This is a genomic window from Clavibacter nebraskensis NCPPB 2581 (genome assembly GCF_000355695.1).
Taxonomy (GTDB): Bacteria; Actinomycetota; Actinomycetes; order Actinomycetales; family Microbacteriaceae; genus Clavibacter; species Clavibacter nebraskensis.
The window spans coordinates 723,014-1,183,069 of the sequence record NC_020891.1; the positions used below are offsets into that span (position 1 = coordinate 723,014).

A 460,056-nucleotide genomic window follows, 5' to 3' on the forward strand; every position below is an offset into this window, starting at 1 on the left:
CGCGGTCGAGCTCGGCTTCGACGGGATCATCCTCACCGAGCAGTACGGCGGCGACAGCCTCGGCGTCTGCGCGGAGAACCGCGACTACATCCGCACGCTGCTGCCGCAGACGCGCGACGCAGAGGGAGAGGCATCATGACCGACCAGCACAGCACCGCACGCAGCATCGCCATCGTCGGATCCGGCTACATGGGCGGCGGCATCGCGCAGGTGCTCGCGCTCGCGGGCGCGCGGGTGCGCATCGCCGACATCTCGGAGGAGATCGCCGTCGCCAACCACGCGCGCCTGCTGGAGGAGGCGGCGAGGTTCGTCGCCGACGGGCTGTTCCCCGCCGATGCCGTGGAGCGGATCCGCGCCGCCGTGACGCCCTCCGCGTCCATCGAGGAGGGCGTCGCCGACGCCGACTTCATCGAGGAGGCCGTGCCCGAGAAGCTCGAGATCAAGCACGCGACGCTGCGGCGGATCTCGGCGGCGGCGCGGCCCGACGCGGTCATCGGATCCAACACCTCGACCATCCTCATCGGCTCGCTCGCGGAGGCCGTCACGAACCCCGAGCGGTTCCTCGGCGTGCACTTCTCGAACCCGGCGCCGTTCATCCCGGGTGTCGAGCTGATCCCGCACGCCGGCACCGACGAGCGGGCGATCGCGATGGCCGAGGGGATCGTCGCGGCCACCGGCAAGGAGACCGCGCGCGTCACCGACTCCACCGGCTTCGTGCTCAACCGCCTGCAGTACGCGCTCTTCCACGAGGCGACGCAGATCGTCGAGGAGGGCATCGCGACCCCCGAGGACATCGACACGATCGTCCGCACGACCTTCGGCTTCCGCCTGCCGGTCTTCGGCCCGTTCGCGATCGCCGACATGGCCGGCCTCGACGTGTACGCGTTCTGCTACGCGTCGCTGCAGACGCGCTGGCCCGAGCGCTTCGCGACGCCGGCGTCGCTCCAGGCGCACGTGGACGCGGGCGAGTACGGCACGAAGACCGGATCCGGCTACCTCGACGTGCCCGCCGAGCGCACCGAGGCGCTCGTGGCGTACCGGAACAGGGCGTACGTGGCGATCAAGAAGCTGATGGACGAGCTGGGTCCGGCGCCTATCGGGTAGCGGGCGTCCGTCGGGTCCGCGAGCGCCGCCCCGGCACCCGGGCCCGTGGTCTACTGGCTCGATGGACGAGTCGCCGCGCCCGGAGATCCGCTTCGCGCCCGCCCGGCCCGACGACGCCGGCGCCATGCGGGCGCTCGCCCGCCGGGCGTACCGGCGCTACGTGGACGTCATCGGCCGGGAGCCCGCGCCCATGATCGCGGACTACGCCCGCATCGCGTCCGCCGGCGAGACCGTGCTGGCGTGGCGGGGCGGGAGGGGCCGCCGAGCCGGACGGGGGAGGAACCGGACTCGGCGGCCTGGCCGACCGGGGGAACCTCGGGGGCGGACGGCCGGTGTCGCGTCGACGGGCGGCATTCGGGTCCCGCCGTCGACCAGGGCGACTACGGGCGACACTACGGGCGGCGTCGAGCGGTGATACGGGACGTTGGTCCCGGTCGCCGGAGCTCGCCGCCCCGCCGCTCTCCCCGGGGCTCTCCCTGGCCGGGTCTCACCGCCGTCGACGGCGCTCCAGCCCGTAGATCGCCGCCTGCGTGCGCCGCTCCACGCCGAGCTTGCGCAGGAGGCCGGAGACGTGGTTCTTCACCGTCTTCTCCGTCACGTCCAGGACCTCGCCGATCTGCCGGTTCGACATCCCCTCCGCGAGGAGGTCGAGCACGGCGCGCTCCCGCGGCGTGAGCGAGGCCAGGTGCGCGTCGGCGGCGCGGCCGTGCGTCGCGTGCGCGCGGGGATCCGCCGTGCGCGGCGCGGCGAGCTGCTCGCCGGCGGCGACGCGGCGGATGCCATCGAGGAGACCGTCACCGCGGATGTCCTTGAGCACGAACCCCGCCGCCCCGGCGAGGACGGCGGCGGCGCTGATCGCGTCGTCGTCGAAGGCGGTCAGCATCAGGCAGCGCACGTCCGGCATGGCCGCGCGGATCTCCCGGCACAGGGCGACGCCGTCCCCGTCGGGGAGCCGCACGTCGAGGACCGCGACGTCGGGGCGGGTCGCGGCGATGCGCACCAGGGCACTCGTCGCCGTGCCCGCCTGGCCCACGACGCGCAGGTCGGGCTCGCCGTCGACGAGCGCCGCGACGCCCCGGCGGACGATCTCGTGGTCGTCCACGATGAACACGGTGATCACGCGCCCGCCCCGCGTCGGGCCGCCGGGGCCGGTCTCATGCCGCGGCACGGGATCCTCTCCGCCGACCGGGACCTTCGTACCTGGCGGCCGGGGCGGGAGGGTCCGATGCTGGTCGCCAGGACCCCCGACGACACGTCGGGTCCCCGGGAGGTGTTCCGACATGTCGACTCCGCACGACGCGCGCGGCGGCCCGGCCGTGCCGCTCGGGGCACGGCCGTGACCGTCCACGTCCGACTCGCGGCCGCGGTGGCGACCCTGGTCGACCGCATGGACGACGACACGTCGGAGGCCTGGGACTCGCTGACCGGGCTGCAGGTCCTCCTGGTCCGCATCATCGCCGGCGGCGACCACGTGGACCGGGCCTCGCTCGCCATGGTGGCGCGGACGGCGCGCGCGGCGACCATCCCCAGCCTCCAGTCGCTCATCCGCAAGGGCATGGTCGCGGAGGTCGAGGACGGCGGCGGCACGCGGCTCGTGCTCGCCGAGGTCGGCCGCGCGATGCTCGACGACGTCGACCGCGCCCGGGCCGCGTGGCTGAGGCGGGCGGCGGAGGAGGCGGAGCCGCCGGTGCGCGAGGCGGACCTGGCGCGCGCGGCGAGCCTGCTGGAGCACGTCGGGGCGGGCCCTGCGGAGGGGGCGACCGCCGCGTCCTGACCGGGCGTCGTGGGTCCGTCGGTCACGCGACCGATCGGGTGGCGTCGACGGCGCTGCGCCGCACCGGCGAGAGGGGGTCGGGGATCACGGTGTCCTCCATCGGACGTCCTGGCCGCGCGGGTTCGCGGATCCGGTGCCGTCAGTCGGAGGCTAGGCCGCGGATCCGCCCTCGCACAGGGCCGAAAGACCCGGGTCACGCGGCCGGCGATGCGCTATGTCGCGGGCGTGCGCGCGAGGGGTCAGGACCCGGCACGCGCGGGGGTGGGGGATGTCGCGTGCCGTGTCCCTCTCCCTCCTCCGTCTCGGGTCCGGAGGAGGGAGGTCGAGAGGCGCCGGGGTGGGGCGCCGAGTCGGTGGGTCGGAGGGCGCGGGGATGGGCGCAGGTTGGGGCTGGGCTGGGCGGGGACGCCGGGCGGCTGCGCGGTCGTCGTGGCCGGGTGGGGGACCGCCTTCCGAGATCGACTCCCGGCGGGCGGGTGGTTCCGCCGCGGGATGCGGGTGGTCCCCGAGCCGTGTCATGACCCGGGGCAGGACGGGCCTCGATGCGGGATCGAGGCCGGGTCGTGCGCTGCGGGGACTGGGCAGGTGCGCGATGCGTTCGCGTGGGAGCAATGTATTGCGGAGAGCTGGGCGAGCGCTAGTCCCGATCTCGGCCGGAGGGGGAGCGCGGCTAGGCGGAGGGCGCGTCCGCGTCCCGGCGCGACCGCTCGCGCACGCGCTCGATGTGGGCGCGCATCGCGGCGGCCGCGGCATCCGGACCCTCGGCGACCGCGTCGATGATCGCCCGGTGCTCGTGCACGGCGTCGTCGGCGTCGTGGACGCCCGTGCGCATCGTCTGGCGCATGCGGTGCACTCGGGTCGAGATCGCCTCCGACATGTCGAGGAGGAACGGGTTGCCGGTCGCCTCGAAGATCCGGTGGTGGAAGTCCCAGTCGACGACGAAGTACTCCCGGATGAGGCCGACCGGCATCTCGCCGTCGCCCGTCGCCGCGCGCACCCGCTCCGTCGTCGCGCGGTGGGCCGCGAGGGCGTCCTCGAGCGTGGGCACGAGCCGGCTCGGATCCGCCGCCGCCAGGGCGGTCGCCCCGCCCTCGAGCACGATCCGCGCGTCGAACAGCGCCTCCAGCTGCTCGCCGGCGATGGGCGGCGCGACGCGGTAGCCCTTGTGCGCCTCGCGGGCGACGAGCCCGGTGCGCTCCAGCTGCACGAGCGCCTCGCGCACCGGCGTGGGCGAGACGTGGAGGTCGCGCGCGATCTGGTCGATGGCGAGGCGGGAGCCGGGCTCCATCGCGGATCCCATGAGCATGTCGAGCACGAGGTCGTAGACGCGGTCGCGCAGGCCCTGCCGGGCGGGCATCGCGGTCGCGTCGAGCGGGAGGCCGGTGGTCACCAGGACAGTCTGCCGTCAGCGGGAGGCGTCGGACGCCGGCCGGGCCGCGCGGGCGTGCACCTCGTCGAGGATGGCGGCGACGGCCCGCGGGTCGTGCGCGAACCGGCCGAGGAACAGGCCGTCGACGTGGTCGCCGATGCGGGTGAGGAGCCCGGGGCCGGCGCTGCCGCCGTAGACGACCGCGGATCCCGGGTGCGCGTCGAGCGCCCGCGCGTGCGCCCGCAGCTCCCGGCACACGCCCCGGATGTGCGCGTCCGGGGCGGGCTCGGCCGCGCCGATCGCCCACTGCGGCTCGTACGCGACCACGATCCGCCCGCCGTGGCCGCGCTCCGCCGCGAGGGCGAGCGCGTCGTCGAGCTGCCGGGCGCACTCCCGCGCCGCGTCGGCCGGATCCCCCCGCGTCTCCTCGCCGAGGCAGATCAGCGGCACGAGCCCCGCCCGCAGCGCGGCGTCGGCCTTCCGCCGCACGACCTCGTCGGTCTCGCCGAACAGCCGCCGCCGCTCCGCGTGCCCGACCTCGACGAACGCGCCGCCCAGCTCCCGGATCTGCCCGCCGGAGACCTCGCCCGTGAAGGCGCCGGCGTCCTCGGCCGCGAGGTCCTGCGCGCCGACGGCGGCGAGCCCGTCGAGGATCCCGACGGCGGCCGGCACCGACAGGTACGACGGCAGCACCACGAGCTCCGCCTCGCCGGCCCGGGTCGCCGGGTGCGCCCGTGCGACGTCCGCGACGGCCCGGCACCACGCGACCGTCTCGGCGTGCCCGAGGTGCATCTTCAGGCTCACGCCGACGAAGGCCGGCCATGTGGGCGGATGGGCGGGCACGGCCCTACTTCGCCTCGTACGCGCGGATCTCGTTGACCTTGTCGTTCGACGGGCTCGACGTGTCGAACTCGTACGTCAGCCACTCGCGCACGTTCCGCCGCGCCAGCTCCAGGCCGACCACGCGCTGCCCCATGCAGAGCACCTGCGCGTCGTTCGACAGCACGCTGCGCTCCACCGAGAAGCCGTCGTGCGCGGTGACGGCGCGGACGCCGGGCACCTTGTTCGCCGCGATGGACATGCCGAGGCCCGTGCCGCAGATCAGCACGGCCCGGTCGGCCTCGCCGCGCGCGACCATCTCGGCCGCCGTGGTCGCGACGGTCGGGTACGCGGTGTGGCCGTCGGCGTCGACGCCCACGTCCACCACGGACACGACGAGGCCGCTCGCCTCGAGGTCGGCCTTGATCGCCTCCTTGTGGTCGTATCCCGCGTCGTCCGCGCCGACGACGATGCGCCATGTCCTGGTCATGCTGTCCTCCTCTTGGCCGTGCTGCTGGTGGTGCTGCTGGTGCCGGTGGGTGTCATCGGTCGGCGAGGGCGCGGCCCACGGCCGCCGTGATGAGCGCGAGCGACACGGCACCGGGGTCGGCCGTGCCGACAGAGCGCTCGCCGTGCGACCGCGCGCGCCCGATGCCGGGCTTCAGCGCGGCCGTCGCGTCCGCGGCCTCCTGCGCCGCGTCGCTCGCGGCGGTCCACGCGTCGGCGAGCGACGCCCCGGATCCGACCCGCTCGGCGAGCACGTCGGCGAACGGCACGAGCGCGTCGACCATGGTCTTGTCGCCGAGCGCCGCCTTGCCGTGGCCCATCACGGCGTCGCGCGCGTCGCCCACGCCGCGGGCCACCGCCTCGGCCGTCGCGGGATCCGCGTCCTCGTCGTCGAGCGCGTCGCCGACCGCCTGCAGGATGAGCCCCCACAGCGCGCCGGACGTGCCGCCGCCCTTGTCTGACCACGCGTCGCCGGCCAGCCGGAGGGCGGTGCGGGCACCGGCGCCCTGCTCCACGGCCCGGGCCGCGCGCTCGGAGGCGGCCCGGGATCCGCGCAGCATGCCGATGCCGTGGTCGCCGTCGCCCGCGACGGAGTCGAGGCGCCCGAGCTCGTCGGCGTTCTCCGCGACGACCGCGTGCACGGCCTCGAGGGCGGTGGCCACGCGTGCGGCGGTGCGACGGGAGGCGTCGGTCGCGTCGGGGATCGCGGCGTCCACCTCGTCGTCCTCGCGCGCGTCCACGGGCTGGAGGGCGGATCCGTCGAACGCGCCGCTGCGGAAGGCGGGGGTGTCGGCGGGCGCGGTCCACAGCCGCTCGAGCTCCTCGTCGAGCCAGAACAGCGTGAGGGAGGCGCCGGCCATGTCGAAGCTCGTGCAGAACTCGCCGACCTGCGGATCCACGAGCGTGAGCCCCGCCTCCTCGAGCAGGTCCGCGACGCGCGTGAACACGACGAACAGCTCCTCGTTCTTCACGGATCCGAGGCCGTTGAGCACGGGTACGACCCGGGCGCCGCGCACCTCGACGCCGTCCGGGATCTCCGCCGTCGCGAGGAGGTGCTCGACGAACAGCTCGGCCAGGCCGTCCGCGGACGGGATGTCGGTCTCGTCGATGCCGGGCTCGCCGTGGATCCCGAGCCCGATCGCCATGCGCCCCTCCGGGACCGAGAACAGCGGCTCGTCCGCGCCCGGCAGCGTGCAGCCCGTGAAGGCGACGCCCATCGAGCGCGTGCGCGCGTTGGCGAGCCGGGCCACACGCTCGGTGTCGTCGAGGTCGTAGCCCGCGGCGGACGCGGCGCCCGCCGCCTTGAACACCGTGAGGTCGCCCGCGATGCCGCGGCGCTTGGCCTGCTCGTCGGGTGAGGCGCTGAAGATGTCGTCCGTCACGACGACCGTGCGGCAGTCGATGCCGTCGCGGCGCACGCGCTCCTGCGCGTCGTCGAAGTGCAGCACGTCGCCCGCGTAGTTGCCGTAGAGGAGGAGCGCGCCGCGGCCCTGCTCGCTCGAGCGGATCACCGACTCGACCTGGTGCGCCGACGGCGACGCGAAGAGGTTGCCCATCGCGGCGCCGTGCGCGAGGCCGGGGCCGACCAGCCCGCCGAACGCGGGGTAGTGGCCGGAGCCGCCGCCGATGACGACCGCCACCTCGGGATCCGCCGAGCGGGTGGAGCGGGAGACGCCGCCGTGCACCCGACGCACCCAGCGTCCGTTGGCGCGGACGAAGCCCGCCGTCATGTCGTCGGCGAAGTCGGCGGGGTCGTTCCAGAGCCGGGTCATCCGTGGGTCCTCCTCATCGAGCACGTGAGGAGATCCTATAGGATATTGGATCCCGTGGAGCGGCTCGCGCCGACCCGCGACTCAGCCGCGCGCGGTCCGCTCCTCGGCGAGCATCGCGTAGCCGACCCCGTCGATCCAGCCGAGGTCGCGGTGCAGCGAGTCGGCGGCCGCGTACGACTCCCGCCGCATGCCCACGCGCTCGGCGAGCCGGAGCGACGGTGCGTTGTCGGCGAACGCGCTCGCGACCACGCGGCGGACGCCGAGCCCCTCGAACGCGATCCTCACCGCCGCCCGCACCGCCTCGGTCGCGAGGCCGCGGCCGCCGACGGCCGGATCCAGGGTCCAGCCGAGCTCCGCCTGCGTGCCGACGGCGAGGTGCGCGACCTCGCGCTGCGCCCACGCGTCCTCGACCCGCACCATGACGTCGCCCACGACCCGGCCGTCGAGCTCGAGCACGAGCTGGTCGCGCAGCATGGCGCCGCTCCCTCCGATCCACGCGGCCTCGTCGACGGGCCGGGAGGTGACCCAGCGCGTGACCTCGTCGAGGCGCCGGTACGCCCACATGGCGGGCGCGTCGGCCGGGGACATGCGGCGGAGGAGGAGCCGCTCGGTGCGCACCGGCCAGGCGATGCGGTCGAGCGGGGCGGCGGCGGTCGGGGCGTCGTCGGGGGTCATCCGCCCATCGTGGCAGCGCCCGTGCGCCCTGCGCCGCCCGCTACCGGTCGACGAGCGTGATCTCGAACGAGTACAGGTCCGGTCGGTAGCAGTGCTGGCCGTACTCGACGGCGCGGCCCGAGCTGTCGAACGCGGTGCGCGACATGGTGAGCACCGCGCCGCCGCGCGGCAGGTCGAGCAGGCGCGCCTCCGAGGCGGTGGCCGCGCGGGCGCCGATGCGCTGCTTGGCGACGCGCATGATCACGCCGCGGCCGCGCAGCAGCTGGTACAGCCCGTGGGTCGCGAGGGCGTCCGGATCCAGGTCGACGAACGGCTCGGGCAGCACGTTGTCGAGGATCGCGAGCGGCACGCCGTCGGCCGTGCGCAGCCGGGTGAGGTGCAGCACCGGGCTGCCGACCGCGACGCCGAGCGCCTCGGCGACCTTCTCGTCGGCCTCGCCGCGCGACGACGACAGCATCTGCGTGGCCGGGGCCTGGCCCTGCCGCTCGAGGTCCTCGTAGAGGCTCGTGAGCTCGACGTTGCGCGTCACCCGACCGTGCACGACCTGCGTGCCGATGCCGCGGCGGCGCACGAGCAGGCCCTTGTCGACGAGATCCTGGATCGCCCGGCGGATGGTCGGCCGGGACAGCCCGAGACGGGTGCCGAGCGCGATCTCGTTCTCGAGCCGCGCGCCGGCCGGCAGCGTGCCGTCGTGGATCGCCGTCTCCAGCAGGGTGGCCACCTGGTAGTAGAGGGGCACCGGGCCCGAGCGGTCGAGCGCGAGGAACAGGTCGGGGGGCAGGATCTGCTCCGGTTGCGTCACGTCGATCGCTCCCTCGTAGGTCAGGTCAACGCCTCATCCTGGCATGCGGCTCGTCAGCGGCCCGCCGCGGGCGCGGCTCCCTCTTGGCCCGCGTCCGGGGCCGAGCCCGGGTCGCGCGCGAGCTCGTGCGCCAGCGAGTCGAGCTCGGCGCCGCCGGCCATGAGGCTCGTCAGCTCGCCCAGCGTGATCTCGTCCTTCTCGAACGTGCCGAGGCTGGATCCGCGGTTGAGCAGCAGGAACCGGTCGCCCACCGGGAAGGCGTGGTGCGGGTTGTGCGTGATGAAGACCACGCCGAGCCCCCGGTCGCGCGAGCGCGCGATGTACCGCAGCACGACGCCGGACTGCTTGACGCCGAGGGCCGCGGTGGGCTCGTCCAGGATCAGCACGCGGGCGCCGAAGTGCACGGCCCGGGCGATGGCGACGCACTGGCGCTCGCCGCCGGACAGCGTGCCGATGGGCTGGTCGACGTCGCGGAGGTCGATGCCCATCTGCGCGAGCTGCTCGTGCGTGATCGCCTTCATGGCCGCCACGTCGAGCCGGCGGAACGGCCCCTTCCCCTTCGTGATCTCGGAGCCGAGGAAGAAGTTCCGCCACACGGGCATGAGGGGCACGACCGCGAGGTCCTGGTAGACGGTCGCGATGCCGGCCTGGAGCGCCGCGCGCGGGGATCCGAGGGTGACGGGCTCGCCGTCGAGGAGCATCGTGCCCTCGCTCGGCGCGTGCACGCCCGCGAGCATCTTGATGAAGGTCGACTTGCCGGCGCCGTTGTCGCCGAGCACGCACGTGACCTGGCCCGCGGCGACCACGGTCGAGACGCCCGTGAGCGCGTTGACGGCGCCGTAGCTCTTGCCGATGTCGCGGACCTCGAGGATGGTCGTGCCGACGGGCGGCAGCGGGGGAGTCGGGCGTCCGCCTGCTTCCTCGGCGGCTCCCGGGACGGCGCCGGCCAGGGGCTCGGACGCGGCGCTCGCGCTCGTCTCGGCGCTCATCGTCCGCCTCCCGCCCGCGTGCGCACCAGGTTGTTCAGCAGCACCGCCGCGAGGAGCATCACACCGAGGATCGTGCGCAGCCAGTTCGTGTCCCACTGGGCGAAGGTGATGCCCTGGAAGACCATGCCGTAGATCAGCGCCCCGAGCGCCGCGCCGATGGCCGAGCCGAAGCCGCCCGTGAGCAGGCACCCGCCGACGACCGCGCAGATGATGTAGATGAACTCCTGGCCGACGCCCGTGTTCGCCTGCACCGTGGAGGTGCGGAACAGCGAGATCATCCCGACGAGCCAGGCGGCGCCCGCCGTGCCCATGAAGAGGCCGATCTTCGTCTTGAGCACCGGGACGCCCACCTGGCGGGCGGACTCCTTGGCGCCGCCGACCGCGAAGATCCAGTTGCCGGCGCGCGTGCGCAGCAGGATCCAGGTGGCGACGGCAGCGACCGCGAACCACCACAGCACCGAGACGTAGAAGCCACCGCCGCCGATCTCGAGCGAGGAGCCGAAGATCGGCTGGATCTGGTCGTACGACGGCACCTTCGTCATGCCCTGGATCGCGACCTGGCCGGTGATGAGCTTGGTGACGGCGAGGTCGACGCCCGCGAGCGCGAAGAACGTGCCGAGCGTCACGATGAAGCTCGGCAGGCCCGTCTTCATCACGAGGAATCCGTTGAGCGCGCCGATCGCCAGGGCCGCCGCGAGCGAGACGAGCACCGCGACCCAGATGCTGAGGCCGTAGTGCGACGTGAGGATGCCGACCACGAGCGCCGAGAAGCCCGTCATGACGCCGGCGGAGAGGTCGAACTCGCCGCCGATCATGAGCATCGCCACGGCGACCGCCATGATCCCGAAGGTCGACGCCGACTCGAGCCACACGCCCGCGCCGGCGAGGGTGAGGAACTGCGGCGTGTAGAGGGAGAAGAACACCAGCACGGCGAGGGCCGCCACGAGGGCGCCGATCTCCGGGCGGGCGAGGATCTTGCGGATCGGCCTGTTCTCGAGGCGCGGCCTCGTGGCGATCGTCACGATGTCCGTCGTGGTCAACGCGGGGCTCCTTCGGTGAGCGTCGGGGGAGTGCGGTGCGGTGGGGGACGAGGGGAGGGCGGGCCGGACGCGTCGGGCGCGCCCGGCGGGCCGGCTACCGGGTGCCGTTCTTCGCGAACTCGGCGACCTGCGCCGCGTTGTCCTTCGTCACGAACGCGGGTCCGGAGTAGACGGGCTGGCCGCCGCCGATGACGTTGCCGTTGGTGGCGTAGAGGTCGAGCGCGGTGATCCCGAGGAAGCCCTGCACGTACGGCTGCTGGTCGACCGCGAACAGGATCTTGTCGGCCTCGACCGCGCTGACGACGTCCTCCGAGAGGTCGAACGTGCCGATCTGCGCCTTGCTGCCCGACTCCTCGACCGCGCCGACCGCGTCGATGGCGTACTGGCCGCCGAGCGTGAGCACGCCGTCGATCGAGGGATCCGCCTGCAGCTTCGACTTGATGGTCGCCTTCACGTCGGCGTCGTTCGTGCCGTCCACCTGGAGGTTCGCCATCTGGCCCGAGAAGGCGCTCGCCGCGGAGGAGCAGCGCTCCTCGAGGCCGACGTTGCCGGCCTCCTGGATCACGCAGAGCGCGTTCTTCAGTCCCGCGTCGCCGAGGCGCTTGCCGACGGCCTCGCCCGCGACCGTCTCGCTCTGGCCGATGTGGGTGAGGGCGCCGAACTCGGCCGAGCGCTCGATCCCGGAGTTGATGGTGACCACGGGGATGCCCGCCGCCACGGCCTTCTCGACGCTGTCCTTCACGCCGTCGGGGTTCGCCATCGAGACGACGATCCCGTCGACCTTCTGCGCGACCGCGTTGTCGATGAGCTGGGACTGCTTGGCGGGATCCGGGTCCGCGTTGTACGTGACGGTGGCGCCGTACTGGCCGCCCGCGGTCTCGGCGCCCGCCTTCACGCGGTCCCAGAAGGCGTCGCCCGGGCCGGAGTGGGTGACCACCGCGAAGGTGAGGTCGCCGCCGCCGCTCGCGCCGCCCGCGGTGGGCGCGGCCTCCTGGCCGGTGCCCGCGCACGAGGTGAGGAGGAACCCGGCTGCGACCGCGAGGCCGAGGGGGGCGAGGAATCTGTTCTTCATCGAATGCTCCTTGTCGGGCGGACGCCCGCGCGCGGGGTCCTGGACGTCGTCGTCGGGGCGATCTTCGTCCCGCCCGACGTGGTTTGTCAACACATGCTGACAAGACGGATCCCTGTCGTGACCCATCGTCGTCCGGCGGTCTCCCCGACGGATCCGAGCCTCCAGTCTGCCGCCTCCTCGGGACCCGCCGCGCGCGACGACACCCGACCGCGGTGCGCGCGGTCGGGCGGATCCTCCGTCGGTCCCCTCCCGGGTCAGAGCGAGACGGCCACCGCCACGCGCTCCTCGGCCGAGCGCTGCGCCGCGTCGGCGAGCAGGAGCGCCGCGCGGCCGTCGGCGAACGTCGGGCTGTCGGAGGCCTCGCCCCGGGCCAGGCGGATGAAGGCGCGCAGCTCGGCGACGTACGCGGCGGCGTAGCGCTCCAGGAAGAAGTCCTGGTAGGGCGGCTTGCCCTCGACGCTCGTGGCGTTCGAGACGCTCACGAGGCTCGTGAGCGCGTTCGCCACCTGCAGGGATCCGCGCGACCCGAACGCCTCGATCCGCTGGTCGTAGCCCACGGCGCTGTGCCGCGAGTTCGTGATGACCACGAGCGCGCCGGTGGACGCGCGGAGCGTCACGACCGCCGTGTCGAAGTCGCCGTGCTCGCGGGCGCCCGGGTCGAACGTGGTGGATCCGGTCGCCTGCACCTCGACGATGTCGGGCAGGAAGTACCGGGCCATGTCGAGGTCGTGGATGGTCATGTCGCGGAAGATGCCGCCGGAGACCCCCACGTACGCGGCGGGCGGCGCGGCCGGGTCGCGGCTCGTGATCGACAGCTGCTCGAGCGCGCCGATCTCGCCCGCGGCCACGCGGGCGCGCGCCTCCGCGAACGCCGGGTCGAAGCGGCGGTTAAAGCCGAGCGCCACCGGCACGCCGGAGGAGAGCACGCGGGGGAGGAGGGCGTCGACCCGCGCGATGTCGAGGTCGATGGGCTTCTCGCACAGCACGGGCAGGCCGTGGTCGATCGCGGCGGCGATGAGGTCGACGTGCGTGGGCGTGGGCGAGGCGATGAGGACCGCGTCGATGCCGCCCGACGCCATCATCTCCGCCGCGTCCTCCGTGACCGTGCCGCCGAGGCGGGCGGAGAGCGCGCGGGCGCCGTCGACGAACGGGTCGCAGATCCACGCGAGCTCGGCGTCGGGATCCGCGGCGATGTTGGCGGCGTGGACCTGGCCGATGCGGCCGGTGCCGATCAGGCCGAAGCGCAGGGGGGTGGTGGTCATGTCGCCGTCCTCGTGTGTGGTGGTGGATGCGGGTGCGCCGGGGTGGGCGCCAGGTCAGGCCCAGGCGCGGAGCGCCTCGCGGTTGACGCGCTGGTCCTCCGTGCGCTCGGCCCGGAAGCGGCGGATGTCGGCGTCGGGCGCGTTGAGCACGTCCTGCTCGACCACCACCCAGCCGTCGTAGCCCTGCGCCTCGATCGCGGTCATCACGCTCGCGAGGTCGACGTCGCCCCGGCCGAATGCCACGAACGCGCCGGAGGACCACACCTCGCGCATGCCGCCGCCCGCGGCGAGCACGCGGCGGAGCTCGGCGGCGTCGACGTCCTTGAGGTGCAGGTGGGTGATCCGCGACCCCCAGCGGGAGATCGCCGCGAGTGGGTCGCCGCCCGCGATGACGAGGTGGCCGGTGTCGAGCGTGAGACCGACGTCGACCTGGTCGAGGAACCGGTCGATCTCCTCGGGCGACTCCACGAACGTGCCCGCGTGGTGGTGGAACGTGGGCTCGAAGCCCGCGGCGCGCGTGATCTCCGCCGCACGCGCGGTGTTGCGGACGAGGCGCGACCACGCGGCGTCGTCGAGCGGGTCGGCCTCGGCGCCGCGGCCCGGGGCGGCGGCGCGGGGCGCGGATCCGGAATCAGCGAGCGTCGGCAGCGGCAGCCGCCCGGGTCCGGCCTCGGCCGCCTCCTGGAACACGCGCAGCGACGCGTGCAGCTCGGGCAGGGACGCCTCGAACGCGTCGTCGTCGGAGAGGGGGAGCTGGATCCAGCCGCCGGCGAGCTCGAGGCCCGCGCCCGTGAGCCGGTCGCGCAGCTCCCGCCCGCGCCCGAGGTAGCCGACGGGCCCCAGGTCGATCCCCGCGTACCCGGTCTCGGCCAGCGCCTCCACCATGTCGTCGGGGGGCACGACCTCGGTGCCCTCGGGCGTCAGCTCGAACACCCCGAAGCTCACGGGGGCGCCGGCGACAGTGGCCCTCACGCGGCGGATCCCGTCGGGTGGGCAGTCACGGCGGCGCGGGGCGCGGGGGTGGTGCGGGTCTGGACCATGCGGCGTCGCACTGCTCCTCGTGGCCGGCGGGCGGATGTTTGTCCTGACGATAGTACGTGGGAGAGGTCCTCCGCCATGGTCCCGACCGGCCCGCGTCGTCGCGCCGCGTCGAGCGCATGACGAGCCGGTGACGATCCGGTTGCGACCCGCCGCCCGCGGTCGCGCCCGGCCTACGCTCGACGGGAGATCCCCCGTGCGGGGGAACCCGCGACGCCGAGGGGGACGACGCCATGCACGACACCGAGACCGCACCCGCATCCGCCGCCACGGGCAGGGGGAGCGGCCCCGTGGGGGCCCGCCGCGTCGCCCGCCCGCTCGCCGTCGCGACCGCCCTGGCCCTCGGCCTCTCCGCGCTCGTCGCGTCGCCCGCCGAGGCCGCGACCGTCGCCATCGCCGACGTGCAGGGCAGCGGCAGCACGACCCCGTTCGCCGGCCGCGTCGTCACGGTCGAGGGCGTCGTCACCGCCGACTACCGAGGGGCGAGCGGCTACGCGGGCGTCGTGATCCAGACCCCCGGCTCGGGCGGCGGGACCGACGCGACGCCCGGCGCCTCCGACGGCGTCTTCGTCTACCTCGGCGGCCAGGACCCGGCCGTCGCGATCGGCGACCTGGTCCGCGTCACGGGCACCGCGTCGGAGCGCCAGGGCCAGACCCAGGTCGCCGCGACCGCGACCGACCTCGTGCGGGCCGGCGTCGGGGTGCCCGCCGCCACCCCGCTCCCCGACACGCTCCGCGGCGCCGACCGCGAGTCGCTCGAGAGCATGCTCGTGACGCCCACGGGCGACTACCGCGTCGGATCCGCGCACCAGCTCGACACGTACGGCACGCTCTGGCTGAGCGCCGGCGCCGACCTGCCCGTGAAGGCCACCGACGTCGTGCGCCCGGGTGCCGAGGCCGACCGGATCACCGCCGACAACCGGGCGCGCCGGCTCCTCCTCGACGACGGCTACAACATCCAGCTCACCAACGCCGCGTACCCCGCGGGCGCGACGCAGCCGTACTACTCGGCCGACCGCGTGGTGCGCAACGGCGACGTCCCCGTCTTCCCGACCACGCCCTACGTGCTCGCCTACGGCTTCGACGACTGGCGCCTCCAGCCCACGACGCCCGTCACCTCGCTCGACGCGGCCGGCCGGGTGCCGACCTTCACGAGCGGGAACCCGCGCCCCGCGTCCTCGCCCGAGGTGGGCGGCGACGTGCGCATCGCCGGGTTCAACGTCCTCAACTACTTCACGACGCTCGGGGAGCGCGGCGCGGCCACCGCGGAGGAGTTCCGGAAGCAGCGCGCCAAGATCGTCACGGCGATCACCGGCCTCGACGCGCAGGTCGTGACGCTGATGGAGATCGAGAACTCGACCCGCTTCGGGGAGCCCGCGGACACCGCGACGGCCGACCTCGTGCGCGGCCTGAACGACGCCGCCGGGAAGAAGGTCTGGGACTACGTGCGCACGCCCGCCGCGCTCGCGTCGACGCCGACCGACGAGATCCAGAACGCGATCATCTACCGCACCGACGCCGTCACGCCGGTCGGGGCGGCCGCCACGCAGATCGACGAGACGGTGTGGGGCAACGCCCGCGAGCCGATCGCCCAGGCGTTCCGCGGCGGCGACCAGACGTTCACGGTGGTCGCGAACCACCTCAAGTCGAAGTCGGGATCCGGCACGCAGCCGGCGGACGGCCAGGGCTTCTTCAACGCCGACCGCGTCGCGCAGGCGGAGGCCGTCGCGCGCTTCGCGTCCGAGCTGCAGGCGTCGAGCGGATCCGACCTCCTCTACCTGCTCGGCGACTTCAACGCCTACTCCGAGGAGGACCCGATCCAGGCACTCCGCGACGCCGGCTTCGTCGACCTCGTGGCCGCCAAGGCGCCGGGCGAGCGCACGTACTCCTTCGACGGCGAGGTGGGATCCCTCGACCACGTGCTCGTGACCCGCGCCGGCGCCGAGCGCGTCACGGGCGTCGGGGTGTGGGACATCAACGCGCCCGAGTGGGCGGCGCGCGAGTACGGCGGGGCCGCGACCGACGGATCCAGCGCCTTCCGCTCCAGCGACCACGACCCCGTCAAGGTCGGCCTCGACACGATCCGCGACGCGTCGACCCTCGTCGGGTACGCCGACCGCCTGCTCGTCCGCAGCGGACAGGCCGTGGCGTACTCCCTGCGGCTGCAGGCGGGCGGCGCTCCCGTGGCCGGCCGCGTGCAGGTCCTCGACCGGGGCCGGGCGATCACCTCCGTCGACGTCACCGACGCCGACGCCGGCCGCGCGACCGTCACGCTGCCGAGGCTCTCCCGCGGGATCCACCTCATCACCGCGAGCTACGCGGGCGACTCCGGGGCCAAGGGGTCGAGCACCGTCTGGCCGTCGATCGTCCTCGTCCGGTAGCCGCCCGCCGCACGCGGAATGCGCGGACCGCGCGCCCGGTTGCACCCCGAGACCGCACGAACCGAGCACGAGAAGAGGACGCACCATGGCCACCACCGAGCTGACCGCCGAGAACTTCGAGAGCATCGTCGACTCCAACGGCATCGTCGTCGTCGACTTCTGGGCCGACTGGTGCGGCCCCTGCAAGCAGTTCGCGCCCGTCTTCGACAAGTCGAGCGAGAAGCACGCCGACATCGTCCACGGCAAGGTCGACACCGAGGCGCAGCAGTTCCTCGCGCAGCAGGCGAACATCTCCGCCATCCCGACGCTCATGATCTTCAAGGACCAGACGCTGATCTTCAGCCAGGCCGGCGCGCTGCCCGCCCCGGCGCTCGAGTCGCTCATCGAGGAGGTGCGCGCCGTCGACGTGGCCGCCCTCAAGGAGCAGGCCGCCGCCGAGGCCGCGCAGGCCACGCCCGGCGCCAGCGCCGACCCGACCGCGATCTGACCCGCGGCTGATCCGCATCCGCGGCTGATCGGCGCCGACGGCCCCTCCCCATCCGGGAGGGGCCGTCCGTGTCCCCACCGCCCCTCTCCCCGCCGTCCGCGGAGCACGCCCCGGATACGATTGCCCCGATGACCTCCACCCCTCCCGCTCCCGCCGGATCCGTCGCGTCCGGCGCCGCCCTGGCCCCCGCCCTCGAGTGCCTCGGCACGGTCTTCGGGTACGACGCCTTCCGCGGCGACCAGCAGGAGATCGTCGAGCACGTCATCGGCGGCGGCGACGCGCTCGTGCTCATGCCCACGGGCGGCGGCAAGTCGCTCTGCTACCAGATCCCGAGCCTGGTCCGCGAGGGCACGGGCGTCGTCATCTCGCCGCTCATCGCCCTCATGCAGGACCAGGTCGACGCGCTGCGCGCCGTCGGCGTCCGGGCCGCGTTCCTCAACTCCACGCAGGACCTCGAGACGAGCCGCGCGGTCGAGCGCGCCCTGCTCGACGGCGACCTCGACCTGCTCTACCTCGCTCCCGAGCGCCTCATCCTCGACCGGATGGGCCGCCTCCTCGACGAGGCCCGCATCGCCCTCTTCGCCATCGACGAGGCGCACTGCGTCTCCCAGTGGGGCCACGACTTCCGCAAGGACTACCTGGCGCTGTCGATGCTGCAGGAGCGCTGGCCGGAGGTCCCGCGCATCGCGCTCACCGCCACGGCCAACGAGGCCACGCACGCCGACATCACCGCGCGCCTGGGCCTCCAGGACGCGCGCCACTTCGTCTCCTCGTTCGACCGCCCGAACATCCGCTACCGCATCGTCCCCAAGGCCGAGCCGCGCAAGCAGCTGGTCGACCTCATCCGGAACGAGCACGCGGGCGACCCCGGCATCGTCTACTGCCTGAGCCGCAAGACCGTCGAGCAGACGGCCGAGGCGCTGAACAAGCAGGGGATCACCGCGCTGCCGTACCACGCGGGCCTCGACGCGGCCGTCCGCCAGCGCAACCAGGCGCGCTTCCTCCGCGAGGACGGCATCGTCATGTGCGCCACCATCGCGTTCGGCATGGGCATCGACAAGCCCGACGTGCGCTTCGTCGCCCACATCGACCTGCCGAAGTCCATCGAGGGCTACTACCAGGAGACCGGGCGCGCGGGCCGCGACGGCCTACCGTCCACCGCCTGGCTCGCCTACGGCCTGCAGGACGTCGTGCAGCAGCGCCGCATGATCGACCAGTCCGAGGGCGACGCGCAGCACCGCCGCCGGCTCTCCCAGCACCTCGATGCGATGCTCGCGCTGTGCGAGACGGTCGGCTGCCGCCGCGTGCAGCTCCTGCGCTACTTCGGCGAGGAGACGGGTCCGTGCGGCAACTGCGACACGTGCCTCGAGCCCGTCGAGACGTGGGACGCCACGGTGCCCTCGCAGAAGCTACTGTCCACGATCGTGCGGCTGCAGCGCGAGCGGAACCAGCGCTTCGGGGCGGCGCACCTCATCGACATCCTGCTCGGCAACGAGACCGACCGCGTCCGCCAGCAGGGGCACGACCAGCTCGCCACCTTCGGCATCGGCGGCGAGCTCACCGACGTCCAGTGGCGCGGCGTCGTCCGCCAGCTCCTCGCGCAGGGCCTGCTCGGCGTGAGCGACGACGGTTACGGCACGCTCGTCATCACCGCGGGCAGCGGCGACGTCCTCAGCGGATCCCGCCAGGTGCCCATGCGGCAGGAGCCCGAGCGCATCGTGCGCGGCCGCGGCACCCGCACCACGCGCGCGAAGGGCGGCCAGGTGGTCGACCTCCCCGAGGAGGCGCAGGGGCTCTTCGAGGCGCTCCGGGCCTGGCGCTCGGAGCAGGCCAAGGAGCAGGGCGTCCCCGCGTACGTGGTGTTCGCCGACGTGACCCTGCGCGAGGTCGCGACGGTGCGCCCGCAGGACCTCGGTCAGCTCGCCGGGATCACGGGCATCGGCCAGAAGAAGCTCGACACGTACGGCGCGGGGCTGCTCGCGGTCGTCGCCGCCGGGTCCGCCGCGGCCGAGTAGGGCACCGGCCGACCTGCGCTCGGCGGGGGAGAGGGACCCGGTCCCGAGCCTCGAGGGCTGCGGGACCGAGCCGCGCACACGGCCGACTTTTACCCGAAGACCGGCCCGGCGCTGGCGGGACAGCTCACCCGAAGAGCTGTCGCCGTTGCCCACGATCGTACTGGTCCGGCCGCGGGCTCCACGCGGGCTGTGGGGAGCGGGCGAGGCGTGGTAAGGCGTGCGGGCCGCACGCGAGCGGCCGTGAGGACCCCGCATGTAAACACCGTGTAACGGGAGGCCGCAGACGCTTCATCGGGATTGCCAACACCGTATGGCGTATTTGTAATATGTCACCTACCACCGGCTGCCCAAGGCCGGACGAGGGAGCGCCATGGCAGTGACAGGAGCGGATGCGGACGCTGTCCGCACGGGGCGCGGCCGCGCTGCCGTCCTCCCCAGCACCGGATCACGCCGACCGCTGGGCGCCGACGCCGTCACCCTCGAGGGCGGTCTGCTCGGGGCGTGGCAGGAGCGCAACCGGGCCCGGACCATCCCCCACGCCATCGCGTCCATGACCGCCGCCGGCAACCTCGACGACCTCCGCGCGGCCGTCGACGGGCCGGGCGAGCGGCCCCTGCCCCGCTACCCGTTCCTCGACACCGACGTCTACAAGACCCTCGAGGGCATCGCCTACGAGGTCGGACGCGGTGCCGCGAGCCCGGAGATGCGCGCCTTCCTCGACGAGGCCGCGGACGTGCTCGAGCGCGTGCAGGCGGACGACGGCTACATCGGCTCGTACGTGCAGCGGCCGGGATCCGACCGCGAGCCCTGGTCCGACCTCGCCTGGGGCCACGAGCTCTACAACCTCGGGCACCTGATCCAGGCCGCCGTCGCCGAATCCCGGCAGGGCGGCGACGGCCGGCTCCTCGCCGTGGCCCGCCGCTTCGCCGACGCCGCGGTGCGGGAGTTCGGCCCCGGCGGACGCGTCGCGGTCTGCGGCCACCCCGAGGTCGAGATGGCGCTCGTCGAGCTCTCCCGCGAGACGGGGGAGCGCGCGTACCTCGACCTCGCCGCCGCGTTCATCGACCGGCGCGGGCGCGGCACGGTCGCCACGCGGATCTTCCCCGCCGAGTACTTCCAGGACGCGCACCCCTTCCGCGAGATGCCCGCCGTCACGGGTCACGCCGTCCGCATGGCCTACCTCGCCGCGGGTGCGACGGACGTGGCGACGGAGACGGGCGACGCCGAGCTGCTCGCCGCATCCGTCCGCCTGTTCGACGACGCGGTGCGCACCCGCCTCTACGTCACCGGCGGGCTCGGCAGCCGTCACTCGGACGAGGCGATCGGCGACGCCTACGAGCTGCCGAGCGAGCGGTCCTACAGCGAGACCTGCGCGGCCATCGCGGTGATGCAGTGGGCGTGGCGCCTCTTCCTCGCCACGGGCGAGCCGCGCTTCCTTGACACCCACGAGACCGTGCTGCTCAATGCCTACGCGGTCGGTCTCTCCGCCGACGGCACGGGCTTCTTCTACGACAACCCGCTCCAGCGCCGCCCGGACCACCACGCGCAGTCGGGCGCCGAGACCGAGGGCGAGCTGATGCGCCGCCCGTGGTTCACCTGCCCGTGCTGCCCGCCGAACATCGTGCGCTGGATGAGCGAGCTGCAGGACCACGTCGCGGTCGCGGAAGGCGACGACCTCGTGATCGCGCACCCGGCCGCGTGCGCGATCCGCACCGACGAGATCGACGTCCGCGTGACGACCGCGTACCCGTGGGACGGCGCCGTGCGCGTCGAGGTGCTGCGCGCATCCGGCGCGGAGACCGGCATCGTGATCCGCCGCCCGGGCTGGTGCCGCTCCGCGACCGCGGTCGTGTCGGGCGCCGACGGGTCCGAGGTGCAGGTCGACGCGGAGGCCGGCGACCGGTGGATCCGCGCCACCCGCGCCTGGGCCGCCGGGGACGCGCTCGTGGTCGAGCTGGACATGCCCGTGCGCGCCCTCGGATCCCACCCGCACCTCGACGCCACCCGGGGGACCCTCGCGGTGGCGCGCGGACCGGTCGTCTACGCGGTCGAGCAGGAGGACGCCGGCGCACCCGTCGACGACCTGCTCCTCGACCCGCGCGACCTGGCGGCGGCGCGACCCGTGCCGCTCCCCGTCGCCGACCCGTGGGGTCCCGCGTCGGACGCGCGCGCGGAGACCGGACCGGGCCTCGCGCTCGCCGTCCGCCTCCGCCGCGCGCTCCCCGCACCGGACGAGCTCTACCCCGAGGTCGTCCCCGGCGCCACCGTCCCCGCCGCGTCGGCCGACCCCGTCGACGCCGTGCTCGTGCCGTACGCCCTCTGGGGCAACCGGTCGCCCGCCGCCATGCGGGTCTGGATCCGCGCCGCCGACACCGGCTGAGCCGCCCTCCCCGCGCACGCCCACGGATCCACCCGATGCGGGGCGATCGCGCGCACCTCCGCTTCCCCATCCCTCCATCGCACGACCCCGTCCGTCACTCCCCACCCGGTGCGCCTCGGCCGCCCTCCACGAAACGAGAGTCCGATGAACAGACGAATCACCGCAGTCGGGCTGGCCCTCGCCGCCAGCCTCGCCCTCACGTCCTGCGCCGGCGCCGGCGGCAAGGCCGCCGCCGACATCACCGGCCCCGCCGACACCGGCGGCACCATGCACGTGCTGCAGGTGTCGGACTTCCCGCACCTGGACCCCGCGATGGGCTACGAGACCGACCTCGCGGACGTCTACCGGCTCATCTACCGCACGCTCACCACGACCACCGGCAAGGACGGCGCTACGATCGCGCCCGACCTCGCCACCGACACCGGCACGCCGAACGCCGACGCGACCGAGTGGACCTTCACGCTCAAGGACGGGCTGAAGTTCGAGGACGGCTCCCCGATCACGAGCCAGTCGATGAAGTTCGGCGTGGAGCGGTCCTTCGACCCCGCGCTCGCCATCGGCTCGCCCTACGCACGCATGTACCTCGAGGGCGGCGACGCCTACAAGGGCCCGTACCAGTCGGGCGACCTGGCCTCCATCGAGACCCCCGACGAGAAGACCATCGTCTTCCACCTCAACCGCTCCGTGCCGGAGTTCGCGAGCGTCACGGCGCAGAGCACGTTCGTCCCGTTCCCCGTGGACAAGGACCGCGTCACGGTGACGAGCGTGGACCAGCAGCCCATCTCCTCCGGCCCGTACAAGGTGAGCGCCCGGACGCCCGGCCAGTCCCTCACGCTCGTGCGCAACCCCGAGTGGGACGCGTCCACCGACGAGGTCAGGACCGCCAAGCCGGACGAGTGGCAGTTCACGATGGGGCTCGACCAGGCCACCATCGACGAGCGCATGATCGCCGGACAGGGCGACGACGCGAACGCCATCGCCTACGGGATCACCGCCGCGTCCGTCTCCCGCATCCAGACGCCGCAGATCAAGGCGCGCACCGTCTCGGGCGACAGCGGCTGCACCACGTACCTCGCGCTCAACACGACGAAGCCGCACCTGGGCGACGTGCGCGTGCGGCAGGCCATCGCCTACGCCGTGGACAAGAAGTCGCTCGCCGACGTGGCCGGCGGCCCCATGATCGCGGAGCCCGCGTCGACGATCCTCACCCGCAGCGTCCCCGGCCACAAGGACTTCGACCTCTACCCCAGCACCGACAGCGCGGGCGACGTCGACAAGGCCAAGGCGCTCCTCGCCGAGGCGGGCCTGCAGGACGGCTTCACGATCACGCTCGACGTGGCCAGCGTGCCGACGTCGCAGAAGGCGGCGGAGGCGCTCCAGCAGTCCCTCGCCCGCGTCGGGATCACCGTCGCGATCAACCTCCTCGACACGGCGACCTACAACGAGACCATCGCCACCACCTCGCAGCAGCACGACGCGGCCGAGGCCGGCTGGTGCCCCGACTGGAACTCCGCCAGCACGGTGCTCCCCATCCTGTTCGACGGACGCCAGATCCCCGAGAAGGGCAACAGCAACCTGTCGCAGATCGACGACCCCGCGATCAACGCGAAGATCGACGAGGTCTCGGCCATGACCGACCTGAAGGCCGCGGACGCCGCATGGGGAGACCTCGACGAGCAGGTGCAGCAGCTGGCCCCCGTGGTGCCGCTCCTCTACGGCCAGGCCGTGCTCGTGCTGGGGCAGAACGTGCGGAACGCGTACTCGAGCCCGCTCTACAACGGGGCCCCGGACTTCGCCACCATCGGCCTCCACACGGGGAAGTAGGCGGTGACCGCCACCCTGCAGGGCGCCTCGGCGCCCGACTCGGCCCCCGCCTACCCAACGGGACGGCCGCCCGCCGTCACGCCGGCCAAGCGCGTGGTCGCCGCCCTCCGGTCGAAGCCGTCCGTCATCGCCAGCGTCGTGTTCATGGTGTTCGTGCTGATCCTCGCGGTGTTCGCGCCGCTCCTGTCCGGGATCACCGGCTGGGGCCCCACGGCCTTCGACGCGACGGCCGTGGACCCCGTCCTCGGCGGCCTGCCCATCGGCCCGTTCGGCGGCGTGAGCGCCTCGCACTGGTTCGGCGTGGAGCCGCAGAACGGGCGCGACATCTTCGCCCGCATCGCGTACGGCGCCCGGGTGTCGATGCTCATCGCGGTCTCCGCGACGGTCGTCACCACGGCCGTCGGCGTGGTCGCGGGCATGGTCGCCGGCTACTTCGGCGGGATCGTTGACCAGATCGTGTCGCGGGTCATGGACTTCCTCATGGCCTTCCCGGCGCTGATCTTCATGATCGCGATCCTCTCGGCCCTGCCCGCGGGCAACCGCCCGGCGCTGCTCGTCCTGGTGCTCAGCGTCTTCGGCTGGCCGTACACGGCGCGCATCGTGCGCGGCCAGACCATGACCATCCGCACCCGCGACTTCGTGGAGGCGGCCCGGGCATCCGGCGCCTCGTCGATGGGCGTGATCTTCCGGGAGGTGCTGCCGAACCTGCGCGGCACCGTCATCGTGCTGGCCACGCTCGCGGTGCCGGGCTACATCGGCACCGAGGCGGCCCTGTCCTTCCTCGGCGTGGGCGTGCTGCCGCCGACGCCGTCCTGGGGCCAGATGATCGCCGACTCGGTGAACTGGTACACGGTCGACTCCGCGTACTTCATCGTGCCGGGCTCGTTCCTCTTCCTCACGGTGCTGTCGTTCACGGTCTTCGGCGACCACCTCCGCAGCGCGCTCGAGCAGGGGGAGGCGGCATGATCGGCTACCTCCTCCGCCGCGCCGGATCCGCGCTGATCGTGCTCGCGCTCATCAGCCTGTTCACCTACATGATCTTCTTCCTGCTCCAGCCGGACCCCGCCGTCACCATCTGCGGCAAGACCTGCACGCCGGACAAGATCGACTCCATCCGCCAGCTCCTCGGCCTCGACCGGCCGTTCTGGGCGCAGTACGGCGACTTCGTCACCGGGATCTTCACGGGTCGCACCTACGGCGACGGCCCGACGGCGATCCAGTGCTCCGCGCCCTGCCTGGGCTTCAGCTTCCAGACGCAGCAGCCCGTGCTCGACCTGCTGCTGTCCCGCCTGCCCGTGAGCATCACGATCGCGGTCGGCGCGGCGGTCCTCTGGGTCGTCTTCGGCGTGGCCGGCGGCCTGGTCAGCGCGATCAAGCAGGGCAGCGTGTGGGATCGGACCGCGATGGCGGCGGCGCTCGCCGGGATCAGCGTGCCGACGACCTTCGCCGCGCTGCTCCTGCAGTACGTGCTCGTCGTGCAGCTGCAGATCCTGCCGTTCCCGCAGTCCGTGGCGTTCTCCGACGACCCCGTCATGTGGTTCGACTCGTACCTCATGCCGTGGATCGTGGTCGCGCTCGGCTACGCATCCGTGTACGCGCGGATCGTGCGGGCCAACGTGCTCGACACGCTCCAGGAGGACTACCTGCGCACCGCGCGGGCCAAGGGCCTGTCGGCGTCGCTCGTGATCCGCCGCCACGCGCTCCGGCCGTCTCTCACGCCCGTCGTCACGCTGTTCGGCATGGACTTCGCCGGCCTGCTCGGCGGCGCCCTGATCGCCGAGAGCATCTTCGGCCTCAACGGCGCCGGCAAGCTCGCCGCCGACTCCATCGCCAAGAACGACCAGCCCGTGATCATGGGCGTCACGCTCCTCGCCGCGGCCTTCGTAGTCGTCGGGAACGTGGTCGTCGACGTGCTGTACACCGTGCTCGACCCCCGAGTGAGGATCACCTCGTGACCGCCACCGCACCGCATCAGCCGCCCGCCCGCGCCGTCCCCGGGACCCCGCTGCTCGAGGTCGACCACCTCACCATCGCGTTCCCCACCTCGCGGGGGCCGGTCGAGGTGGTGAACAACCTCTCCTTCCGCGTGGAGCCGGACAGCACGCTCGGCATCGTGGGGGAGTCGGGGTCGGGCAAGTCGATGACCTCGCTCGCCGTGATGGGGCTCGTGCCCCGCGGAGGGAAGGTCACCGGCAGCATCAAGCTCGCCGGCGAGGAGCTCGTCGGCCGGACGGACAAGGAGCTGCGCGCGATGCGGGGCGACCGCATGGCGATGGTGTTCCAGGATCCGCTCTCCTCGCTCAACCCCTACTACACGGTGGGGCTGCAGATCGAGGAGGCCTACCGGTCGCATCGCTCCGGCTCCCGGAAGTCCGTGCGGTCGACCGTCGTCGCGGCCCTCGACCGGGTCGGGATCAAGGAGGCCTCGACGCGCGTCGACCACTACCCGCACCAGTTCTCGGGCGGCATGCGCCAGCGCATCATGATCGCGATGGCGCTGTGCCTCGAGCCCGAGCTGCTCATCGCCGACGAGCCGACCACCGCGCTCGACGTGACGGTGCAGGCGCAGATCCTCGACCTGATGCGCTCCATCCGCGCGGAGACGGGGATGGGCATGCTCGTCATCACCCACGACCTCGCCGTCGTGTCCTCCCTCGCCGACGAGGTGCTCGTCATGCAGGGCGGGCACCGCGTCGAGAGCGGCACCACCGAGCGCGTGTTCACCGCGCCGGAGGATCCGTACACGCACGCCCTGCTCGAGGCGATCCCCCGCATCGACGCCGCCTACGACCGACCGACGACGGGACCCGCCTCATGAGCCGCCACGACGCCGCCGCGCCCTCGCCCGCCTCGACCGCACCCGCCGCGGCGACGCCGGAGCCCTTCCTCTCCGCGCGCGACCTCACCAAGGAGTACGTGACGCGCGGCGGCCGGGGGCTCCGGCCGCCCGTGCGCCGCTTCCTCGCGGTCGACGGCGTGAGCCTCGACGTGCCGACCGGGCAGACGCTCTCGATCGTGGGGGAGTCCGGATCCGGCAAGTCGACGACCGCGCGCATCATCGCGCACCTGCTCGACCCGACCTCCGGCACGTTCGCGCTGAAGGGCGAGGACGTGACACACGCGAAGGGCGCGGCCCTCCGCGAGTTCCGGCGGCAGGTGCAGGTGGTGTTCCAGGATCCGGCGTCGTCGCTCAACCCGCGGCACACGGTGGAGCAGATCATCAGCGCGCCCTTGCGCTACCAGGGCATCACGACGCCGGGCGGGCACGGGCAGCTCGTGCGCGACCTGCTCGACCGCGTCGGCCTCAACCCCGACCACGCGCAGCGCTACCCGGCGCAGTTCTCGGGCGGGCAGTGCCAGCGCATCGGGATCGCGCGGGCGCTCGCCGTGAGCCCGGGCCTCATCGTGTGCGACGAGGCGGTCTCCGCGCTCGACGTGACGGTGCAGGCGCGCGTCATCGCGCTGCTGCGCGACCTCCAGCGCGAGCGCGGCCTCAGCTACGTGTTCATCGCCCACGACCTCGCCGTCGTGCGGCAGCTCTCCGACCGCGTCGCCGTGATGAGCTCGGGCAAGGTGGTGGAGGAGGGCACGCGCGACGACGTGTTCGAGCGGCCCCAGCACCCGTACACGCGCGCGCTGCTCGACGCCGTGCCGCGCATCGACCCCGAGTGGGATCGCAAGCGGCAGGCCGCGCGCGCCGCGGCCGGGCTCGACACCACCGCCATCGAGACGGCGGGCGGGTCGGCCGCGTGATCGTCGGATCCGCGACCGTCCCCGGCGTCCACGTCACCGACCACGAGATCGAGGTCCCGCTCGACTGGGCCGCGGCGCGCGCCGGCGAGCCCACCACGACGATCACGGTGTTCGCCCGCGAGCTCGTCGCGCCCGACCGCCGCGGCGACGACCTGCCGGCGCTCCTCTACCTCCAGGGCGGCCCGGGCGGGAAGTCGCCGCGCGTGCTCGACGACGGCGGCTGGATCGGCCACGCGCTCCGGACGCACCGCGTCGTGCTCCTCGACCAGCGCGGGACGGGCAGGAGCACGCCCGTCACGGCGCGCACCATGATCCGGTTCGGCGACGACCACGAGTCCGCCGCCCTGTACCTCGCGCTGTTCCGCGCCGACTCGATCGTGCAGGACGCCGAGGCGCTCCGGCAGCACCTCGAGGGCGGGCGCCGCTGGTCGACGCTCGGCCAGAGCTACGGCGGGTTCCTCACGCTCACGTACCTGTCGCTCGCGCCCGAGGCGCTGTCGGCCTGCTACGTGACGGGCGGCCTCGCCTCGCTCGACCCCGACGCCGAGGAGGTGTACCGCCGGACCTACCCGCGCACGGTCCGGAAGAACGCCGGCTACCACGCGCGCTACCCGGCCGACGTGGGGATCCTGTCGCGCCTCGCCGACCGGCTCCAGGTGGGCGACGTGACCCTGCCCGACGGCGACGTGCTCACCGTCAAGCGCTTCCAGACCATCGGCATCGACCTCGGCATGGCGCCCGGGCGGGAGCGGATCCACGCCCTCCTCGACGAGGCGCTCGACGAGCGCGGCGACCCCACGGACGTCCTGCTCGCCGAGGCGCTGCGCCTCACCTCCTACGCCGCGAACCCGCTGTTCGCGGCGATGCAGGAGAGCATCTACGCGTCCGGCACCCGACCCGCGACCGCGTGGGCCGCCGAGCGGGAGCGGAGCCGGCACCCGGTGTTCGCGCCCACCGCCCGGCCGCTGCTGCTCACCGGCGAGATGATGTACCCCTGGATGTTCGAGGAGATCCGGCTGCTGCGCCCGTTCCGCGGCGCCGTCGAGGCCATGGCCCGCCGCGACGACTGGCCGGAGCTCTACGACCCGGCCCGCCTCGCCGCCAACGACGTGCCCGTGGCCGCCGCGATCTACCACGACGACATGTACGTGGACGCGGGCCTGCAGCAGGACACGGTCGCGCGCGTGGGCAACGTCCGCGCGTGGATCACGAACGAGCACGAGCACGACGGCCTCGGAGCACCCGGCGTGCTCGGGCGGCTGATGGACACGATCGCCCGCGATGGAGGAGGCCTGCCCCGATGACCGACACGACCCACGACACGACGCCCGCCACGGACCCCGGCGCGCCGCGCGCCCCCTTCACCCCCGAGGGGCGCCGCCCGCCGCGCCTCGCGGAGGTGCCCGCCTTCCAGGACCTCATGGCGCGCGGCTGGATCACGCCCGACCGCACGCCGACCACCGTGCCCGGCGCGGTCGAGGCGGCGGCCGCGCACCGGGCCCGCCTGAGCGCCGCGATGCCCGGCGCCACCCTCGCCGTCGTGAGCGGCTACGCGCCCACGCGCAACGACGACTGCCGCTATGCGTTCCGCGCCGACAGCGATTTCGTGTGGCTGACGGGCGTGCAGATCGAGGGCGCCGTGCTGGTGATGCACGCGGTGCCGGGCGGCCACGACGCCGTCCTGCACGTGCCCGCGCCGGCCCACCCGGGGGATCCGCGCTTCTACTCCGACGCCGACCACGGCGAGCTCTGGGTCGGCCCCGCACCCGCGCCCGCCGACTGGCAGGGCGTGCTCGGGATCCCCGTGCGCGACCCAGGTCGCTTGGCGCCCGACCTCGCCGGCCTCCGCGACGTGCGCCGCGCGGGGGCCGTCACCGGTGTGCCGTCCGCGCTCGCCGACGTGCCGCGCGACCCCGTGCTCGTGGCGACGCTCGGCGAGCTGCGCGTGATCAAGGACGCGTGGGAGATCGAGGAGCTGCGCCGCGCGGTCGACGACACCGTCGAGGGCTTCGCGGAGGTCGTGCGGGAGATCCCGCGGGCCCGGGCCCAGGGCGGCGAGCGCTGGCTGCAGGGCACGTTCGACCGGCACGCGCGCACGGTCGGCACCGGCCCGGGCTACGCCACCATCGTGGGCGGCGGCGGGCACGCGACGACGCTGCACTGGGTGCGCTGCGACGGCCCGATCCGCGACGGCGAGCTCGTGCTGCTCGACATGGGCGTGGAGGCGCGCAGCCTCTACACGGCCGACGTCACCCGCACGATCCCCGTCGACGGCACCTTCACGCCCGAGCAGCGGCTCGTGCACGACGTCGTGGAGCGCGCCCACCGCGCGGGCCTCGACGCCGTCGCGCCCGGACGCCCGCTGTTCGACTTCCACCACGCGTCTATGGAGGTCATCGCCCAGGGCCTGCACGACATGGGGCTCCTGCCGGTCTCCGTCGACGAGGCGCTCTCGCCCGCCGGGCAGCACCACCGGCGCTGGCTCGTCTGCGGGATCGGGCACCACCTCGGGCTCGACGTGCACGACTGCTCGGGCGCCGGCCTCGCCGGCTACGACCGCGCGGTCGAGGCGGGCATGGTGCTGACGGTCGAGCCCGGTCTGTACTTCCCGCCGGACGACGGGATGGTGCCGCCCGAGCTCCGCGGCATCGGCGTGCGGATCGAAGACGATATCGTGGTGACGCAGACGGGGTCCGACGTCATCTCGGACGCGCTGCCGATCGACGCCCGGGGCCTGGAGTCCTGGATGCGGGCGCAGCGATCCCCGTCCTGACCCGAGGAGGAGGATCCGCATGAGCCTCTCCGCACTGCGACCCGCACCCCCGCGCGAGAGCCTGCGCGAGCACGTGCACCAGGCCCTGTCGGCCGCGATCGTCTCCGGCGAGCTGGAGCCGGGCACGCTCATCACCGTCCCCACGCTCGCCGTGCGCTTCGACGTCTCGGCCACGCCCGTCCGCGAGGCCGTGCTCGAGCTCGAGAAGCGCGGCTTCGTGGAGACCGTCCGCAACAAGGGCTTCCGCGTCACCGCCGTGAGCGACGAGGAGCTGGGGCACCTGGTGCAGGTGCGCCAGCTCCTCGAGGCGCCGGCCATGGAACGGCTCGCCGGGCGGCTGCCCGACGGCGCGCTCCCGGGCCTCGAGGCTCTCGCCGACCGCATCGAGCAGGGCGCGCGCGACGGGGACCTCCGCGCGTACCTCGAGGCCGACCAGGAGCTGCACCTCTCCCTCACGCGCATGCTCGGCAACCCCGTGCTCACGGCCGCCATCGCCGACCTCCGCTCGCGCACGCGCCTCGTCGGCCTCGCGTCGATGAAGGAGAGCAGCCTCCTCGACGCCTCGGCGGCCGAGCACCACGAGCTGCTGCGGGCGCTGGTCGCCGGCGACGGTCCCGGGGCGCACGCGCTGATGGTGCGCCACATCCGGCACGCCACCGGGTGGTGGGCCGGGCGCGGCGAGGACGAGGCCACGGGCATGGCGGATCCCGAGCACGCGGAACCCGACGCCTGATCCGCCCGTCGAGGGCCGGACTTCCACTCGCGAACGATGTGTGACATATTACTGTCACCGCCGACCGCCACCCCGCCTCCCCGAGGCGCATCCACCCGTGAGAGCAGGGACACCATGACGCGTCACGTGGTCGTCGTCGGCGGGGGCATCGTCGGCGCGGCGTGCGCCCGCTCGCTCGCCCGGGCCGGGATCCGCGTCACGGTCGTCGAGCGCGCCGCCGTCGCGTCCGGCACGAGCGCGCAGGGCGAGGGCAACATCCTCGTCTCCGACAAGGGGCCGGGCGCCGAGCTCGAGCTCGCGCAGCTGGCCGCCCGCCGCTGGCCCGAGGTGGCCGCCGAGCTCGCGGACGAGCTGGGCGACGCGCTCCCCTCCATCGAGTACGAGCCCAAGGGCGGGCTCGTCGTCACGACCACCGACGAGGGTGCGGATCCGCTCCTCGCCTTCGCCGCCACCCAGCGCTCCGCGGGCGTCGCCGCGATCCCGGTCGACCGGCGCGGCGCGCTCGAGCTCGAGCCGTGGCTGAACCCGGCGATCACCGCGGCCGTGCACTACCCCGAGGACGCGCAGGTGCAGCCCGCCATCGCGACCGAGGCGCTCGCCGCGTCGGCCCGGCGCGCGGGCGCGGTCGTGCGCACGGGCGTCGAGGTGACCGGCCCGTTGCTCGACGCGGACGGCGCCCTCCGCGGCGTGCGGACGAGCGCGGGCGACATCGCCGCCGACGACGTGCTCGTCGCGGCCGGCCCCTGGTCGGGCGAGGTGGCGCGCGCCCTCGGCGTCGAGCTGCCCGTGCTGCCGCGGCGCGGGGTCGTGCTCGTGACCACGCGCATGCCGCACCGCATCCGGCACAAGGTCTACGACGGCGACTACGTGGGCGCGGTCGGATCCGGCGACGGCGCCCTGCAGACCTCGGGCGTCGTGGAGTCGACGCCGTCGGGGACCGTGCTCATCGGATCCAGCCGCGAGCGCGTGGGATTCGACGCGTCGCTGCGCGTGGCCGTGCTCGAGGAGCTCGCCGCGAAGGCCGTGCGGCTCTTCCCCTTCCTCGTGGAGGCGAACGCGATGCGCTCCTACGGCGGCTTCCGGCCGTACCTGCCCGACCACCTGCCCGTCGTCGGGCCGGATCCGCGGCTGCCCCGCCTCTGGCACGCGAGCGGGCACGAGGGCGCCGGGATCGGGCTGTCGATCGCGACGGCCGACCTGATCGTCGCGCAGATGACGGGCGAGGCGACCCCGCTCGACGTGCGGCCCTTCTCCGTCGCGCGCGCGTCGCTCGGGCTCGCGATGCCGACCGACGCCGCCGGGGTGCGCGCGTGACGCCGCGGCGCGTGGATCCGGCGCGCGACCCCATCCGCCCGGAGCCGGCCGCGGCCGTGCGCTTCACCGTGGACGGGGATCCCGTCGAGGGCGTCCGCGGCCAGACCATCGCGGGCGCGCTGCTCGCCTCCGGCACGCTCGCCTGGCGCACGACCGCGAGCGCGGGACGGCCGCGCGGCGTCTTCTGCGGGATCGGCGTGTGCTTCGACTGCACCGTCACGGTGAACGGGCTGCCGGACGTGCGCGCCTGCCAGCGCCGCGCGGTGGAGGGCGACGTGGTCGAGACCGGGCCGGGTGCGACCGTGCCCGACGGCGGATCCGCGGGATCCGACGAGCGCGCGGGGGAGGCCTCGTGAGCGCCGCGGGCGACCGGCGGCACGTGGTCGTCATCGGCGCGGGCCCGGCCGGGCTCGCCGCCGCGGCGGCCGCGCGCGGTCGCGGGGCCCGGGTCACGCTGCTCGACGCCTCCGACGAGCTGGGAGGCCAGTACTGGCGGCACCTGCCGGGGTCGCGGCCGGCGGCGCGCGAGCGGATCCTGCACCACGGCTGGGACGCGTTCACCGCGCTCCGCGAGCGGCTGGTCGCCGACGACGGCTGCGCGATCGTGACGGGCGCGCAGGTGTGGGCCATCGAGCGGCCGACGCCGGACGCCGACGCGGTCGACGCGCCCGATGCGGCGGACGCGCCCGCGCCCGGGCAGCCCGCGGCGGTCGTCCACGTCCTCGTCGGCCAGGTCGACGGATCCCGCCGCGAGCCGCTGACCCTCCGCCCCGACGCGCTCGTGCTCGCGACCGGCGCGCACGACCGCACGCTGCCCTTCCCCGGCTGGGACCTGCCGGGCGTCTTCACCGCGGGCGCCGCGCAGGCCCTCGCGAAGGGCGAGCGCGTGGCGATCGGCGACCGCGTGGTCGTCGCGGGCGCCGGCCCGTTCCTCCTGCCCGTCGCCGTGTCGCTCGTTCAGGCGGGCGCGCGCGTGGTCGGGATCCACGAGGCCGCGCGAGTGCCAGGGCTCGCCCGCGGCTGGCTGCGGCGTCCGGCGGGCCTCGCCCGCGTGCCGCACAAGGCCGCCGAGCTCGCGGGCTACGTGTCCGTGCTGGCGCGCGAGCGGATCGGGTACGCCACCGGCAGCGCGGTCGTCGCCGCGCACGGGACCGACCGCGTCGAGGCCGTGACCGTGCAGCGCCTCGACGCGTCGTGGGCGCCCATCCCGGGCACCGAGCGGCGGATCGCGGTGGACGCCGTGTGCGTCGGCCACGGGTTCACGCCGCGGCTCGAGCTGCCGATCGCGGCGGGCTGCCGCATCGGGTCCGACCGGTTCGTCGAGGTCGACGCGTCGCAGGGCGCCGGGCCCGCCGGGGTCTACGCGGCGGGCGAGATCACGGGCATCGGGGGAGTGGACCAGGCGCTCGCGGAGGGCGAGGTGGCCGGGCACTGCGCCGCGGGCGGATCCCCGACCGACGCCGCCGTCGCCCCCGCCGTCCGCCGCAGGGCCGTCGCGCACGACGTGGCCGGGCGGATCGAGGCCGCGCACGGGATCCGCCGCGGCTGGACCGGCTGGCTCCGCGACGACACGCTCGCCTGCCGCTGCGAGGAGGTGCCCGTCGGCCGGCTGCGCGCCACCGCGCGCGCGGCCTCCTCCACCGACCTCCGCTCCATGAAGCTCGCGACGCGCGCCGGCCTCGGCATCTGCCAGGGCCGCGTCTGCGGGCGCACCATCGAGCAGCTGCTCGCGGCGGAGGCGCCGGCGTGCGGGGGATCAGCGGACGCGCCCGCCGCGCGCGCCGCGCCCGGCCCCGGATCCGACCGCCGCCCCATCGCCTCGCCCGTGCGCCTCGGCGAGCTCGCCGCCTACGACCGCCGCGACGCCGGACCCCCGTCCCTCGCCGCGGCCGCGCCCGGCGTCGACGACCCCTCGCCCGCCGGCACCGCCGCCTCCCCGACCACCCCCGCACCCCCCAGCACCACCGACCGGAAGGACACGCCATGACCGCACCCGCCCTGGACCTCGGAGGCGTCGTCGTCGCCACCACGCTGCCGTTCCGCGAGGACGCGTCCGCGCCCGCCGGCCTCGCCGTCGACTACGACGCGTACGCCGCGCACTGCGACTGGCTCATGGCGAACGGCTGCCGCGGCGTGGGCCCGAACGGATCCCTCGGCGAGTACTCGTCGCTCACCGACGAGGAGCGGCGGAAGGTCGTGCAGGTCGCGGTCGAGACCGTGGGCGACCGCGGGATCGTCGTGGCCGGCGTGCACGGCGTCGGCTGGCACCAGGCGAGGAAGTGGGCCGAGATCGCGGCCGAGGACGGCGCCGACGGCGTGCTCCTCCTGCCGCCCACCCTCTACCGGGCGAGCGACGACGAGGTCGTCGAGCACTACGCGCGCGTCGACGAGGTGGGCCTGCCGATCATGGCCTACAACAACCCGTTCGACACCAAGGTCGACCTGACGCCCCAGCTCCTCCAGCGCCTCGACGCGCTCGAGAACGTCGTGGCGATCAAGGAGTTCTCGGGCGACATCCGACGCGTGACGGAGATCCAGGACCTCACGGGCCTCGACGTCATCGCGGGCGCCGACGACCTGCTGCTCGAGTCGCTCATCATGGGCGCCGTCGGCTGGTTCGCGGGCTACCCGAACGCGTTCCCGCGCGAGGCCGTCGAGCTGTACGGGCTCGCGACGGCCGGCCGCATCGACGAGGCGAAGGAGCTGTACCAGCACCTCGTGCCCGTGTTCCGCTGGGACTCGCGCACCGAGTTCGTGCAGGCCATCAAGCTGTCGATCGACGTGGCCGGCGAGAGCACGGGCGGCCCCACGCGCCCGCCGCGCGCGCCGCTGCCCGCCGCCGTCGCCGAGCAGGTCACGCGCGACACGCGCCGCGCGCTCGACCACCTCGCCGGGCGATGATCGACGGATGAGGTCCTCCCGCGTCTTCCACGCCGTCGACTCGCACACCGAGGGCATGCCGACCCGCGTCGTCACGAGCGGCTTCGGCGTGATCCCCGGCGCGACCATGAACGAGCGCCGCCTGCACCTCATCGAGAACCTGGATCACCTGCGGCTCCTCCTCATGACCGAGCCGCGGGGGCACGCGGCGATGAGCGGCGCGATCCTGCAGCCGCCCACGCGCGACGACTGCGACTGGGGCGTCCTCTACATCGAGGTCTCCGGCTGCCTGCCCATGTGCGGGCACGGCACCATCGGCGTCGCGACCGTGCTGGTGGAGACCGGGCTCGTCGAGGTGCAGGAGCCGGTCACCACGATCCGGCTCGACACCCCGGCCGGGCTCGTGATCGCGCGGGTCGACGTGGCGGACGGCCGGGCCGCCTCGGTCACGATCGAGAACGTGCCGTCCTACGTGGAGCGGCTCGACGCGGTCGTCGACGTGCCGGGCCACGGCACCGTCCCGTACAGCCTCGCGTTCGGCGGCAACTTCTACGCGGTCGTCGAGCTCGACGCGCTGGGGCTGCCGTTCGACCGGGAGCGGCAGCAGGAGATCCTCCAGGCCGGGCTCGCGATCATGGGCGCGATCAACGAGCAGGACGCGCCGTCGCACCCGGAGATCTCCGGGGTCGACCACTGCCACCACGTGGAGTTCCTCGCGCCCGGATCTGACGCGCGGCTCTCGCGGCACGCCATGGCGATCCACCCCGGCTGGTTCGACCGCTCGCCGTGCGGTACCGGCACGTCCGCGCGCATGGCCGAGCTGTGGGCGCGCGGCGAGCTGGCGGTGGGCGACGAGTTCGTCAACGAGTCGTTCATCGGCAGCCGCTTCACCGGCCGGATCCTGCGGGAGACGACCGTCGCCGGCCGGCCCGCCATCGTCCCCGCCATCACCGGGCGCGCGTGGATCACCGGGATGGGGCAGTACCTGCTGGATCCCACCGACCCGTTCCCGAGCGGCTTCCGGTTCTGAACCGTGAGCCCCCACCGAGGAGAGACATGACCCCGCACGAGACCGACCCGACCCCCGACCAGGCCGTGGACCCCGCCGTCGCCCGGACCGTCGACGCGGTCGCGGCGCGCGCCGCCGATGCCGCCGCACCCCTCGCGGCCCTCGCCCCGGCGGGCCGCGCCCGCGCGCTCGACGCCGTCGCCGACGCGCTCGAGGCGATCCGCCCCGAGCTGTTGCCCGTCGCCGAGCGGGAGACCGCGCTCGCGCCCGGCCGCCTCGCCGGCGAGCTGACGCGCACGACCGCGCAGCTGCGGATCCTCGCGGCAGCCACCCGCGACGGCCGCTACCTCGACGCCCGCATCGACCACGCGGACCCCGACGCGGCGCCCGCCCCGCGCCCCGACATCCGCCGGTACCTCGTGCCCGTCGGCCCGGTCCTCAACTTCGCGGCGTCGAACTTCCCGTTCGCGTTCTCGGTCGCGGGCGGCGACACCGCGTCGGCGCTCGCGGTCGGCTGCCCGGTGGTCGTGAAGGCGCACCCGGGGCACCCCGAGCTGTCGCGCCTCGTCGCCGCGGCCGCGTCCGCCGCGCTCGTCGACGCGGGCCTGCCCGAGGGCACGCTCCAGCTGATCGAGGGCGAGGAGGCGGGGCTCGCCATGCTGCGCGACCCGCGGATCCGCGCCGCCACCTTCACGGGGTCGCTCCGCGCCGGCCGCTTCCTCGCCGACGTCGCCGCCGCCCGCCCCGACCCGATCCCGTTCTTCGGCGAGCTCGGCAGCGTCAATCCCGTCGTCATCACCGAACGCGCCGCCGCCGAGCGCGGGGAGGACATCGCGTCGGCCCTCGTGGCGAGCGCCGCCGGATCCGCCGGGCAGCTCTGCACCGCGCCCGGCATCGTGCTCATCCCCGCGGGCCACGGCCTCGACGCCGTCCTCGCGGAGGAGGCCGGAGCCGTCGCGCCGCACGGCATGCTCAACGCGCGCATCGCAGAGGGCTACGCGGGCGGCCGTGCCGCGGCCATCGCGGTCGACGGCGTCCGGCTCGTCGCGGAGGGCCGCGCGCCCGCGGGCGACGACGGATCCGTGACCCCCACCATCGCGGCCGTCGCGCTCGCCGACTTCGAGGCCGCGGAGGACGTGCTGCGTCACGAGGTGTTCGGCCCGTTCGCGCTCCTCGTCGAGTACCCCGCGGGCACCGATCTCGCGGCCCTCGCGGCGCGCACCTTCACGGGCGAGCTGACCGCGAGCGTCCACCTCGGCACCGACGAGGTCGACGGGGCCGCGGCCGAGCTGATCCGCGTGCTCGCCGCCCGCGCCGGTCGCGTGCTCGTCGACGCCTGGCCCACGGGCGTCTCCGTCACCGACGCGCAGCAGCACGGCGGCCCCTGGCCCGCCACCACGCTCGACCGCGGCACGAGCGTCGGCACCGCGTCGCTCGACCGGCTGCTCCGCGGCGTCGCGTTCCAGGGCGTGCCCGACGCGCTGCTTCCCGAGCCGCTGCGCACCGCGAACCCGTGGGGCGTGCCGCAGCGGGTGAGCGCGCGCGGCGCCCGCGCCTGACGCGCGGCCCCGCTGGCGGGTCGCCCGGGCGGCACGCCGCCGGCCCCGCCGCTGAGGGTTCCCACAACCCGCGGCGGCTCACCGCGGGAGCACGTTGGAGGCCCGCGACGTGATTTTCGGCAGATGGAGGTTCCGTGAATAGCGTGGCCGATGCCGGCAGGGACGCCGGTGCAGGCGACGGCACGGAGGATCCATGGTCGACACGGCGGCACGAGGACGCACCACCCGCGGCACGAGGGGACGAGGCCCCGCCGCGGGTGCGCAGAGCGGAGGCGCGACCGCCGAGGGCTCCGTCCCCGAGGGCGCGCTCCGCGAGGCGGGCGTCCCGGTCGCGGGGGATGTCGACGCCGAGGTCGCGCGCGACCTCGGTCGCACCGACGGCACGGCGGACACGGGGGCCGGTCCGCGGGTCGACGTGGAGGCGCTCGGGAGCCTCCTCCTCGGACGCTGGGCCGACGTCCGCCGCTCGTCGCGCGCGCTGACGAGCCGCCCGGAGCTGCACCGCGTCGAGGGGCTCGACATGCACCAGCACCGGGCGCGCGTGCGCGAGCAGCTGGAGATCCTCGTCGAGCACGGCGGCGTGCACCGCGCGTTCCCGCGGATCGTCGGCGGGCTCGAGGACCACGGCGGCAACATCGCGGGCTTCGAGGAGCTCGTGGCCGCGGATCCGTCGCTCCAGATCAAGGCCGGCGTGCAGTGGGGCCTGTTCGGCTCCGCGGTGATGCACCTCGGCACCGAGCGCCACCACCGCGAGCTGCTGCCGGGCATCATGACGCTCGAGACGCCCGGCGCGTTCGCGATGACCGAGACCGGCCACGGTTCCGACGTCGCGAGCATCGGCACGACCGCGACCTACGACCCCGAGACGGGCGATTTCGACCTGCACACCCCGTTCCGCGCGGCGTGGAAGGACTACCTCGGCAACGCGGCGGTCGACGGCCGTGCGGCCACGGTGTTCGCGCAGCTCGTGACCCAGGGCGTCAACCACGGCGTGCACTGCTTCTTCGTGCCGCTCCGCGACGAGACCGGCGCGTTCCTGCCCGGCGTCGGCGGCGAGGACGACGGCCTCAAGGGCGGCCTCAACGGGATCGACAACGGCCGCCTCCACTTCGACCACGTGCGCGTGCCCCGCGCGAACCTCCTCAACCGCTACGGCGACGTGGCCGAGGACGGCACGTACACGTCGGAGATCGCGAGCCCCGGCCGCCGCTTCTTCACCATGCTCGGCACGCTCGTGCAGGGCCGCGTCTCGCTCGACGGCGCCGCCACGAGCGCCGCCAAGATCGCGCTGCAGATCGCGATCACCTACGGCAACCAGCGCCGCCAGTTCGTCGCGGGCGGCACCGACGAGGAGGTGCTGCTCGACTACCAGCGGCACCAGCGCCGGCTGATCCCGCGCATCGCCACCACCTACGCCGCGTCCTTCGCGCACGAGAAGCTGCTCGGCCAGTTCGACGCCGTGTTCTCCGGGGCGTCGGACACCGATGCCGACCGGCAGGACCTCGAGACGCTGGCGGCCGCGTTCAAGCCGCTCAGCACGTGGCACGCGCTCGACACCATCCAGGAGGCGCGCGAGGCGTGCGGCGGCCAGGGCTTCCTCGCCGAGAACCGCCTCGTCGGGCTCCGCGCCGACCTCGACGTCTACGCGACCTTCGAGGGCGACAACACCGTCCTCCTCCAGCTCGTCGCCAAGCGCCTGCTCACCGACGTGAACAAGCGCTTCGCGAAGGCCGACTTCGGGGTGCTCGCGCGCTACGCCGTGGAGCAGGCCGCGGATCGGACGCTGCGCTCGACCGGCCTGCGGACGCTCGGGCAGGCGCTGGCGGACCGCGGATCCACCGCCCGCTCCGTCGGCCAGCTCCGCGAGCCGGACACCCAGCGCGCGCTGCTGACGGGCCGCGTCGAGACGATGGTCGGGCAGATCGCGACCGCGCTCCGCGCCACCCGGAAGATGCCGCCGGCCGAGGCCGCCGCGCTCTTCAACCGACACCAGCACGCGCTCATCGAGGCGGCCCGCGCGCACGCGCAGCTGCTGCAGTGGGAGGCGTTCACCGAGGCGCTCGATCCCGCGTCGGAGACGGGCCGGGCGATGGACGACGGCACGCGCCGCATCCTCACCTGGACCCGCGACCTGTTCGGCCTCCGCCTCATCGAGGAGGACCTGGCCTGGTTCCTGATCCACGGCCGCCTCAGCGCGCCGCGCGCCCGCGCCGTGACGGCCTACATCGACCGGCTCGTCGCGCGCCTGCGCCCGCACGCGCAGGACCTCGTGGACGCGTTCGGCTACACGGCGGCGCACGTCCGCGCGCCCGTCGCCTCCGGCGAGGAGCGCGACCGCCAGGATGAGGCGCGCGCGTACCGCGACGCCCGGATCGCCGACGGCACGGCGCCGCGCATGGAGAAGAGCGAGAAGAAGAAGGGGTAGCGCGCGGCGCACCTAGCCGTGCAGCGCCTGATCCGCAGGCCCCGTGCGCCACGACGCGAAGCGGGCCGTGAAGCCCGCGCGGGTGGGCGCGCAGCAGAAGGGGCCGGCGGCGACGGCGGCGTCGGGATCCAGCGGGGCGACCCGCACGAGCCGCCACGGCTCGTCGTCGACCCGGGCCCGCACCGTGAGGGCGTCGCCGGAGCGGCTCGCGCGGATCGTGACGAGGCGGCCCGACCAACCCGGCACCGGCGCGAGCGACCAGTCGGAGACGCCGCGCGTGACGACCGCGCCGAGGCCGTCCTCGCCGTCGCTGCGCTCCACGCCCGCCTTGATCCACGTCTCCGCGTCGACCCGCACGAAGACGCCGGCCTGGTCGAACTGCTCGCGGAGGTCGAGCGTGAACGCCACCTCCACGGCCGACCCCTGCGGCAGCGGCGCGACCAGGGCGTGCTCCGTGTCGTGCACGAAGCCGTAGGAGGTGGTCCGCCAGGCGTCGCTGCCCTCGCGGGCGGTCACGTCCATGCCGTCGTCGTGGATCCGCACGGCCGCAGGCGCGGTGGTCCAGGTGCCGTCGGCCCAGGGGACGTCGGCGAGGTCGGCGGGAGATGCGGCGGAGGAGGTCATCCGACGAGGCTACGGGGGCGTCCGGGTCGTCACACCGCCAGGAGGAGCCGCACCGCGGCCGACACCTCTGCCATGAGGTAGCCCGGGAGGTGACCCACGGGGTAGGGCTCGATGAACTCACGACTGACGGGCCCGATCTGAGGCACCACCGCCACGGAGTCCTTGCCGAGCCCCGACGCCGCTGCCGGGATGAACACGTTCCCCGGGAAGACCTGGAGGCGCACCTGCGAGGTGAACGGGATGATCACGATCGTGGCGACGCCGCTCTCGTTGATCCAGTCGTCCTGGATGACGAGGGCCGGCCGGATCTTTGCCGGCTCCGACCCTCGGGGGGCTCCGACGTCGACCCAGACGACGTCCCCTCGGGAGATCACCACTCCGATCCGGTCCGCGCGATGCGCTCCGACTCGCGCAGGAAGTCCTCGCCCGCGGTGGGCTGTCCGACCTCGGCGATGGCGGCGTCCGCGAGGCGCGTCAGCTCCGCCTTGCCGGCTCCCTCCAGCTCGTCGGCGAGCTTCTGCCCTGCGACGCGGTAGAACTCGGAGCGCGTCATCCCGAAGCGCTTCGCCACGCGATCGAATCTCTCGAAGTCGGTGTCGGGGACGGAGATGGCGGTCTTCATGGACGCGAGTATAACCGGTCATACTGGCGTCACCCGGTTCTCCGCCGGACATGCCCAGCCCGCGCCCCTCCCCGTCAGTCCGCGACGGGCTGCGGGTCGCCCAGGAACGGCATGATCGCCTCCGCCCAGTGCGCGTGCATCACGCGGTAGGAGAAGCGGTCGCGGACGTGCAGGCGCGTGCCGGAGATGTCGGGGTAGGGCGCGTGGATCACGCCGTGCTCCGGGTCGTCGAGCAGGGTCGTCGCCCGGTTCAGCCGGGAGACCTGGGCCTGCAGCAGCTTGCGGGCGACCATCGGGATCGGCTGGAACCGGTCCATCGGCGGGATGCCGGTGACGACGATGCGGCACGCGTCGCCCGCCTGCGCGCGGAGGGCGGCGACGATGCCGGTCAGGCGCTCGGTCCACTCCTCGACCGACGTCGCGACGAGCACGTCGGGGATGCCGAGCGCGACCACCGCGAGGTCGAGGGGCTTCGGCGTGCGCTCGGCGATGGCGGCCACGGCCTTGCGCGCCGTCATGTCGTACGCCGCGATCCTCTCCCACTCCATGCCGCGGCCCGTCGCCGCCGTGCGCCGGGCGGCGACCTGCGCGGGCATCGCCATCCCGGCGAGGAGCACGCCGTACCCGGCCACGCCGATGTCGCCGACGAACAGGACGCGCTCGGGATCCGGGCCTGGGACGGCCGAGGCGTCGTCGTGCTGCGGGAAGATCCCCGTCTCCATCTCGCGCATGTAGAGGTGGAGGTGCAGGCGCAGCGTGGGCCGCGCCACGGCGGCCACGGCGCCCTGGGCCAGGGGCACCAGCGGCCGCAGGACCGCGCGGGGGACGGTCCCCGGCGACGGTCGCCTCAGGGGCAGGGAGGGCAATGGGTCCTCGTCTCCGGGTGGGATGCGGTCGGCTCCCTGGAAGGCTACGCGGCGGCGGCCGGTGCGCCGACCCCCGTCCGGGGGTGGACGCCATCCAGGCGCCCGTAGGCTCGTCGCATGCAGAGCCTCTTCCCCGAGATCGACCCGCACGACACCGGCATGCTCGACGTGGGGGACGGCCAGCTCCTCTACTGGGAGGTCTCGGGGAACCCCGTTGGGATCCCCGTCGTCTTCCTGCACGGCGGGCCCGGCGGCGGCACGAGCCCGACCCACCGGCGCCTGTTCGACCCGGCCCGCTACCGCATCGTGCTCGTCGACCAGCGCGGCTGCGGCCGGAGCACGCCGCACGTCTCCGACCCCGCGGCGGATCTGTCCGTCAACACGACCTGGCACCTCGTGGCCGACCTCGAGCGGCTGCGCGAGCACCTGCGCGTCGAGCGCTGGCTGGTGTTCGGCGGATCCTGGGGCTCGACCCTCGCGCTCGCCTACGCGGAGACGCACCCGAGCCGCGTCACGGGCCTCATCCTCCGCGGCATCTTCACCCTGCGCGCGACCGAGCTCGACTGGTTCTACGAGGGGCCCGCCGGCATGGTCTACCCGGACGGCTGGGAGGCGTTCACGGCCCCCGTCCCCGGGGTGGAGCGCGGCGGCATCATCGCGGCGTACGCGCGGCTCCTCGCGGATCCCGACCCCGCGGTGCACGGGCCGGCCGCGGTCGCGTGGAGCACGTGGGAGGCCTCGGGCATCACGCTGCTCCCGAAGCCCGAGGTGGTCGCCCGGTTCGCGGAGCCGACCTACGCGCTCGCGTTCGCCCGCATCGAGAACCACTACTTCATGCACGGCGGGTGGATGGAGGACGGCCAGCTGATCCGCGACGCGCACCTGCTGCGCGGCATCCCCACCGAGATCGTGCAGGGCCGCTACGACATGTGCACGCCGGCCGTCACCGCGTGGGACCTGCACCGGGCGCTGCCCGAGGCGCGCTTCACGATGGTGCCGGACGCCGGGCACGCGTTCGACGAGCCGGGGATCCTCGACGCGCTGATCCAGGCGACCGAGCGCGCGGCGGACCGGCTGACGGCGTAGCGGCCCAGCGGTCGACCGGCGGTCTAGCGGCCGACCAGCGCGGGGGATCCGTGGACGGCCGGCTGCGCGAGCGTCGCCGCGGGGGCCGCGGCGGGCGCGCCGACGCCGCTCAGGATGTCGAGCGCGCGCCGCAGCCGCGTGCTGGAGGTGTGCATCGTGTACGGGAAGTACACGACCTCCACGCCGACGGCCGCGAACTCGGCCTCCAGACGCTCGCCCTTCGGGGTGCCGCGCCAGTCGTCGCCCTTGAAGAAGACGTCGAAGCCGACGTCGCGCCAGGTGTCGAGCTTGTCGGGCAGCGTCTCCGCGCGGGCCTGGTCGACGTAGCTGATGTGGCTCACGATCTCGAGGCGCTCGGCGAGCGGCACCACGGGCGTGATGCCCTTGTTGCGCTCGAGCATCTCGTCGGAGACGACGCCCGCGATGAGGAAGTCGCACCGGCTCTTGGCGTGCTTGAGGATGTTGAGGTGTCCGACGTGGAAGAGGTCGAAGGCACCGGCGGCGTAGCCGATTCGGGTCATGGCACACGTGTCTCGGGTCGTCCGCGTTCCGGGCGCGGGGACGCGCGGATGCGGGATCGGGTGCAGCCCGGTGCGGGTACGCCGGGCGGGGGCCTGCTGCTCCGGCGACGCGGGTACGTCGGCCGCCCGGGGTGGGGGCGACGGGGGAGCGGTGGACCTGCCGCGATCTTACGGGCGACCCGGCTCACCGCGGAAGCGGGATACCCGAACGGGGGGCATCCCGCTGGATACGGGGGCGCACGACCGCCCCGGGGGCCATGACCTCCTTTCGGGGGACACAACAGGCTGTTGCTGGGTTACGGTCAACGAACCCCACCTGTCTGGTGGGTGTTCATCAGCCCGTCTGACGGACCGATCCGAGCGAGGACCCGCCCGCATGCGCCACCGCACCCCACCCACCCGATCCATCCCCACCCGAACCGCGGAGCACGCCGCACCCGCATCCGCATCCCGCCCGCGCCCCGCCCGCCACCTGGTCGCCCTCGCGGTCGTCGTCGGCCTCGCCGTCCCGGCCGTGCTGGTCGTCCCCGAGTCCGCGCAGGCGGCGACGGGGCAGGACCTCACCGCGGGCACCCCCGTCTTCTCCGACTCCTTCACCCGCAGCGCGACCGGGGGATGGGGCACCGCCGGCACCGCGGCCTACTCCTACGACGGCGTCTCGGCGTTCCGCGCCAACGGCGCGCAGGGCGTCATCGACCTCACCCGGGCGGGCACCGCCGCGTCCGCCGCCGTGCCCGTGGCGGCCCCCGTCGACAGCGAGACCACCGTGCGCGTGCTGATCCCCCGCGTCCCCGCGCAGGGCAACGGCGTCTACGCGGGAGTCCAGCAGCGCGTGGCGGGCTCCTCCTACTACCAGTCGAGCGTGCGGGTGGACAGCGCGGGCGACGCGCGGCTGTCGGTCGTGCGCGTGAACGGATCCACCGCGGCGCAGGCCACCGTGGTCGGCGACACCGTCGTGGCCCGGGGCGTCACGCCCGGCCGCGTGGTGACCATCCAGTCGCGCGTCTCGGGCTCCACCGCGGTCGCGATCGACGCCCGCGCGTGGATGGACGGCCAGGCCGTCCCCGGTTGGCAGGCCGCCGCCGTCGACGCGAGCGCGTCCCGCCTCGCCTCGGGCACGGGCACGCGCCTGTGGTCGTACCTCTCGAAGTCGTCCGCGCCGCAGCCGATCGCGTTCGACGACGTGGCGGTGCGGCCGCTGACGGCGCCGGCCGCGGCGCCCGCGCCGACCCCGACGCCCGCTCCGACGACGCCCGCCCCGGCGCCCGGGACCGGATCCGGCTCGGGCACCGGCTCCTCCGACGCCGAGCAGGGCGTCTCCCTCGGCGATGCGCGCACAGGCTCCGGCTCCGCGCCCGTCGGATCCACCTCCTACGGCGTGCCCTCCGACGCGGTCTTCGTCGCGCCGACCGGCTCGAACGGCGGGTCCGGCTCGAAGTCGTCGCCGTACGCCACCATCCAGAAGGCCGTCGACGCCGCCCCCGCCGGGCGCACGGTCGTCGTCCGCGCCGGCACGTACCACGAGTCGGTGGTGATGCCGCAGGGCAAGGCCCTCACGCTGCAGTCGTACCCGGGCGAGAAGGTGTGGCTCGACGGCAGCCGCCAGGTCTCCTCCTGGACGGCCTCCGGATCCACCCGCTACGCGAGCGGCTGGACCGTCACGCTCGACGCGAGCCCGACCTACACGCGCGGCAAGCCCGACGGCACCGCGACCGGCTGGCAGTTCGTCAACCCCGCGTACCCGATGGCCGCGCACCCCGACCAGGTGTGGATCGGGCAGCAGGCGCAGAAGCAGGTGGCGTCGCGCGACAAGCTCGTCGCCGGCACGTTCTTCGTCGACACCGCGGCCGACCGCCTCTACCTCGGATCCGACCCGGGCAGCCAGACCGTGCGCTCGAGCGACCTCGTGCAGGCGCTCAGCGTCCGCGGCGACGGCAGCACGGTGCGCGGCATCGGCATCCGCCGGTACGCGCCCTCGGTGCCGGACCTCGGCGCCGTCGTCGTGCAGGCCCGGAACGTCACGGTCGAGAACCTCGTGATCACCGACAACGCGACCACGGGCATCTCGATCACGGCGACGGGCGCGAAGGCGACCGCGCTCACCGTGGCCCGCAACGGCATGCTCGGGATGCACGCGAACTACGCCGACGGCCTGCGCGCCTCGCGCCTCCTGGTGGCCGACAACAACACCGAGCGCTTCAACCGGGCGCCCGTGTCCGGCGGGTTCAAGATCACCCGCAGCCGCGACGTGGACGTGAAGGACAGCGCGATCCTCCGCAACGCCGGCAACGGCCTGTGGTTCGACGAGTCGGTCTACGACGCGAACGTCTCGGGCACCGACGTGATGGACAACTCGGGATCAGGCGTCGCCTTCGAGCTGTCGGCCCAGATTGCGATCGTGGACAACGTGGTGGCCCGCAACGGCGAGGAGGGCGTCTGGATCGACGACACCGGCCACGTCGACATCTGGAACAACACCTTCGTGGCCAACGACCGCAACATCGACATCTCGCAGGGCACGCGCCGCGCGTCGAACCTCGCGACGCCCGGCCACGACCCCCGACAGAAGCTGCCGGACCCCACCGTGACGTGGGTGGTGACCGACATCGACATCGCGAACAACGTGATGCAGGGCTCCACCGGCAACGCCCTGCTGGCCGTCGAGGACCACTCGCACCAGCGCTCCGCCGGCCAGATGGGCATCACGACCTCCGGCAACGTGTACCAGCGCGACGCCGCGAACCGCCCCGGCTGGGCCGTGATCTGGTCCCGCGGCGCCGGCGATCCGGCGGTCTACGGATCCGTGCAGGCGTTCAGCGCCGCGACCGGGAACGACCGCACGTCGCTCGCGATCGACGGGCGCCCGGTCGTGGGATCCGGCTTCCGGCTCACCGACGAGGTGCGCCGCGTCGAGACGCAGGTGGCCGTGCCGCTCATCGAAGCGGTGGCGGGCCTGCTCGGCTGGCCGACCGGCGCGCGCGAGCTCGGGGCCGACGTGGGCTGATCCCCGGGAGCACGACAGGACGGGCCGATCCCTTCGGGGGTCGGCCCGTCCTGTCGTCCCCGGGCGTCGGCGGGCGCTCGCCGCAGCGCCGCCGGCAGGGGCGCCGGTAGGCCGGCGGGCGGCGTCAGTGCGGGGACCAGTGCGGGATCCGGCGGGATGAGTACGACTACTGGCCCCTGCGCCGCGACCGGCGGGCGGCCGCGACGGAACCTGGGACGAGCACCCATGAGCCCGTCCCCGGACGGGCGATCCACCCCCCCCATCCGCCGTCTCGCCCACGCAAGGACCGTCCCATGAACGGCACGCCCCGCTCCACCGTCCCTCCCCGCCACGCGATCGCGCTCGCGGTCGCCGCCGGGCTCGTCCTGCCCGCCGCGCTCGTCGCCGCCGGTCCCGCCGCGGCAGCAGGCGGCCAGGACCTGGTCGCGGGCACCGCCGTCTTCTCCGACGCGTTCACGCGCAGCGCGACCGGCGGCTGGGGCACGGCCCCCGGATCCGCGGCGTACGCGTACGACCTGCCGTCGGCGTTCCGCGTCAACGGGACGCAGGGCGTCGTCGACCTGCCGCGGTCGGGCGCCTCCGTCTCCGCGACGCTGCCGGCCGCGGTCTCCGCGGACGCCGAGGCGACGATGAAGGTGATGCTGCCGCGGATCCCGGCCGCCGGCGGTGGCGTCTACGCCGGGCTGCAGCAGCGCGTGACCGGCTCGTCATACTACCAGACGAGCGTCCGCGTCGACCCGGCGGGGGACGCGCGGCTCTCCGTCCTGCGGGTGAACGGATCCACGGCCGCCCAGACGACCGTGGCGGCCGAGGTCGTCGTGGCGCGCGGGCTGGTGCCGGGCAATGTGCTCAACGTGCAGACCCGCGTCTCGGGATCCGCGCCGGTGGCCGTGGACGCCCGGGTCTGGCCGCAGGGCGCCGTCGTGCCCGCGTGGCAGGCGGCCGCGGTCGACGCGAGCGCCGACCGTCTCGTCTCGGGATCCGCGACCCGCGTCTGGTCGTACCTCTCCTCAACGTCGCCCACGCAGGCCCTCGCCTTCGACGACGTGACGGTCCGGCCGCTGACGAAGGCGGCATCACCGACGCCCACGCCGACCCCGTCCCCGACCGCCCCCGCGCCGACCTCGTCGGACCCGGAGCAGGCCGTGCCCCGCGGCGACGCGCGGCCCGGAACGGGATCCGGCGCCGCGGCGGTGGGCACCACGACCTACCCCGCGCCCGCGGACGGCATCTACGTGTCGCCCACCGGCTCGAACACCGGCGCCGGCACGAAGGCGTCCCCGTACGCGAGCATCCAGAAGGCCGTCGACGCGGCGCCGTCGGGACGCACGATCGTCGTCCGCGCCGGCACCTACCGCGAGACCGTGGTGATGCCCGCGGGCACGGCGCTCACGCTGCAGTCGTACCCGGGCGAGGCGGTCTGGCTCGACGGCAGCCGCACGCTGACCTCGTGGACCGCATCCGGATCCACCCGCTACGCCGCCGGCTGGGACGTGACCTTCGACGCGAGCCCCACCTACACGCGCGGCGCGCCCGACGGCTTGCAGGAGGGCTGGGCGTTCGTGAATCCGGCCTTCCCGATGGCCGCCCACCCCGACCAGGTCTGGATCGGCCAGGCGGCGCAGCGCCAGGTCGCGTCGCTCGCGCAGGTGACCGCCGGCACGTTCTTCGTCGACACCGCCGCCGACCGCCTCTACCTCGGCTCGGATCCCGCCGGCCAGACCGTGCGCGCCAGCGACCGCGTCAGCGCCCTCGCCGTCCGCGGCGACGGCAGCACGGTGCGCGGCATCGGCGTCCGCCGGTACGCGCCGTCCGTGCCCGACATGGGCGCGGTCGTCGTCAGCGGCCGGAACGTGACCATCGCGGACGTCGCGATCACCGACACCGCGACCACGGGCCTCTCGGTCTAGTCCACGGACGTGACCCTGCGGGCGGTGACCTCGGCGCGCAACGGCATGCTCGGGATCCACGCGAACTACGCCGACCGGCTCCGCGCCTCGCAGCTCCTGGTCGCGGACGACGACACCGAGGGCTTCAACCGGGCGCCGGTCTCGGGCGGGTTCAAGATCACCCGCAGCCGCGACGTGGACGTGACCGACAGCGCGTTCCTCCGCAGCAGCGGCAACGGCCTCTGGTTCGACGAGTCGGTGCACGACGCGACGGTGGCCGGGAACGACGTGCTCGCGAACACGGGCAACGGCGTCGTCTTCGAGCTCTCCGCCCAGCTCGCGTTCGTCGACAACGTCGTGGCGGGCAACGGCGCCGCCGGCCTCTGGATCGACGACTCCGGGCACGCGCAGGTCGGGGCCAACACGTTCTCCGCGAACAAGCGCGACGTGGACATCGCGCAGGGCACCCGGCGCGCGGCGAACCTGGGGGAGGCCGGGCACGATCCGCGGCAGGCGCTGCCGGACCCCACGGTCACGTGGATCGTCACCGACATCCAGGTGTCGGACAACGTGATGCAGGGCAGCACCGGCAACGCGCTGCTCGCGGTGGAGGACCACTCGCACGAGCGCTCCGCCACGCGGATGGGGATCACGACCGCCGGCAACGTCTACCAGCGCGACGTCGCCTCCAGCCCGCGGTGGGCGATCGTGTGGGCCCGCGGCCCCGGCGACCCGGCCGTCCACGACACGGTCGGGGCGTTCAGCGGGGCCACGGGCAACGACCGCACGAGCCTCGACGTCGTGGGGCGGAAGGTGCTCGAATCCGGCTGGCGGCTCACGACCGAGATCGAGGCGCAGCAGGCGACGGTCGCCGTCGCGGTGCCCGCCGCCGTCGCGGCCCTGCGCGGTGTCGCGACGGGCGCCCGCGTGATCGGCGCGTCGGCCGGCTGAGGTCGGCCGGAGGGGACGGGGGCCACCCGTCCCCCGAAGGGGGAGGGGCCACGGGGCACAGGTTGCGTTTAGCATTGCCACCGTCACCACCCGATGTTCACCCGTCGTACCCGCGATGGACGCTCCCGGACGAGGCCTACCCAGCCCGTCCATCCCGGAGCCGTGGACATGACGAGGTCCCCCCGGACCTCGACGCACCCCGCACCACCCACCTGTCACCCGAAACGCAGGCACACACCCGATGAACCCGTCATCGGCGCTGGACCGTACCCGCCGTCCGCGCCCGAACGCGCCCACCCGCCCCTCCGACACCCCTCGACCGCTCGACGCACTGCCCGGCACGCGATGAGCACCACGAGGAACCGTCCCGCGACCCGGGACGAGCGCACCCGCCTGCGCACCGAGCGCCGCTCGGCGCACCGCCCGATCATCGGATCCGGCGTCGCGCCCGCTGTCCCCGTCGTCCCCTCGGGCCGCCGCTGGGCCCGCGACTACCGCACCCGCCTCATCGCGAGCGACTGGGCGATCATCATCGCCACCGTCCTCGCCGCCCAGCTCACGCGCTTCGGCACGGGGGACGCGGCCGTCGACGCCGGCTCGATGCAGCTCGACTACGGCATCGTCTCGGTGATCGTCGTGGCCGCCTGGATCGCCGTGCTCGGCGCGTTCCGCACCCGCGACGCCCGCATCGTCGGGGTCGGCGTCTCCGAGTACAAGCGCGTCGTCAACGCGTCGGCCATCACGTTCGGCGCGCTCGCGATCGGCTTCCTGCTCCTCAAGGTCGACATCGCCCGCGGCTACGTCGTGCTCGCCTTCCCGCTCGGCGTCGTCGCGCTCCTGGTCGCCCGGTGGAGCTGGCGCCAGTGGCTCATCCGCCGCCGGATCCAGGGTGCGCACCTCTCCCGCGTCGTGGTCGTGGGCGCCCGGGCCGACGTCGAGGACGTGGCCGCGCAGATCCTGCTGCGTCCCGCCTCCGGCTACACGGTCGTGGGCGTCGCCATCGACGAGCACCTCGACGGCCTGGAGGTCGCCGGGCGCACGATCCCCGTCGTCTCCGACCTCGGATCCGTCGCCGCGGCCGCCGCCCGCACCGCCGCCGACGTCGTCATCGTCGCCAGCCAGCCGCGCGCCGGCAGCAACGCCGTCCGCACGCTCGGCTGGGAGCTTGAGGGCTCGTCGATCGAGCTGGTGCTCGCGTCGCGGCTCACGGACGTCGCCGGCCCGCGGATCCACTTCCGCCCGGTCGAGGGCCTCCCGCTCATCCACGTGGAGATCCCGCAGTTCGAGGGCGGGAAGCACGTGATGAAGCGGGCCCTCGACATCGTGGTGGCCGGTCTCGCGCTCGTGGTGCTCGCGCCCGTGATGCTCGTCATCGCGTGCATCGTCCGCATCGACAGCCCCGGCGGCGCCCTCTTCCGCCAGGAGCGCGTCGGCAAGAGCGGCCTCGAGTTCCGCATGCTCAAGTTCCGGTCGATGCGGGTGACCGCCGAGGCCGAGCTCGCGGCGCTGGCGGAGGCGAACGAGGGATCCGGCCCGCTGTTCAAGATGCGGAGCGACCCCCGCGTGACCCGCGTGGGCGCCGTGCTCCGCCGCTACTCGCTGGACGAGCTGCCGCAGCTCTGGAACATCCTCGTCGGCGACATGAGCCTGGTGGGCCCCCGCCCGCCGCTGCGCACCGAGGTGCAGGGCTACGAGAGCCACGTGCACCGCCGTCTGTTCATCAAGCCCGGCCTCACGGGCATGTGGCAGGTGAACGGCCGGAGCGACCTGAGCTGGGACGAGAGCGTCCGGCTCGACCTGTACTACGTCGAGAACTGGTCCCTGACCGGCGACGTGATGATCATGTGGCGCACCTTCCGGGTGCTCACCCGACCCGTAGGGGCTTACTGATGTCTGCAATCGAACCGCGTCGACTCCGCATCGCCATGGTCGGGACCCGCGGGGTCCCCGCCGCGTACGGCGGCTTCGAGACCGCCATCGAGGAGATCGGGCAGCGCCTCGCCGCGCGCGGCCACGACGTCACCGTCTACTGCCGCTCCGCGAACCGCGCGCGCCCGCGCACCCACCTCGGCATGACGCTCGTGCACCTGCCCGCGCTCAAGACCAAGTCGATCGAGACGCTCAGCCACACCGCGCTGTCCGCGATCCACCTGGCGTTCGGGAAGCGCCAGGACGCGGCCTTCGTGTTCAACGCCGCCAACGCGCCGTTCGTGCCCCTCATCCGCTCGCGCGGCGTGGCCACGGCCGTGCACGTGGACGGCCTCGAGTGGAAGCGCGGCAAGTGGGGCCGCATGGGGAAGAAGTACTACCGCGTGGCCGAGCAGATGGCCGTGAAGGACGCCGACGCGCTCATCTCGGACGCGCAGGGCATCGCCGACTACTACGACCACGAGTTCGGGATCCCCACGGAGCTGCTCACGTACGGCGCCAACATCCTGCGCGACCCCGCGAGCGACCGCCTCGCCGAGCTCGGCCTCGAGCCCGGCCAGTACCACCTCGTCGTCGCGCGCTTCGAGCCGGAGAACCACGTCGACGTCATCGTCGACGGGTACACCGCGTCGAGCGCGACCCTGCCGCTCGTCGTCGTCGGATCCGCGCCGTACTCCGCCGCGTACACCGACCGCATCGAGCAGGTCGCCTCCGCCGACCCGCGCATCCAGCGCCTCGGCGGCGTGTGGGACCAGGAGCAGCTCGACCAGCTCTACGCCCACGCGCTCACCTACGTCCACGGCCACTCGGTCGGCGGCACGAACCCGTCGCTGCTGCGCGCCATGGGCGCCGCGACCGCGACGCTCGCGAACGACAACGTCTTCAACCGCGACGTGCTCGGCGAGGACGGCCGCTTCTGGGCCGACGCCGCCGGCGTCGCCGCGCTCGTCGAGGGTGCCGAGGCGAACGCCGACGAGGCCGTCGAGATCGGCCGCCGCCTGCAGGAGCGCGCCGAGGAGACCTACGACTGGGACGCCATCGCCGACGGCTACGAGGAGCTCGCCGCCCGCATGACGCGCGGCTACTCGACGCACGGCATGAGCCGCGGGATCCGCTCGGCCACCCGCTGGGAGCCGGAGCTGCGCGCGAGCGACGCCGGCCGCACCTCCTTCCTCCTCGAGGAGAGCCGATGACCGCCGCGACCGGCACCGCCGCGCCCGCGCGCGACGAGTCGTACGCCGACGTCGTCCGCCGCCTGGCGTCCGCCCAGAAGAAGGCGGCGCGCGGCGCGCCGGCGTACTCGATCCGCGTCAACCGCCCGGCCGGCCGCCTGCTCGCCGCGTGGGCGTTCCGCCAGGGGCTGACCCCGAACCAGGTGACCGCGATCAGCGCCGCCTTCACGTTCACGGGCATCGCCCTGATCGCGCTCGTGCAGCCCGCCGTCTGGCTCGGCATCGCCGTGTGGCTGCTGCTCGCCGTGGGCTACGCGTTCGACTCGGCCGACGGCCAGGTCGCGCGCCTCCGCGGCGGCGGCTCGCTCTCGGGCGAGTGGCTTGACCACGTCGTCGACTGCATCAAGATCTCGTCGCTGCACCTCGCGGTGCTCGTGTCGATGTTCCGCTGGCCCGCCACGGACTCCGACGCGTGGCTCCTCGTGCCCGTCGTCTACGCGATCGTGGCCGCCGCGAGCTTCTTCGCGATGATCCTCAACGACCAGCTCAAGCGCGTGCACCAGGTCTCGGGCGCCACGGCCCCCGACGCCGGCCGCTCGACGCTGCTGCGCTCGCTGCTCGTGATCCCCACCGACTACGGCTTCCTCTGCATCGTGTTCGCGCTGCTCGGCGCCCCCGTCGTGTTCCTCGCGGTCTACGCGCTGATGATGCTCGCCAACGCCGGGCACCTCGCCCTCGCGTCGGTGAAGTGGTTCCGCGACATGGGCGCGCTCGACGCGCGTCGTGCCGGGGCCGCCGCCGGATCCGCGCGGGTCACCGCGTGACCGCCTTCGCCGGCACGGAGCGGGCGCGCGCGCAGGCGGACGACGGGGGCGCCGGCCTCCGCGGCCGCACGATCCTCGTCGCCCACCCGAGCGCCGAGCTCTACGGATCCGACCGCGTGCTGCTCGAGAGCGTCGCGGGCCTCGTCGCCGCGGGTGCCCGCACGGTCGTCACCCTCCCGTCCGACGGCCCGCTCGTCGCCGCGCTCACGGGCGTCGGCGCGACCGTGCACCACGCGCCCACGCCCGTGCTGCGGAAGTCGATGCTGCGCCCGCGCGGCTTCGCGACCCTCGTCGGCCAGTCCGTCCGCGGCCTGTCCGCGGGCCTCGGCCTCGTGCGCCGCGAGCGCCCGGACGCCGTGTACGTCAACACCGTCACGATCCCGCTGTGGATCCTCGTCGGCCGCCTCGCCGGCCGCCCGGTGCTCGCCCACGTGCACGAGGCGGAGGGATCCGCGTCGCGCGCCGTCGGCACCGCGCTCGCCCTGCCGCTCGCGCTCGCCACGAGCGTGGTCGCGAACAGCCGCTACAGCGTCGACGTGCTCGGCCGCGCCCTCCCGCGGGTCGCGCGCCGCGCCGAGTTCGTCTACAACGGCGTGCCCGGACCCGCCGACGTCGTGCCCGCGCGCCAGGCGCTCGATGGTGGCCTCCGGCTGCTCTACGTCGGCCGGCTCTCCGACCGCAAGGGCGTGGACGTCGCCGTCGATGCGATCGTCGAGCTCCGCGACCGCGGCGTGCCCGCGCGCCTCGACATCGTAGGCGCCGTCTTCCCCGGCTACGAGGCCTACGAGGAGCAGCTGCGCACCACGATCCGCGTGCTCGACCTCGAGGAGAGGATCACGCTGCACGGCTTCCACGCCGACGTGACCCCCTTCGTGGCGGCCGCCGACGCGTGCGTCGTCCCCTCCCGGGTGGACGAGCCGTTCGGCAACACGGCCGTCGAGGCGCTGCTCGCCGCGCGGCCCGTGGTGGTCAGCGACACGTCCGGCCTCCGCGAGGCCGCCGGCGGGTACGAGTCGGCGCAGCTGGTGCCGCCCGCGGATCCGGCCGCCCTCGCGGACGCCCTCCAGTCCATCGCGACGGACTGGGACGCGTACCGCGCCCGGGCCGCCCGCGACCGCTTCCGCGCCGAGCACCGGCACGGACCCGAGCTCTACCGGCAGCGCATCGCGCGGTCGGTGGGCGCGATGCTCACGCCCACAAGGCGCGTCGGCAGCCCCCGACCGGCCAGCGACCGCTGACCACCGGCACCCTCCCACCCCCGCTCCACCCACCCGAAGCAAGGACACCATGAGCATCATCTCCACCGCGGGACGCCGCCTGGCCGCGATGACCGCGGCCGCCGCGGTCATCCTCTCCGCGGTCGTGATCGCGCAGCCCGCCATGGCGGACTCCGCGCCGGTCGACCCGACCGACCCGAAGACGCCCGTCACGGTCACCGCCGACCCGCTGCCCACGACCCAGATCGACGGCGTCGCCTGGTCGCAGGTCGTCGTCGGCAACACGGTCTACGTGGCCGGCAAGTTCCAGAACGCGCGCCCCGCGGGCGCCGCGGCAGGCACGAACCTCACGCCCCGCAGCAACCTGCTCGCGTACGACATCCGCACGGGCGCGCTCATCACGTCCTTCGCGCCGAAGCTCAACGCGCAGGCGCTCTCGGTCACCGCGTCGCCCGACGGATCCCGGATCTACGTGGTCGGCGACTTCACCGACATCGACGGCCAGGGCTACTACCGCGCGGCGGCGTTCAGCACCGCGACGGGCAAGATCATCCCGACATTCCGCCCCATCATGGGCAGCCAGACCCGCACGGTGAGCGCCTCGAACGACACCGTGTACCTCGGCGGCACCTTCCAGAGCGTCAACGGCGCCGCTCGGAAGTACCTCGCCGCGGTGTCCGCGACGAACGGCCAGAACACGGCCTTCGTCGCGGATGCGGACACCGTCGTGGACGCGCTCACCCTCACGAAGGACACGTCCAAGCTCATCGTCGGCGGCCGCTTCACGCAGCTGTCCGGCACGCCGACCTACGGGCTCGGCGCGGTGGATCCCGCCACGGGCGCATCCCTCCCGTGGGCCGCGAACCAGCAGGTCAAGAACGCCGGCGCCGAGTCGTCGATCACGAGCCTGTACGCGACCGACGACCGGGTCTACGGATCCGGCTACACGTTCGGCGCCGGCGGCAACCTCGAGGGCGCCTTCTCCGCCGACCCGAACACGGGCGTCGTCAGCTGGGTCGAGGACTGCCACGGCGACACCTACTCGGTCTTCGCCACCAGCACGGTCGCGTACGTCGCCGGGCACCCGCACTACTGCGGCAACATCGGCGGCTTCCCGCAGACCGAGCCGTGGACCTTCCAGCACAGCCTCGCGTTCTCGAAGACCGCGACGGGCACGGCCACGGCCGACCCGTACGGCTACGCGAACTGGGCCGGCACGCCGTCCCCGTCGCTGCTCAACTGGTTCCCGAAGTACGTCACGGGATCCTTCACGGGCCAGGGCCAGGCGGCCTGGAGCGTCAACGGCAACGAGGACTACATCGTCGTCGGCGGCGAGTTCCCGTTCGTGAACACCACCGCGCAGCAGGGCCTCGTCCGCTACGCGATGGCGAAGGACGCCACGAACAAGGTCGGCCCGAACGGCAACGACCAGCTCGTCCCGAAGTCGATCTCGTACACGAAGGGCGAGGCCCGCGTCTCCTGGCAGGCCACCTTCGACCGCGACAACACGCGCCTCACCTACAAGGTGATCCGCGACGGCAAGACCGCGACGCCCGTCTACCAGGTCACGCAGGACTCGACCTTCTGGAACCGGCCGTCGATGGGCTTCATCGACAAGGGCCTCGTGCCCGGCAGCTCGCACACCTACAAGGTGGTCGTGACCGACTCGGCCGGGAACTCCACCGACCGCAACGGCGCCGCGCCCGTCACCATCACCGACCGGTCGGGCAGCGACGCGTACGCGCAGAGCGTGAAGGACGACGGCGCGACCGCGTACTACCCGCTCGACGAGAAGGGCGGCACCGCCGGCCTCGACCACGTCGCGTTCGAGGACCTCCGGGTCGACGCCGCCACGCGCGGCGCGGCGGGCCCGATCGACGGATCCACCGCCACCACCTTCTCCGGCCAGGACGGGTCCTTCGCGGTCACGCCCCAGGCGGCGGTCTCGCCGAACACCTTCAGCGTGGAGTCGTGGGTCAGGACGACCTCGACCTCGGGCGGCAAGGTCGTCGGCTACGGCAACACCAGCACCGGCACGTCGGGCAACTACGACCGCATGGTCTACCTCGACAACGACGGCCGGGTCTTCTTCGGCGTCTACACGGGTGCCACCCAGACGCTCAACTCCGCACCCGGGTTCAACGACGGGAAGTGGCACCAGATCGTCGCGACCATGGGCTCCGCGGGCATGACGCTGTTCGTCGACGGCAAGCTCGTCGGCCAGCGCGCGGACACCACGCGCGGGCAGGACTACACGGGCTACTGGCGCGTCGGCGGCGACAACCTCGGCGGCTGGCCCAACCAGCCCCGGAGCTACTACCTCGCCGGCGACATCGGCCAGGTGTCGATCTACCCGACGGCCCTCACGCGCGCCGACGTCGTCGACCACCTCGTCGCGTCCGGCCGCACCTCGCCCATCCCGCAGGCGCCCGCGGACGCCTACGGCAAGGCGGTGTACGCGGCCGACCCGTCGTCCTACTGGCGCCTCGACGACGCCGAGGGCGCATCCACGCTGAAGGACGCGGGCCAGAACGACGTCGGCGCGAACGTCGGACGCAACGTGCGCTTCGGCCAGGCGGGCGCCCTCCAGGGCCCCGTCGGCCAGGCCGCGGCGTTCTCCGACAGCATCGCGGTGAGCCAGCAGCGGGTCTCGAACCCGACCAGCTACTCGCTCGAGATGTGGTTCCAGACGACCACCACGCGCGGCGGCAAGCTGATCGGGTTCGGCGACAACGCGGATCCGTTCAACTTCTCCGGCAGCTACGACCGCCACGTCTACATGCAGGACGACGGACGCCTGCAGTTCGGCACGTGGACCGGCCAGACCAACCTGGCGGGATCCGAGCGCGCCTACAACGACGGCCAGTGGCACCACATGGTCGCGTCGCAGGGATCCGACGGCCTGAAGCTCTACGTGGACGGCGACCTCGTCGGCCATAACGGCCAGACGCAGGCGCAGGCCTACGACGGCTACTGGCGCATCGGCGGCGACAACACGTGGAGCTCCTCCAGCGGTACCTTCGAGGGTCGGCTGGACGAGGTCGCGGTGTACCCGACCGTGCTCACCCCGAGCACGGTGGCGACGCACTTCTCCCTCGGGACGACCGGCCGCGTGCCGAACCAGGCCCCGAAGGCCGCGTTCACGCAGCAGACGGACTTCCTGGCGGCGTCCTTCGACGCGACCGGGTCCACCGACGCCGACGGCACGATCACGGGCTACGCCTGGGACTTCGGCGACGGCTTCCAGGCGTCCGGCGCGCAGCAGGCGCACACGTACGCCGCGGCCGGCACCTACCCGGTGACGCTCACGGTGACGGACGACCGCGGCGCGACGAACCGCACGCAGCAGGACGTCAGCGTGAAGGCGGCCCCCGCGAACATCGCGCCGACCGCCGTCGTGACGGCCACCGCGACGGACCTCACCGCGAAGCTCGACGGATCCGCCTCGACGGATCCGCCTCGACGGATGCCGACGGCCAGGTCGCCTCCTACGCGTGGGACTTCGGCGACGGCAGCACGGGCACCGGCCCGACGCCGACGCACGCCTACGCCGCGGGCGGCACCTACACGGTGGCGCTCACGGTCACGGACGACAAGGGCCTCCCGGGCACCGCGTCCACGCAGGTGACGGTGGTGGCGCCCCCGGTCAACCGGGAGCCCACGGCGGTCATCGCGTCGACGACCGCCGACCTCGTCGCGAACCTCGACGGCCGCGCCTCCAGCGACCCGGACGGCACCATCGCGTCCTGGGCGTGGGAGTTCGGCGACGGCACGACCGGCACCGGCCCCTCCATCGCCCACCCGTACGCGAAGGCCGGCACGTACCAGGTCGCGCTGACGGTGACGGACGAGAAGGGAGCCACCGGTCGCACGACCGCGAGCGTCACGGTCACCGCCCCGCCCGTGAACCAGGCGCCCGTCGCCGCGTTCACGAGCACCGCGGTGAACCTCGTCGCCTCGCTCGACGCCTCCCCGTCGAGCGACCCCGACGGCACCGTGGCGTCCTGGTCCTGGGCCTTCGGCGACGGGACCACCGGCACGGGTCGCACCACGACCCACGCCTACGCCGCGGCCGGCACCTTCGCGGTGTCGCTCACGGTCACAGACGACAAGGGCCTCGCCACGACGACCACCTCGCCGGTGACCGTCCAGGCGCCCGCGTCGAACGTGCTCGCGCAGGACTCGTTCGGCCGCGCGGTCGCCACGGGCTGGGGCACGGCCGACCTCGGCGGCGCCTGGCGCGTCACCGGCGGCACCAACATCGTGAAGGTGCAGGACGGCACGGGCCAGGTCGTCTCGCCCAAGGGCGAGACCCGCACGATGACCCTCGACGCGGTCTCCACCACGTCGTCGGACGTCAGCGCGACCTTCTCGCTCGACGCGGTCCCCACGGGCGGCGGCTCCTACACCCGGGTCAACTCCCGCCAGGTGGGCTCGGCCTTCTGCCAGACGCAGGTCTGGATCAAGGCGACCGGCCAGATCCAGCTGGTGCAGTCGGAGGGGTCGACGACCCTCGGGTCGTACATCCTCCCCGGCACGACGTACCAGGCCGGCCAGCAGCTCCGCGTCCGCGTCCTGACGACCGGCACCTCGCCGACCACCGTCAAGGCCAAGGTGTGGGTCGCCGGCCAGGCCGAGCCCGCCGCCTGGCAGACGAGCGTCACCAGCTCGACCGCCGCGCTGCAGGCCGCGGGCTCCGTCGGGATCCAGACCTACCTCTCGGGGTCGGCGACGGCTCCCGTCACGACGCGGATCGACGACCTGGTCGTCGGCCGCGACGGCCAGGCGCCCGCGCCGGCGCCGGCCAACCAGGCCCCGACGGCGGCGTTCACGTCGACCGCCAAGGACCTGACCGCCTCGTTCGACGGATCCACGTCGACCGACGCCGACGGCACCGTGGCCTCGTACGCGTGGGCGTTCGGCGACGGGACCACGGGCACCGGGAAGACGGCGACCCACGCCTACGCCGCGGCCGGCACCTACGCGGTGTCGCTCACGGTCACGGACGACAAGGGCCTCGCCTCGGCGAAGAAGGACGGCACCGTCACGGTGACCGCCCCGGTCGTCACGCCGCCCGCCGCCGGGATCCTCGCGCAGGACACCTTCACCCGCACCGCCGCCAACGGCTGGGGGACGGCGGAGACCGGAGGCGCCTGGCGCATCACGGGCAACGCGTCGATCCTCAAGGTGGCGGACGGGAAGGCGCAGGTCGCCAGCCCCGCCGGCGAGACCCGCACCGCGAGCCTCGACGCCGTGAGCACCACCGCATCGGACGCCCAAGTGAGCTTCACGCTCGACAAGGTGCCCACGGGCGGCGGTGCGTACGTGCGGATCAACTCGCGCCAGGTCGGCACGTCGTTCTACCAGACGCAGGTCTGGGTGCGGTCGACCGGCCAGGTCATGATCGTGCAGTCCGAGAACGGCACCAACCTGAAGTCGGTGGTCGTCCCGAACCTCACGTACACGGCCGGGCAGCAGCTGCGGGTCCGCGTGCAGGTCACGGGCACGTCGCCCACCACGATGAACGCGAAGCTCTGGCCCGTCGGCCAGGCCGAGCCGACCGCGTGGCAGTCTACGACGACCGGGACCCTGGCGGCGCTGCAGACCGCGGGCACGTTCGGGATCCAGACGTACCTGTCGAGCTCGGCCGCCGGACCGGTCGCGTTCACGCTCGACGACCTCGTGGTCACGGACGGCACCGCCCGGTGACCTGAGGCGCGACGACGACGCCCCGGTGGGCGGGTCCCGAGGACCCGCCCACCGGGGCGTCGCACTGAGATGATCGACAGGGCCGTTCCGCGGCCGGGGGAATGAGAGGGGGAGACATGGCGGCATCACGCCTGCGCGCGCTCCCCGGAGGAGGTGAGCGATGAGCGCCCTGCTCGCCGGATCCGGCCTCCAGACCCTGCTCCTCCTCGGCATCGCCCTCGCGGGCGGCGCCCTCCTGCTGCTCGTCCTGCGGCGCCTGCCGCGCACGGCCGTCGGCCTCTGGCTCGTCGTGCTCTCCTTCGTGCCCGTCTGGTCGGGGGTGCCGCTCGGCGGCTACTACCTGCCGCCGTCGACGGTCGCGGCCGTCCTCGTGATCCTTGCGATCGTGCCCGTGCCCGGCTTCCGGGTCTCGCCGCTCGACGCGCTCGTGGTGCTGATGACCGCGGCCGGGTTCGCCGGGGTGGTCGTGGGCGGAGGCGCGGGGATCGGCATGTCCACGCTCGTGACGTTCCTCACCTACGCGCTGCCGGGGTACCTCCTCGGGCGCATGGCGGCGCACCGGATCGGCATGGCGTCGCTGGAGCGGATCGTCGCCGTCGTCTTCACGGTCGTCGCCGCGCTCGCGATCGTCGAGTTCGTCACGGGCTGGAACCCGTTCGTGCTGCTGCCCGGCGACTCCGGGCTCCGCGAGACGTGGGCGACGCTGCAGGGGCGCGGCGGCATCGTCCGCGCGGAGGGCGCGTACGGGCACTCGATCGCGCTCGGCTCCGCGCTCGCCATCGCGATCCCGCTCACGCTCGCGTCCCGCTTCGGCCTGGTGACGCGCCTCGGCATGACCGCCGTGATGATGCTCGCCGCGGTCCTCACCTTCAGCCGCGTCGGCATGCTCGGCGCCGTGCTCGGCCTCGCGCTGTCCATCGTGTTCCTCCGCGACGCCATCTCGCTGCGCGTCCGCGCGACCGTCACCGCGGGCGTCGTCGTGGTCGCGGCCGCGGTGGCGCCCTTCGTGCAGAGCGTGTTCGACGACGCCGGCACGGAGGCGAGCGCCAGCTCCGACTACCGCGGCGACCTCTACAGCCTCGTGCCCGGCATGGGAATACTCGGCACGACCCCCGAAGCGCACCGCGGCAGCGACGGCCGCGTCTTCTACGGCCCGTTCCGCTCCATCGACAGCCAGCTCGTGCTCACGGGCCTCACCTTCGGCCTGCTCGTCGCGGGCGCCGTGCTCCTCGCCCTCGCGGTCGGCGTCGGGCTCGTGCTGCGCGGGCACGCGACCGCGGCGACCATCGCGCTCGTCGCGCAGATCCCCGCGCTCGCCTCGGTCGCGCTCATCACGCAGTACGCGACGCTCGTGTGGTTCCTCGCCGGGGTCGCGGCGACCAGCCAGATCCTCCGCCGCGACGCCGCGCCCCTGCCGGAGCCACCGCCCGACCCCGTCGAGCAACCGGCCGTCGTCGCCGCCGACCACCCCGAGCCCGCCCGCATCACCGCCCCACCGCTCCTACCCGGAAGAACCCCCTCACGATGACGCTCCACGAGTTCACCGCCCTGCTCCGCCGTCTCTGGTACGTCGTGGTCGCCGCGACGCTGGCGGGCGGCGCGGTCGCGTTCGGCCTGTCCCAGCTCGCGACGCCCGTGTACACCGCGCAGTCGCGCCTCTACTTCTCGCTGAGCAGCGGATCCAGCGCGAGCGACCTCAACCAGGGCGCCACCTACACGCAGAGCCAGATGCTGTCGTTCGGCGAGCTCGCGGAGTCGCCCGCGGTGCTGGAGCCCGTGATCACGCGCCTCGGCCTCGACGTGACGCCGCAGGAGCTCGCGCGCGCGGTCACCGTCACGACCCCGCAGAACACCGTGGTCATGGAGATCAGCGTCACCGAGCCGTCGCCGTCGGAGGCCGCGGAGATCGCCAACGCGGTCGCCACGAGCCTCCGCGACACCGCCGAGGCGTACGCGCCGACGGGCGCCGAGGGGTCGCCCACCGTCTCCGTCCGGGTGATCCAGGAGGCGCCCGAGCCCGAGTTCCAGTCCGCCCCGAACGGCCGCACCAACACGCTCGCCGGCCTCCTCCTGGGGCTCCTCGCGGGCCTCCTCGGCCTCGCGCTGGTGCGCCTGCTCGACACGCGCGTCCGCTCCGCCGAGACCGTGGCGCACCTCACGACCGCGCCGCTGCTCGGGGCGCTCGAGCGCGAGCGCGGCGTGACCGGTGTCGCCATGGCGGTCCGGCCGCTGTCCACCGCGGCCGAGGGCTTCCGCCAGCTGAAGGCGAACCTGCGCTTCGTGCTCCTCGGCGACCGGTCGTCGAGCATCGTCGTCACGTCGTCGATCCCCGGCGAGGGCAAGTCCACGGTCGCCGCGAACCTCGCCATGTCGCTCAGCGAGGGCGGGCGCCGCGTGCTGCTCGTCGACGCCGACCTCCGCCGACCCGTGGTCGCGCAGTACCTCGGGCTCGAGGGCGACGCGGGCCTCACCACCGTGCTCGTCGGCCAGGCGCTCCTCGAGGACGTCGTGCAGCCCTGGGGCGACGGCACGCTCCACGTGCTCACCTCCGGCGAGATCCCGCCGAACCCGAGCGAGCTGCTCGCGTCGAACCGCATGGAGGACCTGGTCGCCCGCGCGAAGGCGGACTACGACGTGATCGTGATCGACACGGCTCCGCTCATCGCCGTGGCCGACGCCGCGTTCGTCGCGCGCATGACGGACGGCGCGATCGTCGTCGCCGACCAGACGCGCGTGCATCGCGCCCAGCTGTCCGAGGCGCTCGACGCGGTCGAGAAGTCCGGCGGATCCGTGCTGGGCGTCGTGCTCAACAAGGTGCGCCCCACGAAGGACAAGCGCGCGTACTACCGCGCGGAGACGGAGCAGGTGGGGCGCGCGCCGCGTGGGGCAGGGAAGGCGCACGCGGCGGGAAAGGCGCGCGCCGCGGGGTGAGCCCGGGCCGCGGCCGACCACCCGCCGTCAGCGTCGCGTCGCTCTCCGCCTCATGCGCTGATGCCGGCCTCCTCCGCGGACGTGGCGAGGACGCAGAACTCGTTGCCCTCCGGGTCGGCGAGGACCGCCCAGCCGTCGGTCCCGCGGCGGTCGTCCACCATGCCGGCGCCGAGACCCAGGATCCGCTCCACCTCGGCGTCGCGCGTCGCGCCGGCGGGGCGGAGGCACATGTGCATGCGGTTCTTGACGGATTTGGGCTCCGGAACCCGGATGAACTCCAGCCATCGGCCTCCCGGACCGCGGAGCTCGGCCTCGTCGTCGTCCATGGCCCCCTCGGGCACGATGTGGAAGTCGTCGAGGACCTGTTCCCACCAGAGCGCCTGGGCGCGCGGGTCGAGGGCGTCGATGCAGAAGTTGGCGGTGCGGGAGGCCATGTCGGGATGCTACCGACGAGCCGCTCCCGGGCGAAGGGCCGTCGCTGACGTCGACGCGACGACGTCCCGCGCGTGCGCCCCGCGCTACTGGAACACGACCACCGGCGACCCGGCATCGCGCGCCACGACCACGCTGATCGCGCCGGCGGAGGCCGCCGGCACGCTGAACACGTAGTCGCCGGTCGCGGACGCGCCGGGCTCCAGCGAGCCGCGGATCACGGTGTCGGAGTCGGCGGGCGTCGCGGGCGTGCGGTCCGCGCCGTAGAAGACGTTGACGGCCACGGAGTCGACCGCGACGGCGGCGTCCGTGACGTTCACGAGCTCGAGCCGCACGTCGACCGCATCGCCGCTCAGCTCGCCCACGCGGCCGCCGTCGGTGCTGGTCGGCGTGACGGAGACGATGCGGGCCTGGATCGAGCCGGGAAACGCCGCGGTCTCGTCGAGGCCGACGGTGGTCGCGACCTCCTGGCCGAGCGCGCGGGTGTCGCCGTCGGGGAGCGGGGCGGGGGCCTCGGTGGCGCCGGCGGTGGGGGCGACCTCCGACCAGTCCTCCGTGTCCGCGGCGGACGCGGGGGCGTCGGAGCCGGATCCGTTCACCACGACCGTGCCGACCACGGCGGCGACCGCGAGGACGGAGGCGGCGCCGACCACGGCGACGGTGGTGCGGCGCCTGCGGCGACGACGGTCGCGACGCGGACGCAGGTCGGACGGGGTGCTCTCGGGTGCGGGCATGGCCTTCTTCGCTCGTCGGGTACGGCGGAAGACGGGCCCGACGACCAGGGTGGGTCGGCGGCGCGGGGCGGGCGGGCGATGGGTGGTCGACCGACGCCGGATTCCGGGTCTTCTGCCCTCGCATCGTACGTCCGGCTGCGCGCGCCGACGAGACCCCCGTCCAGGGGAGGGCGACGCCGGACGGGCCAGGCGGATCCGCTCAGTCGCGCCGGGCGTACTCCTGGTACGACCAGCCGAACGCGCCCGCGACCATGCCGGCACCGCGCGCGAGCGTGCGGGTGCCCTTGGCGCGGTGCGCGACGCTGCCCGTGACGGCGCCCACGGCGATCCGCCCGGTGCCGCCGAGCGCGCGCACGAGCCCGCGCGCGGTCGCCTCGGCGCGGATCCGCGTGCGCGCGGCCGGGGAGTCGGGGGCGAGCGCGACGGAGGTGAGGCTCCACGAGTTCCCGCTGCTGAAGGCGCGGAGCACCACCCAGCGGCGCGTGGTGCGGGCGCGCGGCACGACGTCGACGACGCCCGCCTCGGCGCACCACGTGAGCAGGCCGCCGGACGCGACGAGCTGGCGGGTGAAGAGCGTGTCCTCGCCGCCCTGCGTGCCGAGGTCCACGTCGAAGCGCAGGTCCGCGGCGCGCACGGCGCGCAGGTCGAGCAGGAGGTTGTTGGTCGCGGCGACCTCGAGGCGCGTGCCCGTGGCAGGGCGGCGGCGCACGAAGAAGCCGCCGGCCCGCACCCACGCGTCGGGCTCGACCTCGTACTCGCTGCGCACCGGGCCGGCGACGCCCGCGCTACCCGTGGCCTGGCGGGCGCGGGCGAGGGCGGCGAGCCAGCCGGGATCCGGCCGCTCGTCGTCGTCGAGGAACACGAGCAGGTCGTCGTCGCCCGCGGCGTCGAGCGCGCGGTTGCGGGCGGCGGAGATGCCGGGCGTCGGCTCGTGCACGTAGGCGATCGGCACGGGGGAGTCCGCGGCGGCGTCCTCGACGGACATGCCGGCGCCGCCCGCCGGGTCGTTGTCGACCACGACGATCCGCACGGCGCGGGGGAGCGCGGGGTCGGCCTCGGCGACCTCCCGGAGCTCGGCGGCCTGCGCGGCGACGAGCGGGAGCACGGCGCGGATGTCCTCGGGGCGCCGGTAGGTGAGGATCGCGACGACGAGCGAGGACGCGGGCGCGACCGGGCGGGCGGTCGCCCCGGCCGCGGCGGTCGTCGGCGCGGGCGACGGCACCGTGCGCCAGCCGCCGGAGACCCGGTACCCGTCGACGATCCCGCGCACGGCGGCCGTCACGGGCGCCACCGGGTGTGCGAACTGCCGCCGCCCGCCCTGCAGCAGCACCTCGTACGCGATCACGGGCGTGAGCAGCCGCCACCGCCGGAGCGTCGCCGCGTCGAGGTGCCGGGCCCCGTAGAGGAGCCGGTTCCGGATGTTGTGGTAGTAGTACGTGCCCGACTTGGCCTGGCCCGCGGCCTCGTGCCCGGCGCTCTGCGTGCCGCCCTCCGCGTGCACGGCGACGGCCCCCTCGACGACGCGCAAGGATCCGCCGGCCTCCACGACCTTGCGCGACAGGTCCACGTCCTCCCAGTACAGGAAGTAGTCGTCCGAGAAGCCGCCGACACGGGCCCACAGCTCGTCGGTCACGAGCAGGCAGGCGCCCGTGAGCCACGGCTCGGTCGCCTGGTCCGGGTGCTGCGCGCGGCGGGCGGCACCGCGGATCCGGCCGTCGGCGAGGTAGAGGTCGGACCCGCGGAACCACGTGCTGCCGTCCGGCCGGAGGATGGTCGGGGCCGCGAGCGTGAGCGGATCAGCCGCCACGACGCCCCGCAGCACGGCGAGCTGGTCGGGCTCGATGGTCGCGTCCGGGTTGAGCAGCAGGAACTCGCGCGCGCCCGCCGCGCGGGCCGCGGCGACGCCGATGTTCATGCCCGTGCCGAAGCCCGTGTTGCCGTCCGGGTAGACGCCGTGCACGCGCGTCGACGGGTGCGCGGCGAGCTCCCGCACGCGCTCCCGCTCCGCGTCGGTCGTGCGGTTGTCGACGACCACGAGCAGCGCGTCGTCGAGGCGCTCGACGAGCGGCATCACGTTCTCGCGCACGAGGTCGGCGGATCCGTAGTTGACGACCACGACGGCGAGGAGGGCGGGGCGGGGCATGGGCATCCGATCGATCGGGCGGGTGCGGCGGGTGCGGCGGGTGTCGCCGGGCAGGGGTCGCGCCGACGGGGCCGCCCTCGGGTGCGGGCGGGTGGTGGCATAGTCTATTTCCTCGACCGATGACCCCGTGGTCGTGCCCGACGACCCAACGCCGGTCATCCCGCTCAGGAGCGCCATGACCGTCCCCGCCCGCCCGCCCGGCCGCGACCTCGTGGTCCTCCAGTCGTCGCAGGCGCCGCGCCCCACGACGAACCCGTACATCGTGATGCTCGGCCGCGCGCTCGCGGCGACCCCCGGCGTCCGCCCGCTGCACTTCAGCTGGCGCACCGCGCTCACCGGCCGCTACGACGTGTTCCACGTGCACTGGCCCGAGATCCTCGTCGACGGGCACAGCCCGCTGAAGAAGGCGGTCCGCCAGGCGCTCACCGTCGTCCTCCTCGCGAAGCTGACGCTCCGCCGGATCCCGATCGTCCGCACCGTGCACAACCTCGAGCGGCCGCAGGGCATCAGCCGCCGCGAGTCGCTGCTGCTCGCGCTCATGGAGCGGATGACGACGCTGCGCGTGCGCGTGAACCCGATCACCGAGATCCCGGCCGACCAGCCGCACGCCACGATCCTGCACGGCCACTACCGCGACTGGTTCCGCGACGAGCCGCGCGCCGACTCCGTGCCCGGCCGCCTCGGGTACGTCGGCCTCGTCCGTCGGTACAAGGGCGTCGAGCAGCTCGTCGCGGCGTTCCGCGGCGCGGGGGACGCGGGCGCCGACCTGTCGCTGCGCATCGGCGGCAACCCGTCGAGCGAGGAGCTCGCCGGCACGATCCGCGCGCTCGCCGCGGGCGACGACCGGATCCGCCTCGACCTGCGCTTCCAGTCCGACGCGGAGCTCGTCGACATCGTCACGTCCTCCGAGCTCGTCGTGCTGCCGTACCGCTTCATGCACAACTCCGGCGGCGCGCTCGCGGCCCTCTCGCTCGACCGGCCGGTGCTGGTGCCCGACAACGCCGTGAACCGCGCGCTCTCCGAGGAGGTCGGCCCGGGCTGGATCCACCTCTTCGACGGCGACCTGACCCCGGATGAGCTGCTCCGCGCGACCGAGGCCGTGCGCACGGACGCGCGCGCGTCGTCGCCCGACCTCGCCGGCCGCGACTGGGACCGGGCCGGCACCGCGCACGCGTCCGCGTACCGGCGCGCGCTCCGGATCCGCCGCGGGGTCGAGCGGGGCTGAGCCGCCGCCCACCCCCGCGTTCTGGGGCTGGCCCCGCGCACGTCGACGGATACGATCGGGACGGGAGCGCGTACCCGGTCTCCCGCCCGACACCCGAGCTCGCGGTGATCCGGCTGTCACCCGCAGCCGACCCGATCGCCACCCCTCCTCGACCCGACGACGGAGCCCCATGCATCCCGCCCTGCCCGGCGACCCGCGGGATCCCCGCGACCCTGCCGCCGAACCCGCAGCGGACGCCGCCGCCTCCCGCGCCGCCGCCCCGGCCGGCGTGCCCGCGTCGCCCGCGTCCGCTCCCGGCCCGGAGACGCCGCCCGCCGCCACGCAGGGCCTCGGCGCCCGCGCCGCCCGCGGCGCGATCGTCACGATCGGCGCGCAGCTCGTCCGCATCCTCATCCAGGTCGCGTCGGTCGTCGTCCTCGCCCGGCTCCTCACGCCCACCGACTACGGCCTGCTCGCGATGGTGCTCGCGATCATCGGCGTCGGCGAGATCTTCCGCGACTTCGGCCTCTCCAACGCGGCCATCCAGGCGCGCGACCTCAGCCGCACCCAGCGCGACAACCTCTGGTGGATCAACGCCGGCATCGGCCTCGTGCTCGCCGCCCTCGTCTTCTGCGCCGCCTGGCCGCTCGCGGCGGTCTTCGGCCACGACGAGCTGATCCCCATCGCGCACGCCCTCAGCCTCACCTTCGTCGTCAACGGCCTCGCGACCCAGTACCGCGCGAGCCTCACCCGCGGCCTCCGCTTCCGCGCGCTCGCGACGGCCGACGTCACGGCCCCCGCGGTCGCGCTCCTCGTCGCGATCGGCGGCGCGCTCCTCGGCTGGGGCTACTGGGCGCTCGTCGCGCAGCAGCTCACGCAGACGCTCGTGCTGCTCGGCCTCGCGGTCGGCTTCGCCCGGTGGATCCCGCGCCTGCCGCGCCGCGGCGAGCCCATGGGACCGCTGCTGCGCTTCGGCTGGAACATGGTCTCGAGCCAGATGGTCGGCTACGTCAGCAACAACATCGACACGTTCCTCGTGGGCCTCCGCTTCGGCGCCGGGTCGCTCGGCATCTACAACCGCGCGTTCCAGCTGCTGATGACGCCGCTCGCGCAGATCCGCAGCCCCCTCACCACGGTCGCGATCCCCGTGCTCTCGCGCCTCGCCGACGAGCAGCGCCGTTTCGCCGACTACGTCGCCCGCGGCCAGCTCGCCCTCGGCTACACGCTGGGCGCGGGCCTCGGCCTCGTCGCGGCCACGGCCATTCCCATCACCGCGGTGTTCCTCGGGCCGCAGTGGGACAGCGTCGCGCCGATCCTCCGCCTCCTCGCCATCGCCGGGATCTTCGACACCCTCGCCTTCGTCGGCTACTGGGTCTACGTGTCGCGTGGCCTCACGGGCGACCTCTTCCGATTCTCGCTGCTGAGCGCCGTGATCAAGGTCAGCTGCATCCTCGTCGGATCCTCGTTCGGCATCGTCGGCATCGCCGCCGGGTACGCCGCCGCGCCCGCCATCTGCTGGCCGATCTCGCTGTGGTGGCTCTCGCGCAAGGCGCCGATCCCGACGCGCCGGCTCTACATGGGCGCCCTCCGGATCATCGGCGTCGTGGGGACGGTGAGCGTCGCGACGGGTGCGCTCCTCGCCCTGGTCGACACGGGGTCCGCAGCGCTGCAGCTCCTCGCGGGCGTCGGCACGACCGTGGTGCTGTACGCGCTCGCCGTCGCGCTCGTCCCGGCCGTGTGCCGCGACGTGCGCGGGGTGCTCGACCTCGCTCGCGTGCTGCCGAAGGCCCGCCGGGGGAGCGCGGCGGCGACGGCGCCGGCCGCGGAAGCCGTCGACGTCGATCCCGTCCGCGACGCCGCCGACCGGTCCGTGGGCGCCCGCGTCCCGTCCTAGCCCAGCGCCGCCTCAACCTCCGACGCGCCCGCCGCCACGGCGACCACGGCCTCGCACCCGGCGTGCGCCACCCGCACGCCGCCCGCGAACGCCGTGACGCGCACGCGGCCCTCCGCGTCCGTGCGCAGCGTGGTCGGGGCGAGCCGCCACTCCTCGCGGATCAGCCGGCGGAGCGCGTCGTACGACGGCTTCGTCGTGCCGTCCGCCCGCACCAGGCCGCCGGGCGCGCCCAGCCACATGCCGTCGTCGGTGAGGCCCCAGTAGGTGATGGCCGCGACGGCCGGGTGCCCGACGAGCGAGCGGTAGTGCCGCTCGACCTCCTCCGCCTGCCGCTCCTCGCCCGCGGGCGTGGAGGGCCAGCTCGTCACCCGGAAGTCGTTGAGGTCGGTGATCTCGGGCGGCATCGGGTCGCCGGAGAGGAGCGTGGTCTCCGTCATGTGGATCGGCAGGCCGAAGCGCGCGAACCGATCGACGATCCCGAGCACCTCCTCCTCGCCGCGGTAGCCCTGGTGCATGTGGGTCTGCAGTCCGATCGCATCCACCGGGATCCCCGCGCCCAGCACCTCCTCGATGAGCTCCTCGTACGCGGGCGACAGGTCGAAGTCGTTGAGGATCAGCGTCGCGGCCGGGTTCGCGCCGCGCGCCTCCTCGAAGGCCAGGCGCACCATCGCGAGCCGACCGCGCGCCGCCGCGAGCCGCGTGATCCCGTTGTCCTCGCGGTCGAACACCGGCATGATCACGGCCTCGTTGATGGCGTCCCACGTGTCGACGAGCCCGGCGAAGTCGCCGACGTCGCGCCGGATCCGCTCCCGCTGCACGCGCTCCACCTCGTCGAGCGGCAGGTCGAGCAGCCACGACGCGGTGACGGTGTGCCAGACGAGCGGGTGCCCCTTCACGGCGACACCGCGCTCGCGCAGCCACCGCGCGGTCGTGAGGAGCCGCGCGGTGTCGGGCCGCCCGCGCACGGGCTCGAACCGGCCCCAGTAGAAGGGGAGCGTGGCCGTGTCGAACACGTCGAGCCACTGCTCCGCGAGCCGTTCCAGCCCCTCGAGGCGCGCGCCGCCGAAGGCCGCGACGCCGGCCGCCTCCGGATCCGTCACGCCGTTCGCGAGCGGGATGAGGTCGAAGCCGATGTTGCCGAACGCGATGTCCTGGCTCGCCTGCTCCACCACCACGTCCGCGTGCGCGAGCGGCTGCCCGTCCGCGCCGCGCACCGTGATCACCGCGTCCGCGCGGCGGACGTCGGGGATCGCGGTCGGGCGGCGGCCGGTGGTCGGCGGGTCGGATGGCGTGGCGGGCATGGGTCCCCCTCGAGGGGTCGGCGCCACGCGCCCGGCACCCGCGCGCCGCGAGGCGGGAGGGAGGCGGGCCGCGGGCGGATGCGTCGGTGCGGTCATCGCGGAACCTACGCGGGCCTCACGACGGGCGTCCACCGCGCCCCGGATGTCCGCAACTTTTCCCCCTCCGCCGCGGGTGGGGAGGGGCGGCCGCGGGCGTAGCGTGCACGCAGGGCGCGGATCCGACCGGCGCCCCCGCTTCGATGACGAGGACCCCCGTGACCGCACACGCCGCCCGCCTGTCCGTGCTCTACCTCGGCGGGACGGGCACCATCAGCGCCGCCTGCGTCCGGGCCTCCGTCGCCGCCGGGATGGACGTCACGGTCGTCAACCGCGGCGCCGACGCCAAGGGGCGCGGCACGCCCGCGGGCATCGCGACCCGCGTCGCGGACGTCCAGGACCCGGCCGCCCTCCTCGCCGCGATCGGCGACCGCACCTACGACGCCGTCGTCGACTTCCTCTCCTTCGACGCCGCGGGCGCCGACCGCCGCGTGGAGCTGTTCGCCGGCCGCACCCGCCAGTTCGTCGCCATCAGCTCCGCCTCGATCTACCGCAAGCCCGCGCTCCAGACGCCCATCACCGAGTCGACGCTCCGCGCCAACCCGTTCCTCTCCTACGCGCGCGACAAGATCGCCATGGAGGACACCTTCCTCCGCCACCACGCCGACAGCGGCTTCCCGGTCGTCATCGTGCGCCCGTCGCACACCTACGACGAGGCGAGCCCGCCGCTCGCGGGCGACTGGACGGTCGTCGACCGCATCGCGCGCGGCGACGAGGTCGTCGTCCCCGGCGACGGCACGTCCCTCTGGACGCTCACGCACGCGGACGACTTCGCCGTCGGCCTCGTCGGGATCCTCGGCGACGAGCGCGCGGTCGGCGAGGCCCTGCACATCACGAGCGACGACGTCTCCACGTGGGACCGGATCCACCACCTCGTCGCCGACGCGCTCGGCGTCGAGGCGCGGCTGGTGCACGTGCCCGCCGAGCAGTTCCCGATCGTGGAGCCCGACTGGGGCTGGTCGGAGCTCGTGCTGGGCGACCTCTCGCACAGCGCCGTGTTCGACACGACCCGGATCCGCCGGCTCGTCCCCGCGTTCCGGCCGCGGATCCCGTTCCACCTGGCCGTCCGCGGCATCGTCGCGTGGCGGGCCGCGCACCCCGAGCGCACCCGCCCGGACGCGGACACCGACCGCCGGATCCAGCGCCTCGTCGACGCGAAGCACGCCGCCGACGCCGCCTACCGGGCGGCCGCGGCGGGCTGATCGGCGGAGGGCTGACGCGCGGCGCTAGCGGGCGGCGACCGCTGGACGGGCCGCGACCCGCCCGGTCCACCCGGCCCGGACGCGGGCGACGAGCGTCACGACGACGACCGCCGCGGCCGCCACGAGCGCCACCACGGCGGCCGGCGTCGAGAGCAGATCGCCCGTGAGGCGCCCGACGGCGACCCAGGCGAGGCCCCACGCGATCGCCGCGGAGGGTGCCAGCCGTCCGCCGTCGCGGAGCGCGAGCACGATGCCGACGAGGCCCGCGACCGCGAGCAGCGCGACCGCCCACGCGTCGCGCCCGGTCGTGCCCGGCTGGAGGCCCGACGCCGTGAGGATCGAGGCGAAGTTCGCGATGGTCGCGACGCTCACCCACCCCAGGTAGAGGCCCATGGTGCCGTCGAGCACGACGCCCTCGACGGAGTTCCGGGGCCGCGTCGTCATCAGCGCGCGGAAGAGCCACATCAGCGTCACGAGCAGCGCGACGATGACGACGCCGCTCAGCACGAGGAACCCGGCCTGCGCGGTGAGGATCCACACGGCGTTGAGCACGAGGGTCACGGCCACGGGGTAGCCGACGTGCCGCTGGCGCTCGTCGGCGCGCTGGGCGGGGAGCGCCTGCCAGACCGTGTACGCGACGAGACCGAGGTAGATCAGGCTCCAGATCGAGAACGCGGGGCCGGCCGGGGCGACGGGCGTGTAGCTCGCGCTGAGGGCGCCGCTCGACGCGGTCTGGATGCTCTCGTCGCTGAACGCGCCCGAGCCGAACGCGGATCCGATGATCGCGAACGCCATGCTCGAGATGACGACGATCTGCCGGACGATGTCCTTCACGGTGCCCATGCGGTCCGCTCCTCTACGATGGGAATGTCAGCAGGCGGATAGTAAGCGTGCTGACGATCACTGTAGCAGGAGGAGTGCCGTGCAGGACGACGAGCTCGCCAGCTGGCCCACCGGGCGGCTGCTGTCCGCGGCCGCGCGCGCGGTCGAGCACGCGTGGTCGGAGGCGCTCGCGGGCCTCGGGGTGACGCACGCGGGCCTCATCGCGCTGCACCTCCTGCGCGACGGGCCGCTCAGCCAGATCCAGCTCGCCCGCTCCGCGCACGTCGAGACGCAGACCATGTCGCGCACGCTCGAGCGGCTGGAGCGGGAGGGGCTCGTGTCGCGCGCCCCGGATCCCGCCGACCGCCGCCGCCACGTCGTCGCCCGCACCGAGGCCGGCGCCCGGGCGTGGGAGCGCGCGCAGGCGCTCGAGCAGGACGTCGTCCCCGGGCCCGCCCGCTCCGCCGAGATGCGCCGCGGCCTCATCGACGTGATCCGCGCGGCCGGTCGCCCCGCGCCCGCCGCCGAGACGACCGATGCGCCCGCACCCGCCGCGACCCCCGGGCGCGCCCGATGACCCGCCCCGCGGATCCGGTCGCCGCCGCCGCCCCCGGCCTCCCCGGCCGCGCCGTCATCCGCCAGGTCTGGAGCGACCTCGCCTTCGTGCACTGGCGCGTGGATCCCGCGCTCGTCGCCCCGCTCCTCCCGCCGGGGACGCGCCCCGACGTGCACGACGGATCCAGCTGGGTCGGCCTCATCCCGTTCGTCCTGTCCCGCAGCGCCTTCCCGCCCCTGCCCGCCGTCCCGTGGGCCGGCACGTTCGCCGAGCTCAACGTGCGCCTCTACAGCGTCGGCGACGACGGCCGCCGCGGCGTGGTCTTCCGCTCGCTCGAGGCCGCGAAGCTCCTGCCCGTGATCGGCGCGCGCGTGGGCCTCGGCCTGCCGTACATGTGGGCGTCGATGACCCACGAGGAGCGCGACGGCGTCGTCACCTACACGTCCCGCAGGCACACGGGCTCCCGCCCGTCGTCGCGCCTCTCCGTGCGCCCGCTCGACGAGGAGGTGGAGGGGGATCCGCTCGCCGACTTCCTCACCGCCCGCTGGGGCATGCACGTGGCCCGCGGCGGCGTCACGCGCTACTGGCCGAACACGCACGACGCGTGGACCCTGGAGCGCGCCGAGCTGGTGGACCTCGACGACGAGCTGGTCGCGGCCGCCGGCCTCCCGGGGATCGTCGACCGCGCGCCCGACTCGGTGCTCTTCTCCCGCGGCGTCCGCACGGAGTTCGCCGGCCCGCTCCGGCCGCGCGCCTAGCGCTCCGTCCGGCGACCGCCGTCCTCCGCCTGCGCGCCTACCGCTTCGCGCGCGGCGTCCGCGTCGAGCGCTTCGGCCCGCCCGACAGCTCGTCGATCGTCAGCGCCGCGCTCACGAGCGCGAGGTGGCTGAGCCCCTGCGGCAGGTTGCCGAGGAACGCGTGGTCGTCGGCGTCGATCATCTCGGAGTACAGCCCGACGTCGTTGCCGAGGTCGACCAGCTGGTCCATGAGCTCCCGCGCCTCGTCCATCCGGCCGACGCACGCGTAGGCGCCCGCGAGCCAGAACGCGCAGGCCGTGAACGTTCCCTCCTCCTCGGGCATGCCGGAGTAGCGGTACAGCAGCGGTCCGCGGCCGAGCTCGGAGCGCAGCGCGTCGAGCGTCCGGGACATGCGCTCGCCGCGGTCGAAGCCGGAGACGGCGTGCAGCAGGATGCTCGCGTCGAGCCGCTGGCTGCCCGGGTGCATGACGTAGGCGCCGCGTCCCTCGTCCCAGCACTCCTCCTCGACCCAGGTGCGGATGCGGTCGCGCTCGGCCCGCCAGCGATCCGGCACGCCGGGGATCTGGCCGAGCTCCGCGAGCTCGACGGCGCAGTCGAGCGCCTGCCAGCAGCCGAGCTTCGAGGTCGTGTAGTGCTGCTCGTCCTCGAGCTCCCACATCCCGGCGTCGCGCTTCTGCCACATGTCGCACGTGCGGTCGGCGAAGGTCGCGAGGAGGCGGCCGGTGTCCGCGTCGAGCACGTTGCCGTCGCGGACATACGTGCGCACCACGTCGAACAGGTCGCCGAACACCCCGAGCTGCAGCTGCGACTGCGCGTCGTTGCCGTCCACGACGGGCCCGACGCCGCGCCAGCCCGGCACCTCCGGGGTCGAGCTGCCCTCGGGCACGGCGCCCTCGAGCGAGTAGAAGACGTGGAGGTCGGGCCCGTTGTCGCGGATGGTGCGGAGCATCCACGACACCGCCGCGTGCGTCTCCTCCCGGAGGCCGAACTTCACGAGCGCGTTCACCGTGTACGCGAGGTCGCGCACCCAGGCGAAGCGGTAGTCCCAGTTCTTGCCGCCGCCCATGCGCTCGGGCAGCGAGGTCGTCGCGGCCGCGGCGATGGATCCGGTCGGCGCGTGCACGAGCAGCTTGAGCGCGAGGGCGCTGCGCTGCACGGCCTCGGCCCACTCGCCCTCGTAGCGGAACTCGGCGCGCCAGCCCTCCCAGTTGCGGATGGTGCGGTCGATGCCCTCGTCCACGATCTCGGGGTTCGGGATCCGCACGGGCTCCCGCTCGGTCCCCACCATCGTGAGGACGTGGCGCGACCCCTCCTTCGTGGTGAACGCGCCGCCGAGCGACTGCGTGCCGGGCTCGGCGGGCCCGTGGTCGAGGCCGACGACCGCGAGCGTCACGCCGTCCACGCGGATGACCGGGCCGTTGTGCGTCGACTGCACCCACGGCGACGACGTGCCGAGCGCCGTGCCGGGCGCGACGAGCCAGCTCATCGTGACCTCGCCCGCGAGCCCCTCGATCCGGCGCCCGAGCTCGGACCACGGCAGCCGCCCGGCGACGCCCGTGACGAGCGCGTCGGTCACGCGCACGCTCCCGGACGCCGTGGTGAAGGTGGTGGTGAGCACGTTGGTGCCGGGCACGTAGGCGCGCGTCACCTCGAAGTCCTCGTCGGGCCGCAGCATGATCCGGCCGCCGTGCGGGGCGTCGAGGATCGCGGCGAACGCGGGCGCCGTATGGAGGTTCGGCAGCGGCAGCCAGTCGATGTCGCCGTCCTCCGCGATGAGCGCGACGGTGCGCCCGTCCCCGATGGCGGCGTAGCTGCGGAGCGCGACGTAGCCGTCGGTGCGCTCGGGTGCGGGGCGGGATGCGGGCGTGGCCATGGGACTCCTGTCGACGCCGGCAGGAGGGCACCGACCCCTCCAGTATCCCCGGGTGGCCGCTCCGCGTCCCGGTCGCGCCCCGCCGCGGACATGGGGCGGCCAATCCGTCCTCCCCCGCGTTCCGAATACCGCCGATGTGCCCGGAGCCCACCCGAACGGTTCCGGTCGCGGCCCGTCGGACAGCGTCGTCCGTCCGGGTCTCCACCCGGTCGCGATCCGGGCCAGGCTGGATCCATGACGCTCCTCGAGGCCGTGCGCGGCGACATCACCCGGCAGGACGTCGACGCGATCGTGAACGCGGCGAACTCGTCGCTGCTCGGCGGTGGGGGAGTGGACGGCGCGATCCACCGCGCGGCCGGTCCCGAGCTGCTCGCCGCCTGCCGCCGCGTCCGCGCCGAGGAGCTCCCGGACGGCCTGCCCGCGGGCGACGCGATCGCGACGCCCGGCTTCCGCCTGCCCGCACGCCACGTGATCCACACGGTCGGCCCCGTCTGGTCGGCATCGGATGACCGCACCGCGGTGCTCGCGAGCGCGTACCGCCGGTCGATCGAGGTGGCGGCGTCGCTCGGGCTCCGCAGCGTCGCCTTCCCCGCGGTCTCGGCCGGCGTCTACGGCTGGCCGGTCGACGACGCGGCGCGGGTGGCGGCGGCCGCGGTGCGCGGGGCGCTCGCCGACGGCGCGGGCGACGGGATCGAGCTGCTGCGCTTCGTGCTCTTCTCGGACCAGGTGCTCGCGGCCTTCGCGGCGGCGCTCGGATCTGACGCCTGAGGCGCGATGCACGTCAGGGGCGGGAAAGACGAACGCCGGCCCTGACGTCTGTGACGGGGACCGGCGGATGGTGCCTGGACGCGGCGTCGATCCGCGGACCTTTCGATTTTCAGTCGAACGCTCTACCAACTGAGCTACCCAGGCGAGCGGGCGGCTTGCGAGAAGACGCCCACATCGGACAGAAGCCCTCTCGTGAGAGAGGGCTCATATCCGTGGCGACCCTGACGGGACTTGAACCCGCGACCTCCGCCGTGACAGGGCGGCACGCTAACCAGCTGCGCTACAGGGCCTTGCATGTCAATCACATTGCCTGGTGACCCCAACGGGATTCGAACCCGTGTTAACGCCGTGAAAGGGCGCCGTCCTAGGCCACTAAACGATGGGGCCGCTCGCCCTGGCGGACCAGGTCTCGCAGCAACCGACACGTCAGCATAACCGCACTCCGGGCGAGGACTCAAATCGGCCCTCCCGTCGCGGTCGTGCGCCCCGCGGCCATGCGGATCGGGCGGCGTGTCGGCTCCTCCCGCGGGGCACCCGGGACCGCCTCGTCCGGGCCGTCCTCGGCCTCCTGCCAGGTTCGCGACACGGTCAGCGCGCTGCCCCGGCGCCACCCTCCCGCGGGGTTAGCCTTCGGTCGACCCTCCCGGGGAGGGGATCCCCGCACGGATCCCCGCATCGGCGCGCTGTGCGCCGCGCACCCCCGTTGCTACTGTGAGAGCCGGTGAAGGCGTGACGGATGTGATCCGCGCTCCCCGCCGGCCCTGCAGGGAGGCACAGCCGGCCAGCCGGGCGACACGATGATCGGGATCACCATGCACCATGACCTCCTCCGGAGAGCGCGCACCTCGGGCGCCCGACGACCGCGCCCGCGCGGACGCCGCAGCCTCCAGGCCATCGTCGCCATCGCCGCCGTGCTCCTCACCGGGTCGATCGCGGCTCCCGCCCACGCCGACACCTTCGCCTCGTGGGACGACGTGCAGAAGGCGCGCGGCGACGAGCAGGCGCAACAGGCGCTCGTGCAGCGGATCAACGACGAGATCGCCTCGCTCCAGCAGAAGGTCAGCGACGCGCAGGACCTCGTGACCAAGCGGGGCGAGGAGCACGACAAGGCGCAGCAGGACGCCGACGACAAATACGAGGACACCGTCCAGCTGCAGGCGAAGGTCGACGCGGCCGACGCGAAGGCCACGAAGTCGCAGGAGCAGGCCGCGGGCCTCGCCAAGCAGCTCATGCGCTCCGGCGGCCAGAACCTCTCCGGAACCCTCCTCCTCAGCGAGGGCGACGGCACGGACGACCTCCTCGACAAGCTCGGCACCATGAGCAAGGTCGCCGAGAAGTCCGACCAGATCTACACGATGGCCCTGCAGGACCGCAACGCCGCGAAGTCCCTCAGCGACCAGGCGCAGGTCGCCCTCACCGAGCTCGACGCGCTGAAGGCGAAGGCCGAGCAGCTCCTCGCCGACGCGGCGCAGGCGCAGGCCGACCTCGAGCAGGCGCTCGAGGACCAGAACGTCCAGAAGGCCGACGCCGACGCGAAGCTCGCGGTCATGGCGGAGAACCGCGAGGCCACCGAGGACGACTACCAGGCCGGCGTCCGCAAGCGGCAGGCCGACGCCGATGCGCTGGCCGCCAGCCAGGGTCGCGCCGGAGGCGACGTCTCGCCCGGCGCCATCAGCGCCTCCGGCTGGACCGCGCCGCTGCCCGGCGCGAACACGAGCGGCTTCTACGGCCCCCGCTTCCACCCCATCCAGCACCGCATGCTCTTCCACGCCGGCGAGGACCTCGTGCGCGGATACAGCTGCGGCGAGACGCAGTACGCCGTGCACTCCGGCACCGTCGTGTTCGCGGGCTGGAACGGCGGCTACGGCAACTACATCCGGATCGACCACGGCGGCGGCATCTCCTCCGCCTACGGGCACATCGTCGACGGCGGCACGCTCGTGCGTAACGGGCAGCAGGTCGTCGCGGGCCAGCCCATCGCGATCACCGGCACCACCGGCGGCTCGACCGGCTGCCACTCCCACTTCGAGATCCGCATCGACGGGAACCCCACCGACCCGGTGGCGTTCATGCACGGCCAGGGCGTCTCCATCACCAGCACGCATTGACATGAGGAACGACATGAACCACCTCCGCCCGACCACGGTCGTCATCTCCACGATCGCCGTGGGGGTGATCGCCGTGTCCAGCGGCGTCGCCGCCCAGACCGCGTTCGCCGCGACCGACTACCCCTCGTGGGCCGACGTGCAGGCGGCGAAGGCGAACCAGGCCGACACGCAGGCGGCCATCGACCGCGTGACCGAGCTCGTGACGGGCCTCCAGGAGTCGGCGGACCAGTCGAACAAGGCCGCGCTGATCGCCGGCGAGAAGTACGCCGAGGCGCAGGCCGCGCGCGACGCGAAGGCCGACGAGCTCGCGCGCCTGCAGAAGAAGGCCGACGAGGCGCAGGCCACGGCCCTCACCAGCCGGATGCGCGCCGGGCTCCTCGCGAGCCACCTCGCGCGGGCGGGCGGCCAGGACATCACGGCGAGCCTCTTCGCCTCCGACGGCGACGACGCCGAGGAGCTGCTCCGCTCGCTCGGCACCATGACGAAGCTCTCCGAGAGCACGCAGTCCGTCTACCAGCAGGCGCTCGCGGACCGCAACAGCGCCGCGTCGCTGAGCGACCAGGCGCAGGTCGCGAAGGACGAGCTCGCCCGGCTCGCGGACGAGGCCCAGAAGGCGCTCGACGACGCGAACTCCGCCGCCGCGACCGCCCAGGCCGCGGTCACCGAGCAGACGCGCAACAGTGACCAGCTCATCGCGCAGCTGGCGCTCCTCAAGGACTCCACCTCGGAGATCGAGGCGCAGTACATCCAGGGCATCACCCAGCCGCCGATCCCCGCGGCCGTGGCCGCGCCGGCGCCCTCCTCGGGCGGCTCGGGCGGCGGCGGATCCTCGTCCGGTGGCGGTGGGTCGTCGTCCGGTGGCGGCTCGAGCGCGCCCGCGCCCGGAGCGCAGCAGCCGTCGCGTCCGGCGCCCGGTCCGGCTCCGGCTCCGGCTCCCGCACCGGCACCGGCCCCCACCCCGTCCGGCAACGCCGCGCAGGTCGCGATCTCGTTCGCGAAGGCGCAGCTCGGCGAGTCGTACGTCCTCGGCGGCGCGGGCCCGAACGTGTGGGACTGCTCGGGCCTCGTGATGATGGCGTACCGCGCGGCCGGCATCGACGTCGGCAGCCACTCGGTGAGCAGCCAGTACGACACCATGCAGGCCCAGGGCCGCCTGGTGCCGTTCTCGCAGCGCCAGGCCGGCGACATCATCTTCTGGAACGACGGCAGCGGCTTCTACCACGACGCCATCTCGCTCGGCGGGAACACCATCATCGCGGCACCGAAGCCCGGCGACGTGGTGAAGATCCAGGGCCTCTGGGGCGGCAGCGACATCATGCCGTACGTCGGCCGACCCGGCTGATCCGCTCCCGCCGGCCCATCCCGGCCCGGACGCGACGACGCCCGCCTCACCGCATCGGATGCGGGGGCGGGCGTCGTCGTGTCCGGCGCGCGGACTCAGCGGGTGACGCGGATCAGGCGTCCTCCTCCGGCTCGCCGCCGTGGCCGTCGTCCTCGGCCTGGAGCTTCTCGAAGCCGGCCTGCACGATGCGCTCGGCCTCGGTCGCGTCGCCCCAGCCCTCCGTCTTGACCCACTTGCCAGGCTCGAGGTCCTTGTAGTGCTCGAAGAAGTGCTCGATCTCGTTGCGCGTCTGCTGCGGCACGTCGTCGATGTCCTGGATGTGCGCCCAGCGCGGGTCCTTCGCGGGGACGGCGATGACCTTGGAGTCGATGCCGGCCTCGTCGCTCATGTTGAACACGCCCACGGGGCGGACGGCGACGCCGACGCCGGGGAACACCGGGTACTCGAGGAGCACGAGCACGTCGACGGGGTCGCCGTCGAGGCCGAGCGTGTTCTCGAAGTAGCCGTAGTCGGTGGGGTAGACGAACGACGTGAAGAGCACCCGGTCGAGGTACACGCGCCCCGTCTCGTGGTCGACCTCGTATTTGTTGCGGGACCCCTTGGGGATTTCGACGACGACGTCGTAGCTGGCCATGCGCGTGCTCCTCGTGGTTCTGACGTGGGCGGGATGCTGCCATAACGTTAGTGGATGCCCTCCGAGCGCCCCCGTCTCACGCCCGCCGTCGCGGACCTCCGACGGGCGGTCCGCGAGGCGCTCGCGGGGCTCGAGCCGTCCTCGTCCGGTCCCGTCCTCGTCGCGCTCTCCGGCGGCGCCGACTCGCTCGCGCTAGCCGCCGCGGCCGCCTTCGAGGGCCCCCGCGCGGGCGTCGCCGTGGGGGCCGTCGTCGTCGACCACGGCCTGCAGGACGGATCCGGCGCGGTCGCCGCCCGCGCTGCCGACGCCGCGCGCGCCCGCGGCCTCGCGCCGGTCGTCGTGACGCGCGTGCAGGTGGATCCGGGCGCCTCCGGCCCCGAGGCCGCCGCCCGCGCCGCCCGGTACGCCGCGTTCGACGACGCGCTCCGGGAGACCGGATCCCGCGCGCTGCTCCTCGCCCACACCCTCGACGACCAGGCCGAGACCGTCCTGCTCGGGCTCGCGCGGGGATCCGGCGCGGCGAGCCTGCACGGCATGGCCGGGTCGACGCCCGCGCGCGCGGCCGACGCCGTCTACCTGCGGCCGCTGCTCGGGATCCGCGCGGCCGTCACCCGCGCCGCGTGCGCCGACCAAGGCCTCGACCCGTGGCGGGACCCGCACAACGCCGACCCCGCCTACGCCCGCGTGCGCGTCCGCCACGACGTGCTGCCCGTGCTCGAGCGCGAGCTCGGCCCCGGCATCGCGGAGGCCCTCGCCCGCACGGCCGACCAGCTGCGCGAGGACGACGACGCGCTCGAGCACTTCGCCGCCGAGATGATCGAGGAGATCGCCGACCACGCCGAGGCCGGCATCTCCCTCGAGGTCGCGTCCCTGCGTGCCGCGCCGCCCGCGCTCCGGCACCGCCTGATCCGGTTCGCCGCCCGCGAGGAGTTCGCGGCGCACCTCTCCCGGACGCACGTCCTGGAGGTCGCCCGCCTCGTGACCGACTGGCACGGGCAGGGACCGGTCGACCTGCCGGGCGTTAGGGTCGTACGCAAGGACGAGCTCATCGTCCTCAGCGCCAGGACGACGGAAGAGTGACATGAGATCCACCGACATCGCCGACGACCTGACCGAAGTCCTCCACACCGAGGAGGAGATCCACGGCCGCATCGCCGAGATGTGCCGCGAGATCGAGCGCGACAACCCGGGGGAGGAGCTGCTCCTCGTCGGCGTGCTCAAGGGCGCGGTCATGGTCATGGCCGACCTCGCGCGTGAGCTCGAGCTGCCGATCCACATGGACTGGATGGCGGTCAGCTCCTACGGCTCCGGCACCAAGTCGAGCGGCGTCGTCCGCATCCTCAAGGACCTCGACGCCGACCTCACCGGCCGGCGCGTGCTCATCGTCGAGGACATCATCGACTCCGGCCTCACGCTCTCCTGGCTGCTCGCGAACCTGCGCTCGCGCGGGGCCGCGAGCGTCGAGGTGTGCGCCCTGCTGCGCAAGCCCGAGGCCGCCAAGATCGCGGTCGACGTCAAGTACGTGGGCTTCGAGATCCCGAACGACTTCGTGGTCGGCTACGGCCTCGACTACGCGGAGCGGTACCGCAACCTCCGCGACGTGGCGGTCCTCGCGCCGCACGTCTACAGCTGAGGCGTCCCGCCCCTCGTACCCGCCTCCATGCCGGCGCACGTTCGGCTGGCGGCGAACACCCCGGCCACGCCCAGACGGCCGCTTGTATCCTCGAGACATCTCGTCGCCGTACGGCGCGGCACGGGCAGAAAGGTGTCGGGCCCGCGCCCCTACGCTCATGAACTTCAAGAAACTCCTCCGCAGCCCGATCCTGATCGTCGTCCTCGCCATCGTCGTGGTGTCGGTGGGCTTCAGCCTCATCACGGGATCCGGCTACAAGACCATCACCACGCAGCACGGCCTCGAGCTGATCCAGGACGGCAAGGTCGCCTCCGCCAAGATCATCGACGGCGAGCAGCGGGTCGACCTCACGCTCGCGAGCGCGGACGGCGACAACGGCACCATGGTGCAGTTCAACTACGTCGCGCAGCGCGGCGGCGAGATCGTCTCCGCCATCACGGCCGCCAACCCCGCCGAGGGCTTCGACGACCAGGTGCCGCAGCCGAGCTGGCTGCTGTCGGCGTTCAGCATCCTGCTGCCGCTGCTGCTCATCGGCTTCTTCATCTGGATCATGTTCTCCGGCATGCAGGGCGGCGGGAACCGCGTCATGCAGTTCGGCAAGTCGAAGGCGAAGCTCGCGTCGAAGGACTCCCCGAAGGTGACGTTCGCCGACGTCGCCGGGTCGGACGAGGCCATCGAGGAGCTCGAGGAGATCAAGGACTTCCTCAAGGAGCCCGCGAAGTTCCAGGCCGTCGGCGCCCGCATCCCCAAGGGCGTCCTGCTCTACGGCCCTCCCGGCACCGGCAAGACCCTGCTCGCGCGCGCCGTCGCGGGCGAGGCGGGCGTGCCCTTCTACTCGATCTCCGGATCCGACTTCGTCGAGATGTTCGTGGGCGTCGGCGCGAGCCGCGTGCGCGACCTGTTCGAGCAGGCTAAGCAGAACGCGCCGGCCATCATCTTCGTCGACGAGATCGACGCGGTCGGCCGCCACCGCGGCGCCGGCGTCGGCGGCGGCAACGACGAGCGCGAGCAGACCCTCAACCAGCTCCTGGTGGAGATGGACGGCTTCGACGTCAAGACCAACGTCATCCTCATCGCGGCCACCAACCGGCCGGACGTGCTCGACCCGGCGCTGCTGCGTCCCGGCCGCTTCGACCGCCAGATCGGCGTCGACGCCCCCGACCTGCAGGGCCGCAAGCAGATCCTCGAGGTGCACGGGCGCGGCAAGCCGCTCGCCGCGGGCGTCGACCTCGAGGTCCTCGCGCGGAAGACCCCCGGATTCACGGGAGCCGACCTCGCGAACGTCCTCAACGAGGCCGCGCTCCTCACGGCGCGCTCCAACGCGCAGCTCATCGACGAGCGCGCGCTCGACGAGGCCGTCGACCGCGTCATGGCCGGCCCCCAGCGCCGCAGCCGCATCATGCGCGACCACGAGAAGCTCATCACCGCGTACCACGAGGGCGGCCACGCGCTCGCGGCGGCGGCGATGAACAACACGGATCCCGTCACCAAGGTCACGATCCTGCCGCGCGGCCGCGCCCTCGGCTACACGATGGTGCTGCCGCTCGAGGACAAGTACTCCGTCACCCGCAACGAGCTGCTCGACCAGCTCACGTACGCCATGGGCGGCCGCGTCGCGGAGGAGATCGTGTTCCACGACCCCACCACGGGCGCGTCCAACGACATCGAGAAGGCCACGTCGACCGCGCGTCGCATGGTCACCGAGTACGGCATGAGCGCCAAGGTCGGATCCGTGAAGCTCGGCTCCAGCTCGGGCGAGCCCTTCCTCGGGCGCGAGCTCGGCGGCGGACGCGACTACTCGGAGGACATGGCCCTCACGGTCGACGCCGAGGTGCGCGCGCTCCTCGACGGCGCCCACGACGAGGCGTGGCAGGTCATCAACGACAACCGCGACGTGCTCGACCGCCTGGCCGCCGAGCTCCTCGAGAAGGAGACGCTCGACCACGACCAGCTCGCGGCCATCTTCGCGGACGTGAAGAAGCTGCCGCCGCGCCCGCAGTGGCTCTCCAGCGACAAGCGCCCCCTGTCCGACCTGCCCCCCGTGCCCATGCCGCAGAAGGCGCCCATCGACCAGGGCGTCGTCGATGGCGCGGTCGACTCGGAGCCGCCGGCTGGCAAGCCGAAGCGCTCGCCCTTCCCGCGTCCCGCGACGGCCTGACCCGGTGGGCGTCGACCGGGCGCGCATCGAGGCGGCCGTGGCCGAGTTGATCCTCGCCATCGGCGAGGACCCGCGCCGGGAGGGCCTCGCGACCACCCCGGCTCGGGTGGCCGAGGCGTACGGCGAGTTCTTCGCGGGGGTCGGCACGGATCCGCTCCGGCACCTGCGTGAGACCTTCCCGCTCCCGGAGACGGACGCGGCGCCGCAGCCCGTGATCGTGACGGGCATCGCGTTCCGCTCCATCTGCGAGCACCACCTGCTGCCGTTCACCGGCGTCGCGCACCTGGCCTACGTGCCGGGGGAGCGGATCGTCGGCCTTGGCCGGCTGCCGCGCGTGGTCGACGACCTCGCCTCCCGCCCGCAGATGCAGGAGCGGCTGGGCGAGCAGATCGCCGAGGCCCTCGAGCACGGTCTCGGGGCGCGCGGCGTGGCCGTGATCCTCGACGCGACGCACGGCTGCGTGACCGCGCGCGGCACCCGCCAAGCCGGCAGCACGACCATCACCATCGCGGCGCGCGGATCCCTCGCCGAGCCCGCGGCGCGCGCCGAGGTGCTCGCGCTGCTGCCCGCCGCGGGCGGCCGGGCGTGACCGTGGGCGCCCCGCGCACGCTCGTGATGGGGATCCTCAACGCGACGCCCGACTCCTTCAGCGACGGCGGCCGGCACCTCGCGCTCGACGACGCGCTCGCGCACGCCCGGCGGATGGTCGCCGCGGGCGCCGACCTCGTGGACGTGGGTGGCGAGTCCACCCGCCCGGGCGCGCTCCGCGTCGACGCGGACGAGGAGCTCGCGCGCGTGCTGCCCGTGGTCCGGGAGCTCGCCGCCGAGGGTATCGCCGTCAGCGTCGACACCATGCGCGCCGCGACCGCGGAGGCGTGCGTCGCGGCGGGGGCGCGCATCGTCAACGACGTGTCCGGGGGTCTCGCGGATCCGCGGATGGCCGCGGTCGTCGCGGACGCCGACGTCGACTACGTGGCCATGCACTGGCGCGGGCACAGCGACACCATGGCGGCGCGCGCGACCTACGTCGACACGGTCGGCGAGGTGCGCGACGAGCTCGTCGCCCGCATCGACGCGCTCGTGGCCGCCGGAGTGGATCCCGCGCGCATCGCCGTCGACCCCGGCCTCGGCTTCGCGAAGGACGCCGCGCACGACTGGCAGCTCCTCGGATCCCTCGACGCGTTCACGGGCCTCGGCCACCGCGTGCTCGTGGGCGCCTCCCGCAAGCGCTTCTTGGGGCGGCTGCTGCCGGAGGGCGCGGCCGTCGCGGAGCGCGACGTGCCGACCGCGGTCGTCAGCGCCCTGTCCGCGCGCGCCGGGGCGTGGGCCGTGCGCGTGCACGACGTCGCCTCCACCCGCGCCGCGCTCGCGGTCGAGGAGGCCTGGGCGCGCGGGCGCGCCGAGGCCGCCGCCGCATCCGCCGGGGCGTCGGCCGCCGCCGGTCTGTCAGAGTAGGAGCATGAGCGCCGTGAGCCAGGACCGTGTCGTCGTCTCCCCGCAGGCGGTGCTCGTGCGCATCGCGGTCGCCGCGCTCATCGCGTCCGTGATCCTCGGGATCGGCCTGACGTTCCCGGCCGACGTCGCCGCCGGCGCGGGAGCGGCCGTCGTGGTCGCGAAGGTCGTCGCGGCCCTGCTCGGGCTCCTCGGATCCCTGGGCGCCGCCTACGCGTCCGTCGTGCTGCTGTCGCCCGTCCTTACCACCGTCGGCGCCGCGCTGTGGCCGGCCGCCGTCGTGCTGCTCGGCACGGCGCTCGGCATCGTCGGCGCGCTGCCGTTCTCCTCCGCCGCGGTCGAGGGCGACGCGTCGCACGGCGCCCTCGGGCTCGTGGCCGCGGTGCTCGCCGTGCTGGGGATCGCCACCGCCGTCGCGTGGGCCGTCGTGCAGCGCCGCGTCGCGCGCCTCGCGGCCACCGCCCGCCGCGTCACCGAGACCGGCCGCCGCACCTCCGCGATCGTCACCGCGGTGCAGCGCCTCGACGGATCCGGCGAGGCCGTGCGCGCGCGTCTCACGGTGGCCTTCACCGACGGCGACGGGCGCGACCACCACGTCACGCGCACCGTGACGACCGCCGACCGGCTGCTCCCCTCCGTCGGCGGCAAGCTGCCGCTCTGGTACGACCCGGCCGACCCGGGCGACCTGCCGTCCATCGTCGTGGGCCGCTCATGGTGACGCCCGCCCCCGCCGACCGCATCCTGCTCACCGGGCTCCGCGTGCACGCCCACCACGGCGTGTTCGCCGAGGAGCGCCGCGACGGCCAGCCGTTCGTGATCGACCTGGAGGTCGCGCTCGACCTCGCGCCCGCCGGCGGCAGCGACGAGCTGGGCCGCACGCTGCACTACGGGGAGCTCGCCGAGGAGGTCGCCGCGGCGGTCGGGCGGGATCCCGTCGACCTCATCGAGACCGTCGCCGAGCGCGTCGCGGGCGTCGTGCTCGCGCATCCCGTCGCCCGGTCCGTGCGCGTCACCGTGCACAAGCCGGACGCGCCCATCGCCGTGCCCTTCGACGACGTGGCCGTCGTCATCGAGCGGGCGTCCGCGCTGCCGGCGCCGGGGGAGACCGTGCGCGCGGTCGTGGCCGTGGGATCCAACCTCGGCGGCCGGCGGGCGACCATCGAGCGCGCGCTGGCGAGCATCGACGAGGTGCCCGGCCTCCGCGTCGTGCGCACGTCGGATCTCGTGGAGTCCGTCGCCGTGACCGCAGCCGGGGAGGACCCGACGAAGCCCGGCTACCTCAACGGCGTCGCGCTGGTGGACTCCGGGCTCGGCCCGCACGCGCTGCTGGACGTGCTGGCCGCGATCGAGCGCGACCTCGGCCGCGTGCGCGCCGAGCGCTGGGGCGACCGCACGATCGACCTCGACGTGATCGCGTACGGCGACGCGCGGATCCACGACGAACGCCTCACGGTGCCGCACCCGCGCGCCGCCGAGCGCGCCTTCGTGCTGGGCCCCTGGCTGCAGGCGGATCCCGACGCAGAGCTGCCGGGCCGCGGCCGCGTCGACGCGCTGCTCGCCGCCCTCGCGCCGCCACCCGCACCCGCAGCCGCGCCCGCTGCCGCTGCCGCGGAGGCCCGCGCATGACCCGCACGCGCTCCACCACCCTCATCGCCCTGCTCATCGCGGGCGCGGCCGTCGGCTGGTTCGCCGAGAACGCGCTCGTCATGAGCGGTCGCGCGCTGCTCATCCCGCCGCTCACGCTCGGCGCCACGCTCCTCATCGTCGGGATCGTGCTGCTCGCGCTCGCCCGCCCCATCCGCCGCTCGACGCTCGGCCGCACGCCCGGCCGCGTCGACCCGTTCCGCGCCACCCGGGTCGTGCTGCTCGCGAAGGCGTCGGCGCTCGCGGGCGCGCTGCTCACCGGGATCACCGGGGGAGTGCTGGCGTTCGTGGTGGCCCGCCCGGTGCTGCCGGGCGCGTCCTCGGTCGGGCTGGCGGTGGCCGGTACGGTGGGAGCCGTCGTCCTCCTCGTCGCCGGGCTGGTCGCCGAGCACTGGTGCACGGTCCCGCCCGACGACCGGGACGACTCGCGCCCCGGGGACCCGGCGCGCGAGCTCTCGTAGGACCCCGCAGCGCCACCGCTCGCGGGCACCACCGCACCCCGCTCAGGGGCTCCGCAGCACCAACGCTCGCGGGCCCGAACGCACCACCGAGGAGCACCGTGACCCCGAACGTCGACCCGCACGGCGTCTCGTGGCGCCGCGTCTCCCCGCGCCTCGTCGGCGTCGAGCTGGTGGGCGGCGTGATCACCGCATTCGTCCTCGGCGGCATCGCGGTGTTCCTCCACGCCGTCGAGGCGCCGGGCTGGCTCCCCGTCGTGCTGGGGGCCGCGGCGGCGATCGAGCTGGTCGTGACGCTCGTGATCGTCCCCCGCCGCGTCCGCGCGATGGGCTACCAGCTGCGCGAGGACGACCTCGTCTTCCGTCGCGGCATCATGTGGACGCGCGTCGTCGCCGTGCCGTACGGCCGGATGCAGCTCGTCGACATCACGCGCGGCCCCGTCGGCCGCGTGCTGGGCCTCGCCGACCTCAAGCTCGTCACCGCGGCGGCCGCGGCGGCCATCCAGATCCCCGGGCTCACGAACGCCGACGCCGAGGAGCTGCGCGACCGGCTGGTCGCCCTCGCCGAGACGCGCCGGGCGGGGCTGTGACCGACGAGGCGCCCGCGGGTCCGGCGTCCCCCGCCGAGCCCGAGCCCGCTATCCCCGCCGCGGAGGCCCGCATCGCCGAGGAGCTCACCGACGGCGGCTGGCACCGCCTGCACCCCGCGACCCCCGTGCTGCGCGGCGGGTTCGTGTTCCTCCTCGCGATCGGCTTCCTGCTCTCGTCGCTGCGCGAGCAGATCGTGGAGCGATTCGTCCCCGGCCAGGACCGCGGCGGCGAGGGCGACCTCATCCCGATGCTCGTCGAGACCGGCGCCCTCATCTGGGTGATCCTCGCCCTCCTCGCCTTCACCCTGCTCGCGGTCGGCGTCTCCTACCTGTCGTGGCGCATGCACACGTTCCGCGTCACGGAGGAGACCGTCGAGGTGCGCAGCGGGATCCTGTCGCGCACGAACCGGCGGGCCCGGCTCGACCGCATCCAGGGCGTCAACATCGTGCGCCCGCTCGTCGCGCGGCTGATCGGGGCGGCCAAGCTCGAGATCCAGGTCGCGGGAAACGACGCCAACTTGCCCCTGCAGTACCTCCGGTCGCGCGACGCCGACGCGTTCCGGCTCCGCGTGCTGCGGCTCGCGTCCGGCGCGCGGGCCGAGGCGGCGGGATCCGCGCCCGCCGCGTCGGCCGCTCCCGGCGCTCCCGCCCGCGGCTTCGTCGGCTCCCGGGTCGACGACTTCCTCGCCCCCGAGCTCGACCCCGATGCCGCGCCGCCGCAATCCGTCGTGCGCATCCCCCTCCCGCGCCTGGTCGGCGCGGTCCTGCTCTCGGCGCCCACGGTGGTGCTCGTGCTGTTCGTCGCGGTCGGGATCCCGCTCATCGTGCGCTTCGAGGCCTGGTACCTGCTCGTGCCCCTCCTGCCGACGCTGCTGGGATCCGCCGGCTTCTTCGTGCGCCGCATCACGCGCTCGCTCCGCTACAGCGTCGCCGGCACGCCCGACGGCGTGCGCGTCGGGTTCGGCCTGCTGTCCACGAGCAACGACACCATCCCGCCCGGCCGGATCCACGCGGTCGAGGTCGTGCAGCCGCTGCTGTGGCGCGCGGCCGGCTGGTGGGAGATCCGCATCACGCGCGCCTCGCACTCCTCGTCGCCGGGCGCGGCCGGCCAGCAGAACACGTCGATCCTCCCCGTGGGCGACCGCCGTGACGTGGACCGCGTGCTCGGCCTCGTGCTGCCCGACCTCGTGGGCGACCAGGCGCTCGCACTCGTCGCCGTGGGCATGACCGGCCGCGGGGGAGACGACGACGGGTTCACCACGTCGCCGCGTCGGGCGTGGATCCTCAAGCCCTTCTCCTGGCGCCGCACCGGGTTCGCGGTCGACGCGTCGGCGTTCCTCGTGCGCCGCGGCATGATCTGGCGCCGGCTCGTCATCGTGCCGCACGCGCGCACGCAGGGCGTCGACCTCACCCAGGGCCCCGTCGACCGCCGGCTCGACCTCGTCGCGGTGCGCGCCGTGACCGTCGCGGGCCCCGTGGACACGCGCCTCGGCGCCATCGACCGCGCGACCGGCGTGGACCTCGCGACCCAGCTCGTCCGGGCGGCCGTGGCGTCCGCCCGGTCGGACACGTCCGCGCGCTGGGGCGCCGAGGCCGCGAGCTGGCCGGCGCCGGGATCCGCCGCTGCCGCCGTCCCGGCGCCTGCGCCCGCGCCCGTCCCGGCGCCCGCGCCCGTCCCGGCGCCCGCGCCCGACCCGGCGCCCGCCGCGGATCCACCGCCCGCCGTGCCGCCCTCCGCCCCCGACCACGCCGCCGCCCCGCGACACCGATCCACCCCCGAGGACCCCGCATGACCGCCCCGTCCCAGCGCTCCGGCCGACTCGGCGTCGGCATCGTCGGCGCGGGCCGCGTCGGCCCCGTCCTCGGCATGGCGCTCGCGGGCGCCGGCCACGCGATCACGGGCATCTCCGCGGTGTCCGAGGCGAGCCGGGAGCGCGCCGAGACGATGCTCCCGGGCGTGCCCGTGCTCGACATCCCGGAGATCGTCGAGCGCAGCGAGCTCGTGATCCTCGCCGTCCCCGACGCCGAGCTCCCCGGCCTCGTCTCCGGGCTCGCCGCCACGGGCGCCTGGCAGCCGGGCCAGCTGGTCGTGCACACGTCGGCGGCGCACGGGATCCAGGTGCTCGCCCCGGCGTTCGCGTCCGGCATCATCCCGCTCGCCATCCACCCGGCGATGTCGTTCACCGGCACGAGCATGGACCTCGGCCGCATGGTCGACAGCTGGTTCGCCGTCACCGCGCCCGCCCCCGTGCTCCCGATCGCGCAGGTGCTCGTCGTGGAGATGGGCGGCGAGCCCGTCGTCGTGGAGGAGGGGGACCGCGCCGCCTACGCGGAGGCCATCTCCACCGCGACCACGTTCTCCACGGCCATCGTCGACCAGGCCGCCGGCCTCCTCGCGGGCATCGGCGTGGAGGAGCCCGGCCGCGTCCTCGGCCCGCTGATCCGCTCGGCCGTCGACGACGCGCTGCGCCGCTCCTCCCCGGCGGGCGGCGCGCGCCTCACCTCCGGCGACGTGCCGCTGCCGACGGACGAGGGCCACGAGCCGCACTAACCTGGTGCGTCCGCGTCCCGCAGCACCGAGGAGCCCCCTGCCATGACGATCCCCGCGCCCACCGTCGTCACCGGCATCGCCGAGCTGCGCGCCCGTGTCCGCGACCACCGGGCCGCGCGCACCGCGGCGGGGGAGGCGCCCGTCGTCGTCCTCGTCCCCACCATGGGCGCGCTGCACGAGGGCCACCTGGCGCACGCGCGCCGGGCCCGCGAGCTCGGCTCCCTCGTGGTCGTGTCGATCTTCGTCAACCCGCTGCAGTTCGGCGCGGGCGAGGACCTCGACGCGTACCCGCGCACGCTCGACGCCGACGTCGCCGCGCTCGCGGAGACCGGCGTCGACCTCGTGTTCGCGCCGCCAGCGGCCGAGATGTACCCGGACGGCCCCGCGCGCGTCCGCGTCACCGGCGGATCCGTCGCCCTCACGCTCGAGGGCCGCTCCCGCCCCGGCCACTTCGACGGCATGCTCACCGTCGTGGCGAAGCTCCTGCACATCGTGGCGCCCGACGTCGCCACCTTCGGCCAGAAGGACGCCCAGCAGCTGCACCTCGTGCGCCGCATGGTGCGCGACCTCGACCTTCCCGTCCGCATCGAGGAGCTGCCCACGGTGCGCGAGCCCGACGGCCTCGCCCTCTCGAGCCGCAACCGCTACCTCGACGAGCGCGAGCGCCGCGCCGCCCGCGTCATCCCGGCCGCGCTCGAGGCCGCCCAGAGCGCCGGGGACCGCGGCGTCGACGCCGTCATCGCCGCCGCCCAGTCCGTGGTGATGGGGGAGCCCGCCGTGGCCCTCGACCACTTCCAGGTCGTGGACCCGACCACCTTCGAGTCCGTGGACGACGGCTTCACGGGCGTCGCTCTCGCCGTCATCGCGGCGCACGTCGGCAGCACCCGCCTCATCGACAACGCGACCGTCGTCATAGCCTGACCCGACCGTGCCCGGGCCCCGCCCGCACCTGCGAGAATCGACGGGAGGCCGCTCGGCCGCCCCGAACCCCCGACCCGCGAGGATCCGCCCGCCCATGACCGACAGCCCCGGAACGCCCGCGACGCCCGAGACCGCCCCCGCTCCCGCCGCGGAGGGATCCGCCGAGGACGTCGCCGAGCAGAAGGCCGTGCGCCTCGCCAAGCGCGCGCGTCTCAACGCCCAGGGCGGCCCGGGCGAGGGCGCGTACCCGGTGCAGGTGCCCGTCACGACCACCATCCCGGCGGTCCGCGCGGAGTTCGGCCACCTCGAGCCCGGCGAGGAGACCGACCACGTGGTCGGCATCGCGGGCCGCGTCGTCCACTTCCGCAACACCGGCAGGCTCTGCTTCGCCACGCTCCAGGCGGGCGACGGCACGCGCATCCAGGCCATGATCTCGCTGGCCGAGGTCGGCGAGGAGGCCCTCGCCGCGTGGAAGGAGCTCGTCGACCTGGGCGACCACGTCTTCGTCGCCGGCCGCGTCATCGCGAGCCGCAAGGGCGAGCTGTCGATCATGGCCACCGAGTGGCGCATCGCCTCGAAGGCCCTGCTGCCCCTGCCGAACCTGCACTCCGAGCTCTCCGACGAGACCCGGGTCCGCAGCCGCTACCTCGACCTGATCGTCCGCGACCAGGCCCGCAAGAACGTCCTCGACCGCGCGAAGGTCAACGCCTCGATGCGCGAGACGTTCCGCCAGCGCGGCTACGTCGAGGTCGAGACGCCCATGCTGCAGGTCATGCACGGCGGCGCGTCCGCCCGCCCGTTCGTCACGCACTCCAACGCCTTCGACACCGAGATGTACCTCCGCATCGCGCCCGAGCTGTACCTCAAGCGTGCGGTCGTCGGCGGCATCGACCGCGTCTTCGAGATCAACCGCAACTTCCGCAACGAGGGCGCCGACAGCACCCACAGCCCCGAGTTCGCGATGCTCGAGGCGTACGAGGCCTACGGCGACTACACCTCCATCGCCGAGCTCACCCAGACGCTCGTGCAGGACGCGGCCGAGGCCGTCGCCGGCAGCCACGTCGTCACGTGGGCCGACGGCACCGAGTACGACCTCGGCGGCGAGTGGGACCGCATCTCGATGTACGGCTCGCTGAGCGCGGCCGCCGGCGTCGAGATCACGCCCGCCACCACCGTCGACGAGCTCCAGGCCATCGCGGACCGCGAGGGCGTCGTCGTGCCGCTGAGCACGCACGGCAAGCTCGTCGAGGAGCTCTGGGAGCACTTCGTCAAGGGCGGCCTCGAGCGCCCCACCTTCGTGCTCGACTTCCCCGTGGAGACCTCCCCGCTCACGCGCGCGCACCGCTCGATCGAGGGCGTCGTCGAGAAGTGGGACCTCTACATCCGCGGCTTCGAGCTGGCCACCGGCTACTCCGAGCTCGTGGATCCCGTCGTGCAGCGCGAGCGCTTCGTCGACCAGGCGCGCCAGTCGGCGCGCGGCGACGACGAGGCCATGCCGCTCGACGAGGAGTTCCTCCGTGCCCTCGAGCACGGCATGCCGCCCTCGGGCGGCATGGGCATGGGGGTCGACCGGCTCCTCATGGCCATCACCGGTCTCGGCATCCGCGAGACCATCCTGTTCCCCCTAGTGAAGTAGGCGACCATGCCATTAGGCCCCGACGGCTCGAACCCGAAGAAGCCCACCACCGCGCGCTACGCCCTCTGGATCATCGTGGGCGGCATCGCCGTGGTCATGATCGGCCAGGGCGTCTACGGCATCCTCACCTAGAGCGCGGCGTATCCTTTCCGCATGGATGATTTCTGGGCGAGCGCGATCTGGTCGATCCTCCCCACCCTCGGCGTGGGCCTGATCTTCTGGTTCATCATGCGAGCGGTCATCCAGGCGGACAAGCAGGAGCGCAAGGCGTACGCCGCCATCGAGGCGAAGGAGCGCGCCCGCATGGGCGTGCCCGCGCCCGACGCCGACCGCTAGCGCGGACCGCGCCCGCCGGCCGTCTGCCGGCCCGGATCCGCCGCCCACCGCATCGCGTCACGCCCACGGCGAACAGGGGCATGCACTCCTCGGACCCGTCGTTACTCTCTACATATCGGCGCCGGCCCCCTGCCCCGGTGCCCAGGGAGATACAGATGTTCGAGAGATTCACCGACCGCGCTCGTCGCGTCGTCGTCCTGGCCCAAGAAGAGGCCAAGATGCTCAACCACAACTACATCGGGACCGAGCACATCCTGCTCGGCCTCATCCACGAGGGCGAAGGCGTGGCCGCCAAGGCCCTGGAGTCGCTCGGCATCTCCCTCGATGCCGTCCGCGAACAGGTCCAGGACATCATCGGCCAGGGCCAGCAGCAGCCCACGGGGCACATCCCGTTCACGCCGCGCGCCAAGAAGGTCCTGGAGCTGTCGCTCCGCGAGGCCCTCCAGCTCGGCCACAACTACATCGGCACCGAGCACATCCTCCTCGGCTTGATCCGCGAGGGCGAGGGCGTCGCCGCGCAGGTGCTCGTCAAGCTCGGCGCCGACCTCAACCGCGTGCGCCAGCAGGTCATCCAGCTCCTGTCCGGCTACCAGGGCAAGGAGGCGGTCGCCGTCGGCGGCGAGGCGCAGCAGAGCCAGCAGGCGGGCTCCACGGTCCTCGACCAGTTCGGGCGCAACCTCACGCAGGCCGCGCGCGACGGCAAGCTCGACCCCGTCATCGGGCGCGAGAAGGAGATCGAGCGCGTGATGCAAATCCTGTCGCGCCGCTCCAAGAACAACCCCGTCCTCATCGGCGAGCCCGGCGTCGGCAAGACCGCCGTCGTCGAGGGCCTGGCGCAGGCCATCGTCAAGGGCGACGTCCCGGAGACGCTGAAGGACAAGCAGCTCTACACGCTCGACCTCGGCTCGCTCATCGCCGGGTCCCGCTACCGCGGCGACTTCGAGGAGCGCCTCAAGAAGGTCACCAAGGAGATCCGCACGCGCGGCGACATCATCACCTTCATCGACGAGATCCACACGCTCGTCGGCGCGGGTGCCGCCGAGGGCGCGATCGACGCGGCCAGCATCCTCAAGCCGCTCCTCGCGCGCGGCGAGCTGCAGACCATCGGCGCCACCACGCTCGACGAGTACCGCAAGCACTTCGAGAAGGACGCGGCCCTCGAGCGCCGCTTCCAGCCCATCCAGGTGCAGGAGCCCTCGCTGCCCCACACCATCAACATCCTCAAGGGCCTGCGCGACCGGTACGAGGCGTTCCACAAGGTGTCCATCACCGACGGCGCCATCGTGTCCGCGGCGAACCTCGCGGACCGCTACATCGCCGACCGGTTCCTCCCGGACAAGGCCATCGACCTGATCGACGAGGCCGGCGCCCGCCTGCGCCTCTCGATCCTGTCGGCGCCGCCGGAGCTCCGCGAGTTCGACGAGCGCATCTCCACGGTCCGCGTGGCCAAGGAGACCGCCATCGAGGACCAGGACTTCGAGAAGGCCGCGAGCCTGCGTGACGAGGAGAAGAACCTCCTCGGCGAGCGTCTCCGCCTCGAGAAGCAGTGGCGCTCGGGCGACGTCCGCACCACCGCCGAGGTCGACGAGGGCCTGATCGCCGAGGTGCTGGCGCAGGCCACGGGCATCCCGGTGTTCAAGCTCACGGAGGAGGAGTCCTCGCGCCTCGTCTTCATGGAGAAGGCCCTGCACCAGCGGGTCATCGGCCAGGAGGAGGCCATCTCGGCCCTGTCCAAGACCATCCGCCGCACGCGCGCCGGGCTCAAGGACCCGCGTCGTCCCTCGGGATCGTTCATCTTCGCCGGCCCCACGGGCGTCGGCAAGACGGAGCTCGCGAAGGCCCTGGCGGAGTTCCTGTTCGACGACGAGGACGCCCTCATCTCGCTCGACATGAGCGAGTACGGCGAGAAGCACACCGTGAGCCGCCTCTTCGGCGCCCCTCCCGGATTCGTCGGCTTCGAGGAGGGCGGCCAGCTCACCGAGAAGGTGCGCCGCAAGCCGTTCTCCGTGGTGCTCTTCGACGAGATCGAGAAGGCCCACCCGGACATCTTCAACTCGCTGCTCCAGATCCTGGAGGAGGGACGCCTGACGGATGGCCAGGGCCGCGTCGTCGACTTCAAGAACACGGTCATCATCATGACCACCAACCTCGGCACCAAGGACATCACGGGTGCCCCGGTCGGGTTCCAGGTCGAGAACAACGCCGCGAACTCCTACGAGCGCATGAAGGGCAAGGTCAGCGAGGAGCTGAAGAAGAACTTCAAGCCCGAGTTCCTCAACCGCGTGGACGACACGATCGTCTTCCCGCAGCTGTCGAAGCCCGAGCTGCTCCGGATCGTCGACCTGTTCGTGAAGCGCCTGTCGGACCGGATGATGGACCGCGACCTCACGATCACGCTCGAGACCGCCGCGAAGGAGCGCCTCATCGAGGTCGGCTTCGACCCGTCGCTCGGCGCCCGGCCCCTCCGCCGCGCGGTGCAGCACGAGATCGAGGACCGCCTGTCGGAGCGCATCCTGCAGGGCGACCTCAACGCGGGCGACCACGTGCACGTGGACTACGTGGACGGCCAGTTCACGTTCGTCACGACGCAGCGCGAGGGCATCTCGGTCGCGGCCGGCATCGGCACCGGGACCGGCACGCCGGACCTCGCCATCACGAGCGAGTAGCGCAGCCGGCACCACCACGACGGCCCGTCGTCCCCGAGAGGGGGCGGCGGGCCGTCGCCGCGTCCGCGGGCTGCGGGTGTCCTCCATCCCGCCTTCGCCTCCTCGGGCGGCGGGCCAGGATGGACGGGGGCGGAACCGCCCCACGAAGGAGATGCCAGCTGATGAGAATCGCCGTCACCGGAGGCTCGGGGAAGCTCGGCCGCCACGTCGTGGCCGACCTGCGCGCCCACGGACACGAGGTCACCAACATCGACCAGGTGGGGGAGCGCGGATCCGGCTACGTCCGCGTCGACACCACCGACTACGGGCAGGTGGTCGACGCCCTGTTCGGCGTCCAGGACCTGCATGAGGGATTCGACGCGATCGTGCACCTCGCCGCGATCCCGGCCCCCGCGATCCTCAGCGACGTGGCCACGTTCCACAACAACATGCTCACGAGCTTCAACGTCTTCCAGGCCGCGCGCCGGGCGGGCATCACGAAGGTCGTCTACGCGTCGAGCGAGACCGTCCTCGGCCTGCCGTTCGACGTCCCGCCGCCCTACATCCCCGTCGACGAGGAGTACCCGGCGCAGCCGAACAGCACCTACTCGCTCGTGAAGCACCTCGAGGAGCAGATGGCGATCGAGCTGTGCCGCTGGGATCCCGAGCTGCAGGTGACGGCGCTCCGCTTCTCCAACGTCATGGACGTGGACGACTACGAGGGGTTCCCGGGCTTCGACGACGACGCGCTCGCGCGCAAGTGGAACCTGTGGGGCTACATCGACGGCCGCGACGGCGCGCAGGCGGTGCGCAAGGCGCTCGAGCACGACGCGCCGGGCTTCGACCGCTTCATCGTCGCGAACGCCGACACGGTCATGAGCCGCTCCTCGGCCGAGCTCGCCGCGGAGGTCTTCCCCGGCGTCGAGGTGACGAAGGAGCTGGGCGAGCACGAGACGCTGCTCTCCATCGACAAGGCGCGTCGGATCCTCGGCTACGAGCCCGAGCACACCTGGCGCGACCACGCGCCCGCCACCACGGGCGACGACCCGGTCGCGGGGCACCCGTCATGAGGTACGTCCGCCTGGGCAGCACGGGCACCGAGGTCTCGGCCATCGCGCTGGGCTGCATGAGCTACGGCGAGCCGACGCGCGGCAACCACGCGTGGACGCTCACGGAGGAGGACTCGATCCCGCTCATCCGCCGCGCGGTCGAGCTCGGGATCACGTTCTTCGACACCGCGAACGTGTACTCCGACGGGTCGAGCGAGGAGATCACGGGCCGCGCGCTGAAGGCGATGACCACGCGCGAGGAGGTGGTCATCGCCACCAAGGTGCACGGCGCCATGGGGGAGGGGCCGAACTCGCGCGGGCTGTCGCGGAAGCACATCATGTGGCAGATCGACGAGAGCCTCCGCCGGCTCGGGACCGACTACGTGGACCTGTACCAGATCCACCGCTTCGACCCCGCGACGCCGCTCGAGGAGACGCTCGAGGCGCTCCACGACCTGGTGAAGGCCGGCAAGGTGCGCTACCTCGGCGCCTCGTCGATGGACGCCTGGCGGTTCTCGAAGGCGCTGCACCTGCAGCGGGCGAACGGCTGGGCGCCGTTCGTCACGATGCAGGACCACTACAACCTCGTGAACCGCGAGGAGGAGCGCGAGATGCTGCCCCTCTGCGCCGACGCGGGCGTGGGATCCCTGCCGTGGAGCCCGCTCGCCCGCGGCCGCCTCACGCGCGACTGGGATGCGGCGACCGCCCGCAGCGCGACCGACGACTTCGGGAAGACGCTCTACGCCGCGCAGGAGGACTCCGACCGCCGGGTCGCGGCCGCCGTCGCGAAGGTGGCCGAGGCGCGCGGGGTGCCGCGGGCGCAGGTCGCGCTCGCCTGGGTGTCGCGGAACCCCGTCGTCACGGCGCCCATCGTGGGCGGCACGAAGGCGTCGCACATCGAGGACGCCGTCGCGTCGCTGGACCTCGAGCTCACGGACGACGAGGTGTCGCGGCTCGAGGAGCACTACGTGCCGCACGCGGTCGTCGGCTACTGACCGCCCCGGGGATCGCCCGCGCCGCCCGACTTGCGCGGGCGATCCCCGTCACCTACTCTTAGCGGAGCCACAGACCGCTGGTCGTCGGCGTGCCTCCGCGAGGGGATGCGCCGGACGAAGGTTCACTCAGGTGAAGGCCCGCGCAGGTGATCGAAGCACGATGCAGCGCATGCCCCGAGGGCCTGCGCGACACTCCCGCTCCGGCCTCCTGTGCCGGAGCGTTTCTCATGTGTGCAGCCGGGGGCTGCCAGCACCTCGCACCGCTTCCGCGGTGTCGGGGAACCACGTGATAAGGAGTGCCATGGCGAACAAGGAAGCCTCGGTCGCCGAGCTCGCGGAGAAGTTCCGCAGCTCGAACGCCGTACTGCTCACCGAGTACCGCGGTCTCACCGTTGCCCAGCTCAAGCAGCTGCGGAAGAGCATCAGTGCAGACGCGACCTACGCCGTGGTGAAGAACACGCTGACCAAGATCGCGGCGAACCAGGCGGGGATCTCGTCGTTCGACGACGAGCTCGTCGGCCCGTCCGCGATCGCGTTCGTGCACGGCGACACCGTCGCCGTCGCGAAGGCGCTGCGTGCCTTCACCAAGGCCAACCCTCTTCTCGTCGTGAAGGGCGGTTACTTCGACGGCAACCCCCTGACGGCGGACGAGGTGAACAAGCTCGCCGACCTCGAGTCGCGGGAGGTGCTGCTGGGCAAGCTCGCCGGCGCCTTCAAGGCCTCGCTCTTCGGCGCGGCGTACCTGTTCAACGCACCGCTCTCGCAGGCCGTACGCACCGTCGAGGCGCTGCGCGAGAAGCAGGAATCGGCTCAGTAGCACCCCTCGGGTCCCACCCGGGGCGCGATGCACTGATCCACGAGACACCACACCAACCCAAGGAGATACACCATGGCAAAGCTGTCTAACGACGAGCTCATCGAGGCCTTCAAGGAGCTCACGCTCATCGAGCTCAGCGACTTCGTCAAGAAGTTCGAGGAGGTCTTCGAGGTCACCGCCGCGGCGCCCGTCGCCGCCGCCGCAGCCCCCGGCTCGGCCGCCCCCGCGGAGGAGGTCGAGGAGAAGTCGTCCTTCGACGTCATCCTCGAGGCCGCCGGCGACAAGAAGATCCAGGTCATCAAGGAGGTGCGCGCCCTCACGAGCCTCGGTCTCGGCGAGGCGAAGGCGCTCGTCGACGGAGCCCCCAAGGCCGTCCTGGAGGGCGCCAACAAGGAGGCCGCCGACAAGGCGAAGGCCCAGCTCGAGGCCGCGGGCGCGACGGTCACCGTCAAGTAGCTCGCACCACCGCACAGCGCGCAGGGCGCCGATCCTCTCGGGGGTCGGCGCCCTGCGTCGTCCCCGGGGTCCCCGATCGCCCGGAGCGCCGGGCGGCGGATCTCAGGCGGACGGTCCCGGCCGGAGGTCGTGGCCGCGCGCGCGGGCTCGGTCCACGGCCTCGGCGCGGGTCGAGGCGTCGAGCTTCCGGTAGACGCTGCGCACGTGCGACTTCACGGTGTTCGGCGAGATGAACAGGCGGCCGGCCATCTGCGACACGGTCAGCCCCTCCGCGAGGCACGCGACGATGACGCGCTCCCGCTCGGTCAGCGGATCCACGCGGACGGCCTCGGCGGCTCCGCGGTCGGCGCGCATGGCCTCGAGCATGCGCCGCACGTCCGGCGGCTGCTCGCGCTCCAGGGCCCGGTCGAGCAGCGCCGACGAGGCGGCCGCCGGGAAGACCGCGAACGGACGCAGGATCCCGGTCGAGGTCGCGTAGCGCGCGGCCCGGTCGTAGGCGTGGTCGCTGCGCACGCGGTCGCCCAGCCCGCCGTGCGCCGCCGCGACGACGAGGAGCACGTCCATGAGGGTCCGACCCGAGTGCGCATCGCCGAGCGCGAGGCAGTCCGCCATCTCGCCGAGGGCGCCCTGGTGGTCGTCGGCGAGCACCCGCAGGCGGCCGGCGACCGTGGCGGGGCACGTGGAGTGGTGCTCGACCGGCCGGAGCGTGCGGACCAGGTCCCACGCCGCGGCCGTCTGGCCGAGGTGCGTGAGGAGCGACGCCCGCAGCGTGTCCCGCATGACCGGCACCGGCCCGTGCTCCTCCCAGGCCGACCCGAGGTTGTGCAGGCCGCGCAGGTGCTCCAGCGCGTCGAGCCGCAGGCCCTGGATCGCCGCGACCGTCGCCTCCGCGAAGCGCCCGAGCAGCTCCCAGTCGGTCCCGGCGCAGGCGGGGCGGAGGTCGTCGAGGACGGCGCGGGCGCCCTCGCGCCGCGTCTCGTCGACGGCGATGAGCGCGGCCGCGATCTCCGCCGGCGCCCGGAAGCCGCTCCGCGCGAGCTCCGGCCCGGATCCCGCGCCCGACAGGAGCTCACGCGCGCGTCCCACGAGCTCCCGGGCCTCCTCGATCTCGCCCAGGCAGTAGGCCACGTACGCCAGGGCGCCGCGGCACTCGAGCCGGTCGGTGCGCACGAGGTGCCGCTCCGCGAGCGCCTCGGCCGTGCGCAGCTCGTCCCGCGCGGCCGTGAACGCGCCGAGGTGCGCGAGCACCAGCCCGTCCTGGAGCGCGAGGGCGGCCTGGAGGCTGATGCGCACGCTGAGCGGCGCGCCGCGCTCGGTGTCGAGGATCCGCCGCGCCTCCGCGAGGGACGCGCGGGCCTCCGCGAGGCGCCCGACGCGGCGGTCGCCCGCGGCGCGGTGCACGAGGACGGCGGCGCGTACGATCGGGGCGGGTGGGGGATCCGCGGTGAGCAGCAGGTCGACGGCGGAGCGGTAGGGGAGCGACGCCCGCCGGTCGGTCTCCGAGGTGCCGCGGTAGGTGGCGGCCAGCCCGGAGACGAGCCACGCGTCGTCCTCCCAGGCGGCGGGGGGCACGCGGTCGTAGAGGTCGCGGATCCGGCGCGGGTGCAGGTCGACGTGATGCGGCCACGCCATGGCGATGGCGTGCGCGGCGGCCGTCGCGTCGCCGCGTGCGAGGGCCTCGTCCACGGCGCGCTCCAGGTCGTCGACGGTCGGGACGTCGGACATGGCACCTCCTGCGCGCGCCACCGGCCCGTGTCCGGCCGGATGGGTCCACGTTAGGGCGTGCCCGGGTGCGGTGCGCGACCGGATCGGCCCGGGTGTCCGCTGACGACCTCGCGCGCCGTCCGCCGCGCTCGACATATCCATAGCCCAGCTATATGATCGGTACATGACCTCGACCGCCCCGGACCTCCGCGCCGTCCTCGGCGACCTGGTGACCGCCGGCCACCGGCTCACCCGCCTCGCCGCGCACGAGGTCGGCGGCACCAGCTCGCCGGCCATCTGGCGGACGCTGTCGGTGCTCGTGACCTGGCCCGGCGGGATGCGCCTCGGCGCGCTCGCCGAGCGCAGCCGCGTCTCGCAGCCGACGACCACCAAGATCGTGCGCTCGCTCGTCGGCCAGGGCTGGATCGCGCAGGTGACGGACCCGTCCGACGCCCGCGCGACCCTCCTCGAGATCACGCCGGCCGGCCGCGCCGCGCTCGACGACTGGCGCGACCGCCTGGCCACCGCGCTCGTGCCCCGCTTCGCCGACCTCCCGGTCGACGACGTGGCCGTGCTCGCGCGGGCCGTCGAGGTCGTCATGTCGCGGATCGACGACGCGCCCGACCTCGCGCCCGCCGGCGACTGACCGCAGGCACCGCGGCACCCATCCGCACCGACCCATCCGCACCGATCCCAGGAGGCGACACCGCACCCGTGTCCACCCAGCAGCACGCGTCGTTCCGCGACATCTTCCGCCAGCCCCGCTCCGTCTTCGCCGTCGCCTTCGCGTGCGTCATCGCGTTCATGGGCATCGGGCTCGTCGACCCGATCCTCCCCGCCATCGCCTCGAGCCTCGACGCGACCGCCACCGAGACCGAGCTCCTGTTCACGAGCTACCTGCTCGTCACCGGGCTCGCCATGCTCATCACCAGCTGGATCTCCAGCCGCATCGGCGCCAAGCGCACCCTCCTCATCGGCCTCGCGATCATCGTCGTCTTCGCCGCGGCGGCCGGCCTCTCCCAGGACGTGGAGCAGGTCATCGGCTTCCGCGCCGGCTGGGGACTCGGCAACGCGCTCTTCATCTCCACCGCGCTCGCCACCATCGTCGGATCCGCGTCCGGCGGCACCGCGTCCGCGATCATGCTCTACGAGGCGGCGCTCGGCCTCGGCATCGCGATCGGCCCGCTGCTCGGCGGCCTCCTCGGCAGCTGGAGCTGGCGCGGCCCGTTCTTCGGCACGGCGACGCTCATGGCGGTCGGCTTCGTCGCGATCCTCGCCCTGCTCGGCAAGGACGACGCTCCCCGCGCGCCCATGCGCCTCTCCGCCCCGCTGCGCGCGCTGCGCACCCCCGCGCTCGCGGTGCTCGCCGCCGCCGCACTGTGCTACAACATCGGCTTCTTCGTGCTGCTCGCCTACACGCCGTTCCCGCTGGGCTTCGACGCCATCGGCCTCGGCCTCACCTTCTTCGGCTGGGGCGTGGGCCTCGCGATCACGTCGGTCCTCGTGGCGCCGCTCCTCACGAGGCGGATGGCGCGCACATCGGTCCTCCGGCTCGTGCTCCCGCTCCTCGCCGTCGACCTCGCCGCCGCGGGGCTCGTGGTCCGCTCCTCGATCGGGCTCGTGGTGTGCGTGATCGTCGGCGGGCTCCTGCTCGGCGTCCTCAACACCGTCCTCACCGAGTGCGTGATGGAGGCCACGGACCACCCGCGCAGCGTCGCGTCCTCCGCGTACTCCTCGGTCCGGTTCCTCGGCGGCGCCATCGCCCCTCCCGCGGCGACCGAGCTCGCGGACCTGTTCTCGGACGCGACGCCCTACTACGCGGCGGCCGGATCCGTGATCGTCGCCCTCGTGATCGTCGTGGCCGGTCACCGCTGGCTGCGTCGCGTGGACGCGGACCCCGTCGACGCCCTCGAGGAGGCGCAGGCGGTCACCGCCGGCGACGCCTGACGCGAGACCGGCGCGCCCCTCCGCCCCCGATGCCACCCGCCCTCACGGCGCGGGCGGCATCGGGGGCGCGGTCGTGCTCGTGCGCGCCTGGAAGTCGACGGGCACCATCACCGTGCGCTCGGCCGGGCCCTCCGGCGCGAGCCCCTCGAACACCATGCCCACGGCGGTCCGCCCCTGGGTCCGCGGATGCTGCTCCACGGTCGTCAGCCCGAACAGCGGCGCGAGCGCGTGCCCGTCGATCCCGGCGACCGAGAGGTCGGCGGGCACGGCGATGCCCAGCTGCCGGGCCGCGAGGATCGTCCCGATGGCGATCTCGTCGGAGGCCGCGAAGATCGCCGTCGGCCTCGTCCGCGGGTCGGCGAGCAGCGCCATGGCCGAGCGGAAGCCGCCGTCGATCGTGAACTCGGCCGTGGCGAACCGGGCTTCGAGCCCGCGCGGATCCGCCTCCATCGCCGCCCGGTAGCCCGCGAGCCGCTTGGCGTGCACGAAGAACGCCATCTGCGCGTGCAGGTCGCCGCCGAGGTGCACGACGCGCGCGTGCCCGAGGCTCAGCAGGTGCTCGGTGGCCAGGCGCGCCGCGGCCTCGTCGTCGATGCTCAGGGTGCTCATGCCCTCGACCGGCCCGCCGATCCCGACGAGCGGCTTGTCGAGCGCGCGCAGCCGCACGACCTCCGCGGGCGTGAGCGCGACGCTCACCGCGATGACCGCGTCCACGCGCTTGCGCACGAGGAAGTACTCGAAGACCTTCCGGCGCTGCTCGGGTTCCGCGGTGAGCCGATACAGCGTGAGGTCGTGGTCGGCCTCGATGAGCGCCTCCTCGATCCCCTCGAGCAGCTCCGCGAAGAACCAGCGGTTGATGAAGGGCATCACGACGCCCACGTTCATCGAGCGGCCGGTCACGAGGCTCGACGCGTTCGAGGAGACGACGTACCCGATCTCGGCGGCGGCCTCGGCGACGCGGGTGCGCGTGGCGGGGGAGACGTAGCCGCGGCCGCTGAGCGCGCGCGACGCGGTGGCCTTGGAGACCCCGGCCAGCCGGGCGACGTCGGCGATGGCGCTCATCGCGCTCCCTCCATCGGGACCCGCGGCGCCTCGTCGCGCCGGACGCGCACGCTGGAAGCGGTTCCAGGATGCGCGGGGGGCCGGTTCCGATGATGGACCATCCGTGGCGGGCGCGCCTACCGCGTCGCCATGAGCTAGACCGTTTCGTTACCCCAGCCACCTTGCCGTGGGCTGCGAGCTCCCCTACGTTGACCTGTGGAACCGGTTCCCCATCTCGGGAGAGGTTCTCAGGCGACGGCGCCTCACCCGCCGACGCACGCACGACAGGACGGCGGGGCGGACCCGCATCCACTCGATGAAGAGGAGACGCACATGGGCCACGCCCTATTCCGACGTCGCTTCGCGGCACCCCTCGCAGCGGTCGGCATCGCCGGCCTCGCGCTCACGGGCTGCACGGGCGACATCGCGGCCGAGGACGCCGCGGACACCGACTGCTCGCCGTACTCGTCGTACGGCACGTTCGAGGGGAGCCCCGAGGTCAGCATCGGCGGCACGATCCAGGACGACGAGGCCGACCGGCTCGTCGAGTCCTGGAAGGACTTCGAGTCCTGCACGGGCATCACCGTGAACTACCAGGGCACCAAGGAGTTCGAGGCGCAGATCGCGGTCCTCGCCGAGGGGCAGTCGGCCCCCGACATCGGCATCATCCCGCAGCCGGGCCTCTTCAACGTGCTCGCCACGAAGGGCTACCTGCAGCCGGCGCCCGCCGCCGTCGAGGAGAACGTCGACAAGAACTGGTCCACGGACTGGAAGGGCTACGGCACGGTCGACGGCACCTTCTACGGGGCGCCGCTCATGGCGAGCGTCAAGGGCTACGTCTGGTACTCGCCGAGCGAGTTCAAGGAGAAGGGCTACGAGATCCCGAAGTCCACCGCCCAGCTCATGGACCTCACGAAGAAGATCGCGGACGAGGGCGACCACAAGCCCTGGTGCGTCGGCATCGGATCCGGCGACGCCACCGGCTGGCCGGGCACCGACTGGGTCGAGAGCTTCGTCATCCGCCAGTCGGGCGCCGAGACCTACGACAAGTGGGTCACGCACCAGATCCCGTTCAACGACCCGGCCATCGTGCAGGCGTTCGACGCGGTCGGCGACATCATCAAGAACCCCGACTACGTCAACGGCGGCCTCGGCGACGTCTCGTCGATCATCTCCACGGAGTTCGGCGACGCCGGCCTCCCGATCCTCGACGGCGAGTGCTCCCTGCACCACCAGGCCTCGTTCTACGAGGGCTTCTGGAAGAAGGCCGACGGCACCGACGCGAAGGTCTCGCCCGACGGCGACGTCTACGCGTTCCTCCTGCCGCCCACGAACGAGGGCGACGCGACGACCGTCACCGGCGGCGGCGAGCTCGTCGGCGCCTTCAAGTCGAGCGACGAGATCACCGCGGTGCTCTCCTACCTCTCGAGCGACACCTGGGCGAACAACCGCGTGAAGCTGGGCGGCGTCATCAGCGCGAACAAGGGGCTCGACCCCGCGAACGCGTCGAGCGACATCCTCAAGCAGAGCATCGAGATCCTGCAGGACCCGGACGCCACGTTCCGGTTCGACGGCTCGGACCTCATGCCCGGCGCGGTCGGCACCGACTCCTTCTGGAAGGGGATCGTCGGCTGGCTGAGCGGCGACTCGACCCAGAAGACGGTCGACGCCATCGAGTCGAGCTGGCCCGCGTCCTGATCGACGCAGGCTGATCCACCGCCGGCCCTGATCGGGTCGGCATCCGGGCGGGCATCCGTGCCGCCCCTGCGGGGCCGCCGCGAACGCGCGGCGGCCCCGTTCCCACATCCCTCCGACCCGAAGGGCGAGACGTCCATGACGACCGCTGATCTGATCGGCAAGATCCTCCAGGTGGTGGTGGCGCTCGCCGTCTTCGCCGTGGTGATCGGGCTGATCCTCTTCCTCATCGACAAGGCGCCTAAGCGCGGCAAGGACTGGGTGCAGCTGGGCGCCTTCGTGCTCCCCGCGCTGATCCTGCTCGCCGTCGGCCTCATCTACCCCGCGTTCCGCACGACCCTGCTCGCGTTCCGCGACAACTCGGGGGAGTGGGCCGGGTTCGACAACTTCGTCTGGATGTTCACCCAGCCGTCCGCGCTCCGCACGCTGCTCAACACCGTCATCTGGGTGGTCTTCGTGCCGCTGCTGTCGACGGCCGTCGGCCTCGCCTACGCCGTGTTCATCGACAAGTCGCGCGGCGAGAAGTACTTCAAGGCCCTCGTCTTCATGCCGATGGCGATCTCGTTCGTCGGCGCCGGCATCATCTGGCGCTTCGTGTACGACTACAAGTCGGGCGACAACGCGCAGATCGGCCTGCTCAACCAGATCCTCGTCTGGATGGGACAGGAGCCCGTGCAGTGGCTGCAGACCTCGCCCATCAACACGGCGCTGCTCATCATCGTGATGATCTGGATCCAGACGGGCTTCGCCATGGTCGTGCTCTCCGCGAGCATCAAGGGCGTGCCGACCGAGCAGATCGAGGCCGCGCAGCTCGACGGCACCAACGCCTGGGAGCGGTTCCTCAACGTGACCCTGCCCGGGATCCGCGGCTCGCTCGTGGTGGTGGTCACGACCATCTCCATCGCGACGCTCAAGGTGTTCGACATCGTCCGCACCATGACGGCGGGCAACTTCGACACGAGCGTCATCGCCAACGAGATGTATACGCAGGCGTTCCGCGCCGGCGAGCAGGGTCGCGGCTCGGCGCTCGCGATCGTGTTGTTCCTCATGGTGCTGCCGATCGTCATCTACAACGTCCGCGTCATGAGCAAGCAGAGGGAGATCCGATGAGCGTCGCACCCGCCGACCTGCCCGTCGCGGACCGCGGGACGCGTCGCGGCGCCATCGAGCAGGCCGCCTCCGTCGGCGCGAAGAGCCGCCGTGTCAAGAACCGGCTCACGTCGCGCCGCGCCACGGTCGCCGCGCTCGTCATCGCGGTGCTCTGGACGCTGCCGACCTTCGGCCTGTTCGTCTCGTCGTTCCGCCCGGCCGGCCTCATCCAGACCACGGGCTGGTGGACGATCTTCCAGAACCCGGGCTTCACGCTCGACAACTACCAGGACGTGCTGCTCTCCACGTCGCAGTCGTCGCCGCAGCTGGGCTCGTACTTCGTGAACTCGCTCGCCATCGCGATCCCGGCGACGCTGTTCCCGCTGGTCATCGCCTCGATGGCCGCGTACGCGTTCGCCTGGATCAAGTTCAAGGGCTCGAACTTCCTGTTCGTGCTGATCTTCGCGCTGCAGATCGTGCCGCTGCAGATGGCGCTCATCCCGCTGCTGCAGATGTTCACGCGCACGCTCCGCCCGCTGCAGGAGGCCGTGCACGGCGTGATCCCGCTCATCCCCGAGCAGGGCTACCTGCCGGTGTGGGTGGCGCACACGATCTTCGCGCTGCCGCTCGCGATCTTCCTGCTGCACAACTTCATCTCGGAGATCCCGGGCGAGGTCATCGAGGCGGCGCGGGTCGACGGCGCGAGCCACGGCCAGGTGTTCTTCCGGATCGTGCTGCCGCTCGCGCTCCCCGCGATCGCGTCGTTCGCGATCTTCCAGTTCCTCTGGGTCTGGAACGACCTGCTGGTGGCGCTGATCTTCTCGGGCGGCACGCCGGACGTGGCACCTCTCACGCAGCGGCTCGCGGAGCTCACGGGCACGCGCGGACAGGACTGGCAGCGGCTCACGGCCGCCGCGTTCGTCTCGCTCATCGTCCCGCTGATCGTGTTCTTCAGCCTCCAGCGGTACTTCGTGCGGGGTCTGCTGGCGGGATCCACCAAGGGCTGATCGGCCACCGTCCGACCCGGCCCGGTCGTCCGCTCGCGCGGGTGGCCGGGCCGTCGCCATGCCCCGCGCTGCCGTGGTCGGGAGCGATCCCCCACGGGCGTAAAATCGCCGGAATGACGAGGATGGGCGACATCGCCGCGGGCGGCGGGATGCGCGGAGGCGGCGGACGCCGCGGGCGGGTGAGCGCGGCCGACGCCGAGGCCCAGCGCAAGGCCAACGCCGAGGCGCCGCGCGTCGAGAACCTGCTGGGCCGGATCGCGGAGCTGTTCCGTCCGCACCGCCGGGCGCTGGTCCTCACGATCGCGCTCGTGCTGGTCGGCGCGGGCCTCACGGTGGTGCCGCCGCTGCTCACGCAGCAGGCCTTCGACCGCGGGCTCTTCCCGCCGACGGGCGGACCCGACATCCCCGTGCTGGTCGAGCTCGTCGGGATCATGATCGCCATCTGGGTCGCGGGCGCCGGACTCGGCGTCTGGCAGACGTACCTCACCGCCACGGTCGGCAACCGGGTCATGGGATCCATGCGCGTCGACCTGTTCCGCCACCTGCAGGGCATGGAGCTTGGCTTCTTCACGCGCACGAAGACGGGCGTGATCCAGTCCCGCCTGCAGAACGACGTGGGCGGCGTGGCGGCCGTCCTCACCAACACGGTCTCGAGCGTGCTCGGCAACACCGTGACCGTGATCGCGGCGCTCGTGGCGATGCTCGTGCTCAACTGGCAGCTCACGCTCGTGGCGGTAGTGCTCATGCCCGTGCTCGTGATCGCGCAGCGGCGCGTGGGCCAGGTCCGGGCGCGGATCGCGTCGAAGACGCAGGAGTCGCTGTCCGACATGACGGCGATCACGCAGGAGACGCTGTCGGTGTCCGGCATCCTGCTCTCGAAGAGCTTCAACCGGCAGGCCGCGGAGACCGCGCGCTACGAGGCCGAGAACCGCACGCAGATCCGGCTGCAGGTGAGCCAGCAGATGAGCGGCCAGTGGTTCTTCGCGCTCGTGCAGATCTTCCTGTCGATCATCCCGGCCATCGTCTACGTGGTCGCGGGCTTCCTCATCACGGGCGGCGTCAGCGTCACGGCGGGCACCATCGTCGCGTTCACGACCGTGCAGGCGCGCCTCATGTGGCCGCTCATCGGGCTGATGCGCGTGGCGCTCGACCTGCAGACCTCGGGCGCGCTGTTCGCCCGGATCTTCGAGTACCTCGACCTCGAGCCCGCCATCCGCGACCGGCACGACGCGCGCCAGGTGGTCCGGGGTCCGGCGCTCGGCCGGGTGGCCTTCGACGACGTGCGCTTCTCCTACCCCGACACGCGCGCAGGCGACAGGCCGACGCTCGACGGCATGTCGTTCGCGATCGAGCCGGGCCAGTTCGCCGCGTTCGTCGGCCCGTCGGGCGCGGGCAAGACGACGGTGTCGTACCTGATCCCGCGCTTCCACGACGTGACCGGCGGCCGCGTGCTCTTCTCGGGCGAGGACGTGCGCGACCTCGAGCAGGAGTCGCTGCTGGAGAACATCGGCATCGTCAGCCAGGAGACGTACCTCTTCCACGCGACCATCGGCGAGAACCTCCGCTACGCGTGTCCCGACGCCACGCAGGAGCAGATCGAGCAGGCGGCGCGGGCGGCGAACATCCACCCGACCATCGAGTCGTTCCCCGACGGCTACGACACGCTCGTGGGGGAGCGCGGCTACCGGCTGTCCGGCGGCGAGAAGCAGCGCATCGCCATCGCGCGCGTGCTGCTCAAGGACCCGGCCGTGCTGATCCTCGACGAGGCCACGAGCGCGCTCGACGCGATCTCGGAGCGCGTCGTGCAGCAGGCCCTCGACACCGCGTCGCGCGGCCGCACGACCATCGCCATCGCGCACCGGCTGTCGACCGTGGTCGACGCCGACGTGATCTTCGTGGTCGTCGCCGGCCGCATCGTCGAGCAGGGCACGCACGTGGAGCTGCTGGCCCGCCGCGGCGAGTACGCGCGGCTGTACAGCGACCAGCGCACCGAGGCCGCCTGACCCGCGGACTCGAACGGCACCCGGGCGACGCAGCACCGCCCGCCCGCGAGGCGGACGGGCGGTGCGGCGGGACGGCTCAGGAACGGGCGTCGAGGAGCTGTTGCATGTAGAGGATCTCCTTGTCCTGGATCATCACCATGCCGTTGGCGAGGTCCGTGACGAGGGGGTTCCGCGACCGGTCGAGGAGCGCCTGCGCCATCTCGACGCCGCCGCGGTGGTGGGCGATCATCAGCGTGAGGAACTTCCGCTCCGCCGCCACGCCCGTGAGCCCCTGCAGCTCGTCGAGGTCGGCCTGCGACGCGAGGCCCGGCATCGTCGCGCCGGGGGTCATGTCCATCGATGAGTGGTCGGTCTTCCCGTCGAGGGTCGGCAGCGTCATCCAGGTCATGCGCGGCTGCGACGGCGCCTGGTCGAGGCCCCACGACGTGAGGAACGCGTACATCTGGCCCGCCTGCTGGGCCTGCGCCTGCGCGATGTCCTGCGCGATGAGCTTGACCTCGGGGTCGTCCGTGCGGTCGATGATCATGAGCGACATCTGCACGGCCTGCTCGTGGTGCACCTGCATGTCGCGGGAGAAGCCGGCCTCCGCGCTGTTCGTGCTGGGCGTGAGCGCCGACACGGGAGCGGTGACGCGGCCGACGAGCAGCCCGGCGACCACGAGGGCCACCGCGACGATGCCCGCGGCGAGGCCGATGCGGATCCGGCGCCCGCGGGCGCGCGACTCCTCGCCATGCGCGACGAGGCCCTCGAGCTCGTCCTCGCGGATGTCGTCGTCCACGACGACGTCGCCCTCGTCGGGGCGGTCGGATGCGCCTGTGCCGCGATCGGTCACGGTCAGTCGACCCGGCCCTCGCCCTCGAGGGCGCCGGTGCACGCGGCGCCGGCCTCGGGGGCGTTCGGGCTCTTCCAGTACTTGGCCATGAAGTCCTTGATGCGCTGGTCGTCGATCGAGTCGACCTTCACCTGCGCGCCCCACGCGGACAGCGCGATGGGGGTGTCGAGGCCCTCGTAGGGCGACATCGTGACGTAGCCGCCGAACGACTCCGCGTACTTCTGCAGCTTCGACAGATCGTCGCCCGTGATCTTCGCGGCGTCGTACGTGATCCACACGGCCCCGTGCTCGAGGTCGTGCACCGCGTTCTCGTTGGGCTGCGGCTGGTCGTAGACGCCGCAGTTCAGCCACATGGGGTTGTGCTCGCCGCCGGCGGGCGGGCTCATGCCGTCGTACAGACCGGCGTAGTCGACCGGGGTCTGCACGTGCGTGCTGGGCAGGGAGTCCCAGGTGCGGAGGCCCTCGATCGAGATGTCGGCCGGATCCTGCTTCGGGGTGCCGCTCGAGACGACCACGCCGATCACGACGGCGACGACCGCGACGGCGGCCACGGATCCCGTGATGATGCCGATGAGGCGGTTGCGGCGCGCGCGGTCCTGCTGCTTCTTCAGCGCCGCCACCTTCTCGGCACGGCGGGCCTCGCGCTGCTGCTTGACCGTGAGGTCCTTCTGGGCCTGCTTGGCGGTCGGCGGGACAGGCCGTCCGCTCTCGTCGCCGGAGGGCGTGGTGTCGTCGCGTCGCGCCACGGAGGGTCCTTCTCTGCTGGGGGATCGTTCGTCCAGGGTATCGGCCCGGCCTGGGCGGACCCTGCTCGCGTCCGCGCCCGATGCCCCGTAACACGGCGGAGGCACGCGCCTACACTGGACGGGCGGGGCCCACCGGACCGCACACCTCGTAGCCGGGAGCGCCACCTCACGTGAAGTACGCCGACACGATCCTCGACCTGATCGGGAACACCCCGCTCGTGAAGCTCAACAAGGTGGTCGAGGGGATCTCGGCGACCGTGCTCGTGAAGGTCGAGTACCTGAACCCGGGCGGCAGCGCCAAGGACCGCATCGCGACGCGCATCATCGACGCCGCCGAGCGCGACGGGAAGCTGAAGCCGGGCGGCACCATCGTCGAGCCCACCTCCGGCAACACCGGCGTCGGCCTCGCCCTCGTCGCGCAGCAGCGCGGCTACCGCTGCGTGTTCGTGCTGCCGGACAAGGTCGGCGAGGACAAGCGCAACGTACTGACGGCCTACGGCGCCGAGATCGTGGTCACGCCCACCTCGGTCGCGCCCGACCACCCCGACTCCTACTACTCGGTGAGCGACCGGCTCGCGCGCGAGATCCCCGGCGCCTTCAAGCCCGACCAGTACTCCAACCCCAACGGGCCGCTCAGCCACTACGAGACCACGGGTCCCGAGATCTGGCGCGACACCGAGGGCGAGATCACCCACTTCGTCGCGGGCGTCGGCACCGGCGGCACCATCAGCGGCGTCGGTCGCTACCTCAAGGAGGTGTCGGAGGGGCGCGTCCGCATCGTCGGCGCCGACCCCGAGGGATCCGTCTACTCCGGCGGCACCGGTCGCCCGTACCTCGTCGAGGGCGTGGGCGAGGACTTCTGGCCAGCCGCCTACGACCCCGACGTGGTCGACGAGGTCATCGCCTCGAGCGACCAGGAGTCGTTCGACATGACCCTGCGGCTCGCGCGCGAGGAGGGCCTTCTGGTCGGCGGATCCAGCGGCATGGCCGTCGTCTCCGCGCTCAAGGCCGCGAAGCACCTGGGCCCCGACGACGTGATGGTGATCCTGCTGCCCGACGGCGGCCGCGGCTACCTCGGCAAGATCTTCAACGAGAAGTGGATGCAGTCGTACGGCTTCGCGCGCGTCAACGGCCAGCGCACGGTCGCCGACGTGATGAGCGCCAAGACCGGCAGCCTGCCCGACCTCGTGCACGCGCACCCGAACGACACCATCCGCGACGCGATCCGCATCATGACCGAGTACGACGTCTCGCAGCTGCCCGTCCTCTCGGCCGAGCCGCCCGTGGTCATGGGCGAGGTCGCGGGCGCGGTCGACGAGCGCAGCCTGCTCGAGCTCGTGTTCAGCGGCCGCGCGCAGCTGTCCGACCAGGTCGGCCCGTTCACGGGCGACGCGTTCGGCCTCATCGGCGTGAACGAGACCGTGCCCGACGCGTGGAGCGCGCTCGGATCCGCCGACGCCCTGATGGTGAGCGACGGCGGCAAGCCCGTGGGCGTGCTCACGCGGCACGACCTCCTCACCTACCTCAGCGACTGATCCGCCCGCCCTCCGGCCCGCGCATCCCCCCACCACAGAGACGAGTCCCCGTGAGCGACAAGCACGACTTCGACACCCGCGCCATCCACGCCGGCCAGGACCCCGACCCCACCACGGGCGCGGTCATCCCGCCCCTGTACCTCACGAGCACCTTCGTGCAGGACGGCATCGGCGGGCTCCGCGGCGGCTACGAGTACGCGCGGAGCGCCAACCCCACGCGCACCGGCCTGCAGGAGCTGCTCGCGTCGCTCGAGAAGGGGACGCACGCGTTCTCGTTCGCCTCGGGGCTCGCCGCCGAGGACACGCTGCTGCGCGCGATCACCCGCCCCGGCGACCGCATCGTGCTGAGCGACGACGTGTACGGCGGCACCTACCGCCTCCTCACGCGCGTGCTCGGTGACTGGGGGATCGTCGTCGAGACCGTCGACATGAGCGACCTCGCCGCGGTCGAGCGGGTCCTCGGATCCGGCCCCGCGAAGGTCCTCTGGGTCGAGACGCCGAGCAACCCGCTGATGAAGATCAGCGACATCCGCGCGCTCGCCGACCTCGGCCACGCGGCCGGCGCCACGGTCGTCGTCGACAACACGTTCGCCTCGCCGTACCTCCAGCAGCCGCTGACGCTCGGCGCCGACGTGGTCGTGCACTCGACCACCAAGTACCTGGGCGGCCACTCCGACGTGCTCGGGGGCGCCGTGATCCTCGACGACGACGCGCTGGCCGAGAAGGTCGGCTTCCTCCAGTTCGCGATCGGCGCGGTCTCCGGCCCCATGGACGCCTGGCTCACCACGCGCGGGATCAAGACCCTCGCCGTCCGCATGGAGCGCCACTCCGCGAACGCCGAGGAGATCGCCGCGTTCCTGCAGCAGCACCCCGACGTCACGGCCGTGCACTACCCGGGCCTCCCGGAGCACCCGGGCCACGACATCGCCACGGCCCAGATGACGGGCTTCGGCGGCATGATCTCGTTCCAGGTCCGCGGGGGAGCGAAGGCCGCGCGCCGCGTGGTCGAGGGCACGCGCGTCTTCCAGCTGGCGGAGTCGCTCGGCGGCGTGGAGTCGCTCATCAGCTACCCGTCCGAGATGACGCACGCGTCCGTCAAGGGCACGCCGCTCGAGGTGCCGGATGACCTGGTGCGCCTCTCGGTGGGCATCGAGGCCGTCGAGGACCTGGTGGTCGACCTCGAGCGCGCGCTCGGCAAGGCGCTCAAGCAGGGCAAGCACTAGGCGCGGGCGACCCCACCGCGCCGGCGGGGTCGCGCGGGCCTCAGGGCAGCAGCCCGCGCACGGCCTCGTCGACGCTCACGCCGCGCTCGCGCGCGTGGGCGCTGAGCCGCGCCATCGTGTCCCGGTCGAGCGCGATGGTGAGGGTCGTGTCGCCGGGCTCGGGCGCGATCTCCTCGTCGAACGCGTCGAAGTCGAACAGGCCCGGCTGCGCGGGCGCCTCGGCCTCCAGCTCCTCGGCCGCGGCGGTCACGGGATCCGCCGCCAGCTCCGCGTCGGCCTCGACGGCGGCCGTCTCCGTCGCGTCGACGGGGGAGCCGGTGGCCTCGTCGGCGCCATGGCCCGCCCAGCCGGGGCCGGCGGGGATCGCGCTGCGTCCCTGGAACGCGGTGGCGACCGCGCGCGCCCGCACGTCCGCGGCCTCGTTGAGCGGGTGGTTCGCGTGCCCCTTGACCCACTCGAAGCGGTAGCGGCGGCCCTGGATCTCGGCGTCGATCTCCTTGAGCAGCTCGACGTTGAGCACCGGCTTGCCGTCGCCCTTCCGCCAGCCCTTGCGCTTCCAGCCGGGCATCCACTTGGTCACCGAGTTGATGACGTACTGGCTGTCGCACAGCACGAGCAGGTCGTCGTCGAGGTGCGCGGTGGCCCGGAACAGCTCGAGCACGGCCTTCAGCTCGCCCTGGTTGTTGGTCGCGTGCGCCCAGCCGCCCGCCGCCCAGTGCTCGTCGTCGACGTACCAGGCCCAGCCGGCGGGTCCGGGGTTGCCGAGCGCGGATCCGTCTGCCGCGGCGGTGATCGTCACAGGTGGTGCCTCTCGTCGGGTGGACGACCAGTCTGCCGCAGCCGTCCGACCCCGGGTGCCCGCCCTCCCGCTCGCGATCGATCCCGCGCACATGCGGCATGTGACAGTCACATGTGACAATGTGACACCTGCGCCAGGAGGCGCGGCCGGGCGGACGCCCGGACGGAGACGGGGTCGATGATGACGACGGAGACGCCGCGCGGCAGGGCGCCCAGCATCCGCGACGTCGCGCGCCTCGCCGGGGTCTCGCACCAGACGGTCTCGCGCGTGCTCAACGACTCGCCCTCGCTCCGCGCCGAGACGCGGCAGCGCGTGCTCGACGTGATGGAGCAGATCCAGTACCGCCCGAACCGCGCGGCCCGCGCCCTCGTCACCAGCCGCTCCCGCACCATCGGCGTGCTCACCGCCCAGAGCTCCCAGTACGGTCCCGCGTCCTCCATCGCGGCGATCGAGTCGGCCGCCCGCGAGGCCGGCTACCTGGTCACGACCACGAACCTGCCCTCGTCCGACGAGGCCGCGATCCAGGTCGCGCTCGGCCACCTCGTCGACCAGGCCGTGGAGGGCCTCGTGGTCGTGGCGCCGCAGGTGCGCGTGCGCGAGGTCATCGCGAGCATGTCGCTCGACGTCCCCTACGTGACCATGCAGAGCGACGGGCGCGGGGACGCGCACGACCTCTCGGTCGACCAGATCGCGGGCGCGCGGCTCGCCACGCGGCACCTGCTCGACCTCGGCCACCGCGACATCTACCACCTCGCCGGTCCCCAGGACTGGATCGAGGCCGAGGCCCGGATGCGCGGCTTCCTCGACGCCATGTCGGCCGCCGACGCCCCCACCACCGCGCCCATCCTCGGCGACTGGACGGCGGAGTTCGGCTTCTACGCGGGCCGCGAGATGCTGCGCCTCCGCGACTTCACGGCGATCTTCTCCAGCAACGACCAGATGGCCCTCGGCCTCATCCACGCCGTGCGCGACGCCGGCCTCGACGTCCCCCGTGACGTCAGCATCGTCGGCTTCGACGACATCCCCGAGGCCGCGCACTTCTGGCCCCCGCTCACCACCGTGCGGCAGGACTTCGCCGAGGTCGGCCGCCGCTGCGTCGCCCTGCTGCTCGATGGCATGGACGGCACGGGGGACCGGTACCGCGGCACGATCACGCCCGAGCTGGTCGTGCGCGCGTCCACCGGACTGCCCTCGTCCTGAGCCCCTCGGGCGGGCCCCCGCCCGTCCTCCCGAGCCGCCGCCACCCCACTTCGAGGGGGTGGGCGCTCCTGGGTTGACACGTCGATCCCGCGCGTGTGTAGAGTGACATCCGCTGATGTGACCGTTCACATCGCACGCGATCTTCCCGGGTCGTGATGCATCAGACGAAGGAGTCGATCCCGTGCCCAGCGCCCCCGTGAGCACCGCCGCCGAGGCCCTGTCCGGCTCGGAGGCCGAGAGCTACGTCATCGGGGTCGACTACGGCACCCTCTCCGGCCGTGCGGTCGTGGTGCGCGTCTCGGACGGCGTCGAGCTCGGCTCCGGCGTCCTCGACTACCCGCACGCGGTCATGGACGACACGCTCGCCGCGACCGGCGCGCAGCTGCCGCCCGAGTGGGCCCTGCAGGTCCCGAGCGACTACGTCGACGTGCTCAAGCAGGCCGTCCCGGCCGCCATCCGCGAGGCCGGCATCGACCCGGCGCGGGTCATCGGCATCGGCACCGACTTCACCGCCTGCACCATGGTCCCCACCCTCGCCGACGGCACGCCGCTCAACGAGGTCGAGGGATACGCCGACCGCCCGCACGCCTACGTCAAGCTCTGGAAGCACCACGCCGCGCAGTCGCACGCCGACCGCATCAACGCGCTGGCCGAGGAGCGCGGCGAGAAGTGGCTGGCCCGCTACGGCGGCCTCATCTCCAGCGAGTGGGAGTTCGCCAAGGGCCTCCAGCTGCTCGAGGAGGACCCGGAGCTGTACGGCCTCATGGAGCACTGGGTCGAGGCGGCCGACTGGATCGTCTGGCAGCTCACCGGCAGCTACGTCCGCAATGCCTGCACCGCCGGCTACAAGGGCATCCTCCAGGACGGCGAGTACCCGACCCGGGAGTTCCTCGGCGCCCTGAACCCCGACTTCGCGTCGTTCGCGGAGGACAAGGTCGCGCACGAGATCGGCCAGCTCGGATCCGCCGCTGGCACGCTCTCCGCCGAGGCCGCCTCCTGGACGGGCCTGCCCGAGGGCATCGCGGTCGCGGTCGGCAACGTCGACGCGCACGTCACCGCCCCCGTCGCCCGCGCCGTCGAGCCCGGCCAGATGGTCGCGATCATGGGCACGAGCACCTGCCACGTCATGAACAGCGACGTGCTCACCGAGGTCCCCGGCATGTGCGGCGTCGTCGACGGCGGCATCGTCGCGGGGCTCTACGGCTACGAGGCCGGCCAGTCCGGCGTCGGCGACATCTTCGCCTGGTACGTCAAGAACCAGGTGCCCGCCCGCTACGCCGAGGAGGCCCAGGCCGCCGGCAAGAGCGTCCACCAGCACCTCACGGACCTCGCGGCCGATCAGCCCGTCGGCGGCCACGGCCTCGTCGCGCTCGACTGGCACTCCGGCAACCGCTCGGTGCTCGTCGACCACGAGCTGTCGGGCCTCGTCATCGGCACCACGCTCACCACGCGCACCGAGGAGGTCTACCGGGCGCTGCTCGAGGCGACCGCGTTCGGCACGCGCAAGATCGTCGAGACGTTCGCCGCGTCGGGCGTCCCCGTCACCGAGTTCATCGTCGCGGGCGGCCTGCTGAAGAACGCGTTCCTCATGCAGGCGTACAGCGACATCCTCCGCCTCCCCATCTCGGTCATCACGAGCGAGCAGGGCCCGGCGCTCGGATCCGCCATCCACGCCGCCGTCGCCGCGGGCGCCTACCCCGACGTGCGCGTCGCGGGCGACGCCATGGGCAAGGTCGAGCGCGCCAAGTACCAGCCCAGCGAGGAGCGCGCGCTCGCCTACGACCGCCTGTACGAGGAGTACTCGACGCTGCACGACCACTTCGGCCGCGGCGCCAACGACGTCATGAAGCGGCTCAAGTCGCTGAAGAGGGAGGCCCGCGCGTGAGCACCTACGCACCCGAGATCGAGGTCGCGGTCGCCCGCGTCCGCTCCGAGGTCTCCCGCCTGCACGGCGAGCTCGTGCGCTACGGCCTCGTGGTCTGGACCGGCGGCAACGTCTCCGGCCGCGTGCCCGGTGCCGAACTGTTCGTCATCAAGCCCTCGGGCGTCGCCTACGACGACCTGAGCCCCGAGAACATGATCCTCTGCGACCTCGACGGCAACGTGATCCCGGACACCCCCGGCTCCCGCAACGCCCCGTCGAGCGACACGGCGGCGCACGCGTACGTCTACCGCAACATGCCCGAGGTGGGCGGCGTGGTCCACACGCACTCCACCTACGCGGTGGCGTGGGCGGCGCGGCGCGAGCCCATCCCGTGCGTCATCACGGCGATGGCGGACGAGTTCGGCGGCGAGATCCCGGTCGGCCCGTTCGCGATCATCGGCGACGACTCGATCGGCCGCGGCATCGTCGAGACGCTCACCGGGCATCGCTCGCGCGCCGTCCTGATGGCGGGCCACGGGCCCTTCACCATCGGCAAGGACGCGAAGGACGCCGTGAAGGCGGCCGTGATGGTCGAGGATGTGGCGCGCACCGTGCACATCTCCCGCCAGCTCGGCGAGCCCGCCCCGCTCCCTGCCGAGGCCGTCGACTCCCTGTTCGACCGCTACCAGAACGTCTACGGACAAGCACCCCAAGGAGCCCTGAAGTGAGCCGCATCACCGCCTCCCTCGACCACTACGAGGTCTGGTTCCTCACCGGCAGCCAGAACCTCTACGGCGAGGAGACGCTCCAGCAGGTCGCCGAGCAGTCGCAGGAGATCGCCCGGCAGCTCGAGGAGGCGTCGAACATCCCCGTCCGCGTCGTGTGGAAGCCCGTTCTGAAGGACAGCGACAGCATCCGCCGCATGGCCCTGGAGGCCAACGCGAGCGACCGGACCATCGGCCTCATCGCGTGGATGCACACGTTCAGCCCCGCGAAGATGTGGATCCAGGGCCTCGACGCCCTGCAGAAGCCCTTCCTGCACCTGCACACGCAGGCCAACGTCGCGCTGCCGTGGAGCAGCATCGACATGGACTTCATGAACCTCAACCAGGCCGCGCACGGCGACCGGGAGTTCGGCTACATCCAGTCGCGCCTCGGCGTCGTCCGCAAGACGGTCGTCGGCCACGTGAGCACCGCGTCGGTGCGCGAGAGCATCGGCACGTGGATGCGCGCGGCCGCAGGCTGGGACGCCGTGCACGAGCTGAAGGTCGCCCGCTTCGGCGACAACATGCGCAACGTCGCGGTCACCGAGGGCGACAAGACGGAGGCCGAGCTCAAGTTCGGCGTCTCCGTGAACACGTGGGGCGTCAACGACCTCGTCGAGCGCGTGGACGCGGCGACCGACGCCGAGATCGACGCGCTGGTCGACGAGTACGAGCGTCTCTACGACATCCAGCCCGAGCTGCGGCGCGGCGGCGAGCGCCACGAGTCGCTCCGCTACGGCGCGGCCATCGAGGTCGGGCTCCGTTCGTTCCTCGAGGAGGGCGGCTTCGGCGCCTTCACCACGAGCTTCGAGGACCTCGGCGGCCTCCGCCAGCTCCCCGGCCTGGCCGTCCAGCGGCTCATGGCCGAGGGCTACGGCTTCGGCGCCGAGGGCGACTGGAAGACGGCGGTGCTGATCCGCGCGGCGAAGGTCATGGGCTCCGGGCTCCCCGGGGGCGCGAGCCTCATGGAGGACTACACGTACCACCTCGTCCCCGGCGAGGAGAAGATCCTGGGCGCGCACATGCTCGAGATCTGCCCCACGCTCACGACCGGCCGACCGAGCCTCGAGATCCACCCGCTCGGCATCGGCGGCCGCGAGGACCCCGTGCGCCTCGTCTTCGACACCGACCCCGGCCCCGCGGTCGTCGTCGCCATGTCGGACATGCGCGACCGGTTCCGCATCGTCGCGAACGTCGTGGAGGTCGTCCCGCTCGACGAGCCGCTCCCGAACCTGCCCGTCGCCCGCGCCGTGTGGAAGCCCGCACCGGACCTCGCGACGAGCGCCGCGGCCTGGCTCACCGCCGGGGCCGCCCACCACACGGTCATGAGCACGCAGGTCGGCGTCGAGGTCTTCGAGGACTTCGCCGAGATCGCGCGAACCGAGCTCCTCGTCATCGACGAGGACACGACCCTCAAGGGTTTCACCAAGGAAGTCCGCTGGAACCAGGCGTACCACCGCCTGGCCCAGGGCTTGTAACACCCACACCAGGGGCGCGGATCCGGCGCAGATGCCGGGACCGCGTCTCACAGCAGCAGTACGAAAGGACACGACCGTGAAGATGAAGAAGGTCCTCGTCGGCATCGCCGCCACGAGCATCGCCCTCTCCCTCGCCGCCTGCTCCAGCGGCGGCGGCGGAGGCCGCGGCGGCAGCGCCGGGGGCACCGAGGACAACAAGGGCGCCCTCGTCGGCGTCGCCATGCCCACCAAGACGAGCGAGCGCTGGGTCGACGACGGCAACAACGTCAACGACCAGCTCACCAAGCTCGGCTACAAGGTCGACCTGCAGTACGCGAACGACAAGGTGCAGGACCAGATCTCGCAGATCGAGACCATGCTCAACAAGGGCGCCAAGGCGCTCATCGTCGCGTCGATCGACGGCACCGCGCTGACCCAGGTCCTCAAGACCGCGGCCGACGACGGCGTCAAGGTCATCGCGTACGACCGCCTGATCAACGGCACCGAGGACGTCGACTACTACACGACGTTCGACAACCAGCAGGTCGGCGTGCTCCAGGGCAACTCCCTCTTGCAGGGCCTCGGCCTCGTGGACGCCGACGGCAAGGCCACCGGCAGCACCGAGAAGAAGACCATCGAGGTCTTCGCCGGCAGCCCGGACGACAACAACGCGCAGTTCTTCTACGACGGCGCGATGAGCGTCCTCAAGCCGTTCCTCGACTCCGGCCAGGTCACGATCGGCTCCGGCCAGTCGGACTTCAGCCAGGTCGCGATCCAGCAGTGGAAGCAGGAGGGCGCCCAGGCCCGCATGGAGAACCTGCTCTCGGGCTCGTACCCAGGCGGCGCCAAGCCGGACGGCGTCCTCTCGCCGTACGACGGCCTGTCGCGCGGCATCATCCAGGCCCTGACCTCGGCCGGCGTCGCCAACGACGCCATGCCGATCATCACCGGCCAGGACGGCGAGAAGGCGTCCGACAAGCTCATCCTCGACGGCGTCCAGTACTCGACGATCTTCAAGGACACGCGCCTGCTCGGCAAGGAGGCCGTCACGATGGTCGACGACCTGCTCACCGGCGGCACGCCCGACGCTCCCGACTCCTACAACAACAAGGTGAAGGACGTCCCGACCAAGCAGTTCGCCCCCGTGACCGTGACGAAGGACAACCTCGTCGAGGTCATCGTGGACAGCGGCTACTACACGCAGGACGAGATCGACAAGGGCGAGTAGCACCCACCCGCACCGCCCAGGCGGCGCACCCGGCCGGTCGACGCTCGCGTCGACCGGCCTCCACCGGGTCGGGCCGGCCGCGCACCGCGGCCGGCCCGCCTCCGGGCGGCGGTCACCCGTCGCCCGCAGCACCACCGCCGGGAACCCGGCACCACCATCCACACAAGTGAGGCAGGCCATGGCCAACCACATTCTCGAGATGCGCGGCATCACCAAGACGTTCCCCGGCGTCAAGGCGCTGCAGGACGTCACTCTCGAGGTCACGCGCGGCACGTGCCACGCGATCTGCGGCGAGAACGGCGCGGGCAAGTCGACCCTGATGAAGGTCCTGTCCGGCGTCTACCCCGCCGGCTCCTACGACGGCGACATCGTCCTCGAGAACGAGGTCGTGAAGTTCTCCAGCATCCGCGACAGCGAGAAGTCGGGCGTGGTGATCATCCACCAGGAGCTCGCGCTGAGCCCCTTCCTCTCCATCGCGGAGAACATCTTCCTCGGCAACGAGATCTCCAAGGGCGGCTTCATCGACTGGAACGCCACCAACGTGGAGGCCGCGAAGCTCCTCGCCCGCGTCGGGCTGAGCGACAACCCGGCCACCAAGATCGCCGACATCGGAGTGGGCAAGCAGCAGCTCGTGGAGATCGCGAAGGCCCTCTCCAAGGAGGTGAAGCTCCTCATCCTCGACGAGCCCACCGCGGCGCTGAACGACGAGGACTCCGCCCACCTGCTCGACCTGATCAAGCACCTCAAGGGCCAGGGCATCACGAGCATCATCATCAGCCACAAGCTGAACGAGATCAAGGCGATCGCCGACGCGGTGACGATCATCCGCGACGGCAAGACGATCGAGACCCTCGACCTCGGGCGCGACTCCATCAGCGAGGAACGCATCATCAAGGGCATGGTGGGCCGCGACCTGCAGAGCCGCTACCCCGACCGCACGCCGGACATCGGCGAGGAGATCCTGCGCATCGAGGACTGGACCGTCCACCACCCGCAGGAGCACTCCCGCGTCATCGTCGACCACGCCAACCTCAACGTCCGCGCGGGCGAGGTCGTCGGCATCGCCGGCCTCATGGGCGCGGGCCGCACCGAGCTCGCGATGAGCGTCTTCGGCCGCTCCTACGGCGCGAACATCTCCGGCAAGCTCTACAAGCGCGGCAAGGAGATCCAGGCCAAGACGGTCGGCGAGGCCATCAAGAACGGCCTCGCGTACGCCACCGAGGACCGCAAGCACTACGGCCTCAACCTCATCGACGACATCAAGCGCAACGTCTCCGGCGCCGCGCTCGAGAAGCTCGCGAAGGCCGGCTGGGTCGACGCCAACCAGGAGTACGTGGTGGCCGACGGCTACCGCAAGTCGATGAACATCAAGGCCCCGAGCGTGGGCGCCATCACCGGGAAGCTCTCCGGCGGCAACCAGCAGAAGGTCGTCCTCTCCAAGTGGATGTTCTCCGACCCGGACGTGCTGATCCTCGACGAGCCCACCCGCGGCATCGACGTCGGCGCCAAGTACGAGATCTACACGATCATCAACGCGCTCGCCGCGCAGGGGAAGGCCGTCATCGTCATCTCCAGCGAGCTGCCCGAGCTGCTCGGCATCTGCGACCGGATCTACGCCCTCTCCGCCGGGCGCATCACGGGTCAGCTGCCGATCGCCGAGGCGACCCCCGAGAGCCTCATGACCTACATGACCAAGGAAAAGGAATAGTCACCATGTCCAGTCTCAGCAGTGTGGCGGGTTTCCTCGTCAGTCGCCTCAGGCAGATCGGCATCTTCATCGCGCTGATCGCGATCGTGGTGCTGTTCCAGATCCTCACCGACGGGACGCTCCTCGAGCCCCGCAACGTCACGAGCATCGTCGTCCAGAACGCCTACATCCTGATCCTCGCGATCGGCATGGTGATGATCATCATCGCCGGCCACATCGACCTGTCGGTCGGTTCCGTGGTGGCCCTCATCGGCGCTGTCTCGGGCGTGTTCGCGGTCAACTGGGGCTGGCCCTGGTACGTCTCGATCATCGCGAGCCTCGTGATCGGCGGCCTCATCGGCGCCTGGCAGGGCTTCTGGGTGGCGTACGTCGGCATCCCCGCGTTCATCGTGACCCTCGCCGGCATGCTCACCTTCCGCGGTCTCGCGCAGATTGTCCTGGAGAACCGCCCCATCACGCCGTTCCCGGACGAGTACGTCTCGGTCGGCGCGGGCTTCCTGCCCGACCCCTCGGGCGGCACGTCCTACCTCGAGTGGGTCACCGTCACGCTGGGCGTACTGGCCGCGATCTTCCTGGTCGCGCAGCAGCTCCGCGAGCGTCGCGCCCGCGTCAAGCTCAACCTCGAGGACGAGCCCTTCTCCTGGTTCATCACGAAGCTCGCGACCATCGCGATCCTCGTGCTCGGCATCACGTACCTGCTCGCCAGCTACCAGGGCACGCCGATCGTGCTGGTCATCCTCGCGGTCCTCGTGCTCGTGTACACGGCGGTCATGGGGCGCAGCATCTTCGGTCGCCACATCTACGCCCGAGGTGGCAACCTCAACGCGGCGCAGCTGTCCGGCATCAACACGAAGCGCGTCGACTTCCTGCTCTTCGTGAACATGGGCTTCCTGGCCGCGCTCGCGGGCATCGCCTTCACCGCCCGCAGCAACTCGGCGCTCCCCGGCGCCGGCAACGGCTTCGAGCTCGACGCGATCGCCGCGGTGTTCATCGGCGGCGCGGCCGTCACCGGCGGCATCGGCACCGTGACGGGCGCCATGATCGGTGGTCTGATCATGGGCGTGCTGAACAACGGCATGTCGCTGCTCGGCCTCGGCACGGAGTACCAGCAGCTCATCAAGGGCCTCGTGCTCCTGCTGGCCGTCGCGTTCGACGTGTTCAACAAGAGCCGCGGATCCAAGTCCGCGACCTGATCCACCCGCGCTCCGGCGCACGCAGAAGGGCCCGGCATCCGAGTGGATGCCGGGCCTTTCTCGTGCGCCACGCCACAAATCCGCATGGCCTACTTCGAGAGCGCAAGGAGCGAGACCCGTGTGTGGAGAACTTTCGAGCGGAAAGGTTCGCGTCTCTAAGATCCGGTCATGAGAAAATGTAGGGGCAACGCTTCCTCACGACGCCTCTCGTTCGGCAACGATGTCGAAACACCTTTCCGGCGACCGCTCGCCAGATTCGGGCCGATCGTCGTCACGGTGATTGCCGCATCCCTCCTCTACGCAGCTCCAGCGCACGCCTCTGAACATGCTGCGGCAGGAGGAGCGTCGCAGTCGATGGAGGCTCTCGTCACTTCTGTAAAGCCAGAGTCGGTCAGCGAATTGGTTCACGAGTTGGATGCGTCACGCCTGCCCGCATCATTCACCGTGGAGTCCGGTGTCGCCGTTCGGGAGTACCGGGTAGGAAGCGGTGTGACCGTAATCGTTCCGGAGGTCCTCGGGGACAGCCAGCACGGACCCCTATCGTCGTCGTTGATCGCTGCCGGGTACGACAAGAGGAGGGGCGTTTACATCTCGTTCAACAAGACCGATCAAACTGCTTTGGCTTCTGGAGCGGGCGCGGCACTCGGTGCTGCCATCTGTTTCGCGGGCCCCGTGGCGTGCGGTATCGCGGCGACTGTCATAGCGGTCGCCTTGGTCTACATCAACGATCGGGGCCTCTGCGCGGGCAATAGGGAACTCCGCATCGACACCGCGACCCTGCGAGGCCGTTGTGTCTGACGCGGCTCGCGAATTTCTTGCTGATGCGGGAAGATCCATCCGACCGGGTGATGGGGTCAATAGATATGCGTGGGGGTGTGCCGCATGAGAACACGCTTGGTGTTGTGGGCCATCGGAATCGCTGCGGTATCGATCGCGGGTTGGGTGCTATCCGGTGAGGACGGCGGCCGATTTCTCGCCCTCGTGACCGTACCGCTCTTGGTTCTCTTCATGCTCTTCGCTGTGTCACTCTCCAGGCGCCGACGGCCGCCTGAGTGAGAGCAGGCATCAGGGTCTCTCGCACACGCGAAATAGGACGAGTCGGGGCGGTCGCCACGAGCCATCAAGTGGAGACGACGAGAGCCGCGCCCGTGATCCGGGAGCGGCTCTCGCGTCCTGCGGGGTGCGGGCTCTAGGAGCGCGCGCCCATCAGGTGCTCGAGCGCCAGCTGGTTGAGGCGGACGAAGCCGAAGCCCTTGGCGTCGAAGTACTCGTCGGCGGCGAAGTCCTCGTAGGAGGAGCGGTCGGCCAGGATGTCGTCGTAGGACTCGCCCTCGTCGAGGGTCGGCGTGTAGATGTCCTGGACCTTGGCGGCGGCGAGCGCCTCCTGCACCTCGGGGTCGGCGCGGAACGCCTGCGCGCGCTCCTTGAGGAGCAGGTACATGCGCATGTTTGCGGCCGCGGAGTCCCACACGCCCGTGATGTCCTCGGTGCGGCTGGGCTTGTAGTCGAAGTGACGGGGGCCGTCGTACGAGCGGCCGCCGCCCACGCCGCCGTTCTCCAGCAGGTCGACGAGCGAGAACGCGTTCTGCAGGTCGCCGTGGCCGAAGACGAGGTCCTGGTCGTACTTGATGCCGCGCTGGCCGTTGAGGTCGATGTGGAAGAGCTTGCCCTGGTACAGCGCCTGCATGATGCCGGCGGTGAAGTTGAGGCCCGCCATCTGCTCGTGGCCGACCTCGGGGTTCACGCCGACGAGCTCAGGCCGCTCGAGGGTCTCGATGAAGGCGAGCGCGTGGCCGAGGGTCGGCAGCAGGATGTCGCCGCGGGGCTCGTTGGGCTTCGGCTCGATCGCGAAGCGGATGTCGTAGCCCTTGTCGGTGACGTAGTCGCCGAGGAGGTTGACGGCCTCGCGGTAGCGCTCGAGCGCGCCGCGGACGTCCTTGGCGGAGTCGTACTCGGCGCCCTCGCGGCCGCCCCACATCACGAACGTCTGCGCGCCGAGCTCGGCGGCGAGGTCGATGTTGCGCAGCACCTTGTGGATCGCGAACCGGCGGACGGCGCGGTCGTTGCTGGTGAAGCCGCCGTCCTTGAAGACGGGAGCCGAGAAGAGGTTGGTGGTGACCATCGGCACGACGATGCCGGTGTCGCTGAGCGCGCCCTTGAGGCGGTCGATCTGCGTCTGGCGCTCGGCGTCGGTGGATCCGAACGCGAAGAGGTCGTCGTCGTGGAAGGTGAGGCCGTAGGCGCCCAGCTCCGAGATGCGCTCGACGCCCTCGACCACGTCGAGGTCGGAGCGGGTGGGGCCGCCGAAGGGATCGGCCCCCGTGTATCCGATGGTCCAGAGTCCGAACGAGAACTTGTCCTCGCGGGTGGGGGTGAGCGCCATGGTGTCTCCTGTCAGCGTCGTCGGTGATTTGTTGCTGACTACAACCTAACCGGAGCGGGCCTGCTGCACAACGTCGACACGGCGCCGGGGCGGGTCGGCTGGACTCACCGCGGGGGCCCGGGCAGGATGGCAGGAGGTCGTCGTCGACCGCGCGCACGCGCATCCGCCGGCCCGCCATCGCCCCGACGGAGAGGTCCTCGAACGCCATGACCGACGCATCGCCCGCCGCAGCCGGGACGCCCCGAGAGCCCGCCGACGATCGGGGTGAGGGGCTCGCGTTCCCGCCCGGGTTCCTGTTCGGATCCGCCACCGCCGCTTACCAGATCGAGGGCGCGGTCGACGAGGGCGGGCGCGGCCCCTCCATCTGGGACACCTTCAGCCGTACGCCCGGCAAGGTCCTCGGCGGCGACACGGGCGACGTCGCCGACGACCACTACCACCGGCTCGAGTCCGACCTCGACCTGATGCAGGCGCTCGGCCTCGAGGCGTACCGCTTCTCGATCGCGTGGCCGCGCATCCAGCCGACCGGGCGAGGACCCGCGAACGCGGAGGGGCTCGCCTTCTACGGGCGGCTGGTCGACGGGCTCGTCGCGCGAGGGATCACGCCCATCGCGACGCTCTACCACTGGGACCTCCCGCAGGCGCTCGAGGACGAGGGCGGCTGGACGAACCGGGAGACGGCATACGCGTTCGCCGACTACGCCCGGATCATGGGCGAGGCGCTCGGCGACCGCGTCGGCACCTGGACCACGCTCAACGAGCCGTGGTGCTCGGCGTACCTCGGCTACGCGGCCGGCGTGCACGCGCCCGGCCGCACGGACGCGGAGGACTCGTTCCGCGCCGTGCACCACCTGAACCTCGCTCACGGCCTCGCGGTCGCCGCGCTCCGGGAGGTCGTGCCGGCGGACGCGCGGTTCTCCATCACGCTCAACCTGCACGTGATCCGCGGCGAGGGCGACACGGGTCCGGAGGCCGTGCGGCGCGTCGACGGCGTGGGCAACCGCGTCTTCCTCGACCCGCTGCTGCACGGCGAGTACCCCGCGGACGTGCTCGCGGACACCGCCTCGATCACCGACTGGTCGTTCGTGCTCCCCGGCGACGTCGAGCTCATCCGGCAGCCGCTGCACCTGCTCGGGGTCAACTACTACAACACCAGCCGGGTGCGGATGCGCGACGGCTCGTCGACGGGCGGCGGCACCTCCATCCACGGCGACGTCGCCGCGACGCCGTTCCCCGGCACCGACGACGTCGAGTTCCTGGAGCAGCCCGGCCCGTACACGGCGATGGGCTGGAACATCGAGCCCCAGGGCCTCGAGGACCTGCTCGTGTCGCTGCACGAGGGGTTCCCCGGGCTGCCGCTCATGGTGACGGAGAACGGCGCCGCGTTCGACGACGAGGTGACCGTGGGCGACGACGGCGCGCGCGCCGTGCACGACCCCGCGCGGATCGACTACCTCTCGCGGCACTTCGCCGCGGCCCACCGGGCGATCGAGCGCGGCGTCGACCTCCGCGGCTACCAGGTGTGGTCGCTCCTCGACAACTTCGAGTGGGCCTTCGGGTACTCGCGGCGCTTCGGCATCGTGCACGTGGACTACGACACGCAGGAGCGGACGCCGAAGGACAGCGCGCTCTGGTACGCGCGGCTCATCGCCGACCGCGCCATCCCCGCGGCCGACGCCCGGCCCGAGCGCCACGTGCGCCCCGGGGCGTGAGCGGGCCCCTGCCCGGCACCGACGAGCGCGCGCTGCTCGCCGACGGCGTCGTGATGCGGCCTGCGCGGATCACCGACGCCGCCGCGCTCGCCGCCGCGTACCGCGCCAACCGGGAGCACCTCCGGCCGTTCGAGCCCGCGCGCACGGACGCCTTCTTCACGGCGGCGGGGCAGCGGGCGCAGCTCGCGGGACGCATCGCCGAGCGGGCGGCCGGATCCGGCCTGCCGTACCTCATCGTCGAGGGCGACCGGATCATCGGCCGCTGCGACCTGTTCGCGGTGAAGCGCGGCGCGGCCCAGAGCGCGAGCCTCGGCTACTGGATCGACCGGGAGCGGCAGGGCGCCGGCCTCGCGACCGCCGCCGCGCGCGAGGCCGTCCGCGTCGCGCGCGCCGCCGGGCTGCACCGGCTGGAGGCGTCGACTCTCGTGGGGAACGGCGGATCCGAGGAGGTGCTCACGCGAACCGGGTTCGACCGCATCGGGATCGCGCCGGCGTACCTGCGGATCGACGGCGCATGGAGCGACCACACGCTCTGGCAGCGCGTGGTCGACGGCGCGCGCTGACCCGGATCGCGTGCCTGGGCGGCGGGGCTCAGGCGTCGAGCAGCAGCTCGGTCATGCTCCGCAGGCGCGCCTGGGCACTGGAGTCGGCGCCGCTGCGGTGGACGACGTCGTCGTGCACCTTCTCGGCGACCCGCAGGAGGTCGGGCAGGATGCCGCGTCCGCGCTCCGTGAGGGCGATGAGGAGGCGCCGCTCGTCGGCCTGGTCGCGCTGGCGCGTGATGTAGCCGAGGAGCTCGAGGCGCTTGAACAGCGGGGACAGCGTGCCCGGCGTCAGCTGCACGGCATCGCTCAGATCGCCCGCGCGACGGGGGTCCTGCTCCTGGAGGGCGAGCATCACGAGGTACTGCGGGTGCGTGAGGTGGTAGGGCTTGAGCAACGGCCGGTAGAGCGAGATCACCGCTCGGGACGCGGCGGCGAGCAGCAGTCCCATGTCGCGGTCGAGCAGAGCTCCTGCGTGGTCCGTCATGTGTCCTCCTGGCCGTCTGCGAGACGCGTCCCCCGACGGCCTGATCCCTTCGGACGCTACTCCCGAGATCGAGCAGCGGCGCGACCGGGGGCCCACGCACAGCCCGCGAGGAGCCGCGCGTCATCACTCCGTGGTCGAAGGCATCCACCCCTGCTCCATCTGGTGGCGGCGCACCTCCGCGACGGCGCGGTCCGCGTCGACCGGCACGGCCTCCCAGAGGATGCCGGAGCCGTCGAGCCAGCCCAGCGCGAGCATGGTGTCGGCCAGGTCCTCCACGAACATGGACACCGTCGTGCCGTGGGAGCGGATGAGGTCGCCGTGCAGGCTCCAGCCGAAGTAGGCGGACAGGTACCTGGCCTGCTCGGAGTGGCTGCGCTGCAGGTGGCGGTTCTGCCGCTCGGTGGATCCGCCCGAGGCCTGCACCTCGTCCTGCAGCTCGTCGCCGTGCTCGTCCGACATGCGTCCTCGTCCCTCGCGCGTCACGGGCCCACGGCGGACACCGGAGGCAGACCCCTTAGACACTACGGAGTACGCCCGACAATCCGCCAGGAGCGGCGCTCCGACGGCGCGCGGGACGCGGGCGCTCAGGCCCGGCGGAGCTCCCAGTCGTCCACGCGCAGCCGGGTGAGCGCCTGGACGGCGGCGTGCACGGCCGGGGAGGCGGATCCGCCCGGCGCCGTGACGACGTGCACCACGCGCTCGCCGACGCCGGAGATGCGCCGCCGGACGACGCCGCGGGGGAGGGGCGCGGTCGCGAGGGCGAGCGACGGCAGGAGCGCGACCCCGAGCCCCGCCTGCACCATGCCCACGGCGGCGGCCGCGTTGTCGGTCTCGAAGGACGTCGCCGGCGCGAAGCCGCTGCGCGCGCACGCGCTCACGAGGTGGCGGCGGCACCGGACGCAGCCCGCGATCCACCGGTCGTCGGCGAGGTCGCGGAGCGCGAGCGCGCCGCGGTGCCGCAGCGCCCGCGCCTCCGGCAGCACGGCCCACAGCGTCTCCCGCCAGAGCGGCCGGACCTCGAGGCCGTCGAGGGCGCGCGCGTCGGGATCGTCCGGGTCGTCCGGGTAGGCGAAGGTCACGGCGACGTCGGCCTCGCGGGCGCGGATGGCCGCGACGGCCTCGGGCGGCTCGGCTTCGAGGTAGCCGAAGCGCAGGCCCGGATGCGCCTGCGCGAGGCCGCCGAGGAGCCGCGGCACGACCGTCGAGGACGCGGACGGGAACGCCGCGACGCGGACGGTGCCCGCTCGGAGGCCCCGCAGGTCGTCGAGCTCGTCGGCCGCCCGGTCGATGGCGTGCACCACCGTCTCCGCGTGCCGGGCGAGGACACGGCCGGCCTCCGTGAGGACGACGCCCCGGCCGGCGCGCGCGGTGACGGGCACGCCGATGCGCGCCTCGAGGCGCCGGAGGGTCTGCGACAGTGCGGGCTGGCTGACGCCGAGGGACGCGGCGGCCGCGGTGATCGAGCCGCGGACGGCCAGGGCGTGCACCGCCGCGAGCGCGGCCGAGTCGAGGTCGCGGGCGGTCGGGGGAGCGTCGGTCATGCGCAGAGCATAAAGCGCGCTTATGGGACGCATGCCGGGCGGGGTCTTGCTCGATGGATCCGCGCTCGTCACGCTGGACGCATGACGACCGCGCCCCTGCCCGCCGACCTCCGCGACCTGTTCGAGGCCGGGCCCGGCTACCTCTCCGCGTGCACCATGGGCCTGCCCACGCGCGAGACGGTCGAGCGCCTGCGGGCCGACCTGACGACCTGGTCGGCCGGGGGATCCACCGCGCACGGCTACGGCAGCGTCGTCGAGGGCGTGCGCGCGTCGTACGCGTCGCTCGTGGGCGTCAGCGTGGGATCCGTCGCCGTGGGCTCGCAGACCGCCTCCTTCGTGAGCGTGCTCGCCGCCGCCGTGCCCGCGGGCGCCGAGGTGCTGTGCGTGACGGGCGACTTCAGCTCGCTCACCTACCCGTTCGTCGTGGCGGAGGCGCGCGGCGTCGTCGTGCGGCACGTGCCGCTCGAGGAGCTCGCCGGCGAGATCGGCCCGCGCACGCACCTCGTCGCGTTCTCCCTCGTGCAGTCCGCCGACGGACGGGTCGCCGACGTGGCGGCGATCCGGGAGGCCGCGCGGATCCACGACGCCTTAACGCTGTGCGACACCACGCAGGCGGCCGGCGCCATGCCGATCGACGCGAGCCTCTTCGACGCCACCGCCTGCCACGCCTACAAGTGGCTCTGCGCCCCGCGCGGCGCGGCGTTCCTCACGCTGTCCGACCGCTACCGCCGGACCCTCGTGCCCGTGCAGGCGAACTGGTACGCGGGCGCCGACGTGTGGGCGTCCTGCTACGGACCCGCGATGGCGCTCGCCGAGGACGCGCGCGCGTTCGACGTGTCGCCCGCGTTCGGCGCATGGGTGGGGGCGGCCCCGGCGATCGCGCTCTTCGCGCGCCTCGACCTCGACGCCGTGCACCGCAGGAACGTCGAGCTCGGCGACCTCGTGAGCGCGGGCCTCGGCATCGAGCCGCGCGGGCAGGCGATCGTCACGTGGCCGGACGCGGACGGCGCCGACCTCGCGTCGCTCGGGGCGGCGGGGATCGTCGCCTCGGGGCGCGCGGGCCGGGCGCGCATCGCCTTCCATCTCTGGAACGACGAGGACGACGTGGAGCGGGTCGTGCGCGCGCTCCGGCGCTGAGGGGCGGCCGCGCGGCGATTCCATAGGCTGGGAATAAGCCGGGCGCGCGCCCGTTGGACATCGAGGCGATGCACGCGCACGCCCTCCCTCCTCCGGCGCCCCGCGCCCCCTCATCGCGAAGGAACGCTCCGTGTCGTCTGCCGTCATCCATCCCGGCGACGCGCTCTCCCGCCGGGAGCGCATCGTCTACATCATCGTGCTGGGGGCCCTCGTCGGCCTCGGCCCCTTCACGATCGACCTCTACCTGCCCGCCTTCCCGGTGATCAAGGAGCAGTTCGGCGTCTCGGACGCGGCCGTCCAGCTGACCCTCACGGGCACGACCGTCGGGTTCGCGCTCGGCCAGCTCGTGGTCGGGCCGTGGAGCGACCGGGTCGGACGCCGGCTGCCGCTCATCGTCGCCACGAGCCTGCACATCCTCGCGTCGCTCGGGGCCGCGCTCGCGCCCGACGTCACGGTGCTGCTCGTCTTCCGCATCCTCCAGGGCGCCGGTGCCGCGGGCGGCGCGGTCGTCGCGATGGCCATGGTGCGCGACCTGTTCGGCGGCCGCCCGCTCGTGCGCATGCTCTCGCGTCTCGCCCTCGTGACCGGGCTCGCGCCGATCCTCGCGCCCGTCATCGGCTCGCAGCTGCTGCGCTTCGTCGACTGGCGCGGCGTGTTCTACGCGCTGACCGCCTACGCGATCCTCGTGGTGATCGCCGTGACCTTCTTCATCGTCGAGACGCTGCCCAAGGACCGGGTGCGCATCGAGGAGAAGGGCACGCTGCTGCGCCGCTACCGCTCGGTGCTCGGCGACCGCGTGTTCGTCGGCGTCGCCCTCATCGGCGGGATGCAGTTCGCCGGCCTCTTCTCGTACCTCTCCAGCTCGTCGTTCCTGTTCCAGGACGTGTACGGGTTCGACGCGCAGCAGTTCGGGATCCTGTTCGGGATCAACTCGCTGGGGGTCGTGATCGGCAACCAGATCGCGGCCCGGCTCACGAAGGTCATCGGGCCGCAGTGGATCCTCGCGGGCGTCGTCACGGTGCAGTTCCTGGCGTCGGCGACGATCGTGGTGCTCGGCACGTTCACCGACGCGGGGCTGCTCGGCACCCTGATCCCGCTGTTCTTCTTCATCCTCGCGTGCGGCTTCGGCTTCCCCTGCGTGCAGGTGCTCGGGCTCGTGAACCACGGGCACGAGGCGGGCACGGCGGCGTCGCTGCTCGGCGCCGTGAACTTCGGGCTCGCGGGCGCGATCTCGCCCATCGTCGGCGTGATCGGCATCACCTCGGGCGTGCCGATGGCGGCCGTCATGGGCGCGTGCGCGGTCGTCTCGATCCTCTCGATGTGGCTCATCGTGCAGCCGCGGACGGTGCCGGCGCTCACGAACTGACGGCCGTCGACCGCGGGGGAGCGCTGGGTAGGGTGAGGCCATGAGCCCCGCCCGCGACCCGGCCCGCCTCCGGGGGATCGACGCGGCGCGCGGGCTCGCTGTCCTCGGGATGATGGCGGCGCACGTCGCGGTGCCGCGGACCCTCCGGCTCGACGAGCCGGCCACGTGGCTCGCGATCGCCGACGGCCGGTCCTCCATCCTCTTCGCGACGCTCGCGGGGCTGTCCATCGCGCTCATGTCGGGGCGCGACCGGCCGGTCGACGGGAGCGACCTCGCGCGCGTGCGGCTGCGGATCCTCGTGCGCGCCGCGTGCCTGTTCCTCCTCGGCGGGCTGCTGGCCTCGCTCCAGACGTACGTCGCCGTGATCCTCGAGGTCTACGCCGTGCTGTTCGTGGCCGTGCTGCCGCTGCTCCGCTGGCGCGCGTCGCGGCTGCTCGCGCTCGCCGCGGTCGCCGCCGTCGCGCTGCCGGTGGCCACGACGGCGCTCGCCATCCACTTCGACGGCGCGCTCATGCGGCCCGACCCGTTCGTCGTGCTCGTCGTCACCGGCCACTACCCGGCGCTCACCTGGGTGGTGTTCGCGATCGCGGGCCTCGGGATCGGCCGGCTCGCGCTCCGCTCCGCGCGCGTGCAGCTGCTGCTCGTGACGGTGGGCGCCGGGCTCGCCGTGCTCGCCTACGGCGGGTCGGCGCTCGTGGAGGCGGCCGTGCCCGCGCCGCCGCCGGGCTGGGAGTTCATCCTCTCGACGACGCCGCACGAGGGGTCGCCGTTCGAAGTCGGGGGATCCGGCGGGTTCGCCATCGCCGTGATCGGCCTGTGCCTGCGCATCGCCGCCCTGCTGCCGGCGGTGCTCGTGCCGCTCGAGACGGTGGGGCAGCTCGCGCTCACCGTGTACGCGGTGCACATCGTGGTGATCGACCTCGTCGCGCCCGAGGGCGACCTCATCGCGGACGACGGCGCGTACGTGGCGTTCGTCGTCGTGACGGTCGTGCTCTGCGTGCTCTGGACGAGGACCCTCGGGCGCGGGCCGCTCGAGCGCGCGCTGGGGGCGGTCGCGGGGCGGGCGTCGGACCTCGCGCCGCGCGGATCCCGGGGGCGCGTGCCGGAGGACGCCCGCTAGAGGAGGCGTCCGAGGCCGGGGCGGACGTCGCGGGCGGACGCGCCGAGCCGGCCGAGGGCCTCCACCCGGGGCAGGCTCGCGGCGTCGCCGGCGTCCCACGCCGCCGACAGCGCGCACCACGCCTCGGTCCAGGCGAGCACGGCGTCGAGGTCGGCGCCCGTCTCCTCGGCGACCACGCGCGCCCGGCGGGCCAGGCGTCCCGGGCGCAGCGCGATCGCGGGCGTCGGGTTCGCGAGCACGTTCGCCGTGTCGAAGCCGGGGTCGCCCACGAGGGCCTTCGGGTCGATGGCGCGCCAGCCATCGTCGCGGTCGTCGTCCCCGTCGCTGTCGCTGCTGTCGTCGCCGCCGAAGCGCAGGACGTTGCCGTGGTGGACGTCGCCGTGCAGCACCGCGGTCGGCCCTGGCCCGGCGAGCAGCTCGCGCGCGACTGCCGCGCCGCGGTCGAGGGACCGGGGGAGCGGCCGCTCGGGCGCGACCAGCTCGCGGAACCCGACCTCGAGGGGGACGGCCTCGGCGACGACCCGCGGCTCCAGCGGGACGCGATGCAGTCGCGCGGCGGCGCGGGCGAGGATCCGCGTGGCCCGGTCGTCGCGCGCGTCCGCGCCGGGCCCGTCGGACGAGGCCTCCCGCACGAGGATCCCCGGGTCGCCCGCGCGCGCCATGAGCACGGTCCCGTCGGCGTCCGAGGCGAGCACGGGCGCGGCGCCGCGGCCGGCCCACGCGGCCATCAGGCGTCCGCCGCGGCGCTCCTCCTCCACGAGCGGCACCTTGAGCATCAGGCGCGCGCCGTCGCGGCGGACCGGGGCGATCACGCTGCTGGCGGTGCGGACGGACGGGCCGTCCGGATCCAGCCGCCAGCGCTCGAGCAGCGGCGCGAGCACCGCGTCCGTCACAGCCGGATCGACACGGGCACGCCCGTGAGTGCCATGATCCCGACGACGCCGCCGATCACGGCCACGCCCAGGAGGACGAGCGCCCCGGCCAGCGCGAGCCGCGACCGCTCGTACCAGGGCAGGATCCCGCGGCGGGCCCCGCGCAGCTCCGCCATCGTGAGCACCCGCGCCTGCTCCGTGAGCGGCAGGTCCAGGTCGGCCGCCATCGAGCGCATGGTCCAGAGGTCGTACACGTGGCCGCTGAGGCGGAGGAGGAGCCGGCCGTCGACGTCCATGACGAACAGGCGCGGCTGCGTGTCGAGCGTGAGGCCCTGGTAGACGTGCACCACCAGGAGGTCGTGGACGGTGCTCCCGCGGATGCGCGTGCGACGCCCGAGGAACCGGCACTCGACGTCGCCCGTCGCATGCGTGATCCGCACGTAGGAGGTGAGGTACAGGCCGGCGAGCAGGGCGCCGAGCACCACGACCACGGCCACTCCGAGGAGCACGGCCGCCGCGTTCCCGGTGGGGACGGCGAGGACGAGGAGGGCCGCGCCCAGGGGGACGACGAGCGCGAGCGCGGCGAGGCCGAGCTGCCGGAGGAGCGTCGCCCGGGGGCGGATGAGCGTGCTCGTGCCGTCGTCGGGCGTGTCGTCGTCGTGCTGCACGTCGCCTCCGGTCGTCCGACGCCGTCCTCGCGTCTGCCGTCGTCAGGTGCGCCGCGCGCGTCTCGGGACGGGCGGCACCCGCGGGTGCGGGCGGGACGACCGGTCCAGCCTAGGCGCGTGTCGACCGGGCGGGCAGGGGCGCTATGGGGGACATGGGGAGACAGCCGGGGTACAGGAGAGCCCCGAGGGACCTGGGTCCGTCGGGGCTCTCCTGCGGTCTGGCGGAGGATAGGGGATTCGAACCCCTGAGGGCTTTCACCCAACACGCTTTCCAAGCGTGCGCCATAGGCCACTAGGCGAATCCTCCATGACGCGTGCCGCGGCGTCAGGAACGCGGCGGCACCCGTCGATACTACCTGCCCGCGACGAGGCTCGATGCACCCGGGGTGTCGAGCAGCCCCGCGAGGGCTCGACGGGAGGGCGCGCCGAGCTTCGCGCGCGCCTGGTAGAGGTGCGATTCGACCGTGCGGACGGAGAGGAACAGGCGCCCGGCGATCTCCCGGTTGCTCAGGCCCTGGGCCGCGAGCACGCCGATCTCCAGCTCCCGGCGGGTCAGCATGCTCACGTCGAGGACGGGCGTGACCGTGGACGTCTCCACCGCGGGCGCACCGCAGTCGATGCGGGCCTGGATCCGCCCGAGCGTCGCCCGCGCGTCGGCGAGGGCGGGCCCGGGCTCGCCGCCCGCCAGCATGCGGAGCAGGTCCTCGCAGGCGGTGAGGGCCTGCTGGTGCAGGCCAGACTCCTCGAGCGTGCGCACGCCCTGCGCGACGAGCGCCGCGTCCGCCGTGCGGGATCCCACCACGACCTCGGCCATGCCGTGCAGCGCCGGCACGTCGGTGCGCTCGCGGACCAGGCGGGCGCCCGGGACGAGTCGGGCGTCCGTGGACCCGAGCATCCACGCGCGGAACAGCATGCCGGCCCGGAGCGCGTACGCGTCGCCGCTGAGGTCACCGGTGTCGAGCAGGAGCGTCGCCGCCTCGTCCGGCCGGCCGCGGGACGCGAGGATCTCCACCCGCACGCCCTCGGCGAGCATGCGCTGGTACGGGTAGCGCGGGTCGGCGCGGTGCGCGATCTCCGTCGCGATGCGCTCGGCCTCCTCGGTGCGGCCGCGGAGCGCGAGCACACGGGCGCGCTGCATGCCGATCCAGAGCCGCCACGTGCCGATGTCCGGGCCGATGAGGCGGTCGTCGGCGAGGGCCAGCTCGGCCTCCGCGCGGTCGAGCCGGCCGAGGTCGAGGGCGACGCCGCCCGTGATCGCGCCGAGGACGGGGATGAACCACTGCGCGTCCTGCGCGATCGCCGACTCCACCCACGCGTCCAGCTCGCGCTCGAGGTCGGGGAGGTCGAGCCGGCAGAGGCGGCGGGCGAAGGCGCTCGCCGAGAGCAGCTCGAGGCGCCCCTCCTCGAGCAGGATGTCGTCGTAGGTGCCGCGGCGGTCGGCGTGGCGGGACACGAGCCCGAGCCCGTCATCGATGGCGTCGCCGAGCTCGGTACCGCGGCCCAGGTGGCCGAGCGCGAGGACGACCGAGCGCTGGGCCCGGAGGCGCACGAGCGGGCTCGACGTGAGCGTCGCCGCGCCGCGCGCGGCGGTGAGCGCCGCCTCCCACTCCATCAGCCCGAGCGACATCGCCGAGCCGATGACGGCGGCCTGCGCGCGCTCGTCGGGGGTCGCGTCCTCGCCGTGCGCGATCCCCTCGAGCAGCCGGTGGACGCGGTCGGTGCCCGGCATCGCGGCGTGCGTCGACAGGACGCGCCAGTGGAGCGCCTCGACGCGCTCCGCCGGCGTGAGGGCCGCGGTGTCCAGCGCTTCCAGCACCTCCATGGCGCGTGCCGGGTTGCCGAGGACGGTGAGGGCGCGCGCCCGCTCGCAGGCCGCGTACGCGTCGGAGCCGCCGCCTCCGGCGATCTCCGCGAAGGCGAGCGCGTCGTGCGTCATGCCGACGTCGTTCGCGAGCCGCGCGGCGACGAGGTGCACGGCCGCGAGGGTGCCCGCGCCGAAGCGCTCGACGGCGTCGCGGCGCCCGTCGTCGGTGAGCGTGCGCGCGATCAGCAGGCTCTCCTTGGGGTTGAGGGGCACGCCGTGCGCGGCCTCCTGGAGCAGCGACCCGACGACGCGGCGCGTGAGGGCGTCGACGGCGTCCGGGGCGGTGCGCGCGAGGGCGGCCTCGGCCTCGAGCAGGTCGGCGCGCAGGATCCGGTCGCCCTGGCCCTGCACACGCGCAAGGCCGCGGGCGCCGAGCACCCGCAGGATCGTCTCGCCGAAGAGGCGGGCGGCGCGCTGGTAGGGGACGCCGTCGAGGCGGGCGAGGAGCACGAGCGTGCTCCGCTCGTCGTCGTCGAGCATCGACACGCGCGAGGAGACCAGCTCGAGGATCCGGGCGCGTGGCGCGTGCGGGCTCGGGAAGGCGTACCCCGTGACGGTCCGCTCCGTGCCGTCCGACTCGAGCGCCTCGAAGGTCAGCTCGCGGACGAGGAACGGGCGGCCGCCGCTGCGCCGCTGGATCTGCACGCGCGTCGCCTGGTCGAGCGCCACCTGGCCCGCGATCGAGTCGATCATCGCGTCGACCTCGGCCGCGTCGAGCGGGGAGAGGTCGAGCCGCTCGGCGTAGCCGTTCCGCCAGAGGCCGAGGATCTCGTGGGCCGCCTGCGCCGTGCGCGCGGCCTGGTCGCCGCCGGACTCGAGGTCCCGGGCGCGGAGGTGGCGGGCGTCGCCGCCCGTGTCGTCGACCGTCACGAGCAGCGTGCAGTGCTCGCTCGCGCGCGCGTCGGCCAGGGCGGCGCGCAGGTCGGGTGCCATGAGGTGCCCGTCGTCGATGACCACGACGGGCCGCGCGGCGGGGAGCGGGCGCGCGACGCGGATCCCGGGGACCTGGTCGATGACGCGGCGGAGGACGTCCGCGAGGTCGGAGGTGGAGGCGTGGGCGCGGATCACGGTGAGGCCGTTGCGCGTGAGCGCGTCGGCCACGCGACCCGCCACGTGGCTGCGACCCGAGCCGACGCTGCCCGTGACCACGGCGCTCGTGCCGGCCGCGAGCCAGCGCTCGAGCGTCTCGAGGTCGCGGGCGCGACCGCCGCGCCCGGGAGCCGGGCTCTCCACGCGTCCGCTCGACCGGATGTAGGTGTGCGTCATCTGCTTCATGTGACCCCCGTCGCGTCAAAGCGGTGGTCCGCGCCGATTCCCCCGAGGCTGCGCGGTCCTTGTGCGTCCATCTTGCGCGGAATGCGGGGATCCGAGAAGGCGCACCGACGTCTACTGATCGGATGCGCCGCGGAAATAAGTAGTCGGCACTGTGGGGGACACATCCGGGCGCTCCTAGCGTTTCCTTCATGTCCGGGCATGGGGATGCTCCGGACGGTGCGCTCCGGCGCACGATGCGAGCGACGCGCGGGAGGACGACGGCTTCGGGTGCCGTCGACCCGACGCGTCGCCCGCGGCACGACCCGGGTGTCTCACCAGGCCCGGAAGCGGATGACGGCCCCCTCCGGGGAGGAGGGGACCGTCATCCGGATCCGCGCGGGTCGCGCGCCCGGCGGCTGGCGCTAGTAGCGCAGCCCCGCGATGGCCTCGGCGACGGGCTCCTCGCCGGAGATCGCCTCGAACTGGACGCGGACGCCCGTGCCGTCGATGAGCGCGGTCGCGACGATCTCGGCGACGTCGGCGCGCGGGATGGTGCCGCGGCCCGTGGACGTGCCCACCTGGATCCGGCCGGTGCCGGCGTCGTCGGTGAGGCCGCCGGGGCGGACGATGGTCCACTCGATGTCGCGGGCCCGCAGGTCGGCGTCCGCCTCGGACTTGGCGCGCTGGTAGATCTTGTAGGTGTCGTCGCTGTCGGGGTCGAAGCCGTCGACGGCCATCGCCGAGATCATGACGTAGCGCGTGACGCCCGCCTTCTCGGCGGCGTCGGCGAGGAGGATCGCGCCGTCGCGGTCGATGGTGATCTTGCGCTCGGGGCCGGAGTCGGGCCCGCCGCCGGCCGCGAAGACCACGGCGTCGGCGCCCTGGAGCGCCGCGGCGACCTGGTCGACGTCGCTCTCCTCCAGGTCGAGCACGAGCGCCTCGGCGCCCGCGTCCGCGAGGTCGGACGCGTGGTCCGGGTTGCGGACGATGCCGACGGGCTGGTGGCCCTGGTCGGCGAGGCGTCGTTCGAGCAGTCGGGCGATCTGGCCGTGTCCTCCGGCGATGACTATGCGCATGGTCCCCACGGTACGCGCGGTTCGTGACCGGCTCCTGGGCGGGCCGGCGCCGACCGTCGGGCGCCCGGCGTCGGGTACACTCGGTGTCGGCTCCTCGCGTGGTGCCATCCAGGTGAACTCCCCCAGGGCGGAGACGCAGCAAGGGCAGCCGGGCTCTGGCAGGTGCGCGAGGGGTCTTCTCCTTTTAACACGTGCAGGTCTCCGTGCAGGCGACGCCCATAGGCTTGCGGGCATGGCTCGGAGCATCTACATCACGTCCGCCGAAGGGCACTCGGGCAAGTCGACGGTCGCGCTGGGCGTGCTCGACACCCTCACCCACCAGATCCAGCGCGTGGGCGTGTTCCGGCCCATCGCGCGCTCCATCGTCGAGCGCGACTACGTGCTCGAGGCGCTGCTCTCCCACGACGGCGTCGAGCTCGACTACGACGAGTGCGTGGGCGTCACCTACGACGACGTGCACGCGGATCCCGAGGCCGCGCTCTCGCGCATCGTCGAGCGGTACAAGGCCGTCGAGGCCAAGTGCGACGCGGTCGTCATCGTCGGCAGCGACTACACCGACGTCGGCAGCCCCACCGAGCTGTCCTTCAACGCGCGCATCGCGGCGAACCTCGGCGCCCCCGTGCTCCTCGTGCTCACGGGCCGCCGCACCGACGAGACCGGCGGCCGCAGCCCCGACGAGATGCGCCAGATCGCCGACCTCGCCATCCCCGAGCTCGTCACCGCGCACGCGGGCCTCCTCGGAGTGGTGGTGAACCGCGCCGATCCCGAGCAGCTCGACGCCATCACGGCCGCGATCCCCGCCGCCGTCCCCGCCTCGTTCCAGGCGAAGGCGCCGCACGTGCCCGTCTGGGCGATCCCGGAGGACGCGTTCCTCGTGGCGCCGACCGTCGCCGAGCTGCTGGACGCGGTCGACGGCACGCTCGTCAAGGGCGACGCGGCGCTCCTCAGCCGCGAGGCGCTCGGGGTCGTCGTCTCCGCCATGTCGATGGAGAACGTGCTCGCGCGCCTCACCGAGGGCGCCATCGTCGTGATCCCCGGCGACCGCAGCGAGGTCCTCCTCGGCGTGCTCACGGCCCACGCCTCCGAGACGTTCCCCACCGTCGCGGGCATCGTGCTCAACGGCGGCTTCGCGCTGTCGCCCACCATCGAGCGGCTCGTCTCCGGGCTCGACGAGACCCTGCCGATCATCTCCACCGAGCTCGGCACCTACGAGACCGCGAAGCGCATCACGCAGACGCGCGGCCGGCTCTCGCCCGAGTCCAGCCGCAAGATGGACACGGCGCTCGCCGCCTTCGAGCAGCACGTCGACACGTCCCGGCTGCTCGAGCTGCTGGACGTCAGCCGGTCCGACGTGGTCACGCCGCTCATGTTCGAGTACGGGCTCATCGAGCGGGCGCGGAGGGCCGGCAAGCGGATCGTGCTGCCCGAGGGCACCGACGACCGCGTGCTGCGCGCCGCGGGCACGATCCTCCGACGCGGCATCGCCGACGTCACGATCCTCGGCGAGGAGATCGAGGTCCGCTCGCGCGCCATCGGCCTCGGCATCGACATCGGCCGCGCGACCGTGCTCAGCCCCTTCGACGCCGTGCTCCGCGAGCGCTTCGCGGAGGAGTACGTCCGCTTGCGCGCCCACAAGGGCATGGTGCTCGACATCGCGCGCGAGACCGTCACCGACGTCTCCTACTTCGGCACGATGATGGTGCAGCTCGGGCTCGCCGATGGCATGGTCTCCGGCGCCGCGCACACGACGGCGCACACCATCCGGCCGGGCTTCGAGATCATCAAGACCACCGAGGGCGTCTCCGTCGTCTCGTCGGTGTTCCTCATGGCGCTCGCCGACCGCGTGCTCGTGTACGGCGACTGCGCCGTGAACCCCGATCCCACGGCCGACCAGCTCGCGGACATCGCCATCTCGTCGGCGGAGACCGCGGCGCAGTTCGGCATCGAGCCGCGCATCGCGATGCTGTCGTACTCGACGGGGGAGTCGGGCGCCGGTGCCGACGTGGAGAAGGTGCGCCAGGCCACCGCACGCGTGCGGGAGCTGCGGCCGGACCTCGCGGTCGAGGGCCCCATCCAGTACGACGCGGCGGCGGACGCGGCCGTCGCGGCCACGAAGATGCCCGACTCGCAGGTCGCCGGCCGCGCGACGGTGTTCATCTTCCCGGACCTCAACACGGGCAACAACACCTACAAGGCCGTGCAGCGCTCGGCCGGCGCGGTCGCCATCGGGCCCGTGCTGCAGGGGCTGCGCAAGCCCATCAACGACCTGTCGCGCGGCGCGCTCGTGCAGGACATCGTCAACACCGTCGCCATCACCGCCATCCAGGCCGAGGGGCTCCAGGCGGGCTGAGGCCCGCCCGTCCCGTCGTCCGCCCCACCCGCCGCACCCGTCAGGAGCCCGCCCGTGCCCGTCGTCCTCGTCGTCAACTCCGGATCGTCGTCGTTCAAGTACCAGCTCATCGAGATGGGCTCGGAGTCCGTGCTCGCGTCCGGCCTCGTGGAGCGCATCGGCGAGCCGACCGGATCCACCCGTCACAAGGCCGGCGGCGACTCGTGGGAGCGCGAGCTGCCCATCGCCGACCACACCGCGGGCTTCCAGGCGATGCTCGACGCGTTCGCGGAGCACGGCCCGTCGCTCGAGGAGGGGCCGCCCGTCGCGGTCGGCCACCGCGTCGTGCACGGCGGGGACGTGTTCGTCGAGCCGACCGTCGTCACCGACCAGGTCAAGGCCGACATCGACGACCTCTCCGCGCTCGCGCCGCTGCACAACCCCGGCGCGCTGCAGGGGATCGAGGCGGCCCAGCAGGCGTTCCCCGACGTCCCGCACGTGGCCGTGTTCGACACCGCGTTCCACCAGACGCTGCCCGCCGAGGCGTACACGTACGCGATCGACCGGGAGCTCGCGGCCGCGCACCGCATCCGCCGCTACGGCTTCCACGGCACGAGCCACAAGTACGTCTCCGAGGCGGCCGCGCGCCTGCTCGGGAAGCCGCTCGAGGAGACGCGGATCATCGTGCTGCACCTCGGCAACGGGGCGTCCGCCGCGGCGGTGCAGGGCGGCCGCTCCATCGACACCTCCATGGGCCTCACGCCGCTCGAGGGCCTCGTGATGGGGACGCGCTCCGGCGACATCGACCCCGCGATCCTCTTCCACCTCGCCCGCCACACCGACCTCGGGCTCGACGGACTCGAGACGCTGCTGAATCGCAAGAGCGGCCTGCTCGGCCTCACTGGCCTCGGCGACATGCGCGACGTGCAGCGCGCCGCGGCCGACGGCGACGAGGCCGCGCAGACCGCGCTCGGGGTGTACCGGCATCGGATCCGCCACTACGTGGGCGCGTACGCGGCGCAGCTCGGCGGGGTGGACGCGGTCGTCTTCACCGCGGGCGTCGGCGAGAACAACCCGCTCGTGCGGCGCCGCTCGCTCGTCGGGCTCGAGTTCATGGGGCTCGCCATCGACGACGACCGCAACGAGCTCATCAGCTCCGAGGCGCGCTTCGTGAGCCCCGAGGGCTCGCCCGTCGCGGTGCTCGTGATCCCCACCGACGAGGAGCTCGAGATCGCCCGGCAGTCGCTTGCGGCGACCGCGGACTGACCCCGCCCTCTCCGCGCCGTCCCCGAGGCCCGTGATCCGATCGCATCGCGGGCCTCGTCTCGTGCTGCCGGCCGCGCGGATCAGTAGCGCCACTGGGACGCCTACTGAACCGACTGCGTGCCCGCGAGCGTGCACACCAGTGCCCTGCAGTGTTGTCGGCCCCGCGAGCGGATGCGAGCCTTCGATGACCGTGGGTGTGGTGGGGGCCGCCCCGCGGGATGCACGGCTGCGCCCCACGAGCGTGGCCGGCCACGCAATCGAGGGGAACGCAGATGGCACTACACATGCCCAGCCGCAGAAGCAGGCTGGCGACCGCGACGGCCTTCGGGCTCGCCGCGGCGATCGTCGCGTTCGGGGGCACCGCGCCCGCGAACGCCGCACCGGGGGACACGGCGGAGGCCGAGGGACGCTTCCTGACCCTGACGAACGTCCCGCAGGTGATCGCCCTCGACGGCGCATACGCCTCGTACGGCCCGGGTGACACCGCCGCGCAGGTGGAGGACGCGCCGCTGGACGCGACCGTCCTCGGGGGGCTCGCGAACGCGCAGCTCGCCGCCGGTGTCACGCTCGGCTCGCTCCTCGACCTGGACCAGGCGGCAGCGGCCGGCGTGCTGCAGCAGTACGCGGCCGCGGGACCGGCCGGCGCCACGGGCGCGGCGGGAGCCGTGTCGGACAGCGGCGCCATCACGGTCGGCCAGGGCGGCGGGCAGCAGACGGTCATCGGCCTCGGCTCGACCATCGCCTCGATCGGCGCGGACGACGCCCTCTCCGACCTCTCGCTGCGCTTCGGCGCGATCTCCTCCACCGTCACGTCGACGGGCACGGGGACGCCGACCTCGGACTACGACATCGCCTCGGCCGAGGCCGTGCTCACGAGCCCGCTGGTCGCCCAGATCAGCTCGCGGCTCACGACGGCCGTCGACGGCATCGCCCCCGGCATCGCCGCTGACATCGACGTCTCGGCCGCCACGGGCCCGCTCCTCGAGGAGATCCTCGGGGAGAACGTGCTGACCTCGGCCCTCCGGGTCGGGACCCCGACCGTCACGACCACGGCGAACGTGGACACGGCCGCCGTCGTGCAGGCCGCGCTCGCCGAGCCCCTCACGAACGAGGACGGCACGGTCTCGATCGACGTGTCCGCCGGCACCATCACGGTGGACCTCGACCGGATCCAGGCGCTGAACGACCGCGCCGCCGGCACCTCGGTCCTGACCTCGGCGCTCCTCTCGAGCGTCGTCGACTCGGCGATCACGGACGTCTTCACGGACGTGCTGCCGAACCGCCTCGTGGACGCGCTCCGCGCCTCCACCACGGTGAACGTCGCGGTCACCGCGCCGCTCACGACGGGCCTGCTCAACGCGAACGCCGGCCCGCTCGGCGTGGACGTCAACCTGTCGCTCGACCGCCTGCTCGGCGGCACGACCGGCACGGCGCCCACTGTCAGCCTCACCCGCACCGCGCTGCTGCCGCCGCTGAACGCGACGGTGGACCTCGCGCTGCTCACGCCGCTGTTCGACGACCTCGTCACCGCGTTGATCGGCGCGAACGCGGACACCAACCTGCTGCCGGCCGTCGGCACCGCCCTCACCGGCGTCAGCACGGGCGTGATCACCGCCCTCGCCCCGGCCTTCCCGGTCGTCGACCGGGTGGTGCGCCTCACGGTCAACGAGCAGACGCCGGACGCGTTCGTCGACGGGGACGGCGTCGACGCCGGTTCCTCCTCGGTGACCGCCCTCCGCGTGCGGCTGCTCGGGAACGGCGGGCCGACCATCGACCTGGCCCGCTCGACCGTCCGCGCCGTCCCGGCCCCCGCGGCCGACGACGTGACCATCGCGTCGCCGACGCCCGCCCAGGTGATCGAGCTGCCGGCCGGGGAGACGACCGTCGTCGTGCCCGTCACCGGCACCGCCGACCCCGACGCCGAGGTCACGCTGACCGTCGGCGGCCAGACGGTCGGACCGCAGCCGGTCGGACCCGGGAACGCCTACACGCTCACCCCTCCCGCCCTCCCGGCGGGCACCTACACCGCGACCGTCACCCAGACGATCGACGGGCAGGCCGCGGGCTCCGAGACGGTGACCTTCACCATCGCCGCGGCCGCCGCGGACATCACGATCACGACGCCCACCGCGGACCAGGTCTTCCTGACCACCGCGGCGGACCCGACGGTCGACGTGCCCGTGGAGGGCGCGGCGGACGCGCGCGCCTCCGTCACCGTGACGATCCCCGGCCAGACCGCGCAGACCGAGCTGGTCGGCGCGGACGGCGTCTACGACGTGACGTTCGCCGACCTGCCGGTCGGCACCTACACGGCGACCGCCACCCAGTCGATCGACGGCGTGGTCCGCGGGACGGAGACGGTGACCTTCACGGTCGGCGCCCCCGCCGCCGGGGTCACCATCACCGCGCCGGAGAACGGCGACCTGATCCTCAGCGCCGGCGCCGTGCCGACGGCCGACGTCCCCGTGACCGGCGCCGCCGACCCGCGCGCCAGCGTCACGGTGACGATCCCGGGCCAGGACCCGCAGACCGAGCACGTCGGTGACGACGGGATCTACGACGTGCTGTTCGCCGACCTCCCGGTCGGCGACTACACGGCGACCGCGACCCAGTCCATCGGCGGCGTCGCCTCCGGGACGGCGACCGTGACCTTCTCGGTCGTCGCACCCGCCGTCGCCGTGGTCATCGACACCCCGACCGACGGGCAGGACATCACGGTCCCGGCCGGCGGCACCGCGGTGGACGTGACCGTCACCGGCAGCGCGGACCCGCGCGGCTCCGTGCTCATCGCGGTGACGGGCCAGACCCCCGTCACGCAGGTGGTCGGGGACGACGGCCGCTTCGAGGCGACGTTCCCGGGCCTCACGGCCGCCGGGTACACCGTCACGGTGACGCAGACCGTCTTCGACGCCCCCGCGGGCTCGGACACGGCCGACTTCACCGTCTCCATCGCCGGCGTCGACCAGGTCGTCATCGAGACCCCCGGTGACGGCGACTTCCTCCCGCTGCCGGACGGGGACACCACCGTCTCCGTCCCGGTGACGGGCACGGCCGACCCGGACGCCGCCGTGACCCTCACGGTCGGCGGCACGACGACGGCTCCCGTCGACGTGGACGACGATGGCGACTTCACGTTGGCGACGCCCGCCCTGCCCGCGGGCACCTACACGGGCACCGTCACCCAGACGATCGGCGGCGTCGCCGTCGGCACCGACACCGTGACCTTCACGGTCGGCGTGCCGGTGGACATCGGCTCGCCGTTCGACTTCCAGGTCTTCCCGCTCGACGGCGGGGCGACGACCCGGGACGTGCCCATCTCCGGCACGGCCGACCCGCTGGGGACGGTGACGGTCTCGATCCTCGGGCTCGACCCGATCACCACGGAGGTCGACGCAGAGGGCAACTACTCGGTGACGTTCTTCGGCCTGGAGCGCGGATCCTACGAGGCGATCGCGACGCAGACCATCGGCGGCGCTCCCGCCGGTGACGCGACGGTCGAGTTCGACGTCGGCGTGACCGGCGAGGAGGGCATCGACTCCGACGCCGTGGCCGCGGTGGACGTGGACGGCGACGGCACGGACGTCACCGACGGCGGCGTGGACGCGGACGCGGTCGACGCCGACGGCGCCGCGGATGCCGCTGGTGCGGACGCGTCCGACGCCGCTGGCGCAGACGCGACCGACGCCGCTGGTGCGGATGCGACGGACGCGACCGATGCTGCTGGCGCTGACGCGACGGATGCTGCTGGTACGGACGCGACGGATGCTGCCGGTACGGACGCGACGGATGCTGCCGGTACGGACGCGACGGACGCTGCTGGCACGGACGCGACCGACGCTGCTGGCACGGACGCGACGGACGCTGCTGGCGCCGATGCGACGGATGCTGCTGGCACGGATGCGACGGATGCCGCTGGCGCTGACGCGACGGACCCTGCTGGTACGGACGCGACGGATGCTGCTGGCACCGACGTGACGGATGCCGCTGGCACTGACGCGACGGACGCCGCCGGTACCGACGCGGCTGACGCGACGGACGCCGCCGGCACGGACGCGGCCGACGCCACGGACGCCGCCGACGCGACCGACGGATCCACCGACGGGGGCGACGCCCCCACCCGGGCCGTCGTCCGCTTCACGGAGCTCGTCCGCGGGAGCGGGTCGGTGCAGGTGGTCGACGCCTTCGGGTTCATCCCCGGTGAGACGCTCAACGCGACGGTGTTCTCCACGCCGAGGCCGCTGACGCCGATGGTCGCGGATGCCGATGGACGCGCGACCTTCATGTTCGAGATCGGCCCGGACTTCGAGCTCGGGGACCACCGGGTCGAGGTGGTCGGTGTCGACTCGGGCATGGCCGACGAGATGATCACGCGGTTCCGGGTCGTCGGATCCACCGTCCCGGCTGGCCAGCCCGGCACGCCGATCAGCGGCGGCTACGGCGGCGGGATCCTCCCGGTCACAGGCGGCGACGGCGACGGGATGCTGCTGCTCGGCGGCATCGCGCTCCTGATGATGCTGACCGGTGCCGGTGCCGGTGCCGGTGCCGGTGCCGGTGCCCTGCACCGCGGCCGCAGCCGACGGGCGTGATCCGCTCGAGCTGAGCACGAAGACGGCGGGCGGTCCGGCGAGAGTCGGGCCGCCCGCCGGATCCGCTCCACGGGCACGACCCGCACGACGAAGACCCACCCGACGCACGAGGGGGACGGCGCACGATGACCGACACGACCCACGACCACGACGTCGACCACCAGGTCGACGACGCCACGTCGTCGTCGACCCCACCGCCCACCGAACCCGCATCACCCGCGGACCCCGCGACGCCGCGCCTCACGCTCGGCGCCCGCATCGGCACCGCCCTCGCGGCCGTCGTCGTCGCGATCTACGTGGCCACCTCGATCCTCACGGTCGTCCCGCAGGGCGACGCCACCCGCGCCCTCACCGCCGCCGCGCGCCCGTACTTCAGCCAGCAGTGGAACGTGTTCGCCCCGTCGATCCAGAAGACGAACCGCCACCTCCAGATGCAGGCCCAGTGGCGCGACGACTCGGGTGCCCTCGTCAAGAGCGAGTGGCTGGACATCACCCGCGCCGAGTACGCGGCGGGGGAGGGCGAGATCCAGCCCGCGCGCACCGTGAAGCAGAGCGCGAACCTGCTCAAGACCTACACGGAGCGGTTCCGGGGCCTCACCCCCGAGCAGCAGGCGATCGTGCAGGACACCTTCATCCGCCGCGCCGATACCGACTCGGGGTTCGCGGCCAAGACCGCCGTCTCCCTCATCGACCAGCTCTCCGCCCTCGACGAGGGCGGCCGCGGCCGCGTGATCACGATGCTCCGCGCGGACTACGTGCTCAAGGAGTTCACGACCTACTGGGCCACGGCGTGGTTCGGCCGCGACATCGAGCGCGTGCGCTGGCGCGTCGCGACCGAGCGTCCCAACGACTTCGCCCACCGGTCCGACGACCAGCAGCAGTTCACCCCCTCGACGCGCACCTTCGGGTGGCGCGAGGCGGACGACGTGATCGACCCGCAGGCGCTCAGCGTCTACCAGGGGATCGTGGAGAGGTACGCCCGATGAGCGCGAGGACGCACGAGACCGCGTCGACCCCGAAGGCGGTGGCCGCCGGATCGTGGGCGGGACGCAGCCGGACCGTCCGCGCCGTCCCCTCCGCGCGCGCCGCCCGCGTCCGCCGGCTGCTGCAGGACCGCGAGCTGCTCACGGCGCTCCGCGACCCGCGCGGCTGGCCCCGCGGCGTCGCCACCTGGATGACCGAGCGGGAGCACGCCACCTTCAGCTTCGCCGCGCTCCGCATCACCCTCGGCGCCGTGATCCTCCTGGTGCTGGTCACGTGCTTCGCCGACCGCCACTACCTGTGGGGCGTCGGATCCCGGTTCATCGACCCCGAGGCGACCCGCCGCGGTTGGCTCCCGATCTTCACGGGCCTCTTCTCGAAGACCGACGCCACGCTCTTCGACTTGGCGTACCTCGTGCTCGTCGTGCTCGCCGCGCTGTTCACGCTCGGGTGGCGCACGCGCATCGTGACCCCGTTCCTCCTCCTCTTCTGGATCGGCCTGTCGACGAACAGCACGCTCCTCACCAACGGCGGCGACACGGTCCTCCGCCTCACCCTCTTCTTCGTCCTCTTCGCCGACCTGTCCCGGCACCTGTCGCTGGACGCGGTCCGGCGGCGCCGCGAACGCGAGGCGACCGAAGCGGGGACCGTGCGGCGGGCGCCGGCGCTCCACGTCGAGGCGGCGCGGACGGCGGTCGACCGGATCCCGCGGCTCGTGCGCGTGCTCCTGCACAACACCGCGCTGGTGCTCTGCGCGTACCAGATCATGCTCGTGTACGTGAACTCGGCGATCCTCAAGCTGCAGGGGCCGGAGTGGCGCGACGGATCCGCCACCTACTACTCGCTGCTCATCGAGGGGTACCGGCCGTGGCCGTGGCTGAGCGACCTGGTGGCGCAGGCGAGCGTCGGCGTGGTGCTGGCGAGCTTCGTGGCGGTCGCGTTCCAGGGCCTGTTCCCGCTGCTCGTCCTGTGGCGGCCGACCCGAGTCGTCGCGCTCGTGGTCATCACGGGCATGCACGTCATGATCGGGATCCTGCTGGGCCTCTGGCCGTTCTCCCTCGCGATGATCGCGCTCGACTTCCTCTTCATCCGCGACGCGACGTGGCGCGAGGGGCTGGCGCTCGCCCGCCGCGTCCGCGCGGAGGCGCCCGGCCGGATCCGCGAGCTGCGCGCGCGCCGCTCCTCCCCAGCCGCGCCCGCCGAGGTCCCGGCCGAGACCTGACGCCCCGGCGGCCGGGCGGTCGGGGGTGCCCGGTATCCTGAGGCTCGTGGTCACCGCCCTGTATCGCCGTTATCGGCCAGAGAACTTCGCCGAGCTCATCGGCCAGACGCAGGTGACGGATCCGCTGCGCACCGCGCTCCGCACCAACCGCGTCAACCACGCGTACCTGTTCAGCGGCCCGCGCGGCTGCGGCAAGACCACGTCGGCCCGCATCCTCGCGCGCTGCCTCAACTGCGCCGAGGGTCCCACCGACACCCCGTGCGGCGTCTGCCCCAGCTGCGTCGAGCTCAGCCGCGACGGCAGCGGATCCCTCGACGTGGTCGAGATCGACGCCGCGAGCCACAACGGCGTCGACGACGCGCGCGACATCCGCGAGCGCGCGGTCTTCGCGCCGGCGCGCGACCGCTACAAGATCTTCATCCTCGACGAGGCGCACATGGTCACGCCGCAGGGCTTTAACGCGCTGCTGAAGATCGTGGAGGAGCCGCCGGAGCACGTGAAGTTCATCTTCGCCACCACGGAGCCCGACAAGGTCATCGGCACCATCCGCTCCCGCACGCACCACTACCCGTTCCGCCTCGTGCCGCCCGCGCAGATGCTCGACTACGTGGAGCACCTCGCGCGCGAGGAGAGCGTCGAGGTGGCGCCCGGCGTCCTGCCGCTCGTCGTGCGCGCCGGCGGGGGATCGGTGCGCGACACCCTCTCCCTGCTCGACCAGCTCATCGCGGGCTCGGAGGACGAGAGCGTGGAGTACGAGCGCGCCGTCGCCCTGCTCGGCTACACGCACGCGGCGCTGCTCGACGAGGTCATCGACGCGGTCGCGCGGCACGACGCGGCCGCCGCGTTCGCGGGGGTCGACCGGGTCATCCAGACCGGCCAGGATCCGCGCCGCTTCGTGGAGGACCTCCTCGAGCGCCTCCGCGACCTCATCATCGTCGGCGCCACCTCCGCCGAGGGCGCCGCGGCCGTGCTGCGCGGCACCCCGGAGGACGAGCTCGAGCGCATGCGCGCGCAGGCCGTCGCGTTCGGCGCCGTCGAGCTGTCCCGCGCCGCCGACGTGGTCAACGCCGCCCTCACCGAGATGACCGGCGCCACGTCGCCGCGCCTCCACCTCGAGCTGCTGGTCGCGCGGGTGCTGGTGCCCGCCAGTGACGACACGCACCGCGGCGCCCTCGCCCGGGTCGAGCGCCTCGAGCGCAGGGTCGGCGTCGCCGACGCGGCGGCGGCTCCGGCGCCCGCCGCCGTCGCGACGGCTCCGTCGAAGGCTCCGGCCCCCGCGCCCGCGGCGGCTCCCGCTCCCGTCGCACCGCCGGCTCCCGTGGCCGCGCCGGCTCCGGCCGCGGCTCCCGATCCGGCCCCCGTCGCGACGCCGACGGAGACCGGCTCCGCCGCGTCGCCCGCGGCACCGCCGTCGTCCGCTCCCGTCGAGCCGTCCCCGGTCGTGTCGTCGTCGGGGCCGAGCGCTCCCACCGAAGAGGCGTCGGCAGCTCCCGCCGCGGCCGCGCCCGTCGGGCCGGTCACGTTCGAGCAGCTCCGCGACTCCTGGCCGTCGGTCGTCGAGGCGGTCGAGAAGGCCAAGCGCAGCGCCTGGCTCGTCGCCGTCACGGCCACGCCGCGCGCCCTCGCCGACGACGTGCTCACCCTATCCTTCATCAGCGCGAACGACGCGGAGAGGTTCAAGGAGCGCGGCGCTCCCGGCCAGGGCGTCAGCGACATCCTGCGCACCGCCATCCTCGACGTGCTCGGCATCCGCGTGAAGTTCATCGCGCGCGTCGAGCCCCACGGGGGCACCTCCGCTCCCGTGGGCACCGCGGCTCCGAGCGGCGGCGGATCCGGGTCGCCCGCGCCCGACACCTCCGCCCCGACGACGACCCGCACGGCGACGACCGGCACGCGCCCGGAAGCGGGGAGCCCCACCGCGTCGTTCGTCCCCGCCGCCCCGTCGGCGTCGGCGGCCCCGTCCGCGAGCCCGACGACCCCGGCGAAGACCACCCCGCCCGCGAAGACGACGCCGGCCGGCGGCGGATGGGCGACGGTGGCCATCCCCACGTCCGACCCCGGCGCGTCCGAGGCACCCGCCGTCCGGGCACCCGCCTCCCGTCCCGAGCGTTCCGCCCCCGCGGCCCCCGCGGTCCCGCCGGCTGCACCGACCGCCGCCCCGCGCACCACGGCCTCCGGCTCGCCCGCGCGCGGGTCGTCGGTCGTGCCCGACGCCCACGTCCCCGACTTCGAGGAGCCGGAGCCCGACGAGTTCGGCCCCGCCGAGCCCGGCTGGGCCACCGGCGGCGCATCGCCGGACGCGGCACCGCCCGTCGCCCGATCCGACCCCGCGCAGCAGCCGCCGGCCGCCGCCCCCGGATCCGCTCCTCGGCCGGACGCGGCGCCCGCCGACGTGAGGTCCGCGCCCCCCACCGCCCCGGCGTCCGCGGCGCCCCAGCGCTACGGCGAGTCCGTCGTCCGCGAGATCCTGCAGGCGAGCTTCATCGAGGAGAAGCCCGTCGAGCGCAAGGCCCGCCCCACCATCCACCCCACAGGTCAGGACTAGCGCCGCATGTACGAGGGAATCGTCCAGGAGCTGATCGACGAGCTCGGCCGCCTGCCGGGCATCGGCCCGAAGTCCGCCCAGCGCATCGCGTTCCACATCCTCCAGACCGAGACGTTCGACGTCTCGCGCCTGGCCGAGGTGCTCACGGTGGTCCGCGACAAGGTGCGCTTCTGCGCCATCTGCGGCAACGTCAGCGAGGAGGAGACCTGCGGCATCTGCCGGGATCCCCGCCGCAGCCCCGCCACCATCTGCGTGGTCGAGGAGGCGAAGGACGTCGTCGCCATCGAGCGCACCCGCGAGTTCCGCGGGCTCTACCATGTCCTCGGCGGGGCCATCAGCCCCATCGACGGCATCGGACCGGACGACCTCCGCATCCGCCAGCTCATGCAGCGCCTCGCCGACGCCACGGTCACCGAGGTCATCATCGCCACGGATCCGAACCTCGAGGGCGAGGCGACCGCCACCTACCTCTCGCGGCTGCTCTCCACCTTCGACATCCGCGTCACGCGCCTCGCCTCCGGCCTCCCCGTCGGCGGCGACCTCGAGTACGCCGACGAGGTCACCCTCGGCCGGGCCTTCGAGGGCCGACGCCTCGTGGGGGAGTGACCCGACGGCGCACCAGCCGGCGCATGCCGTCACACGGCGGGACCGCCGATCGCCCCCGCCCTACAATCGTGAACCGGGCCTCCCGCGCCCACCCGAACCCCAGGAGTCGCCCGTGAGCCTCATCGTGCAGAAGTTCGGCGGATCGTCGGTGGCCGATGCCGAGAGCATCAAGCGCGTCGCGAAGCGCATCGTCGCCACCCGCAAGGCCGGCAACGACGTCGTCGTCGCCGTCTCCGCCATGGGCGACTCGACGGACGAGCTGCTCGACCTGGCCCACGAGGTCACGCCCATCCCCGCGCCGCGCGAGCTCGACATGCTCCTCACCGCGGGCGAGCGCATCTCCATGGCGCTGCTCGCCATGGCCATCAAGAGCATGGGCTACGACGCGCGCTCGTTCACGGGCAGCCAGGCCGGCATGATCACCGACGCCCAGCACGGCGCCGCCCGCATCGTCGACGTCACCCCGGGCCGCGTCCGCGACGCCCTCGGCGAGGGCGCCATCGCCATCGTCGCCGGCTTCCAGGGCTTCAACCGCGGCACGGGCGACATCACCACGCTCGGCCGCGGCGGATCCGACACCACGGCGGTCGCGCTCGCGGCGGCCCTCGGCGCCGACGTCTGCGAGATCTACACCGACGTCGACGGAATCTTCACGGCCGACCCGCGCGTCGTGCCGCTCGCCCGCAAGATCGACCGCATCACGAGCGAGGAGATGCTCGAGCTCGCGGCGTCCGGCGCGAAGGTCCTCTACATCCGCGCCGTCGAGTACGCCCGCCGGCACGGCGTCCTGCTGCACGTCCGCTCCTCGTTCACGCACAACGAGGGCACCATCGTCTACAACCCCACGGATGGAGAGAATGTGGAAGAGCCCGTCATCGTCGGCGTCGCCGCCGACCTCAGCGAGGCCAAGGTCACGGTGGTCGGCGTCCCCGACGTGCCGGGCAAGGCCGCGCAGATCTTCACCATCGTCGCCAAGACCGGCGCGAACATCGACATGATCGTGCAGAACGTGTCGGCCGCCGCCACGAGCCTCACCGACATCTCGTTCACGCTCCCGAAGTCCGACGCGCAGCGCGTCCTCACGGTCCTCGCCGCCGAGAAGGACGAGGTCGGCTTCACCGGCCTGCAGCACGACGACCAGATCGGCAAGCTCGCGCTCGTCGGCGCCGGCATGCGCACCAACGCGGGCGTCTCGGCGCAGCTGTTCACCGCGCTGTCGGAGGCCGGCATCAACATCGAGATGATCTCCACCAGCGAGATCCGCATCTCGGTCGTCACGCGCGCCGACACCATCGACGAGGCCGTGCGCGTCGTCCACCACGCGTTCGGGCTCGACGCGGACGACGTCGCCGTCGTCCACGCCGGCACCGGCCGCTGACCCGCACCCGCCCGACCCGCGCGTCCGCGCACCGCAGGAGGAGACACCCGTGACCGACACCGCACCCGCCGGATCCGCCGCCCCCGCATCGGAGACCCCCGGCCTCCGCGTCGGCGTCGTCGGCGCCACCGGCCAGGTCGGCGCCGTCATGCGCCGCCTCCTCGAGGAGCGCGCGTTCCCCGTCGCCGAGATCCGCTTCTTCGCCTCGGCGCGCTCCGCCGGCACGACGCTCCCCTTCGCCGGCCGCGACATCACCGTGGAGGACGCGGCGACGGCCGATCCCACGGGCCTCGACATCGCGCTCTTCTCCGCGGGCGGCACCACGTCGCGCGCGCAGGCGCCCCGCTTCGCCGAGGCGGGCGTGCTCGTCATCGACAACTCCAGCGCCTGGCGCATGGACCCCGAGGTCCCGCTGGTCGTCTCCGAGGTCAACCCGGAGGCCATCGACGACGCGCGTCGCGGCATCATCGCCAACCCGAACTGCACCACCATGGCCGCGATGCCCGTCCTCAAGGTGCTGCACGAGGAGGCCGGGCTCACCCGCCTCGTCGTGAGCACGTACCAGGCCGTCTCCGGATCCGGCCTCGTCGGTGCCGAGGAGCTCGCGGGCCAGGCCGAGGCCGCCGTCGCCGCGGGCCCGGGAGCCCTCCGCCGCCTCGTCCACGACGGCCGCGCCGTCGAGCTCCCCGCGCCCGCCGTGTACCAGCGCCCCATCGCCTTCGACGTGATCCCGCTCGCCGGCAGCATCGTCGACGACGGCCTCTTCGAGACCGACGAGGAGAAGAAGCTCCGCAACGAGAGTCGCAAGATCCTCGGGCTCCCCGACCTCCTCGTCAGCGGCACGTGCGTGCGCGTCCCCGTCTTCACGGGCCACTCGCTCTCCGTCAACGCCGAGTTCGCGTCGCCGCTGAGCGTCGCCCGCGCGATCGAGCTCCTCGCCACGGCGCCCGGCGTCGAGCTGTCCGACATCCCCACGCCGCTCCAGGCGGCCGGCACCGACCCCAGCTACGTCGGACGCATCCGCGCCGACGAGGGCGCACCCGAGGGCCGCGGACTCGCCCTGTTCATCAGCAACGACAACCTCCGCAAGGGCGCCGCGCTCAACGCCGTGCAGATCGCCGAGGTCGTCGCGGCCCGCCGCTGATCCCTCCCCACCAGCGCTCGTGAGGTAGCCCGTACCTTCTCCCGCGGCCCCCGAGGGGGCCCGAGAGGGCGGGCGTACACTGATCCGGTGAGTGATACAGCGGAACCGGTAGACGTCGTCCTCGTCGGCGGGGGCATCATGAGCGCGACGCTCGGCACCCTCATCAAGCAGCTCGAACCGGACTGGACCATCCAGATCTTCGAGCGCCTCGGTGAGGTGGCCATGGAGTCGAGCAACCCGTGGAACAACGCGGGCACGGGCCACGCTGCCCTCTGCGAGCTGAACTACACGCCGGAGAAGGACGGGAAGATCGAGATCGGGTCCGCGACCCGCATCAACGAGCAGTTCCAGCTCTCCCGCCAGTTCTGGGCGCACCTCGTCACGGCGGGTGCCGTGCCGGAGCCCAAGGAGTTCATCAACCCCACCCCGCACATGACGTTCGTGCGCGGCGAGGAGAACGCGAAGTACCTGCGCCGCCGCTTCGACGCCATGCGCGCGCACCCCCTCTTCGAGGCCATGGAGTACACGGAGGACCCCGCGGTCATCCACTCCTGGGCCCCGCTCCTCGTGCTCCAGCGCGACAAGTCCGAGGTCATCGCCGCCACGCGCTTCGAGGGCGGCACCGACGTCGACTTCGGCGCGCTCACGAACAAGCTCATCGACTACCTCACGGAGCACGGCGCGGCCCTGCACCTCAACCACGAGGTCCGCGGCCTGTCGAAGAACCCCGACGGCAGCTGGCATCTCCGCGTCCGCAACGACGTCGGCCGCTCCACCGTGGAGGTGGACGCGAGGTTCGTCTTCATCGGCGCGGGCGGCGGCGCGCTGCACCTGCTGCAGAAGTCGGGCATCCCCGAGATCAAGGGCTTCGGCGGGTTCCCCATCAGCGGCGAGTGGTTCCGCACGGACGACCCCGAGATCGTCGCCAAGCACCGGGCGAAGGTCTACGGCAAGGCCGCCATCGGATCGCCGCCCATGTCCGTGCCGCACCTCGACACGCGCGTGGTGGGCGGCGAGACCTCCCTGCTCTTCGGGCCCTACGCCGGCTTCAGCCCGCGCTTCCTCAAGAAGGGCTCGCTGCTCGACCTGTTCACGTCGATCCGGCCGCACAACATCATCCCGATGCTCGCCGTCGCAAAGGACAACCTGAGCCTCATCAAGTACCTCGTCAGCCAGCTCATCGCCTCCAAGGAGACGAAGTTCGACGCGCTCCGCGAGTTCATGCCCACGGCCGACCCGAAGGACTGGTACCAGGTCACCGCCGGCCAGCGCGTGCAGGTCATGAAGAAGGACGCGGAGAAGGGCGGCGTGCTGCAGTTCGGCACCGAGGTCATCGCGGCGGCCGACGGCAGCATCGCGGGCCTCCTCGGCGCGTCGCCGGGGGCGTCGACGGCCGTCCCGATCATGCTCGACGTCCTCGAGCGCTGCTTCCCCGACCGCATCGCCGGCTGGAAGAAGCCGCTCACGCGCATGATCCCGAACTACGGCACCCTCGTCGCGTCGGACCCCAAGAAGACGCCGAAGATCATCCAGGAGACCGCGGAGGTCCTCGAGCTCCAGCACTGACGGGCGCGGACGGTCGCGATCACGCGGCCGCCCGCTCGCGCGAGGTTCGAAAGTGTGTTCGAATGAGCGCATGAGATGGAGCGCGCAGAGACTGTCCGACGCGAGCGTGGACGCGCTGCCCGGGCTGGCCCGCCTGAGCAACCTCGTGCAGAGCGTCTGCACCCCGGAGTTCCAGGGCGTGACGTTCCACGAGGTGCTCGCGAAGTCGGCCCTCAACCGCGTGCCGGGGGAGTCGAAGGTCATGCCGTACGGCTGGACCATCAACCCCTACCGCGGCTGCACGCACGCCTGCGTCTACTGCTTCGCGCGCCCGACGCACGAGTACCTCGACCTCGACGGGGGCCGCGACTTCGACGACCAGATCGTCGTCAAGGTCAACGTCGCCGAGGTGCTCGCCCGGGAGCTCGCGAAGCCCACGTGGACGCACGACGCGGTCGCGCTGGGCACCAACACGGATCCGTACCAGCGTGCCGAGGGCCGCTACGCGCTCATGCCCGGCATCATCGCGGCGCTCGCGTCGTCGGGCACGCCGCTGTCCATCCTCACCAAGGGCACGCTGCTCCGCCGCGACCTCCCGCTGCTGCGGGAGGCGTCGGCGTCGGTGCCGGTGGACCTCGCGATGAGCATCGCCGTGCTCGACGACGACCTGCAGCAGTCGGTGGAGCCGGGCACGCCCACGACCGCGGCGCGCCTCGCGACGGTCACGGCGATCCGCGAGGCGGGCCTCGACTGCACCGTGTTCATGATGCCGATCCTGCCCATGCTCACGGACTCCGTCGAGCACCTCGACCACGCGCTCACGCGCATCCGCGAGGCCGGCGGCACGCGCGTCCTCTACTCCGCGCTCTACCTCAAGCCGGGGGTGAAGGAGTGGTACCTCCAGTGGCTCGAGCGCGAGCGTCCGGATCTCGTGGGCCGCTACCTCGACCTCTACGCGCGCGGTGCGTACGCCCCGCAGGCGTACCGGTCCTGGCTGAAGGCGCGCCTGTATCCGCTGGTCCGGCGGCACGGGCTCGGCGGCGGGCGGGTGGATCCGCGCACCGGCGGCGTCCTGTCCCGCGCCGACCTGCCGGGCGTCGAGGCGGCCCGCGCGCCGATGGGCGGCCGGCCGCGTCCCGGCTGGAGCCAGGAGGGCGCGGACAGCCGCGCCACGACGGCACGCGGTCGCGGCAGCTGGACGCAGGCGCCCGCCCCGGGCCCGCTCGTCGCCGCGTCGCTCCCGGCCGCATCCGCGACGCAGGCCACGCTGTTCTGACGACGGGGGAGCGGGGCGCCGAGGTGTCCACCCACGCCCCCGCATGCCGTCCCGACGCGCTCCCTGGCTAAGGTTTTGGCATGAACACCCTGCGCGACCCCGGGGTTGGCACGCGCGATGCCTCCGGGCGGTCGTCGCCGCAGCCCGTGCGGGTCGGCGTGCTCATGGGACACGAGCGCGCGCTGGACGAGGTCTGCGCGATCCTCCGCCGCCGGGCTCCCGAGATCGACGTCGTGGTGAGCACGACGGGCTGGCTCCAGCTGGTGCGCTCGCCGCGCTTCCCGACGGACGTCGTGGTCGTCGACTACGACCTCGCCGACGCCGTCAGCCTCGAGGGCCGCATCCGCTCCTGCCGCGCGGCGGGTGCCGCCGTCGTGGTGCTGTCGCGGTCGGGCGCCGATGAGGTCCGTCGCCGCGTGGTCGACGCGGGGGCGGCGGCGCTGTTGACGGGGCCGGTACCCGCCGCGGACATCGTGGCCGCGGTGCGTGCCGTCGCGGCCGGCGCAGGGACGCGATCCGCGCAGCGACGGGACGACGGCACGACGCACGGGGACGAGGGGCGCGCGGCGCGCGCCTTCGCGAGCCCCCGCCTCAGCCAGGGCGAGGAGCAGGCCCTCCGCCTCTACGTGACCGGCCGCTCGACGCAGGCCGTCGCCGCGGCCATGAACGTGCAGTACGAGACCGCGAAGACCTACCTCCGTCGCGTCCGCGCGAAGTACCGCCTCGTCGGGAGGATCGCGGGTCGGCGGTCCGACCTGATCGAACGCGCCACCGAGGACGGCTACCTTCGGTAGATGGCCAAGCTCTACTTCCGTTTCGGCGCGATGAACAGCGGCAAGAGCACCTCGATGCTCCAGGCCGCCTACAACTACGAGGAGCGCGGGCAGCACGTGCTGCTCACGAAGCCCGTTATCGACACCAAGGGCGACCGCGACATCGTGTCGCGCCTCGGCGTCCGTCGTCCGGTGGACTTCCTGCTCGAGCCGGACGCGGACGTATGGCAGGAGTTCGGGATCCACCGCGAGCGCGTGCTGCAGGAGAAGGGCGGCCCGACGGCGTGCCTCCTCGTCGACGAGGCGCAGTTCCTGCGCGAGTCGCAGGTGGACGACCTGCTGCGGATCGCGATCCTGCAGGACGTGCCGGTCATCGCCTACGGGATCCGCACCGACTTCCAGACGGTGGCGTTCCCCGGAAGCCGGCGGCTGCTCGAGATCGCGCACAGCCTCGAGGAGATGAAGACCATCTGCCGCTGCGGGCGCAAGGCCGTCTTCAACGCGCGCCAGGTCGGCGAGCGGTTCATCTTCGCCGGCGACCAGGTCGCGATCGACGGCGAGGACGTCACGTACATGTCGCTCTGCGGCGCCTGCTACCTGGCGGAGAGCGGGGGAGCGCTCACGAGCGGCCGCCCCGTCGAGGTGGGCGCGTCGACGTTCGGCTACCCCGCCGGCCCGGACGCCGACTTCGCCTGATCCGGCCGCGGGAAAGGCCGCGACGCGCGTCAGTCCCGCAGGTAGCGGAGGCCGTGCGCGGTGAGAGCGCCCGTGAGCACGAGGGTGGCGAGCGGCACGAGGGCGACGCAGACGTCGAGCACGGTGCTGGCCTCCTCCTCGGGTGAGCGGGCCGACCGTGCGCATCCGGGGAGGTGGGTGGCCTGAGCGCGGATCCACGCTAGCCCGATCGTCCCGCCGATCGACCGCCCCAGAAGCTGGGGCGTCATTCACGTGACGTCATTCACCGCCCCGGGGAACCAATGCTGGTCCTCGGCTGTGGGAGCATGGGACGGGGGCGCCGCTGGGGGGCGCTCGATCGACGAGGGGGATCGCCTGTGGAACTGCGTGAGTACATCCGGATCCTGCGACGGTCATGGATCCTGATCCTGTTGGTACTTCTGCTCGGAGTGGGGGCGGCCGCCGGCTACTCGCTCGTGCAGACGCCCGAGTACCGGGCGTCGTCCAAGGTGTTCGTCTCGACGCAGTCGGCCGGCACCGTGCAGGACCTGAGCCAGGGCAGCACGTTCACGCAGCAGGCGGTCAAGAGCTACGCCGACGTGGTGGCGACGCCCGTCGTGCTGGAGCCGGTCATCGCCCAGCTGGGCCTCGACGCGACGGCGGAGTCGCTCGCGCCGAAGATCACCGCCACCGCGGCGGCAGACACCGTCATCATCCAGATCTCCGTCGAGGATGAGAAGGCCGAGGCGGCCGCCACCATCGCCAACGCGGTGGCGAGGAGCTTCACCGACGTCGTCGCCGAGCTCACGCCGCTCGACGCCAACGGGCAGGCGCAGGTGAAGATAACGACCCTGCAGGAGGCCCGGATCCCGGCATCGCCCGTCTCCCCGCAGGTCCCGCTGAACCTCGCGCTGGGCGGGCTCATCGGGCTCGCGCTCGGTGTGGCCGCCGCCGTGCTGCGCGCCACGCTCGACACCCGGATCCGCGGGGAGCACGACCTGCGCCTCGTCACGCACGCGCCCATCCTCGGCGGCATCGCCTACGACCCGAAGGCCAAGGAGCGCCCGCTCATCGTGCAGTCGGATCCGCGCAGCCCGCGCGCCGAGTCCTTCCGCAGCCTGCGCACCAACCTGCAGTTCCTCGACTTCGGCGGTCGCGCGCGCAGCTTCGTCATCACGAGCGCGGTCGAGTCGGAGGGCAAGTCCACGACGAGCGCCAACCTCGCCATCGCCCTGAGCGACGCGGGTGCGCGCGTCGCCGTCGTCGACGCGGACCTGCGCCGTCCCAAGCTCGCGTCGTACCTCGGGCTCGAGGGCGCGGTCGGTCTCACCGACGTGCTCATCGGCCGCGCCGAGCTCAAGGACGTCCTGCAGCCGTGGGGCAACCGCAACATGTTCGTGCTGCCGGCGGGCCAGATCCCGCCGAACCCGAGCGAGCTGCTGGGCTCGCGCACCATGGTCACGCTCCTGAAGGAGCTCGAGGCCGAGTTCGACACCGTGCTCATCGACGCGCCGCCGCTGCTGCCCGTCACCGACAGCGCGGTCCTGTCGAAGAGCGCGGGCGGGGCGATCCTCGTCGTGTCGTCCGGTCGCGCACACCGGGGCCAGGTCCACGCGGCCATCGAGTCGCTGAACAGCGTCGGCGCCGAGGTCCTGGGCGTCGTGCTGACGATGCTCCCGACCAAGGGCCCGGACGCGTACGGCTACGGCCAGTACGGCTATTCCTACGTGCGGCCCGAGAGCTCCGACAGCACGAGCCCGGCCGCTCCCTGACCGGCCGCCGGACCCGCCGCCGACACGTGTCGTCCCGGCGGGCTCCGTGGGGGCCTGTACGATCCGGGTGACACCACCGCTCGACCCGCATCTCCCGATGCGCCGACCGGGCCCTGCTCCACCGGAGGAGCGCGTCCCGGCTCGTCGTCGGGGCGCGGACCGGATCCGGCCGCCCGAGAGGGTGGGCGGTCCGCGTGCCGCACGATGCCCGCCACACCGGGAGACACCATGTCGGCTCACGCCGAGGCGCCGCCGCGCCACCTGCCAGGACGCACGTCCGACCACCGCGCCCCTCGACCCGCGGGAGCCGCTCGTGGCTAGGACCGCGCCCGACGGCCGGAAGCCCATGGCGGTCACGGGTCGTGCCCGGCGCCGTCGTCCCTCGCTCGGCCGCATCATCCCCGGAGTCGGCGTGACCGCGGTGGTCGCCTTCCTCGCCATCGACCTGATCCTCGTCTCGGCCGCGGTGACCCGCACGGGCGGCGGGCCGACCGACGGGGGCACGGCCGCCCCCGCGCCCTCCGCCGCCAGCACCGACGCCGCCGCGACCCCGACGCCCGCGCCCAGCGCCGCACCGACCACGACGGTGGCCGCCCCGACGGTCTTCCTCGCGGCGGGGAACGCCGAGGTCGCGTGGCGCACCACGGGCGGCTCCTGCACGGGCGAGCCCGCCCGCATCCAGACCACCATCGACGCGGGCCGCACCTGGGACACCCGTTCGACGGGCTCCTTCGACGCGCGCCGGATCCTCGCGCTGCAGGTGGACAGCCCGGACGTCGGCAGCGTCGTCGCGGACGTGACGGCGGCATGCACCCGCACAACGCTCCAGAGCTTCACGGGCGGCGAGTTCTGGCGCGACGCGTCGGCGCTCACGGCGACGACGGCGTACGTCGACCCCGCGCAGCCCGGCACGGTGCAGCTCGTCCAGGGCCCCCGGGACGCTCCGTGTGACGACGCCGTCCAGGTCGTCGACAGCGGCCAGGCGGCCGCGATGCTCTGCGGCTCCGGCGCGCTGCACGTCCGCTCGGGCAGCGGCGACTTCCGGCTGATCGACGCCCCGGGGGTCCTCGCGCTCGCGCTGGGCACGGACGGCATCCTCACGGCCGGCACCGCCGGATCCTGCGCGGGCACGAGCGTCGGCCGCATCGTCCCGGCCTCGGGTGCCGTGAGCGTGCTCGGTTGCGCGGCGGCCGCCCCCACCAGCGGCTCCGTGGCCATCTCGGCCGCCGGTCGCGACGTCTGGCTGCTCACCGGCGACGCCGTCAGCATCTCCGCCGACGGCGGGATCACCTGGTGACCTCCGCGGACGCCGTCGCGCCGTCACGGCGCCGCCGCCGGTCCCGACGCCCCCGGACGCGTCGACGCGTCATGACGGTCGCCGTCGCCGTGATCGCCGCCATCCTCGTGCTCTGGATCGTGTGGGTCGCCGCCCGCGCCCTCCTCGCCCGCGCCGAGCTCGAGCAGGCGGTGCCGCTCGCGTCCTCCGTGCAGCGCGACCTCCTGGCCGGCGACTCCGCGGGAGCGTCGGCGAACGTCGCGCAGCTGCGCGAGCACTCCGCGCGCGCGGTGTCGCTCACGGGGGATCCGGTCTGGGCCGTCACCGAGCACGTGCCCTTCGTGGGCCCGAACCTCCGGGCCTTCCGCGAGATCTCCGGCGTCGTCGACCGCATCGGCGGGGACGCGCTGCAGCCCGTCGTCGGCATCGCCGGCACGCTCGACATCGCGAGCCTCACGCCGAAGGACGGGAAGCTCGATCTCGACCCGATCGTGGCCGCGCAGGAGCCCGTCCGCCAGGCCGACGACGCGCTCGACGCCGCGCTGACCGACGTGACGGCCATCGACACCGGCAGCACCATCCGGCCCGTCGCCGACGCGGTCGCGCGCCTGGAGGAGACGGTCGGGAAGGCCGCCGAGACGCTGGCCGTCGTGCGCCACGTCACCGACCTCGCGCCCGCCATGCTCGGCGCCGACGGCGACCGGAGCTACCTGCTCATGTTCCAGAACAACGCCGAGGTGCGCTCCACGGGCGGCATCCCCGGCGCGCTCGCGCTCGTCCGCACGGGAGGCGGCGCGTTCTCGCTCGCCGGCCAGGACTCGGCGCGCGCGTTCCCGCGCCTCAAGGAACCGGCTCTGCCCCTGGATCCCCAGACCGCCGGCCTCTACGGCACCATCACCGGCCGCTACATGCAGGACGTGACGTTGACGCCCGAGTTCCCCCAGGCCGCGCCCCTCGCCGCCGAGATGTGGCGGCTCAAGCACGGCGACGCGGTCGACGGCGTGATCAGCATCGACCCGGTCGCCCTCTCGTACCTGCTCGAGGCCACCGGCCCGATCACCCTCGCGACCGGCGACGTGCTCCGCTCCGACGACGCCGTCGGCCTGCTCCTGCACGACGTGTACCTCCGGTACCCGAACCCGGACGTCCAGGACGCGGTCTTCGCGAGCGTCGCCGACTCGGTGTTCGCGAAGGTCTCCTCGGGCGATGTGGACCCTGCCGCGCTGGTGGAGGCGCTCGGGCACGCGGCCGAGGAGCGTCGCATCCTGATCTGGAACTCGCGCGCCGACGAGCAGGCGACCCTCGCGGGCACCACGTTCCAGGGGTCGCTCCCCACCACCAACGACGAGTCCACGGTCTTCGGCGTGTTCCTCAACGACTCGACCGGCGCCAAGATGGACTACTTCCTCTCGCTGCGGACCACGCTGGCGATGGCCATGTGCCGGGACGACGGCAGGCCGGACTACCGCACGGAGGTGATCCTCGGATCCACGGCACCGGCCGACGCGGCCTCCCTGCCCTTCGTGGTCACGGGCGGGGGTGTCTACGGCGTGGCCCCCGGCGACATCAAGACGCGGGTCGCGGTCTACGGACCACCCGGCACGGTGCCGCTGCGCGTGCACATCGACGGCCAGGAGGCGGCGTTCCAGCCCGAGGTCGTGGGCGGGCGGGCCGTCGCCCAGGTCGAGGTGACGCTGACGCCCGGTCAGGAGGTCCGCATATCGGTGGACACGCTGGGGGACAAAAAGACCGACACGCCGCTCTCGATCGTGACCACGCCGGTAATTGACACGATCGCGACAGAATTCCGTTCCCTGTCCTGCGACGCTTCCCAGTAGTCTCCTCACTGGGGGAATGATCGACGGCGGACCCGAGTCCGCTCGTGGCCCCTATGCACCAAGAGAAGCTCACACTGGGGGAACCACATGTTCAAGAAGATCCTCGCCGGGGCGGCCATCGCCCTCGCCGCGACGTTCACCGTCGCCACCGCCGCCAACGCGGACCCGTACACGCCCGAGGGCGGCGTCACCGTCAGCGACCCCACCGTCGCGCCCGGCCAGAGCACGGTCCTGTCCTTCGCGGACGGCTCGTTCGCGCCGAACAGCGCGGTCACCATCACCATCACGGGCGAGGACGCGGCGAACGCCACGCTCGCCTCCTTCCGCACGGCCCCCATGGCCGTCACCAGCAACTCCATCACCAAGAACGCGACCAACGCCGGCGGCCTCCGCGTCACCGTCACGCTGCCCGCCGGATCCGCGTCGGGCTCCTACGCCCTCACCGGCGCCGACGCCCAGGGCAACACCGTCTCCACGACCATCTCGGTCGTCGCGGCCGCCGGCAACGGCACCGCGACCGGCGGCTCCAGCTCCGACAACGCGGCGGGCCTCCCCGTCACGGGTGGCCAGCTGCCCGTCGTCCTCATCTGGACCGGCGGCGGCCTGCTGCTGCTCGGTGCCGCTCTCGTCGTCGTGCTCGCCACGGTCCGTCGCCAGCGCACCACGGTCTGATCCGCATCACGCACAGCGTCGCCTGACTCCCCTCCGGAGCCCGGCGACGGAAGGCCCTGAGGCAACCGCCTCGGGGCCTTCCGTCGTCTCCGGGACCCGTGCGGGCACCGGTTGGCCCCAGTCCGGGGCCGATCGCGCCCATTCCCCTCCGCGCGGACCGCCGACGCGGATAGCATCTCGAACGTGGGTTTACCCGACCCGCTGTCTGCCTGAAGGCGCCGACCCGAAATCGCGCGCCGCGGACACCACCGCTCCGAGGCGATACCCGTCGTGCCCCCGCACGTCCGTCCCGGGCGCATCACAGAAGGCACACCCGAGATGCTCGCCACGACCCTGGCGGGCGCGTTCGTCGCGCTCGCGATCACCGTCTCCGCTCCCTTGGCCGCCCAGGCGGAGAACTACGTCCCCAAGGACTCCACCGTCGCCTGCAGCGGCATGTCCGTCACCCCGGCCGCCGTCGCGCCCGGCGAGTCCGTCCGGATCGCCGGCGTCGCCGGGTCCTTCACCGCGGGCGAGACCGTCGCCGTGCGCCTCTCCGCAACGGCCGGCGCACCCGCCGCCGCCGGCGACCCCGCCGCATCCGTCACCGCAGCGGCCGACGGCTCCGTCTCCGGCTCGCTCGTCGTCCCCACGACGGCGTCCGGCACCTGGCGTGCCAACCAGACCGCCGCGTCGGGCGACCACTGGTGCGGCATCGTGTCCGTCGTCCCGGCGAGCGCGCGCATCGCGGCGGACGGCGGCTCGCTCCCCGTCACCGGCGGCACGTTGCCCACCGGCCTCGCCATCACCGGCGGAGGGCTGCTCTTCGCCGGTGCCGTGGCCGCGGGCATCGCGACGGCCCGCCGGCGCCGCGCGTCCTGACGCCCGACGCCGCCGACGACCCGACGCGGGCGGATCCGATCACGACCGGATCCGTCCGCGTCGTCGCGTCCGGGCCGCGACGATCCCCGCGGTCGTCACGCCGAGGAGGGCACCGGCGCCGTTGGCCGCCACGTCGGTGACGGACGCCACGCGCGCCGGCAGGAACGCCCCCTGCGCGAGCTCGACCGACGCCGACATGGCGGTCCCGGCGAGCACGACGAGCCACCAGCGCGGAGCCCCGAGGGCCAGCACGCCGAGCATGCCCAGCGGCGCGAACAGGGCGACGTTGGCGACCTCCTCGATCATCGAGTAGCGGAACCCGGGGATGCCGTGGTGCTGCACGAACACCACGCCGCGCATCAGGTACGGGTACACGCCGCGGTCGACGCTGTCGGGGGTGAGCGTGACCAGCCCGATCAGGGCGACGTACACCGCGAGGAGCGCGGCGGCCTGTCGCCGTCGGATGCGTCGGCGCGCGCGGTCCCGCTGCGCGCCCCACGGCGACCGCGCGGGCCCCGCACCTTCCGCCGTCGCGCCCGGCGGGGGAGTGGAGGCGGCGGGATCCATGACGGCCGCAGCCTAGCAACGCGGCCCGCACGGGGAATGCGCCGCCGATCCCGCCCGTTCTCCCCGGGGTGACCCACCTCGAACGCGTCCCGCTGAACGTCCTCGACCTCGCCCCGCGCCCCTTCGGCGGCACGAACGCCGACGCCGTCGCCGGCAGCATCCGCCTCGCCCAGGCCGCCGAGGCCGCGGGCTACTCGAGGTTCTGGGTCGCCGAGCACCACGGGATGCCCGGCATCGCGAGCTCCGCCCCGGCCGTGCTCCTCGCGGGCATCGCCGCGCGCACGTCCACCATCCGCGTCGGCAGCGGCGGCGTCATGCTGCCGAACCACACGCCGCTCGTCGTTGCCGAGCAGTTCGGGACCCTCCGCGCGCTCTACGGCGACCGCATCGACCTCGGCATCGGCCGGGCCCCCGGCACGGACGGTGCGACCGCGATGGCGCTCCGGCGCAGCGAGGCGGGCCTCGGCGTCGACGACTTCCCGCAGCAGCTCGTCGACCTGGTCGGCTTCTTCACCGGCGGCATGGCGGACGACAACCCGCTGCGCGGGATCACGGCCGTCCCGGGGCTCGGCGACGTCCCGCAGATGTGGCTCCTCGGATCCAGCGGCTACTCCGCGCAGGTCGCCGCGGCCCTCGGGATCCGCTTCGCGTTCGCGCACCACTTCGCCGGCGACCGCACCGAGCAGGCGCTCGCGTTGTACCGCGAGCGCTTCCAGCCGAGCGACGACCTCGCAGCGCCCCACAGCGCCATCGCGGTGAGCGTCATCGCCGACGAGGACCCGGACGTCGTGGAGCGCGAGGCGCGCGCCGGCCGCATCACGTGGCTCCGCATGCGCCAGGGCGGGAAGCCGCAGCCCGTGGATCCGGCCGAGGCCGCCGCCTACGAGTTCAGCGACCTCGAGCGCGAGATCATCGGGGCGCGCGACCACCGCCAGGCCATCGGCTCGCCCGACGCCGTGCGCATCGGCCTCGAGCGCCTGCTGACGACCACGGGCGCGGACGAGCTCATCGTCGCGCCGTCGTCCACGACGCTCGACCACCGCATCCGGACGCTCCGCACGGTGCGCGATCTGGCCACCGCGGAGCCCGCCGCGGCCTGATCGCGAGTGCACTCATCACATTTCGGCCACGGGGAGCTGAGACCCTCCTTGAGGCGGATGTGGCGCCTCCGGGCGCGGGTTAGATTAGTAGAATGAGGAAAACTGACCTGACCATCTCGACCCGGTTGGGCGCGTTCCTCGGACTCGTCGGCATGAGCACGATCGCTGGCGTGCTCGTCGCCGCCATGGTGACCCCGGCCATCGCCGTCTCCGGCATCGCGGCCAACAGCACCATCGGCGTGTTCGAGGACATCCCGGACAACCTGCAGATCGACAACCTCGCGCAGAAGACGGTGCTCTACGCCAAGCAGGGCGACAGCCAAGTGCCCTTCGCCGAGTTCTTCTCGCAGGACCGCGAGGAGGTCCCGTGGGACGCGGTCTCGTCGTACGCGAAGGACGCCGCGATCGCGACCGAGGACCCCCGCTACTACGAGCACGGCGGCGTCGACGTGCTGTCGGCCGCCCGCGCTCTCGCGCAGAACGTGCTGAACAAGGAGGTCCAGTCGGGCGCCTCCACGATCACGATGCAGTACGTCCGCAACGTCCTGGTGCAGAAGGCCCAGAACATGGTCGACTCCTCCGACGAGGCCACGCAGGCCGCGGGCCGGAAGGCCTTCACCGAGGCCACCCAGCCCGACATGCCCCGCAAGCTCAAGGAGATGCGGATGGCGATAGGGGTGGAGAAGAAGTACTCCAAGAACGAGATCCTCCTCGCGTACCTCAACATCGCGAACTTCGGCAGCCGCGTCTACGGCATCGAGTCCGCGGCGCGCTACTACTTCAACGTCTCCGCCGCCGACCTCACGCTCGAGCAGGCCGCGAGCCTCATCGCCACGGTCAACGCGCCCGAGGTCTTCAAGATCGACAACCCGGACAACCTCGAGCGCAACAAGGAGCGCCGCGACCTGCTGCTGCGGAACATGCTCAAGGAGCAGAAGATCACGCAGGAGCAGTACGACACGGCCTCCGCCGCCGCGATCACGCCGACGATCACGCCCTCCACGAGCGGCTGCATCCAGGCGAACCCGATCTCGGCGGCGTACTTCTGCGACTACGTGAAGAACGAGATCCTCACCAACCCGGAGTTCGGCGCGACGCCGGCCGAGCGCGATGCCGTGCTCAAGCGCGGCGGCATGCAGGTCTACACGACGCTCGACCTCGACATCCAGGCGAACGCGGCGGAGCAGATGCGCAAGCAGGTGCCGACGACCGCGCGCTTCACGAAGATCGGCGGATCCGTGGTCTCCCGCGAGGTGAAGACGGGGCGCGTCATCGCGATGGCCCAGAACACCGACTACGGGGTCGGCGACCAGCCCGGCATCACCGAGGTCAACTACTCCGCGGACTTCGCGCACGGTGGATCGCGGGGCTTCCAGGTCGGATCGACGTACAAGATCTTCACCCTCGTCGACTGGCTGAAGAGCGGGAAGTCGATCTACCAGACCGTCAACGCCTCCAAGACGAACTGGCAGAAGAGCGAGTTCACCTCGTGCGGTAACCGCTTGAGCGGCCCCGCGTACCCCGTGACGAACGACACGAACACCGGGGCGACGTCGAACCAGACCGTGCTCCAGGCGACCGTGGCGTCGGTGAACTCGGCGTTCATCGCCATGGCGAGCCAGCTCGACATCTGCGACATCACCAATACGGCGAAGGACATGGGCGTCTACAACGCCGACCCGGATCAGCCCGTCTCGAGCCAGCCTTCGGACGTCGTGGGCTCCGGCGGCAACAACGTCGCCCCGCTCCAGATGGCGACCGCCTTCTCCTCCGTCGCGAACCAGGGCACCATGTGCCCGCCCATCGTGATCGACAAGGTCGTCCTCCCGGACGAGTCGGAGCTCGTGACCCCGAAGAGCGACTGCACGCAGGCCATGAGCCCGGATGTCGCCAACACGGCCGCCTTCACGCTCAAGGCCGTCATGGGCGGCACCGGCGCTGCGTCGAACCCGCGCGACGGCACCGAGATCATGGGCAAGACGGGCACGACCGACCGCTCGAAGGACACCTGGTTCGTCGGGTCCTCCACCGAGGTCACCACGGCCGTCTGGGTCGGCAACGTCGAGGGCTTCGCGTCCATGCGCCGCAACGTCCTCAACGGTTCGGCCGCGGACAGCGCACGTCACCGGATCTTCAAGCCGCTGCAGACGTTCATCGACGACCGCTACCCGGCCGAGGGCTTCCCCGCGCCGAGCAGCGCGTTGACGAAGAAGCCCTACGTGCCGCCGGCACCGAAGCCCACGCAGTCGGCGGCGCCCACGGCACCGGAGGCACCCGCTGCTCCGGCGGCTCCGGCCCAGCCCGCCCCTCCCGCGGAGGGATGAGCCCGCGCTCGATGGGGAGCGCGCGCCGTCGGCCGTCGCCTCCGGGCGGCGGCCGTCGTGCTGTGCGCGACCCGGCCGCGGATCCCTCGGATCGGGCGCCTCGTAGACTGGGCGACCGCCGCTCCACCGACCCGGGAAGGCCATCATGACCGGGACCCCGACGTCCGCACCCGCGCGCGTGCGCACGCTGCTGCCCGGCATCGAGGGGCTCCGCGGGGTCGCCGCCGTCGCCGTGCTGCTGTACCACGTGCAGCGCCAGCTGGCCCGGCCGACCACCGACATCCCGCTCGTCGGCGAGGTCGCCTTCTTCAGCCACGGCGTCACGCTGTTCTTCGTGCTGAGCGGCTTCCTGCTGTTCCTGCAGTTCGCGCGCGGCCTCGTCGACGGCGGCGCCATGCCGCGCCTGTCGCGCTACGCCGTCAACCGCGTGCTCCGCGTCTTCCCGGGCTACATCGTGGTGCTGCTGCTCGTGAGCCTCGTGCTGCGCGTCGCGATCCTGCCGCGGGAGACCCGCGACGCCGGCATCTCGGTGGGCGCGCTCGGGCCGGTCGACACGATCGTGAACGCCCTGCTGCTGCAGGGCTACACGCCGCGCACGCTCCGCAGCGGCATCGAGGTCGCCTGGACGCTCGCCGTCGAGGTGTCCTTCTACGTGGTGCTGCCGATCGTGGCGCTGCTCGCGGCGCGGCTGCTGCGGGGGAGGGCGACGTGGATCCGCGCCCTCGCGCCGGCAGCGGTGCTCCTGCTGATCGGCGTGGCCGGCAAGGTCTGGTCCGTGGTCGCGCAGGCCCCGCTCGGCCACCGCGGCCGCCTCGCGAGCGAGTGGGGCGTCACATGGGAGGCGGTCGTGAACCGCAGCATCCTCGTGCACGCGGACCTCTTCGCGTACGGCATGGCGGCGGCCGTCGTCTTGCTCACGCTGTCCGCGGACGAGGGCCTGCGCGACCGCGTCGCGGCCTGGCGCGTGCCCGCCGGGATCGTCGCCGCCGCGCTCATCGTCGTCGCCTCCGAGGCGCCCGTGGGCGCGTTCGAGGAGAGCATCGTGGCCGCCTCGTGCGCGACGCTGCTGCTCCTCGTGGCGCTTCCGCGGCGCGGGGGATCCCTCGGCCCGATGACGCGGTTCCTCGAACTCCGGTGGATCGCCTGGCTCGGCACGATCTCGTTCAGCGTCTACCTCTGGCACCTGCCCGTGATCCGCTTCCTCCGCCGAGCGGGCCTCGTGCTGCCGGACACGCTCGCGGGCTTCGCCCTCAACACGCTCGTGGTCGGGGCGGTGACGCTCGCGCTGTCGTCGGCGACGTATTACGCGATCGAGCGGCCGGCGCTCCGGCTGAAGCCCGGATCCCGCTAGGCCCGGCACGACGAAGGGCCGCTCCCGGAGGAGCGGCCCTTCTCGTTCGTGCCCGTCGTGCCGTGCCTCCCGCAGGAGGCGGTGTGTCGGGGTAACAGGATTTGAACCTGCGACCTCTTCGTCCCGAACGAAGCGCGCTACCAAACTGCGCCACACCCCGATGGCCCGAGGGCCGGGCTCTACGATACCCGATGTTCCGGGCTCCCGAGTACGCGGAGGCGGTCAGACCGCGGTGAGCGTGAGCAGGGTCGCCTCCGGGTAGCAGGCGAAGCGGACCGGCGCGTAGATCGACGTGCCGAGGCCGGCACTCACGTGAAGGAACGCCGCGCGGTCGGCGTGCGGCCAGACGCTGAGGCCCTTCACCTGGCGCCGGGGGATGTCGCAGTTGGTGACGAGCGCGCCGTATCCCGGCACGCAGACCTGCCCCCCGTGGGTGTGCCCGGCGAAGATCATGCGGGCGCCGTTGGTGACGAACGAGTCGAGCACCCGGCGATAGGGGGCGTGCGCCACGCCCATCGACACGACCGGCGCATCCGAGGCGCCCTGGTAGGCCTCCCCGTCCTCGCGCAGCGCGTCGAGCGCGCCGGGGAGAGCCTCGAGGTGGTCGAAGTCACGGTGCGGGTCGTCGACCCCGAAGAACTCGAGCAGGGTGCCGTTGACCTCGATCGCGCCCGCGGCGTTGTTGAGGTCGACCCAGCCGAGGGAGGCGTACAGCCGCTCGAGCCGGGGGAGGTCGAGGTCGGCGGGCCGCTGGGTGGCGTGCGTGTTCGCGGTGAAGTACTTGAACGGGTTCTTGAGCATCGGCCCGTAGTAGTCGTTCGAGCCGTGCACGAAGACGCCGGGGATCCCGCGGAAGGCCTCGAGCGTCTCCTCGACGGCGACGATGCCCTGCTCATGCCCGGTGTTGTCGCCCGTGTCGACGACGAGGTCGGGCTTGAGCTCCGCCAGCTCGCGCACCCAGCGCTGCTTCTTGTGCTGCCACGGGGCCATGTGCATGTCCGAGAGGTGGAGCACGCGGATGGGGTCGGCGCCTACGGGGAGAACCGGCACCGTCACCTCGCGGAGGGTGAAGCGGCGCCGCTCGAAGAACGACGCGTACGCGAAGACCGCCGCGCCGGCGGCCGCGACGCCGCCGACGGTGCGCGCGATCGTGCCCACGACGCCCATCAGCTGCGTCCGATGTAGAGCGTGACGGGGCCGTCGCTCTGTTCACCGGCGGCGGGATCCGTGCGGGTCGCCTTCCCGATCTGCGAGTTGTCCTGCACCTGCTCCTGCGCCATGGTCACGTCGAAGCCGGCCGCGCGCAGGGTCTGCCGGGCGGTCGTCATGTCCTGCCCGCGCACGTCCGGGACGGTGCCCGGGGCGCCCTGCTGCTGGCTCTGATCGGGCCCGCTGCTGATGAACACCGTGACGGTGGACCCGCGCGCGGCGTTGGCGCCGGCGCCCGGGTCGGATCCGGCGACCTGCCCGGCGGGAACGGAGGAGGAGCGCGCGCCGCCCTGGGCGAAGGACAGGCCCACGCCCTCGATGGCCGATTGGGCGTCGGCCGGGGACATGCCCGACACGTCCGGCACCTGGACCGTCGGCGTGCGGGTCAGGTCCGCTGCCGGGCCGGGGAACGCCGATCCCTTGTAGACCGCGTTGACGGCCTGCATGAACGGCTTCCACACGGCGAACCGCGCGGTGGACATGAGCTGCCCGTTGGGGAGCTTGGTGTTGCGCTGCTGGATCTGCTGGCCCGAGGCGCTGCCGACCCAGATGGCCGTCGTGACCTCGGTGCTGGAGCCGACGAACCAGGTGTCCTTCGCCCTGTCGGTGGTACCGGTCTTGCCGATGAGCGGCGTGCCGTCGTTGGTGTTGGCGGCGGCACCCGTGGCGCTCATGACACCCGCGAGCGCGTAGGCGGCGGTGTGCGCGACGTCCTGGCTGACCGTCTCGCGGCAGTTCGCCGACGGGGGAGCGACTTCGGTGTCGTCCGGAAGGACCACCTTGTCGATCATGATCGAGTCGCACGTGGTGCCGTTGTTGGCCACGGTCGCGTAGGCCTGCGCCATCGTGAGGGGCGCGATGTTGTTGCCGCCCGAGCCGATGATGTCGGACACGTAGTTGGAGAGCGGCTTGCCCGGCACCGCCTGGTGGATGCCGATGTCCTTCGCGGTCTGGCCGATGCCGCACATGTCGAGCTCGGAGGCCATGGCCATGAACGCCGTGTTGGTGGAGTTCGCCGTACCCGACATCACGGTGCGGTTGGCACCCGGCGCGGCGCCGTCGTTGGTGACCTTGAGCACGTCGGAGCCGAGGTTGCCGCCCGTGCAGGAGTCCTGGAAGTCGCGCCCGCTCCAGGTGCCCTTCGAGGAGTTGACGACCTCGTTCACCGAGTGCCCCTCCTTCAGCCATTCCAGCAGGGTGACGAGCTTGTAGGTCGATCCCACCTGGAATCCGCCCGAGCCGCCGTAGTTCTGGTCGGTGTTGTAGTTGACGCTCGTGACGCCGCGCTGGTCGCTGTTGCCGTAGTCGGTGTTCTGCACCATTGCGATCACGCGGCCGGTCTTGGCCTCGACGCTCGTCATGGCGGATCCGACGTTGATGCTGTTCATCGTGGTCGGGATCTGCTTGCGCATGTCGTCCGTGGCCTTGGCCTGGAGGTCGAGGTTCAGCGTCGTGTAGATCTTGTAGCCGTTGCGGTTGAGGTTCCGACGGGCCTCGTCCGGGTTCGCGCCGAACTCCTTCGAGTTCTCGACGGTGTACTTGACCGCGTCGCAGAAGTACGCGGCGCTCGCGGGCTGGGCGGCGTTGCAGCCGCTCACCGAGGGCGTGATCGCGGGGGTGACGGGGGTGGCGATCGCCTCGTCGTGCTGCTCCTGCGTGATGCTGTGATGCTTGAGCATGTTGTCGATGAGGACGTCGCGGCGCTCCTTGTTGGCCTTGATGTTCCCGGGCTCGTCGATCCGCAGGGCCGTGGGGTAGTTCACGGTCGCGACGAGGCTCGCTGCCTGCGCGATGCTCAGGTCCTTCGCGTCCACGCCGTAGTAGTACTTCGCGGCCGACTGGATGCCGTAGACGCTGCCGCCGTAGTTCGCGATGTTGAGGTAGCCGAGCAGGATGTCGTTCTTCGAGAACTTCTTCTCGAGCCCGATCGCGAGGCGCATCTCCTTGAGCTTGCGGGCGGTCGACTCCTGCGTCGCCTCCGCATACGCCTTCTTGCCCGCGTCCGGATCCGTCTCGGCGAGCGTCTCCGCCTTCTGCACGAGCACGTTCTTCACGTACTGCATGGTGATCGTGCTCGCTCCCGACTCGACGCCGCCGCCGATGACGTTCTGCGCGAGCGCGCGGAACGTGGACTGCACGTCGACGCCGCCGTGCTCATAGAAGCGGGGGTCCTCCGTGTCGACGGCCGCGGCCTTCGCGTTGTCGGAGACCTCGTCCCAGCCCACCTCCTGGCGGTTCTGCGCGTAGAACTCCGCGAACTTCACCGGGTGTCCGCCCTGCGTGGCGTAGAGCTCGGTCTTCTGGGCCAGGTTGTCGATCTGCAGGTAGTCCGGCAGGTCCTCGAAGAGGCCGATCGTGTTGTTGGCCGCGAGGCTCGTGACGGCGATGGCTGGGGTGACCATCGCCGCCACCAGCACGCCGGCCACGGCGCTCATGCCGAGGACGCCCGTGAGCGCGGCGGCGACGCGGCCGGGCGTGTTCTTGGATGCAGACATAGACTCCAGAGTACGGGAAGGGTGTATGGGAACCCGTGAGACCTGTGCGCCGGCCGCCCGCGCCCGTCCCGTCATGCACCCCGACCCGACCGGCAAGGAGCCGAGATGACCGCAACGCCCGCGCAGTGGGAGTACCTCACCACGCCGCTGATGATCCACAACACCGCCGCCATCCTGAACACCTGGGGGTCCCAGGGCTGGGAGCTCGTGCAGGTCGTCACCGGCCCCGAGGGCGGGCTCGTCGCCTACATGAAGCGCCCGGTCGCCGGCGCGGAGCACGGCGCCTGATGGGCGTGATGTCCGACCGGCTGGCCGAGCTCGGCATCGAGCTGCCCGCGGTCGCGGCGCCCGTCGCCGCATACGTCCCCGCGGTCGTGCACGGCGGCCTCGTCTACACGAGCGGCCAGCTGCCCTTCGTCGACGGCGCGCTCGCCGCGACCGGCAAGGTCGGCGCCGAGGTGTCCGCCGAGGACGCGAAGGCGCACGCCCGCACCTGCGCCCTCAACGGGCTCGCGGCGGCGGCGGACGCGGCCGGCGGCGTCGACCGCATCGCGCGCGTCATCAAGGTCACGGGCTTCGTCGCGTCGGCCGAGGGGTTCACCGGGCAGCCGGGCGTGATCAACGGCGCGAGCGAGGTGCTGGGGGAGATCCTCGGCGACGCCGGGATCCACGCGCGTTCCGCCGTGGGCGTCGCGGAGCTGCCGCTCGGGTCTCCCGTCGAGGTCGAGCTCGTGATGGCGCTCGTCGAGTAGCCGCGGCGGGCACGTGAGGAGGGCCGGGCGCGCATCGCACCCGGCCCTCCTCATGCGCGGCTGTCCTCGGCCGTCAGCCCGCGGTCATCCGGTCGCTGATGACCTGCATCACCTGGGTGTCGGCCAGCGTGGTGGTGTCGCCGATCGCCCGGCCCTCCGCCACGTCGCGCAGCAGCCGCCGCATGATCTTCCCCGAGCGCGTCTTCGGCAGCTCCTGCACCACGAACACGCGGCGCGGCTTGGCGATGGCGCCGATCTGGTCGGAGACGTGCTTCCGCAAGACCTCGTTCGGGTCCGCGTCGCCGAGCGCGCTCGCCTCGGCCGTCCGGAGGATCACGAAGGCCACGACGGCCTGGCCCGTCGCCTCGTCGGACGCGCCCACGACCGCCGCCTCGGCCACGTACGGGTGCGCGACGAGCGAGGACTCGATCTCCGCGGTCGAGAGGCGGTGGCCGGAGACGTTCATCACATCGTCGACCCGGCCGAGCAGCCAGATGTCGCCGTCCTCGTCGAGCCGCGCGCCGTCGCCGGCGAAGTAGCGGTCGCCGAAGCGGTCCCAGTAGGTCTCGCGGTAGCGCTCCGGATCGCCCCAGATGCCGCGGAGCATGCCGGGCCACGGCTCGGTGACCACGAGGAGGCCGCTCTCGCCGCGGGCGACGGGCTCGCCGGCGTCGTCGACGACCGCGACGGAGATGCCGGGGATGGGTGACTGGGCGGATCCCGGCTTCGTCGCGGTGACGCCGGGGAGCGCGGAGATCATGATGCCGCCGGTCTCCGTCTGCCACCACGTGTCGACCACGGGCACGTCACCGCCGCCGATGACGTCGCGGTACCAGCGCCACGCCTCCGGGTTGATGGGCTCGCCGACCGAGCCGAGCAGCCGGATGGAGGAGAGGTCGCGCGCGTCCGGGATCTCCCGGCCGGTCTTCATGAAGGAGCGGATGGCCGTGGGAGCCGCGTACAGGATCGTCACGCCGTGCTTCTCCACGATGTCCCACCAGCGGCCGGGCTCCGGGGTGTCGGGCGTGCCCTCGTAGATCACCTGCGTGGCGCCGTTGGCGAGCGGGCCGTAGACGACGTAGCTGTGGCCGGTGATCCAGCCGACGTCCGCGGTGCACCAGTAGACGTCGGTCTCGGGGTGCAGGTCGAAGACGTTCCGGTGCGTGTACGCGGCCTGCGTGAGGTAGCCGCCCGACGTGTGCAGGATGCCCTTCGGCTTCCCGGTCGTGCCGCTCGTGTAGAGGATGAAGAGGGGGTGCTCGGCCTCGAACGCCTCCGCCTCGTGCTCCGGATCCGCGGCGGCCACGCGCTCGTGCCACCACAGGTCGCGGCTGTCGTCCCAGTCGACCTCGTTCTCGCCGCGCCTGACGACGAGGACGTGCTCGACGGATCCGGCCGATCCGACGAGCGCCGCGTCCACGGCGGGCTTCAGCGGGAACACCTTGCCCTTGCGCCAGCCGCCGTCGGCGGTGATCACCACGCGGGCCGCCGCGTCGTCGATGCGCGCGCGCAGGCTCTCGGCGCTGAAGCCGCCGAACACGACGGAGTGCACGGCGCCGATGCGCGCGACGGCGAGCATCGCGATGACGGCCTCCGGGATCATCGGGAGGTAGATCGCGACCCGGTCGCCCGCGACGACGCCCAGGTCCCGCAGGGCGTTCGCAGCGCGCTTGACCTCCGCGGTGAGCTCGGCGTAGGTGAGGTCGCGGGTGTCACCCGGCTCGCCCTCCCAGTGCAGCGCGACGCGGTCGCCGTGGCCCGCGAGCACGTGCCGGTCGAGGCAGTTGTAGGCCACGTTGAGCCGGCCGTCGGGAAACCAGCGGGCGACGGGCGCGTCCGACCAGTCGAGGACCGTCTCGAACGGGGTCTCCCAGGTCACGAGCTCGCGGGCCTGGTCGGCCCAGAAGCCGAGGCGGTCGGCGGCGGCGGCCGCGGCGAGCGACTCGTCGGCCACGCGCATCGCGCGGAACGCGTCCGACGGCGGGTGGACGGCGCTCGGCTCGGGCGTCGCGGCGGACGGGGAGGGGATGGTCGTCCCCGCCTCGTCCGGGTCGTGGTCGGCGGGCCTCGCGGCTCCGGTCTGGGTCGATCGGGGGTTCGTGGACATCGTCATCGTCATCCTCTCCGCGACCCACGTTAGCGGGTGGGCGGCCGGGCGCCGCGGGCGGATCCGCGCTGCCCGGGAGTCCGGTGGGGGAACGGCCAGAACACGCGTGACCCTCCCATGGGGGGAGGCCTGCGGCGTATGATCTTGCCGTCGGGTCAAGCCCGACGTGTGGCGGATCCAGGATTCCCCCGATCCTTCGTCACGTGGCGGCGCCCGTTCCCCCGATGGGCGCCGCCCCTCTCCTCCCCAGCAGGTCGCGGTGACGCCTCCTCCCCGCGTCGTGTCCGCCCGGCCACCACGGCGGACGGCCGCGCCTAGTGTCCGCGCATGATCGAGTGGCAGGCATCCGTCGTCGGTCGGGGCGTCCTCCCGAAGGAGGCGTCACGGCATCGGTCCGCGGGAGGTGCGGGCCCGGGCGCGGACGCGCGTCCACCCGTCGTCGCCCTCGCGGCGTTCGTCCCTCGGGCGCGGGCGCCCGTCGGGGCGCGTCGGGCTGCCGAGTCAGCCGACGACGGGGGATCGGACACCGGCGTCGCCCTGCACCTGCCGGCGGGCGGCCCCGCCGCCGTTCCCGCTCCGCTCCCGTCCCCGCGCCGGGTGCCGCGGGCGCTCGGTCCCCTCGCCCACCTGGCGCAGGATCCCCGGGCGACCGACGTGTTCGTCAACGGCGACGGCGAGGTGTGGGTGGACCGCGGATCCGGTCCCGAGCGCCGACCCGACGTCGACCTCGGTGGTGAGCCGTCCGTGCGGGCGCTCGCCGTGCGGCTGGCCGCGGAGGGCGGGCGGCACCTGGACGAGGCGGCGCCGTGCGTGGACGTGCGGCTGGGCGACGGAATGCGCATCCACGCGGTGCTGCCGCCCGTGTCGACGCGCGGCACGCTGCTCTCCATCCGGCTCCCCTCGCGGGTGCGGCCGACTCTCGACGCGCTCGACGCGGCGGGAGCGTTCCCGCCCGGCTGTCGCGCGCTGCTCGAGGAGGCGGTGCGCCGACGCACGAACCTCCTGATCACGGGGGCCGGCGGCAGCGGCAAGACGACCCTGCTCGGCGCGCTGCTCGCAAGGGCGGATCCGCGGGAGCGCATCGTGCTCGTCGAGGACGTCGCCGAGCTGCGGGTGCGGCACGCGCACGTCGTGTCCCTGGAGGCCAGGCAGGCGAACATAGAGGCGGCCGGGGAGCTGTCCCTGCCCCGCCTGGTGCGGGAGGCGCTGAGGATGCGGCCGGACCGGCTGGTCGTGGGGGAGTGCCGCGGCAGCGAGATCCGGGAGCTGCTCGGCGCGCTCAACACCGGGCACGACGGAGGCGCGGGCACCCTGCACGCCAACGGCGTGGCGGACGTGCCGGCCCGGCTCGAGGCCCTCGGCGCGCTCGCCGGCATGGACGCGGTCACGACGGCACGCCAGGCGGTGAGCGCGATCGGACTCGTCATCCACCTGGCGAGGACGCCGCAGGGCCGCCGGGTGACGGCGGCAGGGCGCCTCGCGACCGGCGACGGCGGACGCCTGCGTGTCATGCCCGTGCGCTGGGATCCCGGCGCGGGTCCGATGGCGCAGCCCGCGGTGGCAGCGTCGGCGTCGGACGCACGCAGGACCGGCTCATGATCGGGCGCTCCCGCGCCGTTCCGCTGCGGCGGCGTCTGCGCGGCGGGAGCGACGAGGCGGTCGTCGAGGAGGCGGAGGAGATCGCCGCGTTCGTCCGACGCCTCGCGGTGCTGCTCGGTGCGGGCTTGCACCTCGAGCGCGCGTGGTCGCAGCTGGCGCCGCCGGACGCGCGGGTCCGCCGGGGGGAGCGCGCGGTGGCCGCCCTGGCCCGACGCGTGGCCGCGGGCGACGGATCGGCTCCCCTCGCCGAACGCATCGTGGCAACGGCCACCGCGGTCGAGGGGGCGGGCGGCTCGACCGCGCGATCGTGGTGCGCGCTCGCCGCCGGGCTCGAGGTCGCGGACCGCACGGGAGCGCCGCTCGCGCGGTCCCTCCACCGGCTCGCCGACTCCCTCGTCGACGTCGCCCGGGTGCGCCGCGATGCCGGGACGGCGCTCGCGGGGCCGGTGGCGACCAGCCGCACGGTGCTCCTCATGCCCGGTGCCGGCCTGCTCCTGGCCGCCGGGCTCGGGTTCGATCCGCTGCGCGTCCTCGTCACCACCGTGCCGGGGCTGGCGTGCCTCGTCGCCGGTTCCTCGCTCGTGGCGATCGGGTGGCGATGGAACCGCGGCCTGGTGCGACGGGCCGTCTCGCGCGAGCCGGCGCCGGGGCTCGTGCTCGACCTGGTGGCGATGGCCATGTCCGGCGGCGCGTCCGTGCCCCGCGCGGTGGCGGTCGTCCGCCGCGCGTGCGAGCGCGCCGGGCTGCGCACCGGCGACGACCTCGATGCCGTCGGGTCGGTGGTGGACGCGGCCGCTCGCACGGGTGCACCCGTCGCCGTGCTCCTCGGGAGCGAGGCGGAGCGGATCCGCAGGGACGCCGCCACCCGGGCCGAGCGGGCGGCGGCGCGTCTGGCGGCGCAGCTCATGCTGCCGCTGGGCGTGTGCATCCTCCCGGCGTTCCTGGCGGTGGGCGTCGTGCCGATGCTCCTGGCTGTCGTGTCCTCAACACTCGGCCGCGGGTGACGGCGTCCACCGTCGCGGATCCCGCCGGGGGCAGAGCCCTGCTGGCGGGGCATGGTGACGTCCCGGCCGATGGTCGGCGGGGACAGGACGGCGGGCAGCGCCCGCCAGAGGGAGAGGACGAGGACATGGGACGAATCGAGGAGCGGGTGCACCCGCTCGACGTGCGTGGCGCGGGGGCCGCGGCGGCTCGGGGATCCGCATCCGGGACGAGCGGGACCGCGGTGGCACCGGAGGGTCGCGCCGTCTGGCCGCTGGCCGCGGCTCCGGTGACGGCGGGTCCGTCACGATCGTCGGGATCCGCGGTGAGCTGCGCGAGGAGCTGCGGCGGGGAGGTGGCGACGGCGCCCCCGAGGCTCGTCCTGTCGCGGTCCGCGCGTGTCGCCAGGGCCGCGCGTCGTGCGCTCCTCTGCCGCGCAGCGGACGACGGGGGCGCGGCAACCGCCGAGTACGCCATCGCGACCATGGCGGCGGTGGCGTTCGCCGGACTGCTCGTGGTCATCCTGCAGAGCGACGAGGTCCGCGGCATGCTCCTCGACCTCGTGCGGCGTGCCCTGACCTACGACCGGTGATCCCGCTCGCCGGGGCGGCCGGGAGCCCGCACCACGATCCGCGGGCCGTCCCCGTCGCGGACCGCGGGGCGGCGGCCGCGGAGCTCGCGGTCGTGCTGCCCGCGGTCGTGCTGGTCCTCGGGTTGTGCCTGGGCGCGGTGCAGACGGTCGGCCAGCAGGTCGTGCTGACCTCCGCAGCGGAGGAGGCGGCACGGAGCATCGGACGCGGGGAGGACGCGGGCACGGCATCGGCGCGCATCGAGGGCGCGGCCGCGGGAGCGTCCATGGCGGTCGATCGGTCGGGTCACGCCGTCTGCGTCCGGCTCACGGCGCCCAGCCGATTCGGGCCCGCGGGCGCTGCCGGGCTCCGCGTCTCGGCGCGGGGGTGTGCATGGCAGGAGGATGCGGGTGCCCCGTGACGGCGACGGCGGCTCGGGCACCGTGGTCGCGGTCGGCGTGCTCGGAGCGGTCACCGCTCTCGCGCTGGCCACGGTCGCCGTCTCCTCGGTGCTCGTGGAGAGGGCGGCCGCCGCGGGGGCCGCGGACTCCGGAGCGCTCGCCGCGGCGGATGTCGCAGCGGGGTTCGCGACCGGCTCCCCCTGCTCGGCGGCCGAGGAGGTCGTGGTCGCCGCCGGGGCGTCGCTCATGGGATGCGAGGTCACGGGCACGACGGCGGTCGTGCAGGTGGAGCGCCACGGCGGTCCGATGGGCATCCCGGTGACGGCGCGTGCACGAGCCGGTCAGCCTCCGTCCGGGGCGTCGGGGTGACCCGCACCAGTGCCGTGTCCCGGGCGTCGTCCCTGTCGTGCCTGAGCCGAGGCGTGCCGGTCCCGAGCGTCTCGCCGCCGGCTCGCGAGAGCGGGGGAGCCGCCATCGGGCGCCCCCGTCCACGTCCGAGCGGGGCGCTCCGGCCCGGCCGCGGCGCCGCCGGGACGCGTCGCGTCCGGGCGGCGCCGCGATTAGGTGGCCGGTCGGTACGCGTGTGTATGGTGTGCCTTGTCGGGGACCCCGCCGCACGTCGCCCCGGATCGGATCCGATCCGAGCGGGCACGAATCCCGGACACCGGGCCGGACACCGGCCCCCATGAACGCATATATAAGGAGTCACGTGCCCGGCACGAAGAAGTTGGTCATCGTCGAGTCGCCGGCCAAGGCCAAGACGATCGCCCAGTACCTGGGCAGCGGCTACGAGGTGCAGGCGTCCGTGGGCCACATCCGCGACCTCATCGAGCCCAAGAACCTGCCGCCCGAGCTCAAGAAGGGCACGCTCGGCAAGTTCTCCGTGGACGTCGAGAACGGCTTCGAGCCGTACTACGTCGTCAGCGACCAGAAGAAGAAGACGGTCGCCGACCTCAAGAGGGCGCTCAAGGACGCCGACGAGCTCTTCCTCGCGACGGATGAGGACCGCGAGGGTGAGGCCATCGCCTGGCACCTCCTGCAGGTGCTCAAGCCGAAGGTGCCGGTCAGGCGGATGGTCTTCCACGAGATCACCAAGGAGGCCATCGAGCGCGCCCGCGACAGCACGCGCGACATCGACACGGCCCTCGTGGACGCGCAAGAGACACGACGCATCCTCGACCGCCTCTACGGCTACGAGGTGTCGCCCGTGCTGTGGCGCAAGGTCGGACCCGGCCTGTCGGCCGGCCGCGTGCAGTCCGCCGCCACCCGGCTGGTCGTCGACCGCGAGCGCGAGCGCCTGGCGTTCGTCACCGCCGCCTACTGGGACCTCACGGCATCGCTCTCGCCGCTCGAACAGGAGCTGCCGTTCGACGCCCGGCTCGTCCGCATCGACGGCGCCCGCATCGCCACGGGCCGCGACTTCGACGACAAGGGCGCGCTCAAGAACGACTCGCGCCCGCTCGACGCGAGCAGCGCCGAGGGCCTCGCCGTGGCCCTCCGCGACCCGTCCGTCCCGCTGAAGGTGCAGAGCGTCGAGTCGAAGCCGTACACGCGTCGCCCCGCCGCGCCGTTCACCACGTCGACGCTCCAGCAGGAGGCGGCGCGCAAGCTGCGCTTCTCCGCCCGGCAGACCATGAGCGTCGCGCAGTCGCTCTACGAGAACGGGTACATCACCTACATGCGCACCGACTCGCCCTCGCTGTCGCAGCAGGCGATCAACGCGGCGCGCAAGCAGGCCGCGGAGCTCTACGGGCCCGAGACCGTGCCGGACAAGCCGCGCCTCTACGCGGGCAAGAGCAAGAACGCGCAGGAGGCCCACGAGGCCGTCCGCCCCGCCGGCGAGACGTTCCGCACGCCGCAGCAGCTCGCCTCCACGCTGCGCGGCAACGACCACAAGCTCTACGACCTCATCTGGAAGCGCACCATCGCGTCGCAGATGGCGGACGCGAAGGGATCCACGGCGTCGGTCGTCATCGCCGCCGGGCCCACGTCCGCGGGCGAGGTGGCCGAGTTCGCCGCATCGGGCACGGTCATCACGTTCCGCGGCTTCCTGGCCGCGTACGAGGAGAGCCGCGACGAGGAGCGCCACGGCGCCGCCGAGCCGCGCGAGGCGAAGCTGCCCGACCTCAAGAAGGGCCAGGACCTGCGCCTCGTCGACGTCGACGCCAAGGGGCACGAGACCAGCCCGCCGCCGCGCTACACGGAGGCGAGCCTCGTCAAGACGCTCGAGGAGCTGGGTATCGGTCGCCCGTCGACCTACGCCGCCATCATCTCGACCATCGTCGACCGCGGCTACGTCACCCCGCGCGGCACGGCTCTCGTCCCGAACTGGATCGCCTTCTCGGTGGTGCGGCTGCTGGAGGAGTTCTTCACGGAGCTGGTGCAGTACGACTTCACGGCCGGGATGGAGGACGACCTCGACCGCATCGCCGAGGGTTCGGCCGAGCGCGTCGACTGGCTGAAGGGCTTCTACTACGGCAACGACGCGCACAAGGGGCTCCGCCCCACGATCGACAACCTCGGCGAGATCGACGCCAAAGAGATCAACTCTCTGCGCATCGCCGACGACATCACGCTCCGCATCGGCAAGTACGGGCCGTACCTCGAGGTGCACGAGGCGGGTGCCGCCGCGGACGCGACGCCCCGCCGCGTCAACCTGCCGGAGGACCTCGCGCCGGACGAGCTGACGGCCGCGAAGGCGCGCGAGCTCATCGACGCCCCCGTCGTCACCGACCGCGTCATCGGCATCAACCCCGCGAACGGCAAGCAGGTCGTGGCGAAGGACGGTCGCTACGGCCCCTACGTCACCGAGCTCGATCCTGAGCCCGAGGCGGCGCCGGCCGCCCCCGCTGGCGGCGTCGACCCGGCCACGGGCGAGGTGCTCGAGAGCGCGACGACGGCGACGACCGCGGCGACCGCGAAGAAGGCGCCCGCCAAGAAGCCCGCCGCGAAGAAGGCGGCGGCCGTCAAGCCGCGCACCGCCTCCATCTTCAAGTCCATGGACCTCGCGACGGTCGACCTCGAGACGGCCCTGCGCCTCCTCGACCTCCCGCGCGTCGTCGGCGAGGACCCGGAGACGGCCACGCCCATCACGGCGCAGAACGGCAAGTACGGCCCGTACCTGAAGAAGGGCACGGACTCGCGGTCGCTCACGAGCGAGGAGCAGATCTTCGAGATCGACCTGCCCGGCGCCCTCGAGGTGTTCGCGCAGCCCAAGTACGGCGCCCGTCGCCCCTCCAGTGCGCTCAAGGAGTTCGACGCGGATCCGGTCAGCGGGAAGGGCATCAAGGTGAAGGACGGCCGCTTCGGTCCGTACGTCACGGACGGCGAGACCAACGCCACGATCCCGAAGAGCGAGTCCGTCGAGGACATCGACTTCGACCGGGCCGTCGAGCTGCTCGCCGACAAGCGCGCCAAGGGGCCGGCGAAGCCGAAGGCCAAGGCGAAGGCCCCGGCGAAGGCGAAGACCACAACGGCGAAGACCACCGCGGCGAAGACGACCACGGCGAGGACGACCGCGACGAAGGCGACCACCGCCAAGGCGACCACCGCGAGGTCGGCAGCCGCCACGAAGGCCGCGGCGACACGGGCCGCCAACAAGGCGGCCGCTGCTGCGGCGACGGCGGCCGACGCGACGTGACCGGCGTCTTCATCACCCTGGAGGGCGGCGACGGCGTGGGGAAGTCCACGCAGTCGGCGCTCCTCCGGGGATGGCTCGAGGACGAGGGCCACGAGGTCGTCGTCACCCGCGAGCCGGGCGGCAGCGACCTCGGGGTGGAGATCCGCGAGATCGTGCTGCATCGTCGCGGGCACATCGCGCCGCGCGCCGAGGCGCTGCTGTACGCGGCCGACCGCGCGCACCATGTCGAGACCGTCGTCCGGCCGGCCCTCGAGCGGGGCGCGGTCGTCCTGCAGGACCGCTACCTCGACTCGTCCGTCGCCTACCAGGGGGCCGGTCGCGTGCTGGACGCCGCCGAGATCCGCGACCTGTCGCTGTGGGCCGCGCAGGGCCTCCTTCCCGACCTGACCGTGCTGCTCGACCTCGACCAGGCCGCCGCGCGGGTCCGCCTCGACGCCGCGCGCACCCGCTTCGACCGGCTCGAAGCCGAGCGCGCCGACTTCCACGAGCGCGTGCGCCAGGCGTTCCTCGGGCTCGCCGGCGCGGAGCCGGGGCGCTTCCTGGTCGTCGACGCCGGGCGCCCCCGTGAGGAGATCGCCGCGGAGATCCGCACCCGGGCGCAGGCGCTGATCACGGCGGGAGCCTCCGCGTGAGCGACGCGGCGACCGACCGCGCGTCCGCGCCGACGGCGTCCGCGACGCCCGCGACCGGTGCGCAGCCGTCCACGACGCCCGGGAGCCCCGACGGATGGGCCATCTGGGACGAGCTCACGGGCCAGTCGGAGGCCGTCGCCCTGCTCGCCGCCGCCAGCAGCCCCCGGGCCACCGCGCGCGACGCCGCCGGCACCGCGCTCGCGCACTCCTGGCTCATCACCGGGCCTCCCGGATCCGGCCGCTCGAACCTCGCCTACGCCTTCGCGACTGCGCTGCTCAGCGACGGCACGCCGGACGGCGACGCGGCGACCGCCCGTCAGGTCGCCGCCCGCAGCCACCCCGACCTCGGCGTGCTCGCGACCGAGCGGGTCATCATCGCCATCGACGAGGTGCGCGCGCTCGTCACGTCGTCGCAGTACTCGCCGTCGGTCGGCCGGTACCGCGTCATGGTCGTCGAGGACGCCGACCGCATGACGGAGCGCACGTCGAACCTCCTGCTGAAGGCGCTCGAGGAGCCGCCGGAGCGCACCATCTGGATCCTCTGCGCGCCCAGCGAGGCCGACCTGATCCCGACCATCCGCTCCCGCGTGCGCAGCGTGCGCTTGCGCATCCCGTCGGTCGAGGACGTGGCCGCCCTGATCCAACGTCGCGACGGCGTCGACGCCGCCACGGCGACGCGCGCGGCCCGCGAGGCGCAGAGCCACATCGGCATGGCGCACCGGCTCGCCACCGACGCGGAGGCCCGCGAGCGCCGCAGCCGCACCCTGGAGCTCGCGCTCGGGATCCGCTCGGTCGGCGACGCCGTGCGCGCGGCCGCCGCGATGCTCGAGCTCGCGGGCCAGGACGCCAAGGCCTTCGCGGTGCAGCGCGACGCCGACGAGCGCGAGCGCGCGCTCCGCTCGCTCGGCGTGCAGGAGGGCGGGTCGATCCCGCCGCAGCTGCGCGCGCAGATCCGGCAGCTCGAGGAGGACCAGAAGCGGCGCGCCACGCGGAGCCTCCGCGACGGCATCGACCGGATCCTCGTCGACCTCATGTCCCTGCACCGCGACGTGCTCCTGCACCAGCTGGGCGCGGACCTGCCCCAGGTGAACGAGGCGATCGCCCCGCGGATCGCGGAGGCCGCCGGGGCCGGGTCCGCGGCGGCGTCGCTCGCGGTCCTCGACGCGGTCGGCGTGGCTCGGCGCCGGATCAACGGCAACGTCGCGCCGGCGCTCGCCCTGGAGGCCATGCTCGTCTCCATCACCCGCACGCGCCCGGCGGGTGGAGCGTGATGCGCCGCAGGACGCGGATGATGTCCGTCCGCCGTGCTGGATCCCTGGGCGCGGTCCTCCTCGCCGCGGCCGTCGCGCTCAGCGGCTGCGGCCTCATCCCCGTGCCCGAGCCGCGCAGCTCCACGTCGAGCCCGACGACGGAGGACGTCGCGCCCGACCTCGCGCGGTACTACGAGCAGACCCTCGCGTGGTCCCCGTGCGAGGACGGCGCGCAGTGCGCGACCGCGACGGCGCCGCTCGACTGGTCCGCGCCGGATCCGGCCACCGACATCCAGCTCGCCCTCGTGCGGCACACCGCCCGCGGCGCCGACGGGCCGCGCGGATCGCTCTTCGTCAACCCGGGCGGACCGGGCGCGTCCGGCGTCGACTTCGTGAAGGCCAGCGTCGACTACGCGGTCTCGCGCGACCTGCAGGACGCGTACGACGTCATCGGCTGGGATCCCCGCGGCGTGGGGGCGTCGACCGCCGTCGACTGCCTCGACGACGCCCAGCTCGACTCCTTCCTCTACGGCGAGACCGAGGCGCCTCCCGGCACCCCGGCGCACGACGAGGAGCTGGTGCAGGCGTCGAAGTCGTTCGCGGAGTCCTGCGCCGCCCGATCCGGCCCGCTGCTGCAGTTCATCGACACGCAGAGCACCGTGCACGACCTCGACATGCTGCGAGCCCTGGTGGGCGACGAGAGGCTGAACTACCTCGGCTACTCCTACGGCACGAGCATCGGCGCGCAGTACGCGCAGGACTTCCCCGGGCACGTGGGGCGCATGGTGCTCGACGGCGCGACGGACCCGGCCGCGAGCTCGTTCGATGTGCTGCTCGCGCAGACGAAGGGATTCCGCACCTCGTTCGAGTCGTACATGGCGGCGTGCCTCGCGGGTCAGGGGTGCCCGTTCCGCGGATCCGTCGACGAGGGCGAGGAGACCGTCGCGACCCTCCTCGACCGCCTCGACCAGAGTCCGCTGCGCGCCGCCGACGGGCGCGAGCTCGACGGGCAGGTCATGCGCAGCGCCATCGACTCCGCGCTCTACAGCGAGCAGCAGTGGCCGGCGCTCACGACCGCGTTCGCCGAGGCCCTCCGCGGCGAGTCCGGTACGGCCTTCGCGCTCGCCGACTCCTACTTCGGTCGCAAGCCCGACGGCACGTACAGCGGCAACTTCTCCGAGGCGTTCCTCGCCATCCAGTGCATCAACTACCCGGTGGAGCGCGATCCGGCGGTGCTCGTGACGGAGGCGGCCGAGATCCGGGCCGCCGCCGGCGAGCTGGCCGACGACGACACCTCCCGCGACGGCGAGCCGGACCCGCTCTGCGGCAACTGGCCGTACCCGGCCCGGGATGCCCCGGCGCCCGTGTCGGCGGAGGGCGCGGCGCCCATCGTCGTCGTCGGGACCACGGGCGATCCGGCCACGCCCTACTCGTGGGCCGAGGCGCTCGCGGGCCAGCTCTCCTCGGGCGTGCTCCTCACCTACCGCGGCGAGGGGCACATCGCCTATGACGAGCGGGATCCGTGCATCGTGTCCGCGGTGGACGGCTACCTGCTGGGCGGGGATCCGCCGGCTTCCGGCACGACCTGCGGGTGACCCGGGTGCGCCGGGCCCCGGGCGGGGCGGCCCTGCGCCGTCCGTGTGCGGGAGCAGCCTCCGGCATCCGGTATGCTCTCTATTCGTGCCCGGTACTCGCTGAGTCCGGGCCGGGCCGCCTTAGCTCAGTCGGTAGAGCATCTCACTCGTAATGAGAAGGTCGTCAGTTCGATTCTGACAGGCGGCTCCACCATCCCTCCTCCCCGTCCCCTCCCGTCGTCCGTCGACGAGGCGCGACGCGGCATCCCCGTCCCCCACAGGGCGACCTCGTCGGCCACGTCCCCGGGGTGCCGGCGGCCGGACGGACCCTCGGGCCCGGCGTCTAACATGGCCCCATGCGATCCCCAGCCGACGGCCCCGACCGCGCGCGCGCCGACCGCACCGATCGGGTCGCCCGCGCGTCCCGCGCCCGTGACCGCCGTCGCACCCGCTCCCTGCCGGCTGCCGTCGCCGTGGTCGCCCTGCTCGCCGCCGGTGCCGTCGGCGCCGGCGCTCTCACGGGCCGTGCCGGCAGCGACTCCACGAGCGTCGCCGCCACCGCGGATCCGACGCCCACCCCGAGCCCGACGCCCACCGAGGCGCCGCCGCGGCCCGCGCCTGCCGACCAGGCCGCCGCGCGCGACCTCCGCATGTGCTCCATCGCGTCCCTGGCGCAGGATCCGCGCCTCGCCACCTTCGAGGGCCAGGTCCGCGACGCCGCGACCGGCCGCGTGCTGTTCGACCGGAACGGCAGCACGCCGGAGCGCACGGCGAGCGTCATGAAGGTCATCACCTCGGCCGCCGCCCTCGCGGCGCTCGGCCCCGATCGCCGCATCGCCACCACGGTGGTGCGCGGGTCCGAGCCGGGCACGGTGGTTCTGGTCGGCGGCGGGGACCCGACCCTGTCGCGCCTCACCTCCGGCAGCTCGGTCTACCCGGGTGCGCCCCGCCTCAGCGACCTCGCCCAGCAGGTGCGCGCGGCCTGGGCCGCGGATCCGGCGACGGCCGGCACGCCCATCACCCGCATCGTGCTCGACACCTCCCTGTTCTCCGGCGAGACCTGGGCACCGTCCTGGGCCGCGACCGAGCGGAAGGCGGGGTACTCGAGCTTCATGACGCCGCTGCAGCTCGACGCCGACCGGGCGGATCCCGCCGCCGTCGTCTCCGCCCGCAGCGAGGATCCGCTGGCGCGCGTCGGCAGCACCTTCCGCTCCATGCTCGGCGGGTCCGCCGACGTCACGCAGGGCACGGCTCCCGCCGGCGCCGCGGTGCTCGGCAAGGTCGAGTCGCAGCCGGTGTCGTCGCTCATCCAGACCGCGCTCATCAACTCCGACAACGTGCTCGCGGAGTCGCTCGCGCGGCTCGTGAGCATCCAGGTCGGCGCGGGGAACACGCAGCAGTCGCTGGCAGCAGGGATCCCGAAGGCCCTGCAGGCGTACGGGCTCGACACCTCCACGCTCACCATCGTCGACGGCCAGGGCCTCAGCCCCGACAACCGGGTGCCGCCGTCGCTCCTGGCCCAGCTGATGATCCAGGTCGACCAGCGCCAGCAGGCGCTCGGCTACCTGCACGACGGCCTGCCGGTCGCGGGCCGCACCGGCACGCTCTCCAGCCGCTTCACCGGCGACAGCGCGGTCGCCCGCGGGCACGTCGTGGCCAAGACCGGCTGGATCGACACCGGCTACACCCTCGCCGGCATCGTCGACGCGGCGGACGGCACGAAGCTGACCTTCGCCTTCTACGCCATCGGGAACGTGACGGGGGACGCGAAGATCGCCCTGGACGCGCTGGCAGCGGGCACGTACCGCTGCGGGGCGGATCTGGTGGACGAGTGACGCGCGGCCCGGTCCCGGGCGGCGGACACACGGCACCGGGCCCGGCCCGGGGAAGGAGCGGCGCATGAGCAGGGCCTTGTTCATCATCGACGTGCAGAACGACTTCACGGAGGGCGGCGCGCTCGGCGTCGACGGCGGCGGCGACGTCGCGCGGGGGATCACCCGCCTCCTCGCCGCGGAGCCGTACCGCTACGACCACGTGCTCGCGTCCCGCGACTGGCACGAGGCCACGGGCGGCAACGGCGGGCACTTCGCCGCGGCCGGCACCGTCCCCGACTACTCCACCACCTGGCCCGAGCACTGCGTGCAGGGCACCCACGGCGCCGAGTACCACCCCGACCTCGACGTCACCGCCGTCGACTTCCACGTCCAGAAGGGCCAGGGCGCGCCCGCCTACTCGATCTTCGAGGGCACGACGGAGGACGGCGTGCCGCTGGCGGACCTGCTGGCACTGCACGGGATCACCGACATCGACGTGGTCGGCCTCGCGACCGACTACTGCGTGCTCGCCTCGGCGCTCGACGCGGTGCACCAGGGCAAGCGCGTGCGGATCCTCGCCGACCTCGTCGCGGGCGTCGCGCCGGCCACCAGCGCCGCCGCCCTCGACCGCCTGCGCGACGCCGGGGCCGAGATCGTCGAGGGTCCGGCCGACTGACGGTCGGCGCGGCCGGCGCGGCCGCGAGCCCGGGCGCGCACCAGCGCGAGGACGAACACGAGCACGACACCTCACGGAAGAAGCGAGGACACCATGAGCGCATCCACCGAGACCGACCTCCTGTCGGGCACGCCCACCACCCTGCTCATCGCGGGCGAGCGGGTGGACGCGGAGGGCGGGTCGACGTTCGAGGTCCGGGATCCCGCGACCGACGCCGTCATCGCGCACGTCGCCGACGCGAGCCCCGCGGACGGCGCGCGCGCCCTCGACGCGGCGGTCGACGCGCAGGCGGCGTGGGCGGCGACGGCGCCGCGCGCCCGGGGCGAGATCCTCCGCCGCGCGTTCGACCTGCTCCAGGAGCGCAAGGACGAGTTCGCGCTCCTCATGACGCTCGAGATGGGCAAGCCGCTGGCCGAGTCGCTCGGCGAGGTGACCTACGGAGGCGAGTTCCTCCGCTGGTTCTCCGAGGAGGCCGTGCGCATCACGGGCCGCTACGGCACGAACCCCGAGGGGACCGGCCGCATGATCGTGTCGCAGCATCCGGTCGGGCCGGTGCTGCTCATCACCCCCTGGAACTTCCCGCTCGCGATGGCGACCCGCAAGATCGCGCCGGCGCTCGCCGCGGGCTGCACCGTGGTCATCAAGCCTGCCGACCTCACGCCGCTCACCACGCTCCGGTTCGCCGAGCTGCTGGCCGAGGCGGGGCTGCCCGCGGGCGTCCTCAACGTGATCCCCACCACGGAGGCCGCCGACGTCACCGGCCCGCTCATCGCCGACCCGCGGCTCCGCAAGCTGAGCTTCACCGGATCCACGCCCGTCGGCCGCCAGCTCGGCGCGCAGGCCGCGCAGAACGTGCTGCGCGTCTCGCTCGAGCTCGGCGGCAACGCGCCGTTCATGGTCTTCGCCGACGCCGACCTCGACGAGGCCGTGGAGGGCGCCATGGCGGCGAAGTTCCGCAACGTCGGGCAGGCGTGCACGGCGGCGAACCGCTTCATCGTCGAGGCGTCGATCGCGGACGCGTTCGCCGACCGGCTGCAGGAGCGCATCGACCGGATGCGGATCGGCCGCGGCACCGAGGAGGGCGTCACGGTCGGACCGCTCATCGACGGCCGCGCCGTCGACAAGGCCGACCGGCTGGTGCGCGACGCCGTCGAGCGCGGCGCCACCGTGCGCGCGGGCGGCGCGCCCGGCGAGGGCGTGGGCCACTTCTACCCGCCGACGCTCGTCACGGGCGTCGCCGAGGGCAGCGACATCCTGCGGGAGGAGATCTTCGGGCCGGTCGTCGCGATCGTGCCGTTCAACGACGAGGACGACGCAGTGCGGCTCGCCAACGACACCGAGTTCGGGCTCGTCTCCTACGTCTTCACCCGGGACCTCGCCCGCGGACAGCGGATGATCGAGCGGCTCGAGACGGGCATGACCGGCCTCAACATGGGCGTCATCTCCAACGCCGCCGCGCCGTTCGGCGGCGTGAAGCAGTCGGGGCTCGGCCGGGAGGGCGGGCTCGAGGGGATCCACGAGTACCTGAACACGAAGTACACGCTCACGCCCGACCCCTTCGCGTCGTAGTGGCGCACGTCGTCCCGGTCGAGGACCTGGCGGATCCGCGGCTCGCCGACTACAGCCACCGCACCGACGTCGCGCTCCGCAAGGCCGAGGGCGCGGGGCACGGGATCTACCTGGCCGAATCCGCGCTGGTGCTGGAGCGGGCGCTGAGGGCCGGGCACGTGCCGCGGTCGGTGCTGGCGCTCGGCGGCACCGTCGACGAGGCGCTCGCGCTCGTGGGCGACCGGGACGTGCCGGTGTTCACCGGGCCAGGCGAGCTCCTCGCGGAGCTCACCGGCTACGTGCTGCACCGCGGCGTCGTCGCGTCGCTCGACCGGCCGGCGCTGCCGTCGGTCGCGTCGCTGCTCGTGGATGCCCGGCGCGTCGTGGTGCTCGAGGACGTCGTGGATCCCACCAACGTCGGCGCGATCTTCCGCTCGGTCGGCGCGATCGGGGCGGACGCGGTGCTCGTCACGCCCCGCTGCACGGATCCGTTCTACCGCCGGGCCATCCGCGTCAGCATGGGCACGGTGCTGCAGGTGCCGTGGACGCGCACGGGGGAGTGGCCGGAGACGCGCGCCGCCCTGGCGGACACCGGGTTCCATGTGGCGGCGCTCGCGCTGACGCCGGACGCCGTGTCGATCCGCGACTTCCCGGCCGAGGAGCACGAGCGGCTCGCCATCGTGCTCGGGTCGGAGGGGCCGGGGCTGTCGGCGGAGGCGATCCGGTCGGCGGACACGGTGGTGCGGATCCCGATGGCGCACGGCATCGACTCGCTCAACGTGGCGGCGGCCAGCGCGGTCGCGCTCTACGCGCTGACGGCGCCGGCCCGCTGATCGCGCGGGCCGCTCCGTCCGCAGGCGGGCAGCGGGCAGGTCCATGACCGATCCCGGGCCGACGGCGCAGCTCGCGACGTGAGCGCCTAGCCTGGCCACATCCACGAGAAGGGGTCCCCATGAGCACGCGTCCCGCACGCCGGCGCCCCACGCGCCTCGCCGTCGTCTACCTGGTGCTCGCGGCGGCCGGCCTCGTGCTGACGTGGTCGGCGAACATCCGCGTCGTCATGGAGGGCCGCGACTTCCTCGCCGACCTGTCCGCGGGCGGTCCGGCGGTCTCGTCGCTCTCGTGGGACCTGCTCATCGCGGCGGTCGCGAGCGTGGTCTTCATCATCGTCGAGGGGCGGCGGCTGCGGATGCGGCGCGTCTGGATCTACGTGCTGCTGGCCCCGCTCGTGGCGTTCGCGGTCGCCCTGCCGGTGTTCCTGGCGGCACGGGAGATGCACCTGAGCGCGCCGGATCGGACGGAGCCGACGCCGGGAGGGTGATCGCGCCGGAGCGCCGCTACACGAGCAGCTGGTGCTTCGCGAGGTCGCGGTAGAGCGGCGTCGAGACGACGAGCTCCGCGTGCGTGCCGGTGCCGACGACGCGGCCCTTCTCGACGACCACGATGAGGTCGCTGTCGACGACGGTCGAGAGCCGGTGCGCGATCACGATGAGGGTGCGGTGCTCGGCGACCGCGTCGATGGCCTTGCGGAGCAGCTGCTCGTTGAGGCCGTCGAGGCTGGAGGTCGACTCGTCGAGCAGCAGGATCGGCGGGGCCGACAGCAGCGTGCGCGCGATCGCGAGGCGTTGGCGCTCGCCGCCGGAGAGCATGATGCCGTCCTCGCCCACGGGCGCGTCGAGGCCGAGCTCGTTGCGGGCGAGCACCTCGGTGAGGTTCACGGCGTGCAGGACCTGGATGCAGTCCTCGTCGGTCGCGTCGAACGCGGTGAGCGTGAGGTTCTCGCGGAGCGTGCCGGCGAGCACGGGGGCGTCCTGCTCGACGTAGCCGATCTGGCGGCGCAGATCCTCGCGGTCGAGCGTGCGGATGTCGCGGCCGCCGACGCGCACGACGCCGGACGTCGGGTCGTAGAAGCGCTCGATGAGAGCGAGGATCGTGCTCTTGCCCGCGCCCGAGGGGCCGACGAGCGCGATCCGCGTTCCCCGCTCGGCGCGGAAGCTGATGCCCTGGAGGACGCCGCCGCCCGTGCGGTCGGCGCCGGGAGCGGAGTCCGCGGCGTCCGCCGGGGCCGCGGGTGCCTCGTCCGTCGCGTCGTCTCCCGTGCCCGCCTCCGCCGCCACCGGGTACGCGAACCGCACGTCCTCGAGCTCGACGGCGGGCGCGTCCGTGCGGTCCGCCGCCGCAGGCACGCCGTCGCGGAGACGCCCGGCGAGCTCGGCGTCGCCGTCGGTCTCCACCGGCAGCTTCACGATCTCCTGGATCCGGCCGAGCGCGCCGAGCGCCTGGTTGACCGCGGTCACGGCACCGAACGCCTGGCCGAGCGGCATGATCATGAGGAAGAGGAACAGGATGAAGGCCACGAGGTCGCCGACCGTGATGGCGCCCGACGCGACGCGGAATCCGCCCACGCCGACCACCACGAGGAACGACGCCTGCAGCGCGATGCCCGCGATCGGCACGACCACGGCGGACGCCTTCGCGACCTTGATGCCCATCTCCCAGGCGCCCTCGGCGTCGGCCTCGATGGTGCGGATCTCGCGGTCGGTGGCGTTGCTCGCGCGGACCGTGCGGATCGCGCCGATGGCCCGCTCGACGCTCGCTGCCAGGTCGCCCACCTTGCGCTGCGCGCGCTGGCTGGCGACGCGGATCCGCCCGGACAGGCCCACGACCGCGACAACCGAGACGGCGACGACCAGCACGGTGAGGCTGAGGAGCACGGGGTCGATGATGAGCATCGCGATGATGGCGCCGAGGAACGTGACCGCGCCGCCGATCGCCTCGACGAGGCCCTGCGTGAGGACGGCGCGCAGGAGCGTGGTGTCGGAGCCGACGCGCGAGACGAGGTCGCCCGTGCGGCGCGTGTCGAACTCGGAGATGGGGAGGCGGAGGATCCGGCGCACGAGCGTGCGCCGCGACGAGAGGACGATGCCCTCGCCCATGCGCTGCAGCAGGTAGTGCTGGTAGCCGGAGAGCACGCCGGACACGACGACCAGGCCGACGAGCGCCCAGACGAGCACGCCCAGCTGGCCGCCCTCCTGCACGACGCCGACGACCCGCTGCACGAGGAGCGGCTGGCCGAGGCTCGCGGCCGCGCCGAGCACGCTCAGCAGCACGACGAAGGCCATGAGACCGCGCTGCTCGAGGATGTAGGGGAGGAGCTCCGAGAAGCGGGCGCGGGGCCCGTCGTCGGCGGCGTCGCGGCGGGCGAACGGGTTGCGGGAGCGGGCGCGCGGCGCGGCGGCGGTCTCGGGGCGGGCGGTGCTCATGCGTGGTCTCCCGGGTGGTGGGTGCGATCGTGATGCGCGGCAGCAGGTCGGACGGCTGCGAGGTCCGGAGCTCTGGGCGCCTGCGCCCGGTGGAGCGGACGCGTCGCATCGCCATCAGGACTCTACGCGCCGTCCGCCGCGCGTCCGCCGTGGCGGCGAGCCCCCCGGCATTCCCGCCCATGGTGGAAACCCGCCCCGCTCCCTAGGCTGGCTTCTCGTGTCCACCCCCGTCATCACCGCCGACCGCCTCGTCAAGAAGTACGGCGACCACGTCGCCGTCGACGGCCTCTCCTTCGAGGTCGCGCCCGGCGAGTCCTTCGGGCTGCTCGGCCCGAACGGCGCCGGCAAGTCCACGACCATGCGCATGATCGGCGCGGTCTCCTCGCGCACGGGAGGGTCGCTCGACATCCTCGGGCTCGACCCCGAAACGCACGGCCCCGAGATCCGGTCGCAGCTGGGCGTCGTGCCGCAGGCCGACAACCTCGACCTGGAGCTCAAGGCGCGGGACAACCTCATCGTCTACGGCCGCTACTTCGGCCTGCCGCGCAAGCAGGTCGCGGCGCGCGCCGACGAGCTGCTCGAGTTCGCGCAGCTCAGCGACCGCGCGGGCGCCAAGGTCGACGACCTCTCCGGCGGCATGAAGCGGCGCCTCACGATCGCGCGCGCCCTCATCAGCGACCCGCGGATCCTGCTGCTCGACGAGCCGACCACGGGCCTCGACCCGCAGGCCCGCCACATCCTCTGGGACCGCCTGTTCCGCCTCAAGGAGCAGGGCACGACGCTCGTGCTCACCACGCACTACATGGACGAGGCCGAGCAGCTCTGCGACCGGATCGTCGTGGTCGACGAGGGTCGGATCATGGCGGAGGGCTCGCCCGCGTCCCTCATCCGCGACCACTCGAGCCGCGAGGTGCTCGAGGTGCGCTTCGGCTCCGACCGCAACGAGTCCGCGTCGCGCGAGATCGCCGGGTACGGCGACCGCGTGGAGGTGCTGCCCGACCGCGTGCTCGTGTACGCGTCCGACGGCGAGGCCGTGCTCAGCCGGATCCTCGAGCAGGGCCTGAAGCCCATCACGACGCTCGTGCGCCGCTCCAGCCTCGAGGACGTCTTCCTCCGCCTCACGGGACGGAGCCTGGTCGAGTGAGCGCCGTCGACACCCGCGCGGCCGCCGTCGCCGGCGGCGTCCGCCCGCGCCGCTTCGGCGGCTGGTACGCCGCGGAGCACCGTCTGCTCGGGATCCGCGCCTACCTCGGCACCGCGCTCGCGACCGGCATCGCGAGCCCCTACGTCTACCTCTACGCGCTCGGCGTGGGCCTTGCCACGGTCGTCGACCGCGGCACGGACGCGAACCAGGCCCTGGGCGTCAGCTTCCTCGTCTTCGTGGCGCCGGCGCTCCTCGCGACGAGTGCCATGACGGTCGCGAGCGAGGAGTTCAGCTACCCGATCTTCGGCGGCTTCAAGTGGAACCCCGTCTTCCAGGCGATGAACGCGTCGCCGCTGACGCCCGCCCAGATCATCGACGGGCAGGTCGTCGGCGTCGCGATCCGCATGGCGCCCACGTGCATCGCCTACTTCGCGTTCATGCTCCTGTTCGGCGCGGTGCCGCTCGGCACGGGGTTCCTCGCGATCGGCGCCGCCGTGCTCACGGGCATGGCGATCGGCGTGATGCTCATGGCCTACGTCGCGACCCTCACGCAGGACACCGGCCAGATCGCGATGGTGATGCGCTTCGTGATCACCCCGCTGTCGCTGTTCTCGGGCACGTTCTTCCCGCTCACGCAGTTCCCGGTCTGGCTGCAGTGGATCGGCTGGATCTCGCCGCTCTGGCACGGCAGCGAGCTCGGCCGCGTCGCGACCTACGGCATGGAGGAGCCGCTCTGGCTGACCGTCGCGCACGTCGCGTACCTGCTGCTCTGGCTCGCGGTGGGCTGGACCCTCTCGCGCCGCGTCGCGACGAGGAGGCTGCGCGCATGACCGGATCCACGATGCCCGCGAACGCCCCCGCGCCCGCCGCCCGTCGCAGCCGCGGCGGCCCCCGCTCCCTCTACGTCGGCAACGCCCGCTCGGTGCTCTCCCGCGGCCTGCTCGCCACCCGCAGCACCAACTGGACCGTCGTGCTCTCCGGCTTCTTCGAGCCCGTCTTCTACCTGCTCGCGATGGGGATCGGCCTCGGCTCGATCGTCGGCGACGTGACCACGAGCACCGGCCAGCCCGTGCCGTACGCCGCCTACATCGCGCCCGCCCTCCTCGCGGTCTCCGCCATGAACGGCGCCGTCTACGACTCCACCTGGAACGTCTTCTTCAAGATGAACCACTCGAAGCTCTACCAGGGCATGCTCGCGACCTCGCTCGGCCCGCTCGACGTGGCGTTCGGCGAGATCGGCCTGGCGCTGCTGCGCGGCGTCGTCTACTCGTCGGGCTTCCTCGTCGTGATGCAGGTGCTCGGCCTCAACCTGTCGTGGTGGGCGATCCTCGCGCTGCCGTCCGTGGTGCTGATCGCGCTCGCGTTCGCGAGCTTCGGCATGGCAGTGACGAGCTACATGAAGACCTTCCAGCAGATGGACTGGATCAACTTCGTCCTACTGCCCATGTTCCTGTTCTCCGCGACCTTCTACCCGCTCTCGGTGTACCCGCCGTGGATCCAGACGGTCATCCAGGCGCTCCCGCTCTGGCACGCCGTGGAGCTCGTGCGCGGCTTCACGACGGGCGCGCTCTCGATCGCGGTCCTCGGCCACGTCCTCTACTTCGCCGTGATGACGGCGATCGGCCTGGTCTTCACGACGCGGCGGCTGCGGGTCCTCTTCCTCGACTGAGGCCGCTGGCCACGAGCCCGAGCCCGGCGCCGCCCATGACGACGGCCGCCGCGGCGATCGCGACCGGGTAGCCGACGGGCTGCGCGTCCGCGGGGATGAGGGCGAGCGCCTGCGCCGTCACGACCGTGGCGAGGAGCGACGACGCGGCCAGCACCGTCGACGTGAGCGATGACACCCGGCCCATCGCGCCGACGGGCGCCTCCGCCTGGAGGATCGGGCCCTGCGAGACGAGGAAGACCGCGAACACGAGGCCGGCCACGAGGACCCGCAGGCGCGGCGACGCGCGCACGATGCGGATCCCGGCGGCGAGCTCCCCGCGGAAGCGGGCGCGGGCGGAGGCGACCGACGGATCCATGCCCGCCGCGACGGCCCCGCGCTCGCGCACCGCGAGCACCAGACCCGCCGACGCGAGGAACGACACGGCGTCCATCACGAGCGCGGGCTCCGGCCCGAGGGTCGCGTAGACGGCCGGGCCGGTCATCGCCGAGAGGATCCCGACGCCCGTGCTCGCGAGCAGCGAGCGTCCCGCGGCGGCCGCGCGCCGGTCGGCGGGCACGACCACCTGCACGAGGGCGGCGCGCACGAGGTCGGCCGCGACCATCACCCGGTGGGCGGGCCACCGGTCCACGAGCACGCCCGCGATCGGCGCGCGCACGAGGCGCGGCAGGCTCGTCGCGCCGATGACGGCGCCGATGTAGAGCGGCAGGGCCGGGTCGCCGGGCGCGAGGCCCGTCGCGAGCCACACGGTCACGGTCGCCGCGAGCACGTACTCGCCGAAGGCCGAGAGCGTCTGCGCGACCCAGATGAGCGCGAACGAGCGGGAGATCAAGAGGGGAGGGCGCGGCTCGCGCGCGCCGGTCGGGGTCGGGCACGGGCGGCCTCCGATCGGTCGGCTCCTCCCCACGGTAGCGGCAGGCCCGGCGATGCCCGGGCGGTGCCGGGCGGGGGATCCGCTCGGTACCCTGGCCGAGAGCGCCACCCGGGCGCGGCCGGCCACGGGTCGGGGGAGGCAGGTGCCCATGGGCCGCGTCGTCGTGCTCGGATCGCTCAACGTCGACCAGGTGGTGCGCGTGCCGCGGCACCCGCAGCCGGGGGAGACCCTGATGGGATCCGACCCCGAGCGGCTCTGGGGCGGCAAGGGCGCGAACCAGGCGGTCGCCGCGGCCGACGCCGGCGGCGAGGTCGCGATGGTCGGGGCCGTGGGCGACGACGCCGACGGATCCGCCTACCGCGCCCGCCTCGCCGACCGCGGCATCGACGTGTCCGGCCTCGCGACGATCGCGGGCGCCACGACGGGCCTCGCGATCATCGCGGTCGACGACGACGGCGAGAACACGATCATCGTCGCGCCCGGCGCGAACGCCCGCGTGACCGACGCCCACCTGGATCCGCTCGACGCGCTCGCGGCGGGCGATGTCCTGCTCGCCTCGCTCGAGCTGCCCCTCGACACGGTCGCCGCGGGCGTCCGCCGCGCGCACGCCGCCGGCGCCCGCGTCGTGCTCAACCTGGCGCCCTTCGCCGCGCTGCCCGACGACGTGCTGGCGCTCGCGGATCCCGTCGTCGTCAACGAGCACGAGGCGGGCCTCCTCCGCGGGTCGGGCACGCCCGCGCCCGCGTCGCTGCTCGTGACCCTCGGCGCCGAGGGCGCGATGTGGGGCGGCGTCGAGGTGCCCGCGTCGCGGGTCTCCCGCGTCGTCGACACCACGGGCGCGGGCGACGCCTTCTGCGGCGCGCTGGCCTCCGCGCTCGCCGCGGGCGCCGACCGCGAGGGCGCCCTCGTCGTCGCGGCCGACGCCGCGGCGGTCGTCGTCCAGCGGCAGGGCGCGCAGCCGGCGGACGACTGATCCCCGTTGGCGACGCCGGCCGCCCCCGGCATCAGACCGGGCGCCGCCGACCGCGCCTGACCGCCCGCTCATCGAGCGACCGGTCGCGCGACAGCGGGTACGCGCGGTCGAGCCGGGGACCCACGACCACCCGCAGGAGGAACCGCGAGAGCAGCGCGCCGCCCGCCCAGTACGCCCCGATGAGCAGCGCCGCGACGCCGGGCAGCACGTGCGTGGCGATGCCGGCCACCACGAGCAGGGTCCAGACGATCCCGACGCCCGAGTACAGGGACCGGTAGCCGTCCGTCAGCGTGTCGCGCCTCTCCTGCTGCCGCTCCGCGCGGTCGTCGAGCGCGGACACCGTCCGGCCGAAGTCGTCCGCGCCGACGGCGGCGAAGAGATCCCGCACGGGCACCTCCAGCGCCTTCGCGACGAGCGACAGCGTCTCGAGGCTCGCGTCGTTCCCCGCCTCCAGCCGCTGCACCGTGCGCACCGTGATCGCGCTGGCCTCGGCCAGCCTGTCCTGCGTCCAACCCCGCTCGCGGCGGAGGTCCGCCACCCGTGTCTCGTTCATGGGCCCAGCCTGGCGGTCCGTCCGGATCCGCACCACGACGCGCACCCGACAGCTCCCCGACATCCGCCCGATAGCACCCCGACAGCCGTCCGAGAGCGCGGGATGGCCGCCGTCGGATCCCGCGCTTGCCCCTTGGTCGGGGTCCATGAGATGCTCGACACGCTGCGCTTCTTATGCGCATAAGTAACTCACCGGCTCGCGACGCGGGCGCTTCGTTCAAGGAGGAACACGTGAAGACATCCATGCGTCTCGGCGCGGTCGCGACCGTGCTGGCGGCCACCGTCGCGCTGACCGGCTGCGGCCGGTCCACCGACGAGGGATCCGGCGCCGCGGCCGCGACCACGCTCGGCTCCGCGCCCGCGACCGGCAAGGTCACCATGTGGGCGATGGGCGCGGAGGGCGAGGCCCTGCCCGCGTTCCTGAAGACCTTCGAGGACGCCAACCCCGGCGTCGAGGTCGACGTCACGGCGATCCCGTGGGACGCCGCGCACAACAAGTTCCAGACCGCCATCGCGGGCGGCACCACCCCGGACATCGCGATGATGGGCACCACGTGGATGGCCGACTTCGCCGACGCCCTCACCACCGTGCCGACCGACGTCGACGCGAGCGACTCCTTCCCCGGCTCCCTCGCGACCAACTCCGTGAAGGACCGCGCCGCCGGCATCCCCTGGTACGTCGACACCCGCGTGCTCTACTACCGCACCGACCTCGCGGCGAAGGCCGGCTGGACGACGGCCCCCACCACGTGGGACGAGCTCAAGCAGATGGCGTCCGACATGCAGACGAAGGCCGGCGCCGCGCACGGCATCCGCCTCCCCGCCGGCAACGACGCGTTCCAGGGCACGCTCTGGATGCCGTGGTCGAACGGCGCCGAGATCGCCGACGGCGCGAAGTGGACCCTCGACACCCCCGAGATGCGGGAGGCCTACGAGTACTACGGCAGCTTCTTCGCCGACGGCATCGCCGACCCCGACGTCGACGTCTCGTCCGGCGCGCAGGAGGCGTCGTTCGTCGACGGATCCACGCCCATGCTCATCGAGGGCCCCTTCGAGATCGGCCAGCTGAAGGCCGTCGGCGGCGAGGGCTTCGCGTCCAAGTTCGCCACCGCGGTGCTCCCGGCGAAGGAGACCTCCGCGTCGTTCAGCGGCGGCGCGAACCTCGTCGTCTTCGACCAGGCGAAGAACCAGGACGCCGCGTGGAAGCTCGCCCGCTGGCTCGGCCAGCCGGACACGCAGGCGGCCTGGTACGCCGCCACGGGCGACCTGCCCGCGTCGCAGTCCGCGTGGCAGGACCCCGCCCTGCAGTCCGACCCCACCCTCGCCGCGTTCGGCGAGCAGCTGAAGACCGCGAAGTCCGTGCCCGTGAGCACGAACTGGGTGAAGGTCGGATCCGCCGCGGACTCGGCGCTCGAGCAGATCCGGCGCGGCACCTCCTCGGTGCCCGACGCGCTCGCGAAGCTGCAGTCGGACGCCGACTCCATCGGCTCGGCGGAGTAGCCGTTGGCCATCACCGCAGGACGTGCGGCCGGGACCCGTCCCGGCCGCACGCGGTCCCCGCTCATCGCCCGGCAGCGCCGCCGCCAGGCGCTCATCGCCTGGGGGTTCTGCCTCCCGTTCGTCGCCGTCTTCGCGGTCTTCATGCTCGTGCCGCTGGTGAGCTCGTTCGCCATGTCGTTCACGGACTTCCGCGCGACCGACATCCGCTCCCCGTTCGCGGTCGACTTCACGGGCCTCGACCAATACGCGAAGCTCTTCACCGACGCCACGTTCCTCCGCTCCATCGGCGTGACCGCGTTCTTCGTGGTCGTCGGGATCCCGGTGACGATGGTCACGGCGCTCGCGCTGGCCCTCGCGCTCAACTCGGGCCGGGGCCGCATCGTGTCGTTCTTCCGCGTCGGGTTCTACGCGCCCGTCGTGACGAGCATCGTCGCGGTCTCCGTCGTGTGGCGCTACATCCTGCTGCCCGACGGCCTGCTCAACTCGGCGCTCGCGGTGGTCGGGATCACCGGCCCCAACTGGCTGAGCGACACCACGTGGGCGCTGCCCTCGCTCGTCGCGATGGCGGTGTGGCGCAACGTCGGCACCCTCATGATCATCTTCCTCGCGGGCCTGCAGGCCGTGCCCGAGGAGGTGCAGGAGGCGGCCGTGATGGACGGCGCGAGCCCCTGGCGCCGGCTGATCTCGGTCACGCTGCCGCTGCTGCGCCCGACGCTGCTGCTCGGATCCGTGCTCATCTCGGTCGGCTTCCTGCAGTTCTTCGAGGAGGCGTTCGTGATGACGCGCGGCGGCCCCCTCGACTCCACGCTGTCCGTCGCGTACTACACGTACCGGCAGTTCGGCTTCGGCGAGTACGGCCTCGCCTCCGCGTCGAGCTACGTCCTCTTCCTCGCCATCGCCCTGCTCAGCCTGCTGCAGTTCCGGCTGCTGCGGTCGAAGGACTGAAAGGCACGCGCATGACCACCACCGCATCCGCCCCCGCCGCCACCGTCGTCGCCGAGGCCCGGGCCGGCACCCCGCCGCGCCGCAGGCGCCGCACCGACCGCGGTCGCCGCACCCGCGCGATCGTCTACCTCGTCCTCGCCGGCGTGCTCTGCGTCTGGCTCCTGCCGTTCGTCTGGATGGCGCTCGGCTCCGTGAAGACGCAGGGCGAGATCCTGCAGCGGCCGCCGACGTGGTGGCCCCAGGACCCCGTCGCGGACAACTTCGCGAAGTGGTTCGGGCCGCTCGACTTCGGCACGTTCTTCTCGAACAGCCTGGTCGTCGCGCTCGTCACCGTGCTCGGCAACCTCGTCTTCTGCTCGATGGTGGGCTACGCGCTCGCGAAGATGGAGTTCCCGGGCAAGCGGATCCTGTTCCTCACCGTGATGGTGACGCTCATGGTGCCGGGCGTCGTCACCTTCGTGCCGCTGTTCGTCATGGTCTCGGGGCTCGGCCTCGTGAACACGTACGCGGCGCTGATCCTCCCGTTCATCACGGCGCCCATCGGGGTGTTCCTCATGCGGCAGTTCATGCTCGGGATCCCCGAGGCGCTCATCGAGGCCGCGCGCCTCGACGGCGCGGGGGAGTTCCGCATCTTCTCCCGCATCGTGATGCCGCTGTGCGGGCCGCCGCTCGCGACGTTGGGCATCCTCACGTTCCTCGCCTCGTGGAACAACTTCCTCTGGCCGCTCGTCGCGGCGCAGACCGAGGGCATGTACACGCTGCCGATCGCGCTGTCGCTGTACTCGACCGGGCAGAACGCGACCGACTACGGCCTGCTGCTCGCGGGATCCGTGCTGGTGATCGCGCCGATCCTCGCTCTGTTCGTGTTCCTGCAGCGCTACTTCATCCAGGGCGTCGCGACCGCCGGCCTCAAGTGACCACCTCCCGCCTCCGACCCTTGGAGACCCCCATGCCCCGCTCCCCGCGCACGCTCCTCACCGCCCCCGACGGCACCCGGTTCCGCGACCTCGACGGCGACGGGGTGATGGCGCCGTACGAGGATCCGCGGCTGAGCCCCGAGGAGCGCACCGCCGACCTCGTCGGGCGCCTCAGCCTCGCCGAGAAGGCGGGCCTCATGTTCCAGACCGTGATCGAGGTCGGCGCCGACGGCGAGCTGAAGGAGGAGCCGGGCGCGATCTCGAAGTCCGGGACAACGGAGGTCGTGGTCGGCAAGGCGATGAACCACTTCAACGTGCACGAGATCCGGACAGCCCGGCAGGCCGCGCGCTGGAGCAACCGGCTGCAGGAGCTCGCGGAGTCGACGCCGCATGGGATCCCCGTGACCGTGAGCACGGATCCGCGCCACGCCTTCGTCGAGAACGCGGGCGTCGCCTTCTCCGCCGGGCCGTTCTCGCAGTGGCCGGAGGCGCTCGGCCTCGCGGCGCTCGACGACGTGGACGCCATCCGCGCGTTCGCCGACGCCGCGCGGCAGGAGTACGTGGCCGTCGGGATCCGCGCGGCGCTGCACCCGCAGATCGACCTCGCCACCGAGCCGCGCTGGGGCCGCCAGGCGCAGACGCTCGGCCATGACGCCGACCGCGTGGCCGAGTTCACGGCCGCGTACCTCCAGGGGTTCCAGGGTGACGAGCTCGGATCCGCGAGCGTCGCCTGCACCACCAAGCACTTCCCGGGCGGCGGCCCGCAGAAGGACGGCGAGGACGCGCACTTCCCGTACGGCCGCGAGCAGGTCTACCCGGGCGGCATGTTCGAGTACCACCTGCGGCCGTTCCGCGAGGCGATCGAGCGCGGGACAGCCGCGATGATGCCGTACTACGGGATGCCCGAGGGCCTCGTGCGCGACGGCGAGGCGATCGAGCCGGTGGGCTTCGGCTTCAACCGGCAGGTGATCACGGGGCTCCTGCGCGAGGAGCTCGGCTACGACGGCGTCGTGGTCACCGACTGGGAGCTCGTGAACGACAACCACGTCGGCGACCAGGTGCTGCCCGCGCGCGCGTGGGGCGTCGAGGAGCTGACGCCGCACGAGCGCATGGAGCGGATCATCGAGGCCGGCTGCGACCAGTTCGGCGGCGAGGAGTGCGTCGACGTGCTGCTCGACCTCGTGGCCTCCGGCCGCGTCAGCGAGGCGCGCATCGACGAGTCGGTGCGGCGCCTGCTGCTCGTGAAGTTCCGGCTCGGGCTCTTCGACGACCCGTACGTCGACGAGGACGCCGCCGAGCGCATCGTCGGCCGCGCGGATCTCCGCGAGCTCGGCTTCCGCGCGCAGGCCGCGTCGGTCACCGTGCTCGAGAACCGCGAGCGCGACGGCCGGCCCACGCTGCCGCTGCCCGTCGACGGACCCCGGCTCCGCGTGCACGTCGAGGGCATGCGGCCCGAGGCGCTCGACGGCTGGGCGGATCCCGCGGCAGGACCCGACGACGCCGACCTCGCGATCGTGCGGCTCGGTGCGCCCTTCGAGCCGCGGTCGGACCTGTTCCTGGAGGCATGGTTCCACCAGGGGTCGCTCGAGTTCCCGCCCGGGCTCGTGCACCGGCTGCGGCGGATCGCCGACCGCTGCCCGCTCGTCGTGGTCGTGAACCTCGACCGTCCCGCGATCATGACGCCGCTCGTGCCGTTCGCCGCCGCGCTCGCCGTCGACTACGGCAGCTCCGACGCCGCCGTGCTCGCCGCGCTCACGGGACGCATCGCGCCCGAGGGGCGGCTGCCCGTGGAGATCCCGCGCTCGATGGACGCCGTGCGGGCGTCGCGGACGGACGTGCCGTCGGACACCGAGGACCCGGTGTACCCGCTGCACCACGGCCTCCGGATCCGCTGACCGCGCGCGAGATCCCGCGCTCGTGACCGACCCGCGGGGCGCCGGGGCTCGGTCGTGCGCGCCCGCCTCGCCTACGCTTCCAGGAGAGAGGACGGTCGCATGAGCCCCCGGCGCCCCACGGTCTACGACGTCGCCGAACGCGCGAAGGTCTCCATCGCGACGGTGTCGTTCGCGTTCAGCCGCCCCGACCAGATCAGCGCCGCCACGCGCGAGCGGGTGCTCGAGACCGCGCGCGAGATCGGCTACATGCCGAGCGCGTCCGCCCGCGGCCTCGCCCGCGGCCGCACGGGCGCGCTCGGGCTGCACTCGTTCGACCTCCTCATCGACCGGCCGCTGCAGCGCGAGCCCGTCACGCCCGCCGAGAGCCCCGCCGAGCCCGCGGTCGCGACGCCGTTCGCTCCCGGCCGCACCTTTATCCCGTGGGACGACGCGGGCGAGATCGCGGCGGATCCGCGCGCGTTCCCGCTCTACGTCGACGAGGTGCAACGCGGCTTCGAGCTCGAGTGCCGCGCCCACGACCGGCCGGTGATGCTCAGCCGCGGCAGCGACACCGCCACGGCGGTCGCCGAGTCGGCCGGCCGCGTCGACGGCCTCGCGATCTTCCCGGGGCCGTCGGCCGCGGCGTCGCTGAAGCGCGTCTCGCTCGCCATGCCGATCGTGCTGTTCAGCTACCCGCCGGCCGAGGACGGGCACCACCGCGTCACGTCCGACAACGCCGGGGGAGCGCGCGAGCTGGTGCGGCACCTCGTGCTCGAGCACGGGATCACCGACCTCGGCTTCGTGGGCGCGACGAGCGTCGGCGACTACCGGGAGCGCTTCGAGGGGTACCGCGACGCGCTCGCGGAGCTCGGGGTCGCGGCGTCCGACGAGGTGCTCGACGACACGGTGCTCGGCGAGGGATCCGGCTTCGGCGGGGTGATCCAGGCCCTCCGCGCCGGGCGGCTGCCGCGCGCGCTCGTGTGCGCGAGCGACCAGCTGGCGCTCGCCCTCGTCGACCTGCTGCGCGCGGAGGGCGTCGAGGTGCCGGGCGACGTCGTGGTCACGGGCTTCGACGGGATCCTCGCGGGCCTCCTCGCGACGCCGCGCCTCACCACCGTGCGGCAGCCCATGGAGGCGATGGGGCGCGCGGCGGCCCGCATCCTCATCGACACCACGACCGGCACGCAGACCGCCGAGCCCGTGACGCTGCGGCTCGGCACGAAGCTCGTGGTGCGCGCGAGCTGCGGCTGCCGGGGCTGACGCCGACGCGGATCAGCCCTCCCGCGGTGCCGTGCCAGGCTGGGCGCATGCCCCCGCATTCCCGCCTGGGCTTGACGCGGCATCGGCGGACGCGCCGCAGGTCGACGGCCCCGCCGACGGGTCGCGCTCCTAGCGGCGGAGACCCCGGCGGCGTGCGATCTCCACGCCGAGCGCCACGAGCAGGATCACGGCGCCGGCCGCGGCGAACGCCCCCGCGACCTGGATGCCGGCCGGCTCCTCGCCCGCGATGCCGCCCATCACGGCGCCGAGCGCGACCGCGAGGACGAGCGCGCCGCACCCGGCCAGCGCCGCCGCGAGGATCCGCACGTCCGCGACCATCAGACCGGCTGCAGCGCGAGCTGCTCGCCCGCGGGCAGCTCCACGCGCACGGCGTCGTCGGGGCGGACCTCGCCGCCGGTGATCACGACGCCCATCACGCCGGACTTCCGCACGACGTTCCCGTCGGCGTCGCGGTCGAGCACGGCCTTCATGGCGCCCGATCCCAGCTTGTCGATCTGGATGCACGGGTTCCGGAGACCCGTCAGCTCGACCACGGCGTCCTCGCCGAGGTGGAGGCGAGTACCGGTGGGCAGGTCGAGGAGCGGGACGCCCGCGGTCGTGACGTTCTCGCCGAGGTCGCCGGGGCCGACCCGGTAGCCCTTCTCCGCGAGCTCGTCGTGCAGCTCGGCGTGGACGAGGTGCACCTGGCGGAGGTTGGGCGCGTCCGGGTCGCGGCGCTTCCGCGAGAGGTGCTGGACGGTGGTCCCGAGGTGCGCGTCGCCCTCCACGCCGAGGCCGGCGAGGAGCGTGATCGACGGGCGGACGGGCTTGGAGAAGCGGTGGGCGTCGTCGCGCGCGACCGCGAGGACCCGGGGCGAAGCAGACGGCTGCATGCCAGCGACGATAGCGGCGCGGCCCCCGCCGGGCGAGCCCCCGGGCAGGACGGGGGCGCGGATCCTCGCCGGGGCGCGGTCGTCGGGCTAGGTTCGCAGCATCGACGGCGATGGGGGATGCGATGCGCGCGACGGCCATGAGCGGATCATCGAGGACGACGCTCGTGGCAGGTTTCGCCTCCGCGGGTGGCGGGCGTGGCGGCGCTCGTGGTCGCGGGCGCGCAGGGCGCGCTGGCGCTGACGAGCGCGCTGACCGGCCTGACCGTCTCGGACCCGACGGAGCCGGTGCCGCCGTCGGCCCCGGCGATCCTGTCCCCGGCGGCGGTCGCGGTCCACGCGATCGCGGTCCTGGTGCTCGCCGTCGTGGTCGTCCGCGGGCGGCTGCTCGAGCCGGTGGCCCGCGTGTCCCTCCTGGTGCTCGCGTCGGCGACGGCGGTGTCCTGGCTGTCCCAGACGGGCATCGCGGCGTTCCTGACGGGAGACGGGTGGGTGCCGCTGCTGCTGCTGCTCGTCGCGCTGCGGACCGTGATCCTCGTGGCGTCCATCGGCCTCGTGGTCGGCCTGCTGGTGCACGGCAGGTCGGCGGCGATGCGGGCGCGGGCCGAGGCGATCCACCGGGCCTGGTGAACGACGGAGGGCCGGGCCGACGCGTCGACCCGGCCCTCCGCGCTCACCGCCCGCGGGCGGCGGCAGTGCGCTTCGCCTCGCCGTGCTCGCGCAGCACGAGGAGCGCCACGAGCGAGATCACGGACGCGACGCTGAGGTAGACGCCGACCAGCATCACGCCGCCGCCGCCGATTTCCCACAGCCAGGTCGCGATGAACGGCGCGACGGCCCCGCCGATGATGCCCGCGAGGCTGAACGCCAGGGAGGCGCCCGTGTAGCGGACGTCGGCGGCGAACAGGCCGGGCAGCAGGGATCCGACGGCGCCGTACCCGATGCCGATGAGCGCGAAGCCGAGGACCACGAACATGAGGGTGCCGGGCAGGCCGGCGGCGAGCAGGGGGTCCATCAGCAGCCCGAACACGACCATGCCGGCGGCGCTCATGGCCACGATCGGCCGGGCGCCGCGCCGCTCCGCGAGCACGCCCGAGACGACGATGGCGATCGCGAAGAACACGACGCCGACGAGGAGCATGAGCAGGAAGTCGGTGCGGGCGTAGCCGAGGCCGGCGTGGAACGACGCCGCCTCGAACGGCTTGCCCGCGGCGGTGGCGGCGGCCTGCGCGGCCTCCGCGGTGCGCGGCGACGTGCCGTAGGTGACCGTGAACGTGGTCATGAGGTAGAAGAGCGTGAAGATGGCGAGGAGGGCGAGCGCTCCGAGGATCAGCCCGCGCCAGCCCGTGCGGATCGTGCGGCCGAGCGGCAGCCGGGAGGTCGCGCCGCGGTCGAGCACCACCTGGAACTCCGGCGCCTCGACGAGCTTCACGCGCACGTAGAGGCCCACGAGCACGAGCACGGCGCTGGCGAGGAACGGCACGCGCCAGCCCCACGACTGCAGGTCGGCGGGGGAGAGGGTGAGGGAGAGGACCAGGAACAGGCCGGTGCTGAGGAAGAAGCCGATGGGCGCGCCGAGCTGCGGGAACGTGCCGTAGATCGCCCGCTTGCCCGCGGGCGCGTTCTCCGTCGCGAGCAGCGCCGCGCCGCCCCACTCGCCGCCGAGCCCGAGGCCCTGGACGAAGCGGAGCACGGCGAGGGCGGCGGGGGCCGCGATCTCCCAGCCCGGCGTGAGGCCGCTCGGCAGCGATCCGATGAGCACCGTGGCGATGCCCATGGTGAGCAGCGACGCGACGAGCGTGCGGGTGCGGCCGAACCGGTCGCCGAAGTGGCCGAAGAGCACGGATCCGATGGGCCGGGCGAAGAACGCGACGCCGAACACGGCGAGCGACTGCAGCAGCGCGACCGCGGGGTCGTCGTTCGCGAAGAAGAGGGCCGGGAACACCAACACCGCGGCGGTGGCGTAGACGTAGAAGTCGAAGAACTCGATGGACGTCCCGACGAGGCTCGCCACCAGCACGCGCGAGCGCGGGTTGGCCGGGGCGGCGGCGACGGGTGCGAGGGGCGAGGCAGCGGACATGGAGGCGGCTTCCGACGGAGGGACGGGGGCTGCCACGGATCGTGGCGCGCCGACGGTACCGGCGCTCCCCGCCCCTCCGGGCGGACCGCTCACATGACCGGCGTCAGCTGACGTTCCCCGCGTAGTCCGCGTCGCGCGTCTCGCGGCTGATGACCAGCGCCACGAGCGTGATCGCCGCCATGGCGCTCAGGTACACGCCGACGAGCAGCACGTTCCCGTCGAGCAGCTGCCACAGCGCCACCGCGATGAACGGCGCGACCGCGGCGCCGAGGATGCTCGCGACGTTGTAGCTGATCGCGGATCCCGTGTAGCGCACGTTCGTCGGGAAGAGCTCCGGCAGCACCGCGCCCATCGGCCCGAAGGTGAGGCCCATGAGCGTGAAGCCGATGATGAGGAGCGCCATGGTGCCGACGAAGCCGCCGGAGAACAGGGGCACGAAGAGCAGGCCGAAGACGAGGATCCCGACGGTGGTCGCGATGAGCATCTTCCGGCGGCCGTACCGCTCCGCGAGGGGACCCGAGACCATGGTGAAGATCCCGAAGAACACGACTCCCACGATGAGCATGAGCAGGAAGTCGTTGCGCGCGTAGCCGAGGCCCGCGGCGAACGTGTCCGGGTTGAACGGCTTGCCGGCGGCGGTCGCGGCGGCCTCGGCGGTGGCGGCGTCGCGCGCGGTGGTGCCGTAGGTGAGCGTGAACGTGGTCATCAGGTAGAAGAGCGTGTAGGTCGCCAGCATGATGAATGTGCCGAGGATCAGCGGGCGCCAGCTCGTGACGAACACGCGCGCGACGGGCAGCTTCGCGACCTCGCCGGAGTCCACGACCTTCTGGAACGCGGGCGTCTCGATGAGCTTGAGGCGCACGTAGAGGCCAACGATCACGAGCACGGCGCTCGCGAGGAACGGCACGCGCCAGCCCCAGGCCTGGAACTGCTCGGGGGAGAGGCCGAGGCTCAGCGCGAGGAAGACGCCGTTGGCGACGATGAAGCCGATGGGCGCGCCGAGCTGCGGGAACGTGCCGTAGATGGCGCGCTTGCCGACGGGCGCGTTCTCGGTCGCGAGGAGGGCGGCGCCGCTCCACTCGCCGCCGAGGCCGAGGCCCTGGCCGAAGCGCATGATCACGAGGAGCGCGGGGGCCGCGACCTCCCAGCCGGGCGTGAGCGCGGTGGGCAGGCAGCCGATCAGCACGGTCGCGATGCCCATGGTGAGCAGTGACGCGACGAGCGTGCCCTTGCGGCCGACGCGGTCGCCGAAGTGCCCGAACAGGATGGATCCGATGGGCCGCGCGATGAACGCGACGCCGAACACGGCGAACGACGCGAGCTGCGCGACGGTCGGGTCGTCGTTCGCGAAGAAGAGGGCGGGGAAGACGAGCACCGCCGCGGTCGCGTAGACGTAGAAGTCGTAGAACTCGATGGACGTGCCGATGAGGCTCGCGATGATCACGCGCGAGCGCGAGTTGACGGCGGGCGGGGTGGCGGGGGACGAGGCGGCGGTGCGGGCCGCGGGGGTCGTGGACATGCGTGGAGACGGCTTTCGGCTGGTGCGGCGTGAGCGGCGGGGGCGCGCGGACGGGGCGGGCGCGCCGGTCGGGCGCGGGCGCCGGGTGCGGCGGAGTCGAGGGGCCACTCGTGATGGCCTCGCTGAGTTTATGCCCCTGGGGGGAAGCTGTGCGCGGTCCGTAGGCCGGGGTGGACGGCGGATCCCCGCGATGCCGCCCGACCACGAGGAGCCCCATGGAGCACGAGACCGGCCGCCAGGTCCTCCCCGAGCTCGCGAAGCTCTGCGGCGTCGGCGCGCTCGCCGCGGTCGCGACCGGGTTCTGGTACCTCGCGATCCCGTGCGTCGGCGTCGTCGTGGTCTGCGTGATGCAGCTGCGTCGGTGGACCCACCAGGAGCTCGAGGAGCGCGCGCGACTCGCCGAGGAGCCGACCGAGGAGGACCGGGCGGAAGCGCTCAGGTGGGACGCGGACGGCGGCGTCTCCGTCGACCCGCTGCCGGCGGAGGAGCCGGGGCCGGACGACCGGCGCTAGCCCCGCGCGGCGAGCGCGGCCGCCGCGGCCGGTCGCGCGTCCGCGGCCGGTCGGCGCCGCCGCCGCCGCACGAGCCCCGACAGGTCGTGCGCCGACAGCGACACCGCGAGCACCGCGGCCAGCACGAGGGCCAGGGCGGGGGCGGCGACCGCCCACGGCGCGCGTTCCGCGTAGGCGCTGCCCTCGCTGAGGATCAGGCCCCACTCGGGCGTCGGCCGGGCGCTGCCGAGGCCGAGGAAGCCGAGCGCCGCGAGCGTGAGGGCGACTCCGGGGAGGCGGAGCAGCGCGTTCCGCACGACCGGGCCGACGACGGCGGGCAGGAGGTGGCCGAGGAGGATCCGCGCCCGTCCGACGCCGAGCACCGGCAGGATCCGCACGTGCGGCTGCGCGCGCGCCTCCTGCATGAGCGCCCCGGCGTGCGCGGCGAGCGGCGCCCAGCCGACGGCCGCCACGGCGACGGCGGCGCCCGCGGTGGACGGGCCCTGGACCGCAGCCACCACGATGCCCGCCAGGATCGGCGGCGCCGCGTTCGCGACCTCGATGGGCCCGATCGCCGCGCGCGGCAGGAGCCCGAGCGCGAGCCCGACGACGCAGCAGGCGATCACCACGAGGAGCGCGGTGCCGAGCGTGGTGACGGCGCCGTGGCCGACGCGGCCGAGGAGGTCGCGTCCGCTCGCGTCGGCGCCGAAGGGGAGCGCCCACGAGGGCGGGGCGAGGCGGCCCGCGGTGGCGGAGAGCGGATCCCGCACGAGGCCCGCGACGACGATGAGCGCCAGGAGGCCCGCGGCGACGCCCGGGACGACGGCGTCGCGGCGGCGGGCGGGGACGCGCGCGTCGGGCACGGGCAGCGATCCGAGGCGGAGGGCGGGCCCGAGGAGCGCGCGGCGGGCGAGGTCCGCGAGGACGCCCGCCGCGACGGCGACCGCGAGGAGCGCGAGCACGCCCGCCTGGAGCGCCGGCACGTCCTGGCTGCCGGCCGCGCCGAGGGTCGCGCGGCCGATCCCGGGGATCGCGAACACCTGCTCGACCGCGACCGCGCCGCCCGTGAGGCCCACGAGCACGAGCCCGACCTGCCCGAGCGCCGACGGGAGCGCGCGGCGCAGCACCGCGACGGCCGTGCGCGCGGGGTGCAGGCCCGCCATCGCCCAGGTCGCCACCCAGCGCTCGGCGGACGCCGCCCGGATCGCGTCGGCGAGGAGGCGCCCGATGAGCCCGCCGCCGGGGATCCCGAGGGCGAGCGCGGGGAGCACCGCGTTCGCGGGCCCGTCCCAGCCGGAGGGCGGGGCCCAGCGCAGCCCGACGGCGACCACCACGAGGAGCGCAGTCGCGAGCAGGAACTCGGGGAGCGCGGTGAGGGCGGCGGCCAGGGCGCCGGATCCGGAGGCGCGGCGCCCGCGCGTCGCGTCGCGGAGGGCGGGCGTGCAGAGGAGCGCCGCGATCCCCGCGGCGACCGCGAACGCGAACGCCATCAGCGTGAGGGAGACGCCGAGCGCGGCGAGGGTGCCGGGGAGCACGGGGCGGCCCGAGATCCACGATGTGCCGAGGTCGCCGCGGACGACGCCGGCGACCCAGTCCGCCGAGACGGCGAGCGGCCCGCGGTCGAGGCCGAGCTGGGCGCGCACCGACGCGAGCGCCTCCGGGGTCGCCTCGAGGTCGGCGTAGCGCGCGCGGAGGATCGTGTACTCGGGCGAGCGTCCCGAGAGCCAGGGGAGCGCGCCGACGAGCGCCACGAGGCCGCCGACGGCGACGACGCGGGACGCCCCGACGACGAGCCCGTCGCGCGCGCGGCCCATCAGCGCGTGACGCGCGTGTCGGCCGTGATGAGCGCGCGCTCGCGGGGATCGCGCACGGCGCCCGTCACCCCGGCGGCCTCGCCCTGGATCACGCGCTCGTGCAGGAGCGGCACCGCGGCGTCGTCGGCGAGCACGAGCGCCTCGACCCGCATGATCGCCGCGCGCCGCTCGGGCCCGGCCGGCAGCGCGGATGCCTCTGCGAGCGCCTGGTCGACCGCGGGGTCGCACACCTGCGAGATGTTGAACGACCCCTGGCACGCGAAGTCGCTGTAGAGGTACGCGGCCGGATCCCCCGAGTCGAGCACGGTGGCGCGCGACAGGATGAACGCGTCGAACTTCCCCGCCAGCGCGTCGGCCTCGATGTACTGGTACTCGCGCACGTCCTGGGTCACCTGGAACCCGGCCGCCTCCAGCTGCTGCTCGAGCTGCACGGCGACCTCGGGGAGCTCGGCGCGGTCGGTGAAGGTCCCGAGGGTGATGGGCACGCCGTCCACCTCAGCGGGCGCCGCGCGGCCGGCGAGCGCGTCCCGGTAGGAGGCGCCGTCGCGGAGGTCGGCGGCCCAGGGGAGCGCGGGTCCGAGGAGGCCGGCGGCCTCGTCGGCCCGGCCCTCGTAGACGCCCGAGACGAGGGAGGCCCGGTCGACGGCGGCCTGGGCGGCGGCGCGCACGGCCGGATCCGCGAAGGGTCCGGTCCGCGTGTTGAGGTAGAGCGTGTTGGTGCGCGGCATCGCGACCTCGTGCAGGAGCTGCGGATCCACCTGCGCGGCTTGGCCCACGGGGATCGCCTCGACCACGTCGGCCGTGCCCGTGCGGAGGGCGGCGGCGCGGGCGGTGCCGTCGGGGACGAAGCGCACGTCGATCCCGGCGGACGCGGCGCGGCCGCCCCAGTAGTCGTCGAACCGGTCGAGCGTGGCGGAGGACGTGCCGTCGACCGCGGTGAGGCGGAACGGGCCCGTGCCGGTGCCGACGGGGGAGACGGTGCCGTCGGCGCCGTACGCGGAGGCGGCGAGGATCGCGAGCTGCGGGCTCGACATGCGCTGCGGCACGAGCGGGTCGGGCGTCGCGGTGCGGACGACCAGCCGGTCGCCATCAGCGGTCGCGGTGAGGTCGACGCCGTCGAGGATCCGCGGCTTCGGGCTCGCGGTCGCGGCGGCGGTGAGCGAGGCGGCGGCCTGCGCCGCCGTGAGGGTCGTGCCGTCGTGGAAGAGCACGTCGGGCCGGATGTCGAAGGCCCACGTCAGGTCGTCGACGTGGGTCCAGCCGGTGGCGAGCTGCGGCTGCGCGTCGCCGAGGTCGTCGAGGGTCACGAGCGTCTCCGCGGTGCTCCAGCGGGCGAGCTTGAAGGCGTCGTCGCTGAGCGGCGTGAGACCGGAGCGCGGCGGCTGCAGCATGGCGAGGCGGATGCGGCCGTCGCCGTCCTGCCCGCCTCCCGGGGTGGATCCGGGGCTCGCGGCGAAGCAGCCGCTGAGGGCGAGCATCGACGCGGCGGCGAGGGCGATGAGGGCGACGGAGCGGGCGGGGCGGGGGCGTCTAGCGGGCATGGGGTCCTGTCTCGGGGATGCGCGGGGCATCGACGGCGATGCGCGGGGCATCGGGGGGGGGCGGGGGAGCGATCGCGGTGCGCCGGCACGCGGCGGTGCCGGTCGTGGGCGCGGGCGCGGTGCGCGCGGGCGCGGCGGTCCCGATCGCGGGGACGGCAGCGGGCAGGAGCCGGGGCAGGCCGACGGCGGCCGCCACGGGCAGCGCGGCGAGGATCCCCCAGGCGACCGCGGGCGCGTAGTCGAGGAGGGATCCGACCACGCCGCCGGCGACGAGCACGGCGATGCCGCCGCAGCTGGCGAGCAGCCCGTAGGACGACGCGGTCGGGCGGCCGGCGGCGAAGGACGGGACGAGCTCCATGGTCACGGGGCCCGCGGTCATGTGGCCGAGCGTGAGGCAGACGACGAGGACCGCGGCGGGCACCAGCTCGGCGCCCGCGGGCGGCGGCACGACGGACCCCAGCGCGAGCGCCGCGAAGCCCGTCGCGGTGATGCCGAAGCCGCAGGTGAGCGCGCGGCCGGGGCCGAGCCGCTTGGCGAGGAGCGCGACCGGCCACTGCAGCGTGATGGTGAGGAGCGAGACGGCGAGGAACGCGGATCCGACCGCCGCCGTGCCGGCGCCCGCCCGCGCGAGCTCGAGCGGCAGCCCGAGGTAGAGCTGGTTGTAGGCCACGAGGTCGACCGCGAAGAGGGCGGAGAAGGCGAGGAACCGGCGGTCGCGCACGGCTGCCCAGCGGTCGGCGCGCTGGGCGGGCACGGCGTCCGCGGCGGGCACGGCGGGGGCGGATCCCGCGGACGGCGACGCGTCGGCGCGCCCCGCGTCCTGCGGGATCACACACCACAGCGCCACCCCCACGGCCGCGAACAGCGCCGCGCCCACGAGCACCGTCGCGGAGAACCCCAGCCCGAGAAGGGCCGCGCCCGCGAGCGGACCCACCGCCGCGCCGACCTCGCCCACCAGCACGAGCGCCGCGAACAGCGACGGACGCCCCGGCCGCCGGGTGGCGCGCGCCCGCACATCGGCGGCCGCGACGAGGCTCTGCAGCGCCGGGCTGAACAGCGCGCCGCCGAGGCCCGTGAGGATCGCGCCGACGAGGAAGCCCGGCAGGCCGGCGGCCAGCGCGAGCCCCAGGTAGCCGCTCACGCGCACGACGCAGCCCGCCGCGATGAGGGTGCGGGGGCCGAACCGGTCGGCGAGCATCCCGCCGAGGAGGAAGAGGCCCTGCTGGCTGAAGGTGCGGGCGCCGAGCACGAGGCCGATCGCGAGGGCGCCGAGGCCGAGGTCGTCGCGCATGACGACGGCGAGGAACGGGACGACCGCGTAGAAGCCGAGGTTGAACACGAGCTGGCTGGAGAGGAGGACGGCGGCGTGGGGCGCGGCGGAGACCGGGCCCGCGGGTCCGTCAGGGTGGGGCGCGGTCATGCGGTGAGCGCTCCCGGCAGCCGCGGCACGGCGTCGGCGAGCTCGCGCGTGGCCCGATGCACGGGATCGGCGAGCAGACGCGCGGTGGGCTCCTCTTCGACGATGCGCCCGCCCGCGAGCACGACGCTCCGCCCGCAGAGCCGCGCGACGGCGTCGAGGTCGTGCGACACGAGCACCAGCCCGAGGCCCCGCTCGCGCACCAGGCCGCCGAGCAGCTCGATGATCCGGTCCCGCAGCGGAAGGTCGACCCCGCTCACGGGCTCGTCGGCGAGCAGGATCCCGGGGGACGTCGCGATGGCCCGCGCGAGCGCCACGCGCTGCGCCTGCCCGCCGGACAGCTCGCGGGGCCGCCGGTCGGCGAGCGACGCGGCGAGGCCCACGTCGTCGAGGGCGCGGGCGACGATCGCGGCGTGGTCGCCCGGCACGTCGAGGCGGCGCAGCGGCTCGCGGATCAGCTGCCGCACGGTCATGCGCGGCTCGAGGCTCGCGCCCGGATCCTGCGGCACCGCCTGCACGCGCCGCCGGTACCAGCGGAGCGCGGATGCGCGGCCGGGCGAGACGGCCCGGTCGCCGAGCGCCACGGTCCCCGCGGTCGGCGCCTCGAGCGCCAGCAGCACGCGCAGGAGGGTCGACTTGCCGGATCCGGAGCGGCCCACGATCCCGACCGTCTCGCCGGGCGCGACGCGGAACGTCACGTCGTCGAGCGCGGGCGCGGGTCCCGGAGCGCCGGACGCCCGGGCGGTGCGGGCGATGCGCCGCGCGGCGGGGTCGCGGCGCGGCGGGTACCGGTGGGTGATCCCGGTGGCGGTGAGCGCGTCGCGCGACGCGTCGGGCAGTCGGAGCGCGTCCGTCATCGGGCCGCCACCGCGCCGAGCGGAGCCGCGGCGGCTCCCGTCGCCGACGTCGCGACCGCATCCGCGGATCCACCGGGCGCCCGCCGGGACGCCGCCGCCAGGAGCGCACGGCTGTACGCGTGCCGCGGTCGCCGCACGAGCTCGCGCATCGACCCGGCCTCGACCACGCGGCCGGCCTCGAGCACGACCACCCGGTCGCACAGGGCCGCGGCCACCGCGAGGTCGTGCGTGATGAGGAGGAGCGCCTGGCCGGTCGCGTCGAGGCGGCGGCGGATCACGTCGGCCACGCGCGCCTGCGTCACGACGTCGAGCGCGGTCGTCGGCTCGTCGGCCAGCAGGAGGTCGGCGCGGCAGAGGAGCGCGAGCGCGAGGCAGACGCGCTGGCGCTGGCCGCCCGAGAGCTCGGCGGCGAAGGCGGGGAGCGCGCCGTCGGGATCGTCGATGCCCACCTCGGCGAGCAGATCCCGCACCTCGCGCCGCGCGTCCGACCGGGTGAGGAGCCCGCCGTCGGCGGCGGATCCGCGGGCCCGGCTCGCGCGCAGCGCCGCGACGAGCTGCGCGCCCACCGTGACGAGGGGGTTCAGCGCCGCGAGCGAGTCCTGCTGCACGGCGGCGACGCGGCCGAGGCGCTGGCGCGGCGCGGACGCGCCGACCGCGCGGCCGCCGAGCTCGACGACGCCGCGCACCCGGGATCCGGGCGGCAGCGTCCCCAGCACGGCCTGCGCCGTGAGCGACTTGCCGGATCCGGATGCCCCCACGAGCGCCACGCGCTCGCCCGCGCCGACGCGGAGGTCGACGCCGTGGACGAGGGGTGCGCCGTCGATCGCGATCGACAGCGAGCGGACGTCGAGGGCGGGATGCATCGGGCCCCCGTCCGTCCGCGCGCGGTGCCGGGCGGTCCGGCGGCGCTCCCGACGACCTTACTGATACCCGTTCTCGATATCAAAGCCGAGCGGGCGGCAGGTCAGGCCCTGCAGATGCCCTTCAGCAGCAGCGCCGTCGTGACCGCGGCCTCGGCCGCCTCGGCGCCCTTGTCTTCCTTCGACCCCGGCAGCCCCGCGCGGTCGATGCCCTGCTGCTCGTCGTCGAGCGTCAGCAGCCCGAAGCCGATGGGCTTGCCCGTGAGGAGCGACGCCTGCGTGAGGCCGGAGGTCGCCGCGTCGGACACGTACTCGAAGTGCGGGGTGCCGCCGCGGATGATGACGCCGAGCGCGACGACCGCGTCGGCCCCCGCGTCGAGCGCCGCGCGCGCGACCACGGGCAGCTCGAAGCTGCCGGGCACGCGGATCACCGTGGTGGTGACGCCGGCCGCGTCGAGCACGCGCTGCGCGCCCGCGAGCAGGCCCGCGCTGATCTCGTCGTGCCAGAGTCCGGCGACGACGGTGACCCGCAGGCCCGTCCCGTCGAGCGCGGTGGGGTCGATCTCGGGTGCTCCGTGTCCGCTCATGCGGTCTCCTCCTGGGGTGATGCGGTCGTGGTGGTCAGGCCGTCGGGCGCCTCGGCGTCCGGGTAGGTGTCAGGTCCGATGTGCATGTCGGTGTCGAGCACCATGCGGTGCCCCATGCGGTCGCGCTTCGTCTCGAGGTAGCCGGCGTTCACGTCGTTGACGCCGACCACGAGCGGCACGCGCTCGGTCACCTCCACGCCGTGCGCCTCGAGCTGCCGCACCTTCTCGGGGTTGTTCGTGAGCAGGCGCACGTCCTCGATGCCCATCTCCTGCAGGATCGCCGACGCCGCGCCGTAGTCGCGCGCGTCCGCCGGGAGGCCCAGGGCGACGTTGGCGTCGAGCGTGTCGAAGCCGTCCTCCTGCAGCCGGTAGGCGCGCAGCTTGTTGACGAGGCCGATCCCGCGTCCCTCGTGCCCGCGCAGGTACACGACCACGCCGCCGTCCCGCTGGATCTCGTCGAGCGCCGCGTCGAGCTGCGGACCGCACTCGCACTTGAGGGATCCGAGCGCCTCGCCCGTCAGGCACTCCGAGTGCACGCGCACCAGGGTGCCGTGCGCGCGCGGCTCGCCCGCGACGATCGCCACGTGGTCGGCGCCCGTCGTGCGGTCGCGGTAGGCGCGCAGCTTCACGGAGCCGTGGGTCGTGGGCACGGTCGTCTCGACCTCGAAGATCACGCGCGACGCCTCGGGGATCGCGACGGCGGGCTCCAGCGGACGATCGCAGTGGAACTCCTCCAGGTGCGCCTTGAGCGCCTCGATCGTGACGACCAGCACGCCCTCGCGCTCGCCGAGGGCGAGGAGGCCCGGGAGGCGCATCATCTCGCCGTCGTCCTGCACGATCTCGCTGATCGCGCCGACGGGCGTGAGGCCCGCGAGCGTGAGCAGGTCGACCGCCGCCTCGGTGTGGCCGTCGCGCTCGCGCACGCCGCCGTCGACCGCGCGCAGCGGCAGGATGTGGCCGGGTCGGTGCAGGCTCGTCGGCACGCTGTCGAGGTCGGCGAGCACGCGCAGGGTGTGCGCGCGGTCGGAGGCGCTGATGCCGGTCGAGAGCCGGTCGGCGGCGTCGACGGACACCGTGTACGCGGTGCCGCGCGGATCCCGGTTGTCGGCCACCATGAGCGGCAGCTCCAGCCGGTCGGCGATCTCGTCGGTCATGGGCGCGCAGATGAAGCCCGAGGAGTGCTTCACGAGCCAGGCCACCCACTCGGGCGAGGCGGACTCGGCGGCGAGCAGCACGTCGCCCTCGTTCTCGCGGCCCTCGTCGTCGACGACGATCACGGGACGGCCGGCGCGCAGCTCCTGCAGCGCGGCGGGGATGGCGGCGAGGCTCACGAGCGCGCCTCCGTCCGGCCGTCGCGCGCGTCGAGCGCGAGCATCCGCTGCACGTGCCGCGCGAGCACGTCGGTCTCCAGGTTGACCTCGTCGCCGGGCTCGAGCGCGCCGAGCGTGGTCGCGGTGAGCGTCTCGGGGATGAGCGAGACCTCGAACCAGGCGTCGGCGTCCGGGGTGTCGGTGGGGCTGACCGCGCTCACCGTGAGGCTGACGCCCTGCACGGTGATGGATCCGCGGTCCACCACGAGCGGCGCGAGGTCGGCGGGCAGCGAGAAGCGGAGGATCCGCCACGCCTCGCCCGGCGTGGTCGCGAGCAGGCGCCCGGTGCCGTCGACGTGGCCCTGCACGATGTGGCCGCCGAGCCGGTCGCCCACGCGCGCGGCGCGCTCGAGGTTCACGCGGTCGCCCACGCCGAGCCGGCCGAGCGAGCTCATCACGAGCGTCTGCCGCATGACGTCGGCGGTGAAGCCCTCGGGCGTCTGCGCGACGACCGTGAGGCACACGCCGTCGACGCTGATGGAGTCGCCGTGCCGGGCGTCGGACACCGCGAGCGGCGCCTCCACCGTGATCCGGGCGGAGTCGCCCTCGGCGTCGAGCGCGAGGACGCGTCCGCGCTCCTCGATGATCCCTGTGAACATCACTGGCCTTCCGTGGTGGGTCGCGCGATCACGAGGAGGTCGTCCCCGAGCCGTGTCGTGCTGATGAGGGTGAGTCGGTGGGCGGCCGGCATGCTCTCGACGCCGAGGTCGCCGGTCGCGGTGCGGGGGCCGCCGAGAAGCACGGGCGCGAGGTAGGCGACCACCTCGTCCACGAGCCCGGCGGCGACGAGCGCGGAGACGATCGTGGGACCGCCCTCCACGAACACGTGCCGGATGCCGCGGCGGCCGAGCTCCGCGACCGCTTCCGCAGGATCGTGCCCGGCGATGCGGATCAGCCGGCGCGGGTGCCGGTGCACGGCCGCGTCGTCCGGGATCGCGCGGTCGCCGAGCACGACGGGCGCGGGCTGGTGCGGGTACGGGATCCCGTCGGGCCGCCGGGCGGTGAGGGCGGGGTCGTCGGCGAGCACGGTGCCGGTGCCCACGAGGATCGCGTCGGCCTCCGCGCGACGGCGGTGCACGTCGTGGCGCGCGGCGGGCCCGGTGATCCAGCGGCTCGTGCCGTCGGCGGCGGCGATGCGGCCGTCGAGGCTGGAGGCCCACTTCGCCGTGACGAACGGGCGGCCGAGGCGGGCGGATCCGAGCCACACCCGGAGGAACCTCTCCGCCTCGTCGCCGAGCACACCCGGCACGACCTCGACGCCCGCGGAGCGCAGGCGGGCCGCGCCACCCGAGGACTCGACGCCTGGGTCGGCCACGGCGTAGGCGACGCGCGCGACGCCGGCCTCGATGAGCGCGGCGGCGCACGGCCCGGTGCGGCCCGTGTGGTTGCAGGGCTCGAGCGTGACGACCGCGGTGGCCCCGCGTGCGCCGCCCGCGGGCAGCTGCCGCAGCGCGTCGACCTCGGCGTGGGCGGATCCGGCGCCGCGGTGCCGGCCCTCGGCGATGACGCGGCCGGAGGCGTCGAGGATCACGCAGCCGACGCGGGGGTTCGGGCCCCACGCGGGGCCCTCGGCGGCGAGCTCGAGGCCGCGGCGCATGGCGCGCTCGAGCGCGGGGTCGCCGGGCGCGAGCGCCTGCGCCGCGGCTGCCGTCGGGTCGTCGTGCATGGTGTCCTCGTCCGTGGACGGACTCCGGGCGCGGTCGACGGACCTCGGCGTCGGCAGGGTCGCTGGCGCCGCGTGCTGCCTCCCATCCGGACTTTAACCGTCGGTCCCGGAATCCCACCGGATCGGCGGACGAGGCTTCCGGGGACCCGGTCGCGCATCGTCCGTTCGCGGACTGTCACCGCCGGCTCGGATTTCCACCGACCCCGGAGCACGTGTATGGGTCGAGGTTAGCCCACCCGGCTGGAGGCCCGGGGTCCGTGACGCTCCGCGACCTACGCCGTCAGCGGACGCCGACGCGCTCCACGGCGTCGGCGAGGCCCGCGAGCGCGGTGATGCGCACGACGCCGGCGGGCAGGGGAGCGTCCCCGTCGCCCAGGGCGTCGAACCAGACGCCGCCCGCCAGGCCCGCGTCGACCGCGCCGAGCGCGTCGGTGCGGAGCCGGTCGCCCACCATCACGGCGTCGGCCGGATCCACGCCCGCCTCCCGGCACGCGAGCAGGAAGATGCGCGGGTCGGGCTTGGTGAAGCCCAGGTCGCCGGAGCAGACCACGGGGGAGAGGCGCGCGGTGAGCCCGGCCGCGGCGATCTTCGGCTCCTGCTGGCCGCGCTCGCCGTTGGTCACGACGCCGAGCCGCACGCCCGGGTGCCGCCGCGCGATCTCGTCGAGCGCGGCCACCGCTCCCGGCAGCGCGCGCCACGACGCCTCGTAGCCGGCCAGGTAGCCGCCGAACCAGTCGTCCGTCGCGGCGTCGTCGTCCGCGAGCGCGGCGGCGAGGTCCGTGGCGTCGGCGGATCCCCAGGCCGCGAGGAACCCGCGCGCCCGCGCCCGCCGCTGGCCCTGGTAGTTGAGCTCGCCCGAGAGGTACCGGTGGTAGTGCTCCTCCTCGAGCGCGACCCACAGGGCGACCGCCCTCCCGACCTCCGCGGCGTCGGCCGCGTCGAGCAGCCGGCGCGCGGTGAGGTGCGCGGTGATCCCGTCGGCCACGGCGCCGCGGTGGTCCACCAGCGTGTCGTCGAGGTCGAGCAGGACCAGCCGCAGGGTCATCGGCCCGCGCGCCGCACCAGGCCGACGGCGTCGTACACGCGGGCGAGCATCGCGTCCGCCCGCTCCTCGGCGCGCGCGGCGTTGCCGGCGAGCACGCGGTCGAGCTCGGCCGGGTCGTCGAGGAGTTCGAGCGTGCGCGCGCGGATCGGCTCGAACACGCCCGTGACGGTCTCGGCCACGTCCTTCTTCAGGTCGCCGTAGCCGCGGCCCGCGTACCGCTCCTCGAGCGCCGGCACGGCCGTGCCCTCGAAGGCCGAGAGGATCGTCAGCAGGTTGGAGACGCCCGGCTTCTCTCCCCGGTCGAAGCGGATCTCGCGCTCCGTGTCCGTGACGGCCGAGCGGATCTTCTTCGCCGTCTTCGCGGGCTCGTCCAGCAGCCACACCACGCCCGCGTCGCTGGCGGCGGACTTGCTCATCTTCGACGTCGGGTCCTGCAGGTCGTAGATGCGGGCCGTGTCCTTCTGGATCATGGGCTCCGGGATCCGGAACACGTCGCCGAACCGGCCGTTGAAGCGCTTCGCGAGGTCGCGCGTGAGCTCCACGTGCTGCTTCTGGTCGTCCCCCACGGGCACGACCTCGGTACCGTAGAGCAGGATGTCCGCCGCCATGAGCGTCGGGTACGCGAAGAGCCCCAGCGTCGTCGCGTCGGCGCCCTGCTTCTGCGACTTGTCCTTGAACTGGGTCATGCGGCTCGCCTCGCCGAACCCGGTGAGCGTGTTGAGGATCCACGCGAGCTCCGTGTGCGCCGGCACGTGCGACTGCACGAACAGCGTCGAGACGGCCGGGTCGATGCCCGCCGCGATGTACTGCGCGGCGGTGCGCCGGGTGGAGTCGCGGAGGGCCGTCGGGTCCTGCGGGACGGTGATGGCGTGCAGGTCGACGACGCAGAACACGGCGTCGTGCGTGGTCTGCAGCTCCTTCCACTGCAGGAGCGCGCCGATGTAGTTGCCGATCTGGAGCGAGTCGGCGGACGGCTGCATGCCGGAGAAGAGGACGGGACGTGCGGTCATGGCGATGCCTTTGTGAGGGGGAGCGCGGGGCGCTCGCGGGGCGCCGGTGCAGCGCGGAGGGGAGGGGGTGCGGGGGTGCGGGCGACGGGTCAGATCGCGTAGTCGACGACCACGGGCGTGTGGTCCGACCATCGCTGGTCGTACGCCTCGGCGCGGTCGACCGCGTAGCCCGTGACCTTCTCGGCGAGGGCCGGGGTCGCGAGCTGGTAGTCGATGCGCCAGCCGGTGTCGTTGTCGAACGCCTTGCCGCGCCAGCTCCACCACGTGTACGGGCCGTCGACCTCGCCGGCCTGCTGGCGGCCCACGTCGACCCAGCCGAGGCCGGGACCGGTGGATCCGTCGACGCCCTCGATCTCCTCGCCGCGCGCGCCGAGGATCCGGTCGAGGTAGGCGCGCTCGCGCGGCAGGAACCCGGCGCGCTTCACGTTGCCCTTCCAGTTGCGGATGTCGAGCTCGCGGTGGCCGACGTTGAGGTCGCCTGTGACGACGGCGAGCTCGGAGTGCGCGGCGATCTCGGGCAGGCGCCGCTCCATCCCGTCGAGGAAGCGCCACTTCTCGTCCTGCTTGGCGGTGCCGACCTCGCCGGAGTGCACGTAGGCGCTCACGACCGTGACGATGGTGCCGTCCACGTCGTAGTCCGCCTCGAGCCAGCGGCCCGCGCTGTCGAAGTCCTCCTCGCCGATGGCGACGCGGTGGATCTCCGCGCGGCGGCGGCTCGCGATGGCCACGCCCGCGCGGCCCTTGGTGGTCGCGGCGTCGTGCAGCACGTTCCACTCCGGGCCGAGGAGGCCCTCGATGTCGCTCGTCTCGGCGCGGACCTCCTGGATGGCGAGGATGTCGACGTCGCGGGTTTCGAGCCAGTCGCCCATGCCCTTGCGGAACGCGGCCCGGATGCCGTTCGTGTTGATGGACGCGACGCGGAGGTTCGAGGGCATGGTCTCGATCCTAACGGCGGCGCCTCCGCCGCAGCCCGAGCAGCACCCGCGTGATGCCGCGCGACTGGTCGTACCGCTCCCGCTCCCGCGCGCGCTCCTCCTCCTCGAGGATCCGGCGGGCCTCGTCGAGCTTCTCGAGCCGCTCCCTCTCGAGCTGCTCCGGCGTGAGGTCGCGGGCGTCGATGCCCCGGTCGGACATGCCCACGGCGATCCACGACGCGCAGATGAGGATGACCTGGCAGATGAGGTTGAACCAGATCAGGAGGCCGATGATCACCGCGAACGACGCGAGCAGCGGGTTCCGGCTCGCGCCGCCGAGGAGCGCCGTGCCGAGCACCTTGAGCACGCCCATGGCGACGCCGCCGAGGAGCGCGCCCTGCAGGAGCTGCGGCCACGGGATCCTCACGCCCGACAGGATCCGGTACGCCCCCGCAAGCACGGCCGTGTCGAGCGCGAGCACGAGGGCGAGGCCCACGGTGCGGCCGACGATGATCGCGAGCAGCGAGTCCTCGCCGACCCGCAGCAGCCCGAAGACGAAGCCGAGGAGCCCGGTGCTCACGACGGAGAGCGCCGCCGAGAGCAGCATCGCGAGCGCGAAGCAGAGGGCGAGCCCCAGGTCCTTGACCTTGAGCCACAGGAAGAACGTGGTGGGCGGCGGCAGCTCGAAGATGCGGCGCACCGAGTCGCGCGTGGAGGCGAGCCAGCCGAGCGCCGTCACGAGGAGGCCGATGGAGCCGATGATCCCGGTCGCGCGGACGGCGTCGGAGGTGAGCAGCGCCTGCGGGTCTTCGATCGCCCCACCTTCGCCGAACAGCCCGGGCACCGCGCCCTGGATCAGCGTGAGCAGCGAGTCGAGGAGCGCGGGATTGCCCGCCAGCACGGATCCCGCCACCGAGAACCCGACCGCGAGCGCCGCGAACACCGCGAAGACGGCCTGGTACGACATGCCGGCCGCGAGGATCGGTCCGCCCGCGGCCCCGTAGGCGAGGAACACGCGCACGGGCTTGAGCTGCATCGCGCGCGCGAGGAGGGCGGGGATGCCGGTGGCGGCGGGCGGCTCGGCGGGCGTCGCGCCGGTGGAGGGGGATGCGGGGCGTCCGCGGCCGTCGGGGGCGGTCATCCCCCGAGGATACGGGCCGCCGGGCCCCTGGTAGCGTGGACGGGCCGTTCCGGCAGCCCGACCGGACGGCCACCCGCGCGGACGCCGCCCGCCCGCGCGTCACGCACCCGAGCGAGGGAGTCCATGTGCGCATCACCGGCATCGGAGTAGGACACGGAGTGGCCACCGGCCCCGTCATGCGGATGCCCGACCCGCTGCCCGAGCCCGGCACCGGGACGTTCACAGGCGACGCCGACGCCGAGGTCGCCCGCGTCGCCGACGCCCTCGCCGCGACCGCAGACGACCTGGCCGCGCGCGGCGCCCGCGCCGGCGGCGACGCCAAGGACGTGCTCGACGCGCAGTCGCTCATGGCCCGCGACCCCGCGCTCCTCGACTCGGTCGGCCGCCTCGTCGGCCAGGGCCGCTCGGGCGAGCGCGCCGTCTTCGAGGCGTTCGCCACGTTCCAGGAGCTGCTCACGGGCATGGGCGGCTACATGGCCGAGCGCGCGGCGGACCTCGCCGACGTCGCGCAGCGCGTCATCGCCCGGCTCCGCGGCGTGCCCGCGCCCGGCATCCCCACCGCGGACGCGCCCTTCGTCCTCGTCGCGCGCGACCTCGCGCCGGCCGACACCGCGCTCCTCGAGCTCGACCGCGTGCTCGCCCTCGTCACCACCGACGGCGGCCCCACCAGCCACACCGCGATCCTCGCCCGCAGCCGCTCCATCCCCGCCATCGTCGGCGCCACGGGTGCCGCCGACCTCGCGGAGGGCACCGAGGTCGTCGTCGACGCCGCGGCCGGCCTCGTCATCGCGGACCCGTCCGACGCCGAGCGCGAGGATGCCCTCCGCCGGATCCGCGCCCGCGAGGAGGCGCTCGCCGCCCCCATCACCGACAGCGCGCTGGCCGACGGCACGCCCGTGCCGCTCCTCGCCAACCTCGGATCCCCGGCGGAGGCCGTGCGCGCGGTCGAGCTCGGCGCCGAGGGCGTGGGCCTCTTCCGCACCGAGTTCCTCTTCCTCGACGCCGCCGAGGCGCCGTCCGTCGCCGCGCAGACCGCGCAGTACACCGCGCTCCTCGAGGCCTTCCCGGGCCGCAAGGTCGTCGTCCGCGCGCTCGACGCCGGCGCCGACAAGCCGCTCGCCTTCCTCACCGACGCCGACGAGGAGAATCCCGCGCTGGGCCTCCGCGGGCTCCGGGCGCTGCGGGCGAACGAGCGGATCCTGCGTGATCAGCTCACGGCCCTCGCGGCGGCCGACGCGGCCACCGACGCCGACCTGTGGGTCATGGCGCCCATGGTCGCCGACGCGGAGGAGACCGCGTGGTTCGTGGAGCTCGGCCGCACGCTCGGCCTCCGCACGGTCGGCGTCATGGCCGAGGTGCCGTCGCTCGCGCTCCTCGCCGACCAGGTCGTCGAGGTCGCCGACTTCGTGAGCGTCGGCACCAACGACCTCACGCAGTACACGATGGCGGCGGATCGCCTGCTCGGCTCGGTCGCCTCCTACCAGGACCCGTGGCACCCGGCGGTCCTCCGCCTCGTCCGCACGCTCGGCGACGCGGGCCGCGCGTCGGGCACGCCCGTCGGCATCTGCGGCGAGGCGGCGGCGGACCCGCTCCTCGCGGTGGTCCTCGTCGGCCTCGGCGCCACGAGCCTCTCGATGACCCCCGCCGCGCTGGCCGACGTCCGCCTGGAGCTGTCGCACCGCACCCTCGACGACGCGCGCGCGGCCGCCGCTGCCGTGGTCGGCGCTCGCACCGCGGCCGAGGCACGCGCGGCCGCCGAGCGCATCCTCGCCGCGCGCTAGACGCGCACGGACGACGACGGCCCCGCCGCTCCGAGGAGCTGCGGGGCCGCCGCACGTGAAGGGGAGCGGAGGCGCTACGCCTTGCCGCGCATGATCGCCTGCTTGACCTCGGCGATCGCCTGCGTCACCTGGATGCCGCGCGGGCACGCCTCGGAGCAGTTGAAGGTCGTGCGGCAGCGCCACACGCCCTCCTTGTCGTTGAGGATGTCGAGGCGCACGTTCGACTCGTCGCGCGAGTCGAAGATGAAACGGTGCGCGTTGACGATGGCGGCGGGACCGAAGTACTGGCCGTCCGTCCAGAACACGGGGCAGGACGACGTGCACGCGGCGCAGAGGATGCACTTGGTGGTGTCGTCGAAGCGGGCGCGCTCGGCGGCGGACTGGATCCGCTCCTTGCCCTTCTCCGGCTTCGTGTTCGAGATGAGGAAGGGCTGCACGTCGCGGAACGACTCGAAGAACGGCTCCATGTCGACGACCAGGTCCTTCTCCAGCGGCAGGCCCTTGATGGCCTCCACGTAGATGGGCTGGGTGATGTCGAGGTCCTTGATGAGCGTCTTGCAGGCCAGGCGGTTGCGGCCGTTGATGCGCATCGCGTCGGATCCGCACACGCCGTGCGCGCACGAGCGGCGGAAGGTCAGCGACCCGTCCTGCTCCCACTTGATCTTGTGCAGCGCGTCGAGGATGCGGTCCGTCGGGTACACCTCGACGTCGAAGTCCTCCCACCTCGGCTCGGCGTCCTGGCCGGGCAGGTACCGGCGGATGATGAGGGTCACCGTGAAGGTGGGGATGGCCGAGGCCTCTCCCGCGGGGGGTGCGTCCAGGGTTGCGGTGCTCACGTGTGCGGTCCTATTCCGATCGGTGATGCGGTGATGTGCGGCGGCGCTGACCCTGAGGGTCAGTACTTCCGCTCCATCGGCTGGTAGTTCGTGATGACCACGGGCTTGGTGCTCAGCTTGATGTGGTCGCCGGCGTCCGTGCTGTGGGCGTCGCCGGTGAGGTACGCCATGGTGTGGACCATGTAGTTCTCGTCGTCGCGCTTCGGGAAGTCCTCGCGGAAGTGGCCACCGCGGCTCTCCTTGCGGTACATCGCCGAGTACACGACGACCTCCGCCAGGTCGAGCAGGAACCCGAGCTCGATGGCCTCGAGCAGGTCCGTGTTGAAGCGCTGGCCCTTGTCCTGCACCTGGATGTTCGTGTACCGCTCGCGCAGGTCGGCGATCACCTTGGTGACCTCGATCAGCGTGTCCTCGGTGCGGAACACCTGGGCGTTGCGGTCCATCGACTCCTGCAGCTCGCGACGCAGCGTCGAGACCCGCTCGGTGCCGTTGGAGTTGCGCGCGCCCTCGACGAGGCCCTTCACGAAGTCGGCCGCATCGGCGGGCAGCGGCGTGAAGTCGACCGTCTTCACATACTCGGCCGCGTAGTTGCCCGCGCGCTTGCCGAACACGTTGATGTCGAGGAGCGAGTTCGTGCCGAGGCGGTTGGATCCGTGCACCGAGACGCACGCGCACTCGCCGGCCGCGTAGAGGCCCGGCACGACCGTGGTGTTGTCGGAGAGCACCTCGGCCTTGATGTTCGTCGGGATGCCGCCCATCGCGTAGTGCGCGGTCGGCAGCACGGGCACGGGCTCCGTGTACGGCTCGACGCCGAGGTAGGTGCGCGCGAACTCGGTGATGTCCGGGAGCTTCGCGTCGATGACCGCGGGCTCGAGGTGCGTGATGTCGAGGTAGACGTAGTCCTTGTTCGGGCCGGCTCCTCGGCCCTCGCGGATCTCCGTGGCCATGCAGCGCGCGACGATGTCGCGCGGCGCGAGGTCCTTGATGGTGGGGGCGTAGCGCTCCATGAAGCGCTCGCCCTCGCTGTTGCGGAGGATCGCGCCCTCGCCGCGGGCCGCCTCCGACAGGAGGATGCCGAGGCCGGCCAGGCCGGTCGGGTGGAACTGGAAGAACTCCATGTCCTCGAGCGGCAGGCCCTTGCGCCAGATGATCCCGACGCCGTCGCCCGTGAGCGTGTGCGCGTTCGAGGTCGTCTTGTAGATCTTGCCGAAGCCGCCGGTCGCGAAGATGACCGCCTTCGCCTGGAAGACGTGGATGTCGCCGGTCGAGAGCTCGAGGGCCACGACGCCCGCGGGCTGCTGCTTCCCGTCGACCTCGGCCATGACGAGGTCGAGCACGTAGAACTCGTTGTAGAAGTTGATGCCGAACTTGACGCAGTTCTGGTACAGCGTCTGCAGGATCATGTGGCCCGTGCGGTCGGCCGCGTAGCAGGAGCGGCGGACGGGGCTCTTGCCGTGGTCGGCCGTGTGGCCGCCGAAGCGACGCTGGTCGATCTTGCCGTCGGGCGTGCGGTTGAAGGGGAGGCCCATGTTCTCGAGGTCGATGACCGCGTCGATGGCCTCCTTCGCGAGGATCTCCGCCGCGTCCTGGTCGACGAGGTAGTCGCCGCCCTTGACGGTGTCGAAGGTGTGCCACTCCCAGCTGTCCTCCTCGACGTTCGCGAGGGCGGCGGCCATGCCGCCCTGCGCGGCGCCCGTGTGGGAGCGGGTGGGGTAGAGCTTCGAGATGACGGCCGTGTTCACCTGCGGTCCCGCCTCGATCGCCGCGCGCATGCCGGCGCCGCCCGCACCCACGATCACGATGTCGAACTGGTGGTAGTGGACGCCGTCCACGATGGTGCTCGCGGAGGGCTCGGAACCGGGGGTCGCGGTGTCAGTGGTCACGGGCTTCTTTCTCGAGGCGGATGGGGAAGCGGGCTACAGGTCGCCGCAGAAGGAGGGGAGCAGGTCCGCGGGCTGGCCGGCGGGGCACGGGTCGAAGGTGAAGACGACGAGCGTGCCGAGCACCAGCAGGACGACCGTGGACGTGACGAGCGCGCCCTTGAGGATCGTGCGGGTGCGGGACGACGCCGCGTAGTCGTTCACGAGGGTGCGCATGCCGTTGGCGCCGTGGATGACCGCGAGCCAGAGCAGCGCGATGTCCCACACCTTCCAGAACGGGTCGGAGAGCTTGCCGCCCACGAAGGCGAAGTCGATCGCCTTGATGCCCTCGCCGTTGATGAGGTTGACGTAGAGGTGGCCGAAGATGAGCACGACGAGCACGACGCCCGACGCGCGCATGTACATCCAGCCCCACTTCTCCCAGTTCACGCCGCCCTGCTTGCGGGGCTGGCGCGGCTGGCGGGGGCGCTCGATGCTCACCTGCTGTGCGATGTCGCTCATGATCAGATCCATCCCGCTTCGCTGAACACGTTCATGAGGTGGCGCGGCACGAAGCCGGCCATGAGCACGACCCAGAGGCCGATGACCACGTAGAACATGAGGCGCTGGTGCTTGGCGCCGAAGCGCCAGAAGTCGATGAGGATGATCCGCAGCCCGTTGAGCGCGTGGAACCCGATGGCGCCGACGAGGGCGACCTCGCCGATGCCCATGACGGGGTTCTTGTAGGTGCCGATGACCGCGTTGTACGCCTCGGGGCTCACACGGATGAGGCTCGTGTCGAGCACGTGCACGAGGAGGAAGAAGAAGATGGACACGCCGGTGATGCGGTGCAGCACCCACGACCACATGCCCTCGCGGCCCCGGTACAGCGTCCCCGCGGGGACCTTCGGTGCGCGCGACGTGTGCGGTTCGCGGGTTCCTGCCGTCTTGATGGACACGGAACGACCCTCCCTGATGCTGGTGCCCCGTGGGCGGAGCGCCTTCGCGCCGACATTGCGCGTCAGGGACGAGTCTACGGCCCGGGTCCGCGCGGTCACCCGTTAGGGCACCCTAAGGGGCGAGGGCCGCCGGGGACCGGGTCAGGCGACGACGGGAACGGGGCCGACGCCTGCGGGATCGGTCGCCTGCAGGGCCGACCGGCGGGCGGACACGGCGCGGCCGTAGTGCCCGATGAGCTCGTCGCCGATCGTGGCCCAGGAGCGGCCGAGGACCGCGCGGCGACCCGCCTCTCCCATGCGCAGCCGCATGGGCTCGCTCGCGACGAGCTCGTCCACGAGCCGCCGCAGGTGCGCGTCCCGGGGGGAGGCGGGGTCGAAGAGGAACCCGTCCGTCCCGTGGTCGACCAGGTCGATCGGGCCGCCGGCGTGCGGCGCGACCACGGGGAGGCCGGACGCGTGCGCCTCCTGCACGGTCTGGCCGAACGTCTCCTCCGTGCCGGTGTGCACGAACACGTCCATCGCCGCGTACGCGGCCGCGAGCTCGCGACCGCCCACGCGGCCGAGCCACGTGACGGGCATGCCCGCGAGAGCGCGTCGGGCGGAGGCCTGGCTCGGGCCGTCTCCCGCGATGAGGAAGCGCACGCCGCGGATCCCGCGGAGGGCCTGGAGGCGCTCGAGCTGCTTCTCGGGGGCGATGCGGCCCACGTAGCCGACGACCGTCTCGCCGCCCGGTGATACGCGGTGCCGCAGCGCGACCGCGTCCTCCATGGCGCGGTTGCGCGGGTGGTAGCGGTCGAGGTCGACGCCGCGGCCCCAGCGCGCGACGCGCTCGACGCCCGCCGCGGCGAGGTCGGCAGCCGCTGCGCTCGAGGGCGCGAGGGTCAGGTCGGCGCCCTGGTGGATCCAGCGCACGAGCCGCCACACGTAGGGCGCGGTGGCGGCCAGCCGGTTGCGGCGCGCGTAGCCCGCGACGTCCGTCTGGAAGATGGCGACGGAGGGCGTGTCGATGCGCGTCGCGGCCGCAATGGCCTGCGCGCCCAGGAAGAGGGGGGACGCGGCGTGCAGCACGTCGGGCGCGAAGTCGGTGAGGAGGCGCAGCACCTGGGGGCTGGGGATCCCGACCGGGAACTGCCGGTAGGCGAAGGCGGGCACGCCGTGGACGGGGAAGCCGGCGAACTGGGACGGGGCGCCGGCGTCCGGGGCGATCACGATGGCCTGGTGCCCGCGGTCCCGCAGGTGCTCGAGCACCCGGCAGACGCTCGTGGTGACGCCGTTGACGGTGGGGAGGAAGCTCTCGCTGACGACGGCTACGCGCATGACACCGACGCTAGGGACGGTCGCCGACGCCGTCGCCGCGGCCCCGTGAACGCCCCGTTGCCGTCGCGTGAACTCGACGCATCCGGCTGTTTCCCAGGGTGCCGATAGTGTGGGCCCATGACCGAGCAGACGAGCGCGATCTCCCGTTTCTACAGCGTGATCCCCGCGGGGGGCGTGGGCTCGCGCCTCTGGCCGCTGTCCCGCGCGGACGCCCCGAAGTTCCTCCACGACCTCACCGGTTCCGGCCGCACGCTCCTCCGCGACACGTGGGAGCGCCTGGCGCCCCTGTCCGGCGAGGACCGGATCATGGTCGTCACCGGCCGCGCGCACCGCGCCGCCGTCGAGGCCCAGCTCCCCGAGCTCACCGACCCCAACGTGGTCCTCGAGAGCGAGGGGCGGGACAGCACCGCCGCCATCGCGCTCGCGGCGGCCATCCTCCAGCGCCGCGAGCCCGGCGTCATCATCGGGTCGTTCGCGGCCGACCACGTCATCGCCGACCCGGACCGCTTCCGCGACACCGTGCGCGAGGCCGTCATCGCCGCCGACGCCGGCTACATCACCACCATCGGCATCACGCCCACGGAGCCCGCGACCGGCTTCGGCTACATCCACACCGGCAAGGCGCTCAGCATCCCGGACGCCCCGCACGCCCTCGAGGTCGCGTCGTTCGTGGAGAAGCCGAGCATCGGCGTCGCCCGCGGCTACGTGAAGGGCGGCACGCACCTCTGGAACGCGGGCATGTTCATCGCCCGCGCCGACCGCCTCCTCGAGGAGCTCGGCCGCACCGAGCCCGAGCTGCTGAAGGGCGTGCTCGAGCTCGCCGAGGCGTGGGACACCGCCGACCGCGGCGTCGTCGTCGACCGCGTGTGGCCGAACCTCAAGAAGATCGCCATCGACTACGCCGTCGCCGAGCCCGCCGCCGCCCGGGGCGCGCTCGCCGTGATCCCCGGCCGCTTCACCTGGGACGACGTGGGCGACTTCGCCTCCGTCGCCAAGATGCACTCGAGCGGCCGGAAGTCCGACCTCGTGATCCTCGGCGAGGACGCGCGCGTCCTCTCGGACGCGTCGAGCGGCATCGTCGTGGCCAACAGCAAGCGCGTGATCAGCCTCATCGGCGTGCGCGACATCGTCGTCGTGGACACCCCCGATGCCCTGCTCGTGACGACGAAGGAGAACGCGCAGCGCGTCAAGAGCGTGGTGGACGCGCTCAAGCTCAGCGGCGGGACGGACGTCCTGTAACGAAGGGGTAACGAACCCCCCGGGCGTTCTCCGCGGCCGGAAGGGGCCGTGAACGCCCCGGCTAGATTCCGGGGATGCCCCGCACCCGCCGCGCCATCCGCGCCGCCATCCTGCCCCTCGCCCTCCTCTCCGCTGCGGCCCTCGCCGGGTGCGGCGCGGCCCCCGAGCCCGGCGCCACCTCCGCTGCCGCGAGCGACTACTGCGCCCGCATGGTCACCAACTCGGGCGGCCTGCAGGATCGCTCCTTCAACCAGTCGAGCTGGGAGGGGCTGCAGCGCGCGGAGCAGGAGCTGGGGATCCAGGCCGACGTGCTCGTCTCGACCTCGGAGACGGACCTCGCCCCGAACGTCGAGCAGGCGGTGGGCACGGGCTGCGGGTTCATCCTCACCGTCGGCTACGAGTTGGCGGAGGCCACGTCGGCGGCCGCGGCGGAGAACCCGGACGTGCACTTCTCCATCGTCGACGAGGTCGTCGACGCCCCGAACGTCAAGCCGCTCGTGTTCGACACCGCGCAGGCGTCCTACCTCGCGGGCTACCTCGCGGCGGGCGTGAGCGAGACGGGCAAGGTCGGCACGTTCGGCGGCGGCAACCAGCCGCCCGTCACCCTCTTCATGGACGGCTTCGTCGACGGCGTGGCCGCGTACAACCAGGCGCACGGCACGAGCGTCGTCGCGCTCGGCTGGGACGCCGCCGCGCAGGACGGCACCTTCACCGGTGACTTCGAGGACGTGTCGAAGGGCCAGACCACGACGCAGAACCTGCTCGACCAGGGTGCCGACGTGATCATGCCGGTGGCCGGTCAGGTGGGGGAGGGCGCGGCGTCGGCGATCCTCGCGCACGGCAGCGGCAAGCTCATCTGGGTCGACAACGACGGCTACGACACCCTGCCCGCCGAGTACCGGCCGCTCCTGCTCACGAGCGTGCTCAAGGACACGGGCCAGGCCGTGGTCGACATCGTGGCCGACGACCAGAAGGGGTCCTTCTCCTCGGAGCCCTACGTGGGCACGCTCGCGAACGGCGGCGTGGGCCTCGCGGAGTACCACGACCTCGCCGCGTCGGTGTCGCCCGAGCTGCAGTCCGAGCTCGACGCGCTGAAGGCCCGCATCGTCTCCGGCGACGTGCAGGTGAAGTCGGTCTCGACGCCGTAGCAGAGCCCGTGTTGCCGCGGTGTTTCGGGGCCGTCGCGGATCGATAACGCTTGCGCCGGGAGGCCCGATCCGGGCACGGGATGCATTCCCGTGCATGGGTAACATGAACGCACATCGCCCGGCTTACCCGGGCTGCACCTGGAGGCCACAGTGACCATCACCACCCGAAAGGCCGCCCTCGGCGGTCTCGCCGCCGTCGGCATCACCGCGATCCTCGCGGGCTGCGGCGCCGCCCCCGAGTCGACCGCCGGAGGCACCGGCGGGGCCGCGAAGAGCGACCTCGTCTCCTGCATGGTCTCCGACTCCGGCGGCTTCGACGACAAGTCGTTCAACCAGCTGGGCTACGAGGGGCTCAACAAGGCGGCGGAGGATCTCGGCCTCGTCAAGCCGAACGCCGTCCAGTCGGCTGCTGAGACCGACTTCGCGCCGAACCTCACCAACCTCGCCGACCAGGGCTGCGGCCTCATCGTCACCGTCGGGTTCCTGCTCGCGGACGCCACCAAGGAGGCGGCAGCCGCCAACCCGGAGATCGAGTACTCGATCATCGACGACGCCTCGATCGACGCCCCGAACGTCAAGCCCATCACCTTCAACACCAGCGAGGCCGCGTTCCTCGCGGGCTACGCGGCGGCGGCCTACTCGAAGACCGGCACGGTCGGCACCTTCGGCGGCCTGCAGATCCCGACCGTGACGATCTTCATGGACGGCTTCGTCGACGGCGTGGACTACTACAACGAGCAGAAGGGCAAGGACGTCAAGGCCATCGGCTGGGACGTCGCGAGCCAGAGCGGGTCGTTCACCGGCGAGTTCGTCGCCAACCAGACGGCCAAGACCGCCGCGCAGACCCTCATCGACCAGGGCGCGGACGTCATCATGCCCGTCGGCGGCCCGATCTTCCTCAGCGCCGGCGAGGCCATCCGCGACTCGAGCGACAAGAAGGTCGTCATGGTGGGCGTCGACTCCGACGCGTACGAGACGGCTCCCGACCTGAAGGACCTGTTCCTCACCTCGGTGCTCAAGGGCATCGACACGGGCGTCGAGGACGTCGTGAAGACCGCGGCGGACGGCGAGTTCGACGCGACGCCCTACGTGGGCACGCTCAAGAACGGCGGCGTGGACATCGCCTCGTTCCACGACTACGAGTCCGAGGTCCCGTCGGACCTCTCGGGCGAGCTCGACACCATCAAGGCGGGCATCATCGACGGCTCGATCGCGGTCGAGTCGCCGTCGTCGCTGACGAAGTAGCATCGAACGCACCGCGGGGGGATCGGCTGGCGCCGGTCCCCCCGCCGCGTGTTCACCCGACCCACCGAACGGATTGATCCGATGAAGCTCGAACTGCGGGGCATCACCAAGCGCTTCGGCGCCCTGGTCGCCAACGACCACATCGACCTCGTCGTCCAGCCGGGGGAGATCCACTGCCTCCTGGGCGAGAACGGCGCCGGCAAGTCCACGCTGATGAACGTGCTCTACGGCCTGTACCAGGCGGAGGAGGGCGAGATCCTCCTCGACGACGTCGTGGCCCGCTTCGCCGGACCCGGCGACGCCATGGCCGCCGGCATCGGCATGGTGCACCAGCACTTCATGCTCATCCCCGTCTTCACGGTCGCGGAGAACGTCATGCTCGGCCACGAGGAGACGAAGCTCGGCGGCCGGCTCGACCTGGCCGGCGCCCGCGCGAAGGTGCGCGAGATCTCGGCCCGGTTCGGCTTCGACGTCGACCCGGACGCGCTCGTGGCCGACCTGCCCGTCGGCGTGCAGCAGCGCGTCGAGATCATCAAGGCCCTGTCGCGCGACGCCGAGGTGCTTGTGTTCGACGAGCCGACGGCCGTGCTCACGCCGCAGGAGACCGACGAGCTCATGGTCATCATGAAGCAGCTCCGGGACGCCGGCACGGGCATCGTCTTCATCACCCACAAGCTGCGCGAGGTGCGCGAGGTCGCGGACCGCATCACGGTGATCCGGCTCGGCAAGGTGGTCGGCGAGGCCGAGCCCACGGCCAGCAACGCCGAGCTCGCGTCCCTCATGGTCGGGCGCAGCGTGTCGCTCACCGTCGCGAAGGAGCCGGCGACGCCCGGCGACGCCGCGCTCGTCGTGCGCGACCTCACGGTCATCGACGCGGCCGGCCAGGTCGTCGTCGACGGCGTCAGCTTCGAGGTGCACGCGGGGGAGATCCTCGCCATCGCGGGCGTGCAGGGCAACGGCCAGACCGAGCTCACCGAGGCGATCCTCGGGCTCCAGCCGCGCGTGTCCGGCACCATCGACCTCGACGGCACGCGCCTCACCGGCCGCTCCGTCCGCCGGGTGCTCGACGCGGGCGTCGGCTTCGTGCCCGAGGACCGCAACGAGGACGGGCTCGTGCCGGAGTTCACGATCGCCGAGAACCTCATGCTCGACCGGTCCGACAGCCCGCCGTTCGTCGTCGCCGGATCCCTCAAGCTCGGCTACCTCGACGAGTTCGCGCGCGACCGCGTGCGCGAGTTCGACATCCGCACGCAGGGCATCGACACGCACGTCGGCCGGCTCTCCGGCGGCAACGCGCAGAAGGTCGTGCTCGCGCGCGAGCTCAGCCGGGACCTCCGCCTCTTCGTCGCGGCGCAGCCCACGCGCGGCCTCGACGTCGGATCCATCGAGTTCGTGCACACGCGCGTCGTCGAGACGCGCGACCGGGGCCTCCCCGTCATCGTCGTCTCCACCGAGCTCGACGAGGTCGCGGCGCTGGCCGACCGCATCGCCGTGATGTACCGCGGCGGCATCGTCGGCATCGTCCCGGGCGACACCCCGCGCGACGTGCTCGGCCTGATGATGGCCGGCGAGGTCCCCGCATCCGTCCCCACCCCCACGACCGCCGGAGGGCGCACCGCATGACCGACGACACCACTCGTCCCGAGGGCCAGGTGCCCGAGGACCCGTCCGCGGGCCAGCTGCCCGCCTCCGGCCGCGAGGCCGGATCCGTGGGCGACCCCACGCGCTCCGAGGCGCCCGCGGGCGTCCCCGCCGTGGCGACCGCCGACGGCGACGGCGATGGCGGCTCCCGCGCCGGGCAGGTGCTCCGCGAGATCGCGAGCGGCAGCGCGCTGCTGTCGGTGCTCGCGGTCGTGCTGTCGCTCGTGGTCGGCGCGCTGCTCATCGCCGTCACCGACGAGGAGACGCAGAAGGCGGCGGGGTACTTCTTCAGCCGCCCGCTCGACACCCTCCGGGCCGGGTGGGACGCCGCATCCGGCGCCTACTCCGCGCTCTTCCAGGGGTCGATCTACAACTTCCGCCGGCCGGGCTTCGCGAACGGCATCAAGCCGCTCACCGAGACGCTGACCTTCGCGACCCCGCTCATCGCGGCCGGCCTCGGCGTCGCGCTCGCGTTCCGCGTGGGCCTGTTCAACATCGGCGCCCGCGGCCAGATGCTCATCGCCGCCGCGTGCGCCGGCTGGGTCGGCTTCAGCTTCGACCTGCCGCCCGTGATCCACCTGGTGCTCGCCGTCGGCGCGGGCATCGTGGGCGGCGCGGTCTGGGGCGGGATCGTCGGCCTCCTCAAGGCGCGCACCGGCGCGCACGAGGTGATCGTCACGATCATGCTCAACTACGTCGCGTTCTACCTGATCTCCTACCTGCTGCGGACGCCGGGCCTCCTGCAGGCGCCCGGGTCGAACAACCCGAAGACGCCGGCGATGCAGGACACCGCGATCTTCCCGGCGCTCCTCGGCGACGGGTACTCGCTGCACGCGGGCTTCCTCGTGGTCGTCCTCGCGACGGTCGTCGTCTGGTACCTCCTCAACCGCTCCGGCCTCGGCTTCCGCTTCCGCGCGGTCGGCGAGAACCCGAGCGCGGCGCGCGTCGCCGGCATCGACGTGAAGAACTCCTACCTCTACGCCATGCTCATCTCCGGCGGGCTCGCGGGCCTCGCCGGGGCGAGCCAGGTGCTCGGCACGGTCACCACGGGCTTCAGCTCGGGGATCGACGCGGGCATCGGCTTCGACGCCATCACGGTGGCGCTGCTCGGCCGCAGCCGACCGTGGGGCGTCTTCGTCGCGGGGATCCTGTTCGGCGCGTTCAAGGCCGGCGGCTTCTCCATGCAGGCGGCCGAGGGCGTGCCCATCGACATCGTCGTGGTCGTCCAGTCGCTCATCGTCCTGTTCATCGCGGCGCCGCCGCTCGTGCGGGCGGTCTTCCGCCTGCCTGCGCCGGGCCAGGCGCGTCGCACCACCCGGACCCGGAAGGCGGCGATCGCCTCATGACCGCGACGACCCCCACGCAGTCGGCGTCACCCGCGCCGCACGATCCCGCGGCCGCCGCCCTCGAGCGCGCCGTCGCGACCAGCTGGAAGGCACCCGTCGCCTTCGGCGTCTTCACCGTGATCTCGCTCGTCCTGTTCGTGCTCCTCGGCCGCGAGGGCTCGAGCACGTTCGGCCTCTCGACGGGGACCGACCTCATCCAGCTCGCGCCGCTCGTCCTGCCGACCGCCGCAACCGGCGTCGCCGTCACCGTGGTCCTCGCCGCCCTCACGGTGGTGTCCGCCGTGCTGGTGAGCCGGACGGCGACGGTGCCGCTGTGGTTCACCGCCGTGTTCGCGATCCTGTTCCTCGTCGCCTTCCTCACCTGGGCGTCCGCGGGCCAGACGATCCCGGTGCCGGGCCTCCTCGTCGGCACGGTCGCCCTGTCGGTGCCGCTCATCTTCGGCGCGCTCGGCGGCGTGCTCTCGGAGCGCGTGGGCGTGGTCAACGTCGCGATCGAGGGCCAGCTGCTGGCGGGCGCGTTCGTGTCCGCGGTCGTGGCCTCCGTCACCGGGCAGCCGCTCATCGGCCTGGCCTCCGCCATGGTCGCGGGCATGCTCGTGTCGTTCGTGCTCGCGGCCTTCGCCATCAAGTACCTGGTCGACCAGGTCATCGTCGGCGTCGTCCTCAACGTGTTGGTCACCGGCCTCACGAGCTTCCTGTTCTCGCAGGTGCTGTCGGCCGACCCGGGCACGCTCAACTCGCCGCCGCGCTTCGACCGCGTCGACATCCCGATCCTCGGCCAGATCCCGATCATCGGACCCGTGCTCTTCCGGCAGACGATCATCGTCTACGTCATGTACGTGGCCGTGTTCCTCGTCTGGTACTGCCTCTTCCACACGCGCTGGGGCCTCCGCCTCCGCGCGGTGGGCGAGCACCCGCAGGCCGCCGACACCGTGGGCATCAAGGTCTCCGCGACCCGGTTCTGGAACGTGTCCCTCGCGGGCGCGATCGCGGGCCTCGGCGGCGCGTTCTTCACCCTCGGCTCGGTCGGCGCGTTCAACAAGGAGATGACGGCGGGCGCCGGCTTCATCGCCCTGGCCGCCGTGATCTTCGGCCGGTGGGATCCGCTGCGCGCCACGCTCGCGGCCCTCCTGTTCGGCTTCGCGAGCAATCTGCAGAACGTCCTTGGCGTCATCGGGTCGCCGGTGCCGAGCGAGTTCATGCTGATGCTGCCGTACGTCGTGACCATCGCCGCGGTCGCCGGACTGGTGGGGCAGGTGCGCGGCCCGGCCGCCGCCGGCAAGCCCTACGTGAAGTCGTGAGCGCGGTGGAGCCCGGCGGGTCGGGCGGCATCGACTGGGGATCCCTCCGCGAGGCGGCGCACGAGGCCATGGGCCGCGCGTACGTCCCCTATTCGAAGTTCCCCGTCGGCGTCGCGGCGATCGCCACCGACGGCCGCGTCATCACCGGCTGCAACGTGGAGAACGCCAGCTACGGCCTGACGCTCTGCGCCGAGTGCGCGCTCGTCTCCGTGCTGCACCTCACCGGCGGGGGCCAGCTCGTGGCCTTCACGTGCGTGGACGGGGACGGCAACATCCTCATGCCGTGCGGGCGGTGCCGGCAGCTGCTGTTCGAGCACGCGGTGCCGGGCATGCTGCTGGAGACCGTGTCGGGGATCCGCACGATCGACGAGGTCCTGCCCGACGCCTTCGGGCCGAGCACGCTGGACGCCTACGGGGACCGCTCGTGAGCGCCGCGTTCGACGTCGTCGACCTGATCCGCACCAAGCGCGACGGCGGCCGGCTCTCCACCGCGGAGATCGACTGGCTCGTCGCCGCGTACACCGACCGCTACGTGGCGGACGAGCAGATGGCCGCGCTCGCGATGGCGATCCTGCTGCGCGGCATGGACCGCACCGAGATCCGCGACCTCACGCTCGCCATGATCGCGAGCGGCGAGACGCTCGACTTCTCCGGGTTGGGCAAGCCCACGGTCGACAAGCACTCCACGGGCGGGGTGGGCGACAAGATCACCCTCCCGCTCATGCCGCTGGTCGCCTCCTACGGCGTCGCGGTGCCGCAGCTCTCGGGCCGCGGCCTCGGCCACACGGGCGGCACGCTCGACAAGCTCGAGTCGATCCCCGGCTGGCGCGCCGACCTCTCCACGGAGGAGATGGTGCGGCAGATGCGGGACCACGGCGGCGTGATCTGCGCGGCCGGCAGCGGCCTCGCCCCCGCCGACAAGCGCCTCTACGCGCTGCGCGACACAACGGGCACGGTCGAGGCGATCCCGCTCATCGCCTCGAGCATCATGAGCAAGAAGATCGCGGAGGGCACGGGCGCGCTCGTCCTCGACGTGAAGTTCGGGTCCGGCGCCTTCATGACCGACATCGACCGGTCGCGGGAGCTCGCGCGCACCATGGTCGAGCTCGGCACCGACGCGGGGGTGCGGACGACCGCGCTCCTCACCGACATGGACGTGCCGCTCGGCCTCGCCATCGGCAACGCCAACGAGGTGCGCGAGTCCGTCGAGGTGCTCGCGGGCGGCGGGCCCGCCGACGTCGTGGAGCTCACGCTCGCGCTCGCGCGGGAGATGCTCGCCGCGGTCGGGATCCCGGACGCCGACGTCGAGGACGCCCTCCGCGACGGCCGGGCCATGGACTCGTGGCGCGCCACCGTGCGGGCGCAGGGCGGGGACCCGGACGCCGCGATGCCCGTCGCGCGCGAGACCCACGTGGTCGCCGCCGAGCGCGACGGCGTGCTGGTGCAGCAGGACGCCCTCCCGTTCGGCATCGCGGCGTGGCGCCTCGGCGCCGGACGCGCGCGCCAGGGCGACGCCGTGCAGCACGCCGCGGGCGTGGACCTGCACGCGAAGCCGGGGGACCGCGTCCGCCGCGGCGATCCGCTGTTCACACTCTCCACCGACGAGCCGGAGCGGTTCGCCCGCGCGCTGGAGTCGCTCGAGGGCGCGTACCGCGTCGGCGACCCGGAGGAGCACGTCGCGCGCGGCCCGCTCGTGCGCGAGCGCATCACCGCAGAGGGCTGATCCGCGTCGGCCGCCGTCGCGTGATGGCGGCCGGGCCCCGCGTGCGCGTCAGCCGATGCGCTCGAGCGCGTCGACCACCACGTCCCAGAACCCGGCGTGGTCCAGGTCGACCGCGACCTGCGTCGTGCAGTCCGCGGGCGCAGGGCGGCGGAGGTCCGTCACCGTCATGCCCGTGGTGTGCGTGCCCGTCAGCTCGACGGACACCGGCGCGCGCCGCACGCTGACGAGGCGCGGGTCGATCACGCGCGCGACCGTGCACGGGTCGTGCACGGGCGGGCTCGGGAAGTCCTGCCGGTCGTGGTACGCCCGGCCGTAGGACTCCATCGAGTCGACGACGAAGCGCGCGGCCGGCGTGCCGAGGGCCGCGATGCGCGCCATGACGTCCGGGGTCGCCGTCGCCTGGTACGTGAGGTCGAGGCCCACCATGGTCACGGGCCACGCCTCGCCGAACACGATGTGCGCGGCCTCCGGGTCCACCGCGATGTTGAACTCCGCGACGGCCGTGCGGTTGCCGTGGTGGTAGCCGCCTCCCATGAGCACGACCTCCTTCACACGCTCGACGATGCGCGGCTCGCGCCGGACAGCCAGCGCGACGTTGGTGAGCGCGCCGAGCGGCACCAGCGTGATCTCGCCGGGCGCGTGGGCCATGACCGTCTCGATGATGAGGTCCACCGCGTGCCGCGGATCCAGCTCGACGACTGGCGTGGGCAGCTCGGGCCCGTCGAGCCCCGTCTCGCCGTGGATCTCGGGCGCCGTCATGACGGGCCGCACGAGCGGGCGCGCGCAGCCCGCGGCGACGGGCACGCCGTGGATCCCCGCGACGGTCGCGACCGCGAGCGCGTTCCGCGTCACCTTTTCCAGCGTCTGGTTGCCGGCGACGGTGGTGATGCCGACGAGCTCCACCTCGGGGCTGCCGTGCGCGAGCATCAGGGCGAGGGCGTCGTCGTGCCCCGGGTCGCAGTCGATCAGGATCTTCGTGGGCATGGGTCCTCCGACCGGGTCGCGGCCCACCGATGTCTCGCGCACCGATCGTTCGTGTGCTGACTAGCTCGGCGTGGGCCGCGTCGAGGCTAGTAGATTCGTCCCATGACGATCGCTCCCGAGGACCCCACGCTGCCCGGCGGAGGGTCGTACCGCGACCTCCCCAAGGTCTCCCTGCACGACCACCTCGACGGCGGCCTGCGCCCCGGGACGATCGTCGAGATCGCCGATGAGATCGGGCTCGCGCTGCCCGCCGAGGGCACCGAGGCGCTCGGCGAGTGGTTCCGCACCAGCGCCGACTCCGGATCGCTCGTCGAGTACCTGAAGACCTTCGACGTCACCATCGCCGTCATGCAGACCGAGGAGCACCTGGCGCGCGTCGCCCGCGAGTTCGTCGAGGACCTCGCGGAGGACGGCGTCGTCTACGGCGAGATCCGCTGGGCGCCGGAGCAGCACCTCACGAAGGGCCTGACGCTCGACCAGGCGGTCGAGGCCGTGCAGTCCGGCATCGAGGAGGCCGTGCGCGGCGTCGAGGAGGCGGGCGGATCCATCCGCGTCGGCCAGCTCGTCAGCGCCATGCGCCACCTCGACCGCGGCACCGAGATCGCCGAGCTCGCCATCCGCCACCGCGACCGCGGCGTCGTCGGCTTCGACATCGCCGGTCCCGAGGCCGGCTTCCCGCCTTCCCGCATGCAGGGCGCGTTCGACCTGCTGGCGCGCGAGTGGATGCCCCGCACGGTCCACGCGGGCGAGGCCGACGGCCTCGAGTCCATCCGCGGCGCCCTCCTCGACGGGCGGGCCCTCCGCCTCGGCCACGGCGTGCGCATCGCCGAGGACATCGAGATCGACAGCGAGGAGGGCGAGGACGTCTTCGTGACCCTCGGCACGCTCGCGCAGTGGATCAAGGACCGCGGGATCCCGCTGGAGCTCAGCCCGTCGTCGAACCTGCAGACCGGCGCCATCGCGGCGTGGGGTGACGCGATGGTCGACCACCCCTTCGACCTGCTCTACCAGCTCGGATTCGCCGTCACGGTGAACACCGACAACCGCCTCATGAGCGGCACGAGCATCAGCTGGGAGCTGGCCCTCCTCACGGACGCGTTCGCCTACGACCTCGACGACCACGAGGCGTTCCAGCTCAACGCGGCCGCCGCGGCGTTCCTGCCGCTGGAGGAGCGCGAGGCGCTCGCCGACATCATCTCCGACGGGTTCGCCCGCCTGTAGCGCGAGGCCCACGGCTTCCGTCCCGCTCGTCCCGCCCGCCCGCCCCGACAGAGAGGCCGCACCCCGTGCTCCCACCGCTCCCGGACGACGCTGTGAACCTCGGTGCCGAGGCCGCCGACTGGCGCGCCGCCGTGCGCCTCGTGGGCGACGCGCTCGTCCGCTCGGGCGCGGCCACCCCGGAGTACGGGGACGCCATGATCCGCGTGGTCGAGGAGTTCGGCGCCTACGTCGTCATCGCCCCGGGGCTCGCGCTCGCGCACGCCCGGCCCGGGCCCGAGACGCTCGCGGACGGCCTCGCGGTCGTCACCCTCACGGAGCCGGTCGCGTTCGGGCACGCGCACAACGACCCCGTCGACGTCATCGTCGGCCTCGCGGTCACGACGGTCGACCGGCACGTGTCCTCGGTCGCCGACATGGCCAACATCTTCAACGACGCGACCGCGATCCCGCGGCTGCGCGCCGCCACCACCGTCGACGAGGTCCGGCGCATCATGGCCGGCGAGGAGAGCGCATGAAGGTCGTCGCGATCTGCGGCGTGGGGATCGGCACGTCCGGCATCCTCAAGGTCAACGCGGAGCGCGCGCTCGCGCGCCTGGGCATCGAGGCGGACGTGACCGCGGCCGACCTCGCGAGCGTCGCCTCCCTCGGCGAGGACGCGCAGGTGATCCTCACGTCGCCGGAGCTCGTGGACCGCATCGGTCCCACGTACGCCGACGTCGTCGTGATCGAGAACTACTTCGACCTCGAGGAGATCTCGGCCAAGCTCGACGCCGCGCTCGGCTGAGGATCCGGCGCGCTCGTCCGCCCGGCCGGCGCCCCGTGGGAGCGACCCGCGTCACCGGCAGCCGTCGGGCGCGGGCAGCCGCGCAGCACCACCCCGACGGCCGCCGTCGCGATCGCGGGAGAGGTTGCCGTGACGGGCTCGCCGCGGAGCGCCTGCACCGTGACGATCGCGATGACCGCCAGGTACGCGACCGCCGCGATCGCCGTCAGCCGCACGCGCACCCGGTCCGGCGCGAGCGCGGGGATCCGGCGCCCGGCCGCGCCGAGGAGGAGGGCGACGACCGGCAGCACCTGCAGCGCGTGCATGCCGACGAAGTGCGGGATCCGCAGGTCGCCCGCCGTCGTGCTCCAGCCGAGCACGGGCAGCCCGGGACCGTCGTCGTCCGCGCCCACCGTGTGCGCGCCGGCCACGCCGTGGAAGTCGGCGAGCTGGGCCGCGGTCGGCGACGTCATGAGGTACGCGAGCCCGATGCCGACGAGCGCGGTGAGCGCGCCCGCGCGGATCCCGAGCGTGAGCGCCGGTTCGGGCAGCCGGAGCCGCCACGACGAGCGCGACCGCGAGCACGGTGCCGAGGGCGTGCGCCGGCCGCCGGAAGCGGGGGAGATGCGCGATGAGCCAGGCCCAGGAGACGGCGTAGTCGAGGATCGACAGCGAGAACCTGGCCGGCTTGTCCCAGACCGGGGCGCCCGTCACGACGCGGTGGTCGACCAGGCCGCCCAGGAGGCACGCCGCCGCGACCACCGCCATGAGCGCGGCGACCGCCATGAGCGGCCGGTGCCAGTCGTACGCGCGACGGATCACGGGGCGCCGCCCGTCGTCGCCCACGTGGACGAGGACACCGTCGCCTGCGCGATGCGACGCAGCCCCGCCGCGAGCTGGTCGCCCAACACCGTGCCGACCACCATGAGCTCCGCCATGGCCGTGCGGTCGGGGCGCCCGCGCACCGCGGCGAGGTCGGCGTCGGCGTCGACGCGGGCGAGCGCGTCGGCGGGCGGCGGATCCGCGTCCGACGGCCCCGGCGTCAGCGCGTCCTGCGCCACCGCGAAGACCTCCTGCACGCGGCGGGCGTCGGCGTCGAGCACCGCGAGCACCTCCCGGGCGCGCGCGACGGGCAGCTGCCCCACGTCGATGAGGGCGCGCACCAGGCGGACGCGGCGCGCGTGCTCGTCGTCGTAGTCGGTGCGGTTGTCGCTCACGCGCGTGCCCGCGGGGAGCAGGCCCTCGCGGACGTAGTACTTGACCGTGGCGGGGGCCACGCCCGTGGCCTCGGCCAGCTCGGTGATGCGCATGGCGCGAAGCCAGCGAGCTGATAGCGCCACTACCAGTGAGCGCGCGAGGAGAGCCGCGGGCCCGTGACGGCCCGCGGCTCCTGTGGTGACTAGACCTCGAGCAGCAGCGGCACGGCCTGCGCCAGGTCGGCGACGATCGCGCGCGCGGCGTCGCGGCGCTCGGCCACGGTGCCCTCCGTGCTCTGCGCGTCGAGGTAGACCTTGATCTTCGGCTCGGTGCCGCTCGGCCGCACGATGAGCCGGGCTCCGTCGCCCAGGTGGAACCGGAGCACGTCGCTCGGCGGCAGGTCGGCCGTCCCCTCGGCGAGGTCGTCCATGCGCTCGACGTGGCGGGATCCGATCGAGGCGGGAGGGGACTGCCGGAGCTTCGCCATGATGCGCGGGATGACGGCGAGGTCGGTGACGCGCACCGAGATCTGGTCGCTCGCGAAGGAGCCGAAGCGCTCGGCGAACTCGCGGTCGTAGTCGTCGATGGTCTGCCCGCGCGACTTGAGCAGCATGACGCCGTGCAGCACGGCGACGGCCGCGGAGATGCCGTCCTTGTCGCTCGTGATCCAGGGCGCGACCAGGTATCCGAGCGCCTCCTCGTAGCCGTAGATCAGGTCGGGCACGCGGCTGATCCACTTGAAGCCCGTGAGCGTCTCGCGGTAGCCGAAGCCGAGCTCCCGCGCGACGACCTCGAGTGCGGGGGAGGAGACGAGGGACGAGGCGAAGGTGCCCGTGTTGCCGTCCGCGGCATAGCGCTCGGCGATGCCGAGGCCGAGCAGCATGCCGACCTCGTTGCCGGAGAGGCGCCGCCAGGCGCCGTGCTCGTCCGCGATGGCGACCGCGAGGCGGTCGGCGTCCGGGTCGTTGGCGATGATCAGCTCGGCGTCCGACCGTACGGCCGCCTCGAACGCGAGGTCGAGCGCGCCCGGCTCCTCGGGGTTCGGGAACTCGACCGTGGGGAAGTCGGGGTCGGGATCCGCCTGCGCGGCGACGATCACGGGCGCGTCGACGCCGACCGCGTCGAACACGCGCGCCGCGGTCTCCCACCCGACGCCGTGCAGCGGCGTGTACACCCACTTCAGCGGCGCGAGCGGGGCGGCGAACAGGTCCGCCGTCTCCCGCACGTAGGAGTCGATCAGCGTCTCGGGCGCGATCTCGAAGTCGTCCGCCATCGGCAGCTGCTGAACGGTGCGCTCGCCCGCCGCCTTGTGGATGAAGGCCGCGATGTCGCGGTCGGCCGGGCTGACGATCTGCGCGCCGTGGTCCTCGTCGCCCAGGTAGACCTTGTAGCCGTTGTCGCGCGCCGGGTTGTGCGACGCCGTGACCATGACGCCCGCGCTCACGGCGAGGTGCTTCACCGCGTACGCGAGGACGGGCGTCGGGAGCGCCCGGGGGAGCAGCACCGTGCGGACGCCGGCGCCCGCCATGATGCGCGCGGTGTCCTCGGCGAAGGCGCGCGAGTTGTGGCGCCCGTCGTACCCGATGACGATGCTCGGGCGGGGGCTGCGACTGCGGAGGTAGTCCGAGAATCCGGCGGCGGCCTGCGACACGAGCACGCGGTTCATGCGGTTGGGGCCGGCGCCCAGCTCGCCGCGGAGCCCGGCCGTGCCGAACTGGAGTCGCGTCTGGAAGCGGTCGCGGATCCCCGCGGCCGCCTGCTCCCGGTCGGCCGCGGACGCGCCCGCTGCGGTGCCGTCGACGAGGGCGAGCAGCTCGTCGACCTCGGCGCGCGTGATCGGATCCGGGTCCTGCGCCTGCCACGCGCGCGCGGCGGCGACCAGAGCGGCCGTCTCCTCGCGGCTCACAGGGCGCCCACGATGCGGGCGAGCATCCCGCCGATGCGGCCCTCGGCGGCGCGGCCGGCCTCGATGACCTCCTCGTGGCTGAGCGGGGTCTCCTGGATCCCGGCGGCGAGGTTCGTGATGAGCGACATGCCGAGCACCTCCATGCCGGCCTCGCGCGCGGCGATGGCCTCGAGCGCGGTCGACATGCCGACGATGTGGCCGCCGATCGCCTTCGCCATCCGCACCTCGGCCGGCGTCTCGTAGTGCGGGCCGCGGAACTGGCAGTAGACGCCCTCGTCGAGGTCGGGCTCGACCTCGTGGGCGATTGCCCGGAGCCGGGCGGAGTAGAGGTCCGTGAGGTCGACGAAGGTCGCGCCCTCGAGCGGCGAGTCCGCGGTGAGGTTGATGTGGTCGCTGATGAGGACGGGGGTGCCCGGGGTCCAGTGCTCCTTGATGCCGCCCGCGCCGTTGGTGAGGATCATCGTGGTGGCGCCCGTCGCGGCCGCGGTGCGCACGCTGTGCACGACCCGGCGGACCCCGTGGCCCTCGTAGTAGTGGGTGCGGGCGCCGATGACGAGGGCGCGGCGGCCGGACGGCAGCAGGACGCTGCGGAGCGAGCCGACGTGGCCCTCCAGCGCGGGCTTCGAGAAGCCGACGACCTCGGTGGCCGGGACGGTCGCGGTGGTCTCGCCGATGAGATCCGCCGCGCGCCCCCATCCGCTGCCGAGCGTGAGGGCGATGTCGTGGCGCTCGACGCCCGTGAGCTCGGCGATCTGCCGGGCCGCCTGCCGCGCGATCTCCTGGGGGTCCGCGTCGGGCGACTCGAGGGGGTTGCTGTAGGTCATGCCCCGATCCTAAATGCGCGCGTACACGCGGCCCGGGTCGCCGCGGCGGGCGGGTTCGCGCGTGCCCCGGGCCTGCGGGATGATGTGCGCATGGGATACGAGTTCGAGGCCAACCAGCGGATCGCCGTCCTCGGCGGCGGCCCCGGCGGCTACGAGGCCGCCATCGCCGGAGCGCAGCTCGGCGCCGAGGTGACGCTGGTGGAGCGCGTGGGCGTCGGCGGCTCGGCCGTGATGACCGACGTCGTCCCCTCGAAGACCCTCATCGCCACCGCCGAGGCCACGAACGCGCTCGGCGAGGCCGCCGACCTCGGCGTCCAGTTCTTCTCCCGCGGCGAGCAGAGCCGCCGTCCCGTGCGCCCCGAGGTCGCCGTCAACATGCAGGCCGTCAACGACCGGCTGCTCCGCCTCGCGCGCCAGCAGTCCGAGGACATGAAGTCGAGCCTCATCCGCGCGGGCGTCCGCATCGTGCAGGGCGAGGGCCGGCTCGACGGGCCGAACCGCCTCATCGTCTCCACCGGACGCGGCGGCGGCGGCACCGACTTCGACGAGATCGACGCGGACACCATGGTCGTCTCCACGGGCGCGAGCCCGCGCATCCTCGAGACCGCGAAGCCCGACGGCGAGCGGATCCTCACCTGGACCCAGCTCTACACGATGGACTCCGTGCCCGAGCACCTCATCGTCGTGGGATCCGGTGTCACGGGCGCCGAGTTCGCCTCCGCCTACACGGCGCTCGGTGCCAAGGTCACGCTCATCTCCTCCCGCGACCAGGTGCTCCCGGGCGAGGACGCCGACGCCGCCCGCGTCATCGAGGACGTCTTCACGCGCAACGGCATGACCGTGCTGTCGAAGTCCCGTGCCGAGTCCGTCGTCCGGGAGGGCGACGGCGTGGTCGCGACGCTGAGCGACGGCCGCGTGGTCGAGGGCAGCCACTGCCTCATGGCGGTCGGATCCGTGCCGAACACCGCCGGCATCGGCCTCGAGGAGGCCGGCGTCCAGATGAGCGACTCCGGCCACATCCGCGTCAACCGCGTCGCGCGCACCTCGGTGCCGAGCGTGTATGCGGCGGGCGACTGCACCACGTTCCTGCCGCTCGCCTCCGTCGCGTCCATGCAGGGCCGCACCGCGGTCTACCACGCGATGGGCGACGCGGTGAGCCCCACCGAGCTCCGCAACGTGACCTCCAACATCTTCACGCAGCCGGAGATCGCGACGGTCGGCTGGTCGCAGAAGCAGATCGAGGAGGGGCTCGCGCAGGGCGACATCTACAAGCTGCCGCTCGCGTCCAACCCCCGCGCCAAGATGCAGAACGTCAAGGACGGCTTCGTCAAGCTGTTCGCGCGAACGGGCTCGGGCACGGTCATCGGCGGCGTGATCGTCGCGCCCAAGGCGAGCGAGCTGATCTTCCCGCTCGCGCTCGCGGTCGAGCACCGGCTCACGGTGGATGACGTCGCGCGCGCGTTCACGGTGTACCCGTCGCTGTCGGGCAGCATCTCCGACGCGGCGCGCGCCATGCACATCGTGCTCTGACGCACCCGCCCCGCACGCGACGACGGCCGGCCCCCTCGGGGACCGGCCGTCGTCGCGTGGTGCGCGGGATCAGACGATGTCGAGCAGGCGGTGCCCCGACGGGACGGTCTGCCCGACCTCGGCGGAGATCGCGGAGACCGTGCCCGAGGCGTGGGCCGTGAGCGGCTGCTCCATCTTCATCGCCTCGAGGACGACGAGGAGGTCGCCCTTGACGACCTGCTGGCCCTCCTCGACCGCGAGCTTGACGACGGTGGCCTGCATGGGCGACGTGACGGATCCGCCGCCCGAGGTGTCGACGGAGCCGGACTGCTTCCGGCGGGCCGGAGCAGCCGCCGCGCGCTTCGACGAGGACGTGCCCGCGGCGGGCGCGAGGTCCTCGGGGAGGCTCACCTCGATCCGCTTGCCGCCGACCTCGACCACGACGGTGTGCCGGGCGGGCGCCTCGGCGGCGCCATCGAGGGCGCCGGACCAGGGCTCGATGGTGTTGTCGAACTCGGTCTCGATCCACCGCGTGTAGACGGAGAAGGGAGCGCCCTCCGCCGGGGCGAAGGCGGCGTCGCGCACGATGGCGCGGTGGAAGGGGAGCACGGTGGGCAGGCCCTGCACCTCGAACTCGTCGAGCGCGCGACGCGCGCGCTCGAGGGCGTCCTCGCGGCTGGATCCCGTGACGATGAGCTTGGCGAGCAGCGAGTCGAACGCGCCGGAGACCACGTCGCCCGCGCGGACGCCGGAGTCGACGCGGACGCCGGGGCCGCCGGGCGCCTGGAACACGTGCACGGGGCCGGGCGCGGGGAAGAAGCCGCGGCCCGGGTCCTCGCCGTTGATGCGGAACTCGAACGAGTGGCCGCGCGGCTGCGGGTCGTCGTAGTCGATGAGGCCGCCCGCGGCGATGCGGAACTGCTCGCGGACGAGGTCGATGCCCGTGACCTCCTCGGAGACCGGGTGCTCGACCTGGAGGCGCGTGTTGACCTCGAGGAAGGAGATGGTGCCGTCCTGCGCGACGAGGAACTCGCACGTGCCGGCGCCGACGTAGCCGACCTCGCGGAGGATCGCCTTCGACGCGGCGTAGAGCTGCGCGTTCTGCTCCTCGGTGAGGAACGGCGCGGGCGCCTCCTCGACGAGCTTCTGGTGGCGGCGCTGCAGCGAGCAGTCGCGGGTGGAGATCACGACCACGGTGCCGGCCGAGTCGGCGAGGCACTGGGTCTCGACGTGGCGCGGGCGGTCGAGGTATTTCTCGACGAAGCACTCGCCGCGGCCGAACGCCGCGACGGCCTCGCGCGTGGCGGACTCGAAGAGCTCGGGCACCTCCTCGCGGGTGCGCGCGACCTTGAGGCCGCGGCCGCCGCCGCCGAACGCCGCCTTGATGGCGACGGGCAGGCCGTGCATGTCGACGAAGTCGAGCACCTCGTGGGCGCCGGAGACCGGGTTGAGCGTGCCGGGGGCGAGCGGGGCGCCCACGCGTTCGGCCACGTGGCGGGCCGTGGTCTTGTCGCCGAGCTGCTGGATCGCGCTCGGGGACGGGCCGATCCAGACGAGCCCCGCGTCGATGACCTGCTGCGCGAAGTCCGCGTTCTCGGCGAGGAACCCGTAGCCCGGGTGCACGGCGTCGGCGCCGGAGCGGCGGGCGATGGAGAGGAGCTTCGCGATGACGAGGTAGGTCTCCGTGCTCGACTGCCCCTCGAGGGCGTACGCCTCGTCGGCGAGCGTCACGTGCAGCGCGTCGCGGTCCTGGTCGGCGTAGACGGCGACCGATCCGATCCCCGCATCCCTCGCCGCGCGGATGATGCGGACGGCGATCTCGCCCCGGTTGGCGATGAGGACCTTGTTCACTCGCGTCATGAGACCCCAGCCTAGGGTGCGGGATGCGCCCGGCTTCGGAGGGTCCGCACAAACATGCGGGGCCGACGGGTACGCGCGCCCACAACCGGCGCATCCCGGCACGCCCCTGGCATGATCGACCCATGACCGCACCCGGCACCGGCGACGACGACGCGCGAGCCGCCGCGGCCGACCTCCAGGAGCTGCTGCGGGCGACGGTCGCCGAGCTGCGGTCCCGTCGCGCGCCCGACGAGGCGCTCGCCGAGGTGCGCGCCAAGCGCTCGTTCGGCCCCATCAAGCGGCAGCCGGCCATGGTGCCGGTCGGCCGGGCCTGGCGGCTCGGCGTGCTGCTCCTCTCGGATGACGGATCCCTCCGCCGCACCGGCAGCATCACGCGCGCCGTGGAGCCCACGCGCTCCCAGGGCCTCGACTCGGGCGTCGAGGCGCGCAAGGAGGCCAGGCGCCAGGCCGTCCGCGCCTTCGAGGAGGGCGACGCGGTCGACTACGACTGGGAGCCGATCGCGCTCGACGCGGAGTCGCTCGCGCGCGGATCCGGGCCGCTCAGCCTGCGCGGCCGCGAGCTCCGCGTGCAGTGGGGGCCCAACGCGCACGAGACCCGGCCCCTCGCCGCCTACCTGGCGGACCGCATCGAGGTCCTCGGGATGGGCTGACGCCCGTCGGCGCCCGCGCCGCTCAGACGAGCCGCGCCTCGACCGCGCCCTGCCGGTTCCAGAGGTCCGTCCACTCCGTGCCGAGCTCGCGGACGAGCGCTCGCAGGGTGGGCAGGGACAGGCCGACGACCGTGCTCGGGTCGCCCTGGATCCGCTCGATGAACGCGGCGCCCAGGCTGTCGATGGTGAACGACCCGGCGACCAGCAGCGGCTCGCCCGTCGCGACGTAGGCGTCGATCTCGGCGTCGGTGATGTCGGCGCGGAAGCGGACGTCCGCGCCGGCGGCGCGCCCGACACCGCGGACGATGCGGCCGTCGGCCACCTCGATCAGCCAGTGGCCGGAGTGCAGGCGCCCCTCGCGGCCGCGCTGGGCGCGCCAGCGCTCCGTGGCGCGCGCGACCGTGTGGGGCTTGCCGTGCACGACGCCGTCGATCTCGAAGGCCGAGTCGCCGCCGAGCACGAGGCCCGTGATCGGCGCGCCGGCGACGAGCTGTCCGACGACCGCCTCGGCCTTGGCCCGCGCGAGCAGCTGCACCATGTCCTCGGGGCCGAGCGGGCCCTGCAGCTCCTCGGCGGCCGCGACGGCGGCGGGCTCGTCGACGTCGGAGGGCAGCACGACGGGCTCGATGCCGGCGGAGCGCAGCAGGGCGAGACGGGCGGGGGAGGTGGAGGCGAGGTGGAGGCGCGTGGTCACGCCGACATGGTGGCATGCGCATCGGGGCGTCCGCGCGTCCGCGCGTCCGAGGGACGCCTCCGCGTGTGTCAGGGTTGCCGCATGGGTGAGCAGGTGGGCCGCGAGGTCGAGATGGACGTGACCAACATGGCGCACGGAGGGGTCTCCGTCGCCCGGCACGACGGCCGGGTGATCTTCGTCTCGGACGCGATCCCCGGCGAGCGGGTGCGCGCGCGCATCACGGAGGACTCCAAGAAGTCGTTCTGGCGGGCCGACACGGTCGAGGTGCTCGACGCCTCGCCGCACCGCCGGCCGCACGTCTGGGCCGAGGCCTCCGTCGACCGCGCCCCCGAGGACCGCGTGGGTGGCGCCGAGCTCGGCCACATCCGCCTCGCCCACCAGCGCGAGCTCAAGCGGCAGGTCGTCGTCGACTCGCTGTCCCGCATGGCGCACGTCGACCACGACGTGCAGGTCCAGGCGCTCCCCGGCGACGACGAGTCCGACGGCCTCGGCTGGCGCACGCGCGTCAGCCTGCACGTGGGCGACGACGGCGTCGTCGGCCCGTACGCCTCGCGCTCGCACCGCGTGATCCCCGTCGCGTCGCTGCCCCTCGCCACGGCGGGCGTCAACGGCGCCGCGCCGTTCGGCCAGCGCTTCCCCGGCGTCGAGGGGATCGACCTCGTCGCCCCCGCCGACGGCCACGTCCGCATGCTCCTCATCGACGGCAAGGCGCAGCGCCGAGACACCATCACCGAGCGGGTCCGCGACCGCGAGTTCAAGCTGGAAGCCGGCGGCTTCTGGCAGGTGCACCGCCGTGCCGCCGAGACGCTGTACGACGCGGTGCAGTCGTCCATCGACGAGGCCCTCTTCGACCCGCGCGCCGCCAACCTCGACCTCTACGGGGGAGTGGGGCTGCTGGCCGCCGCCGTGGGCGACCGCTTCGGCGACACCACGCGGATCACGAGCGTCGAGAGCGACGAGGTCGCCACCGAGTTCGCCGGCGACAACCTGGCGGAGTGGGTGGGCGCCGCGTCCCTCACGTCGCGCGTCGACCGCTACCTGCAGAAGCTGGCGCGCGAGGCGAGCCCCGCCGAGCGGCGTCGCCTCCAGGGCGCGACCGTCGTGCTCGACCCGCCGCGGGCGGGCGCGAAGAAGCCCGTCGTCGACGCGCTCGCGGAGCTGCACCCGGCGCAGGTCGTCTACGTGGCGTGCGATCCCGTCGCCCTGGCCCGCGACGTGGCGCTCTTCGCCGAGCGCGGCTACGAGCTCCGCTCGGTGCGCTCGTTCGACCTCTTCCCGCACACCCACCACGTCGAGAGCGTGGCCGTGCTGGTGCCCGCCGCCTCCTGACCCGGGGCATCCGCCGCCGGGGGGACGCGCCAGCCGGGCGATACAGTGGGCGAGGCGGTCGTCGGAGAGCGACGGCGCCACGCGACGAGGGGGATCCGGATGACCGAGACAACGCAGGGATCCGATCCGGTGGCGGAGAGCCGTCTGCCCGTCCGCGTCGCCGTCGTCGACGACCACGAGTCGGTGCGGCTAGGCCTCAAGGCCGCGTGCCTCGACGCCGGGTACGAGTTCATCCTCGCCGCCGCGAACGCCCGCGAGCTCGTCGAGGGCCTGGTGGGCCGGGAGTGCGACGTGGTCGTGCTCGACCTCTCCCTGGGGGACGGCTCCTCCGTCACCGACAACGTCAAGGCCGCGCAGGGCACGGGCGCCGCGGTCCTCGTCCACAGCATCGCCGACCGCGTCGCGAGCGTCCGCGAGGCGCTCGCCGCAGGGGCGGCGGGCGTGATCCCCAAGTCGTCGGCCACGCAGACCGTGATGGCGGCCGTCGCCACCGTCGCCCGCGGCGACGTGCTCAACAACCTCGAGTGGGCCACCGCGATCGACGCCGACCGCGACTTCGCGAAGGCCCAGCTCGGCCGGCGCGAGCGCGACGTGCTGCACCTGTACGCCTCCGGCCTGCCGCTGAAGCTCGTCGCGCAGCAGCTGGGCATCGCGAACAGCACGGCGCGCGAGTACCTCGACCGGATCCGCGTGAAGTACGTCGAGGTCGGCCGCCCCGCTCCCACCAAGGTCGACCTGCTGCGCCGCGCCGTGGAGGACGGCATCCTCCCGGGACTGGACCAGGACGGCGGCGATGGCCGCTAGGCCTCCGGCCAGCGCGCCGCCCTCCGCGGCTCCCGTGACGCGCGCCCTCGCCGGCGCCCCGCCGCGGACCCCCGACAACCCCATCAGCCTCGCCCGCATCGAGACGATCCTCGGTCGCGGCGCCGGTGCCTTCGGCCTCCTCTTCGCCCTGCAGTCGCTGCAGGTCATCAGCGGGCAGCTGGACGCGATGCGCCCGGCCTGGAGCATCGCCTTCCTCATCGTCTTCTTCGGCAGCCTCGTCTGGACGTGCGTCGCCGGCGTCATCCGCCGTGGTGTCGTGCCCGCGCACGCGACCGTCGCCCTGGTCTTCGTCCTCGCGCTCGCGACCTGGCCATTCGCGATCATCCCCGAGACCCTCGCGACCGTCCCGCAGCCGTTCCTGTACCAGGAGCTCACGGTCGCCACGACGTGCGCGGCGATGGCCTTCCGCCTCTGGATCGCCGTGATCTACACCGTCGCGGTGCCGCTCGGGCTCGGCTTCCTCGAGGTGGTGGTCCGCCACGGCGTCATCACGCCGCTCGACTCGTTCCTGCAGGTCCTCTACTCGATCATCCTCGGCGGCTCCGTCCTCATGATCGTCACGGTGCTCCGCCAGGCGGCCCTCGGCGTCGACTGGGCGCAGGGCACGGCGCTGACGCGCTACTCGCACGCGGTGCGGCAGCACGCCACGGAAGTGGAGCGCGTCCAGGTCGACGCGATCGTGCACGACAGCGTCCTCACGACCCTGCTCTCGGCGGCGCGCACCGTGGATCCGGCTGCCCGCGCGCTCGCCGCCACGATGGCAGCCAATGCGATGGGGCACCTGGCGGCGGCCGAGCAGGGCACCGACGACGACGCCTCGGTGCCCCTGCGCGCCGTCGCGAAGCGCATCGTCGACGCCGCCTCCGCGCTCTCGGCGCCGTTCGTCCTCGAGACGCGCGACCTCGGCGCGCGCACGGTCCCGGTGGCCACCGCGGAGGCCATCTACTCCGCGGCGGTGCAGGCGATGATGAACAGCCTCCAGCACGCCGGCACCTCGGCCGAGACCATCACGCGCATGCTCGTCATCTCGGGCCACGGCGACGAGGGGGTCGCGATCGACGTGGTCGACGACGGCGCCGGCTTCGACCAGCGCCGCATCCCCACCGAGCGCCTCGGGCTCCGCGTCTCCATCAAGGAGCGCGTGGCGCAGGCCGGCGGGCTCGTCACCATCGAGTCGGCACCGGGGGAGGGCACGGCCGTGCGGATCCGCTGGCCCGCCCCGGGCGACGCCGCCGCGCCCGAGGCCGCCTTCCTTCCCGGGGACCTCGACGCGCCCCCGCCGGACCGGCAGGAAAGTGAGAGGGGCGACCGGTGATCGTCGTCCCGCGCTCCATCGTGCTCGGCCTCGCCGCCCTCTTCTCGGCGTACCACGTGGTGCTCGCGCTCGTCGCGATCTCCGCCCCCGCGGATCCGGCCGTCACGCTCGTCGCGGTCGCGCTCTACCTCGTCGCCACGCTCATGAGCCTGTGGCCCACGAGCCCGACGGTGATGCCCGTCTGGCTCGCGTCGTTCAACCTGGCCGTCGCGACGGTCGTGCCGGTCCTGGTGACCAGCCAGCTCGCGCCCGGCCCGCTCGTGCCCTTCAGCACGTGGCACGTCGCCGCCGTCGGCACGCTGATGACCATCACGTCGGCCCGGCGCCGTCAGGGCTTCGCGTGGGCGGGCATCGTCATCCTGGCGGTGCAGACCGTGCTCTGGGGCGGGCCGGCCGGGCTCGTCGACTACGGCGTCACCGGCAGCGCGCTCTGGGTCGCCGTCTCGCACGTCCTCGCGCACGCGCTCGCCAAGGCCGCGCGCGACGCCCGGCAGTTCCACCGCGCCGAGCGCGAGGCGGCGGACTGGCAGGCCGCGCAGGAGGCGCACCTCTACGAGCGGCAGTTCCGGCTCCGCCAGACGAGCCGCATGGCGGTCCCCATGCTCCGGCGCATCGTGGAGACGGGCGGCGACCTCTCCCCGGAGGAGCGGCAGGAGTGCCTCTACCTCGAGGGCGCGATCCGCGACGAGATCCGCGGGCGCACGCTCCTCAACGACGCCGTCCGCGAGCAGGTCATGCTCGCCCGCCGGCGCGGGACGGTCGTCACGCTCCTCGACGAGGGCGGCATCGACGACCTCGACGACGCCACGCGCGACGTCGTGCTCGACCGGTTGGCCGCGGCTGTGCGGGACACGCGGGCGGACAAGATCATCGCCCGGACGGTGCCCGAGGGATCCGACACGGCGATCACCGTCGTCGGCCTCAGCGTGGCGGGCGACGGCAGCGCGAGCCTCCTGGGCAGCGACGACCTGGACGACGAGGTCGACCTGTGGCTGGAGATCCCGCGCCCGCGCGCGTGAGGCGCCGCCGGCGGTGATGCTGAGAGGCGCGGGGGCCGGTGCCTGCACCGACCGCCCCCGCGCCTCTCCGGTCATCCCGACGACCCGAGCATCGGGATGATCCGCCCCCTGGCGTCGTCTGCTCACCACAGATCGACGACGCCGTGTTGACTGACCCGCGATGCGGGTCCCCCAGCACGACGAGTCTCACGGAACGAGAGGGACGCGCCAAGTCGTCATTTGCGAGGACACGGCCGGGGACGGGCGCGCCCGCGGATGCCGCCGAGCGGGTCAGCCGGAGAAGCCGCGCCACCGACCGGGACCTGGCACGAGCGTGCCGCGGACGCCGCGCTGCGAGCGCTGCCACGCGTCCGGGGCGCGGCGTGCGGGCTGCTCGGCGGCGGGCTGCGCCGCCAGCGCCGCGATGACCGCCGTGGCGGCGGCGAGCTCCTCCTCGGTGGGGGAGCCGCCGACGACGCGGAAGCCGCCGAGCGCGGCGTCCGCCGATCCGCGGGCGTCGCTCACAGCGGGATGTTCCCGTGCTTCTTCGGCGGCAGGCTCGCGCGCTTGGTGCGCAGCGCCCGCAGGGCCTTGACGACCGACGCGCGCGTGGCGGCCGGCTGGATGACGTTGTCGAGCTCGCCGCGCTCCGCCGCGAGGAACGGGCTCGCGACGTTGTACGTGTACTCGTTCGCGAGCCGCGTGCGCACCGCCGCGACGTCCTCGCCGGCCTGCTCCGCGCCCTTGATCTCGCCCCGGTAGAGGATGTTGACGGCGCCCTGGCCGCCCATCACCGCGATCTCGGCCGTCGGCCACGCGAGGTTGATGTCGGCGCCCAGCTGCTTGGATCCCATGACGATGTAGGCGCCGCCGTACGCCTTGCGCGTGATGACCGTGACCAGCGGCACGGTCGCCTCGGCGTACGCGTAGAGCAGCTTCGCGCCGCGGCGGATGACGCCCGTCCACTCCTGCTCGGTGCCGGGCAGGTACCCGGGCACGTCCACGAGCGTGAGGATCGGGATGGAGAACGCGTCGCAGAACCGCACGAAGCGGCTGGCCTTCTCGCCCGCCTCGATGTTGAGCGTGCCGGCCATCGCGTTCGGCTGGTTGGCGACGATGCCGACCGAGCGGCCCTCGACGCGGGCGAACCCGACGATGATGTTCGGCGCGAACAGCGGCTGCGTCTCCAGGAACTCGCCGTCGTCGACGATGCGCTCGATGATCGTCCTCATGTCGTAGGGCTGGTTCGGGCTGTCCGGGATGACCGTGTCGAGCTCGTGGTCGCGCGCCGTCATCTCGAGGTCCACCGTCCGGGGGAACTCCGGCAGCTCGGCCAGGTTGTTGTCCGGCAGGAAGCCGAGCAGCGTGCGCGCGTAGTCCAGCGCGTCGTCCTCGTCGCTCGCGAGGTAGTGCGCGACGCCCGAGACCTTGTTGTGGGTGAGGGCGCCGCCGAGCTCCTCGAAGCCGACCTCCTCGCCCGTGACGGTCTTGATGACGTCGGGGCCGGTGACGAACATGTGGCTGGTCTTGTCGACCATGATCACGAAGTCGGTGAGCGCGGGGGAGTAGACGGCGCCGCCCGCGGCCGGGCCCATGATGAGGGAGATCTGCGGGATGACGCCCGACGCCCGGGTGTTGAGGCGGAAGATCTCGCCGTACTTCCCGAGCGCGACCACGCCCTCCTGGATACGCGCTCCGCCGGAGTCGAGGATGCCGATGATGGGGACGCCCGTCTTGATGGCGAGCTCCATGACCTTGATGATCTTCTCGCCCGCGACCTCGCCGAGGGATCCGCCGAAGATCGTGAAGTCCTGCGAGTACACCGCGACCTGGCGGCCGTTGATCGTGCCCGTGCCCGTGACGACGGAGTCGCCGTAGGGCCGCTTCGCGTCCATGCCGAACGCGTGGGTGCGGTGGCGGACGAACTCGTCGAGCTCGACGAACGACCCGTGGTCGAGCAGCTGGTGGATGCGCTCGCGGGCGGTCATCTTGCCGCGCGCGTGCTGCTTCTCGATGGCGGCCTCGCCGCTCGCGGTGACGGCCTCGTGGTAGCGCCTCTTCAGGTCGGCGAGCTTGCCTGCGGTCGTGTACATGTCCGGGGCGCCGGCGTCCGGGTCTGGCTCGTGTGCAGTCACCCGCCTCACTGTACCGGCGGGTACGTGCCCCGCTCTTGTGGACCACACACAGAAGACGGCGCGTCCGGGGTGCGGTGTCCTCCTGATCCGCTCGGTACGGTGACGGCATGGACCTCCCGCTCAGCCGCCTCGCCGCCCCGCGCCTCCTCGCCCTCGACCGGGTCGGATCCACCAACGACGAGCTCTCCCGGCGGGCGTCCGCGGATCCCGCCGGGTGGCCCGACGGGTCCGTCGTGCTCACCCTCGACCAAACGGCGGGACGCGGCCGTCGCGGCCGCGTCTGGGTGGCGCCGCCCGGCCGCACCCTCGCGGTGAGCGTGCTCTGCGTCCCCGGGCGCGCGGACCTCGACCCCGGGTGGCTGCCGCTCGTGGCCGGGCTCGCGCTCGTCGCGACCCTGCGCGACGTCGTGCCGGCGCCCGCCGAGGTGACGCTCAAGTGGCCGAACGACGTGCACGTGGACGGACGGAAGGTATCGGGGATCCTCGGCGAGCTGGTCGCGCCCGGCCGCATGCTGGTGGGCACGGGCCTCAACCTCACGCTCGAGGAGGCCGAGCTGCCGACGCCCACCTCGACGTCCCTGCGGCTGGCCGGCGTGCCGGATCCGGACGTGGATGCCGTCCTGGCCGCCTACCTCCGGGAGTTCCGCGCCCGCTACCTGGCCTGGGCGGAGGCCGACGGCGACGCGCGCGCCGCGGGGCTCGTCGACGATCTGACGCGCACGTGCGCCACCATCGGCCGCGACGTCCGCGTCGAGCTGCCGGGCGGCGGCGAGCTCCTCGGGCGGGCCACCGGGGTCGACGACGACGGGCGGCTCACGGTGGAGTCCGCCGGGGATCCGGCCGTGAGGTCTGTCGCCGCCGGGGACGTGACGCATCTGCGGTATCAATGAGGCATGGCGCACACGGGTGACACAGAGCGGTACGCACCCGGAGAGGGCGGGCGGGCGCTCCCCGTCCGTGGTAGCCGCCGGGCCCGCCGCAAGGCCGAGAAGGAGGAGCGCCGTCGCGTCGCCGAGGACGACGCCGGTCGCCTGACCTCGTCGCGCGACGTGGATCCGCGCCTCGGCCGACCCGTAGCGCCGCCCGCAGCGCCGACCACGCAGGTCGCGGCCGCGGATCCCGAGCGCGTCCTCGTCCGCCTCCGGCCGCACGGCCGCGCGCTGACCCTGCCGGTGCTGCTGCTCCTCGCGATCTGCCTCACGGGCGGGTACTTCGGCGGCTGGTTCCCGGAGCCGTGGGAGAACGCGCTGCTCCTCCTGTCACTCGCCGGCGTCGCGGTCTTCGTCACGCTGCTGCCCGTGCTGGTCTGGCTGAACCGCCGCTACACGGTCACGACCCGGCGCCTCATCGTCTCGCACGGGTTCTTCGTGCGCACTCGGCAGGAGCTGCTGCACTCGCGCGGGTACGACGTCACCCTCCGCCGCGGCCCCCTGCAGCACCTGCACCGCAGCGGCCACGTCACCATCAACGCCGGCCTCGAGTCGCCCGTCGTGCTCCGGGACGTGCCCTCCGCGGTGCTCGTCGTCCAGGCGCTGCAGGACCTCATGGAGGAGAACGCGAACGTGGTGGCCGCGCGGCGCCGCCAGGAGGAGTCGCGCCGTGGCCGGCCGGGCGACCCGTCCTGGCGGCCGCAGGACGAGGCCCGCTCCGTGTGGCCGGACGACACGCAGCCCTGTCAGCGCGGCTGACCGGTCCCGCGTCGGGGCACGGCCCCGCGTCGGCGGGAGCTAGGGGACCGCCACCCGGTCGGCGTCGTCGGTGCGCGCGGCCGCCTGCGGTGCGGCGTGGCGACGGGCGGGGGAGTAGACCCACTGGCGGTAGAGCACGAAGCGCACCGCGGATCCGAGCCCGAGGCCGATGACGTTGGCCGAGACGTTGTCCGCGAGCGGCGACGTGTACCCGAGCGCGTAGTGCGAGACGTACAGGCACGCGAGCCCGATGACCATGCCGAGGAGGCTCACCGCCAGGAACTCGAGCGCCTCGCGGCCGCGGCGGGTGGTGCGCTGCTTGCCGAAGGTCCAGCAGCGGTTGCCCACCCAGTTGACGGCGATGGCGACGACCGTCGAGGCGACCTTGGCGAGCAGCGGGCCGGCCTCGACGGCGTCGGGGTGGAGGACCGTGGCGCGCAGCAGGTTGAAGACCGCGAGGTCCACCAGGAAGCCCGCGCCGCCGACGACGCCGAACTGCGCGATCTGGACGCCGAGCGACGCGAGGGAGCGACGGGGGGACATGGGCGGGGTCCGTCCTGGATGGGGGAGGATGGCGGGTGGCGTGACGGACGATGATACCGGCTGGTCCCGCCCACCGACCGTCCCCAGGCCGCCCCGAGGCGCCTGCGGGCCCACGCACCTGCTCAGAGGAGGACACCATGACGCCCACCGTCGGAGTCGTCGGAGGCGGCCAGCTCGCCCGGATGATGATCGCGCCCGCCGTGGAGCTCGGCATCGAGATCCGCGTGCTCGCCGAGGCGGACGGCATGTCCGCCGGGCTCGCCGCCACGGCCGTCGGGGACTACCGCGACCTCGACGTCGTCCGCGCCTTCGCCCGCGACGTCGACGTGGTCACGTTCGACCACGAGCACGTGCCGCAGCACGTCCTCCGCGCGCTGGTCGCCGAGGGCGTCGCGGTGCACCCGGGACCGGACGCCCTGCTCGTCGCCCAGGACAAGCTGCTCATGCGCGAGCGCCTCGAGCAGCTGGGCGTCCCGGTGCCGATCTGGGCGCGCGTCGCCGACCGGCAGGCGCTCGCCGCGTTCCTCGCCGACAACGGCGGCGTCGCGGTCGTGAAGACGCCGCGCGGCGGCTACGACGGCAAGGGCGTGCGGGTGGTGCGCTCGGCCGACGAGGCCGACGACTGGTTCGCCGCGCTCGGCGCGGGCGACGCGCTGCTGGCCGAGGAGCTCGTCGACTACGCGCGCGAGCTCGCGCAGTCCGTCGCGCGCCGGCCCTCGGGCGACATCGCCGTGTGGCCCGTCGTCGAGTCGATCCAGCGCGACGGCGTGTGCGCGGAGGTCATCGCGCCGGCGCACGGCGCGAGCTCCCGCCTGCGTGAGGCGGCGGAGGAGATGGCGCGCGGGATCGCCGACGGGCTCGGGGTCACGGGCGTCCTCGCGGTCGAGCTGTTCGAGACCGTCGACGGGCGCCTCCTCGTCAACGAGCTGGCGATGCGCCCGCACAACACCGGCCACTGGTCGATGGACGGCGCGGTCACGGGCCAGTTCGAGCAGCACCTGCGTGCGGTGCTCGACCTGCCGCTCGGATCCACGCGCCCGCTCGCGCCGTGGTCGGTCATGATCAACGTGCTGGGCGGCCCGGAGTCCGGCACCGTCGCGGATCGCTACCCGCGTGCGCTCGCCGACCAGCCGGACGCGCGCTTCCACTTCTACGGCAAGGACCCGCGACCCGGCCGCAAGGTCGGGCACGTCACGGTGGTGGGCGACGACCTGGACGAGACGGCGTACCGGGCGCGCGCGGCCGCGGCGTTCTTCCGGGGCTGACCGCGCGCGGCCGGGCTGCGTGGCGCGGCGGTCCCGCAGGATCCGGCACCTAGCATGGAGCCCGTGAATCCCGACACCCCTGCACTCGTCGGCCTGGTCATGGGCTCCGACTCCGACTGGAACGTGATGGAGAAGGCGTCCCTCGCGCTCGACGCCCTCGGCATCGCCCACGAGGTCGAGGTGCTCTCCGCGCACCGCACGCCCGAGCGCATGATCGCCTACGGGAAGTCCGCGCGCGAGCGGGGGATCCGCGTCATCGTCGCGGGTGCAGGCGGCGCCGCCCACCTGCCGGGCATGATCGCATCCGTCACCACGCTGCCCGTCATCGGCGTGCCGGTGCCCCTCGCGACCCTGGACGGCATGGACTCCCTGCTGTCGATCGTGCAGATGCCCGCGGGCGTGCCCGTGGCCACCGTCTCCATCGGCGGCGCGGAGAACGCGGGGCTGCTCGCCGCGCGCATCCTCTCCACCTCGGACGACCGCATCGCGGACGCCCTCGCCCGCCACCGCGCCGAGCTCGCCGAGCTGGTGGAGCGGAAGAACGCCGCGCTGCAGCAGAAGGTCTCGTCGCGGACGTGAGCCTCACCCAGCCCATCCGGCACCCGGACACCCGGTCCCCGCGCATCATGACCACCCGGGCCTGGTGGCTCGTGATGCTGAACGTCCTCATCCCCGGGAGCGCCCAGGTCCTCGCCGGGAACCGCCGCCTCGGCCGCATCGGCCTCGCATCCACGCTCGCCGTGTGGGCGCTGGCCGTGGTCGTCGGCGGGCTCGCGCTGTTCGCCCGCGGCCCGCTCATCCAGATCGTGTCGCAGGAGTGGGTGCTCCTCGCCGCGCAGGTGCTGCTGGCGGCCTACGCCGTGGTGTGGGTCGTGCTCGCGCTCGACACGCTGCGGCTCGCGCGGATCATCCGGGCCGCACCCGGCGCGCGTCCGATCATCGCGGCGCTGTCGGTGCTGCTCATGGTCGGCACGGCCGGATCCGCGGGGTACGCCGCGTACCTCGTCGGCGTCGGACGCGGGGCCCTCGGCGGGATCTTCGGCGACTACGCCACCGAGGCCCCGGTCGACGGCCGGTACAACATCATGCTGCTGGGCGGCGACGCGGGCAGCGACCGGGCCGGACTGCGCCCGGACAGCATCACCGTGGTCAGCATCGACGCCGACACCGGGCGCGCGACCATGGTGGGCCTCCCGCGCGACATGGAGAAGGTCCCGTTCTCCGACGGCTCGCCCCTGAAGGAGCGCTACCCGAACGGCTACCAGCGCTGCGACGTCGACGCCTGCATGCTCAACTCGATCTACACGGAGGTCGAGGTCTACAAGCAGGACCTCTACCCCGATGCGAAGGGGAAGGGGAGCCTCCCCGGCATCGAGGCGATGCGCGAGGCCGTGCAGGGCGTCACGGGGCTCACGATCCAGTACTACGCGCTCATCGACATGCAGGGCTTCTCCGAGATGGTGGACGCGCTCGGCGGCATCGACATCGACGTGAAGCGCCGCATCGGCATGGGATCCGGCCACGACGACAAGTTCCGGCCGGTGCCCATCCCCGAGTGGATCGAGCCGGGTCAGCAGAAGCTCGACGGCTACCACGCGCTCTGGTACGCGCGGTCCCGCTACCAGACCACCGACTACGACCGCATGTCGCGCCAGCGCGAGGTGCAGCAGGCGGTGCTCAAGCAGTTCGACCCGGCCAACGTGCTCACCAAGTTCGACGCGATCGCCGAGGCCGGCCAGCAGGTCGTGAAGACCGACATGCCGCGCGGCATGCTCGGCTACTTCACGCAGCTCGCGCTGAAGACGAAGGACCAGCCCATCGACGACCTGGAGATCGTGCCGCCCCGGTTCGACTCGCAGAAGCCCGACTTCCCGGCCATCCGACAGGCGATCCAGCAGCAGTTCGCGAACGGCTCCGCGGGCTGATCCCGGGGGCGGAGCGGCGCCTACAGGTCGGCGTGCAGCTGCCAGACCTTCTCGGCGGAGTCGCGCCAGCTGAAGGCCCGGGCGCGGTCCTGGCCGACCACGGCGAGGCGCTCGCGCGCGGCGGTGTCGGACAGCAGGCCGCCGATGGCCTCGGCGAGGCGCAGCGGGTAGCCGGCGGCGTCCTCGCGGGGCACCACGACGCCCGCATCCGCCGCGACCTCGAGGAGGGCCGGCGCGTCCGAGTGCACGACGGGCGTGCCGAAGGACAGCGCCTCCACGACCGGCAGGCCGAAGCCCTCCGAGAGGCTCGGGTGCACGAAGACCGTGGCGCGGTCGAGGGCGACGGCGAGGTCGGCGTCCGTGAGGGATCCGAGGCTCCGCACGCGCGACGGGTCGATGCCCGCCTCGTCGGCCACCTGCGCGAGCTCGACGTCACCCCACGTGGCGGGGCCCACGATGAGGAGCGGCAGGTCGCCGGTCTCGGGCCGGGCCAGCGCCTCCACGAGCGCCTGGACGCCCTTGCGCGGCTCGAGGCTCCCGACGGTGAGCAGGTAGTCGGCCGGCAGGTCGAGCTCGGCGGCACGGGTGGCGGGATCCTCGGGCAGGGCGAGGCGCGGGCTCACGGCCCCGCCGATCACCCGCACCCGGTCGCCCAGGTCGACGTAGCGCGCCAGCTCCTCGGCCAGCGCGTGCGAGGGCACCACGACGGCGTCGGCGTGCTTGCGCGCGCGCTTGGCCATGGCCTTCGTCCAGGAGACGGAGGCGCTCGTCATGCTCTCGGGGTGCGTCCACGCGTTGACGTCGTGGATGGTGGCGACGATCTGGTCGTTCGTGTTCACGCGGTCGTGGCGGCGCAGCGGCGCGAGGAGGCCGGGCGCGTGGACCATGCCGGTCGTGCCGGGCGTCGGGAGGCCCAGCTGCCAGGCGCGGGAGAGCTCGCGACGGGGGAGCGGGACGCGCGTGATGCGCGCGAGGCCCGGCAGGCGCGCCTCGAGGTCGGCCGTCTGCTCGGGCGTGATCGCGGAGACGACCCCCTCGACCTCGCACCCGCTGGGCGTCGCGGCGACGATCGCGCTCGTCAGGTCCTCGGCGTAGCGGCCGATGCCGCCGGGCGTCGGTCCGGTCAGCTGGTCGATAATCACGCGCAGCGTGGTGGTCACGGTCCTCCATCGCGCGGGTGTCGGGTCGGCCCGCGGGAGGACCATCGTACCGGCGCGGCGCCCGGGAAACCGGGAGGGCGCGGCGCCGTCGGGCTCAGCTCCGGCGCATCCGCTCGACCGCGTCCCTGGACGGGCCGTCGAACGCGACCTTCCCGGACTGGATGAGGATCCCGCGCTCGCAGAGGTCCGACACCATGTCGAGGTCGTGGCTCACGACGACCAGGGTCTTCCCCTGGTCGTGCAGCTCGCGGATCTTCGCGAGGCACTTGCGCTGGAACGGCTCGTCGCCCACCGAGAGGATCTCGTCCACCAGCAGGATGTCGACCTCGGTGTGGATCGCGACCGAGAACGCGAGCCGCAGGAACATGCCCGAGGAGTAGTGCTTGACCTCGGTGTCGATGAACTTCTCGATCTCGCTGAACTCGACGATCTGGTCGAAGCGCGCGTCGATCTCGTGCTGCTCCATGCCGAGGATCGCGGCGTTGAGGTAGATGTTCTCGCGGCCCGAGAGGTCGGGGTGGAAGCCCGCGCCCACCTCGATGAGGCCGGCGATGCGTCCGCGGGCTAGCACCTCGCCGCTGTCGGGCTGGTAGACGCCGGAGATGAGCTTGAGCAGCGTCGACTTTCCGGATCCGTTGAAGCCCATGAGGGCCACGGACTCGCCGGGCCGGACGGAGAAACTGACGTCGTCGAGCGCGTCGAAGGTGGAGGCCAGCGGCTTCCGGCGGACGGCCGCGATGACCGTCTCCTTGATGGAGTGGGTGTGGCGGAGGAGGAACGACTTCCGCACGTTCTCGACGATGATGCGCGGGAGCGCGTCCGACTCAGAGGTCCTGGGCAAAGCGCCCCTCCAGCTTCTTGAAGACGAGCTGCCCGAGCAGGAGGCTCAGGAGCGAGACGCCGAGGGCGATGAACCCGTACACCCAGAGGTTCGGCGGCAGCTCGCCGGTGCCGCCCGTGGTCGGGTACCAGAACGCGGCGTGGAACAGCTCGACCGCCGCGGTGACGGGGTTGAGCTGGTAGATCACGAGCAGCCAGTCCGGCAGCACCTTCGCGACCTGCGCGTAGGGGTAGAGCACGGGCGAGGCCCACACGACCACCATGACGATGAGCTCGACGAAGTTCTGCGAGTCGCGGAAGGAGACGTTCGCGGCGCCGAACAGCATGCCGAGGCCGATGGCCAGCGTGCCGATGATGGCGACCGCGAGGAAGATCCCGAGCACCTGCACCGGCGTGGGCGCCCAGCCCACGAGGAGACAGACGACGAGCAGGATCACGAGCTGCGGCAGGAAGTTGACGAGCGCCACGAACGTGCTCGACACCGGGAACAGCTCCCGGGGCAGGTAGATCTTCTTGATCAGCGCCCCGTTGTCCACCAGCGACTTCGTGGAGTTGGAGAAGGCCTCCGTGTAGAAGTTGATGAGGATGATCCCGGAGAACAGGTAGACGGGGTAGTTCACCTGGTTGCGGTTCAGCTGCAGGAAGACGCCCATCGCCACGAAGAACACGGCGAACTGCGCCGCCGGCTTGACGTACGACCAGAGCCAGCCGAGGACGGATCCGCGGTACCTGACCTGGACCTCCTTCTTCACGAGGAGGGAGAGGAGGTAGCGGCGGCGGTACACGTCCAGGAGCCCCGCGCCCGTGCCGGGCCTCGAGAACTCCCGGGACTGGGAACTCGTCATGCTCGACACGTGATGGTGCCCTTCGGACTGCGTGGGGCTCGCGCGGGGCGCGGAGCGGGATCGGCTCGGGTGTCCGGGATCGGACCGGACACGAGTGTAACCGTCAGCGCGCCCGGAGGACGCCGTGCGCGGCGGCGTCGGACAGCGCCTCGCGCCAGTCGCGGAGCGGCGCGAGGCCCACGCGGGCCCAGGCGTCGTGCCCGAGCACCGAGTAGGCGGGCCGCGGGGCCGGCCGCACGAAGGACGCGCTGTCGGTGGGGCGCACGCGCTCGGGATCCAGGCCCGCCTCCGCGAAGACGGCCCGCGCGAGCTCGTACCAGGTCGCCTCGCCGGTGGCCGTGCCGTGGAAGACACCCGCGGGCGCCCCGGCGTCGACCAGCTCGACGATGCGCGCCGCGAGGTCGACCGTCCAGGTGGGCTGGCCGCGCTGGTCGTCGACCACGGAGACCGTGTCGTGCGACGCGGCTAGCCGCAGCATCGTGGCGGGGAAGGACGGGCCGCCGGCGCCGTAGAGCCACGCGGTGCGCACGACGCTCGCGCCCTCCGGGTGGCCCTCGAGCACGAGCCGCTCGCCCTCGGCCTTGGTGCGGCCGTAGGCGGAGACGGGCGCGTGGGGCGCGTCCTCCGGGTAGGGCGAGGTGGCGGATCCGTCGAAGACGTAGTCGGTGGACACGTGCACGATCCGCGCGCCCGCGTCGGCGGCCGCGCGCGCGAGCACGCCGGCGCCGGTCGCGTTGATCGCCCGGGCGGCGTCCTCGTGCTCCTCGGCCGCGTCGACCGCGGTGTACGCGGCGAGGTTGACGACCACGTCGTGACCGGCGACGGCGGCGCGGACGGCGGCCTCGTCGGTGATGTCGAGCTCGGCGCGCGCGGGCGCCGTCACGTCGTGCGCGGCGAGGGCCGGGAGGAGGTCCTGCCCGAGCATGCCGCGGCCGCCCGCGACGAGGATCCGGCTCACGCGGGCAGCTCGGCGCGCGCCTTCAGCGGCTCCCACCACGCGCGGTTGTCGCGGTACCACTGCACGACGTCGGCGAGGCCCTGCTCGAATGGCACCTGCGGCGCGTAGCCGAGCTCGCGCTGGATCTTGGAGATGTCGACGGAGTAGCGGAGGTCGTGGCCCTTGCGGTCCTCGACGCGGTCGACGTACGACCAGTCGCGGCCGGTGGCGTCGAGCAGCAGCTGCGTGAGCTCGCGGTTGGTGAGCTCGGTGCCGCCGCCGATGTTGTAGATCTCGCCGGGCGCGCCCTGCACGAGCACGAGGGCGATGCCGCGGCAGTGGTCGTCCACGTGCAGCCAGTCGCGGATGTTGAGGCCCTCGCCGTAGAGCGGCACGTGCTTGTCGTCGATGAGGTTCGTGACGAAGAGCGGGATGACCTTCTCGGGGAAGTGGTACGGCCCGTAGTTGTTCGAGCAGCGCGTGATCGACACGTTGAGCCCGTGCGTGCGGTGGTACGAGCGGGCGAGCAGGTCGCTGCCGGCCTTCGACGCGGAGTAGGGGGAGTTGGGCTCGAGCGGCCGCTCCTCGTCCCACGACCCCTCGGCGATGGATCCGTAGACCTCGTCGGTGGAGACGTGCACGAAGCGCTTCAGGTCGTGGCGGAGGGCCGCGTCGAGGAGCTTCTGCGTGCCGAGCACGTTGGTCTCGACGAAGATGCTCGCGTCGCGGACGGAACGGTCGACGTGGCTCTCGGCCGCGAAGTGCACGACCGCGTCGACCTGCGGGATCCACTCGTCGAGCACGGCGTCGTCGCGGATGTCGCCCCGGACGAACGTGTACCGCGGGGAGTCGCTGACGGGCGCGAGGTTCTCGAGGTTGCCCGAGTAGGTGAGGGCGTCGAGCACGACGACGTCGGCGCCCTCGAGCCCGGCGTAGTCGTCTTGGAGCGCGTGGCGCACGAAGTTGGAGCCGATGAAGCCGGCGCCGCCGGTCACGAGGATCCTCATGGAGATGTGTCCTGTCGTCGAGACGCCGGGCGGGTGGGCCGACGTCGGGGGAGAGTCCGCTGCTGTTCGGGGGCGGACCGCCTGCGAGTGTACCGGCGACTGCCCCCGCGGCCACGTCCCCGTGCGGGGGAGGCGCGGGCCGCACGGCGGATCCCGGGGGTGAGCGGGCAGGATGCGGGGATGGCCGCCTCCCGCATCCGCGCGCTCCTCCGCGACGAGCGCGTGGCGTTCCTCCTGGTCGGCGGCTTCAACACCGCCTTCGCGTTCCTCCTCTTCGCGGGGCTCGCCGCCACCGCGGGCCGGGCGCTCGACGCGGCGGGGCTCCCGGTGCTCGGGTCGCTCGTGCCGCTCGCCGGGAGCTACGCCGTGGCCGTGCTCGTGGCGTTCGCCCTGTACCGGCGGCTCGTGTTCCGCGTCCGCGGCCACGTGCTGCGCGACCTCGCGCGCTTCGTGTCGGTGTACGCCGTGTCCATCACGCTCAACGCCGTCTCGCTGCCGCTGCTCGTCGCGACGGGCGTCCCGCGTCTCATGGCCCAGGCGCTCATCGTGGTGGTGATCACGCTCATCAGCTACGTCGGGCACCGCTGGTTCTCGTTCCGCCGGCCCCCCGACGAGGGCCGGGCCGGCCGCTGACCGGCCCGTTGCTAGACTGCGACCCGTGCAGATCCGAGAGCTCGCCGTGCCCGACGGCTACGAGATCACCCCCGTCCAGCGCGCCGACGACCGGGGCGTGTTCCTCGAGTGGTACCGGTTCGACGAGCTCGAGCGCGTCGTGGGCCACCGGCTCGACCTGCGCCAGGCCAACATGAGCGTCTCGAAGCGCGGCGTCGTCCGCGGCGTGCACTTCGCCGACGTGCCGCGCGGCCAGGCCAAGTACGTGAAGGCCGTCTCCGGCGCCGTGCTCGACTTCGTCATCGACATCCGCGTCGGATCCCCGACCTTCGGGCAGTGGGACAGCGTGCGGCTGGACACCGAGACCCACAAGGCCGTCTACATCTCCGAGGGGCTCGGCCACTGCTTCGTCGCGCTGACCGACGACGCGGCCGTCACCTACCTCGTGAGCGACGTCTACAACCCGGGCGCCGAGCACGGGATCGACCCGCTCGACCCCGAGGTCGGACTCGTCTTCCCCGAGGAGGCGGGCGAGCCGCTCCTCTCCCCGAAGGACCTCGAGGCCCCGACGCTCGCCGAGGCGGCGGCCGCCGGGCTCCTCCCCACCTGGTCGGACATGCGCGCCTTCCACGACTCCCAGAAAGCGAGCTGACCCATGAAGGGCATCATCCTGGCCGGCGGCTCCGGCACCCGGCTCTGGCCGATCACGAAGGGCATCAGCAAGCAGCTAATGCCGATCTACGACAAGCCGATGATCTACTACCCCCTGTCGACCCTGATGATGGCGGACATCCGCGAGGTGCTCATCATCACGACGCCCGAGTACAACGACCAGTTCCGGGCCCTGCTCGGCGACGGCTCGCACCTCGGCATGCGCATCGAGTACGCGGTGCAGCCCTCGCCCGACGGCCTCGCGCAGGCCTTCGTCATCGGCGAGGAGTTCATCGGCGACGACTCGGTCGCGCTCGTCCTCGGCGACAACATCTTCCACGGGGCCGGCCTCGGCACGAGCCTCCGGAGGAACACCGAGGTCGACGGCGCGCTGATCTTCGCGTACCACGTGGCCGATCCCACGGCCTACGGCGTGGTCGAGTTCGACGAGGACTTCACGGCCGTGTCCATCGAGGAGAAGCCCGCGGCGCCCAAGAGCGCGTACGCGGTGCCCGGCCTCTACTTCTTCGACAACGACGTGGTCGAGATCGCGAAGGGCATCGAGCCCAGCGAACGCGGCGAGCTCGAGATCACCGCCGTCAACGACCACTACCTCCAGGCCGGGCGCCTCCACGTGCAGGTGCTGGACCGCGGCACCGCGTGGCTCGACACCGGCACGTTCGAGAGCATGATGCAGGCCTCCGAGTACGTGAAGGTCATCGAGGACCGTCAGGGCTTCAAGATCGGCTGCATCGAGGAGATCGCGTACCGCGCCGGCTGGATCGACCGCGACGCGCTCGAGGAGCTCGCGCGTCCGCTCATCAAGAGCGGCTACGGGCGCTACCTCGTCGCGCTGCTCGAGGCGTAGCGCCGCGGCCCGGCTGACCTGGCCGGCGTCAGCGGGCGGTGAGCTCGCCGGACTGCAGGCCGGAGACGAGGGCCTGCGCCGTGATGTGGATCCCGGCGGGCAGCGGCATCGTGTCGCGCTCGTCGAGGTCCGGCCACACGACGCTCTCGAGGCGCAGGTCGACCGCCTGGTAGCCCGCGAGGGGCGACAGGCCGAGCATCACGTGCGGCCGCGCCTTGCCGAGGGCCGTGAAGTGCCCGAGCAGCGCGCTGATGGTGACGGGCTGGCCGGACGCCAGGATCTTGACGACGTGGGCGTCCGCCGGCCGCTGCAGGAGGCGCGCGGTCGCGTCGCGCACGAGGCCGGCGCAGTCGTCGGCGTAGAGGTAGTCGCGCACCGTCTCGAGCGGCACGTAGATCGACGCCGGCGTGGGGGAGAGGTTGGCGCGGGCCAGCTGCGTGATGAGGCCCTGCGGCTTGCCTACGGCCTGGCGCGGACCGTACAGGTTCGCGATGCGCCCGATCAGCGTGCGCACGCCGGCGCGCTCGCCGAACGCGCGCACGAGGCCCTCCGCGCGGAGCTTCGCCTCCCCGTAGGGCGCGAGCGGCCGGGGCTCCGTGTCCTCCGTGAAGGGCGGCTGGGCGGCTCCCGCGTACACGCCGCCCGCGGACGACGAGTAGAACAGCGCGCCGCCCGGGGCCGGGGCGGTCGCGGCGGCCCGGGCGATCTCGTCGAGCACCGCCTCGAGCTGCCCGAGCTCGTGGTCCAGCTGCGCGCGCGTGCTGCCGGTGACCGCGGCGCCCGCGCACCACATGACGGCCCAGCTTCCGGCGGCGCGGCCCGCCTCGAGGAGCCGCTCCGCCTCGGTGCGCGCGGCCGCCCGCATCACGGACTCGTCCGTGGTCGACCAGGGCAGCGGCCGGGCGGCGACGGGAGCCCACCGGGGATCCGCCGTCATGGCGTCGAGCAGCGACGCGCCGAGGAGGCCGCGCGCGCCGATGATCCAGACGGGGACGGCGGACGTCATACGTGCCCGCGCGGCGGACGCCCGTGCGGGCCGTCCAGGGGGTCGCGCACGATCAGGTACGCGGGCCGGCCCTGCGCCATGCCGACCGAGACGCCGATGTACTCGGCGATGATCCCGAGGGAGAACAGGATGATGCCGCTCGACGCGAGGATCGTGACGATGGTCGACGCCCAGCCGGCGGGCACCGAGTTGTCGGTGAGGCGGCTGACGACGATGACGATCACGAAGATCAGCGCGACGACGAGGAATAGGGCCCCGAGCACGCTCACGGCCCGGAGGCCCCGCGTGCCGCTGGAGAGCACCATGCGCCAGAAGTGCGAGAACAGGCGGCGGGGCGAGTAGCCGGACTGGCGCTCGCCCTCGTCGCGGAGGGTGATGTCGCACGTCGAGATGCGGTTCGCGACCCAGCCGAGCGCGATGTCGAGGTACACGCCCGACCCCGCGTACGCCGCGACGCTCCGGCCGACGGAGCCGAGCACGAGCCGGTAGCTCTGGAACTGCTCGGCGTCCTGGTCGGAGGACATCGCGTTGAGGGCGACCTTCGCGCCGCGCGACGCGATGTTCCGCAGGAACCCGTGCGACGGCGTGTTCGTCGGCTTCGCGTAGACGACCGAGGCGAGGTCGCGCATGGCCACGTCGAGCATGTCGGGGATGAAGCCCGGGTCGTGCTGGCCGTCCTCGTCGAGGGTGACGATCCAGTCGCCGCCTGACGACGCCATGCCCGCGAGCGTCGCGGCGTGCTGCCCGAAGTTGCGGCTCAGCCAGATGGGCCGGACGAAGGGGTGCAGGCGCTTGAGCTCGCGGAGGACGCGGGGGGATCCGTCGCGTCCGTTGTCGAAGACGAGGAGCACCTCGGTCACGGCGTAGCTGTGGCCGTCGCGCGTGATCTGCGGGACGGTGAAGGGCTGGATCTCGGCGATCAGCGCCTCGAGCGTCAGCTCCCCCTGGTACACGGGGATGACGACGGAGACGGAGTGGTCGGGGGGCAGCACGTCGGCCCCGGCGTCCCGCGACTCGACGGCGCTCACGCGGCGCTCCCGGCCGAGCGCGACATGCGCCGTCCGAGGTAGAGGTAAACGAGCCGGCGGGAGAGCGCCTTGGCCCGGGCCATCATGTCGCCGAGCCGGACGTCCGCGCGGGAGACGACGCCGGGGTGCGCCTCGAGCACCCAGCGGTGGAACCCGGCGGCGGCGCTGGCCTGCTCGCCCGCGAGGCGCACGCTCCACTGCGAGTCGGAGATGCGGAAGCCCGCGAGGGCCTTCGGTCCGACGGACGCGAAGTCGCCGCGGAGCAGCACCTTCGCGTACGTGGTCTCGTCGATGAGGTAGGGCCAGCGGGAGTCCCACCAGCCCACGGCCTCGAGGTCGGCCCGGCGCATGAGCACGCAGCCCGGCTCGCCGAAGATGTTGGTGCCCGAGCGGATGGTGCGGCGGACGGCCGCGGCGCCCGTGATGGCGATGCGGGATCCGGAGACGCCGTGGTCGCGCACCACCGGACGGCTGTCGGCGTCGACGATGTCGCGCGGGCTGGCGACGAGGACGACCGACGGCGACGCGTCGAGCTCGGCCACCTGGCGCTCGAGGATGGTGGGGTAGAGGAGGTCGTCGCCGCAGACCAGCTTGATCAGATCGCCCCGTGCCTCCTGGCTCACGCGGTTCCAGTTGCGGAGGGCGCCGCCGCCCGCGTCGGTGCGGAGCAGGCGGACGCGCGGCTCGTCGGCGTAGCGCTGCATCACGTCCCATGTGCCGTCGGTGGAGGAGTGGTCCGCGATCACGACCTCGAAGTCGGTGAACGTCTGCGCCAGCACGGAGTCCACCGTCTCCTGGAGGTAGTCGGCGTTGTTGTAGGCGGGGATGACGATCGAGACGCGTGGGGCCACGTGGCTCTCCTTCGGCGAGGCAGGAGGGGACGCGCCCGGGTCGAGGCCCACCCGCTGCACGTCATCGTGCGACGTGCGACGGAGACCGTAGGCGACCGCGGTGCGCGTGCGGACGGGGGCCATCCTCTCACGGCTCCCGCCCGCGACCCGGGAGGCGGCGGTGCGCACCGGGTGGTGCTCACGGGGCCGGGAGGACCCAGGCGTTAGGGTGAGTCCCGCCCGCGCCGAGCCAGCCGGTCCGGGCGGTACACGACGAACGGATTCCTCTCCCCATGCGCAGCAAGCTCTTGTGGCCGACCGCCGCCGTCGCCGCCACGGTGGTCGGCGCGACCATCCCGATGCTCTTCTTCACGGGCTACTACTTCGTGAACGACACCGAGGCCGGGGCGTACGGCCAGTGGTTCGAGATCGGCCGACGCATCCTCGACGGCAACTGGTCCCTGCTCAACCCGACCGTGTGGCAGTCCGGCAACTACCAGGCCGAGGGCGCGTGGGGCATCTACAGCCCCTTCCTCTGGGCCGTCGGCCTCGGCTCGCAGCTCATGTCGAACGCCGCCCTGTACTCGACCATCGTCAAGCTGGTCTGCCTCGCCATCGCCTCCGCCGGCCTCTACGTGCTGGCCCGCGCCTACGGCGTGACCCGGCCCTGGTCCGCGGTCGTCGCCACCGCCGTGCCCCTGGCCGGCTTCACCCTCTACTTCGACGCCCCCTCGTGGGTCAACGGCCTCATGGCCTGGGCGTTCTGGCCGCTCGCCGTCGGCCTGTCCCGACGCGTCGTGCGCACCGGCGCGAACCCCGTCGGCGCGGTGCTCGCGGCCGTCACCGTGGTGGGGATCGGCTACGCCGCCGCCACGCTCATGCTGGCCGCGGCGCTCGGCGCGCTGCTCGTGGAGGCACTCATCCGCCGCCGCCGTCCCGAGGTGCTCCGGGCCCTCGGGCTCTCGGTCATCGCCGGGCTCTTCGCGGTCCTGGTCCACCTGCCCGGGGTGCTCACCTCGTCCGTGTCGGGGCGCTCCAACTCCATCGGCAACGACGGCTTCCTCACGGTCGACCTCAGCGACCTCGCCATCTCGGGGATGCCCATGGGCAGCCCGTTCATGGAGTACTACGTGGGGAACATCCCGGGCGCCCCCATCACCTACATCTCCTGGCTGCTCCCGCTGCTCGTCCTCATCGACTGGCGCCGGCTCTGGGCCCTGCTGCGCGGGCGGCCGTCCATCCTCATCATCGGCGTCGCCGCGATCGCGGGCGTGCTCGCCCCGTCGGAGATCGGGCCGCTCCGCTACCCGGTGCGCGTCGTCCCGTACCTCACGGCCGTCATCCTCGTCGTCCTGGCGCTCGGCTTCTCGCGCAGCCTGCGCCGCGTCCTCACCCGCCGCCACCTCTACGCCGCCTGGGCGATCGTCGCCGTCAACGGCGCGCTGCTCCTGACGCAGGATCCGCGGGCGCTCAAGCCGGCGATCGTGGCCGTCGCGCTCGTCGGCGTCCTCGTGCTCCTGGTCTACGGGCTCGCCGTCGGCTGGCGCCCGCGTCGCGGTCCCGCCGTCATCGGCCGCGTCGCCGACCGCGCCCGCGCGACGCGGCGGTCCCGGTCCGCGGCCATGGCCGTCGTCGCGATCGTGGGCACGGTCGCCCTCCTCGTGCCGCAGCACTACCGCTCGCCGAAGTCCCCGCTGGAGACGTACGACCTCCCCGCGGACGTCAGCGCCTACAGCACGCAGCTCCCGCGCGCGGAGGGCGACATCCTCGTCGTCGGCTTCCCGCAGACCACCGACTACGCGGAGACCCTCCTCGGCAACTCCTGGTACGTCACGGGCAAGCCGGTCCAGAACGCGTACTCCTCCGTCTACTACCCGGGCTACGGCAACAAGGTCTGCATGCAGTTCAACGGCCTCACCTGCGGCGCGCTGTACGAGCGCCTGTTCCAGCCCGTGAAGGGATCCGACACCGGGGTTGACCTGGTCGACCTCATCGGCGCGAGCACCGTTCAGGTCATCAAGGCCCAGCGGGGGAGCGACCCCGCGAAGACCGTGGCGCGCAGCGACTGGGAGGACGTCCCGGCTGGGTGGAGCGTCGTCGAGGACACCCCCACCACGCGCACGATCGTCCGCGACACCCCGCTGAAGGGCGCGGGCGGCGTCGTGTGGACGTCGGACGGCACGCGGGTGACGCTGCTGCACGACGACCCGATGGGATCCACCTTCCGCGTGGACGCCGCCCCGGCCGACGGCGGCACGGTCGCCATGGCCCTCATCCCCTGGCCGGGGTACCAGGTGTCGGGCGCCGAGCTGCGCGCGAAGCCGGTCGACGGCTTCCTGCTCGGCGTGGACGTCTCCGCGGCGGACGTGGGGAAGACCGTCACGGTGTCGTTCTGGAGCCCGGGCTGGCAGATGCAGGTCGCGTCCGCCGCCCTCGTGATCCTCCTCACGGCGGCATGGGCGATCGGCCGCCTCGTCGTGCGCCGCCGCCGCCGGGTGGCCGCACGATGAGCGGGCTGCGGCCGCGCGTCGTCGCGGTCGTCGTCGCCTGGAACCGCCGGGAGCTCGTCGTCGAGACCCTCGCGGCGCTGGCCGCGCAGACGGTGCCGCTGCACGAGGTGGTCGTCATCGACAACGCCTCGACGGACGGGTCGGCCGACGTCATCCGCGCGCGCTTCCCGGAGGTAGCGCTCACGACGCTGCCGACGAACACCGGGGGCGCCGGCGGGTTCACCGCGGGCATCGAGCGCGCGATCTCGGTCCACGACGCCGAGCTCGTGTGGCTGATGGACGACGACACCGTCCCGGATCCCCCGGCGCTCGAGGAGCTGCTGCGCGCGCGCGCCGCCGCCCCGCGCGGCACGGTCGTCCTCGCATCCGCCGTGCGCTGGACGGACGGACGCCCGCATCCCATGAACACGCCGCGCACGAGGCCGTCGGCGTCCCGGGCGAGCGTCGCGCGCGCCGCCCGGCGCGGCTGCACGCCCGTCCGCACGGCGTCCTTCGTGTCGATGATGGTCGAGGCCGACGCCATCCGCGCCCACGGCCTGCCGATGGCCGACTACTTCCTCTGGAACGACGACTTCGAGTACTCGGCGCGCCTCCTGCGCCGCGGACGCGGCTACCTCGTGCACGGGAGCACGGTGGAGCACCGCACCCGCACGTTCGGGTCGACGGACGTGGATCCCGGGGCCCGCTTCGTCTTCGAGGTGCGCAACAAGATCTGGATGCTGCGGCTCTCCCGCGCCCTCTCGCCCGCTGAGCGCGTGCTCTACGCGGGCGCGGCGCTCGTCGGCTGGGCGCGGACGATCGCGCGCTCCGCGGACCGGCCGCTGCTGATCCGCGGCCTGGTGGACGGGATCCGCCAGGGACTGGGGAGCCGGCCCCGTCCGGCCGCGGAGGTCCTCGCCGGCCTCGGCGGCATCACCGAGGGCGTCCGCCGCATCGAGGCGGGTGCCGGTCGCGCCTGAGCGCTCCCGCGCCGGACGGCGCGGCCGCCGGGCCGCACAGCCGCCGGGATCCGCAGCCGGGCTCCCGGTAGACTCTGGTGCTCGACGCGCCCCGGCCCGCCCGGCCGCCCGTCCGGCACCGACGGCCCCGCTGCGCACGCAGCACGGAACATGATGGAGGACCCGTGCCCACCGAGGCCTTCTCGCTCCTCCTCCCCGTGTACCGCGGCGACCGCCCCGAGTTCCTCCGTCGGGCGTTCCGCAGCAGCGTCGAAGACCAGGCCCTCCGGCCGGACGAGGTCGTCGTCGTCCGCGACGGCCCGGTGTCGGCCGAGCTCGCGCGCACCATGGCCGAGCTCGCGGAGGCGTCGCCCGTCCCCGTCGTCACGGTCGAGCTCGCGCGCAACATGGGACTCGCCTACGCCCTCGAGCGCGGGCTCGAGGCCTGCGCGCACGACGTCGTGGCCCGGATGGACGCCGACGACATCAGCCTCCCCGAGCGCTTCGCCCGCCAGCTGGCCCTCATCTCCGGCGGCCTCGACCTGGTCGGCACCGGCATGTACGAGTTCGCGGACGACGTCGGCACCATCGCCGGACGCCGCACCCCGCCGGTCGGCGCCGACGCCATCTCCCGCTACGCGCGCTTCCACGACCCGTTCAACCACCCCACCGTCGTCTACCGGCGCGCCGCGGTGAAGCGTGCCGGCGGCTACATGCCGCTCGGGCTGATGGAGGACTACTACCTCTTCGCGCGCATGATCCAGTCGGGCGCGCGGGTGGAGAACCTCCCGGACCCGCTCGTCATGTACCGCGTGAGCGCGGGCGCCTACGCCCGCCGCGGCGGCGTCGCGCAGCTCGTCGCCGAGCTGCGGCTCCAGCGCGAGTTCCGCCGCCGCCGCTTCACGTCGCCCTCGCAGGCCCTGCGCAACGTGCTGGTCCGCGGCGGCTACCGCCTCATCCCCGAGGCCGTCCGCCGCGGGCTGTACCGTCGCCTGATCACGCGCGACCGGACGGTCCCGCGGGCCGGCGCCTGATCCCCCGGTACCCTTGACCAGTCCCGTCGAGCGCCCGTCGGGCGCCACCCCAGCAAAGGAATGTGCCATGAGCCCTGATCTCGTAGTGGTCGGGTCCGGTTTCTTCGGACTCACGATCGCGGAGCGCGTCGCCGAGGAGCTGGGCCTCAAGGTCCTCGTCATCGACCGTCGCGACCACATCGGCGGCAACGCGTACAGCGAGAAGGACCCGGAGACCGGCATCGAGGTGCACCGCTACGGCGCGCACCTGTTCCACACGTCGAACGAGACGGTGTGGGAGTACGTCAACCGCTTCACGGACTTCACGCCCTACGTGCACCGCGTCTACACGGAGCACCAGGGGGAGGTCTTCCCGCTGCCGATCAACCTCGGCACCATCAACCAGTTCTTCCGCTCCGCCCACGGGCCGCAGGCCGCGCGCGACCTCATCGCCGAGCAGGCGTCCGAGCTCGACGCCGGCGAGGCGAAGAACCTCGAGGAGAAGGGCATCTCCCTCATCGGGCGCCCGCTCTACGAGGCGTTCATCCGCGACTACACCGCGAAGCAGTGGCAGACGGATCCCACGGACCTGCCGGCCGAGGTCATCAGCCGCCTGCCCGTGCGCTACACGTACGACAACCGCTACTTCAATGACACGCACGAGGGCCTGCCCGTGGAGGGCTACACCGCGTGGCTCGAGCGCATGGCCGACCACCCGAACATCGAGGTCCGCCTCGAGACCGACTTCTTCGACGAGACCCAGGAGGTCAACCGGGCCTCGGTCGTGGGGAAGGTGCCCGTCGTCTACACGGGCGCCATCGACCGCTACTTCGACTACTCGGAGGGCGCGCTGTCGTGGCGCACGCTCGACTTCGAGCGCGAGGTGCTCCCAGTCGGCGACTTCCAGGGCACGCCCGTCATGAACTACGCCGACTCCGACGTGCCGTTCACGCGCATCCACGAGTTCCGCCACTTCCACCCGGAGCGCGACGCCCCGGCCGACAAGACGGTCATCATGCGCGAGTACTCGCGCTTCGCCGAGGGCGACGACGAGCCGTACTACCCGGTCAACACCGCGGCCGACCGCGAGGGCCTGCTGAAGTACCGCGAGCTCGCCAAGCAGGAGGCGGGCGTCTTCTTCGGCGGCCGCCTCGGCACGTACCAGTACCTCGACATGCACATGGCGATCGGCGCCGCGCTCTCGATGTACGAGAACAAGCTCAAGCCCGTCCTCGTGAAGGATGCCTCCTGATGGCGGCCGCCGGCGAGGGGGCTCCCGTGGAGCTCGACCTCATCCAGCGCGTCATCCTGCCGTCCGAGCACGACCCGGACATCGTCCCGCTGTACGTCGACGCGGACTACTGGACGAGCATCCCGGTGGCGCCCGAGAAGCGCCGGCGCTCGCCGCTGCGCGTGGTCGACTCGGACACGCACAACGCCGTCGTCCGCCTCAGCGACATGGGCATCATCAGCGCCATCCGCGGCGACCGCGGCTTCCAGGTGCCCCACCGCAGGAAGGTGTCGTTCGGCACCTACTTCAACGCGTTCCCCGCCTCCTACTGGCGCGCGAGCACCACGCTCGACGGCGTCGTGCTCGATGTGGAGACCCGCGGCGAGGGACAGGTCATCGTCTACCGCTCGAACGCGCGCGGCGTGATCCAGAAGGTCGACGGCGCCGCGGTGTCCGGCTCCGCCACCTCCCGCTTCGAGCTCCCGTTCACGTACTTCGCCGACGGCGGCTGGTACTGGTTCGACCTGATGGGCGAGGAGGCCGACTTCGCGCTCGTCGAGGCCGGCTGGTACGCGCCGGAGGGATCCGCCCCCACGGCGGGTGCCGCGGGATCCGTCAGCATCGCCATCACCACGCTCAACCGCGCCGAGTACTGCGTGAAGCTCCTCACCGACATCGGCGAGAAGCCGGACGTGGCCGCGCTCCTCGACCACGTCTACGTCACCGACCAGGGCACCCAGAAGGTCGCGGACCAGCCGGCGTTCCCGCGCGCGCAGGAGCTGCTCGGCGAAAAGCTCCGCGTCATCGACCAGGCCAACCTCGGCGGATCGGGCGGCTTCTCGCGCGGCATGTACGAGACGCTCAAGGAGGGCGCGAGCGACTACGTCCTCGTCATGGACGACGACATCACGCTCGAGCCCGAGAGCATCCGCCGTGCCGTGAAGTTCGCGGACTACGCGCGGACACCCACGATCGTCGGCGGCCACATGTTCGACATGTACGACAAGAGCAAGCTCCACGCGTACGCCGAGGGCTTCGACATGTGGAACTTCATGTGGGGTCCCGTCACGCCCACACGCCACGACTTCAGCGCGTCGAACCTCCGCCAGACCCGGTGGATGCACCGCCGCGTCGACGCCGAGTACAACGGCTGGTGGATGTGCCTCATCCCCGTCTCCACGATCGAGCAGGTCGGCTTGTCGCTGCCCGTGTTCATCAAGTGGGACGACGCCGAGTACGCGCTGCGGGCGAAGGAGATCGGCGTGCCGACCGTCACGCTCCCGGGGGCCGCCGTCTGGCACGTGTCCTGGGTCGACAAGGACGACTCGCAGGACTGGCAGGCGTTCTTCCACGCGCGCAACCGCCTCGTCGCGGCGCTGCTGCACTCGCCCTACGAGCGCGGCGGCCGGTTCCTCACGGCCAACCTCGCCACGGACGTCCGCCACCTGGTGTCGATGCAGTACTTCGCGCTCGCCGCCCGTCACGAGGCGTACCGGAACATCCTCCGCGGGCCGCGCGGCCTGCACGAGGACATGGTGACGCGCCTCGCCCGCACGCGCGAGCTGGCGCAGGGCTTCACGGACGGCGTCCCCATCAAGGACCGCGCCGCGCTGCCCGAGATCGTCGCGCCGGACAAGCCGCAGCGTCGACGCGGGGGAGGCGCCCCCTCGGGCATCTCCCGCCTCGTCTGGCTCGCCCGGACGGTGGCGCGCCACGCGTTCGCCCCGCTCAGCCAGGCGGCGACGCGTGGGCCGGAGGCGCACCTCGCGTTCGAGGACGCCCGCTGGTGGGTCGTCCCCTCGTTCGACAGCGTCCTCGTCTCCAACGCGGAGGGGTCGGCGGCGCTCCTGCACCGTCGCGATCCCGTGCTCTTCCGCCGCATGCTGTGGACGAGCATGGTGCTCCGCTGGCGCATCCTCGCCCGCTGGCCGCAGCTCAAGGCCGCCTACCGCGCGGCCCTGCCCACGGTCACGAGCCCGGAGACCTGGGCCCGCACGTTCGGCGTCGACCAGCCGCCGGCCGGCCGCCGGAAGAGGTAGCCCGCCGCGGATCCATCGTCCGCTGAGCGCCGAGGGGCGTCCGATCCGCACCACGGTGCGGCGGACGCCCTTTTGTGTGTGAGAATCGCATCTCACGGCACGGGGACGCAGGGGGACGCATTTGTTCAACAACGGGGTTGACACGATGCGGCGCGCGCGCCGACGCTCACGGTTGATCGCCTGCATGGCCGTCTGGGCCGTCGCGCTCGGGGTCGGGCTCGTCGGCACGGGCACCGTCGGCGGCTCGGCCGATCCCGCGCAGGCGGCGTCCGGCGCGGACTTCGACCCCGGCATGATCATCAGCGACGCCAAATTCTACGACGGCGACGCGATGTCGCAGGGGGACATCCAATCCTTCCTGCAGGCGCGCGTCCCGAGCTGCGCCTCCGGCTACGTGTGCCTCAAGGGCTACGTGCAGAGCACGCCCGCGCGGGCGGCCGACAGCCGCTGCTCGGACCTGCAGGCGTCGCGCCTCAGCGGTGCCGACATCGTCTACTGGGTCGGCCGCGCGTGCGGCGTCAGCCAGGCCGCCCTGCTCGTGCTCCTGGAGAAGGAGCAGGGGCTCGTCACCGACAGCACGCCCACCGACCGCCAGTTCCGCAGCGCCACGGGCTACGGCTGCCCGGACACCGCTGCGTGCGACTCCCTCTACTACGGCTTCTTCAACCAGGTCTACAACGCGGCGCACCAGTTCAAGGTGTACCAGTCCACGCCGACGCGCTGGAACTACCAGGCCGGGCGCAGCAACCGCATCCTCTGGCACCCGAACGCCGACTGCGGATCCTCGCAGGTCACCATCCGGAACCAGGCCACCGCCGGCCTCTACATCTACACGCCGTACCAGCCCAACCCGGCCGCGCTCCAGAACCTCTACGGCACGGGCGACTCGTGCTCCTCGTACGGCAACCGCAACTTCTGGCGCCTCTACACCGACTGGTTCGGCAGCACGAGCGACGGACCCGTGTCCGCCTTCGTGAAGGTCGCGACCGACGACAGCGTCTACCTGGTCAGCGGCGGGCAGAAGCACCCGGTCACCGACTTCGCCGTCTACCAGACGCTCTCCGCGCTCGGCGGGATCAGCACGGTCGGCCGCTCCTACCTCGACGCTCTGGCCACGGGCGTCCCCGCGTCCGAGCTCGTGCGCGACCCGTCCGACGGCACGATCAGCCTCGTGCAGGGCGACAGGCAGCACGCGTTCTCCTCCTGCGACCTGGTCGCGTCGTACGGCTATAGCTGCTCGGCCGCCGTGCCCCTGGATCCGGGGCAGCTCCGCGCAGTGCCGCAGGCCGGCGCCATGAGCGCGTTCTTCACGCTGCCCGGCGACGGCACGGCGTACCTCCTCGACAGCGGCGTCAAGTACCCGGTGTCCAGCTGGTCGGCGCTCGTCGCGCTCAACGGCGGCGCGTCCGCCTTCGTCGCGCAGATGCGGTCCCAGGTCGGCGACCGGTACTCCACGGGCCACGTGGCGCTGGAGCCCGGGACGCTCGTGAAGTCGGCGAGCAGCGCCGACGTCTACGTCGTCGACGGGCTGAACCGGAAGGTCGGCGTGCCCGACTTCGCCGTCACCCGGGAGCTCGGCCTCGGCCAGGCGTACAGCACCGTGACCCAGGGCACCCTCGACGGGTACGCCCGGTCCGCGGCGAACCTGTCGCTGCTGGTGCGCTGCGGCGGCACCTCGTACCTCGCCACCCAGGGCGGCATCGTCGCCCTGGCGAACCCCGGGTCGACGGGCCTCCCCGTGACGGACCTCCTGCCCACCACGTGCCGCGCCCTCGACGCGACAGGGGGCACGGTGACCGGTCCGGTGCTCGTGAAGAGCGCGACCGACCCCAGCGTGTACGTGCTCCAGGGTGGCCAGGCCCGGCCGGTCTCGAGCTGGGCCAGGCTCGTCGCCCTCGCGGGCACGTCGTCGCCGACCATCACCACGATGGGCGCCGCGGCACTCGCCCGGATCCCGGTCGGCGCGGCCTACTGATCCGCGCCCGGCCTCTCCGGCCCGCGGCGCGCCCCGGCGACGCAGCGGAGGGCGGGAGCGGCCGGGAGCGCAGGGTCCACCGGATACAGTGGGGCCGCACCGGACGACCACGGCGCGGCCCGCCGGCCGGCGCCTCGAGCGCCCGGCGCGGCGAGGAGAGCCCATGGACCAGCACGCGCCCGACGTCGACGATCCCCGTCAGCCGACCCCGCTCCCGGGGATCCTGCTCCGGCTGATCAAGGACGAGCGCGTCGCGTTCCTGCTGGTCGGCGGCTTCAACACGGTGCTCGGCACGGCGTGGTTCGCGCTGCTCTACCTGCTGTGGGGCCACGCGATCCCGTACCCCGTCGTGCTCGTCATCGCCTGGGCGGTGCAGCTGCCGATCGCGTTCACGTTGCACCGCAAGCTCGTGTTCAAGGTGAGCGGCAACCTCCTGCCCGACTTCTCGCGCTACACGCTCGTGAACCTGGTGCCGCTGCTCGCCAACATGCTGCTGCTGCCGCTCGTGGTCGAGACCACGCCCCTGGAGCCGATCGTCGCGCAGATCCTCGTGACCATCGTGATCACCGTGGCGACCTACACGGGCCACAAGTTCTTCTCGTTCCGCCGGCCGCGCGACGAGGCGGTCCGCTGATCCGGATTCCCGGCCGCGGCCCGTCCGTCATCCGGGCCGGTGCTGCTCCGGGAGCCCGTGCCGCCAGCTGCGGCCCTGCGCGGCCTTGACGGCGCAGATCACGAGCAGCACCCAGCCCCACTCGACGATCGTGACGCTCTCCGCGAGCGACGCGACCACGAGGACGACGAGGACGAGGGCCGTCCAGACGTAGCCGACGCCGCGCTTGGTGGTCGCCAGCACCCAGGAGCGCCCGAGCGCCAGGGCGCAGAAGGCGGCGAACAGCACGAGCCCGACCAGCCCCGCCTGCAGGTAGAGGTCGAGGTAGGCGTTGCGGCCGGTCTCCTGCGCACCCCGGCTGACCAGGTCGAGCGCCGTGTACGGGTACGCGTCGCGGCGCCAGAACCCGACGAAGCCCCAGCCCTCGATGGTGTTGAGGTCGATGAGGCGCAGCATCTCCCGCCAGAGCGCCACGCGCTGCAGGTAGTCGGGCCGCGCCTGCAGCACCTGCAGCACGGGGGACCGGAACGCCACGACCAGCACCGCCGCCACCGCCGCGAGCACGAGGACCGCGCTGTTCGCGAGCGGACGCGCCTGCCGTGCGAGGTGGCGGAGGCCGAGCAGCGCGAGGGCGGCGACGGCGAGCACGAGGAACGTGCCGAGGATCACCGACGACCGCGTGAGCGATGCCACGAGGAGCGCGACGACCAGGGAGAAGACGCCGCGGCCGCGCGAGACGGACCGGGTCATGAGCTCGACCGCGAACGTCACCGCGGCGACGAGGGCCACGATCCCGAGGGCGTTGCGCTCGCCGAGGAGCCCCTGGATCGGGCCGAGGCGCTCGAGGGCGCCGCGGATGCCGAGGAACGGGATGGGGCCGTCGATGAGGAGCCCCGCGAGCACCTCGAGGGCCAGGGACGACACGAGCACCAGCCGCAGCACGTCCCCGGCCGCGCGCACGATCTGGATCAGGTCGCGGACGACGCCCACGTACACCGCGAGGAACGCGGACGCCGCGAGGTGGAGCACGCCGCCGACCGCGTCCGGCTGGTACGCCGCCCAGAGGAGCGTCGCGGCGCACCAGCCCACCAGGACGAGCAGGGAGATCGGGAGGAGGCCCCGCCACTCCCAGTCGCCCCGCTTCGCCGCGAGGGATCCCGCGGCCATGGCCACCAGGGCCGTGACGATCGCGACGAGCCCGGCCCAGCCCACGGTGGACCGGAGCGCGTGGGACAGGACGGCCGTGCCGAGGATGCAGTGGGTGAGCGCGGCCGAGAAGCGCGCCGACCCGAGGAGGTCGGGCAGGCGCTCCGGAAGCGGGATCCGGGCGGGACGGGTCATGCGTCGGCCTTCACGGGCGATCGGCGGGGCACCGGGCGGCCGCGCGGATCAGACGACGCGGGGGTCGGGGGCGCCGGACGCCGCCGACGCCGACGGGACGGCCGCGGGGGTCGGGGCGTCGACCGGGGGAGGCGACACGACCGCGGCGGCCCGCGGTGCCTCGGCCCGCACCGGACGGCGACGCGCCTCGTCGGGACCCGGGACGTCCTCGCGCGCGACCATGCTGGACCTCGTGGCGATCGCGATGACGACGAGCAGCAGCCAGTTGCCCTCGTACAGCAGGCGGCTCTCCGCGAGGCTCTGCACGACCAGCGCGGTCATGAGCAGCAGCGGCGCGAGCGCGAGGGTGGAGTACGGCTCGACGCGGTCCCTGCGGTGCTGCGGTCGGTCGATGGCGGCCCACCAGGAGCGCACGTAGGTGGTCACGATGACGCAGGCGAAGGCGAGCAGCCCGATGGCCCCCACCTGCAGGAGGACGTCGAGGTACGCGTCGTGGGCCTGCAGGTACGTGACGCCGCTGCGGACGGCGAGCCCCTGGAACGGGTGCACCCAGGGCGCCCAGTAGCCGATCCAGCCCCAGCCGACGACGGGGTGCTGCTGCGCGAGGCCGAGCACGGACTCCCAGATCTGGAACCGGCCCGTCAGGTCGGGGGAGCGGCCGAGGAGCTCGAACACCTCGGCGGTGCGCGTGGCGACGACGCCCGCGCCGACCACGGCCGCCACGGCGACGCCGCCCGCCAGCACGAGCCGCCCGCGGATGCCGACGCGTCGGGCGACGAGCGCGAGCGCGGCGACGACGCCGGTCATGAGGAGCGCGACGAGGACCGTTGAGCTGCCGGTGAGGGTCAGGGTGAGGAGGGCGACGAGGATCCAGAGCCCCGCGTCACGGCGGCGGACGGTGCGCGCGGCGTACTGCAGCGAGAAGACGATGAGGCCGAGCAGCGCCACCATGGCGAGCAGGTTCGCGTTGCCGACGACGCCCTGGATCCGTCCGCCGCTGAGGAGCTCGCCGCGGGTCCACGCGAAGGCGGCCGGAGCGCGGGGCCCGTAGTCGGTGAAGAACGGCATGACCGGCCCGCGCACCACGACCGCGACGAACAGCTCGAAGGCGAGCGACAGCCCGAGGATGATCCGGAAGGCCCGGCCGAGCGCCTGCACGATCTCCGACCACGACAGCAGCACGACCAACGTCAGCGCCGCGATGGACGTCGACAGCTGGATGAGGACGCCGAGCGCCGACTCCGGCCGGTACTGCGACCACGCGATGGAGAGCACGGCGATCCCCGTGAACGCGAGCAGCGGGATCGGCAGCACGCGCACGCGCGGCAGGGGCCGCGAGCGGACGAGCAGGGTGACGCAGGTGACCAGCACGGCGAGCGCGATGGCGCCGAAGCCCCACCAGCTGAGGCTGTCGCGCCACATGTCACCGGCGAACGTGGTGACGAGGACGAAGGTCGCGAAGCTCCGGAGGGCTCGGCGGCTGGCGGTGGGCATGCCCATCAGGGTATCCGGCCTCGAGGCCGCGTCCCGCCGCCCGGGCGGAGCGGGGGCGGCGGCGGCGCGATCGCCTGCGCGCCGCGCGCCCGCGCTGTCCATCAGACGAACGCCGCGTGCCCCGTGATCGCGCGGCCGACGATCAGCGTGTTCATCTCCCGGGTGCCCTCGTAGGAGTAGATGGCCTCGGCGTCGGCGAAGAAGCGCGCCACGTCGTAGTCGAGCACGATGCCGTTGCCGCCGAACGCCTCGCGGCACCAGGCGACGGTCTCGCGCATCCGGCTCGTGGCGTACGCCTTGGCCAGGGCCGAGTGCTCGTCGGACTGCGTGCCCTCGTCGACCATCTCGGACGCGCGCGTGGCCAGCCCGATGGACGCCGTGATGTTGCCGAGGCTGCGGACGAGGAGGTCCTGGATGAGCTGGTGGGCACCGAGCGGCTTGCCGAACTGCTGGCGCTCGCCCGTGTAGGCGACGGCGGCCTCGTACGCGCCGACGGAGATGCCGATGGCGGCCCACGCCACCTCGGCGCGCGTGAGGCGCAGCACCGCGGCGGTGTCCGCGAACGACGTGCCGTTCTGGAGGCGTTTCGCGTCCGGCACGATGACGCCGTCGAGCTCGATGTCCGCGTTCTGCACGATGCGCAGGGCCTGCTTGTCCTCGATCCGCGTCGCGCGGAAGCCGGGGGAGTCGTTCGGGACGAGGAAGCCCTTCACCTGGCCGTCGTCGGCGTCCTTGGCCCAGATGACGGTGACGTCGCTCACCGTGCCGTTGCCGATCCAGCGCTTGGATCCCGTGATGCTCCACTCGTCGCCGCGACGCGTGGCCACGGTGCGCAGGCCCCGGGCGGAGTCGGATCCGCTCAGCGGCTCGGTGAGCCCGAACGAGCCGAGGATCTCCCCCGACGCGAAGCGCGGCAGCCACTCGGCGCGCTGCTCGGGGGATCCGGCGACGGCGACGCTGCCCATCACGAGCCCGCTCTGCATGCCGACGAGGGTCGCGATGCTCGCGTCGATGCGGCCGAGCTCCAGCGCCGCCCAGCCGCGGTGCACGGCCGAGTTTTCGAAGGGGCGCGTCTCGGGGTAGGGCATGCCGAAGATCCCGCGCTCGGCGAGGCCGGCGACCACGTGGCGGGGGAACTCGGCGCGGGCCCAGAGCCCGTTGACGTGGGGCCGGACCTCGGCCTCGAGGTAGGCGCGGAGGTCGGCGAGGGACTCCTTCTCCCGGTCGCCGAGGCGGGACTCGTAGCCGTAGAAGTCGCCGATGAGGGGGGTGAGGGACACGATGCTCCGTTGCGGTTCGTCGGCGTCCTCGGGGACGGGCGCCTGCGGCCGAGCCTAGGTCGGAGTCCCGGCGGCGCCCGCATCGGTTGGTACTTTGGTCGCGTCCGCACCGGACGCGCCCGCTGGGGCGTTGTAGGTAGCCGCCAAGCCCGACAGGATCCCGACGTGTTCACTGCCATCGCCAACACCCCTCGCGACTACGCCTGGGGATCGACGACCGCCATCGCCGGGCTCCTCGGCCGCGAGCCGTCCGGCGGCCCGGAGGCGGAGCTGTGGCTCGGGGCGCACGACGGCTCGCCCACGCGCGTGGTCGACCCGTCGACGGTCGGCGGCGCCCGGACGCTGGCCGAGTGGATCCGCGCGGACCCCGCGACCACCCTCGGCCCGCTCGCCTCCGGCCTCCGTCCGGGCGACGGCCCCGGCCTCCCGTTCCTCCTCAAGGTGCTCGCCGCCGACGGCCCGCTCTCGCTGCAGGCCCACCCGGACCTGCACCGCGCGCGCCGCGGCTTCCGCGACGAGGAGGAGCGCGGCATCCCGATCGACGCCCCGCACCGCAACTACAAGGACCCGCTGCACAAGCCCGAGCTGATCTTCGCGCTGAGCGACGAGTTCCACGCGCTCTGCGGCTTCCGCCCGCTCGCGGAGGTGCGGGACGTCTTCACGCTGCTGCTCACCCTCGACGCGTCCGGGCCCGACTCCGACCCGGCCGTGATCCGCACCGTGCTGTCGCGCCTTACCGGCTCCGAGGCCGACGTGCTGCGCGACGTGTTCGCCCTCCTCATGGGCGGCGGATCCGAGGTGCGCCGCCTCATCGACCGTGTCACGCTGCTCGCGAGCCTCGCCTCCGACCGGCAGTGCCGCGAGTTCTCGACGGAGATGCGCACCGTGCGCGAGCTCGCCGCGGCGTACCCGGGGGATCCCGGCATCGTCACGTCGCTCCTCCTCAACCGCGTGACCCTCCGTCGCGGTGAGGCGCTCTACCTGCCCGCGGGCAACATCCACGCGTACCTGCAGGGGCTCGGGATCGAGCTGATGGCGGCGTCCGACAACGTGCTGCGCGGCGGCCTCACGCCCAAGCACGTGGACGTGCCCGAGCTCCTCGACGTGCTCGAGTTCCAGGCGCTGCCGGTCCCGTACCTCGCGCCCGAGCACGCCGCGCCGGGCGTCGACCTGTACCGGCCGGACGTGCCCGACTTCCTCCTCGCGCACCTCGTGCCGGCCACGCGCGACGCGGCCGACGGCGACGCGGGCGCGAGCGTCGTCGACGTCGACGGGCCCGCGATCGTGCTCGGCGCCGCGGGCGAGATGACGCTCCGAGGCGAAGTCTCGTCCGTCGTGATCCGCCGCGGCGACGCCGTCTTCGTCACGCCCGACGAGGGCCGCCTCGTCGTCACGGGGGAGGGCGAGGCCTTCCTCGCGACGACCCCGGCACCCGCCGCCGACGCGGACGACGCGGACGACGCGGACGGCGCCGACGCGTGACCGGCGGCCGGACGCCCGTCGCTAGGGTTGCCGCATGACATGGTTGGTCACCGGCGGCGCCGGCTACATCGGTTCGCACATCGTCTCCGCGTTCGCGCGGGCGGGCATCGACACGGTCGTCCTCGACGACCTCTCGAGCGGGCACGCGTCGTTCGTGCCGGATGGCGTGCCGTTCCACCGCGGATCCGTGCTCGACCGCGAGCTGCTCGCCCGCGTCCTCGGCTCCGGCGACATCCGCGGCGTCGTGCACGTCGCCGGCTACAAGTACGCCGGCGTCTCCGTGCAGCGCCCGCTGCACACCTACGAGCAGAACGTGACCGCCACGGCCGTCCTGCTGGAGGAGATGCAGCGCGCGGGCGTCGACAGCATCGTGTTCTCCTCCTCCGCGGCCGTCTACGGGACCCCCGACGTCGACCTGGTCGACGAGCGGACCCCGAAGGCCCCCGAGTCCCCGTACGGCGAGTCCAAGCTCATCGGCGAGTGGCTGCTGCGCGATCAGGGCATCGCGGCGGGCCTGCGCCACGCGTCGCTCCGCTACTTCAACGTCGTGGGATCCGGCGAGGAGGGCTACTTCGACACCAGCCCGCACAACCTCTTCCCGCTCGTCTTCGACGCGCTCCTCGACGGCCGCACGCCGCGGATCAACGGCGGGGACTACCCGACGCCCGACGGCACGTGCGTGCGCGACTACATCCACGTCGTCGACCTCGCCGCCTCGCACGTCGCGGCAGCCCGCCGCCTGGAGGCGCGCGAGCCGGTCGAGCCCGTGTACTGCCTCGGCAGCGGGGCGGGCGTGAGCGTCCGCGAGATCATGACGGCCATCGCCGAGGCCACGGGCATCGCCTTCGAGCCGGAGGTGCGCGATCGCCGCCCCGGCGACCCGGCCCGGATCGTGGCCTCCGGCGAGCTCGCGGCGCGGGACATCGACTGGGCCATGCGGCACTCCCTGGACGACATGGTCCGGAGCGCCTGGGACGCCCGCCAGGCCGGCGCCGCGGCGTAGCGCCGACGGCGAGCGGTGGCGCGTCGCAACCCTCGAGGGTCGGCTGAGGGTTTAGCCTCTGCGGCTTGACGCGAGCGAGTTACACCGGTGTAATTATGGCGATGAGCTGGGGTCGGCCGGGCGCCGCGGCCGCGTGGGGAGATCGTGACATGGCACTACCTGATTACCACGCCGGAGTCCCCGACGACTGGTTCGTCGACCCCGTGCGACTCGGGGTCCCAGGCGTCCGCACCGTCGACGACGGCAACCCGCTCGCCTGGCAGGCCGACTCGCTCTGCGCGCAGACCGACCCCGAGGCGTTCTTCCCTGAGAAGGGCGGCTCCACCCGCGATGCCAAGAAGATCTGCGGATCGTGCGAGGTGCGCAGCGAGTGCCTCGAGTACGCGCTCGAGAACGACGAGCGCTTCGGCATCTGGGGCGGCCTCTCCGAGCGCGAGCGCCGCAAGCTCCGCAAGCGCGCCGTCTGACCCGGCCGCTCGCCACCCGGCCCCGGGCTTCCGGCGCGCCGTCCCGCTGCGGCGGATCCCCACCGCGCACCACGTAGGGTCTCCCCTGTCATGCAGCCACGAGTAACCGCGATCCTCGTCGCCCACGAGGGCGCGCCGTTCCTCGACCGGACCCTCCAGGCGCTCGCCGCGCAGACCCGGCGGCCGGACCAGGTGGTCGCCGTCGACCTCGGCTCGCGCGACGGATCCGCCGCCCTGCTCGCGGCGTCCGACCCCGCCCGCATGGTCCAGGCCCCCGCCCGCATGACCTTCGGGCAGGCCGTCGACCAGGCCGTCCGCGTGATCCCCGCGCCCGAGGGCGACCACGAGCTGCTCTGGCTGCTCTCCGCCGACAACGCGCCCGCGCCCGACGCGCTCGAGCGCCTGCTCGCCGCCGTCGAGGCCTCGCCGAGCGTCGCGGTCGCCGGCCCGAAGGCGATGGAGTGGGACCACCCCGGCTACATCCACGAGATGGGGACCACGCTCACCACGCTCGGCGCGGCCGTGCCCGTCGTGGACGTCGAGCTCGACCAGGCGCAGTACGACGAGATGAGCGACGTCCTCGGCGTCGCCGCAGGCGGCATGCTCGTGCGCCACCGCCTCTGGGACGAACTCGGCGGCTTCGACGACGCGCTGCCCGTCATCGACGACGCGCTCGACCTCTGCGTCCGGGCCCGCCTCGCCGGCCACCGCGTCGTGGTCGTCCCCGCCGCGTGCGTCGCCTCCGCGGGCGACGCCGCCCCCGGCACGGCCTTCCTCGGCAAGCGCACGCCGCGCCGTCGCCGCCGTCGCCTGCGCCGCCAGGCCCAGCTGCACCGCCGCCTCGCCTACGCGCCGCCCGCCGCCGTCCCGTTCCACTGGCTCTCGCTGGTGCCGCTGGCGCTCCTGCGCGCGCTCCTGCAGATGCTCCGCAAGCGGCCGACCGCCGCACCCGGCGAGATCGGCGCGGCCGTGCGCGTCGCCGTGGCGCCCGGACGGATCCGCGCCAGCCGCCGCCGGCTCGCCGCGACCCGGACGGCGCCGTGGTCGAGCATCGCGTCGCTGCGGCAGCCGCTCGCGGTCGGCCGTCGACGGCGGTCGCTGGCCCGCGAGCAGTACCGCGTCGAGCACATGGGCGTCTCCGACGGCGTGGAATTCCTCGCGACGGGCGGCGGCTGGACCGTGCTCGCGGCGCTCGTCCTCTCCGCCGTGATGTGGCTGCCGCGGCTCACCGGCACCGCCCTCGTCGGCGGCCAGCTCCTGCCGCTCGGCCCGAGCGCCGGCGCGCTGTGGGCGCAGGTCGGCATCGGCGTGCGGGGATCGGGCGCGGGACCCGTCGCCCCCTCCGACCCGTTCGCCTACGTGCTGGCCGTGCTCGGCAGCGTCACGGCGTGGGAGCCGTCGCTCGCCGTCCTCGGGCTCTTCGTGGCCGCCCTGCCGCTCGCGGCCCTCGCCGCCTGGCTGTGCGCCGCGCAGCTCACCCGCAACGCCTGGCTGCGCGCGCTGGCCGCCCTCGTCTGGACCCTCGCGCCCACCCTGCTCATCGCGCTCGGCGAGGGCCGCCTGCCCGCCGTCCTCGCGCACCTGCTGCTCCCGTGGCTCGCGCTCGCGGTGCTGCGCGCGCCGCGCTCGTGGTCCGCGTCGGCCGTGGCCGGGATCCTGATGGCCGCCGTCGGCGCGTCCGCCCCCTCGCTCGTGCCCGCGGTGCTCGTGCTGTGGTTCGTCGCCGCGGTGCGCGCCGGGCGCCGCGCCGGCCGGCTCGTCACGATCCCCGTTCCGCTGGTCGCCCTCGTCGCGCCGCTCGTCGACTACCGCGTGATGCAGGGGCAGCCGCTCGCCCTGGCCGCCGACCCCGCGGTCCCCGCCGCGTTTACGCCCGCCGACGTGCCCGGCCTCGCGCTGGGCTTCCCGACCTCCGGCCTCGGCGGCTGGTCCGCGTTCGTCGACGGCCTGGGCGCGGGGCTGCCCGCCGCCGTCCCGATCATCGTCGTCGCGGTGCTGGTGGCGCCTCTCGTGCTGGGCGCGATCGCGGCGCTCTTCCTCCGCGGATCGCACCGCGCCGCCCTCGCGCTCGGCGTGACGGTGCTCGGGTTCGCGACCGCCGTGCTCGCCGCGCGCACCGTGGTGCAGTCGACCGGATCCGGCGTCGTCGCGGTCTGGCCGGGATCCGGCCTCAGCCTCCTCTGGCTCGGCCTCGCCGGGGCCCTCGTGCTGGCGTTCGCGACGCTCGGCCGCCGCTCGGTCGCCCCGGGCGTGGTGGCCGCCGTGACCCTGGTCGTGCTCGCGCTGCCGCTCGTCTCCGCCGCCGTCGCCGGATCCACGGCGGTGCGCGCCACCACGGACACCTCGCTGCCCGGCCTCGTGGTCGCGGAGGCCGCGACGGATCCCGCGGTCGGCACGCTCGTCCTCCGCGCCGCGGACGACGGCTCGCTCTCCGCCGACGTCGAGCGCGGCGCCGGCCGCACGCTCGAGCAGGTCTCCACGGTCGACTCCACCATCGGGTCGCTGACCGACACGCAGACCCGCGTCGCCGAGCTCGCGGGCAACGTCTCCTCCCGCTCCGGGCTCGACGCCACGGAGGACCTGCGGCGGCTCGGCATCAGCTACGTGCTCCTCGAGACGCCCGCGCGCGACGCGGAGGCCGCCGTGCACGACCGCGCCCGCGCGGCCCTCGACGACGACCCCGTGTTCACGGCCGTCGGGCAGACCGAGGCCGGGCTGCTCTGGCGCTTCGTGGGCAGCGACGACCTCGTCGCCCAGGTCGCCGGTCCCGGCAACCTCGACGACCCGGGGCGGGCGGGCGTGCTCGCCGCGCAGGCGCTCGTGTTCGCGCTCACCCTGCTCCTGGCGATCCCCACCGGCGGCCTCGCCGCGCGGAGCCGCCCGCTGCCGGCCTATCGCGAGCCCGTCGTCGCGCCCGACGCGCGCCCGGCGGATGCCGAGGAGCCGCGGCCCGCGCACGACGACCGCGGCACGCCCGCGTACATCGACGAGCCGACGGGGGATGCCGGGGAGGCCGCCTCGTTCGGCGACATCCGCCAGGCGGGGGAGCGCCGCGCCGGCGACGACGGGGTGGCCGACGACGTCGCTCCCGCCACCGCCGCCATCGACGATGATGACCGCGACCGCGACCGCGACCGCGCCGCCGCCGACGACGACGACCGCAGGAGGACAGATGGCCAGGCGTGACGCCGTGCGCATCGCGACGCGCGTGACCACCGGGATCGTCGGCGTCGCCGTGCTCGGGGTCGTCGTGACGGGCGCGCTCCTCCTCCCGCCGGCCTCCGGCGACGCGAGCGCCCCCTCGGTGCTCGTGACCCCCGTCGCGACCGACCAGCTGCGCGTCTGCCCCGGCGCTCTCCTCCGCCCGCCCGCGGCGGCCGCCGCGTCCTCGACCACCGCGGTCGCCGCCGGCAGCGCCGCCGTGACGAGCGGATCCGCGACGACCGGGGCGACCGGCGCCGCCCCCGGCGTCCGCACCTCGCGCCTGCAGGCCCCCGAGGTGCAGGGGGCGGCGTCGAGCGCGCCGTCCGTCCTCGCGGTCGTGGGAGCCGTCGACGACGCGCCCACCGACCTCGCGGGCGCGGCGTCCGAGATCGTGACCGAGGCCGACCTCGCGGGGCTCGCCGCCACGTCGTGCTCCGAGGCGACCGCCGACGCGTGGCTCGTGGGCGGCGCGACGACCACCGGCCGCACCACCTTCGTCGTGCTCGACAATCCGTCCGGCGTCTCCTCCACCGTCGACCTCGCCATCACGGGCGAGGACGGGGCCGTCAGCGCACCCGGTGCGAGCGGGATCTCCGTCCCGGCCGGCGGCCGCCGCGTGCTCAGCCTCGCGGGGCTCGCCCCCGACCTCTCCTCCCCGGCCGTGCACGTCCAGAGCCGCGGCGGCCAGGTCGTCGCCCGGCTCGAGCAGAGCACGGTCCGCGGGCTCCTCGCGGGCGGCGTCGACTGGATCGGCCCGGCCGCCGCCCCGGCCACCGCGCTCACCATGACCGGCCTCCGCATCGACTCCCAGGCGGCGCTCGTCGCGCCGGTCGATGGCGCGGACGCGCCCGCCGCCGCCGAGGGCGGATCCGCGCTCGGAGCCGGCTCCGACCCCGGGACCGACCCCGACCGCGGGACGGGCGTGCGCATCGTGGTCCCCGGGTCTGACGACGCCGACGTCAGCGTGAGCGTCGCCCCCGAGGAGGGCACCGACGGCACGGGCACGACCTTCACGGTGCAGGCCGACGCGGGCCGCACGATCGACGTGCCGGTCGCCGACCTCCCCGACGGCCGCTACTCCGTGACCGTGCAGAGCTCGGTCCCGGTCACGGCGGCCGTGCGCAGCGTGTCCGGCGCGGCCGAGAGCGGCGCGACCGACTTCGCCTGGCTGCCGTCGGCCGAGGCGCTCACGCGCGACGCGCTCGTCTCCGTGCCCGCGGGTCCGGCGCCGCTCCTGCACCTGCGCAACGCCGGCGACCAGGCGGTCGCCGTCACGGCGCGGCCGACCGACGGCTCCGCGGCCGTGTCGCTCGACGTGCCCGCGGGGTCCGAGGTGTCGGCCGCCGTTGAGGCCGGGCGCACCTACCTGCTCGAGGGGGTGGCCGGCCTCACGGCCACCGTGACGCTCGCCGAGCCCGGGCGATCCGCCGCTCTGCCCGTGGTGCCGGTGCTGCCGGCCGCCGACCCCCTGCGCGTCCACCCCTGAGGCCGGGCGTCCGGTCCGCCGCGCGCGGCGCGGCGGACGCCTGACGCCCGTTCGGGATCCGCCCCTAGTGCGGGTCGTACCTGTCGGGGGCGAGCTCCCACGGGTCCTTGCCGATCAGCTCGGCGACCGCGCGGTAGACGCAGCCCTCCACGAGCGCGCGCTGGTGGTACTCGTCGTCCTCGTGCAGGTGCGCGAGGCGCTCGATGGGAAGCCGGTAGAAGATGACGCGGCGCTCGTCGGCGAGGACGCTCCAGCGGTCGATGCCGTCCCGCTCGCTGTTCTCGGCGGGCAGCGCGGCCACCTCGAACGAGACGCGGTCGAGCTCGTCGGGCCAGAGGCCGCGGAGGTACTCGGCGGCGGACGCGATGGTCTCGTCGAAGACGTCGGCGCGCGTGCGCAGCACCGGCAGCTCCGGCCCGGTGACGGGGGAGCGGAGGCCGCGGCCGTGCCGATCCCGCCAGGAGCCCCGGATGGAGACGTGACCTCCCCGGCGGCGCGATCGTGGCATGCCCCCATCGTACGGCCACGGGGTCGGCGGTAGTGTGGGGCCGACATGACGAACAGGCCCTGCTCCCGCGTCGGCTGCACCGGCGGCGCCACGACCACCCTCACCTACGTCTACGCGGACTCCATGGCCGTCCTCGGCCCCCTCAGCCACGACTCCGAGCCGCACAGCTACGACCTCTGCGACCGTCACGCGGCCCGGCTCTCGGCCCCGCAGGGCTGGCAGATCGTGCGGCACGGCGTGCTCGGTGAGGTAGGTTTCGGAGCATGACGACGACTGCCGCCGAGACGCTGACCGCCATCGTGAAGACCTACGACGTGCGAGGTCTCGTCGGGAGCCAGCTCACCGAGGAGCTGGTCACCGCCCTGGGCGCCGGCTTCGTCGACGAGCTCGGCGCCGCCGGGAGCGAGATCGTCGTGGGCCACGACATGCGCGACTCCTCGCCGTCCTTCGCCCGGGCGTTCGCCCGTGGGGCCACGGCACGCGGCGGGAACGTGCTCCTCATCGGCCTCTGCTCCACGGACGAGACCTACTTCGCCTCCGGATCCCTCGACGCCCCGGCGGTCATGTTCACCGCGAGCCACAACCCGGCCACGTACAACGGCCTCAAGTTCTCCCGCGCGGGCGCCCAGGGCATCAGCCTCGACACGGGCCTCGCCGCCATCCGCGACCGCGCCATCGGGTTCCTGTCGGACGGCGTCGCACCCGTCGAGCCCGCGGGCGAGGTGCGCGAGCGCGACGTGCTCGCCGACTACGCGGGCTACCTGCGCCGGCTGGTCGACCTCTCCGCGATCCGCCCGCTGCGCGTCGTCGTCGACGCGGGCAACGGCATGGGCGGCATGACCGTCCCCGCCGTGCTCGGCACCGCGGCGGGGCTCCCCGAGCTGCCCATCGAGATCATCCCGCTGTACTTCGAGCTCGACGGCACCTTCCCGAACCACGAGGCGAACCCGCTCGAGCCCGGCAACCTGGTCGACCTGCAGAAGGCCGTCGTCGAGCACGGCGCCGACCTCGGCCTCGCCTTCGACGGCGACGCGGACCGCTGCTTCGTGGTCGACGAGAAGGGCCAGGCGGTCACGCCCAGCGCCGTCGCCGCCATCGTCGCGCTCCGCGAGATCTCGCGCGTGAAGGCGCAGTCGCCGGATGAGGACGTCACGGTCCTGCACAACCTCATCACCTCGCGCATCGTGCCCGAGACCATCGAGGCGGCGGGGGCCACGGCCGTCCGCACGCGCGTCGGCCACTCGCTCATCAAGGACCAGATGGCCGCCACGGGCGCCGTCTTCGGCGGCGAGCACTCCGCGCACTACTACTTCCGCGACTTCTGGGGCGCCGACAACGGCATGCTCGCCGCCATGCACCTGCTCGCCGAGTTCGGCCAGACCGACGGCCTCATGTCCGACCTCTCGGCGCGCTACACGCCGTACGCGCTCTCGGGCGAGATCAACAGCACGGTCGACGACGTGCCCGCCGCCTACGAGCGCATCGTCGAGGCCTTCCGCGGCCGCGGCGAGTTCGACGAGCTCGACGGCCTCACGGTCGACGGCCCGGTCGGCGACGACGGATCCTTCTGGTGGTTCAGCGTGCGGCCCTCGAACACCGAGCCGCTGCTGCGCCTCAACGTCGAGGCGTCGACCGAGGCGGAGATGGCCGCCCTCCGCGACGAGCTCCTGGGGTTGATCCGCGGGGCCTGATCCCGCGACCCGCACCGCATCCGACGCCGCGTCCCTCCTCGAGGGCGCGGCGTCGTCGTGTGCGGGCCTCCGCGTCATACCCTCGGGGGTTTTGCTAGGTACCCCCAGGGGGTACCATGGGCGGGAACGGGAGGTGGCCGTCATGGTCGGGTACAGCGAGGGCAAGGACGACATCCTCAAGCGGCTGCGGCGCGCGGAGGGCCAGGTGCGCGGGATCGAGCGCATGGTCGAGTCCGACACCTACTGCATCGACGTGCTCACGCAGGTCTCGGCCGTCACGCGCGCCATGGAGACCGTCGCGCTGAAGCTGCTCGACGACCACCTCGCCCACTGCCTCGCGGAGGCCGCGCGCGAGGGCGGCCAGGTCGCGGACGACAAGGTGCGCGAGGCCTCCGCGGCCATCGCGCGGCTCGTCCGGTCCTGATCCGCCCGCGCCCCGCCCGCGCCCCATCGACATCGCACGACACGAAGGAGACCCCATGACCACCACGACCTTCCCCGTCACCGGCATGACCTGCGCGCACTGCGTCGCGAGCGTCACCGAGGAGGTCGGCGAGCTGCCCGGCGTCTCCTCCGTCGCCGTCGACCTCGTCGTGGGCGGCGACTCCACCGTCACCGTGGAGAGCGACGGGCCGCTCGACCCGGAGGCCGTGCGCGCCGCGGTCGACGAGGCCGGGTACGTCGCGGGGCTCTGAGGTGACCGACACCGCATCCGGATCCGCGCCCGTCGCGGGCCCCGTCGCCGCCCTGCCCGAGGAGGGCGTCGTGCTCACGCGCGTCGACCTCGACGTGCAGGGCATGACGTGCGCGTCGTGCGCGATGCGGATCGAGCGGAAGCTCGGCCGGATGCCCGGGGTCGAGGCGTCCGTCAACTACGCCACCCATCGGGCGCGCGTGCAGCTGCCCGCGGGCACGAGCGTCGAGGACGCGATCCGCACCATCGAGCGGACGGGCTACCGCGCGTCCGAGCGCGCCGGGTGGGGGAGCGGGGCGGGAGATGACGCGTCCGCGCCCGTCGCGTCCCGACCGGGGGAGCCCGCGCCCGTAGCGGTCGCGGCTCCCCGCGTCCGACCCGACGCGCCCGACGCCGGCGGTTCGTATCCCGCATCCGCGCCGTCGCCCACGCCCGGCCCGGCAGCGCCCGCCGCCCGCCGCCCCGACGCGGACGAGCTCGCGCTCCGGCAGCGGCTCCTGGTCTCCGCGGTCCTCACCGTCCCCGTCTTCCTCATGGCGATGATCCCCGCGCTCCAGTTCGACGACTGGCAGTGGCTGTCCCTCGCGCTCGCCGCGCCCGTCGCCGTCTGGGGCGCGTGGCCGTTCCACCGGTCCGCCGCCGTCAGCGCGCGCCACGGCGGCGTCGGCATGGACACGCTCGTCAGCATCGGCGTCGCGGCCGCCTTCCTCTGGTCCCTCTACGCGCTCTTCCTCGGCGACGCGGGCGAGCCCGGCATGCGCATGACCATGAGCCTCGTCGGCGAGCCCGGCGGCGGATCCGGCGACGTGTACCTCGAGGTCGCCTCGGCCGTCACGGTGTTCCTCCTCGGCGGCCGCTACCTGGAGGCCCGGGCCGCGCGCGCGTCCGGCGCCGCCCTCGCCGCGCTCCTCGACCTCGCCGCCAAGGACGTGGCCGTGGTCCGCGACGGCGTGGAGACGCGGATCCCCATCCGCGACCTGCGCGTCGGCGCGGAGTTCGTCGTGCGGCCGGGCGAGCGCATCGCCACCGACGGCGTGGTCGTCGACGGGTCCAGCGCCGTCGACCGCTCCCTGCTCACCGGCGAGTCCCTTCCCGTGGAGGTCGGCCCCGGCGACGACGTCACGGGCGCGACCCTCAGCGCCGGCGGACGCCTCGTCGTGCGCGCCACGCGCGTGGGCGAGGAGACCCGGCTCGCCCGCATGGCCGCGCTCGTGGAGGAGGCGCAGACCGGGAAGGCCCGGATCCAGCGCCTCGCCGACCGCGTCTCCGCCGTCTTCGTGCCCGTCGTGCTCGTGCTCGCCGTCGGTACGCTCGTCGGCTGGCTGCTGCTCGGCTTCCCCGCGGAGGCCGCCTTCACCGCCGCCGTGGCGACGCTCATCATCGCCTGCCCGTGCGCCCTCGGGCTCGCGACGCCGACCGCGCTCCTCGTGGGCACGGGCCGCGGCGCGCAGCTCGGGATCCTCATCACCGGCCCCGAGGTGCTCGAGTCCACCCGCCGGATCGACACCGTGCTGCTCGACAAGACCGGCACGGTCACGACGGGCGTCATGTCGCTCGTGTCCGCCGTCCCCGCGGCGGGCGTCGACTCCGACGAGCTCGTGCGCGTCGCCGCCGCCCTCGAGGCGCGGTCGGAGCACCCGGTCGCGCGCGCCGTCGTCGAGGCCGCGGGCGGCGGATCCCTCCCTCCCGTGGAGGGCTTCGTCGCCACCGCGGGCCTCGGCGTCCACGGTGTCGTCGACGGACGCGCGGTCGCGGTCGGGCGCCCCTCGTGGCTCGCGGAGCAGTGGGCCGCCGAGCCCGACGCGGCGCTCGCCCAGGCGTCGCGGGACGCCGAGGCGGATGGATCCACCGTCGTCGCGGTCGCGTGGGACGGCGCCGTCCGCGGGACCCTCGCCGTCGCCGACACCGTCAAGCCCACGAGCGCCGAGGCCGTCCGCCGCATGCGTGCGCTGGGCCTCCGTCCCGTCCTCCTCACGGGCGACGCGGCGGGCGCCGCGCACCGCGTCGCCGCGGAGGTCGGCATCGACGAGGTCATCGCGGGCGTGCTCCCCGAGGGCAAGCTCGACGCCGTGCGTCGCCTGCAGGCCGAGGGCCGCGTGGTCGCGATGGTCGGCGACGGCGTGAACGACGCCGCCGCCCTCGCGCAGGCCGACCTCGGGATCGCGATGGGCACGGGCACCGACGCGGCCATCGAGGCGGGCGACATCACGATCGTCCGCGGCGACCTCGTGCTCGTGGCCGACGCCGTGCGCCTCGCGCGGCGCACGCTCGGCACGATCCGCGGCAACCTGTTCTGGGCCTTCGCCTACAACGCGGCCGCGATCCCCGTGGCGATGCTCGGCCTCCTCAACCCGCTCGTCGCGGGCCTGGCCATGGCGCTCTCGTCGGTGTTCGTCGTCACGAACAGCCTGCGCCTGCGCTCCTTCCGCTAGCAGGCGGGCGCCCGGCCGTCATCCACGGCCGGGCGTCACGCGCCGGATGCGAGACTGGACGCATGACCATGCTCCCGGACGCCACCAGCACCGCCCTGCCCTTCCGCGTCGCCGACCTCTCCCTCGCGGAGTCCGGCCGCCACCAGATCCGCCTCGCCGAGAACGAGATGCCGGGCCTCATGGCCCTCCGCGAGGAGTTCGGCGCGTCGCAGCCGCTCGCGGGCGCGCGCATCGCCGGATCCATCCACATGACCGTGCAGACGGCCGTGCTCATCGAGACCCTCACGGCCCTCGGCGCGCAGGTGCGGTGGGCGAGCTGCAACATCTTCTCCACGCAGGACGAGGCCGCGGCGGCCGTCGCGGTCGGCGCCGGCACCCCGGACGCGCCCGCGGGCGTCCCCGTCTTCGCCTGGAAGGGCGAGACGCTCGAGGAGTACTGGTGGTGCACCGAGCAGATCTTCGACTGGTCGGGCGAGGCGCAGGCCGCCGACGCCGACTGGACGGGCCCGAACATGATCCTCGACGACGGCGGCGACGCCTCGCTCCTGGTGCACAAGGGCCGCGAATACGAGCTCGCCGGCGTCGTGCCCGAGACGCCGGAGGACGCGAGTCACGAGTACCGCGTCATCCTCGACACGCTCCGCCGCAGCCTCGCCGCGTCCTCCGACCGCTGGACCCGTCGCGCCGCCGACATCCAGGGCGTCACCGAGGAGACCACCACGGGTGTCCACCGCCTGTACGAGCTGGCGCGCGACGGCGAGCTGCTGTTCCCTGCCATCAACGTCAACGACTCGGTCACCAAGAGCAAGTTCGACAACAAGTACGGCATCCGCCACTCCCTGCCCGACGGCCTCAACCGCGCCACCGACGTGCTCATCGGCGGCAAGGTCGCGTTCGTCGTCGGCTACGGCGACGTGGGCAAGGGCGCGGCCGAGGCGCTGCGCGGCCAGGGCGCGCGCGTCATCGTCTCCGAGGTCGACCCGATCTGCGCGCTCCAGGCGGCGATGGACGGCTACCAGGTCGCGAAGCTCTCGTCCGTCATCGAGACGGTCGACATCCTCGTCACGGGCACCGGGAACGTCGACGTCGTGCGCGTGGACGACATCCAGCGCATGAAGCACCAGGCCATCATCGCCAACGTCGGCCACTTCGACAACGAGATCGACATGGCCGGCCTCGAGCGCCTCCCGGGCGTCGAGAAGGTCGAGATCAAGCCGCAGGTGCACGAGTGGCGCCTGCCCACGGGCCGCAGCGTGCTCGTGCTCTCCGAGGGGCGCCTGATGAACCTCGGCAACGCCACCGGGCACCCGTCCTTCGTGATGAGCAACTCGTTCACGAACCAGGTGCTCGCGCAGATCGAGCTGTGGGTGCGCAACGAGCAGTACCCGATCGGCGTGTACGTGCTGCCGAAGCACCTCGACGAGAAGGTCGCGCGCCTCCACCTCGACGCGCTCGGCGTGGAACTCACCGAGCTCCGTCCCGAGCAGGCCGCCTACATCGGCGTCCCGGTCGAGGGGCCGTACAAGGTGGACCACTACCGGTACTGATCCGCGACGCTCTCGCCGACGCCGCCCGCCCCTCCGCAGGGGCGGGCGGCGTCGTCGCGTGGGGCGGGCGTCCCGCTCAGCCGGCCGTGGATCCGCGGCGCGCCGGGAACCCGTGCGGCAGCCCCGCGAGGATCGGCTCGAGCGACGCCATGCGGTCGCGCTCCCGCATCAGCGCCCGGTGCTCGCGCTCGCGGCGGACGGCGCCGACGGCCGTGACGAAGGACTCGGGATCCGTCGCCGGCAGGGGCGACACGTGCACCGCGGCCTCGTCGGCGAGCCCCGCGGCGAGGCGCGCGCGGGACGCCGGCGTCATGGCCGCGCGCTGCGCGAGGAAGCGCGCGAGGCGGCGGGCGAGCGCGTCCGGCAGGCGGCCGACGTCCGCCTCGGACGCCCACGCGACGAGGTGCGGCGGCACGGGCGGCAGGGGAGCGGGGTAGGCGGGCACGCGCTCGTGCTGGGAGCGGGTGCCGGCAACGAGGTCGCCGAGGCGCTGGGCGCGGGGGCTCAGGAGGCCCACGAGCGCGGCGAGCCCGCCGAACGTGAGGTAGACCTCGAGGATCCCGACGAGCGCCCGCGCGACCGCGTGCCGGAGGCCGATGCCGCCGCCGTCCGCCCGCACGATGCGCGCGCCGACGGCCCAGCGCCCGAGCGACCGGCCGCGCGACGCGACCTCGACCACGACGGGCATGACGACGATTGCCAGCACGACGGCGGCGATGGCGCACGCGGCGCTCGACGCGTCGTCGAGGAGGCCCGCCGCGGCGAGCCGGCCGACGAGGAGCACGAGCAGGAAGCCCACGACCAGGGAGGTGATCACGTCGATCGCGGCACCGGCGGCCCGCAGCACGAAGCCCGCAGGTCGGACGTCGAGGGCGACGGCCTCGCCGACCACGAGCGCGTCGGGACCGTCCGAGCGATCCGGGTCGTGCGCGTCGGCTGCCGCCATGCATATAGTCAAGCAGATGGACCTCGACGCCTACACCGCCGCCCACCGGGACGACTGGGACCGGCTCGCCCGCCTCGCGGGCCGGCGCCGGCTTACCGGACCGGATGCCGACGAGCTCGTCGACCGGTACCAGGCGGGCGCGGCCGAGCTGTCCGCGATCCAGGCGGCGGCCGGATCCACCGCGCAGGGCGACCGGCTCTCCGTCGCGCTCTCGCGGGCGCGCATGCGCTTCACCGGGCAGAGCACGAACGTCGCGGCGCGCATCCCGGTGTTCTTCGCCGTGGACCTGCCCGCGGCCCTGTACCGGATCCGCTGGATGACGCTCTCGGTCGCGCTCGTGACGGTGGCGATCGTCGCGCTCTACGCCACGTGGATCCTCCGCGACCCGTCGACGATCGCGAGCCTCGGCAGCGACGCCGACCTGCGGAAGTACGTCGAGGACGACTTCATCGACTACTACAGCGAGAACCCGGCGGCCTCGTTCACGGGCCAGGTCTGGACGAACAACGCGTGGATCGCCGCGCAGTGCGTGGCGTTCGGCATCACGGGGCTGTGGGTGCCGTTCGTGATCCTGCAGAACGCGCAGGGCCTCGGCACGACGACCGCCGTGATGTTCTCCTACGGCGAGGGCGGTACGTTCTTCTCCTACATCCTCCCGCACGGCCTGCTGGAGCTGACGGCGATCTTCGTGGCCGCCGCCGCCGGCCTGCGCATCTCGTGGGCGTGGATCGCGCCCGGTGCCCGCACCCGCGGCCAGGCGCTCTCCGAGGACGGGCGCGCGCTCATCACCGTGGCGATGGGGCTCGTGCTCGTGCTGCTGGTCTCCGGGATCATCGAGGGCTTCGTGACCCCGCAGCCGTGGCCCGTGCCGCTCAAGATCGCGATCGGCGCGGTCGCCCTCGGCGCGTTCCTCTTCTACATGGTCGTCGTGGGCGGCCGGGCCGTGCGCGCGGGCGCGACGGGCGACCTCGACGAGTTCGAGGCGGGCGGCCGGCGGATCGTCGCAGGCTGAGCCCGCCTCGTCCGCCGCGCCGCCCGCCTCGCGGGTCGTCCGGGCAGCGGGTCAGGCCGCGGGATCCACCTCGGCCTCCAGCGGCGTCGCCACGACCGAGGTGCCCACGTGCAGGCGGAACGCGCCGGGCTCGCGCTGCCAGCCGCCGTCCCAGTGGGCGAAGGACCGCGCGCCGATCGCGACGTCGACCTCCGCGGACGCGCCGGCCTCGAGCTGCACGGCCGCGAAGCCCGCGAGCCAGCGGACCGGCCGGTCGACCGCGGATCCCGCGCGCGACAGGTAGGCCTGCACGACCTGCTTGCCGGCGCGGTCGCCCGTGTTCGTCACGGTGACGGTGGCGGTGATCCCGCCGGCACCGTCCTCGGCGACGCGCAGGTCGTCGATCGCGTGGGTCGTGTAGCCGAGGCCGTGGCCGAACGGGTACGCCGGGGTCGCGCCCGAGCGGAGCCAGGCGCGGTAGCCGACGTGGATCCCCTCGTCGTAGACCACCCTCCCGTCGACCGGCGTCACCGAGCGCACGGGCACGTCCTCCTCGGTCGCGGGCCACGTCGTGGGGAGGCGTCCGCCGGGCTCGACGTCGCCGAACAGCACGTCGGCGAGGGCGCCGCCGAACTCCTGGCCGCCGAACCACGCGAGGACGAGCGCCTGCACGTCGTCGCGCCAGGGGAGGAGCACGGGGGATCCGGAGTTGACGACCACGATCGTGCGGGGGTTCGCGGCGGCGACGCGGCGCACCAGCTCGTCCTGGCGGCCGGGGAGCGCGAGCGAGTCGCGGTCGAAGCCCTCGGACTCGACCTGCGCGTTGGTGCCGACGACGACGATCGCGACGTCCGCGCCGGTCGCCGCCTCCACGGCCTCGTCCAGCAGGCGCTCGGGCGCCGACTCGTCGGCCTCGATGCCCATCGTGATCCCGAGGATCCCGGCGAGGCCGCCGGGCGCGCTGGTCAGCTCAAACTCGACCCTGAGGTCCACCGGCTGTCCCGTGGTCGCCTGCAGCGGCGCGGAGATGGAGGGCGGGGACAGGAGGCTCGCACCGAGGTCCATGCCCGCGGGCGCGGCGCCGTCCTCGCGGAGGAGGGCGCCGTCGGCGCAGACCCGGCCGCGACCCGTGGCGCTGAAGCCGGCGAGCACCTCGCCCGTGGTGGCGGGCGTCCACCGGGTCGTGATCCCGATGACGGCCGCCGTGCCCGTGGGCGCGTCGCCGCCGAAGTACATGAGCGTCGTCGCGCGCCGGTCCTCGGTGAACATCTCGCCGCCGTCCGCGTCGAGGAAGCGCACGAGGGCGCCGGGCTCGCCCGTGCGGGGGTTCCGGATCTCCGCGAGCGGCAGCTCCTGGATCCCCTTCTGCACGACCGCGCCGCGCGCGTACCGCACGTCCACGCCGTCGCCGAGGGCGTCGCGGATCCCGTCGAGCGGCGTCACCACATGCTCGGGGATGACGGTCGCGCTGCCTCCGCCCTGCGTGCGCGCCTCGACGGCGTTGTGGCCGATGACCGCCACGGAGCGGAGCGCGGAGGCGTCGAGCGGCAGGATCCCGCCCGCGTTGCGCACCAGCACGGTGCCGGCCGCGGCGCCCGTGCGCGCGAACGCGACGCCGTCCTCGACCGCGACGGGTGCGGGCGCGACGGCGTCGAAGCCCTCCAGCGCGCCGACGCGGGCGGCGAGTCGCAGCAGGCGGATCACCTTGCGGTCGATGTCGGACTCCGGCACGCGGCCGTCGCGGACGGCGTCGAGGAGCACGTCGCCCCACGCGCCGACCGGGCCGGGCATCTCGAGGTCCTGCGAGGCGCGCGCGGCGTCCACGCTGCGGACGCCCGTCCAGTCGCTCACCACGACTCCGTCGAAGCCCCACTCGGAGTTGAGCGGCGTCTCGAGCAGGTCGTTCTCGGTCGAGGTGGTGCCGTTGATCGAGTTGTACGAGCTCATCACGAGCCACGCGCGCGACTCGACGACGGCCTTCTCGAACGCGGCGAGGTACAGCTCGCGGAGCGCGCGCTCGGACACGACGCTGTCGGCCGTGAAGCGGTCGGACTCGTACTCGTTGGCCACGTAGTGCTTGGGGGTCGCGCCGACGCCGTTCTCCTGCACGCCCGCCACGTAGGCGGCGGCGAGGTCGGCGGTGAGGAGCGGATCCTCGCTGAACGCCTCGAAGTGCCGGCCGCCGTAGGGCGAGCGGTGCAGGTTGATGGTCGGGCCGAGCACGACGTCGACGCCCTTGCGGCGCGCCTCGACCGCGGAGGCGCGGCCGTAGCGGGCGGCGATCCCGGTGTCCCAGCTGGAGGAGAGCGCGGACGCCGACGGCAGGTTGAGCGACGGGGACCGCTCGTCCCAGACCTCGCCGCGCACGCCGCTGGGGCCGTCGGAGACGAGCATGCGGCGGAGGCCGATGCCCTCGACGGGCCATGTGGTCCAGAAGTCGCGGCCCGTGATCAGCTGCACCTTCTGCTCGAGCGTGAGGCGGGAGGCGAGCTCCTCGAGCGCGGTCACGTCGGGGTCGAGCGGGGTGGGGGTGTCGTGCGGGTCCATGGGTGCTCCTCGGGGGACGTCGGCGTCGGGTCGGTCCTGCTCGTGTGCGGCGCTCATCGGACGCCCTTCACGCGGAACGCGGCGACCGCGCCGAGCAGGCCGGCCGCGGCGCCCGCGAGGAAGAGGCCCGGGTAGCCGGCGACCGCCACCACCCCGCTCGCGGCGGTCGGCACGAGCGACTGCGGGAGCGCCTGGGCGATGTTGACGACGCCCAGGTCCTTGCCGTTGTCGGCGTCGCTCGGCAGGACGTCGGTGATGAGCGCGAGGTCGACCGCGTAGAACGAGCCGATGCCCGCGCCGATCACGAGCTGCGCGACGTAGACGACGGCGAGGGTGGGCGCGAGGGCGAGGATCACGAGGCCCACGACCGCGACGAGCGCCGCGGCGGCCACGAACACCTTGCGGCGGCCGAGCCGGTCGCTCAGCCACCCGGCCACGAAGGTGGTGGAGACGACGCCGATCACGGTGAAGAGCGTCGCGACGAAGACGGCGTTCGCGACGTCGTCCTGCGCGACGCCGAGGTCGTCGATGAGGTAGAAGGCGAGGTAGTTCGTGGCCGTCACGGCACCGGCCGTGAGGAGGAAGCGCATGAGCCAGGCCCAGCCGAAGTCGGGGTTCCGGCGCGGGTCGAACACGAAGGACCCGAGCACCTCCCTCACGCCGAGGCGCGCGGTCGGCCGCTCGGTGAGCACGCGGTCGCGGAAGACGAGCGCGAAGGCGACGACGACGATCACGCCGATCGCGCCCGGCACGAGCACCTGCTGCGTCGTGGTCGTGAACAGCTGCACGATGAAGGTGCCGACCACGAGCGAGCCGTTCTGCGCGACGCCGACGGCGGCGGCGACCCGGCCGCGGTTGCGCGGGCGGGCGGAGTCGGCCATCACGGCGATGAGCGCGGCGATGGCGGCGTTGAAGCAGCCCCGCACGAGCATCCAGGCGCCCACGAGCGCGAGCACGGTGGTGGCCTGGGTGAGCAGGTACAGCGCGCCGTAGCCGAGCACGACGCCGCCGAAGATCCACGGGCGGCGCATGCCGAAGCGGCCGGGCGTGCGGTCGGAGAGGCGGCCGGCGAGCGGGTTCACCACGAGGGCGACGAGCGCGCCGAGGCCGAGCACGAGGCTGAGGGTGCCGGCGGTGCTGTCGGGCGCGACCTCCGCCACCTTGAGCGCGAGCGACACGATGATGGGCGGCAGCAGGGCCACGAAGAGGCCGAGGAGCGCGATGGGCATCCCGATCTCGGCGCGGCGGGACCCGGGTGGGCGGGCCCCGTCCGGTGCCTGGCTGCGGGCGCGCGACGCACCCTCGGTCTGCTGGTCTCGGACTGCGTCGGCCACTTCGCCTCCAGGTTCCCATCCACCCTCATCGGTGGATCGGCACGACGGTAGCACGAAAAACCGACCTGCGGTAGGTATTGAGGGCCCTCCCGAATCGCTAGGGTCGATCCATGGCAGTCGACGAGGGTCCGCGGCGGTACGCCAAGGGCGCCGCCCGGCGCCGCGAGATCCTCGAGGCGGCGCTGGCCCTCATCGCCGAGCGCGGCTACTCCGCGTCATCGCTGCAGGAGATCGCCGACGCCGTGGGCATCAGCAAGGCCGGCGTGCTGCACTACTTCGACTCGCGGGAGGCGCTCATCGCCGCCGTGCTCGAGGAGCGCGACGCCCACTCCGCCGCCGACTACCGCCAGGCGGTGCCCGACGGGGATCCCGCGGACATGGTCGGCATGCTCCTCCGCGCGAGCTCGCACAACGCCGCGACGCCCGGCCTCGTCGCGCTGTACTCGCGGCTCGTCGTGGACGCGGCCGGTGCCGAGCATCCCGCGCACGCGTACATCGCCGACCGCTACGCCCGCGTTGTCGGCGCGATGGCCGACCAGGTGCGCGCGCTCGACGTCGAGCTGCCCGGCGGAATGGATGCGGAGGCGTTCGCGCGCGTCGCGGTCGCGGTGAGCGACGGCCTGCAGCTGCAGTGGAGCTACCGGCCCGAGATCGACATGCGCGACGCGCTCGAGCGGGCGATCCGCGCGCTCAGCGGCGGGGCGCTCCCCGTGCCGTCGGCGGATCCGGCCGCCGCGACCGCCTGACCGTCGGCCTCGGCCTCGGCCTCGGCCTCCGCCTCCGCCGCGGCCTCGGCGTCAGAGCCGCCCGGTCGCCTTCAGCCGGATGTAGCGGTCGGCCAGCGCGGGCGGCAGGTCCGCCGGCGCGCCCGTGACGACGTCCGCCCCGAGCCGGCGCACCGCGGCCTCCACGCGCGCGACGTCGAGGAGCGCGCGCTCGGCGGCGGCCGCGCGGTAGACGGCGGCGCGGCCTGAGCGGTCGGCGGCGCGCTCGGCGAGGCCGGGATCCACCACCGCGGCCACGAGCACGTGGTGCGTGCGCGTCAGCTGCGGCAGCGCCTGCAGGAGCGCGCGCGTGCTGCCGGGGGAGTCGATGGCGGTGAGCAGCACCACGAGCGAGCGCTGCGACACGATGCGGCGCACGAGCGCGGGCACGGCCGTCCAGTCGGTCTCGAGGAGCTCCGGGTCCACGGGCGCGAGGGCGTCGACCATGCGCGAGACCACGTCCCCGCCGGATCCGGCCCGCACGCGCGCGCGGACGCGGCGGTCGTGCGCCACCATGTCCACCCGGTCGCCCGAGCGCGTGGCGAGCGCCGCGAGCAGCAGCGACGCCTCGAACGCGGTGTCGAGGCGCGTCTCGTCCCGGATCCGGCCCGCGGCCGTGCGGCCCGTGTCGAGCACGAGCACCACGCGCCGGTCGCGCTCGGGCCGCCAGGTGCGGACGACCACGTCCTGGCGCCGGGCGGTCGCACGCCAGTCGATGGAGCGCACGTCGTCGCCGCGCACGTAGTCGCGCAGGCTGTCGAACTCGGTGCCCTGGCCGCGCACCATGAGGGCGGTCCGGCCGTCGAGCTCGCGCATCCGGGCGAGGCGCGAGGGCAGGTGGCGGCGCGAGCGGAACGGCGGCAGCACGCGCACGGCGCCGGGGGAGAGGAGCGTCGCCTGGCGCGCGGCGAGGCCGAGCGGGCCGGCCGAGCGGATCGTCACGCGCTCGGTGCGGCGCTCGCCGCGACGGGTCGGCGTGAGGGAGAGGCGGATCGCGCGGCGCTCGCCGGCGGGGATCCGCACCCGGTCGCGCGTGGAGGACGCGCCCGCGGACGGCTGCCAGGCGTCGCGCACCACGCCGCGCAGGGTGCGGGATCCGCGGTTCGTCACGAGCAGCACGCTCTCGCCCGCCTCGTCGAGGCGGATCCGCGCGGGCAGCACGCGCTCGAGCGCCACGGCCCGCGGGCTCGCGGCGAGGGCGAGGTCCGTCGCCACCAGCAGGGCGACCAGGAGGATCCACCCCGCGAGGAGCGCGTAGGCCGCGTCCGACCCGTCGCCGAGCGCGACGAGCGGCGCGATCCCCAGGAGGAGGAGCGCGACCGTGCGTCCGGTGAGGGCCATCTAGCGGCGCGCCACTAGATCGGCACCTGCACCTGCGCCATGACCCCGCGGAGCACGGCGTCGACGAACACGCCCTCGAGCTCCGCCTCGGGCCGCAGCGCGATGCGGTGGCGGAGCACCGGCAGCACCATCTCCTGCACGTGGTCGGGGGTCACGGCGTCGAAGCCGCTCAGCCACGCCCACGCGCGGCTCGCGGCCAGGAGGCTCGTGGATCCGCGCGGCGACACCCCGAGCTGCACCGACGGCGAGCGGCGGGTCGCCCGCGCCAGGTCGACCATGTAGGCGAGCACATCCGCGCCCACGCGCACCTCGTGCACGGCGGCCTGCGCGCGGCGGAGGCCGTCGGCGTCGAGCACGGGCCGCACGCCCGCCGCGTGGAGGTCCCGCGGGTCGAAGCCGGTCGAGTGCCGGCGGAGCACCTCGACCTCGGCCTCGCGCTCCGGGAGGTCGAGCACGAGCTTCAGCAGGAAGCGGTCGAGCTGCGCCTCGGGCAGCGTGTAGGTGCCCTCGTACTCGACGGGGTTCTGCGTGGCCGCGACGAGGAAGGGATCCGGCAGGGCGTGGCTCTCGCCGTCGACCGTGACCTGCCGCTCCTCCATCGCCTCGAGCAGCGCCGACTGCGTCTTGGGCGGCGTGCGGTTGATCTCGTCCGCCAGCAGGATGCTCGTGAACACCGGCCCGCGGCGGAACGAGAACGCGCCCTCGCGGGAGTCGTAGACGAGGGATCCGGTGATGTCGCCCGGCATGAGGTCGGGCGTGAACTGCACGCGCGCGGTGTCGAGGCGGAGGGCCTCGCTGAGCGCGCGGACGAGCAGCGTCTTCGCGACGCCGGGCACGCCCTCGAGGAGGACGTGGCCGCGGGCGAGGAGGGCGATGATCATGCCGGTCACGGCGCCGTCCTGGCCGACGACGGCCTTCCCGACCTCGGTCCGGACGGCGAGCAGGCTGGTGCGGAGGTCGTCGGTCATGGATCCATTCTCCTGGTCGGGTCGGCGGGGTCGGCGGCGCGGGCGACGCGGCGCTCGAGGGCGGCGAGGCGCCCGGCGAGGTCGACGAGGTCGCGGTCGGTGCGGGGGCGGTCGTCGAGGAGCAGGGCGCGGATGCCCGCGGGGTCCTCCTGGAGGGCGGCGGCGGAGGCGGCCACGACGTCGTCGACGGACGCGAGGCGGCCGAGTGCGAGCGTCGTGGCGATCCGGTCGACCGTGCCCACCCGCAGCGCGTCGAGGGCGTGGCCGCGCGCGTCCGCCCGCTGGTAGAGCCGGGCGCGGCCCTCCGCGGTCTCGTCGGCGCGCACCACGACGGGCAGCCGCTCCACCACGAGCGGGCCGAAGCGGCGGCCGCGCCACACGGCGGCGGCGAGGGCGGCGGCGCCCAGCAGCAGGATCGCCGGGGTCACCCACCCGGGCGTCAGCTCCCCGAGCGTGGGCGGCGCGTCTCCGGCGGCGTCGTCGGGCGACGGGGTGTACCAGACGAGCCGCCGCCGCTCGCCGAGCACGCCCAGGGCGAGGGCGGCGGATCCCTGCTCGGCGATGCGGTCGTTGGTGAGGATCGGATCCGCGCCGAGCACGGTCACGGTGCCGCCGGGCGCGAGCGTCGCCGGCACCCGGAGGAGCGCGAACGCGTCGCCGGTGTCGTCGGGGAAGCACGTGACGGCGTCCGCCGCGTCGTCGCCGAGGTAGCGGAACACGGGCGCGTCGTCCGGCACGGATCCCGCGGCCGTGGCGGCCGGCAGCGCGCACGCGGCGTCGAGCGCGCGGTCGGCGGACTCGGCCGCGCCGCCCGCCGCGACGTCGGGCGCGATGGCCTGCAGGGTCCGGAAGTCGGGCGCGAGCAGCACCGTGCGGGTCGCGAGCCGGCCGACCTCCGCCAGTCGCTCGTCGTCGAGGCGGTCGGAGGTCACGCCGAGCACGAGCGTCGCGTCGTCGCCGTCCCCGACGGCGACCCGCGCCTCCTCGAGCGTCGTCGCGAGCGTGACCTCGACGCCCTGCGCCTGGAGCACGCGGGCGAGCGCCTGCGTGCCGCCGGGCGCCGGGTTGTCGGGGGCCAGCGCGTCGCCCTGGCGCGCGACGCCGGAGACCGCGAGCGAGGCCACGGCGACGAGCATGGCGAGGGCGGCCAGCGCGATCCACGTGCCGGCCCGCTGCAGCGCCTGCCGCGGCGTCCGGGTCTCGGGCGTCGCGAGGTCGGCGGTCGGCGCGGGCGCGCTCACCGCGGACCCGCGCCCACGGGCTCGTGCAGCACGGGGACGGCCGTGCGCAGGTCGCGGTCGAGGGCGGCGAGCCGGTCGAGCATCCCCTCGGTGCCGGGGCGGCCGAGGTAGCGGACGGCGTCGAAGTCGTCGGCCGCGACGACGAGGCGGGCGGCATGGGCCGGGTGCGCGGATCCCGCGCGCCGGGCGAACCCGCGGGCGGTGGTGCCCGGATCCACCGTCACGATCGTGCGCTCGGCCTGTTCGCGCGCGATCGCCCGGAACAGGTCGGACGCGGCCGCCGCCAGGTCGCCCGCTCGGCGGGACGCCTCGGCCGCGCGGCGCAGCTCCTCGGCGGAGCGCCGGTCGTCGGATCCGAACAGCCCGGCGCCGCGCGCGGCCGCCCGCCTGCGGTCCCGGCGCGGCGCCCCGAACACGAGGAACGCCACCACGACGACGACGAGCAGGAGCACCCCGATCACCACGGGCGCGAGGTCGGCGAGGCCGCCGCCCGCCCCGTCGAGGAGCCCGGCGATCCAGTCGCCCACGGCCTGCGCCGCGAGGTCGAGCGCGTTCGGCCGGGCCGCCTCGTACTCGGGCTTCGCGAGCTCGTCGAGGAGGAGGCGGCGCGCGTCGTCGGCGTCGGGATCGAGCGGCACCGCGGCCGCGCGCGCGGCCGCGGCGAGCAGGAGGGAGCCGGTCACGCGCGTCCCGGGCCGGCTGCGCCCGCGGGCGCCTGGTACGGGTCCCGCGCGTCCGGCCCGGTGGCCGATGCCGCGCCCGCCGCGCGCTCCTGGGCGAAGCGCGCGAACTCGAGGTCGAGCCCCTCGCGCCGCATCCGCAGGTCGATGTAGAGGATGGCCGCGTTCGCCGACGTGACGACCGCGCCGATGCTCCCCACCACCACGCTCACCACGACCGAGAGCAGCTGCGTGCCGAGGTAGAAGACCGTCGAGGCGTCGAAGGTCTGGAATTCGAGCTCCCCGTTCGGGAAGAGCACGGTCTGCAGGATGGAGGTCAGCAGGGTCATCGGCACCGTCACGACGTTCGTGGCCGCGGAGACGATCACCGCGGTGAGCAGCAGGATCCCGAGCACGCGCCAGAACGACCCGATCGTGAGCGACCACGACCGGCGGGCCGCCGCGAGCGGCCGCAGCCGCTCGATCACGATGGCGCTCGGCACGAGGGCGAGCCGCGTCGAGACCCAGGCGGAGACGACCACGAGGCCCATCACGCCGAGCACGCCCACGATGATCCCCACGGCGATGCCCGCGCCGCCGGCGAGCACCAGCAGCGTCACGATGCCCGCGAGCACCGCGAGGACGAGCGTCCACGCCGCCGTGAGGGAAAGGCTCCACAGCACGAGCGGCAGGATCCGCGGGCGGGCGAGCCGCCACAGCGCACGCATCCGCAGCCGCTCGCCGAGCGTGCCCCGCGCCACCTCGCTCGCGACGACGCCCTGCAGGAACGCCGACGCGACGATCGACAGCACGATGGTGACGAGGGCGGCGACGATGACCGCCGCCACGCCGCCGGCGATGAGCGGCCCCTGCTCCGCCTCGCGCGCGGAGAAGATGCGCGTGACGACGAAGCCGGTCACGCCGCTCACGATCACGAGGGTCACGATGCCGACGAGCCCCTGGATCAGCAGCGCGCTGCCGACCGTGGCGCCGGGATTCCGGCGCAGCGTCTGGAACGAGCCCGCGAGGATCGCACCGAGGCCCAGCGGCCGCAGCGGCAGCAGGCCGGGCTTCGGCGGCGGGGTCCAGCCGGGCGCGGCGCCCCAGCCGGGCGGCGGCGGGAAGCCCCCGCCGGGAGGAGCCGCGGGCGACCCGGGCGGGGGAGCCGCGGGCGAGCCGGGGGTCTGAGGGGCCTCCCAGCTCTGGTCGTCGGTCACGCCCGCCAGCCTCCCACAGGCCGCGCGCGAAGTCCCGCGCCGGGCGGGCCCGGCCGATCCCCGCGCATGCACCGGCTAGCCTGGAGGCCTACGAGGACAGGGAACACCTTCAGATGACAGCACGGATCCTGGTGGTCGACGACGACACCGCGCTCGCCGAGATGATCGGCATCGTCCTGCGCACCGAGGGGTTCGAGCCCTCCTTCTGCGGGGACGGCGGCCAGGCGCTCGCCGCGTTCCACGAGGCGAAGCCCGACCTGGTGCTGCTCGACCTCATGCTCCCCGGCCTCGACGGCATCCAGGTGTGCGACCTCATCCGCGCCGAGTCGGGCGTGCCCATCATCATGCTCACCGCGAAGTCCGACACGGCCGACGTCGTCAAGGGCCTCGAGTCCGGCGCCGACGACTACATCGTCAAGCCCTTCAACCCGAAGGAGCTCGTCGCCCGCATCCGCACGCGCCTGCGCCCCGCGGCCGCCGCGTCGCCCGGGCTCCTCCAGGTCGGCGACCTCGTCGTCGACGTCGAGGGCCACGAGGTGCGCCGCGGCGAGGAGCGGATCAACCTCACGCCCCTCGAGTTCGACCTCCTGCACGCGCTCGCCAGCCGCCCGCAGCAGGTGTTCACGCGCGAGATGCTCCTCGAGCAGGTTTGGGGCTACCAGTACAAGGCCGACACGCGCCTCGTCAACGTCCACGTGCAGCGACTGCGCGCGAAGGTCGAGGACGACCCGGACAACCCGCGCATCGTCATGACCGTCCGCGGCGTCGGCTACCGCGCGGGGGCAGCGACCTAGCCCCATGCGCCCGCTGCCCGTGTGGCTCGTCGACTGGAGGTCGTGGCCGCGCCGCCTCGTCCGCATCTGGTCGGTGTCCCTCCAGTTCCGCACCGTCCTCATCACGGTCGCGCTCTCGGGCGTCACCGTGCTCCTCATCGGCGTGCTCATGACGCAGAGCATCTCGAGCGACCTCTTCCGCCAGCGGCTCGACACCGTGCTGCAGCAGTCGAACAGCGCCACCAGCCGGATGCAGGAGCAGTTCACGTCCTCCGACGCCAGCGACCAGACCGAGCTCGAGCAGCTCCGCACGCAGGTCTTCGACGAGCTGCGCGGCAGCGCCATCAACCTCTCCGACTTCGCGTTCCGCCGCACGCCCGGCACGGAGGCGCGGAACGTGCTGCAGAACGCGTCCACCGCCGACTACGTCGACAGCCTCCTGAGCGCCGACCTCCGTCGCGCGGTCGGCGAGGGCACGGGCACGCAGCAGTGGCAGTCGGTGGCGATCCCGGTGGGGGACCAGGGCGCCACGAGCCCCGGCATCGTCGTCGGATCGAGCATCGACATCCCGTCGGCCGGGAGGTACGAGCTGTACCTCGTCTACGACCTCGGCGACATCCAGCAGACCCTCGACTTCGTGGCGGGCACGATCCTCCTCGCGTTCCTCTTCCTCATCGTGCTCATCGGGGCGATCGCGTGGCTCGTGGTGCGCCTGGTGGTGGCGCCCATCCGCGTCGCCGCCGACACGAGCCAGAAGCTCGCGGCCGGCCAGCTCGAGGAGCGCCTGCCGGTGAAGGGCGAGGACGTGATCGCCACGCTCGCGCGCTCGTTCAACGGCATGGCCGACTCGCTGCAGTCGCAGATCACGCAGCTCGCCGACCTCTCCCAGCTGCAGCAGCGCTTCGTCTCCGACGTCTCGCACGAGCTGCGCACGCCGCTCACCACGATCCGGCTCGCCGGCGGCGTGCTCTACGACCTGCGCGAGGACTTCAGCCCGCCGGCCGCCCGCAGCGCCGAGCTGCTGCACACGCAGGTGGAGCGCTTCGAGACGCTGCTCGCCGACCTGCTGGAGATCAGTCGGTTCGACGCGGGCGCGGTGGACCTCGTGACCGAGCCGACCAACCTCGTGCGGCTCGTCGAGGACTCCATCGAGGAGTTCGAGGGCCTCGCCGCGCAGAAGGGCTCCGAGCTCAAGCTGGTCGCCCCCGGCGGCTACTTCGACGCCGAGATGGACGCGCGCCGCGTGCGCCGCATCGTCACGAACCTCGTCGGCAACGCGGTCGACCACGGCGAGGGCCGGCCCATCGTGATCACGGTCGACAGCGACCGGGACGCCGTCGCGCTCGCCGTCCGCGACTACGGCGTCGGCATGACGCACGAGGAGATGGGCCACGTCTTCGACCGGTTCTGGCGGGCGGATCCGTCGCGCCAGCGCACCACGGGCGGCACCGGCCTCGGCCTCGCCATCTCCCTGGAGGACACGAACCTGCACCACGGCTGGCTGCAGCTGTGGTCGCGGCCGGGCGAGGGATCCTGCTTCCGCCTGACCCTGCCCCGCCGCCCCGACGTCCCCCTCGACAGCTCGCCCGTCGCGCTGCCGCCCGACGACCCCGCGGACGACCGCGCCGACGAGGAGGATGCCCGTGTCCCCAGCAGCTGATCCCCGCCCGCGCCGCGCGTCCCGCGCGGCCGCCGTCGTGCTCGTCGCCGCCTGCGCCATCCTCCTCTCCGGCTGCGTCTCGATCCCGTCCGGCGGGCCCGTCTCCGAGGGCGACCCCGCCACCGTCACCGACGAGTCGGGCGTCAGCTACCAGCCGGACGGCCCGCAGGCGGGCGACGCCCCCGACGACGTCATCGCCGGCTTCGTCGACGCCGCCACGAGCTCCGCCGACCAGTACGGCGTCGCGCGCCAGTTCCTCTCCTCCGACTTCGCGTCGCGCTGGGACCCGTTCGCGAGCGTCGTCGTCTGGGAGGGCCAGGCGAGCACCTCGGAGGAGGTCGACGGCACCTACAGCTACTCCGTCACGACCATCGCGACGGTCGACGGCCAGGGCCACTACCGCGAGGTCGGCAGCGACCAGGAGACGCGCCTGTCCTTCCAGCTCGTGCAGGAGCGCGGCGAGTGGCGCATCGCGAAGGCGCCCGACGGCATCGCCCTGCGCTCCACCTACTTCCGCGAGATCTTCAGCGCGCACGCCCTCTACTTCTTCGACCCCACGTTCTCGTTCCTCGTGCCCGACCTCCGGTTCTTCGTCACGCGCGCGTCCCAGAGCGTCAGCACGCGCATCGTCAAGTCGCTCCTCCAGGGCCCGTCGCCGTGGCTGTCGCAGCCCGCGGTCGTCACGGCCTTCCCCGAGGGCACGCGGCTGGCGTCGTCGACCGTCACGACCGCGGGCGGCACGCCGCAGGTGGACCTCTCGACCGAGGCGCGCGCCGCCGACGGCATCACGCAGCAGCGGATGAAGCTCCAGCTGCGGCAGAGCCTGTCCAACATCCCGTCCGTGCTCGACGTGCAGATGCTCGTCGACGGCACGCCCCTCACCGTGGCGGACTTCGGCGGCCGCGGCCCCGTCAAGGACCCGCAGGCGGAGTCGCGCCCGCTCGTCCTCGCGCAGGGCGCGTTCGGCTACCTCGGCGGGGGAGAGGTGGCCCCGCTCGGCTTGCTCGGCACGCGCGTGACGGCGCTCGGGGCCGACGCGGCGACCCTCAGCGCCGACGGCCAGCAGGCGGCGGTGCGCAACGCGTCCGGCGTCTGGTCGGTGGGTGACGGCGACCGCGACGCCGTCCTCCTGGACACGCGTCCGGGCCTCGTCGCGCCGTCCCTCGACACGCAGGGCTACGTCTGGTCGACACCGGCGTCGGATCCTCGCGGGCTCGTCGCGTGGGGCCCCGACGGCGTCGGCCACCCCGTCGCCGTGAGCTGGACCGCCACGGGCCGTGTCGTCTCCCTCGAGGTCGCGCGCGACGGCGCCCGCGTCCTCGTCCAGCTCGAGACGGGCGCCGGGCCGCAGCTGCTCGTCGCCTCGATCGTGCGCGACAAGGGCGTCCCCACCGCCCTCACGACGACCCCGCTCGAGCTCCTCGCGTCGCCCGGCACCCCGTTGGACGCGACGTGGGTCGACGAACTCGACGTCGCCACCCTCACCCTCGCGCCCGACGGCGAGCGCCAGGTCGAGCTGCACCAGGTGGGCGGTCCGTCGAAGGACATGGGATCCGCGGCCGACGGCGTCTCCATCACCGGCGCCAACGACGAGAGCGGCCTGCGCGTCCTCACCAGCGCGGGCGCCCTGCTCACGCCGCGGGGCAGCACGTGGCAGCAGACCGCCACCGGCGTCTCCTTCGTGGCGACCAAGCGCTGACCCCGTCCACGGATCCGCCGCGCCAGTCCTCCCCGCACCGGCCGCGTGCGATCCTCCGCGCGTGATCCCCGTGCCCGGGCCGCTCGCCCCGTCCTCCCGCATCCCGTCCGCGCTCCGCGCAGCCCTGCTCGACGCCCTCGCGGTCGTCGCCCCGGTGACCTGCGCCGGGTGCGGCGCCCCCGACCGCGCTGTGTGCTCGGCCTGCCGGGCCGCGATGCCCTGCCCGCCCCTCGTGCGACCCCTCGCGCTGCCCGCCGTCCCGTCGCCCCGGGGTCGCGTCCCGGCCCGCGTCGTGCCGGTCGGCTGCGGGAGCGCGTACGCCCCGCCCTGGCCCGCGCTCCTGTCCGGCCTCAAGGAGGACGGCCGCACGGACGCCGCGCGGGCGATGGCGGCGACCCTGATCCGCGCCGTCCACGCTTCCGTCGCCGCCGCCGAGCGCGAGGCCGATCCCGCCGCCGCCCCCGCGTGGCCTCTCGACGTGATCCCCGTCCCCGCGCCCGCCGCCTCCCTCCGCCGTCGCGGCTACGCGCCCGTCGAGGTCCTGCTCGCCCGCGCCGGGATCGTGCCGCTGCGGGCGCCGGGCGTGCCCGGGCTGCGGCGCCACCCGCTCCGCTTCACCCGACGGCCGGCCGACCAGGCCGGCCTCGGGGTCGCCGCGCGCGCGGCCAACGTCGACGGCTGCCTCTCAGCGCGCATCGACCTCGCCGGCCGCCGGATCCTCGTGGTCGACGACGTCCTCACCACAGGAGCCACGCTCCGCGAGACCTGCCGCGCCGTCCGCGCCGCGGGCGGCGAGGTCGTCGCGTGCGCCGTGCTCACGGCCGTGTCCGCCCGCACCCGCGGCGCAGCGCCACGCGCCCGACGACCGACCCGTCGCTCCCTGTGCATGTCCGATGCGCGCGCGGTCCACCCGCCGGATGCCTCGCGCTGCGATGAGCCCGAGGTCTAGGCTCGCCCGAAAGGCGTGAAAGTGATCGCCCTCTTCCAGCGGGCGACGCGTCATGATCTGGAGGTACGTCATGGACATCAACATCACCGGCCGCAACGCGGAGATCACGGACCGATTCCGCGTGTACGCCACCGAGAAGGCCGACAAGATCGTCCAGCTCGCCGAGAAGTCCATCTCTCTCGACATCAAGGTCTCGCGGCACAGCGAGAAGTCCGGCGGATCCGCCGGGGACGACCGCGTGGAGATCACGCTCGTGGGCCCGGGCCCCGTCATCCGCGCCGAGAGCAGCGCCGCCGACAAGTTCGCCGCCTTCGACCTGGCCCTCGGGCGCATGCTCGAACGGCTGCGCCGTGCCAAGGACAAGAAGAAGATCCACCGCGGCAACCACCGCCCCGTGTCCCTGCACGAGGCCGCCACCGAGGGCTTCGCCCAGATCGACCTCGACCCGGCGGACGCCGAGCTCATCGAGCGCGTCAACGGGAAGAGCGTCGCGCCCGTCGACCAGCCCGTCGACGAGGACGACTACTGCCCCGTGGTCATCCGCACCAAGGTATTCCCGTCGCAGTCCATGACGGTCGACCAGGCCCTCGAGCACATGGAGCTCGTCGGCCACGACTTCTTCCTCTTCATCGACGCGGAGACCGACCGCCCGAGCGTCGTCTACCGCCGCAAGGGCTGGGACTACGGCGTCATCGGCCTGGCCGACGGCGAGCAGGAGCTGGCCGGCGCCGGCGCCGGCGCCGGATCGCGATCGCTGCGCCGCTGATCCCCCTCCTCCCACGAGGCCCCGCACGCTCCCGCGTGCGGGGCCTCGTGCGTGAGACCGCGTCCCCGGATCAGGGCGTTCCCGGGAAGGGCACCGGACGAGCCGGTACTATGGCGAAGCTCGTCGGCGGCGACATCCGCGCGCCGTCACGGCGGTCGTCGTCATCCGGCGCCCGCCCATCTACGCAGGGAGACACCGATGGCCTCAGTACTCGAGAAGGTCCTTCGCGTCGGCGAGGGGCGCACGCTCCGCAAGCTGCAGAACTACGCGAAGGCGGTGAACCAGCTCGAGGAGGACTTCACGCACCTCACCGACGAGGAGCTGAAGAACGAGACCGTCGAGCTCCGCGAGCGCCACGCCAACGGCGAGTCCCTCGACGACCTGCTCCCCGAGGCGTTCGCCGCCGTCCGCGAGGCCTCCCGCCGCACGCTCGGCCTCCGCCACTTCGACGTCCAGATCATGGGCGGCGCCGCCCTCCACCTCGGCAACATCGCCGAGATGAAGACGGGCGAGGGCAAGACCCTCGTCGCCACGCTGCCGGCTTACCTCAACGCCATCGCCTCGCGCGGCGTGCACGTCATCACGGTCAACGACTACCTCGCGAGCTACCAGAGCGAGCTCATGGGCCGCGTCTTCCGCGCCCTCGGCATGACCACCGGCGTGATCCTCGCGGGCCAGACCCCGCAGCAGCGCCGCGAGCAGTACGCCGCCGACATCACCTACGGCACGAACAACGAGTTCGGCTTCGACTACCTGCGCGACAACATGGCGTGGCAGGCCTCCGACATGGTCCAGCGCGGCCACTTCTTCGCCGTGGTCGACGAGGTCGACTCCATCCTCATCGACGAGGCCCGCACGCCGCTCATCATCTCGGGCCCCTCCGCGGGCGACGCGAACCGCTGGTTCACCGAGTTCGCGAACGTGGCGAAGCGCCTCGTCCCCGAGGTCGACTACGAGGTCGACGAGAAGAAGCGCACGGTCGGCGTGCTCGAGGCGGGCATCGAGAAGGTCGAGGACCACCTCGGCATCGACAACCTCTACGAGTCCGCGAACACCCCGCTCATCTCCTTCCTCAACAACTCGATCAAGGCCAAGGCCCTGTTCAAGAAGGACAAGGACTACGTCGTCATGAACGGCGAGGTCCTCATCGTCGACGAGCACACGGGCCGCATCCTCATGGGCCGCCGCTACAACGAGGGCATCCACCAGGCCATCGAGGCCAAGGAGGGCGTCGCGGTCAAGGCCGAGAACCAGACCCTCGCCACCGTCACGCTGCAGAACTACTTCCGCCTCTACAAGAAGCTCTCGGGCATGACGGGCACGGCCGAGACCGAGGCCGCCGAGTTCATGAGCACCTACAAGCTCGGCGTCGTCCCGATCCCCACGAACCGGCCTATGCAGCGCAAGGACCAGTCCGACCTCATCTACAAGAACGAGAAGGCGAAGTTCGAGCAGGTCGTCGAGGACATCGCCGAGCGCCACGCGTCCGGCCAGCCCGTCCTCGTCGGCACCACGAGCGTCGAGAAGAGCGAGTACCTGTCCAAGCTGCTCGCGAAGAAGGGCGTCCGCCACGAGGTCCTCAACGCGAAGAACCACGCGCGCGAGGCCGCCATCGTCGCGCAGGCCGGCCGCCTCGGATCCGTCACCGTCGCCACCAACATGGCCGGCCGCGGCACGGACATCATGCTCGGCGGCAACGCGGAGTTCCTCGCGGTCGCCGCCATGAACGCGCGCGGGCTCAGCCCCGTCGAGACCCCGGAGCAGTACGAGACCGAGTGGGACGACGTGTTCGCGCAGGTCAAGGCCGAGGTCGACGAGGAGGCCGCGAAGGTCATCGAGGCCGGCGGCCTCTACGTGCTCGGCACCGAGCGCCACGAGTCCCGGCGCATCGACAACCAGCTCCGCGGACGCTCCGGCCGCCAGGGCGACCCGGGGGAGAGCCGCTTCTACCTCTCGCTCACCGACGACCTCATGCGCCTGTTCAACAACGGCGCCGCCGCGAGCCTCATGGGCCGCGACAGCGTGCCGGACGACGTGGCCATCGAGTCGAAGGTGGTCAGCCGCGCCATCCGCAGCGCGCAGGGGCAGGTCGAGGCGCGCAACGCCGAGATCCGCAAGAACGTCCTCAAGTACGACGACGTCCTCAACCGCCAGCGCGAGGCGATCTACGGCGACCGCCGCCACATCCTCGAGGGCGACGACCTCCAGGAGCGCTCGCAGCGCTTCCTCGAGGCCGTCATCGACGACGTGCTCGACTCGCACATCGGCGAGGGCAACGGCGACGACTGGGACTTCGACGCCCTGTGGACCGAGCTCAAGACGCTGTACCCGATCTCGATCACCATCGACGAGGTCATCACGGAGGCGGGGAGCAAGGGCCGCGTGAACCGCGACTTCGTCCGCCGCGAGATCCTCTCCGATGCGAAGCTCGCCTACGCGAAGCGCGAGGAGCAGCTCGGCGAGGCCGCGATGCGCGAGCTCGAGCGTCGCGTGGTGCTCTCGGTCATCGACCGCCGCTGGCGCGAGCACCTCTACGAGATGGACTACCTGAAGGACGGCATCGGCCTCCGCGCCATGGCCCAGCGCGACCCGCTGGTCGAGTACCAGCGCGAGGGCTTCGCGCTCTTCCAGCAGATGATGGGCGCCATCCGCGAGGAGACCGTCGGGTTCCTGTTCAACCTGGAGGTCGAGGTGCAGGCGCCCGCGGATGCCGAGTCCGTGGGACCGCGCATCCAGGCGAAGGGCCTCGCCGCGAACCAGGCCACGGCGGACAAGCTCCGCTACACCGCCCCGACGGACGACGGCGGCGTCGAGGTGCGGAACCAGCGCGGCCAGATCGAGAAGGCGGCGACTGCGAAGGCGCAGAAGGACCAGCAGGCCGAGGACGCCGTCCTGGTCGGCGAGGACGAGCCGGAGACCCCGCAGGGTCCGCCCGCCCGCGGCGCCTTCGGCCAGGCGACCGGTGCAGCGTCAGCCGCTCCGCAGAACCGCGAGGAGCGTCGCAAGGCCGATCGACGCAAGTAGGCCCTCCCCGGTCCGGCGGGTCACCCGTCGTCCCGGGGCCCGAGCGTCGAGCGCACGACGAAGGGCGCGTCTCCCGCGGGAGACGCGCCCTTCGTCGTGCGACGGGTGGCTACAAGACGTTGATGGCCGTCGCGCGCCAGCGGCGGTCGAGGCCCTCGAGCCGGATGGCGACGGCGCGGGCGCGTGCCCGGCCGTGGACCACGATGACCGCCTCGATGACGCCGTCTCGAGGGGAGAACGACGTGACCGTGCCGATGGTGAACACCGGCCGGGTCACCGACTGCCCCTTGGTGCGCCGGGCCCGGGCGCTGAGCACCACGCGCTTGAGCAGGTGGCGGTAGACGTCGTCGCTGACCCAGCGGGCGATCTGGTCGAGCTCCCGGGCTCCGGCGAGGATCTCGATGACGCAGCGGGTGAGGTTCTCGAGCAGCGGCCCCGACGGGGGCAGGTCCTGGCTGCTGCAGGGCTGGCGCCCGAAGAAGTCGTCGACGTCGAAGCGCTTGCGGACCGTTCCCCGCACCGTGGCGGTCGTCGAGGATTCGGTCGCGGAGGACGGACCGGCTGGGGCGCTCGTCGTCTGCGGAGGCGCTGCGGCGGGCTTCCGAGCACCGGACCGCCGGGTGGAGCCGCCCTCGGCGTCACCGGCGACGGTGCTCCGGCCGTCGGGGAGATCCTCCCGTGGCACTGCTTCACTCATGCGTCACTCCCATCCCGGTGCTCCCCCCGATCGGGGGGACCACGATGCCTGGTCAACTCTGACAGTGCGAGAGGCTCGGCGCACGTCCAGGGCACAAGATGTGGAGAACTGAGAGCGGATCTCAAGGAAGGCACCCAAGGTGACCCGGATGTGCCAGCCGTCCCCGCCGCCGCGCCGCTCCCTCCGACCGCACAGGGCCGGCGACCGATGAGGTGGGAGAACCTCTTCGACGACCTCGAGGGCCAGTGGGAGACGGCGCGGCTCGCTGAGGAGCGCGAGCAGCGCGACGAGGAGGAGCGCGTGCGCGTCGCGCGCACCGTCTTGCGGGACCGCCTGAGGGCGCTCACCTCGTCCGATCAGGCGCGACCGCTGCGCCTGTCGCTGTCGGACGGCACGTGGATCGACCTCCGCGCCAAGGTGCTCGGGCGCGATTGGATGTCGGGGGAGCTGACCGTCCCGGGCGATGCGCCGTCGCGCGAGGAACGGGCGTGCATCCTCCCCCTCGCCTCCATCCACGCGCTCGCCCTGGATCGCGAGCAGGTGCGGTCGAGCCTCGCGCCGGTCTCCGAGCTCCCGCCCGAGCGCGGCATCGTCGATCGGATCGGGCTGCCGTTCGTCCTCCGCGACCTCTGCCGACGTCGCGCGCATGTCGAGATGCGGCTCCGGGACACCGTGGTCGGGGGCACGCTGGATCGCGTCGCCCGCGACCACGTCGACGTCGCCGTCCACGAGGCGGGGAGCCCCCGCCGGGAGTCGGCCGTATCGGGGTACCGGCTGGTGCCTCTGGCGGGAATCGTCCTCGTCCGGGTCTGATCGTCACCGCCGCGGCAGCATGTGGACAACGCACGACGCCCGCGCGCGCCGTCCCCGACATTGACCGGCATGCCTGCGACCCCTCGTCCCGCGCGTCCGGCGCGCCGCCCCGTCTGGTTGGATCCCCGCTTCATCGTGGGGCTGGTCCTGGTCCTCGTGTCGACGGGTGGGGTGGTGGCGCTCCTGCGCTCCGCGGACTCGTCGGTGGTCGTCATGTCCGCGGGATCCGCCCTGGACGCGGGGACCACGGTCCACGCCTCCGACCTCGTGCCCGTGCGCGTGCGCATCGACGGCGCGGCCGACCTCTACGTCTCCCCGGAGTCCGCCGACGGGCTCGTCGTCACGCGCTTCGTGGGAGCCGGTGAGCTCGTCCCGCGGTCGTCCGTCTCCTCGGCGGACGCACGCACCACCGCATCGGTCGTCATCCCCACGTCTGCGGGCGCCGACCACCTCGTCGCACCGGGCAACGTGGTCGACATCTGGGCGGCCGCGGCGAAGGGCTCGGGCACGAACGCCTACGACGCGCCACGGGTCATCGTCTCCGGGGCCACCGTCACCCAGGTCATCCGACCCGAGGGCTTCGTCGCGGATCAGGACCACACGCAGGTGCAGCTGACCGTGCCGCGTGAGGACGTGGCCGCGGTCCTGTCCTCCACCGACGCGCGCGACCAGATGACGCTCGTGCCCGTCGGCGATGCGGGGGCCTGAGCGTGGCGTCCCTGATCCTCGCCCTCCCGCCGCGCGTGGAGGACGCGCTCCTCCGCGACGTCGTCGAGGCGGGTCACACGGTCCTCGCCCGCGTCACGGGCGCGGCCGAGGTGATCTCCGCGGTCCGGGCGACGACGGTCGATCCCCTGCACCTGGTCATCGCGGCGTCGCCGACGACGCTCGATCGGGACGTGCTCGCGGCGCTCGACGAACGGGGCGCGCGAGCGGTGGCGGTGGCGTCGAGCGAGGCCGACCGTCGCAACGCGCAGTCGCTCGGACACCACGAGGTCGTGGACGAAGCGGCCAGCTGGCGCGAGATCGAGGAGCTGCTGCTCTCGGCGCGCCCGCTCGGGGTGCCCGGCGCGACGGTGGCGGGCGTCCGTCGTGCGAACGCCGTCGCCGCGCACCTGGAGATCGGCCCTCCCGAGCATGTCGGCTCGGGCGACGCACCCGATCGGGCCCGTCTCGACGGCGCCGGGACCCGACGGCCGGCGCGTGACCCCGATGCCGGCGCGGACCCGCTCGGCGGCCGGGACGGAGCCGGCGGCTCCTCGCGCTCCCGCGAGAGCCCGCGCACGCATCCGGCGAGGGACCGGCGAGGTCGACCGCTGCGCGAACGTCTCGGGCTCGTCCGACGCCCGCGCGTGCCGGCTCCGGTCCGCCCCGAGCGGGATCGAGACGCCGTCGCCGACGTCGACGACGTCGACGGCCGAGGGGAGCCGGTCGGCCGGGTGATCGCCGTCTGGGGTCCGCAGGGAGCCCCGGGGCGCACCGCGACGGCGCTGGCCGTCGCCGGCGAGGTCGCGGCGGCAGGTCGATCAGCCGTGCTGGTCGACGCCGACGTCCACGGCGGCACGGTGGCTGCCACCCTCGGTCTGCTCGACGAGGCGCCGGGCTTCGCCGCCGCCTGCCGCCTCGCCGCGGCCGACAGCCTCACGGTGGAGGAGCTGGAGCGGATCGCGCAGCACCACCCGTCCACGCGTGCCCCGGGGTTCTCGGTCCTCACCGGCATCTCGCGCCCGGACAGGTGGCCCGAGCTCGCCGAGGGCCGGGTCTCCGCCGTGCTGCAGGCATGCCGGGGCTGGCGCGACTACACCGTGGTCGACGCCTCGTTCAACCTGGAGGACGACGAGGAGATCTCGAGCGACATGTTCGCGCCCCGCCGCAACGCGGCCACGCACGCGGTGCTGCGCGGCGCCGACCACGTCGTCGCCGTCGTCTCGGCCGACACGGTCGGTCTGTCGCGCTTCTTCCGCGCGTACGTGCAGCTCCTCGAGATCGTGGACCCCTCGCGCGTCTCCGTGCTCGTCAACCGGGTCCGCCCCAGCGCAGGCGGCTGGGACGCCGCCAGCCAGGTACGACGCACCCTCTTCCGTTTCGGGAGCGTGGAGGCGGCGGCGTACGTCCCCGAGGACCGGGAGTCCCTCGACGCCGCGGTGCTGGCCGGCGCGACGCTCCGCGACATCGCGCCGCGGTCGCCCGCGCTCGTCGAGTGGTCGCGCTTCACCCGCACCACGCTCCTGCCTCCCGAGGACGCGCCGCGGCGGGTGCGTCGTGCGGCCGCGTCCCGGCGTCGAGGCGGCGATCCGGCGGGGGAGGTGCCCGCCCCGCCCGCATAGGCTGTAGCCGTGTCCACGCTCAGCGATCTCGTGCATGCCCAGGGTCTGTCCTCCGACGCGGACGTCGAGTGGCTGCACCTCCTCGTCGGCGACTGGCAGCTCCTCGCCGATCTCGCGTTCGCGGACATCGTGCTGTGGGTCCCCACCGTGAGCGGCAGCTTCGTCGCGGTCGCGCACGCCCGACCGTCGAGCTCGGCCACGCTGTTCTACCGCGACTTCGTCGGCCAGCCGATCAAGGCGGAGTGGCGCAAGCAGGTCACCGACGCGCACGAGACCGCGCGCATCATCGACTCGTCCGCGCCGGACTGGTACGAGGAGACCCCGACCCGCGTGCGGGCCGTGCCGGTGCTGCGTCGGCTGGCCCAGGGCAGCCCCGAGGTCACGGACACCCCCATCGCCGTGATCACGCGCCACACCAACCTCAGCGAGACGCGGACGCCGAGCCGCCAGGAGCTGACCTTCAACGAGTGCGCCAACGACCTCTTCGCGATGATCGCCGACGGCGACTTCCCCGACCTGGGCTCGCCGACCGGGCCCCGGCGGGGGGCGCCTCGCGCGTCCGACGGACTGCTGCGTCTCGACGTGGACGGCATCACGACCTTCGCGAGCCCCAACGCCCTGAGCGCCTTCAACCGCATGGGCTTCTCCGAGGAACTCGAGGGGGAGTCCCTCGCGGACGCGACGTCGAGCCTCCTCACCGGCAAGCGGCTGACGGTCGACGAGTCGCTGCCGCTGATCGTCGCCGGCCGCGCGCCGTGGCGCACGGACATCGAGTCCCGGGGAGTCACCGTCTCGCTCCGCGCGATCCCCATCCGCAGCCACGGCGAACGGGTCGGCGCCGTCGTGCTCTGCCGCGACGTGACGGAGCTGCGCCACCAGGAGCGCGAGCTGATCACCAAGGACGCGACGATCCGCGAGATCCACCACCGGGTGAAGAACAACCTGCAGACGGTGGCGAGCCTCCTGCGGATCCAGGCGCGCCGGTCGCACACGGAGGAGGCGCGCGAGGCGCTCGGCCACGCGCAGCGCCGGGTGGGCGCCATCGCCGTGGTGCACGACACGCTCAGCGAGGGGCTCAACCAGAACGTCGACTTCGACGCGGTGTTCGACCGCGTCCTGCTGCTCATCGCCGAGGTGGCCTCCGCGCACAACACCCGGGTGCACCCGAAGATCCTGGGCAGCTTCGGCGTGCTGCCGAGCGCCTACGCGACACCGCTCGCCCTCGCGCTCACCGAGCTCGTGACGAACGCGGTCGAGCACGGCCTGGCGGGGCGCTCAGGAGAGGTGGCCATCGAGGCCGCGCGCACCGAGGAGACGCTCACCGTCAGCGTCCGCGACGACGGCGTGGGCCTGCCCGAGGGCAAGGTCGGGACGGGGCTGGGGACGCAGATCGTCCGGACGCTCATCCAGGGCGAGCTCGGCGGGACGATCGACTGGCACACGCTCATGGGCAGCGGAACCGAGGTGACCATCGAGGTGCCGTTGCGCTGGCTGGCTCCCGTCACGGCCTGAGCAGGCGCTCCGACCGGTCGACCACCGGCATACGACGAGAGCCGGGCTGCCCGTTGGCGGCCCGGCTCTCGTCGGTGGTGCGTGGTGCGTGCGTCAGCTGGCGCGGCGGGCGCGCGCGGCGCGGCGCTTGAGCGCGCGACGCTCGTCCTCGCTGAGGCCGCCCCAGACGCCCGAGTCCTGGCCGGTCTCGAGGGCGTACTGCAGGCACATCTCGGTGACGGAGCAGCGGCCGCAGACGGCCTTGGCCTTGTCGATCTGGTCCACGGCCGGGCCGGTGTTCCCCACGGGGAAGAACAGCTCGGGGTCCACAGTCAGGCAGGCTGCCTTGTCACGCCAGTCCATAGGGGTGCTCCTCGGGTCGGTACTCGTTGCACGGCAGATCTGCCGCGGGATGGGGGGGGTGGGGCGAGGCGTCCGGGAACCCCATCGGGACGGGGCACGTGGCCCCTCCTCGTGAGATGCTCAGCTTCGGGGATGCGCCCCTTGTAAGCTCGGTTCCGGATCTGCTCACCACCCTGTGAACGAACTCGACCTCGAATATCGTCGCATAGAGCCAACGATCAATCAATAGCTTTGTATGGGAACGTGCTGTGATCGGAACCGGTGATGCCCTCGATCCGCGCGGATCCGCCGACGGGTCCGGCCGATCGCGCGCGGTGGTCCTGCTCGCGATCCTGGTCGGGCTCGAGGCGTTGGGCATGGCGGGCGTCACGGCCCTCCTCGTCGTCGACCTGCTCACCTCGACGCCGGCGTCCCTGGCCAGCGCCGTCGCGCTGATCGCCCTGGCCGCGCTCGCCGCCGTGTTCCTGGCCGCCGTCGTGCGGGGGATCCTGCACGGCCGGAGCTGGGTGCGGCCGGCGGCCGTGACGTGGCAGGTGCTGCAGATCGCCGTCGGAGTCGGCAGCCTGCAGGGCGCGGACGCCCGGCAGGACCTCGGCTGGGGCCTCATCGTGCCGTCCGTCGTCGTCCTCGTGCTGCTGTTCACGCGGTCGGTGATCGCCGCCACCCGTCGTCGCGACTGAGCGGCGGCGTCCCGCGGCCGGGCGTCAGGCGTCGACGCCGAGCTTCTTGCGCAGCGAGGCCACGTGCCCCGTCGCCTTCACGTTGTAGAGCGGGAGGGCCACGAGGCCGTCACCGTCCACGACGACCGTGGAGCGGATCACCCCGGTGACCTTCTTGCCGTAGAGCGACTTCTCGCCGTACGCGGCGTAGGCGCGGTGCACCTCGAGGTTGGGGTCCGACAGGAGCGTGAAGCCGAGGCCCTGCTCCTCGCGGAACCGGGCGAGGTCCTCCTGCGGGTCCTTGGAGACGCCGAGCACGCGGTACCCGGCGCGCTGGAGGGAGTCCATGCTGTCGCGGAAGTCGCACGCCTGCGTCGTGCAGCCCGGGGTGCCCGCGGCGGGGTAGAAGTACACGATCACGTCCTGGCCGCGGAGGTCGGACAGGGTGACGGGCGTGCCGTCCTGGTCGGGGAGGGTGAAGTCGGGGGCGGGCTGCCCCTTCTCGAGGCGGGTGGTCTCGGACATGGGGGAGCCTCTCGTTCGGCGGGATCGGCCTCCATGGTAGAGCCGCCGCGACGGGTCGGCCGGCGGCGTCCACGACGCCGATTCGCGTCGGCGCGCGACCTGGTGCTAGTGTCATCTCTCGGTCCGGTACCCCGCTCGACAGGGTCCTCGCCTGCACCTCTAGCTCAATTGGCAGAGCAACTGACTCTTAATCAGTGGGTTCTCGGTTCAAGTCCGAGGGGGTGCACCACTTCCTCCAGCGTCACCGCGGATCGTCGATCCGTCCGCCTCGATGATCCTCGCGCCGCGGGTCCGGCTCCCGCCGGGCGGCATGCGACGAATTCGCGGATCACCGCGTGCGTCCGGTAGCCGCATCCCGGCCGGCCGGCTCGACGCGGGACGCGCACGCACCCCTCGGCGCCAGGCGGCCGGTGGGGGCCCCTTCACGACGCCCGACGCCCAGCGGGCGGGAGCGGGCGGCAGGGAGGCGTCCGACGTGCGGGGGAGCACCGGTTCATCCGCGTCCGGGGCGTCGAGCGCGCGACGCCGTACGGCTGCTCGATCTTCGAGGTCGAGGTCGAGGTCCGCTAGAGCGAAGGGTCGGGCTCGGGTCCGGGGCCCCGTCCGGCGCGGGGCGTCGCGCGGCCGGGCCGACGCCGACGCCCCGCTCGCCTCCGCCGGCCGCGTCGGAGGTCGGGGGAGAACCGTGAGAGAATACGGGTCGGACCATCACCGCGGACGCCCCTAGCCGAGCGCCGCGGCGGCCGGTGATCTCGGTGCACCGGCCACGCACCACGGCCACGCCCACGGCGTGCGGCGCGGCGCGGGACGCCGGCGCCCACGCGGCTGTGCATGCGCGTGCGCGACATCTCCGGCATACATCTCGAGGGATCGAAGGACAGCACTGCATGATTTTCGAAGTAGGGGAGACCGTCGTGTACCCCCACCACGGCGCCGCCACGATCACCGCGGTCAAGACCCGCACCATCAAGGGGGTCGACAAGAAGTACATCACCCTCCAGATCCACCAGAGCGAGCTGGTCATCGACGTGCCCGTCGACAACGCCGAGCTCGTCGGGCTGCGCGACGTCATCGACAGCTCCGGCGTGGAGGCCGTCTTCGACGTGCTCCGCGGCGACGTCGAGGAGGAGGCCGGCAACTGGTCGCGCCGCTTCAAGGCCAACACCGAGAAGATGGGCTCCGGCGACGTGCGCCGCGTCAGCGAGGTCGTCCGCGACCTGTGGCGCCGCGACCAGGACTCGGGCGTCTCGGCCGGGGAGAAGCGCATGCTGGCCAAGGCCCGCCAGATCCTCGTCTCGGAGCTCGCGCTCGCGCAGAAGTCCACCGACGAGGAGGCGTCCGTCGTCCTCGACGGCGTCCTCGCGCAGAGCATCTCCGCCTGACCCCACCCACGCGTCCTCCTGGACGCGTCATCGCCGACGGGCGGTCCCTCGACGCGGGGGACCGCCCGTCGGCGCATCCGGCGCCCCCCCCCGTCGACCGGGGGAGCGACCGGCGTAGGGTGCGATCATGCGCGATCACCCCGAACGACCCGACCACGACGGCCCCCTCGAGCAGAACCCCCTGCAGCCCGCGCGCCGCGGACTGCGGATCTGGATCTACGTGATCGCCGCGGTCGTGATCATCGCCGTGATCGCGTTCGCGCTCGTGCGCCTCGCGACCGCCGGGCAGAACACGTCCGGTCCGTCGTCCCTGGGCGCCGTGCTCCAGCTGGCCGGGGCGGCGCGCGCCCTGATCTGATCCGGTCCCGTCCGGGGTCGGGTGCGGCCGACGCTCCCTCCCCGCCCCCGGCGTCGTCCTCCGTGTCCCCGGTCCCCTCGACGGCGTGACGGCAGCCGCGCCGCTCGTGTAGCCATCTCCCGGGACGGGGGAGCCATGGGCGATAGACGGCGGCGGAGCGACGGCGGAGGGCGGGCCGCCGGGCGGCGCGTGCTGGTCCGGATCCTGCGGGACGGACGACAGGCGGTGCGCGTCCTCCTCGGGGTCGTCGCCGCCGGCATCGTGCTCGTCGCGGTGGTGGTGGGCGCGCGCGAGGCGGCCCTCGGACCGGACGCGGGTGGCGGTCACCTCAGCGCGGAGGTCCCGGACGGCGCGGTCGTGCGCGCGCTCGCCGCGACGGGGCTCGTGAGGGACGGCCGCATCGACGTGGCGGCCGCGCGCGCGATGGCCGCCGGCATCCGCGCGGACGGGCGCGAGCGCGACCCGCGCTACGACCGCGTCGCCTTCGGCCCGGCCTGGGCGGACGCGGACGGGAACGGCTGCGACCAGCGCGACGACGTGCTCGTCCGCGACCTCGTCCGCGTCGCCTTCGCGTCGTCCGACCCGGGCTGCACGGTGGTCGCCGGGCACCTCGACGACGCGTACACGGGGCGCGGCATCGACTTCGCGCGCGGGCCGCGCACGAGCGCGGCCGTGCAGATCGACCACCTCGTGCCGCTGTCCTGGGCGTGGCAGCACGGGGCGTGGTCGTGGACCGACGAGCGACGCGAGCGCCTCGCGACGGACCTCGACGAGCTGCAGGCGGTCGACGGCCCCACCAACCAGGAGAAGTCGGATCAGGGGCCGGCCATGTGGCTCCCACCGGACGCGGCCTACCGGTGCCTGTACGTCACGCGCTTCGCCTTCGTCGTGAACAGGTACGGCATGACGATCGACGACGCGGACCGGAGCGCCATCGACCGCGTCCTCCAGGCCTGCTCGTGAGGCGCAGCCCGGAGGACGACGTCGGCGCGCGCGCGTACGCTCGGCTCGGCTCGGCTCGGCTCGACGCGGCCGGGCGTCGGCGCGGGCGCGGGGTCCGGGTCGGACGACCCCGAGGGGATCCGCATGTGGAGCAAGCAGAGCGGCGACGCCACCGGCGCGATCAGCCCGGTGCCGGAGCACCCGCACGCCCACCCCGTCCGCGGCGCGTGGCTCGTCCGCGTGGGCGACGGGCCCGCCCTCGGCTGGGTGCTCCGCCATCGGGACGACCTCGCGGCGCCCTTCACCTACGAGGTCTACGCGTGCGGCCTGGGAGCCGACGGGCTGCGGGTGTGGGTCCAGCGGCGCGAGAGCCTCAACGCCGCGGTCGCGTGGGTCATGCAGCACGACGCCGAGCTGCTGGCGTTCGGGCGGCGGCTGCGGCCGGATCCCGCGCAGCCCGCCGCCCGGGCGGACGCGGACGCGGACGCCGCCGCCCCCGAGGCGGGGGACGGCGGCGTCGGGTCGGGCTGAGGGTGCCGGTCAGCGCTTCCGCTGGTCGGCGGCGTCGCGGCCGGTCACGGGGAAGGGGCCGGTGATGCCCTCGCGCACGCGGGCGATCTCGAGGATCCGGTCGCGCTGCAGGTACCAGCCCACGACCAGGAGCGGGATGATCACGACGAGCGAGGCGACGGTGAGCGTGCCGATCGGCCAGTCGATGGCCATGAGCACGAGCACGCTGACGAGGAACGCGAGCGTCAGCCACGAGGTCACGGGCGCGCCAGGCAGGCGGAAGGTGGGCTCCTTCGCCTTGCCCTGCTTCGCCCAGGCGCGCAGCCGCATCTGGCACAGGATGATCGTGCCCCAGCCCGCGACGATGCCGAGCGCCGCGACGTTCAGCACGATCTCGAAGGCCTGCGCGGGCACGAGGGCGTTGAGGCCGACGCCGAGCAACGTGATGGATCCGGTGAGCATGATGCCGCCGAAGGGCACGCCGCCCTTCGACATGACGGTCGTGAACTTCGGCGCCGACCCGTTCATGCCCATGGAGTGGAGCACGCGGCCCGTGCTGTAGAGGCCCGCGTTGAGGCTCGACATGGCGGCCGTGAGCACGACGAAGTTCATGACGGAGCCGGCGATCGCTCCGACCTCGGGCGACCCGAGGCTGGAGAAGAAGGTGACGAACGGGCTCTGGTCGGCGCTGTAGGCCGTGTAGGGGAGCAGGAGCGAGAGCAGGACGATGGAGCCGACGTAGAAGATCGCGATGCGGAAGACGACCGAGTTGATGGCCCGGGGGATGACCTTCTCCACGTCCTGGGTCTCGCCGCTCGCGGTGCCCACGAGCTCGATGGCCGCGTAGGCGAAGACGACGCCCTGGACGACCAGCACCACGGGGACGAGACCGGTGGGGAAGACTCCGCCGTTCTGCTGGAGGACGGTCCACCCGGTCTGCACCTCCTGGCCGCCGACCGTGACGGGGAAGCTCCAGGCGAGCCACACGATGCCGACGATGAGGAAGACGACGAGGGCCGCTACCTTCACGAGCGCGAACCAGAACTCCATCTCGCCGAAGACCTTCACGGCGACGAGGTTCAGCGCGAGCACGACGGCCAGGGCGATGAGGGCGAGCAGCCACTGCGGGGCCGCGGTGAACGCCGACCAGTAGTGCATGTAGAGGGCGACGGCGGTCACGTCGACGATGGCGGTGGTCGCCCAGTTGAGGAAGTACATCCAGCCGGCGGCGTAGGCGAACTTCTCGCCGAAGAACTCGCGGGCGTAGGAGATGAAGGATCCGGAGCTCGGCCGGTGCAGCACCAGCTCGCCGAGCGCGCGGAGGATGAAGAAGGCGAAGACGCCGCAGATCAGGAAGACGATGGCGAGGGCGGGGCCCGCGGAGGCGAGGCGTCCGCCGGCGCCGAGGAAGAGGCCGGTGCCGATCGCGCCGCCGATGGCGATCATCTGCAGCTGGCGGGGTTTCAGCCCGTGCTGGTAGCCCTCCTGCTCGTGGCTGAAGTCCTGTGCCACGAAATCGGGATCGGGCGTGACGGTGCTGCGGTCGCTCTCGCTTCGTGTCATCCGAATACGGTAGTGGTCCGGGGCATTCGCCCTGACACCCGCGTCGATCGACTTCCGCGGGGCAGATCACGTGTGATAGGCGCCGAGGAGGCCCGCATGGCCCGCATGCACCGCACCGCCCCGCGGATCCGCCCGTGGGCGCCCGTGCTCGTGGCCGCGGCGGGGGCGCTCGCGCTCGCCGGGTGCACCGTGGGGGCCGATGCGCCCGTCCCCGCCGCGACGACGCCCGCCTCGAGCGCGACCCCGGACGCGGGCGCCGCACCGGGCGGAAACGCGAGCCCCGAGCCGACCGTGACGCGCGCGCCGGGCCCGCCGACCGAGGACGAGCTCGCCACCTGCTCGACGCTCGCGCAGGTGCTGCCCGACTCCACCAAGCTGGTGCAGGCGCTCGGCGACGGGGAGCAGGTGGATCCGCCCCTCTTCGACCGCGTCAAGCAGGGCGACGCCGCCCTCGCCGGCATGGCGCCCGAGGGCATGAAGCCGCTCGTGGCGTCCTTCTCGACGATCGTCGACGAGCTGGACGCGCTGCGCTCGGGTGCGGACACGGACGGCGCCTCGCTCGACACCGGGCAGTACCTGCGCGCGACCAACGCGTTCCTCGACTACTGCCTCGACGACGTCGGCTACGTGCCGCAGACCGCGACGCCGACGCCCGCGCCCTGACCCGAGGCGCGACGCTGGGCGCGCGCACCGCGCCTCAGGTGCGGCGGGCGACCGCCTCGTCGGCCTCGATGTCCTCGCGCGCGTCCTCGCGGCGGTCGCGGCCGTCGCCGTCGTGCGTGACGAGCAGGTGCGGCGTGCGGTGGATCCGGTACGAGACGCGCAGGTGCCGGTGCAGGACGAGCCAGGCGATGGCGATGAGGGCGGCGACGATGCCGCTGGCCGCGCCCACCATGACGGCGGCGCGCGGGCCCCACGTGTTCGCGACCCAGCCCACGATGGGCGCGCCGAGCGGCGTGCCGCCCACGAAGATCGCCATGTAGACGGCCATCACGCGGCCGCGCATGCGCGGCTCGACCGTGAGCTGGACGGTGCTATTGGCGCTCGTCATGAGGGTCTGCGAGACGACGCCGACGATCACGAGGGCGCCGGCGAAGAGCAGGTAGGTGGGCGCGATGGCGGCGAGCCCGGTCGCGATGCCGAAGAGCGCGGCGCCCACGAACACCAGGCGGATGCGGGGGCGCTCGCGGCGGGCCGAGAGCAGGGCGCCGGCGACGGATCCCACGGCGAGGCTCGAGGAGAGCAGCCCGAACTCGGTCGCGCCCTTGCCGAACTCGACGCTCGCCATGGTGGAGGTGAAGATCGGGAAGTTGTAGCCGAAGGCGCCGACGAGGAAGACGATCACGAGGATCACCATGATGTCCGGCCGCCCGCCGATGTAGCGGAAGCCCTCCCGCAGCTGGCCGCGGGACCGGGCGACGCGCTCCGGGCGACGGAGCTCGCCGACGCGGAGGCGCGTGAGGGCGATGAGCACCGCGACGAAGCTCACGGCGTTGATGAGGAAGACCCAGCCGGTGCCGACGCCCGCGATGAGCACGCCGGCGACGGCCGGCCCGATCATGCGCGCCGCGCTGAAGGACGCGGAGTTGAGGGCGACGGCGTTGGAGAGGTCGTCGTCGGAGACGAGCTCCGAGACGAAGGACTGCCGGGCGGGGGCGTCGAGCGCGGAGGCGATGCCGAGCAGGAGCGCGAAGAGGTAGACGTGCCAGAGCTCGGCGCGTCCCGAGAGGACGACGAGCCCGAGGCCGAGGCCGAGGACGGCCATGGTGCCCTGCGTGATCATGAGCACGCGGCGCTTGTCGTACCGGTCGGCGATGAGGCCCGCGTAGGGGGAGAGCAGGAGCATGGGGCCGAACTGCAGGGCCATGACGATGCCGACCGCGGTCGCGTCGTAGCGGGTGAGCTCGGTGAGGACGATCCAGTCCTGGGCGGTGCGCTGCATCCACGTGCCGACGTTGGAGACGAGGGCGCCGGCGAACCAGATGCGGTAGTTCGGGGCGCGGAGGCTCCGGAAGACGGCGCTCACGACGCGGCCATGCGGCCGAGGAGGGCCGCGGCCTCGCCCAGGGTGGCGCGCTCGGCAGCGGTGAGCTCGCCGAGGCGGAGGGAGAGCCAGGCGTTCCGCTGCCGGCGGGTCTCCTGCACGACCGTCCGGCCGGCGTCCGTGATGGAGACGGTGACGCGGCGGCCGTCGTCGGGGGCGGGCGAGCGCTCCGCGTAGCCCGCCTCGACGAGGCAGTTGACCGTGCGGTTCATGCTCGGGGCGGTGACGCGCTCGATCTCGGCGAGGCGGCCGGGGCTCGTCGGCCCGTCGCGGAGGAGCAGGGCGAGCACGACGAACTGGCTGTCGCTCAGCTCGTGGTCGGCCTTCTCGGCCCGCAGGCGGCGCGCGAGGCGCATGACGCCGGCGCGCAGGCTCTGGCTGAGGTCGGGGGAGTCGGGCATGTCCTTAGGCTAGCTCATTAGTCCTGCTAACGATTGCGTCGGGGTGTGACGGGATCCTGCGAGCGCCTCGGCCGGACATGCACCGGGGCGCCGGCCGCCCGCCCGGGCAGGATGGGAGGACACCGCCGGCCGCGATGCACCCGCGACGACGCGGGCACGGGCCGCGCGACCAGAGGAGGCACGGACATGACCCACCACGACGGCACGGCCGACGCGCACGACGACGACGCGAAGCTCGGCGGCGACGGCACGATCCCCGCCGGATCCACGGGCGTCGCGGCCGACCACGACGGCGGGGACGACCACTTCGAGCCCGAGGAGGACACGCCGCATCCCGCCGACGAGGACGGCGCCGGCGCCTAGCCCGCTCCACCGGCATCCGCGGCCCGCGCGGGCGGGGCCGTCCGCACCCGGCGCGACGACCCGCCCGCGCGGCCACGCCCGGGGATCCGCGTAGCCTGGATCCCCGTGGACACCGCGACGAACCCCCTCGACGGCACGCGCATCGCCTACCGCACGTTCGGCGCCGGTCCTGCGGACAGCGATCCCCGCGACCCGGCCCACGCGCCCGTGGTCCTCGTGCACGGCACGGCCCTGTCGCAGGCGATCTGGCGCGGCTTCGGCTGGGTGCGCGCGCTGTCGCCGACGCGGCGGGTGATCACGTTGGACCTCCGCGGCCACGGGCGCAGCGGCACCCCGCACGAGCCCGCGGCCTACGCGATGGACCTCATGGTCGCCGACGTCGTGGCGGTGCTCGACGCGGTCGGCGCGTCCGCCGTGCACCACGTGGGCTACAGCCTCGGCGCGCGCGTCGGCTTCTCGCTCGCGTCGGCCCACCCCGACCGCCTGCTCTCCACGTCGAGCCTCGGCGGGTCTCCGCGCAGCGGCGTCGGCGTCTTCGACCGCGTGTTCTTCCCCGGCTGCATCGACGCGCTGGAGACCGGCGGCATGCCCGGGTTCCTCGAGGCGTGGGAGCGGCACAGCGGGCACCCGGTGGACGCCGCGACGCGCGGGGCCTTCCTCGCGGACGACGCGCGGGCGCTCGCCGCCTACATGCGCGAGTCGGAGCGGGACCAGGGCGTGCCCGACGAGGTCGTCGCCGGATCCGCGGTGCCGCTGCTGCTCGTCGCGGGCACGCGGGACCCCGAGCGGCTCCGCGCGGCGCACCACGTGAAGGCGCTGCGACCGGACGCGCCGCTCGTGGAGCTCGACGGGGCGACACACGCCGACACCCCGCGGCACCCGGAGGCGCTGCCGGCCGTCGCGCGCTTCCTCGACGCGCTCTGACGCGCCGGTCGCGGGGGCCGGTCGCGCGGGCCGGCCCGCGCGCGGGGAGCCGCGCGCCCGGACCCGGCCGCCGTCGCCTACGCCCCGCGCGCCGCCTCGGCGTGCGCCAGCGCGGCGTTGCCGTCCCGGTGCGCGCGGTCGAGGTCGTCCGGATGCGCGGCCGCCGCGGCCTCCAGGGCGTCCGCCGCCCGCACGAGCGCGAGGTGCGACAGGGCCTGCGGCACGTTGCCCGCCTGACGCTCCCCGACGGGGTCGTACTCCTCCGAGAGGAGCCCGACGTCGTTGGAGAGGGCGACGAGCCGCTCCATCAACGCGCGGCCGTCGGCCTCGCGGCCGGACCGGGCGTACTGCTCGACGAGCCAGAACGAGCAGGCCAGGAACGGGTACTCGCCCGCGGGCAGGCCGTCGACGCCCGCGCTCGTGTCGTAGCGCAGCAGGAAGCCCTCGTGCATGAGCGTCCGCTCCATCGCCGCGACCGTCGCGAGCATGTGCGGGTCGTCGTAGGCGCAGAACCCGGCCTGGGCGAGGATCAGGAGCGAGGCGTCCACCTCGGTCGTGCCGTAGTGCTGGCGGAAGGCGCCCGTCGCGGGATCCACCCCCTTGTCGAGGATCTCGTCGCGCACCCGGTCGCGCAGCGCCTTCCACTGCTCCACCGGCCCGTCGAGCCCGTGCCGCTCGACGCCCTGGACCGCGCAGTCGAGGGCCGCCCAGATCATCGCCCGCGAGTGCGTGAAGTGCTGCTCGGCGCCGCGGATCTCCCAGATGCCGCTGTCCTGCCGCTCCCAGTTCTCCTCGACGAAGCCGATGAGCGCGCGCTGCAGCGGCCAGGAGAACTCGGTCTCGCCGACGCCGGCGTCGCGAGCGGCCTGGAGCGCGAGCATCACCTCGCCGATGACGTCGGCCTGGTACTGCTCGAACGCGCCGTTGCCGACGCGCACCGGGCCGGACCCCTGGTAGCCGGGCAGGCTGTCGAGGTCGCGCTCGGGGAGGTACCGCTCGCCGCTGAGGCCATACATGATCTGCACGTCGCCCGGATCCCCGGCGATCGCCCGCAGCAGCCACGTGCGCCACTCGTCGGCCTCGTCGTCGAAGCCGTGCGCGAGGAGCACCTCGAGGGTGAGCGACGCGTCCCGGAGCCAGACGTAGCGGTAGTCCCAGTTGCGGGCTCCGCCGAACTGCTCGGGGAGGCTCGTGGTCGCCGCTGCGACGATGCCGCCGGTGTCCTCGTGCGTGAGCGCGCGGAGCACGAGCAGCGAACGGCGCACGGCGGCTTGGTGCGGGCCGGAGTGCTCGATGGAGCTGGCCCACGACTCCCACCACTCGGTCGTGCGCTCGAGGGCGGCGTCCACGTCGAACGCCGGCGGCTCGCTGCGGTGCGACGGGTACCAGGTCAGCGCGAGGTCGACGGTCTCGCCGGCCGCCACCTCGAACGCGACGCCGTGGTGGTGGTTCGTCGCGGTGAGCTCGGGGCCGCGCACGACGACGGCGTCGGGGCCGGCCACGGCGACGAGGCGCGGGTCGTCGCCGTCGAGCTTGCGGATCCACGGGAGCGCGGTCGCGTAGCCGAAGCGCAGGCGGAGGTCGCCCTGCATCCGCACGGTGCCGCTGATGCCGCGCACGCGCCGCACGACGTCGGCCCGGCGATCGCCCATGGACATGAAGTCGGTGACCTCGACCGCGCCCTCGGGCGTCTCCCACCTGGTCCAGAGCACGAAGGTGTTCCCGAGGTAGGTGCGCTGGGAGACGGTGGCCTCGGGAGAGGCCGGGGCGAGCTTCCACGCGCCGTGCTCCTCGGTGCCGAGCAGGGCCCCGAACATGGAGGCGGAGTCGAAGCGGGGGAGGCACAGCCAGTCGATGGAGCCGTCGCGGCCGACCAGCGCTCCCGTGTGGCAGTCCCCGATGAGTGCGTAGTCCTCGATGCGCATGGCCATGCGCCATGGTCCCACGGCGCCCTGACGTCTCCCTGCCGCCGCGCGTAGCCTGACGGCATGCCCGCGACCTCCACGCTCCTCATCCTCGGCGCCAGCGGCGACCTCTCCGCGCGCCTCCTCCTCCCCGGCCTCGGCGAGCTCCTCGCCCACCGCCCCGACCTCGACCTCCAGCTGGTGGGCGCGGGCACGGAGGAGTGGGACGACGACCGCTGGCGCGAGGTCGTCCGCACCTCATTCGCCTCGCTCGGCGCCGAGGGCCCCGCCGTCGACCGCGTGCTCGCCGGCACGACCTACCAGGCCGCCGACGTCACGGCCGAGGCCGACCTGGAGCGCCTCGTCGCCGCGTGCGACGCCGCGCCCGCCGTCTACTTCGCGCTGCCGCCCGCGGTCACGGAGAGGGCGTGCGAGGCGATGACGCGGATCACGCTGCCCGAGGGCACGTCGCTCTCGCTCGAGAAGCCCTTCGGCACCGACCTCGCGAGCGCCCAGGCGCTCAACCGGCTGCTCGCGACGCTCGTGCCCGAGGAGCGCACGCATCGCGTCGACCACTTCCTCGGCCGATCGACCGTGCGGAACCTCCTGGGGCTCCGCTTCGCCAACCGGCTGCTCGAGCCGGTGTGGAACGCCCAGCACATCGCGAGCGTCGAGATCGTCTACGACGAGCAGCTCGCGCTCGAGGGCCGCGCCCGCTACTACGACGGCGCGGGCGCCCTCGCCGACATGATCCAGAGCCACCTGCTGCAGGTGATGGCCGTCTTCGCGATGGAGGCGCCCGCCACCACCGACGCGCGGGACGTCCGCGATCAGAAGGCGCTCGTGCTCCGCGCGACGCGGCCATGGGGCGGTGACCCGGTGGCGTCGTCCCGTCGCGCGCGCTACTCGGCGGGCGACGTCGAGGGCCGCCAGCTCCCGGCCTACGCCGACGAGGCGGGCGTGGATCCCGCCCGCGGCACCGAGACGCTCGCGGAGATGACGGTCGAGATCGCGAACTGGCGCTGGGCGGGCGTGCCGTTCCGGCTCCGCTCGGGCAAGGCGATGAAGGACCACCGGCGCCAGATCGTCGTGACCTTCCAGCCCGCGCCGCACGTGCCCACCGGGCTCCGCGGCGCGGACGCGCCCGACCGGATCCGCATCCTCATCGCCCCCGACGAGCTGCACCTGGAGCTCAACGTGAACGGCCCGGCCGACCCGGACGTCATCGACCGCGCCGAGCTCGTGACGGCCTTCGACCCGGGCGACCTGCCGCCGTACGGCCAGGTCATCGACGGCATCATCTCGGATGACGAGGGCCTCTCGGTGCGCGGCGACACGGCGGAGGAGTGCTGGCGCATCGTCGAGCCGGTCATCGCCGCGTGGCGCGCTGGTGACGTGCCGCTCGAGGAGTACCCGGCCGGATCCGCGGGGCCGTGGGACGGCCCGCAGGTGGCGCCGAAGGGCTGAGCGCCCCGGCGCGCGGCGCCCGCCTAGGCGCTGCGCACGGCGCGGAGCACCGCAGGGACGCGGCGCGGGTCCCCGGCCAGCTCGGCGAGCGCGCCGTCGAGCGGATCCTCGTCGAACACCGCGAGCTCGCGCGCGACCGCGTCCTGCCGCGCGGCGGCGTCACGAGGGGACGCGTCGGGCTCCGACGACCCCGTCGCCCGGGCGTCCTCGAGCGGGAGGCCGGCCGCGGCGGGGGAGGCGCCGAGCGCGAGCGCCACGTCGCGCGCGATGTGCGCGGTCATGAGCTCGTCGAAGAAGCCGGCGGTGGTGTCGGGCGTGCGGCGGACGAGCGCCCACGCGCCCTCGGGGCCGAAGTGGTGCGCGAGCGCGGCCTGCACGATGAGGGCGAGCGGGCGGAGGTCCGGCTCGCGGTCGGCGTCGGGCGCGCCGCCGGCTGCCGCGTCGACGGGGGGATCCTCGGGCAGGGCCTTGTGCGCCGGCACGTGGGCGGGCCGCACGGGGCCGCCGTGCAGCCGTGCCGCGATCGCCGCCAGCTCGCCGGTGGCGGTCGAGACGACGGGCTGCGGGGGAGCGGTCGGCGCGGCGACGGATCCCCGTCCCGCCGGCCTCTGCTCGGATGCCGCGGGCGCGGCCTCGGTCGGGACGGACTTGCCTCTGCGCCACCGGAACATGATCCACGGCCTCCCCGATCGCACCGCCGCGATCGGGACCATCCTCGTGCGCGACACGCCCGGGCCGACCCGCGACACGCCGGGGATCCCGGGGCGGGGGCGCCGCGATGCGCCCCCGCCGGCCCCCGGTCCGCGGCCCGAGCGCGCCGGAGCGCCTGCGAGACTGGACGCCCGGGACAGCGCGGTCCGCCCGACCCGTCTGGAGGATCCGTGGACCTGCTCGCCGTGCCCGCCGTCGCCGTGACCGTCACGCTGCTCGCGGCCGTGGCCGCCGCCCTGCTCGTCACCGCGGTCGTCGCCCTCGTCGTCCGCGTCATCGCGCGCCGTCGCGAGTGGGCGGCCCGCCTCGTCCGCCGGGCCCGACGGCCGTTCCGCGTGCTGCTCGTGGTCGTGGCGGTGTGGGTCGCGCTCCGCGCCTCGGTCGTGCCGGGCGAGGTGCGCGACGGCCTCGACCACCTGCTGCACGTGCTGACGATCGTCGCGGCCGCGTGGCTCGTGTGCGCGCTCGCGATCTTCTTCGAGGACCTCGGGCTCAGCCGCTACCGGGTGGACGTGGCGGACAACCGGGTCGCCCGGCGCGTGCGCACGCAGGTGCTCATCATCCGGCGGCTCACGGTCGTGGCGATCGTGGTGGTCGCCATCGGCGCGATCCTGCTGACGTTCCCGGGCGCCCGGGCAGCGGGCGCGAGCGTCCTCGCCTCGGCCGGCCTCGTGTCCATCGTCGCGGGCCTCGCCGCGCAGTCCACGCTCGCCAACATGTTCGCCGGGATGCAGCTCGCCTTCAGCGACGCGATCCGGGTGGACGACGTGGTGATCGTCGAGACGGAGTGGGGGCGCGTGGAGGAGATCACGCTCACCTACGTGGTCGTCCACATCTGGGACGACCGGCGGATGGTCCTGCCGTCCACCTACTTCACGACCACGCCGTTCCAGAACTGGACCCGCACCAAGTCGGAGCTCCTCGGCGCGGTGGAGCTCGACCTCGACTGGCGCGCGACGCCCGCGAGCATGCGCGAGGAGCTCGACCGGGTGCTCGCGACGACCGACCTCTGGGACCGCCGCGTCTCCGTGCTCCAGGTGACGGACGCGGTCGGCGGCTTCGTGCGGATCCGCGTGCTCGTCTCCGCCGTCGACGCGCCCACCCTGTTCGACCTGCGCTGCCTCGTGCGCGAGCGGCTCGTCGCCTTCCTGCACGAGCACAGCCCGCAGTCGCTGCCGCGCACGCGCGTGCAGATGGTGGACGCGCACGAGCCCGACGACGCGCCGCCGGCCCGGCGGGGCGCGCCGGAGACCGAGCCGACGGGCCTGTTCTCGGGCACCGCGCAGGCGGACACGCGCGCGGGCCTGTTCACCGGGCCGATCTCCACGGTGCCCGCGGAGGAGCGCATCGACCTCGAGGTCGACGGCGACCGCTGGCGCACGCGGGACTGACCGCACGCACGACGGACGCGCACGCCGGGTGGGCGTGGGCGTCGCGGATGGGGACGGCTAGTTGCCGATCCGCCCGTCGCGCGAGTCCTCGATGACCGTGCCGACGGCGATCGCCACCGTGATGCCCCAGCTGAGCCACATGAGGCCGAGCTTCCAGTCGCGCGGACCCCGACGGGTCGTCTGGAGCGTGCTCCAGCCGCCGACGAGGGCGCTGAGGACGCTGCCGTTCAGGATGTACTTGCGCATGACACCTCCCAGTGTGCTTCCACGGTACCGGGATCCGACGGCCGCGACCGCCGCCCGGGCGCCGTCGCCGCCCGCCGTCCCCTTTCCGCAGGCGGCGCGGACTCCCGGCGCGCGATGAGTACAGTGATCGCGGATCAGACAGGAGGCGCCCGTGCGCACAGCCCTCATCGGGGTGGTGCTCCTCGTCGTCGGCGCCGTCGCCGTGGCCACCGGAGCCCTCCCGCTCGACGACCTCGGCGTCCTGTACGAGCGGGTCTGGCCGATCCTCCTCTTCGTGGTCGCCATCACCGTGGTCACCGAGCTCGCCAGCGAGGCGGGGCTCTTCACGTGGATCGCCGAGCGCGCCGCCGGCCTCGGACGCGGACGCACGTGGGCGCTCTGGCTCGCGACCGTCGTGCTCGCCTGCCTCTGCACGATCTTCCTGTCGCTCGACACGACCGCCGTGCTGCTCACGCCCGTGGTCGTCGTGCTCGCCCGGCACTGCGGGCTGCCGCCGCTCCCGTTCGCGCTGACCACCGTGTGGCTCGCGAACACGGCGTCGCTCCTGCTCCCCGTCTCCAACCTCACCAACCTGCTCGCCGAGCACGAGCTCGGCGGCCTGGGCCCGGCCGGGTTCGCGGCCCTCACGGTCGCGCCCGCGCTCGTCGCCATCGCGGTGCCCGTGCTCGCGATCCTCGTGATCCACCGCGAGGACCTCTTCACGCGCTACGAGGTCGGGCCGCCGACCGCGCCCACCGACCGCGTGCTGCTCGTGGGCAGCGCCGTCGTGGTGGGGCTCCTCGTGCCGGCGCTCGTCTCGGGCGTCGAGGTGTGGATCCCCGCGCTCGCCGCCGCCGTCGTCCTCGCGATCCTCACGGCGGTCCGCCGCCCGCGCGTCCTGCGGCTCGGGCTGCTGCCGTGGCAGCTCGTGGTGTTCGCGTCCGGCCTCTTCATCGTGATGGAGGCCGCGCAGTCGCTCGGGCTCACCGCGGTGATGGCCGCGGTCTCCGGGCAGGGGCAGGACGCCGCCGCGCTGTTCCGCCTCGCGGGCGTCGCGACGCTCAGCGCCAACGCCGTCGACAACCTGCCGGCGTACCTCGCGCTGGAGCCCGTCGCGGGATCCCCGGAGCGGCTCGTCGCGATCCTCGTGGGCGTCAACGCGGGCCCGCTCATCACGCCGTGGGCGTCGCTCGCGACGCTGCTCTGGCACGAGCGGCTCGTGAGCATGGGGGTCCACCTCAAGTGGTCGCGCTACATGCTGCTGGGGCTCGTCGTCGCGCCCCTCACGGTCGGTCTGGCGATGGCCGCCTTCGTGCTCACGCGCTGACCGGCCGCGCCCGCCTGGCAGACGACTGGCAGTCTGACCGATCGTGCAGGGACTGACCGATCGGTCGACATATGCTCTCGGCGTGACCCGCACCTCCCGAGCATCCGCGAGCGACGAGCTCCGCTCCATCGCCGCCGCCCGCTTCGCCCGGGACGGGTTCCAGGCGACCTCGCTCCAGCAGATCGCCGACGAGGCGGGCTACTCGAAGTCGAGCGTGCTCTACCACTTCGCCTCCAAGGAGGCGCTGCTCGACGCCCTCCTCGAACCGACGATCGACGCGCTCGCCGAGGTCATCGACCGGGCCGACTCCATCCGCGGCGACGAGGACGCCCGGCGCCAGTTCGTCGAGCGGTTCATCGACTTCCTCCTGCTGCACCGGCACGAGGTGGCGCTGTTCATCACGCAGGGCCGCTCGCTCGGGCACCTCGCCGTGATCGAGCGCGCCAACGACCTCGTGCGCGCGCTCGGCGAGACCGCCGGCGCGCTCGACAGCACCCTCGACCAGCTGCGCTTCGGCGTGGCGCTCGGCGGCGCGGCGTACATCCTCGCCGCGAGCGACGACTGGTCCACCAACGAACCGCTGCCCGACGACGAGATCAGGGCCGCTCTCGTCGTGGTCGTGGGGGAGCTCCTCGCCCCCCTCGGAACCCGCTCCGCCTGATCCCCGCCTCGCCCCCGCACGTCCCCCACGCGCACGTCCCACGCAAGGAGAGCCACCCGCCCATGGCCACGCTTCTGTACCGGCTCGGCCGGATCTCGTTCCTCCACCCGTGGCGCGTCGTCGCCGCGTGGATCCTCGTCCTCGGCATCCTCCTGGGCGGCGGCCTCGCGCTCGGCGGGAAGACCCAGGAGTCGTTCTCGATCCCGGGCACCGAGTCGCAGGAGGCGATCGACCGGCTGGCCGCCGTGTTCCCGCAGGCCGCGGGCGCGAGCGCGCAGATCGTGACCGAGGCGCCCGCGGGCGCGAAGGTCACCGACGACGCCGAGAAGGCGGCCATCGAGGCGACCGCGACGGCCGCGGGCGAGGTCCCCGGCGTCGCGACGGCGCTGTCCCCGTTCTCGGAGTACGCGACCGACGCGGTCTCCGACGACGGCACCGTGGCGATCACGACCGTGCAGTTCTCCGGGCAGAGCGACCAGGTGACGACCGCGACGCTCGACGCGCTGAGGGAGTCCGCGCAGGCGGCGGAGGACGCCGGGCTGACGGTGTCGTTCGGCGGCCAGGTCTTCCAGGACGTCCACTACGGCGTCACCGTGACCGAGGCGTTCGGCGTGCTGTTCGCCGGCCTCGTGCTCGTGCTCACGTTCGGGTCGATGCTCGCGGCGGGGCTGCCCCTCATCGGCGCGCTCGTCGGCGTCGCGGCCTCCGCGGGCGCGCTCGTGGCCGCCTCGAAGTTCGTCACGGTCTCGAGCGCCTCGCCGCTGCTCGCGGTGATGATCGGCTTGGCGGTCGGCATCGACTACGCCCTGTTCATCCTCATGCGGCACCGCACGCAGCTCGCCAACGGCATGCCCGTCGAGCGCTCGGCGGCGACCGCGGTCGCGACGGCCGGCAGCGCCGTGATCTTCGCGGGCGTGACGGTGATCATCGCGCTGCTCGGGCTCCTCGTGGTGCAGATCCCGTTCCTCACCGTGATGGGGCTCGGCGCGGCGTTCGCGGTGCTGCTCGCCATGGGCGTCGCGACCACGCTGCTGCCGGCCATGCTCGGCCTCGCGGGGGAGCGGCTCCGCCCGAAGGAGGGCTCGCGGGCCGCGCGCCGCGCGAAGGCGCAGGCCGAGGGCACGCAGCACACGCTCGGCGCGCGCTGGGTGAAGGTCGTCACGAAGGTGCCGATCATCCCCGTCGTGATCGTCATCGGCATCGCCGGCCTCCTCGCCGTGCCCGCGTCGCAGCTGCAGCTCGGGCTGCCCAGCGGGGCGACCCAGCCCGCGGGATCCACCAGCCGGGTCGCGTACGACACCGTCTCCGACGCGTTCGGCCCGGGCCACAACGGGCCGCTCGTCGTGCTCGTCGACATCACGCAGACCACCGACCCGATCGGGGTGCTCGGGGAGATCGGCGACGAGATCCGCGGGCTCGACGACGTGGCCTTCGTCGGCGCCGGCACTCCGAACCCGTCGGTCGACACCGCGATCATCCAGGTCGTGCCGGACAGCCCGCCCGAGTCGGCGGAGACCACGGCGCTCATGCAGTCCATCCGCGACCTCGCGCCGGGGCTCCACGACCGCTACGACACGCGTGTCTCCGTCACGGGCACCACCGCCGTGCAGAACGACATCTCGCAGCGGCTCGACCAGGCGCTCGTGCCGTTCGGGATCGTCGTGGTGGGGCTCTCGATCATCCTGCTCATGATCGTGTTCCGGTCGATCTTCGTGCCGATCAAGGCCGCGGTCGGCTTCCTGCTGAGCGTCGTCGTGTCGTTCGGCACCGTCGTGCTGATCTTCCAGCAGGGCCAATTCGCGGATGCGCTCGGCGTGACGCCCGGCCCGATCCTCAGCTTCATGCCGATCCTGCTCATGGCGATCCTCTTCGGCCTCGCCATGGACTACGAGGTGTTCCTCGTCTCCGGCATGCGCGAGGACTTCGTGCACCACGGCGACGCGAAGCGTGCCATCGTCACGGGCTTCTCGGGCGCCGCCCGCGTGGTCACGGCGGCCGCGCTCATCATGTTCTTCGTCTTCGCGGCGTTCGTGCCGGAGGGCGCGGGCGTGATCAAGACCATCGCGCTCGGCCTCGCCGTCGGCATCTTCTTCGACGCCTTCCTCGTGCGCATGACCCTGGTGCCCGCCGCGATGGCGCTGCTCGGGAAGCGCGCGTGGTGGATCCCGCGCTGGCTCGACCGGATCCTCCCGGACGTTGACATCGAGGGCGAGGGCCTCCGCGAGCATCAGGACGACGTCGACTGGGCGCACGCGTCCGGCGCCGCCGTCGCGGCCGAGAGGCTCGTCGTGGGCGTGCCGGGCCGCCGGCTCCTGCCGGTCGACCTCAGCGCCCCCGCCGGATCCCTCGTGCTCGTCGAGGGCGACGTCGCCGACCGACGCCTCCTCGGCGCGACGCTCGGGGCGCGGCTCGCGCCGCTGTCCGGCCGCGCGCACGTCGCCGGGCACCCGCTCGCCTCCGAGTCCGGCCGCGTCCTCACGAGCGTCGCCATGGCCGACCTCGGCCGCGTCGACCGGGTCGACTCCGGCGTCACCGTCGGGGACCTCCTCGCCGAGCGCATCGACCTCTCCGAGCCGATGGGCCGCCGCCGCGGGGCCCGCGCGCGTCAGGAGGAGTGGCTCACGCGCATCGACCAGGCCGCCGACGCGGCGGGCGCCCGCCGCATCGGCGCCGACGACCCCGTCGGATCGCTCCTGCCGCTCGAGCGCGCCATCGCCCTGACGGCCGTCGCCGCCGCGGGACGTGCGCCCGTGCTCGTGCTCGACGTCGTGGATCCGTTCCCGGACGCCGCCGCCGAGCGCGCGTTCCTCGCCGCCCTGCCCGCCCTCGTGCACGAGAGCACGACTGTCCTCCTGGGCGCGCCGGGGTTCCCGGACGACCACGGGATCCCGGGGAGGCCGACCGTGCGCCTCCGCGTCGCCCCGGACGACGCGACCGCACCCGCACCCGAGGCCGTCGAGCGCCCCGACATCGACCAGCCCGTCCTGACCGGCAAGGAGACCCGCCGATGACCACCCGCTCCGTACGCCGACGCCTCGCCGTCGCCCTCGTCGCGATCGTGCCCCTCGCGGTCGCCGGCCTCTTCATCGGCTCGCTCTCGGACGTCGCGACGGGCGTCGAGCGGGTGCCCGCCGCCATCGTCAACCAGGACGAGATCGTCCAGCAGAAGGCCCAGGACGGCACCGAGTCGCCCGTGCTCGCCGGCCGGCTGCTCGTCACGCAGCTGACCAGCGACGACAACCAGGCCTTCGACTGGACCATCACCAACGCCGACGAGGCGCAGAGGATGCTCGACGACGGCGAGGTCTACGCGGTGCTCACCGTGCCGAAGGACTTCTCCGCGTCGATCGTGTCGCTGTCCACGGACGCCCCGCAGCGCGCGCAGATCAGCGTGAAGACCGACGACGCGCACGGCTACCTGACGGGCGCGGCCACGCAGGCTGTGGGCGTCGGCATGACGAGCGTGTTCGGCAACGCCATCACCTCGCAGTTCGTCTCCGGCATCTACACCACCTTCGGCGGCCTCAAGGGGTCGCTCACGGACGCGGGAGCCGGCGCCGCCAAGCTGGCCGACGGCGCCACCCATCTCTCCTCCGGCGCGACGACGCTCGGCGACGGGATCACGCAGCTCGGCGAGGGCGTCGGACGGTCGCAGCAGGGCGCGTCGCAGCTCGCAGACGGGCTCGGCACCTACACGGGCGGCGTCTCGCAGCTCTCCTCCGGGCTCGACCGGCTGCAGACCGGGGCGGCGGGGCTGTCGCAGGTGTCCGACGGCGTCGGGCAGTACGCGGGCGGGGCCGGGCAGATCGCGGCCCAGGTGGCCGGTCTCCGGCAGCAGCTCGCCGCGAACCCGCAGAGCGCGCCCATCGCCGCGCAGCTCGAGCCGCTCGAGCAGGGGCTCGACCGGTACGCCGCGCAGGGGCAGACCCTCGCGTCGCAGGCGGCCGCCGGGATCCAGGGCGTGCAGCAGGGCATCGGCCAGAGCGCGTCGGGGGCGTCGCAGCTCGCGGCCAACGGCGGTGCCCTCGTCTCGGGCGCCCGCCAGCTGAGCGACGGCCTCGGCCAGCTGCGCACCGGCACGACGTCCGCGGCGACGGGCGCGGGCGACCTCGCGACCGGTGCGGACGCGCTCTCGTCCGGCGCGACCGAGCTCGGCACCGGCCTCACGCAGGGCGCGGAGCAGATCCCGTCGCTCGACGCCGACCAGGCGTCCCAGGCGTCGGGCGTCGTCGCGGATCCGGTCGGCCTCACGGTCGAGCGCGAGAACGAGATCGGCAACCCGGGTGACGCGATCGCCGCGATCTTCGTGCCCATCGGCCTGTGGCTGGGCGCCTTCGCGACCTTCCTCGTGCTGCGCCCGGCCGCGCGCCGGCTGCTCGCCTCCTCGGCCGCGACCGGCCGCGTGATGGGGCGCGTGCTCGCGCGCGCCGCCCTCATCGCGCTCGCCCAGGTCGTGCTGCTCGTCGCGCTCGTGCACGCGGCGCTCGGGCTGTCCCTCGCGCTGCTGCCCGTGACGCTCGGGTTCGCGGCCGTCACCGCGGCGGCCTTCACGGCGATCCACTACCTGCTCCGCCAGGCGTTCGGCCGCGCCGGGCTCGTGGTGTCGCTGATCCTGCTCGCCATCCAGGCCGCGTCGATGGGCGGGGTGATCCCGCTGCAGCTCGTGGCCGCGCCGTTCCAGGCGATCAGTCCGTTCCTGCCGCTGACCTACGCGGCGTCGGGCATGCAGGCGATCATCGCGGGCGGCGCCCCGGGCGTGGCATGGGGAGCGGCCGGCATGCTCGCGGTGTTCCTGCTGCTGAGCCTCGCGGTGTCGTACCTCGTGACGCGGCGCTCCCGCCGGGCGAAGAGCCTCGGGCTCGTGCCCGGGACGGCGCCGTCCTCGGTGGCCGTCGCGGTCTGACGATCCGCGGCGACCGGCCCTCGTCGGCCGCTCGCCGCGGATCGGTCCGTGCACGGCGGACCGCACCCGCGCCGGCGAACCCGTATCCTCATGAGAACCATTCTCAGAAAGCGGGCACCATGCGCATCCCCTCCCTCCTCGCCGCCGGCGTCGCCGCCCTCGGACTCCTCGCGGGCTCGTTCGCGGCACCCGCCCCCGCGGCCGAGGCGGCGCCCCGCGCGAGGTGGCTGCTCGTCGCCGACGCGCCCGCCCATGACGTCGCCGTCGTCGACGCGTCCACCGGCCGCATCACCGGGACGCTGCCGGGCGCGGCCCTCGGCACGCACGCCGGCGTGATCCAGATGGGCCACGGCCGCGTCGCCTTCGTCGACGAAGCTGGGCCGCGGCTCGACGTGGTCGACATCGCCTCGTCCGGCGTCCCGCGCATCGCGTCCTCCACGCCGATCTCCGCGATCGCCGGCGCGTGGACCCGGGCCGGCTGGATCGCCGACGACCCGGGCCACCGCTTCGTGGCGGTGGGGTCGGACCTCGACGGATCCACCGCGCAGCAGGTCACGGTGCTCGACACCCGCACGGGCGTGGCCCGCACCGCCACCATCCGCACCAGCGAGGTCACACTCGCCACGACGGGTGAGCGAGGCACCGAGGAGATGGAGACGTTCCTCGTCGGCTCGCCGCTGCGCCTCGTCGTGAGCGCGGGCGGCCGCCTCGACGCGTACGACGTCGCGTCGATCCTCGGCGGCGACACCGCCCCGGCCCCCGTGGCGAGCACCCCGCTCGGCGCGTACCCGCACGGTCCCGTGGCGGACGCGCGCGGCACCGTGATCGGCTCCACGCTGTACGACGGGATCGAGACGGTGCCGCTGACGCGCGGCGGCTTCGGCGCCTCCGTCTCCCGCGCCTACCCCGAGCCCGCCGTGCAGAGCTACCGGCCGCGCATGGCGCCCGACGGGGAGACCGCCGTGGGCACGCAGACCGGCACCGGTCCGGGTGCGCCCACGCTGCTCACGTCGTCGTCGATGCGCGGGCGGGGAGTCGCCAGCGTCGCCCTCGGCTCGGGCACGTCCACGCGCGCGGTCGTCACGCCCGGCTACGCGGCCGCGGTCGTGACCGCCGGCGGCGTGGACACGCTGTCCCTCGTCGCCCGCGGACGCGCCGGCCTGTACGACGGTGCCGTGACGACCGTGCGGCTGCCGGCCCTCGGGCAGGTGCCGGGCGCCGGATCCGCCGCGCGCTTCCTCGCCGCGTCCGACGACGGCTCCGAGCTGTTCCTGTCCCGGGCGGGCACGGGATCCGTCCTCGAGATCGACGTCGCCGGCACACGGGCGACGGTGCGCGGCACGATCGCTGTCCCGTCCGCGCTCGCGGACGGCGGGTACCTCGCCACGGTGGATCCGCACCAGCGGCCCTACGACCTCAGCGGGCGCTGACCGCGGCACCCCGCCCCGCGCACGACGAGGGCCGCCCGGATGACCGGGCGGCCCTCGTCGTGCGTCGTGCGCGCGTCGCTACAGCGCGAGCGCGATGCGCCCGCTGAACACGCGGGTCACGGGCGGCGCGGCCAGCACCTCGCCGAGGCGGGCGGCGCCCTCCGGGGTGGCGCGCCAGGCGACGTACGCGTCGTGGTCGGCGGTGGACGCCCACTGCTCCACGACGACCATGCGGGCGGGGTCTGCGTCGTCGACGAGGACCTCGAGCCCCTCGTTGCCGGCGAACGCGCGGGTGGCCTGCAGGGTCTCGGCGAGGACGTCGGCGACGTCGGCCAGGCGGCTCTCGTCGACCTGGATCTCGAGGTGCACGGTGGTGCTCATGGTGTCTCCGGTCCCGACGGCGGGCGGGCGGGTCCGCGCGCGACGTCGATCATGTGCGGGGACGTTCCCCTGTCCCATCCAACCCCTCGCGGGTGGGCGGCACTCCCGACGGGCACGCGCGGGCGTGTCGGCAGGGAGCGGTGGGCGCCCGATCGGGACGCCCCGCGGCTCACCGGTCGCGGCGGAGCGCCGTGCGGAGCCGCTGGTACCCGGACACCACGGGCGGCGCGACGGGCGTCTTCTCGGGCGCCACGTCGAGCCGGAGCTGCCGCTGCGCGAACTCGCGCGTCTCGATCAGCATCGCGAGCCGCTGCTCCTCGTTCTTGGCCTTGCGGGTGTTGACCTCGGCGACGACGCCGCCCTGCCAGCCCTGCTCGGCGAGCCAGCGGAGCGTCTCCGCGACGGGCTGCGTGCCGCGGCCGGGGAGGAGGTGCTCGTCGAGGATGCGGCCGTCGTCCTGCGAGCCGGATCCGTCGCACAGGTGCACGTGGCGCAGGCGCGGGCCGAGGGCCTTGGCCATCTCGAGCGCGTCCTGTCCGGAGAGGGAGGCATGCGAGAAGTCGAGCGTGGTGGCGTCGCAGTCCATGTCCCGCGGATCCCAGCCGGGTGAGTACGCCTTCATGCTGCGGCCGGCGATCTGCCACGGGAACATGTTCTCGACGGCGATCTCGACGCCCGTCTCCGTCTGGATGGAGCGCACGATGTCGAGGAACGACTCGGCGTAGTCGGCCTGCCAGCGGAACGGCGGGTGCACGACGACGGCGGGCGCCCCGACTGCGCGGGCGAGCTCGGCGGACCGCTCGAGCTTCACCTTCGGGTCCCTGCCCCACACGAAGTGCGTGAGCAGCAGGACGGGCGCGTGGATGGAGAGGACGGGCAGGCCGTGCTTCTCCGACATGGTGCGCAGGGCGGCGGCGTCCTGGGTGACCTCGTCGTTCGTCACCATGATCTCGACGCCGTCGAAGCCGGCGCGCTTCGCCATGAGGAAGGCGTTCTCGACGGGCTGGGGGTACACGCAGGTGGTGCTCATGCCTACTCGGATCACGTCGGCGACCCTACCCGCCGCCCCTGTGCCCCCGGGATACGCGGGCGGTCCGGCGCGTGTCGGGTGCGCGGCGCGCACAGCGGGGGTCGGCATGCTGGACCGGACGGGAGCGCGGTCGACGCACCTCCCGCGAGGAGGGGAGCGGGCATGGCGGCTGCGGGATCGAGCGGGAGCGGGGGCGCGCAGGCGTTCCGGAAGGAGCGAGCCGACGCGCCGCGCGGGTTCTTCGAGGCCGAGGCGGCCGGGCTCGCGTGGCTGGCGGAGGCGGAGTCCGACGGGGGAGCGCGCATCGTGCGGGTGCTCGACGTGGCGCCCGGCCGCATCGACCTCGAGCGCCTCGCGCCCGCCCGTCCCACGCGCGAGGCCGCCTGGGCGCTCGGCACGGCGCTCGCCGTGACCCACGCCGCCGGCGCGCCCGCGTTCGGGTCCCCACCGGCAGGGCTCGACGGCCCCGCCTTCATCGGCCGGCAGCCGCTGTCGGTGCTCGACGGAGACGGAGACGCGGACGGCGCGGGGGAGGGCTGGGGCGCCTGGTACGCCCGCGAGCGCGTGCTGCCGTACCTCCGTCGCGCGGTCGACGCCGGCAACGCGACCTCCGCGCAGGCGGCCGACGTGGAGCGGGCGTGCGCCCTCGCCGCGGACGGCCGGTTCGACGACCCGGTGCCGCCCGCCCGGATCCACGGCGACCTCTGGTCGGGCAACGTGCAGTGGACGGACGCCGGCGCCGTGCTCATCGACCCGGCCGCGCACGGTGGCCACCGCGAGACCGACCTCGCGATGCTCGCGCTCTTCGGCTGCCCCGGCCTCGACGACCTCCTCGGCGCGTACGCGGACACCGGATCCCTCGCCGCCGGCTGGCGCGCCCGCGTGCCGCTGCACCAGCTGCACCCGCTCGCCGTGCACGCCGCGTCGCACGGCCCGTCCTACGGCGACGCGCTGCACGACGCGGCCCGCGCGGTGCTCCGGATGTGACGCCGGCGGACGCGCGACCCCCGGTCAGGCCGGGGTGGGGCTGGTAGCCTCGACCCACCGAGCAGGTACCACAGAGCTCTGCGCAACCGAGACGGGAACCGTGACTCCGCCACCCTCATCCACGCCCTCCGCGACCGAGTCGACGCGCATCGCCGCGCACGACGGCGACCACGTCGAGCCCGGCGCCTACGACCTCGTCGTCGTGTCGAACCGCCTCCCGGTCGACCGCGTCGTCGCCCCCGACGGCACCACCTCCTGGCGGCACTCGCCGGGCGGCCTGGTCACGGCGCTCGAGCCCGTGATGCGCGCCAACGAGGGCGCGTGGGTCGGCTGGCCGGGCATCGCCGACCACGACGTCGAGCCGTTCGTCGACGCCGGCATCTCGATCATCCCCGTCACGCTCACCGAGCAGGACCTCGCCGAGTACTACGAGGGCTTCTCCAACGACACGCTGTGGCCGCTGTACCACGACGTCATCGCGCAGCCGAGCTACCACCGCGAGTGGTGGGACACCTACGTCACCGTCAACCAGCGCTTCGCCGACGCCGCCGCGAAGGCCGCCGCGCCCGGCGCCACCGTGTGGGTCCAGGACTACCAGCTGCAGCTCGTGCCGAAGATGCTCCGCGAGCAGCGGCCGGACCTCACCATCGGGTTCTTCAACCACATCCCGTTCCCGCCCTACGGCATCTACTCGCAGCTGCCCTGGCGCACGCAGATCATCGAGGGGCTGCTGGGCGCCGACGTCATCGGCTTCCAGCGCGTCGCCGACGCCGGCAACTTCACGCGCGCGGTACGGCGGCTCTTCGGGTACACGACCCGCGGATCCACCGTCGACGTGCCCGTGCGCGGCGGCATCCCGCTCACCGTCCCCGGCACGAAGCCGTCGAAGCCCGTCCGCGAGCTGCGCACGCGCCAGGTCGTGGCGAAGCACTACCCGATCTCGATCGACGCGCGCAGCTACGAGGAGATGGCCAAGGACCCGGCCATCCAGGAGCGCGCCCGACAGATCCGCGCGGACCTCGGCGACCCGAAGACGATCCTGCTGGGCGTCGACCGCCTCGACTACACGAAGGGCATCGGCCACCGCCTCAAGGCGTTCGGCGAGCTGCTCGCCGAGGGCCGCGTCACCGTCGAGGACGCGACGCTCGTGCAGGTCGCGAGCCCGAGCCGCGAGCGCGTGGAGACGTACAAGCAGCTCCGCGACGAGATCGAGCTCACGGTCGGCCGCATCAACGGCGACTACGGCTCCATCAGCCACACCGCCATCAGCTACCTGCACCACGGGTACCCGCGCGAGGAGATGGTGGCGCTCTGCCTCGCGGCCGACGTCATGCTCGTCACCGCGCTCCGCGACGGCATGAACCTGGTCGCCAAGGAGTACGTGGCCACCAAGCACTCCAACGAGGGCGTGCTGGTGCTCAGCGAGTTCGCGGGCGCCGCGGACGAGCTGAAGGCCGCGCTCCTCGTGAACCCGCACGACATCGAGGGCCTCAAGGAGGCGATCCTCCGCGCGATCGAGATGCCGAAGGCCGAGCAGCGCAAGCGCATGCGATCGCTCCGCAAGCGCGTGTTCGAGAACGACGTGGCGGCCTGGTCGAGCTCGTTCCTCGCCGACCTCGGGCGCACGCACGCCGCCTCGATCCACGAGGGCCCCGACGAAGAGGTCGTCGAGCCCCTCATGGACGAGGGCTGGTAGCGCGCGTGGCCGAGCTGACCACCGACATCCAGGCCAAGGGCGGCCGCGGATTCCCCGGTCGCCTGTTCGAGGCGCTCACCGAGCTCGCGCGCACGCCGCGCCTGCTCGTGGCGCTCGACTTCGACGGCACGCTCGCGCCCGAGGTCGACGACCCCGAGAAGGCGCGCGCGGTCCCCGAGGCCCGCGCCGCGGTGCTCGCGCTCCTCGCGTTGCCCGAGACGCGCGTCGCTCTCGTGTCAGGTCGGGCGCTGCGGAGCCTCGAGGCCGTGGCCGACCTGCCGGACGACGTGCTGCTCGTGGGATCCCACGGGGTGGAGATCCGCCTCGACACCGACGACATCGAGCTCACCCTCGACGAGGGCGAGCTCGCCCAGCGCGGTGTGCTCTCCGACGTGCTCGGGCAGGTCGCCGACTCCCTCGACGAGGTGTGGATCGAGGAGAAGCCCGCGGGCTTCGCCCTGCACACGCGCCTCGCCACGGAGAAGCACAGCCGCATCGCGCACCTCGTCGCGACGCAGGAGGCGCACGCCGAGGTCGAGGGCCTCAAGGTGCGCTCCGGCAAGGACGTGCTGGAGTTCAGCGTCCGGCACGCGACCAAGGGCGAGGCGGTCGAGCACCTGCGCCGGTACGCCGAGGCGACGGCCGTCTTCTACGCGGGCGACGACGTCACCGACGAGGACGCGTTCGCCGCGCTCCAGGCCGGCGACTTCGGGCTCAAGAGCGGCACGGGCGCCACGGCGGCGGACTTCCGCGTCGACGGCCCGCACGACGTCGCGCGCGTGCTCCAGGTGCTCGCCGACCTCCGCGCCGAGCCGGCCGTCCATCCCGATTGAGGCGGCCGCCCCGGTCTCTCAGGTAGGGCTCAGGTAGACTGGGGAAATAGCCGACTCGCGAGAGGAGACCGCACGTGATCGTCCTCCTCGCGGTGTTCCTGGTCGCCTCCGTCGGCATCCCCCTCCTCGCCCGCGCGCTCGGCGTGCGCGCGTTCGTCGTCGCCGCCCTCGTGCCGGCCGCCGCCTTCGCCTACACGGTCGCGCAGGGCCCGGCCGTGCTGCCCGACGGCGAGGTCGTCGAGCGCGTCGAGTGGATCCCGTCGCTCGGCATCACGCTCGACATGCGGATGGACGCGCTCTCCTGGCTCCTGTCGCTCGTGGTCACGGGCGTCGGCGCCCTCGTGCTCCTCTACTGCGCGCGCTACTTCCGCAGCTCGGAGGACGGCCTCGGCCGATTCGCGGGTCTCCTCGTCGCGTTCGCGGGCGTCATGTTCGGCCTCGTCCTCGCCGACGACGTCTTCGTGCTCTTCACCTTCTGGGAGGCGACGAGCGTCCTCTCCTACCTCCTCATCGGGCACCACACCGGCAAGAAGGCGAGCCGCGGCGCCGCGCTGCAGGCCCTCCTCGTCACCACGGCGGGCGGGCTCGCCATGCTCGTCGGCCTCGTGATCCTCTCGGTCGCGGGCGGCACCACGAGCCTCGCCGCGCTCATCCAGGATCCGCCCGGCGGCCCGCTCATCCCCGTCGCGGTCGTGCTGATCCTCCTCGGCGCGCTCTCGAAGTCCGCCCTCGTGCCCTTCCACTTCTGGCTGCCCGCCGCCATGGCCGCGCCGACCCCGGTGAGCGCATACCTGCACGCCGCCGCGATGGTGAAGGCCGGCATCTACCTCATCGCCCGTCTCGCGCCCGGCTACGCGGACGTCCCCGGCTGGCGCGTGCTGCTCGTGGCGCTCGGCGTCGCGACGATGCTCGTCGGCGGCTGGCGCGCGCTCAAGCAGATGGACCTCAAGCTCGTCCTCGCCTACGGCACGGTCAGCCAGCTGGGCTTCCTCACCGTGGTGGTCGGCTACGGCACGCGGGACGCCGCGCTCGCGGGCGTCGCGCTCCTCCTCGCGCACGCGCTGTTCAAGGCGACCCTGTTCCTCGTGGTCGGCGTCGTCGACCACCGGGCCGGCACCCGCGACCTCCGCAAGATCAGCGGGCTAGGCCGCAAGGCGCCCGTGCTCGCGGTCGTCGCGGCGCTCGCGCTCGCCTCCATGGCCGGCCTCCCGCCCTTCCTCGGCTTCGTCGCGAAGGAGGCCGTGCTCTCGGCCCTGCTCCTCGACGCGGAGCTGGGCGGCGGCCTCGGCTGGGTCGCCGTCGTCGGCGTGTCCGTCGGATCCTGCCTCACCGTCGCCTACAGCGCGCGCTTCATGTGGGGCGCCTTCGCCCGCAAGCGCGGGGTGGACGAGGTGCAGCCTGTGCACGAGCACCTCGACTTCCTCGTGCCGCCGGCCGTGCTCGCCGTCACCGGCCTCGCGCTCGGGTTCCTCGCCTCCTCCGTCGACGGCTGGATCGCGGGATACGCGGACACGCTCCCGGCCGCGAGCGCCGGCGCCTCCGGGGAGCCCGACCACACGTACCACCTCGCGCTCTGGCACGGGATCGAGCCGGCGCTCCTCATCTCCGCGGGCACGCTCGTCGTCGGCCTCACGATGTTCCGCCTCCGCGACGGGGTCTTCGCGCTGCAGTCGCGCGTGCCGTCCTGGATCGACGCGGCCCGCATCTACTGGGCGTCGATGCGGCTCATCGACCGGGTCGCCGCGCGCACCACCGCGACCACCCAGCGCGGCTCGCTCCCGTTCTACGCGGCTCATCGACCGGGTCGCCGCGCGCACCACCGCGACCACCCAGCGCGGCTCGCTCCCGTTCTACCTCGGAGTGATCCTGCTCGTGCTCATCGGGTCGGTCGGATCCGCGCTCGCGCTCAACCGCTCCTGGCCGACCACCGCGGTGCCCTTCGACCACCCGGCGCAGCCCGTGATCGGCGTGGTGATGATCGTGGCGGCCGTCGCCGCCGCCCGCGCGGGCAAGCGGTTCCAGGCCGTCGTGCTCGTGGGCGTCACGGGCTACGGCATGGCCGCGCTCTTCGCCCTGCACGGCGCGCCCGACCTGGCGCTCACGCAGGTGCTGATCGAGACGATCACGCTCGTCGCCTTCGTCCTCGTGCTCCGCCGCCTGCCCGTCCGGCTGGGGGAGCGGAACCGGTCGGTGCACCCTGTGTGGCGCGCCTCCATCGGCATCGCGGTCGCCGCGCTCATGTCCACCGTCGCGGTCGTCGCGCTCGGCGCGCGCGTCGCGTCGCCCATCTCGCTCGAGTTCCCGCGCCTCGCCTACGAGCAGGGCCACGGCAGCAACGTCGTCAACGTCACGCTCGTCGACCTCCGCGGCTGGGACACCATGGGCGAGATCTCGGTGCTCATCGTCGCGGCCACGGGCGTCGCGAGCCTCATCTTCCTCAACCGCCGCACCGACTCCCTGCCGCGCCTCACCGCGCCGTCGCGCCGCAGCCTCATCGCCCGGCTCACCGGACGGCACGACCCCGAGGGCGCCGAGGCGCCGCTCGAGGTCGAGCACGGCGTCGGCGGGCCGCGCATGGACGCGCGCGACGCGGTCACGGACTCGCACCGCGACCAGCGCAGCCCCTGGCTCCTCGCCGGCCGCACGCTCGCCCCGCAGAACCGGTCGATCCTCCTCGAGGTCGTCGTCCGGCTCCTCTTCCACAGCCTCATCGTGGTGTCCGTGTACCTGCTCTTCTCCGGCCACAACCTGCCGGGCGGCGGATTCGCGGGAGGCCTCCTCGCGGGCATGGCGCTCGTCGCGCGCTACCTCGCGGGCGGCCGGTACGAGCTCGGCGCCGCGGCGCCCGTGGACGCCGGCCGCGTGCTGGGCACGGGCCTCGTCTTCGCGGTCGGCACGGCGGCGGTGCCGCTCCTCTTCGGCGCCGACGCCCTCACCTCCACGTGGATCGACACCGAGGTGCCGTTCGTCGGCCACGTCGAGTTCGTCACGAGCACGTTCTTCGACGTCGGCGTCTACCTCGTCGTCGTCGGCCTCACCCTCGACGTGCTCCGCAGCCTCGGCGCGGAGGTCGACCGCCAGGAGGAGAGCGACCGGACGGTCGAGCAGGGAGCGGACGGCATGGAGACCGAGCAGGGGGTGAGCGTGTGAGCGTCTCCGTCACCCTCATCGTGATCATGGCCGCGCTGTACGCCACGGGCATCTACCTCATGCTCGAGCGCAGCATGACGCGCGTGCTCCTCGGGTTCCTGCTGGTGGGCAACGCGACCAACATCCTCATCCTCATCATGTCCGGCCGCGTGGGGCTCGCGCCCATCTACGACCCTGACGTGGATCCGTCGGAGTACGCCGACCCGCTGCCGCAGGCCCTCATCCTCACCGCCATCGTCATCACCTTCGGCGTCTCGGCCTTCCTCATGGCGCTCATCTACCGCTCCTGGCGGCTGGCCAACGCCGACGTGGTGACGGACGACGAGGACGACCTCGCGATGCGCGGCCCCCGCACGGGCCTCGGCGAGGAGCCCACCGTGCCCGACGATGACGACACCGAGTTCGGCACCAACGCCGAGGCCGCGATCGCCTCCGCCCGGAAGCTCCGCGACAACCGATCCGACCTGGAGGAGGCCATCGACGACTCCGCCGACGACGATGACGACCGCGACTTCCGCACGAGGCGTGCCGAGAAGGGGACGGGGGACGACCGATGACGATCTTCCCGACCCTGATCCCGCTCGTGGTGCTCGTGCCGCTGCTCGGGGCGGCCGCCGCCCTCGTCGCCGCGCGCCAGCGCCGCCTGCAGGTCGCCGTGTCGGTGCTCGCGCTCCTGGCCGTCGTGGTGATCAGCGGCGTGCTCCTCGTGCTGGTCGACCAGCAGGGCGGCCAGTCCGTCGAGGTCGGCGGGTGGGCCGCGCCGTTCGGCATCGTGCTCGTGGTCGACCGGCTCTCGGCGCTCATGCTGCTGATCTCGTCGATCGTGCTGCTCGCGGTCCTCATGTTCTCGATCGGCCAGGGCCTCGAGGACGGCGACGGCGAGACGCCGGTGTCGATCTACAACCCGACCTACCTGATCCTCGCGGCCGGCGTCTTCAACGCCTTCGTCGCGGGCGACCTCTTCAACCTCTACGTCGGGTTCGAGATCCTGCTCGTGGCGAGCTACGTGCTGCTGACGCTCGGCGGCACCGAGGCCCGGATCCGGGCGGGCGTCACCTACATCGTGGTGAGCCTCGTCTCGTCGATGCTGTTCCTCGCGTCCATCGCCATGATCTACGGCGCCCTCGGCACGGTGAACATCGCCCAGATCTCGGTGCGGCTCGACGAGATCCCGCCGGACGTGCAGCTGATCCTGCACATCATGCTGCTGGTCGCGTTCGGCATCAAGGCGGCCGTCTTCCCGCTGTCGTTCTGGCTGCCGGACTCCTACCCGACGGCGCCCGCGCCCGTCACCGCGGTGTTCGCCGGGCTCCTCACCAAGGTCGGCGTCTACGCGATCCTCCGCACCGAGACGGTCATGTTCCCGACCGACCAGCTCTCCACGGCGCTCATGGTGGTCGCGGCGCTCACGATGGTGATCGGCATCCTCGGCGCGGTCGCGCAGGCCGACATCAAGAGGCTGCTCTCGTTCACGCTCGTGAGCCACATCGGCTACATGGTCTTCGGCATCGCGCTCAACACGGTGGCCGGCATGACCGCGACCATCTACTACGTGATCCACCACATCGTCGTGCAGACCACGCTCTTCCTCGCCTCCGGGCTCATCGAGCGCACGGGCGGCAGCACGTCCATCAACCGGCTCGGCGGCCTGCTCAAGGCCGCGCCCGTGATGGCGATCCTGTTCTTCATCCCCGCGCTCAACCTCGGCGGCATCCCGCCGTTCTCGGGCTTCATCGGCAAGGTCGCGCTGTTCGACTCGGGCGCCGAGGTCGGCGGCTGGCTCACCTACGCGGTCATCGCGGCCGGCGCGGCCACGAGCCTCCTCACCCTCTACGCCCTCGCCCGCGTCTGGAACATGGCGTTCTGGCGGGGCGCGGAGGAGGTCGAGGACTACGAGTCGCCCCTGCTCGACCAGCTCTCCGAGCGGCCGGGTGGCGAGGCCGTGACGACCGTGCGCAAGACGCCCGTGCTCATGACCGGCGCGACGGCCGGCATGGTCGTGGTGAGCGTCGCGCTGACCGTGTTCGCCGGTCCCGTGTACGCCCTCGCCGCGCGCGCGGGGGAGAGCCTCACGGGCCCCGGGTCCGGCAACGGCTCGGGCGAGCTCGGCTACGTCGAGACGGTCTTCCCGGCAGGCGTCCGATGACCCCGCGTCGCGCCCGGGCCCGCGCCGAGCGGCTCACCCTCCTGGTGCAGCTGCCGCTGCTCGTCTGGCTCGTGATCCTGTGGCTCCTGCTCTGGGGCCACGTCACCGTCATCTCGGTCGTCACCGGCGTCGTGCTGGCGCTGCTCGTCACGCGCGTGTTCTACCTCCCGCCCGTGGAGCTGTCGGGCAGGTTCGACATCCGCTGGGCCCTCATCCTGCTCGGCCACTTCGCGGTCGACCTCGTGCGCGCGTCCTTCCAGGTGGCGGCGCAGGCCTTCGACTGGCGCCGCGTGCCCGTCAACTCGGTCATCGCCGTGCACCTGCACACGCGCAGCGACTTCGTCATGACGCTCACGGCCGAGGTCGTGTCGCTGGTGCCGGGATCCATCGTCGTCGAGGCCGACCGGGAGCGCTCGATCCTCTACCTGCACGCCCTCGGCACCCCCACCCCCGAGGACGTCGAGCGCGTGCGGCGCTCGACGCTCGACGTCGAGAGCCGCATCGTCTTCACCCTCGGCACAGCCGACGACGTGTGGCGCATCAACCGCGAGCGCCGCGAGACGGGCCGCGAGCCGCTGCTCCAGACCCGGAAGCAGCGCGCGCACGAGCTGGTGCGCGACCGCGACCTCGAGGCGGGGCTCATCACGACGACGGGAGAAGAGCTCTCGTGAGCATCGTCATGCAGGTCGGCTGGGTGCTGGTGGGCGCCCTCTTCTTCTCCGCCGCCGCGATGGCCCTCGTGCGCATCGTGCGCGGCCCGAGCATCCTCGACCGGATCATCGCGTCCGACGTGCTGCTCACGACCCTCATCTGCGTGCTCGGTGCCGAGATGATCTTCAACGGCCACACCCGCACCGTCCCCGTGATGCTCGTCCTCGCCATGACCGCGTTCCTCGCGACGGTCGCCGTCGCGCGCTACGTCTCCAAGCAGGACCCGTCGTGAACGACGTCCTCGTGTCCGGCCCGCTGGCCGACGCCCTCGACGTCGTGAGCCTCGTGCTCCTCCTCCTGGGCGGCGTGCTGTCCGTCGCGGCGGGCGTCGGGCTCCTCCGCTTCCCGGATCCGCTCGCCCGCATGCACGCGGCCACCAAGCCGCAGATCCTCGGCGTGATCCTCGTGCTCCTCGCCCTCGCCCTCCAGTCGCAGAGCCTCAGCACCGTCGCGATGCTCGTCCCCGTGCTCCTCTTCCAGATGCTGACGGCGCCGATCTCGGCGCACATGGTCGGCCGCGCGGGCTACCGCCTCCGTCACTTCCTGCGCGAGGACCTCCTCGTCGACGAGCTGGAGGAGGCCATCGACCGGGCGCACGACGAGCTGCGCGCGGCCGACGAGGTGGACGCGTCCACGCTGCCCGTCGGCTCCGCCGAGAACATCGCCGCCGAGGAGGCGGGCCACGTCGCGGGAGGTGCGGGGCCGCGCGACGCGGAGCCGTCCGCCGACGCGACGACGCCCGCGGACCCGCGCCGCGACGACCGCGACGGCGACGCGGGCGCGGGCCGGCTGCCCCCGGGCTTCGGCTGACCCGCGGGCACGTTCCCGGGCCCCCGGGCGCCGGGACTGCTCCACGGCAGGACATAAACTCATGCCATGCCTGAGATCGACATGAAGCCCCGGAGCCGCGACGTCACCGACGGGATCGAGGCCACCTCCTCGCGGGGCATGCTCCGCGCCGTCGGGATGGGCGACGAGGACTGGGAGAAGCCCCAGATCGGCGTCGCAAGCTCGTGGAACGAGGTGACCCCGTGCAACCTCAGCCTCGACCGCCTCGCCCAGGGCGCGAAGGAAGGCGTGCACGCCGGCGGCGGCTACCCGCTCCAGTTCGGCACCATCTCCGTGAGCGACGGCATCGCGATGGGCCACGAGGGCATGCACTTCTCTCTCGTCTCCCGCGAAGTCATCGCCGACAGCGTCGAGACGGTCATGATGGCCGAGCGCCTCGACGGGTCCGTGCTCCTCGCAGGCTGCGACAAGTCGCTCCCCGGCATGCTCATGGCCGCCGCCCGGCTCGACCTCTCCTCGGTGTTCCTCTACGCGGGATCCATCGCCCCCGGCTGGGTGAAGCTCTCGGACGGCACCGAGAAGGAGGTCACCGTCATCGACGCCTTCGAGGCCGTCGGCGCGTGCAAGGCCGGCACGATGAGCCAGGAGGACCTGACCCGCATCGAGAAGGCCATCTGCCCGGGCGAGGGCGCCTGCGGCGGCATGTACACCGCGAACACCATGGCGAGCGTGGCCGAGGCCCTCGGCATGAGCCTCCCCGGCTCCGCCGCCCCGCCGAGCGCCGACCGCCGCCGCGACTACTTCGCGCACCGCTCGGGCGAGGCCGTCGTCAACCTCATCGCGAAGGGCATCACCGCGCGCGACATCATGACGAAGGAGGCGTTCGAGAACGCCATCTCCGTGGTCATGGCGTTCGGCGGTTCCACCAACGCGGTCCTGCACCTGCTCGCCATCGCGCGCGAGGCCGAGGTCGACCTGCAGCTGTCCGACTTCAACCGCATCGCCGACCGCGTGCCGCACCTCGGCGACCTCAAGCCCTTCGGCCGCTTCGTCATGAACGACGTCGACCGCGTCGGCGGCGTCCCCGTCGTCATGAAGGCCCTGCTCGACGCGGGCCTCCTGCACGGCGACGTCATGACCGTCACCGGCCGCACCATGCGCGAGAACCTCGAGTCCATGGACCTCGCCGACCTCGACGGCACGGTCGTCCGCAAGCTCGACGACCCGATCCACGCCACCGGCGGCATCAGCGTGCTGCACGGCTCCCTCGCCCCCGAGGGCGCCGTCGTCAAGACGGCCGGCTTCGACCTCGACGTGTTCGAGGGCCCCGCCCGCGTCTTCGAGCGCGAGCGCGCCGCCATGGACGCGCTCACCGAGGGCCGCATCTCGAAGGGCGACGTGATCGTCATCCGGTACGAGGGCCCGAAGGGCGGCCCCGGCATGCGCGAGATGCTCGCCATCACCGGCGCCATCAAGGGCGCCGGCCTCGGCAAGGATGTACTACTCTTGACGGACGGTCGATTCTCAGGCGGCACAACCGGACTGTGCATCGGCCACATGGCTCCCGAAGCGGTGGACGCAGGTCCCGTCGCCTTCGTGCGCGATGGAGACCGGATCCGCGTCGACATCGCCGCTCGCACGCTCGACCTACTGGTCGACGAGGCCGAGCTCGCCGCCCGCCGTGAGGGGTGGGCACCTCTCCCGCCGCGCTACACGCGCGGGGTCCTCGCCAAGTACGCCAAGCTCGTGCACTCGGCCGCCGAGGGCGCGATCACGGGATGACCCCCTCCTCGCCTCCAGCTCCCTCTCCCAGGAATCCCGCACCCATGCCAGCTCTGCCCACCCCGCCCCCCGCGCCGCAGGCGCCGACCGCCCACCAGGGCGACGAGATCCTCACGGGCGCCGAAGCCGTCGTCCGCACCCTCGAGCTCCTCGGGGTCGACGACATCTTCGGCCTGCCCGGAGGCGCCATCCTCCCCACCTACGACCCGCTCATGGACTCGACGAAGCTGCGCCACATCCTCGTCCGCCACGAGCAGGGCGCCGGCCACGCCGCCGAGGGCTACGCGTCCTCGAGCGGACGCACCGGCGTCTGCATCGCGACCTCCGGTCCCGGCGCGACGAACCTCGTCACCGCCATCGCGGACGCGTACATGGACTCGGTGCCGCTCCTCGCGATCACCGGTCAGGTCTTCTCGACCCTGATGGGCACCGACGCCTTCCAGGAGGCCGACATCGTGGGCATCACCATGCCCATCACGAAGCACAGCTTCCTGGTCACGCGGCCCGAGGACATCCCGTCCACCATCGCGTCGGCGTACCACATCGCCTCCACGGGCCGCCCGGGCCCGGTCCTCGTCGACATCACGAAGGACGCGCAGCAGCTCGAGGCGCCGTTCGTCTGGCCGCCGAAGGTCGACCTGCCCGGCTACCGCCCCGTCGTCAAGGCGCACGGCAAGCAGATCCAGGCCGCGGCCCAGCTGCTGGTCGAGGCGAAGAAGCCCGTCCTGTACGTGGGCGGCGGCGTGATCCGCGCGAAGGCGCACGAGGAGCTCCTCGCGCTGGCCGAGGCGGTCGGCGCCCCCGTCGTCACCACGCTCATGGCGCGCGGTGCGTTCCCCGACTCGCACCCGCAGCAGCTCGGCATGCCGGGCATGCACGGCACGGTCCCCGCGGTGCTCGCGCTCCAGGAGTCCGACCTGCTCGTCTCGCTCGGCGCGCGCTTCGACGACCGGGTCACCGGCAAGGCGTCGCTCTTCGCGCCGCACGCCAAGGTGGTCCACGTCGACGTCGACCCGGCCGAGATCTCCAAGATCCGCATCGCGGACGTCCCGATCGTGGGCGACGCGAAGGAGGTCATCGCCGACCTGGCCGTCGCGTTCCGGGAAGCCAAGGCCGCGTCCGCGGTCGAGCAGGACATCGCCGACTGGTGGACCTACCTCGAGGGCCTCCGCGAGGAGTTCCCGCTCGGCTACACGCCGCCCGAGGACGGCCAGCTCGCTCCGCAGTACGTCATCCAGCGCATCGGCGAGATCACCGGGCCGGAGGGCGTCTTCGCCTCGGGCGTCGGCCAGCACCAGATGTGGGCGGCACAGTTCATCAAGTACGAGCGCCCCAACTCCTGGCTCAACTCGGGCGGCGCCGGCACCATGGGCTACTCGGTGCCCGCCGCCATGGGCGCCAAGGTCGCCCAGCCGGACAGGCACGTGTGGGCGATCGACGGCGACGGCTGCTTCCAGATGACCAACCAGGAGCTCGCCACCTGCACGATCAACGACATCCCCATCAAGGTCGCGATCATCAACAACTCGTCCCTCGGCATGGTGCGCCAGTGGCAGACCCTCTTCTACGAGGGCCGCTACTCGAACACCGACCTCAACACGGGCGGCGGCACCCGCATGGTGCCCGACTTCGTGAAGATGGCCGACGCGTACGGCGCCCTCGGGATCCGCGTCACGAAGCCGGAGGAGGTCGACGACGCGATCCGCCTGGCGCTCGCGACCAACGACCGGCCCGTCGTCATCGACTTCGTGGTCAGCCGCGACGCGATGGTGTGGCCGATGGTGCCGCAGGGCCTCAGCAACAGCGCCGTGCAGTACGCCCGCGACCACGCGCCCGACTGGGACGACGACCTCGCCGAGACCGGGAGGACCGAGAAGTGAGCCACATCCTGAGCCTCCTGGTGGAGGACAAGCCGGGCCTCCTCACCCGCGTCGCGGGGCTGTTCGCCCGCCGCGGCTTCAACATCGAGTCGCTCGCCGTCGGCGCGAGCGAGATCGAGGGCCTCTCGCGGATCACGGTCGTCGTGGACGTCGAGGCGCTCCCGCTCGAGCAGGTGACGAAGCAGCTCAACAAGCTGATCAACGTCATCAAGATCGTGGAGCTCGACCCCGGCCAGGCCGTCGAGCGCGAGCACCTGCTCGTGAAGGTGCGCGTCGACAACACGACCCGCTCGCAGGTGCTCGAGGCCGTGAACCTGTTCCGCGCCCGCGTGGTCGACGTGGCCACCGACGCGCTGATCATCGAGGTCACGGGCGACTCGGGGAAGGTGCAGGCCCTCCTCCGCGTGCTCGAGCCCTTCGGCATCAAGGAGCTCGCGCAGTCGGGGCTCCTCGCCATGGGACGCGGCTCGAAGTCGATCACCGACCGCGTCTTCCGCACCCCCTAGCGCCCGACCCCGCGGCCAGCGGGAGGGAGCGGCTAGGCTCCCCGCGCGCCGCGTCCACGGCACCCGCACGTACCCGCCCGCACGACCACGCCCCGCCCCTGCGCGGGGCGGCCAGGCACGACCGCCCCTCGCCCTCCCGCGGGGACGACAGAACAAGGAGATCCATCACGTGACTGACATCGTCTACGACAAGGACGCCGACCTCTCGCTCATCCAGGGTCGCAAGGTCGCCGTCATCGGCTACGGCTCGCAGGGCCACGCGCACGCGCTGAACCTCCGCGACTCCGGCGTCGAGGTCGTCATCGGACTCAAGGAGGGCTCGACGAGCCGCGCCAAGGCCGAGGAGCAGGGCTTCACGGTGAAGACGCCGGCCGACGCGTCCGCGTGGGCCGACGTGATCGTCATCCTCGCGCCCGACCAGCACCAGCGCGGCCTCTACGCCGAGAGCGTGCGCGACAACCTCACCGAGGGCAAGACGCTCGTCTTCGCGCACGGCTTCAACATCCGCTTCGGCTACATCGAGGCGCCCGAGGGCGTCGACGTCGTCCTCGTCGCCCCCAAGGGCCCGGGCCACACCGTGCGCCGCGAGTTCGAGGCCGGCCGTGGCGTCCCCGTCATCGTCGCCGTCGAGGTCGACGCGTCGGGCAAGGCGTGGGACCTCGCCTGGTCGTACGCCAAGGGCATCGGCGGCCTCCGCGCCGGCGGCATCCGCACCACCTTCACCGAGGAGACCGAGACCGACCTCTTCGGCGAGCAGGCCGTGCTCTGCGGCGGCACCTCGCAGCTGGTGCAGTACGGCTTCGAGACGCTGATCGAGGCGGGCTACCAGCCGCAGATCGCGTACTTCGAGGTGCTGCACGAGCTCAAGCTCATCGTCGACCTCATGTGGGAGGGCGGCATCGCGAAGCAGCGCTGGAGCATCTCCGACACGGCCGAGTACGGCGACTACGTCTCCGGCCCGCGCGTCATCTCGCCGGACGTCAAGGAGAACATGAAGGCCGTCCTCGCGGACATCCAGTCCGGCGCCTTCGCCGACCGCTTCATCAAGGACCAGGACGCCGGCGCGCCCGAGTTCCTCGAGCTGCGCAAGAAGGGCGAGGAGCACCCGATCGAGTCCACCGGCCGCGAGCTGCGCAAGCTCTTCGCGTGGAACAAGGCCGACGACGACTACACGGACGGCTCGGTCGCCCGCTAGCCGACGCCCCACCTGCACCACCGGACGCCCGGTCGCCACGCGCGGCCGGGCGTCCGCGCGTCCCGGCCGCGCCGTGCGCGGGCGCCGGGGAGCGTGCGGCGGGCGTCCGGATCCGAGCACGTACGATCGGGGGATGCCCCGGACCCCCGACGACGACGCCCTGAGCTGGGCCGGCGAGGACGCGGATCCCACGCTCGCCCGCTCGCCCGAGCCGCAGCGGGCGGTGCCGCGCCGACGCCCGGACGACGCTCCCGCGACCGGGACCGGCCGCGCGTCCGCCCTCGGGGCGACGGCCGCGCGCCGGGCCGCCGCCTCCGGATCCGCCGCGGGATCCGACGAGCCCCGTGACGGCCTCGTGGACGACGACGACCCAGCCCCCGACGCCTCGCCCGAGGTGGTGGGGCTCGCCTTCTTCGGCGCCGTCGCGGTGCTCGAGACCATCGCCTGGTTCTTCGTCGTCCGCGACAACCCGTCGAGCGCCGGATCCTGGTTCCAGGTCGGCGTCGCGCAGGCGACCGAGGCGCTCACCGTGCTCGCGCCGCTGCTGTGGCTGGCCGCCGTCGTCGCCGCCCTGCGCGGGATGCGCGTCGGACGCCGCATGCTCGTCCTCGCCGCGGGCGCCGTGGTCCTCTTCCCGTGGCCCTGGGTGGTGACCCGGTGAGCGGCGAGCAGACCGCCGTCGGCACCGCACCCGCACGCATGCGCCAGGGGCGGCCGACGCGCGCCGGTTGGGTCGTCGGGATCCTCGGCGCGATCGCCCACGGGATCCTCGTGTGGCAGGCCGTCGACCAGTACACGGCGTTCCGGGACATCGCCACGGCGTTCGGCGGATCGCTCCGGCCGGGCACGCTCGCGACGCTCGTCGGCGCGATCCTCGTGCCCGTCGTCGCGTTCGTCCTCGCGGCGCTGGCCACGCGCGGCCGGCCCGCCGCCGCGCGCGTCCTCGTCATGCTCGCGGGCCTCGCCGCCGCGAGCGCGCTCACGGTCGGCCTCGCGGCGCTCCTCCCGCTCGTCTAGCGACGGGCGGCTTCCGGCGACGGGCCGCTAGAGCGGCCACCCGGCGAACAGCACGAGCGCGATCAGCACCGCCTGCGCCACGAGGCGCGGCACCAGCGGGATCGCGATGCGGCTGAAGCGCTCCGGGTGCCGGGCCGCGTACGCGTTCGCGGGGAATACCGCGACCAGGAACACGGCCAGCGCGACGCCCGCGGCGAGCCGCAGCGGCTCCACCAGCAGGCCGATCCCGCCCGCGATCTCGCAGAGCCCCGTGAACCACACGAGCGCCAGGGGAGAGGGCACGCCGGGCCGCCGGAACGACGGCGGGATGATCGCCGCCATGGCCCGCGCGGCCTTCGGCACGAAGTGGTTGACGCCCATGCCGACGAACACGAGGGCCAGCAGGATCCGCACGGCGAGCTGGATCGCCGTCCACGTCACATCGCTCATGGCCCCATTCTGGGGCCACTAGCATGTGAGGGTCCCAGCCGCCCCCGCCCGAAGGACCGCTCTTGACCAAGCCCGTCGTCGTCATCGCCGAAGAACTCTCGCCCGCCACCGTCGACGCCCTGGGGCCCGACTTCGACGTCCGATCCGTCGACGGCACCGACCGCCCGGCCCTGCTCGCGGCCCTCGCGGAGGCGGACGCCGTGCTCGTCCGGTCCGCCACGCGGATCGACGCGGAGGCCATCGCCGCAGCTCCCCGCCTCCAGGTCGTCGCCCGTGCGGGCGTGGGCCTCGACAACGTCGACATCAAGGCCGCGACCACCGCGGGCGTCATGGTCGTGAACGCGCCGACCTCCAACGTCATCTCGGCCGCCGAGCTCGCCATCGGCCACATCCTCTCGCTCGCGCGCTTCATCCCGGACGCGAGCGCCTCGCTCAAGCAGGGCCTCTGGAAGCGCTCGTCCTTCACGGGCGTCGAGCTCTACGAGAAGACCATCGGCATCGTCGGCCTCGGCCGCATCGGCACGCTCGTCGCGCAGCGCCTCGCGGGCTTCGGCGCCACGCTCGTCGCCTACGACCCCTACGTCACGCCGGCCCGTGCCCAGCAGCTCGGCGTGCAGCTGCTGTCGCTCGACGAGCTGATGAAGGCGTCCGACTTCATCACCATCCACATCCCCAAGACGCCCGACACCACCGGCCTCATCTCCACGGAGCAGTTCGCGCTCGCGAAGCCGTCGCTCCGCATCGTGAACGCGAGCCGCGGCGGCATCATCGACGAGGACGCGCTGTACACGGCGCTCAAGTCGAAGCGCATCGCGGGCGCCGGCCTCGACGTGTTCGTCAGCGAGCCGCCCACGGGGTCCCCGCTGCTCGAGCTCGACAACATCATCGTCACGCCGCACCTCGGCGCCTCCACCGACGAGGCCCAGGAGAAGGCGGGCGTCTCGGTCGCGAGGAGCGTGCGCCTCGCGCTCGGCGGCGAGCTCGTGCCGGACGCCGTGAACGTCGCCGGCGGCGTGATCGACCCCTACGTGCGCCCCGGCATCCCGCTGATGGAGAAGCTCGGCCAGGTGTTCTCCGGCCTCGCGCACGAGGCGCTCACCAGCATCGACGTGGTCGTCCGCGGCGAGCTCGCGGGATACGACGTCAGCGTCCTCAAGCTCGCGGCGCTCAAGGGCGTCTTCACGAACGTCGTGAGCGAGAACGTCTCCTACGTGAACGCGCCGCTCCTCGCCGAGCAGCGCGGGCTCGAGGTGCGCCTCATCACGGACGCCGTCTCGGAGGAGTACCGCAACGTGCTCAGCATCCGCGGCGCGCTGTCCGACGGCACGCACGTGTCGGTGTCGGGCACGCTCACGGGCACCAAGCAGATCGAGAAGCTCGTCGAGATCGACGGCTACGACGTCGAGGTGCCGTTCAGCCGCCACCTCATCGTCATGAAGTACGAGGACCGCCCCGGCATCGTCGCGGTCTACGGCAAGGAGTTCGGCGACGCGGAGGTCAACATCGCCGGCATGCAGATCGCCCGCCAGGAGGCCGGCGGCCGGGCGCTCAGCGTCCTCAGCGTCGACTCGCCCGTGCCGGACGGCGTGCTGGAGAACGTGCGGCAGGCGATCCAGGCCACGTCGCTGCGCGAGATCGACATCGCCGACTGATCCCGGTCGGATCCACCACCGCGAGGGCGGCTGCTGCGGCGGCCGCCCTCGCGGCGCGTCCGGGCCAGCGGGCCGGATCAGCCCCGCGTCGAGCGGAGCCGCACGAGGTCGTCGACCACGCGGATGAGCTCGTCGAGCGCCGCGTCGGCGGGCGCGGATCCGCCGAGCCAGGGCTGCAGCGCGCTGTTGTAGTAGAGGCCGTCGCCGATGAGGAGCACGGCGCGCGCCACGGCGGGGTCGCCCACGGCCTCGAGGATGACGGCGGCCCACTCATCCTGCAGGTGCGTGAGGGTGTCGCGGGCGCGCGGGTGGTTGCCCTGCGCGAGGCGGGAGGTCGCGACGTAGGCGCGGTCGAAGGGGGTGGCGGTCGAGAGCGATCCGCGGATCCAGCGGTCCACCGGCCCGCGCTCGGCCTGCCGGAGCCGCTCCACGTCCGCCTGCGCGAGCGCCGCCATGCGGGCGAGCAGACCGTCGACGAGCGCCTCCTTGCCGCCGAAGTGGTAGAGCAGCCCGCCCTTGGAGACGCCGGCCGCCGCGGCGACGGCCTCGAGCGTCGTGCCGCGCTCGCCCTGCTGCACGAGCAGCTCCTCGAAGGCGTCGAGGATGCGGTCGCGCGCGCCTCCGCCGGGGGAGGACGCCGGGTCGGGTCCGGCCTCGGGCGCGGGTGCGGGATCGTCGGACGGGGTGACGGGCATGGATCCAGCGTAGCGGCGCCTTGCCCGCTGTACCGACCGGACGGTACAGTGATGCCGGCCGCTCCGCGGCCCCGTCCGCGCACCCGCGCCGTCGCCCCACGACGTCAGGAAGCCCCGTCATGTCCACGCCCCGCACCGCATCCGTCGCCGTGACCGCCGCCACCGGCCGCGCCGGGCGACGCCAGTGGGCGGCGCTCGTGGTGCTGATGCTGCCTGTGCTCCTCGTCTCCATCGACAACACGGTGCTGAGCTTCGCGATGCCGTCCATCGCGCGCGATCTCGAGCCGTCGGGTGCCGCTCAGCTCTGGGTCATCGACGCGTACCCGCTCGTGCTCGCCGGGCTCCTCGTCGCCATGGGCAACATGGGCGACCGCTACGGCCGCCGCCGCCTCCTCATGATCGGCACGGCCGGCTTCGGCCTCGTCTCCGCCCTCGCCGCGTTCGCGACCGATGCCTCGCAGCTCATCGTCGCGCGCGCCGCGCTCGGCTTCTTCGGCGCGATGCTCATGCCCTCTACGCTCTCGCTCCTGCGCTCGATCTTCACCGACCGGGAGCAGCGCCGCCTCGCCATCGCGATCTGGGCGTCAGGCTTCTCCGGCGGATCCGCGCTCGGCCCGCTCGTGGGCGGCGTGCTGCTCGAGCACTTCTGGTGGGGCTCCGTGTTCCTCGTGGCCGTGCCCGTGATGCTGCCGCTGCTCATCCTCACGCCCGTGCTCGTGCCGGAGTCGAAGGACCCGGCGCCGGGGCCGATCGACGGGATCGCGATCCTGCTGTCGCTGGCGACCGTCGCGCCCCTCGTCTACGCCATCAAGACGTTCGCGACCGAGGGCGTCACGCCGCTCGCGATCGCCGCGCCCGTCGTGGGCGTGGTCGCCGGCATCCTCTTCGTGCGCCGCATGTCCCGCGCGCGGAACCCCATGCTCGACGTCGCGCTCTTCCGCGAGCCGGTCTTCACGGGCGCGGTGCTCGTCAACCTGCTGAGCGTCGTCTCGCTCGTCGGCTTCCTCTTCTTCGTGACGCAGCACCTGCAGCTGGTCGCGGGCCTCGACCCGCTGGCCGCCGGGTTCGCGCTCATCCCGGGATCCGTGGTCGTCATCGTCTCCGGGCTCGTGATCGTGCCGATCGTGGCGCGCGCCCGCCCGTCGCGCGTCGTCGCGATCGCGCTGGCGCTCTCGGCGGCCGCCTACGTGATCCTCGCGGCCACGGGCCGGGACGCGTCCGTCGGCCTGCTGGTGTTCGCCTTCTGCCTGCTGGGTGCGGGCATCGGCGCGTCGCAGACCATCTCGAACGACCTGATCATCGCGGCCGTCCCGCCGGCGAAGGCGGGTGCGGCCTCCGCGGTGTCGGAGACGGCGTACGAGGTGGGCGCGGTGCTCGGCACGGCCGTGCTCGGCAGCATCCTCACGGCCAGCTACCGCACGGGCCTCGCACTGCCGGCCGGCCTCTCCGAGGGCGACGCGTCCGCGGCGCGGGAGACGCTCGGGGGAGCGGTCTCGGTCGCCGAGCGCGTGCCGGCCCACGTCGGGGCGGCGCTGCTCGAGTCGGCGCACCGGGCGTTCGACGGCGGCGTGGTGACGACGTCGATCATCGGCGCCCTGCTCATGGTCGGCGCGATCGTCATCTCGCTCACGAGCCTGCGTCGCGCCAGCTCGCACGACTGAGCGGACGGATCAGCCCGCGGGCGGATCAGACGACGTTGTCGTCGGAGCGCTCGCTGCGCGTGATGCGCTGGCCGGTCGCGGGGTCGATGCGCGTGCGCGTCTCGCTGACGGCCGTGCGGCGGCGGGCGAGGAGCGCGACGCCGATGATGATGACCAGCGCGCCGCCGCCCATGAGGATGTAGCCGACCAGCTGCAGGTCGACGCCCGGGACGGTGAGGTCGACGGCGAACGCGAGGATCGCGCCGACGATGACGAGGAAGATGCCGAGTCCGATGCTCATGGGGGGTCCTTCGGGTCCTGCCCGTCGGAGGCGCCGGGTGGATCCACCGTAGCGCGCGGGTGCCCGCGGCGGACGGGTAACCTGGCCCGACACCCCACCGAGCCTGGGAGGATCCATGCCCCGCACCATCTCGCTCGCCGTCGTCCCCGGGGACGGCATCGGTCCGGAGGTCGTCCACGAGGCCCTCCGCGTGCTCCGGGAGGCGGTGCCCGCGGACGTGTCGCTCGACACCACGCAGTACCCGTTCGGCGCCGGCCACTACCTCGAGACGGGCGAGATCCTCACCGACTCCGACCTCGCCGCCCTCGCGCAGCACGACGCGATCCTGCTCGGCGCGGTCGGCGGCGACCCGCGCGACGCGCGCCTCGCCGGCGGCATCATCGAGCGCGGCCTGCTGCTCAAGCTCCGGTTCGCGTTCGACCACTACATCAACCTGCGGCCCACCACGCTGCTGCCCGGCGTCGCCTCGCCGCTCGCCGCGCCCGGGGAGGTCGACTTCGTGGTCGTCCGCGAGGGCACCGAGGGCCCGTACGCGGGCAACGGCGGCGTGCTGCGCCGCGGCACCGAGCACGAGATCGCGACCGAGGTGTCCGTGAACACGGCGCACAGCGTGGAGCGCACCGTGCGGTTCGCGTTCGAGCTGGCGGAGAAGCGCGACCGCAAGCGCGTCACCCTCGTGCACAAGACCAACGTGCTGACCTTCGCCGGATCCCTCTGGCAGCGCACCGTCGACCGCATCGCCGCCGAGCACCCGGGCGTCACGGTCGACTACCTGCACGTCGACGCCACGATGATCTTCCTCGTCACCGACCCGTCGCGCTTCGACGTCATCGTCTCGGACAACCTGTTCGGCGACATCATCACCGACCTCGCCGCCGCGATCTCGGGCGGCATCGGCCTCGCCGCGTCGGGCAACGTCAACCCCACGGGCGCGTTCCCGAGCATGTTCGAGCCGGTGCACGGATCCGCGCCCGACATCGCCGGCCAGCAGAAGGCCGACCCGACCGCGGCGATCCTCTCGGTCGCGCTCCTGCTCGACCACCTGGGCCTCCCCGAGGCGTCCGCGCGCGTCACGGCCGCGGTCTCCGCCGACCTCGCCGCGCGCGCCGCGGGCGACACCGCACCCCGATCCACCGTGGAGGTCGGCGACGCCGTCATCCGCGCCCTCTCCACGAACCACTGAAGGAGCCCATGAGCACCACCAGCAGCACAGCCTCCACCAGCAGCACAGCCACCACCACCGGCACCGCCTTCCCCCTGTTCTTCGAGCAGACCCCGTCGGAGACCGCCCGCGCCGACGCCGAGCGGGAGGCGATCCTCGCCGACCCGGGCTTCGGCAAGCACTTCACGGACCACATGGTCCAGATCGACTGGACGCTCGACGCCGGCTGGCACGACGCGCGCGTCGTCCCGTACGGGCCGCTGCAGCTGGATCCGGCCGCGAGCGTGCTGCACTACGGCCAAGAGATCTTCGAGGGGATGAAGGCGTACCGCCACGCCGACGGATCCGTGTGGACCTTCCGCCCCGACCGCAACGCCGCCCGCCTCCAGCGCTCGGCCCGCCGCCTCGCGCTGCCGGAGCTGCCCACCGAGGACTTCGTCGAGTCCGTGCGGCAGCTCGTGCGCGCCGACCTCGGCTGGGTGCCGACGGCCGCGGAGCAGAGCCTCTACCTCCGTCCGTTCATGATCGCCAACGAGAGCTTCCTCGGCGTCCGCGCCGCCCAGCGCGTGGGCTACTACGTCATCGCGAGCCCCGCGGGCGCGTACTTCACGGGCGGTGTGGCGCCGGTGTCCATCTGGCTGTCCACGCAGTACTCCCGCGCGGGCAAGGGCGGCACGGGCGCCGCGAAGTGCGGCGGCAACTACGCCGCGTCGCTCCTGCCGCAGGCCGAGGCCGCGTCGCACGGCTGCGCGCAGGTGCTCTTCCTCGACTCCGAGGAGGGCCGCTACCTCGAGGAGCTCGGCGGCATGAACATCGTGCTGGTGTACAAGGACGGCCGCCTGGTCACGCCCGACTCGGAGAGCATCCTCGAGGGCATCACGCGCGACTCGATCCTCGAGCTCGCGCGCGACCGCGGCCTCACGGTCGAGAAGCGCCGCGTGGAGCTGTCGGAGTGGGTCGACGGCGTCGCGTCGGGCGAGATCACCGAGGTGTTCGCGTGCGGCACGGCGGCGGTCATCACGCCGATCGGCCGCCTGATGGGCGAGGGCCTCGATGTGGGCGACATCGACGCGCCCGCGGGCGAGCTGACGATGTCGCTGCGCCAGGAGCTCACCGACATCCAGTACGGCCGCGTCCCCGACCGCCACGGCTGGCTCACGCGCCTCGACGCGTAGGGGCCTCCTCGTGCCGGCGGCCGCGCGCCGCCGGCACGGCTAGGGTCGTCAGCGTGAAGATCGCGCGTTTCAGCACCGGTGACGACCCCCGCTTCGGCATCCTCGACGAGGAGGAGGGCCACCTGGTCGTCCTCACCGGCGACCCCATGTTCAGCGGCTACCAGACCACGGGGGAGCGCGTGCCGCTCGCCGACGCGCGGCTGCTCGCCCCGGTGATCCCGCGCTCCAAGGTCGTCGCGGTGGGTCGCAACTACGCGGCGCACGCGGCCGAGCACGGCAGCGAGGCGCCCACCACGCCGCTCATCTTCCTCAAGCCCAACACCTCCGTCATCGGCCCCGACGACGCGATCCGCCTCCCCGCCGACAGTCAGCGGGTCGAGCACGAGGGCGAGCTCGCGGTGGTCATCGGCCGGATCACGCGCGACGTGTCCGTCGAGGACGCGCGCCGGTCGATCTTCGGCTACACGATCGGCAACGACGTCACCGCCCGCGACATCCAGCACTCCGAGAGCCAGTGGGCGCGCGCCAAGGGCTACGACACCTTCTGCCCGCTCGGCCCGGTCATCGAGACCGAGGGCTCGTTCGAGGACGCGCTCATCGAGACCCGCGTGGACGGCGAGCTCCGCCAGTCCGGCCGCACGAGCGAGATGGTGCACTCGGTGCCCGAGCTCATCGCGTTCGCGTCGCGCGTGTGGACCCTGCTGCCCGGCGACGTGATCCTCACGGGCACGCCCGCGGGCGTCGGCCCCTTCACCGACGGCCAGGTCGTCGAGGTGTCGATCGAGGGGATCGGCACGCTCTCCAACCCCGCGCGCGCCCGCGCCTGACCGTGATCCGCCCCGGTCGTCTGGCGCGCGTCGCGCTGGCGGTCGCGGCGGTGGCGCTGCTCTCGGGCTGCGTGTACGACGTGTCCGACTACGGGTTGGAGACGCCGGGTGCATCCGCGCCGCCCTCCGCGGGTCCGACCGCGTCGCCGACCCCGGGCGCCGCGGAGCTCGGCCTGCCGGCGGGCTGCACGCCCGCCGACCTCTCGATCGACTGGGCGGAGCCCGAGGCCGGACCCGCGGACGAGCTGCTCGCCGTGCGGGTGATGCAGGTGCGGATCCCGAGCGCGGGGGAGCAGCCGGGCCTCGGATCCACGACCCAGCGCGTGACGCGGAACGACGTCGCGCTGCGGCCGGCGCTCCGCTTGGAGCTCGACGAGAGGGACGGATCAGCGACGCCAGTGGCGGACAGCCTCGTGCCGACGGACGCCTGGGCCGCGTTCCTCGGCGCGGACCTCCGCGACCGCGACCTGGTCGGGCCGCGGTTCGGGCGTCCCCTGCAGATCACCTCGTTCGATCCCGTGCTCGACCGCGAGGCCCGCTACGTGATCGGGTACCTGGGCTCCGCGCAGTCCGCGCACGTCACCGTGACGGGCTGCGACGGCGGCTTCCGCGGATCCGGCACGCTCGAGGGGCTGGACCCGACGCGGTCCGCCGGCGCCGTCCTCCTCGAGTGCGGCGTGCCGCCCGGCGACCAGTACGACCGGTGGGACCTGCTCGAGCCGTACTGCGCCGACGGCGCCGCGGGGGCGGCGGGCAGCGAGCCCTAGAATCGTCAGCAGGATGACTGACGCAACGACCCACCCCGTGACCACCGCTTCCGGCACCGACGTCCGCGTCCGGTTCTGTCCGTCCCCGACCGGGACGCCGCACGTGGGGCTCATCCGCACGGCGCTCTTCAACTGGGCCTACGCGCGCCACACGGGCGGCAAGCTCGTCTTCCGCGTCGAGGACACCGACGCCGCGCGCGACAGCGAGGAGAGCTACGAGCAGCTCATCGAGGCGCTCCGCTGGCTCGAGATCGACTGGGACGAGGGCGAGGGAGTCGGCGGACCGCACGCGCCGTACCGCCAGTCGCAGCGCACCGACCTCTACCTCGACGTCATCGCGAAGCTCACGGCGTCCGGCCACCTCTACGAGAGCTACGCGACGGCCGAGGAGATCGAGGCGCGCAACCGCGCCGCCGGCCGGGACCCGAAGATGGGCTACGATAACTTCGAGCGCGACCTCACCGAGGCCGAGCGCCAGGCGTTCCGCGACGAGGGCCGCTCGCCCGCGCTCCGCCTCCGCGTGCCGGACACCGACCTCTCGTTCGACGACCTCGTGCGCGGCACGGTCACGTTCCCGGCCGGGTCCTTCCCCGACTTCGTGCTCGTGCGCCCGAACGGTGCCCCGCTCTACACGCTCGTGAACCCCGTCGACGACGCGCTCATGGGGATCACCCACGTGCTGCGCGGCGAGGACCTGCTCTCGTCGACGCCCCGGCAGATCGCGCTCTACCACGCGCTCATCGACATCGGCGTGGCCGACGCCATCCCGCGCTTCGGCCACCTGCCGTACGTGATGGGGGAGGGCAACAAGAAGCTCTCCAAGCGCGACCCCGAGTCGAACCTGTTCCACCACCGCGACCGCGGCTTCATCCCCGAGGGCCTCATCAACTACCTGGCGCTGCTCGGCTGGTCGCTCACGCACGACCGCGACGTGTTCTCGCGGATGGAGATGGTCACCGCGTTCGACGTCGCCGACGTGACGCCCGCCCCGGCGCGCTTCGACCTCAAGAAGGCGGAGTCGCTGAACGGCGACCACATCCGCCTCCTCGCGCTCGACGACTTCGCCCAGCGCCTCGTGCCGTACCTGCAGGCGGCGGGCGTCGTCGGCGCCGAGCTGACGCACGACGAGCAGCGCATGCTCGACGCCGCCGCGCCGCTGGTGCAGGAGCGGATGCAGCTCCTCGGCGAGGCGCCCGACCTGCTGTCGTTCGTCTTCACCACGGCCGACGCGCTGCCCTACGACGACGCGGCCGTCCAGGCGCTCAAGGACGACGCCCCCGAGGTGCTCGCCGCCTCGCGCGGCGCGCTCGCCGGGGTACCGCACACGCAGTGGGACATCGACCTCGTGCAGGAGGTGCTGCAGAACACGCTCATCACCGGCATGGGCATGAAGCCGCGCCTCGCCTACGGGCCGCTGCGCGTGGGCGTCTCCGGGCGCCGGATCTCGCCGCCGCTGTTCGAGTCGATGGTGCTGCTCGGCAAGGACGAGACCCTCGCGCGCCTCGACCGCCTCGCGGGGAGGCTCGGTGCCTGACGACGCGGTCGCGGGATCCACCGCGACCGGCGACTCCTACGACGTCGTCGTCATCGGCGCGGGACCGGCGGGCCTGTCCGCCGCGCTGAACCTCGTGCGCGCCCGCCGCCGCACGCTCGTGCTCGACAGCAGCCGCCCGCGCAACGCCGCGACCCTCATGTCGCACGGCTTCGTGACGCGCGACGGGATCTCGCCGCTCGAGCTCCGCAAGCTCGGCCAGGTCGAGGTGGAAGGATACGACGAGGGCGAGTTCCAGCTCGCGGTCGTGCAGTCCGCGGAGCCGTCCCCAGGTGGCTTCACCATCCGCGCGAAGGGCGTGCGCCGCGCGCCCGACCGCGAGGTGCACGCGCGCCGGATCCTCATCGCCACGGGCCTCGTGGAGACTCTGCCCGACTTGCCGAGCATCCGCGCCTACTACGGCACCGCCGTGCACAGCTGCATGGAGTGCGACGGCTACGAGAAGGCCGACGAGCCGCTCTTCCTCATCGGCGAGACGGACGACCTCGTGGAGCGCGCGCTGCTGCTCTCGCAGTGGTCGCGCGACATCATCGTCTTCACCAACGGCGTCGCCGAGATCGACGAGGCGGGGGAGCGCGGGCTCGCGTCCCTCGGCATCCGCGTCGACCGCCGTCCCGTCGCCGACATCGAGGGCGAGCGCGCGGTCGTCACCGGCGTCCGGATGCAGGACGGCTCGGTCGTCCCGCGCACAGGAGGCTTCGTGCGCCCCCGCTATTCGACCGCGCTCGACTTCCTCTCGGGGCTCGATCTCGACACGGACGACGACGGTCACTTCGCCGTCGACGCCGAGGGCCGCACCTCGCACGCGGGCGTCTACGCGGCGGGCGACAGCTCGCAGCCGGGCCCCCAGCAGCTGATCATCGCGGCCGGGTTCGGGGCGCGCGCGGCCAGCGCGATCAACCGGGACCTGCTGCCCGTGATCTGACGCGAGGGGCCCATGGCGCGCGCGCCGGTTTGGCGCGGATCCGGCCGATGGGCTACACTCGACGAGGCCCGATCGCGCATCGGGGCCTTGGGGTATGGTGTAATTGGCAACACGGAAGATTCTGATTCTTTTGTTCTTGGTTCGAGTCCAGGTACCCCAGCACTGAGATAGCAGGAAATGACAGGCCCGGTCATCCGGGCCTTTTCCTTTTCCCGGATCATCTCCGAGCTTGCGGTTCGGAGGCGTCCCGTCCCCGGCTCCGCGTGCGGGTCAGGCGGCCCGGCGCATTCCGTCCACTGGCGCCCCTCGACACCGGATCGACCTGCGTATCACGTTAATCGCATGACAGGCGACGAGACCATCGACGGCGTGCCCGTGACGGAGGAGCAGATCCAGGCGTGGGCTGATGAGGCCGAGGCCGGGTACGACGTGGACACCCTCAGGACGCGAGGTCGCGGCCGTCCCGGGCGCGGAGCGCGACCCTCTCAGGTCGTCGCCGTGCGGCTGACCGATGACGAGCTCGCCGCGGTGGACGCGCGAGCGGCGCGCGAGGGCACGTCGCGATCCGAGGTGATCCGGCAGGCCCTCCACGACTCCGCGGCGTGAGGGTCCACCCCTCGGCGCGGAAGCACGGGATCGAACCCGACGAGGCGGTCCAGGCCGCATCGTGGGCGATCTGGATCGAGGATCTCGAGGATGACAGCCCCGCGCGGCAACTGCGTCTCGGCTTCGACCGAGCAGGGCGTCTGGTGGAGACCGTGGTGCTGGTGTTCGACAGCGGTAACGAGCTCGTCATCCACGCGATGAGAGCGCGTCCGCACATGCTGGATCTGCTCCCCTGAAAACGACGACGGCCCCGCCCGAGCATCTGCTCGAGCGGGGCCGTCGTCGCGTTCAGCGCGAGCGGATCAGGCGAGGCGCCCCTTCGGCGAGCTGTCGCTCGTCTTCGACGGGTCCTTCTCCACGACGTCGCCGAGGGCGTCGTCGATGCGCGTGAGGAGCTCGGCCGGGATCTTCACGCCCGACGCCTTCACGTTCTCGTGGACCTGCTCGGGGCGCGAGGCGCCGATGATCGCGGACGCGACGTTGTCGTTCTGGAGCACCCACGCGACCGCGAGCTGCGCCAGCGACAGGTCGAGCTCGTCCGCGACGGGCTGCAGCTCCTGCACGCGCGAGAGGACGTCGTCGTTCATGTAGCGCTTGATCATGTCGGCGCCACCCTTGTCGTCCGTGGCGCGCGAGCCCTGCGGCAGGTCCTGGCCCGGCTTGTACTTGCCGGTGAGGACGCCCTGGGCGATGGGAGACCAGACGATCTGCGAGATGCCGAGCTCGGCGGACGTGGGGACGACCTCCTCCTCGATGACGCGCCAGAGGGCCGAGTACTGCGGCTGGTTCGAGATGAGCTGGAAGCCGAGCTCGCGGGAGAGGCCGTGCGCCTCGCGAAGCTGCTCGGGGGTTCACTCGCTGACGCCGATGTACAGCGCCTTGCCCTGGCGGACGACGTCGGCGAAGGCCTGCATCGTCTCCTCGAGCGGGGTATCGTAGTCGTAGCGGTGCGCCTGGTAGAGGTCGACGTGGTCGGTCTGGAGGCGCTCGAGCGAGCCGTCGATCGACGCCATGATGTGCTTGCGCGAGAGGCCGGTGTCGTTGTGGCCCTTGGCGCCGGTCGGGAAGTAGACCTTCGTGAAGATCTCGAGCCCGTCGCGGTTCTCATGCTTGAGCGCTTGCCCAAGGACCTTCTCGGCGACGGTGTTCGCGTAGCCGTCCGCGGTGTCGAACGTGGTGATGCCGGCCTCGAGGGCCGCCTGCACGCACTGCGTCGCGGTGTCGTTCTCGACCTGCGATCCGTGGGTCAGCCAGTTGCCGTACGTGATCTCGGAGATCTTGAAGCCTGAGTTGCCGAGGTAGCGGAATTCCATTCTCCGAGCCTACGCCGCGGGCGCTGGGGGAGCCCGGGGCGGGGTCTGTCCGCCGGGTGACCGGGAGGTGCACGTGCGGCCCCGCCCGAGCATCTCGGGCGGGGCCGCACGGTGGTGCAGGAAGGGAGCGCTGGTCAGACCTCGCGGGTCTTCGGCGAGCTGTCCTCGGTCTTGCGCGGGTCCGTCTCGACGATGTCGCCGAGGGCGTCGTCGATGCGGGTGAGGAGCTCCGCGGGGATCTTCACGCCGGACGCCTTCACGTTCTCGTGCACCTGCTCGGGACGGGAGGCGCCGATGATCGCCGACGCCACGTTCTCGTTCTGCAGCACCCACGCGACCGCGAGCTGGGCGAGCGACAGGTCGAGCTCGTCGGCGACGGGCTGCAGCTCCTGCACGCGGGAGAGCGTGTCGTCGTTCATGTAGCGCTTGATCATGTCCGCGCCGCCCTTGTCGTCGGTCGCGCGCGATCCGGACGGCAGCTCCTGGCCGGGCTTGTACTTGCCCGTCAGCACGCCCTGGGCGATGGGCGACCACACGATCTGGGAGATCCCGAGCTCCTTCGAGGTGGGCACGACCTCCTCCTCGATGACGCGCCAGAGCGCCGAGTACTGCGGCTGGTTCGAGATCAGCTGGAAGCCCAGCTGGTCGGCGAGCGCGTGGCCGGCGCGCAGCTGCTCGCTCGTCCACTCGCTCACGCCGATGTAGAGCGCCTTGCCCTGGCGGACGACGTCGGCGAAGGCCTGCATCGTCTCCTCGAGGGGCGTCTCGTAGTCGAAGCGGTGCGCCTGGTAGAGGTCGATGTAGTCGGTCTGGAGGCGCTGGAGCGAGCCCTCGACGGAGTCCATGATGTGCTTGCGCGAGAGGCCGGTGTCGTTCTTGCCCTTGGGCCCGGTGGGGCCGAAGACCTTGGTGAAGATCTCGATCGAGGCACGTCGCTCGTCCTTGAGGGCCTCGCCGAGCACGGTCTCCGCCTTGGTGTTGGCGTAGACGTCCGCGGTGTCGAAGGTGGTGATCCCCGCCTCGAGCGCGGCCTTCACGCACGCGGTCGCGGTGTCGTTCTCCACCTGCGATCCGTGGGTGAGCCAGTTGCCGTAGGTGATCTCGGAGATCTTGAAGCCGGAGTTGCCGAGGTATCTGAATTCCATGCTCCGACCGTACGCCGGGCACCTCCGCGGGCCCGCACGAAAGTGTGCGACGCGGGGCGCACGACGACGCCCCCCCGGATCCGGGAGCGGGCGTCGTCGTCGTGCGGGGGAGCGCTAGCGGCGCGGGCCGTCCGCGTCGGCGGGGGCCTTCTCGCCCTCGACGGCCGCGGCGGAGTCGATGCCCTCGACCGCGGTTCCGTCCCGCTTCGTCTTCGCGAGGCTCGCGACGGTCGCGACCGTGATGGTGAGGAGGATGAACGACAGCGAGAACCAGATCGGGATCTCGGGCGCCCAGAGCATCGGCTCGCCGCCGTTGATGAAGGTCACCTCGTTGACGTGCATCGCGTGCAGCACGAGCTTCACCGCGATGAAGCCGAGGATGACCGCGAGGCCCTGCGAGAGGTACACGAGGCGCTCGAGGAGCCCGGAGATCAGGAAGTACAGCTGGCGGAGGCCGAGCAGCGCGAAGGCGTTGGCGGTGAAGACGATGTACGCCTCCTGCGTCAGGCCGAAGATCGCGGGGATGGAGTCGAGCGCGAACAGCACGTCGGTGAGGCCGATGGCGAGCATCACCAGGAACATCGGGGTGAAGAGCTTCTTGCCGTCGACGCGGGTCGTGAGCTTGTCGCCGTCGTAGTGGTCCGAGGTGGGGATGAAGCGGCGGAGCACGCGGATGAGCTTCGAGTCGGACTCGTCCTCGTCGTGCGTCTCCTTCATCTGCTTGTAGGCCATGACGAGCAGCAGCGCGCCGAAGAGGTAGAAGACCCAGGAGAAGTTGTCGATGATCGCGGAGCCCATCGCGATGAAGATGCCGCGCATCACGAGGGCTATCGCGATGCCCACGAGGAGCACCTTCTGCTGGAAGGCCCGCGGCACGGCGAAGCTCGACATGATGATGAGGAAGACGAAGAGGTTGTCGACGCTCAGCGCCTTCTCCGTCACGTAGCCGGCGAAGTACTCGCCGCCGAAGGTCCAGTTCGAGAAGACGCCGACGCCCACGCCGAACACGAGCGCGATGACGATGTAGACGACCGACCAGGTCGCGGACTCCTTCAGCGTCGGCTCGTGCGCCTTCCGCACGTGCGCGAAGAAGTCGAAGACGAGCAGGCCGAGGACGGCCGCGATGGTCGCGGCCCAGAGCCAGAAGGGGACATCCATTGTGGGTTCTCCAGTACTCGGACCTCGATGGGTCCGGTGGGGTACTGAAGGTCTCCTCCACCCCGCGAACGTGCTCCGCGGAACCGGCCGTACGGGTCGGAGTGGTCCGACCGTATTGACGACACGACCGCCGGATGGGAGTACTCCCCTTCGAGGGAACACTCTATACGGCCGCATGGAGCGCCCTCGACCGCGCGGGCGGATCCCCAGCTGGGGCGCCGTCGTCGCCGGAGGCCCGCTACTCGAGGAACAGCAGCGCGATCCCGGCGACGGCCGCGAGGACGCCGATGCCGACGAGCACGAGCCCGGTCACGCGCAGCGCGCGGCCGTCGAGCTCGGGGGCGTGCGTGCGCACGCGCCACGGGGAGCGCGGCGAGAACCAGACGCGCACGTCGGATCCCGAGGCGAGGTCGCGGGTCTCCGGGGTGTCCGCCTGCGCCTCGTGCACGTCGCCCTCGTGGTCGAACCAGCGCAGGACGCGCGGCGCGGGGCCGTCGCCGCCGGCGGGCCCGTCCGCGACGAGGCCCTCGGTCGCCGTCCAGCGCCGGCCGAGGACGCGCACCGAGAGGCCGGCGACGTAGAGCAGGACGCCGGGGACGAGCGCGATCCAGGTGAGGAACTCGATGATGAGGGACGCCGCGGCGAGACCGTCCATGCCGCCCACCCGTCCGCTCGTCGAGCCCGAACGGGCCTAGAGGTCGATGCTATCGCCGGGCTCGAGGGCGTGGAACGCGCCGCCGCCCTGCTCGGTCGCCCACTGCAGGCGGCCGTTCGACATGGCCTTGCCCGCGGTGGACAGCACCATCTCGTGCGTGGGGAACGCGCGGCGGGGCTTCACCGCGAGCACGTAGTCGATGGACTCGCTGATCTTCATCCACGGCGCGCCCGCGGGGGCTGCGAGCAGGTCGACCTCGACGCCCTCCGGCACGACGAAGGAGTCGCCGGCGTAGTAGAGCGTGTCGTTCACGAGGACGCCGAGGTTGTCGACCACGGGGATCGACTCGTGGATGACGGCGTGCGTGCCGCCGAAGAAGCGCAGCGTGAAGGGGCCGGCCTCGATCACGTCGCCCGCGTGCACGACGGTGACGTCGAAGTCGGTCGCGGCGGCCGCGACGCCCTCGGGGGCGTAGATGGGCACGCCCTCGTTCTTGTCGAGGATCCGCTTGAGCTGTTCCGGCGTCCAGTGGTCCGCGTGCTCGTGCGTGATGACGATGGCGTCGGTGTTCATCGCCTCCGTGATGGGGGTGGTGAACGAGCCCGGGTCGATGAAGAGCTTGCGCCCCGAGAGTTCCAGGACCAGGGCGGCGTGCTCGAGCTTCGTCAATCGCATATCAGGAGCCAACACCGTCCGAGCGGCGGGGGCAAACCGGCGCGCGGGGGCGTCGCCCGGCGGCGATCGGGGGCGCGCGATCGCCGCGTTCCCGGGCGGATCCGGCCCGGTCGGGGCTCGATTTGGTCGGGCTGTGCGCGCTGTGGCATACTCGACGAGTTGCAAAAACGGCCCCATCGTTTAGCGGCCTAGGACACCGCCCTCTCACGGCGGTAACACCGGTTCGAATCCGGTTGGGGTCACAGACGCAGTGAACGACGAAGCCCGGTTCCTCCTCATGGAGGCGCCGGGCTTCTTCTTTCGTGCCGTGCATTCGCACTCCGGCCCGGCTCGGGTGCACGGTTCGGCCCTGTACCGTCGAGGGGTGAGTGTGCACCTGGTCGGAGGCGGCCTGTCGGATGACGACACCCCCCTCCTCGCGCGGTTCCTGTCCGAGGCGACGACGAGGGCGACCGCTGCCGCCCGGCTGGAGCCGGCCCGCATCGCCGTGGTCCTCGTCCACGACGGCCTGGGTGCCGAGTGGTTCGACCAGTACGCCGCCGCGCTCCGTGCCGCGGGCGCCTGCGAGCCCGTCGCGGTGCTCGCGCCCGAGGGCGGATCCATCGAGGTCGCGCAGCTGCAGGACGTGGACGGCATCGTCGTCGGCGGCGGGCTGACCCCCGCGTACCGCCAGGCGCTCGAGCCGGTGTTCGGCGAGATCCGCCGCCAGGTCACCGCCGGGGTCCCGTACCTCGGCTTCTCCGCGGGCGCCGCGGTCGCCGCCGAGACCGCCATCGTCGGCGGCTGGCGCATCGGCGCCGTCGAGGTCGTGCAGGAGTCCGCGAGCGAGGACCTCGACGAGGTCACCGTGGAGCAGGGCATCGGCCTCATCGACGTCGCGGTCGACGTGCACGCCGCCCAGTGGGGCACCCTCACCCGGCTCATCGCAGCGACGGAGGCCGGGCTCGTCGAGGGCGGCGTCGCCATCGACGAGGGCACCGTGCTCATCGTCGGCGAGGGCCAGCTCGTCGTCGAGGGGCGCGGCAGCGTCTGGTCCGTCATCGGCTCGGAGACCGGCGTCACCGTCAGCTCCGCCGGCGCTTCCTGATCCACCGCCCGTGGCGCTGACCCTGCCCGAGCTCGTCGAGCGCGGCCTCATGGACGCCGGCTGGGCCGACGTGCTCGCGCCCGTCGCCGACGACATCGCGCGCATGGGGGAGTGGCTGCGCGCCGAGGTCGCCGCCGGCCGCCCCTATCTCCCGGCGGGCGACCGCGTGCTGCGGGCGTTCCAGCAGCCGCTGGCCGACGTGCGCGTGCTCATCGTCGGGCAGGACCCGTACCCCACGCCCGGCCACCCCGTCGGCCTGTCCTTCTCGGTCGAGCCGGACGTGCGGCCCGTGCCGCGGAGCCTCGTCAACATCCACCGGGAGCTCCGGGACGACCTCGGGATCCCGACGCCGGAGCACGGCGACCTCACCGCGTGGACCCGCAGCGGCGTGCTGCTCCTCAACCGCGTGCTCACGGTGCGGCCGGGCGCGCCCGCCTCGCACCGCGGGAAGGGCTGGGAGGCCGTGACGGAGTGCGCGATCCGCGGGCTGGCGGCGCGCGGCGGTCCGCTCGTCGCGATCCTCTGGGGCAAGGACGCGGGATCGCTCGCGCCGCTGCTCGCCCCCGTGCCGTCGATCACCTCCGTGCACCCGAGCCCGCTGTCGGCGTCGCGCGGGTTCTTCGGCTCGAGGCCGTTCAGCCGGGCGGACGCGCTCCTCGCCGAGCAGGGCGCGGATCCGGTCGACTGGCGGCTCTGAGACCGCATCGCGGGTTCCGGCCGAGCGCGCCGCGGTCCCCGTAGGATCGCGGCATGCTCGAGGAGGAATACCAGCGGCGGCGCCGCCTGCCCGCCCACCTCCGGAAGCCCGCGCCGCCGCTGCCCGTCTTCTCCTACGAGATCCGTCCCGCGACGATGTCCGACCTCCCGGACATCCGCGAGATCTACAACCACTACGTCATGAACAGCACCGTCACGTTCGACGAGACGCGCATGACGCTCGCCCGGTGGCGCGGCCGCTTCAGCCAGCTCGAGCGCATGGGCATGCCGTTCCTGGTGGCTGTCTCGCCGTCGGGCCAGGTGCTCGGGTACGCGCTCGTGGAGCCGGTGGGGAACCGGCGGTCGTCGCGCACGACGGTGGAGGACTCGATCTACCTCGGCGCGGCGTCCACCGGCAAGGGCCTCGGGCGCGCGCTCCTGGTGCCGCTCGTCGACGCGTGCCGCGAGGCCGGGATCCGCGAGGTCATCGCCGTCATCGCGGATCAGGGCGCAGACGCCTCCATCCGGCTGCACGCGTCGCTCGGCTTCACGGAGAGCGGGCGGATGGGCCGGGTCGGCTGGAAGTTCGGGCGCTGGCTCGGCACGGTCACGATGCAGCTGACGCTCAAGCCGACGGCGCAGCCGGGCCGGTGGGCGCGCGCCATGCGGCCAGCGACGCCTGCCGCTGCCGCTCCCCGTCCCACCACGCCCGCTCCCGCTCCCGCCGCTCCTCCTTCGCGGTGAGAGGGCGGGGCGCGACCGTCTGGACGCGGTGACGGCGGGCCCACCAGCCGGTGAGGAGCGCGGATCCCAGCACGACGACCATCGGCAGCAGCATGAACGGGCCGCCGTTGCCCGCGCTGCGGTCGAGGCTCTCGGACATCTGGCCGAGGAGCGCCGTGGGGAGGAACAGCAGCGTGTTGTTGAGCGCGTGGATCAGCACGGGCGCCTCGAGGCCGCCGGTCATGCGGGCGGAGATGGTCGCGGAGATGCCGAACACGAAGTAGTAGGCGATGAGCCACGGGTCCTCGGCGAGGTGGGCGAGCGCGAAGAGGGAGCTGGAGACCAGCGCCCCGACCACGAGGGCGACCCGGGTGCTCCGGAACCAGGATCCGACCGAGCGCTGGACGAGGCCGCGGAAGCCGTACTCCTCGCCGGCGGACTGCAGCGGGGTCGTGAGCAGGATGATGACGAGGAACGCGACCACCTCGCCGTCGACGCGGATCTCGCCTGAGGGGTCGAGCGCGAACATGACGCCGATGTAGACGACGAAGACGGGCACGATCACGAGCGCGACGCGGCCGAGCCAGCGCCAGCGGAACCGGCCCGCGATGGAGGACATCGCGCCCATGCGCACGCCGAAGAGCCAGCGCTGCAGGAGCATCGAGACGGGGATCAGGGCGGCGAGCGACAGGTTCGTGGCGAGCATGATCACGGGCGTCATGGTCTCGAGGGACGACGCGTCCGTCGGGTCGAGGCGGCCGGTGAGGAACTCCACGGCGTAGGCGACGAGGCCGAAGACGAGCGACAGGCCGAAGAACGCGACGGCGCCGAGCACGAGCGCGAGGATCCCGCGCCACGGGCCGCCGGTGTCCCGGAGTCCGTGGTGGTAGGGGGCGGGCGGGCGCTCGGGGAGCGGCGGGAGCTCGGGCGGGGTGGCGCCGGGGATCCCGGCCGCCGGGGGAGCGCCGGGGTCGACGGGTGGCGCGACGGGCGGCGCGACCGGCGACCACGAGACGGGGGCGGGTTCGGGGACGGTCGGCTCCTGTGCGCTCATGCCGCTACGGTACGCGGGGCGGCTGCGCCGGGGATCCACCCGAGGGCGGAGGGCACACGGCGGAGGGGCCCCGAGCTCGGCCGTCGCCGCGCGGCCGCGTACGGTGGACGGGACGAGAGGCGCAGCCATGCAGCAGGAGCAGCACGAGGACCAGGGGCACGGCGAGGCCCGCGACGCCGACTTCGCGGAGAAGCGGCACGAGCAGCTGACGACGGCGCCGAAGGCCGTGGAGTCGGACGCGGCACCGCGCATCGACGTGACCGAGGAGGAGGGCGGCGTGACGCGCATCGACGTCGCGGAGACGGCGTCGGTGCGGCCCGGGAGGACGACGCCGGCGCGCGAGTCGTGAGTGACGACGTGGCGCGCCCCGGCGCCGCGGCGGCACCGCGCGACGTGCTCGTGCTCGGCGGCACGGCCTGGATCGGCCGGCTCGTCGCGGAGCGGCTGGCGGCGCGCGGCGACCGGGTGACGTGCCTGGCGCGCGGGACCGGCGGATCCGTACCCGCGCTCACGCGGTTCGTCGCGGCCGACCGCGACCTGCCCGACGCGTACGCGGCCGTCGCCGGCGCGGACTGGGACGAGGTCGTCGACCTCACCTCCTCGGCGCAGCACGCGCGCGAGGCCGTCGCGGCGCTCGCCGACCGGGCCCGGCACTGGACGCTCGTCAGCACCGTGTCGGTGTACGCGTCCTTCGCGCGCCCGGGCGAGGACGAGACGGCGCCGCTCGTCGAGCCCGTCGACCTCGAGGAGTACGGCCAGGCCAAGGTCGCGGCCGAGCGGGCGGTGACGGCGGCGCTCGCCGGACGGCGCATGATCGTGCGGCCCGGCCTCATCACCGGGCCCGGAGACGACAGCGACCGGTTCAGCTACTGGCCGGCGCGGTTCGCGCTCGCGGGTGACGGGCCCGTGCTCGTGCCGGAGACGACCGGACGCCGTTCGCAGGTGATCGACGCGCGCGACCTCGCCGACCTGGTCGTCGACGTCGGGGTGCGCGCGCTCGACGGCGTGGTCGACGCGGTGGGGGAGACCGTGTCGCTGGCGGACGCGCTGGGGCTCGCGGCCGAGGCGGCGGGATCCACCGGCGAGCGGGTGGTGGCGACCGACGCGCAGCTGGCGGATGCCGACGTGCGGCACTGGGCGGGACCGCGCTCGCTGCCCCTGTGGCTGCCGGGCGAGGCCGCCGGGATGCTCTCCCGGAGCGACGCGGGGATCCGAGCGCTCGGCGTCCGGCGCCGCCCGCTCGCCGAGACGATGCGCGACGTGCTCGCCGACGAGCGGGAGCGCGGGCTCGACCGGCCACGCGCATCCGGCCTCACGCGCGACGAGGAGCTCGAGGTCCTGGCGACGCTCGGCTGACCCGCCCCACGCACGAGCGCCGCGCCCCGTCGAGGACGGGAGCGCGGCGCCCAGGGGAGCGGGTGGATCAGCGGATCGCGGCCCGCAGCTCGGCGGCGGCCGCGGCCGGGTCGTCGGACGAGTAGATCGCGCCGCCCGCGACGGCGACCACGGCGCCCGCGTCCTGCACGTCGCCGATGGTGCCGGGCTTCACGCCGCCCGCGACGGAGAACGCCACGCCGGACGCCTTGCCGGCCTCGAGCAGGTCGCTGAACGTGTAGCCGTCCTCCGCCTGCTCGTCGAGGCCCGCGTGCATCTCCACGAACTCGGCACCGAGCTCGGTGACCTCCTTCGCGCGCTTCGCCTTGTCGGGGACGCCGATGAGGTCGACGACGATGCCCTTGCCGTGCTTCTTCGCGGCCGTGACGGCGCCCGCGATGGTGCTGTCGCCCGCGACGCCGAGGACGGTGACGAGGTCGGCGCCCGCGGAGAACGCGATGTCGGCCTCGAGCTCGCCGGCGTCCATCGTCTTCAGGTCGGCGAAGACGATCTTGTCGGGGTGCGCCTCCTTGATCGCGGTGATCGCGGAGAGGCCCTCGGCCTTGATGAGCGGGGTGCCCAGCTCGATGATGTCGACGTGCGGCGCGGCCTTGCCGGCCAGCTCGAGCGCGTCCTTCGTCGTGAGCACGTCCATGGCTACCTGGAGCTTCATGGGGTTCCTCTTCCTGTCGTGATGCGTGGTGGGGTGGGGGATCGGGCGACCGTCGGTCACTCGAGGTTGGCGTGACGCGGCCACAGCTCGTCGGCCGAGAGGCCGGACGCCTGCCACAGCGCGTGGAACACGGCGTCGCCGACCAGTGCGACGGAGAGCTCGAAGAGCCCGCCCGCGTACTGGGCCGAGACCGTGCCGCCGTGGTCCTGCTTGGCGGCCGCGGGGATCAGCACGGTCACGTCCGCGAGGTCGGCGAGCGGCGAGTCGTCGGCCGTCGTCAGGGCCACGATCCGGGCGCCGACGTCGTGCGCGGTCTGCGCGGCGCTCACGATGCCGGCGGTGGTGCCGGATCCACTCGCGACCAGGAGGACGTCGCCATTCGAGATCGCGGGCGACGTGGCCTCGCCGACCACGTGCGCGTCGAGCCCCAGGTGCATGAACCGCATGGCGGTCATGCGGAGCGCGAGCCCGGAGCGGCCGGCGCCGAGGGCGAAGACGCGGCGGCCGTCGCGGATCACGCGGGCGGCCTCGTCGAGGCGCGCCGCCAGGTCCGGCTCCGCGAGGGCGCGGGCGACGCGGGCGTTCTCGTCGGAGATCAGGGTGATCGCGGCGGCGACGTCGACGGGGGCGTCGCCGGTCGGGCGGGGATGCGTCGTGTTCGTCACAAGTCGAGCGTGCTCCTCGCGGCCCGTCCGTGCCGCCCACCCGACGGGTGGATCCGCCTACCCGTCCGAGCAGGTCGCCGTCGCGTGGGCGGCGGATCGGGTGGGCGTACGGTGGCGGGATGCCGTCCCGGACCCATCCTGTCGATCCCGCCGCCCGCTCCGCCGCCGACCAGGTCGCCCTCCTCGACGGCCTGCACGACGCGCTCGCCGCCCCGCTGCAGGAGGTCGCCGAGGCGCTGTCCGGCCTGCTGCAGCCGGTGGTTGCGCATCGCGCCCTCGTGATCTTCACGGAGGACTGCACCGGCCGCCCGCGCAAGAAGGCGGGCGAGCCCGAGGTGGTGGAGAACGTGACGATCGCCGAGCTCGACCGGATCCTCGCGAGCCTCGCAGAGGGGTCCGGCGATGCCCGCGGCGACGCCGGCTCCGCCTGGTCCGTCGAGCACCCCGTCGGCGGCCGCCTCCGCACGGTCGCCGCCTGGCGCGCCGACACGGGCGCGCTCCTCGTGCTCGTGGATCCCGTCGCCGCGCACGACGACGTCCCCGGCGCCCGCGAGCTGGTGCGCGCGCTATGGCGGAGCGTCGCCCACGGGATCCGGCAGCAGGTCGCCGCGGCGCCACCCGCCTACCTCGCGGAGGCGCGCGCGGTCTCCTCGGAGCGCGCCCGCGTCGTGTCCGAGCTGGGCGACGCCCACGCCACGACCCTCGAGTCGCTCCTCGCCGTGCTCCGCTCCTCCCGCACGGGCGACGCGGCCGCCCGCCAGACCGCGGCCGACCTCGCGACCAACGCCATGGTCGAGCTGCGCGCCGCGAGCGACCGCGACCGCTCGCTCGGCGAGGAGCCCGTCGCGCGCGCCTTCGCCCGGCTCCGCGACGACCTCCGGCCGCTCGTGCGCTTCCGTGACCTCGATGTGCAGTTCGTCGAGCCGCCCGTGGACGGCCGTGCGCTCCCGGGCGAGGTCGCGCACGCGGGCCGGGCGATCGTGCGCGGCGCCGTGCTCGCGCTCGTCGAGCAGCCGGACGTGACGCGCGTGCGGATCCAGTGGGACTGCGACGGCAGCAACCTCCTCGTCGGGATCCGCGACGACGGCGCCGGGGCCACCACGGCGGACCTCGACGCGCTCCGCCGCCTCACCGACCGCGTCGCGGCGCTCGACGGGACGCTCGACGTGACGGCGACGCCGGGCTGGGGATCCGAGATCGCCGTGCGGCTGCCGCTCGACGCGCCGGCCGCGGGCCTCGACGCCGCGGGGGAGGCGGGGCTCAGCGCGCGCGAGCGGGAGGTGCTCGCGCTCGTGGCCGGCGGATCCCGCAACCGCGCCATCGCGACCTCGCTCGGGATCAGCGAGAACACCGTGAAGTTCCACGTCGCGAACCTGCTGCGGAAGATGGGCGCCTCCACCCGGGCGGAGCTCGCGGGGCTCGTGCGCGGCTGAGGCGACACGGCGGCACGACGCCGCAGCGGCACGGAACTGCGCCGCTCGCAGCGGACGCCGGAGTTAACCCCACGGAAACCTCGGCTCCGTAAGGTATTAACCACCCGCCGCCCGCCCGAACGAGGATGTCCCCGCATGCGCTCAGCTCCCACCCGTCACCCGTCCGGAGCCGCGCGCTCCGGGGCCCTCGCCGTCGTGGCGGGCCTCTCCGCCACCGCGGTCCTCGGCCTCGGTGCCGCGCCCGCGTCAGCCGCCGAGGGAGACGTCGCGATCGACGTCTACTCGATCAACGACTTCCACGGCCGCCTCGAGACCACGTCGTCCACCGCGGGCGCCGCCGTGATCTCCGGCGCCTTCCAGCAGGCGAAGGCCGCGAACCCGAACAGCACGCTGATCAGCGCGGGCGACAACATCGGCGCGTCGACCTTCACCTCGCTGTCGCAGCAGGACGAGCCGACCCTCGACGCGCTCAACGCCATGGGCGTCTCCGTCTCCACCCTCGGCAACCACGAGTTCGACCAGGGCCGCGACGACGTCGACGGCCGCGTCACGGACCACTCCGACTTCCCCTACATCTCGGCGAACCTCTACGAGAAGGGCACGACGGAGCACGCCTACGCCGCGTACGACGTGCAGGACATCGACGGCGTGCGCGTCGCGTTCGTCGGCGCGACGACCGAGGCGCTGCCCGAGCTCGTGAGCCCGGCCGGGATCGCGACGCTCGACGTCGGCAGCGTCGTCGACGCCTCCACCGCCACCGCCCGCGCGCTCCGCGACGGCGACGACGCGAACGGCGAGGCCGACGTGGTCGTGCTCGTCGTGCACGAGGGCGCGTCCACCTCCGACGAGTCCTCGCTCACCGACGGCTCGGTCTTCGGCCGCATCGTCACGGGCGTGCAGGCCGACGTCGACGCCGTGATCTCGGGCCACACCCACCTCGGCTACGACTACGAGCTGCCCGTGGCGGGCAAGGCCCTGCCGCTGCCCGTGCTGCAGACCGGCAGCTACGGCACGAACCTCGGGCACCTGTCGCTCACGGTGGATCCCACCACGAAGGCCCTCACGTCCATCTCCTCCGAGCTCGTGCCGCTCCTCACCGCGGAGGGGAAGCCGGCGTTCCCGGCGGATCCCGCCGTGCAGCGCATCGTCGACGACGCGGTCGCGAAGGCCGAGGTCATCGGCAGCCGCACGGTCGGCGAGATCACCGGCGACGTCACGCGCGCCCGCCAGGCCGACGGCTCCGAGAACCGCGGCGGCGAGTCCACCATCGGCAACCTCGTCGCCGACGCGCAGCTGTGGGCCACGCAGGCGGACCTCGGCACCGAGATCGCGTTCATGAACCCGGGCGGCGTCCGCCAGGACCTGACCGTCGCGTCCTCGGGCGCGGGCGACGCGGAGGGCGAGGTGACCTACAAGGAGGCCGCCATCGTGCAGCCGTTCGCCAACACGCTCACGACGGCGAAGATCACGGGCGCGGGGATCAAGACGGTGCTGGAGCAGCAGTGGCAGCCCGAGGGGTCGTCGCGTCCGTTCCTCAAGCTCGGCCTCTCGCGCGACCTCACCTACACGTACGACCCGACGGCCGCGCCCGGCGAGCGGATCACGGGCGTGTTCTTCCGAGGCGCGCCGGTGGATCCCGCGCGCGTCTTCACGATGGTCGCCAACAGCTTCCTCGCGGAGGGCGGCGACAACTTCACGGAGCTCGCCAACACGACCGGGCAGAGCGACTCGGGTCGCGTGGACCTCACGGCCTTCGTGGACTACATCACCGAGTTCTCGCCCGTCGAGCCCGACTCGGCGACGCGCTCCATCGGCATCGTCGACACCACGGGCGCGGCTCCCCGCGCCGGCCAGGAGCGCTCCTACGAGCTGTCCTCGCTGCTCGTCTCGAACGCGCCCGTGCAGGACACCGAGGTCGTGACGCTCATCGACGGCGAGGAGGTCGCGCGCACGCCGATCGACGCCGCCGTGGTCGACACGACCGACGAGCAGGGGCGCGCGAGCGTCCGGTTCACGGTGCCGGCCGGCCTCCCGGCGGGACCGCACCAGCTCGCGTTCCTGCTGCCGAGCACGGGCGCCTCGGTGCTCTACGCGCTCGACACGTCGGCCGGATCCGTCGTCCCGTCCGGCACGGGGACGGTGCCCGCGCCGAGCTCCGAGCCGACGCTCGCGGCGACCGGATCCGAGTCCGGCCCCGTGCTCGGCGCCTCGCTCGTGGCGCTGGTCCTCGGCCTCGCGCTGGTCGCCTTCCGCCGCCGGATGTCGTCGGCCGCGCGCCGCTGACGCGGGAGCGTCCGTGACGGACGGGGCGGGTGCCGGACGACCGGCGTCCGCCCCGTCCGCGCATCCGCCCCGGCCTACGCTGGAGCGGTGTTCGAACTCCACCACCTCAGCGCCCAGGACCAGTGGGACCAGCTCCAGCGCGGCGAGGTCACCCCGACCGAGCTCGTGACCCACTACCTCGAGCGCATCGAGCGGCTGGATCCGGGCCTCGGCGCCTTCACGACCGTCACGGCCGACCGCGCCCTCGCACGCGCTCGGCACGTCGAGCGCGAGGTCCCGCGCACCGCGCCGCTCTGGGGCCTGCCGTTCGGCGACAAGGACCTCTCGGAGCGCGCCGGCGTCCGCACCACCTTCGGCTCGCGTCTCTTCCGCGACCACGTCTCCGACCGCACCGACGCGATCCCGCAGGCGCTCGACGACGCCGGCGGCATCAGCCTCGGCAAGACCAGCGCGCCGGAGTTCGGCCTGCCGTCGTACACGGAGAGCCTCGTCGCGCCGCCCGCGCGCACGCCGTGGGACACCGCGCGCGGCGCCGGCGGATCCAGCGGGGGAGCGGCCGTCGCCGTCGCGGCGGGCCTGCTGCCCTTCGCCCCGGGATCCGACGGCGGCGGCTCGGTGCGCATCCCCGCCGCGGCCACCGGACTCGTCGGCCTCAAGCCGTCGCGCGGCCTCGTGCCCGCGGGATCCGGCCAGGAGTCGCTCGCCGGACTCGTCGTGCCCGGGCCGCTCGCGCGCAGCGTCGCGGACGCGGCCATGCTGCTCGACGGGATGATCGGCCGGGTCAACGGCCGCATCCCGCACCCCTTCACGCTGCGCGCCCCCGAGGATCCCGACGGCGACCTGCTGGGCGCGGCCGTCCGCGGCGAGGGCCGCTTCCAGATCGGCGTGATGACGACGACCCCGTGGGACGACGCCTACGAGATCGTGCGGGACGCGTCCGCCGACGACGCGCTCGCGCTCGCCGTGCGCGAGCTGGCGACCATGGGCCACGGCCTCGAGGACCTCGCGCTCCGCCCCGACCCCACCTACGCGCCCGCGTTCCGCACCATCTGGCAGGCCGGTGCCGCGGGGATCCCCGCCGAGGGCGGCCAGCTCGACCTCCTCGAGCCGCTCACGCGCTGGCTCGTCGAGCGCGGCCGCGCCCTCAGCGCACGCGACCTCGCCCGCGCGCTGGCCCAGCTCGCCGCCTACGAGCGCAGCGTCATCGCCCAGTTCGCGCACGTGGACGCCGTGCTCACGCCCGCGCTCGCGCAGGAGCCGCGGCCGGTCGGCTGGTACGACGCCGAGGACGGCGAGCGGAACTTCGCGCAGCAGGTCGCGTACACGCCGTACACGTCGTTCGCGAACGTCACGGGCCTGCCCGCCATCACGCTGCCCGTGCACCTCACCGACGACGGCCTGCCCATGGGCGTGCAGCTCATCGGGCGGCCGGGCGGCGAGGCGACGCTCCTCGCGATCGGCCGGCAGCTCGAGCGGCGGCTGCACTGGCAGCGGCGGCACCCGCCGCAGTGGTGACCGGCCGGATCAGACGAGCCCGCCGACGCCCTTGACGATCGCCGTCACCGCGCCGGCGAACGAGATCACCAGCACGGCCGCACGGGCGCCCGGCGCCGGGATCCGCGGCGCCAGCAGCGTGCCCGCGCCGACGCCCGCGACGAGCGTCACCACGATCCCGCCCCACGCGGCCGCGCCGAGGTCCGGCCAGCGGTCGGGCGCGAGCGCGAGCTTCGTGATCAGCGACACGGCGCCCGTGGTGAGGAAGAACGGCTGCAGCGTGGCCGCGAACGGGCGCTGCTCCCACCGGCTGACGACCGCGTAGACGCTCACGCTCGGGCCGCCGATCCCGGCGGCCGCGTTCATCACACCCGCCGCGAAGCCGAAGCCGGCCATCACGCCCGGCCCGTCGACCACCCGGGTCGTCCGCCGCAGCACGAGCGAGGTGGTGAGGGCCGCCACGAGCAGCAGGCCGATGCCGATCTCGAGCGCCGGCTCCGGCAGCAGGTAGGCGAGGAGAGCGCCCGGCACGATCGCCACGACCGCGGGCCCCGCGAGGAGCAGGTAGCGGCGCCACTCCACGTGGCGTCGCACGGCCGACAGCACGAGCGACGCGGAGAGCACGCTGCACAGGTTGACGATCATCACGCCGTCGAACGGCCCGAGCAGGATCACGAGCACGGGCGCCACCACGAGCGCGAAGCCGAGGCCGGTGACGCGCTGCGCCACCGCGCCGACGAAGACGGCGAGGAGGACGGGGGCGATCACCCTGACATCCTCCCGTGGATCCCGGTCCCGATCCGCCGCCCGCCCTCGCCCCCGAAGGTAAGGGATGCCATACTTAGGCTGTGCTTACCTCCACCGCGACCCTCGCCAGCAGCACGGCAGCCGCCGAGGCCGTGGTCGCGGAGCAACCCGCGGTGGAGCGTCCCGCCTACCGGCCGTTCGCGGCCCGGGTCGCGCGCACCGAGCGCGTCAGCCCCACGTTCCTCCGCATCACGTTCCAGAGCGACGACCTGCGCGACTTCGGCGACGAGTGCCTCGACCAGCGCATCAAGCTGCTGCTCCCGGTCGCCGAGCACGGCCTGCCGGATCTCACCGGCGTCGGCGGCGACGACTGGTTCGCCTGGTGGCGCGCCCTGCCCGACGCCGAGCGCAACCCGCTCCGCACCTACACGTCCCGCGCGGTCCGCCGCGAGCTCGGCGAGGTCGACGTCGACTTCGCGCTGCACGGCGACATGGGTCCCGCCTCCCGCTGGGCGGGCTCCGCGCGGCCCGGCGACGAGATGGTCGTCATCGGCCCCGACGCCCTGAGCCCCGCCCGCGGCCTCGGCATCGAGTGGCACCCGGGCGCCGCGCGCTCGCTGCTCCTCGCGGGCGACGAGACGGCCGCCCCCGCCATCTGCAACATCCTCTCCTCCCTCCCGGACGACGCCGTGGGCTGCGCCTTCATCGAGGTGCCCGTCACGGGCGACCGCCTCGAGGTGCGCGTGCCGAAGGGCGTGCACCTCACGTGGCTGCCGCGCGACGGCCGCCCGAACGGATCCCGCCTCGAGGAGGCCGTGCGCCACTGGGTCGACTGCCACGTGAAGGTCGGCGCCATCGCCGCCCCCGAGTTCGCGCTGGCCGAGGATGCGCAGCCGCTCGCCGAGGACGACGCCGAGGCCATCGTCTGGGACGCGCCGGTCGTCCACGAGGGCTCCACGCTCTACGCCTGGCTCGCGGGCGAGTCCGGCTGCATCAAGGCCATGCGCCGCTTCCTCGTGCGCGACACCGGCATCGACCGCCGGCAGGTCGCCTTCATGGGCTACTGGCGCCGGGGCGCGGCGGAGGGATCCTGACCATGGCCGGAGCCACACGCTCGCGCACGCGCAAGGACGTGAAGCGCCAGGTGCTGCTCGTCACCGACGAGACCGGCCTCGCCGAGACGCAGGCCGCGCTCGCCGCCCTGCCGCTGTGCACGCGCGGCAGCGTGTTCGTCGAGGTGCCGGACGCCGCGGTCGAGGTCGTACTCGTGCACCCGCCGCGCATGGTCGTCACCGTCATCGCGCGCGACGGCCGCGGGGTCGACGGCGCGCCCGCCGAGCCGATGGCCGCGGTCGCCCGGGCCGTCGGCGCGTGGGCCAGCGAGATGATGGTCTTCTCCGCGCCGCTCTCCGACGAGCACCCGGTCACCGAGGTCAGCGTGCTGCTCGGCGGCCACGTCGGCGGACACGACGACCTGCTGCACCTGCTCGCGACGCGCTGACGCGGATCCGCCGGCTGCGATGCGCGGCGCGGCGGGCAGGGCGCCTCAGCGCGGCAGGCGCTCGTCCGTGCCCGCCGCGAGCTCCAGCGCGGCCCACAGGTCGCGGCCGAGCTGCGGGTCCGCCGCCTGCGCCGTCGTCTTCCCGTCGGGCGTCAGCTGGTCGAAGTACGTGCCGTTCGGCGCGGCCAGGTCGGGCACCGACGCGAGCTGCACGAGCGGCACCGCTCCCGCCTCGGCGGAGATGCCGTAGGCGCCCATCGAGAGCGCGAGCAGCGCCTTCATCACGGTGCTGTCGGATCCGAACGACGTGCGCACGAGGCCCGGGTGGAACGAGTACGCCTCGATGCCGCGCGGGCCGACGCGCTCGGCGAGCGTGCGCATCATCAGGATCATCATCGCCTTCGACGTGCCGTACGCCTGCCAGCCGCCGAGCCAGGGGCGCTTCCGCCAGTCGAGGTCGTCGAGGCGGACGCGGCCCCACAGGTTCGCGCGGCTCGCGGTGCCGAGGACGCGCACCGGGCTCTCGTCGACGCCGAGCGCGGCCTGCGTCTCCTCCAGGCGGGGGAGGAGCAGGCGCGTGAGGAGGAACGGCGCGAGGACGTTGCGCTGGAACGTCGTCTCGTGCCCGTCGACCGTCATGGCGCGCCGGGGCACGAGGCTGCCGGCGTTGAGGACCAGCACGTGGATCCGCGGGCACGTCTCGAGCAGCGTCCCGGCCAGCGCGCGCACCTCGTCGAGCCGGTCCATGTCCGCGATGGCGTGCCGCGCGCCGAGCGCCGCAGCGACGCCGCGCGTCCGCTCGGGATCTCGACCCACGACGACCACGTCGGCGCCGCGCGCGTGCAGCTCCCGGGCGGCGATGCGGCCGATGCCGGAGCTCGCGCCCGTGAGGACGACCGTGCGTCCGTCGAGCGGCCCGCTCACCGGTAGCCGCCCTTCTCCAGGCCGGCCTCGATCTCGAACCGGTTCCGCAGCGGATCCCGCCCCGCCCACCAGTAGAGCAGCGGCATCAGCAGCCCGTACCGCCGCCACTGGACGACGTGCACGGCCTCGTGCTCGAGCACCGCGGGCCCCGCGTTGTCGCGCGTGAGGTAGACACGCCCGACGCACGTCCCGCCGCGCCCGAAGACCCAGGACGGCAGGCCCGTCAGGACGATGAGGTCGCCGTGGCGGCGCACCTCGCCCGTGCTCAGCGGCAGGCCGATCGCGAGGCCGACCGCGGTGGCGACGCCGCTGCCCGCGCGCGAGAGCGGCGAGTCCAGCAGGACGCCGCGGAGGGCTCCCGCCGCGGCGCCGACGCCGGCCCGGATCACGCGGTCGGCCGCCCGTACGTCTCGAGGAGGCGCAGCCAGATCTCGCTGATGGTGGGGTACGACGGCACGGCGTGCCAGAGGCGCGTGAGCGGCACCTCGCCGACGACCGCGATGGTGGCGGAGTGCAGCAGCTCGGCGACGTCCTGGCCGACGAACGTGACGCCGACGATGACGCCGCGGTCCTCGTCGACGACCATGCGCGCCTTCCCCGTGTAGCCGTCGGCGTGCAGGCTCGAGCCCGCGATGGATCCGAGGTCGTAGTCGACGACACGCGTGCGGATCCCGGCGTCCTCAGCCGCCCTCGCCGTGAGGCCGACGCTCGCGACCTCGGGGTCGGTGAACGTGACCTGCGGGACGGCGCGGTGGTCGGCGGTCGCGACGTGGACGCCCCAGGGGGAGTCGTCGACCGCGCCGCCGGTCGCGCGCGCGGCGATGACGTCGCCGGCGGCGCGCGCCTGGTACTTGCCCTGGTGGGTGAGGAGCGCGCGGTGGTTGACGTCGCCCACGGCGTACAGCCACGGCGTCTCCGCGTTGACCTCGCCCGTGACGAGCATGGTGTCGTCCACGTCGAGGTACGCGCCGGCCTCGAGGCCCACGGTGTCGAGCCCCAGGTCCTCCGTGCGCGGGATGCGACCGGTCGCGACGATCACCTCGGCGGCCGTGACGGCCGATCCGCCGTCGATCGCGATCGTGACCCGGTCGCCCTCGCGCGTCACGCGGGAGGGCGAGGCGCCGAGGCGCACGTCGACGCCCATGTCGCGCAGGCTGTCGCCGACGAGCTCGCCCGCGAAGGGCTCCTGGCCGGCGAGCAGGCCGCTGCGCGCGATGATCGTGACCGTGCTGCCGAGCGAGGCGTACGCGGTGGCCATCTCGGCCGCGACGACGCCGCCCCCGATGATGACGACCGAGTCCGGCACGACCTCCAGGGCGGTGGCCTCGCGGCTCGTCCAGGGCTGCGCCTCGGCGAGGCCCGGGATGTCGGGGAGGAGGGCGGCGGTGCCGGTGGACACGGCGACCGCGTGGGTCGCCTCGTGCTCGGTGACGGATCCGTCGGGCGCGGTGACCGTGACGCGGCGCGGCCCGGAGATGCGCCCGTGGCCGCGCGCGAGGTCGATGCCGATGCCCTCGAGCCAGCTCACCTGCCCCTGGTCGTCCCAGGAGCTGGTGAAGGAGTCGCGGCGCTTGAGCACGGCGGCCACGTCGAGGTCGCCCGTGACGGCCTCCTTGGATCCGGCGACGGCGCGCGCGGCGCGGAGTGCGCTGCCCGAGCGGAGGAGCGCCTTGCTGGGCATGCAGGCCCAGTAGGAGCACTCGCCTCCCACGAGCTCGGACTCGACGACGAGCACGGAGAGCCCGCCCTGCTTCGCGCGGTCGGCGACGTTCTCGCCGACGGGGCCGGCACCGATGACGATGAGGTCGTAGGAGGTCATGGTCCCGACCCTACGCCCGGCGTCCGTCACGCCAGCCGGGCGGCTTCGGTCGGCGGATCAGCGGCCGGCGAAGTCCGCGGGACGGCGCTCGGCGGCCGCGCGCATGCCGCGTGCCGCGTCCTCGGATCCCGCGAGCCGCACGAGCTCGGCGGGGAGCGCTGCGGCCGCGGCCCCGTGCCCGTCGCGGACGGCGGCGCGGGCATTGCGGAGGGTCGCCTGCACGGCAAGCGGGGCCTGCGCGGCGATGCGCTCGGCGATCCCGATCGCCGCCTGCAGCTGCTCGCCGTCGGGCACCACGAGTTGCACGATGCGCATCCGCCTGGCCTCCTCCGCGTCGAACGGGTCGCCTGTGAGGATCCAGCGCATGGCGTCGCCCCAGCCCGCGACCGCCGGGAAGCGGAGGGTCGCGCCGCCGAACGGCAGGATCCCGCGCGCGACCTCGATCTGCCCGAACCGCGTGCCGGCGGCCGCCACCACGACGTCGCTCGCGAGGGCCAGCTCGATGCCGAGGGTGAGGCACGTGCCCTGCACCGCGAGCACCACGGGCTTGCCGACGCCCGCATCCGCCATCCGCCACGGGTCGACGCCGTCGTCCGGCACGCTGTCGAGCCCGCCGCCGGGGCCCTGCCCGATGTGCGGGGCCACGTCCGCGAGGTCGAGCCCGCCGGTGAAGTGGTCGCCGATCGCGTGCACGACGCCGACGCGCAGCTCCGCGTCCCGGTCGAGCAGGCCGTAGGCGCTCGCGAGCTCGCGGAGCATCCGCATGTCGGCGGCGTTGCGCTTGGCGGGCCGGTCGAGGCCGATGAGCAGCAGGTGACCGCGCCGCTCGACGCGCACCCGGGGCGCGTCGTCGGCCGGGGGCTCGGCGGGGGATGCGGTGCGGGCGTCGTCGCTCACGGCGGTCTCCTTCGATCGTCCGCCCCAGCCTCGCAGGGCCGGGCGCGCGGCGCGACCACCCGGTCGGGTCACACGGGCCCGGTCAGCGCCCCGATGATCCGCAGGATGGTGCCCATGTCCTCCACGGCCGCCGCGGGGGAGGAGGGCGCGAACTCGGTGATCCCCGCGCCCGCGAGCTCGAACGACCGGCGCAGCGCCTTGATCGACTCGGTCACGACCTGCACGTCGAGCCCGAACGGCTCGGGGTATCCCACGCCGGACATGGCACCGGGGTCGAGCACGTCGAGGTCGACGTGGATGTAGACGCGCTCGGCGCCGGTCGCGGCCACCGCGGCGACGAGCGCCTCGGGCCCCACGGCGTCGGCGCCGAGGAGCGCGATCCCGCGCGACTCGACGAGGTCGGACTCGGTGTCGTCCAGCGCGCGCACGCCGGCGAGCACGACGCGGTCGGGCGTGACGGTGCCCGCGGCGAGATCCAGCCCGTCGACGCCCTCGCCGATGACGGCGCGCAGCACCATGCCGTGGAAGGCGCCGCTCGGGGAGGAGGCGGGGGAGTTGAGGTCGGCGTGGGCGTCGAGCCACACGACCGCGAGGCCGGGATGCGCGGCGGCCGCGTGCCCGATGGACGCGATCTCCACGCCGCAGTCGCCGCCGACGGTGACGACGGGGGACGCGCCGGACGCCGTCGCCGCCTCGAGCGCCGCCTCCTGGCGGGTGCGCACCGCGAGCAGCGACGCGTAGCGGAGCACGCCGGTGCCGAGCGACTCGCCCGCCTCGACGGGCACGTCGACGACGTGCGTGGCGGACGCGGGCAGGTCGCCGCGGATGGCCTCGGCGCCGTCCGCGAGCCTCATGGCGCGGGACGAGCCCGAGCCCTGCCATTGGGGGACGACGACGAAGGAGGCGGGCACACCCCAGTATCGCCTGGCAGGGCGGACATGGCGATGCCCGCCGTCTCCGCGGGAGCGGGGAGGGCGGGCATCGGCCGGGGAGGGCGACGGCTACATGTCGCGGTAGCGCTTCGCCTCGGCGAGCGCGGTGCGCAGGCCCGCGGCGTCGAGCTTCGGGCCGTAGCCGGGGGTGTCGCGCTGGATGCGCCAGCCCTCCGCGAGGGGTCCCGCGTCGACCGTGTCGTAGCCGAAGGAGTCGAGGATCGAGGTGACGGTCGCCTTGGCGTCGGCGTCGTCGCCCGCGATCACGAGGGCGCGGCGGTCGGGCGTGCCGGCGGGCGTGGCGTGCTCGGTGAGGTCGGCCGCGTAGATGTGGTTGAACGCCTTGACGACCTTCGACTCGGGCAGGTGCCGCTGCAGCATCTCCGCGGTCGTCGTGGTCTCGTCGTCGAGCTCGGCGATGTGGCCGTCGCGCTCCGGGTAGTAGTTGTCGGTGTCGATCACGATCTTGCCCGCGAGGGGCGCGACGGGGACGCTGCCGATGTCCTTCAGCGGGATGGTGACGACGACGATCTCGCCGGCCTCGGCGACCTCCTGGACGGTGGCGGCGCGCGCGTGCTCGCCGAGCTCGTCGATCAGGTCGGTGAGGGTCTCCGGGCCGCGCGAGTTCGCGATGACGACGTCGTGGCCGGTGGAGGTGAAGAGGCGGGCGAGCTGGCTGCCGATGAGTCCGGCGCCGATGATTCCGATGTTGGTCATGTCGAGGGGAACCGGATCCGCGGGGGCGGAATTCCCCGGATGACGACGCCGGGACGACGACGGGCGCCGCCCCGGAGGACGGCGCCCACGCATCGTGCGGTCGACTACTCGCCGGACGTGACCTGCTTCGGCGCGGATCCGCCGGACTTGAGCGCGGCGAGGCGCGCCTCGACCTCGGTCAGCTCGCCGAGGTCCTCGAGCTCCTCGAACTGCGCGTCGAGACTGGAGGCCTGCAGCTCCTCGGCGCCTCGGACGCGGGCCTCCTCGCGGCGGATCTTCTGCTCGAAGCGGCTGACCTCGCTGGTGGGATCCATGATGTCGATGCTCTTCATGGCGTCCTGCACCTGCGACTGCGCCTGCACGGTCTTCTGGCGGGCGTTGAGCTCGTCGCGCTTCGACGACAGCTGCTGGAGCTTGCCGCGCATCGTGTCGAGGCCCTGCTTGAGCTTCTCGACGACCTCGGTCTGCGACGCGATGGTCGGCTCCGCGCCCTTCGCCTCGCTCTCCGACTGCATCTGGCGCTGCAGCGCGACGCGGGCGAGCGCGTCGAACTTGTCGGCGTTCGGGGTGTTGCCGGCGTTGCGGTACTCGTCCGCCTTCTGGCTGGCGGCGAGGGCCTTGCGACCCCAGTCCTGCGCCGCCTGGACGTCCTCGCGGTGGTCATCCTCGATCATGCGCAGGTTGCCGATGGTCTGGGCGACGGCGCTCTCGGCCTCTCTGATGCTCTCCGTGTAGTCGCGGACCATCTGGTCCAGCATGAGCTGCGGATCCTCGGCCTGGTCGATGAGGTTGATGATGTTGGCCTTCGCGAGCTGGGCGATGCGGCCGAGGATGGACTGCTTGGACATGGGTGCTGCTCCTTCTCGTCTGGTGCTTCGTCGGAATGGGTTGATCATGGGTCGCTCTCGTTCTCGTCGTGCTGCTGGTCGTCGCTAGAAGTCGCCGCCGCCGAAGCCGCCGCCTCCGCCGAAGTCGCCCCCGCCGAAGCCTCCGCCGCCTCCGCCGCCGAAGCCGCCCCCGCTGAAGCCGCCTCCGCCGCCACCCCAGCCGCCGCCGCCGCTCAGGAGGCCGCCGATGATGCCGCCCATGATCGCGCCGCCGAAGGCGTCGCCGCCTCCGCCGCGGCCGCCCATCATGCCGCCGCCGTAGCCGCCGTATCCGCCGCCCTGGTCGAGGTCGCGCTGCGCGGCCTCGATGGCCTGCGCGGAGTACGAGGTCGCCGCCTGCGCCGCGGCCACGGCGCGCACCGGATCCCGCGGAGCGGCCTCGTGCGCGTCGTCGAGCGCCCGCTGGGCGTGCGCGAGACGCGTGCGCGCCTCCTCGCCGACGCCGCCGCGGCGGGTCGAGATGAAGTCGCGGGCCGTGGCCACCTGGCTCTCGGCGGTCGACAGCGCGCGCGGCAGGTAGCCGATCGCGTGCTGCACCTGCTCCTGCTGCTCCCGCACGGGCGCGAGCGCCTCGTCGAGCCGGGCCTCCGCCTCCTGCAGCAGCGTGACGCTCGTGAGCGGATCGGCCAGCCGGCCCTGCAGCGGCTTCGCGTCGGCGATGGCCTGCTCGGCCGCCTCCACGAGCCGGGTCAGCTCAGGCATGCGCCCGCCGCGCTGGGCGGCGCGGGCGTCCTGGATGTCGCTGCGGACGTCCGCGATCTCCTCCTGCACGCGCGTGGACGCGTGCTCGAGGTCGGAGGACACGCGGTCGACGCCGTCGAGGAGCTTGCCGGCCTGGCCGACCGCCTGCTGCGCCGCCCGCACCTTCACCGCGATCTCGCCCGTGGACGCGCGGTCGCCCGCGCGGATCGCCTCGGCGGCCTCCTGGGCGGTGTCGGTCGCGAAGGAGAGGAGCGAGCGGGCCTGGTCGACGTTGCCCGTGACGGTCGTCATCGACGGGCCGGCGTAGCGGCGACCGAGGAGGTCCACCGCCTCCTGCGTCCGCTCGATGCGGGACTTCAGCGACTCCGCGTCGGTGACGATGGCGGCCAGCGTCTGCGGCGCGTTCTGCTCGAGCGCGCGCAGCTCCTCGAACGACGCGGCCTGCGCGTCGAGCTCGGCCCGCGCCTCCTCGCACAGGTCGACGATGCGCGCGGCCCACGCGCGGCGCTCCTCGTCGGTGTCCTCGATGGTGTCGTCGAGCTTCTGCTTCAGCGCGAACGCCTCGCGGACCTTGCCGCCCGCCGACGCGAGCACCTCCCTGTACGGGCCGACCGCAGCGGATCCGAACTCCGCCTCCGCGAAGCCCACCTCCTGCTCGCTGGTCTCGAGCGCGTCGTCCAGCTGCACGAGCATGCTGCCGGCGCGCTGCTCGGCCGTCTTCATCTCCGCGAGGGCGGCCTGGCGCTTCGCGGCGACGGCCTTCCGCTTCTTCCGGCGGCCGAGGAGGGTCGTGACGACGGCGGCCAGGAGGATCGCGCCGAGCACGTAGAGGAGGACGAGGCCGAAGTCGATGCCGGAGTCGTTGGCGGAGGAGGGGGTGGATCCCGTGCCGGTCTCGGCGACCGTGCCGGTCTGGGAGATGGACCGGAGGCCCTGGGCCGTGTCGATCGCCGCGCCGGACCAGTCGCCGTCGCTCAGGCGCGGCTTGACCACCTGGTCCGTGAGCTGCGTCCGCTGCGCCACGGACACGCTGTCCGGGACGCCGAGGGTGAACTGGCGTCCGTCGACGGCGACGGCGAGGATCGCGTCGGTCGACCCGAAGCCGTTGGCCTCCTTCGTCGCCTGCCCCCAGGCCGCCTGGTTCGCCGCTCCCGTGAACGTGTCGACGTACGCGACGTGGAGCGTGACCCCGGTCTGCTCCCGGAGCTGGTCGATCGCCTGCTGGATCTGCTGCTCCTGCGCGGACGTGACGGCGTCGACCGGGTCGAGGATCGAGGCCCCGCCGAAGCCCACCGGCTCCGTCGCCTGGGCGGACATCGGCACCATGGCGCCGGCCAGGCCGAGCGCGAGCGCGGCCCCGATCAATCTCGCGGACCGCGGCATGCGACTCCTCCGTCGTCTCAAGTTCGTGCTCCATCCAGGCTAGTGGCGCGGGTGCGTGCGGTGGCCGTGAGGATGATGGCCACGCGGTCCACGCGGCCCACGCGGGTCACGCGATCTCCGTGGTCGTGCGGTCGCGCGGATCCCAGCGGCGGAGGCCCGCGGCTTGGGCGTCGAGCGGGTCGATGCGGCCGAGCGCCTCCACGGCGGCGCCGAGCTGCTCGGTCGTGAGCCGCAGGGCGACCGTGACGTGCGGCGTCCACGATCCGGGTCGCGTGTGCGGGACGACCTCGACGGGCGCGGCGTCCGCGTCCGCGTCGGCTGTCGCCTGGTCGACGGCCGCGTGGATCCGCACGTGGAGGTCGAGCAGCACCTGGTCCACCACCACCTGCCGCGCGAGCACGAGGCCCCGCGGTGGGACGCCGAACACCACGAGCCCGCCGAGCCGGAGCGTGGGCAGGGGAGCGGTGGCGGCGAGGGCGCGGACGGCGTCGTCCGCGGACCCGCCGAGATCCGAGGCCGCCAGCAGCGTCACGTGCGGGCGGTTGGTCTCCCCGGCGTGGTCGGCGAGGCTCGGCAGGCCGGCGTCGGCGAGGGCGCGCCACGACGCGCGGATCGCGGCGTCGGATGCCGCGTCCAGCGTGAGCTCGAGGCTGCCGGCGCTCAGCGGCGGGGCGGTGTCGCGGGCGGGGTCGGACCCTGGCCGCCGCGGCCGCCGTCGGGGCCGAGCTTGCGCAGCTGGTCGTCGGCGGCCTGGCGCGCCTTTTGGATCTTGTCGGCGTGCTTGCTGCCGGTGGCCTTGTCGGCGATGCCGGACACCTTGTCGATGGCGGTGCGGCCGACGTCCTGGCCCTTGGACGTGCGCAGGAAGCCGGCGGCGGCGGCGGCGATGCGGGACAGCTTCACGGGTGGTCTCCTCTGGAGGGGATCGGGTGGGCCGCCGGGCCCGGGCGGCGCGGCGGTCGTCCTTCGTCCATCCTGGCGTGCTGCGCCTGTGCTGGAGCACTGAGTCTCCCCGGCAGAGGGAATGCGTCGGTGCTCCCGGCCCGTGGCGTCGGCACGGCGGGCCTCGTCGCCGGTGCTACCCTGGATCCGCGCTCGCGCGCACCCTGGCCCCCATAGCTCAGGGGATAGAGCACTGCCCTCCGGAGGCAGGGGCGGAGGTTCGAATCCTCCTGGGGGCACACCTTCCCATATCCCGTGTTGGTGCGGTGAGAGGCCGGTCCCGTCAGCGGGGCCGGCCTCTCGTGCATCCGGGGACGCGCATGGACTCCTCGACGCCCGAGCGCGGCGGCGGGATCCGCCGGCTGGGCCGCTGCGACGGTGTCGCGCAGGGCTGCGTGGAGGGGGTCGCATCGCCTCGACGTGCGCTCGCGGAGCGGCAGGGGCGGAGGACGCGTGAACACACGCGGCGGGAACCCGAGACGGGTCTCGGGTTCCCGCCGCGTGGTGCTGGGCCCAACTGGGGGAGCGGGCCTGAGGAACAACCTAGTGGAGCACGGGCGCGACGACCACGCGGACCGGTACTGGAAAAATCCAGTGGCAGCCCGACCAATCCGATTACCGCAGGAGGTCGAACGCGCGTCCCGCGTGCCGCATCATGCGACGACGCGCCACCGCTGGCGGGTCCGCCCTGCTCTCCTCCTCCGTGGACCGCGTGTCCGCGGCCGGTCGGCCTAGGCTCGGCGCATGGCAGACGACGACGACGACGACACCCCGGTCCGCGACCTCCTGAAGGGCGCGAAGCCGAAGCCCCACGACTTCCCCGAGGTCGACCCGGCGCACCTGCCCGAGGATCCGATCGACCTCGTCATCGACTGGATCCGCGACGCCGTCGCCCACGACGCCGCCGAGCCCAACGCGGTCGTCCTCGCCACGGCCGACGCCGACGGACGTCCGAGCGCGCGCACGCTGCTGCTCAAGGACGTGACGCCCACGGTCGACGACGAGCCCGGAGCGCTCTGGTTCTCCTCGCTCGCCGACAGCCCCAAGGGGCGCGACCTCGAGGCCAACCCACGGGCGGCGCTCGTCGCGTACTGGCGGGAGCGCGGGCGCCAGATCCGCGCGACCGGTCCCGTCTTCCACGGCGAGCGCGAGGTGAGCCAGCGGGACTTCCTCTCGCGGCACCCGTCGTCCCGCGCCGAGGTCATCGCGGGCGACCAGAGCGAGCCGATGCCCGACGCCGCCGAGCGCGACACGCGGATCGCCCGGGCGCGGGAGGCCGTGGAAGCCGATCCGGAGCTCGTCGCCGAGTCGTGGCGCGCGTACGTGCTCCAGCCGACGGTCGTCGAGTTCTGGCAGGCGACCGAGGACCACGGGCAGCTGCGGATCATGTACCGGTCGGGGCCGGACGGATCCTGGTCGCACACGCTCGTCTGGCCCTGAGGCCCGACGCCGCCGACGCGTGTTGCGGAACATGACGCGCGGCGTGCGATCCCGCGGGCGACGCCGCACACTGGATCCATGCCCGCCTCCCTCCGCCTCGCCGTCGTGCAGGTGACCCGCTCCCGCCCCGAGGCCGCCGCGTACAACACGCTCGTGCAGGGGCTCAACGCGCGCGTCGCCGAGGTCGCCGACGAGGCCGGCTGGCTGGTCGAGAACATCGCCGCGGAGGACGAGGGCGTCGAGGCGCTGCTCGCCCGCACGCGCGAGGCCGACGCGGTCGTCATCATGGGCGGCGAGGACGTCGCCCCGCGCTTCTACGGCGGGCCCGCCGAGTACGAGGGCCGCTCGACGCACCGCGAGGTCGCCGACGCCGGTCAGATCGCGCTCGTCCGCCGCGCGGTCGCGGAGGGCACGCCGCTGCTCGGCATCTGCCGCGGCGCCCAGATCGTCAACGTCGCGCTCGGCGGCACCCTGCAGCAGCACATCGAGGGCGTCGGGGAGCACCGCAACGACGCGACGGAGATCACGGCGGTCATGCGCGACCACGACGTGCGGGTCGCCGCGGGCAGCCGGCTCGCCCGCGTGCTCGGATCCACCGAGGTCGTCGTGCGGAGCGCGCACCACCAGGCGGTCGACCGCCCGGGCACGGGGCTCCGCGTCGTCGCGGTGGCGCCCGACGGCGTGCCGGAGGCCGTCGAGCACGAGAGCGCGCCCGTCATCGGCGTGCAGTGGCATCCGGAGGACCCGGGCGCCGCGCGCGACCAGCTGCCCGCCCTGCTCGACGCGCTCGCCGCAGCCTGCGCGCTGCGCGAGCCCGCCGAGACCGCGCGCACCGCGGCCGCCTGAGCCGACACCGACCCGGACGACCGCGGCGCGCACGGCGACGCCGCTCGGGTCAGGGCATCACGTCGCCGCTGTTGGGCCCGAGCGTCTGGCCGACGAACAGGTTGCCGTCGGGATCCGCCGCCAGCAGCACCGCGGTCGGCGCGACCTCGTCGACCGTGCCGAAGCGGCCGAGCGGCAGCTCACGGCGCTTGGCGTCCTTCCAGTCCTCCGAGATGGCGTCGACGAGGGGCGTGGAGATCGGTCCCGGCGCGATGACGTTCGCGAGCACGTTCGAGCCGGACACCTCGAGCGCGAGCGACTTGGTGAACGCGATGACCCCGGCCTTCGCGGCCGCGTAGTGCGCGAGCCCCACGCCGCCCTTCTGGCCGAGCTGCGAGGCGACCGTGATGATCCGGCCGTCGCGCCGCTCGAGCATCTCCGGCAGCACGGCGCGCGTGAGGAGGAACACGCTCGTGAGGTCCACGTCCATCGTGCGCTGCCAGGTCGCCAGGTCCATCTCCGCGACGGGCGCCTCGGTGAGGATGCCGTGCGAGTTGACGAGCACGTCGATCCGGCCGAGCAGCCGCCCGGCCTCCGCGACGGCCTCGGCGACCCGGTTCTCGTCGGACACGTCGGCCGTGACCGCGCCGACCGCGCCCATCCGCCGCGCCCCCTCGTGCACGGCGGGGGAGAGGTCGAGCAGCACGACCTCGGCGCCCGCGAGCACGAAGTGGCGCGCGATGGCCGCGCCGATCCCGCTGGCCGCGCCCGTCACGAGCGCGGTGCGCCCGCGGAGCCGGTCGCTGCGGGGCACGGACGCGCTCACTCCTGCATCCGGATCGTCAGGCCGCCGTCGACGGTGAGCGTCTGCCCCGTCACGTAGGCGGCGTCGTCGGAGGCGAGGAACGCGATGACCGACGCGACCTCCTCGGGCCGGCCGACGCGTCCGGCGGGGATCCTGTCGCCCGCGCGCCGGAGGCCGTCGGCCCCGAGGGAGTTCACCGCGTCGAGCGACTGCGGCGTCTCGATGAGGCCCGGGATCACGGTGTTCGCCCGGATCCCGCGCGGCGCGAGCTCCACGGCCGCGCTCCGCACGAGTCCGACGACCCCGGCCTTGGCCGTCGCGTAGTGCGCGTGGTCGCCCCAGCCGTAGACGCCGCCCGCGATGGACGACACCGCCACGATCGAGGAGCCGCGGCCGAGGAGCGGCTCGGCCGCGCGGATCACGCGCATCACGCCGCCGAGGTCGACGCCCAGCACCTCGTCCCACCGCTCGTCCGTCATCGCGCCGAGGGGCGCGCGGCGGAGGATCCCGGCGGCCGCGACCACGTGGTCCACCTGGCCGTACTCCTCGAGCGCGGCCCGCACGAACGTGTCGACGGACGAGGTGGACGCCACGTCGAGGTCCACCGCGATGCCCGTGCCGCCGACCGCGCGCACGGCCTCGAGGGTCGCGCCCGCGTCGTGCGGGTCGCCGGGGAAGCGGCCGACGACCACGCGGTCGCCCCGGGCGGCGAGGCGCACGGCGGTCGCCCGCCCGATGCCGGAGGCCCCGCCTGTGATGAGCGCGACGGGTGCCGCGCCGGTCACGCGGCCGCCTCGCGCGTCTCGCCCGTGGGCTTCGCGAGCAGCATCACGAGCGCCGAGGCGAGGATGCCGCCCGCGCCCACCCACAGCGCGGCCTGGCCGAACGACATCGCGCTCGCCGTGAGGCCGGTGAGCAGGAAGCCGCCGATGATGGCGCCGGGCTGGCTCATCGCGCCGATGAAGCTGGATCCGGTCGCCCGGCAGTCGCTGTCGAAGCAGCCGGCCTGGAAGAACAGGATCGCCGCGTACGGCCCGAGCAGGAAGAACAGGCCGACCATGTAGGCGCCCATCACGAACGTCGGGTCGTCGGGCCCGAGCAGCATGACCGCGAAGGCGAGCCCCGCGACGAGCCAGCCGCCCACGATGACGTTGCGACGGCCGAGCCGGTCGCCCAGCCAGCCGTGCGCGAGGTAGCCGAGCACGCCCACGCAGTTGGACGCGATGATCAGCAGCAGCGCGTTGGACGCGTCGATGTGCTTGCCCGACTCGAGCACGGTGGTGCCGAGCACGGAGAAGGTCTGGATCCCGAACCAGTTGAGCAGCCACGCCACGCTCAGCACGATCGTGCTGCGGAGGTGCTCGCCCTGGAAGATGCGCGCGATGGGGGCGGACCTCTGCACGTCGAGCCCGGTGGCGCGCGCGAACGCGGCCGCCTCGTCGTGCAGGCCCGCGGCGCGCAGACGCCGGATCCGCTGCTGCGCGACGAACTGCGGGCTCTCGCGGAGCGTGAGGCAGATCGCGGCGACCACGAGCGCGGGTACGGTCGCGAGGCCGAAGGCGATGCGCCAGCTGCCCGGCCCGAACGCCGTCGTGATGAGGCCGACGAACGCGGCGGCGAGCAGGGCGCCGAGCGGCCAGCCCGTCTGCACCATCGCGTAGACGAAGCCCTTGTTGCGCCGGATCCTGTCGTCCTCCGTCTGCTCGTAGATCTCGTTGAGGTACGTGGCGTTGATGGACTGCTCGGCGAGGCCCAGGCCGCTGATGCTGCGGATCCCGACGAGCGAGACCGCCCCGGCGCTCAGCGCGGTCGCGCCCGACGACAGCGCCGTGCCGGTGACGGACACGACCATGCCGACGCGGCGGCCGAGCCGGTCGACCATCGGGCCGACGAGCAGCACGACGACCGCGGTGCCGACGCTGACCAGGGTCGAGACGAGCAGCGACTCGCTCGTGTCCCAGCCGAAGTCGCGGGAGATGTCGGGCAGCAGCGTGCCGAAGAGGATGAAGTCGTAGACCGCGATGGTCCACGCGAGGAAGGCGGTGCCCGTGACCCGGCGGGTCTGGCGGACGCTGACCTTCTCGAGGCCGGCGGGCTGCGCGCCGGCGGGGGCGGCGTCCGCGGATGCGGTGCCGGGACGGGAGGTGTCGGTGCTCATGGTGGTGGTCTCCTGCGGTCGGTCGGTCGGGTCGCGGGTCAGGGGACGCGCGGGGTGCGCGGGGAGCGTCGCTGGAAGTCCTGGGCGATCTCGTCGAAGGTCGCCCAGCGGACGCCCTCGTGCGAGTTGATGTGGGCGATGAGCCGCTCGAGCATGAGGAGCACCTGCGGGCGGCCCGAGACGTCGGGGTGGATCGTGAACGTGAAGACGCCGTAGTCCTGCTCGCGGTAGACCCAGTCGAACTGGTCGCGCCACATCTCCTCGAGGTGGCGGGGGTTCACGAAGCCGTGGCTGTTCGGGCTGCCCTTGACGAACATCATGGGAGGCAGGTCGTCGAGGTACCACGACGCGGGGATCTCGACGAGGTCGGTCTCCTCGCCGCGCACGAGCGGGTGCATCCAGCTGGCCGCGTCCTTCGTGTAGTCGACGCCCTGCCAGGTGTCGCCGACGCGCACGTAGTACGGCTCGAAGTCGCGGTGCATGAGGGAGTGGTCGTAGCGGATCCCGCGCTCGATGAGGAGCTCGTTCGTCACGCGCGAGAACTCCCACCACGGCGCGACGTAGCCCGTGGGGCGACGGCCGGCGCGCGACTCGATGAGCTCGATGGAGCGGTCGAGCACGTCCGCCTCCTGCTGGCGCGACATCTCGATGGGGTTCTCGTGGCTGTAGCCGTGCGCGCCGATCTCGTGCCCGGCGGCGACGACCTGGTCGAACTCGCGCGGGAACGTCTCGATGGAGTGGCCCGGCCAGAACCAGGTGGAGGGGAGGCCGTGCTTGGCGAGCAGCGCGTTGAGGCGCGGCACGCCGACCTCGCCCGCGAACAGGCCGCGGGAGATGTCGCCGGGCGAGTCCTGCCCGCCGTACGAGCCGAGCCAGCCGCTCACGGCATCGACGTCGATGCCGAACGCGATGATGATGTCCTTGGCCATGGGGGTCCTCTCGGGTGATGGGTCAGGCCGGCAGGGCGCCGGCCGGGGTGGGGATGGTGGTCGCGGGGTCGGCGGCGGCGGCCAGCAGGCGGCGCGCCTCGTCGACGGGGTGGTGGTCGAGCAGGAGGGCCACGAGGATCCGGGCCTGCGCGACGGAGAGGCGGCCGATCGGCACGGCGCCGGCGCGCACGGCGTCGACCCCGCCGCCGTCGCCGTAGATCGCGGCCACCTGGCCCTCGGCCACGCGCGTGCCGAGCGCGACGAGGACGCCGGCGTCGACGGCCGCCGCGATCTCCGGCACGAGCGCGCGGTTCGCGTTGCCGGCGCCCGTGCCGATGACGACGAGGCCGGCGGCGCCCACGGCGGTCGCGGCGCGGAAGAGCACGGCGTCGGCGCCGGGGTGGACGCTGACGCAGTCCACCCGGATCCGGTCGAAGCGCGGGCTGGGCGCGGGGAGGAGCGGCAGCGCGCGCGGCCGGCGTGTCAGCCGGACGCCGTCGCCGACCACGCGTCCGAGGGGCGCGCCGTCCCGGGCGGCGAAGGCGTCGGGATCCAGCGTGCGGGCCTTCACCAGGCCGTCGGCGGCGAGGACGCGGGAGGCGAACACGGCGAGCACGCCGGCCCCGCGCGCCTCGGACGACGCGGCGACGACGATGGCGTCGCGCAGGTTGCCGGGTCCGTCGCCCTCCGGGTCGTCGGCCGAGCGCTGGGCGCCCGTGAGTACCACGGGCCGCGGGTCGTCCGTCACCAGGTCGAGGAGGAAGGCCGTCTCCTCGAGGGTGTCGGTGCCGTGCGTCACGACCACGCCGTCCACGTCGTCCCGCGCGAGCGCCTCGGCGACCGCGCCCGCGATGGTGCGCAGGTCGCCGTGCGTCAGCGCGAACGAGTTCACACGGAGGACGTCGCGGGTGGCGACGGTGACGCCGGGCGGGAGGGCGGGCACGGATCCGAGCAGGCGCTCGGCGGGATCGGCGGCGACCGCGGATCCGTCGGCGCGTGCGCGCGAGGAGATGGTCCCGCCGGTGGCGAGCACGAGGACGTGGGGCATGCGGACGATCCTGCGATGCACAAACGATTGCGTCAATGGTTTGCGTCGAACGATCACGTTGCCGTCCTGTTGCGGGCGTGTTTCCCCGCCGGCCGCCCGCCGGCCACCCGCGGGTCGCCCGTTGCCGGTGCCGGACGCTGTGCCATGCTGATCCGGGTGAGGAGCCACGAGTGACCCAGAAGCGCCGGCCGCCCACCACGCAGCGCATGATCGCCGAGCTCGCCGGCGTCAGCATCACGACCGTCTCCCGCGTGCTCAACTCCCGCGAGGAGCACCCCGGGCGGTGGGCCGGGCCCGAGACCGTCGCCGCCATCCTCGACATCGCCGAGCGCAGCGGCTACCGGCGGAATCCGCACGCCGCGAGCCTGCGCACCTCCCGCTCCGACCTCGTCGGCGTCCTCGTCCCGCGCCTCCAGGACTACGTGCTCGCCACCGTCTACGAGGGCATCGACGAGGCGGCCACCGAGCGCCGCATCTCCACCTTCGTCACGAACAGCCTCGACCGGCCGGACCTCCAGCGCGTCCGCACGCGCAGCATGCTCGACCGCCGGGTCGACGGCATGATCTTCGGCGACGCGCACCTCGACGACCCGCTGCTCGACGAGCTCGCGGAGGAGGGCGTGCCCTTCGTCCTCGTCTCGCGCCGCCGGGGTGACCACGTGGCCGTCACGTGCGACGACGTGACGGGCGGCCGGCTCGCGGCCGAGCACCTCATCGCGCAGGGGCGCACCCGGCCGGCCGTGCTCGCGGGCATGTCCTTCGCGTCCACCGCGGTCGACCGCACGCGCGGCTTCCTCGAGGCGTACGCCGAGGCCGGGATGCCCGTGCCGCCCGAGCGCGTGATCCAGCGGGGCTTCGACGCGGCGGCGGGCCGGGAGGCGACCGAGGCGGTGCTCCGCGACGGGCATGCGCCGGACGCGCTCTTCGCGACCAACGACTTCGCGGCGATCGGCGCGATGGGGGCGCTGCGCGACGCGGGCCTGTCCGTGCCCGACGACGTCGCGCTCGTCGGCTACAACGACACCGCGCTCGCGGCATCGGGATCCATCGGGCTCACGAGCGTGCGCTCGCCCGTGCACGAGATGGGCCGGCTCGCGCTGGAGACGCTCCTCGCGCTCGTCGACGGCCGGGACGCCGCCTCCCGGATGCTCGAGCCGACGCTCGTCGCGCGCGCGTCGACCGGGCGGCACCCGGCCTGAGCCCCGGCGTCGCGGGCCCGCGCACCGGGCCGGGCGGATCCGATGCCACGATGGACGCATGCGCCGCGACGTCTCCTCCATGCTCGAGCTGCAGGTATCCGGCGAGAGCGAGATGGCCTTCGCGGTCGCCGTCGCCCGGGGCGCGGAGATCGCGTCCGAGCACCTCGCCTTCGCCCTCGACGGCCGCGCGATCGAGGCGAGCGAGGTGGTCGACCGGCACGACACCCGGCTGCACGTGCTGACGACCGGCGCGGGCGTGCTGACGATGGAGTACCGCGCCACGGTCACGGGTCGCCGCGACCCCGCGCCCGTCGACGACGTCGACCTCTGGGTCTACCGCCGCCCGAGCCGCTACTGCGAGTCGGACACGCTGTTCCCCACGGCCCGCGGCGAGTTCCGCGGCCTCGACGGCCTGCCCCTCCTCGCCGCGGTGCGCGCGTTCGTCGCCGAGTCGCTCCGGTACGCGCCGGGATCGAGCCTCCCGACCGACGGCGCCGTCCGCACGCTGCTCGCCCGCCGGGGCGTGTGCCGCGACTACGCGCACCTCGTGATCGCGATGCTCCGCGCGCTCGACGTGCCGGCGCGCCTGGCCGCCGTCTACGCGCCGGGCCTCAGCCCGATGGACTTCCACGCGGTCGCCGAGGCGTGGGTCGACGGCGCGTGGCACGTCGTCGACGCGACCGGGCTCGCTCCGCGGCAGAGCCTGCTGCGGATCTCCACGGGTCGTGACGCCTCCGACACCGCGTTCCTCACGAACACGCGGAGCCTCGTGACCATCTCGCGCATGGAGGTCATGGCCACGGTCGACGAGCTGCCGGTCGACGACGTCGCCGCGGCCGTGCGCCTGGGCTGAGCCGCGGGATCAGTCGCCGACGGTCTTCAGCACGGCGTTGCCGAGGTCGGCGTGGTCGCCGGGCTCGTAGAACGACGCAGAGCGCATGACCACCATGTGCCGGGAGGAGTAGATGGTGGCGACGCCGACGGCGTCCTGCAGCTCGAAGTAGGCCTCGACGCCGGACGGGTAGCCGGCGATCGGGTCGGCCAGGAGGATGGCCGCGTCGCGCCGCGACTGGAGCTCCGCCGCGACGGGCTGGGCCACGTCGATCTCGACCGCGGTGCCGTCCGACGAGCGGAAGGCGCAGGCGATGCCCTGCATCGCGAGGACGTCGGCGCGCAGGCCGTCCGTCGAGGTGTCGGCCGGGAGCGCCTCGCTCGCGAAGCCGAGGCCGAACTCGGCGAGGTCGGGCAGGAGCTGCGCGCACGTGGTGCTGACCGGGGTGCCCTTCGGCGGCGCGGGTGTGGGGGAGGCGCTCGCCTGCGTGCCGGATCCGCCGCCCTGGGCCTGCCCGCCGCCGGCGCTCGCCGAGGGGCCGGGCGTCGCGGGCTGGAGCGGGGCGGGGTTCGAGCAGCCGCTGAGGAGCATGGCCACCGCGAGGCCGACGGCCGCCGTGGCGGGGAGGGAGCGGGCGATGCGGGGCCGGGTGGGCGCGGGGAGGCGGACGGGCATGGTGGTGGTCCTTCGGATCCGGGCGCGCCGCGGGGTGCGACGCTCGGCGCGCGGCATCGTGCCACGAGCGGGAGGCGGGATCGACACCTTACCGAGCCCGGGCGGTGCCCCGCTGGGACGTCCCGTCGCCCTGGGGGCCGCCTGCGCGGGCGCACGGGCCGGGCGGGTCGGGTCGCGCCCGCCGGTAGGATCGATCCCCATGACGACCCCTGACCTGACCGGCGCCCTGTTCGACATCGTGGCCCGGACGGCAGGACGACGACCGGGGGGCGACGCCCTCGCGCTCCGCCCCGACATGGTCGTGCTCGAGCGCCCGCGCAACCGCGACCACGGCGACTGGGCCACCAACATCGCCATGCGCATCGCGAAGCCGCTGGGTGAGAACCCGCGCACCATCGCGGCCGACATCGCCGAGGCGCTCGGCGAGCTGCCGCAGGTCGCGAAGGTCGACGTCGCGGGTCCCGGCTTCATCAACATCACGCTCGAGGCGGCCGCCGCGGGCGCCCTCGCGCGCACCATCGTGGACGCGGGCCCCGCCTACGGACGGGGCACGACGCTCGAGGGGATCCGCATCAACCTCGAGTTCGTCTCCGCGAACCCGACCGGCCCCATCCACCTGGGCGGCGTGCGCTGGGCCGCCGTCGGCGACAGCCTCGCGCGCATCCTCCAGGCCGAGGGCGCGGACGTCACGCGCGAGTACTACTTCAACGACCACGGGTCCCAGATCGACCGCTTCGCCCGCAGCCTCCTCGCGAGCCACCTCGGCGAGGACACCCCGGAGGACGGCTACGGCGGCGCGTACATCGGCGAGATCGCCGAGCGCGTGGTGGAGGGGTACGACGGCGACATCGACGCGCTCTCCCGCGACGAGCAGCAGGAGGTGTTCCGCGGCGCGGGCACCGAGCTCATGTTCGGCGAGATCAAGCAGAAGCTGCACGACTTCGGCGTGGACTTCGACGTGTTCTTCCACGAGGACTCGCTGCACGAGTCCGGCGCCGTGGACCGCGCCGTCGCGCGCCTCAAGGAGCTCGGCCACGTCTTCGAGGAGGACGGCGCCGTCTGGCTCCGCACCACGACCTTCGGCGACGACCGCGACCGGGTGGTCATCCGCTCGACCGGCGAGCCCGCCTACATCTCGGGCGACCTCGGCTACTACCTCGACAAGCGCGAGCGCGGCTTCGAGCAGAACATCATCATGCTGGGCGCCGACCACCACGGCTACGTCGGCCGCATGATGGCGATGGTCGAGGCGTTCGGCGACACCCCGGGCGTCAACCTGCAGATCCTCATCGGCCAGATGGTCAACCTGCTGCGCGACGGCGAGCCCGTGAAGATGAGCAAGCGCAACGGCACCATCGTCACGCTCGACGACCTCGTCGACGCCGTCGGGGTGGACGCGGGCCGCTACGCGCTCGTGCGCTCCTCCGCCGACCAGAACCTCGACATCGACCTCGCGGTGCTCGGCAAGCGCACCAACGACAACCCCGTCTTCTACGTGCAGTACGCGCACGCCCGCACGTGCGCGGTCGATCGCAACGCGGCAGCGTCGGGCGTCGACCGGAGCGCGTTCGCGCCGGAGCTGCTCACGCACCCGACCGAGTCGGCGCTGCTCGGCCTCCTGCAGGAGTTCCCGCGCATCGTCGCCCAGGCCGCGGAGCTGCGCGAGCCGCACCGGGTCGCCCGCTACATCGAGGAGCTCGCGGGCTCCTACCACCGCTGGTACGACAGCTGCCGGGTGGTGCCGCGCGGCGACGAGGAGGTCACCGACCTGCACCGCACGCGCCTCTGGCTGAACGACGCGGTGCGGCAGGTGGTCGCCAACGGACTCGACCTCGTGGGCGTCTCGGCCCCCGAGCGCATGTAGGGGAGCGGATCATGTCGGGGCGGTTCCAGGGCACGGAGGTCTTCGAGGCGCCCGACCGCCGCGACCCGCGGGAGGCGAAGCGGCGTCGTCGCGGACCGCGCGGCGGCACCGTGTTCATCTGGCTCCTCGTGCTCGCCGTGATCGGCGTCGGGCTCGCGTTCGGCCTGCGGATCATCGACCAGACCGTGCGCGGGGTCGCCCAGGACCAGGCCGAGAAGCAGATCGCCGACCAGCTGCCCGGCCAGATCACCGGGCGCGTGGACGTCTCGATCGAGGGCGACTGGGTCATCCCGCAGCTTATCCGCGGCACGCTGGACCGTGTCGTGCTCGACGGCCCGAACCTCCAGGCCGACGGCACGCCGTTCCGGGCGCACATCGTCGCGACCGACGTGCCCACCGACCAGGAGCGCACCGTGGGCGACGTGGTCGCCACCGTGTCGATGGACCAGGATCCCGCCAGCGCGCTGCTCGCGAAGACCGCCGGCACGCCGCCCGACCTGCGCTTCGGCGACGGCACGCTCGGCTACTCCGGGTCCACGCGGATCCTCGGCCTCACGCTCGGCTACACCGTGGCCGCGGAGCCCGTGCTCCGCGACGGCTCGACGGTCGTCATCACGCCCGCCGAGGTGGAGCTCCACGCGGGGTCGCTGAAGGTCGACCTCGCGCAGGCCATCCAGGGGATCCGCGACATCACGTACCCCGTGTGCGTCGCGCAGTACCTGCCCGCGGGCGTCCAGGTGCAGGACGTGACCATCGCGGAGGGGCGCGCGTCGATGACCGTGCAGTCGTCGTCGGTGAAGCTCACGCGCGACTCGCTCGGGGTCACCGGCAGCTGCGGCTAGCCGCTCCCGGCCGGGCCCCGACGGCCGTCGTCACATGGGCGGGGGCCCCGTCCCGCCTCGGTAGGATGGCTCGCACCGCCCCCTTCGGCTCCAGGGACCACACCGGGTCCGCTCGCCATCCCGCACGTCCGCCCCGCGTACGAACAGGTGATCTCCGTGACCGCGAACCCGCTGGCCCCGTCCTGGCTGCAGCTCCCCGACGACGCCAACGCGCTGGATCCGGCCGTCTGGTCACGCGGGGCCGCCCGCGGCGACGACGGCGCCCTCCGCATCGCCGGCGTCCCCGCCACGGAGCTCGCCGCGCGCTTCGGCACCCCGCTCTACGTGATGGACGAGGACGACGTCCGCGCCCGCGCCGCCGAGACGCTCGCGGCCTTCACGCGCGAGGCCGCCGCCGTCGGCACGAGCGCCCGCGTCTACTACGCGGGCAAGGCGTTCCTCAGCATCGAGGTCGCGCGCTGGATGGTCGAGGAGGGCCTCCACATCGACGTCTGCTCCGGCGGGGAGCTCGCCGTCGCGCTCGCGGCCGGCGCGGATCCCGCCCGCCTCGGCTTCCACGGCAACAACAAGTCGGTCGCCGAGATCGACCGCGCGGTCGGCGCGGGGATCGGCCAGATCGTCATCGACAGCCGGGTCGAGGTGGAGCGCGTCGCCGCCGCGGCCGCCGCGCACGGCCGCGTCCAGCCCGTGCGCCTCCGCGTGAATAGCGGCGTGCACGCCCACACGCACGAGTACCTCGCCACCGCGCGCGAGGACCAGAAGTTCGGGATCACGCTGGCGGACGCGCCCGGCCTCGTCGCGCGGATCCGGTCGCACGCGTCCCTCTCCTTCACGGGCCTGCACGCGCACATCGGCAGCCAGATCTTCGAGACCGACGCCTTCGTCGAGTCCGCCCGCCGGCTCCTCGACCTGCACGAGCGGCTGCTCGCCGACGGCCCCGTGCCCGAGCTCAACCTCGGCGGCGGCTTCGGCATCGCGTACACGTCGGTCGACCGGCCCGTGCCGGTGCCCGAGATCGCCCGGCGGCTCGCGCGCATCGTCGGCGACGAGTGCGGGCGCCGGGGGATCGCGGTGCCCGTCATCGCGGTCGAGCCCGGCCGCAGCATCGTGGGCCCCTCCACCGTCACCCTCTACTCGGTCGGCACCGTGAAGGACGTGCTCGTGACCGTCGGCGGCGTCGACGGCGAGGCCGCCGAGGCGGTGTCGGCGACGGGCGACGTCGAGGACCCGCGCGTCGCCGAGGAGGCCGAGACCGCCGTCCGCCGCTACGTGAGCGTCGACGGCGGCATGAGCGACAACGCGCGCCCCGCCCTCTACGGCGCCGACTACTCCGTGCGCCTCGCGGGCCGGGCCTCGGACGCGGATCCCGCCCTGGTGCGCATCGCCGGCAAGCACTGCGAGAGCGGCGACCTCGTCGTGCTCGCCGACTACCTGCCGGGCGACGTCCGCCCCGACGACCTCCTCGCCGTCCCCGCGACCGGCGCCTACTGCTGGGCGCTCGCGAGCAACTACAACTGGATCGGCCGCCCGCCCGTCGTCGCCGTGCGCGACGGCCGGGCGCGCGTCATCGTCCGCGGCGAGACCGTGACCGACCTGCTGGCGCGCGACGCGGGCACGCCCGCGGCCGCTGCCCCCGACGTGAACGGAGCACGATGATCGAGTACCGGAACCTGCGCGTCGCCCTGCTGGGCTGCGGCTCGGTCGGCACCCAGGTGGCGCGGCTCATGCGGGAGCACGGCGAGGAGCTGGCGCAGCGCGTGGGCGCCCGGCTCGAGCTCGTGGGCGTCGCGGTGCGCGACGCGGAGGCACCGCGTGACCCGACGGTGCCGCGGGAGCTGCTCACCACGGACGCCGAGTCGCTCATCCTCGGGGCCGACATCGTCATCGAGCTCATGGGCGGCATCGAGCCCGCGCGCACCCACATCCTCGCGGCCATCTCCTCGGGCGCGGACGTCGTGACGGCCAACAAGGCGCTGCTCGCGACGCACGGCCCCGAGTTCTTCGAGGCGGCGGAGCAGGTCGGCGCGCAGCTCTACTACGAGGCGGCGGTCGCAGGCGCGATCCCCATCATCCGGCCGCTCCGCGACAGCCTCGCGGGCGACCGGGTCGAGCGGATCCTCGGCATCGTCAACGGCACGACGAACTACATCCTCGACGAGATGGACGCCCACGGGCTCGGCTTCGACGAGGCCCTCGCGACCGCCACGGAGCTCGGCTACGCGGAGGCGGATCCCACGGCCGACATCGAGGGCCACGACGCCGCGCAGAAGGCCGCCATCCTCGCGAGCCTCGCCTTCCACACGCGCGTGCCCGTCGAGGCCGTGCACCGCGAGGGCATCACGGGCCTCTCGTCCGCGCAGTTCGACTCCGCCCGCAAGGCCGGCTACGTGATCAAGCTGCTCGCCATCTGCGAGCGCCTCACGGATCCCGCCACCGGCCGCGACGCCGTCTCCGCCCGCGTCTACCCGGCGCTCGTGCCGCGCGACCACCCGCTCGCCGCGGTGCACGGCGCGAACAACGCCGTGTTCGTCGAGGCCGAGGCCGCGGGCGACCTCATGTTCTACGGCGCGGGCGCCGGGGGAGTGCAGACCGCCTCCGCCGTCCTCGGCGACGTCGTCTCCGCCGCGCGCCGGCACGTCGTCGGCGGCCCCGGCGTCGCCGAGTCGACGCACGCCGACCTCGAGACGCTGCCCGTCGGCGCGATCACGACCCAGTACCAGATCACGCTGCAGGTGGCGGACGAGCCGGGCGTGCTCGCCCGCATCGCGCAGCTGTTCAGCGAGCACGGCGTCTCCGTGGAGACGCTCGAGCAGACCACGCACCAGGCCCCCGTGGCGGGAGGGGCGGGCGACCGGCCCACCGCTAGCCTGGTGATCGGCACGCACCGCGCCACCGACGCGGCCCTCCGGGCCACCGTCGACGCGGTCTCGAACCTCGACGCGGTGACGGCAGTCGCGAGCGTCCTCCGAGTAGAAGGAGCCTGATGGCCCACCAATGGCGCGGACTCCTCCGCGAATACGCCGACCGCCTCGACGTCACGGACGCCACCCCGATCATCACGCTCGGCGAGGGCGGCACGCCGCTCATCCCCGCGCCCGCCCTGTCGGCCCGGACGGGCGCGCAGGTCTGGGTCAAGTACGAGGGCATGAACCCCACGGGGTCCTTCAAGGACCGCGGCATGACCATGGCCATCTCGAAGGCCGTCGAGCACGGCGCGAAGGCCGTCATCTGCGCGTCGACCGGCAACACGTCGGCGTCGGCCGCGGCGTACGCGACGCACGCGGGCATCACGGCCGCCGTGCTCGTGCCCGAGGGCAAGATCGCGATGGGCAAGCTCAGCCAGGCCGTCGCCCACGACGCGCAGCTGCTCCAGGTGCGCGGCAACTTCGACGACTGCCTCGACATCGCGCGCGAGCTCAGCGCGAACTACCCCGTCCACCTCGTGAACTCCGTCAACAACGACCGCATCGAGGGCCAGAAGACGGGCGCGTTCGAGGTCGTCGAGGTGCTCGGCGACGCGCCCGACTTCCACCTCATCCCCGTCGGCAACGCCGGCAACTACACCGCGTACACGCGCGGCTACCGCGAGGACCTCGAGGCGGGCAACGCCACGAAGCTGCCGCGCATGTTCGGCTTCCAGGCCGCGGGCAGCGCGCCCATCGTCGACGGGGCCATCGTCAAGGACCCCGACACGATCGCCAGCGCGATCCGCATCGGCAACCCCGCCTCGTGGAAGCTCGCGCTCGAGGCGCAGCTGCTCACCGACGGCTACTTCGGCGCCATCTCGGACGCCAAGATCCTCGAGGCGCACCGCATCCTCTCCGCGGAGGTCGGCATCTTCGTCGAGCCCGCGTCGGCCATCAGCGTCGCCGGGCTCCTCGAGCGCGCCGAGGCCGGGCAGATCCCGAAGGGCGCGACGGTCGTCCTCACGGTCACGGGCCACGGCCTGAAGGACCCGCAGTGGGCGCTCCGCACCGCGGACGGCTCGGACGTCGCCCCCACGAGCGTGGGGATCGACATCGCCGAGATCGCGGGCGTGCTCGATCTGGTCGCGTCGTGACCGACGGTCCGATGCCCCGGGCGCTCCCGATCGGGCGACGCGTGCAGGTGCGCGTGCCCGCGACGAGCGCCAACCTCGGCCCCGGCTTCGACACGCTCGGCCTCGCGCTCGCGCTGTACGACGACCTCACGGTGACGGTGCGCGACGCGCCCGGCGCGACGGTCGACGTGCGCGGCGTCGGCGCGGGCGAGGTGCCGACCGACGCGACGAACCTCGTGGTCACGGCCATCGCCCACACCTTCGCCGCGTTCGACCAGCCGATGCCGGGCCTCGACCTCGTGGCGGAGAACCGGATCCCGCACGGCCGCGGCCTCGGCTCCTCGGGCGCCGCCATCGTCTCGGGGATCATGGCGGCCCAGGGCCTCCTCGCCGGCACGGTCGAGATCGACGCCGACGCGCTCCTCCGCCTCGCGACCGAGATGGAGGGCCACCCCGACAACGTCGCGCCCGCGCTCTTCGGCGGCCTCACCATCGCCTGGGTCGACGAGACCGGCCCGCAGCACAAGAAGCTCGCCGTGCACCGCGGCGTCTCGCCGCTGGTGCTCGTGCCCGTCGCGACCATGTCCACCGCGCTCGCCCGCAGCCTGCAGCCGGAGTCCGTGCCCCACGAGGACGCGATCTTCAACGTGTCGCGCTCGGCGCTGCTCATCGCGGCGCTCATCCAGAGCCCCGAGCTGCTGCTCGCCGCCACCGAGGACCGCCTGCACCAGGACTACCGCGCTGCCGCGATGCCCGAGACCAACGAGCTGGTCCACCTGCTGCGCGAGCGCGGCTACGCGGCCGTCGTGTCGGGCGCAGGTCCGTCGCTCCTCGTCCTCGGCAGCGACCCGGGCCAGCGCCTCACGGCCGCCGAGCTCGTCGCGGAGCGCAGCACGAACCCGTGGACCGCGCTCATGCTCGCGGTCGACGTCAAGGGCTCGACCGTCCAGGTCGTCGCCGAGGGATCCGCGCCCGCCGTCTAGCCGGATCGCGCGGGTCCCCGCACCCGGCGCGCCGTTCCCCCCGCGGGCGGGGCGCCGGGTGCTACGCTCTGTTCGACCCCGGAATCAACGGATCCACGCATGCGCGTCGGAGATCCGGTCCCGGTGGTCGTTCCTCACCACTCACCCGCTGTCGTCTCTGCAAGATCCCGTGCCTCCGTGCCCGACAGCAGCTCCGGACGGAATCAGACCGTCCGCCGCTTTCGCAGAGACACACGCGATCGGCTCTCCTCCGCACGGGCTTCGTCCCGCCGGACAGGGGAAAGGACCCACGCACATGACCGATGTCGACACCCGCGCCACCACCGCGGACCTGAGCGCGCTCCGCGTCTCCCAGCTCCAGGCGATCGCCTCCGAGCTCGGGATCCCGGGCGGCTCCAAGCTCCGGAAGGGCGAGCTCGTGACCGCGATCTCCGAGATCCAGGCAGCCCGGGGGCTCACCGTCCCCGCCGATGAGGCGGCCCCCGAGGCCGCCGCGCCCGCCGAGACCGGCGACGCGACCCCCGCCGCGAACGAGCAGGCCGACCGCCAGCGCGACGACCGCGACGCCGACGACCAGGGCGGACGCCGCGACGACCAGGGCCGCGAGGGCGGCCGCAACCGCAGCCGCAACCGCCGCAACCGCGACCGCGGTCGCGACCAGGACGACCAGCAGCAGAACGGCCGCGACCAGGGCCAGCGCGAGCAGGCCCCCCGCGAGCCCGACGCCGACGACGAGGCGCAGGAGGAGGCCCGCACCGGCCGCCAGCGCCAGAACGGCCGAGGCCAGGGCGACCGCACGCAGGACGTGCGCGCCGACCAGGCCCGCGCCGACCTCGGCCGCGACGACGACCGCGGCGGCCGCAGCCGGTACCGCGACCGCAAGCGCGGCCGCGGCCAGGGCGGCGACGACTTCGAGCCCGAGGTCACCGAGGACGACGTCCTCCTGCCCGTCGCGGGCATCCTCGACGTGCTCGACAACTACGCGTTCGTCCGCACCAGCGGCTACCTGCCCGGCACGAACGACGTGTACGTCTCGCTCGGCCAGGTCAAGAAGCACTCGCTGCGCAAGGGCGACGCCATCGTCGGCGCCATCCGCCAGCCGCGCGAGAACGAGAGCCAGAGCCGCCAGAAGTACAACGCGATCGTGAAGATCGACTCGGTCAACGGCCTGCCGCCCGAGGAGGCCGCGAACCGCGTCGAGTTCGGCAAGCTCACGCCGCTGTACCCGCAGGACCGCCTCAGCCTCGAGACCGAGCCGGCCAAGCTGACCACGCGGATCATCGACCTCGTGTCGCCGATCGGCAAGGGCCAGCGCGGCCTCATCGTCTCGCCGCCCAAGGCCGGCAAGACGCTCGTGCTCCAGGCCATCGCGAACGCCATCGCCACCAACAACCCCGAGGTCCACCTCATGGTCGTGCTGGTCGACGAGCGTCCCGAGGAGGTCACCGACATGCAGCGCACGGTGAAGGGCGAGGTCATCGCCTCGACCTTCGACCGTCCCGCCGAGGACCACACCACGGTCGCCGAGCTCGCCATCGAGCGCGCCAAGCGCCTCGTGGAGCTCGGCCACGACGTGGTCGTGCTGCTCGACTCCATCACCCGCCTCGGTCGCGCGTACAACCTCGCGGCGCCCGCGTCGGGCCGGATCCTCTCGGGCGGCGTCGACTCGTCGGCGCTCTACCCGCCGAAGCGCTTCTTCGGCGCCGCGCGCAACATCGAGCACGGCGGATCGCTCACGATCCTCGCCACGGCGCTCGTGGAGACCGGATCCAAGATGGACGAGGTCATCTTCGAGGAGTTCAAGGGCACCGGCAACATGGAGCTCCGCCTCTCCCGCGCCCTCGCCGACAAGCGGATCTTCCCCGCCGTCGACGTCAACGCCTCCGGCACGCGCCGCGAGGAGATGCTCATGGGCGCCGACGAGGTCAAGGTCACCTGGAAGCTGCGCCGCGCCCTTGCCGGGCTCGAGCAGCAGCAGGCCCTCGAGATCGTCCTCAGCCGCCTCAAGGAGACGAACTCCAACGTCGAGTTCCTCATGAAGGTCCAGGCCTCCATGCCCAACACCGGCAACGGCGTGTCCCACCAGAGCCACGGGCACGGCGCGCACGAGAAGGGCTGACGCGTGTTCGAGTCCGTCGTCCAGCTGCTGGAGGAGCACGAGGAGCTCCAGCAGCAGCTGGGCGACCCCGAGCTGCACGCCGACGCGTCGCGCTCGCGTAAGGTCAACCGTCGCTACGCGGAGCTGAGCCGGATCGTCGCCGCGCACGCGGAGTGGACCCAGCTCGGCGACGACCTGGCCGCCGCGCGCGAGCTGGCCGAGGAGGATGCGGCGTTCGCCGACGAGATCCCCGGCCTCGAGCAGGCGCTCGACCAGGCCCAGGAGAAGCTCCGGCGTCTCCTGATCCCGCGCGACCCCGACGACGCGCGCGACGTCATCATGGAGATCAAGATGGGGGAGGGCGGCGCCGAGAGCGCGCTGTTCGCCGCCGACCTGCTCCGGATGTACCTGCACTACGCCGAGTCGCGCCGCTGGAAGACCGAGGTCCTCAGCCAGACCCAGAGCGACCTCGGCGGGTACAAGGACGTCCAGGTCGCCATCAAGGGCACGTCCGACGACCCCGCGCTCGGCGTGTGGGCGCACCTCAAGTACGAGGGCGGCGTGCACCGCGTCCAGCGCGTGCCGGCCACCGAGTCGCAGGGGCGCATCCACACCTCGGCCGCGGGCGTGCTCGTGATCCCCGAGGTCGAGGAGGTCGAGGAGGTCGCCATCGACCCCAACGACCTCAAGATCGACGTGTACCGCTCGTCCGGCCCCGGCGGACAGTCGGTCAACACGACCGACTCCGCCGTCCGCATCACCCACCTGCCCACGGGCATCGTGGTCGCGATGCAGAACGAGAAGAGCCAGCTGCAGAACCGCGAGGCCGGGATGCGCGTGCTGCGCGCCCGCGTGCTCGCGAAGCAGCAGGAGGAGATCGACGCGGAGGCCTCGGCCGTGCGCCGCAGCCAGATCCGCACGATGGACCGGTCCGAGCGCATCCGCACGTACAACTTCCCGGAGAACCGCATCGCGGACCACCGCACGGGATACAAGGCGTACAACCTCGACGCCGTGATGGACGGCGCCCTCGACCCGGTCGTGGAGTCGTGCATCCAGGCCGACGAGGAGGCGCGTCTCGACGCGCTCGGGACGGACGCGTGACGCCGCCGCGCGTCCCGCTCGCCCGTGGCTGACGGGGAGGGCGTCCCGGTCGCCGTGGACGCCCTCCGCATGCGGGTCGCCCAGGCGCTCGCGGCCGCTGGGATCGAGGATCCCGCGGTCGACGCGGAGCTACTCGTGGGCCACGTCCTCGGGCTCTCGCGCGGGCAGGTGCAGTCGCGCGCGATCACGCGTGCTGCCATCGACGCCGGGGACGCCGCGCGCGTCCTCGAGCTGACCGCCCGCCGCGCCCGCCGCGAGCCGCTGCAGCACATCACGGGCGTCGCGCACTTCCGCTCGCTCGAGCTCCTCGTCGGCCCCGGGGTGTTCGTGCCGCGGCCCGAGACGGAGCACGTGGCGCAGCTCGCCATCGACGCGCTCTCCGCCGCGCCCGGGGACGCGCCCGTCGCGGTCGACCTCGGCACGGGATCCGGCGCCCTCGCGCTCGCGCTCGCGACCGACGTGCCGCACGCCCGCGTGCACGCGATCGAGGTGTCGCCGGCCGCGCACGCCTGGACGGCCCGCAACGTGGAGCGCCTCGCGCCCCGCGTCGACCTCGTGCTCGGCGACCTCGCCGACGCGTTCCCCGAGCTCGACGGCACGGTCTCGGTCGTCGTCTCGAACCCGCCCTACATCCCGGTCGACGCCGTGCCGCGCGACCCCGAGGTGCGGCTGCACGATCCCGCGCTCGCGCTCTACGGCGGCGCCGACGGCCTCGACGTCGTGCGGCTCGTCTCGACGACCGCGCGGCGGCTGCTCCACGCGGGCGGCGCGCTCGTGATCGAGCACGGCGAGCTGCAGGGCGACGCGATCCGCGCCCTGCTCGACGCGGACGGCTGGCGCGCGACCGCGACGCACGAGGACCTCACCCGCCGCGACCGCGCGACGACCGCGCTGCGCTGACGCGGATCCGCGCGGTCCCGCGCGTCTGGCGCCGTGGCTCAGCCCGCGTGCGCGTGCGCCTGCGCCCGGATGAACGCCTCGACCGCCGGCAGCAGGTCCCCGTCGCCGCGCACGTGGTGCCCGGTGATGCCGAGCGAGCGCGCCGACGCGACGTTGTCCGCCCGGTCGTCCGCGAAGAACGTCCGCTCTGCCGGGTGCCCGTACGCGGCGAGCACCCCGCGGAACACGGCCGGATCGGGCTTCCGCGCCCCGTACCCGCTCGACGTCCGCAGGTGCTCGACGCCGAACAGCGGCACCAGCTCCGGCGCGAGCTCCGGGAGGTGTCGGGCGGCGAGCGCGTTGTTGTTCGTCAGCAGCGTGATCCGCCCGGCCTCGCGCGCCCGCGCCACGGCCTCCAACGCCTGCGGCCGGACGACCATGGACGCGCGGCGGCGCCGCACCCACTCGTCCTCGTCCATCTCGACGCCCACCGCGGCGCAGAACGCGGGGAGGTAGGAGTCGGCGTCAAAGCGGTCGGCCTCGGCGGCCCACTCGCCCTCGTCGTTGTACCAGCGGCGGCGGAGCTCCGGCAGGTCGTGCCCGGTCGCGGCGGTGATGCGGTCGGCGGGCCCCCGCCAGTCGTGGTCGTACAGCACGTCGTCCATGTCGAACACGAACAGGAGCGCGTCGGGCGCGGGGGAGGAGGGCGCGGAGGTCATCACGCCCAGTATGCGGGCGCGGGCGCCACGCGGATCCTCCCCTCAGGGCCGACGGCGTCCGCTCGGCTACGATGAGCGACGACATGGCGCGCATCTACGACTGCTCAGTCGACACCGACCTCCTCACCGGCATGAGACTCGCCCGACAGGCGGTGGGCCGCGGCGAGGTCGTCGTCATCCCCACGGACACCGTCTACGGCATCGCCGCCGACGCCTTCAACCCCGACGCCGTCCAGCGCCTGCTCGACGCGAAGGGTCGGGGTCGCGACGCGCCGCCGCCCGTGCTCATCCCCGGGCAGTCCACGCTCGACGCCCTCGCCGACTTCGTGCCCGACGTCGTCCGCCGCCTGGTGGACGAGTTCTGGCCGGGCGGCCTCACCGTGATCCTCGTGGCGCAGCCCTCCCTCGTCTGGGACCTCGGCGAGACCCGCGGCACCGTGGCGCTCCGCATGCCCGCCAACTCCTACGCGCTCGAGCTCCTCGCGGAGACCGGCCCGCTCGCCGTCTCGTCCGCGAACAAGACGGGTCAGCCCGCCGCCGCGACCGCTCAGGAGGCCGTCGACCAGCTCGGCGACTCCGTCGACGTCTTCCTCGACGGCGGCGCCGCCGGGGGAGCCGCCTCCACCATCGTCGACGCCTCGCGCGTCACCGAGGCCGGCGGCCGTGTCCGCATCGTGCGCGAGGGTGCCATCACGCGCGCGCAGATCCAGCAGCTCATCGGCGACGAGCTCGAGCCCGTCGTCGCCGCGCCCGCGGAGCCGGAGGAGCGGACCGTCCCCGACGAGCCCGAGGCCCCGCGCGGCACGGCGAGCGGCGCCGAGCGCGTCGACGGATCCGCGGATCCGGCCGCCGCGACCCCGGCCGCCGACGCGACGGCTCCCGAGACGACGACCGACGCCGGCCCGACCTACCCCGAGTTCGTCGAGCCGGCCGACCCCGCGCCCGCCGACCCGGCCGCGACCGAGCCCCCCGCGGATCCGCCCGCGCACCCCCGGTGACCTACTACGCCGCCATGGCGGTCGTGTCGGCGGTCATCACCCTCGTCCTGTCGATGGTCGTCATGAAGCTCGGCTACCGCTACCGGCTCTACCCCGCCATCCGCGCGCGCGACGTGCACACGCGGCCCACGCCCCGGCTCGGCGGCGTGGCCATGTTCGCGGGCATCCTCGTCGCGTTCGCCGTGGCGTCGCAGGTGTCGTGGTTCAGCCTCGTCTTCGACCAGCCGGGCCCCGTGTTCGCGATCCTCGGCGCCGCGCTCATGATCGTGGTCATCGGTGTCCTCGACGACATCTACGACCTCGACTGGATGATCAAGCTCGCCGGCCAGATCCTCGCCGCCGGCCTCCTCGCCTGGCAGGGCGTCGCCATCTCGTCCCTCCCCATCGGCGGCCTCACGGTCGGCTCCTCGCAGATGTCGATCATGCTGACGATCTTCGCGATCGTCCTCGTCATGAACGCCGTCAACTTCATCGACGGGCTCGACGGCCTGGTGGCGGGCGTCGCGATCATCGCGAACGGCGCCTTCTTCCTCTACAGCTTCCTGCTCTCGGACACCGCCACCGGCCAGACCGAGCGCTTCAACCTCGCGTCCCTCATCAGCGCGATCCTCATCGGCGCGTGCCTCGGCTTCCTCCCGTTCAACTGGCACCCTGCGAAGCTGTTCATGGGCGACGCGGGCGCGCTGCTCGTCGGCCTCCTCATGGCCACGAGCGCCATCGCCGTCACGGGTGAGATCGACCCGAACCCGGAGACCTTCGGCCGCTCGCAGCTGCTGCCCGCGTTCCTGCCCATCCTCCTGCCCTTCGCGATTCTCATCGTCCCGCTGCTCGACTTCGCCCTCGCGGTCTTCCGGCGGCTGAAGGCGGGCAAGTCGCCCTTCAGCGCCGACCGCAAGCACCTGCACCACCGCCTGCTCGACATGGGCCACTCGCGCCTGCACGCGACGCTGATCTTCTACGCGTGGACGGGCGTCGTGTCCGTCGGCTGCCTGCTGATGTTCGTCGTGCAGCCCTATGCGTGGGGCGTCGCCTTCATCGCGGTCGGCATGGTCGCGTGCGCCGTCGTCACGCTCGCCCCGCTCAGCCGCCGCAAGCGCCTCGAGGCCGCCGCGCAGCTCGTCCCTGCCGACGCCGAGTCCGAGGACGCCGCCGCCTACGACCCGCTCGACGAGGCCGCGATCGACCGGCCGCTCGCGGGCCTCACCGAGTCCGAGCTCGAGGCCGTGGAGCGCGAGCACGCCGAGCTCGCCACGGGATCCATCGCGACCCGCCCCACCGACGCCCCGCACCTGGGGACAGCCAAGGAGACGACATGACCGACAGCCCGAGCGCCCCCGCCCCGGCGGACCGCCCCGCGAAGAAGGACGTCTTCACGCGCATCCTCATCGCGGGAGCGCTGCTCGCCCTGGCCATCGCGGTCGTCGGCGGCATCGTCGGCTTCGCGGTCGACGGCGGCCGCGGCCTCCTCAGCGCCGTCATCGGCAGCGCCATGGCCCTCGTCTTCCTCGGGCTCACGGCGGGCAGCATCCTCTTCGCCAACCGCTTCCAGTCCTCGCCGATCTACCCGACCCTGTTCTTCTCGGTCGTGCTCGGCGCGTGGCTCCTCAAGTTCGTGGTGTTCCTCGCGGTCGCGATGGTGCTCAAGGAGCAGCCGTGGATCAACCTGGTCGTGCTCTTCGTGACGGTGATCGTCGGCGTCGTGGGCGCCCTCGTGATGGACATGATCGTGATCACCAGGGCCCGCGTCGGCTACGTCAGCGACGCGCAGCTCCCCGGCCGCTAGCCGAGCGCGGTCGACCCGTCAGCAGGGGGACGCGATTAGTCAGGGCACCCTCATTGTTGATAGTCTCTCTCGAGACGATTCCCGTCGGGCCGTGCCCAGATCCACCTCACGCCGGCGTCTTCTCACCCCATCCGTTCGTCGCCGCGAGAGCTCGCGCTCCACGCCCCGAAACAGGAGATAGCGCTGTTAGCCACCGCTGCACCCAGCATCATCACCCTCGCCGCTGAAGACTCGGGTGAGGGGTTCCACGCTCCCACGCTCGAGGAGTTCTTCCCGCCGATCGCCTTCTTCGAGGGCACGGGCTTCGACCTCAACCGCATCATGCTCATCAGGCTCCTGGTGATGGCGGTCCTCGTGGTCCTCTTCATCGTGGGTACGCGGAAGCTCGCCCTGGTGCCGGGCCGCGGCCAGAACCTCGTCGAGATGGGCGTCGACTTCGTGCGCGTCAACATCGCGGAGGACATCCTCGGCAAGAAGGACGGTCGTCGGTTCCTGCCGATCCTCATGACCATCTTCTTCCTGGTCCTCGGCATGAACCTGACGGGCGTCGTCCCCTTCCTCAACATCGCCGGCACCTCGGTCATCGGACTCCCGCTCCTGCTGGCGCTCGTGGCTTACGTCACGTTCATCTACGCGGGCATCAAGGACCGGGGGGTGATGTTCTTCAAGAACACGCTGTTCCCCGCCGGTGCGCCGAAGCCGGTCTACCTGCTCCTCACGCCCATCGAGTTCCTCTCGACGTTCATCATCCGTCCGGTCGCGCTCACGCTCCGACTCCTGATGAACATGCTCGTCGGGCACCTCCTGCTGGTGCTCTGCTTCTCCGCGACGTGGTTCTTCCTCTTCGAGGCCCAGGGCGCGCTCAAGATCCTCGGCGCCGGCACCCTCGTCCTCGGGTTCGCGTTCACGCTCTTCGAGCTGCTCGTCGCCGTCCTGCAGGCCTACATCTTCGCCCTCCTCACCGCCGTCTACATCCAGATGGCCGTGGCGGAGGAGCACTAAGCGATCTCGTCGACCAACGAGATCACCCAACCGGAAGGAAACCCCAGTGGACCCCATCATTCTCGCCGAGATCAACGGCAACATCGCGACCGTCGGCTACGGCCTCGCAGCGATCGGCCCCGGCATCGGTGTCGGCATCGTCGCGGGCAAGACCGTCGAGGCCATGGCCCGCCAGCCCGAGATGGCCGGCAGCCTCCGCACCACGATGTTCCTCGGCATCGCGTTCTCCGAGGCGCTCGCGCTCATCGGCCTCGCGACCTACTTCATCTTCACCAACTAGGGGAGTCACACATGCTCACGCCCCACAACGTGATGGCGGCAGGTGAAGAAGCGCCGAGCATCCTCCTACCCGCGGTCTACGACATCGTGTGGTCGGCGGTCGTGTTCGTCGTCCTCCTGGTCGTCATCTGGAAGTACGCGCTCCCGCGCGTCTACGCCATGCTCGACGGTCGCACCGAGGCCATCGCCGGCGGCATCGAGAAGGCCGAGCGCGCGCAGGCGGAAGCCGACGCCGCGAAGGCCGAGCTCACCGCGCAGCTCGCCGAGGCACGCGCCGAGGCCGGCCGCATCCGCGAGCAGGCCCGCGTCGACGCCACGGCGATCGCCGCGGAGATCAAGGAGCAGGCCACGGCCGACGCCGCCCGGATCACCGCGAGCGCGCAGCAGCAGATCGAGGCCGAGCGCCAGCAGGCGGTCGTCGCGCTCCGCTCCGAGGTCGGATCGCTCGCGATCGACCTCGCATCGGGCGTCATCGGCCAGAGCCTCACGGACGACCATCGCTCCACCGCGCTCGTCGACCGGTTCCTCGCCGACCTGGAGGCCAGCGAGACCGCCGGCAGGACGGGATCCGCCAGCTGATGGGCAGTGCATCGCGCGCATCGCTGGACGCGGCCCGCCGCGTACTCGCGGAGCTCGGGGGCGTCGACCTGTCGACGGCCGGTCAGCTCCTCGGAGCCGGCCGCGCCATCGGCGGATCCACGCACCTGCTCTCCGCGCTGGCGGACACCGGCATCGCGCCGGAGGTCAAGCACGGCATCGTGGACCGGGTCTTCGGCGCCACCGTGCAGGAGCCGGCGCTCCGCGTCCTCCGCGCGGTCGTCGACGGCCGCTGGTCGTCGCACGACGAGCTGCTGGCGGGCATCGAGGAGCTCGGCATCCGCGCCGTGGCGATCTCGGCGCCCGAGGGCACGCCCGTCGAGTCCGAGCTGTTCACCTTCGGCCGGGCCGTGTCCACCGACGACGGCCTGGAGCTGGCGTTCGGCGACAAGCTGGGCGATCCCGCGGCGAAGTCCACGCTCGTCCACCGTCTCCTCGACGGCCGGGCGTCGGACCAGACCGTCGTGATCGTCGAGCAGCTCGTGCAGCAGCCCCGCGGCCGCCGCATCGGGGAGCTCGTCCGTCACGCCGCCACCCTCGTGGCCGACCAGGCGGGCCTCACCATCGCCACGGTCAGCGTCGCCTCGCCCCTGTCGCCCGAGCAGTCGGAGCGCCTCGCGCAGGCACTGAGCCGTCGGTACTCCCGGCGGGTCGAGCTGAACCAGGTCGTGGACCGCGACCTCGTCGGCGGCCTCCGCGTCCAGATCGGCGACGACGTCATCGACGGCAGCGTCGCCACCAGGATCAACGATTTGAGACTCCAGTTCGCCTGACCGGCGGGCGTCACCTCGGAGGACGCAAGGCTTCCGTGAATGCAAAGGGAAAGAAGATGGCAGAACTTTCGATCAGCCCCGACGAGATCCGGGACGCGCTCAAGGACTTCGTGCAGTCCTACGAGCCCGGCAAGGCCTCGACCACCGAGGTCGGCTACGTGCTCGACGCGGGCGACGGAATCGCCCACGTGCAGGGCCTGCCCGGCGTCATGGCCAACGAGCTCATCACGTTCGCCGACGGGACCCTGGGCCTCGCCCAGAACCTGGAGGAGAGCGAGATCGGCGTCATCGTGCTCGGCGAGTTCGCCGGCATCGAGGAGGGCATGGAGGTGCGCCGCACCGGCGAGGTGCTCTCCGTCCCCGTCGGCGACGGCTACCTCGGCCGCGTCGTGGACCCGCTGGGCAACCCGATCGACGGCCAGGGCGAGATCGCGACCGAGGGCCGCCGCGCCCTCGAGCTCCAGGCGCCCGGCGTCATGCAGCGCAAGAGCGTGCACGAGCCCATGCAGACCGGCATCAAGGCCATCGACGCCATGATCCCGATCGGCCGCGGCCAGCGCCAGCTCATCATCGGCGACCGCCAGACCGGCAAGACGGCCATCGCGATCGACACGATCATCAACCAGAAGGCCAACTGGGAGTCCGGCGACACGAACAAGCAGGTGCGCTGCATCTACGTCGCCATCGGCCAGAAGGGCTCCACCATCGCCTCGGTGAAGGGCGCCCTCGAGGAGGCCGGCGCCATGGAGTACACGACCATCGTCGCGTCCCCCGCGTCCGACCCCGCCGGCTTCAAGTACCTCGCGCCCTACACCGGCTCGGCCATCGGCCAGCACTGGATGTACGGCGGCAAGCACGTCCTCATCATCTTCGACGACCTGTCCAAGCAGGCCGAGGCCTACCGCGCCGTCTCGCTCCTCCTGCGCCGCCCGCCGGGACGCGAGGCGTACCCCGGCGACGTGTTCTACCTGCACTCCCGCCTGCTCGAGCGCTGCGCCAAGCTCTCTGACGAGCTGGGCGCCGGATCGATGACGGGTCTGCCCATCATCGAGACGAAGGCGAACGACGTCTCGGCGTACATCCCGACCAACGTGATCTCGATCACCGACGGCCAGATCTTCCTGCAGTCCGACCTGTTCAACGCGAACCAGCGTCCCGCGGTGGACGTCGGCATCTCGGTGTCCCGCGTCGGCGGCGACGCCCAGGTGAAGAGCATCAAGAAGGTCTCCGGCACGCTCAAGCTCGAGCTCGCGCAGTACCGCTCGCTCGAGGCGTTCGCGATCTTCGCGTCCGACCTCGACGCGGCCAGCCGTCGCCAGCTCGCCCGCGGCGCGCGTCTCACCGAGCTGCTCAAGCAGCCCCAGTACTCGCCGTTCCCCATCGAGGAGCAGGTCGTCTCGATCTGGGCGGGCACGAAGGGCAAGCTCGACGAGGTGCCCGTCGAGGACATCCTGCGCTTCGAGCGGGAGCTGCTCGATCACCTCCACCGCAACACGGAGGTGCTGTCGCAGCTGAAGGAGACGAACGTCCTCACCGACGACATCGTCGACGCGATGGACAAGGCCGTCGACCAGTTCAAGCTCGAGTTCCAGACGGGCGAGGGCAAGCCGCTCGCGTCCGTCGGCTCGGAGAAGTTCGAGGCGACCAAGGCCGAGGACGTCAACCAGGAGCAGATCGTGAAGGCCAAGCGCTGACGCGCTGACGCCACACGATCCGCCACCGACCGAGACCGTTAGGGAGACTCATGGGAGCACAACTCCGGGTCTACACGCAGAAGATCAAATCCGCGCAGACGACGAAGAAGATCACCCGCGCGATGGAGCTGATCTCCGCGTCGCGCATCCAGAAGGCGCAGCAGCGGATGGCGGCGTCCGCGCCGTACTCCCGCGCCGTCACGCGCGCGGTCTCGGCGGTGGCGACGTTCTCCAACGTCGATCACATCCTCACGACCGAGCCGGAGAAGGTGGAGCGGGCGGCGATCGTCGTCTTCGCCTCCGACCGCGGCCTCGCCGGCGCGTTCAGCTCCAGCGTCCTGAAGGAGTCGGAGCAGCTCGCCGAGCTCCTCCGCTCGCAGGGCAAGGAGATCGTCTACTACCTCGTGGGCCGCAAGGCCGTCGGGTACTTCAAGTTCCGCAAGCGGGACTCGGAGCGCATCTGGACCGGCAGCACCGAGAAGCCCGAGTTCGAGACCGCGAAGTCGATCGGCGACGCGCTCGTGGAGAAGTTCGTGACGCCGGCGTCCGAGGGCGGGGTGGACGAGATCCACATCGTCTTCAACCGCTTCGTGTCGATCGCCACGCAGAAGCCCGAGGTCGTCCGGCTGCTGCCGCTCGAGGTCGTCGAGGGGGTGGAGGCGCCCGGCGAGGGTGCCGTCCTGCCGCTCTACGAGTTCGAGCCCGAGGTGGGCGACGTGCTCGACGCGCTGCTGCCCGTCTACATCGAGAGCCGCATCTTCAACGCGATGCTCCAGTCGGCCGCCTCCGAGCACGCCGCGCGCCAGAAGGCCATGAAGTCGGCGAGCGACAACGCCGACAAGCTCGTGACCACCTACACGCGGCTGCGGAACAACGCGCGCCAGACCGAGATCACGCAGCAGATCTCCGAGATCGTCGGCGGCGCGGACGCGCTCGCCTCCAGCAAGTAACTCCCAAGCTCCACGAATGAAGAAGAGAGACATCAATGACTGACACCGCCACTGCGCCGGTCGCCAGCGACAACGTGGCCGGCGTCGGACGCATCGTCCGCGTCACCGGCCCGGTCGTGGACATCGAGTTCCCGCACGACTCGATCCCCCCGGTCTACAACGCCCTCAAGACGACGATCACGCTCGGCGAGGAGACGACGGAGATCACGCTCGAGATCGCGCTGCACCTCGGCGACGACGTCGTGCGCGCCATCGCCCTCAAGCCGACGGACGGCCTCGTCCGCGGCCAGGAGGTGCGCGACACGGGCGCCGCCATCTCGGTGCCCGTCGGCGACGTCACCAAGGGCAAGGTCTTCAACGTCACCGGCGACATCCTGAACAACGTCGGCGGCGAGCCGATCGAGATCACCGAGCGCTGGCCCATCCACCGCAAGCCCCCGATGTTCGACCAGCTCGAGTCGAAGACGCAGCTGTTCGAGACCGGCATCAAGGTCATCGACCTCCTCACCCCGTACGTGCAGGGCGGCAAGATCGGCTTGTTCGGCGGCGCGGGCGTCGGCAAGACCGTCCTCATCCAAGAGATGATCCAGCGCGTCGCGCAGGACCACGGCGGCGTGTCCGTGTTCGCCGGTGTCGGCGAGCGCACGCGTGAGGGCAACGACCTCATCATGGAGATGGAGGAGGCCGGCGTCTTCGACAAGACCGCGTTGGTCTTCGGCCAGATGGACGAGCCGCCGGGAACGCGCCTCCGCGTGGCCCTGTCCGCGCTCACGATGGCGGAGTACTTCCGCGACGTGAAGAACCAGGACGTGCTGCTCTTCATCGACAACATCTTCCGCTTCACGCAGGCCGGCTCCGAGGTCTCCACGCTGCTCGGCCGCATGCCGTCCGCGGTGGGCTACCAGCCGAACCTCGCGGACGAGATGGGCGTGCTCCAGGAGCGCATCACGTCGACCCGCGGCCACAGCATCACGTCGCTGCAGGCCATCTACGTCCCCGCGGACGACTACACCGACCCGGCACCGGCCACCACGTTCGCGCACCTCGACGCGACCACGGAGCTCAGCCGCGAGATCGCCTCGCGCGGTCTCTACCCGGCCGTCGACCCGCTGACGTCCACCAGCCGCATCCTCGACCCGCGGTACCTGGGCCAGGCGCACTACGACACGGCCACCCGCGTCAAGGCGATCCTGCAGAAGAACAAGGAGCTGCAGGAGATCATCGCGATCCTCGGCGTCGACGAGCTCTCCGAGGAGGACAAGGTCACGGTGTCGCGTGCGCGCCGCATCCAGCAGTTCCTCTCGCAGAACACGTACATGGCGAAGAAGTTCACGGGCGTCGAGGGCTCCACGGTGCCGCTGAAGAACACCATCGAGTCCTTCTCGAAGATCGCCGACGGCGAGTACGACCACGTGGCGGAGCAGGCGTTCTTCAACGTCGGCGACCTCGACGACGTCGACCGCCGCTGGTCCGAGATCCAGAAGGAGAACGGCTGACATGGCCCGCGCTGATCTCACGGTGACCGTGGTCTCGGCCGACCAGCAGGTCTGGTCCGGCCAGGCCTCCATGGTCGTCGCGCGCACGAGCGAGGGCGAGATCGGCATCCTGGCCGGTCACGAGCCCCTGCTGGCGATCCTCGCGACCGGCAACGTCCGCATCACGCAGGACGGCGGCACCGTGATCACGGCCGACGCCGACGAGGGCTTCCTCTCGGTGGAGAACGACAACGTGACCGTGGTCGCACGCAAGGCCGCGCTGGTCGCGTAGCGTCACCGCATCTCGTCCGACGGCGGGCGGTCCCCTCGGGGGCCGTCCGCCGTCGTGCGTGCGGCGTGCTCCCGCCGCCCGTCCATCCCCGTCCCCTCGATCGATCCCGGAGGTCCCGTGCTCGTCCTGCTGCCCCCGTCCGAGACGAAGCGCGACGGGGGGACGGAGGGATCGCGCCTGGATCTCGACCTCCTCGCCTTCCCCGAGCTGACGGAGGAGCGCCGCACGGTCGTGCGCGCCGTCGCCGACCTCGCCCGGGATCCGGAGGCGGCGGCCCGCGCCCTCAAGCTCGGCCCGCGCCAGTCGGCCGAGGTGGAGCGGAACCTGCTGCTCGAGTCCTCGCCGACCATGCCGGCGCTGCGCCGCTACACGGGCGTCCTCTACGACCCGATCGGCGCCGACGCCCTGGATGACGCGCAGCTCGCCTTCGCAGGCCGCCACGTCGCCGTGCACTCCGCGCTCCTCGGTCCGGTCCGGGCGACCGACCCGATCCCCGCCTACCGGCTCTCGCACGACAGCCGCCTGCCGGGCCTGAAGATGAAGGCGCACTGGGTGGCGTCGGCGCGTCGGGTGCTCGAGGGGATCCCGGGCCTCGTGCTCGACCTGCGCTCCGAGGGGTACGCGGCCCTCGGACCGCGACCGGGCCACGCGGACTCCGCCGTGGTGCGCGTGGTCGCCCGCGGCGAGGACGGCACCGTGCGCGCGCTCAACCACTTTAACAAGAAGGCGAAGGGCGAGCTCGTGCGGGCGCTGATCCTCGCCGGGCGCGACCTCGGATCCGTGACGGAGCTCCTCGAGTGGGCCGCCGAGGCCGGCATCGAGCTCACGCGCGGCGACTCCGGCGAGCTCGTCCTGGTAGCCGCCGCGCACTGACGGTGCCGACGGCCGCGTTCGAGGGTCAGGCGGCCCGGTGGCACCCGACGACGTGGTCGTCGACGAGCCCCGATGACTGCATGAGCGCGTAGACGGTGGTGGGGCCCACGAAGCGGAGGCCGTGTGCCTTCAGCTCGCGGCTGAGGGCGGTGGATTCCTGCGTGACGGCCGGGATCTGGTCGGCCGTGGTCGGGCGGGGGCGGACCCGGGGATCGGCGGCGTGCGCCCAGATCATCCGGTCGAGCGCGCCCTCCCCGCGCTCGTCGACGAGGGCCCGGACCGCGCGCGCGTTGCCGGCGGCCGCGAGGATCTTGGCCCGGTTGCGGATGATCCCGGCGTCGCCCATCAGCCGCTCGACGTCGTCCTCGTCCATGGCGGCGACCGCGTCAATGTCGAAGCCGTGGAAGACCTCCCGGAACCGCGGGCGCTTGCGGAGGATGGTGATCCACGACAGCCCCGCCTGGAAGCCCTCGAGGCACAGCTTCTCGAACAGCGGGCGATCGCCGTGCAGCGGGCGACCCCACTCCTCGTCGTGGTACCGGCGGTACTCCGCGTCGGCCGCGGACCAGGCGCAGCGCGCGAGGCCGTCCTCGCCGTGCACGAGCGACGCCCGCGTCACGACAGCACCGAGCCCTCGAGCGCGAGCAGCCGGACCTTCGTGGCGACCCCGTCGCCCGCGCTGAAGCCGGTCACGCGCCCGTCGGAGCCGAGCACGCGATGGCAGGGGACCAGGATGCAGAGCCGGTTGGCGCCGACAGCGCCGCCCACCGCGCGCGCCCCGCCGGGACGCCCCGCCGCCTGCGCGAGGGCGCCGTACGGCGTGACGCCGCCGTGGGGGACGCGGGCGAGCGCCTTCCAGACCGCGACCTGGAAGGGCGTGCCCGTCAGCCGAACCGGGACGTCGAACGACGTGCGGCGACCGGCGAAGTGCTCGTCCAGCTGCCGCGCCGCCTCCGCGAGGACGGGGCTCGGCCGATCGTCCAGGTGGTCGAGCGGCAGGACGTCCGCGGTCGCGATGGAGAGGGCCACGACCCGGTCGCCCTCCGCGACGAGCTCCAACCGGCCCACGGGGGACGGGATCCGGAGGAGCGCGGCGCCCGTGGGCAGCAGGCCCGCGGCGGGCGGGAGCGGACGGCGCGCATGGTCGTCGAGGGCGGGGGATACGGGACGGCGATCGGGAGCCGGGGGAGCGTGCCGACGCGCGGGGGCGGTGGCGGGAGCGGGAGCGGGGGTCATGCGTCGAAGGTACGGCCGTCCGCGCGGATCGCGCCGGCGCCCGCCGGGTCGGGGGAGGGGCGGCGGGAGGCGCCGTCAGGGGAGGAGGCGGAGGAGCGCGCCGCCGTCACCGCGAGCGCCCGTGCCCGTCCTGCGTGTGGACCTTCAGGTAGACGAACGTCTCCGTGCTCACGACGCCGTCCAGCGCCCGGATCCGGGCGTTGAGCAGCTCGACGAGCTCCTCGTCGTCCTCGCAGACCACCTCGGCGAGCAGGTCGAACGTGCCGGCCGTCATCACGACGTAGTCGACCGCCGGGATGTCCGCGAGGGCGTCGGCGACCACGCGCACGTCGCCGCTCACGGTGACGCCGATCATGGCCTGGCGGGTGAGGCCGAGCTGCTGCGGGTCGGTGAGCGCGACGATGCGGATCACGCCCGCGTCGGTGAGCTTCTGCACGCGCTGCCGGACGGCGGCCTCGCTGAGGCCCACGGCCTTGCCGATCTCGGCGTACGACCGGCGCCCGTCCTCCCGCAGCTGGTCGACGATGGAGCGGGAGATGGCGTCGATGGGGAGCCCGCGGGCGGAGGGGCGCTGCGGCGTGCTCATCCCCCGAGCATGGCAGTCCGGCGGAGGCCGGGCAACCGGATCCGCGGCGACACGGCACCCCGACGGGCCGGATGCCCCTCCCGGGTCCGCAGCGGGCCGCTGTCCGTCGGACGGCGCAGCCCTCGGGCGCGGCGCGCCCGCGCGATAGGATCCCTGTCAGCGCGTCCGGCCGCCCGAGGCCCGGCGCCGACCGCCCGACCGGGCGCCGACCCTCGATGGAGCCGATGACGTGAGCGAGGGCTCCCACCGTTCCTCTCCCGCCGACGCGGGATCGGCCGGCATCGCGGTCGTGACGTCCCACGCCGTCGTGCTCCTGCCCGCGGGTGCTCCGACGTCGGTCGTCGACGGCCTCTGGCGCGCGGTCGCGGATCCGGCCGTCACGGCGGAGGCGCTCGTCGCGGCGCTGCCCCTGCGGGGCGCCGACGAGGTCGCGTCCTTCGCCGTGCTCGTGCACGAGGCCGCGGGACCGGAGGGCGCACGCCTCCAGGTGGTGCTGCGGGGCGACGCCGTCGTGGACGCCGACGTCGACGGGGCCGCGGGTCCCCGACGGGTGGACGCGCGGCAGGCCCAGCCCTTCTACCTGGCCACGCTCGACCGGGTGCGGGCGTACCGGACCGGGCGGGCGGACGCCGAGGCGAGCACGACCGCGAGCCGGACGGACGGCCTGCCGCTCACGGCGGGCGTCGTCGCCGCCGACGCCGTGCGCTGGCGCCTCCACGACGCGCGATCCGACGACCCCACCGGCGCAGAGCCGCACCGTCGCGCCGACGCCGACGCCGACGCCGACGCCGCGCGTCGCGCCTCCCCGCCGCCGGTCGATCCCGGCCTCGTCGCCACCGTCCTCGACGGGCCGGCGGATCCGCGCAGCGGGTCGGGAGGACCCTACGCCCGCGAGGACGCCGCCGCCCGCGCCGGATCCGCCGGCGAGCCCACCGTCGCGATGCCGGCCGTGCCACCCGCGGACGAGGAGGAGGCCGCCCCGCGCGTCGTCCACGCCTTCCGCGTCCGGCGCGACGGCGTGCCGCACGTCGACGCGGACGCCCCCGACCGGATCCCGCTCGACGCGCCCGCCATCGTCGGCCGCCGCCCCCGACCGCCGCGCGTGGTCCGGGGCGTCGCACCGCGGCTGGTGACCGTGCCCTCCCCGCTCGGCGAGATCTCCGGCACGCACCTCGGGCTCCGGCAGGACTCCGGCGTCGTCGTCGTGACCGACCTCGACTCCACGAACGGCACCGTGGTGCTCGTCCCCGGTGCCGAGCGCCTCGCGCTCCGGCCGGGGGAGTCGCTCGTGGTCGTGCCCGGCACGCGCATCGACATCGGCGACGGCGTCGTCCTCGAGATCCTGTCCGCCCGATGACCGCCATCGGAGCGGACGTCGCCGAGACCTCCCTCGCCCTGCCCGACGGCCGCACGCTCGTGCTCGGCTGGGCGTCCATGACCGACCGCGGCCTCCGCCGCGCCCACAACGAGGACAGCGTGCTCGCGGCCGTCCCGTACTTCGCGGTGGCGGACGGCATGGGCGGGCACGCCGCCGGCGACGTGGCCAGCGACGCCGTCATCCGCCGCCTCGCCGAGGAGCAGGAGCGCGCCGGGTCCGGTTTCGCGGATCCCGAGGGCGTGGAGCCGGCGCTCGACCTGGCCGTCGGCGACATCCGCGAGGAGACCGGGGACCTCGAGCTGCACGCGGGCACGACCGTCACGGGCGCGTGTCTCACCCTGGTGTCCGACCGTCCCTACTGGGCCGTCTTCAACGTCGGCGACTCGCGGGTCTACCAGCTGCGCGGCGACGTGCTCGAGCAGGTGACCGTCGACCACTCCGTCGTGCAGGAGATGGTGGACGCCGGCCGCATCACGCGCGCGCAGGCCGACCGGCACCCGGACGGGAACATCATCACGCGGGCGGTCGGCGTGGGCGACGCGGCCGAGGCGGACTACTGGCTGCTGCCCGTCACCGCGCGGCTGCGGCTGCTGGTCTGCTCCGACGGCCTGACCAAGGAGCTGGCCGACGCGGAGATCCGCGGGCACCTGCTGCGCGCCGACGACGCGGCGACGGCCGTGCGCGACCTCGTGGTGCACGCGCTGGAGAACGGCGGACGCGACAACGTCACGGCCGTCGTGGTCGACGTGCTGCGGATCGACCCCGCCGCCGACACGCCCGAGCCGGCCCGCCGCCGCGGCCTGCGCCGCTGACCCGTGTGCCGGGCAGCCCGGCTGTCGCGGCCCGCGCTACGCGTGCAGCGCGTCGTTGAGGATCGACCCGCCGCCACGCCGCGGGACCGCCTCCACGGCGCCCGTGAGCGAGTTGCGGCGGAACAGGATCCCGGGCCGGCCGGAGAGCTCGACGGCCTTCACCTGCGGCACGGTCCCGTCCGGGCCCGGCGCCTCGCCCGCGAGCCGGACCTTGGTGCCGGCCGTCACGTAGAGGCCCGCCTCCACGACGCTGTCGTCGCCGATGGAGATTCCGACGCCCGAGTTCGCCCCGAGGAGCGCCCGCTCGCCGATGACGACGCGCTGCGTGCCGCCGCCCGAGAGCGTGCCCATGATGGAGGCGCCGCCGCCGACGTCCGAGCCGTCGCCCACGACGACGCCCTGCGTGATCCGGCCCTCGACCATGGAGGAGCCGAGAGTGCCGGCGTTGAAGTTGACGAAGCCCTCGTGCATGACGGTGGTGCCGGGCGCGAGGTGGGCTCCGAGGCGCACGCGCGAGGCGTCGGCGATGCGCACGCGGTCCGGCGTGACGTAGTCGAGCAGGCGGGGGAACTTGTCCACCCCGTGCGCGGCGATGCCCGCCCGCTGGAGCGACGGCCGCAGCCGGTCGAAGTCGTCGGGGTGCACGGGCCCGGCGTTGGTCCAGACGACGATGGGGAGCTGGCCGAAGATCCCGTCGAGGTTCAGCGTGTTCGGCGCCACGAGCAGGTGGCTGAGCAGGTGCAGCCGCAGGTAGGCGTCGGGCGTGGACGCGGGCGGCGCCTGCAGGTCGACCTCGACGGTGACGATGTCGACCGTCACGCCCCGGCGCGGGTCGGCCACGGCGAGCTCCTCGATCCAGGCCGGCGCGATCCAGCGGTCGCGGCCGGCCGGCAGCGGCCCGAGCTCGGGCGCGGGGAACCAGGTGTCGAGGACGGTGCCGTTCGAGGCGACGGTCGCGAGCCCGTAGCCCCAGGCGGATCCGGTGGCGGGGGAGGAGGCGGGCGCGGCGGACGGGGGCGAAGCGGGGGAGGCCATGCGGCCAGCGTACCGATGGCCGTGGCCCGTCCCGGTCCCTCCCCAGGACCGCGCCCGGGCACCGACCTAGGATGTCTCGCATGCCGACCGAGATGCCTCCCGTGCCCGAGCTGGACCTCACCGCGGGGAGCGTGGAGGTCACCCGCGCGATCTGCGACATCGAGTCGGTGTCCGGCGACGAGGCCGGCCTGGCCGACGCCATCGAGCGGGCGCTCGCCGGGTGCGCGCACCTCCAGCTCGAGCGCGACGGCGACGCGGTCGTCGCCCGCACCCACCTCGGCCGCGACCGTCGCGTCGTCATCGCCGGACACATCGACACCGTGCCGCTCAACCGCAACCTCCCCACGCGCACCGAGCACGAGGGCGGCGTCGAGTACCTCTGGGGCCGCGGCACGGTCGACATGAAGGCGGGCGTCGCCGTGCAGCTCGTGCTGGCCGCCGAGCTCGTGGATCCCGCCTACGACATCACCTGGATCTGGTACGACCACGAGGAGGTCTCCGACAGCCTCAACGGGCTCGGCCGCCTCGCCCGCACCCGGCCCGACCTGCTCGAGGGCGACTTCGCGATCCTCGGCGAGCCGACCCGGGCGGAGATCGAGGGCGGCTGCAACGGCAACCTCCGCGTCGAGGTGCGGGCGTTCGGGAAGCGCTCGCACTCGGCCCGCTCCTGGGTGGGCGAGAACGCGATCCACCGCATCGCCCCCGTGCTCGACACCCTCGCCGCGTACGAGGCGCGCGAGGTCGAGGTCGACGGGCTCGTGTACCGCGAGGGCCTCAACGCCGTGGGCGTCTCCGGCGGCATCGCGGGCAACGTCATCCCCGACGAGGCCATGGTGCACGTCAACTACCGCTTCGCCCCGAGTCGATCCGGCGCCGAGGCCGTGGAGCACGTCACGAGCCTGTTCCCCGGATTCGAGGTCACGGTCGTGGACCTCGCGGAGGGCGCCCGACCCGGCCTCGACGCGGAGATCGCGCAGCCCTTCCTCGCGGCGGTCGGCGGCGAGGCGCGCCCCAAGTACGGCTGGACCGACGTCGCCCGCTTCAGCGCGCTGGGCGTGCCGGCCGTGAACTACGGCCCCGGGGATCCGCTGCTCGCCCACCACGACGACGAGCGCGTGGACGTCGCCCAGATCACGTCGTGCGAGCGCGGCCTCCGGGCGTGGCTGACGGCGCGCTGACCCGGTCGGTCGGGCGCTCGGCGCGGCGCGACCTGCCTGGCGCCCGAACCGTCGGCCGCCTGCCCTGGTGGGCGGCGGTCCTCGGCGTCTACGCCCTGAGCCGTGTCCTCACCACCGTGCTCATGCTCGTCTCGGCCCGGAGCCAGATCCGCACCCCGTGGGCCCCCGCGTCGCCCTCCTACCTGCAGTACGCCACCTTCTGGGACGCCGGCTGGTACCGCGACATCGCGACCTTCGGCTACCCGACCGTCCTCCCCGTCGACGCCGCGGGCCACGTGCAGTCGAACCCGTGGGCCTTCCTCCCGGTCTACCCGGCGATCGTGCGCGCCATCCAGGACGCCACGGGCGCGCCCTTCGACGTGGCCGCCGTCACGGTCTCGGTGCTCGCGGGCGGCGGCGCGGTGCTCGTGCTGCACCGCCTGCTGTCGCGCTTCCTCTCGCCGTCGTCCACCCTCACCGCGGTGGTCATCGTCTGCGTGGGCCCGGTGTCGCCGCTCTTCCAGATCGCGTACGCCGAGAGCCTGCAGACGCTCCTGCTCCTCACGGCCCTGCTGCTCCTGGTCGAGCGGCGCTACGTGCTCCTCGCGCCCGTCGTGGTGGTCATGGCGTTCACGCGTCCCCTCGGCCTCGCCTTCGCGCTCGCGCTGGTCCTGCATGGCGCGCACCGCGTCGCGACAGCGCGCCGCGATCCGTTCCCGACGGCCGAGCGCGCCCGGCTCGTGCTGGCGACGACCGCGTCCGTCGCCGCCGGTGCCGCATGGCCGGTCGTCGCCTGGATCCGCACGGGCTCGTTCACGGCCTACACCGACACGGAGCTCTCCTGGCGCGCCGCGTACGTCGGCTACCGGCACCTCGTGCCCTTTGAGGCGTGGTTCGACGCCGGCGACTTCTGGATCGGCGGGGTCGCCGGCGCGATCGCCGTGCTCCTCGTCGTGGCGGCCTTCGTCCTGATCCTGTTCCTCCCCTCGGTGCGCGCGCTCGGCCCTGACCTCCGCATCTGGATCGCGTCCTACGGCATCTACCTCTTCGCGGTCTTCTTCCCGCAGTCGAGCGTCTTCCGCCTCCTGCTGCCCATGATCCCGCTGGCCGGGCCGCTCGCCGTGCCCCGCTCGCGCGCGTACCGCGTCGCCGTCGTCGTCGCCATGTTCGTGGGCCAGTGGATCTGGATCGACGTCCTCTGGCGGGCGACGGCGGGCGACTGGACGCCGCCGTGACCCCGACCCCGCGACGTCGGATGGCGTCCCGGCCGCGCCCCCTCCACCGCCGGACGGGGGCGCGCGGGGCGTAGCACGGAGCCGCGCGTTCATCGGGGGGCGTGTCCATGCGGGATAATGGATGCACATCCACGAAAGGGGAGCCGAATGGCAGCCATGAAGCCCAGGACCGGCGACGGACCGATGGAGGCCGTGAAGGAGGGCAGGCTCATCATCGTGCGCGTGCCCTTGGAGGGAGGCGGACGACTCGTCGTCTCCGTCAACGACGCCGAAGCGAAGGAGCTTCACGACGCCCTCGCCGCGGTGACCAGCGCGAGCTAGTCGAGACCGCACCACGCGCCACCGCCCGCCCCGTCGACGACGGGGCGGGCGGTGCTGTCTGCGGGGGTGCCCGTCCGGGGCTCGTGCGACGGGCGCGCCGCGGCGGTCAGCGCCCGGTCTTGGCGATCTGCAGCAGGCCGTCGCCCGCGGGCGAGAGCGACGCGACGACGGCGCCGGATCCCGCGGTCTCCTGCACGAGCGTGCGGAACGCCGCCGTCTGCGCGTCGCGCGCCGCGGGATTCTGCACCCGTCCTCGCCATAGGGCGTGCGGCACGAGCACGAGCCCGCCGGTGCGCGCGAGGCGCAGGCCGTGCTCGACGTACTCGATGACCTGGGCGGGATCCGCGTCCACGAGCACCAGGTCGTAGCTCGTGTCGCTCATCCGCGGCAGCACGTCGAGCGCGCGACCCGTGATGAGGCGCACGCGGTTGGCGGGCACCTCGGCGTCCGCGAGGATCTCGCGCGCGGCCTGCTGGTGGTCGAACTCGACGTCGATGCTGGTGAGCACGGCGCGCGGCGCGCCGCGGAAGATGCAGAGGCCCGAGACGCCGGCGCCCGTGCCGATCTCGATGACGCTGGTGGCGCGCGTGGCCGCGGCCAGGAGCGAGAGCTGCGCGCCGACGGCGGGGGAGACGGCCTCGATGCCGAGCTCGCGGGAGTGCTGGCGCGCCAGGGCGATGTGCTCGTCCTCCACGACGACGTCCTCGGCGAACTTCCACCCGGTCTCCTGGTCGGACACGCGGCACCTCCCTCTTCCGGGTCCCCAGGGTATCGGCCCGGGGGCACCCGTCCGACCGGGCGGTGTCCGGTGCGGATCCGATGCGGGCCCTCCGCTGACCGGACCATGCGGTCGGGCGGAGATCGCACCGCGACCGGCTAGCCTGTGATCATGTTCGGCCTGACGTTCGAGAAGCTGATGCTCATCGGCATCATCGCCGTGTTCCTGCTCGGCCCCGAGCGGCTGCCGGTCTATACCCAGAAGCTCGCCGACCTGGTGAAGGCCGCGCGGCGCATGGCCACCGGCGCCCGGGAGCGCATGCGCGACGAGCTGGGGCCGGAGTTCGACGAGGTCGACTGGAAGAAGCTCGACCCGCGCCAGTACGACCCGCGCCGCATCATCAAGGAGGCGCTGTTCGAGGACGAGCCTGTCGTCACCAAGCCGCGCGTGCCCGTCGAGACCACCATCGCCCGCCGGCAGCGGCTGGAGCGGGAGGCGGCCGCCGCGTCCGCGCAGCCCGCGCCGTTCGACGCAGAGGCCACCTGAGGCGCGTCGCCTCACCGCGACCCGCCAGCCCCTCACCCGTTCCCGCTGAAGCGCGCGTCCACCGCCTTCGCCTCCTCGCGGAGGGCGTCCACCACCGCCCGCACCGACGGCCGCTCCGCGCGATCCGGGCGGAGCAGCACGTGCAGGTGCCGCTTCGACGCGACCCCCGACAGCCGCTTGACCACGACGCCGTCGTGCTCGCCCGCCGTGTAGCGGGGCAGCAGCGCGATCCCGTGCCCGGACGCGACGAGCGACTCCGTGATGCGCGTGTCGCTGAAGCGCTGGACGACGCGCGCCGGCGCGCCCACGGCCTGCTCGATGTCGAGGAGGATCCGGTCGAAGGGGAGTCCCTGCGGCACGCCGATCCACGGCTCGCCGCTGAGGTCCGCGGGGCTCACCGAGGCCCGGCCGGCGAGGCGGTGGTCCGCGGGCATGGCGACGTCGAGCGGCTCCACCATGAGCGGCACGATCACGAGGCCGAGCCCGCGCCAGGTGCCCGCGCCCGCGAGCGAGTGGGCGATGACGACGTCGAAGTCGGCGGTCAGGTCCGCGAACGCGGCGGAGGTCGGATCCCGGTCGCTGGCGCGCAGCGTGAGGTCGGGGATCCCGGCGACGCGGTCGAGGAGGCCGGGCAGCAGCATCTGGGCCGCGGTGGGGAACGTCGCGAGCGTGACCTCGCCGGACGGCTGGTGGCGGAAGTCCTCCCACAGTGCCTCGGCGCGGGCCACGGCCACGGCGATGTCGGTCGCCGTGCGGGCGAGCGCGCGGCCCGCGTCGGTCAGCACGATCCCGCGCCCGGAGCGCTCGGTGAGCGGCACGCCGGCCTCGCGCTCGAGCACCTTGAGCTGCTGCGAGACGGCGGAGGGGGTGCGGCCGGCGGCGCGGGCGACGGCGCCCACGCTGCCGCGGTCGGCGAGTTCGCGCAGGAGCTCCAGGCGGCGGATGTCCATGTAGTTAGGTTACACAGCCAGGCAAGGACAATGAGCTTGTCCTGAACGTTCTGCGGTGGTCGCATGGAGGTGCGGCGGAATGCGCCGCCATCCGCCTTCCCGCAGGAGCACCACCATGACCGTCTTCCTCATCGCCATCGCCGCCCTCTCCGTCTCCGCCATCGCCGGCACCGTCGTCGTCACCGCGCGCGACGGATACCGCGCGATGCCCACGCGCACGCACCGCAGCCACGTCTAGGCAGCACGCGCACCACGCGCGAGGAGGACGGCAGCCCGCGGGCTGCCGTCCTCCTTGTGCGTCACGGGGTCGTCTTCGAGCGCGACGCGTACCCCGCGCCTAGGAGACGGACAGCCCGAGCCGCCGGCCGGCGAGACCCCGGCCGCGCGAGGCCAGGTGGTCCGCGACGCGCAGGATCTGCACCGCGGCGGGATCCTCGGGCTCGGCCAGCACGAGCGGCGCCCCGGCGTCGCCGCCCTCGCGGAGCGACATGCTGAGCGGCACGCTCGCGAGGAGCGGCACCTCCTCGTCCTGCCCCGCGGACAGCCGACGCGCGACCTCCGCGCCGCCGCCCGCGCCGAAGAGCTCGAGCACGGATCCGTCGGGCTGGGCGAACCCGGCCATGTTCTCGACGACGCCGGCGACGCGCTGGCCCGTCTGCCGCGCGACCAGGCCGCTGCGCTCGGCCACGTCGGCGGCGGCCGGCTGCGGCGTCGTGACGACGAGCACCTCGGCGTGCGGCAGCAGCTGGCCCACCGTGATCGCGACGTCGCCCGTGCCCGGCGGCAGGTCGAGCAGCAGCACGTCGAGGTCGCCGAAGAAGACGTCGGTGAGGAACTGCTGGATGGTGCGGTGCAGCATGGGCCCGCGCCAGGACACGGCCGTGCCGCCCGTGGCGTCGGGATCGAGGAACATGCCGATGGAGATGACCTTCACGCCGTGCGCGACGGGCGGCAGGATCATGTCCCCGACGCGCGTGGGCTGGGCCGTGCGTCCGCCGGGGCCCACCAGGCCGAGGATCCCCGGGATCGAGAAGCCGTGCACGTCCGCGTCGACGAGGCCCACCGCGAGGCCCTTCGCCGCGAGCGCGACCGCGAGGTTGGCCGTGAGCGTGGACTTGCCGACGCCGCCCTTGCCGCTCGTCACCGCGTACACGCGCGTGAGGCTGTCCGGGCCGAAGGGGATGCCACGCTGGGCGGCCGGACCCCGCAGCCGCTCGGTGAGCGCGCGGCGCCGCTCGGGGCTCATCACGCCGACCGTGAGCTCGAGCCGCGCGACGCCGGGGACGGCGTCGACGGTCTCGCGCACGTCCCGCTCGATCGACGTCG

General features: G+C 73.4%; 410 protein-coding genes, 10 tRNA genes, 1 other RNA gene, 4 pseudogenes and 1 riboswitch (2 of these 426 only partly in view). Of the genes and pseudogenes, 276 read left to right on the forward strand and 149 right to left on the reverse strand.

Annotation, left to right across the window (positions count from 1 at the left end):
- A protein-coding gene (locus tag CMN_RS03560) for a sugar phosphate isomerase/epimerase family protein (protein WP_015489486.1) crosses the window boundary here: on the forward strand, positions 1-139 show its end. It extends 860 nt beyond the left edge of the window; only the last 139 of its 999 coding nucleotides appear in the window; the start codon falls outside the window, past its left edge; its stop codon occupies positions 137-139.
- A complete protein-coding gene (locus tag CMN_RS03565) occupies positions 136-1,104 on the forward strand; it encodes a 3-hydroxyacyl-CoA dehydrogenase family protein (protein ID WP_015489487.1) in 969 nt (322 codons plus the stop codon). The genes CMN_RS03560 and CMN_RS03565 overlap by 4 nt, the downstream gene beginning before the upstream one ends.
- Before the next feature lie 487 nt (positions 1,105-1,591).
- Here CMN_RS03565 and CMN_RS03575 read toward each other — a convergent pair whose 3' ends face one another.
- Positions 1,592-2,224 (reverse strand): response regulator, encoded by a 633-nt coding sequence (locus CMN_RS03575; protein WP_041465429.1) that lies wholly within the window; start codon positions 2,222-2,224, stop codon positions 1,592-1,594.
- Between the two features lie 216 nt (positions 2,225-2,440).
- Here CMN_RS03575 and CMN_RS03580 point away from each other — a divergent pair, with 216 nt between their 5' ends.
- Complete coding sequence (locus CMN_RS03580; RefSeq protein WP_015489489.1) at positions 2,441-2,878, forward strand: hypothetical protein; 438 nt, start codon at positions 2,441-2,443, stop codon at positions 2,876-2,878.
- A 670-nt stretch (positions 2,879-3,548) separates the two neighbouring features.
- On the opposite strand, the gene CMN_RS03585 is transcribed toward CMN_RS03580, so the two are convergent.
- From CMN_RS03585 to CMN_RS03635, 11 genes are all read right to left on the reverse strand, one after another.
- Positions 3,549-4,268, reverse strand: a complete 720-nt coding sequence (locus CMN_RS03585) for a GntR family transcriptional regulator (protein WP_015489490.1) — start codon at positions 4,266-4,268, stop codon at positions 3,549-3,551.
- A gap of 15 nt (positions 4,269-4,283) precedes the next feature.
- Positions 4,284-5,090 (reverse strand): triose-phosphate isomerase family protein, encoded by an 807-nt coding sequence (locus tag CMN_RS03590; RefSeq protein WP_015489491.1) that lies wholly within the window; start codon positions 5,088-5,090, stop codon positions 4,284-4,286.
- A gap of 4 nt (positions 5,091-5,094) precedes the next feature.
- Positions 5,095-5,556: a ribose-5-phosphate isomerase gene (locus tag CMN_RS03595; RefSeq protein WP_015489492.1), complete on the reverse strand. Its 462-nt coding sequence runs from the start codon at positions 5,554-5,556 to the stop codon at positions 5,095-5,097.
- Positions 5,557-5,608: 52 nt separating this feature from the next.
- On the reverse strand, positions 5,609-7,345 hold the full coding sequence (locus CMN_RS03600) for a dihydroxyacetone kinase family protein (RefSeq protein WP_015489493.1): 1,737 nt from the start codon (positions 7,343-7,345) through the stop codon (positions 5,609-5,611).
- An 81-nt stretch (positions 7,346-7,426) separates the two neighbouring features.
- Positions 7,427-8,020 (reverse strand): GNAT family N-acetyltransferase, encoded by a 594-nt coding sequence (locus CMN_RS03605; protein WP_015489494.1) that lies wholly within the window; start codon positions 8,018-8,020, stop codon positions 7,427-7,429.
- Positions 8,021-8,060: 40 nt separating this feature from the next.
- Positions 8,061-8,822, reverse strand: coding sequence for a GntR family transcriptional regulator (locus CMN_RS03610; RefSeq protein ID WP_015489495.1), 762 nt, complete (start codon positions 8,820-8,822; stop codon positions 8,061-8,063).
- 53 nt (positions 8,823-8,875) lie between these two features.
- Entirely contained in the window at positions 8,876-9,811 is a 936-nt protein-coding gene (locus CMN_RS03615) for an ATP-binding cassette domain-containing protein (protein WP_015489496.1), read from the reverse strand.
- The gene (locus CMN_RS03620) at positions 9,808-10,851 is read right to left on the reverse strand and encodes an ABC transporter permease (RefSeq protein ID WP_015489497.1); all 1,044 of its coding nucleotides are present in this window, start codon (positions 10,849-10,851) and stop codon (positions 9,808-9,810) included. Before CMN_RS03620 ends, CMN_RS03615 begins: the two co-directional genes overlap by 4 nt.
- Before the next feature lie 94 nt (positions 10,852-10,945).
- Entirely contained in the window at positions 10,946-11,923 is a 978-nt protein-coding gene (locus CMN_RS03625; protein WP_015489498.1) for a sugar ABC transporter substrate-binding protein, read from the reverse strand.
- 254 nt (positions 11,924-12,177) lie between these two features.
- A complete protein-coding gene (iolG, locus tag CMN_RS03630) occupies positions 12,178-13,185 on the reverse strand; it encodes an inositol 2-dehydrogenase (RefSeq protein WP_015489499.1) in 1,008 nt (335 codons plus the stop codon).
- Positions 13,186-13,239: 54 nt separating this feature from the next.
- Positions 13,240-14,157 (reverse strand): sugar phosphate isomerase/epimerase family protein, encoded by a 918-nt coding sequence (locus CMN_RS03635; protein WP_015489500.1) that lies wholly within the window; start codon positions 14,155-14,157, stop codon positions 13,240-13,242.
- A 299-nt stretch (positions 14,158-14,456) separates the two neighbouring features.
- Between CMN_RS03635 and CMN_RS03640 the strand changes: the two genes are divergently transcribed.
- The 19 genes from CMN_RS03640 to CMN_RS03730 all read left to right on the forward strand — a co-directional run bounded on the left by CMN_RS03640 (position 14,457) and on the right by CMN_RS03730 (position 39,756).
- Positions 14,457-16,604: an ExeM/NucH family extracellular endonuclease gene (locus tag CMN_RS03640; RefSeq protein WP_015489501.1), complete on the forward strand. Its 2,148-nt coding sequence runs from the start codon at positions 14,457-14,459 to the stop codon at positions 16,602-16,604.
- A gap of 85 nt (positions 16,605-16,689) precedes the next feature.
- Entirely contained in the window at positions 16,690-17,091 is a 402-nt protein-coding gene (gene trxA / locus CMN_RS03645; protein WP_012037481.1) for a thioredoxin, read from the forward strand.
- 128 nt (positions 17,092-17,219) lie between these two features.
- Positions 17,220-19,106 carry a DNA helicase RecQ gene (gene recQ / locus CMN_RS03650; RefSeq protein ID WP_015489502.1) on the forward strand — a complete coding sequence of 629 codons (1,887 nt, stop codon included), beginning with the start codon at positions 17,220-17,222 and terminating at the stop codon, positions 19,104-19,106.
- Positions 19,107-19,476: 370 nt separating this feature from the next.
- The gene (locus CMN_RS03655; protein WP_015489503.1) at positions 19,477-21,486 is read left to right on the forward strand and encodes a glycoside hydrolase family 127 protein; all 2,010 of its coding nucleotides are present in this window, start codon (positions 19,477-19,479) and stop codon (positions 21,484-21,486) included.
- 144 nt (positions 21,487-21,630) lie between these two features.
- A complete protein-coding gene (locus CMN_RS03660) occupies positions 21,631-23,310 on the forward strand; it encodes an ABC transporter substrate-binding protein (RefSeq protein WP_015489504.1) in 1,680 nt (559 codons plus the stop codon).
- A gap of 3 nt (positions 23,311-23,313) precedes the next feature.
- Entirely contained in the window at positions 23,314-24,276 is a 963-nt protein-coding gene (locus tag CMN_RS03665; protein WP_015489505.1) for an ABC transporter permease, read from the forward strand.
- Complete coding sequence (locus tag CMN_RS03670; RefSeq protein WP_015489506.1) at positions 24,273-25,265, forward strand: ABC transporter permease; 993 nt, start codon at positions 24,273-24,275, stop codon at positions 25,263-25,265. Before CMN_RS03665 ends, CMN_RS03670 begins: the two co-directional genes overlap by 4 nt.
- Positions 25,262-26,128 (forward strand): ABC transporter ATP-binding protein, encoded by an 867-nt coding sequence (locus CMN_RS03675; protein ID WP_015489507.1) that lies wholly within the window; start codon positions 25,262-25,264, stop codon positions 26,126-26,128. The genes CMN_RS03670 and CMN_RS03675 overlap by 4 nt, the downstream gene beginning before the upstream one ends.
- Complete coding sequence (locus CMN_RS03680) at positions 26,125-27,063, forward strand: ATP-binding cassette domain-containing protein (protein ID WP_015489508.1); 939 nt, start codon at positions 26,125-26,127, stop codon at positions 27,061-27,063. The genes CMN_RS03675 and CMN_RS03680 overlap by 4 nt, the downstream gene beginning before the upstream one ends.
- Positions 27,060-28,367 carry an alpha/beta fold hydrolase gene (locus tag CMN_RS03685; RefSeq protein WP_015489509.1) on the forward strand — a complete coding sequence of 436 codons (1,308 nt, stop codon included), beginning with the start codon at positions 27,060-27,062 and terminating at the stop codon, positions 28,365-28,367. Before CMN_RS03680 ends, CMN_RS03685 begins: the two co-directional genes overlap by 4 nt.
- Positions 28,364-29,836: an aminopeptidase P family protein gene (locus CMN_RS03690; protein WP_015489510.1), complete on the forward strand. Its 1,473-nt coding sequence runs from the start codon at positions 28,364-28,366 to the stop codon at positions 29,834-29,836. Before CMN_RS03685 ends, CMN_RS03690 begins: the two co-directional genes overlap by 4 nt.
- 19 nt (positions 29,837-29,855) lie before the next feature.
- The gene (locus tag CMN_RS03695) at positions 29,856-30,569 is read left to right on the forward strand and encodes a GntR family transcriptional regulator (RefSeq protein WP_015489511.1); all 714 of its coding nucleotides are present in this window, start codon (positions 29,856-29,858) and stop codon (positions 30,567-30,569) included.
- Positions 30,570-30,683: 114 nt separating this feature from the next.
- Entirely contained in the window at positions 30,684-31,883 is a 1,200-nt protein-coding gene (locus CMN_RS03700) for an NAD(P)/FAD-dependent oxidoreductase (RefSeq protein ID WP_015489512.1), read from the forward strand.
- Positions 31,880-32,239 carry a (2Fe-2S)-binding protein gene (locus CMN_RS03705; RefSeq protein ID WP_015489513.1) on the forward strand — a complete coding sequence of 120 codons (360 nt, stop codon included), beginning with the start codon at positions 31,880-31,882 and terminating at the stop codon, positions 32,237-32,239. Before CMN_RS03700 ends, CMN_RS03705 begins: the two co-directional genes overlap by 4 nt.
- On the forward strand, positions 32,236-33,870 hold the full coding sequence (locus CMN_RS03710) for an NAD(P)/FAD-dependent oxidoreductase (protein WP_015489514.1): 1,635 nt from the start codon (positions 32,236-32,238) through the stop codon (positions 33,868-33,870). Before CMN_RS03705 ends, CMN_RS03710 begins: the two co-directional genes overlap by 4 nt.
- Positions 33,867-34,784, forward strand: coding sequence for a dihydrodipicolinate synthase family protein (locus CMN_RS03715; protein ID WP_015489515.1), 918 nt, complete (start codon positions 33,867-33,869; stop codon positions 34,782-34,784). Before CMN_RS03710 ends, CMN_RS03715 begins: the two co-directional genes overlap by 4 nt.
- 7 nt (positions 34,785-34,791) lie before the next feature.
- The gene (locus CMN_RS03720; RefSeq protein ID WP_015489516.1) at positions 34,792-35,793 is read left to right on the forward strand and encodes a proline racemase family protein; all 1,002 of its coding nucleotides are present in this window, start codon (positions 34,792-34,794) and stop codon (positions 35,791-35,793) included.
- A gap of 26 nt (positions 35,794-35,819) precedes the next feature.
- Positions 35,820-37,331, forward strand: a complete 1,512-nt coding sequence (locus CMN_RS03725) for an aldehyde dehydrogenase (NADP(+)) (RefSeq protein ID WP_015489517.1) — start codon at positions 35,820-35,822, stop codon at positions 37,329-37,331.
- A gap of 193 nt (positions 37,332-37,524) precedes the next feature.
- The gene (locus CMN_RS03730; RefSeq protein WP_015489518.1) at positions 37,525-39,756 is read left to right on the forward strand and encodes an acyl-CoA dehydrogenase family protein; all 2,232 of its coding nucleotides are present in this window, start codon (positions 37,525-37,527) and stop codon (positions 39,754-39,756) included.
- A gap of 12 nt (positions 39,757-39,768) precedes the next feature.
- On the opposite strand, the gene CMN_RS03735 is transcribed toward CMN_RS03730, so the two are convergent.
- The 4 genes from CMN_RS03735 to CMN_RS03750 form a co-directional block, all read right to left on the reverse strand.
- Complete coding sequence (locus CMN_RS03735; RefSeq protein ID WP_015489519.1) at positions 39,769-40,380, reverse strand: DUF1349 domain-containing protein; 612 nt, start codon at positions 40,378-40,380, stop codon at positions 39,769-39,771.
- Positions 40,381-40,409: 29 nt separating this feature from the next.
- Complete coding sequence (locus CMN_RS03740) at positions 40,410-40,754, reverse strand: type II toxin-antitoxin system PemK/MazF family toxin (protein ID WP_015489520.1); 345 nt, start codon at positions 40,752-40,754, stop codon at positions 40,410-40,412.
- Positions 40,751-41,002, reverse strand: a complete 252-nt coding sequence (locus CMN_RS03745; protein ID WP_015489521.1) for a CopG family transcriptional regulator — start codon at positions 41,000-41,002, stop codon at positions 40,751-40,753. The genes CMN_RS03740 and CMN_RS03745 overlap by 4 nt, the downstream gene beginning before the upstream one ends.
- A gap of 74 nt (positions 41,003-41,076) precedes the next feature.
- Positions 41,077-41,802 (reverse strand): GDSL-type esterase/lipase family protein, encoded by a 726-nt coding sequence (locus CMN_RS03750; protein ID WP_227077736.1) that lies wholly within the window; start codon positions 41,800-41,802, stop codon positions 41,077-41,079.
- Positions 41,803-41,985: 183 nt separating this feature from the next.
- Between CMN_RS03750 and pip the strand changes: the two genes are divergently transcribed.
- Entirely contained in the window at positions 41,986-42,954 is a 969-nt protein-coding gene (gene pip / locus CMN_RS03755) for a prolyl aminopeptidase (RefSeq protein WP_015489523.1), read from the forward strand.
- Between the two features lie 23 nt (positions 42,955-42,977).
- Here the strand turns inward: pip and CMN_RS03760 are convergent, their stop codons facing one another.
- Positions 42,978-43,475, reverse strand: coding sequence for an FAD synthase family protein (locus tag CMN_RS03760; protein ID WP_015489524.1), 498 nt, complete (start codon positions 43,473-43,475; stop codon positions 42,978-42,980).
- Between the two features lie 376 nt (positions 43,476-43,851).
- On the opposite strand from CMN_RS03760, the gene CMN_RS03765 reads away from it, so the two are divergent.
- From CMN_RS03765 to CMN_RS03805, 11 genes and pseudogenes are all read left to right on the forward strand, one after another.
- A complete protein-coding gene (locus tag CMN_RS03765; RefSeq protein ID WP_015489525.1) occupies positions 43,852-46,479 on the forward strand; it encodes a right-handed parallel beta-helix repeat-containing protein in 2,628 nt (875 codons plus the stop codon).
- Positions 46,480-46,772: 293 nt separating this feature from the next.
- Entirely contained in the window at positions 46,773-48,389 is a 1,617-nt protein-coding gene (locus CMN_RS15265; protein ID WP_227077737.1) for a hypothetical protein, read from the forward strand.
- A gap of 24 nt (positions 48,390-48,413) precedes the next feature.
- Positions 48,414-49,319 (forward strand): NosD domain-containing protein, encoded by a 906-nt coding sequence (locus CMN_RS15270; RefSeq protein WP_227077738.1) that lies wholly within the window; start codon positions 48,414-48,416, stop codon positions 49,317-49,319.
- Positions 49,320-49,664: 345 nt separating this feature from the next.
- Positions 49,665-51,209, forward strand: coding sequence for a sugar transferase (locus tag CMN_RS03775; protein ID WP_015489526.1), 1,545 nt, complete (start codon positions 49,665-49,667; stop codon positions 51,207-51,209).
- Entirely contained in the window at positions 51,209-52,441 is a 1,233-nt protein-coding gene (locus CMN_RS03780) for a DUF1972 domain-containing protein (RefSeq protein ID WP_015489527.1), read from the forward strand. The genes CMN_RS03775 and CMN_RS03780 overlap by 1 nt, the downstream gene beginning before the upstream one ends.
- A complete protein-coding gene (locus tag CMN_RS03785; protein ID WP_015489528.1) occupies positions 52,438-53,244 on the forward strand; it encodes a CDP-alcohol phosphatidyltransferase family protein in 807 nt (268 codons plus the stop codon). Before CMN_RS03780 ends, CMN_RS03785 begins: the two co-directional genes overlap by 4 nt.
- Positions 53,241-54,482 carry a glycosyltransferase gene (locus CMN_RS03790; RefSeq protein ID WP_015489529.1) on the forward strand — a complete coding sequence of 414 codons (1,242 nt, stop codon included), beginning with the start codon at positions 53,241-53,243 and terminating at the stop codon, positions 54,480-54,482. The genes CMN_RS03785 and CMN_RS03790 overlap by 4 nt, the downstream gene beginning before the upstream one ends.
- A 1,579-nt stretch (positions 54,483-56,061) precedes the next feature.
- Positions 56,062-57,753: pseudogene (locus tag CMN_RS15275) on the forward strand (LamG-like jellyroll fold domain-containing protein); the annotation flags it as partial.
- Positions 57,754-57,899: 146 nt separating this feature from the next.
- Positions 57,900-60,170, forward strand: a complete 2,271-nt coding sequence (locus CMN_RS14945) for a PKD domain-containing protein (protein WP_227077799.1) — start codon at positions 57,900-57,902, stop codon at positions 60,168-60,170.
- 160 nt (positions 60,171-60,330) lie between these two features.
- On the forward strand, positions 60,331-61,698 hold the full coding sequence (locus CMN_RS03800) for a hypothetical protein (RefSeq protein ID WP_015489532.1): 1,368 nt from the start codon (positions 60,331-60,333) through the stop codon (positions 61,696-61,698).
- Complete coding sequence (locus CMN_RS03805) at positions 61,695-63,101, forward strand: tyrosine-protein kinase domain-containing protein (RefSeq protein ID WP_015489533.1); 1,407 nt, start codon at positions 61,695-61,697, stop codon at positions 63,099-63,101. Before CMN_RS03800 ends, CMN_RS03805 begins: the two co-directional genes overlap by 4 nt.
- A 50-nt stretch (positions 63,102-63,151) precedes the next feature.
- Here the strand turns inward: CMN_RS03805 and CMN_RS03810 are convergent, their stop codons facing one another.
- From CMN_RS03810 to CMN_RS03820, 3 genes are all read right to left on the reverse strand, one after another.
- Positions 63,152-63,535 (reverse strand): VOC family protein, encoded by a 384-nt coding sequence (locus CMN_RS03810; protein WP_015489534.1) that lies wholly within the window; start codon positions 63,533-63,535, stop codon positions 63,152-63,154.
- Positions 63,536-63,619: 84 nt separating this feature from the next.
- A complete protein-coding gene (locus CMN_RS03815) occupies positions 63,620-64,267 on the reverse strand; it encodes a hypothetical protein (RefSeq protein WP_015489535.1) in 648 nt (215 codons plus the stop codon).
- Positions 64,268-64,466: 199 nt separating this feature from the next.
- A complete protein-coding gene (locus tag CMN_RS03820) occupies positions 64,467-66,410 on the reverse strand; it encodes a glycosyltransferase family 2 protein (RefSeq protein ID WP_015489536.1) in 1,944 nt (647 codons plus the stop codon).
- Positions 66,411-66,585: 175 nt separating this feature from the next.
- Between CMN_RS03820 and CMN_RS03825 the strand changes: the two genes are divergently transcribed.
- Positions 66,586-67,635, forward strand: coding sequence for a glycosyltransferase family protein (locus tag CMN_RS03825; RefSeq protein WP_015489537.1), 1,050 nt, complete (start codon positions 66,586-66,588; stop codon positions 67,633-67,635).
- Between the two features lie 268 nt (positions 67,636-67,903).
- On the forward strand, positions 67,904-69,508 hold the full coding sequence (locus CMN_RS03830; RefSeq protein ID WP_015489538.1) for a lipopolysaccharide biosynthesis protein: 1,605 nt from the start codon (positions 67,904-67,906) through the stop codon (positions 69,506-69,508).
- Here CMN_RS03830 and CMN_RS03835 read toward each other — a convergent pair.
- Positions 69,505-70,809, reverse strand: a complete 1,305-nt coding sequence (locus CMN_RS03835) for an endo-1,4-beta-xylanase (protein ID WP_015489539.1) — start codon at positions 70,807-70,809, stop codon at positions 69,505-69,507. The two genes, CMN_RS03830 and CMN_RS03835, sit on opposite strands and share 4 nt — an antisense overlap.
- Positions 70,810-71,063: 254 nt before the next feature.
- Here CMN_RS03835 and CMN_RS03840 point away from each other — a divergent pair, with 254 nt between their 5' ends.
- A complete protein-coding gene (locus CMN_RS03840; RefSeq protein WP_015489540.1) occupies positions 71,064-72,107 on the forward strand; it encodes an NAD-dependent epimerase/dehydratase family protein in 1,044 nt (347 codons plus the stop codon).
- Between the two features lie 24 nt (positions 72,108-72,131).
- On the opposite strand, the gene CMN_RS03845 is transcribed toward CMN_RS03840, so the two are convergent.
- On the reverse strand, positions 72,132-72,950 hold the full coding sequence (locus CMN_RS03845) for a TspO/MBR family protein (protein ID WP_015489541.1): 819 nt from the start codon (positions 72,948-72,950) through the stop codon (positions 72,132-72,134).
- 79 nt (positions 72,951-73,029) lie between these two features.
- Here CMN_RS03845 and CMN_RS03850 point away from each other — a divergent pair, with 79 nt between their 5' ends.
- Complete coding sequence (locus CMN_RS03850; RefSeq protein ID WP_015489542.1) at positions 73,030-73,506, forward strand: MarR family winged helix-turn-helix transcriptional regulator; 477 nt, start codon at positions 73,030-73,032, stop codon at positions 73,504-73,506.
- Positions 73,503-74,243 carry a YqjF family protein gene (locus tag CMN_RS03855; protein WP_015489543.1) on the forward strand — a complete coding sequence of 247 codons (741 nt, stop codon included), beginning with the start codon at positions 73,503-73,505 and terminating at the stop codon, positions 74,241-74,243. Before CMN_RS03850 ends, CMN_RS03855 begins: the two co-directional genes overlap by 4 nt.
- Before the next feature lie 37 nt (positions 74,244-74,280).
- Here CMN_RS03855 and CMN_RS03860 read toward each other — a convergent pair whose 3' ends face one another.
- Positions 74,281-76,116 carry a glycoside hydrolase family 15 protein gene (locus CMN_RS03860; protein WP_015489544.1) on the reverse strand — a complete coding sequence of 612 codons (1,836 nt, stop codon included), beginning with the start codon at positions 76,114-76,116 and terminating at the stop codon, positions 74,281-74,283.
- A gap of 234 nt (positions 76,117-76,350) precedes the next feature.
- Here CMN_RS03860 and CMN_RS03865 point away from each other — a divergent pair, with 234 nt between their 5' ends.
- Positions 76,351-76,884: an O-acetyl-ADP-ribose deacetylase gene (locus tag CMN_RS03865; RefSeq protein ID WP_015489545.1), complete on the forward strand. Its 534-nt coding sequence runs from the start codon at positions 76,351-76,353 to the stop codon at positions 76,882-76,884.
- A gap of 68 nt (positions 76,885-76,952) precedes the next feature.
- Here CMN_RS03865 and CMN_RS03870 read toward each other — a convergent pair.
- From CMN_RS03870 to CMN_RS03880, 3 genes are all read right to left on the reverse strand, one after another.
- Positions 76,953-77,028 (reverse strand) — tRNA-Phe (locus CMN_RS03870).
- A gap of 69 nt (positions 77,029-77,097) precedes the next feature.
- A tRNA-Asp gene (locus CMN_RS03875) sits at positions 77,098-77,174 on the reverse strand.
- 21 nt (positions 77,175-77,195) lie between these two features.
- A tRNA-Glu gene (locus CMN_RS03880) sits at positions 77,196-77,271 on the reverse strand.
- Between the two features lie 425 nt (positions 77,272-77,696).
- Here CMN_RS03880 and CMN_RS03885 point away from each other — a divergent pair.
- The gene (locus CMN_RS03885; protein ID WP_015489546.1) at positions 77,697-78,992 is read left to right on the forward strand and encodes a M23 family metallopeptidase; all 1,296 of its coding nucleotides are present in this window, start codon (positions 77,697-77,699) and stop codon (positions 78,990-78,992) included.
- A gap of 13 nt (positions 78,993-79,005) precedes the next feature.
- Entirely contained in the window at positions 79,006-80,334 is a 1,329-nt protein-coding gene (locus CMN_RS03890; RefSeq protein WP_015489547.1) for a C40 family peptidase, read from the forward strand.
- A 112-nt stretch (positions 80,335-80,446) separates the two neighbouring features.
- Here CMN_RS03890 and ppa read toward each other — a convergent pair whose 3' ends face one another.
- A complete protein-coding gene (ppa, locus tag CMN_RS03895) occupies positions 80,447-80,968 on the reverse strand; it encodes an inorganic diphosphatase (protein ID WP_015489548.1) in 522 nt (173 codons plus the stop codon).
- A gap of 54 nt (positions 80,969-81,022) precedes the next feature.
- Between ppa and tilS the strand changes: the two genes are divergently transcribed.
- From tilS to rplL, 20 genes are all read left to right on the forward strand, one after another.
- Complete coding sequence (tilS, locus tag CMN_RS03900; protein ID WP_015489549.1) at positions 81,023-82,048, forward strand: tRNA lysidine(34) synthetase TilS; 1,026 nt, start codon at positions 81,023-81,025, stop codon at positions 82,046-82,048.
- 1 nt (position 82,049) lies between these two features.
- Positions 82,050-82,601 carry a hypoxanthine phosphoribosyltransferase gene (gene hpt / locus CMN_RS03905; RefSeq protein ID WP_015489550.1) on the forward strand — a complete coding sequence of 184 codons (552 nt, stop codon included), beginning with the start codon at positions 82,050-82,052 and terminating at the stop codon, positions 82,599-82,601.
- 157 nt (positions 82,602-82,758) lie between these two features.
- Complete coding sequence (gene ftsH / locus CMN_RS03910) at positions 82,759-84,759, forward strand: ATP-dependent zinc metalloprotease FtsH (protein ID WP_015489551.1); 2,001 nt, start codon at positions 82,759-82,761, stop codon at positions 84,757-84,759.
- Positions 84,760-84,763: 4 nt separating this feature from the next.
- Positions 84,764-85,348 carry a GTP cyclohydrolase I gene (gene folE, locus CMN_RS03915; protein WP_015489552.1) on the forward strand — a complete coding sequence of 195 codons (585 nt, stop codon included), beginning with the start codon at positions 84,764-84,766 and terminating at the stop codon, positions 85,346-85,348.
- Entirely contained in the window at positions 85,345-86,214 is an 870-nt protein-coding gene (gene folP, locus CMN_RS03920; RefSeq protein ID WP_015489553.1) for a dihydropteroate synthase, read from the forward strand. The genes folE and folP overlap by 4 nt, the downstream gene beginning before the upstream one ends.
- 4 nt (positions 86,215-86,218) lie before the next feature.
- Positions 86,219-86,929, forward strand: a complete 711-nt coding sequence (locus tag CMN_RS03925; protein WP_015489554.1) for a DUF3592 domain-containing protein — start codon at positions 86,219-86,221, stop codon at positions 86,927-86,929.
- Entirely contained in the window at positions 86,923-87,837 is a 915-nt protein-coding gene (gene folK, locus CMN_RS03930; protein ID WP_015489555.1) for a 2-amino-4-hydroxy-6-hydroxymethyldihydropteridine diphosphokinase, read from the forward strand. The genes CMN_RS03925 and folK overlap by 7 nt, the downstream gene beginning before the upstream one ends.
- Positions 87,834-88,316 (forward strand): DUF3180 domain-containing protein, encoded by a 483-nt coding sequence (locus tag CMN_RS03935; protein ID WP_015489556.1) that lies wholly within the window; start codon positions 87,834-87,836, stop codon positions 88,314-88,316. The genes folK and CMN_RS03935 overlap by 4 nt, the downstream gene beginning before the upstream one ends.
- A 98-nt stretch (positions 88,317-88,414) precedes the next feature.
- Complete coding sequence (locus tag CMN_RS03940; protein WP_015489557.1) at positions 88,415-88,903, forward strand: PH domain-containing protein; 489 nt, start codon at positions 88,415-88,417, stop codon at positions 88,901-88,903.
- Positions 88,900-90,696 carry a PH domain-containing protein gene (locus tag CMN_RS03945; protein WP_015489558.1) on the forward strand — a complete coding sequence of 599 codons (1,797 nt, stop codon included), beginning with the start codon at positions 88,900-88,902 and terminating at the stop codon, positions 90,694-90,696. The genes CMN_RS03940 and CMN_RS03945 overlap by 4 nt, the downstream gene beginning before the upstream one ends.
- Entirely contained in the window at positions 90,693-91,454 is a 762-nt protein-coding gene (locus tag CMN_RS03950; protein ID WP_015489559.1) for a Rossmann-like and DUF2520 domain-containing protein, read from the forward strand. The genes CMN_RS03945 and CMN_RS03950 overlap by 4 nt, the downstream gene beginning before the upstream one ends.
- Positions 91,455-91,496: 42 nt before the next feature.
- A complete protein-coding gene (gene panC, locus CMN_RS03955) occupies positions 91,497-92,375 on the forward strand; it encodes a pantoate--beta-alanine ligase (RefSeq protein WP_015489560.1) in 879 nt (292 codons plus the stop codon).
- Between the two features lie 94 nt (positions 92,376-92,469).
- Positions 92,470-94,011, forward strand: coding sequence for a lysine--tRNA ligase (gene lysS / locus CMN_RS03960; RefSeq protein ID WP_015489561.1), 1,542 nt, complete (start codon positions 92,470-92,472; stop codon positions 94,009-94,011).
- 6 nt (positions 94,012-94,017) lie between these two features.
- On the forward strand, positions 94,018-94,143 hold the full coding sequence (locus CMN_RS15420; RefSeq protein ID WP_012037540.1) for a hypothetical protein: 126 nt from the start codon (positions 94,018-94,020) through the stop codon (positions 94,141-94,143).
- Between the two features lie 21 nt (positions 94,144-94,164).
- Entirely contained in the window at positions 94,165-94,347 is a 183-nt protein-coding gene (locus tag CMN_RS03965; RefSeq protein ID WP_012037541.1) for a hypothetical protein, read from the forward strand.
- A 155-nt stretch (positions 94,348-94,502) separates the two neighbouring features.
- Complete coding sequence (locus tag CMN_RS03970; protein ID WP_015489562.1) at positions 94,503-97,013, forward strand: ATP-dependent Clp protease ATP-binding subunit; 2,511 nt, start codon at positions 94,503-94,505, stop codon at positions 97,011-97,013.
- A gap of 161 nt (positions 97,014-97,174) precedes the next feature.
- The gene (locus CMN_RS03975; protein WP_015489563.1) at positions 97,175-98,062 is read left to right on the forward strand and encodes an NAD-dependent epimerase/dehydratase family protein; all 888 of its coding nucleotides are present in this window, start codon (positions 97,175-97,177) and stop codon (positions 98,060-98,062) included.
- Positions 98,059-99,036, forward strand: a complete 978-nt coding sequence (locus CMN_RS03980; protein ID WP_015489564.1) for an aldo/keto reductase — start codon at positions 98,059-98,061, stop codon at positions 99,034-99,036. Before CMN_RS03975 ends, CMN_RS03980 begins: the two co-directional genes overlap by 4 nt.
- A gap of 301 nt (positions 99,037-99,337) precedes the next feature.
- Positions 99,338-99,853, forward strand: a complete 516-nt coding sequence (gene rplJ, locus CMN_RS03985) for a 50S ribosomal protein L10 (RefSeq protein WP_015489565.1) — start codon at positions 99,338-99,340, stop codon at positions 99,851-99,853.
- Between the two features lie 72 nt (positions 99,854-99,925).
- Positions 99,926-100,309, forward strand: a complete 384-nt coding sequence (rplL, locus tag CMN_RS03990) for a 50S ribosomal protein L7/L12 (RefSeq protein WP_015489566.1) — start codon at positions 99,926-99,928, stop codon at positions 100,307-100,309.
- Between the two features lie 102 nt (positions 100,310-100,411).
- Here rplL and CMN_RS03995 read toward each other — a convergent pair whose 3' ends face one another.
- Positions 100,412-102,034, reverse strand: coding sequence for a LuxR family transcriptional regulator (locus CMN_RS03995; protein WP_015489567.1), 1,623 nt, complete (start codon positions 102,032-102,034; stop codon positions 100,412-100,414).
- Positions 102,035-102,197: 163 nt separating this feature from the next.
- Here CMN_RS03995 and CMN_RS04000 point away from each other — a divergent pair, with 163 nt between their 5' ends.
- Positions 102,198-102,659 carry a MarR family winged helix-turn-helix transcriptional regulator gene (locus tag CMN_RS04000; protein WP_015489568.1) on the forward strand — a complete coding sequence of 154 codons (462 nt, stop codon included), beginning with the start codon at positions 102,198-102,200 and terminating at the stop codon, positions 102,657-102,659.
- A 68-nt stretch (positions 102,660-102,727) separates the two neighbouring features.
- Positions 102,728-103,960, forward strand: coding sequence for an MFS transporter (locus CMN_RS04005; RefSeq protein WP_015489569.1), 1,233 nt, complete (start codon positions 102,728-102,730; stop codon positions 103,958-103,960).
- 42 nt (positions 103,961-104,002) lie between these two features.
- Here the strand turns inward: CMN_RS04005 and CMN_RS04010 are convergent, their stop codons facing one another.
- Positions 104,003-105,022 (reverse strand): LacI family DNA-binding transcriptional regulator, encoded by a 1,020-nt coding sequence (locus CMN_RS04010; RefSeq protein WP_015489570.1) that lies wholly within the window; start codon positions 105,020-105,022, stop codon positions 104,003-104,005.
- A gap of 312 nt (positions 105,023-105,334) precedes the next feature.
- On the opposite strand from CMN_RS04010, the gene CMN_RS04015 reads away from it, so the two are divergent.
- The 4 genes from CMN_RS04015 (at position 105,335) to CMN_RS04030 (ending at position 110,795) form a co-directional block, all read left to right on the forward strand.
- Positions 105,335-106,699 carry an ABC transporter substrate-binding protein gene (locus CMN_RS04015; RefSeq protein WP_015489571.1) on the forward strand — a complete coding sequence of 455 codons (1,365 nt, stop codon included), beginning with the start codon at positions 105,335-105,337 and terminating at the stop codon, positions 106,697-106,699.
- 135 nt (positions 106,700-106,834) lie between these two features.
- On the forward strand, positions 106,835-107,806 hold the full coding sequence (locus CMN_RS04020; protein WP_015489572.1) for a carbohydrate ABC transporter permease: 972 nt from the start codon (positions 106,835-106,837) through the stop codon (positions 107,804-107,806).
- Complete coding sequence (locus CMN_RS04025) at positions 107,803-108,792, forward strand: carbohydrate ABC transporter permease (protein ID WP_015489573.1); 990 nt, start codon at positions 107,803-107,805, stop codon at positions 108,790-108,792. The genes CMN_RS04020 and CMN_RS04025 overlap by 4 nt, the downstream gene beginning before the upstream one ends.
- A 122-nt stretch (positions 108,793-108,914) precedes the next feature.
- Positions 108,915-110,795 carry an ABC transporter ATP-binding protein gene (locus CMN_RS04030; RefSeq protein ID WP_015489574.1) on the forward strand — a complete coding sequence of 627 codons (1,881 nt, stop codon included), beginning with the start codon at positions 108,915-108,917 and terminating at the stop codon, positions 110,793-110,795.
- 76 nt (positions 110,796-110,871) lie between these two features.
- Here the strand turns inward: CMN_RS04030 and CMN_RS04035 are convergent, their stop codons facing one another.
- Positions 110,872-111,627 (reverse strand): DUF305 domain-containing protein, encoded by a 756-nt coding sequence (locus CMN_RS04035; RefSeq protein WP_041465234.1) that lies wholly within the window; start codon positions 111,625-111,627, stop codon positions 110,872-110,874.
- Positions 111,628-111,629: 2 nt separating this feature from the next.
- Entirely contained in the window at positions 111,630-112,373 is a 744-nt protein-coding gene (locus CMN_RS04040) for a thioredoxin-like domain-containing protein (RefSeq protein WP_015489576.1), read from the reverse strand.
- Positions 112,374-112,543: 170 nt separating this feature from the next.
- Between CMN_RS04040 and CMN_RS04045 the strand changes: the two genes are divergently transcribed.
- Both CMN_RS04045 and CMN_RS04050 read left to right on the forward strand, forming a co-directional pair.
- Complete coding sequence (locus tag CMN_RS04045; RefSeq protein ID WP_015489577.1) at positions 112,544-113,908, forward strand: cystathionine beta-synthase; 1,365 nt, start codon at positions 112,544-112,546, stop codon at positions 113,906-113,908.
- A 50-nt stretch (positions 113,909-113,958) separates the two neighbouring features.
- Positions 113,959-115,131, forward strand: coding sequence for a cystathionine gamma-synthase (locus tag CMN_RS04050; RefSeq protein ID WP_015489578.1), 1,173 nt, complete (start codon positions 113,959-113,961; stop codon positions 115,129-115,131).
- Positions 115,132-115,171: 40 nt separating this feature from the next.
- On the opposite strand, the gene CMN_RS15490 is transcribed toward CMN_RS04050, so the two are convergent.
- Entirely contained in the window at positions 115,172-115,930 is a 759-nt protein-coding gene (locus tag CMN_RS15490; RefSeq protein ID WP_015489579.1) for an RNase H family protein, read from the reverse strand.
- Between the two features lie 177 nt (positions 115,931-116,107).
- On the opposite strand from CMN_RS15490, the gene CMN_RS04060 reads away from it, so the two are divergent.
- The 8 genes from CMN_RS04060 (at position 116,108) to CMN_RS04095 (ending at position 126,142) form a co-directional block, all read left to right on the forward strand.
- The gene (locus CMN_RS04060) at positions 116,108-117,130 is read left to right on the forward strand and encodes a LacI family DNA-binding transcriptional regulator (protein ID WP_041465235.1); all 1,023 of its coding nucleotides are present in this window, start codon (positions 116,108-116,110) and stop codon (positions 117,128-117,130) included.
- A 181-nt stretch (positions 117,131-117,311) separates the two neighbouring features.
- Positions 117,312-119,015: a ribulokinase gene (araB, locus tag CMN_RS04065; RefSeq protein ID WP_015489581.1), complete on the forward strand. Its 1,704-nt coding sequence runs from the start codon at positions 117,312-117,314 to the stop codon at positions 119,013-119,015.
- Positions 119,012-119,722, forward strand: coding sequence for an L-ribulose-5-phosphate 4-epimerase (locus tag CMN_RS04070; protein WP_015489582.1), 711 nt, complete (start codon positions 119,012-119,014; stop codon positions 119,720-119,722). Before araB ends, CMN_RS04070 begins: the two co-directional genes overlap by 4 nt.
- Positions 119,719-121,236, forward strand: coding sequence for an L-arabinose isomerase (gene araA / locus CMN_RS04075; protein WP_015489583.1), 1,518 nt, complete (start codon positions 119,719-119,721; stop codon positions 121,234-121,236). Before CMN_RS04070 ends, araA begins: the two co-directional genes overlap by 4 nt.
- A 76-nt stretch (positions 121,237-121,312) precedes the next feature.
- Entirely contained in the window at positions 121,313-122,443 is a 1,131-nt protein-coding gene (locus tag CMN_RS04080) for a substrate-binding domain-containing protein (protein ID WP_015489584.1), read from the forward strand.
- Between the two features lie 178 nt (positions 122,444-122,621).
- Positions 122,622-124,151, forward strand: coding sequence for a multiple monosaccharide ABC transporter ATP-binding protein (gene mmsA, locus CMN_RS04085; protein ID WP_015489585.1), 1,530 nt, complete (start codon positions 122,622-122,624; stop codon positions 124,149-124,151).
- 5 nt (positions 124,152-124,156) lie between these two features.
- The gene (gene mmsB, locus CMN_RS04090; protein WP_015489586.1) at positions 124,157-125,344 is read left to right on the forward strand and encodes a multiple monosaccharide ABC transporter permease; all 1,188 of its coding nucleotides are present in this window, start codon (positions 124,157-124,159) and stop codon (positions 125,342-125,344) included.
- A gap of 354 nt (positions 125,345-125,698) precedes the next feature.
- A complete protein-coding gene (locus tag CMN_RS04095; protein ID WP_131666476.1) occupies positions 125,699-126,142 on the forward strand; it encodes a hypothetical protein in 444 nt (147 codons plus the stop codon).
- A gap of 391 nt (positions 126,143-126,533) precedes the next feature.
- Here the strand turns inward: CMN_RS04095 and xylA are convergent, their stop codons facing one another.
- Positions 126,534-127,727 (reverse strand): xylose isomerase, encoded by a 1,194-nt coding sequence (gene xylA, locus CMN_RS04100; RefSeq protein ID WP_015489588.1) that lies wholly within the window; start codon positions 127,725-127,727, stop codon positions 126,534-126,536.
- A 206-nt stretch (positions 127,728-127,933) separates the two neighbouring features.
- On the opposite strand from xylA, the gene CMN_RS04105 reads away from it, so the two are divergent.
- Positions 127,934-129,439, forward strand: a complete 1,506-nt coding sequence (locus CMN_RS04105; RefSeq protein ID WP_015489589.1) for a GH1 family beta-glucosidase — start codon at positions 127,934-127,936, stop codon at positions 129,437-129,439.
- Positions 129,436-130,002, forward strand: a complete 567-nt coding sequence (locus CMN_RS04110; protein WP_015489590.1) for a GNAT family N-acetyltransferase — start codon at positions 129,436-129,438, stop codon at positions 130,000-130,002. Before CMN_RS04105 ends, CMN_RS04110 begins: the two co-directional genes overlap by 4 nt.
- 28 nt (positions 130,003-130,030) lie before the next feature.
- Here CMN_RS04110 and CMN_RS04115 read toward each other — a convergent pair whose 3' ends face one another.
- The 3 genes from CMN_RS04115 to CMN_RS04125 all read right to left on the reverse strand — a co-directional run bounded on the left by CMN_RS04115 (position 130,031) and on the right by CMN_RS04125 (position 132,009).
- Entirely contained in the window at positions 130,031-130,468 is a 438-nt protein-coding gene (locus tag CMN_RS04115; protein ID WP_015489591.1) for a MarR family winged helix-turn-helix transcriptional regulator, read from the reverse strand.
- Positions 130,469-130,591: 123 nt separating this feature from the next.
- Positions 130,592-130,927: a hypothetical protein gene (locus tag CMN_RS04120; RefSeq protein WP_015489592.1), complete on the reverse strand. Its 336-nt coding sequence runs from the start codon at positions 130,925-130,927 to the stop codon at positions 130,592-130,594.
- A gap of 125 nt (positions 130,928-131,052) precedes the next feature.
- Positions 131,053-132,009, reverse strand: a complete 957-nt coding sequence (locus tag CMN_RS04125; RefSeq protein ID WP_015489593.1) for a LysR family transcriptional regulator — start codon at positions 132,007-132,009, stop codon at positions 131,053-131,055.
- Positions 132,010-132,090: 81 nt separating this feature from the next.
- Here CMN_RS04125 and CMN_RS04130 point away from each other — a divergent pair, with 81 nt between their 5' ends.
- From CMN_RS04130 to CMN_RS04140, 3 genes are all read left to right on the forward strand, one after another.
- Complete coding sequence (locus CMN_RS04130; protein ID WP_015489594.1) at positions 132,091-133,146, forward strand: aminotransferase class V-fold PLP-dependent enzyme; 1,056 nt, start codon at positions 132,091-132,093, stop codon at positions 133,144-133,146.
- 130 nt (positions 133,147-133,276) lie between these two features.
- A complete protein-coding gene (locus CMN_RS04135) occupies positions 133,277-134,512 on the forward strand; it encodes a multidrug effflux MFS transporter (protein WP_015489595.1) in 1,236 nt (411 codons plus the stop codon).
- A gap of 40 nt (positions 134,513-134,552) precedes the next feature.
- A complete protein-coding gene (locus CMN_RS04140; RefSeq protein ID WP_015489596.1) occupies positions 134,553-135,632 on the forward strand; it encodes a heparan-alpha-glucosaminide N-acetyltransferase domain-containing protein in 1,080 nt (359 codons plus the stop codon).
- Here the strand turns inward: CMN_RS04140 and CMN_RS04145 are convergent.
- The 5 genes from CMN_RS04145 to CMN_RS04165 form a co-directional block, all read right to left on the reverse strand.
- Positions 135,629-136,525: an aminoglycoside phosphotransferase family protein gene (locus CMN_RS04145; RefSeq protein WP_015489597.1), complete on the reverse strand. Its 897-nt coding sequence runs from the start codon at positions 136,523-136,525 to the stop codon at positions 135,629-135,631. The two genes, CMN_RS04140 and CMN_RS04145, sit on opposite strands and share 4 nt — an antisense overlap.
- Complete coding sequence (locus CMN_RS04150; RefSeq protein WP_015489598.1) at positions 136,522-137,172, reverse strand: hypothetical protein; 651 nt, start codon at positions 137,170-137,172, stop codon at positions 136,522-136,524. Before CMN_RS04150 ends, CMN_RS04145 begins: the two co-directional genes overlap by 4 nt.
- Positions 137,173-137,391: 219 nt before the next feature.
- A tRNA-Ser gene (locus tag CMN_RS04155) sits at positions 137,392-137,479 on the reverse strand.
- Positions 137,480-137,524: 45 nt separating this feature from the next.
- A complete protein-coding gene (locus tag CMN_RS04160) occupies positions 137,525-140,311 on the reverse strand; it encodes a LuxR C-terminal-related transcriptional regulator (protein ID WP_106389125.1) in 2,787 nt (928 codons plus the stop codon).
- Positions 140,312-140,712: 401 nt separating this feature from the next.
- The gene (locus CMN_RS04165) at positions 140,713-141,366 is read right to left on the reverse strand and encodes an SDR family oxidoreductase (RefSeq protein ID WP_041465237.1); all 654 of its coding nucleotides are present in this window, start codon (positions 141,364-141,366) and stop codon (positions 140,713-140,715) included.
- Positions 141,367-141,451: 85 nt separating this feature from the next.
- On the opposite strand from CMN_RS04165, the gene ffs reads away from it, so the two are divergent.
- From ffs to CMN_RS04255, 19 genes are all read left to right on the forward strand, one after another.
- Positions 141,452-141,548: signal recognition particle sRNA small type (gene ffs / locus CMN_RS14760), an RNA gene on the forward strand.
- Between the two features lie 50 nt (positions 141,549-141,598).
- Positions 141,599-143,716, forward strand: coding sequence for a phosphate acetyltransferase (gene pta / locus CMN_RS04170; protein ID WP_015489601.1), 2,118 nt, complete (start codon positions 141,599-141,601; stop codon positions 143,714-143,716).
- A gap of 54 nt (positions 143,717-143,770) precedes the next feature.
- Positions 143,771-144,961, forward strand: coding sequence for an acetate/propionate family kinase (locus CMN_RS04175; protein ID WP_015489602.1), 1,191 nt, complete (start codon positions 143,771-143,773; stop codon positions 144,959-144,961).
- A gap of 284 nt (positions 144,962-145,245) precedes the next feature.
- On the forward strand, positions 145,246-149,547 hold the full coding sequence (locus CMN_RS04180) for a choice-of-anchor G family protein (RefSeq protein ID WP_155119028.1): 4,302 nt from the start codon (positions 145,246-145,248) through the stop codon (positions 149,545-149,547).
- Positions 149,548-149,672: 125 nt separating this feature from the next.
- Entirely contained in the window at positions 149,673-150,533 is an 861-nt protein-coding gene (locus CMN_RS04185; protein WP_015489604.1) for a DUF5819 family protein, read from the forward strand.
- Entirely contained in the window at positions 150,530-151,750 is a 1,221-nt protein-coding gene (locus CMN_RS04190; protein WP_015489605.1) for an HTTM domain-containing protein, read from the forward strand. The genes CMN_RS04185 and CMN_RS04190 overlap by 4 nt, the downstream gene beginning before the upstream one ends.
- Before the next feature lie 46 nt (positions 151,751-151,796).
- A complete protein-coding gene (locus CMN_RS04195) occupies positions 151,797-154,295 on the forward strand; it encodes a DNA polymerase III subunit gamma and tau (protein ID WP_041465238.1) in 2,499 nt (832 codons plus the stop codon).
- Positions 154,296-154,301: 6 nt separating this feature from the next.
- The gene (gene recR / locus CMN_RS04200) at positions 154,302-154,901 is read left to right on the forward strand and encodes a recombination mediator RecR (protein WP_012297640.1); all 600 of its coding nucleotides are present in this window, start codon (positions 154,302-154,304) and stop codon (positions 154,899-154,901) included.
- Positions 154,902-155,013: 112 nt separating this feature from the next.
- Positions 155,014-156,279 carry an aspartate kinase gene (locus CMN_RS04205; RefSeq protein WP_015489607.1) on the forward strand — a complete coding sequence of 422 codons (1,266 nt, stop codon included), beginning with the start codon at positions 155,014-155,016 and terminating at the stop codon, positions 156,277-156,279.
- A 49-nt stretch (positions 156,280-156,328) separates the two neighbouring features.
- On the forward strand, positions 156,329-157,423 hold the full coding sequence (locus CMN_RS04210; RefSeq protein ID WP_015489608.1) for an aspartate-semialdehyde dehydrogenase: 1,095 nt from the start codon (positions 156,329-156,331) through the stop codon (positions 157,421-157,423).
- Positions 157,424-157,510: 87 nt separating this feature from the next.
- On the forward strand, positions 157,511-158,989 hold the full coding sequence (locus tag CMN_RS04215; protein ID WP_015489609.1) for a malate:quinone oxidoreductase: 1,479 nt from the start codon (positions 157,511-157,513) through the stop codon (positions 158,987-158,989).
- Positions 158,990-159,059: 70 nt separating this feature from the next.
- The gene (locus CMN_RS04220; protein ID WP_015489610.1) at positions 159,060-160,244 is read left to right on the forward strand and encodes an Rv2578c family radical SAM protein; all 1,185 of its coding nucleotides are present in this window, start codon (positions 159,060-159,062) and stop codon (positions 160,242-160,244) included.
- 80 nt (positions 160,245-160,324) lie between these two features.
- The gene (locus CMN_RS04225) at positions 160,325-161,038 is read left to right on the forward strand and encodes a helix-turn-helix transcriptional regulator (RefSeq protein WP_015489611.1); all 714 of its coding nucleotides are present in this window, start codon (positions 160,325-160,327) and stop codon (positions 161,036-161,038) included.
- Positions 161,039-161,713, forward strand: a complete 675-nt coding sequence (locus tag CMN_RS04230; RefSeq protein ID WP_015489612.1) for a thymidine kinase — start codon at positions 161,039-161,041, stop codon at positions 161,711-161,713.
- 356 nt (positions 161,714-162,069) lie between these two features.
- Positions 162,070-163,464, forward strand: coding sequence for a tyrosine-protein kinase domain-containing protein (locus tag CMN_RS04235; RefSeq protein ID WP_015489614.1), 1,395 nt, complete (start codon positions 162,070-162,072; stop codon positions 163,462-163,464).
- 313 nt (positions 163,465-163,777) lie between these two features.
- Positions 163,778-164,761 carry a hypothetical protein gene (locus CMN_RS04240; protein ID WP_227077741.1) on the forward strand — a complete coding sequence of 328 codons (984 nt, stop codon included), beginning with the start codon at positions 163,778-163,780 and terminating at the stop codon, positions 164,759-164,761.
- A 71-nt stretch (positions 164,762-164,832) separates the two neighbouring features.
- A complete protein-coding gene (locus tag CMN_RS04245; protein WP_227077742.1) occupies positions 164,833-166,578 on the forward strand; it encodes a DUF4012 domain-containing protein in 1,746 nt (581 codons plus the stop codon).
- Between the two features lie 87 nt (positions 166,579-166,665).
- On the forward strand, positions 166,666-167,250 hold the full coding sequence (locus CMN_RS04250) for a hypothetical protein (RefSeq protein ID WP_015489617.1): 585 nt from the start codon (positions 166,666-166,668) through the stop codon (positions 167,248-167,250).
- 318 nt (positions 167,251-167,568) lie between these two features.
- Positions 167,569-168,111 carry a sortase gene (locus CMN_RS04255; protein WP_227077743.1) on the forward strand — a complete coding sequence of 181 codons (543 nt, stop codon included), beginning with the start codon at positions 167,569-167,571 and terminating at the stop codon, positions 168,109-168,111.
- 39 nt (positions 168,112-168,150) lie between these two features.
- Here the strand turns inward: CMN_RS04255 and CMN_RS04260 are convergent, their stop codons facing one another.
- Positions 168,151-168,678, reverse strand: a complete 528-nt coding sequence (locus CMN_RS04260) for a VanZ family protein (protein WP_015489619.1) — start codon at positions 168,676-168,678, stop codon at positions 168,151-168,153.
- A gap of 68 nt (positions 168,679-168,746) precedes the next feature.
- On the opposite strand from CMN_RS04260, the gene CMN_RS04265 reads away from it, so the two are divergent.
- The 3 genes from CMN_RS04265 to CMN_RS04275 all read left to right on the forward strand — a co-directional run bounded on the left by CMN_RS04265 (position 168,747) and on the right by CMN_RS04275 (position 173,453).
- Entirely contained in the window at positions 168,747-169,778 is a 1,032-nt protein-coding gene (locus CMN_RS04265) for an LLM class flavin-dependent oxidoreductase (protein WP_015489620.1), read from the forward strand.
- A 92-nt stretch (positions 169,779-169,870) separates the two neighbouring features.
- Positions 169,871-172,102, forward strand: coding sequence for a transglycosylase domain-containing protein (locus tag CMN_RS04270; protein ID WP_015489621.1), 2,232 nt, complete (start codon positions 169,871-169,873; stop codon positions 172,100-172,102).
- Between the two features lie 145 nt (positions 172,103-172,247).
- Entirely contained in the window at positions 172,248-173,453 is a 1,206-nt protein-coding gene (locus CMN_RS04275; RefSeq protein ID WP_015489622.1) for an acyltransferase family protein, read from the forward strand.
- Positions 173,454-173,539: 86 nt separating this feature from the next.
- Here CMN_RS04275 and CMN_RS04280 read toward each other — a convergent pair.
- From CMN_RS04280 to CMN_RS04290, 3 genes are all read right to left on the reverse strand, one after another.
- Positions 173,540-173,613 (reverse strand) — tRNA-Pro (locus CMN_RS04280).
- Positions 173,614-173,675: 62 nt separating this feature from the next.
- Positions 173,676-174,620, reverse strand: coding sequence for a metallophosphoesterase (locus CMN_RS04285; protein WP_015489623.1), 945 nt, complete (start codon positions 174,618-174,620; stop codon positions 173,676-173,678).
- A complete protein-coding gene (locus CMN_RS04290; protein ID WP_015489624.1) occupies positions 174,620-177,157 on the reverse strand; it encodes a transglycosylase domain-containing protein in 2,538 nt (845 codons plus the stop codon). The genes CMN_RS04285 and CMN_RS04290 overlap by 1 nt, the downstream gene beginning before the upstream one ends.
- Positions 177,158-177,262: 105 nt before the next feature.
- Here CMN_RS04290 and sp36 point away from each other — a divergent pair, with 105 nt between their 5' ends.
- Both sp36 and CMN_RS04300 read left to right on the forward strand, forming a co-directional pair.
- Positions 177,263-177,445 (forward strand): Sp36 family protein, encoded by a 183-nt coding sequence (gene sp36 / locus CMN_RS04295; protein ID WP_012297657.1) that lies wholly within the window; start codon positions 177,263-177,265, stop codon positions 177,443-177,445.
- Positions 177,445-177,909, forward strand: coding sequence for a RidA family protein (locus CMN_RS04300; RefSeq protein ID WP_015489625.1), 465 nt, complete (start codon positions 177,445-177,447; stop codon positions 177,907-177,909). Before sp36 ends, CMN_RS04300 begins: the two co-directional genes overlap by 1 nt.
- 73 nt (positions 177,910-177,982) lie before the next feature.
- Here the strand turns inward: CMN_RS04300 and acs are convergent, their stop codons facing one another.
- Positions 177,983-180,022 (reverse strand): acetate--CoA ligase, encoded by a 2,040-nt coding sequence (gene acs / locus CMN_RS04305; RefSeq protein ID WP_015489626.1) that lies wholly within the window; start codon positions 180,020-180,022, stop codon positions 177,983-177,985.
- 321 nt (positions 180,023-180,343) lie between these two features.
- On the opposite strand from acs, the gene CMN_RS04310 reads away from it, so the two are divergent.
- The 15 genes from CMN_RS04310 (at position 180,344) to CMN_RS04380 (ending at position 196,021) form a co-directional block, all read left to right on the forward strand.
- Positions 180,344-181,615: a TadA family conjugal transfer-associated ATPase gene (locus tag CMN_RS04310; RefSeq protein ID WP_015489627.1), complete on the forward strand. Its 1,272-nt coding sequence runs from the start codon at positions 180,344-180,346 to the stop codon at positions 181,613-181,615.
- Positions 181,612-182,619 (forward strand): type II secretion system F family protein, encoded by a 1,008-nt coding sequence (locus tag CMN_RS04315; protein WP_015489628.1) that lies wholly within the window; start codon positions 181,612-181,614, stop codon positions 182,617-182,619. The genes CMN_RS04310 and CMN_RS04315 overlap by 4 nt, the downstream gene beginning before the upstream one ends.
- Before the next feature lie 359 nt (positions 182,620-182,978).
- On the forward strand, positions 182,979-183,188 hold the full coding sequence (locus tag CMN_RS15545; protein WP_045929137.1) for a DUF4244 domain-containing protein: 210 nt from the start codon (positions 182,979-182,981) through the stop codon (positions 183,186-183,188).
- A complete protein-coding gene (locus CMN_RS04325; RefSeq protein WP_015489630.1) occupies positions 183,185-183,586 on the forward strand; it encodes a TadE family type IV pilus minor pilin in 402 nt (133 codons plus the stop codon). Before CMN_RS15545 ends, CMN_RS04325 begins: the two co-directional genes overlap by 4 nt.
- Positions 183,570-183,935, forward strand: coding sequence for an Rv3654c family TadE-like protein (locus CMN_RS04330; RefSeq protein ID WP_045929133.1), 366 nt, complete (start codon positions 183,570-183,572; stop codon positions 183,933-183,935). The genes CMN_RS04325 and CMN_RS04330 overlap by 17 nt, the downstream gene beginning before the upstream one ends.
- Before the next feature lie 340 nt (positions 183,936-184,275).
- Positions 184,276-187,206: a type I DNA topoisomerase gene (gene topA, locus CMN_RS04335; RefSeq protein WP_015489632.1), complete on the forward strand. Its 2,931-nt coding sequence runs from the start codon at positions 184,276-184,278 to the stop codon at positions 187,204-187,206.
- Positions 187,203-187,838 (forward strand): dTMP kinase, encoded by a 636-nt coding sequence (tmk, locus tag CMN_RS04340; RefSeq protein WP_015489633.1) that lies wholly within the window; start codon positions 187,203-187,205, stop codon positions 187,836-187,838. The genes topA and tmk overlap by 4 nt, the downstream gene beginning before the upstream one ends.
- Positions 187,835-189,109 carry a DNA polymerase III subunit delta' gene (locus tag CMN_RS04345; protein ID WP_015489634.1) on the forward strand — a complete coding sequence of 425 codons (1,275 nt, stop codon included), beginning with the start codon at positions 187,835-187,837 and terminating at the stop codon, positions 189,107-189,109. Before tmk ends, CMN_RS04345 begins: the two co-directional genes overlap by 4 nt.
- A gap of 17 nt (positions 189,110-189,126) precedes the next feature.
- Positions 189,127-190,683, forward strand: a complete 1,557-nt coding sequence (locus tag CMN_RS04350; RefSeq protein ID WP_227077745.1) for an alpha/beta hydrolase — start codon at positions 189,127-189,129, stop codon at positions 190,681-190,683.
- 114 nt (positions 190,684-190,797) lie between these two features.
- Positions 190,798-190,873, forward strand: a tRNA-Thr gene (locus CMN_RS04355).
- A 145-nt stretch (positions 190,874-191,018) separates the two neighbouring features.
- A complete protein-coding gene (gene dacB / locus CMN_RS04360) occupies positions 191,019-192,497 on the forward strand; it encodes a D-alanyl-D-alanine carboxypeptidase/D-alanyl-D-alanine endopeptidase (protein ID WP_015489636.1) in 1,479 nt (492 codons plus the stop codon).
- Between the two features lie 64 nt (positions 192,498-192,561).
- Positions 192,562-193,152, forward strand: a complete 591-nt coding sequence (locus CMN_RS04365) for an isochorismatase family protein (RefSeq protein ID WP_015489637.1) — start codon at positions 192,562-192,564, stop codon at positions 193,150-193,152.
- Between the two features lie 93 nt (positions 193,153-193,245).
- Complete coding sequence (locus CMN_RS04370; RefSeq protein WP_015489638.1) at positions 193,246-194,721, forward strand: NAD-dependent succinate-semialdehyde dehydrogenase; 1,476 nt, start codon at positions 193,246-193,248, stop codon at positions 194,719-194,721.
- Entirely contained in the window at positions 194,721-195,533 is an 813-nt protein-coding gene (locus tag CMN_RS04375; RefSeq protein ID WP_015489639.1) for a TrmH family RNA methyltransferase, read from the forward strand. Before CMN_RS04370 ends, CMN_RS04375 begins: the two co-directional genes overlap by 1 nt.
- A 119-nt stretch (positions 195,534-195,652) precedes the next feature.
- Complete coding sequence (locus CMN_RS04380) at positions 195,653-196,021, forward strand: DUF2834 domain-containing protein (RefSeq protein WP_015489640.1); 369 nt, start codon at positions 195,653-195,655, stop codon at positions 196,019-196,021.
- A 16-nt stretch (positions 196,022-196,037) separates the two neighbouring features.
- On the opposite strand, the gene CMN_RS04385 is transcribed toward CMN_RS04380, so the two are convergent.
- Entirely contained in the window at positions 196,038-197,963 is a 1,926-nt protein-coding gene (locus CMN_RS04385; RefSeq protein ID WP_015489641.1) for an ABC transporter ATP-binding protein, read from the reverse strand.
- A 217-nt stretch (positions 197,964-198,180) separates the two neighbouring features.
- Here CMN_RS04385 and CMN_RS04390 point away from each other — a divergent pair, with 217 nt between their 5' ends.
- From CMN_RS04390 to CMN_RS04400, 3 genes are read left to right on the forward strand one after another with little or no spacing between them, the layout of a single operon-like run.
- Positions 198,181-199,107 carry an ABC transporter ATP-binding protein gene (locus CMN_RS04390; protein ID WP_015489642.1) on the forward strand — a complete coding sequence of 309 codons (927 nt, stop codon included), beginning with the start codon at positions 198,181-198,183 and terminating at the stop codon, positions 199,105-199,107.
- Complete coding sequence (locus CMN_RS04395) at positions 199,104-199,937, forward strand: ABC transporter permease (protein ID WP_015489643.1); 834 nt, start codon at positions 199,104-199,106, stop codon at positions 199,935-199,937. Before CMN_RS04390 ends, CMN_RS04395 begins: the two co-directional genes overlap by 4 nt.
- Entirely contained in the window at positions 199,934-200,776 is an 843-nt protein-coding gene (locus CMN_RS04400; protein ID WP_015489644.1) for an ABC transporter permease, read from the forward strand. The genes CMN_RS04395 and CMN_RS04400 overlap by 4 nt, the downstream gene beginning before the upstream one ends.
- On the opposite strand, the gene CMN_RS04405 is transcribed toward CMN_RS04400, so the two are convergent.
- The gene (locus CMN_RS04405) at positions 200,739-201,605 is read right to left on the reverse strand and encodes an MFS transporter (protein WP_231853778.1); all 867 of its coding nucleotides are present in this window, start codon (positions 201,603-201,605) and stop codon (positions 200,739-200,741) included. The genes CMN_RS04400 and CMN_RS04405 overlap by 38 nt on opposite strands.
- A 190-nt stretch (positions 201,606-201,795) precedes the next feature.
- Here CMN_RS04405 and CMN_RS04410 point away from each other — a divergent pair, with 190 nt between their 5' ends.
- Positions 201,796-202,620 carry a ribokinase gene (locus tag CMN_RS04410; RefSeq protein ID WP_172638674.1) on the forward strand — a complete coding sequence of 275 codons (825 nt, stop codon included), beginning with the start codon at positions 201,796-201,798 and terminating at the stop codon, positions 202,618-202,620.
- Positions 202,621-202,651: 31 nt separating this feature from the next.
- Here the strand turns inward: CMN_RS04410 and CMN_RS04415 are convergent, their stop codons facing one another.
- Positions 202,652-203,173 (reverse strand): helix-turn-helix transcriptional regulator, encoded by a 522-nt coding sequence (locus CMN_RS04415; RefSeq protein ID WP_015489646.1) that lies wholly within the window; start codon positions 203,171-203,173, stop codon positions 202,652-202,654.
- Between the two features lie 230 nt (positions 203,174-203,403).
- Here CMN_RS04415 and CMN_RS04420 point away from each other — a divergent pair, with 230 nt between their 5' ends.
- The 5 genes from CMN_RS04420 to CMN_RS04440 all read left to right on the forward strand — a co-directional run bounded on the left by CMN_RS04420 (position 203,404) and on the right by CMN_RS04440 (position 209,668).
- Positions 203,404-204,672 (forward strand): extracellular solute-binding protein, encoded by a 1,269-nt coding sequence (locus CMN_RS04420; RefSeq protein WP_015489647.1) that lies wholly within the window; start codon positions 203,404-203,406, stop codon positions 204,670-204,672.
- A 3-nt stretch (positions 204,673-204,675) separates the two neighbouring features.
- Positions 204,676-205,617, forward strand: coding sequence for a carbohydrate ABC transporter permease (locus CMN_RS04425; protein ID WP_015489648.1), 942 nt, complete (start codon positions 204,676-204,678; stop codon positions 205,615-205,617).
- 11 nt (positions 205,618-205,628) lie between these two features.
- On the forward strand, positions 205,629-206,534 hold the full coding sequence (locus CMN_RS04430) for a carbohydrate ABC transporter permease (protein ID WP_015489649.1): 906 nt from the start codon (positions 205,629-205,631) through the stop codon (positions 206,532-206,534).
- A 32-nt stretch (positions 206,535-206,566) separates the two neighbouring features.
- Positions 206,567-208,429 (forward strand): glycoside hydrolase family 3 protein, encoded by a 1,863-nt coding sequence (locus tag CMN_RS04435; RefSeq protein ID WP_015489650.1) that lies wholly within the window; start codon positions 206,567-206,569, stop codon positions 208,427-208,429.
- 99 nt (positions 208,430-208,528) lie between these two features.
- On the forward strand, positions 208,529-209,668 hold the full coding sequence (locus CMN_RS04440; RefSeq protein WP_015489651.1) for a LacI family DNA-binding transcriptional regulator: 1,140 nt from the start codon (positions 208,529-208,531) through the stop codon (positions 209,666-209,668).
- A 129-nt stretch (positions 209,669-209,797) separates the two neighbouring features.
- On the opposite strand, the gene CMN_RS04445 is transcribed toward CMN_RS04440, so the two are convergent.
- Together CMN_RS04445 and CMN_RS04450 are read right to left on the reverse strand one after the other, a co-directional pair.
- On the reverse strand, positions 209,798-210,007 hold the full coding sequence (locus tag CMN_RS04445) for a hypothetical protein (protein ID WP_015489652.1): 210 nt from the start codon (positions 210,005-210,007) through the stop codon (positions 209,798-209,800).
- Positions 210,007-210,561 (reverse strand): MOSC domain-containing protein, encoded by a 555-nt coding sequence (locus CMN_RS04450; protein ID WP_015489653.1) that lies wholly within the window; start codon positions 210,559-210,561, stop codon positions 210,007-210,009. Before CMN_RS04450 ends, CMN_RS04445 begins: the two co-directional genes overlap by 1 nt.
- A 186-nt stretch (positions 210,562-210,747) precedes the next feature.
- Between CMN_RS04450 and CMN_RS04455 the strand changes: the two genes are divergently transcribed.
- On the forward strand, positions 210,748-211,188 hold the full coding sequence (locus tag CMN_RS04455) for a hypothetical protein (protein ID WP_015489654.1): 441 nt from the start codon (positions 210,748-210,750) through the stop codon (positions 211,186-211,188).
- Between the two features lie 43 nt (positions 211,189-211,231).
- On the opposite strand, the gene CMN_RS04460 is transcribed toward CMN_RS04455, so the two are convergent.
- Both CMN_RS04460 and CMN_RS04465 read right to left on the reverse strand, forming a co-directional pair.
- Complete coding sequence (locus CMN_RS04460) at positions 211,232-212,638, reverse strand: MFS transporter (RefSeq protein ID WP_015489655.1); 1,407 nt, start codon at positions 212,636-212,638, stop codon at positions 211,232-211,234.
- 103 nt (positions 212,639-212,741) lie between these two features.
- Positions 212,742-214,157 (reverse strand): MFS transporter, encoded by a 1,416-nt coding sequence (locus tag CMN_RS04465; RefSeq protein WP_015489656.1) that lies wholly within the window; start codon positions 214,155-214,157, stop codon positions 212,742-212,744.
- 215 nt (positions 214,158-214,372) lie between these two features.
- Between CMN_RS04465 and CMN_RS04470 the strand changes: the two genes are divergently transcribed.
- Positions 214,373-214,669 (forward strand): hypothetical protein, encoded by a 297-nt coding sequence (locus CMN_RS04470; RefSeq protein ID WP_015489657.1) that lies wholly within the window; start codon positions 214,373-214,375, stop codon positions 214,667-214,669.
- On the opposite strand, the gene CMN_RS04475 is transcribed toward CMN_RS04470, so the two are convergent.
- From CMN_RS04475 to CMN_RS04535, 13 genes are all read right to left on the reverse strand, one after another.
- On the reverse strand, positions 214,666-216,462 hold the full coding sequence (locus tag CMN_RS04475; protein ID WP_015489658.1) for an ABC transporter permease subunit: 1,797 nt from the start codon (positions 216,460-216,462) through the stop codon (positions 214,666-214,668). The genes CMN_RS04470 and CMN_RS04475 overlap by 4 nt on opposite strands.
- The gene (locus CMN_RS04480) at positions 216,462-218,003 is read right to left on the reverse strand and encodes an ABC transporter substrate-binding protein (protein WP_015489659.1); all 1,542 of its coding nucleotides are present in this window, start codon (positions 218,001-218,003) and stop codon (positions 216,462-216,464) included. The genes CMN_RS04475 and CMN_RS04480 overlap by 1 nt, the downstream gene beginning before the upstream one ends.
- Positions 217,993-219,423 (reverse strand): MFS transporter, encoded by a 1,431-nt coding sequence (locus tag CMN_RS04485; protein WP_015489660.1) that lies wholly within the window; start codon positions 219,421-219,423, stop codon positions 217,993-217,995. Before CMN_RS04485 ends, CMN_RS04480 begins: the two co-directional genes overlap by 11 nt.
- Positions 219,420-220,277: an ABC transporter ATP-binding protein gene (locus CMN_RS04490; RefSeq protein WP_015489661.1), complete on the reverse strand. Its 858-nt coding sequence runs from the start codon at positions 220,275-220,277 to the stop codon at positions 219,420-219,422. The genes CMN_RS04485 and CMN_RS04490 overlap by 4 nt, the downstream gene beginning before the upstream one ends.
- Positions 220,274-221,140: an ATP-binding cassette domain-containing protein gene (locus tag CMN_RS04495; protein ID WP_015489662.1), complete on the reverse strand. Its 867-nt coding sequence runs from the start codon at positions 221,138-221,140 to the stop codon at positions 220,274-220,276. Before CMN_RS04495 ends, CMN_RS04490 begins: the two co-directional genes overlap by 4 nt.
- A gap of 101 nt (positions 221,141-221,241) precedes the next feature.
- Complete coding sequence (ribH, locus tag CMN_RS04500; protein WP_015489663.1) at positions 221,242-221,724, reverse strand: 6,7-dimethyl-8-ribityllumazine synthase; 483 nt, start codon at positions 221,722-221,724, stop codon at positions 221,242-221,244.
- Positions 221,721-223,055, reverse strand: a complete 1,335-nt coding sequence (locus CMN_RS04505) for a bifunctional 3,4-dihydroxy-2-butanone-4-phosphate synthase/GTP cyclohydrolase II (protein ID WP_015489664.1) — start codon at positions 223,053-223,055, stop codon at positions 221,721-221,723. The genes ribH and CMN_RS04505 overlap by 4 nt, the downstream gene beginning before the upstream one ends.
- A complete protein-coding gene (locus CMN_RS04510) occupies positions 223,052-223,693 on the reverse strand; it encodes a riboflavin synthase (RefSeq protein ID WP_015489665.1) in 642 nt (213 codons plus the stop codon). The genes CMN_RS04505 and CMN_RS04510 overlap by 4 nt, the downstream gene beginning before the upstream one ends.
- A complete protein-coding gene (gene ribD, locus CMN_RS04515; protein WP_015489666.1) occupies positions 223,693-224,760 on the reverse strand; it encodes a bifunctional diaminohydroxyphosphoribosylaminopyrimidine deaminase/5-amino-6-(5-phosphoribosylamino)uracil reductase RibD in 1,068 nt (355 codons plus the stop codon). Before ribD ends, CMN_RS04510 begins: the two co-directional genes overlap by 1 nt.
- Positions 224,761-224,830: 70 nt before the next feature.
- A riboswitch (FMN riboswitch) is annotated at positions 224,831-224,974 on the reverse strand.
- Positions 224,975-225,040: 66 nt separating this feature from the next.
- Positions 225,041-225,805: an HAD family hydrolase gene (locus tag CMN_RS04520; protein WP_015489667.1), complete on the reverse strand. Its 765-nt coding sequence runs from the start codon at positions 225,803-225,805 to the stop codon at positions 225,041-225,043.
- Positions 225,802-226,815 carry a tryptophan--tRNA ligase gene (gene trpS / locus CMN_RS04525; RefSeq protein ID WP_015489668.1) on the reverse strand — a complete coding sequence of 338 codons (1,014 nt, stop codon included), beginning with the start codon at positions 226,813-226,815 and terminating at the stop codon, positions 225,802-225,804. The genes CMN_RS04520 and trpS overlap by 4 nt, the downstream gene beginning before the upstream one ends.
- An 89-nt stretch (positions 226,816-226,904) precedes the next feature.
- Complete coding sequence (locus tag CMN_RS04530; protein WP_015489669.1) at positions 226,905-227,750, reverse strand: exodeoxyribonuclease III; 846 nt, start codon at positions 227,748-227,750, stop codon at positions 226,905-226,907.
- Positions 227,751-227,760: 10 nt separating this feature from the next.
- Complete coding sequence (locus CMN_RS04535) at positions 227,761-228,870, reverse strand: YihY/virulence factor BrkB family protein (RefSeq protein ID WP_015489670.1); 1,110 nt, start codon at positions 228,868-228,870, stop codon at positions 227,761-227,763.
- A 125-nt stretch (positions 228,871-228,995) separates the two neighbouring features.
- On the opposite strand from CMN_RS04535, the gene ptsP reads away from it, so the two are divergent.
- Positions 228,996-230,651, forward strand: coding sequence for a phosphoenolpyruvate--protein phosphotransferase (gene ptsP, locus CMN_RS04540; protein ID WP_015489671.1), 1,656 nt, complete (start codon positions 228,996-228,998; stop codon positions 230,649-230,651).
- Between the two features lie 74 nt (positions 230,652-230,725).
- Here the strand turns inward: ptsP and CMN_RS04545 are convergent, their stop codons facing one another.
- The 5 genes from CMN_RS04545 to CMN_RS04565 all read right to left on the reverse strand — a co-directional run bounded on the left by CMN_RS04545 (position 230,726) and on the right by CMN_RS04565 (position 235,622).
- Positions 230,726-231,487: a succinate dehydrogenase iron-sulfur subunit gene (locus tag CMN_RS04545; RefSeq protein WP_015489672.1), complete on the reverse strand. Its 762-nt coding sequence runs from the start codon at positions 231,485-231,487 to the stop codon at positions 230,726-230,728.
- 59 nt (positions 231,488-231,546) lie between these two features.
- Entirely contained in the window at positions 231,547-233,370 is a 1,824-nt protein-coding gene (gene sdhA / locus CMN_RS04550) for a succinate dehydrogenase flavoprotein subunit (protein WP_015489673.1), read from the reverse strand.
- Positions 233,371-233,403: 33 nt separating this feature from the next.
- Positions 233,404-233,868 carry a succinate dehydrogenase hydrophobic membrane anchor subunit gene (locus tag CMN_RS04555; protein WP_015489674.1) on the reverse strand — a complete coding sequence of 155 codons (465 nt, stop codon included), beginning with the start codon at positions 233,866-233,868 and terminating at the stop codon, positions 233,404-233,406.
- Positions 233,869-233,870: 2 nt separating this feature from the next.
- Positions 233,871-234,305 (reverse strand): succinate dehydrogenase, cytochrome b556 subunit, encoded by a 435-nt coding sequence (sdhC, locus tag CMN_RS04560; protein WP_015489675.1) that lies wholly within the window; start codon positions 234,303-234,305, stop codon positions 233,871-233,873.
- Positions 234,306-234,446: 141 nt separating this feature from the next.
- Positions 234,447-235,622, reverse strand: coding sequence for a glycosyltransferase family 4 protein (locus CMN_RS04565; protein WP_015489676.1), 1,176 nt, complete (start codon positions 235,620-235,622; stop codon positions 234,447-234,449).
- Positions 235,623-235,739: 117 nt separating this feature from the next.
- Between CMN_RS04565 and CMN_RS04570 the strand changes: the two genes are divergently transcribed.
- From CMN_RS04570 to CMN_RS04605, 8 genes are all read left to right on the forward strand, one after another.
- Positions 235,740-236,861, forward strand: coding sequence for a mannose-1-phosphate guanylyltransferase (locus CMN_RS04570; RefSeq protein WP_015489677.1), 1,122 nt, complete (start codon positions 235,740-235,742; stop codon positions 236,859-236,861).
- 74 nt (positions 236,862-236,935) lie between these two features.
- Positions 236,936-238,009, forward strand: a complete 1,074-nt coding sequence (locus tag CMN_RS04575) for a BMP family lipoprotein (RefSeq protein WP_015489678.1) — start codon at positions 236,936-236,938, stop codon at positions 238,007-238,009.
- 150 nt (positions 238,010-238,159) lie between these two features.
- Entirely contained in the window at positions 238,160-239,254 is a 1,095-nt protein-coding gene (locus tag CMN_RS04580; RefSeq protein WP_015489679.1) for a BMP family lipoprotein, read from the forward strand.
- 81 nt (positions 239,255-239,335) lie between these two features.
- The gene (locus tag CMN_RS04585) at positions 239,336-240,877 is read left to right on the forward strand and encodes an ABC transporter ATP-binding protein (protein ID WP_015489680.1); all 1,542 of its coding nucleotides are present in this window, start codon (positions 239,336-239,338) and stop codon (positions 240,875-240,877) included.
- Positions 240,874-242,241, forward strand: a complete 1,368-nt coding sequence (locus CMN_RS04590) for an ABC transporter permease (protein ID WP_015489681.1) — start codon at positions 240,874-240,876, stop codon at positions 242,239-242,241. The genes CMN_RS04585 and CMN_RS04590 overlap by 4 nt, the downstream gene beginning before the upstream one ends.
- Positions 242,238-243,542 carry an ABC transporter permease gene (locus tag CMN_RS04595; RefSeq protein WP_015489682.1) on the forward strand — a complete coding sequence of 435 codons (1,305 nt, stop codon included), beginning with the start codon at positions 242,238-242,240 and terminating at the stop codon, positions 243,540-243,542. Before CMN_RS04590 ends, CMN_RS04595 begins: the two co-directional genes overlap by 4 nt.
- Positions 243,539-243,970 (forward strand): cytidine deaminase, encoded by a 432-nt coding sequence (locus tag CMN_RS04600; RefSeq protein WP_015489683.1) that lies wholly within the window; start codon positions 243,539-243,541, stop codon positions 243,968-243,970. The genes CMN_RS04595 and CMN_RS04600 overlap by 4 nt, the downstream gene beginning before the upstream one ends.
- Positions 243,967-245,265 (forward strand): thymidine phosphorylase, encoded by a 1,299-nt coding sequence (locus CMN_RS04605; protein WP_015489684.1) that lies wholly within the window; start codon positions 243,967-243,969, stop codon positions 245,263-245,265. The genes CMN_RS04600 and CMN_RS04605 overlap by 4 nt, the downstream gene beginning before the upstream one ends.
- Before the next feature lie 48 nt (positions 245,266-245,313).
- Here CMN_RS04605 and uriH read toward each other — a convergent pair whose 3' ends face one another.
- Entirely contained in the window at positions 245,314-246,249 is a 936-nt protein-coding gene (gene uriH / locus CMN_RS04610) for a uridine-preferring nucleoside hydrolase UriH (protein ID WP_015489685.1), read from the reverse strand.
- A gap of 102 nt (positions 246,250-246,351) precedes the next feature.
- Here uriH and CMN_RS04615 point away from each other — a divergent pair, with 102 nt between their 5' ends.
- The 3 genes from CMN_RS04615 (at position 246,352) to CMN_RS04625 (ending at position 248,254) form a co-directional block, all read left to right on the forward strand.
- Positions 246,352-247,470 carry an adenosine deaminase gene (locus CMN_RS04615; RefSeq protein ID WP_015489686.1) on the forward strand — a complete coding sequence of 373 codons (1,119 nt, stop codon included), beginning with the start codon at positions 246,352-246,354 and terminating at the stop codon, positions 247,468-247,470.
- 65 nt (positions 247,471-247,535) lie between these two features.
- Positions 247,536-247,985: a PTS sugar transporter subunit IIA gene (locus CMN_RS04620; protein ID WP_015489687.1), complete on the forward strand. Its 450-nt coding sequence runs from the start codon at positions 247,536-247,538 to the stop codon at positions 247,983-247,985.
- Positions 247,982-248,254 (forward strand): PTS sugar transporter subunit IIB, encoded by a 273-nt coding sequence (locus tag CMN_RS04625; RefSeq protein WP_015489688.1) that lies wholly within the window; start codon positions 247,982-247,984, stop codon positions 248,252-248,254. The genes CMN_RS04620 and CMN_RS04625 overlap by 4 nt, the downstream gene beginning before the upstream one ends.
- Here the strand turns inward: CMN_RS04625 and CMN_RS15285 are convergent.
- The 4 genes from CMN_RS15285 to CMN_RS04645 form a co-directional block, all read right to left on the reverse strand.
- Positions 248,203-248,706: a hypothetical protein gene (locus CMN_RS15285; protein WP_227077748.1), complete on the reverse strand. Its 504-nt coding sequence runs from the start codon at positions 248,704-248,706 to the stop codon at positions 248,203-248,205. The genes CMN_RS04625 and CMN_RS15285 overlap by 52 nt on opposite strands.
- A 345-nt stretch (positions 248,707-249,051) precedes the next feature.
- A complete protein-coding gene (locus CMN_RS04635; RefSeq protein ID WP_015489689.1) occupies positions 249,052-249,543 on the reverse strand; it encodes a MerR family transcriptional regulator in 492 nt (163 codons plus the stop codon).
- A gap of 89 nt (positions 249,544-249,632) precedes the next feature.
- Entirely contained in the window at positions 249,633-251,336 is a 1,704-nt protein-coding gene (locus tag CMN_RS04640) for a phospho-sugar mutase (protein WP_015489690.1), read from the reverse strand.
- Entirely contained in the window at positions 251,333-252,160 is an 828-nt protein-coding gene (locus CMN_RS04645) for a purine-nucleoside phosphorylase (RefSeq protein WP_015489691.1), read from the reverse strand. Before CMN_RS04645 ends, CMN_RS04640 begins: the two co-directional genes overlap by 4 nt.
- 90 nt (positions 252,161-252,250) lie before the next feature.
- Here CMN_RS04645 and CMN_RS04650 point away from each other — a divergent pair, with 90 nt between their 5' ends.
- Positions 252,251-253,690 carry an NAD(P)H-quinone dehydrogenase gene (locus CMN_RS04650; protein ID WP_015489692.1) on the forward strand — a complete coding sequence of 480 codons (1,440 nt, stop codon included), beginning with the start codon at positions 252,251-252,253 and terminating at the stop codon, positions 253,688-253,690.
- A gap of 69 nt (positions 253,691-253,759) precedes the next feature.
- Here the strand turns inward: CMN_RS04650 and CMN_RS04655 are convergent, their stop codons facing one another.
- Positions 253,760-255,529: an acetyl/propionyl/methylcrotonyl-CoA carboxylase subunit alpha gene (locus CMN_RS04655; RefSeq protein WP_015489693.1), complete on the reverse strand. Its 1,770-nt coding sequence runs from the start codon at positions 255,527-255,529 to the stop codon at positions 253,760-253,762.
- A gap of 122 nt (positions 255,530-255,651) precedes the next feature.
- Here CMN_RS04655 and CMN_RS04660 point away from each other — a divergent pair, with 122 nt between their 5' ends.
- Positions 255,652-256,179, forward strand: coding sequence for a hypothetical protein (locus CMN_RS04660; protein WP_015489694.1), 528 nt, complete (start codon positions 255,652-255,654; stop codon positions 256,177-256,179).
- A gap of 22 nt (positions 256,180-256,201) precedes the next feature.
- On the opposite strand, the gene CMN_RS04665 is transcribed toward CMN_RS04660, so the two are convergent.
- Complete coding sequence (locus CMN_RS04665; RefSeq protein ID WP_015489695.1) at positions 256,202-256,873, reverse strand: Maf family protein; 672 nt, start codon at positions 256,871-256,873, stop codon at positions 256,202-256,204.
- An 81-nt stretch (positions 256,874-256,954) separates the two neighbouring features.
- Between CMN_RS04665 and CMN_RS04670 the strand changes: the two genes are divergently transcribed.
- The 4 genes from CMN_RS04670 to CMN_RS04685 all read left to right on the forward strand — a co-directional run bounded on the left by CMN_RS04670 (position 256,955) and on the right by CMN_RS04685 (position 261,361).
- On the forward strand, positions 256,955-258,202 hold the full coding sequence (locus tag CMN_RS04670) for a class I SAM-dependent RNA methyltransferase (RefSeq protein WP_015489696.1): 1,248 nt from the start codon (positions 256,955-256,957) through the stop codon (positions 258,200-258,202).
- A 99-nt stretch (positions 258,203-258,301) separates the two neighbouring features.
- On the forward strand, positions 258,302-259,006 hold the full coding sequence (locus CMN_RS04675; RefSeq protein ID WP_015489697.1) for a response regulator transcription factor: 705 nt from the start codon (positions 258,302-258,304) through the stop codon (positions 259,004-259,006).
- Between the two features lie 34 nt (positions 259,007-259,040).
- Positions 259,041-260,342: a sensor histidine kinase gene (locus CMN_RS04680; protein WP_227077749.1), complete on the forward strand. Its 1,302-nt coding sequence runs from the start codon at positions 259,041-259,043 to the stop codon at positions 260,340-260,342.
- Positions 260,339-261,361 carry a DUF8320 family protein gene (locus CMN_RS04685; protein ID WP_015489699.1) on the forward strand — a complete coding sequence of 341 codons (1,023 nt, stop codon included), beginning with the start codon at positions 260,339-260,341 and terminating at the stop codon, positions 261,359-261,361. The genes CMN_RS04680 and CMN_RS04685 overlap by 4 nt, the downstream gene beginning before the upstream one ends.
- Positions 261,362-261,631: 270 nt before the next feature.
- Here the strand turns inward: CMN_RS04685 and CMN_RS04690 are convergent, their stop codons facing one another.
- Together CMN_RS04690 and CMN_RS04695 are read right to left on the reverse strand one after the other, a co-directional pair.
- Entirely contained in the window at positions 261,632-261,865 is a 234-nt protein-coding gene (locus tag CMN_RS04690) for an acyl-CoA carboxylase subunit epsilon (protein ID WP_015489700.1), read from the reverse strand.
- Positions 261,862-263,433 carry an acyl-CoA carboxylase subunit beta gene (locus CMN_RS04695; RefSeq protein ID WP_041465240.1) on the reverse strand — a complete coding sequence of 524 codons (1,572 nt, stop codon included), beginning with the start codon at positions 263,431-263,433 and terminating at the stop codon, positions 261,862-261,864. The genes CMN_RS04690 and CMN_RS04695 overlap by 4 nt, the downstream gene beginning before the upstream one ends.
- Before the next feature lie 149 nt (positions 263,434-263,582).
- Here CMN_RS04695 and CMN_RS04700 point away from each other — a divergent pair, with 149 nt between their 5' ends.
- Positions 263,583-264,365 (forward strand): biotin--[acetyl-CoA-carboxylase] ligase, encoded by a 783-nt coding sequence (locus tag CMN_RS04700; RefSeq protein ID WP_015489702.1) that lies wholly within the window; start codon positions 263,583-263,585, stop codon positions 264,363-264,365.
- 3 nt (positions 264,366-264,368) lie between these two features.
- Positions 264,369-265,163 carry a PH domain-containing protein gene (locus CMN_RS04705; protein WP_015489703.1) on the forward strand — a complete coding sequence of 265 codons (795 nt, stop codon included), beginning with the start codon at positions 264,369-264,371 and terminating at the stop codon, positions 265,161-265,163.
- A gap of 39 nt (positions 265,164-265,202) precedes the next feature.
- Here CMN_RS04705 and CMN_RS04710 read toward each other — a convergent pair whose 3' ends face one another.
- Positions 265,203-265,706, reverse strand: a complete 504-nt coding sequence (locus tag CMN_RS04710; RefSeq protein WP_015489704.1) for a GtrA family protein — start codon at positions 265,704-265,706, stop codon at positions 265,203-265,205.
- 50 nt (positions 265,707-265,756) lie between these two features.
- On the opposite strand from CMN_RS04710, the gene CMN_RS04715 reads away from it, so the two are divergent.
- The 3 genes from CMN_RS04715 to CMN_RS04725 are packed head-to-tail and all read left to right on the forward strand — an operon-like array spanning position 265,757 to position 268,896.
- The gene (locus CMN_RS04715) at positions 265,757-266,971 is read left to right on the forward strand and encodes a 5-(carboxyamino)imidazole ribonucleotide synthase (RefSeq protein ID WP_258560788.1); all 1,215 of its coding nucleotides are present in this window, start codon (positions 265,757-265,759) and stop codon (positions 266,969-266,971) included.
- A 54-nt stretch (positions 266,972-267,025) separates the two neighbouring features.
- Complete coding sequence (gene purE, locus CMN_RS04720) at positions 267,026-267,550, forward strand: 5-(carboxyamino)imidazole ribonucleotide mutase (RefSeq protein ID WP_015489706.1); 525 nt, start codon at positions 267,026-267,028, stop codon at positions 267,548-267,550.
- Positions 267,547-268,896 carry an LCP family protein gene (locus CMN_RS04725; protein ID WP_015489707.1) on the forward strand — a complete coding sequence of 450 codons (1,350 nt, stop codon included), beginning with the start codon at positions 267,547-267,549 and terminating at the stop codon, positions 268,894-268,896. The genes purE and CMN_RS04725 overlap by 4 nt, the downstream gene beginning before the upstream one ends.
- Positions 268,897-268,916: 20 nt before the next feature.
- Here CMN_RS04725 and CMN_RS04730 read toward each other — a convergent pair whose 3' ends face one another.
- From CMN_RS04730 to rfbB, 5 genes are all read right to left on the reverse strand, one after another.
- Positions 268,917-270,056, reverse strand: coding sequence for a glycosyltransferase family 4 protein (locus CMN_RS04730; RefSeq protein ID WP_015489708.1), 1,140 nt, complete (start codon positions 270,054-270,056; stop codon positions 268,917-268,919).
- A gap of 94 nt (positions 270,057-270,150) precedes the next feature.
- Positions 270,151-270,897 (reverse strand): ABC transporter ATP-binding protein, encoded by a 747-nt coding sequence (locus CMN_RS04735; RefSeq protein ID WP_015489709.1) that lies wholly within the window; start codon positions 270,895-270,897, stop codon positions 270,151-270,153.
- Positions 270,881-271,750, reverse strand: a complete 870-nt coding sequence (locus CMN_RS04740; RefSeq protein ID WP_015489710.1) for an ABC transporter permease — start codon at positions 271,748-271,750, stop codon at positions 270,881-270,883. Before CMN_RS04740 ends, CMN_RS04735 begins: the two co-directional genes overlap by 17 nt.
- A 94-nt stretch (positions 271,751-271,844) precedes the next feature.
- On the reverse strand, positions 271,845-272,699 hold the full coding sequence (rfbD, locus tag CMN_RS04745) for a dTDP-4-dehydrorhamnose reductase (protein ID WP_015489711.1): 855 nt from the start codon (positions 272,697-272,699) through the stop codon (positions 271,845-271,847).
- A complete protein-coding gene (gene rfbB / locus CMN_RS04750) occupies positions 272,696-273,685 on the reverse strand; it encodes a dTDP-glucose 4,6-dehydratase (RefSeq protein WP_015489712.1) in 990 nt (329 codons plus the stop codon). Before rfbB ends, rfbD begins: the two co-directional genes overlap by 4 nt.
- A 180-nt stretch (positions 273,686-273,865) precedes the next feature.
- Here rfbB and CMN_RS04755 point away from each other — a divergent pair, with 180 nt between their 5' ends.
- From CMN_RS04755 to rfbA, 3 genes are read left to right on the forward strand one after another with little or no spacing between them, the layout of a single operon-like run.
- On the forward strand, positions 273,866-274,318 hold the full coding sequence (locus CMN_RS04755) for a GtrA family protein (protein WP_015489713.1): 453 nt from the start codon (positions 273,866-273,868) through the stop codon (positions 274,316-274,318).
- 25 nt (positions 274,319-274,343) lie between these two features.
- Positions 274,344-274,949, forward strand: coding sequence for a dTDP-4-dehydrorhamnose 3,5-epimerase family protein (locus tag CMN_RS04760; RefSeq protein ID WP_015489714.1), 606 nt, complete (start codon positions 274,344-274,346; stop codon positions 274,947-274,949).
- A 3-nt stretch (positions 274,950-274,952) separates the two neighbouring features.
- Positions 274,953-275,816, forward strand: coding sequence for a glucose-1-phosphate thymidylyltransferase RfbA (rfbA, locus tag CMN_RS04765; protein WP_015489715.1), 864 nt, complete (start codon positions 274,953-274,955; stop codon positions 275,814-275,816).
- Positions 275,817-275,844: 28 nt separating this feature from the next.
- Here the strand turns inward: rfbA and CMN_RS04770 are convergent, their stop codons facing one another.
- The 3 genes from CMN_RS04770 to CMN_RS04780 are packed head-to-tail and all read right to left on the reverse strand — an operon-like array spanning position 275,845 to position 278,824.
- Positions 275,845-276,822, reverse strand: coding sequence for an NAD-dependent epimerase/dehydratase family protein (locus tag CMN_RS04770; protein WP_015489716.1), 978 nt, complete (start codon positions 276,820-276,822; stop codon positions 275,845-275,847).
- Complete coding sequence (locus tag CMN_RS04775; RefSeq protein ID WP_015489717.1) at positions 276,819-277,850, reverse strand: glycosyltransferase; 1,032 nt, start codon at positions 277,848-277,850, stop codon at positions 276,819-276,821. Before CMN_RS04775 ends, CMN_RS04770 begins: the two co-directional genes overlap by 4 nt.
- Positions 277,847-278,824, reverse strand: coding sequence for a glycosyltransferase family 2 protein (locus CMN_RS04780; protein ID WP_487249728.1), 978 nt, complete (start codon positions 278,822-278,824; stop codon positions 277,847-277,849). Before CMN_RS04780 ends, CMN_RS04775 begins: the two co-directional genes overlap by 4 nt.
- 149 nt (positions 278,825-278,973) lie before the next feature.
- Here CMN_RS04780 and CMN_RS04785 point away from each other — a divergent pair, with 149 nt between their 5' ends.
- The 7 genes from CMN_RS04785 to CMN_RS04815 all read left to right on the forward strand — a co-directional run bounded on the left by CMN_RS04785 (position 278,974) and on the right by CMN_RS04815 (position 289,020).
- Positions 278,974-281,190, forward strand: coding sequence for a hypothetical protein (locus CMN_RS04785; RefSeq protein ID WP_015489719.1), 2,217 nt, complete (start codon positions 278,974-278,976; stop codon positions 281,188-281,190).
- Complete coding sequence (locus CMN_RS04790; RefSeq protein ID WP_015489720.1) at positions 281,187-282,149, forward strand: glycosyltransferase; 963 nt, start codon at positions 281,187-281,189, stop codon at positions 282,147-282,149. The genes CMN_RS04785 and CMN_RS04790 overlap by 4 nt, the downstream gene beginning before the upstream one ends.
- Positions 282,150-282,313: 164 nt before the next feature.
- Positions 282,314-283,162, forward strand: coding sequence for a glycosyltransferase (locus tag CMN_RS04795; protein ID WP_015489721.1), 849 nt, complete (start codon positions 282,314-282,316; stop codon positions 283,160-283,162).
- Between the two features lie 67 nt (positions 283,163-283,229).
- Entirely contained in the window at positions 283,230-284,393 is a 1,164-nt protein-coding gene (gene glf / locus CMN_RS04800) for a UDP-galactopyranose mutase (protein WP_015489722.1), read from the forward strand.
- Positions 284,393-286,411, forward strand: coding sequence for a glycosyltransferase (locus CMN_RS04805; RefSeq protein ID WP_015489723.1), 2,019 nt, complete (start codon positions 284,393-284,395; stop codon positions 286,409-286,411). The genes glf and CMN_RS04805 overlap by 1 nt, the downstream gene beginning before the upstream one ends.
- 184 nt (positions 286,412-286,595) lie before the next feature.
- Complete coding sequence (locus CMN_RS04810; RefSeq protein WP_015489724.1) at positions 286,596-288,386, forward strand: hypothetical protein; 1,791 nt, start codon at positions 286,596-286,598, stop codon at positions 288,384-288,386.
- 163 nt (positions 288,387-288,549) lie between these two features.
- A complete protein-coding gene (locus CMN_RS04815; protein WP_015489725.1) occupies positions 288,550-289,020 on the forward strand; it encodes a GtrA family protein in 471 nt (156 codons plus the stop codon).
- Between the two features lie 27 nt (positions 289,021-289,047).
- On the opposite strand, the gene CMN_RS04820 is transcribed toward CMN_RS04815, so the two are convergent.
- The 3 genes from CMN_RS04820 to CMN_RS04830 form a co-directional block, all read right to left on the reverse strand.
- Complete coding sequence (locus CMN_RS04820; RefSeq protein ID WP_015489726.1) at positions 289,048-290,340, reverse strand: O-antigen ligase family protein; 1,293 nt, start codon at positions 290,338-290,340, stop codon at positions 289,048-289,050.
- A 48-nt stretch (positions 290,341-290,388) separates the two neighbouring features.
- Positions 290,389-291,834, reverse strand: coding sequence for an O-antigen ligase family protein (locus CMN_RS04825; RefSeq protein ID WP_227077750.1), 1,446 nt, complete (start codon positions 291,832-291,834; stop codon positions 290,389-290,391).
- Positions 291,835-291,935: 101 nt separating this feature from the next.
- Complete coding sequence (locus CMN_RS04830; protein ID WP_015489728.1) at positions 291,936-293,114, reverse strand: acyl-CoA dehydrogenase family protein; 1,179 nt, start codon at positions 293,112-293,114, stop codon at positions 291,936-291,938.
- A 165-nt stretch (positions 293,115-293,279) separates the two neighbouring features.
- Here CMN_RS04830 and manA point away from each other — a divergent pair, with 165 nt between their 5' ends.
- The 5 genes from manA to CMN_RS04855 all read left to right on the forward strand — a co-directional run bounded on the left by manA (position 293,280) and on the right by CMN_RS04855 (position 300,756).
- The gene (gene manA / locus CMN_RS04835; RefSeq protein ID WP_015489729.1) at positions 293,280-294,596 is read left to right on the forward strand and encodes a mannose-6-phosphate isomerase, class I; all 1,317 of its coding nucleotides are present in this window, start codon (positions 293,280-293,282) and stop codon (positions 294,594-294,596) included.
- Between the two features lie 34 nt (positions 294,597-294,630).
- Positions 294,631-295,599: a UDP-glucose 4-epimerase GalE gene (gene galE / locus CMN_RS04840; protein WP_015489730.1), complete on the forward strand. Its 969-nt coding sequence runs from the start codon at positions 294,631-294,633 to the stop codon at positions 295,597-295,599.
- 149 nt (positions 295,600-295,748) lie between these two features.
- Positions 295,749-296,066, forward strand: a complete 318-nt coding sequence (locus CMN_RS04845) for a WhiB family transcriptional regulator (RefSeq protein ID WP_015489731.1) — start codon at positions 295,749-295,751, stop codon at positions 296,064-296,066.
- A 90-nt stretch (positions 296,067-296,156) separates the two neighbouring features.
- Complete coding sequence (locus CMN_RS04850) at positions 296,157-299,252, forward strand: glycosyltransferase family 2 protein (RefSeq protein WP_015489732.1); 3,096 nt, start codon at positions 296,157-296,159, stop codon at positions 299,250-299,252.
- Positions 299,239-300,756: a DUF5719 family protein gene (locus CMN_RS04855; RefSeq protein ID WP_015489733.1), complete on the forward strand. Its 1,518-nt coding sequence runs from the start codon at positions 299,239-299,241 to the stop codon at positions 300,754-300,756. The genes CMN_RS04850 and CMN_RS04855 overlap by 14 nt, the downstream gene beginning before the upstream one ends.
- A 64-nt stretch (positions 300,757-300,820) precedes the next feature.
- Here CMN_RS04855 and CMN_RS04860 read toward each other — a convergent pair whose 3' ends face one another.
- Entirely contained in the window at positions 300,821-301,264 is a 444-nt protein-coding gene (locus CMN_RS04860) for a metallopeptidase family protein (protein ID WP_015489734.1), read from the reverse strand.
- A gap of 45 nt (positions 301,265-301,309) precedes the next feature.
- Between CMN_RS04860 and CMN_RS04865 the strand changes: the two genes are divergently transcribed.
- From CMN_RS04865 to ahcY, 6 genes are all read left to right on the forward strand, one after another.
- On the forward strand, positions 301,310-301,531 hold the full coding sequence (locus CMN_RS04865; protein ID WP_015489735.1) for a DUF3499 family protein: 222 nt from the start codon (positions 301,310-301,312) through the stop codon (positions 301,529-301,531).
- On the forward strand, positions 301,528-302,955 hold the full coding sequence (locus tag CMN_RS04870; RefSeq protein ID WP_015489736.1) for a phosphomannomutase/phosphoglucomutase: 1,428 nt from the start codon (positions 301,528-301,530) through the stop codon (positions 302,953-302,955). Before CMN_RS04865 ends, CMN_RS04870 begins: the two co-directional genes overlap by 4 nt.
- A gap of 142 nt (positions 302,956-303,097) precedes the next feature.
- On the forward strand, positions 303,098-303,379 hold the full coding sequence (locus tag CMN_RS04875; RefSeq protein WP_015489737.1) for a metal-sensitive transcriptional regulator: 282 nt from the start codon (positions 303,098-303,100) through the stop codon (positions 303,377-303,379).
- Positions 303,380-303,434: 55 nt separating this feature from the next.
- Positions 303,435-303,650, forward strand: coding sequence for a heavy-metal-associated domain-containing protein (locus CMN_RS04880; RefSeq protein ID WP_015489738.1), 216 nt, complete (start codon positions 303,435-303,437; stop codon positions 303,648-303,650).
- Between the two features lies 1 nt (position 303,651).
- Positions 303,652-306,081: a heavy metal translocating P-type ATPase gene (locus CMN_RS04885; RefSeq protein WP_015489739.1), complete on the forward strand. Its 2,430-nt coding sequence runs from the start codon at positions 303,652-303,654 to the stop codon at positions 306,079-306,081.
- 62 nt (positions 306,082-306,143) lie between these two features.
- Entirely contained in the window at positions 306,144-307,628 is a 1,485-nt protein-coding gene (gene ahcY, locus CMN_RS04890; RefSeq protein WP_015489740.1) for an adenosylhomocysteinase, read from the forward strand.
- 76 nt (positions 307,629-307,704) lie between these two features.
- On the opposite strand, the gene CMN_RS04895 is transcribed toward ahcY, so the two are convergent.
- Positions 307,705-308,574 (reverse strand): RDD family protein, encoded by an 870-nt coding sequence (locus CMN_RS04895; RefSeq protein ID WP_041465244.1) that lies wholly within the window; start codon positions 308,572-308,574, stop codon positions 307,705-307,707.
- A 16-nt stretch (positions 308,575-308,590) separates the two neighbouring features.
- Between CMN_RS04895 and CMN_RS04900 the strand changes: the two genes are divergently transcribed.
- A complete protein-coding gene (locus tag CMN_RS04900) occupies positions 308,591-309,586 on the forward strand; it encodes a stage II sporulation protein M (protein WP_015489742.1) in 996 nt (331 codons plus the stop codon).
- Between the two features lie 51 nt (positions 309,587-309,637).
- Here the strand turns inward: CMN_RS04900 and CMN_RS04905 are convergent, their stop codons facing one another.
- Together CMN_RS04905 and CMN_RS04910 are read right to left on the reverse strand one after the other, a co-directional pair.
- The gene (locus CMN_RS04905; RefSeq protein ID WP_015489743.1) at positions 309,638-312,112 is read right to left on the reverse strand and encodes a beta-glucosidase family protein; all 2,475 of its coding nucleotides are present in this window, start codon (positions 312,110-312,112) and stop codon (positions 309,638-309,640) included.
- Positions 312,113-312,165: 53 nt separating this feature from the next.
- Positions 312,166-313,341, reverse strand: coding sequence for an MFS transporter (locus CMN_RS04910; RefSeq protein WP_227077751.1), 1,176 nt, complete (start codon positions 313,339-313,341; stop codon positions 312,166-312,168).
- A 215-nt stretch (positions 313,342-313,556) separates the two neighbouring features.
- Between CMN_RS04910 and CMN_RS04915 the strand changes: the two genes are divergently transcribed.
- Positions 313,557-314,192: a TetR/AcrR family transcriptional regulator gene (locus tag CMN_RS04915; RefSeq protein WP_015489745.1), complete on the forward strand. Its 636-nt coding sequence runs from the start codon at positions 313,557-313,559 to the stop codon at positions 314,190-314,192.
- A 51-nt stretch (positions 314,193-314,243) separates the two neighbouring features.
- Here the strand turns inward: CMN_RS04915 and CMN_RS04920 are convergent, their stop codons facing one another.
- Genes CMN_RS04920 through CMN_RS04940 form a run of 5 tightly spaced genes read right to left on the reverse strand, consistent with a single transcriptional unit; the run spans position 314,244 to position 319,636 of the window.
- Positions 314,244-315,551 carry a DUF58 domain-containing protein gene (locus CMN_RS04920; protein ID WP_015489746.1) on the reverse strand — a complete coding sequence of 436 codons (1,308 nt, stop codon included), beginning with the start codon at positions 315,549-315,551 and terminating at the stop codon, positions 314,244-314,246.
- Positions 315,552-315,565: 14 nt separating this feature from the next.
- Entirely contained in the window at positions 315,566-316,519 is a 954-nt protein-coding gene (locus tag CMN_RS04925) for an AAA family ATPase (RefSeq protein WP_015489747.1), read from the reverse strand.
- Positions 316,516-317,760 (reverse strand): DUF4350 domain-containing protein, encoded by a 1,245-nt coding sequence (locus CMN_RS04930; RefSeq protein WP_015489748.1) that lies wholly within the window; start codon positions 317,758-317,760, stop codon positions 316,516-316,518. Before CMN_RS04930 ends, CMN_RS04925 begins: the two co-directional genes overlap by 4 nt.
- On the reverse strand, positions 317,757-318,443 hold the full coding sequence (locus tag CMN_RS04935; protein WP_015489749.1) for a DUF4129 domain-containing protein: 687 nt from the start codon (positions 318,441-318,443) through the stop codon (positions 317,757-317,759). The genes CMN_RS04930 and CMN_RS04935 overlap by 4 nt, the downstream gene beginning before the upstream one ends.
- Entirely contained in the window at positions 318,440-319,636 is a 1,197-nt protein-coding gene (locus CMN_RS04940; protein WP_015489750.1) for a hypothetical protein, read from the reverse strand. Before CMN_RS04940 ends, CMN_RS04935 begins: the two co-directional genes overlap by 4 nt.
- 113 nt (positions 319,637-319,749) lie before the next feature.
- Between CMN_RS04940 and mtrA the strand changes: the two genes are divergently transcribed.
- The 6 genes from mtrA (at position 319,750) to secA (ending at position 328,507) form a co-directional block, all read left to right on the forward strand.
- A complete protein-coding gene (gene mtrA / locus CMN_RS04945) occupies positions 319,750-320,430 on the forward strand; it encodes an MtrAB system response regulator MtrA (protein ID WP_015489751.1) in 681 nt (226 codons plus the stop codon).
- A gap of 4 nt (positions 320,431-320,434) precedes the next feature.
- Positions 320,435-322,069 (forward strand): MtrAB system histidine kinase MtrB, encoded by a 1,635-nt coding sequence (mtrB, locus tag CMN_RS04950; RefSeq protein ID WP_015489752.1) that lies wholly within the window; start codon positions 320,435-320,437, stop codon positions 322,067-322,069.
- Positions 322,047-323,768, forward strand: a complete 1,722-nt coding sequence (gene lpqB / locus CMN_RS04955) for a lipoprotein LpqB (RefSeq protein ID WP_227077752.1) — start codon at positions 322,047-322,049, stop codon at positions 323,766-323,768. The genes mtrB and lpqB overlap by 23 nt, the downstream gene beginning before the upstream one ends.
- A 61-nt stretch (positions 323,769-323,829) precedes the next feature.
- Positions 323,830-324,717 (forward strand): ComF family protein, encoded by an 888-nt coding sequence (locus CMN_RS04960; RefSeq protein WP_227077753.1) that lies wholly within the window; start codon positions 323,830-323,832, stop codon positions 324,715-324,717.
- A gap of 70 nt (positions 324,718-324,787) precedes the next feature.
- On the forward strand, positions 324,788-325,483 hold the full coding sequence (hpf, locus tag CMN_RS04965) for a ribosome hibernation-promoting factor, HPF/YfiA family (RefSeq protein WP_015489755.1): 696 nt from the start codon (positions 324,788-324,790) through the stop codon (positions 325,481-325,483).
- A gap of 198 nt (positions 325,484-325,681) precedes the next feature.
- Positions 325,682-328,507 (forward strand): preprotein translocase subunit SecA, encoded by a 2,826-nt coding sequence (gene secA, locus CMN_RS04970; protein ID WP_015489756.1) that lies wholly within the window; start codon positions 325,682-325,684, stop codon positions 328,505-328,507.
- A 109-nt stretch (positions 328,508-328,616) separates the two neighbouring features.
- On the opposite strand, the gene CMN_RS04975 is transcribed toward secA, so the two are convergent.
- Positions 328,617-329,027, reverse strand: a complete 411-nt coding sequence (locus tag CMN_RS04975) for an Rv3235 family protein (RefSeq protein WP_227077754.1) — start codon at positions 329,025-329,027, stop codon at positions 328,617-328,619.
- 384 nt (positions 329,028-329,411) lie between these two features.
- Here CMN_RS04975 and CMN_RS04980 point away from each other — a divergent pair, with 384 nt between their 5' ends.
- From CMN_RS04980 to CMN_RS04995, 4 genes are all read left to right on the forward strand, one after another.
- Positions 329,412-330,017 carry a hypothetical protein gene (locus tag CMN_RS04980; protein WP_015489758.1) on the forward strand — a complete coding sequence of 202 codons (606 nt, stop codon included), beginning with the start codon at positions 329,412-329,414 and terminating at the stop codon, positions 330,015-330,017.
- A gap of 69 nt (positions 330,018-330,086) precedes the next feature.
- The gene (locus CMN_RS04985; RefSeq protein ID WP_015489759.1) at positions 330,087-330,725 is read left to right on the forward strand and encodes a CpaB family protein; all 639 of its coding nucleotides are present in this window, start codon (positions 330,087-330,089) and stop codon (positions 330,723-330,725) included.
- Between the two features lie 2 nt (positions 330,726-330,727).
- On the forward strand, positions 330,728-332,344 hold the full coding sequence (locus CMN_RS04990; protein WP_015489760.1) for a septum formation inhibitor-activating ATPase: 1,617 nt from the start codon (positions 330,728-330,730) through the stop codon (positions 332,342-332,344).
- A 9-nt stretch (positions 332,345-332,353) separates the two neighbouring features.
- Positions 332,354-333,856 (forward strand): sensor histidine kinase, encoded by a 1,503-nt coding sequence (locus CMN_RS04995; RefSeq protein ID WP_015489761.1) that lies wholly within the window; start codon positions 332,354-332,356, stop codon positions 333,854-333,856.
- A 93-nt stretch (positions 333,857-333,949) separates the two neighbouring features.
- Here CMN_RS04995 and CMN_RS05000 read toward each other — a convergent pair whose 3' ends face one another.
- On the reverse strand, positions 333,950-334,198 hold the full coding sequence (locus CMN_RS05000; RefSeq protein WP_012037746.1) for a WhiB family transcriptional regulator: 249 nt from the start codon (positions 334,196-334,198) through the stop codon (positions 333,950-333,952).
- Positions 334,199-334,446: 248 nt separating this feature from the next.
- Between CMN_RS05000 and CMN_RS05005 the strand changes: the two genes are divergently transcribed.
- Entirely contained in the window at positions 334,447-334,878 is a 432-nt protein-coding gene (locus CMN_RS05005) for a hypothetical protein (protein ID WP_015489762.1), read from the forward strand.
- Positions 334,879-334,902: 24 nt separating this feature from the next.
- On the opposite strand, the gene bcp is transcribed toward CMN_RS05005, so the two are convergent.
- The gene (bcp, locus tag CMN_RS05010; protein WP_015489763.1) at positions 334,903-335,382 is read right to left on the reverse strand and encodes a thioredoxin-dependent thiol peroxidase; all 480 of its coding nucleotides are present in this window, start codon (positions 335,380-335,382) and stop codon (positions 334,903-334,905) included.
- A 153-nt stretch (positions 335,383-335,535) separates the two neighbouring features.
- Here bcp and CMN_RS05015 point away from each other — a divergent pair.
- From CMN_RS05015 to CMN_RS05035, 5 genes are all read left to right on the forward strand, one after another.
- A tRNA-Lys gene (locus CMN_RS05015) sits at positions 335,536-335,611 on the forward strand.
- 658 nt (positions 335,612-336,269) lie between these two features.
- The gene (locus CMN_RS05020; RefSeq protein ID WP_012298114.1) at positions 336,270-336,764 is read left to right on the forward strand and encodes a CarD family transcriptional regulator; all 495 of its coding nucleotides are present in this window, start codon (positions 336,270-336,272) and stop codon (positions 336,762-336,764) included.
- A 127-nt stretch (positions 336,765-336,891) separates the two neighbouring features.
- On the forward strand, positions 336,892-337,122 hold the full coding sequence (locus tag CMN_RS05025) for a hypothetical protein (RefSeq protein WP_015489764.1): 231 nt from the start codon (positions 336,892-336,894) through the stop codon (positions 337,120-337,122).
- Positions 337,123-337,257: 135 nt separating this feature from the next.
- Positions 337,258-338,085: an HNH endonuclease family protein gene (locus tag CMN_RS05030; RefSeq protein ID WP_015489765.1), complete on the forward strand. Its 828-nt coding sequence runs from the start codon at positions 337,258-337,260 to the stop codon at positions 338,083-338,085.
- A gap of 123 nt (positions 338,086-338,208) precedes the next feature.
- A complete protein-coding gene (locus CMN_RS05035) occupies positions 338,209-338,595 on the forward strand; it encodes a hypothetical protein (RefSeq protein ID WP_015489766.1) in 387 nt (128 codons plus the stop codon).
- A gap of 9 nt (positions 338,596-338,604) precedes the next feature.
- Here the strand turns inward: CMN_RS05035 and CMN_RS05040 are convergent, their stop codons facing one another.
- Positions 338,605-340,137, reverse strand: coding sequence for an amino acid permease (locus CMN_RS05040; RefSeq protein ID WP_015489767.1), 1,533 nt, complete (start codon positions 340,135-340,137; stop codon positions 338,605-338,607).
- 96 nt (positions 340,138-340,233) lie between these two features.
- On the opposite strand from CMN_RS05040, the gene CMN_RS05045 reads away from it, so the two are divergent.
- On the forward strand, positions 340,234-340,800 hold the full coding sequence (locus CMN_RS05045) for a hypothetical protein (protein WP_015489768.1): 567 nt from the start codon (positions 340,234-340,236) through the stop codon (positions 340,798-340,800).
- A 34-nt stretch (positions 340,801-340,834) separates the two neighbouring features.
- Here the strand turns inward: CMN_RS05045 and CMN_RS05050 are convergent, their stop codons facing one another.
- Together CMN_RS05050 and CMN_RS05055 are read right to left on the reverse strand one after the other, a co-directional pair.
- Entirely contained in the window at positions 340,835-342,163 is a 1,329-nt protein-coding gene (locus CMN_RS05050) for an MFS transporter (protein ID WP_015489769.1), read from the reverse strand.
- The gene (locus CMN_RS05055) at positions 342,160-342,582 is read right to left on the reverse strand and encodes a MarR family winged helix-turn-helix transcriptional regulator (protein WP_015489770.1); all 423 of its coding nucleotides are present in this window, start codon (positions 342,580-342,582) and stop codon (positions 342,160-342,162) included. Before CMN_RS05055 ends, CMN_RS05050 begins: the two co-directional genes overlap by 4 nt.
- 186 nt (positions 342,583-342,768) lie before the next feature.
- Between CMN_RS05055 and CMN_RS15100 the strand changes: the two genes are divergently transcribed.
- Both CMN_RS15100 and CMN_RS05060 read left to right on the forward strand, forming a co-directional pair.
- A complete protein-coding gene (locus CMN_RS15100; protein ID WP_015489771.1) occupies positions 342,769-342,945 on the forward strand; it encodes a hypothetical protein in 177 nt (58 codons plus the stop codon).
- Positions 342,946-343,050: 105 nt separating this feature from the next.
- Positions 343,051-343,869: an alpha/beta fold hydrolase gene (locus CMN_RS05060; protein WP_015489772.1), complete on the forward strand. Its 819-nt coding sequence runs from the start codon at positions 343,051-343,053 to the stop codon at positions 343,867-343,869.
- Positions 343,870-343,946: 77 nt separating this feature from the next.
- On the opposite strand, the gene CMN_RS05065 is transcribed toward CMN_RS05060, so the two are convergent.
- On the reverse strand, positions 343,947-345,800 hold the full coding sequence (locus CMN_RS05065; protein WP_015489773.1) for a glycoside hydrolase family 15 protein: 1,854 nt from the start codon (positions 345,798-345,800) through the stop codon (positions 343,947-343,949).
- A 57-nt stretch (positions 345,801-345,857) separates the two neighbouring features.
- Between CMN_RS05065 and CMN_RS05070 the strand changes: the two genes are divergently transcribed.
- Positions 345,858-347,240 (forward strand): glucose-6-phosphate dehydrogenase, encoded by a 1,383-nt coding sequence (locus tag CMN_RS05070; protein ID WP_015489774.1) that lies wholly within the window; start codon positions 345,858-345,860, stop codon positions 347,238-347,240.
- A 23-nt stretch (positions 347,241-347,263) separates the two neighbouring features.
- Here CMN_RS05070 and CMN_RS05075 read toward each other — a convergent pair whose 3' ends face one another.
- Complete coding sequence (locus tag CMN_RS05075) at positions 347,264-347,911, reverse strand: hypothetical protein (RefSeq protein ID WP_106389135.1); 648 nt, start codon at positions 347,909-347,911, stop codon at positions 347,264-347,266.
- A gap of 210 nt (positions 347,912-348,121) precedes the next feature.
- Here CMN_RS05075 and CMN_RS05080 point away from each other — a divergent pair, with 210 nt between their 5' ends.
- Positions 348,122-349,342 (forward strand): mechanosensitive ion channel family protein, encoded by a 1,221-nt coding sequence (locus CMN_RS05080; protein WP_015489776.1) that lies wholly within the window; start codon positions 348,122-348,124, stop codon positions 349,340-349,342.
- Between the two features lie 57 nt (positions 349,343-349,399).
- Here the strand turns inward: CMN_RS05080 and CMN_RS05085 are convergent, their stop codons facing one another.
- On the reverse strand, positions 349,400-349,588 hold the full coding sequence (locus tag CMN_RS05085) for a hypothetical protein (RefSeq protein WP_015489777.1): 189 nt from the start codon (positions 349,586-349,588) through the stop codon (positions 349,400-349,402).
- A gap of 151 nt (positions 349,589-349,739) precedes the next feature.
- Here CMN_RS05085 and CMN_RS05090 point away from each other — a divergent pair, with 151 nt between their 5' ends.
- The 5 genes from CMN_RS05090 (at position 349,740) to CMN_RS05110 (ending at position 357,888) form a co-directional block, all read left to right on the forward strand.
- Positions 349,740-350,894 (forward strand): SLC13 family permease, encoded by a 1,155-nt coding sequence (locus CMN_RS05090; RefSeq protein ID WP_015489778.1) that lies wholly within the window; start codon positions 349,740-349,742, stop codon positions 350,892-350,894.
- 82 nt (positions 350,895-350,976) lie between these two features.
- On the forward strand, positions 350,977-351,555 hold the full coding sequence (locus CMN_RS05095; protein WP_015489779.1) for a TetR/AcrR family transcriptional regulator: 579 nt from the start codon (positions 350,977-350,979) through the stop codon (positions 351,553-351,555).
- A gap of 62 nt (positions 351,556-351,617) precedes the next feature.
- The gene (locus CMN_RS05100) at positions 351,618-354,566 is read left to right on the forward strand and encodes an MMPL family transporter (RefSeq protein WP_015489780.1); all 2,949 of its coding nucleotides are present in this window, start codon (positions 351,618-351,620) and stop codon (positions 354,564-354,566) included.
- A complete protein-coding gene (locus CMN_RS05105) occupies positions 354,563-356,458 on the forward strand; it encodes a YhgE/Pip domain-containing protein (protein ID WP_015489781.1) in 1,896 nt (631 codons plus the stop codon). The genes CMN_RS05100 and CMN_RS05105 overlap by 4 nt, the downstream gene beginning before the upstream one ends.
- A gap of 119 nt (positions 356,459-356,577) precedes the next feature.
- On the forward strand, positions 356,578-357,888 hold the full coding sequence (locus CMN_RS05110) for a hypothetical protein (protein WP_015489782.1): 1,311 nt from the start codon (positions 356,578-356,580) through the stop codon (positions 357,886-357,888).
- A 78-nt stretch (positions 357,889-357,966) separates the two neighbouring features.
- On the opposite strand, the gene CMN_RS05115 is transcribed toward CMN_RS05110, so the two are convergent.
- On the reverse strand, positions 357,967-358,269 hold the full coding sequence (locus CMN_RS05115) for a putative quinol monooxygenase (RefSeq protein ID WP_012037768.1): 303 nt from the start codon (positions 358,267-358,269) through the stop codon (positions 357,967-357,969).
- A gap of 169 nt (positions 358,270-358,438) precedes the next feature.
- Positions 358,439-359,314, reverse strand: coding sequence for a sugar phosphate isomerase/epimerase family protein (locus tag CMN_RS05120; RefSeq protein ID WP_015489783.1), 876 nt, complete (start codon positions 359,312-359,314; stop codon positions 358,439-358,441).
- A 147-nt stretch (positions 359,315-359,461) separates the two neighbouring features.
- Between CMN_RS05120 and CMN_RS05125 the strand changes: the two genes are divergently transcribed.
- The 4 genes and pseudogenes from CMN_RS05125 to CMN_RS15550 all read left to right on the forward strand — a co-directional run.
- Positions 359,462-360,286: a fructosamine kinase family protein gene (locus tag CMN_RS05125; RefSeq protein ID WP_015489784.1), complete on the forward strand. Its 825-nt coding sequence runs from the start codon at positions 359,462-359,464 to the stop codon at positions 360,284-360,286.
- 100 nt (positions 360,287-360,386) lie between these two features.
- Positions 360,387-361,982, forward strand: coding sequence for an alpha,alpha-trehalose-phosphate synthase (UDP-forming) (locus CMN_RS05130; protein WP_015489785.1), 1,596 nt, complete (start codon positions 360,387-360,389; stop codon positions 361,980-361,982).
- 5 nt (positions 361,983-361,987) lie between these two features.
- On the forward strand, positions 361,988-362,815 hold the full coding sequence (otsB, locus tag CMN_RS05135) for a trehalose-phosphatase (protein WP_015489786.1): 828 nt from the start codon (positions 361,988-361,990) through the stop codon (positions 362,813-362,815).
- 287 nt (positions 362,816-363,102) lie between these two features.
- Positions 363,103-364,014: pseudogene (locus tag CMN_RS15550) on the forward strand (proton-conducting transporter transmembrane domain-containing protein); the annotation flags it as partial.
- Here CMN_RS15550 and CMN_RS15555 read toward each other — a convergent pair.
- Positions 363,958-364,644, reverse strand: a complete 687-nt coding sequence (locus tag CMN_RS15555) for a hypothetical protein (RefSeq protein WP_197536743.1) — start codon at positions 364,642-364,644, stop codon at positions 363,958-363,960. The pseudogene CMN_RS15550 and the gene CMN_RS15555 sit on opposite strands and share 57 nt — an antisense overlap.
- Before the next feature lie 31 nt (positions 364,645-364,675).
- On the opposite strand from CMN_RS15555, the gene mbhE reads away from it, so the two are divergent.
- The 12 genes and pseudogenes from mbhE (at position 364,676) to CMN_RS05195 (ending at position 375,991) form a co-directional block, all read left to right on the forward strand.
- Positions 364,676-365,965: a hydrogen gas-evolving membrane-bound hydrogenase subunit E gene (gene mbhE / locus CMN_RS15560; protein WP_015489788.1), complete on the forward strand. Its 1,290-nt coding sequence runs from the start codon at positions 364,676-364,678 to the stop codon at positions 365,963-365,965.
- Between the two features lie 11 nt (positions 365,966-365,976).
- Positions 365,977-366,522, forward strand: a pseudogene (locus CMN_RS15105) (Na(+)/H(+) antiporter subunit C); the annotation flags it as partial.
- Positions 366,519-368,111: a Na+/H+ antiporter subunit D gene (locus tag CMN_RS05150; RefSeq protein WP_015489790.1), complete on the forward strand. Its 1,593-nt coding sequence runs from the start codon at positions 366,519-366,521 to the stop codon at positions 368,109-368,111. The pseudogene CMN_RS15105 and the gene CMN_RS05150, both read left to right, overlap by 4 nt.
- Positions 368,108-368,782 (forward strand): Na+/H+ antiporter subunit E, encoded by a 675-nt coding sequence (locus CMN_RS05155; protein WP_015489791.1) that lies wholly within the window; start codon positions 368,108-368,110, stop codon positions 368,780-368,782. The genes CMN_RS05150 and CMN_RS05155 overlap by 4 nt, the downstream gene beginning before the upstream one ends.
- Positions 368,779-369,054, forward strand: a complete 276-nt coding sequence (locus CMN_RS05160; protein ID WP_015489792.1) for an MrpF/PhaF family protein — start codon at positions 368,779-368,781, stop codon at positions 369,052-369,054. Before CMN_RS05155 ends, CMN_RS05160 begins: the two co-directional genes overlap by 4 nt.
- Positions 369,051-369,632, forward strand: a complete 582-nt coding sequence (mnhG, locus tag CMN_RS05165; protein ID WP_015489793.1) for a monovalent cation/H(+) antiporter subunit G — start codon at positions 369,051-369,053, stop codon at positions 369,630-369,632. Before CMN_RS05160 ends, mnhG begins: the two co-directional genes overlap by 4 nt.
- Positions 369,633-369,698: 66 nt before the next feature.
- Positions 369,699-371,393 (forward strand): dihydroxy-acid dehydratase, encoded by a 1,695-nt coding sequence (gene ilvD, locus CMN_RS05170; protein WP_015489794.1) that lies wholly within the window; start codon positions 369,699-369,701, stop codon positions 371,391-371,393.
- A gap of 44 nt (positions 371,394-371,437) precedes the next feature.
- On the forward strand, positions 371,438-373,273 hold the full coding sequence (locus CMN_RS05175) for an acetolactate synthase large subunit (protein ID WP_227077755.1): 1,836 nt from the start codon (positions 371,438-371,440) through the stop codon (positions 373,271-373,273).
- Positions 373,270-373,779, forward strand: a complete 510-nt coding sequence (gene ilvN, locus CMN_RS05180; RefSeq protein WP_015489796.1) for an acetolactate synthase small subunit — start codon at positions 373,270-373,272, stop codon at positions 373,777-373,779. Before CMN_RS05175 ends, ilvN begins: the two co-directional genes overlap by 4 nt.
- Positions 373,780-373,948: 169 nt before the next feature.
- Complete coding sequence (ilvC, locus tag CMN_RS05185; RefSeq protein WP_015489797.1) at positions 373,949-374,974, forward strand: ketol-acid reductoisomerase; 1,026 nt, start codon at positions 373,949-373,951, stop codon at positions 374,972-374,974.
- A gap of 133 nt (positions 374,975-375,107) precedes the next feature.
- Complete coding sequence (locus CMN_RS05190; protein WP_015489798.1) at positions 375,108-375,635, forward strand: hypothetical protein; 528 nt, start codon at positions 375,108-375,110, stop codon at positions 375,633-375,635.
- Positions 375,632-375,991, forward strand: a complete 360-nt coding sequence (locus tag CMN_RS05195) for a hypothetical protein (protein ID WP_015489799.1) — start codon at positions 375,632-375,634, stop codon at positions 375,989-375,991. Before CMN_RS05190 ends, CMN_RS05195 begins: the two co-directional genes overlap by 4 nt.
- 27 nt (positions 375,992-376,018) lie before the next feature.
- Here the strand turns inward: CMN_RS05195 and CMN_RS05200 are convergent, their stop codons facing one another.
- On the reverse strand, positions 376,019-376,420 hold the full coding sequence (locus CMN_RS05200) for a DoxX family protein (RefSeq protein ID WP_041465245.1): 402 nt from the start codon (positions 376,418-376,420) through the stop codon (positions 376,019-376,021).
- A 62-nt stretch (positions 376,421-376,482) separates the two neighbouring features.
- On the opposite strand from CMN_RS05200, the gene serA reads away from it, so the two are divergent.
- Complete coding sequence (serA, locus tag CMN_RS05205) at positions 376,483-378,072, forward strand: phosphoglycerate dehydrogenase (protein ID WP_015489801.1); 1,590 nt, start codon at positions 376,483-376,485, stop codon at positions 378,070-378,072.
- Positions 378,073-378,149: 77 nt separating this feature from the next.
- Here serA and CMN_RS05210 read toward each other — a convergent pair whose 3' ends face one another.
- The gene (locus CMN_RS05210) at positions 378,150-378,767 is read right to left on the reverse strand and encodes a TetR/AcrR family transcriptional regulator (protein WP_015489802.1); all 618 of its coding nucleotides are present in this window, start codon (positions 378,765-378,767) and stop codon (positions 378,150-378,152) included.
- Between the two features lie 119 nt (positions 378,768-378,886).
- On the opposite strand from CMN_RS05210, the gene CMN_RS05215 reads away from it, so the two are divergent.
- Positions 378,887-380,428 (forward strand): MFS transporter, encoded by a 1,542-nt coding sequence (locus tag CMN_RS05215; protein ID WP_015489803.1) that lies wholly within the window; start codon positions 378,887-378,889, stop codon positions 380,426-380,428.
- A gap of 25 nt (positions 380,429-380,453) precedes the next feature.
- Here CMN_RS05215 and CMN_RS05220 read toward each other — a convergent pair whose 3' ends face one another.
- Positions 380,454-380,708, reverse strand: coding sequence for a DUF6458 family protein (locus CMN_RS05220; protein WP_015489804.1), 255 nt, complete (start codon positions 380,706-380,708; stop codon positions 380,454-380,456).
- Between the two features lie 115 nt (positions 380,709-380,823).
- Between CMN_RS05220 and CMN_RS05225 the strand changes: the two genes are divergently transcribed.
- The 9 genes from CMN_RS05225 (at position 380,824) to CMN_RS05265 (ending at position 387,958) form a co-directional block, all read left to right on the forward strand.
- Positions 380,824-381,891: a 3-isopropylmalate dehydrogenase gene (locus CMN_RS05225; RefSeq protein ID WP_015489805.1), complete on the forward strand. Its 1,068-nt coding sequence runs from the start codon at positions 380,824-380,826 to the stop codon at positions 381,889-381,891.
- An 8-nt stretch (positions 381,892-381,899) separates the two neighbouring features.
- Positions 381,900-383,045 (forward strand): branched-chain amino acid aminotransferase, encoded by a 1,146-nt coding sequence (locus CMN_RS05230; protein WP_015489806.1) that lies wholly within the window; start codon positions 381,900-381,902, stop codon positions 383,043-383,045.
- A gap of 53 nt (positions 383,046-383,098) precedes the next feature.
- Positions 383,099-383,872: a fumarylacetoacetate hydrolase family protein gene (locus CMN_RS05235; RefSeq protein WP_015489807.1), complete on the forward strand. Its 774-nt coding sequence runs from the start codon at positions 383,099-383,101 to the stop codon at positions 383,870-383,872.
- A 2-nt stretch (positions 383,873-383,874) separates the two neighbouring features.
- Positions 383,875-384,639, forward strand: a complete 765-nt coding sequence (locus CMN_RS05240; RefSeq protein WP_015489808.1) for a hypothetical protein — start codon at positions 383,875-383,877, stop codon at positions 384,637-384,639.
- A 13-nt stretch (positions 384,640-384,652) separates the two neighbouring features.
- A complete protein-coding gene (gltX, locus tag CMN_RS05245) occupies positions 384,653-386,173 on the forward strand; it encodes a glutamate--tRNA ligase (protein ID WP_015489809.1) in 1,521 nt (506 codons plus the stop codon).
- Positions 386,166-387,116: an NAD(P)/FAD-dependent oxidoreductase gene (locus CMN_RS05250; RefSeq protein WP_015489810.1), complete on the forward strand. Its 951-nt coding sequence runs from the start codon at positions 386,166-386,168 to the stop codon at positions 387,114-387,116. The genes gltX and CMN_RS05250 overlap by 8 nt, the downstream gene beginning before the upstream one ends.
- An 88-nt stretch (positions 387,117-387,204) precedes the next feature.
- Positions 387,205-387,276: transfer RNA gene (locus tag CMN_RS05255), tRNA-Gln, on the forward strand.
- A 182-nt stretch (positions 387,277-387,458) separates the two neighbouring features.
- Positions 387,459-387,722 carry a ribbon-helix-helix domain-containing protein gene (locus CMN_RS05260; protein WP_015489811.1) on the forward strand — a complete coding sequence of 88 codons (264 nt, stop codon included), beginning with the start codon at positions 387,459-387,461 and terminating at the stop codon, positions 387,720-387,722.
- Entirely contained in the window at positions 387,719-387,958 is a 240-nt protein-coding gene (locus CMN_RS05265; RefSeq protein WP_015489812.1) for a hypothetical protein, read from the forward strand. Before CMN_RS05260 ends, CMN_RS05265 begins: the two co-directional genes overlap by 4 nt.
- Before the next feature lie 66 nt (positions 387,959-388,024).
- Here CMN_RS05265 and CMN_RS05270 read toward each other — a convergent pair.
- From CMN_RS05270 to CMN_RS05290, 5 genes and pseudogenes are all read right to left on the reverse strand, one after another.
- Positions 388,025-389,035, reverse strand: a pseudogene (locus CMN_RS05270) (aldo/keto reductase family protein).
- 134 nt (positions 389,036-389,169) lie between these two features.
- Entirely contained in the window at positions 389,170-390,180 is a 1,011-nt protein-coding gene (locus tag CMN_RS05275; RefSeq protein WP_015489813.1) for an aldo/keto reductase family protein, read from the reverse strand.
- Positions 390,181-390,294: 114 nt separating this feature from the next.
- Complete coding sequence (locus CMN_RS05280) at positions 390,295-391,338, reverse strand: TerC family protein (protein ID WP_015489814.1); 1,044 nt, start codon at positions 391,336-391,338, stop codon at positions 390,295-390,297.
- Positions 391,339-391,576: 238 nt separating this feature from the next.
- On the reverse strand, positions 391,577-391,993 hold the full coding sequence (locus CMN_RS05285; protein WP_015489815.1) for a hypothetical protein: 417 nt from the start codon (positions 391,991-391,993) through the stop codon (positions 391,577-391,579).
- A gap of 36 nt (positions 391,994-392,029) precedes the next feature.
- Positions 392,030-392,668 (reverse strand): MBL fold metallo-hydrolase, encoded by a 639-nt coding sequence (locus tag CMN_RS05290; protein ID WP_015489816.1) that lies wholly within the window; start codon positions 392,666-392,668, stop codon positions 392,030-392,032.
- Between the two features lie 169 nt (positions 392,669-392,837).
- On the opposite strand from CMN_RS05290, the gene CMN_RS05295 reads away from it, so the two are divergent.
- The 4 genes from CMN_RS05295 to CMN_RS05310 all read left to right on the forward strand — a co-directional run bounded on the left by CMN_RS05295 (position 392,838) and on the right by CMN_RS05310 (position 395,195).
- Positions 392,838-392,910, forward strand: a tRNA-Glu gene (locus CMN_RS05295).
- A gap of 122 nt (positions 392,911-393,032) precedes the next feature.
- The gene (locus tag CMN_RS05300) at positions 393,033-393,755 is read left to right on the forward strand and encodes a Type 1 glutamine amidotransferase-like domain-containing protein (RefSeq protein WP_015489817.1); all 723 of its coding nucleotides are present in this window, start codon (positions 393,033-393,035) and stop codon (positions 393,753-393,755) included.
- Positions 393,756-393,765: 10 nt separating this feature from the next.
- Positions 393,766-394,452, forward strand: coding sequence for a uracil-DNA glycosylase (locus CMN_RS05305; protein ID WP_015489818.1), 687 nt, complete (start codon positions 393,766-393,768; stop codon positions 394,450-394,452).
- A gap of 53 nt (positions 394,453-394,505) precedes the next feature.
- Complete coding sequence (locus CMN_RS05310; protein ID WP_015489819.1) at positions 394,506-395,195, forward strand: GNAT family N-acetyltransferase; 690 nt, start codon at positions 394,506-394,508, stop codon at positions 395,193-395,195.
- Here CMN_RS05310 and CMN_RS14765 read toward each other — a convergent pair.
- The gene (locus tag CMN_RS14765) at positions 395,077-396,228 is read right to left on the reverse strand and encodes a CPBP family intramembrane glutamic endopeptidase (protein WP_015489820.1); all 1,152 of its coding nucleotides are present in this window, start codon (positions 396,226-396,228) and stop codon (positions 395,077-395,079) included. The two genes, CMN_RS05310 and CMN_RS14765, sit on opposite strands and share 119 nt — an antisense overlap.
- Before the next feature lie 127 nt (positions 396,229-396,355).
- Here CMN_RS14765 and CMN_RS15110 point away from each other — a divergent pair, with 127 nt between their 5' ends.
- Both CMN_RS15110 and CMN_RS05325 read left to right on the forward strand, forming a co-directional pair.
- Positions 396,356-396,577 carry a hypothetical protein gene (locus CMN_RS15110; protein ID WP_051057927.1) on the forward strand — a complete coding sequence of 74 codons (222 nt, stop codon included), beginning with the start codon at positions 396,356-396,358 and terminating at the stop codon, positions 396,575-396,577.
- Positions 396,574-397,584, forward strand: coding sequence for an NAD-dependent epimerase/dehydratase family protein (locus CMN_RS05325; RefSeq protein WP_231853780.1), 1,011 nt, complete (start codon positions 396,574-396,576; stop codon positions 397,582-397,584). The genes CMN_RS15110 and CMN_RS05325 overlap by 4 nt, the downstream gene beginning before the upstream one ends.
- 67 nt (positions 397,585-397,651) lie before the next feature.
- Here the strand turns inward: CMN_RS05325 and hxlA are convergent, their stop codons facing one another.
- Together hxlA and hxlB are read right to left on the reverse strand one after the other, a co-directional pair.
- Positions 397,652-398,275, reverse strand: a complete 624-nt coding sequence (gene hxlA / locus CMN_RS05330; RefSeq protein ID WP_015489823.1) for a 3-hexulose-6-phosphate synthase — start codon at positions 398,273-398,275, stop codon at positions 397,652-397,654.
- A gap of 56 nt (positions 398,276-398,331) precedes the next feature.
- Entirely contained in the window at positions 398,332-398,940 is a 609-nt protein-coding gene (gene hxlB, locus CMN_RS05335) for a 6-phospho-3-hexuloisomerase (protein WP_015489824.1), read from the reverse strand.
- Positions 398,941-399,059: 119 nt separating this feature from the next.
- On the opposite strand from hxlB, the gene CMN_RS15295 reads away from it, so the two are divergent.
- The 3 genes from CMN_RS15295 (at position 399,060) to CMN_RS05350 (ending at position 404,171) form a co-directional block, all read left to right on the forward strand.
- Entirely contained in the window at positions 399,060-400,373 is a 1,314-nt protein-coding gene (locus tag CMN_RS15295) for a LuxR C-terminal-related transcriptional regulator (RefSeq protein ID WP_015489825.1), read from the forward strand.
- 135 nt (positions 400,374-400,508) lie between these two features.
- On the forward strand, positions 400,509-402,656 hold the full coding sequence (locus CMN_RS05345) for a bifunctional metallophosphatase/5'-nucleotidase (protein ID WP_015489826.1): 2,148 nt from the start codon (positions 400,509-400,511) through the stop codon (positions 402,654-402,656).
- Positions 402,657-402,743: 87 nt separating this feature from the next.
- Positions 402,744-404,171, forward strand: coding sequence for an amidase (locus tag CMN_RS05350; protein WP_015489827.1), 1,428 nt, complete (start codon positions 402,744-402,746; stop codon positions 404,169-404,171).
- Between the two features lie 9 nt (positions 404,172-404,180).
- On the opposite strand, the gene CMN_RS05355 is transcribed toward CMN_RS05350, so the two are convergent.
- Positions 404,181-404,918, reverse strand: coding sequence for a sulfite exporter TauE/SafE family protein (locus CMN_RS05355; protein WP_015489828.1), 738 nt, complete (start codon positions 404,916-404,918; stop codon positions 404,181-404,183).
- A 131-nt stretch (positions 404,919-405,049) separates the two neighbouring features.
- On the opposite strand from CMN_RS05355, the gene CMN_RS05360 reads away from it, so the two are divergent.
- Together CMN_RS05360 and CMN_RS05365 are read left to right on the forward strand one after the other, a co-directional pair.
- Positions 405,050-405,991: a siderophore-interacting protein gene (locus tag CMN_RS05360; protein WP_015489829.1), complete on the forward strand. Its 942-nt coding sequence runs from the start codon at positions 405,050-405,052 to the stop codon at positions 405,989-405,991.
- A gap of 2 nt (positions 405,992-405,993) precedes the next feature.
- Positions 405,994-406,398, forward strand: coding sequence for an SIP domain-containing protein (locus CMN_RS05365; RefSeq protein WP_015489830.1), 405 nt, complete (start codon positions 405,994-405,996; stop codon positions 406,396-406,398).
- Positions 406,399-406,443: 45 nt separating this feature from the next.
- On the opposite strand, the gene CMN_RS05370 is transcribed toward CMN_RS05365, so the two are convergent.
- The 10 genes from CMN_RS05370 to CMN_RS05415 form a co-directional block, all read right to left on the reverse strand.
- Positions 406,444-407,322, reverse strand: a complete 879-nt coding sequence (locus tag CMN_RS05370) for an SDR family NAD(P)-dependent oxidoreductase (protein ID WP_015489831.1) — start codon at positions 407,320-407,322, stop codon at positions 406,444-406,446.
- Positions 407,319-407,711 (reverse strand): hypothetical protein, encoded by a 393-nt coding sequence (locus tag CMN_RS05375; RefSeq protein ID WP_015489832.1) that lies wholly within the window; start codon positions 407,709-407,711, stop codon positions 407,319-407,321. Before CMN_RS05375 ends, CMN_RS05370 begins: the two co-directional genes overlap by 4 nt.
- Positions 407,708-409,141 (reverse strand): dihydrolipoyl dehydrogenase family protein, encoded by a 1,434-nt coding sequence (locus CMN_RS05380; protein ID WP_015489833.1) that lies wholly within the window; start codon positions 409,139-409,141, stop codon positions 407,708-407,710. Before CMN_RS05380 ends, CMN_RS05375 begins: the two co-directional genes overlap by 4 nt.
- 57 nt (positions 409,142-409,198) lie before the next feature.
- Entirely contained in the window at positions 409,199-410,038 is an 840-nt protein-coding gene (locus CMN_RS05385; protein WP_015489834.1) for a crotonase/enoyl-CoA hydratase family protein, read from the reverse strand.
- Positions 410,039-410,106: 68 nt separating this feature from the next.
- A complete protein-coding gene (locus CMN_RS05390; protein ID WP_015489835.1) occupies positions 410,107-410,949 on the reverse strand; it encodes an arginase family protein in 843 nt (280 codons plus the stop codon).
- A 90-nt stretch (positions 410,950-411,039) separates the two neighbouring features.
- On the reverse strand, positions 411,040-411,687 hold the full coding sequence (locus tag CMN_RS05395) for an NADPH-dependent F420 reductase (protein WP_015489836.1): 648 nt from the start codon (positions 411,685-411,687) through the stop codon (positions 411,040-411,042).
- 104 nt (positions 411,688-411,791) lie between these two features.
- Positions 411,792-412,535, reverse strand: coding sequence for a PspA/IM30 family protein (locus tag CMN_RS05400; protein ID WP_015489837.1), 744 nt, complete (start codon positions 412,533-412,535; stop codon positions 411,792-411,794).
- Positions 412,536-412,619: 84 nt separating this feature from the next.
- Positions 412,620-414,659 (reverse strand): TPM domain-containing protein, encoded by a 2,040-nt coding sequence (locus CMN_RS05405; RefSeq protein WP_015489838.1) that lies wholly within the window; start codon positions 414,657-414,659, stop codon positions 412,620-412,622.
- 106 nt (positions 414,660-414,765) lie between these two features.
- A complete protein-coding gene (locus CMN_RS05410; protein ID WP_041465458.1) occupies positions 414,766-415,323 on the reverse strand; it encodes a 2'-5' RNA ligase family protein in 558 nt (185 codons plus the stop codon).
- Positions 415,320-415,562, reverse strand: a complete 243-nt coding sequence (locus CMN_RS05415) for an Rv0909 family putative TA system antitoxin (protein ID WP_015489840.1) — start codon at positions 415,560-415,562, stop codon at positions 415,320-415,322. The genes CMN_RS05410 and CMN_RS05415 overlap by 4 nt, the downstream gene beginning before the upstream one ends.
- Before the next feature lie 206 nt (positions 415,563-415,768).
- Between CMN_RS05415 and CMN_RS05420 the strand changes: the two genes are divergently transcribed.
- From CMN_RS05420 to CMN_RS05430, 3 genes are all read left to right on the forward strand, one after another.
- A tRNA-Arg gene (locus CMN_RS05420) sits at positions 415,769-415,840 on the forward strand.
- 505 nt (positions 415,841-416,345) lie between these two features.
- The gene (locus CMN_RS05425; RefSeq protein ID WP_015489841.1) at positions 416,346-417,041 is read left to right on the forward strand and encodes a pyridoxine/pyridoxamine 5'-phosphate oxidase; all 696 of its coding nucleotides are present in this window, start codon (positions 416,346-416,348) and stop codon (positions 417,039-417,041) included.
- Positions 417,042-417,119: 78 nt separating this feature from the next.
- Positions 417,120-417,887: a gamma-glutamyl-gamma-aminobutyrate hydrolase family protein gene (locus tag CMN_RS05430; RefSeq protein WP_015489842.1), complete on the forward strand. Its 768-nt coding sequence runs from the start codon at positions 417,120-417,122 to the stop codon at positions 417,885-417,887.
- Between the two features lie 49 nt (positions 417,888-417,936).
- Here CMN_RS05430 and CMN_RS05435 read toward each other — a convergent pair whose 3' ends face one another.
- Genes CMN_RS05435 through CMN_RS05455 form a run of 5 tightly spaced genes read right to left on the reverse strand, consistent with a single transcriptional unit; the run spans position 417,937 to position 422,806 of the window.
- Positions 417,937-418,692 (reverse strand): SDR family oxidoreductase, encoded by a 756-nt coding sequence (locus CMN_RS05435; protein WP_015489843.1) that lies wholly within the window; start codon positions 418,690-418,692, stop codon positions 417,937-417,939.
- Positions 418,689-419,456, reverse strand: coding sequence for an SDR family NAD(P)-dependent oxidoreductase (locus CMN_RS05440; protein ID WP_015489844.1), 768 nt, complete (start codon positions 419,454-419,456; stop codon positions 418,689-418,691). The genes CMN_RS05435 and CMN_RS05440 overlap by 4 nt, the downstream gene beginning before the upstream one ends.
- Positions 419,453-420,829 carry an MFS transporter gene (locus CMN_RS05445; protein ID WP_015489845.1) on the reverse strand — a complete coding sequence of 459 codons (1,377 nt, stop codon included), beginning with the start codon at positions 420,827-420,829 and terminating at the stop codon, positions 419,453-419,455. The genes CMN_RS05440 and CMN_RS05445 overlap by 4 nt, the downstream gene beginning before the upstream one ends.
- Positions 420,830-420,867: 38 nt before the next feature.
- Positions 420,868-421,758, reverse strand: a complete 891-nt coding sequence (locus tag CMN_RS05450) for a polysaccharide deacetylase family protein (protein WP_015489846.1) — start codon at positions 421,756-421,758, stop codon at positions 420,868-420,870.
- 22 nt (positions 421,759-421,780) lie between these two features.
- The gene (locus CMN_RS05455) at positions 421,781-422,806 is read right to left on the reverse strand and encodes an asparaginase (protein WP_015489847.1); all 1,026 of its coding nucleotides are present in this window, start codon (positions 422,804-422,806) and stop codon (positions 421,781-421,783) included.
- Positions 422,807-422,976: 170 nt separating this feature from the next.
- Between CMN_RS05455 and CMN_RS05460 the strand changes: the two genes are divergently transcribed.
- Together CMN_RS05460 and CMN_RS05465 are read left to right on the forward strand one after the other, a co-directional pair.
- The gene (locus CMN_RS05460; RefSeq protein WP_015489848.1) at positions 422,977-424,005 is read left to right on the forward strand and encodes a LacI family DNA-binding transcriptional regulator; all 1,029 of its coding nucleotides are present in this window, start codon (positions 422,977-422,979) and stop codon (positions 424,003-424,005) included.
- Positions 424,006-424,063: 58 nt separating this feature from the next.
- Positions 424,064-424,858: a transglutaminase-like domain-containing protein gene (locus tag CMN_RS05465; RefSeq protein WP_015489849.1), complete on the forward strand. Its 795-nt coding sequence runs from the start codon at positions 424,064-424,066 to the stop codon at positions 424,856-424,858.
- A 9-nt stretch (positions 424,859-424,867) separates the two neighbouring features.
- Here the strand turns inward: CMN_RS05465 and CMN_RS05470 are convergent, their stop codons facing one another.
- Positions 424,868-425,512, reverse strand: coding sequence for a hypothetical protein (locus CMN_RS05470; RefSeq protein WP_015489850.1), 645 nt, complete (start codon positions 425,510-425,512; stop codon positions 424,868-424,870).
- Between the two features lie 199 nt (positions 425,513-425,711).
- On the opposite strand from CMN_RS05470, the gene argS reads away from it, so the two are divergent.
- The 9 genes from argS (at position 425,712) to prmC (ending at position 437,342) form a co-directional block, all read left to right on the forward strand.
- Complete coding sequence (gene argS / locus CMN_RS05475) at positions 425,712-427,376, forward strand: arginine--tRNA ligase (protein ID WP_015489851.1); 1,665 nt, start codon at positions 425,712-425,714, stop codon at positions 427,374-427,376.
- An 11-nt stretch (positions 427,377-427,387) separates the two neighbouring features.
- Positions 427,388-428,218: an LmeA family phospholipid-binding protein gene (locus CMN_RS05480; RefSeq protein WP_015489852.1), complete on the forward strand. Its 831-nt coding sequence runs from the start codon at positions 427,388-427,390 to the stop codon at positions 428,216-428,218.
- Positions 428,219-428,374: 156 nt separating this feature from the next.
- Complete coding sequence (locus tag CMN_RS05485) at positions 428,375-429,874, forward strand: diaminopimelate decarboxylase family protein (RefSeq protein ID WP_015489853.1); 1,500 nt, start codon at positions 428,375-428,377, stop codon at positions 429,872-429,874.
- Positions 429,871-431,202, forward strand: coding sequence for a homoserine dehydrogenase (locus CMN_RS05490; RefSeq protein WP_015489854.1), 1,332 nt, complete (start codon positions 429,871-429,873; stop codon positions 431,200-431,202). The genes CMN_RS05485 and CMN_RS05490 overlap by 4 nt, the downstream gene beginning before the upstream one ends.
- A complete protein-coding gene (thrC, locus tag CMN_RS05495) occupies positions 431,202-432,278 on the forward strand; it encodes a threonine synthase (RefSeq protein ID WP_015489855.1) in 1,077 nt (358 codons plus the stop codon). The genes CMN_RS05490 and thrC overlap by 1 nt, the downstream gene beginning before the upstream one ends.
- An 11-nt stretch (positions 432,279-432,289) precedes the next feature.
- Positions 432,290-433,240, forward strand: a complete 951-nt coding sequence (gene thrB / locus CMN_RS05500; RefSeq protein ID WP_015489856.1) for a homoserine kinase — start codon at positions 432,290-432,292, stop codon at positions 433,238-433,240.
- A gap of 295 nt (positions 433,241-433,535) precedes the next feature.
- Entirely contained in the window at positions 433,536-435,359 is a 1,824-nt protein-coding gene (gene rho, locus CMN_RS05505; protein ID WP_015489857.1) for a transcription termination factor Rho, read from the forward strand.
- Positions 435,360-435,362: 3 nt separating this feature from the next.
- Positions 435,363-436,442, forward strand: a complete 1,080-nt coding sequence (prfA, locus tag CMN_RS05510) for a peptide chain release factor 1 (protein WP_015489858.1) — start codon at positions 435,363-435,365, stop codon at positions 436,440-436,442.
- 24 nt (positions 436,443-436,466) lie between these two features.
- Positions 436,467-437,342, forward strand: a complete 876-nt coding sequence (gene prmC, locus CMN_RS05515) for a peptide chain release factor N(5)-glutamine methyltransferase (protein ID WP_015489859.1) — start codon at positions 436,467-436,469, stop codon at positions 437,340-437,342.
- Between the two features lie 38 nt (positions 437,343-437,380).
- Here the strand turns inward: prmC and CMN_RS05520 are convergent, their stop codons facing one another.
- A complete protein-coding gene (locus CMN_RS05520) occupies positions 437,381-438,040 on the reverse strand; it encodes an HAD-IA family hydrolase (RefSeq protein ID WP_015489860.1) in 660 nt (219 codons plus the stop codon).
- An 83-nt stretch (positions 438,041-438,123) separates the two neighbouring features.
- Here CMN_RS05520 and CMN_RS05525 point away from each other — a divergent pair, with 83 nt between their 5' ends.
- The 12 genes from CMN_RS05525 to yaaA all read left to right on the forward strand — a co-directional run bounded on the left by CMN_RS05525 (position 438,124) and on the right by yaaA (position 448,756).
- A complete protein-coding gene (locus CMN_RS05525; protein WP_015489861.1) occupies positions 438,124-439,038 on the forward strand; it encodes an L-threonylcarbamoyladenylate synthase in 915 nt (304 codons plus the stop codon).
- On the forward strand, positions 439,035-440,354 hold the full coding sequence (locus CMN_RS05530) for an MraY family glycosyltransferase (RefSeq protein WP_015489862.1): 1,320 nt from the start codon (positions 439,035-439,037) through the stop codon (positions 440,352-440,354). The genes CMN_RS05525 and CMN_RS05530 overlap by 4 nt, the downstream gene beginning before the upstream one ends.
- Positions 440,351-440,821 carry a Cg1360 family ATP-synthase-associated protein gene (locus CMN_RS05535; RefSeq protein WP_015489863.1) on the forward strand — a complete coding sequence of 157 codons (471 nt, stop codon included), beginning with the start codon at positions 440,351-440,353 and terminating at the stop codon, positions 440,819-440,821. The genes CMN_RS05530 and CMN_RS05535 overlap by 4 nt, the downstream gene beginning before the upstream one ends.
- Positions 440,822-440,998: 177 nt before the next feature.
- Positions 440,999-441,823, forward strand: a complete 825-nt coding sequence (gene atpB, locus CMN_RS05540) for a F0F1 ATP synthase subunit A (RefSeq protein WP_479914517.1) — start codon at positions 440,999-441,001, stop codon at positions 441,821-441,823.
- Between the two features lie 46 nt (positions 441,824-441,869).
- Positions 441,870-442,103, forward strand: coding sequence for an ATP synthase F0 subunit C (locus CMN_RS05545; protein WP_012037850.1), 234 nt, complete (start codon positions 441,870-441,872; stop codon positions 442,101-442,103).
- A gap of 11 nt (positions 442,104-442,114) precedes the next feature.
- Positions 442,115-442,681, forward strand: a complete 567-nt coding sequence (locus tag CMN_RS05550) for a F0F1 ATP synthase subunit B (protein WP_015489865.1) — start codon at positions 442,115-442,117, stop codon at positions 442,679-442,681.
- Positions 442,681-443,472, forward strand: a complete 792-nt coding sequence (locus CMN_RS05555; protein ID WP_015489866.1) for a F0F1 ATP synthase subunit delta — start codon at positions 442,681-442,683, stop codon at positions 443,470-443,472. The genes CMN_RS05550 and CMN_RS05555 overlap by 1 nt, the downstream gene beginning before the upstream one ends.
- Before the next feature lie 56 nt (positions 443,473-443,528).
- Complete coding sequence (atpA, locus tag CMN_RS05560) at positions 443,529-445,166, forward strand: F0F1 ATP synthase subunit alpha (protein ID WP_015489867.1); 1,638 nt, start codon at positions 443,529-443,531, stop codon at positions 445,164-445,166.
- Positions 445,167-445,216: 50 nt separating this feature from the next.
- Positions 445,217-446,116: a F0F1 ATP synthase subunit gamma gene (locus CMN_RS05565; protein WP_015489868.1), complete on the forward strand. Its 900-nt coding sequence runs from the start codon at positions 445,217-445,219 to the stop codon at positions 446,114-446,116.
- Between the two features lie 35 nt (positions 446,117-446,151).
- Positions 446,152-447,612, forward strand: coding sequence for a F0F1 ATP synthase subunit beta (gene atpD / locus CMN_RS05570; RefSeq protein ID WP_015489869.1), 1,461 nt, complete (start codon positions 446,152-446,154; stop codon positions 447,610-447,612).
- A 1-nt stretch (position 447,613) separates the two neighbouring features.
- Positions 447,614-447,883, forward strand: coding sequence for a F0F1 ATP synthase subunit epsilon (locus CMN_RS05575; RefSeq protein WP_015489870.1), 270 nt, complete (start codon positions 447,614-447,616; stop codon positions 447,881-447,883).
- A 117-nt stretch (positions 447,884-448,000) separates the two neighbouring features.
- On the forward strand, positions 448,001-448,756 hold the full coding sequence (gene yaaA / locus CMN_RS05580) for a peroxide stress protein YaaA (protein WP_015489871.1): 756 nt from the start codon (positions 448,001-448,003) through the stop codon (positions 448,754-448,756).
- 25 nt (positions 448,757-448,781) lie between these two features.
- Here yaaA and CMN_RS05585 read toward each other — a convergent pair whose 3' ends face one another.
- The 3 genes from CMN_RS05585 to CMN_RS05595 all read right to left on the reverse strand — a co-directional run bounded on the left by CMN_RS05585 (position 448,782) and on the right by CMN_RS05595 (position 450,578).
- Positions 448,782-449,375, reverse strand: coding sequence for a DNA-3-methyladenine glycosylase I (locus tag CMN_RS05585; RefSeq protein ID WP_015489872.1), 594 nt, complete (start codon positions 449,373-449,375; stop codon positions 448,782-448,784).
- Positions 449,372-449,992 carry a methylated-DNA--[protein]-cysteine S-methyltransferase gene (locus CMN_RS05590; protein ID WP_015489873.1) on the reverse strand — a complete coding sequence of 207 codons (621 nt, stop codon included), beginning with the start codon at positions 449,990-449,992 and terminating at the stop codon, positions 449,372-449,374. Before CMN_RS05590 ends, CMN_RS05585 begins: the two co-directional genes overlap by 4 nt.
- A gap of 106 nt (positions 449,993-450,098) precedes the next feature.
- Positions 450,099-450,578, reverse strand: a complete 480-nt coding sequence (locus tag CMN_RS05595) for an Lrp/AsnC family transcriptional regulator (RefSeq protein WP_015489874.1) — start codon at positions 450,576-450,578, stop codon at positions 450,099-450,101.
- A gap of 229 nt (positions 450,579-450,807) precedes the next feature.
- Between CMN_RS05595 and CMN_RS05600 the strand changes: the two genes are divergently transcribed.
- Both CMN_RS05600 and CMN_RS05605 read left to right on the forward strand, forming a co-directional pair.
- Positions 450,808-451,935, forward strand: coding sequence for an FHA domain-containing protein (locus CMN_RS05600; RefSeq protein WP_015489875.1), 1,128 nt, complete (start codon positions 450,808-450,810; stop codon positions 451,933-451,935).
- On the forward strand, positions 451,932-452,768 hold the full coding sequence (locus tag CMN_RS05605) for a PP2C family protein-serine/threonine phosphatase (protein WP_015489876.1): 837 nt from the start codon (positions 451,932-451,934) through the stop codon (positions 452,766-452,768). Before CMN_RS05600 ends, CMN_RS05605 begins: the two co-directional genes overlap by 4 nt.
- 36 nt (positions 452,769-452,804) lie before the next feature.
- On the opposite strand, the gene dapD is transcribed toward CMN_RS05605, so the two are convergent.
- Positions 452,805-453,803, reverse strand: a complete 999-nt coding sequence (gene dapD / locus CMN_RS05610; RefSeq protein ID WP_015489877.1) for a 2,3,4,5-tetrahydropyridine-2,6-dicarboxylate N-succinyltransferase — start codon at positions 453,801-453,803, stop codon at positions 452,805-452,807.
- 80 nt (positions 453,804-453,883) lie between these two features.
- Between dapD and dapE the strand changes: the two genes are divergently transcribed.
- The 3 genes from dapE to CMN_RS14770 all read left to right on the forward strand — a co-directional run bounded on the left by dapE (position 453,884) and on the right by CMN_RS14770 (position 456,516).
- Entirely contained in the window at positions 453,884-454,981 is a 1,098-nt protein-coding gene (gene dapE, locus CMN_RS05615) for a succinyl-diaminopimelate desuccinylase (protein ID WP_015489878.1), read from the forward strand.
- Positions 454,963-456,195 carry a putative hexosyltransferase gene (locus CMN_RS05620; protein WP_015489879.1) on the forward strand — a complete coding sequence of 411 codons (1,233 nt, stop codon included), beginning with the start codon at positions 454,963-454,965 and terminating at the stop codon, positions 456,193-456,195. Before dapE ends, CMN_RS05620 begins: the two co-directional genes overlap by 19 nt.
- A 147-nt stretch (positions 456,196-456,342) precedes the next feature.
- Positions 456,343-456,516 (forward strand): DUF3117 domain-containing protein, encoded by a 174-nt coding sequence (locus CMN_RS14770; protein ID WP_012037866.1) that lies wholly within the window; start codon positions 456,343-456,345, stop codon positions 456,514-456,516.
- Between the two features lie 106 nt (positions 456,517-456,622).
- Here the strand turns inward: CMN_RS14770 and CMN_RS05625 are convergent, their stop codons facing one another.
- The gene (locus CMN_RS05625; protein ID WP_015489880.1) at positions 456,623-457,255 is read right to left on the reverse strand and encodes an O-methyltransferase; all 633 of its coding nucleotides are present in this window, start codon (positions 457,253-457,255) and stop codon (positions 456,623-456,625) included.
- 150 nt (positions 457,256-457,405) lie between these two features.
- On the opposite strand from CMN_RS05625, the gene CMN_RS05630 reads away from it, so the two are divergent.
- On the forward strand, positions 457,406-457,780 hold the full coding sequence (locus CMN_RS05630) for a twin-arginine translocase TatA/TatE family subunit (RefSeq protein ID WP_012037868.1): 375 nt from the start codon (positions 457,406-457,408) through the stop codon (positions 457,778-457,780).
- 32 nt (positions 457,781-457,812) lie between these two features.
- Here the strand turns inward: CMN_RS05630 and CMN_RS05635 are convergent, their stop codons facing one another.
- A complete protein-coding gene (locus CMN_RS05635; RefSeq protein ID WP_015489881.1) occupies positions 457,813-458,730 on the reverse strand; it encodes a LysR family transcriptional regulator in 918 nt (305 codons plus the stop codon).
- A gap of 115 nt (positions 458,731-458,845) precedes the next feature.
- Here CMN_RS05635 and CMN_RS15425 point away from each other — a divergent pair, with 115 nt between their 5' ends.
- Positions 458,846-458,968 (forward strand): hypothetical protein, encoded by a 123-nt coding sequence (locus CMN_RS15425; RefSeq protein WP_256890478.1) that lies wholly within the window; start codon positions 458,846-458,848, stop codon positions 458,966-458,968.
- A gap of 99 nt (positions 458,969-459,067) precedes the next feature.
- Here the strand turns inward: CMN_RS15425 and CMN_RS05640 are convergent, their stop codons facing one another.
- On the reverse strand, positions 459,068-460,056 hold the 3' portion of the coding sequence (locus CMN_RS05640) for an Mrp/NBP35 family ATP-binding protein (protein WP_015489883.1). It continues 187 nt past the right edge of the window; 989 of the gene's 1,176 nt are visible here — the last part of the coding sequence; its start codon lies beyond the right edge, outside the window — the gene reads right to left on this strand; its stop codon occupies positions 459,068-459,070.

Excerpts from the sequence above, each read along its gene's own strand:
- CMN_RS04370 (WP_015489638.1), top strand. The coding sequence starts at position 193,246 with ATGAGCGCATCCACCGAGACCGACCTCCTGTCGGGCACGCCCACCACC.
- CMN_RS04160 (WP_106389125.1), bottom strand. The coding sequence starts at position 140,311 with ATGAAGCAGATGACGCACACCTACATCCGGTCGAGCGGACGCGTGGAG.
- CMN_RS05445 (WP_015489845.1), bottom strand. The coding sequence starts at position 420,829 with ATGAGCACCGACACCTCCCGTCCCGGCACCGCATCCGCGGACGCCGCC.
- dacB (WP_015489636.1), top strand. The coding sequence starts at position 191,019 with ATGCGATCCCCAGCCGACGGCCCCGACCGCGCGCGCGCCGACCGCACC.
- trxA (WP_012037481.1), top strand. The coding sequence starts at position 16,690 with ATGGCCACCACCGAGCTGACCGCCGAGAACTTCGAGAGCATCGTCGAC.
- CMN_RS14765 (WP_015489820.1), bottom strand. The coding sequence starts at position 396,228 with ATGAGCGCACAGGAGCCGACCGTCCCCGAACCCGCCCCCGTCTCGTGG.
- CMN_RS15295 (WP_015489825.1), top strand. The coding sequence starts at position 399,060 with ATGCCGTCCCGGACCCATCCTGTCGATCCCGCCGCCCGCTCCGCCGCC.
- CMN_RS03780 (WP_015489527.1), top strand. The coding sequence starts at position 51,209 with ATGTCTGCAATCGAACCGCGTCGACTCCGCATCGCCATGGTCGGGACC.
- thrC (WP_015489855.1), top strand. The coding sequence starts at position 431,202 with ATGGCCCACCAATGGCGCGGACTCCTCCGCGAATACGCCGACCGCCTC.
- CMN_RS04445 (WP_015489652.1), bottom strand. The coding sequence starts at position 210,007 with ATGGTCGCGGACGTGCGGATCCTCGCGGCGGCGCTGGCCGGGTGCGGC.
- CMN_RS03595 (WP_015489492.1), bottom strand. The coding sequence starts at position 5,556 with ATGACCAGGACATGGCGCATCGTCGTCGGCGCGGACGACGCGGGATAC.
- CMN_RS05100 (WP_015489780.1), top strand. The coding sequence starts at position 351,618 with ATGGCCACGCTTCTGTACCGGCTCGGCCGGATCTCGTTCCTCCACCCG.
- CMN_RS04880 (WP_015489738.1), top strand. The coding sequence starts at position 303,435 with ATGACCACCACGACCTTCCCCGTCACCGGCATGACCTGCGCGCACTGC.
- CMN_RS05030 (WP_015489765.1), top strand. The coding sequence starts at position 337,258 with ATGGGCGATAGACGGCGGCGGAGCGACGGCGGAGGGCGGGCCGCCGGG.
- mtrB (WP_015489752.1), top strand. The coding sequence starts at position 320,435 with ATGCGCCCGCTGCCCGTGTGGCTCGTCGACTGGAGGTCGTGGCCGCGC.
- rplL (WP_015489566.1), top strand. The coding sequence starts at position 99,926 with ATGGCAAAGCTGTCTAACGACGAGCTCATCGAGGCCTTCAAGGAGCTC.
- CMN_RS04440 (WP_015489651.1), top strand. The coding sequence starts at position 208,529 with ATGAGCCCCCGGCGCCCCACGGTCTACGACGTCGCCGAACGCGCGAAG.
- CMN_RS05175 (WP_227077755.1), top strand. The coding sequence starts at position 371,438 with ATGCCAGCTCTGCCCACCCCGCCCCCCGCGCCGCAGGCGCCGACCGCC.
- CMN_RS04400 (WP_015489644.1), top strand. The coding sequence starts at position 199,934 with ATGACCGGATCCACGATGCCCGCGAACGCCCCCGCGCCCGCCGCCCGT.
- CMN_RS04330 (WP_045929133.1), top strand. The coding sequence starts at position 183,570 with ATGCGGGTGCCCCGTGACGGCGACGGCGGCTCGGGCACCGTGGTCGCG.
- atpA (WP_015489867.1), top strand. The coding sequence starts at position 443,529 with ATGGCAGAACTTTCGATCAGCCCCGACGAGATCCGGGACGCGCTCAAG.
- CMN_RS03655 (WP_015489503.1), top strand. The coding sequence starts at position 19,477 with ATGGCAGTGACAGGAGCGGATGCGGACGCTGTCCGCACGGGGCGCGGC.
- lysS (WP_015489561.1), top strand. The coding sequence starts at position 92,470 with ATGACCGACAGCCCCGGAACGCCCGCGACGCCCGAGACCGCCCCCGCT.
- CMN_RS04865 (WP_015489735.1), top strand. The coding sequence starts at position 301,310 with ATGACGAACAGGCCCTGCTCCCGCGTCGGCTGCACCGGCGGCGCCACG.
- CMN_RS04555 (WP_015489674.1), bottom strand. The coding sequence starts at position 233,868 with ATGAGCGACATCGCACAGCAGGTGAGCATCGAGCGCCCCCGCCAGCCG.
- CMN_RS04790 (WP_015489720.1), top strand. The coding sequence starts at position 281,187 with ATGAGCGGGCTGCGGCCGCGCGTCGTCGCGGTCGTCGTCGCCTGGAAC.
- CMN_RS04450 (WP_015489653.1), bottom strand. The coding sequence starts at position 210,561 with ATGCAGCCGTCTGCTTCGCCCCGGGTCCTCGCGGTCGCGCGCGACGAC.
- rplJ (WP_015489565.1), top strand. The coding sequence starts at position 99,338 with ATGGCGAACAAGGAAGCCTCGGTCGCCGAGCTCGCGGAGAAGTTCCGC.
- CMN_RS04470 (WP_015489657.1), top strand. The coding sequence starts at position 214,373 with ATGGAGCACGAGACCGGCCGCCAGGTCCTCCCCGAGCTCGCGAAGCTC.
- CMN_RS04530 (WP_015489669.1), bottom strand. The coding sequence starts at position 227,750 with ATGCCCTCGAACCTCCGCGTCGCGTCCATCAACACGAACGGCATCCGG.
- CMN_RS04230 (WP_015489612.1), top strand. The coding sequence starts at position 161,039 with ATGGCCAAGCTCTACTTCCGTTTCGGCGCGATGAACAGCGGCAAGAGC.
- CMN_RS05075 (WP_106389135.1), bottom strand. The coding sequence starts at position 347,911 with ATGTTCCGGTGGCGCAGAGGCAAGTCCGTCCCGACCGAGGCCGCGCCC.
- CMN_RS03730 (WP_015489518.1), top strand. The coding sequence starts at position 37,525 with ATGGTCGACACGGCGGCACGAGGACGCACCACCCGCGGCACGAGGGGA.
- acs (WP_015489626.1), bottom strand. The coding sequence starts at position 180,022 with ATGACGATGTCCACGAACCCCCGATCGACCCAGACCGGAGCCGCGAGG.
- CMN_RS04270 (WP_015489621.1), top strand. The coding sequence starts at position 169,871 with ATGAGGAAAACTGACCTGACCATCTCGACCCGGTTGGGCGCGTTCCTC.
- panC (WP_015489560.1), top strand. The coding sequence starts at position 91,497 with ATGACGATCCCCGCGCCCACCGTCGTCACCGGCATCGCCGAGCTGCGC.
- CMN_RS05465 (WP_015489849.1), top strand. The coding sequence starts at position 424,064 with ATGCGCCGCGACGTCTCCTCCATGCTCGAGCTGCAGGTATCCGGCGAG.
- CMN_RS04510 (WP_015489665.1), bottom strand. The coding sequence starts at position 223,693 with ATGTTCACAGGGATCATCGAGGAGCGCGGACGCGTCCTCGCGCTCGAC.
- CMN_RS05210 (WP_015489802.1), bottom strand. The coding sequence starts at position 378,767 with ATGCCCGTCACCCCGTCCGACGATCCCGCACCCGCGCCCGAGGCCGGA.
- CMN_RS04715 (WP_258560788.1), top strand. The coding sequence starts at position 265,757 with ATGATACCGGCTGGTCCCGCCCACCGACCGTCCCCAGGCCGCCCCGAG.
- CMN_RS04480 (WP_015489659.1), bottom strand. The coding sequence starts at position 218,003 with ATGCCCGCTAGACGCCCCCGCCCCGCCCGCTCCGTCGCCCTCATCGCC.
- CMN_RS05635 (WP_015489881.1), bottom strand. The coding sequence starts at position 458,730 with ATGGACATCCGCCGCCTGGAGCTCCTGCGCGAACTCGCCGACCGCGGC.
- CMN_RS04855 (WP_015489733.1), top strand. The coding sequence starts at position 299,239 with ATGGCCAGGCGTGACGCCGTGCGCATCGCGACGCGCGTGACCACCGGG.
- CMN_RS05085 (WP_015489777.1), bottom strand. The coding sequence starts at position 349,588 with ATGCGCAAGTACATCCTGAACGGCAGCGTCCTCAGCGCCCTCGTCGGC.
- CMN_RS04915 (WP_015489745.1), top strand. The coding sequence starts at position 313,557 with ATGGCAGTCGACGAGGGTCCGCGGCGGTACGCCAAGGGCGCCGCCCGG.
- CMN_RS04020 (WP_015489572.1), top strand. The coding sequence starts at position 106,835 with ATGACGACCGCTGATCTGATCGGCAAGATCCTCCAGGTGGTGGTGGCG.
- CMN_RS04255 (WP_227077743.1), top strand. The coding sequence starts at position 167,569 with ATGCTCGCCACGACCCTGGCGGGCGCGTTCGTCGCGCTCGCGATCACC.
- CMN_RS04105 (WP_015489589.1), top strand. The coding sequence starts at position 127,934 with ATGACCGACGCATCGCCCGCCGCAGCCGGGACGCCCCGAGAGCCCGCC.
- CMN_RS05200 (WP_041465245.1), bottom strand. The coding sequence starts at position 376,420 with ATGAGCGATGTGACGTGGACGGCGATCCAGCTCGCCGTGCGGATCCTG.
- CMN_RS05555 (WP_015489866.1), top strand. The coding sequence starts at position 442,681 with ATGGGCAGTGCATCGCGCGCATCGCTGGACGCGGCCCGCCGCGTACTC.
- CMN_RS04495 (WP_015489662.1), bottom strand. The coding sequence starts at position 221,140 with ATGCATCCCGCCCTCGACGTCCGCTCGCTGTCGATCGCGATCGACGGC.
- CMN_RS05275 (WP_015489813.1), bottom strand. The coding sequence starts at position 390,180 with ATGGAATTCAGATACCTCGGCAACTCCGGCTTCAAGATCTCCGAGATC.
- CMN_RS03660 (WP_015489504.1), top strand. The coding sequence starts at position 21,631 with ATGAACAGACGAATCACCGCAGTCGGGCTGGCCCTCGCCGCCAGCCTC.
- CMN_RS04660 (WP_015489694.1), top strand. The coding sequence starts at position 255,652 with ATGACCGCACCCGGCACCGGCGACGACGACGCGCGAGCCGCCGCGGCC.
- bcp (WP_015489763.1), bottom strand. The coding sequence starts at position 335,382 with ATGTCCGAGACCACCCGCCTCGAGAAGGGGCAGCCCGCCCCCGACTTC.
- CMN_RS04780 (WP_487249728.1), bottom strand. The coding sequence starts at position 278,824 with ATGGCCCCCGTCCGCACGCGCACCGCGGTCGCCTACGGTCTCCGTCGC.
- CMN_RS04870 (WP_015489736.1), top strand. The coding sequence starts at position 301,528 with ATGACGACGACTGCCGCCGAGACGCTGACCGCCATCGTGAAGACCTAC.
- CMN_RS04565 (WP_015489676.1), bottom strand. The coding sequence starts at position 235,622 with ATGCGCGTAGCCGTCGTCAGCGAGAGCTTCCTCCCCACCGTCAACGGC.
- CMN_RS03720 (WP_015489516.1), top strand. The coding sequence starts at position 34,792 with ATGAGGTCCTCCCGCGTCTTCCACGCCGTCGACTCGCACACCGAGGGC.
- ilvD (WP_015489794.1), top strand. The coding sequence starts at position 369,699 with ATGCCTGAGATCGACATGAAGCCCCGGAGCCGCGACGTCACCGACGGG.
- CMN_RS05520 (WP_015489860.1), bottom strand. The coding sequence starts at position 438,040 with ATGACCTCCGCGCCCTCCTCCCCCGCGCCCGACGCGCTCCTGTTCGTG.
- CMN_RS04645 (WP_015489691.1), bottom strand. The coding sequence starts at position 252,160 with ATGACCTACAGCAACCCCCTCGAGTCGCCCGACGCGGACCCCCAGGAG.
- CMN_RS04115 (WP_015489591.1), bottom strand. The coding sequence starts at position 130,468 with ATGACGGACCACGCAGGAGCTCTGCTCGACCGCGACATGGGACTGCTG.
- CMN_RS05290 (WP_015489816.1), bottom strand. The coding sequence starts at position 392,668 with ATGCGATTGACGAAGCTCGAGCACGCCGCCCTGGTCCTGGAACTCTCG.
- CMN_RS04290 (WP_015489624.1), bottom strand. The coding sequence starts at position 177,157 with ATGTCTGCATCCAAGAACACGCCCGGCCGCGTCGCCGCCGCGCTCACG.
- CMN_RS04805 (WP_015489723.1), top strand. The coding sequence starts at position 284,393 with ATGGCGGCCGCCGGCGAGGGGGCTCCCGTGGAGCTCGACCTCATCCAG.
- tilS (WP_015489549.1), top strand. The coding sequence starts at position 81,023 with ATGCCCTCCGAGCGCCCCCGTCTCACGCCCGCCGTCGCGGACCTCCGA.
- CMN_RS04825 (WP_227077750.1), bottom strand. The coding sequence starts at position 291,834 with ATGCCCACCGCCAGCCGCCGAGCCCTCCGGAGCTTCGCGACCTTCGTC.
- CMN_RS04120 (WP_015489592.1), bottom strand. The coding sequence starts at position 130,927 with ATGTCGGACGAGCACGGCGACGAGCTGCAGGACGAGGTGCAGGCCTCG.
- CMN_RS03885 (WP_015489546.1), top strand. The coding sequence starts at position 77,697 with ATGCACCATGACCTCCTCCGGAGAGCGCGCACCTCGGGCGCCCGACGA.
- CMN_RS04820 (WP_015489726.1), bottom strand. The coding sequence starts at position 290,340 with ATGACCCGTCCCGCCCGGATCCCGCTTCCGGAGCGCCTGCCCGACCTC.
- CMN_RS04165 (WP_041465237.1), bottom strand. The coding sequence starts at position 141,366 with ATGCGCATAGTCATCGCCGGAGGACACGGCCAGATCGCCCGACTGCTC.
- dapE (WP_015489878.1), top strand. The coding sequence starts at position 453,884 with ATGCCGACCGAGATGCCTCCCGTGCCCGAGCTGGACCTCACCGCGGGG.
- CMN_RS04785 (WP_015489719.1), top strand. The coding sequence starts at position 278,974 with ATGCGCAGCAAGCTCTTGTGGCCGACCGCCGCCGTCGCCGCCACGGTG.
- CMN_RS03775 (WP_015489526.1), top strand. The coding sequence starts at position 49,665 with ATGAGCACCACGAGGAACCGTCCCGCGACCCGGGACGAGCGCACCCGC.
- CMN_RS05395 (WP_015489836.1), bottom strand. The coding sequence starts at position 411,687 with ATGACCAACATCGGAATCATCGGCGCCGGACTCATCGGCAGCCAGCTC.
- argS (WP_015489851.1), top strand. The coding sequence starts at position 425,712 with ATGACGACCCCTGACCTGACCGGCGCCCTGTTCGACATCGTGGCCCGG.
- CMN_RS04635 (WP_015489689.1), bottom strand. The coding sequence starts at position 249,543 with ATGCGCATCACCGAGCTGGCCGAGGCCACGGGCGTGGCCCCCGCCACG.
- CMN_RS03745 (WP_015489521.1), bottom strand. The coding sequence starts at position 41,002 with ATGAAGACCGCCATCTCCGTCCCCGACACCGACTTCGAGAGATTCGAT.
- CMN_RS04520 (WP_015489667.1), bottom strand. The coding sequence starts at position 225,805 with ATGACCCTGCGGCTGGTCCTGCTCGACCTCGACGACACGCTGGTGGAC.
- CMN_RS05310 (WP_015489819.1), top strand. The coding sequence starts at position 394,506 with ATGCTCGAGGAGGAATACCAGCGGCGGCGCCGCCTGCCCGCCCACCTC.
- ribH (WP_015489663.1), bottom strand. The coding sequence starts at position 221,724 with ATGAGCGGACACGGAGCACCCGAGATCGACCCCACCGCGCTCGACGGG.
- CMN_RS05630 (WP_012037868.1), top strand. The coding sequence starts at position 457,406 with ATGTTCGGCCTGACGTTCGAGAAGCTGATGCTCATCGGCATCATCGCC.
- CMN_RS03615 (WP_015489496.1), bottom strand. The coding sequence starts at position 9,811 with ATGAGCGCCGAGACGAGCGCGAGCGCCGCGTCCGAGCCCCTGGCCGGC.
- ppa (WP_015489548.1), bottom strand. The coding sequence starts at position 80,968 with ATGGCCAGCTACGACGTCGTCGTCGAAATCCCCAAGGGGTCCCGCAAC.
- CMN_RS05025 (WP_015489764.1), top strand. The coding sequence starts at position 336,892 with ATGCGCGATCACCCCGAACGACCCGACCACGACGGCCCCCTCGAGCAG.
- CMN_RS04310 (WP_015489627.1), top strand. The coding sequence starts at position 180,344 with ATGATCGAGTGGCAGGCATCCGTCGTCGGTCGGGGCGTCCTCCCGAAG.
- CMN_RS04705 (WP_015489703.1), top strand. The coding sequence starts at position 264,369 with ATGGCGCACACGGGTGACACAGAGCGGTACGCACCCGGAGAGGGCGGG.
- CMN_RS05190 (WP_015489798.1), top strand. The coding sequence starts at position 375,108 with ATGCCCCGGACCCCCGACGACGACGCCCTGAGCTGGGCCGGCGAGGAC.
- CMN_RS03815 (WP_015489535.1), bottom strand. The coding sequence starts at position 64,267 with ATGCCCGCACCCGAGAGCACCCCGTCCGACCTGCGTCCGCGTCGCGAC.
- CMN_RS03670 (WP_015489506.1), top strand. The coding sequence starts at position 24,273 with ATGATCGGCTACCTCCTCCGCCGCGCCGGATCCGCGCTGATCGTGCTC.
- CMN_RS04125 (WP_015489593.1), bottom strand. The coding sequence starts at position 132,009 with ATGACCGACGCTCCCCCGACCGCCCGCGACCTCGACTCGGCCGCGCTC.
- CMN_RS03950 (WP_015489559.1), top strand. The coding sequence starts at position 90,693 with ATGACCGCCCCGTCCCAGCGCTCCGGCCGACTCGGCGTCGGCATCGTC.
- CMN_RS05575 (WP_015489870.1), top strand. The coding sequence starts at position 447,614 with ATGGCCCGCGCTGATCTCACGGTGACCGTGGTCTCGGCCGACCAGCAG.
- CMN_RS04980 (WP_015489758.1), top strand. The coding sequence starts at position 329,412 with ATGAGGTGGGAGAACCTCTTCGACGACCTCGAGGGCCAGTGGGAGACG.
- CMN_RS04250 (WP_015489617.1), top strand. The coding sequence starts at position 166,666 with ATGTTCAAGAAGATCCTCGCCGGGGCGGCCATCGCCCTCGCCGCGACG.
- CMN_RS04010 (WP_015489570.1), bottom strand. The coding sequence starts at position 105,022 with ATGAGCGCCATCGCCGACGTCGCCCGGCTGGCCGGGGTCTCCAAGGCC.
- CMN_RS05065 (WP_015489773.1), bottom strand. The coding sequence starts at position 345,800 with ATGGCCATGCGCATCGAGGACTACGCACTCATCGGGGACTGCCACACG.
- CMN_RS03975 (WP_015489563.1), top strand. The coding sequence starts at position 97,175 with ATGAGAATCGCCGTCACCGGAGGCTCGGGGAAGCTCGGCCGCCACGTC.
- rho (WP_015489857.1), top strand. The coding sequence starts at position 433,536 with ATGACCGATGTCGACACCCGCGCCACCACCGCGGACCTGAGCGCGCTC.
- CMN_RS03680 (WP_015489508.1), top strand. The coding sequence starts at position 26,125 with ATGAGCCGCCACGACGCCGCCGCGCCCTCGCCCGCCTCGACCGCACCC.
- CMN_RS03860 (WP_015489544.1), bottom strand. The coding sequence starts at position 76,116 with ATGGCCACGCCCGCATCCCGCCCCGCACCCGAGCGCACCGACGGCTAC.
- CMN_RS03995 (WP_015489567.1), bottom strand. The coding sequence starts at position 102,034 with ATGTCCGACGTCCCGACCGTCGACGACCTGGAGCGCGCCGTGGACGAG.
- CMN_RS03965 (WP_012037541.1), top strand. The coding sequence starts at position 94,165 with ATGGATGATTTCTGGGCGAGCGCGATCTGGTCGATCCTCCCCACCCTC.
- CMN_RS05125 (WP_015489784.1), top strand. The coding sequence starts at position 359,462 with ATGGCGGCTGCGGGATCGAGCGGGAGCGGGGGCGCGCAGGCGTTCCGG.
- CMN_RS04770 (WP_015489716.1), bottom strand. The coding sequence starts at position 276,822 with ATGACGTCCGCCGTCCCCGTCTGGATCATCGGCGCGCGCGGCCTCCTC.
- trpS (WP_015489668.1), bottom strand. The coding sequence starts at position 226,815 with ATGACCGCACGTCCCGTCCTCTTCTCCGGCATGCAGCCGTCCGCCGAC.
- CMN_RS04185 (WP_015489604.1), top strand. The coding sequence starts at position 149,673 with ATGACCGACACGACCCACGACCACGACGTCGACCACCAGGTCGACGAC.
- hpt (WP_015489550.1), top strand. The coding sequence starts at position 82,050 with ATGAGATCCACCGACATCGCCGACGACCTGACCGAAGTCCTCCACACC.
- CMN_RS05400 (WP_015489837.1), bottom strand. The coding sequence starts at position 412,535 with ATGTCCAAGCAGTCCATCCTCGGCCGCATCGCCCAGCTCGCGAAGGCC.
- CMN_RS03765 (WP_015489525.1), top strand. The coding sequence starts at position 43,852 with ATGCGCCACCGCACCCCACCCACCCGATCCATCCCCACCCGAACCGCG.
- CMN_RS04845 (WP_015489731.1), top strand. The coding sequence starts at position 295,749 with ATGGCACTACCTGATTACCACGCCGGAGTCCCCGACGACTGGTTCGTC.
- CMN_RS03935 (WP_015489556.1), top strand. The coding sequence starts at position 87,834 with ATGACCCGCACGCGCTCCACCACCCTCATCGCCCTGCTCATCGCGGGC.
- CMN_RS04585 (WP_015489680.1), top strand. The coding sequence starts at position 239,336 with ATGAAGCTCGAACTGCGGGGCATCACCAAGCGCTTCGGCGCCCTGGTC.
- uriH (WP_015489685.1), bottom strand. The coding sequence starts at position 246,249 with ATGCCCACGAAGATCCTGATCGACTGCGACCCGGGGCACGACGACGCC.
- hxlA (WP_015489823.1), bottom strand. The coding sequence starts at position 398,275 with ATGAAGCTCCAGGTAGCCATGGACGTGCTCACGACGAAGGACGCGCTC.
- CMN_RS04095 (WP_131666476.1), top strand. The coding sequence starts at position 125,699 with ATGGAGGCTCTCGTCACTTCTGTAAAGCCAGAGTCGGTCAGCGAATTG.
- thrB (WP_015489856.1), top strand. The coding sequence starts at position 432,290 with ATGCCCCGGGCGCTCCCGATCGGGCGACGCGTGCAGGTGCGCGTGCCC.
- CMN_RS04220 (WP_015489610.1), top strand. The coding sequence starts at position 159,060 with ATGAGATGGAGCGCGCAGAGACTGTCCGACGCGAGCGTGGACGCGCTG.
- CMN_RS03890 (WP_015489547.1), top strand. The coding sequence starts at position 79,006 with ATGAACCACCTCCGCCCGACCACGGTCGTCATCTCCACGATCGCCGTG.
- ftsH (WP_015489551.1), top strand. The coding sequence starts at position 82,759 with ATGAACTTCAAGAAACTCCTCCGCAGCCCGATCCTGATCGTCGTCCTC.
- CMN_RS04275 (WP_015489622.1), top strand. The coding sequence starts at position 172,248 with ATGACCGGGACCCCGACGTCCGCACCCGCGCGCGTGCGCACGCTGCTG.
- CMN_RS04260 (WP_015489619.1), bottom strand. The coding sequence starts at position 168,678 with ATGGATCCCGCCGCCTCCACTCCCCCGCCGGGCGCGACGGCGGAAGGT.
- CMN_RS03835 (WP_015489539.1), bottom strand. The coding sequence starts at position 70,809 with ATGCCCGCCACGCCATCCGACCCGCCGACCACCGGCCGCCGCCCGACC.
- CMN_RS04415 (WP_015489646.1), bottom strand. The coding sequence starts at position 203,173 with ATGAACGAGACACGGGTGGCGGACCTCCGCCGCGAGCGGGGTTGGACG.
- secA (WP_015489756.1), top strand. The coding sequence starts at position 325,682 with ATGGCCTCAGTACTCGAGAAGGTCCTTCGCGTCGGCGAGGGGCGCACG.
- CMN_RS03970 (WP_015489562.1), top strand. The coding sequence starts at position 94,503 with ATGTTCGAGAGATTCACCGACCGCGCTCGTCGCGTCGTCGTCCTGGCC.
- CMN_RS04710 (WP_015489704.1), bottom strand. The coding sequence starts at position 265,706 with ATGTCCCCCCGTCGCTCCCTCGCGTCGCTCGGCGTCCAGATCGCGCAG.
- CMN_RS05345 (WP_015489826.1), top strand. The coding sequence starts at position 400,509 with ATGCGCTCAGCTCCCACCCGTCACCCGTCCGGAGCCGCGCGCTCCGGG.
- CMN_RS04465 (WP_015489656.1), bottom strand. The coding sequence starts at position 214,157 with ATGTCCACGACCCCCGCGGCCCGCACCGCCGCCTCGTCCCCCGCCACC.
- CMN_RS15100 (WP_015489771.1), top strand. The coding sequence starts at position 342,769 with ATGACCCACCACGACGGCACGGCCGACGCGCACGACGACGACGCGAAG.
- lpqB (WP_227077752.1), top strand. The coding sequence starts at position 322,047 with ATGCCCGTGTCCCCAGCAGCTGATCCCCGCCCGCGCCGCGCGTCCCGC.
- CMN_RS15425 (WP_256890478.1), top strand. The coding sequence starts at position 458,846 with ATGACCGTCTTCCTCATCGCCATCGCCGCCCTCTCCGTCTCCGCCATC.
- CMN_RS05055 (WP_015489770.1), bottom strand. The coding sequence starts at position 342,582 with ATGCCCGACTCCCCCGACCTCAGCCAGAGCCTGCGCGCCGGCGTCATG.
- CMN_RS04475 (WP_015489658.1), bottom strand. The coding sequence starts at position 216,462 with ATGGGCCGCGCGCGCGACGGGCTCGTCGTCGGGGCGTCCCGCGTCGTC.
- CMN_RS03805 (WP_015489533.1), top strand. The coding sequence starts at position 61,695 with ATGACGCTCCACGAGTTCACCGCCCTGCTCCGCCGTCTCTGGTACGTC.
- CMN_RS03735 (WP_015489519.1), bottom strand. The coding sequence starts at position 40,380 with ATGACCTCCTCCGCCGCATCTCCCGCCGACCTCGCCGACGTCCCCTGG.
- CMN_RS03800 (WP_015489532.1), top strand. The coding sequence starts at position 60,331 with ATGAGCGCCCTGCTCGCCGGATCCGGCCTCCAGACCCTGCTCCTCCTC.
- CMN_RS05040 (WP_015489767.1), bottom strand. The coding sequence starts at position 340,137 with ATGACACGAAGCGAGAGCGACCGCAGCACCGTCACGCCCGATCCCGAT.
- CMN_RS05450 (WP_015489846.1), bottom strand. The coding sequence starts at position 421,758 with ATGGCCAAGGACATCATCATCGCGTTCGGCATCGACGTCGATGCCGTG.
- CMN_RS05110 (WP_015489782.1), top strand. The coding sequence starts at position 356,578 with ATGCGCATCCCCTCCCTCCTCGCCGCCGGCGTCGCCGCCCTCGGACTC.
- CMN_RS04410 (WP_172638674.1), top strand. The coding sequence starts at position 201,796 with ATGGGCCGCGTCGTCGTGCTCGGATCGCTCAACGTCGACCAGGTGGTG.
- CMN_RS04140 (WP_015489596.1), top strand. The coding sequence starts at position 134,553 with ATGAGCCCCGCCCGCGACCCGGCCCGCCTCCGGGGGATCGACGCGGCG.
- mtrA (WP_015489751.1), top strand. The coding sequence starts at position 319,750 with ATGACAGCACGGATCCTGGTGGTCGACGACGACACCGCGCTCGCCGAG.
- rfbA (WP_015489715.1), top strand. The coding sequence starts at position 274,953 with ATGAAGGGCATCATCCTGGCCGGCGGCTCCGGCACCCGGCTCTGGCCG.
- CMN_RS05230 (WP_015489806.1), top strand. The coding sequence starts at position 381,900 with ATGAGCACCACCAGCAGCACAGCCTCCACCAGCAGCACAGCCACCACC.
- CMN_RS03625 (WP_015489498.1), bottom strand. The coding sequence starts at position 11,923 with ATGAAGAACAGATTCCTCGCCCCCCTCGGCCTCGCGGTCGCAGCCGGG.
- CMN_RS04285 (WP_015489623.1), bottom strand. The coding sequence starts at position 174,620 with ATGGGCGTCGTGGGCACGATCGCGCGCACCGTCGGCGGCGTCGCGGCC.
- CMN_RS05365 (WP_015489830.1), top strand. The coding sequence starts at position 405,994 with ATGGCCGGAGCCACACGCTCGCGCACGCGCAAGGACGTGAAGCGCCAG.
- folK (WP_015489555.1), top strand. The coding sequence starts at position 86,923 with ATGGTGACGCCCGCCCCCGCCGACCGCATCCTGCTCACCGGGCTCCGC.
- atpD (WP_015489869.1), top strand. The coding sequence starts at position 446,152 with ATGACTGACACCGCCACTGCGCCGGTCGCCAGCGACAACGTGGCCGGC.
- CMN_RS04380 (WP_015489640.1), top strand. The coding sequence starts at position 195,653 with ATGAGCACGCGTCCCGCACGCCGGCGCCCCACGCGCCTCGCCGTCGTC.
- CMN_RS05220 (WP_015489804.1), bottom strand. The coding sequence starts at position 380,708 with ATGAGCATCGGACTCGGCATCTTCCTCGTCATCGTCGGCGCGATCCTC.
- CMN_RS05525 (WP_015489861.1), top strand. The coding sequence starts at position 438,124 with ATGGCGCGCATCTACGACTGCTCAGTCGACACCGACCTCCTCACCGGC.
- CMN_RS03600 (WP_015489493.1), bottom strand. The coding sequence starts at position 7,345 with ATGACCCGGCTCTGGAACGACCCCGCCGACTTCGCCGACGACATGACG.
- CMN_RS04350 (WP_227077745.1), top strand. The coding sequence starts at position 189,127 with ATGATGTCCGTCCGCCGTGCTGGATCCCTGGGCGCGGTCCTCCTCGCC.
- CMN_RS15420 (WP_012037540.1), top strand. The coding sequence starts at position 94,018 with ATGCCATTAGGCCCCGACGGCTCGAACCCGAAGAAGCCCACCACCGCG.
- CMN_RS05115 (WP_012037768.1), bottom strand. The coding sequence starts at position 358,269 with ATGAGCACCACCGTGCACCTCGAGATCCAGGTCGACGAGAGCCGCCTG.
- CMN_RS05155 (WP_015489791.1), top strand. The coding sequence starts at position 368,108 with ATGACCCCGCGTCGCGCCCGGGCCCGCGCCGAGCGGCTCACCCTCCTG.
- CMN_RS05605 (WP_015489876.1), top strand. The coding sequence starts at position 451,932 with ATGACCGCCATCGGAGCGGACGTCGCCGAGACCTCCCTCGCCCTGCCC.
- CMN_RS04025 (WP_015489573.1), top strand. The coding sequence starts at position 107,803 with ATGAGCGTCGCACCCGCCGACCTGCCCGTCGCGGACCGCGGGACGCGT.
- CMN_RS04695 (WP_041465240.1), bottom strand. The coding sequence starts at position 263,433 with ATGTACACGACCGCAGGCAAGCTCGCCGACCTGAAGAGGCGCTACCAC.
- CMN_RS05260 (WP_015489811.1), top strand. The coding sequence starts at position 387,459 with ATGACAGGCGACGAGACCATCGACGGCGTGCCCGTGACGGAGGAGCAG.
- CMN_RS04655 (WP_015489693.1), bottom strand. The coding sequence starts at position 255,529 with ATGACGCGAGTGAACAAGGTCCTCATCGCCAACCGGGGCGAGATCGCC.
- rfbB (WP_015489712.1), bottom strand. The coding sequence starts at position 273,685 with ATGAGGATCCTCGTGACCGGCGGCGCCGGCTTCATCGGCTCCAACTTC.
- CMN_RS04030 (WP_015489574.1), top strand. The coding sequence starts at position 108,915 with ATGGGCGACATCGCCGCGGGCGGCGGGATGCGCGGAGGCGGCGGACGC.
- CMN_RS04535 (WP_015489670.1), bottom strand. The coding sequence starts at position 228,870 with ATGACCGCCCCCGACGGCCGCGGACGCCCCGCATCCCCCTCCACCGGC.
- CMN_RS05490 (WP_015489854.1), top strand. The coding sequence starts at position 429,871 with ATGATCGAGTACCGGAACCTGCGCGTCGCCCTGCTGGGCTGCGGCTCG.
- CMN_RS04180 (WP_155119028.1), top strand. The coding sequence starts at position 145,246 with ATGCCCAGCCGCAGAAGCAGGCTGGCGACCGCGACGGCCTTCGGGCTC.
- CMN_RS04815 (WP_015489725.1), top strand. The coding sequence starts at position 288,550 with ATGGACCAGCACGCGCCCGACGTCGACGATCCCCGTCAGCCGACCCCG.
- CMN_RS04910 (WP_227077751.1), bottom strand. The coding sequence starts at position 313,341 with ATGCCCATCGCGCTCCTCGGCCTCTTCGTGGCCCTGCTGCCGCCCATC.
- CMN_RS04300 (WP_015489625.1), top strand. The coding sequence starts at position 177,445 with ATGGGCGTGATGTCCGACCGGCTGGCCGAGCTCGGCATCGAGCTGCCC.
- CMN_RS04810 (WP_015489724.1), top strand. The coding sequence starts at position 286,596 with ATGGCCGTCTGGGCCGTCGCGCTCGGGGTCGGGCTCGTCGGCACGGGC.
- CMN_RS04430 (WP_015489649.1), top strand. The coding sequence starts at position 205,629 with ATGACCACCACCGCATCCGCCCCCGCCGCCACCGTCGTCGCCGAGGCC.
- CMN_RS04755 (WP_015489713.1), top strand. The coding sequence starts at position 273,866 with ATGGCCGCCTCCCGCATCCGCGCGCTCCTCCGCGACGAGCGCGTGGCG.
- CMN_RS14770 (WP_012037866.1), top strand. The coding sequence starts at position 456,343 with ATGGCAGCCATGAAGCCCAGGACCGGCGACGGACCGATGGAGGCCGTG.
- CMN_RS04575 (WP_015489678.1), top strand. The coding sequence starts at position 236,936 with ATGCCCCGCACCCGCCGCGCCATCCGCGCCGCCATCCTGCCCCTCGCC.
- CMN_RS03605 (WP_015489494.1), bottom strand. The coding sequence starts at position 8,020 with ATGACCCCCGACGACGCCCCGACCGCCGCCGCCCCGCTCGACCGCATC.
- CMN_RS04435 (WP_015489650.1), top strand. The coding sequence starts at position 206,567 with ATGCCCCGCTCCCCGCGCACGCTCCTCACCGCCCCCGACGGCACCCGG.
- CMN_RS05405 (WP_015489838.1), bottom strand. The coding sequence starts at position 414,659 with ATGCCGCGGTCCGCGAGATTGATCGGGGCCGCGCTCGCGCTCGGCCTG.
- CMN_RS04245 (WP_227077742.1), top strand. The coding sequence starts at position 164,833 with ATGACGGTCGCCGTCGCCGTGATCGCCGCCATCCTCGTGCTCTGGATC.
- CMN_RS04920 (WP_015489746.1), bottom strand. The coding sequence starts at position 315,551 with ATGGCCCTCACCGGACGCACGGTCGCGCTCCTCCTCCTGGGGATCGCG.
- CMN_RS03865 (WP_015489545.1), top strand. The coding sequence starts at position 76,351 with ATGACGCTCCTCGAGGCCGTGCGCGGCGACATCACCCGGCAGGACGTC.
- CMN_RS05070 (WP_015489774.1), top strand. The coding sequence starts at position 345,858 with ATGCCCGCGACCTCCACGCTCCTCATCCTCGGCGCCAGCGGCGACCTC.
- CMN_RS04570 (WP_015489677.1), top strand. The coding sequence starts at position 235,740 with ATGACCGAGCAGACGAGCGCGATCTCCCGTTTCTACAGCGTGATCCCC.
- CMN_RS05550 (WP_015489865.1), top strand. The coding sequence starts at position 442,115 with ATGCTCACGCCCCACAACGTGATGGCGGCAGGTGAAGAAGCGCCGAGC.
- CMN_RS04900 (WP_015489742.1), top strand. The coding sequence starts at position 308,591 with ATGGACCTCGACGCCTACACCGCCGCCCACCGGGACGACTGGGACCGG.
- CMN_RS04365 (WP_015489637.1), top strand. The coding sequence starts at position 192,562 with ATGAGCAGGGCCTTGTTCATCATCGACGTGCAGAACGACTTCACGGAG.
- CMN_RS03760 (WP_015489524.1), bottom strand. The coding sequence starts at position 43,475 with ATGACCCGAATCGGCTACGCCGCCGGTGCCTTCGACCTCTTCCACGTC.
- CMN_RS04130 (WP_015489594.1), top strand. The coding sequence starts at position 132,091 with ATGACGACCGCGCCCCTGCCCGCCGACCTCCGCGACCTGTTCGAGGCC.
- pta (WP_015489601.1), top strand. The coding sequence starts at position 141,599 with ATGGCTCGGAGCATCTACATCACGTCCGCCGAAGGGCACTCGGGCAAG.
- CMN_RS05380 (WP_015489833.1), bottom strand. The coding sequence starts at position 409,141 with ATGACCTCCTACGACCTCATCGTCATCGGTGCCGGCCCCGTCGGCGAG.
- CMN_RS03810 (WP_015489534.1), bottom strand. The coding sequence starts at position 63,535 with ATGGCCTCCCGCACCGCCAACTTCTGCATCGACGCCCTCGACCCGCGC.
- CMN_RS05105 (WP_015489781.1), top strand. The coding sequence starts at position 354,563 with ATGACCACCCGCTCCGTACGCCGACGCCTCGCCGTCGCCCTCGTCGCG.
- recQ (WP_015489502.1), top strand. The coding sequence starts at position 17,220 with ATGACCTCCACCCCTCCCGCTCCCGCCGGATCCGTCGCGTCCGGCGCC.
- CMN_RS04985 (WP_015489759.1), top strand. The coding sequence starts at position 330,087 with ATGCCTGCGACCCCTCGTCCCGCGCGTCCGGCGCGCCGCCCCGTCTGG.
- CMN_RS04875 (WP_015489737.1), top strand. The coding sequence starts at position 303,098 with ATGGTCGGGTACAGCGAGGGCAAGGACGACATCCTCAAGCGGCTGCGG.
- pip (WP_015489523.1), top strand. The coding sequence starts at position 41,986 with ATGCAGAGCCTCTTCCCCGAGATCGACCCGCACGACACCGGCATGCTC.
- CMN_RS04225 (WP_015489611.1), top strand. The coding sequence starts at position 160,325 with ATGAACACCCTGCGCGACCCCGGGGTTGGCACGCGCGATGCCTCCGGG.
- CMN_RS04060 (WP_041465235.1), top strand. The coding sequence starts at position 116,108 with ATGATGACGACGGAGACGCCGCGCGGCAGGGCGCCCAGCATCCGCGAC.
- CMN_RS03565 (WP_015489487.1), top strand. The coding sequence starts at position 136 with ATGACCGACCAGCACAGCACCGCACGCAGCATCGCCATCGTCGGATCC.
- CMN_RS04000 (WP_015489568.1), top strand. The coding sequence starts at position 102,198 with ATGACCTCGACCGCCCCGGACCTCCGCGCCGTCCTCGGCGACCTGGTG.
- CMN_RS04190 (WP_015489605.1), top strand. The coding sequence starts at position 150,530 with ATGAGCGCGAGGACGCACGAGACCGCGTCGACCCCGAAGGCGGTGGCC.
- galE (WP_015489730.1), top strand. The coding sequence starts at position 294,631 with ATGACATGGTTGGTCACCGGCGGCGCCGGCTACATCGGTTCGCACATC.
- CMN_RS04615 (WP_015489686.1), top strand. The coding sequence starts at position 246,352 with ATGACGATCGCTCCCGAGGACCCCACGCTGCCCGGCGGAGGGTCGTAC.
- CMN_RS04860 (WP_015489734.1), bottom strand. The coding sequence starts at position 301,264 with ATGCCACGATCGCGCCGCCGGGGAGGTCACGTCTCCATCCGGGGCTCC.
- CMN_RS03715 (WP_015489515.1), top strand. The coding sequence starts at position 33,867 with ATGACCGCACCCGCCCTGGACCTCGGAGGCGTCGTCGTCGCCACCACG.
- CMN_RS15265 (WP_227077737.1), top strand. The coding sequence starts at position 46,773 with ATGAACGGCACGCCCCGCTCCACCGTCCCTCCCCGCCACGCGATCGCG.
- CMN_RS03820 (WP_015489536.1), bottom strand. The coding sequence starts at position 66,410 with ATGCCCCGCCCCGCCCTCCTCGCCGTCGTGGTCGTCAACTACGGATCC.
- CMN_RS05535 (WP_015489863.1), top strand. The coding sequence starts at position 440,351 with ATGACCGACAGCCCGAGCGCCCCCGCCCCGGCGGACCGCCCCGCGAAG.
- CMN_RS04385 (WP_015489641.1), bottom strand. The coding sequence starts at position 197,963 with ATGAGCACCGCCCGCCCCGAGACCGCCGCCGCGCCGCGCGCCCGCTCC.
- CMN_RS05430 (WP_015489842.1), top strand. The coding sequence starts at position 417,120 with ATGCCCGCCTCCCTCCGCCTCGCCGTCGTGCAGGTGACCCGCTCCCGC.
- gltX (WP_015489809.1), top strand. The coding sequence starts at position 384,653 with ATGACTGACGCAACGACCCACCCCGTGACCACCGCTTCCGGCACCGAC.
- CMN_RS05470 (WP_015489850.1), bottom strand. The coding sequence starts at position 425,512 with ATGCCCGTCCGCCTCCCCGCGCCCACCCGGCCCCGCATCGCCCGCTCC.
- CMN_RS05225 (WP_015489805.1), top strand. The coding sequence starts at position 380,824 with ATGCCCCGCACCATCTCGCTCGCCGTCGTCCCCGGGGACGGCATCGGT.
- hpf (WP_015489755.1), top strand. The coding sequence starts at position 324,788 with ATGGACATCAACATCACCGGCCGCAACGCGGAGATCACGGACCGATTC.
- CMN_RS05000 (WP_012037746.1), bottom strand. The coding sequence starts at position 334,198 with ATGGACTGGCGTGACAAGGCAGCCTGCCTGACTGTGGACCCCGAGCTG.
- CMN_RS04460 (WP_015489655.1), bottom strand. The coding sequence starts at position 212,638 with ATGTCCGCTGCCTCGCCCCTCGCACCCGTCGCCGCCGCCCCGGCCAAC.
- CMN_RS04925 (WP_015489747.1), bottom strand. The coding sequence starts at position 316,519 with ATGACCGACGACCTCCGCACCAGCCTGCTCGCCGTCCGGACCGAGGTC.
- CMN_RS05280 (WP_015489814.1), bottom strand. The coding sequence starts at position 391,338 with ATGGATGTCCCCTTCTGGCTCTGGGCCGCGACCATCGCGGCCGTCCTC.
- CMN_RS04905 (WP_015489743.1), bottom strand. The coding sequence starts at position 312,112 with ATGGACCCGCACGACACCCCCACCCCGCTCGACCCCGACGTGACCGCG.
- dapD (WP_015489877.1), bottom strand. The coding sequence starts at position 453,803 with ATGGCCTCCCCCGCTTCGCCCCCGTCCGCCGCGCCCGCCTCCTCCCCC.
- CMN_RS04490 (WP_015489661.1), bottom strand. The coding sequence starts at position 220,277 with ATGACGGACGCGCTCCGACTGCCCGACGCGTCGCGCGACGCGCTCACC.
- CMN_RS04590 (WP_015489681.1), top strand. The coding sequence starts at position 240,874 with ATGACCGACGACACCACTCGTCCCGAGGGCCAGGTGCCCGAGGACCCG.
- CMN_RS05425 (WP_015489841.1), top strand. The coding sequence starts at position 416,346 with ATGGCAGACGACGACGACGACGACACCCCGGTCCGCGACCTCCTGAAG.
- CMN_RS05150 (WP_015489790.1), top strand. The coding sequence starts at position 366,519 with ATGACGATCTTCCCGACCCTGATCCCGCTCGTGGTGCTCGTGCCGCTG.
- CMN_RS05285 (WP_015489815.1), bottom strand. The coding sequence starts at position 391,993 with ATGGACGGTCTCGCCGCGGCGTCCCTCATCATCGAGTTCCTCACCTGG.
- CMN_RS05215 (WP_015489803.1), top strand. The coding sequence starts at position 378,887 with ATGTCCACGCCCCGCACCGCATCCGTCGCCGTGACCGCCGCCACCGGC.
- purE (WP_015489706.1), top strand. The coding sequence starts at position 267,026 with ATGGAGCCCGTGAATCCCGACACCCCTGCACTCGTCGGCCTGGTCATG.
- CMN_RS03855 (WP_015489543.1), top strand. The coding sequence starts at position 73,503 with ATGACCCGCCCCGCGGATCCGGTCGCCGCCGCCGCCCCCGGCCTCCCC.
- CMN_RS05590 (WP_015489873.1), bottom strand. The coding sequence starts at position 449,992 with ATGACCCCCGCTCCCGCTCCCGCCACCGCCCCCGCGCGTCGGCACGCT.
- CMN_RS05035 (WP_015489766.1), top strand. The coding sequence starts at position 338,209 with ATGTGGAGCAAGCAGAGCGGCGACGCCACCGGCGCGATCAGCCCGGTG.
- CMN_RS04895 (WP_041465244.1), bottom strand. The coding sequence starts at position 308,574 with ATGGCGGCAGCCGACGCGCACGACCCGGATCGCTCGGACGGTCCCGAC.
- mmsA (WP_015489585.1), top strand. The coding sequence starts at position 122,622 with ATGGCCAACCACATTCTCGAGATGCGCGGCATCACCAAGACGTTCCCC.
- CMN_RS05045 (WP_015489768.1), top strand. The coding sequence starts at position 340,234 with ATGGCCCGCATGCACCGCACCGCCCCGCGGATCCGCCCGTGGGCGCCC.
- ahcY (WP_015489740.1), top strand. The coding sequence starts at position 306,144 with ATGACCATGCTCCCGGACGCCACCAGCACCGCCCTGCCCTTCCGCGTC.
- CMN_RS05455 (WP_015489847.1), bottom strand. The coding sequence starts at position 422,806 with ATGCCCCACGTCCTCGTGCTCGCCACCGGCGGGACCATCTCCTCGCGC.
- CMN_RS03695 (WP_015489511.1), top strand. The coding sequence starts at position 29,856 with ATGAGCCTCTCCGCACTGCGACCCGCACCCCCGCGCGAGAGCCTGCGC.
- CMN_RS03640 (WP_015489501.1), top strand. The coding sequence starts at position 14,457 with ATGCACGACACCGAGACCGCACCCGCATCCGCCGCCACGGGCAGGGGG.
- CMN_RS04625 (WP_015489688.1), top strand. The coding sequence starts at position 247,982 with ATGAAGGTCGTCGCGATCTGCGGCGTGGGGATCGGCACGTCCGGCATC.
- ribD (WP_015489666.1), bottom strand. The coding sequence starts at position 224,760 with ATGCACGACGACCCGACGGCAGCCGCGGCGCAGGCGCTCGCGCCCGGC.
- CMN_RS03785 (WP_015489528.1), top strand. The coding sequence starts at position 52,438 with ATGACCGCCGCGACCGGCACCGCCGCGCCCGCGCGCGACGAGTCGTAC.
- CMN_RS04650 (WP_015489692.1), top strand. The coding sequence starts at position 252,251 with ATGGGATACGAGTTCGAGGCCAACCAGCGGATCGCCGTCCTCGGCGGC.
- CMN_RS03690 (WP_015489510.1), top strand. The coding sequence starts at position 28,364 with ATGACCGACACGACCCACGACACGACGCCCGCCACGGACCCCGGCGCG.
- CMN_RS04670 (WP_015489696.1), top strand. The coding sequence starts at position 256,955 with ATGGGTGAGCAGGTGGGCCGCGAGGTCGAGATGGACGTGACCAACATG.
- CMN_RS04315 (WP_015489628.1), top strand. The coding sequence starts at position 181,612 with ATGATCGGGCGCTCCCGCGCCGTTCCGCTGCGGCGGCGTCTGCGCGGC.
- glf (WP_015489722.1), top strand. The coding sequence starts at position 283,230 with ATGAGCCCTGATCTCGTAGTGGTCGGGTCCGGTTTCTTCGGACTCACG.
- CMN_RS03700 (WP_015489512.1), top strand. The coding sequence starts at position 30,684 with ATGACGCGTCACGTGGTCGTCGTCGGCGGGGGCATCGTCGGCGCGGCG.
- CMN_RS03925 (WP_015489554.1), top strand. The coding sequence starts at position 86,219 with ATGAGCGCCGTGAGCCAGGACCGTGTCGTCGTCTCCCCGCAGGCGGTG.
- CMN_RS03980 (WP_015489564.1), top strand. The coding sequence starts at position 98,059 with ATGAGGTACGTCCGCCTGGGCAGCACGGGCACCGAGGTCTCGGCCATC.
- CMN_RS04850 (WP_015489732.1), top strand. The coding sequence starts at position 296,157 with ATGCAGCCACGAGTAACCGCGATCCTCGTCGCCCACGAGGGCGCGCCG.
- CMN_RS04675 (WP_015489697.1), top strand. The coding sequence starts at position 258,302 with ATGACCGAGACAACGCAGGGATCCGATCCGGTGGCGGAGAGCCGTCTG.
- CMN_RS05565 (WP_015489868.1), top strand. The coding sequence starts at position 445,217 with ATGGGAGCACAACTCCGGGTCTACACGCAGAAGATCAAATCCGCGCAG.
- mmsB (WP_015489586.1), top strand. The coding sequence starts at position 124,157 with ATGTCCAGTCTCAGCAGTGTGGCGGGTTTCCTCGTCAGTCGCCTCAGG.
- xylA (WP_015489588.1), bottom strand. The coding sequence starts at position 127,727 with ATGGCGCTCACCCCCACCCGCGAGGACAAGTTCTCGTTCGGACTCTGG.
- CMN_RS03845 (WP_015489541.1), bottom strand. The coding sequence starts at position 72,950 with ATGGGCACCGTGAAGGACATCGTCCGGCAGATCGTCGTCATCTCGAGC.
- recR (WP_012297640.1), top strand. The coding sequence starts at position 154,302 with ATGTACGAGGGAATCGTCCAGGAGCTGATCGACGAGCTCGGCCGCCTG.
- CMN_RS04015 (WP_015489571.1), top strand. The coding sequence starts at position 105,335 with ATGGGCCACGCCCTATTCCGACGTCGCTTCGCGGCACCCCTCGCAGCG.
- CMN_RS05020 (WP_012298114.1), top strand. The coding sequence starts at position 336,270 with ATGATTTTCGAAGTAGGGGAGACCGTCGTGTACCCCCACCACGGCGCC.
- CMN_RS05480 (WP_015489852.1), top strand. The coding sequence starts at position 427,388 with ATGTCGGGGCGGTTCCAGGGCACGGAGGTCTTCGAGGCGCCCGACCGC.
- CMN_RS04485 (WP_015489660.1), bottom strand. The coding sequence starts at position 219,423 with ATGACCGCGCCCCACCCTGACGGACCCGCGGGCCCGGTCTCCGCCGCG.
- CMN_RS05595 (WP_015489874.1), bottom strand. The coding sequence starts at position 450,578 with ATGAGCACGCCGCAGCGCCCCTCCGCCCGCGGGCTCCCCATCGACGCC.
- CMN_RS15110 (WP_051057927.1), top strand. The coding sequence starts at position 396,356 with ATGCAGCAGGAGCAGCACGAGGACCAGGGGCACGGCGAGGCCCGCGAC.
- iolG (WP_015489499.1), bottom strand. The coding sequence starts at position 13,185 with ATGACCACCACCCCCCTGCGCTTCGGCCTGATCGGCACCGGCCGCATC.
- CMN_RS15285 (WP_227077748.1), bottom strand. The coding sequence starts at position 248,706 with ATGACGTCGCCGACCGCGGCCCAGCTCGCCGACTTCCACGGCGTGGCC.
- CMN_RS03825 (WP_015489537.1), top strand. The coding sequence starts at position 66,586 with ATGACCGTCCCCGCCCGCCCGCCCGGCCGCGACCTCGTGGTCCTCCAG.
- CMN_RS04595 (WP_015489682.1), top strand. The coding sequence starts at position 242,238 with ATGACCGCGACGACCCCCACGCAGTCGGCGTCACCCGCGCCGCACGAT.
- CMN_RS03725 (WP_015489517.1), top strand. The coding sequence starts at position 35,820 with ATGACCCCGCACGAGACCGACCCGACCCCCGACCAGGCCGTGGACCCC.
- sp36 (WP_012297657.1), top strand. The coding sequence starts at position 177,263 with ATGACCGCAACGCCCGCGCAGTGGGAGTACCTCACCACGCCGCTGATG.
- CMN_RS04700 (WP_015489702.1), top strand. The coding sequence starts at position 263,583 with ATGGACCTCCCGCTCAGCCGCCTCGCCGCCCCGCGCCTCCTCGCCCTC.